General features: G+C 61.6%; 356 protein-coding genes and 2 pseudogenes. 175 read left to right on the top strand and 183 right to left on the bottom strand.

Annotated elements, in window-relative coordinates:
- Positions 1-278, top strand: a 278-nt coding sequence (locus tag AD659_RS29090) for an integrase core domain-containing protein (RefSeq protein ID WP_156330581.1), incomplete at its 5' end; no start/stop codon positions are given.
- 542 nt (positions 279-820) lie between these two features.
- On the opposite strand, the gene AD659_RS07865 is transcribed toward AD659_RS29090, so the two are convergent.
- The 3 genes from AD659_RS07865 to AD659_RS07855 form a co-directional block, all read right to left on the bottom strand.
- Positions 821-3,211 (bottom strand): TonB-dependent siderophore receptor, encoded by a 2,391-nt coding sequence (locus AD659_RS07865; protein WP_053119966.1) that lies wholly within the window; start codon positions 3,209-3,211, stop codon positions 821-823.
- A gap of 118 nt (positions 3,212-3,329) precedes the next feature.
- A complete protein-coding gene (locus AD659_RS07860; RefSeq protein WP_053119964.1) occupies positions 3,330-4,310 on the bottom strand; it encodes a DUF4880 domain-containing protein in 981 nt (326 codons plus the stop codon).
- Positions 4,297-4,812 (bottom strand): sigma-70 family RNA polymerase sigma factor, encoded by a 516-nt coding sequence (locus AD659_RS07855; protein WP_041476341.1) that lies wholly within the window; start codon positions 4,810-4,812, stop codon positions 4,297-4,299. Before AD659_RS07855 ends, AD659_RS07860 begins: the two co-directional genes overlap by 14 nt.
- Before the next feature lie 305 nt (positions 4,813-5,117).
- Here AD659_RS07855 and AD659_RS07850 point away from each other — a divergent pair, with 305 nt between their 5' ends.
- Positions 5,118-6,359, top strand: coding sequence for a DUF1835 domain-containing protein (locus tag AD659_RS07850; RefSeq protein ID WP_053119962.1), 1,242 nt, complete (start codon positions 5,118-5,120; stop codon positions 6,357-6,359).
- A 61-nt stretch (positions 6,360-6,420) separates the two neighbouring features.
- On the opposite strand, the gene AD659_RS07845 is transcribed toward AD659_RS07850, so the two are convergent.
- The 3 genes from AD659_RS07845 to AD659_RS07835 form a co-directional block, all read right to left on the bottom strand.
- Positions 6,421-8,187 (bottom strand): S8/S53 family peptidase, encoded by a 1,767-nt coding sequence (locus tag AD659_RS07845; protein WP_053119960.1) that lies wholly within the window; start codon positions 8,185-8,187, stop codon positions 6,421-6,423.
- Positions 8,188-8,284: 97 nt separating this feature from the next.
- Positions 8,285-8,851, bottom strand: coding sequence for a DUF6630 family protein (locus tag AD659_RS07840; protein WP_053119958.1), 567 nt, complete (start codon positions 8,849-8,851; stop codon positions 8,285-8,287).
- Between the two features lie 38 nt (positions 8,852-8,889).
- Positions 8,890-9,183 carry a hypothetical protein gene (locus tag AD659_RS07835; protein ID WP_053119956.1) on the bottom strand — a complete coding sequence of 98 codons (294 nt, stop codon included), beginning with the start codon at positions 9,181-9,183 and terminating at the stop codon, positions 8,890-8,892.
- Positions 9,184-9,259: 76 nt separating this feature from the next.
- Here AD659_RS07835 and AD659_RS07830 point away from each other — a divergent pair, with 76 nt between their 5' ends.
- Together AD659_RS07830 and AD659_RS07825 are read left to right on the top strand one after the other, a co-directional pair.
- A complete protein-coding gene (locus tag AD659_RS07830) occupies positions 9,260-9,565 on the top strand; it encodes an NIPSNAP family protein (RefSeq protein ID WP_053119955.1) in 306 nt (101 codons plus the stop codon).
- A 76-nt stretch (positions 9,566-9,641) separates the two neighbouring features.
- Positions 9,642-10,310: a DUF998 domain-containing protein gene (locus AD659_RS07825; protein ID WP_053119953.1), complete on the top strand. Its 669-nt coding sequence runs from the start codon at positions 9,642-9,644 to the stop codon at positions 10,308-10,310.
- A 9-nt stretch (positions 10,311-10,319) separates the two neighbouring features.
- Here AD659_RS07825 and AD659_RS29085 read toward each other — a convergent pair whose 3' ends face one another.
- Together AD659_RS29085 and AD659_RS07820 are read right to left on the bottom strand one after the other, a co-directional pair.
- Entirely contained in the window at positions 10,320-10,481 is a 162-nt protein-coding gene (locus tag AD659_RS29085) for a DUF2986 domain-containing protein (RefSeq protein ID WP_064505241.1), read from the bottom strand.
- 35 nt (positions 10,482-10,516) lie between these two features.
- Positions 10,517-11,452: a hypothetical protein gene (locus tag AD659_RS07820; protein ID WP_053119951.1), complete on the bottom strand. Its 936-nt coding sequence runs from the start codon at positions 11,450-11,452 to the stop codon at positions 10,517-10,519.
- Between the two features lie 68 nt (positions 11,453-11,520).
- On the opposite strand from AD659_RS07820, the gene AD659_RS07815 reads away from it, so the two are divergent.
- A complete protein-coding gene (locus AD659_RS07815) occupies positions 11,521-12,168 on the top strand; it encodes a hypothetical protein (RefSeq protein ID WP_231987671.1) in 648 nt (215 codons plus the stop codon).
- A 40-nt stretch (positions 12,169-12,208) separates the two neighbouring features.
- Here the strand turns inward: AD659_RS07815 and AD659_RS07810 are convergent, their stop codons facing one another.
- The gene (locus tag AD659_RS07810; RefSeq protein WP_053119949.1) at positions 12,209-13,237 is read right to left on the bottom strand and encodes an alpha/beta hydrolase; all 1,029 of its coding nucleotides are present in this window, start codon (positions 13,235-13,237) and stop codon (positions 12,209-12,211) included.
- A 25-nt stretch (positions 13,238-13,262) separates the two neighbouring features.
- On the bottom strand, positions 13,263-13,709 hold the full coding sequence (locus AD659_RS07805) for a cyclophilin-like fold protein (protein ID WP_053119947.1): 447 nt from the start codon (positions 13,707-13,709) through the stop codon (positions 13,263-13,265).
- A 125-nt stretch (positions 13,710-13,834) separates the two neighbouring features.
- Here AD659_RS07805 and AD659_RS07800 point away from each other — a divergent pair, with 125 nt between their 5' ends.
- The 6 genes from AD659_RS07800 (at position 13,835) to AD659_RS07775 (ending at position 21,855) form a co-directional block, all read left to right on the top strand.
- Positions 13,835-14,728: a LysR family transcriptional regulator gene (locus AD659_RS07800; RefSeq protein WP_053119989.1), complete on the top strand. Its 894-nt coding sequence runs from the start codon at positions 13,835-13,837 to the stop codon at positions 14,726-14,728.
- A 230-nt stretch (positions 14,729-14,958) separates the two neighbouring features.
- The gene (locus AD659_RS07795; protein WP_053119945.1) at positions 14,959-15,441 is read left to right on the top strand and encodes a formate dehydrogenase subunit gamma; all 483 of its coding nucleotides are present in this window, start codon (positions 14,959-14,961) and stop codon (positions 15,439-15,441) included.
- The gene (locus AD659_RS07790; RefSeq protein ID WP_053119942.1) at positions 15,435-16,994 is read left to right on the top strand and encodes a formate dehydrogenase beta subunit; all 1,560 of its coding nucleotides are present in this window, start codon (positions 15,435-15,437) and stop codon (positions 16,992-16,994) included. Before AD659_RS07795 ends, AD659_RS07790 begins: the two co-directional genes overlap by 7 nt.
- Complete coding sequence (fdhF, locus tag AD659_RS07785; protein ID WP_053119940.1) at positions 16,991-19,867, top strand: formate dehydrogenase subunit alpha; 2,877 nt, start codon at positions 16,991-16,993, stop codon at positions 19,865-19,867. The genes AD659_RS07790 and fdhF overlap by 4 nt, the downstream gene beginning before the upstream one ends.
- Positions 19,864-20,085 (top strand): formate dehydrogenase subunit delta, encoded by a 222-nt coding sequence (locus tag AD659_RS07780; RefSeq protein WP_053119939.1) that lies wholly within the window; start codon positions 19,864-19,866, stop codon positions 20,083-20,085. Before fdhF ends, AD659_RS07780 begins: the two co-directional genes overlap by 4 nt.
- 99 nt (positions 20,086-20,184) lie before the next feature.
- Entirely contained in the window at positions 20,185-21,855 is a 1,671-nt protein-coding gene (locus AD659_RS07775; protein WP_053119937.1) for a hypothetical protein, read from the top strand.
- A 99-nt stretch (positions 21,856-21,954) separates the two neighbouring features.
- Here the strand turns inward: AD659_RS07775 and AD659_RS07770 are convergent, their stop codons facing one another.
- The 5 genes from AD659_RS07770 to gcvA form a co-directional block, all read right to left on the bottom strand.
- Complete coding sequence (locus AD659_RS07770) at positions 21,955-22,473, bottom strand: AidA/PixA family protein (protein WP_053119935.1); 519 nt, start codon at positions 22,471-22,473, stop codon at positions 21,955-21,957.
- 348 nt (positions 22,474-22,821) lie between these two features.
- The gene (locus AD659_RS07765; protein WP_053119933.1) at positions 22,822-23,142 is read right to left on the bottom strand and encodes an isochorismate lyase; all 321 of its coding nucleotides are present in this window, start codon (positions 23,140-23,142) and stop codon (positions 22,822-22,824) included.
- 59 nt (positions 23,143-23,201) lie between these two features.
- Positions 23,202-23,720, bottom strand: coding sequence for a cysteine hydrolase family protein (locus AD659_RS07760; RefSeq protein ID WP_053119930.1), 519 nt, complete (start codon positions 23,718-23,720; stop codon positions 23,202-23,204).
- Between the two features lie 394 nt (positions 23,721-24,114).
- The gene (locus tag AD659_RS07755; RefSeq protein ID WP_053119926.1) at positions 24,115-24,393 is read right to left on the bottom strand and encodes a hypothetical protein; all 279 of its coding nucleotides are present in this window, start codon (positions 24,391-24,393) and stop codon (positions 24,115-24,117) included.
- Between the two features lie 549 nt (positions 24,394-24,942).
- Positions 24,943-25,869 (bottom strand): transcriptional regulator GcvA, encoded by a 927-nt coding sequence (gene gcvA, locus AD659_RS07750; RefSeq protein ID WP_053119923.1) that lies wholly within the window; start codon positions 25,867-25,869, stop codon positions 24,943-24,945.
- A 105-nt stretch (positions 25,870-25,974) separates the two neighbouring features.
- On the opposite strand from gcvA, the gene AD659_RS07745 reads away from it, so the two are divergent.
- Positions 25,975-26,583, top strand: a complete 609-nt coding sequence (locus AD659_RS07745; RefSeq protein WP_053119921.1) for a LysE family translocator — start codon at positions 25,975-25,977, stop codon at positions 26,581-26,583.
- A gap of 9 nt (positions 26,584-26,592) precedes the next feature.
- Here the strand turns inward: AD659_RS07745 and AD659_RS07740 are convergent, their stop codons facing one another.
- The 4 genes from AD659_RS07740 to xylA all read right to left on the bottom strand — a co-directional run bounded on the left by AD659_RS07740 (position 26,593) and on the right by xylA (position 31,952).
- Positions 26,593-27,729, bottom strand: coding sequence for a sugar ABC transporter permease (locus AD659_RS07740; RefSeq protein ID WP_053119919.1), 1,137 nt, complete (start codon positions 27,727-27,729; stop codon positions 26,593-26,595).
- Positions 27,730-29,286 carry a D-xylose ABC transporter ATP-binding protein gene (gene xylG / locus AD659_RS07735; RefSeq protein ID WP_053119917.1) on the bottom strand — a complete coding sequence of 519 codons (1,557 nt, stop codon included), beginning with the start codon at positions 29,284-29,286 and terminating at the stop codon, positions 27,730-27,732.
- Positions 29,287-29,487: 201 nt separating this feature from the next.
- A complete protein-coding gene (gene xylF / locus AD659_RS07730) occupies positions 29,488-30,489 on the bottom strand; it encodes a D-xylose ABC transporter substrate-binding protein (protein WP_053119915.1) in 1,002 nt (333 codons plus the stop codon).
- A gap of 146 nt (positions 30,490-30,635) precedes the next feature.
- A complete protein-coding gene (gene xylA / locus AD659_RS07725; protein ID WP_053119913.1) occupies positions 30,636-31,952 on the bottom strand; it encodes a xylose isomerase in 1,317 nt (438 codons plus the stop codon).
- 155 nt (positions 31,953-32,107) lie between these two features.
- Between xylA and AD659_RS07720 the strand changes: the two genes are divergently transcribed.
- The gene (locus tag AD659_RS07720) at positions 32,108-33,295 is read left to right on the top strand and encodes a XylR family transcriptional regulator (RefSeq protein WP_053119911.1); all 1,188 of its coding nucleotides are present in this window, start codon (positions 32,108-32,110) and stop codon (positions 33,293-33,295) included.
- 104 nt (positions 33,296-33,399) lie between these two features.
- On the opposite strand, the gene AD659_RS07715 is transcribed toward AD659_RS07720, so the two are convergent.
- Entirely contained in the window at positions 33,400-33,885 is a 486-nt protein-coding gene (locus tag AD659_RS07715; RefSeq protein WP_053119908.1) for a thiol-disulfide oxidoreductase DCC family protein, read from the bottom strand.
- A gap of 113 nt (positions 33,886-33,998) precedes the next feature.
- On the opposite strand from AD659_RS07715, the gene AD659_RS07710 reads away from it, so the two are divergent.
- Positions 33,999-34,871, top strand: coding sequence for a hypothetical protein (locus AD659_RS07710; RefSeq protein ID WP_053119906.1), 873 nt, complete (start codon positions 33,999-34,001; stop codon positions 34,869-34,871).
- A 189-nt stretch (positions 34,872-35,060) separates the two neighbouring features.
- On the opposite strand, the gene AD659_RS07705 is transcribed toward AD659_RS07710, so the two are convergent.
- Positions 35,061-35,297: a hypothetical protein gene (locus AD659_RS07705; protein ID WP_053119904.1), complete on the bottom strand. Its 237-nt coding sequence runs from the start codon at positions 35,295-35,297 to the stop codon at positions 35,061-35,063.
- Between the two features lie 152 nt (positions 35,298-35,449).
- Here AD659_RS07705 and AD659_RS07700 point away from each other — a divergent pair, with 152 nt between their 5' ends.
- Positions 35,450-35,791, top strand: a complete 342-nt coding sequence (locus tag AD659_RS07700) for a YajG family lipoprotein (RefSeq protein WP_053119902.1) — start codon at positions 35,450-35,452, stop codon at positions 35,789-35,791.
- A 114-nt stretch (positions 35,792-35,905) separates the two neighbouring features.
- Here AD659_RS07700 and AD659_RS07695 read toward each other — a convergent pair whose 3' ends face one another.
- Complete coding sequence (locus tag AD659_RS07695; RefSeq protein WP_053119901.1) at positions 35,906-36,799, bottom strand: LysR family transcriptional regulator; 894 nt, start codon at positions 36,797-36,799, stop codon at positions 35,906-35,908.
- A 91-nt stretch (positions 36,800-36,890) separates the two neighbouring features.
- Here AD659_RS07695 and AD659_RS07690 point away from each other — a divergent pair, with 91 nt between their 5' ends.
- The 4 genes from AD659_RS07690 to AD659_RS07675 all read left to right on the top strand — a co-directional run bounded on the left by AD659_RS07690 (position 36,891) and on the right by AD659_RS07675 (position 40,558).
- On the top strand, positions 36,891-37,898 hold the full coding sequence (locus AD659_RS07690) for an aldo/keto reductase (RefSeq protein WP_053119899.1): 1,008 nt from the start codon (positions 36,891-36,893) through the stop codon (positions 37,896-37,898).
- A gap of 100 nt (positions 37,899-37,998) precedes the next feature.
- The gene (locus AD659_RS07685; protein WP_053119897.1) at positions 37,999-38,793 is read left to right on the top strand and encodes a DeoR/GlpR family DNA-binding transcription regulator; all 795 of its coding nucleotides are present in this window, start codon (positions 37,999-38,001) and stop codon (positions 38,791-38,793) included.
- 118 nt (positions 38,794-38,911) lie between these two features.
- Positions 38,912-39,838 carry a Gfo/Idh/MocA family protein gene (locus AD659_RS07680; protein WP_053119895.1) on the top strand — a complete coding sequence of 309 codons (927 nt, stop codon included), beginning with the start codon at positions 38,912-38,914 and terminating at the stop codon, positions 39,836-39,838.
- 15 nt (positions 39,839-39,853) lie between these two features.
- Entirely contained in the window at positions 39,854-40,558 is a 705-nt protein-coding gene (locus tag AD659_RS07675; protein ID WP_053119893.1) for a tRNA (adenine(22)-N(1))-methyltransferase, read from the top strand.
- A gap of 150 nt (positions 40,559-40,708) precedes the next feature.
- On the opposite strand, the gene AD659_RS07670 is transcribed toward AD659_RS07675, so the two are convergent.
- On the bottom strand, positions 40,709-41,086 hold the full coding sequence (locus tag AD659_RS07670) for a hypothetical protein (RefSeq protein WP_082341955.1): 378 nt from the start codon (positions 41,084-41,086) through the stop codon (positions 40,709-40,711).
- A 113-nt stretch (positions 41,087-41,199) separates the two neighbouring features.
- On the opposite strand from AD659_RS07670, the gene AD659_RS07665 reads away from it, so the two are divergent.
- Positions 41,200-41,826, top strand: coding sequence for a hypothetical protein (locus AD659_RS07665; protein WP_053119891.1), 627 nt, complete (start codon positions 41,200-41,202; stop codon positions 41,824-41,826).
- 34 nt (positions 41,827-41,860) lie between these two features.
- Here the strand turns inward: AD659_RS07665 and AD659_RS07660 are convergent, their stop codons facing one another.
- From AD659_RS07660 to tssB, 11 genes are all read right to left on the bottom strand, one after another.
- A complete protein-coding gene (locus tag AD659_RS07660; protein ID WP_053119889.1) occupies positions 41,861-42,586 on the bottom strand; it encodes a CPBP family intramembrane glutamic endopeptidase in 726 nt (241 codons plus the stop codon).
- Positions 42,587-42,901: 315 nt separating this feature from the next.
- Positions 42,902-43,438 (bottom strand): toxin-antitoxin system YwqK family antitoxin, encoded by a 537-nt coding sequence (locus AD659_RS07655; protein ID WP_053119887.1) that lies wholly within the window; start codon positions 43,436-43,438, stop codon positions 42,902-42,904.
- 13 nt (positions 43,439-43,451) lie between these two features.
- Entirely contained in the window at positions 43,452-45,461 is a 2,010-nt protein-coding gene (locus AD659_RS07650; RefSeq protein ID WP_053119885.1) for a type VI secretion system Vgr family protein, read from the bottom strand.
- 11 nt (positions 45,462-45,472) lie between these two features.
- A complete protein-coding gene (locus AD659_RS07645) occupies positions 45,473-46,039 on the bottom strand; it encodes a hypothetical protein (protein WP_053119883.1) in 567 nt (188 codons plus the stop codon).
- A 75-nt stretch (positions 46,040-46,114) separates the two neighbouring features.
- Positions 46,115-48,658: a type VI secretion system ATPase TssH gene (gene tssH, locus AD659_RS07640; RefSeq protein ID WP_053119881.1), complete on the bottom strand. Its 2,544-nt coding sequence runs from the start codon at positions 48,656-48,658 to the stop codon at positions 46,115-46,117.
- Position 48,659: 1 nt separating this feature from the next.
- Entirely contained in the window at positions 48,660-49,685 is a 1,026-nt protein-coding gene (tssG, locus tag AD659_RS07635) for a type VI secretion system baseplate subunit TssG (RefSeq protein WP_053119879.1), read from the bottom strand.
- Positions 49,649-51,439, bottom strand: a complete 1,791-nt coding sequence (tssF, locus tag AD659_RS07630; RefSeq protein ID WP_053119876.1) for a type VI secretion system baseplate subunit TssF — start codon at positions 51,437-51,439, stop codon at positions 49,649-49,651. Before tssF ends, tssG begins: the two co-directional genes overlap by 37 nt.
- A complete protein-coding gene (gene tssE / locus AD659_RS07625; protein ID WP_053119874.1) occupies positions 51,423-51,866 on the bottom strand; it encodes a type VI secretion system baseplate subunit TssE in 444 nt (147 codons plus the stop codon). Before tssE ends, tssF begins: the two co-directional genes overlap by 17 nt.
- A 13-nt stretch (positions 51,867-51,879) precedes the next feature.
- Entirely contained in the window at positions 51,880-52,377 is a 498-nt protein-coding gene (locus AD659_RS07620; protein ID WP_053119872.1) for an Hcp family type VI secretion system effector, read from the bottom strand.
- Between the two features lie 283 nt (positions 52,378-52,660).
- Positions 52,661-54,142 carry a type VI secretion system contractile sheath large subunit gene (gene tssC, locus AD659_RS07615; RefSeq protein WP_053119869.1) on the bottom strand — a complete coding sequence of 494 codons (1,482 nt, stop codon included), beginning with the start codon at positions 54,140-54,142 and terminating at the stop codon, positions 52,661-52,663.
- A 30-nt stretch (positions 54,143-54,172) separates the two neighbouring features.
- Positions 54,173-54,733: a type VI secretion system contractile sheath small subunit gene (gene tssB, locus AD659_RS07610; RefSeq protein ID WP_053119867.1), complete on the bottom strand. Its 561-nt coding sequence runs from the start codon at positions 54,731-54,733 to the stop codon at positions 54,173-54,175.
- Positions 54,734-54,957: 224 nt separating this feature from the next.
- Here tssB and AD659_RS07605 point away from each other — a divergent pair, with 224 nt between their 5' ends.
- The 5 genes from AD659_RS07605 to tssA are packed head-to-tail and all read left to right on the top strand — an operon-like array spanning position 54,958 to position 62,479.
- Positions 54,958-55,416, top strand: a complete 459-nt coding sequence (locus AD659_RS07605; protein ID WP_053119865.1) for a hypothetical protein — start codon at positions 54,958-54,960, stop codon at positions 55,414-55,416.
- Between the two features lie 51 nt (positions 55,417-55,467).
- On the top strand, positions 55,468-56,799 hold the full coding sequence (gene tssK / locus AD659_RS07600; RefSeq protein ID WP_053119863.1) for a type VI secretion system baseplate subunit TssK: 1,332 nt from the start codon (positions 55,468-55,470) through the stop codon (positions 56,797-56,799).
- A gap of 18 nt (positions 56,800-56,817) precedes the next feature.
- Positions 56,818-57,579 (top strand): DotU family type IV/VI secretion system protein, encoded by a 762-nt coding sequence (locus AD659_RS07595; RefSeq protein WP_053119861.1) that lies wholly within the window; start codon positions 56,818-56,820, stop codon positions 57,577-57,579.
- Entirely contained in the window at positions 57,576-61,400 is a 3,825-nt protein-coding gene (locus tag AD659_RS07590; RefSeq protein WP_053119859.1) for a type VI secretion system protein, read from the top strand. The genes AD659_RS07595 and AD659_RS07590 overlap by 4 nt, the downstream gene beginning before the upstream one ends.
- A complete protein-coding gene (gene tssA, locus AD659_RS07585) occupies positions 61,397-62,479 on the top strand; it encodes a type VI secretion system protein TssA (protein ID WP_053119857.1) in 1,083 nt (360 codons plus the stop codon). Before AD659_RS07590 ends, tssA begins: the two co-directional genes overlap by 4 nt.
- A 2-nt stretch (positions 62,480-62,481) precedes the next feature.
- Here tssA and AD659_RS07580 read toward each other — a convergent pair whose 3' ends face one another.
- Positions 62,482-63,429, bottom strand: coding sequence for a 2-hydroxyacid dehydrogenase (locus AD659_RS07580; protein WP_053119855.1), 948 nt, complete (start codon positions 63,427-63,429; stop codon positions 62,482-62,484).
- Positions 63,430-63,827: 398 nt separating this feature from the next.
- On the opposite strand from AD659_RS07580, the gene AD659_RS07570 reads away from it, so the two are divergent.
- The gene (locus AD659_RS07570) at positions 63,828-65,108 is read left to right on the top strand and encodes a serine/threonine transporter (protein WP_053119851.1); all 1,281 of its coding nucleotides are present in this window, start codon (positions 63,828-63,830) and stop codon (positions 65,106-65,108) included.
- Between the two features lie 777 nt (positions 65,109-65,885).
- Here AD659_RS07570 and acnB read toward each other — a convergent pair.
- Positions 65,886-68,495 carry a bifunctional aconitate hydratase 2/2-methylisocitrate dehydratase gene (gene acnB / locus AD659_RS07565; protein WP_053119849.1) on the bottom strand — a complete coding sequence of 870 codons (2,610 nt, stop codon included), beginning with the start codon at positions 68,493-68,495 and terminating at the stop codon, positions 65,886-65,888.
- Positions 68,496-68,903: 408 nt separating this feature from the next.
- Here acnB and AD659_RS07560 point away from each other — a divergent pair, with 408 nt between their 5' ends.
- Positions 68,904-69,374, top strand: a complete 471-nt coding sequence (locus AD659_RS07560; RefSeq protein ID WP_053119847.1) for a DUF1289 domain-containing protein — start codon at positions 68,904-68,906, stop codon at positions 69,372-69,374.
- 193 nt (positions 69,375-69,567) lie between these two features.
- On the opposite strand, the gene AD659_RS07555 is transcribed toward AD659_RS07560, so the two are convergent.
- Positions 69,568-70,431 carry a universal stress protein gene (locus AD659_RS07555; protein ID WP_053119842.1) on the bottom strand — a complete coding sequence of 288 codons (864 nt, stop codon included), beginning with the start codon at positions 70,429-70,431 and terminating at the stop codon, positions 69,568-69,570.
- A gap of 178 nt (positions 70,432-70,609) precedes the next feature.
- Between AD659_RS07555 and AD659_RS07550 the strand changes: the two genes are divergently transcribed.
- Entirely contained in the window at positions 70,610-71,215 is a 606-nt protein-coding gene (locus tag AD659_RS07550; RefSeq protein ID WP_053119840.1) for a MiaE family protein, read from the top strand.
- Positions 71,216-71,354: 139 nt separating this feature from the next.
- Here the strand turns inward: AD659_RS07550 and AD659_RS07545 are convergent, their stop codons facing one another.
- The 3 genes from AD659_RS07545 to AD659_RS07535 form a co-directional block, all read right to left on the bottom strand.
- Positions 71,355-71,843: a GFA family protein gene (locus AD659_RS07545; protein WP_053119838.1), complete on the bottom strand. Its 489-nt coding sequence runs from the start codon at positions 71,841-71,843 to the stop codon at positions 71,355-71,357.
- Between the two features lie 201 nt (positions 71,844-72,044).
- Positions 72,045-72,659, bottom strand: a complete 615-nt coding sequence (locus AD659_RS07540; RefSeq protein ID WP_053119836.1) for a DNA-3-methyladenine glycosylase family protein — start codon at positions 72,657-72,659, stop codon at positions 72,045-72,047.
- 23 nt (positions 72,660-72,682) lie between these two features.
- Positions 72,683-73,765 (bottom strand): bifunctional transcriptional activator/DNA repair enzyme AdaA, encoded by a 1,083-nt coding sequence (locus AD659_RS07535; protein WP_053119834.1) that lies wholly within the window; start codon positions 73,763-73,765, stop codon positions 72,683-72,685.
- 145 nt (positions 73,766-73,910) lie between these two features.
- Here AD659_RS07535 and AD659_RS07530 point away from each other — a divergent pair, with 145 nt between their 5' ends.
- Complete coding sequence (locus AD659_RS07530; protein ID WP_053119832.1) at positions 73,911-74,411, top strand: hypothetical protein; 501 nt, start codon at positions 73,911-73,913, stop codon at positions 74,409-74,411.
- A gap of 79 nt (positions 74,412-74,490) precedes the next feature.
- On the opposite strand, the gene AD659_RS07525 is transcribed toward AD659_RS07530, so the two are convergent.
- Entirely contained in the window at positions 74,491-75,945 is a 1,455-nt protein-coding gene (locus AD659_RS07525) for a TrkH family potassium uptake protein (RefSeq protein WP_053119829.1), read from the bottom strand.
- Positions 75,946-76,120: 175 nt separating this feature from the next.
- On the opposite strand from AD659_RS07525, the gene AD659_RS07520 reads away from it, so the two are divergent.
- Positions 76,121-76,708 (top strand): LysE family translocator, encoded by a 588-nt coding sequence (locus AD659_RS07520; RefSeq protein WP_053119828.1) that lies wholly within the window; start codon positions 76,121-76,123, stop codon positions 76,706-76,708.
- A 199-nt stretch (positions 76,709-76,907) separates the two neighbouring features.
- Here AD659_RS07520 and AD659_RS07515 read toward each other — a convergent pair whose 3' ends face one another.
- On the bottom strand, positions 76,908-77,732 hold the full coding sequence (locus AD659_RS07515; protein ID WP_053119825.1) for a helix-turn-helix transcriptional regulator: 825 nt from the start codon (positions 77,730-77,732) through the stop codon (positions 76,908-76,910).
- A 138-nt stretch (positions 77,733-77,870) separates the two neighbouring features.
- Here AD659_RS07515 and AD659_RS07510 point away from each other — a divergent pair, with 138 nt between their 5' ends.
- A complete protein-coding gene (locus AD659_RS07510) occupies positions 77,871-78,833 on the top strand; it encodes a GGDEF domain-containing protein (RefSeq protein WP_053119823.1) in 963 nt (320 codons plus the stop codon).
- 413 nt (positions 78,834-79,246) lie between these two features.
- On the opposite strand, the gene fabI is transcribed toward AD659_RS07510, so the two are convergent.
- The 8 genes from fabI to gloB form a co-directional block, all read right to left on the bottom strand.
- Positions 79,247-80,041 (bottom strand): enoyl-ACP reductase FabI, encoded by a 795-nt coding sequence (gene fabI, locus AD659_RS07505; RefSeq protein ID WP_053119821.1) that lies wholly within the window; start codon positions 80,039-80,041, stop codon positions 79,247-79,249.
- Between the two features lie 20 nt (positions 80,042-80,061).
- Positions 80,062-81,672, bottom strand: a complete 1,611-nt coding sequence (locus AD659_RS07500; RefSeq protein WP_053119819.1) for an ABC transporter ATP-binding protein — start codon at positions 81,670-81,672, stop codon at positions 80,062-80,064.
- A 1-nt stretch (position 81,673) separates the two neighbouring features.
- The gene (locus AD659_RS07495) at positions 81,674-82,693 is read right to left on the bottom strand and encodes an ABC transporter permease (RefSeq protein ID WP_053119817.1); all 1,020 of its coding nucleotides are present in this window, start codon (positions 82,691-82,693) and stop codon (positions 81,674-81,676) included.
- 1 nt (position 82,694) lies between these two features.
- Positions 82,695-83,768, bottom strand: a complete 1,074-nt coding sequence (locus AD659_RS07490; protein WP_053119815.1) for a microcin C ABC transporter permease YejB — start codon at positions 83,766-83,768, stop codon at positions 82,695-82,697.
- Between the two features lie 4 nt (positions 83,769-83,772).
- The gene (locus tag AD659_RS07485) at positions 83,773-85,626 is read right to left on the bottom strand and encodes an extracellular solute-binding protein (protein WP_053119814.1); all 1,854 of its coding nucleotides are present in this window, start codon (positions 85,624-85,626) and stop codon (positions 83,773-83,775) included.
- Positions 85,623-87,455 (bottom strand): extracellular solute-binding protein, encoded by a 1,833-nt coding sequence (locus AD659_RS07480; RefSeq protein ID WP_053119812.1) that lies wholly within the window; start codon positions 87,453-87,455, stop codon positions 85,623-85,625. The genes AD659_RS07485 and AD659_RS07480 overlap by 4 nt, the downstream gene beginning before the upstream one ends.
- Before the next feature lie 296 nt (positions 87,456-87,751).
- Complete coding sequence (locus tag AD659_RS07475; protein WP_053119810.1) at positions 87,752-89,200, bottom strand: transglycosylase SLT domain-containing protein; 1,449 nt, start codon at positions 89,198-89,200, stop codon at positions 87,752-87,754.
- Between the two features lie 99 nt (positions 89,201-89,299).
- Positions 89,300-90,067, bottom strand: coding sequence for a hydroxyacylglutathione hydrolase (gloB, locus tag AD659_RS07470; RefSeq protein WP_053119808.1), 768 nt, complete (start codon positions 90,065-90,067; stop codon positions 89,300-89,302).
- 65 nt (positions 90,068-90,132) lie between these two features.
- Here gloB and AD659_RS07465 point away from each other — a divergent pair, with 65 nt between their 5' ends.
- The 4 genes from AD659_RS07465 (at position 90,133) to AD659_RS07450 (ending at position 93,352) form a co-directional block, all read left to right on the top strand.
- Positions 90,133-90,891 carry a class I SAM-dependent methyltransferase gene (locus AD659_RS07465; protein WP_053119806.1) on the top strand — a complete coding sequence of 253 codons (759 nt, stop codon included), beginning with the start codon at positions 90,133-90,135 and terminating at the stop codon, positions 90,889-90,891.
- 88 nt (positions 90,892-90,979) lie between these two features.
- A complete protein-coding gene (rnhA, locus tag AD659_RS07460; RefSeq protein ID WP_053119803.1) occupies positions 90,980-91,432 on the top strand; it encodes a ribonuclease HI in 453 nt (150 codons plus the stop codon).
- A gap of 215 nt (positions 91,433-91,647) precedes the next feature.
- Entirely contained in the window at positions 91,648-92,409 is a 762-nt protein-coding gene (gene dnaQ, locus AD659_RS07455; protein WP_053119801.1) for a DNA polymerase III subunit epsilon, read from the top strand.
- Between the two features lie 328 nt (positions 92,410-92,737).
- The gene (locus tag AD659_RS07450) at positions 92,738-93,352 is read left to right on the top strand and encodes a GNAT family N-acetyltransferase (RefSeq protein WP_053119799.1); all 615 of its coding nucleotides are present in this window, start codon (positions 92,738-92,740) and stop codon (positions 93,350-93,352) included.
- Here the strand turns inward: AD659_RS07450 and AD659_RS07445 are convergent.
- Positions 93,318-94,211 (bottom strand): LysR family transcriptional regulator, encoded by an 894-nt coding sequence (locus AD659_RS07445; protein ID WP_053119797.1) that lies wholly within the window; start codon positions 94,209-94,211, stop codon positions 93,318-93,320. The genes AD659_RS07450 and AD659_RS07445 overlap by 35 nt on opposite strands.
- A gap of 87 nt (positions 94,212-94,298) precedes the next feature.
- Positions 94,299-94,550: a hypothetical protein gene (locus tag AD659_RS07440; RefSeq protein WP_053119795.1), complete on the bottom strand. Its 252-nt coding sequence runs from the start codon at positions 94,548-94,550 to the stop codon at positions 94,299-94,301.
- A gap of 185 nt (positions 94,551-94,735) precedes the next feature.
- Here AD659_RS07440 and AD659_RS07435 point away from each other — a divergent pair, with 185 nt between their 5' ends.
- Both AD659_RS07435 and AD659_RS07430 read left to right on the top strand, forming a co-directional pair.
- Positions 94,736-95,293 (top strand): NADPH-dependent FMN reductase, encoded by a 558-nt coding sequence (locus tag AD659_RS07435; protein WP_053119793.1) that lies wholly within the window; start codon positions 94,736-94,738, stop codon positions 95,291-95,293.
- A gap of 326 nt (positions 95,294-95,619) precedes the next feature.
- A complete protein-coding gene (locus AD659_RS07430; protein ID WP_053119791.1) occupies positions 95,620-96,903 on the top strand; it encodes an arsenic transporter in 1,284 nt (427 codons plus the stop codon).
- 110 nt (positions 96,904-97,013) lie between these two features.
- Here AD659_RS07430 and AD659_RS07425 read toward each other — a convergent pair whose 3' ends face one another.
- The gene (locus AD659_RS07425; RefSeq protein WP_053119788.1) at positions 97,014-97,970 is read right to left on the bottom strand and encodes a DUF1853 family protein; all 957 of its coding nucleotides are present in this window, start codon (positions 97,968-97,970) and stop codon (positions 97,014-97,016) included.
- A gap of 105 nt (positions 97,971-98,075) precedes the next feature.
- Here AD659_RS07425 and AD659_RS07420 point away from each other — a divergent pair, with 105 nt between their 5' ends.
- From AD659_RS07420 to AD659_RS07385, 8 genes are all read left to right on the top strand, one after another.
- Positions 98,076-98,966 carry an NAD(+) kinase gene (locus AD659_RS07420; protein ID WP_030142621.1) on the top strand — a complete coding sequence of 297 codons (891 nt, stop codon included), beginning with the start codon at positions 98,076-98,078 and terminating at the stop codon, positions 98,964-98,966.
- Positions 98,963-99,937, top strand: coding sequence for a metallophosphoesterase (locus tag AD659_RS07415; protein ID WP_172681736.1), 975 nt, complete (start codon positions 98,963-98,965; stop codon positions 99,935-99,937). The genes AD659_RS07420 and AD659_RS07415 overlap by 4 nt, the downstream gene beginning before the upstream one ends.
- Complete coding sequence (locus tag AD659_RS07410) at positions 99,934-100,806, top strand: rhomboid family intramembrane serine protease (RefSeq protein WP_053119784.1); 873 nt, start codon at positions 99,934-99,936, stop codon at positions 100,804-100,806. Before AD659_RS07415 ends, AD659_RS07410 begins: the two co-directional genes overlap by 4 nt.
- Positions 100,807-100,851: 45 nt before the next feature.
- Positions 100,852-101,112 (top strand): YeaC family protein, encoded by a 261-nt coding sequence (locus AD659_RS07405; RefSeq protein ID WP_053119782.1) that lies wholly within the window; start codon positions 100,852-100,854, stop codon positions 101,110-101,112.
- Complete coding sequence (locus tag AD659_RS07400; RefSeq protein WP_053119780.1) at positions 101,109-101,939, top strand: DUF2797 domain-containing protein; 831 nt, start codon at positions 101,109-101,111, stop codon at positions 101,937-101,939. Before AD659_RS07405 ends, AD659_RS07400 begins: the two co-directional genes overlap by 4 nt.
- 13 nt (positions 101,940-101,952) lie before the next feature.
- On the top strand, positions 101,953-104,610 hold the full coding sequence (gene pepN / locus AD659_RS07395; RefSeq protein ID WP_053119778.1) for an aminopeptidase N: 2,658 nt from the start codon (positions 101,953-101,955) through the stop codon (positions 104,608-104,610).
- 358 nt (positions 104,611-104,968) lie between these two features.
- Positions 104,969-106,021: a WD40/YVTN/BNR-like repeat-containing protein gene (locus tag AD659_RS07390; RefSeq protein WP_053119776.1), complete on the top strand. Its 1,053-nt coding sequence runs from the start codon at positions 104,969-104,971 to the stop codon at positions 106,019-106,021.
- 43 nt (positions 106,022-106,064) lie between these two features.
- On the top strand, positions 106,065-108,440 hold the full coding sequence (locus tag AD659_RS07385; protein ID WP_053119774.1) for an efflux RND transporter permease subunit: 2,376 nt from the start codon (positions 106,065-106,067) through the stop codon (positions 108,438-108,440).
- Between the two features lie 202 nt (positions 108,441-108,642).
- On the opposite strand, the gene AD659_RS07380 is transcribed toward AD659_RS07385, so the two are convergent.
- The 3 genes from AD659_RS07380 to AD659_RS07370 form a co-directional block, all read right to left on the bottom strand.
- Entirely contained in the window at positions 108,643-113,343 is a 4,701-nt protein-coding gene (locus AD659_RS07380; RefSeq protein WP_053119772.1) for a dermonecrotic toxin domain-containing protein, read from the bottom strand.
- A gap of 126 nt (positions 113,344-113,469) precedes the next feature.
- Entirely contained in the window at positions 113,470-114,189 is a 720-nt protein-coding gene (locus tag AD659_RS07375) for a FadR/GntR family transcriptional regulator (RefSeq protein WP_053119770.1), read from the bottom strand.
- Between the two features lie 276 nt (positions 114,190-114,465).
- Positions 114,466-116,202, bottom strand: coding sequence for an IlvD/Edd family dehydratase (locus AD659_RS07370; protein ID WP_053119768.1), 1,737 nt, complete (start codon positions 116,200-116,202; stop codon positions 114,466-114,468).
- 193 nt (positions 116,203-116,395) lie between these two features.
- Between AD659_RS07370 and AD659_RS07365 the strand changes: the two genes are divergently transcribed.
- From AD659_RS07365 to AD659_RS07330, 9 genes are all read left to right on the top strand, one after another.
- Positions 116,396-117,718: an MFS transporter gene (locus tag AD659_RS07365; RefSeq protein WP_053119767.1), complete on the top strand. Its 1,323-nt coding sequence runs from the start codon at positions 116,396-116,398 to the stop codon at positions 117,716-117,718.
- 210 nt (positions 117,719-117,928) lie between these two features.
- Positions 117,929-118,921, top strand: a complete 993-nt coding sequence (araD1, locus tag AD659_RS07360) for an AraD1 family protein (protein ID WP_053119765.1) — start codon at positions 117,929-117,931, stop codon at positions 118,919-118,921.
- Between the two features lie 13 nt (positions 118,922-118,934).
- Complete coding sequence (locus AD659_RS07355; protein WP_053119763.1) at positions 118,935-120,515, top strand: aldehyde dehydrogenase (NADP(+)); 1,581 nt, start codon at positions 118,935-118,937, stop codon at positions 120,513-120,515.
- A gap of 224 nt (positions 120,516-120,739) precedes the next feature.
- Positions 120,740-121,036, top strand: a complete 297-nt coding sequence (locus AD659_RS07350) for a DUF5629 family protein (protein WP_053119986.1) — start codon at positions 120,740-120,742, stop codon at positions 121,034-121,036.
- Positions 121,023-122,198, top strand: a complete 1,176-nt coding sequence (locus AD659_RS07345) for a lactonase family protein (protein WP_053119760.1) — start codon at positions 121,023-121,025, stop codon at positions 122,196-122,198. Before AD659_RS07350 ends, AD659_RS07345 begins: the two co-directional genes overlap by 14 nt.
- A 156-nt stretch (positions 122,199-122,354) precedes the next feature.
- Complete coding sequence (locus AD659_RS07340; protein ID WP_053119758.1) at positions 122,355-122,534, top strand: hypothetical protein; 180 nt, start codon at positions 122,355-122,357, stop codon at positions 122,532-122,534.
- A 173-nt stretch (positions 122,535-122,707) separates the two neighbouring features.
- On the top strand, positions 122,708-122,833 hold the full coding sequence (locus AD659_RS30340) for a hypothetical protein (RefSeq protein WP_256207078.1): 126 nt from the start codon (positions 122,708-122,710) through the stop codon (positions 122,831-122,833).
- 113 nt (positions 122,834-122,946) lie between these two features.
- Positions 122,947-123,150 (top strand): hypothetical protein, encoded by a 204-nt coding sequence (locus AD659_RS07335; protein ID WP_053119756.1) that lies wholly within the window; start codon positions 122,947-122,949, stop codon positions 123,148-123,150.
- Entirely contained in the window at positions 123,147-123,404 is a 258-nt protein-coding gene (locus AD659_RS07330; RefSeq protein WP_053119754.1) for a hypothetical protein, read from the top strand. The genes AD659_RS07335 and AD659_RS07330 overlap by 4 nt, the downstream gene beginning before the upstream one ends.
- 144 nt (positions 123,405-123,548) lie before the next feature.
- Here AD659_RS07330 and AD659_RS07325 read toward each other — a convergent pair whose 3' ends face one another.
- From AD659_RS07325 to AD659_RS07285, 9 genes are all read right to left on the bottom strand, one after another.
- Positions 123,549-124,151, bottom strand: a complete 603-nt coding sequence (locus AD659_RS07325; RefSeq protein ID WP_053119752.1) for a glutathione S-transferase — start codon at positions 124,149-124,151, stop codon at positions 123,549-123,551.
- On the bottom strand, positions 124,148-127,789 hold the full coding sequence (locus tag AD659_RS07320) for an AAA family ATPase (protein ID WP_053119750.1): 3,642 nt from the start codon (positions 127,787-127,789) through the stop codon (positions 124,148-124,150). Before AD659_RS07320 ends, AD659_RS07325 begins: the two co-directional genes overlap by 4 nt.
- Entirely contained in the window at positions 127,786-129,030 is a 1,245-nt protein-coding gene (locus tag AD659_RS07315; protein WP_053119748.1) for an exonuclease SbcCD subunit D C-terminal domain-containing protein, read from the bottom strand. The genes AD659_RS07320 and AD659_RS07315 overlap by 4 nt, the downstream gene beginning before the upstream one ends.
- A gap of 270 nt (positions 129,031-129,300) precedes the next feature.
- A complete protein-coding gene (locus AD659_RS07310) occupies positions 129,301-130,938 on the bottom strand; it encodes a BatD family protein (protein WP_053119746.1) in 1,638 nt (545 codons plus the stop codon).
- A complete protein-coding gene (locus AD659_RS07305; protein WP_053119744.1) occupies positions 130,935-132,671 on the bottom strand; it encodes a VWA domain-containing protein in 1,737 nt (578 codons plus the stop codon). Before AD659_RS07305 ends, AD659_RS07310 begins: the two co-directional genes overlap by 4 nt.
- On the bottom strand, positions 132,668-133,747 hold the full coding sequence (locus AD659_RS07300) for a vWA domain-containing protein (protein ID WP_053119742.1): 1,080 nt from the start codon (positions 133,745-133,747) through the stop codon (positions 132,668-132,670). Before AD659_RS07300 ends, AD659_RS07305 begins: the two co-directional genes overlap by 4 nt.
- The gene (locus AD659_RS07295; RefSeq protein WP_053119740.1) at positions 133,740-134,234 is read right to left on the bottom strand and encodes a DUF4381 domain-containing protein; all 495 of its coding nucleotides are present in this window, start codon (positions 134,232-134,234) and stop codon (positions 133,740-133,742) included. The genes AD659_RS07300 and AD659_RS07295 overlap by 8 nt, the downstream gene beginning before the upstream one ends.
- Positions 134,231-135,175, bottom strand: coding sequence for a DUF58 domain-containing protein (locus AD659_RS07290; protein ID WP_053119738.1), 945 nt, complete (start codon positions 135,173-135,175; stop codon positions 134,231-134,233). The genes AD659_RS07295 and AD659_RS07290 overlap by 4 nt, the downstream gene beginning before the upstream one ends.
- Positions 135,176-135,184: 9 nt before the next feature.
- Entirely contained in the window at positions 135,185-136,144 is a 960-nt protein-coding gene (locus AD659_RS07285) for an AAA family ATPase (protein ID WP_039589986.1), read from the bottom strand.
- A 586-nt stretch (positions 136,145-136,730) separates the two neighbouring features.
- On the opposite strand from AD659_RS07285, the gene AD659_RS07280 reads away from it, so the two are divergent.
- Positions 136,731-137,099, top strand: coding sequence for a DUF6124 family protein (locus AD659_RS07280; RefSeq protein WP_053119736.1), 369 nt, complete (start codon positions 136,731-136,733; stop codon positions 137,097-137,099).
- Positions 137,100-137,263: 164 nt separating this feature from the next.
- Here the strand turns inward: AD659_RS07280 and AD659_RS07275 are convergent, their stop codons facing one another.
- The 5 genes from AD659_RS07275 to AD659_RS07255 form a co-directional block, all read right to left on the bottom strand.
- On the bottom strand, positions 137,264-138,241 hold the full coding sequence (locus AD659_RS07275) for a 2-hydroxyacid dehydrogenase (protein WP_053119734.1): 978 nt from the start codon (positions 138,239-138,241) through the stop codon (positions 137,264-137,266).
- Between the two features lie 15 nt (positions 138,242-138,256).
- Positions 138,257-139,552, bottom strand: coding sequence for an MFS transporter (locus tag AD659_RS07270; protein ID WP_053119732.1), 1,296 nt, complete (start codon positions 139,550-139,552; stop codon positions 138,257-138,259).
- Positions 139,553-139,638: 86 nt separating this feature from the next.
- Positions 139,639-140,619 carry a sugar kinase gene (locus tag AD659_RS07265; RefSeq protein WP_053119730.1) on the bottom strand — a complete coding sequence of 327 codons (981 nt, stop codon included), beginning with the start codon at positions 140,617-140,619 and terminating at the stop codon, positions 139,639-139,641.
- Positions 140,612-141,394 (bottom strand): AP endonuclease, encoded by a 783-nt coding sequence (locus AD659_RS07260; protein ID WP_053119728.1) that lies wholly within the window; start codon positions 141,392-141,394, stop codon positions 140,612-140,614. The genes AD659_RS07265 and AD659_RS07260 overlap by 8 nt, the downstream gene beginning before the upstream one ends.
- Positions 141,395-141,548: 154 nt before the next feature.
- The gene (locus tag AD659_RS07255) at positions 141,549-142,574 is read right to left on the bottom strand and encodes a LacI family DNA-binding transcriptional regulator (protein ID WP_053119726.1); all 1,026 of its coding nucleotides are present in this window, start codon (positions 142,572-142,574) and stop codon (positions 141,549-141,551) included.
- A gap of 230 nt (positions 142,575-142,804) precedes the next feature.
- On the opposite strand from AD659_RS07255, the gene AD659_RS07250 reads away from it, so the two are divergent.
- The gene (locus AD659_RS07250) at positions 142,805-144,958 is read left to right on the top strand and encodes a WG repeat-containing protein (RefSeq protein ID WP_053119984.1); all 2,154 of its coding nucleotides are present in this window, start codon (positions 142,805-142,807) and stop codon (positions 144,956-144,958) included.
- Positions 144,959-145,173: 215 nt separating this feature from the next.
- Here the strand turns inward: AD659_RS07250 and AD659_RS07245 are convergent, their stop codons facing one another.
- The gene (locus tag AD659_RS07245) at positions 145,174-145,527 is read right to left on the bottom strand and encodes a hypothetical protein (RefSeq protein ID WP_053119724.1); all 354 of its coding nucleotides are present in this window, start codon (positions 145,525-145,527) and stop codon (positions 145,174-145,176) included.
- A 430-nt stretch (positions 145,528-145,957) separates the two neighbouring features.
- Here AD659_RS07245 and AD659_RS07240 point away from each other — a divergent pair, with 430 nt between their 5' ends.
- Complete coding sequence (locus tag AD659_RS07240; RefSeq protein ID WP_053119722.1) at positions 145,958-150,826, top strand: NAD-glutamate dehydrogenase; 4,869 nt, start codon at positions 145,958-145,960, stop codon at positions 150,824-150,826.
- A 186-nt stretch (positions 150,827-151,012) separates the two neighbouring features.
- Here AD659_RS07240 and AD659_RS07235 read toward each other — a convergent pair whose 3' ends face one another.
- The 3 genes from AD659_RS07235 to pdxR form a co-directional block, all read right to left on the bottom strand.
- The gene (locus AD659_RS07235) at positions 151,013-151,417 is read right to left on the bottom strand and encodes a cupin domain-containing protein (RefSeq protein ID WP_053119720.1); all 405 of its coding nucleotides are present in this window, start codon (positions 151,415-151,417) and stop codon (positions 151,013-151,015) included.
- Positions 151,418-151,716: 299 nt separating this feature from the next.
- A complete protein-coding gene (locus tag AD659_RS07230) occupies positions 151,717-151,998 on the bottom strand; it encodes an antibiotic biosynthesis monooxygenase family protein (protein ID WP_053119718.1) in 282 nt (93 codons plus the stop codon).
- Positions 151,999-152,116: 118 nt separating this feature from the next.
- The gene (gene pdxR, locus AD659_RS07225; RefSeq protein ID WP_053119716.1) at positions 152,117-153,550 is read right to left on the bottom strand and encodes a MocR-like pyridoxine biosynthesis transcription factor PdxR; all 1,434 of its coding nucleotides are present in this window, start codon (positions 153,548-153,550) and stop codon (positions 152,117-152,119) included.
- A gap of 195 nt (positions 153,551-153,745) precedes the next feature.
- Here pdxR and AD659_RS07220 point away from each other — a divergent pair, with 195 nt between their 5' ends.
- Entirely contained in the window at positions 153,746-154,186 is a 441-nt protein-coding gene (locus AD659_RS07220) for a carboxymuconolactone decarboxylase family protein (protein ID WP_053119714.1), read from the top strand.
- A 136-nt stretch (positions 154,187-154,322) separates the two neighbouring features.
- Here the strand turns inward: AD659_RS07220 and AD659_RS07215 are convergent, their stop codons facing one another.
- Complete coding sequence (locus tag AD659_RS07215; protein ID WP_053119712.1) at positions 154,323-154,664, bottom strand: hypothetical protein; 342 nt, start codon at positions 154,662-154,664, stop codon at positions 154,323-154,325.
- 206 nt (positions 154,665-154,870) lie between these two features.
- On the opposite strand from AD659_RS07215, the gene AD659_RS07210 reads away from it, so the two are divergent.
- Genes AD659_RS07210 through AD659_RS07200 form a run of 3 tightly spaced genes read left to right on the top strand, consistent with a single transcriptional unit; the run spans position 154,871 to position 157,024 of the window.
- Positions 154,871-155,503, top strand: a complete 633-nt coding sequence (locus AD659_RS07210; RefSeq protein WP_053119710.1) for a secretin and TonB N-terminal domain-containing protein — start codon at positions 154,871-154,873, stop codon at positions 155,501-155,503.
- Complete coding sequence (locus tag AD659_RS07205; protein ID WP_053119708.1) at positions 155,500-156,045, top strand: sigma-70 family RNA polymerase sigma factor; 546 nt, start codon at positions 155,500-155,502, stop codon at positions 156,043-156,045. The genes AD659_RS07210 and AD659_RS07205 overlap by 4 nt, the downstream gene beginning before the upstream one ends.
- Before the next feature lie 37 nt (positions 156,046-156,082).
- Positions 156,083-157,024: a FecR family protein gene (locus AD659_RS07200; protein ID WP_053119707.1), complete on the top strand. Its 942-nt coding sequence runs from the start codon at positions 156,083-156,085 to the stop codon at positions 157,022-157,024.
- A 210-nt stretch (positions 157,025-157,234) separates the two neighbouring features.
- Here AD659_RS07200 and AD659_RS07195 read toward each other — a convergent pair whose 3' ends face one another.
- Together AD659_RS07195 and gspH are read right to left on the bottom strand one after the other, a co-directional pair.
- Positions 157,235-157,846 (bottom strand): PulJ/GspJ family protein, encoded by a 612-nt coding sequence (locus AD659_RS07195; RefSeq protein ID WP_053119704.1) that lies wholly within the window; start codon positions 157,844-157,846, stop codon positions 157,235-157,237.
- Entirely contained in the window at positions 157,843-158,295 is a 453-nt protein-coding gene (gene gspH, locus AD659_RS07190; protein ID WP_053119702.1) for a type II secretion system minor pseudopilin GspH, read from the bottom strand. The genes AD659_RS07195 and gspH overlap by 4 nt, the downstream gene beginning before the upstream one ends.
- Positions 158,296-158,412: 117 nt before the next feature.
- Here gspH and AD659_RS07185 point away from each other — a divergent pair, with 117 nt between their 5' ends.
- Entirely contained in the window at positions 158,413-158,844 is a 432-nt protein-coding gene (locus tag AD659_RS07185; protein ID WP_053119700.1) for a type II secretion system protein N, read from the top strand.
- Between the two features lie 120 nt (positions 158,845-158,964).
- Here AD659_RS07185 and gspI read toward each other — a convergent pair whose 3' ends face one another.
- Positions 158,965-159,339 carry a type II secretion system minor pseudopilin GspI gene (gene gspI / locus AD659_RS07180; protein ID WP_053119698.1) on the bottom strand — a complete coding sequence of 125 codons (375 nt, stop codon included), beginning with the start codon at positions 159,337-159,339 and terminating at the stop codon, positions 158,965-158,967.
- Positions 159,340-159,487: 148 nt separating this feature from the next.
- Here gspI and gspG point away from each other — a divergent pair, with 148 nt between their 5' ends.
- From gspG to gspF, 7 genes are all read left to right on the top strand, one after another.
- Positions 159,488-159,937 carry a type II secretion system major pseudopilin GspG gene (gene gspG / locus AD659_RS07175; protein WP_053119697.1) on the top strand — a complete coding sequence of 150 codons (450 nt, stop codon included), beginning with the start codon at positions 159,488-159,490 and terminating at the stop codon, positions 159,935-159,937.
- Between the two features lie 8 nt (positions 159,938-159,945).
- Positions 159,946-160,932 carry a type II secretion system minor pseudopilin GspK gene (gene gspK, locus AD659_RS07170; RefSeq protein WP_053119694.1) on the top strand — a complete coding sequence of 329 codons (987 nt, stop codon included), beginning with the start codon at positions 159,946-159,948 and terminating at the stop codon, positions 160,930-160,932.
- A complete protein-coding gene (gene gspL / locus AD659_RS07165) occupies positions 160,929-162,110 on the top strand; it encodes a type II secretion system protein GspL (protein WP_053119982.1) in 1,182 nt (393 codons plus the stop codon). The genes gspK and gspL overlap by 4 nt, the downstream gene beginning before the upstream one ends.
- Positions 162,103-162,672 carry a type II secretion system protein M gene (gene gspM / locus AD659_RS07160; RefSeq protein WP_053119692.1) on the top strand — a complete coding sequence of 190 codons (570 nt, stop codon included), beginning with the start codon at positions 162,103-162,105 and terminating at the stop codon, positions 162,670-162,672. The genes gspL and gspM overlap by 8 nt, the downstream gene beginning before the upstream one ends.
- The gene (gene gspD / locus AD659_RS07155) at positions 162,669-165,035 is read left to right on the top strand and encodes a type II secretion system secretin GspD (protein WP_053119690.1); all 2,367 of its coding nucleotides are present in this window, start codon (positions 162,669-162,671) and stop codon (positions 165,033-165,035) included. The genes gspM and gspD overlap by 4 nt, the downstream gene beginning before the upstream one ends.
- A 175-nt stretch (positions 165,036-165,210) precedes the next feature.
- On the top strand, positions 165,211-166,629 hold the full coding sequence (gspE, locus tag AD659_RS07150; RefSeq protein WP_053119688.1) for a type II secretion system ATPase GspE: 1,419 nt from the start codon (positions 165,211-165,213) through the stop codon (positions 166,627-166,629).
- A complete protein-coding gene (gspF, locus tag AD659_RS07145; protein ID WP_053119686.1) occupies positions 166,629-167,840 on the top strand; it encodes a type II secretion system inner membrane protein GspF in 1,212 nt (403 codons plus the stop codon). The genes gspE and gspF overlap by 1 nt, the downstream gene beginning before the upstream one ends.
- Before the next feature lie 496 nt (positions 167,841-168,336).
- Here the strand turns inward: gspF and AD659_RS07140 are convergent, their stop codons facing one another.
- Positions 168,337-168,843: a toxin-activating lysine-acyltransferase gene (locus AD659_RS07140; RefSeq protein ID WP_197676974.1), complete on the bottom strand. Its 507-nt coding sequence runs from the start codon at positions 168,841-168,843 to the stop codon at positions 168,337-168,339.
- A gap of 499 nt (positions 168,844-169,342) precedes the next feature.
- On the opposite strand from AD659_RS07140, the gene AD659_RS07135 reads away from it, so the two are divergent.
- Together AD659_RS07135 and AD659_RS07130 are read left to right on the top strand one after the other, a co-directional pair.
- Positions 169,343-170,524: a substrate-binding domain-containing protein gene (locus tag AD659_RS07135; RefSeq protein WP_053119681.1), complete on the top strand. Its 1,182-nt coding sequence runs from the start codon at positions 169,343-169,345 to the stop codon at positions 170,522-170,524.
- A gap of 279 nt (positions 170,525-170,803) precedes the next feature.
- A complete protein-coding gene (locus AD659_RS07130; RefSeq protein ID WP_053119679.1) occupies positions 170,804-183,265 on the top strand; it encodes a filamentous hemagglutinin family protein in 12,462 nt (4,153 codons plus the stop codon).
- Between the two features lie 263 nt (positions 183,266-183,528).
- Here AD659_RS07130 and AD659_RS07125 read toward each other — a convergent pair whose 3' ends face one another.
- The 3 genes from AD659_RS07125 to AD659_RS07115 all read right to left on the bottom strand — a co-directional run bounded on the left by AD659_RS07125 (position 183,529) and on the right by AD659_RS07115 (position 188,703).
- The gene (locus AD659_RS07125; protein ID WP_053119677.1) at positions 183,529-186,102 is read right to left on the bottom strand and encodes a bifunctional diguanylate cyclase/phosphodiesterase; all 2,574 of its coding nucleotides are present in this window, start codon (positions 186,100-186,102) and stop codon (positions 183,529-183,531) included.
- A 109-nt stretch (positions 186,103-186,211) separates the two neighbouring features.
- Entirely contained in the window at positions 186,212-186,892 is a 681-nt protein-coding gene (locus AD659_RS07120) for a DUF2238 domain-containing protein (protein ID WP_053119675.1), read from the bottom strand.
- Positions 186,893-186,903: 11 nt separating this feature from the next.
- A complete protein-coding gene (locus tag AD659_RS07115) occupies positions 186,904-188,703 on the bottom strand; it encodes a thiamine pyrophosphate-requiring protein (RefSeq protein WP_053119673.1) in 1,800 nt (599 codons plus the stop codon).
- Between the two features lie 299 nt (positions 188,704-189,002).
- Here AD659_RS07115 and AD659_RS07110 point away from each other — a divergent pair, with 299 nt between their 5' ends.
- The 3 genes from AD659_RS07110 to AD659_RS07100 all read left to right on the top strand — a co-directional run bounded on the left by AD659_RS07110 (position 189,003) and on the right by AD659_RS07100 (position 191,220).
- The gene (locus AD659_RS07110) at positions 189,003-189,389 is read left to right on the top strand and encodes an HvfA family oxazolone/thioamide-modified RiPP metallophore (RefSeq protein WP_053119671.1); all 387 of its coding nucleotides are present in this window, start codon (positions 189,003-189,005) and stop codon (positions 189,387-189,389) included.
- A 234-nt stretch (positions 189,390-189,623) separates the two neighbouring features.
- Complete coding sequence (locus tag AD659_RS07105; protein ID WP_053119669.1) at positions 189,624-190,469, top strand: HvfB family MNIO-type RiPP peptide maturase; 846 nt, start codon at positions 189,624-189,626, stop codon at positions 190,467-190,469.
- Positions 190,462-191,220 carry an HvfC family RiPP maturation protein gene (locus tag AD659_RS07100; RefSeq protein WP_053119667.1) on the top strand — a complete coding sequence of 253 codons (759 nt, stop codon included), beginning with the start codon at positions 190,462-190,464 and terminating at the stop codon, positions 191,218-191,220. Before AD659_RS07105 ends, AD659_RS07100 begins: the two co-directional genes overlap by 8 nt.
- 111 nt (positions 191,221-191,331) lie before the next feature.
- Here AD659_RS07100 and AD659_RS07095 read toward each other — a convergent pair whose 3' ends face one another.
- From AD659_RS07095 to AD659_RS07080, 4 genes are all read right to left on the bottom strand, one after another.
- Positions 191,332-191,841, bottom strand: coding sequence for an HvfX family Cu-binding RiPP maturation protein (locus tag AD659_RS07095; protein ID WP_053119665.1), 510 nt, complete (start codon positions 191,839-191,841; stop codon positions 191,332-191,334).
- Positions 191,842-191,858: 17 nt separating this feature from the next.
- Positions 191,859-192,494, bottom strand: a complete 636-nt coding sequence (locus tag AD659_RS07090; protein ID WP_053119663.1) for a ferric reductase-like transmembrane domain-containing protein — start codon at positions 192,492-192,494, stop codon at positions 191,859-191,861.
- A 444-nt stretch (positions 192,495-192,938) separates the two neighbouring features.
- Positions 192,939-194,249, bottom strand: coding sequence for an ATP-binding protein (locus tag AD659_RS07085; RefSeq protein WP_053119661.1), 1,311 nt, complete (start codon positions 194,247-194,249; stop codon positions 192,939-192,941).
- Positions 194,246-194,986, bottom strand: coding sequence for a response regulator (locus AD659_RS07080; protein ID WP_003202589.1), 741 nt, complete (start codon positions 194,984-194,986; stop codon positions 194,246-194,248). Before AD659_RS07080 ends, AD659_RS07085 begins: the two co-directional genes overlap by 4 nt.
- 223 nt (positions 194,987-195,209) lie before the next feature.
- On the opposite strand from AD659_RS07080, the gene AD659_RS07075 reads away from it, so the two are divergent.
- The 3 genes from AD659_RS07075 (at position 195,210) to AD659_RS07065 (ending at position 197,567) form a co-directional block, all read left to right on the top strand.
- Positions 195,210-195,473 (top strand): DUF2790 domain-containing protein, encoded by a 264-nt coding sequence (locus AD659_RS07075; RefSeq protein ID WP_053119659.1) that lies wholly within the window; start codon positions 195,210-195,212, stop codon positions 195,471-195,473.
- A gap of 214 nt (positions 195,474-195,687) precedes the next feature.
- Positions 195,688-196,899 carry a cytochrome c biogenesis protein DipZ gene (locus AD659_RS07070; protein WP_053119656.1) on the top strand — a complete coding sequence of 404 codons (1,212 nt, stop codon included), beginning with the start codon at positions 195,688-195,690 and terminating at the stop codon, positions 196,897-196,899.
- 338 nt (positions 196,900-197,237) lie between these two features.
- A complete protein-coding gene (locus AD659_RS07065; protein ID WP_053119980.1) occupies positions 197,238-197,567 on the top strand; it encodes a hypothetical protein in 330 nt (109 codons plus the stop codon).
- Between the two features lie 4 nt (positions 197,568-197,571).
- Here AD659_RS07065 and AD659_RS07060 read toward each other — a convergent pair whose 3' ends face one another.
- Entirely contained in the window at positions 197,572-199,437 is a 1,866-nt protein-coding gene (locus tag AD659_RS07060) for a sigma-54-dependent Fis family transcriptional regulator (RefSeq protein ID WP_053119654.1), read from the bottom strand.
- 357 nt (positions 199,438-199,794) lie between these two features.
- Between AD659_RS07060 and AD659_RS07055 the strand changes: the two genes are divergently transcribed.
- The 5 genes from AD659_RS07055 to AD659_RS07035 all read left to right on the top strand — a co-directional run bounded on the left by AD659_RS07055 (position 199,795) and on the right by AD659_RS07035 (position 205,160).
- The gene (locus AD659_RS07055) at positions 199,795-200,868 is read left to right on the top strand and encodes an ATP-NAD kinase family protein (protein WP_053119652.1); all 1,074 of its coding nucleotides are present in this window, start codon (positions 199,795-199,797) and stop codon (positions 200,866-200,868) included.
- A 2-nt stretch (positions 200,869-200,870) separates the two neighbouring features.
- Positions 200,871-201,848, top strand: a complete 978-nt coding sequence (locus AD659_RS07050; RefSeq protein ID WP_053119650.1) for a thiamine pyrophosphate-dependent dehydrogenase E1 component subunit alpha — start codon at positions 200,871-200,873, stop codon at positions 201,846-201,848.
- 34 nt (positions 201,849-201,882) lie between these two features.
- The gene (locus tag AD659_RS07045) at positions 201,883-202,899 is read left to right on the top strand and encodes an alpha-ketoacid dehydrogenase subunit beta (protein WP_053119648.1); all 1,017 of its coding nucleotides are present in this window, start codon (positions 201,883-201,885) and stop codon (positions 202,897-202,899) included.
- Positions 202,899-204,011 (top strand): acetoin dehydrogenase dihydrolipoyllysine-residue acetyltransferase subunit, encoded by a 1,113-nt coding sequence (locus AD659_RS07040; protein ID WP_053119646.1) that lies wholly within the window; start codon positions 202,899-202,901, stop codon positions 204,009-204,011. The genes AD659_RS07045 and AD659_RS07040 overlap by 1 nt, the downstream gene beginning before the upstream one ends.
- An 84-nt stretch (positions 204,012-204,095) precedes the next feature.
- Positions 204,096-205,160, top strand: coding sequence for a 2,3-butanediol dehydrogenase (locus AD659_RS07035; protein ID WP_231987739.1), 1,065 nt, complete (start codon positions 204,096-204,098; stop codon positions 205,158-205,160).
- A gap of 52 nt (positions 205,161-205,212) precedes the next feature.
- Here the strand turns inward: AD659_RS07035 and AD659_RS07030 are convergent, their stop codons facing one another.
- The 17 genes from AD659_RS07030 to AD659_RS06950 form a co-directional block, all read right to left on the bottom strand.
- Positions 205,213-205,716: a DUF6644 family protein gene (locus AD659_RS07030; protein ID WP_053119642.1), complete on the bottom strand. Its 504-nt coding sequence runs from the start codon at positions 205,714-205,716 to the stop codon at positions 205,213-205,215.
- Complete coding sequence (locus tag AD659_RS07025) at positions 205,716-206,066, bottom strand: DUF6152 family protein (protein ID WP_053119640.1); 351 nt, start codon at positions 206,064-206,066, stop codon at positions 205,716-205,718. Before AD659_RS07025 ends, AD659_RS07030 begins: the two co-directional genes overlap by 1 nt.
- 27 nt (positions 206,067-206,093) lie before the next feature.
- A complete protein-coding gene (locus tag AD659_RS07020) occupies positions 206,094-206,648 on the bottom strand; it encodes a DinB family protein (protein ID WP_053119639.1) in 555 nt (184 codons plus the stop codon).
- A 198-nt stretch (positions 206,649-206,846) separates the two neighbouring features.
- Complete coding sequence (locus tag AD659_RS07015) at positions 206,847-207,764, bottom strand: dihydrodipicolinate synthase family protein (RefSeq protein WP_003202565.1); 918 nt, start codon at positions 207,762-207,764, stop codon at positions 206,847-206,849.
- 210 nt (positions 207,765-207,974) lie between these two features.
- A complete protein-coding gene (locus tag AD659_RS07010; protein ID WP_053119637.1) occupies positions 207,975-209,003 on the bottom strand; it encodes a trans-3-hydroxy-L-proline dehydratase in 1,029 nt (342 codons plus the stop codon).
- Between the two features lie 136 nt (positions 209,004-209,139).
- Positions 209,140-209,862 carry an amino acid ABC transporter ATP-binding protein gene (locus tag AD659_RS07005; RefSeq protein ID WP_053119635.1) on the bottom strand — a complete coding sequence of 241 codons (723 nt, stop codon included), beginning with the start codon at positions 209,860-209,862 and terminating at the stop codon, positions 209,140-209,142.
- The gene (locus AD659_RS07000) at positions 209,855-210,505 is read right to left on the bottom strand and encodes an amino acid ABC transporter permease (protein ID WP_053119633.1); all 651 of its coding nucleotides are present in this window, start codon (positions 210,503-210,505) and stop codon (positions 209,855-209,857) included. Before AD659_RS07000 ends, AD659_RS07005 begins: the two co-directional genes overlap by 8 nt.
- A 12-nt stretch (positions 210,506-210,517) precedes the next feature.
- Positions 210,518-211,183, bottom strand: coding sequence for an amino acid ABC transporter permease (locus AD659_RS06995; RefSeq protein ID WP_053119631.1), 666 nt, complete (start codon positions 211,181-211,183; stop codon positions 210,518-210,520).
- A complete protein-coding gene (gene lhpI / locus AD659_RS06990; RefSeq protein WP_053119629.1) occupies positions 211,176-212,954 on the bottom strand; it encodes a cis-3-hydroxy-L-proline dehydratase in 1,779 nt (592 codons plus the stop codon). Before lhpI ends, AD659_RS06995 begins: the two co-directional genes overlap by 8 nt.
- Before the next feature lie 10 nt (positions 212,955-212,964).
- The gene (locus AD659_RS06985; RefSeq protein WP_053119627.1) at positions 212,965-213,783 is read right to left on the bottom strand and encodes an ABC transporter substrate-binding protein; all 819 of its coding nucleotides are present in this window, start codon (positions 213,781-213,783) and stop codon (positions 212,965-212,967) included.
- Positions 213,784-214,016: 233 nt separating this feature from the next.
- The gene (locus AD659_RS06980) at positions 214,017-214,766 is read right to left on the bottom strand and encodes an AraC family transcriptional regulator (RefSeq protein ID WP_053119624.1); all 750 of its coding nucleotides are present in this window, start codon (positions 214,764-214,766) and stop codon (positions 214,017-214,019) included.
- Positions 214,767-214,906: 140 nt separating this feature from the next.
- A complete protein-coding gene (locus AD659_RS06975) occupies positions 214,907-216,163 on the bottom strand; it encodes an NAD(P)/FAD-dependent oxidoreductase (RefSeq protein WP_053119622.1) in 1,257 nt (418 codons plus the stop codon).
- Positions 216,160-216,396: a 2Fe-2S iron-sulfur cluster-binding protein gene (locus tag AD659_RS06970; protein WP_053119621.1), complete on the bottom strand. Its 237-nt coding sequence runs from the start codon at positions 216,394-216,396 to the stop codon at positions 216,160-216,162. The genes AD659_RS06975 and AD659_RS06970 overlap by 4 nt, the downstream gene beginning before the upstream one ends.
- 227 nt (positions 216,397-216,623) lie before the next feature.
- Positions 216,624-217,739 (bottom strand): NAD(P)/FAD-dependent oxidoreductase, encoded by a 1,116-nt coding sequence (locus AD659_RS06965; protein WP_053119619.1) that lies wholly within the window; start codon positions 217,737-217,739, stop codon positions 216,624-216,626.
- Positions 217,736-218,668, bottom strand: coding sequence for a 4-hydroxyproline epimerase (locus AD659_RS06960; protein WP_053119617.1), 933 nt, complete (start codon positions 218,666-218,668; stop codon positions 217,736-217,738). The genes AD659_RS06965 and AD659_RS06960 overlap by 4 nt, the downstream gene beginning before the upstream one ends.
- Before the next feature lie 112 nt (positions 218,669-218,780).
- Positions 218,781-219,452 (bottom strand): GntR family transcriptional regulator, encoded by a 672-nt coding sequence (locus AD659_RS06955; RefSeq protein ID WP_053119615.1) that lies wholly within the window; start codon positions 219,450-219,452, stop codon positions 218,781-218,783.
- 208 nt (positions 219,453-219,660) lie between these two features.
- Positions 219,661-220,827 carry an MFS transporter gene (locus AD659_RS06950; protein ID WP_053119613.1) on the bottom strand — a complete coding sequence of 389 codons (1,167 nt, stop codon included), beginning with the start codon at positions 220,825-220,827 and terminating at the stop codon, positions 219,661-219,663.
- 136 nt (positions 220,828-220,963) lie between these two features.
- Here AD659_RS06950 and AD659_RS06945 point away from each other — a divergent pair, with 136 nt between their 5' ends.
- Positions 220,964-222,355 carry an aminotransferase-like domain-containing protein gene (locus AD659_RS06945; RefSeq protein ID WP_053119611.1) on the top strand — a complete coding sequence of 464 codons (1,392 nt, stop codon included), beginning with the start codon at positions 220,964-220,966 and terminating at the stop codon, positions 222,353-222,355.
- 258 nt (positions 222,356-222,613) lie between these two features.
- A complete protein-coding gene (locus AD659_RS06940) occupies positions 222,614-224,755 on the top strand; it encodes a TonB-dependent siderophore receptor (protein ID WP_053119609.1) in 2,142 nt (713 codons plus the stop codon).
- A gap of 51 nt (positions 224,756-224,806) precedes the next feature.
- Here AD659_RS06940 and AD659_RS06935 read toward each other — a convergent pair whose 3' ends face one another.
- Positions 224,807-225,541 (bottom strand): SDR family NAD(P)-dependent oxidoreductase, encoded by a 735-nt coding sequence (locus AD659_RS06935; protein WP_053119607.1) that lies wholly within the window; start codon positions 225,539-225,541, stop codon positions 224,807-224,809.
- Positions 225,542-225,783: 242 nt separating this feature from the next.
- The gene (locus tag AD659_RS06930) at positions 225,784-225,990 is read right to left on the bottom strand and encodes a tautomerase family protein (protein WP_003202537.1); all 207 of its coding nucleotides are present in this window, start codon (positions 225,988-225,990) and stop codon (positions 225,784-225,786) included.
- A 128-nt stretch (positions 225,991-226,118) separates the two neighbouring features.
- Between AD659_RS06930 and AD659_RS06925 the strand changes: the two genes are divergently transcribed.
- Positions 226,119-227,042 (top strand): LysR family transcriptional regulator, encoded by a 924-nt coding sequence (locus tag AD659_RS06925; RefSeq protein WP_053119605.1) that lies wholly within the window; start codon positions 226,119-226,121, stop codon positions 227,040-227,042.
- 182 nt (positions 227,043-227,224) lie between these two features.
- On the opposite strand, the gene AD659_RS06920 is transcribed toward AD659_RS06925, so the two are convergent.
- Positions 227,225-227,659: a nuclear transport factor 2 family protein gene (locus tag AD659_RS06920; protein WP_053119603.1), complete on the bottom strand. Its 435-nt coding sequence runs from the start codon at positions 227,657-227,659 to the stop codon at positions 227,225-227,227.
- 1,017 nt (positions 227,660-228,676) lie between these two features.
- Here AD659_RS06920 and AD659_RS06915 point away from each other — a divergent pair.
- Positions 228,677-229,039 (top strand): DUF6124 family protein, encoded by a 363-nt coding sequence (locus AD659_RS06915; RefSeq protein WP_053119601.1) that lies wholly within the window; start codon positions 228,677-228,679, stop codon positions 229,037-229,039.
- A gap of 119 nt (positions 229,040-229,158) precedes the next feature.
- On the opposite strand, the gene AD659_RS06910 is transcribed toward AD659_RS06915, so the two are convergent.
- Entirely contained in the window at positions 229,159-230,055 is an 897-nt protein-coding gene (locus AD659_RS06910) for a LysR family transcriptional regulator (RefSeq protein ID WP_053119599.1), read from the bottom strand.
- A gap of 90 nt (positions 230,056-230,145) precedes the next feature.
- Between AD659_RS06910 and AD659_RS06905 the strand changes: the two genes are divergently transcribed.
- The 3 genes from AD659_RS06905 to AD659_RS06895 all read left to right on the top strand — a co-directional run bounded on the left by AD659_RS06905 (position 230,146) and on the right by AD659_RS06895 (position 234,379).
- The gene (locus AD659_RS06905; protein WP_053119597.1) at positions 230,146-231,555 is read left to right on the top strand and encodes an MFS transporter; all 1,410 of its coding nucleotides are present in this window, start codon (positions 230,146-230,148) and stop codon (positions 231,553-231,555) included.
- The gene (locus tag AD659_RS06900) at positions 231,552-232,826 is read left to right on the top strand and encodes a glucarate dehydratase family protein (protein WP_053119595.1); all 1,275 of its coding nucleotides are present in this window, start codon (positions 231,552-231,554) and stop codon (positions 232,824-232,826) included. Before AD659_RS06905 ends, AD659_RS06900 begins: the two co-directional genes overlap by 4 nt.
- Before the next feature lie 368 nt (positions 232,827-233,194).
- Entirely contained in the window at positions 233,195-234,379 is a 1,185-nt protein-coding gene (locus AD659_RS06895; RefSeq protein ID WP_053119593.1) for a porin, read from the top strand.
- 204 nt (positions 234,380-234,583) lie between these two features.
- Here AD659_RS06895 and AD659_RS06890 read toward each other — a convergent pair whose 3' ends face one another.
- From AD659_RS06890 to nirS, 11 genes are all read right to left on the bottom strand, one after another.
- Positions 234,584-236,080: a nitrite reductase gene (locus AD659_RS06890; protein ID WP_053119591.1), complete on the bottom strand. Its 1,497-nt coding sequence runs from the start codon at positions 236,078-236,080 to the stop codon at positions 234,584-234,586.
- Positions 236,077-236,919 (bottom strand): uroporphyrinogen-III C-methyltransferase, encoded by an 843-nt coding sequence (cobA, locus tag AD659_RS06885; RefSeq protein WP_053119589.1) that lies wholly within the window; start codon positions 236,917-236,919, stop codon positions 236,077-236,079. Before cobA ends, AD659_RS06890 begins: the two co-directional genes overlap by 4 nt.
- A 39-nt stretch (positions 236,920-236,958) precedes the next feature.
- Entirely contained in the window at positions 236,959-238,137 is a 1,179-nt protein-coding gene (gene nirJ / locus AD659_RS06880) for a heme d1 biosynthesis radical SAM protein NirJ (protein WP_053119587.1), read from the bottom strand.
- Between the two features lie 73 nt (positions 238,138-238,210).
- Entirely contained in the window at positions 238,211-238,780 is a 570-nt protein-coding gene (gene ahbB / locus AD659_RS06875) for a siroheme decarboxylase subunit beta (RefSeq protein ID WP_053119585.1), read from the bottom strand.
- Positions 238,755-239,195 carry an Lrp/AsnC family transcriptional regulator gene (locus AD659_RS06870; protein ID WP_053119583.1) on the bottom strand — a complete coding sequence of 147 codons (441 nt, stop codon included), beginning with the start codon at positions 239,193-239,195 and terminating at the stop codon, positions 238,755-238,757. The genes ahbB (AD659_RS06875) and AD659_RS06870 overlap by 26 nt, the downstream gene beginning before the upstream one ends.
- Complete coding sequence (gene ahbB / locus AD659_RS06865; RefSeq protein WP_053119581.1) at positions 239,188-239,700, bottom strand: siroheme decarboxylase subunit beta; 513 nt, start codon at positions 239,698-239,700, stop codon at positions 239,188-239,190. The genes AD659_RS06870 and ahbB (AD659_RS06865) overlap by 8 nt, the downstream gene beginning before the upstream one ends.
- On the bottom strand, positions 239,697-240,155 hold the full coding sequence (locus AD659_RS06860) for an Lrp/AsnC family transcriptional regulator (protein WP_053119580.1): 459 nt from the start codon (positions 240,153-240,155) through the stop codon (positions 239,697-239,699). Before AD659_RS06860 ends, ahbB (AD659_RS06865) begins: the two co-directional genes overlap by 4 nt.
- A gap of 2 nt (positions 240,156-240,157) precedes the next feature.
- Positions 240,158-241,336, bottom strand: coding sequence for a cytochrome D1 domain-containing protein (locus AD659_RS06855; RefSeq protein WP_053119578.1), 1,179 nt, complete (start codon positions 241,334-241,336; stop codon positions 240,158-240,160).
- Positions 241,333-241,662, bottom strand: a complete 330-nt coding sequence (locus AD659_RS06850; protein WP_053119576.1) for a c-type cytochrome — start codon at positions 241,660-241,662, stop codon at positions 241,333-241,335. Before AD659_RS06850 ends, AD659_RS06855 begins: the two co-directional genes overlap by 4 nt.
- Positions 241,663-241,902: 240 nt before the next feature.
- Positions 241,903-242,211, bottom strand: coding sequence for a c-type cytochrome (locus AD659_RS06845; protein ID WP_053119574.1), 309 nt, complete (start codon positions 242,209-242,211; stop codon positions 241,903-241,905).
- Between the two features lie 24 nt (positions 242,212-242,235).
- A complete protein-coding gene (gene nirS, locus AD659_RS06840; protein WP_053119572.1) occupies positions 242,236-243,915 on the bottom strand; it encodes a nitrite reductase in 1,680 nt (559 codons plus the stop codon).
- Between the two features lie 268 nt (positions 243,916-244,183).
- On the opposite strand from nirS, the gene AD659_RS06835 reads away from it, so the two are divergent.
- The 6 genes from AD659_RS06835 (at position 244,184) to AD659_RS06810 (ending at position 249,976) form a co-directional block, all read left to right on the top strand.
- On the top strand, positions 244,184-244,918 hold the full coding sequence (locus AD659_RS06835) for a CbbQ/NirQ/NorQ/GpvN family protein (protein ID WP_371856181.1): 735 nt from the start codon (positions 244,184-244,186) through the stop codon (positions 244,916-244,918).
- Positions 244,902-245,486: a cytochrome c oxidase subunit 3 family protein gene (locus AD659_RS06830; RefSeq protein ID WP_053119571.1), complete on the top strand. Its 585-nt coding sequence runs from the start codon at positions 244,902-244,904 to the stop codon at positions 245,484-245,486. Before AD659_RS06835 ends, AD659_RS06830 begins: the two co-directional genes overlap by 17 nt.
- Positions 245,487-245,498: 12 nt before the next feature.
- Complete coding sequence (locus AD659_RS06825; protein ID WP_053119569.1) at positions 245,499-245,744, top strand: cytochrome C oxidase subunit IV family protein; 246 nt, start codon at positions 245,499-245,501, stop codon at positions 245,742-245,744.
- 327 nt (positions 245,745-246,071) lie between these two features.
- On the top strand, positions 246,072-246,512 hold the full coding sequence (locus AD659_RS06820) for a c-type cytochrome (RefSeq protein ID WP_003202495.1): 441 nt from the start codon (positions 246,072-246,074) through the stop codon (positions 246,510-246,512).
- A 3-nt stretch (positions 246,513-246,515) separates the two neighbouring features.
- A complete protein-coding gene (locus AD659_RS06815; RefSeq protein ID WP_053119567.1) occupies positions 246,516-247,943 on the top strand; it encodes a cbb3-type cytochrome c oxidase subunit I in 1,428 nt (475 codons plus the stop codon).
- A 194-nt stretch (positions 247,944-248,137) separates the two neighbouring features.
- Complete coding sequence (locus tag AD659_RS06810) at positions 248,138-249,976, top strand: nitric oxide reductase activation protein NorD (RefSeq protein ID WP_053119565.1); 1,839 nt, start codon at positions 248,138-248,140, stop codon at positions 249,974-249,976.
- A 4-nt stretch (positions 249,977-249,980) separates the two neighbouring features.
- Here the strand turns inward: AD659_RS06810 and AD659_RS06805 are convergent, their stop codons facing one another.
- Together AD659_RS06805 and AD659_RS06800 are read right to left on the bottom strand one after the other, a co-directional pair.
- Complete coding sequence (locus AD659_RS06805) at positions 249,981-250,181, bottom strand: hypothetical protein (protein WP_053119563.1); 201 nt, start codon at positions 250,179-250,181, stop codon at positions 249,981-249,983.
- Complete coding sequence (locus AD659_RS06800; RefSeq protein WP_053119561.1) at positions 250,178-250,861, bottom strand: Crp/Fnr family transcriptional regulator; 684 nt, start codon at positions 250,859-250,861, stop codon at positions 250,178-250,180. The genes AD659_RS06805 and AD659_RS06800 overlap by 4 nt, the downstream gene beginning before the upstream one ends.
- 677 nt (positions 250,862-251,538) lie before the next feature.
- Between AD659_RS06800 and AD659_RS06795 the strand changes: the two genes are divergently transcribed.
- Positions 251,539-252,729 (top strand): NnrS family protein, encoded by a 1,191-nt coding sequence (locus tag AD659_RS06795; protein ID WP_053119559.1) that lies wholly within the window; start codon positions 251,539-251,541, stop codon positions 252,727-252,729.
- A 25-nt stretch (positions 252,730-252,754) separates the two neighbouring features.
- The gene (locus tag AD659_RS06790; RefSeq protein WP_082341946.1) at positions 252,755-253,192 is read left to right on the top strand and encodes a hypothetical protein; all 438 of its coding nucleotides are present in this window, start codon (positions 252,755-252,757) and stop codon (positions 253,190-253,192) included.
- A 113-nt stretch (positions 253,193-253,305) separates the two neighbouring features.
- Here AD659_RS06790 and ytfE read toward each other — a convergent pair whose 3' ends face one another.
- Complete coding sequence (ytfE, locus tag AD659_RS06785; RefSeq protein ID WP_053119555.1) at positions 253,306-253,980, bottom strand: iron-sulfur cluster repair protein YtfE; 675 nt, start codon at positions 253,978-253,980, stop codon at positions 253,306-253,308.
- Between the two features lie 161 nt (positions 253,981-254,141).
- Here ytfE and norR point away from each other — a divergent pair, with 161 nt between their 5' ends.
- The 8 genes from norR (at position 254,142) to AD659_RS06745 (ending at position 261,314) form a co-directional block, all read left to right on the top strand.
- On the top strand, positions 254,142-255,674 hold the full coding sequence (norR, locus tag AD659_RS06780) for a nitric oxide reductase transcriptional regulator NorR (RefSeq protein WP_053119553.1): 1,533 nt from the start codon (positions 254,142-254,144) through the stop codon (positions 255,672-255,674).
- A 204-nt stretch (positions 255,675-255,878) separates the two neighbouring features.
- A complete protein-coding gene (pdxH, locus tag AD659_RS06775) occupies positions 255,879-256,526 on the top strand; it encodes a pyridoxamine 5'-phosphate oxidase (protein ID WP_053119551.1) in 648 nt (215 codons plus the stop codon).
- A 194-nt stretch (positions 256,527-256,720) separates the two neighbouring features.
- Positions 256,721-257,275: a molybdenum cofactor biosynthesis protein B gene (gene moaB, locus AD659_RS06770; RefSeq protein WP_053119549.1), complete on the top strand. Its 555-nt coding sequence runs from the start codon at positions 256,721-256,723 to the stop codon at positions 257,273-257,275.
- A complete protein-coding gene (locus tag AD659_RS06765) occupies positions 257,272-258,507 on the top strand; it encodes a molybdopterin molybdotransferase MoeA (RefSeq protein ID WP_053119547.1) in 1,236 nt (411 codons plus the stop codon). Before moaB ends, AD659_RS06765 begins: the two co-directional genes overlap by 4 nt.
- 81 nt (positions 258,508-258,588) lie before the next feature.
- Positions 258,589-259,584, top strand: a complete 996-nt coding sequence (gene ubiU / locus AD659_RS06760) for a ubiquinone anaerobic biosynthesis protein UbiU (protein WP_053119545.1) — start codon at positions 258,589-258,591, stop codon at positions 259,582-259,584.
- A gap of 10 nt (positions 259,585-259,594) precedes the next feature.
- On the top strand, positions 259,595-260,485 hold the full coding sequence (locus AD659_RS06755) for a U32 family peptidase (RefSeq protein ID WP_053119543.1): 891 nt from the start codon (positions 259,595-259,597) through the stop codon (positions 260,483-260,485).
- Positions 260,479-260,949, top strand: a complete 471-nt coding sequence (gene ubiT, locus AD659_RS06750) for a ubiquinone anaerobic biosynthesis accessory factor UbiT (RefSeq protein ID WP_053119541.1) — start codon at positions 260,479-260,481, stop codon at positions 260,947-260,949. Before AD659_RS06755 ends, ubiT begins: the two co-directional genes overlap by 7 nt.
- Positions 260,949-261,314 carry a putative zinc-binding protein gene (locus AD659_RS06745; RefSeq protein ID WP_053119539.1) on the top strand — a complete coding sequence of 122 codons (366 nt, stop codon included), beginning with the start codon at positions 260,949-260,951 and terminating at the stop codon, positions 261,312-261,314. Before ubiT ends, AD659_RS06745 begins: the two co-directional genes overlap by 1 nt.
- Positions 261,315-261,547: 233 nt before the next feature.
- On the opposite strand, the gene AD659_RS06740 is transcribed toward AD659_RS06745, so the two are convergent.
- Positions 261,548-262,741 (bottom strand): MFS transporter, encoded by a 1,194-nt coding sequence (locus tag AD659_RS06740; protein WP_053119537.1) that lies wholly within the window; start codon positions 262,739-262,741, stop codon positions 261,548-261,550.
- Between the two features lie 286 nt (positions 262,742-263,027).
- Between AD659_RS06740 and AD659_RS06735 the strand changes: the two genes are divergently transcribed.
- The gene (locus tag AD659_RS06735) at positions 263,028-265,628 is read left to right on the top strand and encodes a M66 family metalloprotease (protein WP_053119535.1); all 2,601 of its coding nucleotides are present in this window, start codon (positions 263,028-263,030) and stop codon (positions 265,626-265,628) included.
- A gap of 102 nt (positions 265,629-265,730) precedes the next feature.
- On the opposite strand, the gene AD659_RS06730 is transcribed toward AD659_RS06735, so the two are convergent.
- Positions 265,731-267,320 (bottom strand): ABC-F family ATPase, encoded by a 1,590-nt coding sequence (locus AD659_RS06730; RefSeq protein ID WP_003181279.1) that lies wholly within the window; start codon positions 267,318-267,320, stop codon positions 265,731-265,733.
- Between the two features lie 406 nt (positions 267,321-267,726).
- Between AD659_RS06730 and lpxO the strand changes: the two genes are divergently transcribed.
- Positions 267,727-268,626, top strand: coding sequence for a lipid A hydroxylase LpxO (lpxO, locus tag AD659_RS06725; RefSeq protein ID WP_053119533.1), 900 nt, complete (start codon positions 267,727-267,729; stop codon positions 268,624-268,626).
- Between the two features lie 127 nt (positions 268,627-268,753).
- Here the strand turns inward: lpxO and ligD (AD659_RS06720) are convergent, their stop codons facing one another.
- On the bottom strand, positions 268,754-270,742 hold the full coding sequence (ligD, locus tag AD659_RS06720) for a DNA ligase D (protein ID WP_082343523.1): 1,989 nt from the start codon (positions 270,740-270,742) through the stop codon (positions 268,754-268,756).
- A gap of 33 nt (positions 270,743-270,775) precedes the next feature.
- Positions 270,776-271,666: a non-homologous end joining protein Ku gene (gene ku, locus AD659_RS06715; RefSeq protein WP_053119529.1), complete on the bottom strand. Its 891-nt coding sequence runs from the start codon at positions 271,664-271,666 to the stop codon at positions 270,776-270,778.
- 192 nt (positions 271,667-271,858) lie between these two features.
- Here ku and AD659_RS06710 point away from each other — a divergent pair, with 192 nt between their 5' ends.
- From AD659_RS06710 to AD659_RS06695, 4 genes and pseudogenes are all read left to right on the top strand, one after another.
- Positions 271,859-272,200: a hypothetical protein gene (locus AD659_RS06710; RefSeq protein WP_053119527.1), complete on the top strand. Its 342-nt coding sequence runs from the start codon at positions 271,859-271,861 to the stop codon at positions 272,198-272,200.
- A gap of 47 nt (positions 272,201-272,247) precedes the next feature.
- Positions 272,248-273,396, top strand: a complete 1,149-nt coding sequence (locus tag AD659_RS06705; protein WP_053119526.1) for a PQQ-dependent sugar dehydrogenase — start codon at positions 272,248-272,250, stop codon at positions 273,394-273,396.
- A 358-nt stretch (positions 273,397-273,754) separates the two neighbouring features.
- Positions 273,755-274,753: pseudogene (gene ilvA / locus AD659_RS06700) on the top strand (threonine ammonia-lyase, biosynthetic); the annotation flags it as partial.
- A gap of 428 nt (positions 274,754-275,181) precedes the next feature.
- Positions 275,182-275,463: a DUF1652 domain-containing protein gene (locus AD659_RS06695; protein ID WP_053119524.1), complete on the top strand. Its 282-nt coding sequence runs from the start codon at positions 275,182-275,184 to the stop codon at positions 275,461-275,463.
- 84 nt (positions 275,464-275,547) lie between these two features.
- On the opposite strand, the gene AD659_RS06690 is transcribed toward AD659_RS06695, so the two are convergent.
- The 10 genes from AD659_RS06690 to AD659_RS06645 form a co-directional block, all read right to left on the bottom strand.
- A complete protein-coding gene (locus AD659_RS06690) occupies positions 275,548-276,486 on the bottom strand; it encodes a carbohydrate kinase family protein (protein ID WP_053119522.1) in 939 nt (312 codons plus the stop codon).
- A 12-nt stretch (positions 276,487-276,498) separates the two neighbouring features.
- Positions 276,499-277,986: a xylulokinase gene (xylB, locus tag AD659_RS06685; protein ID WP_053119520.1), complete on the bottom strand. Its 1,488-nt coding sequence runs from the start codon at positions 277,984-277,986 to the stop codon at positions 276,499-276,501.
- 206 nt (positions 277,987-278,192) lie between these two features.
- A complete protein-coding gene (locus AD659_RS06680) occupies positions 278,193-279,674 on the bottom strand; it encodes a mannitol dehydrogenase family protein (RefSeq protein ID WP_053119519.1) in 1,482 nt (493 codons plus the stop codon).
- Between the two features lie 15 nt (positions 279,675-279,689).
- Positions 279,690-280,793, bottom strand: a complete 1,104-nt coding sequence (locus AD659_RS06675) for an ABC transporter ATP-binding protein (RefSeq protein WP_053119518.1) — start codon at positions 280,791-280,793, stop codon at positions 279,690-279,692.
- A gap of 138 nt (positions 280,794-280,931) precedes the next feature.
- Positions 280,932-281,762, bottom strand: a complete 831-nt coding sequence (locus AD659_RS06670) for a carbohydrate ABC transporter permease (RefSeq protein ID WP_053119516.1) — start codon at positions 281,760-281,762, stop codon at positions 280,932-280,934.
- A gap of 10 nt (positions 281,763-281,772) precedes the next feature.
- The gene (locus tag AD659_RS06665) at positions 281,773-282,708 is read right to left on the bottom strand and encodes a carbohydrate ABC transporter permease (protein WP_053119513.1); all 936 of its coding nucleotides are present in this window, start codon (positions 282,706-282,708) and stop codon (positions 281,773-281,775) included.
- A 163-nt stretch (positions 282,709-282,871) separates the two neighbouring features.
- Entirely contained in the window at positions 282,872-284,182 is a 1,311-nt protein-coding gene (locus AD659_RS06660) for an ABC transporter substrate-binding protein (protein ID WP_053119511.1), read from the bottom strand.
- Between the two features lie 301 nt (positions 284,183-284,483).
- The gene (locus AD659_RS06655) at positions 284,484-285,389 is read right to left on the bottom strand and encodes an AraC family transcriptional regulator (RefSeq protein WP_053119509.1); all 906 of its coding nucleotides are present in this window, start codon (positions 285,387-285,389) and stop codon (positions 284,484-284,486) included.
- A 70-nt stretch (positions 285,390-285,459) separates the two neighbouring features.
- On the bottom strand, positions 285,460-286,752 hold the full coding sequence (locus tag AD659_RS06650; protein WP_053119507.1) for a glycosyltransferase: 1,293 nt from the start codon (positions 286,750-286,752) through the stop codon (positions 285,460-285,462).
- Positions 286,753-286,829: 77 nt separating this feature from the next.
- Positions 286,830-287,201, bottom strand: a complete 372-nt coding sequence (locus AD659_RS06645; RefSeq protein WP_053119505.1) for a response regulator — start codon at positions 287,199-287,201, stop codon at positions 286,830-286,832.
- Between the two features lie 271 nt (positions 287,202-287,472).
- Between AD659_RS06645 and AD659_RS06640 the strand changes: the two genes are divergently transcribed.
- From AD659_RS06640 to AD659_RS06620, 5 genes are read left to right on the top strand one after another with little or no spacing between them, the layout of a single operon-like run.
- The gene (locus AD659_RS06640) at positions 287,473-290,955 is read left to right on the top strand and encodes a response regulator (protein WP_053119978.1); all 3,483 of its coding nucleotides are present in this window, start codon (positions 287,473-287,475) and stop codon (positions 290,953-290,955) included.
- On the top strand, positions 290,955-291,770 hold the full coding sequence (locus AD659_RS06635) for a CheR family methyltransferase (protein ID WP_053119503.1): 816 nt from the start codon (positions 290,955-290,957) through the stop codon (positions 291,768-291,770). The genes AD659_RS06640 and AD659_RS06635 overlap by 1 nt, the downstream gene beginning before the upstream one ends.
- Positions 291,767-292,354 (top strand): chemotaxis protein CheB, encoded by a 588-nt coding sequence (locus tag AD659_RS06630; protein WP_053119499.1) that lies wholly within the window; start codon positions 291,767-291,769, stop codon positions 292,352-292,354. Before AD659_RS06635 ends, AD659_RS06630 begins: the two co-directional genes overlap by 4 nt.
- Before the next feature lie 5 nt (positions 292,355-292,359).
- Entirely contained in the window at positions 292,360-293,640 is a 1,281-nt protein-coding gene (locus tag AD659_RS06625; protein WP_053119496.1) for a hybrid sensor histidine kinase/response regulator, read from the top strand.
- On the top strand, positions 293,633-294,010 hold the full coding sequence (locus AD659_RS06620) for a response regulator (RefSeq protein ID WP_053119494.1): 378 nt from the start codon (positions 293,633-293,635) through the stop codon (positions 294,008-294,010). Before AD659_RS06625 ends, AD659_RS06620 begins: the two co-directional genes overlap by 8 nt.
- A gap of 247 nt (positions 294,011-294,257) precedes the next feature.
- Here AD659_RS06620 and AD659_RS06615 read toward each other — a convergent pair whose 3' ends face one another.
- From AD659_RS06615 to AD659_RS06580, 8 genes are all read right to left on the bottom strand, one after another.
- On the bottom strand, positions 294,258-295,928 hold the full coding sequence (locus AD659_RS06615) for a response regulator (protein WP_053119492.1): 1,671 nt from the start codon (positions 295,926-295,928) through the stop codon (positions 294,258-294,260).
- On the bottom strand, positions 295,925-297,427 hold the full coding sequence (locus AD659_RS06610; RefSeq protein ID WP_053119490.1) for an ATPase domain-containing protein: 1,503 nt from the start codon (positions 297,425-297,427) through the stop codon (positions 295,925-295,927). Before AD659_RS06610 ends, AD659_RS06615 begins: the two co-directional genes overlap by 4 nt.
- A 338-nt stretch (positions 297,428-297,765) precedes the next feature.
- Positions 297,766-298,824, bottom strand: coding sequence for a tetratricopeptide repeat protein (locus tag AD659_RS06605; protein ID WP_053119488.1), 1,059 nt, complete (start codon positions 298,822-298,824; stop codon positions 297,766-297,768).
- A gap of 298 nt (positions 298,825-299,122) precedes the next feature.
- Positions 299,123-300,547, bottom strand: a complete 1,425-nt coding sequence (locus AD659_RS06600) for an efflux transporter outer membrane subunit (RefSeq protein ID WP_053119486.1) — start codon at positions 300,545-300,547, stop codon at positions 299,123-299,125.
- Entirely contained in the window at positions 300,544-303,723 is a 3,180-nt protein-coding gene (locus tag AD659_RS06595) for an efflux RND transporter permease subunit (RefSeq protein WP_053119484.1), read from the bottom strand. The genes AD659_RS06600 and AD659_RS06595 overlap by 4 nt, the downstream gene beginning before the upstream one ends.
- Positions 303,724-303,738: 15 nt before the next feature.
- Positions 303,739-304,992 (bottom strand): multidrug efflux RND transporter periplasmic adaptor subunit MexE, encoded by a 1,254-nt coding sequence (gene mexE / locus AD659_RS06590; protein WP_053119482.1) that lies wholly within the window; start codon positions 304,990-304,992, stop codon positions 303,739-303,741.
- Between the two features lie 283 nt (positions 304,993-305,275).
- Complete coding sequence (locus tag AD659_RS06585; RefSeq protein ID WP_053119480.1) at positions 305,276-306,040, bottom strand: substrate-binding periplasmic protein; 765 nt, start codon at positions 306,038-306,040, stop codon at positions 305,276-305,278.
- Positions 306,041-306,216: 176 nt separating this feature from the next.
- Positions 306,217-307,101, bottom strand: a complete 885-nt coding sequence (locus tag AD659_RS06580; RefSeq protein ID WP_053119478.1) for a LysR family transcriptional regulator — start codon at positions 307,099-307,101, stop codon at positions 306,217-306,219.
- 101 nt (positions 307,102-307,202) lie between these two features.
- Between AD659_RS06580 and AD659_RS06575 the strand changes: the two genes are divergently transcribed.
- Together AD659_RS06575 and AD659_RS06570 are read left to right on the top strand one after the other, a co-directional pair.
- Positions 307,203-307,628 (top strand): VOC family protein, encoded by a 426-nt coding sequence (locus tag AD659_RS06575; protein ID WP_053119476.1) that lies wholly within the window; start codon positions 307,203-307,205, stop codon positions 307,626-307,628.
- A 353-nt stretch (positions 307,629-307,981) separates the two neighbouring features.
- Positions 307,982-308,602, top strand: coding sequence for a TetR/AcrR family transcriptional regulator (locus AD659_RS06570; RefSeq protein WP_053119474.1), 621 nt, complete (start codon positions 307,982-307,984; stop codon positions 308,600-308,602).
- 103 nt (positions 308,603-308,705) lie between these two features.
- Here the strand turns inward: AD659_RS06570 and AD659_RS06565 are convergent, their stop codons facing one another.
- Entirely contained in the window at positions 308,706-310,166 is a 1,461-nt protein-coding gene (locus AD659_RS06565) for an efflux transporter outer membrane subunit (protein ID WP_053119472.1), read from the bottom strand.
- Between the two features lie 209 nt (positions 310,167-310,375).
- Here AD659_RS06565 and AD659_RS06560 point away from each other — a divergent pair, with 209 nt between their 5' ends.
- From AD659_RS06560 to AD659_RS06515, 10 genes are all read left to right on the top strand, one after another.
- A complete protein-coding gene (locus tag AD659_RS06560; protein WP_053119470.1) occupies positions 310,376-311,485 on the top strand; it encodes an efflux RND transporter periplasmic adaptor subunit in 1,110 nt (369 codons plus the stop codon).
- Positions 311,482-314,562, top strand: a complete 3,081-nt coding sequence (locus AD659_RS06555; RefSeq protein ID WP_053119468.1) for an efflux RND transporter permease subunit — start codon at positions 311,482-311,484, stop codon at positions 314,560-314,562. Before AD659_RS06560 ends, AD659_RS06555 begins: the two co-directional genes overlap by 4 nt.
- Before the next feature lie 44 nt (positions 314,563-314,606).
- A complete protein-coding gene (fabF, locus tag AD659_RS06550; RefSeq protein ID WP_053119466.1) occupies positions 314,607-315,893 on the top strand; it encodes a beta-ketoacyl-ACP synthase II in 1,287 nt (428 codons plus the stop codon).
- Positions 315,894-316,115: 222 nt separating this feature from the next.
- Positions 316,116-317,831 carry a type I secretion system permease/ATPase gene (locus tag AD659_RS06545; RefSeq protein ID WP_053119464.1) on the top strand — a complete coding sequence of 572 codons (1,716 nt, stop codon included), beginning with the start codon at positions 316,116-316,118 and terminating at the stop codon, positions 317,829-317,831.
- A gap of 7 nt (positions 317,832-317,838) precedes the next feature.
- Positions 317,839-319,161 carry an HlyD family type I secretion periplasmic adaptor subunit gene (locus tag AD659_RS06540; RefSeq protein WP_053119462.1) on the top strand — a complete coding sequence of 441 codons (1,323 nt, stop codon included), beginning with the start codon at positions 317,839-317,841 and terminating at the stop codon, positions 319,159-319,161.
- Position 319,162: 1 nt separating this feature from the next.
- Entirely contained in the window at positions 319,163-320,470 is a 1,308-nt protein-coding gene (locus tag AD659_RS06535; protein ID WP_053119460.1) for a TolC family protein, read from the top strand.
- Between the two features lie 122 nt (positions 320,471-320,592).
- A complete protein-coding gene (locus AD659_RS06530) occupies positions 320,593-323,187 on the top strand; it encodes a M10 family metallopeptidase (RefSeq protein ID WP_053119458.1) in 2,595 nt (864 codons plus the stop codon).
- Between the two features lie 327 nt (positions 323,188-323,514).
- Complete coding sequence (locus tag AD659_RS06525; protein WP_053119456.1) at positions 323,515-324,348, top strand: oxidoreductase; 834 nt, start codon at positions 323,515-323,517, stop codon at positions 324,346-324,348.
- Between the two features lie 84 nt (positions 324,349-324,432).
- Positions 324,433-325,419, top strand: coding sequence for an acrylyl-CoA reductase (NADPH) (gene acuI, locus AD659_RS06520; protein ID WP_053119454.1), 987 nt, complete (start codon positions 324,433-324,435; stop codon positions 325,417-325,419).
- Entirely contained in the window at positions 325,416-325,823 is a 408-nt protein-coding gene (locus AD659_RS06515) for a hypothetical protein (RefSeq protein WP_053119453.1), read from the top strand. Before acuI ends, AD659_RS06515 begins: the two co-directional genes overlap by 4 nt.
- Before the next feature lie 39 nt (positions 325,824-325,862).
- On the opposite strand, the gene AD659_RS06510 is transcribed toward AD659_RS06515, so the two are convergent.
- The 12 genes from AD659_RS06510 to AD659_RS06455 all read right to left on the bottom strand — a co-directional run bounded on the left by AD659_RS06510 (position 325,863) and on the right by AD659_RS06455 (position 335,273).
- On the bottom strand, positions 325,863-326,687 hold the full coding sequence (locus tag AD659_RS06510; protein WP_053119451.1) for a DUF4198 domain-containing protein: 825 nt from the start codon (positions 326,685-326,687) through the stop codon (positions 325,863-325,865).
- 8 nt (positions 326,688-326,695) lie between these two features.
- Positions 326,696-327,019 carry a hypothetical protein gene (locus tag AD659_RS06505; RefSeq protein WP_053119449.1) on the bottom strand — a complete coding sequence of 108 codons (324 nt, stop codon included), beginning with the start codon at positions 327,017-327,019 and terminating at the stop codon, positions 326,696-326,698.
- 22 nt (positions 327,020-327,041) lie between these two features.
- A complete protein-coding gene (locus AD659_RS06500; RefSeq protein ID WP_231987677.1) occupies positions 327,042-328,022 on the bottom strand; it encodes a metal ABC transporter substrate-binding protein in 981 nt (326 codons plus the stop codon).
- Positions 328,019-328,924, bottom strand: a complete 906-nt coding sequence (locus tag AD659_RS06495) for a metal ABC transporter permease (protein WP_053119445.1) — start codon at positions 328,922-328,924, stop codon at positions 328,019-328,021. The genes AD659_RS06500 and AD659_RS06495 overlap by 4 nt, the downstream gene beginning before the upstream one ends.
- On the bottom strand, positions 328,921-329,601 hold the full coding sequence (locus AD659_RS06490; RefSeq protein ID WP_231987678.1) for a metal ABC transporter ATP-binding protein: 681 nt from the start codon (positions 329,599-329,601) through the stop codon (positions 328,921-328,923). The genes AD659_RS06495 and AD659_RS06490 overlap by 4 nt, the downstream gene beginning before the upstream one ends.
- A 14-nt stretch (positions 329,602-329,615) precedes the next feature.
- The gene (locus AD659_RS06485; RefSeq protein WP_053119441.1) at positions 329,616-330,548 is read right to left on the bottom strand and encodes a metal ABC transporter solute-binding protein, Zn/Mn family; all 933 of its coding nucleotides are present in this window, start codon (positions 330,546-330,548) and stop codon (positions 329,616-329,618) included.
- Entirely contained in the window at positions 330,545-331,285 is a 741-nt protein-coding gene (locus AD659_RS06480) for a DUF6162 family protein (protein WP_053119439.1), read from the bottom strand. Before AD659_RS06480 ends, AD659_RS06485 begins: the two co-directional genes overlap by 4 nt.
- On the bottom strand, positions 331,285-331,773 hold the full coding sequence (locus AD659_RS06475) for a DUF6644 family protein (RefSeq protein WP_053119438.1): 489 nt from the start codon (positions 331,771-331,773) through the stop codon (positions 331,285-331,287). Before AD659_RS06475 ends, AD659_RS06480 begins: the two co-directional genes overlap by 1 nt.
- A gap of 40 nt (positions 331,774-331,813) precedes the next feature.
- Positions 331,814-332,296, bottom strand: coding sequence for a DUF6644 family protein (locus AD659_RS06470; RefSeq protein WP_053119436.1), 483 nt, complete (start codon positions 332,294-332,296; stop codon positions 331,814-331,816).
- Between the two features lie 21 nt (positions 332,297-332,317).
- The gene (locus AD659_RS06465) at positions 332,318-333,826 is read right to left on the bottom strand and encodes an alpha/beta hydrolase domain-containing protein (protein WP_082341943.1); all 1,509 of its coding nucleotides are present in this window, start codon (positions 333,824-333,826) and stop codon (positions 332,318-332,320) included.
- A 221-nt stretch (positions 333,827-334,047) separates the two neighbouring features.
- Positions 334,048-334,812, bottom strand: coding sequence for a hypothetical protein (locus AD659_RS06460; protein ID WP_053119434.1), 765 nt, complete (start codon positions 334,810-334,812; stop codon positions 334,048-334,050).
- 77 nt (positions 334,813-334,889) lie between these two features.
- Positions 334,890-335,273 (bottom strand): DUF6152 family protein, encoded by a 384-nt coding sequence (locus AD659_RS06455; protein WP_053119432.1) that lies wholly within the window; start codon positions 335,271-335,273, stop codon positions 334,890-334,892.
- Positions 335,274-335,510: 237 nt separating this feature from the next.
- Here AD659_RS06455 and AD659_RS06450 point away from each other — a divergent pair, with 237 nt between their 5' ends.
- Positions 335,511-336,848, top strand: a complete 1,338-nt coding sequence (locus tag AD659_RS06450) for an alginate export family protein (RefSeq protein WP_053119430.1) — start codon at positions 335,511-335,513, stop codon at positions 336,846-336,848.
- 94 nt (positions 336,849-336,942) lie between these two features.
- Here AD659_RS06450 and AD659_RS06445 read toward each other — a convergent pair whose 3' ends face one another.
- The 3 genes from AD659_RS06445 to AD659_RS06435 form a co-directional block, all read right to left on the bottom strand.
- Complete coding sequence (locus AD659_RS06445; RefSeq protein ID WP_053119428.1) at positions 336,943-337,506, bottom strand: cytochrome b; 564 nt, start codon at positions 337,504-337,506, stop codon at positions 336,943-336,945.
- Between the two features lie 100 nt (positions 337,507-337,606).
- Entirely contained in the window at positions 337,607-339,061 is a 1,455-nt protein-coding gene (locus AD659_RS06440) for an aldehyde dehydrogenase family protein (RefSeq protein ID WP_053119974.1), read from the bottom strand.
- Positions 339,062-339,099: 38 nt separating this feature from the next.
- A complete protein-coding gene (locus AD659_RS06435; protein WP_053119426.1) occupies positions 339,100-340,473 on the bottom strand; it encodes an aspartate aminotransferase family protein in 1,374 nt (457 codons plus the stop codon).
- Positions 340,474-340,687: 214 nt separating this feature from the next.
- On the opposite strand from AD659_RS06435, the gene AD659_RS06430 reads away from it, so the two are divergent.
- The 13 genes and pseudogenes from AD659_RS06430 (at position 340,688) to AD659_RS06370 (ending at position 362,907) form a co-directional block, all read left to right on the top strand.
- Complete coding sequence (locus AD659_RS06430; protein WP_053119424.1) at positions 340,688-341,656, top strand: helix-turn-helix domain-containing protein; 969 nt, start codon at positions 340,688-340,690, stop codon at positions 341,654-341,656.
- 190 nt (positions 341,657-341,846) lie between these two features.
- Positions 341,847-343,295 carry an APC family permease gene (locus AD659_RS06425; protein WP_053119422.1) on the top strand — a complete coding sequence of 483 codons (1,449 nt, stop codon included), beginning with the start codon at positions 341,847-341,849 and terminating at the stop codon, positions 343,293-343,295.
- 121 nt (positions 343,296-343,416) lie between these two features.
- A complete protein-coding gene (locus tag AD659_RS06420) occupies positions 343,417-344,127 on the top strand; it encodes a haloacid dehalogenase type II (RefSeq protein ID WP_053119419.1) in 711 nt (236 codons plus the stop codon).
- Between the two features lie 137 nt (positions 344,128-344,264).
- Positions 344,265-344,375 (top strand): annotated as a pseudogene (locus AD659_RS29060) (XRE family transcriptional regulator); the annotation flags it as partial.
- Between the two features lie 617 nt (positions 344,376-344,992).
- On the top strand, positions 344,993-345,856 hold the full coding sequence (locus AD659_RS06415) for a phospholipase D-like domain-containing protein (RefSeq protein WP_231987679.1): 864 nt from the start codon (positions 344,993-344,995) through the stop codon (positions 345,854-345,856).
- Positions 345,857-345,926: 70 nt separating this feature from the next.
- Positions 345,927-349,946, top strand: coding sequence for an NACHT domain-containing protein (locus AD659_RS06410; RefSeq protein WP_053119415.1), 4,020 nt, complete (start codon positions 345,927-345,929; stop codon positions 349,944-349,946).
- A gap of 81 nt (positions 349,947-350,027) precedes the next feature.
- Positions 350,028-350,300: a hypothetical protein gene (locus tag AD659_RS06405; protein WP_053119413.1), complete on the top strand. Its 273-nt coding sequence runs from the start codon at positions 350,028-350,030 to the stop codon at positions 350,298-350,300.
- Positions 350,272-351,021, top strand: coding sequence for a hypothetical protein (locus AD659_RS06400; RefSeq protein WP_153043981.1), 750 nt, complete (start codon positions 350,272-350,274; stop codon positions 351,019-351,021). The genes AD659_RS06405 and AD659_RS06400 overlap by 29 nt, the downstream gene beginning before the upstream one ends.
- Before the next feature lie 324 nt (positions 351,022-351,345).
- A complete protein-coding gene (locus AD659_RS06395; protein ID WP_053119410.1) occupies positions 351,346-351,606 on the top strand; it encodes a hypothetical protein in 261 nt (86 codons plus the stop codon).
- 826 nt (positions 351,607-352,432) lie between these two features.
- Positions 352,433-357,493, top strand: a complete 5,061-nt coding sequence (locus AD659_RS06385) for an ATP-binding protein (protein WP_053119406.1) — start codon at positions 352,433-352,435, stop codon at positions 357,491-357,493.
- A gap of 743 nt (positions 357,494-358,236) precedes the next feature.
- The gene (locus tag AD659_RS06380) at positions 358,237-359,037 is read left to right on the top strand and encodes a Hachiman antiphage defense system protein HamA (RefSeq protein ID WP_053119404.1); all 801 of its coding nucleotides are present in this window, start codon (positions 358,237-358,239) and stop codon (positions 359,035-359,037) included.
- Between the two features lies 1 nt (position 359,038).
- Positions 359,039-361,504, top strand: coding sequence for a DEAD/DEAH box helicase (locus AD659_RS06375; RefSeq protein WP_053119402.1), 2,466 nt, complete (start codon positions 359,039-359,041; stop codon positions 361,502-361,504).
- 203 nt (positions 361,505-361,707) lie between these two features.
- On the top strand, positions 361,708-362,907 hold the full coding sequence (locus AD659_RS06370) for a hypothetical protein (RefSeq protein ID WP_053119400.1): 1,200 nt from the start codon (positions 361,708-361,710) through the stop codon (positions 362,905-362,907).
- Positions 362,908-363,086: 179 nt separating this feature from the next.
- Here the strand turns inward: AD659_RS06370 and AD659_RS06365 are convergent, their stop codons facing one another.
- The 8 genes from AD659_RS06365 to AD659_RS06330 form a co-directional block, all read right to left on the bottom strand.
- Positions 363,087-364,820, bottom strand: a complete 1,734-nt coding sequence (locus tag AD659_RS06365; protein ID WP_053119398.1) for an ATP-binding protein — start codon at positions 364,818-364,820, stop codon at positions 363,087-363,089.
- Positions 364,821-364,829: 9 nt separating this feature from the next.
- Positions 364,830-365,843, bottom strand: a complete 1,014-nt coding sequence (locus AD659_RS06360) for an SIR2 family protein (protein ID WP_053119396.1) — start codon at positions 365,841-365,843, stop codon at positions 364,830-364,832.
- A 53-nt stretch (positions 365,844-365,896) separates the two neighbouring features.
- Positions 365,897-366,229: a hypothetical protein gene (locus AD659_RS06355; protein ID WP_053119394.1), complete on the bottom strand. Its 333-nt coding sequence runs from the start codon at positions 366,227-366,229 to the stop codon at positions 365,897-365,899.
- Positions 366,230-366,279: 50 nt separating this feature from the next.
- Positions 366,280-366,888 (bottom strand): His-Xaa-Ser repeat protein HxsA, encoded by a 609-nt coding sequence (gene hxsA, locus AD659_RS06350; protein ID WP_053119392.1) that lies wholly within the window; start codon positions 366,886-366,888, stop codon positions 366,280-366,282.
- Positions 366,885-368,120 carry a His-Xaa-Ser system radical SAM maturase HxsC gene (hxsC, locus tag AD659_RS06345; protein WP_053119390.1) on the bottom strand — a complete coding sequence of 412 codons (1,236 nt, stop codon included), beginning with the start codon at positions 368,118-368,120 and terminating at the stop codon, positions 366,885-366,887. The genes hxsA and hxsC overlap by 4 nt, the downstream gene beginning before the upstream one ends.
- Entirely contained in the window at positions 368,120-369,607 is a 1,488-nt protein-coding gene (gene hxsB / locus AD659_RS06340; RefSeq protein WP_053119972.1) for a His-Xaa-Ser system radical SAM maturase HxsB, read from the bottom strand. Before hxsB ends, hxsC begins: the two co-directional genes overlap by 1 nt.
- Positions 369,604-369,903: a His-Xaa-Ser system protein HxsD gene (gene hxsD / locus AD659_RS06335; protein ID WP_053119388.1), complete on the bottom strand. Its 300-nt coding sequence runs from the start codon at positions 369,901-369,903 to the stop codon at positions 369,604-369,606. Before hxsD ends, hxsB begins: the two co-directional genes overlap by 4 nt.
- Before the next feature lie 369 nt (positions 369,904-370,272).
- Positions 370,273-371,187, bottom strand: coding sequence for a LysR family transcriptional regulator (locus tag AD659_RS06330; protein WP_014338228.1), 915 nt, complete (start codon positions 371,185-371,187; stop codon positions 370,273-370,275).
- A gap of 256 nt (positions 371,188-371,443) precedes the next feature.
- On the opposite strand from AD659_RS06330, the gene AD659_RS06325 reads away from it, so the two are divergent.
- The 4 genes from AD659_RS06325 (at position 371,444) to pgm (ending at position 377,873) form a co-directional block, all read left to right on the top strand.
- Positions 371,444-372,469 (top strand): zinc-dependent alcohol dehydrogenase family protein, encoded by a 1,026-nt coding sequence (locus AD659_RS06325; RefSeq protein ID WP_053119386.1) that lies wholly within the window; start codon positions 371,444-371,446, stop codon positions 372,467-372,469.
- Positions 372,470-373,150: 681 nt separating this feature from the next.
- Positions 373,151-374,641: a hypothetical protein gene (locus tag AD659_RS06320; RefSeq protein ID WP_053119384.1), complete on the top strand. Its 1,491-nt coding sequence runs from the start codon at positions 373,151-373,153 to the stop codon at positions 374,639-374,641.
- A gap of 96 nt (positions 374,642-374,737) precedes the next feature.
- Entirely contained in the window at positions 374,738-376,135 is a 1,398-nt protein-coding gene (locus AD659_RS06315) for an aminotransferase-like domain-containing protein (protein WP_053119382.1), read from the top strand.
- A gap of 91 nt (positions 376,136-376,226) precedes the next feature.
- Positions 376,227-377,873, top strand: a complete 1,647-nt coding sequence (gene pgm / locus AD659_RS06310; RefSeq protein ID WP_053119379.1) for a phosphoglucomutase (alpha-D-glucose-1,6-bisphosphate-dependent) — start codon at positions 376,227-376,229, stop codon at positions 377,871-377,873.
- A 195-nt stretch (positions 377,874-378,068) separates the two neighbouring features.
- Here the strand turns inward: pgm and AD659_RS06305 are convergent, their stop codons facing one another.
- Positions 378,069-378,764, bottom strand: a complete 696-nt coding sequence (locus AD659_RS06305; protein WP_053119377.1) for a pirin family protein — start codon at positions 378,762-378,764, stop codon at positions 378,069-378,071.
- Between the two features lie 237 nt (positions 378,765-379,001).
- Here AD659_RS06305 and AD659_RS06300 point away from each other — a divergent pair, with 237 nt between their 5' ends.
- A complete protein-coding gene (locus tag AD659_RS06300; RefSeq protein WP_053119374.1) occupies positions 379,002-381,470 on the top strand; it encodes a UvrD-helicase domain-containing protein in 2,469 nt (822 codons plus the stop codon).
- Positions 381,471-381,608: 138 nt separating this feature from the next.
- Here the strand turns inward: AD659_RS06300 and AD659_RS06295 are convergent, their stop codons facing one another.
- Both AD659_RS06295 and AD659_RS06290 read right to left on the bottom strand, forming a co-directional pair.
- The gene (locus tag AD659_RS06295) at positions 381,609-381,887 is read right to left on the bottom strand and encodes a DUF1652 domain-containing protein (protein ID WP_003201764.1); all 279 of its coding nucleotides are present in this window, start codon (positions 381,885-381,887) and stop codon (positions 381,609-381,611) included.
- A gap of 193 nt (positions 381,888-382,080) precedes the next feature.
- The gene (locus AD659_RS06290; protein ID WP_053119372.1) at positions 382,081-383,544 is read right to left on the bottom strand and encodes an MFS transporter; all 1,464 of its coding nucleotides are present in this window, start codon (positions 383,542-383,544) and stop codon (positions 382,081-382,083) included.
- Positions 383,545-383,676: 132 nt separating this feature from the next.
- Here AD659_RS06290 and AD659_RS06285 point away from each other — a divergent pair, with 132 nt between their 5' ends.
- The 8 genes from AD659_RS06285 to AD659_RS06250 all read left to right on the top strand — a co-directional run bounded on the left by AD659_RS06285 (position 383,677) and on the right by AD659_RS06250 (position 396,898).
- On the top strand, positions 383,677-384,573 hold the full coding sequence (locus tag AD659_RS06285; RefSeq protein WP_053119369.1) for a LysR family transcriptional regulator: 897 nt from the start codon (positions 383,677-383,679) through the stop codon (positions 384,571-384,573).
- Between the two features lie 340 nt (positions 384,574-384,913).
- Positions 384,914-386,368 (top strand): serralysin family metalloprotease, encoded by a 1,455-nt coding sequence (locus AD659_RS06280; protein WP_053119367.1) that lies wholly within the window; start codon positions 384,914-384,916, stop codon positions 386,366-386,368.
- 100 nt (positions 386,369-386,468) lie between these two features.
- Complete coding sequence (locus AD659_RS06275; RefSeq protein ID WP_082343528.1) at positions 386,469-386,891, top strand: AprI/Inh family metalloprotease inhibitor; 423 nt, start codon at positions 386,469-386,471, stop codon at positions 386,889-386,891.
- A gap of 140 nt (positions 386,892-387,031) precedes the next feature.
- Positions 387,032-388,819, top strand: a complete 1,788-nt coding sequence (locus tag AD659_RS06270; RefSeq protein WP_053119363.1) for a type I secretion system permease/ATPase — start codon at positions 387,032-387,034, stop codon at positions 388,817-388,819.
- The gene (locus AD659_RS06265) at positions 388,816-390,150 is read left to right on the top strand and encodes an HlyD family type I secretion periplasmic adaptor subunit (RefSeq protein ID WP_053119361.1); all 1,335 of its coding nucleotides are present in this window, start codon (positions 388,816-388,818) and stop codon (positions 390,148-390,150) included. The genes AD659_RS06270 and AD659_RS06265 overlap by 4 nt, the downstream gene beginning before the upstream one ends.
- 14 nt (positions 390,151-390,164) lie before the next feature.
- Entirely contained in the window at positions 390,165-391,514 is a 1,350-nt protein-coding gene (locus tag AD659_RS06260) for a TolC family outer membrane protein (protein WP_053119358.1), read from the top strand.
- Between the two features lie 333 nt (positions 391,515-391,847).
- Positions 391,848-394,868, top strand: a complete 3,021-nt coding sequence (locus tag AD659_RS06255) for an autotransporter serine protease (protein ID WP_231987741.1) — start codon at positions 391,848-391,850, stop codon at positions 394,866-394,868.
- A gap of 176 nt (positions 394,869-395,044) precedes the next feature.
- Positions 395,045-396,898: a polyurethane esterase gene (locus AD659_RS06250; RefSeq protein WP_053119355.1), complete on the top strand. Its 1,854-nt coding sequence runs from the start codon at positions 395,045-395,047 to the stop codon at positions 396,896-396,898.
- 244 nt (positions 396,899-397,142) lie between these two features.
- Here AD659_RS06250 and AD659_RS06245 read toward each other — a convergent pair whose 3' ends face one another.
- Positions 397,143-397,367 carry a YgdI/YgdR family lipoprotein gene (locus AD659_RS06245; RefSeq protein ID WP_053119970.1) on the bottom strand — a complete coding sequence of 75 codons (225 nt, stop codon included), beginning with the start codon at positions 397,365-397,367 and terminating at the stop codon, positions 397,143-397,145.
- A gap of 221 nt (positions 397,368-397,588) precedes the next feature.
- On the opposite strand from AD659_RS06245, the gene AD659_RS06240 reads away from it, so the two are divergent.
- The 3 genes from AD659_RS06240 to AD659_RS06230 all read left to right on the top strand — a co-directional run bounded on the left by AD659_RS06240 (position 397,589) and on the right by AD659_RS06230 (position 403,607).
- Complete coding sequence (locus AD659_RS06240) at positions 397,589-399,271, top strand: VRR-NUC domain-containing protein (RefSeq protein WP_053119352.1); 1,683 nt, start codon at positions 397,589-397,591, stop codon at positions 399,269-399,271.
- A complete protein-coding gene (locus AD659_RS06235) occupies positions 399,268-401,604 on the top strand; it encodes an ATP-dependent DNA helicase (protein WP_053119350.1) in 2,337 nt (778 codons plus the stop codon). The genes AD659_RS06240 and AD659_RS06235 overlap by 4 nt, the downstream gene beginning before the upstream one ends.
- Before the next feature lie 74 nt (positions 401,605-401,678).
- Positions 401,679-403,607 (top strand): hybrid sensor histidine kinase/response regulator, encoded by a 1,929-nt coding sequence (locus tag AD659_RS06230; protein WP_053119349.1) that lies wholly within the window; start codon positions 401,679-401,681, stop codon positions 403,605-403,607.
- A gap of 127 nt (positions 403,608-403,734) precedes the next feature.
- Here AD659_RS06230 and AD659_RS06225 read toward each other — a convergent pair whose 3' ends face one another.
- Entirely contained in the window at positions 403,735-403,965 is a 231-nt protein-coding gene (locus AD659_RS06225) for a hypothetical protein (RefSeq protein WP_053119347.1), read from the bottom strand.
- A 152-nt stretch (positions 403,966-404,117) separates the two neighbouring features.
- Here AD659_RS06225 and AD659_RS06220 point away from each other — a divergent pair, with 152 nt between their 5' ends.
- Positions 404,118-404,654: a hypothetical protein gene (locus AD659_RS06220; RefSeq protein WP_053119344.1), complete on the top strand. Its 537-nt coding sequence runs from the start codon at positions 404,118-404,120 to the stop codon at positions 404,652-404,654.
- A 147-nt stretch (positions 404,655-404,801) separates the two neighbouring features.
- On the opposite strand, the gene AD659_RS06215 is transcribed toward AD659_RS06220, so the two are convergent.
- On the bottom strand, positions 404,802-406,139 hold the full coding sequence (locus tag AD659_RS06215; protein ID WP_053119342.1) for a cation:proton antiporter: 1,338 nt from the start codon (positions 406,137-406,139) through the stop codon (positions 404,802-404,804).
- Between the two features lie 359 nt (positions 406,140-406,498).
- Between AD659_RS06215 and AD659_RS06210 the strand changes: the two genes are divergently transcribed.
- From AD659_RS06210 to AD659_RS06180, 7 genes are all read left to right on the top strand, one after another.
- Positions 406,499-407,884: an iron-containing redox enzyme family protein gene (locus tag AD659_RS06210; RefSeq protein ID WP_053119340.1), complete on the top strand. Its 1,386-nt coding sequence runs from the start codon at positions 406,499-406,501 to the stop codon at positions 407,882-407,884.
- A gap of 10 nt (positions 407,885-407,894) precedes the next feature.
- Positions 407,895-408,896, top strand: a complete 1,002-nt coding sequence (locus AD659_RS06205) for a methyltransferase (RefSeq protein WP_053119338.1) — start codon at positions 407,895-407,897, stop codon at positions 408,894-408,896.
- Positions 408,868-410,031 (top strand): carboxylate-amine ligase, encoded by a 1,164-nt coding sequence (locus tag AD659_RS06200; RefSeq protein ID WP_053119336.1) that lies wholly within the window; start codon positions 408,868-408,870, stop codon positions 410,029-410,031. Before AD659_RS06205 ends, AD659_RS06200 begins: the two co-directional genes overlap by 29 nt.
- Positions 410,028-412,643, top strand: a complete 2,616-nt coding sequence (ligD, locus tag AD659_RS06195; protein ID WP_053119334.1) for a DNA ligase D — start codon at positions 410,028-410,030, stop codon at positions 412,641-412,643. Before AD659_RS06200 ends, ligD (AD659_RS06195) begins: the two co-directional genes overlap by 4 nt.
- Positions 412,644-412,813: 170 nt before the next feature.
- A complete protein-coding gene (locus tag AD659_RS06190) occupies positions 412,814-413,650 on the top strand; it encodes an AraC family transcriptional regulator (RefSeq protein WP_053119332.1) in 837 nt (278 codons plus the stop codon).
- A 54-nt stretch (positions 413,651-413,704) separates the two neighbouring features.
- On the top strand, positions 413,705-414,307 hold the full coding sequence (locus AD659_RS06185; RefSeq protein WP_053119330.1) for a LysE family translocator: 603 nt from the start codon (positions 413,705-413,707) through the stop codon (positions 414,305-414,307).
- Positions 414,308-414,432: 125 nt separating this feature from the next.
- Complete coding sequence (locus AD659_RS06180) at positions 414,433-414,759, top strand: four-helix bundle copper-binding protein (RefSeq protein WP_053119328.1); 327 nt, start codon at positions 414,433-414,435, stop codon at positions 414,757-414,759.
- Between the two features lie 69 nt (positions 414,760-414,828).
- On the opposite strand, the gene aldA is transcribed toward AD659_RS06180, so the two are convergent.
- The 4 genes from aldA to AD659_RS06160 are packed head-to-tail and all read right to left on the bottom strand — an operon-like array spanning position 414,829 to position 419,585.
- Positions 414,829-416,262 (bottom strand): aldehyde dehydrogenase, encoded by a 1,434-nt coding sequence (gene aldA / locus AD659_RS06175; RefSeq protein ID WP_053119326.1) that lies wholly within the window; start codon positions 416,260-416,262, stop codon positions 414,829-414,831.
- A gap of 12 nt (positions 416,263-416,274) precedes the next feature.
- Positions 416,275-417,075 (bottom strand): aldolase/citrate lyase family protein, encoded by an 801-nt coding sequence (locus AD659_RS06170; protein ID WP_053119324.1) that lies wholly within the window; start codon positions 417,073-417,075, stop codon positions 416,275-416,277.
- Positions 417,076-417,087: 12 nt separating this feature from the next.
- Complete coding sequence (gene rhmD, locus AD659_RS06165; RefSeq protein WP_053119322.1) at positions 417,088-418,272, bottom strand: L-rhamnonate dehydratase; 1,185 nt, start codon at positions 418,270-418,272, stop codon at positions 417,088-417,090.
- A 17-nt stretch (positions 418,273-418,289) separates the two neighbouring features.
- A complete protein-coding gene (locus AD659_RS06160; protein ID WP_053119321.1) occupies positions 418,290-419,585 on the bottom strand; it encodes an MFS transporter in 1,296 nt (431 codons plus the stop codon).
- Between the two features lie 123 nt (positions 419,586-419,708).
- Here AD659_RS06160 and AD659_RS06155 point away from each other — a divergent pair, with 123 nt between their 5' ends.
- Together AD659_RS06155 and AD659_RS06150 are read left to right on the top strand one after the other, a co-directional pair.
- Entirely contained in the window at positions 419,709-420,647 is a 939-nt protein-coding gene (locus tag AD659_RS06155) for a LysR family transcriptional regulator (RefSeq protein ID WP_053119319.1), read from the top strand.
- Between the two features lie 210 nt (positions 420,648-420,857).
- Entirely contained in the window at positions 420,858-425,966 is a 5,109-nt protein-coding gene (locus AD659_RS06150; RefSeq protein ID WP_053119317.1) for a dermonecrotic toxin domain-containing protein, read from the top strand.
- A gap of 13 nt (positions 425,967-425,979) precedes the next feature.
- On the opposite strand, the gene AD659_RS06145 is transcribed toward AD659_RS06150, so the two are convergent.
- Together AD659_RS06145 and AD659_RS06140 are read right to left on the bottom strand one after the other, a co-directional pair.
- Positions 425,980-426,918: a class I SAM-dependent methyltransferase gene (locus tag AD659_RS06145; RefSeq protein ID WP_053119316.1), complete on the bottom strand. Its 939-nt coding sequence runs from the start codon at positions 426,916-426,918 to the stop codon at positions 425,980-425,982.
- A 129-nt stretch (positions 426,919-427,047) separates the two neighbouring features.
- Entirely contained in the window at positions 427,048-427,731 is a 684-nt protein-coding gene (locus AD659_RS06140; protein ID WP_053119968.1) for a murein L,D-transpeptidase catalytic domain family protein, read from the bottom strand.
- A gap of 162 nt (positions 427,732-427,893) precedes the next feature.
- On the opposite strand from AD659_RS06140, the gene AD659_RS06135 reads away from it, so the two are divergent.
- Positions 427,894-429,456: a L,D-transpeptidase family protein gene (locus AD659_RS06135; protein WP_053119314.1), complete on the top strand. Its 1,563-nt coding sequence runs from the start codon at positions 427,894-427,896 to the stop codon at positions 429,454-429,456.
- Between the two features lie 2 nt (positions 429,457-429,458).
- Here the strand turns inward: AD659_RS06135 and AD659_RS06130 are convergent, their stop codons facing one another.
- Positions 429,459-430,088 carry an NAD(P)H-dependent oxidoreductase gene (locus AD659_RS06130; RefSeq protein WP_053119312.1) on the bottom strand — a complete coding sequence of 210 codons (630 nt, stop codon included), beginning with the start codon at positions 430,086-430,088 and terminating at the stop codon, positions 429,459-429,461.
- Between the two features lie 82 nt (positions 430,089-430,170).
- On the opposite strand from AD659_RS06130, the gene AD659_RS06125 reads away from it, so the two are divergent.
- From AD659_RS06125 to AD659_RS06115, 3 genes are all read left to right on the top strand, one after another.
- Positions 430,171-430,794 (top strand): TetR/AcrR family transcriptional regulator, encoded by a 624-nt coding sequence (locus AD659_RS06125; RefSeq protein ID WP_053119310.1) that lies wholly within the window; start codon positions 430,171-430,173, stop codon positions 430,792-430,794.
- Between the two features lie 226 nt (positions 430,795-431,020).
- Positions 431,021-432,547, top strand: coding sequence for an alpha-amylase family glycosyl hydrolase (locus AD659_RS06120; RefSeq protein ID WP_053119309.1), 1,527 nt, complete (start codon positions 431,021-431,023; stop codon positions 432,545-432,547).
- Positions 432,548-432,557: 10 nt separating this feature from the next.
- Positions 432,558-434,165 (top strand): alpha-amylase family protein, encoded by a 1,608-nt coding sequence (locus AD659_RS06115; protein ID WP_053119306.1) that lies wholly within the window; start codon positions 432,558-432,560, stop codon positions 434,163-434,165.
- Here AD659_RS06115 and AD659_RS06110 read toward each other — a convergent pair.
- Positions 434,154-435,137, bottom strand: a complete 984-nt coding sequence (locus AD659_RS06110) for an SDR family oxidoreductase (RefSeq protein ID WP_053119303.1) — start codon at positions 435,135-435,137, stop codon at positions 434,154-434,156. The two genes, AD659_RS06115 and AD659_RS06110, sit on opposite strands and share 12 nt — an antisense overlap.
- A gap of 30 nt (positions 435,138-435,167) precedes the next feature.
- Positions 435,168-435,581 (bottom strand): CBS domain-containing protein, encoded by a 414-nt coding sequence (locus AD659_RS06105; protein ID WP_053119301.1) that lies wholly within the window; start codon positions 435,579-435,581, stop codon positions 435,168-435,170.
- Between the two features lie 548 nt (positions 435,582-436,129).
- Here AD659_RS06105 and nirB point away from each other — a divergent pair.
- The 3 genes from nirB to AD659_RS06090 all read left to right on the top strand — a co-directional run.
- Complete coding sequence (nirB, locus tag AD659_RS06100) at positions 436,130-438,691, top strand: nitrite reductase large subunit NirB (protein WP_053119299.1); 2,562 nt, start codon at positions 436,130-436,132, stop codon at positions 438,689-438,691.
- A complete protein-coding gene (gene nirD / locus AD659_RS06095; protein WP_053119297.1) occupies positions 438,691-439,077 on the top strand; it encodes a nitrite reductase small subunit NirD in 387 nt (128 codons plus the stop codon). The genes nirB and nirD overlap by 1 nt, the downstream gene beginning before the upstream one ends.
- Positions 439,078-439,250: 173 nt before the next feature.
- The coding region (locus AD659_RS06090; RefSeq protein WP_053119295.1) for a CBS domain-containing protein at positions 439,251-439,687 on the top strand (437 nt) is incomplete at its 3' end.

The following is a 439,687-nucleotide window of genomic DNA, read 5'->3' as shown; positions in this document are numbered from 1 at the left end:
ACCAGGGATGTCAGTACACCAGCCATAAATTCCGGGACGAACTGGTGGCGCACGAGCTTAAGCAGAGCATGAGTCGAAAAGGCCAATGCTGGGATAACGCCCCGATGGAGCGTTTTTTTGGCAGTTTGAAGTCCGAGTGGGTGCCTGAAGAGGGATACAACTCGGAACACGAAGCCCGAGTTGATATAAACCGCTATGTGACGCGCTACAACAATGTCAGGCGCCACAGTTACAACGGTTACCACTCACCTGTAGCAGCGGAAAAGCTGGCTGCGTGAGAACCGAAAAAAATGTCCAAAATTACTGGACCAGTTCAGCTTGCTCGCGATAGCGGTGGGGCAGCTTGCATCAATGTTGAATGTGCTGACGCCATCGCGAGCAGGCTCGCTCCCACAATGGGCGGCGTTGGGATCGGGATTCGGCTCGACACAGCCCCCTGTGGCGAGGGAGCTTGCTCCCGCTGGCCTGCGCAGCAGGCCTCTGCATTGCTCCAGGCAAACCGCATCGTCCGGTTTTACGGCTGCTGCGCAGCCGAGCGGGAGCAAGCTCCCTCGCCACAGGGGGGGCTGGCGTTATCGTCGAGTGGAAGAGGGCACCCATTAGCCGGTCTCAAGTCAAGGCTAAAAGCCAACTCGCCCTGCAGCTTTTAGCTGTAGGGTTCCCTGTTATCTCGCGCTACTGGCGCGTAGTTAACAGCTGGCGCGTAACGATGAAAATCGAACGCCCTTGCTTTTCATCTCGCAGAATGATGGCCAAGTTGACGGTGCCCGCGGTATAGCGGGCACCGCTTCCTATAGGGGAAAAAGGCTTACTCGCCTGCTTACCAGCTGTAACTCACTTTGGCGGTAATCTCGCGACCCGGGTTGTAGAAGTTCGCTGTGCCGGAACCGACCACGTGCTGCTCATCCAGCAGGTTGCTGACATTCACTGCAAGGTCGGTGCCCTTGGCGATCTCGTAGTTGAAGGCGGCGTCGAACAGCGTGGTGCCATCGCTTTTGCCGGAGTTGGCTGCATCGAAGTAATAAGCGCCGACGTAGCGCGCACCCAAGCCAACGCTGACATCAGTGCCGGGCACGTCGTAATAGCTCCAGAGCGAAGCGGAATGCTTGGGTGCCGTGGTGAACTCATTACCCTTCAGGGAACTGCCGTCGTACAACGAACCGCGCAGTACCTCGGACTCCATATAGGAATAGCCACCTATCAGGCTGAGGTTCTGCGTCACCTGCGCCTTGGCCTCCAGGTCGAGGCCGCGCGCCCGCGATTCGCCCACCGTCTGTTGCTCAATGATGCCGCTCGGCAGCACCACGGCGATGGTGACGTTTTCCTGGGTCAAGTCATAAACGGCTGCGGAGAACAATGCGTCCATCCCCATCGGCGCATACTTCACGCCCACTTCGTACTGCCTGCCCGTCTGCGGCGTTACGCCAACCTGAGGCGGCGAGACGGATTCCACCATGCTCACATAGGTGGACACCTCATCGTTGACGATATAGGTCAACGCACCTCGGTAGGACGTTTCGGAGAAGTTGTCTTTCTCAGTGGATAACAAGCCTTTGCTGGTAAGGTCCATCGAGTCGTTGCGCATACCCGCGGTGACGATGAAACGCTCGTAGAACGATAGGTTCTGCTGAAGGAACACGGCCTTGGTGGTCGCGTCTCGCTTGTTGACGGCATACGGCGTGATTGAGCGTGGAACGCCAGTAAACACGGGATTTGCAATGTCAATCGGGGTCGTCAGGGCGTAGACCGAGCTTTCCTTGGTGGTCGAATCGAGGTACTCCACGCCCACCAGGCTGCTGCTGTCGATGTTCTCGAAGCGGGCATCGTATTGCAGCATCAGATTGCCGTTGAACTGGTCGGCCTCACTGTCTGTTCCAAACAGATACCGGTCAACGGTCGTACCGACACGTGCGGCGCTGTCGCTGAGGTAAACGTAGCCAAAATCATCGGTCAATTTGCTGTAACGCAGATTGCTGCGCAGTACGAAGCCGTTGTCGAAGTCGTGGGTGACGTTACCGCTGAGGCTGGTGCGCTCGACATCGTGAAAGTTGTAGCCGGGCTCACCATAAAACTTGCTGCGGTCGTATTCCTTGTCCAGCGGATAGCCGCCACTGTTGGGCGAACTCTCCGTTTTCAGATAGTCCAGAATCACGGTGGCTGACGTGTAATCCGTGGGTGCCCAGGTGAGGCCGCCCATCACCAACCGGTTGTCGTCCTGTGAGTGATCGTACTCGCGGTCGCTGTTTTGGCCTTTGGCAGTAAAGCGGCCAGCCAAGGTGTTCTCGTCGTTCAGCGCATCCCCCACATCGATGCCTGTCTCGACATGGTCAAACGAACCGTAGGTCACATAGCCTTGGCCAAACTGCTCGAAGCGCGGCTGTTTGGTCACGAAATTCACCGAACCGCCGGGGTCCGCTGGGCCAAACAGCGTGGAGTTGGCGCCACGTAGAATCTCGATGCGTTCATAAGCGAATGGATCTTCGCGTACGCCGCGCATCGAACTCAGGGTCAAGCCGTCACGGTAGGTGGTGGCCTGGAAGCCCCGGATCTGGAAATAGTCGTTGCGGTCATCCGTACCATAGAAGTCGCTGACCACGCCCGGCGTGTATTGCAGCGCCTCTTCCGTGGTGCTGACGCTGCGTTGCTCCATTTCCTTGTTGGTAACAACCGACACCGATGCCGGTGTATTGAGAATGCTGGTTGCCACCTTGCCGCCAACCCAGAGCTCCTGGGCGACCACCGAGTTGGCGTCGTCGTCGGCACTGACCCTGACCTTGGCATTGATGATGAGGGGCGCAAGGCGGTAGTCCTCGACGTCCGTTGCGTCGAGCTCCAGCGGGCCGGCGGGCTTTGGTTGAGGGAACAGTAGATAGGCATTCGGGCCTTGCTGTTCGATTTGCAATTCGCTCCCCTGCAGCAACGATGACAGCGCTGCCGACGTATCGAGCGTGCCATTCACGCCAGCAGTGGTGCGGTTCACTACACTCGACGCGTCGAAGGAAAGACTGATGCCAGCCTCGCGCGCAAAGCGGTCAAGCGCCGGCGCCAGTGGGCCGGCAGCGATGTTCCACTGCTTGACTTGATTGCTGTGGTCAGCGCTCGACGTTTGCGCCAGCGATGGCAATGCGTAGCTGCTTACGATCAAACCCAAAATCGCACCCTGCAAGGCACGATTTAATGGATGGCGCTGTGAAACAGGGGACGAACTCATTTTCTCGCTCCAAGAAAGGACATCGGCAGACTGGCCTGTATTCCGGCCTTCCTTAGAGGTCGAACGAGAATGAGAAGCTACCTCATTATTTTTCAGGTAGCACAAGGTTTTGATGGGCTCAGGTGGCAGCGGTCACGGTCACCCAATAACGGGTCCGATAATCAATGTGCAAGTGCAGTGACTGCGCGATCAATGCCAGGACCTGGTCGTTGTCGGCGAGCTGGAAGGTGCCGGAAACGCGACGATCAGCGACCTCTTCGGCGCAGCGCAGTACCCCGGGGCGATAACGCGACAACTCCACGATGAAATCACTGAGGCGCATATTGCGCGCACTGATCACCCCGTCACCCCAGCTCCATAGATCAAGGCCGTTGTCCCTGAACATTCGGGCGCCACTTGATGAGAACAGCAGCCGATTTCCAGCCTGGACGCTGCGGCTCGCAGGCGTTTGACTGGAGCCGGGGAAAACCGTGAGTGATCCTTCCTGAGCCGCGACCAGCGTGCCATCGTCAAGCTCGCGTGCCAGAAAGCGGGAACTCTGAGCGCGCATGATCCCGTCACGTGATTGCACCCAGAACGGTCGCGCTCGAGGCGAGTGTTGATCCGCGCCGACATTCACGATGATTTCACCCCGTCGCAGGATTATCAGGCGTCGCTGGGCGTCGAAATCGCTGTCGACGGCGCTATCGCTATTGAGCTGGATAAGGCTGCCATCATCGAGTTGGAAGCGTCGTTGCTCGCCGGTACTGCTGCGCTGCTGCGCAAGCATGGCGGGTACGGGTGTATAGTCCCGGCCGAGCCAGGCTGCCGTGCCAACAGTCGCCAATATGCCCAGCAGCTTCAGGCTTTCCCGCCGCCGCATTCCATGATGGGTGCCATCAAGGGTTTGTCGGGCCAGTTGAGCTGGCACGCCTGCCAGTTCATCCCCAAGCGTCTCCACACGCTGCCAAGCCAACACATGCTCCGGGCTCTGCTGCAGCCAGTGCTCAAAAGTGCGCTGTGTTTGTTCATCGGCTTGATTGAAGCGAAGGCGCACCAGCCATTGGATCGCCTGCTCGACAATGGCCGGATTGAGCGCCTGCGGCTCACGCCTCGACATAACGCAAGCGATAGCAGTGTTGCAGGGCAGTGGCCAGGTCGCGTTCCACCGTCGCGCGGGAAACACCCAGCTTTTCGGCTATTTGCGCGCAGGTTAGACCGTCGAGTCGGGCAAACAAAAATGCCTGGCGAACTCTTGGTTTAAGCATACCGAGCATGCGGTCTATGCGCTCGAGCGCATCAAGAATCATCAGCCGGCTTTCTTCCGAGGGAACCTCGTGTTGAGGCAGCAACGTCACGCTTTCCAAGTAGGCACGTTCGAGTTCGCGACGACGATACTGATCAATCATCAGTCCGCGGGCGATACTGCTCAAATAGGCGCGTGGTTCGCGCAAGGGGCTGGACTGACGGGATTTGAGCAGACGGACGAAGGTGTCCTGCGCCAAATCTGCTGCGTTCTCGCGACATCCAATGCGTCGGATTAGCCAGCCGTGCAACCACGAGTGGTGGGTGCGATAGAGCAGCCCTAGATCTGCAGTACCTAGTGTTTCATCGCTGCGCATCGGAATCTCGGAAAGTACATGATTGATAATTAATCGCATTCTACTCACGCGATAGGCCTTAGGTAAATACGTGGCGCTCAGTGTCTCCGGATATTCACAGCAACCCAGATGGGATGCTCCTCCCCAACCCTCCGAAATCTGCTCACCGCCAAGCTTTGCTTTCATCAGTCCTTCCCGCTAAAGTCGGTCTCCGGGCGCTTGCTGCGCCTGCGGTCCGCGCGAAGGGGTCATCCCAAGGCAGGTTTCCCGAATTTTTCATTCCAACTCCCGGCTTGTCGGCGGACCGAGCCCTGTAAGGAGTTGGCATGCCCGCCACTAACGCTTCCCGTCATCACGGTCTCCTCGATTTACCCTCCCTGCGTAAACGCGCCAAGCGTCTTTTGAAGGCATTGAAAAACCATGAAGCGGACGATGTTCGTGAGCAGTTGCGCGCAATGGGCTTGTCTGGCCCGGACTATCGACTTGCCGACACACAATGGCTGGTCGCCCGTGAGGCGGGTTTCGCCAGTTGGCCCAAGCTGATTACCCACACCGATGGCGTGACGTTCGCGGCACGTCATCCGGGTTTCGCTGCGACTAACGAAGCGGCGGTCCAGCACTGGCGATGCGGTAACGACATCGAGCACAGCCTGCGGGTCGCTGGTTTTTCAGGTTCGTTTCATATGTTTGATGATCCGATGGTGATGGGGCCGGTTCCCGCATTGCCTGACGATGACTATTGGTCAGTGCGAGCCGATTTCTTGGAACAGGCATTTGGGCTCTCTTACCGTGATATTCAACAGCGCCAGGCCATGCAGCGTGACGCGTTGGCAAAACTGGACGCCGACAGTGAGCTGGTATTGTGGTGCGAGGGCGATGCCTACGATCAATTGTTTCTGATCCGGTTACTGGCGAGTTTGCCGGCCTTGCCGCGCAGGCTCGAACTGATCGAGATCAACCGGGTGTCTGGCGTGGAGCGATTCATCGGCATCGGTCAGCTTGCCCCGGACTTGCTCCCATGGCTCTGGTCGCAACGGCGCTCGCTCGGTGAGGACGCGTTGGCGCTGGCGCGCGAAGCATGGGCCGCCTACACCGCAGCGGACCCAAGCGAATGGGCAGGCCTTGCCGCACACTTGCATCCTGCGCTGCCGCTGCTCGGGCCTGCTTTGGCGAGACAACTGCAGGAGCTTCCCGGAACAGTCGACGGCTTGAGTCTGACTCAGCGGTTGGTGCTGCGCATCCTCGCCGATCATGGCGAGCTGCCTGCCGGTAAGGTGTTCGGCCATCTGATGATGAGCTATGAGCCTCTGCCATATTTGGGCGATCTGATGTTCCATGCGCTGCTGCGACCGTTGATCGATGCGCCACACCCCTTGGTGCACGAACAGCCGGGAGGTGAATGGCAGAGGCGCCTTGTTCGTCTCACTGCCCTGGGCGAGCAAATGCTGCTCGGGCATATCAACTGGCTCGATTACGCGCCAGCAGAGCGTTGGGTCGGCGGGGTGCGTATCGTTGCTGATCGGTTACCTTGGGTTGTGAGTAGTGACGGTCGGGTGTGGCGTCGCTGAGCAACGCCGAGTGGGTTCATATCTGCAATCCACTTACCGATTGCTCCCATGATCTGCCCGTTCAACGCACGCGATCACGGCTTTGCGCGGCCAGGTCCAGGGCCTTTTGCATGTCCAGTCGTGCCGAGCGGCCGACGTCCTTGTCGTTGAGCTGATAGCGGCGTTCTGACGGCAGGATGGGGGCGGTGAGGTCTTCGCCGTCCATCTGTTCGAAATCGTGGTTGTCGCCGATGGTCATGGCGCTGCGGCGTAGCAGCATGCGCAGTTGCTCGGGTTGCAGTTGCGGGTTGATGGACAGCATCGCCGCCAGCAGGCCCGCGACCATGGGCGTGGCGTAGGACGTGCCGCAATGCACCGCGCTGTCCTGGGCGGCGTTGGCTGTCGAGGCATGCGCGCACGCGGCGGCGGTGATGTCGACGCGCATGTCGATGTTCGAGGAACTGCGCTTGACCGCGTAGGCCGGGTCATCGACGGCGACCCCGGTGAGCTCGCTGCGCTGGTGTCCGCCGACCACCAGCAATTGCTCAGTGATGAAGGAGGAGGGCAGGCGGTATTCGTCGCTGCCCGAGAATGAAGAACCATTGCCGGCAGAATTCACCACGATCACGTCGGGATGCGCTTTGCGCAGCCAAAGGAAAAACTCCTCCAGCAGTTCTTCGTAGCCACCCATGGCGAGGCCCGAGCGCAGCAGCGAGTCGACGTCATCGCCTTTGATGTCTTTGGCGCCGACGCGGTGGATGCCCCAGCTCCAGTTGAGGACGCGCACCCCGTCTTCGACGAGGTTGACCGAGGCGGCGATGTTCGCGGTGATGCCGGCATCGGAATTACGTTCGACGATGACCTCGAAGCCACCGCTGGCCTTGTCCAGGCCACGGAGGAAACCGGTGTTGCCGCTGTCGTCCCAACGTGCGGCGAGAATGCCGGCGACGGTCGTGCCGTGGTTGTCCGGTTTGTCGGCATCGCGGGCATAGACGCAGGTGCGCGGTGGCGAGCAGGCGCCGAGGTCGTCCGCGAAATCCGTCGTGTCGAAGTCCACATCGCGCTCGATCAGGCCGATGCGCACCGGCTGCGGTTGAATGGGTGGCTGTCGTCCGGGGATGCGTCGTTGGTAATAGTTCACCGCGTCGAGAAAGCGATTCGCGGCCCATTCGTCGGAGTCCAGGGCCGGCTTCTTCGGTTCTTCAGGCTGGGCCGCGGCCTGCTCGGTTTCTTCGGCCGAGGACTCTTCGATCACCACGGCATCCACACCGGTCTCGCTGCCCAGGCGCAGCACCAAGGCGTCGCGCTGCACCAGATCCTTGGCGGGCAGGCGGAGCTGGTACAGGTTCAGGGGCGCGATGCTGCCGACCACCTTCGCCCCGTACTTGTGGGCCAGGCGCTCGGCTTCCTGGCGGCCATCACGGTCTTCCTCGATCAGCACGCTGACCAGGTCGACGTAAGTGGTCAGGCCGTCCATGTTCTTCGCCACTGCGTCCGGCCCAGCGGCCACCACATGGCTGTTGCGCAGGGTCAGCCAGGCAGCATTGCTGGTGCGTGGGCCGTCCTCCAACCAGAGCGGGCCGCTCTGGTAATCGGCGGCGTCCAGGCGCACGCGCAGGTTTTCCCCTTCGCGCTGGACCGTATCTGCGGGTATCACCTTTGCTCCCAACTTCAGTTGCGGCGTCCCATCACCCAACCCACGCGCTGTCAGGCACCAGTCCTGATGCTGGCTTTGCAGCAGATCGCCGCAGCGTTTCAGGCTTTCCAGGCGCAGCGGTTCAGGCGCAGCGGTCGCCGTGCCGGCAGCCATGGCGAACAGCGTAGCGAGGGCAGCGGATCGTAGGAGCATGGGCCAGGTTTCTTTGCCGAGGGTCTAGTTGCTCCGACTGTTACGTGGCTCGCTTCGTTCAGCGGGATAATGAGACTCGGTGAAAACCTGATTCGGTTCAAAGGTTCTCGAGGCGCACTTCAAGACCTGCTCGCCGCGCGAGTTCGATCATGGCTTCAATCTGGTCGGCATCGGCGATGAATCCGACATAGTCGTCGCCACCGGAATCCAGGTGCAGGTAGCGTTTGTCGAATGCCGCCAGCCATTGGTCGAAACTCGCCAGCGTCTCCGACATCGACAGCGTGCCCTCATAGCGGTAGGGGTAAATTTCTTTTACCCCGCTGGCGCTGACCAGATAGGGCGCCAGATACTCGAAACCGTCAAAGCCTCGCCAGTCGACGCCTAGCAACGCCAGGTGTTCGAGCTTCTGGCCCCGGTCTGCATCCAGCAGACCTTCCACCAGCGCGGTGGCCGGCTCCTGGCCCGAGCCGTAAATGCGCAGCACGCGCCTGACCAGCCTGGCACGTTCGTCTTCTGGCATGCGGGTCAGTATGGCTTGGGTAAACGCCTTGAGTTCGGCGCGATAAGGATGCAGCTCCCGCATGATCGCCGCGTCGCTGACAGTCGTTTCCTCCGGTGGCGGCAGGGTAAAACGGCCGCCGAACAAGCGATCAAGAATGCCCATTTCCTTTCCTTGGTTTGTCCATTTTTTCCAGCCTACCGTTATACACAGTCCACATGAACGCGATACCTGATGTCCCGATCAAAATGATCTTCCGGGTTTTCGTAAGTTTCCAGTGTTTCCAAGAATCCCGTCCGCTCAAGGCTCACCAGATCCTCAAGGGTCCAATCAAAGGGGAAGTCATTGGAAAAGCTTTCGCCCTGGTATTCGATCCAATGAAAAACCGGGAAGGGCAGGTAACCGAGCCACTCTGATCGATAGGTGATCTCGTCAGATTCGCTACTCGTCACCACGGCGCGGATCTTGTTCCTGATGGTTGCTTGGCGTTCATCCATGGTTTCGATCCCGATCGATGATTGATTGCGTATCCTGTGTAGAATCCATTTTTCCAGAATTCAAAGGAATGAGCCTGTGATCACTTGCCATGTCCGGTACGTTATTGACCCCTATCAGATCCCTGCTTTCGAAAGCTACTCGCGCCAATGGATTGAAGTAGTGACCCGGATGGGGGGCGAACATCACGGCTATTTTCTACCCGCCGAAGGCGCCAACAATATCGCTTACTGCCTGTTCAGCTTTTCCAGCCTGGCCGAATATGAAAACTATCGACGGAAAGCCGAACAGGATCCGGCGTGCCTTGAATTGGTAACCCAAGCGACGGAGCAACGATTCATTCTGAGCTATGAGCGCAGTTTCCTGCGTCCAGTCCTCGATTGAGCGATTGGACGCTTCAATCAATGCCAGATTTCGCATCACCCCACAAACGGATATCACAACGACAGGGAGTGTCACCATGAAAACCATTGATCGTGCTTTGCTAGGCTTCGGAATATTGATTCCATTCTGGCTGCTTTTGGGTGTCGCACTGACTGCCCGGGCCTACCCAGGCTACAGCCATCTGGATCAAGCCATGAGCCAACTAGGCGCCGTGGGAGCACCCACCCACGGCTTTTCTGCCTGGGTGAACAATTTTCCGTTGGGTATGATGTTTGTGCTTTTCGCTATAGGCGTGGCGAGACGGTTCAAGGCATCGCGGATGGCCTTGCTTAGCGCCGCACTGATTTTCGTCCATGGGTTGGCAAGCTTCGCGGCCGGCTATTTTTCCTGCGACCAAGGCTGTGCGCCGATTGAACCGTCGGTCTCGCAACAGAGCCACAACCTGGCGGGGCTGGTGATGTTCATCTCGCTCACCCTGGCGGGGGCGCTGTGGACGTTCCTTGGCAAGTCGCTGCTTTCATCGTCCAGGTTCGCCCTGTTCTCGGCGATCTGCGTAATCCTGGCCATCGTGACGGTGATGCTGATGGCGACGGCATTGGCCGATGGTCACCTGTTCGGTCTGTACCAACGGCTTAATTATGGGGTTTCGGTGGTCTGGATTGCGTCGTTGGCCGTCGTTGCCCTACAGGATGCCAGAGATAAGCCGCGAGGCGCGGCGGTTCTGGCGCAGCGCTTCAGGGGGTAACGACGTTGATCAGCTTTCCGGTGACGTGATGGGGGCGTCACTGGATTCGGCTTCCAATTTCAGGCGGTCGGCTTTGCTGATGTATTGATTCTTGCTCTTGGGTGCCAGCTTGGCACTGGCTTTCTTGGCGTTAGCCTTCAATAACTGGTTTATTTTCTTGCGGCGATTCATGGTGTTCTGCTCAGCGTGTCGATGTCCGGATGGTATCAGCTTTCCGTTTTCTCAGGATTTTTCCTGACGTTGACAACGGGCTTCACGCGACGCTCGACAATGATCGAGTCATTTGGAATCTCCAAGCGGATGGCCGTTTCCTTGGTGTGCATTTCAATGAGCGTCGAGATGCCAACACCTCGGAAAATCACCGTCGCATTCTCAAATCTTTTGTAGTCTTCCAGCGGTGAGTCCTTGGGGTCAGGCAATAGATTGGCGTAAGGCGGTTTCACCAGGATCGTGGCCCTTTCTATACGTATTTGCGCAAAGCTCATGGCCGCTTGCAGCAAGTCCGACGTCACGCCCCCCATGAGAAGGGGCGTCAGGAGAATAACGCCAGCGATCATTGCCCGGGTTCTCTTCAAGGGTTTCATTTCAGCGTGGGGATTCTGGTCAGGATGCTCGGAGTCGACGATTTCAGGTGCCGATGGCTGCGCTGCTTTTATTTTCGTGTTCTGTTCCAGATAGGCGGAGTAAACGATGTACTGAAAAATGGGCAGAAGGATGAGCTGAATGTGTGCCAAGGGACTTTTGTGGGTCAGGAAATAAATGGTCACCGCGCCGCATATTCCAAAAAACACCGAGAAGAAGGTTATTTTGGGTCGTTTGAAATCCAGTAGGGGTTTTTTATCGGAGACTTTTCCATGTAGCCAGACGAACCCCCTAAGCACGGGGATAAAGAGCGGAGAAAGCAACACCCCGGCCGCCGTAACTGACACCGAAAAATAGATACAAACCAAGCCAAAGCAAAACGCCGTGACCAGGAATAACAAACTGTCTCCAACGGATACGCCTTGCGGGTAATGACCGTTGCTCAATAGATAACTGACGATGCACGTGCCGCCAATCAGCAATCCGATTTTTGCCGACAGAGAGAGAAGTTTTGTAGCGATCTCAATCTGTTTTTCGAGCCCAGTGGCTGCTTCCCTCATTATCGAATCCTCCTTGATAGTACGTTTAGGATGGTCGTACCTGACTCATCTGTATGGGGAGCATAGCGATGATTTCGGTTCCTTGTGGTGAGAGAGCAGTGCAGGCCTGTAGCGACCGTCGGCGGCGCGACCTCACGTTCGAACGCCGGCGGGGGCTGGTCACGCTACGCCACGTGATACTTATCCCAGAGCTTGTTCCGGAATCGCGTCTGCGGATCGAACCGTGCCTTGAGTGCGAACAGCCGCTGCGCGTCGGGATAGGCACGTGTGAACTGTTGTCTGGTCACTGGTCACTGGAAGACATTGTGTCCGCCTACTGCGTGTCCAAAGCCGAGTGCATCAAGCATTTGTTGGTGTTGGAGCGGATGGGCCTGGCGGACCTGAAGCCGGGCAATCGCATCAGATTGCTGGTCGCGAGGGATTTCGATTGGCTGCCGGACGGCCCTATCCGAGGGTTCTTCCTGCGACAAGGTCTGCCGGATTTCATGGCCAGCCGATTCGATGTCCCCGACGAAACCCTGCACTTTGGCCATGGCATGTTGACCCAGCCTGCTTACGCCCAGTTGCAAGTCGACATCCACAAGTTGCGCAGCAAACTGGCGGCGCTTCACAACGAGTCGTTGAGCGCGCCGCTGTCCGAAAAACGTGGGACTGCGCTGTTGCTGGCGATGCGAGTTTGGGAGCCGCAGGCGTTCAGGAGGCTTAAGCGGGGGTAGGTCGATAGGTCACGTATGGATAAATCGACTGGGCCAGGTATTACTTCAGGTTGCTCTGGAAGAAGGTCGTCAGTTTGTCGAAAGGGATGAGGTTGACCCGGTCATAAAGATCGACATGTCCAGCGCCGGGGACAATGACGAGTTCCTTGGGCTGGCCGGCGAGCTTATACGCTTGCTCGCTGAATTCCCTGGAGTGCGCATCGGCCCCTGCAATGAACAACATCGGATGAGGCGAAATGGTCTCGATGTCATTGAGCGGATAGAAATTCATGAACTTGATGTTGCTGGTCAGCGTCGGGTGGGTGGTCAGATCTTTCGACGAGCCGGATGGCGTGAATTCGCCGCGCGGGGTGCGGTAGAAGTCATAGAACTCACGTTGAATAGGATGAGTGTTGTCGTCCAACTGGTGCACCGTACCGCTGGTGTAAAGCGTTTCACCGCCCGCGAACTCGACGTTACGCTGCTGGGTGGCTTGGGCGATGATCGCCCGGCGTTGTTCGAGCGTTTGGGAATGCTTCAAGCCGTTGCGATTGACGCCACCCATGTCATACATGCTCACGGTCGCGATGGCTTTCATGCGCGGGTCAATCTTGGCTGCACTGATCACGAAGCTGCCGCTGCCGCAAATACCGATTGCGCCAATCCGCTCTTTATCGACAAACGGCTGGGCACTGAGAAAGTCCACCGCGGCGCTGAAGTCCTCGGCATAGATATCCGGTGAGACGGCATTGCGCGGCCGCCCCTCGCTTTCGCCCCAGAACGACAGGTCCAGGGAAAGGGTCACGAAGCCTTTTTCCGCCATTTTCGTGGCATAGAGATTGGCGCTTTGCTCCTTGACCGCGCCCATTGGGTGACCGACGACAATCGCCGGACTTCTGCTCTTGCCATTGAGTTTTTTCGGGATGAACAGATTACCCGCCACGTTCATTTGATATTGGTTCTTGAAGTTGACCTTCTGTACGGTCACTTCGTCGCTGGAATAAAAATTGTCCGCACCATTAGACATGTCGGCCCCTATTGCTGACAGTGAACTGACAAGCAGCGTCAGTAAAACGATGATCTTTTTCATTGGAAATCCTATCGATGCGGGGTAATCAATTCTGGGAAAGCGTCACTTGCACACCCCGCCGGCCCAGCGCCTGAGCCAGTCTTGCGGTGTCTTCCACACATCCCAGGCGCGTATATGCGTAGGCTGAAACGAAGTTCGTATAGAAGACGACCAGGGTGTCCGGGCCATACAGCATCAGATCACCGCTGTGGATCGTTCCCGGCTTGCTCGCTTGGGTAGGTAGTGCTTGGGGGAGGATGGCGTACTTTTCATTGCGGTTGAGATCACTCATGTCCAACGTCAGTGGTAATGACGCGACAAGCGCGCGGGCAGCTGCGTTGTCGGCCAGGGTGATGGCGAAGCGTTGTTCCCCGACGGTCATCCACATGCCAGTGTTCTGCGTTAGCGAAGCTGCCGATGCGGCTTCATTCATTGTTGAGTAGCTGCCGAGCACGAGCATTGAAGCCAGCAAACCAAGCCAGGTCGTCCTCATCGCAGTTCTGCTTTCAATCTTGTTCATGGGGAACATGGTGAGCGACGGACAGTCACGCGACTAGCTAATGAATGCTTAACGAGGCTATAAGCAAGGCTAATCAATTGGCTTAGATGCGTTTCACCATGATCAAAAGAAATCTCAATGATCTGCTGTCTTTCGTAACGGTCGCGCGCGAAGGCAGCTTCACGCGTGCTGCCGGGGCATTGGGTGTCACACAATCTGCATTGAGCCAGGCAATCAATGGCCTTGAAGCACGCTTGCAGATCCGGTTATTGACGCGGACCACTCGCAGCGTTTCGCCGACCATCGCTGGCGAGCGGCTGCTGCAAGCAATAGGCAATCGCTTCGATGAAATAGAAGCGGAGCTGGATATGCTGACGGAAATGCGCGACAAGCCCGCAGGTACTGTACGCATCACCTGCGGTGATCATGTGTTGCGCACGACCTTGCTACCCAAACTTACCGGGTTGCTGCACGACTACCCGGATATAAACGTTGAATTTGACGTGTGTTACGGATTTCGAGACATCGTGGCGGATCGTTTTGATGCTGGCGTGCGCCTGGGTGACACCATCGACAAAGACATGGTTGCCGTTCCGATAGGCCCTCCATTGCGGATGGCTGCCGTCGCTTCGCAAGCGTATTTCGCTACCCACGCCATCCCCAGGGGCCCGCGCGACCTGATGACCCATCGCTGTATCAACCAGCGCATGCAGACATCAGGCGGGCTCTATGTCTGGGATTTCGAGCGGCGAGGCAAGCAGGTGAACGTGCGAGTTGACGGCCAGCTGGTTTTCAACACGTCGACTCATATCGTGCAGGCGGCAGTGGCCGGGCTGGGCGTTGCGTACCTGCCAGAAGAAGAGTTTGAACCGTACCTGCAAGAGGGCCGACTGGTGCGCGTGCTGGAAGATTGGTGTCCGCCGTTTTCAGGCTACTATCTGTACTACCCCAGCCGACGACAGCCTTCGCCTGCATTTACACTGGTTGCCAATGCGTTGCGCAAAACCATCTAAGAAAGGAGTCGCTTTCAGAACACGTTTCGTCGTCCATGTGCAATCGCCAACCCCCGGGAGTGGCAAGCTGTGAGGATGCCCCGGACCAGGTGCGCCAAAGACACCTGGCCGGAGAGCGAGAATGGCGATCGGATGTGCCACGCTACCGTGACGTGGGCCGAACGCCGCAGCCAAGACTCCGGACGGCTACCGCTATGCGGCGGTGTCGTCCGAGATGCCGAGGTACGTTTATGCCTGATGAGACGCTTCACCTGCCCATGATCCACAGCGTGCTTGCGCGCGAAAAGGACACCCCCGGTGCCTTGCTGCCCATTCTCCATGCCATCCAGGCAGGCTGCGGGTATGTCCCCGACAGCGCCGTCCCGGAGATCGCCCACGCCCTGAACCTCAGCCTGGCTGAAGTGCGCGGGGTCATCAGCTTCTACCACGACTTCCGTACCACGCCACCTGCGCGCCATACCCTGCGCCTGTGCCGGGCCGAGTCCTGCAAGAGCATGGGAGCTGAAACCCTGGCTGCGCAGTTGCGCGAGCAATTGGCGCTGGACGATCACGGTACCAGTGCCGACGGCAGTATCAGCCTGCGGCCGGTCTATTGCCTGGGCGCCTGCGTCTGTTCGCCGGCCCTGGAGCTGGACGGGGAGTTGCATGCGCGGATCACGCCCGAGCGCCTGCGTCAGCTGGTCAAGGGTTGCATGGAGGAGGACGCATGCTGACGCTCTGTATCCCCCGCGATTCGGTGGCCCGTGCCGTGGGCGCGGACAAGGTCGCTGCTGCGTTGGCCGTTGAGGCTGAACGTCGACAGTTGCCTTTGCAGGTGTTGCGCACCAGTTCCCGTGGCCTCTATTGGCTGGAGCCGCTGGTGGAGCTGGAGACGCCCGAAGGGCGCCTGGGTTTTGGCCCGGTCACGGCCCAGGATGTGCCGGCCTTGCTCGATGCGCTGGCCCGTGATCCGGGCAGCCATCCTGCTGCCCTGGGGCTGGTGGAAAACATTCCCTATCTGAAAAGCCAGCAGCGCCTGTTGTTTGCCCGTGCCGGCATCACCCAGCCCTTGTCCCTCGATGATTACCGTGCCCAAGGCGGATTCCTCGGCCTGGCTCGGGCGATCCAGATGGATGGCGCGGATGTCGTCGCCAGCGTGCTGGACTCCGGCCTGCGCGGCCGGGGGGGCGCGGCGTTTCCGGCGGGCATCAAGTGGCGCACCGTGCGTGACGCGCAAGGGCCGCAGAAGTACGTGGTCTGCAACGCCGACGAGGGCGACTCCGGTACGTTTGCCGACCGCATGTTGATGGAAGGCGATCCCTTCCTGCTGATCGAAGGCATGATCATCGCCGGCATCGCCGTAGGCGCGACCATGGGCTACATCTACGTGCGTTCGGAATACCCGGACGCCGTCAGTACGCTGAACGACGCGCTGCACATCGCCCGCGAGGCCGGTTACCTGGGCGCGAACGTGGGTGGCAGCGGTCGCAGCTTCGAGCTGGAAGTGCGGGTCGGTGCCGGCGCCTATATCTGTGGCGAGGAAACGGCGCTGCTGGAATCCCTCGAGGGCAAGCGCGGCACGGTGCGCGCCAAGCCGCCATTGCCGGCGCTGCAAGGCCTGTTCGGCTTGCCAACGCTGGTGCATAACGTGCTGACCCTGACCTCGGTGCCAATCATCCTGGAGAAGGGCGCGCAGTTCTATCGCGATTTCGGCATGGGCCGTTCCCTGGGCACGATGCCGTTCCAACTGGCCGGCAACGTCCGTCATGGCGGCCTGGTGGAACGCGCCTTCGGCCTGAGCCTGCGGGAGTTGGTGGAAGGCTACGGCGGTGGCACCGCCAGCGGTCGTCCGCTGAAGGCCGCGCAAGTGGGCGGGCCGTTGGGCGCCTGGGTGCCGCCTTCGCAATTCGATACGCCGCTGGACTACGAAGCGTTCGCCGCCATGGGCGCGATGCTCGGCCACGGTGGCGTGGTGGTCGCTGACGACAGCCTGGACATGGCCCAGATGGCCCGGTTCGCCTTGCAGTTCTGCGCCGAGGAGTCCTGCGGCAAGTGCACGCCGTGCCGGATCGGCTCCACCCGTGGGGTGGAAGTGGTGGACCGCTTGATCGCCAGCACCGAAGCCGGTGCCCGTCAGGAGCAGGCCTTGCTGTTGCAGGACCTGTGCGACACCCTGCAATACGGTTCGCTCTGTGCCCTCGGTGGGATGACGTCCTACCCTGTCGCCAGCGCCCTCAAGCATTTCCCCGCCGACTTCGGTCTGGCGACCCCGGAGGCTGACCAATGATCACCATCTTCGATCCCAGCACCGATATCGACCTGGGCACCCCGGCGCGTGACAGCGACGTGCAGGTCAGCCTGACCATCGATGGGCGCGCCATCAGCGTCGCCGCCGGCACCTCGGTCATGCGCGCCGCAGCCATGCTCGGCACCACCATTCCCAAACTCTGCGCCACCGACAGCCTGGAAGCCTTCGGCTCCTGCCGCATGTGCCTGGTGGAGATCGACGGCATGCGCGGCTATCCCGCGTCCTGCACCACGCCGGTGACCGAGGGCATGGTGGTGCGCACGCAGACGTCCAAGCTCGCCACGCTGCGACGCAACGTGATGGAGCTGTACATTTCCGACCACCCGCTGGATTGCCTGACGTGCCCGGCCAACGGCAACTGCGAATTGCAGACGGTGGCGGGGCAGGTGGGCCTGCGCGAAGTGCGCTATGGCTACGAAGGCGCCAACCACTTGGCCGAGGCCAAGGACGTTTCCAACCCGTATTTCGACTACGACCCGAGCAAGTGCATCGTCTGCAGCCGCTGCGTGCGTGCCTGCGAGGAAATCCAGGGCACCTTCGCCCTGACGATCAGCGGGCGCGGCTTCGATTCCCGGGTGGAAGCGGCCGGCGGTGACAACTTCCTCGATTCCGAATGCGTGTCCTGCGGCGCCTGCGTGCAGGCATGTCCGACGGCGACGCTGATCGACAAGAGCGTCGTGGAGATCGGCCAGCCGGAGCGCAGCGTCATTACTACCTGCGCCTACTGCGGCGTGGGTTGCTCGTTCCGCGCCGAGATGAAAGGCGAACAACTGGTGCGCATGGTCCCGGACAAGAACGGCCAGGCCAACCACGGCCATTCCTGCGTCAAGGGCCGCTTCGCCTGGGGCTACGCCACGCACCCGGACCGCATCACCAAGCCGATGATCCGCAAACACATCAACGACCCGTGGCAGGAGGTCAGTTGGGACGAGGCGGTCACCTACGCCGCCAGCGAACTGCGCCGGATCCAGCTCAAGTACGGGCGCGACTCCATCGGCGGCATCACCTCCAGCCGCTGCACCAACGAAGAAACCTACCTGGTGCAGAAACTGGTGCGCACCGCGTTCGGCAACAACAACGTCGACACCTGTGCCCGTGTCTGCCATTCGCCCACCGGCTATGGTCTCAAGCAGACCCTGGGCGAGTCCGCTGGCACGCAGAATTTCGACTCAGTGATGAAGGCCGATGTGATCCTGGTGATGGGCGCCAACCCCACCGACGCGCACCCGGTGTTCGGCTCCCAGCTCAAGCGTCGCCTGCGCCAGGGCGCGCGACTGATTGTCATCGACCCACGGCGTATCGATCTGGTGGATTCGCCCCACGCCCGCGCCGAACTGCATTTGCAATTGCGCCCGGGTACCAACGTGGCGATGCTCAACGCGCTGGCCCACGTGATTGCCACCGAAGGCTTGATTGATCAGCCTTTTGTCGAGGCCCGCTGCGAGGCGTCGGACTTCGCCCGCTGGCGCGATTTCGTCAGTCTGCCGGAAAACGCCCCCGAGGTGCTGGGCCCGGTTTGCGGCGTGCCTGCCGAGCAGATCCGTGCCGCCGCGCGGGTCTACGCCACCGGCGGTAACGCGGCGATCTATTATGGCCTCGGCGTCACCGAACATAGCCAGGGCAGCACTTCGGTGATGGGCATCGCCAACCTGGCCATGGCCACCGGCAACATCGGTCGCGAAGGTGTCGGGGTGAACCCGCTGCGTGGACAGAACAACGTCCAGGGCTCCTGCGACATGGGCTCGTTCCCTCACGAGCTACCGGGCTATCGGCACATTTCCAACGAAACGGTGCGCGCCCAATTCGAACAGGCCTGGAACGTGACCCTGCAACCCGATCCGGGCCTGCGCATCCCGAACATGTTCGAGGCGGCGCTGGACGGCACCTTCAAGGCGCTTTATTGCCAAGGTGAAGACATCGCCCAGAGCGACCCCAACACCCAGCATGTGACGGCCGCGCTGTCCGCGTTGGAATGCGTGATCGTCCAGGACATCTTCCTCAACGAGACGGCCAAGTTCGCCCACGTGTTCCTGCCGGGCAGTTCGTTCCTCGAGAAGGACGGCACCTTTACCAACGCCGAACGCCGTATCTCCCGCGTTCGCAAGGTGATGGACCCATTGGCCGGCAAGGCCGATTGGGAAGCCACCATCGCCCTGGCCGACGCCCTGGGCTACAAGATGCACTACAACCATCCCTCGGAAATCATGGATGAAATCGCCCGCCTGACGCCGACGTTCAGCCGCGTCAGCTACGCCGAACTGGAGCGCCATGGCAGCCTGCAATGGCCGTGCAACGATGCCGCGCCGGACGGCACGCCGACCATGCACATCGAGCAGTTCGTGCGCGGCAAGGGCCGCTTCATGCTCACCGGCTACGTGCCCACCGAGGAGAAGGTCAACAACCGTTATCCGCTGCTGCTCACGACCGGCCGCATCCTCAGCCAGTACAACGTCGGCGCCCAGACGCGGCGCACAGAAAACGTCGCCTGGCACGAGGAGGACCGTCTTGAGATCCATCCGACCGATGCCGAGAACCGCGGGATTGTCGACGAAGACTGGGTCGGTATCGGCAGTCGTGCCGGGCAGACGGTGCTGCGCGCGAGGGTGACCGAGCGGGTGGCACCGGGCGTGGTCTACACCACGTTCCACTTCCCTGAATCGGGCGCCAACGTGATCACCACCGACAACTCCGACTGGGCCACCAACTGCCCGGAATACAAGGTCACGGCGGTGGAGATCGTGCGGGTCAGCCAGCCTTCGGAATGGCAGAAACGGTATCAGGCGTTCAGTGATGAACAAGGCCGCCTGCTGAGGGAACGTCGTCATGCCGAGAAAGCGGAGGTGCGTCGATGAGTGCTGAAAGCCTGATCAAGATGGCCAACCAGATCGGCCAGTACTTCGCCAGCGAGCCGGACCATGCGGTGGCGGTGCGTGGCGTGTACCAGCACATCAAGAGCTTCTGGACGCCGGGCATGCGCCAGCAATTGCAGGGTTGGCAGCAGATGCATCCGGAGGCTGTCCTGCACCCCCTGGTGCGGGAGGCGCTGGCGCAGCCGGAGGGGACGACCTAGCGCGGTTTACTGGCGTCAAGTTATCTGCGTTGCGCTTATCAGGTGGCTGTCCTACTCTCCGAGACAAGGCATTGTGCCAGCAACGACTAGGGGAAAGGGATGTTCACCGAAAACGCACCGGTTCAGGTCGCGAAGGCGTTGCACGCAGCCTTTAGCGCTCGATTCGCATTGGCATGCGGGCTTTCACTTTTTATCGCGGGTTGCGCCGTTCCAACAGGGACGGCGCATCTTTTCAAGGTTCAACCTGCTCGTCCTTCGACGGTCGTCGATAAGCAGTTTGATGATGCGGCAGCACTCAAGCTCAAGTGGCAACAAGCCCAAGAGGCCCACGCAGCCCTCGTGAAAAAAGCGGCGACCTCCGCCGAGCTCGCTGCTACCGATGCGCAAACGCAGCACGCAAGAAAAGCATTCCAGGACGCCATCCGCGATTTGAAAGCCGAGCGCTTGCGCATCGATGGTGACATCTTCAGCGCCGATAAAGCGGGCGCTATTCGTAGACCTGACAGCAACGGCAACGGTGGCGATGTGTTCGCTGTCTATTTGACGGATGCTTATTTCAAGTACCTCAAGGATGTCGGCGGGGTGAGTGAGGTGGTGATTGTTGCCGAGTTCACCGAAGTGGGGGGCGAAGAAAAAAGCCCGACGGTGACCAAAGTACTCGGGCCTTACCTCGGGGTCGCCGATAACGCCAAGCCGAACCTGCTGAACAAATTGTTGTACGGCCCCAAAAAGCTTGAGTCCGATCACCTGTCGATGAAACTGACCGTACTGGAATACGACCAGGGCGAGAACGAAGACACCGCTGCATTTCTCGAATTCATCGGGTCGGCCAGCAAGACATTGTCCCTGGCCAACCCGATAACAGCCGCTGAACAAGTATTTGCCAAAGAAGTTGCCAAGAGTCTGCTGGCCCTCAACAAAGACGATGTTGTGTTGCAGATCGACGTGGATATGGTGGCTGGCCCCGACGATGAGGCAGTGGAAGATAACGGTTCGGTCCTGGCGCTCAAGCCCGGGAATTATGTGCTGATCAACCAGGAGCGCTGTGCTCCCACCAACTGCTATTTCTACTTGACGGATCGGGGCAATAAAGAGAACCCGCTGGCTTGGCTGGGGGATACGCTGATGCTGGTGCCTACCGCCATGCGGCGCGGTTGGACTGACACGCCAGACGGTGCATCGTTGGAGGACATCCAGGCTGGAGAGATCGAATACGCCAATCACGGTCTGCAACAGCGCGGCAAGAACGAGACATTCTTGGACAAGACCTGGGTGTCGTTTGCTGTCCGCAAGGGGGGCGATGACGTGCTCTGGGGACGGCGACGTGCGTTGATCGAGGCAGAGAAAGCCGTCCAATACATCAACAAGCAAGAAACGAGTGTGCTGTTGAAGAGTGCCGACTATGAACGTGCTCGGACGGCCCTGGATGCGGCCCAGCAAGCCGAGCAAGAGAGCCGGAGTGGGATAACTTTTGTTTCCCCCCTGGATGCCAAGGGGCGATTCGCGCCTTCAGCCAAGAACGACTCGTTTTGCCTTACGCACGCCAAGCCGGTCAGCAACCCTCAATATTCGTTCTATCAATTGAAAGAGGCCGCTGCGCCTACGCGGATCTCGAACGTGGCTATTGTTCCGGGGAAGTCCACTTCCAGCGTGTCGTGCTTCAGCTATCCCGCAAACACTTTGCTTGCTGGCAAGTATCAATTGGTCGTGACCACGCCCGGGGAAATGATTCCGGTGACCCAGACTGCGACCTTTGAGATGTTGGAATGAGTTGAAGCGGGGAACGCAAGTGCTTCGGTAGGCAACCCTGGCCGGCATCGTCATGGCGAATAGCAAGCCGGCCAGGGTTGTTTGCAACTCAGCGAACAGTCAATTGACGGTGATGTAGGGGTCCCACGCGTTGGTCGGGCCAATCTGGTTCAGGTTACGGTCCAGCAGCACGAAGTAGATTTGGTACCAGAGCTTTCCTGCGCTCAGCGCAGTGGACTGCCAGACGGTATAGGTCACGTCTGTTTTGGCAATGCCTCCGGGGGCGCCAATGTCCAGATAGGGCACTGGAATGCCGGGGATATTGAAAGATTGCGGGGTCGAGATGGTGCCCTTGTAATCACCGCCCTGATGAGGGTTGCCGATTACGACGTTTTTGATCAATGCGATGCGGTCGAAGTTGCGCGACAGCGTGGTGGCGCGCCAGCGAATGATGTCACCAGGGTTTACGTCGAACCACAACTCGTTGCCGCCTTCGCCGGTGTTGCCGCTGGCATGGCTGTCGATGGCACTGCGGGTCACGAGCATGGCAATCGCGCCGCCTACGTCGTTGGGGTGGGCGAGCAGGTAATCGGCGTCAACGTTGACCAGCACATCAATGGTTTGGGTCGCTCCAGACATTTTGTAGCTCCTTGAGGGTAATGACATTGACGACCGCCCTTGCAAAGGATGTCCGGGCCACCCGGTCCCTGGGTGCGGTCTCGGGAGGAACGATAGGTGATGGCTTTGTAGTGTCAAATTTCCAATTATTGACGCTGGCGAAACGGAGCGAAGCGCAACACAACCAAGGCGTTGATTTGCCTTTGTCATGGCCGATCACTTAGTGGGGCGTGGGGTTTTTACTGATGATGTCAGTCGGTAAAGGCGCACGGACGTTGTCGGCGATTGCTTCCAAATACTGATCTGGAGAATGGACACGAAGCGTTATGGCAAGGGGAGTCCATCCCCTCGCCACGGACGCATGGAAAGTCAGTCCCGAGGTTGACGAGCGGCCCAGTGCGTCATCTCCTCGGCGATGAAGTGGTTCACCAGGTCGCTGTACATTTTCTCGATGGCATCCGGGCTCAACCCCTCGGCCTCGGCCCATTCCCGTCGTGTCGCCAGCATCGCCTTGAAGCGCTCTGGAGCACGGACCGATGTGGCCGAGGTCTTGAACGCCGAGGCGGCGAGTACGTACTGAAAGCGCTTGCCCAACAGTTTGATGACCGCCTGATCGAGCGTATCGATTTCGCTGCGGATGTCGTCCATGTTGGTGCATTCTTTGGGGTGTAGCCGGTTGCAGACTTCCATTAGATCACTCCATTGGTCGAGTTGGATCGGCCCAGCCTGGGCCGGTTTTGCGATGTGGGTTAGAAATGCCAATCTTCAGCGCGAACGACTCGGCAGAAAGGGCCGGCCAGCGTTGCATTGTGATGCGCGATGATTTCTTGAGCGCTCAAGGCTGGCGTATCGGAGCAGGTATGCCCCTCGGCGATCAGCACGGCATCGAAGCCCAGGTCCCGGGCGGCGCGGCAGGTGCTGTCGACACAATACTGAGTTTTCATGCCTGCGATCACCACGCCCTCGGCGCCACGGGCCTTCAGCTGCTCGGCCAGATCCGTCATGGCGAAGGCATTGGGGCGGTTTTTTTCGAAGACCACCTCGTTACCTGTGAGCAGCAATTGCGGCACCAGTTGCGTCAATGGGCTTCCAGGTTCGATGGGCGAGCCAGGCGGGCCAACATGGCGAGCCAGGAAAACCGGGGCACCGGCGCTGCGAGCTTTGCTCAGCAGGGTATTTAGAGTGTCCAGCAGCGCTTCGCCTGCCCAGGGTTTATCCGGGCCGTGAAACAAGCCCATTTGCATATCGAGGATCAACAGCGCGTGCATGGTGCTTTCCTTGCGTTTGGGCCAGTGACGCAAGGGCAAAAGAAAAGGCCCTTACCATCGCTGGCGGGCCTTTGAGATACGTGCGTTATTGGCTCACGACACCTCACGACCCGCCTTGGCGGTCGTGGTTGTAGTGGTCGAGGCGATCTGAGAAAGATTCATAGCCTGACAATACCTGCAGGCAATTCAGCTTGGCAAGACTTGCTTGCGCAGATGTATGCGGCCTCTGTTTGGACCAAGGGACAGGGCGGCACCGTGGCGAGGGAGCTTGCTCCCGCTCGGCTGCGCAGCAGTCGCAAAACCGGTACCTGCAGAGTACCTGGCGAAAAGAGGTGTCTGGTTTGGGGCCGCTTCGCAACCCAGCGGGAGCAAGCTCCCTCGCCACAAAGGCTGGCTAGTCTTCGAGCCCGCGCTGTTCGATCACGCCAAACACCTCCGCCATATCCTGCACCAGGATCCGGGCGACGTTGGTGATGGTGTTGATGTCGCTCGATGCCGAATCACGCAGGCTGCTGCACGCCACCAAGGTCAGGTAATCAAGCGTGGCGTGCAGGCGTTCGCTGGCGCAAGCGTGGAGTTCGGGGAGTGGGGCTTGGGTGTCGATCAGCAGGACGGGGTGGGTGGTGGCGGTTTGGGTGAGAGGGGTGAAGCGGCTGGATGAGTGAGTTGTCATGAGGTTGAATTCCTTTTAAGAAAGAAGAAATGCCACCTTTTTGCTGCGAATCAAATGGGTGGCAGTTGCGCGAGGGTTCGCAGACCGAGGAAAGAATCCAAAAACTCGGCAGACCCGAAAGTCTCCCGCGCACAACCGCCATAAAATGAACGCGGGCAAGTTTGCCTGAATTTCATTTGACGGTATTAGATCTTTTTCATCGAGGGCTGCGAAACCCAGCCACCGGCCAAAGCCAGCGACGACCCAACTATAGAAGTCGATCCCGGCACCCACAACCGACCTGTAGGACGCACGTTCCACCTGTGGCGAGGGAGCTTGCTCCCGCTCGGCTGCGCAGCAGTCGCAAAACCGGTACCTGCGGAGTACCTGGCGAAAAGAGGTGCCTGGTTTGGGGCCGCTTCGCAGCCCAGCGGGGATAAATCCCCTCGCCACAGAGGTAAATTCCTACGAGATTTTCGGACCGCCGTTGGCCGCGAAACAAAGCGCATAAGGCAGCTCCCGGCTAACGCAATTCCCCTGTGGGAGCGAGCTTACTCGCGAAGCGGTGGTTCAGCCTGCAAAGATGTTGGTTGTGCCGCCGCCATCGCGAGCAAGCTCGCTCCCACAATGGGTTAGCAACCAATCAACAAAAACCTGCGTCTCAACTACCGCATCCCTGGATACCCCGTAGTAATAGCGGGCTAACGGCAGGCGCAACGTCGGCAGTGGGCAGGTCAGGCGGCCGTTGGACAAATCCCTGCCCAGCAGCGAAGCCGGACACAACGCCACGCCCAGATCATCGACCGCCGCCTGCAGCACGAGGTGCATGTGATCGAATTGCAGGGTCGGTGGGTTGTTCAATGGATGGATCCCGGCGTGTTCCGCCCAATCCTGCCAATCGCTGCTGCGTGTCCTGCCCGACAACAAGGTGTGCCGGGCCAGGTCGTGGATGTTTTCCAACGGTACGTTTTGCAGCAGCGACGGTGCGGCGACCAGCAGCAGGTGGTCTTCCAGCAACGCGGTGGGTTGCACCTCGGCCGACCAGCCAGCGTGTCCACGCCGAATGACCACGTCGAACCTTTCCCGTGATGGATCCGGGGGGTGGGTGCTGGTGACGACCTCGGGCTTGATGTCCGGATGGCGCGCCATGAAGTCCGGCAGCCGAGGGATGAGCCAGCGCACCGCGAAGGAAGGACGCACGTTGATGGTCACTTTGCGCTGGGCCGCATTGCGCGTCAGTGCGGTGGCGGCGTTGGCGATTTGCGTCAGTGCCTCGCTGACCTGCTCGTAGAAAACCCGTCCCGCCGGGGTGAGCAAGGACTGGCGGGTTCGACGTTCGAACAGCAGCACGCCCAGGCGCTCTTCGAGCAACTTGACGTGACGGCTGACGGCGCTGTGGCTGACGTGCAGCTCTTCGGCGGCGCGACTGAAGCTCTGGTGGCGAGCGGCAGCGGCGAAGGCGCGGACGGCGTTCAATGGGGGGAGGTTGGCGATCATGCGTCTAATTTAGTCACATATGCGGCGCAATTAAAGCGTTTGTCAGCGTCCCGCTGCCACGCCACCCTGAAAGTCGCAGCAATTGCCTTCAATGTGGAGTGATGCATGGCCGATTACGGACTTTTTCTGATCCTGGCGACCCTGACGGTGCTCAGCCCGGGTCCCGGCGTGGTGCTGACGCTGTCCAATGCCTTGCGCCATGGCTGGCGCGGTGCGCTGCCGGGCATCTTCGGTATCGCGTCGGGGGCGTTTATCGTGGCGGGTATTTGCGCCAGCAGCTTGGGGTTGGTCCTGGCCGCCTCGGCAACGGCCTTCACGCTCTTGAAATACGTCGGGGCGCTGTACCTGTTGTACCTGGGCATCAAGATGTGGCGTACCCAGCGCTTTATTCCCGAACTCACAGTCACGTCGCCGCGCCCGTGGCGGCGATTTATCGAGGCGCTGTCAATCCAGTTGCTCAACCCCAAGGCCGGTTTCTTCTTCCTGGCCGTGTTCCCTCAGTTCATCAAGCCGGAGGGCGATTACTACCGCCAGTTTTTCTTGCTGGTGTCGTCCTACAGCCTGCTTGTGGTGCTGGTCCATTGTGCCTATGCGCTGATGGCCAATGGCGCCAGGGGCTGGCTCTCGTCGAGCCAGGGCGCCAGGATTGTCGGCAAATTGTCGGGCATCACTTTCCTGGGCTTGGGTGTGTTGATGGCGTCTGCCAGCAAATGACGGAGCCCATCAACGCCGCCCTGTCCGCGTACTCACATCCACCCACACCGCGAGCACCAAAATGCTGCCTTTGACGATCATCTGCCAGTAGCTGTCGACGTCGAGCATGGACATGCCATTGTCCAGGCTGGTGATCACCAGCGCGCCGAGGAGGGCGCCGTAGACGGTGCCCGAACCACCGCGCATGGAGGTGCCGCCGATGAAGCACGCGGCGATGGCGTCGAGTTCGCCCATGTTGCCGGCCGAGGGTGAGCCAGCAGCCAGGCGTGCGGTGTTGACCACGCCGGCGAGGGCGCACATCACGCCCATGATGCCGAAGATCCACAGCTTCACCGCTTGCACATTGATGCCGGACAGGCGCGTGGCTTCCATGTTGCTGCCCACCGAGTAGACGCGGCGGCCAAAAACGGTCTGGCTGGTGACGTAGCTGAACACCCCCAGCAGGATCAGCAGGAGCAGCACCGGCACCGGAATGCCATCGTAACTGTTGAGGGTGTAGACGAAGCCGGCCAGCACGGCACCGATCAACACCACGCGCAACACATCACGCACCAGGGAGTGGGCCGCCAGGCCATGGAGGGCACGGTTGCGCCGTTGTTTCCAAGTGAGGAACAGGGTCAGGGCGAACAGCAGGATACCGAGCCCGGTCCCGACCGCATGCGGCAGGTAACCCTGGCCGACGTAGACCAGCTCCGGTGACACCGGGGCAATGGTGGTGCCGCCGGTGACCCCCAGCAGGACGCCGCGAAACGCGAGCATGCCACCCAGCCCGACGATGAACGACGGGATGCGCAGGTAGGCGGTCATGTAGCCGTTGCCCAAACCAATCACCAAGCCGCACAGCGCCACCAGGCTCAGGTTCGCCAGCAGCGGGATGTGATAGACCACATCGAGAATCGCCGCCAGGCCACCCAGCAGTCCAAGCAACGAACCCACCGACAGATCGATCTCGCCGCTGATGATCACCAGTACCATGCCGCAGGCCAGAATCCCGGTGATGGACATCTGCCGCAGCAGGTTGGAAAGGTTGCGCGGGGTCAGGAACCCACCGTCGGTCTGCCAGCTGAAGAACAGCCAGATCAGCGCCACGGCGATCACCAGCGCGAGCATTTTGTAGCGGGAAAACAGCTGTTTGACCTGATTCATCTACGCGGACTTCCGATCATTATTGTTATGGCCATCGGGATGGCTGAGCGCGGCGGCGAGCACCTGTTCCTGGGTGAGTTCGTGGTTGATGAAGTCGCCGCGCAACTGGCCTTCGCCGATCACCAGGACGCGGTCGGAAACCCCCAAGACTTCGGCCAGCTCCGAGGACACCATGATGATCGACACGCCTTCGGCCGCCAGCGCGCCCATCAGCTTGTAGATCTCGTATTTGGCGCCGACGTCCACGCCACGGGTGGGCTCATCGAGAATCAGCACCCGGGGTTTGGTCAGGAGCATTTTCGCCAGCACCGCTTTTTGCTGGTTGCCGCCAGAGAGGCTGGTGATCGGCAGGAACGGGCTCGCGGTCTTGAGGTGCATGCGCGCGATTTCCTTGTCGATGCTGCCCAGTTCGGCTTCGGCATCGATGCGGGTCAGTTTCGTGTAGTTGTCCAGCACCGCCAGGGTGATGTTCTGGCCCACCCCCAGGTCAGGAATGATGCCTTGGCGCTTGCGGTCTTCGGGGACCATGCACAGGCCGGCGCGGATCGACTTGAGCGGCGTGCGCGTGTCGATCTGTTGGCCGCCCAGCCAGACTTCGCCTTCGTAGCGACCGGGGTAGGCGCCGAACAGCGCCGAGACCAGTTCCGTACGACCGGCGCCGACCAGCCCGGCGATGCCGAGGATTTCCCCGCGCTTGAGGACGAATGAAATGTCGTCGACCCGTTTGCGCCTGGGGTTGTCGACGTCGTAGCAGGTGACGTGGCGGGCCTCGAAAATCACCTCGCCGACCTCATGGGGTTCGGTGGGGTAGAGGTTGCTCATTTCCCGCCCGACCATTTGGGTGATGATCTTGGGAATGCTCATGTCCGCCATGGCGGTGGTGGCGATGTGTTTGCCGTCGCGGATCACCGAGATGGTGTCGCACACGGCGGCCACTTCATCGAGTTTGTGAGAGATGTACACACAGGCCACGCCCTTGGCCTTGAGGTCGCGGATGATGTCCAGCAGCACCTCGATTTCCGAGCGGGTCAGGGCCGAGGAGGGCTCGTCGAGGATCAGCAACCGCGCCTGCTTGTTCAGTGCCTTGGCGATTTCCACCAGTTGCTGGTAGCCACCGCCGTACTGCGAAACCGGGAGCGAGACGTTCATGTCCGGCACTTTGAGTTCACGCATCAGGGCCTCGGCGCGGTGGATCATCGCCGGGTAGTTCATGCGTCCGCCGGGCAGCGTCAGCTCGTGGCCCATGAAGATGTTTTCGGCCACCGACAGGTCGGGGACCAAGGTCAGTTCCTGGTGGATGATGACGATCCCGGCGGCTTCTGTCTCGCTGATGGACTGCGCCTTGAGCGGCTGGCCGTCCCAAATGATCTCGCCTTCCCAGGTGCCGTAGGGATAGACCGCCGACAGCACTTTCATCAGCGTGGATTTGCCCGCGCCGTTTTCACCGCACAGGCCGACGCACTCACCCGGCCTGACCTTGATGTCGATGCCGTTCAGGGCTTTGACACCGTCAAAGGTTTTGACGATGCCGTTCATTTGCAGCAGGTAGTCGGACATGGCAAGGACTCATGGAAAAGGGCTTACGCATTGGCAGGTGGGGTTGCTGTGGCCGCTGATGCCGGTCGGTCAAGCAGAGCCCCTGTGGGAGCGAGCCTGCTCGCGATGGCGGCAGCACATCCAACATTGATGCACGCTGAACCACCGCTATCGCGAGCAGGCTCGTTCCCACAGGTCCCACCAGTTGATTGCCCGGTCAGGTCACTGCCCGGCGATCTGCGCCTTGGTATAGAACCCGTCCTTTTCCAGCAGGTCGATGTTGTCCTTGGTCAACGGCGTAGGGGTGAGCAGGATGGTGTCGACTTTCTTGCTGCCATTGTCGTACTGCGAGCTGAAGGTCGGTTTCTCGTTGCGCGCCAGTTGCACCGAAAGCTTGGCGGCTTCGGAGGCGATCAGTTTCAGCGGCTTGTAGACGGTCATGGTCTGGGTGCCATCGATCACGCGCTTGACCGCCGCGAGGTCGGCGTCCTGGCCCGAGATCGGCACCTTGCCGGCCATTTTCTGCGCGGCCAGGGCCTGGATGGCGCCGCCGGCGGTGGCGTCGTTGGAGGCGACAATGCCATCGATCTTGTTGTTGTTCCGGGTCAGGGCGTTTTCCACGATGCTCAAGGCTTCGGTGGGGTTCCATTCCTTCACCCACTGCTGGCCGACAATCTTGATGTCACCCTTGTCGATGGCCGGTTGCAGCACCTTCATCTGGCCTTCGCGCAGGACCTTGGCGTTGTTGTCCGTGGGCGCGCCACCGAGCAGGAAGTAGTTGCCCTTGGGCGCGGCCTTCAGCACGCCGCTGGCCTGCATCTCGCCGACCTTTTCGTTATCGAAGGAAATGTAGGCGTCGATATCGGCATTGAGGATCAGCCGATCGTAGGACACGACCTTGATCCCGGCCTTCTTCGCTTCGGCGACGGCGTTGGTCAGCACGGTGGCGTTGAACGGCACGATGACGATCACGTCGACGCCCCGGGAGATCAGGTTTTCGATCTGCGAGATCTGCTTCTGCTCGTTGGCGTCGGCGGACTGGACGAAGACCTTGGCGTCGAGTTTTTCCGCCGCCGCGACGAAGTAGTCACGGTCCCGCGACCAGCGTTCCAGGCGCAGGTCATCGATGGAGAAACCGATTTTCGGGTGGGTCGCATCGGCCATGACCGGAAGCGAGAGCAGGGCGAGGGCGCCGGCGAGCAGGGTACGTTTGAATCTTTTCATGTGGTGCGTCCTTTTATTGTTGTTTGAAAGACACTGCCTGACGATGAGCGTGATACCGGGTAGAACTGTAGAGCGTTGCAGGGCGCCGTGGGCACAGATTTGTCGCGAGAATGTAACAGCCGCTGTGCCCCGACTTTTGCCCGTTGTCAGGTGTATATAAACCGATTGACCACGTTCTCGAGCATCTCCTGGCGACCGCTGACGGCCTGGGGATTCAGCTCATTGGTAAAGGCATGCTCGGCCAGCGATTCAAGGCTGAAGTCGCCGGCCAGGACCGCTTTGCCAAACGGTTTCTGCCACCCGGCGTAGCGCTGGTCCTTGAACTGCTGCAACTGATCGTTCTGCATCATGGCTGCCGCGCGTTCCAGGGCGAGGGCGAGGACGTCCATGGCAGCGACATGACCGTGGAACAGATCGATTTCGTCCAGGCTCTGGCGCCGGACCTTGGAATCGAAGTTGAACCCGCCATTGCCGAAGCCCCCGGCCTTGAGGATTTCATAGGTGGCCAGGGTCATTTCCTCGACGCTGTTGGGGAACTGATCGGTGTCCCAGCCATTTTGCGGGTCGCCGCGGTTGGCGTCGATGCTGCCGAAAATCCCCAGGGAGACGGCCGTGGCGATCTCGTGGTGGAAACTGTGACCGGCCAGGGTGGCATGGTTGGCTTCGATGTTGACCTTGATCTCCTTTTCCAGGCCGAACTGCTGCAGGAAGCCGAACACCGTGGCGCTGTCGTAATCGTACTGGTGCTTGGTCGGCTCCTGGGGCTTGGGTTCGATCAGCAGGTCGCCCTTGAAGCCGATCTTGTGCTTGTGCTCGACCACCATGCGCATGAAGCGGCCCAACTGTTCGCGCTCGTGTTTCAAGTCGGTATTGAGCAGGGTTTCGTAGCCCTCACGACCGCCCCACAACACGTAGTTGGACCCTTTGAGACGTTGGGTGGCGTTCATGGCGCTGAACACTTGGGCGGCGGCGCAGGCGAACACTTCCGGATCGGGGTTGCTGGCGGCGCCGGCGGCAAAACGCGGGTTGCTGAAGCAGTTGGCGGTGCCCCATAGCAGCTTGATCCCGGTCTGTTCCTGATGGCGTTCCAGGTGGTCGATCATCTGGGCGAAGTGGTTGCGGTACTCCTTGAGCGAGTTGCCTTCCGGGGCGACATCGGTATCGTGGAAGCAGTAGTAGTCAATGCCCAGCTTGGAGAAGAACTCGAAAGCCGCTTCGGCCTTGCCGATGGCCACTTCCATCGGATCCCCGGCGTGCTGCCAGGGGCGCTTGAACGTACCGGCACCGAACACGTCCGACCCTGGCCAGACGAAGGTATGCCAGTAGCAGACCGCCATGCGCAGGTGCTCGCGCATGGGTTTGCCAAGCACCAGCTTGTTGGCGTCGTAGTGACGGAAGGCGAGCGGTGAATCGCTGGCAGGGCCCTCGTAGCGAATCGTGTCGACACCGGGGAAGTACGGCATGTGCAGGTTTCCTTTTTATTCTTGGCGGTGTCCCGATACTACCGCCGGCCTCGTGGCTGCTGATTATGAAAATCACCAACGGGCAGTTCGATTTTGAGTATTGAGATTCGCTGTTCGCGCGCCTAGTCTGTGTGCACCGGCACAGGGTTAAGCCAATGAAAACCGTCCCGCCCGTTCACCGCATTGCGTTGTTGTTCAATGGCAGCAAGATCTACGACCGCGGCATCATCAGCGGCATCGGCAACTACCTGAGCAGCACGCGTGCGTCCTGGGACTTGTTTCTCGAGGAGGATTTTCTCTGTCGCTTGAAAGGCATCGAGCGCTGGCAGGGCGACGGGATCATTGCCGATTTCGACGACCCGCTGATCGGCGAGGCGCTGGCCGGGATCAAGCTGCCGGTGGTGGCGGTGGGCGGTTCCTATCAGGATGAACGCGCCTACCCGAAGGGCATTCCCTACGTGGCCACCGACAATGACGCGTTGATGAAATTGGCCTACGAACACCTGATCGAGGCCGGGCTGACCCGCTTCGCCTGTTTCAGCCTGCCCGAAGCGCAAGCCAATCGCTGGGCCCAGGAACGGGAGAAAGCCTTCCGCCGACTGGTGCAGCGCGATGGCCTGCACGCCGAGGTCTATCGCGGCATGGGCACCAGCGCACCGCTCTGGGACAGCGCCGTCGAACAGCAGATCGCCTGGTTGCAAAGCCTGCCCAAACCCATCGGCATCATCGCCGTCAGCGACGCCCGCGCCCGGCAACTGCTGCAAGCCTGCCTGACCGCCGGCATCGCCGTGCCGGAGCAAGTGGCCCTGATCGGCATCGACAATGACCCGCTCACTCGCAGCCTGACGCGGGTGCCGCTGAGCTCGGTGATCCAGGGCACCGAAACCATGGGCCGCACCGCTGCGCGCCTGCTCCACCAGATGCTGCACGGCATGCCGTCCACGGGTACGCAGATCCTGGTCCCGCCGGATGCGATCAATGTGCAGGTGTCGAGCCTGCATCAACCGTTGGGCAACCCCTATGTCATGCAGGCACTGCTCTTCATCCGTCAATACGCCTGCCAGGGCATCAAGACCGCCCAGGTGGCGGCGTATGTCGGTATATCGCGCTCATCGCTGGAAGCGCATTTTCGCAAGGAACGGGGCTGCAGCGTCCACGACGAAATCCTGCGCTTCAAACTGGCGGCCGCCGCCAACGGACTGGAAAACACCAACGCGCCGATTGCCGACATCGCCCAGAACTGCGGCTTCAAATCGGCGCAATACCTGCACACCGTGTTTCGCCGCGAATTCGGCTGCACGCCTCGGGAATATCAGCAGGGGGCAAATGCGGCCGCTCACTGACTCACAGCCGAACCGCTCTTGATGAACTGACAGACCACCGAACCGCTCTTGTGGCGAGGGAGCTTGCTCCCGCTGGGGCGCGAAGCGGCCCCGCTTATTGCTGGCTAACTATCGACCCGTTCCACCGGGCGGGTCCCAGGCGTGGAGATCTTCAGGAAACGCCGCTCATGATCCGGGCTCGGCAAAAGGCATACGTCGTATTTGCCAAACAGCCGATACCGATTCAGCGCGATACGATCATAGGCCCAGTCCCGAAGCACGCGAGGGATGTAGCGCAGCAGTTTCAGCGGACGCCAAACCCAGGGCAGTAGGGCAACCACTTCAAGAATCGCCTCCGAGCGCACCCAGTAATGCCGGTCGCGAATCACGGCCATGGTGTCGAACTGCTGCAAGGGCAAGCCCGCCCAGGCCAGCAACGCTTGTCCTGCGGGCGACTGGACGGAGGCCAACCGCACGCGTTGGGCGCGGTCATGGCGGATCAGGAACTTCGCCCAGCCATTGCACAGTTTACAAACACCGTCGAACAGGACCACTGTCTCGCCTGGCTTGAGCAAGGGGGCGGGTGAAGGGCGGGTCTGGGAGATGGGCATGATGGTGTTTCTGCAGGGCGCCTGGTTACCTGAATAATACGCCTGTTCCAGTGTCAAAGGGCGTCCCGAAGGGGCGCTCGACCATGATGACTTCAAGGGCATGAATTCGATCCATGAGCGATGATATCTACAACCTGTTCACACGCTTCCAGACACCCGATCTTGGTATCGGCCCACGGGAGCGGGCGCCGATGCTTGCTCGGGAGGAGGCCTGGGCGCGTGAACGTGCGACGATGCATCGCTTCAGCTGGGTCGTGGTGCTGGTGCCACCGTTGTGCCTGGGCCCTGTACTGCCGGGCTTCGCGTTTCTGCTGGGGCTGCTGGTCTATCAGGGGTTATCCGCCCCAGGCGTCGACCTGGACCGGATCGTTGGGGATTCCCTTGGCTGGCTTGTGCTTGCCACCTCGCTGTTCATGATTGCGTGGATTGCGCACAACGTCTTGCGCGATACGCGTGACCCGACCAAGCGTTATTGGGCGTCGATGCCCGATCAAGGGTTGGTCGAGCTTGAACACCATACCCTGGTTTCCGGCATCTGCCTGTGGTCCAACGACTATGACCCGGATTGCAACACCCTCATGCAATGGTCCGACGGCAAAATGAAGTACGTGCAAGACAGCGGTGTGTCGCAATGGATCCTGGCCAGGACCGCGGCGGGGCATTGGCTGGTACTCAAGGAGCAGTTTTCGGGCGACTTCAGATACGGACGGGTAGGGAAAATGCCGGCGCCGGATAAGCTGCTGCAGCCCCAGCAGCAATTGGCGATTGCTTTCGCGCCCGGCACGAACCTGCAATTGGGCTGGCGTTTCGACGGTGCGTTGATGCCATTGGTGGATACGTCGTACTGGTTGTCTGCCGATGAACTCAAGCGCCTGGACGAGTCTGCCCATCACTGGAATTTTCTGCCGCCGAACCGCTATGGGGTGGTCAATGACGAGGACGCCGCGTGGGTGCAACGGTTGGTGGACAGGGCGCAATTGCGGTGAGGGGATTTATCTGTGGCGAGGGGATTTATCCCCGCTGGGCTGCGCAGCAGCCCTAATGCAGTGAGCTCGATCTTCCTGGCACACTGAGTTGCCTGGTTTGGGGCTGCTGCGCAGCCCAGCGGGAGCAAGCTCCCTCGCCACAATGAATCGAGCACATTCTTGGAAGTCCGGGCTGTCCTTGGCCGGGCGTTAAAGCCACGTATCCACCACCCGCCGATCCAGCTCCTCCCAATCCGCCATGCCCAATACCCGCGTCGTGTTCAGCCCGCGCAGATAACCACGCAGTTGATTAGCCGTAGCCCGCTTGAGCTCCGGGTCGGGTTCGGTGCTGCTCAACAGCACGCTTTCGTATTGGATCAGGTAGTCGGCCACCCGCTCGCGGAAGTCGGGCAATACCGCGTCGCGGATCAGATCAAACGTTCTCATGGATAGACCTCATCAATCTTTCTCGGCTTGCAACTATTGCTAGAAGTAATAGTGACCATTACCAAATGCAAGTTCTGCTTTGCCGGCAATCATTGGAAAATCAGCGCCATCGAACACGCAGCCCAGTATTTTTATTTTCAGGACCCCAACCCATGCGCCGTTTATTTTTGCTTGCCCTGGCGTTTTCCCCGTTGTTGCTGGCCGGTTGTGCCTCGGCACCGAACGATCCGACGCTGACCTTGCAGACCAGCAAGACACCAGCCCAATACGCCGAATGCGTCGTACCGAAGTTGCAGGGCAAAGCCTTGAACCCGATGGTCTCGCAGACCCAGCGCAGCTACCGCATCGTGGTGCCGAGCAAAGTGTCGGCGGACAACGTGCTGGAAGCCTACAAGGCCGGCAGCGGTGGCAAGGTGTTCATCTACGAGCGCCATCTGCTGGCTTCCAACCTCTTGCCTTCAAGTTTTGAACGCGCTGCACAGGAATGCATCTGACCGGCCCGTAAACGTTTTTCACCGTGCTCCTTTGGTTGGCCGCAACCAACCAATTCCCTTGCCCCGCACCGTCTTCGGTCGCGGGGCTTTTTTTGCCTGCCGGTTTCAGGTTAGTCAATCATCCGCCCGGATGAACTCGATGAGCGCTTTGAGGGCCGGCGGCACATGGCGTCGGCTGGGGTAATAGAGAAAAAACCGGCTTGGCGGCGCTTTCCAGTGCGCAAGCAGTTCCGTGAGATGCCCATTGCGCAGGTCGTCGCGCGCCAACTCCTCGTAGACATAAGCAATCCCGGCGCCATCTTTCGCCGCCTGGATCATCAACGCATCGTCTTCAAGAATAAGCGGACCGGTGACGGACAAACGGATCGGCTGCCCATCGGCCTGATACTCCCACGCATAGAGTTTGCCGCTGGGAAAACGCCGGGCGATGCAGGCATGGTCGAGCAAGTCCCGTGGCGCCTGGGCGACCCCCTTTGCGGCCAGGTAGGTCGGCGCGGCCACGGTCACGAACGATTGAGGTGAGCCGACAGGGACGGCGATCATGTCGCCGGCCAGGCTTTCGCCAAAGCGCACGCCGGCGTCAAAACCGCCGCTCACGATATCGGTCAAGCCGTCATCGGTGACCAGGTCCAGTTGAATACGCGGATACCTGGCCACGAACGGTCCGAGCACTTTTGCAAATATCGCACGTGCCGCCGGACGCGCCACGTTGAGGCGAAGCTTGCCGGTGGGCACGTCCTGCAGCGAGGTCAATTGCGCCAAGGCATCGGCAACCTGCTGCAGGGTAGGGGCCAGCGTTGCCAAAAGCTGATGGCCGGCCTCGGTCGGGGTAACGCTGCGCGTGGTGCGGTTGAGCAGCCTGACACCCAGGCGTGCTTCCAGTGCTCGCATCGCGTGACTCAATGCAGAAGCCGAAACGCCACGCTCGTCGGCGGCCTTGCGAAAGCTGCGATGGCGCGCGACGGCGGCAAAGGCGTCCAGTTCGGAAAGATCGGGGTGTTTACTCATGAATTATGTTCAGTAGTTCAAATGCGATTACCCATCTTATCGTCATGAGACCGCTCGCGGATACTGCCCACATCATCCGTGGAGAACCGCTATGCAAAAAAATCGTCTTGGATCGTCTGACTTCCTGATTTCCCCCATTGGACTAGGAACCTGGGCCATTGCCGGTGCCGGCTGGGAATACAGTTGGGGCGCGCAGGATGACGAAGACAGCCTCGGTGCCCTTGAATACGCCGTCGAGCGCGGTGTGAACTGGATCGATACGGCGGCGGTTTATGGCTTGGGTCATGCCGAGCAATTGGTCGGACAGTTGTTGCGTCGGGTACCGGCTTCGCGCCGTCCATTGGTGTTCACCAAGGGCAGCCTGGTCTGGGACCCGGTCACACAGGCGATCTCACACTCGCTGGCGCCTCAGTCATTGCTCGCCGAGGTCGAGGCAAGCCTGCGTCGCTTGCAAGTCGAAACCATCGACCTTTATCAGATCCATTGGCCGGCCTTTCCTGCCGACGGCAGCAGTGAAGGGATCGAGGAGGCGCTTTCGGCCTTGGCCACTGCCCGCGAACAGGGAAAAATTCGCGCTATCGGCGTCTCCAATTTCGATGTCGCGCAACTCAAGCGGGCCCGGGCGGTGACCGAGATCGTTTCACTCCAGCCGCCATATTCGGCCTTGATGCGAGACATCGAGGAAGACGTCCTGCCATTTTGCGAGCAGGCCGCAATGGGTCTCCTGGCCTATTCCACCCTCCAATCGGGGTTGCTTTCCGGCAGTATGACGCGCGAACGCATCGCCCAGTTGCCCGACGACGATTGGCGCAAGGCGCGAAGCGCGGACTTCCAGGAGCCTCGCTTGAGCGCGAACCTGGCGCTGGTCGAGGTCTTGGCCGGTATCGGCGAACGGCACGGGGTCAGTGCGGCGGCAGTTGCCATCGCCTGGGTGCTACGCAAACCGGTGGTGACCGGCGCCATCGTCGGTGCGCGCCGTCCCGGGCAGGTTGATGGGCTGATCGCCGGTTCACAACTGCGTCTCAGCGCCGAGGAAATCGACGAGATCCAACCCTTCCTGCCGTTGGGCATGGGGACCAATGTTCCTGGAGGCGCTTGAGGTTTATCGCGCGAGCGCTCGGGTTTGACGCCTCCCTGCATAACCGGCACTATTTGCTCGATTGTGATCATTAGTGCTCGTTTATGCAGGTTGTAATGTCATGACTTCTCCTCACGAAGCGTTCCCCGGCGAACGCCAGCAATTGATCAGCCAGCGTCTCGCCCGGTATGGCCGGGTGATCGCGGCGGATCTGGCCAGCGAATTCAATGTCTCCGAACACTCGATCCGGCGTGACCTGGGCGCATTGGCAGCGGCGGGGGTGTGCAAACGCGTTTATGGCGGCGCGATCCTCGTGCCCGCTGCCGAGGGGTCGATGGAAGTGCGTGTGCGCAAAGACCCGGCGCGCAAGGGCAGCCTCGGCCAAGCGGCGGCTGCGCTGTTGCGTGCGGGCCAACACGTCTTCATCGACGCCGGTTCGACCAACCTGGCGATTGCCTGCGCCATCGATCCGCACCTGCAATTGACCCTTACCACCAACTCGCCGTTGATTGCGGTTCAGTTGATGAAACTGCCCCGTGCCGAAGTGATCCTGCTGGGTGGCCGCTTGAATCCAGTCGCCGGTGGTGTGATCGGGCTGACGGCTGTCCAGCAATTGCGCCAGTTCAGTTTTGACGTGTGTTTCCTTGGTGCTTGCGCCATCGATCCGGACAATGGCGTCACGGCGTTTGGCCTGGATGATGCGGAGTTCAAGCGTGCGGTGGTCGCGGCAAGTGGACAGGTGATCACGGCGGTGACCAATGAAAAACTGTCCAGCGTTGCCCACTACCAGGTGGCCTCCTGCGAAGAGGTCGCCGCCCTGGTGGTGGAGCACGACGCGCCGCCTGAGCGACTCGAACCCTTTTTCGGTCGGGTGACCAACGTCGTGACCGCTGCCTGTGAACAGCGACGGGCGTGATGTCTTGGCCCTACTGGGCAGGACAATCGAATAGATACTGCACGGCCCCCATTGTCCGCCAGGCGATTTGCGTCTAGTTTGCTGGCCGATCACAAGTACAAAAAATCAGGAGTCATCGATGCAACCGATTCGTCTCGGTCTGGTGGGCTACGGCAAGATTGCCCAGGACCAACACGTTCCAGCCATCCACGCCAACCCCGCATTCCAATTGGTGGCGGTCGCCACGCAAGGGCAACCTTGCGCCGGGGTGGAGAACTTCCGGTCCCTGGGTGAATTGCTGGAAAACGGCCCGCAGGTCGATGCGATTGCGTTTTGTACACCGCCGCAAGGCCGATTCGCCCTGGTGCAACAGGCGCTGGCGGCCGGCAAGCACGTCCTGGTGGAAAAGCCGCCGTGCGCCACGCTGGGGGAAGCCATGGCCTTGGTGGAGCAGGTTCGCGAGCAAGGCGTCAGTGGCCTGTTCGCCTGGCATTCGCGTTACGCCCCGGGCATCGAGGCGGCCCGAGACTGGCTGGCAAGTCGCACCTTGCACAGCGTGCAGATCGATTGGAAGGAAGACGTGCGCAAATGGCACCCGGGCCAGGCGTGGATCTGGCAACCCGGTGGCCTGGGTGTCTTCGATCCGGGCATCAATGCCTTGTCGATCGCGACCCATCTGCTGGCACTGCCGTTGTTCGTTGAATCCGCCGAGTTGCGCGTGCCGGACAACTGCCAATCGCCGATTGCCGCCAGCATCAAGATGGCCGACGCGCGCCTCCTCGATGTCCGTGCGGAGTTCGATTTCGACCATGGTCATGACGAACTCTGGAGCATCGAGATTCGCTGCGCCGAAGGCGTGTTGCGCCTGGACAACGGCGGTGCACTGTTGAGCATCGACGGCGTGCGCCAGGCCGTCTCCGAGGAAGGCGAGTACGCCGCGGTTTATCGGCATTTCCAACAACTGGTCAACGACAAGGCCAGTGACATGGACCTGCAGCCACTGCGGTTGGTCGCGGACAGCTTTTTTGTCGGCAGTCGGATGGCGGTCGAGCCGTTCTACGATTAACCCAGGGAACTGCAGTTGAACGAACAGACCTTGTCCCTGCGCCTGGAGCGTGTGGCGGCGCATATGCCGGCGGGCGCGCACCTGGCCGATATCGGCTCGGATCACGCTTACTTACCGGTGGCCTTGCTGCATCGTGGCGTCATCGCGACGGCGGTGGCCGGCGAGGTGGCATTGACGCCGTTTCGCGCCGCTGAACGCACGGTGGGCGAAAATGGCCTGGAGCAGCGGATCAGCGTGCGCCTGGCCAATGGCCTGGCGGCCATCGAGCCGGAAGATGGGATCACGGCGGTCAGCCTTTGCGGCATGGGCGGTGAGACGATCCGCGACATCCTGGACAGCGGCAAAGCGCGACTGAGTGGGCGGGAGCGCCTGATCCTGCAGCCCAACGGCGGCGAGCAACCGCTGCGCCAATGGCTGATGGACAACGGCTACCGCATCCTCTGCGAGGAAGTGCTGCGGGAAAACCGCTTCTACTACGAGATCATCGTTGCCGAGCGCGGTAAGCCGGTGACATACAGCGCTGAGGAGTTGTACTTCGGCCCGCTGCAGATGCAAGCCCGCAGCCCGACGTTTCTCGCCAAGTGGCAGCGCCTGCTGCGCCAGAAGCAAAAGACCCTCGCCAGCTTCGCCAAGGCACGACAAGCCGTGCCCGAGCAGAAGCTGCAAGATACTGCCCGGCAGGTTCGATGGATCACTGAGCTATTGGCTGAGTTGCATTGAGGTTGGATGTCCCGACGTTATCGCGAGCAAGCTCGCTCCCACAAATGGTTTTGTGGCGAATCGGGATGCTGTGAACATCCACAATCCCTGTGGGGAGCTTGCTCGCGATGAGGCCATCAATGGCTTCACAGCCTTGAACAATGCCACGGCTTATCGACCCACCACCGGGTAGTGCTTGATACGGCACGCATACGAATTGCCGTCGCCTTTACACATGCCGTCCAGGTAGCGGTAGTCGACCTGTACCGATTGTCCTTTGCCGGGCCATTGGCGGCGCGGGAGCGTGGCTTGGTAGTCCGGGGTTTCCGGAGTGAAGGTGAGCAACGCACCTTGCTGGGGACACTCCACCGAGGCGGACTTCGGCCTGACTTTCATCACCTGCGCCTGGAGCTGCGGATAAGGGCGTTTCAGGACCTCGACGATACGCAACTCCATATGGCAGATCTGCCACGTCGAGGCCTGGACGGGCGGGCACAGGAAGGAGAGTGTCGAGGCAAACAATCCGAGGTACGCGGCGTGAATGTTCATTGTTGCCCCTGTTTGAGTGCTGGCGTTCGCGAATTCATGGCCCGGCATTGTAGCCAGTAGGAGGGTGATGGCACTATGCCGAAAATCCTCAGGCCGATACAAGGAAGTGCCCCATGCCCGGAATCCCTGACGTCGCGTCAGCGTTTCGCGACTTCATGCAATCGTGGAAGGAGGACCGCAAATACCTGCCATCCTCCATCAGTGCCTTGGCCAACGGTTTCGAAGGCTGGCTGAAATTCGAGTTTTATTTCTGGTTGATCCACGCCCGTGGGCTTCGTGGCCCCGACCGTGAGCTGGCCGATGTGGGTGTCGAGTACAAGGTGGCGCTCGACCAGCGTTGGTCGCAGATGGATATCGTCACCAAGCAATGCGACTTGTGGATTCGCGACCAGGATGAAAAGCGCTTTCACTTCATTGAACTCAAGACCCCTTTTGCCAATGCCAATCAGGGCAAGATGTTCGACAGTGCGGCCAGAGACTATTGGTACATGACCCGGTTGAAAGCCCAGGCGGAAAAGGTGGCCACGGGCAGCGTCATTATCTTTGGCGTGAACTTTGAGGAAAAGCGCTGGAAAGAGCATCTCTTACACGTTGAGAATTATGCCGGCTACGTTGAGCATTCATCCAAGGCCTCCGACACCGTACCGGGTGTGGAAGGACTGAGGTGGGCGGTTCTGACCATGCATTACTCGCCGTTGGGCGAGAGGCCTCTGCCGCAAGTCGAGGTTCAGGCGCCGTAAAGCCATGGAGCAACGTTGGCCTGGCACGGCTGGCTCAACCGTAAAGCCCCATCACGGAGAAAGACTTGTCCGTGGTCAGGGCGACAATCTCGGCCAGCGAATGCAGGAGCACCGGCACCAGCAGGCCACCGCTGACCACTCTGGCGATGGCGAACACCCCGCCACAGGCGAAGATCAGGACCACGGTTATCCAATTCCCGTATTGGATGTGCATGCCGGCAAAAACGGCCGACGTCACGATGATCGCGACCCATGTCCAGGCACGGCTGTTCTCGTAGGGGAACAGCCGGAACAGGTAATGGCGGAAGAACAACTCTTCGGCGATGGGCGGCAGCACGATCAGCGAGGCAATCTTGATCGCAGTTTGCCAACGGTTGAGCCCGTCCAGGAGTTCGGCCATGAACACCTCACGGGGCAACCCGAGCACGAAGACGGCGACCCCGAAAAGAAGGTAGGCCCCGACGATGCCAATTGCCCCCCACTGCAAGGGTTTGCCGATGGAATGACCGCGCCACGGGGTGCCCGAGTCTGAACGGTGTTGTAAGGCGAAGAGGCCGAGGAGTATGAGCGCGGTGATACCTGAGGTGGTCGTGAACGCCAGGTAGGCTTGCATGTCTGCGGGGACGAAAAGGATTTCGGGCATCGCGGCCAGGAAGACCACCAGGGTGGCAAGCACAAACATTCCGAGCCGGGGAAAGAAGCGGTAGGGGGCTGAAACAGAGGCGGGTGCAAACTCAAGGGCGGCAGATAGATTCGTCACAGTCACTCCATGAGTGCAAGGAAAAAAGCATGATGCCAGTGTTTTGATTGTCTGGTATGCGTTCCTGTCGGCTTTGTGCGTAGGTAGGCAATTGGCCCTGTGACTCGGTGCTTGCCGGGAGGGTAACAGTGGTGATTAACAGGGCTCAGGTCATCGACGAGAGCGATGGAATATCTCGACTCTTTGCATTCGGCGCTGGACCATTGTGGGACCGAGCCTGCTCGCGAAGACGGCGGCACCGTCAACATCGATGCAAACTGACCCACCGCCATCGCCAGCAGGCTCGCTCCCACAGAATAAGCAGGGGGGGCTTGCTTATGCGGGTTCGCTCCAGCGCCTGAACCACCAGCGCAGCCGGGAGATGGGTTTGCCCTCGGGGTCCAGTGGCCGGCCGTCTTCAGCGTAGGCCTGGGCCGGTTCCAGCAGTTGGCCATTGAGGTAACGGGCCTCGACCGCCGGGTTGCCGTTGGGGTGCAGGCGGCGGTAGCGGCCGTCACGCACGCCGTCGCGATAGACTTCGGCTTCGGCCAGTTGCCCGTCGGGAAAGTAGTTGTTCGCTTCACCGTGCAACAACCCGCGGCGGTACGTGGCCTGGCGCTGCAAGCCGCCTTCGGCCGCGTAGAAGCTCGCTACGCCCTGCAACTTTCCCTTTACGAACGGCAACACCGCCGAGACCTTGCCGTTGGGGTGGTACAGGGTGCTGGTGCCTTGCAGTTCACCTTGGCTGTAGTTGAGCTTCGCTTGTGGACGTTGGGCCTCTTCGATCTGCAACGGGCCGTCGAGCCGGCCATCGACCAGTTGCCCGTCCAGCCGACTGTCGCCGCGTTCCAGGTCCAGTCTTTTCGTGGTCATTGCCGCGCTCCCGTCAGTTGACCTTCACCAGGCCACCCTTGATCGTCAGCATGCCACCGCCATCCACGGTCTGTTCGGCGGCCGCCTTGTTCACCAGGCTGATACCGGCGTCATTGGTGAGGGTGGTGCCGGCCTTGTTTTCCAATGACGTCCCGGCCTGGTTGCTCAGGGCCGTGCCGGCTTTGTGGCTGATGGAGGTGCTGGCCTGGGCCGCCAGGTCCGCGCCGCTCTTGATGGCGAAGCTGCCGCTGCTTTCCAGGGTCAGGGTGCCGCTGACCTTGATGGTCAGGTTGCCGTCCACGGTCAGGCTGTAGTTGCCGGTGACCTTGTGGTCATAGTTGCCGCCGGTGCTGTGGGTCTGGTCCGAGCCCACGGTGACGGTGCGGGTGTCCTTCACGTCGAGGCTGTCGCTGCCGGTCTGGATGGTTACGCTGCGCTTGCCTTTCTCCAGGGTGACGGTCTCGTCGCCGTCCTTCACCGTGCGGGTGCGGGCGTTCTGCACCGTGAGGGTTTCGTCGTGGCCGACGGTGGCGGTGGTGTCGTTGAGCACGTTGATGTTGAAGTCCTTTTGCGCCTGGAGGAACACCTCCTCGGCGTCCTTCTTGTCTTCGAATCGCAACTCGTTGAAACCGCCACCGCCCTTGGACGAGTTGGTCTTGATCCCGGACTGGGTCTGGTTCGCCGGCAGCGCGTAGGGCAGGGCGTTGTCGCCGTTGTAGACGCAACCGGTGACCAAGGGCCGATCCGGGTCGCCGTCGATGAAGGTGACGATGACTTCCTGGCCGATGCGCGGCACGAACTGCATGCCAAAGCCCTTGCCGCTCCAGGGCAAGACCACGCGTACCCAGCAGGAGGAGGTCTCGTCGTTCTTGCCGGTGCGGTCCCAGGGGAACTGCAACTTGATCCGGCCGTATTCATCGGTCCAGATTTCTTCGCCGGCCTTGCCCACCACCACGGCCGTCTGGGTGTGCATGCGCGGTTTTGGCGTGACGCGGGCCGGGCGATAAGCCGTGGCCTTGGGAATCGCTTCGAAGCGATTGCGATAGCTTTCATGACTGGCTTCATGGCTGACCGCGGTCACCACCCAATCGATATTCAACGTCGGGTCTTCATGACCGGCGAGGGTGAACCAATACCCCGGCACCAGCCAGCGACAGTCGCTTTCGCCGACAAAACGTTTCTCCTGGCTGCGCAGACCGTCCACCCGCTGTTTGGTCAGCGCATCGCCCTGGGCCTTGGCGGTATAGCTGCCCGGATGTTCGTACATCGAACTCGGCCCGGCCACGGCTTCGGCCTGGCTGAAGAGTGAGGTGGTCGGTGTGGTGAATTCATAATCGGTGGCCTGGTAAACCCCGGCCACCGCTTGCAGGCACATCTGTCCTGAGCGGATGCCGTGCAGCTCTCGCTCCCCCAGTTTCTGCCCGAGATAACTCACCGTCGGTCCATTGGGGATGGGGGCGAAGGCGTCGTTGCTGTCTGCCAGAACCAGGGTGTGCTTGCCGTCTTCATGGCTGAAGAACCAGAAAATTCCGTCTTCTTCCAACAGGCGCGAGACGAAGGCCAGGTCGGTTTCGCCGTATTGCACGCAGTACTCGCGGGGTGTGTAGCTGCCGCTGAGCTTGAGCTGGAAATCGGTAAAACCGTGGGCGTTGAAAATCGTGGTGACGATGTCCGAGGTGGCGAGGTTCTGAAACACGCGGTTGTTGCTGGCCAGGCTCAACCACCAGAGCCAGGGCCGGAGCAACAGCTGATAACGCTCGGCGGTGGCGTCGGCAGGGAGTTGGCGGATTTCGGCCACCAGCCAATCCAGTGGGCGCAGCAAAGCGTCCTTGTGCAGCGTGGTGGTCACATGGCTGGCGACGGCCGTGGTGAGGTCCAGCGAGGCGCCGTCGTTGATGCCGTTGAGGATGTGCGAACCCAAGGCATTGAGGCGCTCTTCGCCAGACAGCGATTCAGGGTACAGCGCCGACAGCGTGGCGGCGGTGAGCGAGAGGGTGGTGTTGCTGTCGGTGGAGCGGGGCATTGAAAGGCCTGCTACTGGTAATTCAATTCATGGATAACTTTATTGGCGTTTCCATTCTGGTAGTAGAAGTGCCACTTCGAAGTGAATGGCCAGTAGGTGGCGACGTACTCGCCCCACAGGACGGCTTCGGCCCACGGCCCTCCATGGGTATACGGGGCCGCCCGTTGGATGGCGGGAACATTGTATTTGTCCGACGGCAGCAGCCAGGAAACGTTGGTGCCATAGCGGAAAAGATCATCCTGGGAGAAGATCGGATTCTGATTGCCCGTGGTGTACAGGTTGTAGTGTCGAACCCTGATGAACCCGCCGAAGTTCTGGATTCCCACGCAACAGCCTGTCAGGTTGGCAGTGAGGAACAGGAGTGGGTCGTTGCCCGTCGGGGTCGCAGGGAGGTCGACATAGAATCCCGCGTCAGGATTCCACGGCAGGTAGTAGGCACGATGCGAGTTGCCGTCTGCCAACGCCAGCAAGTCTCGATCAATATCAAGGCGCAGGTCGAAACTGACGATGCCTGCGTGAGTATTGGCGAAGGTGGGACAAAGATGGCGTTTTTCCAGTTCAAGTCTTGCCTTCAGCATGGCAACGTCCTTCCATTGGTCATGAATAAATACAAGGTGAAAAACGACACTTCACCGCCTGAAGCCCAGGGCAAGTCATTCCAACACCCACTCCGCCAGCTTTCCCGTCACCTGCGTCATCAATACATTCTCGACATCCCGTGCCCCGGCCGCGCTGCATTTGGCCAACACCGCCTTGACGATTCCCGCATCGAATTCGAACTGCTTGCCCGTTGCCGCCTTGTAGCGCCCGCGCAACTTCTCCAACTTCGCCAGCACGATTCCCTCCAGCGTCGCCTCATCCAGCGGCCGGTACGCCACCACCGTCATGCGCGCCAAAAAGGCCGGGCGGAACGCTTGCAGCAGCACTTTGTGCAAAGCTTCGTTGAAGGCGTCGCTGCCCAGTTGCGCGGTCGGCGTGTCCAGCAGCAACTCGGCGCCGACGTTGCTGGTGGCGAGCATCACGGTGTTCTTGAAGTCCACCACCAGGCCGGTGCCGTCTTCCATCAGGCCTTTGTCGAAGACGTTGTAGAAGGCTTCGAGCACGTCCGGGTGGGCCTTTTCGATTTCATCCAGCAGCACCACGGAATAGGGTTTGCGCCGCACCGCTTCGGTGAGCACGCCGCCGCTGCCATAGCCGACGTAGCCGGGTGGGGCGCCTTTGAGTTGGCTGACGGTGTGAGCTTCCTGGTACTCCGAGAGGTTGATGCTGATCAGGTTGCGCTCACCGCCGTACAAGGCATCGGCCAGGGCGTAGGCGGTTTCGGTCTTGCCCACGCCGGTGGGGCCCACCAGCAGGAACACGCCGACCGGCTTCTGCGGGTCGGTAAGGCCGGCGCGGTAGGCTTGCAGGCGTTGGGCGATGGTGTTCAGCGCCGTGCCCTGGCCCATGACCCGCTGGCCCATGCGCTGGCCGAGGGTGCGCACGGCATGGGCTTCGTCGGCGAGCATCTTGCCGACCGGGATGCCGGTCCAGCCGGCGATCACCGCGGCGACGGTCTTGCTGTCCACCTGTTCGGGCACCAGCGGATCGTCTTGGCGAATGGCATCGAGACCGGCCTCCAGGCGCAGCAGTTCGGCGGCCAGGTGGTCGATGCGGTTATCGATCTCGGTGTCGGCTTTTTCACCGTCGGCGCGTTCGCTCAGGGCGAGCAGTTCGCGCCGGGTATCGAGCAGTTCGCGCACGGCTTCGCGCTCTTCGCCCCAGCGGGTTTCCAGCTCGCGGATGGCCTGCACGTTGCTGGTCGATTCGCTTTCCAGCAGGGTGATGCGTTCGCGATGATCCAGACCGGTGGCCTGTTCCCGGCGCAGGCGTTCGACTTCATCCTTGAGGCTGTTCTGCCGGTGACGCAGGCTTTCCAGGGGCGGTGGCACGTCGTGCTGGCCGAGGGCGACCCGGGCGCAGGCGGTGTCGAGCACGCTGATGGCTTTGTCCGGCAACTGGCGCCCGGAGATGTAGCGGTGGGACAGCTTCACCGCCTCGTGGATGGCGGCGTCCAGCACTTGCACGCCGTGGTGCTGTTCCAGTTTGCTCGCCACGCCCCGGAGCATTTCCACGGCGGTGAGTTCGTCCGGCTCCTCGACCTGCACCAACTGGAAGCGGCGGGCCAGGGCCGGGTCTTTCTCGAAGTATTTCTTGTACTCCAGCCAGGTGGTGGCGGCCAGGGTGCGCAGTTCGCCCCGGGCCAGGGCCGGCTTGAGCAGGTTGGCCGCATCGCTGCCGCCTTCGGCACCGCCGGCGCCGATCAGTGTGTGGGCTTCGTCGATGAACAGGATGATCGGTTTTTCCGCGCTGCGTACCGCGTCGATCACGCCCTTGAGGCGCTGTTCGAACTCGCCCTTGACCCCGGCACCGGCCTGCAACAGGCCCAGGTCGAGTACACGCAAGGTGACTTCCTGTAGCGACGGCGGCACATCCCCGGCGGCGATGCGCAGGGCCAGGCCTTCCACCACGGCGGTCTTGCCGACCCCCGGCGCGCCCACCAGGATCGGGTTGTTCTGCCGGCGCCTGAGGAGAATGTCGATGCACTGGCGGATCTCGCCATCGCGACCGACGATGGGGTCGATGCGGCCGTTCCGGGCGTCGGCGGTCAGGTCTTGGGTGTACTGGTCGAGCACCGGGTCCTGTTTTTGTGGTGCTTCGCCGGGTTTGGCCGGGCGCACGCCGCCGACATGCTCACGGGAGCTTTCGGTCCATTCCAATAGATGGGTGCGCAGCGCATCGCGGGGGATACGCAGCAACGACGAGGCGCTGTTGAGCAGCAGGCTGCGGCGCTCGTCACGGTCCAGCAGTGCCAGGAGCAACAGCCCGGAGCGGATGCTGTCCAGGCCCAGCACACTGGCCTGGACCACGGCATCTTCCAGCAGGCCGATGGTTTGCGCCGACAGGGCGGGCGTGCGGGTGCTGCCGGATTTGAACAGGTCCAGGGCCTTGTTGGTTTCCGCGGCCACCGCGTCACGTTCCAGGCCGAAACGCGGCAGCAGGCAGGCGAAGTCACCGCTCTCGATATCGAGCAGTTCCAACAGCAGGTGTTCGATTTCCACATAGTGATGGCTGCGCTGCATGCAGCGTTGTGCGGCCCGTTCCAGGGCGCGGCGGTTTTCCGGGTTGAGGCGTCCGATCAGGCTGGCCAGTTCCATTTCAGGCGATCTCCGGCTGACGAAGGCGGGTTTCGATCCGTTGCACGGCCAGGCTCGGCTGGCGTTGCAGGCCACCGTTCCAATTCAGCCGTGGTGTGGCCTGGCGGCCCAGTTGCAGCGGGCCGGCGCCGCGGACCAGCAGCACCAGGGTGCAATCCAGGTCTGGGCCGAAATACAGGGCATAAAGGCTGGCGAGCAGCGGATGGGTCTCGCCGATGGGCAGCAATGCGCTGGCCTGGGCCATGCTCAGCGGGCCGAGGGTCAGGCGCACGCCGGCGTGTTCATCCCACACCCGGGTGCCGGCCACTGCGTTGCGTCCCAGGCGCAGGTTGCGTCCGCCCAGGTGCAAGCGACTGCGGCTGGCCGGCGGGATTTCACGCCAGCCCCCTTCGTAGGCGCTGAGCTCCACGGGCAGCCCGAACTGTTCACGGACAATCGCCGCGAACCCGTCCAGGGAGCGCCGGCCATCGGCATACAGCGCGGTGCAGGCCAGGACTGCCGAGTCGGGGGCGGCCTGGCGTTCCTGCAAGGCCTTGGGCAGCAGGCCCGTCAATGCGCGCAGTTGCGCGTGTACGGCGGACGCGCCCGGGGTGGTAAAACCGAGGGCGATGCGATGTTTGCGCATCACCTTGTACAGCAGGCTGAGCAGGCGATGCTGGAACAGGTCGAGGAATTCCGCTGGGGCATGGTCCTTCGCCCGCGCCCGTTGCTGCAGCCATTCCTGATAGGCGTAGGGCAGCGGACCGTCCGGACCACCGAGGCCGAAGATCGGTGTGGTCAGGGTGGGCGGCAAGCCGGGTTCCTGGCTCAGGCTCTCGACTTCACTGGCGGCAAACAGCGGCGTCAAGGGCCCACGCAAGCGCAAGGCCTCGGCGTGCGGCGCGGTGCCGCTGCCCAGGGGCTCGGCCTGGGGCTGTTCACGTTCGAGCACTAACAGGGCCTGGAGCCATTCGAAGCGTTGCGGGTCGCGCCGCAGTCGCTCGCTCAGGTTCAGAGCACCAGGGGTTTGCCGGCTTGGGGTTGCCATGTCTTGACCTCCTTGTCGGACTGGACCAGCACGGTGCGCACGAAGCGATTGGCGGTGGCGTACAGGGAAAAGAACTGCGCCAGCACCCCGGAGAACAGCACGGCGCTGCTGCCGACGAAGTGTTGCGAGTCCAGTTGCAGGCGCACCTCCAGGCCGTTTCGCCAACCGCGCCAGGCGTCTTCGCCGACATGGGCGATGACCCGGTCGCAGCCCAGTCCGGTTACCCCTTCGATCTGGCGGTGGGCGCTGGCTTCGTCCCGCAGGTTGTGCAATTCGAGAATCTCGCGCAGGGCATCCAGTGCCTGGGGACCTTCGACCAGTGACAGATGGTTGAGGGTCAATTGCGACACCAGCCGCCAGCGCGATTCACCGTCCAGCCGCGGCAGGCTTTGCGGGCTGGGTGGGTTGCGCAGGCGGGCCCAGGCCACCGGCCCCGGACGCTCGAAACCCAGGGGCGTGCCGGCCGGCAGGTTTTGGGCCAGGTGGCGGTTGGTGCACAGCAGTTCGGCGGTGAGGCTGTAGTCGCGGGTGTCGGCCAGCGGGTCGAACTGGGTGTCCACCAGGCTGATCATCAAGTCGGTGCCCAGCCGGTTCGGGCTCATGCCGCTGACCCGGCGTGCATGCCAATAGCAGGGTTGGTCGCTGCCATGCTGGCTGCCGTAATAGGCCGGCACTTTGCGCACGCCCTGGCTGGAGATGGCGCGCATGCCCCGGATGCTGTGGATCTCGACGCTGTTTTCCCGATGACTGTCGGCCACCAGCCGATACTCGCTGCGGGTGCCGTCCGGGCGCAGCGGTTCGGACGTCCGGGGAAACAGGTTGATCACCGGGGTGCAGCCCAAAGCGATGTCGCTGGCCTGGAGCGGCAGGCGACTGCTGGGGGCGCGGTCGAACACGATGTACAGGTACAACGATTGGCTGTCGCTGGTGGCGCCGGCCAGGGGCAGGTCGAAGAAGCTGAATTTATCCGGGAAGGCAAAGTACTCGGCCAGCAGGCGCATACCAGGGTGCACGCCGTCCTCGTCCGGCAGCAGGGCCTGGTCGCTGGCGAAGCCGACGATCTGTGGCAAGCCCTTCAGTGGCTCCGGCACGCTGCCCGGCGCGCCGGCCAAGACCTTGATGGCGTGAGCGCCCAGCAAATCGTACAGCCCGGCGTTGATCATCGGTGACGCCGCGAGGTGTACCCGCAGCGAGTCGATTCCCAGCGTCGACCATTGGCTTTTCCCCAGGCAGCCCAGTTCCAGGCGCAAGGCCGAGCGAGCCTGGACCACCCCGGTCAGCGCCTGGGCTTCATCGCTGCCCAGCAGCAACGCTTCGCTGACCTGTACCGGCCACAAATGCACAGCAGCCGTGGTGCGAAAATGAATGCTCTGGCCTTTGTCCGTGGTGACGAACAGCGGGGTGTCGCGGGGCAGCGGATAACCCTCGTTCAAGTTGCCTTTGCTCGGGTCGGGTTCGAACTGCACGATGGCACACGACGGCAAGGGCCGCATGGCCAGCGGGTAAAGCTGTTCGAGCAGGGCATCGCTGAATTCGGCGTAGTCGTCATCCAGCCGCCGTTGCAAGCGCGCGGCGAGCAGGGCGAACCCTTCCAGCAGGCGCTCGACGTGGGGGTCGGGGCATTCGCCGGGGGACAGCTCCAGGCGCCGGGCGACCTTGGGATAACGCTCGGCGAACAGACTCCCGGCATGACGCAACCAAGTCAGTTCGCGTTGGTAATAGTCCAGCAGTTGCGGGTCAATCGAGTCGCTCATGGCGCACCTCAAGGCCGTCGCCGGCGTGCTCGATGACAAAGGCCACGGGCCAGGCGTGCAGGTCGCCGCGTAGCTCGCCCGACAGTCGTATGCACAGTTGTTGCGGATGGCCCGGCACCGGACAGACCTCGACCTCGCCCAGGCGCAGACGCGGTTCGAAGTGGCTGATGGCCTGGCGGATTTCCCGGGTCAGTTGGCGACGGTCATCGCTGCGCTGCTGTTGCAGCGCGGTCCAGTCGGCGATGCCGTAGTCGAGGATGCTCGGTGGTTCGGTCAGCGCCCGTGGGCCGCGACGGGTGTTGAACAGGCGCGACAGTTCGGCATGCACCGAGTCCTGCAACGCCTGTCGGTCGAACACCCGCCCGGTATCGTCCGCCAGGCTGGCCAGGCGTTCGAACAGGGGCGGGCGCAGCCCGAAGCCAGCCATGGGCGCGGCTTCCTTACTTGGTCATTTTGTTGGCGGCCAGGTCCCAGGTCGTGCCCGCCGTGCCTTCCTTGGTGCCGTCGTCTTTCTGTGCGGTGAGCTCCCATTTGATCTTGGTGAAGTTCAGCGACAGGGTTTCCACTGGTTTGCCGCCGGTGCCGCCGCTGACACTGACGTTGGACAGCACGACGTTGGTCAGGGTGTAGATGATGAACGGCATGAGCTTGCCACTGCCCTCGGCAGCGTTACGACCGATGGTGATGATCGCCTGCGGAATGGGCTTGCCCGCGCAGCAATATTCGTTGAGCGAAGGGGTGGAACTGTCGACGAATTTGGTCAGGGTGAATTCGCCGACGTGAGGCCGGCCGGAGGTGCGTTCCGAGTTGCTGACATCATTGGTGACCTGCATGGCCACGTTATGGCTGTAGGACATGACCTCGATCTTGTCCGTGTAGCCCTCCAGCAGGCTGTCGCCCTTGATGTCGCCGCCGAGGTCGAGAATGATTGCATCCATTGTGTGGAACTCCTGAAGAAGACGAATGACGCAGTGCCCGATACCGATGAATTAACCCGTGGCCAATGCGCTTGCTGTGGCTAGAAGCTTTTTGTGGCTAGAGAGCTTTTGTGGCAATGGAGCTTTTGTGGCGAGGGAGCTTGCTCCCGCTGGGTCGCGCAGCGGCCCCTCTTTTTTGGGACTGCTGCGCCCGAAGCGTCGGACCGGTCCAGCGGGAGCAAGCTCCCTCGCCACAAAAAGCTCTCCAGCCACACAGTCACACGGTCACACAGCCACGCCGTGGTCAGGCAGCTACCGGCGGCGGCAACGTCGCCACCAGGCGGATCGAGGCGGTCAGTTCCTCCAGTTGGAAATGCGGCCGCAGGAATACCGTGGCCTTGTAGGCGCCGGGCTTGCCGGCCACCTCCGTCACGTCCACCCGGGCTTCGCGCAACGGGTACTGCGCCTTGATCTCTTGCGGCGCGTTGTCATTGATCAGCACGTAGTCGGCGATCCAGTTGTTGAGATAGGTCTGCACGTTGTCGCGGGTCATGAAACTGCCGACCTTGTCGCGCATGATCACCTTCAGGTAATGGGCGAAACGCGAAGCCGCGAGTACGTATGGCAACATCGCCGAGATCCGCGCGTTGGCGTTGGCCTCGTTGGTGTTGTAGACCTTGGCCTTGTTGGTGGTCTGGCCGCCGAAGAACACTGCCACGTCGCTGTTTTTCTTGTGGCACAGGGAGATGAAGCCCAGGTCGTTGAGTTCTTTTTCACGGCGGTCGGTGATTGCCACTTCGGTCGGGCATTTGAGCGACAGGTCTCCGGAGCTGGTGCGGAACGTATGGGCCGGCAGGCCTTCGACCGCGCCACCGCCCTCGGCCCCGCGAATCGCCGCGCACCAGCCGTATTTGGCAAAGGCTTCGGTGATGCGTTGCGCCAGCGTCCAGGCGGCGTTGCCCCACAGGTATTTGCTGTGGTCGGTGCCGTTGACGTCTTCGACGTAGTTGATGCCTTCCACCGGCAGCGTTTCCGGGCCGTAGGGCAGGCGCAGCAGGAAGTGCGGCAGCACCAGGGACACGTAGCGCGAGTCTTCGCTTTCACGGAAGGCGCGCCACTTGATCAGCTCCTGGCTCTCGAAAATCTTCGACAGGTCCCGGGGGATCGCCAGTTCGGTGAAGCTGGTCATGTCGAACAGTCGCGGGCTGGCGGCGGCAATGAACGGCGCGTGCGCGGCGGCGGCGACGTTCGAGAGTTTTTCCAGCAGGCCGATGTCCTGCGGATGCCGGCCAAAGGTGTAGTCGCCCACCAGCAGGCTGAACGGATGCCCGCCGAAGGTGCCATATTCTTCCTCGTAGATTTTCTTGAACAAGGCGCTCTGGTCGAATTCGACGGCTTTTTCCAGGTCGTTCTGCAGTTCTTTCTGGGTGACGTTGAGCAGGCGCAATTTCAGCCGGGTGCTGGTTTCGGTGTTCTGTACCAGCAGGTGCAGGCCGCGCCAGGACGCTTCGAGCTTCTGCAGCTCGGGATGGTGCAGCACTTCGTTGAGCTGGGCGCTGATCAACTGGTCGATCTGGCTGATGCGGTCGTTGATCATCGCCACGGTGTCCTTGTCGATGGCCATGCCTTCGTCGAGGACCTGGGTGGCGAATTCGGCCAGCATGTCGCGGGCGTAGTCTTGCTGGCTGTCGTCGTGGGCCATGCGGCCTTCGGCGATGATCTTGTCCAGCAGGGACAGGGTCTGGGTCGTGCTCTCGCTGGTTTGAGCGCTGGATGAAGCAGGCATGGCTTTATCTCCCTTGAATGAGGCGCGCGATCAGGCCTGTGGCTCGGCCGGGGCAGGGTCATCGTTGGCGGCGACGGTCGGCAGCTCTGGCGTCGCGTCCTGGGGCCGGGCCGATTTGATCTCCTGCAGGCCTTCGGTGTTGGCGATCACGTCCCGCAGCAATTTGTCCAGGTCGTCGTTGCCGTCGAGCTTGGTCAGCAAATCCCGCAGGCGTTGGCGCGCCTCGAACAAGCGGCGCAGCGGCGTGACCTGCTCCACGACCTTGACCGGGTCGAAGTCATCGATGTGGCGGAAGTTGAGCTCGATGTTGAGCTTGCTGTCGTCGCCGCTGAGGGTGTTGTTCACCTGGATCGTGGCGCGGGGGGAGATGGAGGCGAGCACCTCGTTGAAATTGTCCCGATCGATTTCCGTGAAGCGCCGCTCATTGAGCTTGGGCAGCGGGTCCAACGGTTTGCCCGAGAGGTCGGCCAGAATGCCGACGACCAGTGGCAATTCTTTTTTCTCGATAGCGTTGCCGATTTCCACGTCATAGGTGATCTGGACGCGGGGAGGACGGACTCTGTCGAGCTTGTGCTGGGTACTTTCTGCCATGGCGGCCGACTCCGATGCATGTGTGGGAGCAATGCATCGGGAGTCCCGCTCATCGCATTCCCTTGCTGATCCGCAGGTTGCAAACGGGCGGCAGAAAACCTGTCATTCCCTTGACGAACCTGGTCCATTCAACCGTGTGGGTCGAACTACCCAAGACGCTAGAACAGGTCTATAAAAAAGCAAGCAAAAACAATTTTGGACCGCTGAGAAAAGGAAGATTCATTTTGCGTGCGTTTTTTTATGGATTTTTTTTGAGCCTGGCACTCACCGGTTGCTCGCTCTTTGCCCCCAGTGTCGACCTCGACAGCCTGACCCTGGACGTCGCTTCCGGCGCCAATGACGACACGCCGATCGCGGTGGACTTCATCGCGGTGAATGACCCGGACCTGCTCAAGCAACTGTCGGGCATTACCGCCAGCCAATGGTTCGCCGAGCGCGAACAGTTCCAGCGCGACTATCGTCAACTCATGTCGGTGTGGGGGCTGGAGCTGGTCCCGGGGCAATTCATCGACCGCCAACCCTTCCCGTTGGAGGGCCGGCGCGCCGCTGGACTTTTGGTCTTCGCCAGCTATAACACTCCCGGAGCCCACCGGCTTCGGCTGGACGATCAACGCAAGGCCTGGCTGAAGTTCGACAGTCGCGAGATGACCCTCGTCAATGATGGTCAGCACAACCAGCCTTGAATGACCGCGGGCCGCCTTGAGCGGTGACATTGGAATGTCGAAGGGAGTCGTATGAGTCTGTTACCTGACGCGGTGTGCTGGCATGAGGGCATGCAACTGCTGCCCCAGCATTTTCAGTTGCAAGGGCTGCGTGCCGAGGCCTTGGCCGCGCATTTCGCCGGGGCCTGCAACCCCTGGTTCTGGGGCGTCAGCCAGTTGGAAGTCGACCCGTCGGCCCTCAGCGCCGGCCAGGTTCGGCTGTTGCAACTGCAGGGGACGTTACCGGACGGCTTGCCGGTCAACCTGCAGGCGGGCGTCGGGCCGAGCCTGGAGCTGGACATCAGCGAAACCATCGACAAGACCGACGACGCCACCGTGACCGTTTACCTGGCCGTCAGCCCACTGTGGCGCGCCGGGCAACTGCTGCCGCTCAAGGGCCGCTTGCAATCGGTGGTCGGCGAAGCATTGCCGGACCTCACTAGCGGTGAGTTTCCCGAGTCGATCACCGTCTGGCGACCCAACCCGAGACTGTGCACGCAACTGAGCAAGGCCGATTCGATCTGCCTGCCGCTGCTGCGCATCCGCAAGGAGGGCGGCGGCTTCTGGCGCGTGCCCTACACACCACCGACGCCGGTGCTGTTGCCGGAGTCGGTCCTCGGTCGACGGGTCGCCGGGGTGTGCGCCCGGGCCCGGGAAAAATGCATGTTCCTCGCCGGTCGCTTGCGCCAGGCCCAGGCGGCTGGCAATCAGGACGATGCCGTGGAGATCCGCCGGCAGTTGACCGCCTTGTGGGCGCGCTTGCCGGAAGTCGAAGGCGCGCTGAATACCCGGGTGGCGACGCCGCAAGCGCTCTATGGTTTGCTGCTGGGGCTGGCCGGGAGCTGGTCGGCCCTCGATCCACTGGCGGGCGTCCCGGCCTTCGCGCCGTTGGATTTTCTCGAGTTGCAGCGTGGCTACGAGCCCCTGCTCGACTGGCTGGAAACCACCCTGGAACTGGTCCGCGCCGGCTATCGCAGCCTGGCCTTCGAACGCAACGAACAGGTCTTTTCGATCCAGTTGCCGGATGACCAGCCGGATCAACGCCTGGTGATCGGCCTGCGCATGCCCAACGGCGCCAGCGAGCAAGCGGCGGGCGACTGGTTGCGCGGGGCGATCATCGCGTCGTCGCGGCACATCCCGCTGCTGAGCCGGCAACGCATGAGCGGCTTGCCGCACCAGGCCATGAGCCGCAACGAACAGGTGGCCTACAGCGTCGGCGACGACACGCGTTTGTTTGTGGTGGCCGCCAGCGGGCAATGGTTCGACGGGCAATTGCCGTTGCACATCGTGGCGCCGGCATCGGCCCAGGCCAGCAGTCCGTGGCAGGTGGTGTTGTTCGTGGCGCAAGCCAGTGAAAGTGCCTGATCGCAAAAGGGGAGTCGTATGCCGGACGGAAGTGGCGGGGCGGTTCGGAGTCTGCATGAGGCGCCGCTGAGCAGCGCTTTTCGCCAGGCCTGGCTGAAGTGGTCCCAGGAATGGCAGGACTTGCCCGAGGACAGCGACCCCGCGGTGTTGGTCAATCGGGTGGTGGAGTTTTCCGGGCGCAGTGCCCAGCGCCTGTGGCGGGTGGCCTTCGCCACCGTCGGCGATGCCGCCACCGAGCAGGTCAAGGCGCTGGTCTATGCCTTCGTCGCGCTGGTGGATGAAACCCTGTTGTTCAGCCCCTGGCCCGGACAACTGGCCTGGCAGCAGCACCCCCTCGAATCACGCATGTACGCCAGTCGCCAGGCCGGCGAGCGCCTGCCGGCGGCGATCAAGAAATTGCTGGACGAGCAGATGCCCGGTACCCGGGACCTGGCGAATGTCTACCTGCAATGCCTCATCCTGGGGTTCGAGGGGCGATTGCGTGGCGAGCCCGGCCAGATCCAGCAGGCCAAGTGGCGCGCGGCGCTGTTCACCTTCGCCTGGCAACACGATCCCGATTACGTCGACGTCAGCCAGCGCCTGGCACTGTCTGCGTCGGCGCCGCCGGTGCGCATGCCGGTGCAGCAGTCGTTGCCGGACGGCTTACGCCTGGGGCTGGCGATCCTGGCGATGGTGTTGTTGCTGACCGGCCTGGGGCAGGTGTTCTGGCGTGACATTCGCCTGGAGCTCGAACCGGTGCTGCAACTGGGCGAGTCGGTGGTCCAGGAGCAGGATTCATGAGCACGCTGAGTATCGTTGCCCTGGTGTTGCTCGCCATCGTCGTGGTGCTGTTGATTGCAGCCCTGGTCTGGTGGCTGCGCACCCAGGGCGGGGCGGCGATCCGCAGTTTCTATGGGGCGGTGCGCCACATGGAACAGGAGCAGGGCACCCGCGACCGTTATCAGGCGCCTTGGCTGATGATGCTTGGCAACGAAACCGACGGTGCCCAATTGTGTGCCCAGTGGCGCTTGCAACCCACCGACAAGGCGGCCTGGTTCGGGCGTTGGTTTTCCGATGTCGAAGGCGCGGTCCTGGTGGTGCCCCAGGCGTTGTTCCTGCCCGATGAGGGCATGAACCGGCAACGGGGCAACTGGTGGCGCCTGCTCGGTCTGATGTTGCGGTTGCGCAGCAAACGGCCATTGGATGCGGTGATCTGGACCGTCCCGTTCAGCACCCTCGACGACATCGAGCACACCACCGAACTGAGCCTCAAGGTCCGGCGCTGTTTCATCGACCTTCTGCAACGCTTCGGGCTCAGCCTGCCAGTGTATGTGGTGATCACCGGGATGGAAGAGCTGCCCGGGTTCCAGGAGCTGGTCAGCGCGCTGCCCGCCGAGGCGCGCGAGTCGATGCTGGGTTGGTCATCGCCGTATTTGCCGGAGGCGGCCTGGCAGTCGCAGTGGAGTGACCAGGCCCTGGACCAGGTCAACGCTGCGTTGTCACAGTCGATCATCGAGATTGGTGCGCTGTCGGGGCAATTGGGCAGCGATCTTTATGGCTTGCCGGAGCGTTTCGAAGGCATGCGGCGGGCCTTGCAAATCCTGCTGGAGCCGGTGTTCCAGGGTAATACCCAAGGCGAAGCGCCGCGTTTTCGCGGAGTGTACTTCACCGCCAGTCAGGCGCCGGCCGTCAGCGGCGACGGTGTGACCGCCAGCGACAGCGCTCAGCGGCAAACCGTGTTCGCCCGGCAACTGTGGTCGCGGCGGCTGGTGGCCGAACGTGGCCTGGCCCAGCCGGTGCCACGGCTGTTGCGCTTGCGCCAGCGCGGGCATCGCTTGGCCGCGGCGGTGGCATTGGTGGTTGGGCTGGTCTGGCTGGGGGGCATGGTCTGGGTCTGGCACGATTCGGTGGAGGAAGCCGAAGGGTTATCGCGGCTAATCCTCAGTACCCATAAGAATCATCTCGTGGTCGACGCTGACGAACCTCAGTTGGAACCGACCCGGCACAACGTGCAGAACTACTGGAACATGTTGGAAAAGGCCCCACGCTGGCGCTTCGTCTCGGTGGTCTTTCCCACCTCGTGGTTCTCTTCCGTGGACACGCAACTGGAGAATGGATTGCGTCTGACCGCCCGGCACCATTGGATATTGCCGCTGCGGGACCTGCTCAATTCAGACCTGGAACAACTCAAGTCCATCCGCAACACCGAGCGGCGGGGCAACGTCGAGAGCGAAGACCCGGCGCAATGGCAGAGCTACGTAAAGGCCAAGGCGCTGGTGGACCTGTCGGTACGCCTGGAACAGCACAACCAGATGTTCAGCCAGGTGATAAACGATCCCAGGGCACCGCTGGACGAACTGGTGCAACTGAGCAACACCGCGTTGTCCCTGAGCCTCAACACCGGCACCTTGAGCCGCGCCCATTTCTACAACCGGGTACTGTTCGATGCGCAGAGCAGCGATTTGAAAGGGCTCGACCTGAACGCCGCGCGCCCGGTGATCGCCGATAACTTCACCGGCCTGATGCAGCGCTGGCTGGACCATTACTTCCTGGCGGACAATTTCGTGCGCCAGGCCGGTTACCTCAAGCTGCACCTGCAACGGCTGGAGGCGGGTGGCGGCAATTCCCTGAGCGAACTCGAAGACCTGATGGCGTTGATCGATGACTTGCAGACGCTGGTCAGCCTGACCAACTCAGCCTGGGGCCGGGGCAAGGGCCAGGACTTGGTGCCCGGCTACACCCAAATGCTGGACAAGGTCAGCCACAGCACCTTGCTTGGGCCGGATATCGAGCAGGACCTGGAGAGCCAGGCAGCGAAATTGCAGCAGCGTTTTCGCGATCAGTGGATTGTCCAGACTGGTTCCCGGGACAACCTGCTGGTGCAACAGGGCAGCGGCCTGCTGGTCCTGCAGGATCATGTCACGGCGTTGGACGGTGCGGTGCAGGCGCTGTTCAAGCGCGATTTCGTGGCGTTGGCCATGCAGAAGGGCCCGTCGGACAGCAACCCCGATGCGATGGGGCAGGGCGATGGCAGCGATGATTTCAGCGTCGCCCTGAACTACTTCGCCAGCTACAAGAGCTATGCCAGTGAAGAACTGCCGCGCATTCCGCCGGATTACCGTGACGCGCTGATACAGGCCGCCGAAGGGGCCGCGGCGCGGGCCATGTGGTTGAGCCTGGACGAAAGCGAGGAGTCATTGCCCGGCGTGGGCTTCAATGTGCAAACGGCCCAGGCCGTGGCGCTGCAAAAAGCCTTCATGGACGTGCGCCGTAGCGACCTGGCAATCCGTTTCCAGCGCTTGCTCAATCGCCGGGCATTGGCGCAGATCAAGAGTGGCCTGGACCAGATCGATGCTCAGCCGCTGTTCAGCCAGCGGGCCGATATCCAGCGTTGGGATGGTTCGAAAAACTTCGGCTTGCAGCTCTACGGCGCCAACGATCCACAAGAACTGAAACTGAGCCTGAGCCAACAGTTCGCTGTGATGCTGCAGATCGCCGAGCAACGCATGCCTGCCTTGGAGTGGCTGATCATCCAGCAGGACAACCTGTCGGCCCTGGAGCACGACCAGGTGGCGCGCTTCATGGCCCTCAACGATGAGTTGCTCAAGTACAAGAACCAGAACCCGGCCAGCTCGGCGGCCCAACTGGAGCAACTGGTGAGCCGGGATTTCATCGCCATGGACACCGCGTCCTGCGCGCAGATCTTGCAGACCTCCAGCCTGCCCGGCGGGCGTGGCGACCTGGCCCTGCGCACGATCGCCTTGCAGCAGGGGGCCCTGCAGCGGTGCCTGTACCTGCAACAGAATCAGGCCGCGACCGCCTGGAATGACCTGGCCAATTATTTCAATCAATACCTGGCCGGGCGCTTTCCGTTTGCCCTGGATGTGCGGGCCAGCGATGCCGACCCGGCACGGGTCCAGCATCTGCTGGAGCTGATCGACACACGCCTGCCCCTGGCCCAGGCCGGATTGGCGTTGAGCCAGACGCCGGAGCGGCTGGCGGCGGAAGATTTCCTCAACCGTTTGAAACAGGCCGGCACCTGGCTCGGGCCGCTGTTCGTGCGCGACAAGAGTGGCATTCTCGGCGTGGAGATGGACGTGCGCTGGCGTACCGATCGCGATGAGGAACGCGGCGCCGATCAAGTGATCGCCTGGAGCCTGAACGCCGGTAACCAGCAGATCAGCTACCCCGGCGGGGGCCAGCAGAACCTGCGGTGGATGGTGGGTCAGCCTGTGAGCCTGACCTTGCGCTGGGCCCGCAACGGCTACCAGCGTCCGGCCAACGACCCGTTGCAACCGAACCTGGTGGTGCGTGACCTGGAGGCGGGTTGGGAGTATCAGGGACCGTGGTCATTGCTGCGCCTGATGCGCTCGCTGGGGTCGGCCCAGCGCCAGCCGAATGTCGACTACACCGATTTCCCCCTGGCCCTGCAATTGCCAGTCACCGCCCAGACCCAGGCCCGCACGGCGGAGCAGACACTGATGTTCGTGCGCCTGTCCTTGATGAGCCAGGGCTCCAAGTTGCCCTTGTCGATTGCACCGCTGCCGACGCAGGCACCCCGTTCACCGTTCATGGCGACCTCATCGAGCCGCGCCATCGCCACCCGTGAGGAAGGCCTGTGAGTTTGCCGATATCGCCTTTGCCGGAGCTGATCACTCAACTGCTTGAGCCGATCAGCGTCGAATCGCCCTGTGGCCAGGACCTGCGCTACGAGCCGGAATACGACCAACTGCGTGAATTACGCCGGGAGGACGACACCAGTCTGCCCACCGGCGTGTGGCAGTCTTCGATCAAGCGCGCCCTGTGGCCAGAGGTGGAACGGCTGGCGACCACGCTGCTGCTGGAGCGCAGCAAGGACCTGATGATCAGCGCCTGGCTGGGCGAGGCCTGGCTGCATATGACTGGGTTGGAGGGATTGCCGGGTAGCCTGGCGCTGGTGACGGGGCTGTGTGAGCGTTATCCGGAACGGTTGCACCCCCAGGCCGATGAAGGCGACCAGTCGTGGCGGGTGATTCCGTTGGAGTGGCTGGCCCGTCGTTACAGCGAAGTGTTGCTGACGCGGGTGCCATTGCTCGATGGTCGGGACCAGGCCTTTACCGGTTTCTGTCTGGATGACTGGCAACGCTTGCAGCGCCAGCAGGTATTGGTGAACGACAGCAAGAACGCCAAGGCCTCGGCGGAAGCGGCGCGCAACGATCACAAAAAGCTCAGCGAACTGATTCGCAGCACACCCTTGTCGTTCTGGTTGCATCGCCAGGGCAGCCTGATGTTGAGCCTGCAGCACCTGCAACGGCTCGAAGCCTGGAGCGACGCTTACCTGGGCAACTTGGCCCCCGGTTACAAATCCTTGCAGGACGTGATGCAGGCATTGCTGGCACTGGTAGAGGAGTTCATCGCGATGCACCCACAGCAACCCACCGTCGTGCCCGTGCACACGACCCCGGCGGCTACGACGTCGACGTCCGAGTCGCCGGCAGTACCTGCCCAGGTCTTTCAGGAACCGGCCAATCGTGAAGAGGCCTATCGGCAGCTATTGGTCATCGCCGGTTATCTGGCCCGCACCGAACCCCACAGCCCGGTGCCTTACCTGATCCGGCGCGGGGTGGAGTGGGGCAACAAGCCGTTGAGCGAGTTGCTGGGTGAACTGATCAGTGCCGATGCCGAGTCCCGGCGGTTGTGGACGTTGCTGGGGGTTCTTTAAGGCTACGCGTCGGGTAGCGGTACTGGCGTCAATACCGGTTTTCCGGCAAAGAACGCGTTCAGGTTCTGGCCCACCAACTCCACCGTGCCCCGTGTCGCTTCCGGCGACAGGCCGGCCACATGGGGCGTCAGTACGACGTTGGGCAGGTGTTTCAGCGCCTCCGGCACTTCGGGCTCGTGATCGAACACGTCCAGGGCCGCTCCGGCGATTCGCCGCTGCTCCAGGGCGTTGATCAGATCGGTGGTGGCGACCACGCTGGCGCGGGCGATGTTCACCAGGAAGCCATGGGGGCCCAGGGCATCAAGGGCCTGTTTGTTGATCAACTGCCGGGTGTCCAGGCCGCCGGGCGTGGCGACGATCAGGAAGTCCGAGACCCGGGCCAGTTCCGTGGGCGTGGCGCAGAAGGTGTAGGGCACGTCGTTGCGCATCCGCCGATTGTGGTAGCTGACGCTCATGTCGAAGCCGAGGGCGGCCCGCTTGGCAATCGCCATGCCCACCGCGCCCAGGCCCAGCACACCCAAGCGCTTGCCAGCCAGGGAAGGGCGCATGACCTTGGCCCACTCGCCCCGGCGCACACTCGCGTCAGCCCGGGGAATGTCGCGCACCAGTGCCAGCAGCAGCGCCATGGCATGGTCAGCGACTGACGAGGCGTTGACCCCGGCGCCATTGGTCACCACGATGCCTCGATTGCGTGCGGCCTGCAGGTCCACCTGTTCGTAACCGGCGCCAATCACGCAAATGATCTGCAGGTTGGGCAGGGCGGCCATTTCCTTGGCGGTCAAACCCAAGGGGCCGCGGGTCAGCACTGCGCCGAAGCGCTCACCGTGTTCGAAAATCGCTGTCTTGCGTTCGGCCGGCGTGGGCGCCAATTCCAGGTGGTAACCCTGCCGCTCGAGAATCGGCAGGTATTCATTGACGGTTTCAACCAGTACCAGAACGGTTGCGGTCATGCTGGGCTCCTGTGGGCGCTTTGTCGAACATCAGGTATTCAACCTGATTGTAGGAGCCGAGGGCAGGGGGAGCTTGGGCTTTTTGGATTCATTTTTGGATCCTCTTGTGGGAGCGAGCTTGCTCGCGATAGCGGTGGCTCAGTCAATGAAGATGTTGGATGTGCCGGCCTCATCGCGAGCAAGCTCGCTCCCACCGGGAATGCGGAGAATGCAGGGAAATACGGTGACCATTTCTATGACAGCGATCTGATCCGCATAACCGCTCCTCAGCTAAGTCTTTGCTTCTGCTCGCTAATCCCGGACAATCGCGCCCCTGTTTCGGCCAGGGCGCTGCCTGTCGGGGTTTTCCGACTCGTCCTGGTCGGGTGCATGTGACCGGAAAACGGAGATCCGACCGGATGAATGATCAGGCCAATAGCGTCGAAGAGCGCTTTGAAACGACAGTCCCAGCCACCCTCAGCCAATGGAGTCGCCAAGACACCACCTGGATGCTGGGTCTGTTTGGCACCGCCATCGGTGCAGGCACTCTGTTCTTACCCATCAACGCGGGCCTGGGCGGTTTTTGGCCGCTGCTGATCCTGGCGTTGCTGGCGTTCCCCATGACGTTCTATGCCCACCGGGGCCTGACCCGTTTCGTGTTGTCCGGTCGCGATGGCGCGGACATCACCGACGTGGTGGAAGAGCATTTCGGCCTCAAGGCCGGTGCGCTGATCACGCTTTTGTATTTTTTTGCCATTTTCCCGATCCTGCTGATCTACAGCGTGGCGCTGACCAACACGGTGGGCAGTTTCCTGGAGCATCAGTTGCACATCCAGCCACCGCCTCGGGCGGTGTTGTCGCTGGTGCTGATCCTCGGCCTGCTGGCGGTGGTCCGCTGTGGTGAGCAGGCGATCGTCAAGGCCATGAGCCTGATGGTCTATCCGTTCATCGTGGCGCTGCTGTTCCTGGCGGTGTTCCTGGTTCCCCACTGGAGCGGCGGCATCCTGACCACGGCATCGACGCCGCCAGCACCTTCGGCGCTGCTGCATACCTTGTGGCTGGCGATTCCGGTGATGGTGTTCTCGTTCAATCACTCGCCGATCATCTCGGCGTTTGCGGTGGACCAGAAACGTCGCTATGGCGATAACGCCGAGGAACGCAGTTCGCAGATCCTGTCGCGCGCCCATGTACTGATGGTGGTGATGGTGCTGTTCTTCGTGTTCAGTTGCGTGCTGACCCTGACCCCGGCACAACTGGCCGAGGCCAAGGCGCAGAACCTGTCGATCCTGTCGTACCTGGCCAACCACTTCAGCAACCCGACCATTGCCTTTGCCGCGCCGTTGATTGCTTTCGTGGCGATCTCCAAGTCGTTCCTCGGGCACTACATCGGCGCCAGCGAAGGCCTCAAGGGCCTGATCGTCAAGAGCGGCCGCCGCCCGGCCCCCAAGACCCTGGACCGCCTCACTGCCGCGTTCATGCTGGTGGTGTGCTGGATCGTCGCCACCCTCAACCCAAGCATTCTGGGCATGATCGAAACCCTGGGCGGGCCGGTCATCGCGGCCATCCTGTTCCTGATGCCGATGTATGCCATTCGCAAAGTTCCGGCCATGGCGCGTTATCGTGGCCAGGCTTCCAATGTCTTTGTGGTGCTGGTGGGGTTGGTGGCGATTACTGCGTTGGTTTACTCCCTCTTGGCGTAGGTTTTTCCTGGGGGGCGAGCTTGCTCGGTAGCCGGCCAGGATGTTGTTGAATGAGTACATATCCATTGCTGCGGTAACGGCTGCCTACGGTTCCGCCCTTACGGCGGCTCACTTTTGGAAGAGCGCCAAAAGTAAGCAAAAGCGCTTTGCCCCACCACTCGGTGCCTCGCCTAGGCTCGGCATCCATGCCGGGTTGCCCACTGCGCAACACCTTCGTTCAGCCAGCGTGGTTAACGGGGCGCCGAGATCAACGTCCACCGCGAGGCGGCCTTAGAGCCGACCTGGCTCTTTTGGTCGTACACCCGTCAGATCTGTGGGAGCAAAGCTTGCTCGCGATAGCGGTGGTTCAGCCACATAGATGCTGGCATGTATCCCGCTCTTGCTCTTGCTCTTGCTCTTGCTCTTGCTTTAGATCTTGATCTGGACGCCCCGTTAAACCACGCTGGCCGAACGCAGGCATTGTGGAGTGGGCATCCCGGCATGGATGCCGGGATAGCCGCGCTGGGCCATGGATGGCCCTTCGCGGCGGCCCACGGAGCAATGCCTTCGTTCAGGCATGCCGAGCCTAGGCGAGGTGCCGAGTGGTGGGGCAGAGCGTTTTTGGTTACTTTTGGCGCTCTTTCCAAAAGTGACCCGCTGTAAGAGCGGAACCCTAAGCGGCCGTTACCGAAGAAACGGATATGTACCCAAAAAAGGCACTTCCCCTCAAATAGACAGGCATAAAAAAACGCCGCCCCTCACAAGAAGGGCGGCGTTTTCAGTCGGGCGTTTTAAGCGTTAGGCTTGAACGACCGGGATGTTGGCGTTCGCAGCCGCTTCACGGAACTCGGCGATCTGGTCGAAGCTCAGGTAGCGGTACACGTCCGCTGCCATGCTGTCGATCTTGCCGGCGTATTCCATGTACTCCTCGACGGTCGGCAGGCGACCCAGGATCGAAGCCACGGACGCCAGTTCGGCCGAAGCCAGGTAAACGTTCGCGCCGTCACCCAGACGGTTCGGGAAGTTACGGGTCGACGTCGACACCACGGTGGAGTTCGGCTCGACGCGTGCCTGGTTACCCATGCACAGCGAGCAGCCTGGCATTTCCATCCGTGCACCGGCCTTGCCGTAGATGCCGTAGTAGCCTTCTTCGGTGAGCTGGTGAGCGTCCATCTTGGTCGGCGGCGACAGCCACAGACGAGTTGGCAACTGGCCCTTGACCTGCTCCAGCAGCTTACCGGCAGCGCGGAAGTGACCGATGTTGGTCATGCACGAACCGATGAACACTTCGTCGATCTTCTCGCCAGCGACGCTGGACAGCAAACGGGCGTCGTCCGGATCGTTCGGCGCGCAGAGCACAGGCTCGCTGATGTCGGCCAGGTCGATTTCGATGACTTCGGCGTATTCGGCGTCGGCATCGGCTTCCATCAGTTGCGGGTCGGCGACCCAGGCTTCCATCGCTTGGGCGCGACGTTCCAGGGTACGTGCATCACCGTAGCCTTCGCCGATCATCCAGCGCAGCAGGGTGATGTTGGACTGCAAGTACTCGGTGATCGACTCTTTCGACAGCTTGATGGTGCAACCGGCAGCCGAACGTTCGGCCGAGGCGTCGGACAGTTCGAAAGCCTGCTCCAGGGTCAAGCCTTCCAAGCCTTCGATTTCCAGGATGCGGCCGGAGAAGGCGTTTTTCTTGCCTTTCTTCTCGACGGTCAGCAGGCCGTTCTGGATGGCGAAGTAAGGAATGGCATGAACCAGGTCACGCAGGGTGATGCCAGGTTTCATTTTGCCTTTGAAGCGCACCAGGATCGATTCCGGCATGTCCAGCGGCATGACGCCGGTGGCAGCGGCGAACGCGACCAGGCCGGAACCGGCCGGGAACGAGATGCCCATCGGGAAACGGGTGTGCGAGTCACCGCCGGTACCCACGGTGTCTGGCAGCAGCATGCGGTTCAGCCACGAGTGGATGATGCCGTCGCCCGGACGCAGGGAAACGCCGCCGCGGGTCATGATGAAGTCAGGCAGGGTGTGGTGGGTGGTCACGTCGATCGGCTTCGGATAAGCCGCGGTGTGGCAGAAGGACTGCATCACCAGGTCAGCCGAGAAGCCCAGGCACGCCAGGTCTTTCAGTTCGTCACGGGTCATCGGACCGGTGGTGTCCTGGGAACCCACGGTGGTCATTTTCGGTTCGCAGTAGGTGCCAGGGCGTACGCCTTGGCCTTCTGCCAGACCGCAAGCCTTGCCGACCATCTTCTGCGCCAGGGTGAAACCCTTGGTGCTTTCGGCTGGCGCTTCAGGCTTCTTGAACAGGTCGAACGGTGGCAGGCCCAGCTCGGCGCGAGCCTTCTCGGTCAGGCCACGGCCAATGATCAACGGAATACGGCCGCCGGCACGGACTTCGTCCAACAGCACCGGGGTCTTCATTTCGAAGGTGGTGATGACTTCGTCGGTACCGTGCTTGCAGACTTTGCCGGCATGCGGGTACAGGTCGATCACGTCGCCCATGTTCATGTTCGACACGTCGAACTCGATCGGCAGTGCGCCGGCATCTTCCATGGTGTTGTAGAAGATCGGGGCGATCTTGCTGCCGAAGCAGAAACCGCCAGCGCGCTTGTTCGGCACGTAGGGGATGTCGTCGCCGAAGAACCACAGCACCGAGTTGGTTGCCGATTTGCGCGAGGAGCCGGTACCGACCACGTCGCCGACGTAGGCGATCGGGAAGCCCTGGCCGCGCATTTCTTCGATCTGCTTCATCGGGCCGGTCTTGCCTTGCTCGTCCGGAACGATGCCGTCACGGGCCATTTTCAGCATGGCCAGGGCGTGCAGCGGGATGTCCGGGCGGGACCAGGCGTCCGGGGCAGGGGACAGGTCATCGGTGTTGGTTTCGCCGGTGACCTTGAACACGCGCAGGCTGATCTTGTCGGCCAGTACCGGGCGCTTCTTGAACCACTCGCCGTCAGCCCAGGATTGCAGCACGGCCTTGGCATGAGCGTTGCCGTTCTTGGCTTTTTCAGCCACGTCGTGGAAGGCATCGAACATCAGCAGGGTGTGCTTGAGTTCTTCGGCGGCGACGGGCGCCAGCTCGGCGTCGTCCAGCAGCTCCACCAGGGTCACGATGTTGTAGCCACCCTGCATGGTGCCGAGCAGTTCAACGGCGCGCTTCTTGTCCAGCAGAGGGGATTGGGCCTGGCCCTTGGCCAGGGCGGACAGGAAACCGGCCTTGACGTAGGCGGCTTCGTCGACTCCTGGTGGAACGCGATTGGTGATCAGGTCAACGAGGAAAGCTTCTTCGCCAGCCGGAGGATTTTTCAGCAGCTCGATCAGGCCTGCGGTTTGTTCGGCGTTAAGCGGCTGGGGAACGATACCCAGGGCTGCACGCTCTTCGATATGTTTGCGGTAGGCTTCAAGCACAGTTATTACCCTCATCAGTGGTCCCAAATGGGTGTCCGGGACGCTCATCCAGAAACTCACGGCACTCATGCGCGTCAGGGGGCTTTTTGGGCCTCCACGCCAGAGTTGCCGGAGTTCCTCACAGAAGCTGCTTTCAAAGTTTTACGCCTGCAGAACGGGAGCTGATGAGGGTTGGCGTTGGGCTTTCCCCGCTGGAAAGACCCTTCGCCAACACCGCTCTGAAGGAACGACTGTGCTCGTGACGCTTTGAAAACAGCTTCTAACGGACATTGGCGCCTTAAAAGGCTGGCTGATTCTACGGGAAAAAAAAATTAAAGGTAAGTTGGCCTACGAAGTTTGAAGGGGTGATCAATCTTAGACAAAGGGCTAACATGCCGGCCTGTCCTGCTTTTGCGTGTGCGTTTCCTTATGCCCAACCAGCTCATCAAGACCCCCTGCGTCGGCCTTTGCTCCACTGTCTACGGTGACCTGGTGTGCCGTGGCTGCAAGCGGTTCCACCATGAAGTGATTCACTGGAACGGCTACAACGAGGACGAAAAACGCGCGGTGTGGATGCGGCTCGAACAGCTGTTGGTGCAGGTGATGGTGGCCAAGTTGGAGGTTTTCGACCCCGGATTGCTGCGCCAGCAACTGGAGTCGCGCAAGATCCGTTTTGTGCCGCACCAGTCGGAATACTGCTGGGCCTATCAGTTGATTGCCCGGGGCGCGCGGGTGATCAACAACCTGGAAGCCTATGGCATGGTGCTGATGCCGGAGTTTCGCGATTGGGACCTGCCGGACTTGCGCGATGCCATTGATCGGGAGTTTTTCCTTCTGTCAGAAGCCCATTACCAGCGCTACATCGCGCCGGGGTTCCTGAAGGATGCGATGGGCGGATGACCCCCGGTCATATGTCCAAACGAGCTTTTGTGCCAGAGCGCTTTTGTGGCGAGGGAGCTTGCTCCCGCTCGGCTGCGCAGCAGACGCCTGGATTTTTCAGGACCAGAAATCTTTAAGATCAAGAGCGCGGGTCGCTTCGCAACCCAGCGGGAGCAAGCTCCCTCGCCACAAGAGCTTTATCGCCAGCGTCTATTCAATCCTTGACCGCCAACTCCACCAGATGATCCTCGACCTCCTGGGGCTTGAGCACCAGCACATCGCTTTCCAGCGTATCGAGCACGGCCTCGGCAGTGTTGCCGATCAACACCCCGGACAGCCCCGAGCGGGCCACGGTGCCGATTACCGTCACGGCCGCCTGCAGCTTGCGCGCCATGTACGGAATCAAGACGTCCGCTGGGCCTTCTTCGATGTGCAGGTGCTGGTCATCGACATCGAATTCGGCCTGGAACGCCCGGCACTGCTCGCGATACCGGGCCTCGATGGTTTCCTTGAGCTGGAAGGTCGGGTCGGCGGACGAGAGCATCGGCGAGGGATGGGCGCTGATCACGTGCAGGTGCGCCTTGGCGAGGAGGGCGATGTCATAGCCATGGTCGATGATGGTGGAATGCAGGTGGCGGTGCTCACCGTCGGCATTGCCAACATCGACGGCGGCGAGGATCACCTTGTCTTTCCAGGAACCGGCGGTTTTCACCAGCAGCACCGGGGTCGGGCAATGGCGTAGCAGTTTCCAGTCCGCCGGGGTCAGCAGGGCCTTTTTCAACGGGCTGTCGGGGAAGTGCTGTTTGATCACCAGCCCGCAACCTTCTGCCTGCTGCACGTCAATGATGGTTTCGTAGAGGCTTTCGTTCCAGGCCTGCTCGGTGGTGACGCTGTAGCCGTCGGCCAGCAGTGCGCTCTTGAGCACGCTGAGCAGGCCGGCATGGTCATGCTTCTTGTCGCACACCAGCAGGTGCAGGTGGGCCTGGGTCACACCGGCGATCAGTTTGGCGCGCTTGAGCGCCAGGCTTTCCGAATGTTCGGGCTCAATGACCACCAGGATGCTGCGAATGGCTTGCATGATCGGCGTTCTCCTGCAATGAAAAGGCTGGTGTTGCTCAACTATAGTTGTTGTCGGGCAGTCTAGTTGTTGTGGGTGAGTCGTCGACTTGATGCATATCAACGGCGATGGCTGGTGGTCTGGAGGCAGGCCGGTATAATCGGCGCCCTTCGCTCGACTACCTTTGCCCGTGAGCCCCATGAATCTTCCCGAAATCCACGAATTCCTTGGTTGCCGCACCCCCGATGCCTGGGTCCAGGCCGCGCTGGCCGACCAGGAAACGTTGCTGATCGACCACAAGAACTGCGAATTCAAGGCGGCCAGCACCGCCCTGAGCCTGATCGCCAAATACCATTCCCACGTCGACCTGATCAATCTGATGTCGCGCCTGGCCCGGGAAGAGCTGGTGCATCACGAGCAGGTCATGCGCCTGATGAAAAAACGCAAGATCGGCCTGCGCCAGCTCTCCGCCGGACGCTATGCCTCGGGGCTGCGCAAGGTGGTACGCAGCCACGAGCCGGTCAAACTGGTGGACACCCTGGTGGTCGGCGCCTTCATCGAAGCCCGCAGTTGCGAACGTTTCGAGGCCTTGGTGCCGCACCTGGACGAGGAGCTGGGCAAGTTCTACTTCGGTTTGCTGAAAAGCGAAGCCCGGCATTTCCAGGGCTACCTGAAACTGGCCTACCAGTACGGCGATGCCAAGGACATTGCCCAGGTAATCGACAAGGTCCGTGAGGCCGAGCGGGCACTGATCGAGTCGCCGGATGTGGAGTTTCGGTTCCACAGTGGTGTGCCTGCGCTTTAATGCGCGGGTGTTTCTACTAGCCCCATCGCGAGCAAGCTCGCTCCCACATTTAATCTTCAGTGAACATGACTAACGTGTACATGGGGAATTCCCTGTGGGAGCGAGCCTGCTCGCGATAGGGCTTATGCGGCGCTACACCTCAACCGGTCAAGCCCAGGCGTTCATGCCACTGGGCAATCGACTCTTCGGGGTAGACCTCGAATTGCTGGTCCCCCGGATGCGCCTCGACTTCCACCCAGGGCGCCTTGGACCCGAGCATCAAGTGGGTGTGCTCCGGCGGTACCGGCAGGGGTGTGTCGATGGCTGAGGCGAAGGGGTGCACCAGTTCCGGCCATTCGGGGCTGAACAGCCATAGCCCCGAACCGCACAGGGAGCAGAAATGCCGTTCGGCACTGCTGCGGCGGGCGCGTTTATCGCCTTCGTCCTTGAGCCGTGCATGGTAGATCGAGATGTGCTTGCGACCGCTCACCTTCAAGCTTCGGGCATCGCCGCCCAGGTTGATCGCGAAACCGCCGCCGCCCTGGGTCTTGCGACAGATCGAGCAGTAGCAGCGTTGATAAGGGTAGGGGTGGGCACAGGTCAGGCTGAACGACACGGCGCCGCAGTGGCAGGATCCTTCGAGCTGCATGGGAACCTCCAGTGGGGTTGGAAATGACTTTGTATAGCCTAGACGGTTGGTGTCTTGGCAGTTGAATTGAAAGTGACCATGCGACCGCCTTCGCGAGCAAGCTCGCTCCCACATCGGGTCTTCAGTGACCACAAATAAGATGTGCGCCAGAATTCCCCTGTGGGAGCGAGCTTGCTCACGAAGGCGTCGACACAGCCAACCTCACTTCGGCACCCGCCACAAATACCACGCCGCCACCGTCCGATAAGGGCGCCAGGCCAGGCCGATCTCAACCATCTGCTTGCGGCTGGACTGTTGCGCCAGCCCCTTGAGCCGTCGATACCCCTCGCGCACGCCAAAGTCATCGGCCGGCAGGATGTCGGGCCGCTCCAGGCTGTAGATCAGCAGCATTTCCACGGTCCAGCGGCCGACGCCGCGCAGGCTGACCAGGCGCTCGATCAGCGCTTCGTCCTCCATCGTCCGCGCCGTGGCGTAGTCTGGCACCACCCCGTCCAGGGTCGCCTGGGCGATGCCTTGGAGGGTCGCGATCTTGCTGGCGGAAAAGCCACAACCGCGCAGTTGCGCAACGTCGGTCGCCAGGACCTGTGCGGGTGTGGGGAAGGTCTGCGTCGGGAGCAACGCCAGCAGCCGACCCAGAATCGCATCGCCTGCCTTGGCGTGCAGTTGCTGGTAGGCAATCGCCCGTACCAGGGCTTCGTAGGGGGCACGGGCCGGCTTGGGTTGCAGCAGGCAAGGACCAATCGTCTCGACGTGCCGTCGCCAGTCTTCGTCGAGATTGGCCAGGAAGGCACTGGCGTCGTGGTAGGGCGCAGGCATCAGGTGGTCGTTCTCCGGGGCGCTCAAAACGCCAGGGGCAGCGAAACCTGCACCGCGGCTTTTTCCAGCCGCAACAGAAATGCCTTGCGCGGCTGGCCGCCACCATAGCCGGTCAAAGAGCCATCCGCACCGATCACGCGGTGGCAGGGAATGACGATGGCCAGGCGATTCTGCCCGTTGGCCAGGCCCACGGCACGACTGGCGCCAGGGCTGCCGAGGGCCGTGGCGATGCCGCCGTAGCTGCGGGTCTCGCCGTAGGGGATTTTCTGCAGCTCGGCCCAGACCCTGGCCGCAAAGGCGCTACCGGGCATGTGCAGCGGGACGTTGAACGTCGTGAGATTGCCAGCGAAATACTCGGCCAGTTCGGTTTCGATCTGTTGCAGGTGAGCGTTGTGCCCCGGCGCAACCGTGTAGCCGTAGCGTTGCTGCAGTTCTTCCAGCTCCTTGGTCAGGGCCGGACGGTCGAGGAACTCCAACAGCACCAGACCTCGTCGCTCGGCCATGGCCAGCATCGGTCCCAATGGCGTGGTCAGGCGGGTGAACAACAAGGGTTCGCTGAGGGCCGCGCGGCCCGGCGTGATGTGGAAGGATTTCACGAAGGCGTCGCGAAAACCGCTCAATGACTCATAACCGGAATCGAACGCGGCGTTGTCGATGGAAATGCCATCCTTGATACCACCCAGCGCAATGCCCAGGCGACGGGTACGCAGGTAGGCGTGAAAGGTCATGCCGAAATGTTGCTTGAACCAGCGGCGTAGCTTCAGCGGTTCGATGCCTTGCTCCAGCAGCAGGGCGTCGGTCCAGCGCAGGTCGGGTTCGGCGTCCACGGTTTTGAGCAGGGCCTGGATCCAGTCCGGCGCGATGGCGGCGGCGTCCAGTGGCTTGCAGCGCAGGCAGGCGCGATAGCCGGCCGACATGGCTTCGTCGGCGTGGGCGAAGAACTCCACGTTCTCCGGCTTCGGCTTGCGTGCGGTGCAACTGGGGCGACAGAAAATGCCGGTGGTCTTGACCGCGGTGAAGAACACCCCCTCGTAGGCGGTGTCTCGTTCGAGCATGGCGCGGACCATCTCGGCATGGGGCGGGAGCAGCGTGTCTTGTAAGTTCATGAGGCAGAGCATAGAACCGCGCCCGAGAGGACTCCACCGAAAAATCGACAGTGAATTTTCCGGTTGTTTGTCGGGTGGTCGCGAACAAAAATTGAACCTTCGAGTCTTAAAGGTTCACCCGCTGTTTTTGTCTTTCGGAGACATCATGTCCAAACATAAGAAATCCCTGATTGCCGTTGCTGTCTGTGCCTTGGCGTTCGGTGCCTCGGCCTTGTTGCCTGCCGACCTGTCGCCGATCGGTTCGAGCTATGCCGCGGGCAATGGCGGTGGCGGTGGTGGCGGCAATGGCGGTGGTGGCGGTCACGGCGGAGGAAACGGTGGTGGTAATGGCGGCGGCCACGGTGCTGGCGTTGGCGGTGGCCAGGGCCATGACAAGTCGGGCGACGCCCGCGGCCTTGGCAAAGGATTGGCCAGCGACCACACCGGCACTCGTACCCGCACCAGGGACCACGGCGTGAGCGGCAAGCACACCGGTGCCACCCGCACCGACCGTACCAGCAAGGCTTCGTTGACTTCGACCATTGCCAAGGACCGTGACACACGTGGCCTGACCAAGGCGTCGGCGATTTCCACTGCAACGCCAGGCACTCACAACACCAAGGGCCTGACCAACGCGACCAGCTCGTCGATCAAGAACGATCGCTGATCCTCCGAGAAGTAGCCGCGATGCCTGGCCCAGGTGTCGCGGCTTTTTTTCGTCCGTCAGTTACGCATGGCCAAAGCGTTCAATACTTCCAGAACACCGGCGTGAACAACACCAGCACCGTCAGGATCTCCAACCGTCCCAGCAGCATGCCAATCGTCAGCAGCCATTTTGCTGCATCGGGCAAGGTCGAGAAGTTGCCAGCCGGGCCGATGATCGTGCCGAGGCCCGGCCCCACGTTGCATACGGCGGTGGCGGCGCCGGTCAGGGCGGTTGTCCAATCCAGGCCGATCAGCGCCAGGCCCAGGGCAATGGCACCAATCGTGATGGTGAAGAAAAACGAAAAGGTCAGCAGCGAGCGGACGATTTCTTCATCGATGGGGTGGTTGTTGTATTTTTTCCGGATCACCGCCCGGGGGTGGATCAACTGTTTCAAGCTGCCCATCAGCAGGGCCCCGGCGACTTGAAAACGGAAGATCTTCAGCCCGCCGGCGGTGGACCCCGAGCAGCCGCCCACGAAGGTCAAGTAAAAGAACAGCAACAGGGCGAAACTGCCCCACAGCGTGTAGTCACCCAACGCCACGCCGGTGGTGGTGACGACAGAGGTGACATTGACGGCCACGATACGAACCGCGTCCCACCACGCATGCTCGCTGTTCAGGCTCAGCCAGGTGCCGACCACGAGCCAGGTAATGACCAGGAATCCGACGAAGCCGCGAACTTGCTGGTCCTTGAGCAACGCGCGCCTGTTCCCCCGCAGTGTCGCTACATACAGCGTAAAGGGCAGCGATCCGGCCATCATGACAATGACGGATACCCAGTGAATGGCCGGTTGCGTCCAATGCGCCAGGGACGCGTCTGACGTAGAAAAGCCGCCGGTGGAAATCAAGGACATTGCATGATTGATCGCCTCGAAGGGGGTCATGCCGGCCAGCCACAGCGCCAAGGTCGAAAAGGCGGTCAGCGCGACGTAGATCCAGAGGATGTAGTTGGCCGCCACGTGAGAGCGCGGCGTGACTTTCTCCGACCAGTCCGAGGATTCGGTCTGGAACAGCCGCATGCCGCCGACCCGCAGCAGCGGCAGGATCGCCACGGCCATGCCGATGAAGCCGATCCCGCCGAGCCAATGCAGCATCGAGCGCCAGATCAACAGACCGGGGGATGCCGTATCCAGTCCGGTGAGGATGGTCGAGCCGGTGGTCGTGATGCCCGACATGGTTTCGAAAAATGCATCGGTGTAGCTGATGTGCTGGATGAACACCATCGGCAGGGCGGCGAAGGCGCATACCACGACCCAACTGGCGGTGGTCAGCAGGTACATTTCCCTGGGGCGCATGTGGACATGTTCCGGTCGCCCACGGGCGACCAGTGCGATACCGCAGACAAAGGTAATCAGGCTCGACCACAGAAACGCCGACAAGTCATCGTTGCGCTCGTAAAACATCAAGGTGAACAGCGGAATCGCCATGCTGATCGCCAGGGTGATCAGGAAAATTCCGAGGATGAAACCGATGAGACGCAGAACCGCAATGGACATGGATAACGCCTGATTCAATGAGCTGCACAGTATCGATAGAGGGAAGGCGGGCGCCGCGTAAAGTTTGCGTAAAAATTCAGCGTAGACGCTCAACAGACAAGGCAGTTTTCTTCAATACCCGCAGCGCTGGCCCCTTTACCTTGAGGCCTCTTTCCTTGACTGAAGAAACTATCTGATGAGCTTGATATTTTCCATGGCGGCCTTTGCCCTGGTTGCCTCGATTACACCGGGCCCGGTCAACATCGTCGCCCTCAGCTCCGGGGCGCGGTACGGGTTTCGTGCCACGTTGCGCCATGTGGCCGGCGCCACCCTCGGGTTTGTCCTGTTGCTGGTATTGATGGGGCTGGGCTTGCACGAGGTGTTGCAGCGTTGGCCTGGCCTGACACGGGTGGTGCAACTGGGCGGCGTGGCGTTTCTGTTGTTCATGGCCTGGAAACTGGCGATGGACAACGGGCGCCTGGGCGGCGAAGACGCGGGGCGGGCGCCCTCGATGTTCCATGGCGCGCTGATGCAATGGCTCAACCCCAAGGCCTGGCTGGCCTGTGTGGCAGGGATGGGGGCATTCGTGGCCGATGGCGAGGCGGTACTGGTGTGGCAGTTTGCGGCGATCTACCTGGTGATCTGCTACGTCTCGGTGGGCTGCTGGGCCTACGCCGGCAGTTTTCTGCGCACCTGGCTGGGGAATCCGGCGACCCTGCGTCTGTTCAACCGGGCGATGGCCGTGCTGTTGGTGGTCAGTGCGGTGTATCTGTTGTTGCCGTGAGTCAAACCGTGCTTGTAGTGAAGGTGCGTAGGAGCTGTCGAGTGAAACGAGGCTGCGATCTTGTCCCTGGCAATTGAATCGAGATCAAAAGATCAAAAGATCGCAGGCTTCGCCAGCTCCTACAGAGCCCAGCGGGAGCAAACTCCCTCGCCACAGAGGTTCCCCCTGTTTTCGGTTCCAATAAGCTGGTGATGCGGTATCAGCCGCGATATTGCCCGGGGGTGGCTGCCAGGTGTTGCTTGAAGGCGCGCTGGAAATGCGCCTGGTCGGCAAACCCGCTGTCCAGCGCCACATCGGCGATCAGCTTGCCCTCGCGCAACTGGTGCCGGGCAAACTGGATCCGACGATTGACCAGGAAGGCGTGGGGCGTCATCCCGTAATGGCGCTTGAAGGCTCGGCTCAGGTAGGACGGCGACAGTTGCGCAGCGGCGCAGATGTCTTCGAGCTTCAAGGCTTCGCTGCAATGGTCATGGATAAACTGCGCCGCGCGCATCAGCCCCGGGTGGCTGCCCCGGTCCGGACGACCGGCAGGGTTGAGCCGCTGTTGCAAATCAATGAAGAACGCCTCGGCAGCGGTGTGCTTACCGGCCGTGTCGAGTTGCTCGTCCACCAATTGCCCATACAACCTGCCCAGCGCGGCAAACAGCTCCACGTCACGGCTGTGTGTGGTGGCGAAGCCCTGGAAATCCAGGTTTTCGTCAAACCCGATACGGCGCTGCAAGTCCCTGAGCCACAACGTGTCGACGTACAACATCACGTAGGACCACGGCTGATCATCGATCGGGTTGCACGCGTGGACGTCGCCGGGGTTCATCAGCACCACCGTGCCGCTTTCCACCTGGAAACTCGAGCGTTCATGGATATAGGTACTGCGCCCGGCGGTGATCGCGCCAATGGAGAAGTGATCATGGGAGTGACGCGAATAGCAGACCTTACGCCCATCGTCGATGGCCCGGGCTTCGATGAAGGGCAGGGCCGCGTCGCGCCAGAAACGTGGGGCGGCGTCAGGGTTGGCGTGCTTCATCGGTCAGCGTCCTCGTCTTGAACCTGGGTGGCAGTGTATTAGCCCTGGCCGGCAAATGCCCGTTGGATTTGGCTATTCGGTTTCAACGGCAGTGGTTCCTGGACTAGACTCCAGAAAGTCTCGCCAATGGAGTTTCCGATGCTTGCGCCAGGTAAACCGGACAACGAAGCCGTTCGCCTCAAGAATCTGCACTCGCTCAAGCTGCTCGATACCGCACCCGAAGAGCGGTTTGATCGCCTGACCCGCCTTGCCCGGCGCCTGTTTGACGTGCCCATCGCCCTGGTGTCTTTGGTGGACGCCAACCGGCAATGGTTCAAGTCCAGTGCCGGCCTGGACGCCAGCGAAACCCCGCGGGAAGTTTCGTTTTGCGGGCATGCGATTTTGCAGGATCAGATCCTGGAGATCTGCGACGCGGAACAGGACGAGCGTTTCCACGACAACCCATTGGTCACGGACAAGCCTGGCATTCGCTTCTATGCGGGGCATCCACTGGGGCTGGAGGACGGCAGCAAGCTGGGCACGTTGTGCCTGCTCGACACGAAGCCGCGCCAGCTCAATGACGAAGAACGCGAACTGCTGCGCGACTTGGCGCGCATGGCCGAGCAGGAAATGGTCGCGGTGCAGATGGCGAGCATGGACGAGCTGACGCTGTTGTCCAATCGGCGCGGCTTCAGGACGCTGGCCCAGCATGCGTTGAATGTGTGTGATCGCTTGTCGCGACCGGCAACCTTGCTGTTCTTCGACCTCAACGACTTCAAGCCGATCAATGATCGCTATGGTCACGCCGAGGGCGACAGTGCCCTGAAAACCTTCGCCGATGTGCTGCGCATCGCCTTTCGTGAAAGCGATGTGATCGGTCGCCTGGGCGGTGACGAGTTCGTGGCGTTGCTCACCGGTTCATCCCATGTCGAGACAGCGACGATCATGGCGCGGCTCCAGGAAATCCTCGAGGAGCGCAATGCGACGTTGCGGCGTGGCTATGACATTCGTTTCAGCGTCGGCCAGATCGAGTACGAGGCCCAGCGCCATCAATCGATCGACAGGCTACTGGCTGACGCCGATGCGGCGATGTACACACAGAAGCAGGCGCTGCGCAGCTAGTACAAGCCAACCGCCGACCCAATGTGGGAGCGAGCTTGCTCGCGATGACGGTGGCACATTCAACATCAATACAGCAGATCCATCGCCATCGCGAGCAAGCTCGCTTCCACAGGTCATACTGTTCACTTAAGATCGTCGACAGTTTCGTGGCGAGGGAGCTTGCTCCCGCTGGGGCGCGAAGCGGCCCCAAAACCTGTTGAATGCGGAGCGTCAGACACACCGCACCCGCCGGTTCGCGACTGCTTCGCAGCCGAGCGGGAGCAAGCTCCCTCGCCACAGGGCCCTATCACCGACCCACCGCTTTCGCGAGCAGGCTCGCTCCCACAGGGAATTGCGGTGTATTCAGGTAGTCGGCAATAAAAAAGCCGCTTGGCCTTTCCAGGGCAAGCGGCTTTTTTGCTGCAGCGTGAAGATTACTCTTCGATGTTACCCATGGCGGTGGTGTTGAAGCCGCCGTCCACGTACATGATTTCACCGCTGATGCCCGACGCCAGGTCCGAGCACAGGAAGGCGCCGGCGTTGCCGACTTCTTCGATGGTGACGTTGCGACGCAGCGGGGTTTGCGCTTCGTTGGCGGCCAGCATCTTGCGGAAGTTCTTGATGCCGGAAGCGGCGAGGGTGCGGATCGGGCCTGCCGATACGCAGTTGACGCGGGTGCCGTCCGGGCCCAGGGAACCGGCCAGGTAGCGAACGCCAGCTTCCAGGGAGGCCTTGGCCATGCCCATGACGTTGTAGTTCGGCATGGTGCGCTCGGCGCCCAGGTACGACAGGGTCAGCAAGCTGCCGTTGCGGCCTTTCATCATTTCGCGACCGGCCTTGGCCAGGGCCACGAAGCTGTAGGCGCTGATGTCGTGGGCAATGCGGAAACCTTCACGGGTGGTGGCTTCGGTGAAGTCACCGTCCAGTTGGTCGCCCGGGGCGAAGCCCACGGAGTGCACGATGCAGTCCAGGCCGTCCCACTTCTTGCTCAGCGCTTCGAAGACCTTGGCGATTTCTTCATCGCTGGCCACGTCGCACGGGAAGCACAGCTCAGGGCTCGAGCCCCAGCCTTGCGCGAACTCTTCGACACGACCCTTGAGTTTGTCGTTCTGATAAGTGAAGGCAAGCTCAGCGCCCTCGCGATGCATGGCGGCGGCGATGCCGGATGCGATGGACAGCTTGCTGGCGACACCGACGATCAGTACGCGCTTACCGGCGAGAAAACCCATGTGTTGCTCCTCTTTTCAGGTTATTCGGCAGTTGTTGGGGCCAGGAAGGCGGCCTCCAGCAACTGCTGTGTATAGGGGTGCTGCGGCGCGGCGAATATGCTGCGGGCATCACCTTGTTCGACCACTTGGCCATGCTTGACCACCATCAACTGGTGGCTCAGCGCTTTGACGACAGCCAGGTCATGGCTGATAAACAGGTACGTCAGGTTGTACTTGGTTTGCAGCGACCGCAACAGCTCCACCACTTGGCGTTGCACGGTACGGTCCAGGGCCGACGTTGGTTCATCCAGCAGAATCAACGCCGGCTTGAGCACCAGGGCCCGGGCAATGGCGATACGCTGCCGTTGCCCTCCGGAAAATTCATGGGGGTAGCGGTTCCGGGTTTCCGGGTCCAGGCCTACCTCCTTCAATGCCGCGATTATCGCTTGTTCCTGTTCGGCCGCGGTGCCGATCTTGTGGATCCGCAGGCCTTCGCCAACGATCTGGCTGACACACATCCGTGGGCTCAGGCTGCCAAACGGGTCCTGAAACACCACTTGCATCTCCCGGCGCAGCGGCCGGACTTGTTGCTGCGTCAGGCTGTCCAGCGACTTGCCTTCGAAGCGGATCCCGCCCTGGCTGCCGATCAACCGCAGGATTGCCAGCCCCAGGGTGGACTTGCCGGAACCGCTTTCGCCGACGATGCCCAGGGTCTGGCCCTGGGGCAGGCTGAAGCGGATACCGTCCACGGCCTTGATGTAGTCTACCGTGCGTTTGAACAGGCCTTTCTTGATCGGGAACCAGACTTTCAGGTCCTCGACCTGCAACAGCGGCGGGCCGACGATGTTGTTCGCCGGGGTGCCGCTGGGTTCGGCGCCGAGCAGTTCTCGAGTGTACGGATGCTGCGGCGCGCGGAACAACTCTTCGCACGATGCCTGTTCGACGATGCAACCGCGCTGCATGACACATACGCGGTGCGCAATTCTTCGCACCAGGTTCAAATCGTGGCTGATCAGCAGCAGCGACATGCCCAATCGCGCCTGCAGTTCCTTGAGCAGTTGCAGGATTTTCAGCTGCACGGTGACGTCCAGGGCGGTGGTCGGCTCGTCGGCGATCAACAGTTCCGGCTCGTTGGCCAGGGCCATCGCGATCATCACCCGCTGGCGCTGGCCGCCGGACAACTCGTGGGGCAGGGCCTTGAGGCGCTTGTGGGGCTCGGGAATGCCGACCAGTTCCAGCAACTCCAGGGTCCGGCGGGTCGCGACCTTGCCGCTCAGGCCCTTGTGGATGCCGAGCACTTCATTGATCTGCTTTTCAATGGAATGCAGCGGGTTGAGGGAAGTCATGGGCTCCTGGAAGATCATCGCGATCCGGTTGCCGCGGATATGGCGGATGGTTTTTTCCTTCAATCCCAGCAAATCCTGGCCGGAATACTGGATGGTCCCGGTGGGATGATGGGCCAGCGGGTAGGGCAGCAGGCGCAGGATCGAGTGGGCGGTGACCGACTTGCCCGAGCCACTTTCACCCACCAGGGCCAGGGTTTCGCCGCGCTTGATGTCGAAGCTCACGCCCTCGACCACGCGCTGGCGGCGTTCGCCGACCACGAATTCCACCGCCAGGTCGCGCACTTCGATCAGATTGTCCTGGTTCATATCACTTCCTCGGATCGAAGGCATCGCGAGCGGACTCGCCGATGAATACCAGCAGGCTCAGCATGATCGCCAGCACGGCGAACGCGCTGATGCCCAGCCATGGCGCCTGGAGGTTGGATTTGCCCTGGGCCACCAGTTCGCCCAGGGACGGCGCGCCCGGCGGCAGGCCAAAGCCGAGGAAATCCAGGGCGGTGAGGGTGCCGATGGCGCCGGTGAGGATGAACGGCATGAAGGTCATGGTCGAAACCATGGCGTTGGGCAGGATGTGGCGGAACATGATAGCGCCGTTCTGCATGCCCAGCGCCCGCGCGGCGCGCACGTATTCCAGGTTGCGCCCGCGCAGGAACTCGGCGCGGACCACGTCCACCAGGCTCATCCAGGAGAACAGCAGCATGATGCCCAGCAGCCACCAGAAGTTGGGCTGCACGAAGCTGGCCAGGATGATCAGCAGGTACAGCACCGGCAGCCCGGACCAGATCTCCAGGAAGCGTTGGCCGGCCAGGTCCACCCAGCCGCCATAGAATCCCTGCAGGGCCCCGGCGATCACGCCGATGATCGAGCTGAGCAGCGTCAGCGTCAGGGCGAACAGCACCGAGATGCGGAAGCCGTAGATGACCCGGGCCAGGACATCGCGGCCCTGGTCGTCGGTGCCCAGCCAGTTCACCGAAGAGGGCGGTGCCGGGGCAGGGACCTTCAGGTCGTAGTTGATGCTCTGGTAGCTGAACGGAATCGGTGCCCACAGCACCCAGGCGTCCTTGGCCGCCAGCAGCTCACGGATGTACGGGCTCTTGTAGTTGGCTTCCAGGGGGAATTCGCCGCCGAACGTGGTTTCCGGGTAGCGCTTTAGGGCCGGGAAGTACCAGCCGTCGTCGTAATGCACCACCAGCGGCTTGTCGTTGGCGATCAACTCGGCGCCCAGGCTCAGCCCGAACAGGATCAGGAACAGCCACAGTGACCACCAGCCACGCTTGTTGGCCTTGAACAGTTCGAAACGACGGCGATTGAGCGGGGACAGGTTCATCTCAATGCTCCCGGCTTTCGAAGTCGATACGCGGATCGACAAAGGTGTAGGTCAAGTCGCCGATCAGCTTCACCACCAGCCCCAGCAAGGTGAAGATGAACAGCGTGCCGAACACCACCGGATAGTCGCGGTTGATGGCCGCTTCGAAACTCATCAGGCCGAGGCCGTCGAGGGAGAAGATCACTTCCACCAACAGCGAACCGGTGAAGAAGATCCCGATGAACGCCGAGGGGAAACCGGCGATCACCAGCAGCATGGCGTTGCGGAACACATGGCCGTAGAGCACCCGATGGCGGGTCAGGCCCTTGGCCTTGGCGGTGACTACGTATTGCTTGTTGATTTCGTCGAGAAAGCTGTTCTTGGTCAGCAGGGTCATGGTGGCGAAGTTACCAATCACCAGGGCGGTCACGGGCAAGGCCAGGTGCCAGAAGTAATCGAGGATCTTGCCGCCCATGCTCAATTCGTCAAAGTTGTTGGAGGTCAGGCCGCGCAACGGGAACCAGTCGAAATAGCTGCCGCCGGCAAACACCACGATCAGCAGGATGGCGAACAGGAACGACGGGATCGCATAGCCGATAATGATCGCCGAGCTGGTCCATACGTCGAAATGGCTGCCGTGTCGGGTGGCCTTGGCGATCCCCAGCGGGATCGACACCAGGTACATGATCAGTGTGCTCCAGAGCCCGAGGGAGATGGACACCGGCATCTTTTCCTTGATCAGGTCGATGACCTTGGCATCGCGGAAAAAACTGTCGCCGAAGTCCAGATGGGCGTAGTTCTTGATCATGATCCACAGGCGCTCGGGTGCCGACTTGTCGAAGCCGTACATGCGCTCGATTTCCTTGACCAGCGCCGGGTCCAGGCCTTGGGCACCGCGGTAGGAAGAGCCGGCCACCGACACTTCGGCACCGCCGCCGGCGATGCGGCTGGTGGCGCCTTCGAAGCCCTCCAGCTTGGCGATCATCTGCTCCACCGGCCCGCCGGGCGCGGCCTGGATGATGACGAAGTTGATCAGCAGGATGCCGAACAGGGTCGGGATGATCAGCAGCAGTCGCCGAAAAATGTAAGCCAGCATCTCGTTACTCCACGCTCGCAGGGGCGGCGATTTGCTGCTCGATGACCTGCTTCTCTACTTCATCGGCCGGCTTGACCCCCGGCTTGACCCACCAGGTGGTGGTGCCGATGTCATAGGCCGGCGTGATTTTCGGATGACCGATGTGGTTCCAATAGGCGACGCGCCAGCTTTTGATATGCCAGTTGGGAATCACGTAGTAGCCCCACTGCAACACCCGGTCCAATGCCCGGGCATGGGCCACCAGGCTCTTGCGCGAATCGGCGTTGATCAGTTGTTCCACCAACTGGTCGACCGCCGGGTCCTTCAGGCCCATGGTGTTACGGCTGCCGGGCTTGTCGGCGGCGGCGGACATCCAGAACTCGCGCTGTTCATTACCTGGCGAACTGGATTGCGGGAAACTGCCCACTACCAGGTCGAAGTCCCGGGAACGCACGCGGTTGACGAACTGGGACACGTCCACCCGGCGAATAATCAGGTCAATGCCCAGATCGCTCAGGTTGCGCTTGAACGGCAGCAGGATCCGCTCGAACTCGGTCTGGGCCAGCAGGAACTCCAGCACTACCGGTTTGCCCTGGGCGTCGACCATCTTGTCGTCAACGATGCGCCAGCCGGCTTCTTGCAGCAATTGATAGGCCTTGCGCTGCTGGTCGCGAATCATCCCGCTGCCGTCGCAGATCGGAGCCTGGAAAGCTTCAGTGAAGACCTGCTCGGGAATCTTGCCGCGCAAGGGGGCGAGAATCTTCAACTCGTCTTCGCCGGGCAGACCGGTGGCGGCCATTTCCGAATTCTCGAAATAGCTGCGGGTACGCGCGTAGGCCCCGTTGAACAGTTGCTTGTTGGTCCATTCGAAGTCAAATAGCAGGCTCAGGGCCTTGCGCACCCGTACATCCTGGAAGACCGGGCGGCGCAGATTGTAGATAAAACCCTGCATGCCGGTAGGATTGCCGTTGGGGATCTGTTCCTTGATGAGCCGGCCTTCGGTCACGGCTGGGATGTTGTAGGCGTTGGCCCAGTTCTTGGCGGTCATTTCCAGCCAGTAATCGAACTGCCCGGCTTTCAAAGCCTCGACCGCGACGGTGTTGTCGCGGTAGTAGTCGGTGACCAGCACGTCGAAATTATAGAAACCGCGGTTGACCGGCAGGTCCTTGCCCCAATAATCCTTCACCCGCTCATAGCGGATCGAACGCCCGGCCTTCACTTCGGCGACTTTGTAGGGACCGCTGCCCAGGGGGATTTCCAGGTTGCCCTTGTTGAAGTCGCGCTCGGCCCACCAGTGCTTCGGCAGTATCGGCAGTTGGCCGAGGATCAGCGGCAGTTCGCGATTATTCGTATGCTTGAACTTGAACAGGACTTTGAGCGGGTCTTCGGCGATAACCTCGGCGACATCGTTGTAATAGCCGCGAAACATCGGCGCGCCGTCCTTGGTCAGGGTCTGGAAGCTGAAGACCACGTCTTCGGCGCGTACCGGATGGCCGTCGTTGAAACGGGCGTCGGGGCGCAGGTAGAAGCGCACCCAGGCGTTGTCCGGGGCTTTCTCGATTTTTTCGGCGATCAGGCCATATTCGGTGAAGGGTTCGTCCAGGCCCTGCTTGGCCAGTGTGTCGTAGATCAGGCCGATGTCATCGGCCGGCACGCCTTTGCTGATGAACGGGTTGAGGCTGTCGAAGCCGCCAAAGCCGCCCTGGCGGAAGATGCCGCCTTTGGGTGCGTCCGGGTTGACGTAGTCGAAGTGCTTGAAGTTGGCCGGGTATTTCGGCGGCTCGTTGTACAAGGTCACGGCATGCTGCGGTGCGGCACAGGCCAGCCCGGCGAATAACAGGCTGCTGGCCTGCAGGAGCAGGGCGCGTAGAGGCGTCATTGATCTTTCTCCGAAGATTTCAGCCACCATGCGCTCAGGCCCAGGGTGTAGGGCGGCGTGGTGACAAAGGCGAACCGGTTGCGGTACGCCAGGCGATGATAATTGAGATACCAGTTGGGAATGCAGTAATGCTGCCACAACAGCACGCGATCCAGGGCCTTGCCGGCGGCGACCTGTTCGTCGCGGGTCTGGGCGGCGAGGAGTTTTTCCAGCAGATGGTCGACCACCGGGTTGGCGATCCCGGCGTAGTTCTTGCTACCCTTGATCCCGACCTGGCTGGAATGGAAGTACTGCCATTGCTCCAAGCCAGGGCTGAGGGTCTGGCCCAAGGTGAGCAGGATCATGTCGAAGTCGAACTGGTCCAGGCGTTGTTTGTACTGGGCGCGGTCCACCGTGCGCAGCCGAGCCTGGATACCGATGCTGGCGAGGTTTTCGACGTAGGGTTGGAGGATACGCTCCAGGTTCGGGTTCACCAGCAGGATTTCGAAACTCAGGGGCTGGCTGTCGGCGTTCAGCAGGCGCTGGCCGTTGAGGCTCCAACCGGCTTCCTTCAACAGCCCGAGGGCTTTGCGCAGGGTTTCCCGGGGGATGCCGCGACCGTCGGTCTTGGGCAAGCTGAAAGGTTCTGTGAGCAGTGTGGGCGGCAATTGTTCGCGGTACGGCTTGAGCAGCAACCATTCATGGCCCACCGGCAGGCCGGTGGCAGAGAATTCGCTGTTGGGGTAGTAGCTGAGGGTACGCTTGTAGGCGCCGCTGAAGAGTGTGCGGTTGGTCCACTCGAAATCGAACATCAGCCCCAGGGCTTCACGCACCTTGACCTCGGCGAACGTGCCGCGCCGGGTGTTCATGAACAGGCCCTGGGTCTGGGTCGGGATCTGGTGGGGGATTTGCGCCTTGATCACGTCGCCGCGGTTGACCGCCGGGAATTGATAGCCGTTGGCCCAGTTCTTGGCCTGGTGTTCGATGTAGATGTCGAACTCGCCGGCCTTGAAGGCTTCGAAAGCGACTTCGCTGTCACGGTAGAACTCCACGTCCATGCGGTCGTAGTTGTACTTGCCGCGATTGACCGGCAGATCCTTGCCCCAGTAGTCCTTGACCCGTTCGAACACCAGTTGGCGACCTGGCTGCACTTTGGTGATGCGATACGGCCCGCTGCCCAGGGGCGGCTCGAAGGTCGTCGCCTTGAAGTCGCGGCCTTTCCAATAATGCTGGGGCAACACCGGCAGTTCACCCAGGCGCAGGATCAGCAACGGATTGCCCGCGCGCTTGAAGACAAAGCGGATTTTGAGTGGATTGAGAATGTCGACCCGCAGCACTTCCTGCAGATTGGTACGGTATTGCGGGTGGCCGTCCTTGAGCAGCGTCCGGTAGGAGAACGCCACGTCATAGGCGGTGATGGGCACGCCATCGTGAAATCGTGCTTCGGGACGCAGGTTGAACACCACCCAGCTGCGGTCCTCGCTGTATTCCACCGATTGGGCGATCAGGCCGTAACTCGACGTCGGTTCATCACCGGACGGTGCGTATTGGCCCGTGCCGACCATCAGCGGTTCGTTCAGCTCATTGATGCCGTATTGCAGGAAATTGGGGGTGGAAACCGGGCTGCTGCCCTTGAATGTGTAGGGATTGAGCGTATCGAAGGTGCCGAATGCCATGACCCGCAAGACTCCGCCCTTGGGCGCTTGCGGGTTGACCCAGTCGAAGTGGGTGAACCTGGCGGGGTACTTGAGCGTGCCGAACTGCGCATAGCCATGGCTTTCGCTGATGGTTGCGCTGGCGGGAGAGCTCAAGGCCAGGCTGATCAGGAGCAGGAGGAGGGGACGTATCAAGTCTGAGATTCGATCCAGGCGGCTTGGGCTTTTATGGCCTGTACAGTAACAGCTTGTATCGGCAGGAAAAAGGCGGTGGGCCAAAGCGTCTCAGATTACTCGAAGCCGAAGCGAGAAAGCTTTTGTGGCGAGGGAGCTTGCTCCCGCCGGGTTGCGAAGCAACCCCAAAAGCCATGACTTAATCCATCTGTCACACCGAGGTGCCTGATTCGGGTCTGCTGCGCAGCCCAGCGGGAGCAAGCTCCCTCGCCACAAAAGCTTCTCAGGCACAAACCGCCCTTCGGCCATTGATGGGCTTAGTGCGGGGAATAGACCGTCAGCATCTGTCCAGGCTTGAGCGCCTTGCCCATCCGCGGGTTCCAACGCTTGAGGTGCTGCATTTCCACGTTGAAGCGCTTGGCGACGACATACAACGAATCGCCTTGCTTGACCTTGTACTGGGTCTGCTTCTTCTGGTCCTTGCTGTTTGCGGCCACCACGGTGCTGATGCGCTTGCCGGTGGCTTTGCTGGCCTTGACGTCCTGCATCACCAGGGTCTGGCCAACCTTGAGCTTGTTGCCGCTGAGTTTGTTCCAGCGCTGCAGGTCCTTGGTCTGGACCTTGTTGGCCTTGGCGATCTGGGCCAGATTGTCGCCACGCTTGACGCGGTAGGTGCGCCTGGCGCCTTCCACTTCGCTGTCGTCGGCTGATTCAAAGACCGGCTTGAGCGAGCGCTGGCTGATCAGCTCGTCCGGGCGCATGGTCGACAGGCTGGCGGACAGCAACTGGGCCTTGGACGTCGGCACCAACAGGTGCTGGGGGCCGTCGATGGTGGTGCGCTGCTTGAAGGCCGGGTTGAGCTGGAACAGCTCGTCCTCGTCGATGTTGGCCACTGCCGCGACCTTGGACAGGTCCATGCGCTGGTTGATCTCGACGACCTGGAAATAGGGCTCGTTGGCGATCGGGTTGAGGTTCACGCCATAGGCATCGGGCGCGAGCACCACCTGGGACAGCGCCAGCAGCTTCGGCACATAGGCCTGGGTCTCGCTGGGCAGCGGCAGGTTCCAGTAATCGGTGGGCAGGCCAAGCTTCTCATTGCGCTCGATGGCGCGGCTGACCGTGCCTTCACCGGCGTTGTACGCCGCCAGCGCCAGCAACCAGTCGCCGTTGAACATGTCGTGCAGGCGCGTCAGGTAGTCCATGGCGGCCGTGGTGGAAGCGGTGATGTCGCGACGCCCGTCATAGAAGCGGGTCTGGCGCAGGTTGAAGTAACGCCCCGTGGACGGGATGAATTGCCACAGGCCCACCGCGTTGGCCCGGGAATAGGCCATGGGGTTGTAGGCACTCTCGATCACCGGCAGCAGCGCCAGCTCCAGCGGCATATTGCGCTCTTCGAGGCGTTCGACGATGTAATGGATGTACAGGCTGCCACGCTCACCGGCGTTTTCCAGGAAGGACGGGTTGCTGGCGAACCACAGGCGCTGTTGCTCGATGCGCGGGTTGACGCCAGCCGTTTCCTGCAGTTGGAAGCCCTGGCGCATGCGCTCCCAGACGTCCTGGGGCACTTGGGGGCTGGGTTTCTCAGTGAGCCATACCGGCTTCTGTTTGGCGCGAGCGGCGATATTCGGGGTGTGCGCCGCGTCGGTCTGCGGCAACTGGCTCGTGCTCTGGCAGCCCGCCAGGGTGGCGGACACAGCCACCGCGATGGCTTGAGCCAAGCGGGTCAATGTGTCTGACTGGACGGACCTGCGTATAGATGACGACATTGGCTGGAAGTAAGTTCCGGGCAAAAATGTCGGCCGATTCTAGGAAGCGCACCCCAACAGGTCAACCTTTCAGAATTTTTGTATCAATCGATAGCTGCCTTAGAACTTATCTTTCCAAGCCCTCAAGGCCGCAAAAACCTCACTCGGCGTCTGGTTTCGCTGGCCGTTCCGTTCGTCTGCTTTTTGTTTAACGGATGTTTCAGCGGTGCGCAGGAATGGATTGGTGAGCTTTTCCAGGGCCAGGGTCGAGGGTAGCGTCATGATCCCTTCGTCGCGTTGCCGGCTGACTTTTTCCAGGCGGGCAGCGATGTCCGGGTTGCCTGGCTCCACGGCGGCCGCGAACTTCAGGTTGCTGAGCGTATATTCATGGGTGCAGTAGACCAGCGTATCTTCAGGCAAGGCGGCGAGGCGACCCAGGGAATGGTGCATTTGCTCAGGCGTGCCTTCGAAGAGTCGGCCGCAACCGGCGGCGAACAGGGTGTCGCCGCAGAAGAGCAGGCCATGGTGGTAGTAGGCGATGTGCCCCAGCGTATGGCCAGGCACGGCATGGATATCGAAGTCCCAGCCAAGTACGTTGACCTTGTCGTTATCATTCAGGGCATGGTCCCGAGCCGGGATGTTTTCGCTGGCCGGGCCGTAAACGGTGGCGTTCGTCGCATTCTTCAGCGCCTGGACGCCGCCGACATGATCATGGTGATGATGGGTGATCAGGATATCGCTCAGGACCCAGTCCGGATGGGCCTCGAGCCAGGCCTGCACCGGCGCGGCGTCACCCGGGTCGACCACGGCGCAGCGCTGGGTGGAGTGATCCTGTAACAACCAGATGTAGTTATCGGTGAACGCAGGAAGAGCACTGATCTGTATCATCGTGGAATTCGCCAAGCGGAAAACAAAGGCGCATCTTAGAACTTCCTGACGCGTTGGAGAATGCAATGACCGATGAAGCGTTCGCTCAGGCTGATCCTGACTGGCTGGCGTTGATCAGCGCCGCCCGTGAATGGCTGTCCGGCCCTGTCGGGCAATTTTTGCTGGAAGAAGAACGGCGCATGCTCGAAGACGAGTTGGGCCGGTTCTTCGGCGGTTATCTGGTGCACTACGGGCCTTCGGCGCAAACGCCGCCGTCGGCACCGCAGGTCCAGCGCAACGTACGCCTGGGGGCGCCGTTGCCCGGGGTGGAAATCGTCTGCGAAGAGCAGGCCTGGCCGCTGAGCGAGCATGCCGCCGACGTGGTGGTCATGCAGCATGGCCTGGATTTCTGCCTGTCGCCCCACGGTTTGCTGCGCGAGGCCGCCAGCAGCGTGCGCCCCGGCGGGCATCTGTTGATCATCGGCATCAACCCCTGGAGCACCTGGGGGTTGCGCCATGTATTTGCCCACGATGCCTTGCGCCAGGCCCGCTGCATCTCGGCCTCGAGGGTCGGCGACTGGCTCAACCTGCTGGGCTTTGCGCTGGAGAAACGCCGCTTCGGGTGCTATCGTCCGCCGCTTGCGTCACCCAAGTGGCAGGCTCGCCTGGCCGGCTGGGAGCGCAAGGCCGGCGACTGGCAGCTGTCCGGCGGCGGTTTCTACCTGCTGGTGGCGCGCAAGATCGCGGTCGGGCTGCGCCCGGTGCGCCAGGCGCGACGCGAGCCGATGGGCAAGCTGATTCCCTTGCCAATGGCCAAGGTCAATCGTCGCCACATCGAACCGTAACCTTTTCTGATGGTGCTTGCCGGCATTGGGCTGCGGGTGTTGCCGGGCCCGATGGGCGGGCCTTTGCATTTTTTCTGGATAGATTGGCATGAGCGATAGCGTAGAACTCTTCACTGATGGCGCCTGCAAGGGCAACCCCGGCCCCGGCGGCTGGGGCGCGTTGCTGGTGTGCAAGGGCGTGGAGAAGGAGCTCTGGGGCGGCGAAGCCAATACCACCAACAATCGCATGGAACTGATGGGCGCCATCCGTGGCCTGGAAGAGCTCAAGCGGCCTTGCGAGGTGCTGCTGGTGACTGACTCGCAGTACGTGATGAAAGGCATCAACGAGTGGATGGCCAACTGGAAGAAACGCGGCTGGAAGACGGCGGCGAAGGAACCGGTGAAAAACGCCGATCTCTGGAAGTTGCTGGACGAGCAGGTCAGTCGCCACAACGTCACCTGGAAATGGGTGCGCGGCCACATCGGCCACCACGGCAACGAACGGGCCGACCAGTTGGCCAATCGCGGGGTGGATGAGGTGCGGGGCTATAAGCAGGCTTGATCTGGCTGGGTGTCCCCTGTCGGAAGGCATGAATTCACACCTGTGGCGAGGGAGCTTGCTCCCGCTGGACTGCGAAGCAGGCCTCTTTCGGCGGTCGCTGCGCAACCGAGCGGGAGCAAGCTCCCTCGCCACAAAAGCGGTCCCAGGCTAATCCGACTTAATAGCGTGCTAAGATCCGCGCTTTTGCAAGACTGCCCGTTGAGAGCTGAACACTGATGGCCAACAGATCTGTAGTACTGGATACCGAAACCACCGGCATGCCGGTGACCGATGGTCACCGGATTATTGAAATCGGTTGTGTCGAGCTGATTGGCCGGCGCCTGACCGGTCGCCATTTCCACGTTTACCTGCAACCGGACCGCGAAAGTGACGAGGGCGCTATCGGCGTCCACGGCATTACCAACGAGTTCCTGGTGGGCAAGCCGCGTTTCGCCGAAGTGGCCGACGAGTTCTTCGAATTCATCCAGGGCGCGCAGTTGATCATCCACAACGCGGCGTTCGACGTGGGGTTCATCAACAACGAATTCGCCCTGATGGGCCAGCACGACCGGGCCGACATCACCCAGCATTGCACCATCCTCGATACCCTGATGATGGCTCGGGAACGCCACCCTGGTCAGCGCAACAGCCTCGATGCCTTGTGCAAGCGCTACGGCGTCGATAACTCCGGCCGTGAACTGCACGGCGCCTTGCTCGACTCCGAGATCCTGGCCGACGTCTACCTGACCATGACCGGCGGCCAGACCAGCCTGTCCCTGGCCGGCAACGCCTCGGACGGCAACGGTACGGGCGAAGGTTCCGGCAACCAGGCCACGGAAATCCGCCGTTTGCCCGCTGACCGCCAGCCCTCGCGGATCATCCGCGCCAGCGAAAGCGACCTGGCCGAACATGCCGCGCGTCTGGAAGCCATCGCCAAGTCTGCGGGTGCTCCGGCATTGTGGACGCAACTGATCGAATCGCAGGCCGCCACGCACTGATGAAGCCCTGCAAAGGGCCATGCTGTTCATTCAAAGGTAGGTAAAGAACCTGTGGCGAGGGAGCTTGCTCCCGCTGGGCTGCGTAGCAGCCCCTTTTGGTGAGCGCCTCGCACTCAAGCGGGAGCAAGCTCCCTCGCCACATTGATTCAGCCAGCCTTGATTGAGCCACTGAATCCATCGTCCATTTCTCGCCACAATCGCCACGACCTTCTACCCTGAGGGAACGGGCAGGCTACGGATCCCGCTTGATGTTTGAAGATTTGAAAGACAAGGGCAATGGATGGCACCGCGCCGTTGGTTGTCTCAAGGAATGAGGACCTTTCCCAGTATGCAACCGGTCATGAATCCCAAGCACCCCGGGTTGTCGGTGCGAGTCGTTGATGACGGCTTTGCCGCCTATATCTGGGGCAGTGACTTCAGCTTCGAAGTCAGCGAGTACGCGACGGCGCAGATCGGCCGGCCTGTCAGTCAATGGCCGGTGACGCCGATTGTCCCCTATCGCAAGTGCTATGGCATCGATCCCGAAGAGTTCAGCAGTTTCCGCAACGCTCCGGACAGCGAGATATTCATGGCCTATCTCGATGATCAGCCCGTAGGGCATCTGGTGGTCAGTACCAACTGGAACGGCTATGCCCATATCGACGAGTTGGCGGTGCACGCTCCGGCCCGTCGCCACGGGGTGGCCAAGGCGTTGCTCGATGTCGCCCAGTTCTGGAGTCGCAAGAAAAAATTGCCGGGCATCATGCTCGAGACCCAGAACAACAATCTGGGCGCCTGCCGGCTCTATGAGCGTCGCGGTTACGTGCTTGGCGGTATCGATCACCTGCGCTATCGCGGCATTGACCGGCATACCGCCGAAGTCGCGTTGTTCTGGTACCGGCTGTTCGACGACCCACTGGGCATGTCGATCAGTGGCTCAACAACGCCTCGGCTTGTTCCGTAACCCGTTCCAGCAACGATTGAAGGGCGGGTGAAGAGGGCGCGCCGTTGAGGCTCAAGGCATAGAGGCCAATCGCGATGGCGGGCGATACCGGGCAGACGTCCAGGCCGCCGCCCTTGGCGCCTGACGCGGTGAAAGGGTCGACGATGGCAAGGCCTTCGCCGGCCTCGACCATGGCACGCATCATCTGGTGGGTCTGGACGCGGATCTGGATCATCGGCGCCGGACGCAGCGCCGCCAGTTTATGTTCGAACGCAGGGCTCAGCGGGTCATGGCCGTCCAGGCCGACTAACGGCTGACCCGCCAGGTCCTGGAGCGAAATGTATTTTTGCCGCGGTTGCAGCCAGCCGTGGGGTGCGAGCAATTGCAGTTTGCCTTGGGCGATCATCTGGCAATGGATGTCGGGATGTTCAGGGTCGTGCAAGCTCAATCCCAGATCGCTTTCGCGCAACAGCAGGCTGTGGACGATGTCGCGGGTCGGTTGGCTGAGCAGGGTGCACGGCGCATCTGGATGGCGACGCCGCAAGGCGGCGATGCTCTGGGGCAGCAATTGCTGGGCCAGCGGCGGGGTGCAGATAATGCGCAAGGGCGGTGCCTGATGGTGTTTCAGGCTGCTGGCCAGGCGCTGCACCGGTTCGAGGGTGTCGTACACCCGCGTGATGCCGTCGCGCAATTCAAGGGTTTCCCGGGTGGCCTGCAAGCGCCCGCGCACGCTGGCAAACAGCATGAAGCCCAGTTGGGCCTCTGCATCGCGCAGGATCGCCTCGACCTCCGCCACCGGCAGTTGCAGCCATTCGGCCGCCGTGCCGAGGTGGCCGGTCTGCAGCAGCGCCTGGATCACTTCGATGTGGCGTAAACGCATGCAAGAAGTCCATGTTCGGCGGGTGAGCCATTGAGTGGCTGAATCCTAACCCAAGTCCGGGCATGACTTCTGCTCATAACCTACTGGTTACAGCGCTATTTGCGTTTCGGGTTCACTGATTGACGGTGCGGCTTCGCGTTTGAGCTCAATGCCAGACTGAACCAGGATAAATCTGTCCTCGTCGAGTTTGCTGACGCGATCCCCGATGGCCAATTTATAAGTGACGACATCCTTGCCGCTACCGTCCGGCGACGGCTCCGATTCCTGGAACTCATGCACCGAATAGACGCGACCTTCGGCGTCCCGCGCATGAAATTGTCCGACAAGTACTGCTGCCATTGCTTAGAACCTCTGGAAATAGATCACTCGATTTGCGGTTCTGTAGACCCTGGTCAAGCGCGGTAAGTTTTCCTACATGAAAAAAATAGTCCAGCCGGCCGGTTTTTGTCACTCCGCTGGTCCAATTGTCCCGCCGATCATCTATAACTACAGGCTCCTTTGAGCCGACAGTCGAGAAGCCTCTCATGAGTAATGTCTACACAGTGGCCGTTTTGGTGGGCAGCCTGCGCAAGGCATCGATCAACCGCAAGGTCGCGCTGGCACTGGCTGATCTGGCGCCCGCCAACCTCAAGCTGAATATCATCGAGATCGGCGAGTTGCCACTTTATAACGAAGACATCGACGTCACGCCGCCGGCAGCCTACACCACATTCCGTCAGCAGGTGGGCGCGGCCGATGCCTTGTTGTTCGTCACGCCGGAGTACAACCGTTCGGTGCCGGCACCGCTGAAGAATGCCATTGACGTCGGTTCGCGTCCCTACGGCCAAAGCTGCTTGAGCGGCAAACCGGGCGCGGTGATCAGCGCTTCGCCGGGCGCCATCGGTGGCTTTGGTGCCAATCATCATCTGCGCCAGTCGCTGGTGTTCCTTGACGTGCCCTGCATGCAGCAACCGGAAGCCTACCTGAGCGGCGCCGGGACGGCGTTTGACGAGGCGGGCAACCTGTCGGATTCGGTACGACCCTTCCTGCAGAAATTCATCGATGCCTATGGCAAGTGGGTCGAGCAGCACAAGAAAATCTGAACCCGCGCAGGCTCTGTGGCGAGGGAGCTTGCTCCCGCTGGGTCGCGAAGCGGCCCCGAAATCTGGCCGCAGCACAAAACCTGGGCCTGCTGCGCAGTCCAGCGGGAGCAAGCTCCCTCGCCACGCTATATTTGCGCCTGCAATCGCTGCTTTACTGCATTGCCTGAATTCCATACCTTCGCCGTTCGCTCATCCGGGATGTCCTTCGCTGTGCCTGACTACCCAAGCCCTGTCGATGTCTTCAAGGCGCTCGCCGACAACACTCGCCTGTGCATTGCACTGCTGGTGATTCCTGTCTTTAACGTTCTCTTTCCAGGTTGTTACGCATGCTCGTCGCGTCGTTGATTTTCCTGCTGACCATTACGCTGGTGATCTGGCAGCCCAAGGGGCTGGGCGTGGGTTGGAGCGCGACGTTGGGTGCGCTGCTGGCCTTGGCGAGCGGGGTGGTGCAGGTCGGTGACGTTGCGCTGGTCTGGCAGATCATCTGGAACGCCACCGGGACGTTTGTCGCGCTGATCATCATCAGCCTGCTGTTGGACGAGGCCGGGTTCTTCGCCTGGGCGGCCCTGCATGTGGCCCGTTGGGGAAAGGGCAGCGGGCGCAAGCTGTTTGCCTTCATGGTGCTGCTGGGAGCACTGGTGTCGGCCTTGTTTGCCAATGACGGGGCGGCGCTGATCCTGACACCCATCGTGATTTCGATGCTGCTGGCGTTGCGTTTCTCCCCGGCGGCGACGCTTGCGTTCGTGATGGGGGCCGGCTTCATTGCCGACACCGCGAGCTTGCCTCTGGTGGTGTCGAACCTGGTGAACATCGTCTCGGCGGACTTCTTCGGCATTGGTTTCAATCGCTATGCGGCGGTCATGGTGCCGGTGAACCTGATCAGCGTGGCGGCCAGTCTGGCGATCCTGATGTGGGTTTTTCGTCGTGACATCCCGCGCGACTACGACCCCGGACAACTGGACGATCCGGCGACGGCGATCCACGACAAGGCAACGTTTTACGCCGGTTGGGTGGTGCTGGTGATCCTGCTGCTGGGCTGCTTTGCCCTGGAGCCGCTGGGGATCCCCATCAGTGCGATTTCGGCGGTTTGTGCTGCGTTGCTGCTGGCTGTCGCGGCCTACGGCCACAAGATTTCCACCCGCAAGGCGATGAAGGAAGCGCCCTGGCAGATCGTGATTTTCTCCCTCGGCATGTACCTGGTGGTCTATGGCTTGCGTAACGCCGGGCTGACCGGTTACCTGGCCCAGTGGCTCGACGGTTTCGCCGCCTATGGTGTGTGGGGCGCGGCCATGGGCACCGGCGTGCTGACGGCGTTGCTGTCGTCGGTCATGAACAATTTGCCGACGGTGCTGATCGGTGCCTTGTCCATCGACGCCAGCCAGGCCACTGGCGTGGTGAAGGAGGCGATGATCTACGCCAACGTCATCGGCAGCGACCTGGGCCCGAAAATCACCCCGATCGGCAGCCTGGCGACCTTGCTGTGGCTGCACGTGCTGGCGCGCAAGGATATCCGGATCGGTTGGGGGTATTACTTCAAGGTCGGGATCGTGCTGACGGTGCCGGTGTTGCTGGTGACGTTGGCGGCTTTGGCTGTGCGGTTGTCCCTGTAGGAGCTGCCGAGCGAAGCGAGGCTGCGATCTTTCCTCCGACACTTGAATCGCAAGCGAAAGATCAAGAGATCGCAGGCTTCGCCAGCTCCTACAGGGCGTACGCCAATCTATTAAGCATTACCATTACCCGGCACATTCGGCCAAAGATCCGCCACTAGGAACACCCGCTCGGCTTCTTCCCACTCGCCCTCGGCGTTTTCGTTCAGGCGTACCATCAACTGCGCCGGCGCCATGGGATCCAGGGCCATTCGCCAGGCGTCCAGTTGCGCGGTGCTCCAGGTTTGTTCGGCCGGATAATGCGCCGGGGCCAGCCAGGCAGCGCGGGGCAGGGGTTGCCAGCGACCCGGCGGACGTTGGGCGATGAAACCGTGCCAATCCCGCTGGTGCAACCAACGGCCACGCAAGTGCCTGGGGTGCGCGCCGCTCGGCGGTTCGGCCTCGCCCGGCCAGGGATAGAGCAGGTAGCCGCCGAGCCACAGGTGTGAGCGAAACGATTCGATCCCCAGCGCCGCCAGGGCCTCGCGACTTTCCGGGCGGGCCGAGATCGGCAGTTGGTGTTCGCGCAGATGCGCCAGCTTGCGGTCGAGCCGGTCATGGCAACCCGGACCCAGCCATTGCGCGGCATCCAGTCCGTTTCCATGCTGGGGCCCGAGGTACAACTTGATGGCCAGTTCCAGGTGATGAATACCGTCGCGATCACGCAGCAGCAGGTCCAGTTCGCCCAGGGTATGCCCTTCGCGCCGGATCGGCAGGTTCGCGGCGATCAATTCGATGCCCGGGGCATGCTGCACGGCAAACTGCCACAGCCTTTCGTAATACAGGCCCAAACGTCGGGTTCGCCCTTGGGACAGGCAGTGCAGCAATGGGTAGCTGTCGCGGTCCAGTTGCCGCAGCCAGTGCTCCAGCCGAGCGGGCTCCTGCACCCAGTCACTGCCGGCCAGGGGATGGCGCTGGGGCCAGGGCGTGTCGATGAGCATTGGCGGGGCGATGATCGCCCACGCGAGATCGCGCACTTCGGGATGGCGCAGGCGACGGGGCAGGTCCAGCAATTCAGGGAACAGGATCATCTTGCGAGCATAGCCGTTGCGCTGAAGGCTTAAAGGATTTTGTCTACGGCGCGCTTTCGCCCATAATCGTGTTTTTCGCCCGCCGCAGACCTTCGCAGGAGCCTCATGGAGCAATTTCGCAATATCGGCATCATCGGTCGCCTGGGCAGTTCGCAGGTGTTGGACACCGTTCGCCGTCTCAAACGTTTCCTCCTGGAGCGGCACCTGCATGTGATCCTCGAAGATACCATCGCCGAAGTGCTGCCGGGCCACGGCCTGCAGACGTCGTCGCGCAAGATGCTCGGCGAGGTCTGTGACATGGTCATCGTGGTCGGCGGCGACGGCAGCCTGCTGGGCGCCGCCCGGGCGCTGGCGCGGCACAATATCCCGGTGCTGGGGATCAACCGCGGCAGCCTGGGGTTCCTCACCGATATCCGCCCTGACGAGCTGGAGGTCAAGGTCGCCGAAGTGCTGGACGGCCACTACCTGGTGGAAAACCGCTTCCTGCTGCAAGCCGAGGTCCGCCGTCATGCCGAGGCCATTGGCCAGGGCGATGCCCTCAACGACGTGGTGCTGCACCCTGGCAAGTCCACTCGGATGATCGAATTCGAGCTGTACATCGACGGCCAATTCGTCTGCAGCCAGAAGGCCGACGGCCTGATCGTCGCCACGCCCACCGGTTCCACGGCCTACGCGCTGTCAGCCGGCGGCCCGATCATGCATCCCAAGCTCGACGCTATTGTGATTGTGCCCATGTACCCCCATACCTTGTCTGGGCGACCGATTGTGGTCGATGGCAACAGTGAGCTGAAAATCGTCGTGTCCAAGGATATGCAGATCTACCCGCAAGTGTCCTGTGATGGCCAGAACCATTTCACCTGCGCGCCGGGTGACACCATCACCGTCAGCAAAAAAGCGCAGAAGCTGCGCCTGATCCACCCGCTGGATCACAATTACTACGAAGTCTGCCGGACCAAGCTCGGCTGGGGCAGTCGGTTGGGGGGTGGAGGCGACTGATGCTCGATCCTGCGCGCAGTTACGATTTGATCGGTGACGTGCACGGATGCGCCCTGACCCTGGAACACCTGCTGGACCGACTCGGTTACCACAAGCAGGGCGGGGTCTGGCGGCATCCGTCGCGCATGGCCGTGTTCCTGGGGGACATCATCGACCGTGGCCCGCGGATTCGCGAGGCGCTGCACATCGTCCATGACATGGTCGTGGCCGGCCAGGCGCTGTGCATCATGGGCAACCACGAGTTCAACGCCCTGGGCTGGAGCACACCGGCATTGCCGGGCAGCGGCCAGCGCTACGTACGCGAACACACGCCGCGCCATGCTCGCCTGCTCAACGAGACCCTGACCCAGTTCGAGCAGCATCCCGGCGACTGGCATGACTTCCTCAAGTGGTTCTATGAACTGCCTCTGTTCGTCGATGCTGGCCGTTTCCGGGTCGTGCATGCCTGTTGGGATGCCGGCCTGATCGAGCCGCTGCGTGGTTTGTTCCCGGACGGTTGCGTCGACGAGCATTTCCTCCAGGCCTCGGCGCAAACGGGCAGTTTTGCCTGCACGGTGTTCGATCGCTTGCTGCGTGGCACGGACATGCGCCTGCCCCACGGCCTGACGCTGACCGGTGGCGATGGCCTGACCCGTTCGTTTTTCCGCACCAAGTTCTGGGAAGACAACCCGCAGACCTACGGCGACATCGTGTTCCAGCCTGACGCCTTGCCGGAGCCGGTGGCCCGCACGCCGCTGTCGCCGGATGAAAAAAACAACCTGCTGCGTTATGGCGTCGATGAGCCGCTGTTGTTCGTCGGCCACTATTGGCGCAGCGGCAAACCCGCGCCGATCCGCCCGAACCTGGCCTGCCTGGACTACAGCGCGGTGCTCTACGGCAAGCTGGTCGCCTATCGCCTCGACCAGGAAACCCGCCTGGACCCGCACAAGTTCGTCTGGGTCGATGTCGAGCGGCCGGAGGTGGTGCAATGAGTGCTGTCGCGGTTCTGCGCCTGCCCCTGGCGGTGGACCTGAGTGGTTTCGTCAAGCTGCTGCAACGCATGCAAGTGCCCCATCGCGTCAGCGAAGAGGCGGGCGAGCAGGTGCTCTGGGTGCCGGATGAAATCAGTGAAGACGTGCGTTCGTTGTATGCGCGCTTTCCCGCCGGCGATCCCGATCAGCAACTGGAACTGCCGGACACCGGCAGCACGTCCCGGCGAGCGGGGTTCGTCCAGCAACTGACCCGCAGTCCGGTAACCGCCCTGGTGCTGTTGCTGAGCCTGATCGTCAGCGCCGTCACCCTCCTGGGGGACAATCTTGAAACCCTGCGCTGGCTGACCTTCCTCGAGTTTCGCGTCGTTGGCGAGTACATCCAGTTCACGCCCTTGGCCGACAGCCTGGCGGCGGGGCAGTGGTGGCGCCTGGTGACACCGATGCTGATTCACTTCGGTTTCCTGCACATCGCCATGAACGGCATGTGGTATTGGGAGCTGGGGCGGCGGATCGAAGCGCGCCAGGGTGGCATCAACCTGTTGGGGTTGACGCTGCTGTTCAGCCTTGTCTCCAATTTCGCCCAGTACTTTTTCAGCGGCCCGACGCTGTTCGGCGGGTTGTCTGGGGTGTTGTATGGCCTGCTGGGCCATTGCTGGATCTACCAACTGCTCGCACCGAACCCGGCTTATCACTTGCCCCGTGGGGTGCTGGTGATGATGCTGGTGTGGTTGCTGCTGTGCCTGTCCGGGCTGGTTTCGCTGATCGGTTTCGGCGAAATCGCCAATGCGGCCCACGTTGGCGGGCTGCTCGTCGGCTGCTTCACCGGGTTGTTGGGCGGGCTGTTCGCTCGCCGTAAAATGGCCCTTTGACTGGCGCCTGTGCCTTTTGAGAATGCGCGATTGCGCGGAGAACCCATGTCTTCCTTCAACGAAATGATCAACAACATCACCCCCGACATCTACCGGAGCCTGAAACTGGCGGTGGAAATCGGCAAATGGGCCGATGGCAACAAGCTCACCGCCGAGCAGCGCGAGCTGTCGCTGCAGGCGATGATCGCCTGGGAAATCCAGAACCTGCCCGAAGACGAACGCACCGGCTACATGGGCCCGCAGGAATGCCAGTCGAAAGCCACCGAAGTGCCGAATATCCTGTTCAAGTCGGACGCCATCCATTGATCGAGATTGGCCGCGGTGCAATCAGCAAGATGTCGGCGCGCCTTGACGGGCCGACCGTTCAATATGCCTTTCGCCTGGGTGAGGTCGAGGTGCCGGTCAACCCGTTGATCGGCAGCACGATTCGCCTGGAATACCTCGGTGCGATCCACTGCACCCATTGCGGACGCCGGACCAAGACCAGCTTCAGCCAGGGTTATTGCTACCCGTGCATGACCAAGCTGGCCCAGTGCGACCTGTGCATCATGAGCCCCGAGCGTTGCCATTTCGACGCGGGCACCTGCCGTGATCCGGCCTGGGGCGAGCAGTTCTGCATGACCGATCATGTGGTCTACCTGGCCAACTCCTCGGGCGTGAAAGTCGGCATCACCCGTGCCACGCAACTGCCGACCCGCTGGCTGGACCAGGGCGCCAGCCAGGCGCTGCCGATCCTGCGGGTCGCCACCCGCCAGCAGTCGGGGTTTGTCGAAGACCTGTTCCGCAGCCAGGTGGCGGACAAGACCAACTGGCGCGCCTTGCTCAAGGGCGATGCGGTGGCAGTGGACCTGCCGGCGATCCGCGACGCGCTGTTCGACAGCTGCGCCGAGGGATTGCAGGGCTTGCAGGAACGATTCGGCCTGCAGGCGATCCAGACCATAGCGGACGTCGAACCCCTCGAGATCCGTTATCCGGTGGAGCAATACCCGGCCAAGATCGTCAGCTTCAACCTGGACAAGAACCCGATCGCCGAAGGCACGCTGCTGGGGATCAAGGGCCAATACCTGATTTTCGACACCGGCGTGATCAACATTCGTAAATACACGGCCTACCAGCTCGCCGTGCATCAGTAGAAGGATTCGACCCATGCGCACCGAACAACCGAAGATGATTTACCTCAAGGACTATCAGGCCCCCGAGTACCTGATCGACGAAACACACCTGACCTTCGAGTTGTTCGAGGACCACAGCCTGGTCCATGCGCAACTGGTGATGCGCCGCAACCCCGAGCGCGGCGCCGGGCTGCCGCCGCTGGTGCTCGATGGCCAGCACCTGGAACTGGTCTCGCTCAAGCTCGACGATGCCGACCTGAGCCCGAGCGACTATCAACTGGACGACAGCCACCTGACCGTGCACCCCAAGGCCCAGGCCTTTACGGTCGACACCACCGTCCGGATCCACCCGGAGACCAACACCGCCCTGGAAGGCCTGTACAAATCCGGCAGCATGTTCTGCACCCAGTGCGAGGCCGAAGGGTTCCGCAAGATCACTTATTACCTCGACCGCCCGGATGTGATGAGCAAGTTCACCACCACCGTGGTGGCCGAGCAGCACAGCTATCCGGTGCTGCTGTCCAACGGCAACCCGATTGCCAGCGGCCCCGGCGAAGACGGCCGGCACTGGGCGACCTGGGAAGACCCGTTCAAGAAGCCGGCCTACCTGTTTGCCCTGGTGGCCGGTGACCTGTGGTGCGTCGAAGACACCTTTACCACCCTGAGCGAGCGCAGCGTGGCGCTGCGCATCTATGTCGAGCCGGAAAACATCGACAAATGCCAGCACGCCATGACCAGCCTGAAGAAGTCGATGCGCTGGGACGAAGAGGTGTACGGGCGCGAGTACGACCTGGACATTTTCATGATTGTCGCGGTCAACGACTTCAACATGGGCGCCATGGAGAACAAGGGCCTCAATATTTTCAACTCCAGTGCCGTGCTGGCCCGCGCCGAAACCGCCACCGATGCTGCGCACCAGCGGGTCGAGGCGATCGTTGCCCACGAATACTTCCATAACTGGTCGGGCAACCGCGTGACCTGCCGCGACTGGTTCCAACTGTCGCTCAAGGAAGGTTTCACGGTGTTCCGCGACGCCGGGTTCTCGGCCGATATGAACTCGGCCACCGTCAAGCGCATCCAGGACGTGGCGTACCTGCGCACCCACCAGTTCGCCGAAGACGCCGGCCCCATGGCCCACCCGGTGCGTCCGGACAGCTTTATCGAGATCTCCAACTTCTACACCCTGACCGTGTACGAAAAGGGCTCGGAAGTGGTCGGCATGATCCACACCTTGCTGGGGCCTGAGGGTTTCCGCAAGGGCAGCGACCTGTACTTCGAGCGCCACGACGGCCAGGCCGTGACCTGCGACGATTTCATCAAGGCCATGGAAGATGCCAACGGTGTCGACCTGGCCCAGTTCAAGCGCTGGTACAGCCAGGCCGGCACGCCACGGCTGGCGGTGAGCGAGTCCTACGACGCTGCGGCCAAGACCTACAGCCTGACGTTCCGCCAGAGCTGCCCGCCGACCCCGGACAAGATGGAAAAACTGCCGTTCGTGATCCCCGTGGAACTGGGCCTGCTGGACAGCCAGGGCGCCGAGATCCCGTTGCGCCTGGTCGGTGAAGCGGCGGCAAACGGTACGTCCCGAGTGATCTCGGTGACCGAGGCCGAGCAGACCTTCACCTTCGTCGACGTCGCCGAACAGCCCCTGCCTTCGTTGCTGCGTGGTTTCTCGGCGCCGGTGAAACTGAGCTTCCCTTACGACCGCGATCAACTGATGTTCCTGATGCAGCACGACAGCGATGGTTTCAACCGCTGGGATGCCGGCCAGCAGTTGTCGGTGCAGGTGTTGCAGGAACTGATCGCCCAGCATCAGCAGGGCGCGACGCTGACGCTGGATCCGCGCCTGGTCAGTGCGCTGCGCAGCGTGCTGTCGGACGAATCCCTGGACCAGGCCATGGTCGCGGAAATGCTCTCGCTGCCAAGCGAAGCCTACCTGACGGAAATCAGCGAAGTGGCCGACGTCGAGGCGATCCATGCCGCCCGTGAGTTCGCCCGCCAGCAGTTGGCCGAAAACCTGTTCGAAGCTCTGTGGCTGCGTTATGAAGCCAATCGCGACCTGTCGAAACGCACGCCATACGTGGCCGAGGCCGAGCATTTCGCCCGCCGCGCGCTGCAGAACATCGCGCTGTCGTACCTGATGCTGACCGGCAAGCCTGAGGTGCTGAGCGCGACCCTGGATCAATTCGACACTGCCGACAACATGACCGAGCGCCTGACCGCGCTGGCGGTGCTGGTCAACTCGTCGTTCGAAGCCGAGAAGACCAAGGCCCTGGAAGTGTTCGCGGAAAACTTCAAGGGCAACCCGCTGGTCATGGACCAATGGTTCAGCGTCCAGGCCGGCAGCCCGTTGCCGGGCGGCCTGGCACGGGTCAAGGCATTGATGGAGCACCCGGCGTTCAACATCAAGAACCCGAACAAGGTGCGGGCGTTGGTGGGTGCGTTTGCCGGGCAGAACCTGATCAACTTCCACGCCGCCGACGGCTCGGGTTATCGCTTCCTGGCGGACCTGGTCATCCAGCTCAATGGCTTCAACCCGCAGATCGCCTCCCGGCAACTGGCCCCGCTGACCCGCTGGCGCAAATACGACAGCGCCCGCCAGGCGCTGATGAAGGCCGAGCTGGAGCGCATCCTGGCCTCCGGCGGGCTTTCCGCCGATGTGTTCGAGGTAGTGAGCAAGAGCCTGGCGTGACTGGGCTGCGCATTGCCTTTCGTGGCGAGGGAGCTTGCTCCCGCTGGAGGCCGAAGGACTCCCTTTTCTTGGTTTACGTGCCTTCACTGGCGAAACGAATCAAGATCAGGCCTGCTTCGCAGGCCAGCGGGAGCAAGCTCCCTCGCCACATCCATCACCCTCACGAATGTCTTCTGATTCACCCTTGATCGATATCCCCCCCGGTTAACAAAAGATAACGCGGCGTCGATTGTCAGACCTTTCGAAAGCCCGATAGGATAGGTCAGCTTCCGAAGTGGCTCTAGATTGCAGGTTTCAGGACTATGCTCCAGGACCGGCAACGTACCAAGCCATAACAATAATAATGGGGGAAAGGTCTATGAATGAGCCTGTCATGGCTGTGGGCCGCTGCCGGCCGCCGATGCTGCGCAGAATCGCGTTGCTGGCTTCGGCGCTCTCGCTGCTGGGCTCTGCGGTGTTGTCGGCACCAGTGATGGCCGTTGCGGCGTCAACGTCCGATGTCATCTATTCCGTTGAATCGGCCAAGGCCAGCAAAACCCTGATGCTCGATGTGGTCCATGCCGGCCAGCGCCTGGTGGCGGTCGGCGATCGTGGGCACATTGTCTATTCCGACGACCAGGGCTCGTCCTGGACCCAGGCCAAGGTGCCGACCCGCCAACTGCTCACCGCAGTCTTTTTCGTCGACGACAAACACGGCTGGGCGGTGGGGCACGACGCGCAGGTCCTCGCCAGCGATGACGGCGGCAGCACCTGGACCAAGCAATTCGAAGACCTCACCCGTGAAGCGCCGCTGTTGGATGTGTGGTTCAAGGACGCCAACAATGGTTTTACCGTGGGTGCGTATGGCGCGCTTTACGAGACCACGGACGGCGGCAAGCATTGGGAAGACGCCAGCGACCGCCTCGAAAACGAAGACCAGTTCCACCTCAACGCGATCGCGGCGGTGAAAGACGCCGGGCTGTTCATTGTCGGCGAGGCCGGCAGCATGTTTCGCTCTGCCGACTGGGGCCAGACCTGGGAAAAGGTCGAAGGCCCGTACGAAGGCTCGCTGTTCGGGGTCATCGGCACCGCTCAACCTTCGACACTGCTGGCCTATGGCTTGCGCGGCAACCTGTACCGCTCCACCGATTTTGGCGGCACCTGGGAGCAGGTCGAGCTCAAGGCCGCCCGTGGGACGCTGGAATTCGGCCTGTCCGGCGCCACGCTGTTGCCGGACGGCTCCATCGTGATTGTCGGCAACGGCGGCAGCGTGGTGCGCAGTACCGATGACGGCGAGACCTTCAGCGTCTTCAACCGCCCGGACCGAATCTCCGTGGCGGCCGTCACGGCGACAGGCAACGGCAACCTGATCCTGGCAGGGCAAGGCGGCGTGCGCGCCACCACGTCCACCGGCGCCGAACTGAGCAAATGAGTCAGGCCTGCGAGACGGGCATAAAAACAAGAAGGCGGACCCCATGAGCAGTCATCACCAAGACAAGGCGACGTTCCTCGAGCGCCTGATTTTCAACAACCGCCCGGCAGTGATCGTCATTTGCCTGCTGGTCAGCATTTTCCTGTTCTGGCAGGCCACGCTGATCCGCCCCTCCACCAGTTTCGAAAAAATGATCCCCCTCGAGCATCCCTTCATCCAGAAGATGCTCGAACACCGTAACGACCTGGCGAACCTGGGCAACACGGTGCGCATCTCCGTGGAAGCCACCAATGGCGACATCTTCTCCAAGGAATACATGGAGACCCTGCGCCAGATCCACGACGAAGTCTTCTACATCTCCGGTGTCGACCGTTCCGGGCTCAAGTCGTTGTGGAGCCCCAGCGTGCGCTGGACCGAAGTGACGGAGGAGGGTTTCGCCGGCGGCGAGGTGATCCCCCAGAGCTATAACGGCTCGGCCGACAGCCTCGACCTGCTGCGCAACAACGTGCTCAAGTCCGGCCAGGTCGGGCGCCTGGTGGCCAACGACTTCAAATCGAGCATCATCGACATCCCGTTGCTGGAGTCCTATCCCGACCCGCAGGACCAGGGCAAATTGCTCGCCCTCGACTACCGGAAGTTCTCCCACGAGCTTGAAGACAAGATACGCAACAAGTTCGAAGCCCAGAACCCGAATGTGCAAATCCACATCGTCGGCTTCGCCAAGAAAGTCGGTGACCTGATCGACGGCCTGGTCATGGTGGTGCTGTTCTTCGGCGTGGCCTTCGTCATTACCCTGATCCTGCTGTACTGGTTCACTAACTGCATGCGCAGCACCGTGGCGGTGTTGACCACCACCCTGGTGGCGGTGGTCTGGCAACTGGGGTTGATGCATGCGGCCGGTTTCGGCCTGGATCCGTACTCGATGCTGGTGCCGTTCCTGATCTTCGCCATCGGCATTTCCCACGGCGTGCAGAAAATCAACGGTATTGCCCTGCAGTCCAGCGAGGCGGACAACGCCCTGACGGCGGCGCGGCGTACCTTCCGCCAGTTGTTCCTGCCGGGGATGATCGCGATCCTGGCGGACGCCGTGGGCTTCATCACCTTGCTGATCATCGACATCGGCGTGATTCGCGAACTGGCCATCGGCGCCTCCATCGGCGTGGCGGTGATCGTGTTCACCAACCTGATCCTGCTGCCGGTGGCGATCTCCTACGCCGGCATCAGCAAGCGTGCGGTCGAGCGGAGCAAGAAAGACGCGACCCGCGAACATCCGTTCTGGCGCCTGCTGTCGAACTTCGCCAGCGCCAAGGTCGCGCCGGTGTCCATTGCCCTGGCGGTGATCGCCTTTGGCGGTGGCCTCTGGTACAGCCAGAACCTGAAAATCGGCGACCTGGACCAGGGCGCGCCCGAATTGCGTCCGGACTCGCGCTACAACCAGGACAACAATTTCATCATCAGCAATTACTCCACCAGTTCCGATGTGCTGGTGGTGATGGTCAAGACAAAGGCCGAAGGCTGCTCGCGCTATGAAGCCATGGCCCCCATCGACGAATTGATGTGGAAGATGCAGAACACCGAGGGCGTGCAGTCGGCGATTTCCCTGGTGACCGTGTCCAAGCAAATGATCAAGGGCATGAACGAGGGCAACCTGAAATGGGAAACCCTGTCGCGCAACCCCGACGTGTTGAACAACTCCATCGCCCGGGCCGATGGCCTGTACAACAACAGCTGTTCCCTGGCGCCGGTGCTGGTGTTCCTCAACGACCACAAGGCCGAGACCCTGGACCGCGCGGTGAAGGCGGTGCAGGACTTCGCGAAGGACAACAACCGCGATGGCCTGGAGTTCATTCTCGCCGCCGGTAACGCCGGCATCGAGGCGGCCACCAATGAAGTGATCAAGGAATCGGAGCTGACCATCCTGATCCTGGTGTACATCTGCGTGGCGACCATGTGCATGATCACCTTCCGTTCCTGGGCGGCGACGCTGTGCATCGTGCTGCCGCTGGTGCTGACGTCGGTGCTGGGCAACGCCCTGATGGCGTTCATGGGCATTGGCGTGAAGGTCGCGACCTTGCCGGTGGTGGCCCTGGGTGTGGGGATCGGCGTGGACTATGGCATCTACATCTACAGCCGCCTGGAAAGTTTCCTGCGGGCCGGGCTGCCGTTGCAGGAGGCCTACTACCAGACGCTGAAATCCACTGGCAAGGCGGTGCTGTTCACCGGGTTGTGCCTGGCCATCGGCGTGTGCACCTGGATCTTCTCGGCCATCAAGTTCCAGGCGGACATGGGCTTGATGCTGACGTTCATGCTGCTGTGGAACATGTTCGGTGCGCTGTGGCTGCTGCCGGCATTGGCGCGGTTCCTGATCAAGCCCGAGAAGCTGGCGGGGCAGAAGGGCAATTCGTTGTTTGCGCATTGATGGGCGCAGCACAGCCCTAGTGGCAAACCCATGTGGGAGCGAGCAAGCTCGCTCCCACAGGTTTTCAGCCCAAACACGGCCCCTGTGGCGAGGGAGCTTGCTCCCGCTTGAGTGCGCAGCGCTCACAAAAGAAAGGGCTGCTTCGCAACCCAGCGGGAGCAAGCTCCCTCGCCACGATGAGTCCCCCGCTTGAATTGAACAATCAGGGCGCCAACGGCAGGAACTTGTCGTGGGCCAAGGATTTGCCGATCTGTCCTCGATGCACATTCACCACCGCGTAGGGGCTATCCGCCTTGGCGATCAGCGAATGGTAGTGTTCCCGCCGTTGTTCCTTGGTTTTCAGGTGCGCGACGCTGTAGTCGGCTTTCGGTGTGTCGGCCGCTTCGTAGTGGAAGTGCGCATACCAGAGGGGAAACCCATCCCGGTCGTTGACGGCGTACTCCTGGAGGAAATCCTTGCGCTCGCCTTTCAAGGCCTTGCGTTTGCCGAGCAGCGCGACCTGGATCAGGTTTTTCTCGAACAGGAACCGCAGGTTGCCATCGGTGGGCGGCAATTGCAGGCTCAACTCGGTGCGCAAGGCGCTGCCCTTGGTGGTCAGCCTGGAAATGGCGTCCGACAGCTGCTTGCCCAGCGCCTGATCGGCCGGCGTGCGCGTGGTTGGCGATGCGCTGAAGGCCCGGTCGAGTTCGGCGGCGAGAGCGCGGAAGCGGTCCGCCTCATTGTTCATGATTTCCTCGATTTCCTGAGGATGGCGGCAGTGCTTCTTGTAGCTTTCAGCGTGGCGTAGGCGGCCTTCCAACTCATCGAGGATCTTTCGCGCATCGGCCTTGATCGCCTTGAGCGATCGCGTCTTGGGGGCCGGCGTCGGTCGGCGTACCTCGACCACGTCCCAGACGTCGTCATGGCGCGAATAGGTGGCGATCACCTCGTCATTGGCTTCGGAGCGCACCTCGACGACTTCAATCGGCAAGGTCGTGCCGGCCGGTTTCAGGTCGCCAATCAAGACACCGCGGTGGCGGGTCTTGATCACCTTTTTCTGCGGACGCCCGGCGGATACCTTGGGGTGCTTGGGTGCACGCTTGCGTGGTTTGGGCTCGGGTTTGAGTTCCGCGGCCAGTCTCCCGGACGCGTCCTGGTAAAGGCTGTCGACCAGTTTGACCAGCCGGTCGAAATAGCCTTCGTTGAGGTCGTCGGCATAGAGGACCTTCAGCCCCTGCAAGCCATCCAAGGCCTTGCCATAGTGCTCGGTCAGGCTTTCCAGTACCGCCAGCTGTTCCGAGGGCGACAGCTCGTAAAGGCGTAGCTCAGCCTGGGAACGCATGTGTTCCCCCAGTGGCTTGACGATGCGCAGCAGGCTGTCGGTAAAGTCGGAGACGGGGTGTTTGACCGACAGGAGCGGCAGTGTGCCCAGCAGCAGGACTCTGCTGCCGGTGACATTTCTTTCATCCAGCGGGCGGTCTTTGGTCAGCCGTTCGAACGCTGCCGCGCCAGCGTCATCGAAGTTCAACAGCCGATCCAGGTAGTCGTCCTTGAGTTTCAGCCAATGGACCGCACGTTCGTGGATGTCACTCAACGTATCGAGGAACTGCAAGTAGCTCTCGAGGTGATCGGTGAGCGCCGCTTCCACGTTATCTTCTCCCAGGAAATGGGGATGGGCGTCATTGGCGGCGATGTAATCCTTTTGCGTTACCAGGAAGGCTTTACGGCCATTGTTCACCACGTTTTCCAGCAGCCCGCGCATGAATTTAGGCGCCAGCGCGATACCCAGGCTGGCCCGTTCGGGTGCGCTGTTGACCAGGCTCACATAGAGGTCGGTCTGCTCTTGAAGCAGGTCATGGAAGACTTTGCGTTTCGGCGCGCGCTGGGCCTCGGTGTAGGGGCCTTCCTCAAGGCGCGTCATGACCTGCTGGGCGACGTCCACGGCTTTTTGCAGATCGGCGTCCTGGGCAATGCGCCGGTTCAGTTCCGTGGTCAATTCGAAGCTGCGCTGGGTATTCAGACGACTCAGCGCCGCTAGGCGCTTGGGGGGCGCACCGCCGAGCAGGCGTAGACGCAGGTCGAGGGACCAGTGGCCCTGGGTATCCGATTTGAGCGCCGGACCGTTTTTGCTCGGGTCGAGCGGATCGACAATGGTTGCGCTGCCATCCTCTTCCGGGCTGACTCGATACAGGGCGCCGTCGACTTCGGCGTGCCAGGTGTTGTCGATCACGTACAGGCCCTTGTAAGGCCCGTAGCTCACCGGGTCGGGTAGTGCAGTCGGGCGCGTGGCCTGCAAGCGCAGCAGGCGGGTGTGTTGTTCCGGCGTCAGGCGGTGACGAGGGTTGGCGAAACTGAAGTCCAGGACCCGGCTGGCGGCTTCGGCGTGGGCGCCAGGCAAGGCAACGGGGCCTTCGACAATGCTTGGCAAGGCCGGCGCTGGCCATTGTCCGGGGATCGCACGTGGTAGCGGGGGACGCATCGCCTGGGCCTTGATCGATTCCGGCAGGGCGGCGCGAACCGGCACCTCGACGGCGGGAAACTGGCTCACCAGCAGGGCCAGGTTGACCAGCAGATCGACGGTGGCGAGTTCCCGCGTCACCGGGTCGTCGCTGCCCAGGGCCGGGATGTCATTCCGAGCGCTGGCCATCAGGTTCCATAGCCAGACGGTGGTCATGGCCGGGCCCCGCAGCAAGGGAAACAGCAGCGTGTTGAACAACAGGCTGCCACCCTCGAGCAACACCGCCCAGCGGCTCTCGCTGTTGGAGACCGAGGCCCGGTCGGCCTGGGTGACCAGCGCCAGGGCATTGCAGCCATAGAGGTACTGCATGAGTTGGCCGCTTTGCAGCGATTGCAGCAGTTCGTCGTGGCTGTCGTCGGTGGCGAGCGTCGCCGGGACGGGTTTGTCGGGCCGCTCAAACTCGTCACCGGGAAAAAACCGCACGATGCGCGGCTCAAGGAAGCCACCATTGGCATACACCGGGCGTGCAGCGTCGGACAGCCAGGTCAGGACGCTGTCCTGCAGCTCCCCGGCGCTGGCGATGGCCTGCAACAAGGCCTGGCGCGTGGGGAACTCCCGCAACGTCGGCGCATGCAGCGGCCGGTACAGCACATGCGGGCCGGTGGTGATGTCTTGCGGCTCGACAATGAACATGTTCGTCACGACATCGGGGTGGGCCTGGGGCTTGCGCAGCAAGGCCAGGTGGCGCATGACCACCGGATGTCCGTCGACCTGTTGGTCGTGCGCGTCGGTTTGCAGGACGGCTTCCATCAGCCGCAGGCCTTTGCGAGTCATGCCGTTTTCATGGGCGAGCACCTGCTTCAACGCCTCCAGCGCCAATTGCGCCGGGATCTGCTCGGCGAACATCTGTCGACGCCGCTGCGCCAGGGGGGAATCGCCGAGCAGCTTGTCTTGCAGGTAACGAGGGTAGGTGGTGCCAATGTCGACCTGCTCGATCAACCCGTCCCGGCGGGTGACATAGTCCGGCGTCAGCCATGCAGGCAGCGCCAGGCCCAGGCGATGGCTGAGGGTCACGCTGCCGCTTGGCCGGGCGACGAGGTTGCGGATGGCCAGGTCGGTCAGGCTCATTTTCCGTTTTTCGCTGATACCGACGGTACCGGGATACCCTGCGGACACGGTGAAGGTCAGCACCACATCGTCGGGTGGGTATCGGTTGGACGGCACCTTGTCCGCGCTGCTGTCGTTGGCTTGTTGCAGGCGCTTGAACAGGGCATCGGCGGTGAAAGCCTTGATGTCCTTGATGTCGCTGAGAAAGGTTTGGCCCTGGTGCCGTTTCTTGGCGCTGGCCAGTACCAGGCTGTGGTGCTGGAAGGTGGTCTGGTCGACGATGGAGGCCTGTTGCAGCCATTTGGGTAGCAGCGGTTCGAGTTGGGCTGAGGTTTTGGGCGTGAGGCGTGGGGCATCAAGCAGCGCGCGGGCCGGGTCGCTCAATTCGTTGTAGAGCTTTTTCAGGTCGTGCAGACCGATCCGAGCGGGCAGTTGTACGGTCTTGAGGTCGGCCAGTTGCTGTTCCAGCAGCATGGCCGCCTGGATCTCGAAGGCGTTGCCGCTGATCTCGTAGCGTTGGCAGGTAACGGTGTCGACGAGGTATCGACTGGCGATCCGTTCGCCCCAATGTTGGTTGAACGCTTCCAGGGAGGTGAAGGCGCGTACGGCGCTGCCGGGGCTGCATAACAGGAAGACGGTTGCGTCCGCGGTGGTGCGGACCAGGAGGATGTCGCTGCCGATCAGCAGGGTGCTGGAGGTGCCTTGGGTAACCTGGGTCTCCAGACTGTAGGCGTACACCGGCGCCTGGCGGTTGTCACGCAGGCGTCGGCCACGGTCTGGCCAACGGATCATCTGATCCAGGGCTTCACGTGCCGGATCGGTGAGACCGGGTTGTCGCAGTGCGCGGATATGCAGCAGGTTCTTGAGGGTGTCGCTGAGCCATTGCCAGCGGCTGATGTTGTTGTTCGCCTCGGTTGGCGGGCCTGCATCGATGTCGTCGCTCCAGTAGCGGGTCAGTGCCTCACTCAGCCCGATCGGCACGCTCCAGGCCAGTTCGAGCAGCACTTTTTCGATGACGTTCATGTCCAGCTTTTCGTTGCCTGACCAGAGGCGGTGGGGAACGTTTTCGGACAGGTAGTAATCCAGGTTGCCTTGCGGGCTCAGATCCAGAGGTGTGCCCAAGGCCAGGTAACCGAGGACCCACGCCATGAACGGTCGGAAGTGCCAACCGCGCCCGACCACGTCTGGCGTTGCCAATTGGGTCTTGGCGAGGTCGAGGGCCAGCCAGGGGTATTTTTCCTTGAGGGCTTGTTCGAGCATGCGTTGGGCGACCTGTTCGAAGGTCGGGCGGCTGGCGAATTGCAGGCTGACCCGTTGTGCCAATGCGGCGGCAGTGTCAGCTGTGGGGAGGGCGGTCATGAGAAGTCCTTTTCATAATTTCATGGCCGTCTGAATGACGACGAGAAAAGTATCGACTCCTCTATTCCGTGTGGGTGGTACATACCTACCACCTGGACGAGCGCGGGGCGTGGTATCTGGGATGGATCAGGCGGGATCGCTGCCCAGCACCACATTCAGTGCGCTGCGGGCATCGTCCAGTTGCACCAGCGTGGCATGGCGGGCGCCGAGGGCGTCGCGGTTCTCGATGGCGGTGAGGATCGCCTTGTGTCGCGGCATCGCCAGCTCATGCAGGTTGGGCCGCTGGTTGGAGTGCTTGAGGGCTTCGGCGATGGCCACCGACAACATGTTGCAGAGGTTGGCGAGCAGGTCGTTGTGGGTGGCATCGGCGATGCGGCTGTGGAAGTCCAGGTCCGGTTGCAGCACGGCCTCGGGGGTCGGGGCCGCTTCCATGCGCTGGTAGGCTTCACGGATGGCGGCGATGTCGGCCTCGTCGGCGAACTGTGCGGCAAGGGCGGCGGCGGCCGGTTCGATGATGCTGCGCACGCTGGTCAGCAGGTTGAAAAATTCATTCTGCGGGCTGCTCTGCATCAGCCAATGCAGCACATCCGGGTCGAGCATGTGCCATTCCCGACGGGCCTTGACCACCGTGCCCACCCGCGGGCGCGAATACACCAGGCCCTTGGCGACCAGCACCCGCGTGGCTTCGCGCAGCACCGGGCGGCTGACCGCATACTCTTCGCACAACAAGGCTTCGGCGGGCAGTTTGTCGTCCGGCTTGAAACGCCCGGAGACGATCTGCATGCCCAGTTCCTGGACGATGCGCGCGTGCATGCTTTTGCGGTCGGAGGGTTTGCGGTAATCCATGGGGCGCGGCGCGATCCTGTGCGAGGGGAGTGCTGCGCATGATAGCAGGCGCGGCGGATATTCATCAGGTCAAACCCTTGGGGCTGGTGACCTTGTGGCCAGAGATTGGTCCCGCTGGATTTGTGTAGGAGCTGCCGAAGGCTGCGATCTTTTGATCTTTTGATCTTTTGATCTTTCGCTTGAGATTCAAGTGTATTGGGAAAGATCGCAGCCTCGTTGCACTCGACAGCTCCTACACAGCTCCTACACCGCTCCTACACAGCTCCTCATAGCGGGTCAGTGAGAGTGGCGAGGCACCTCGGCGCCGCGGCAGCCGACCAGGAAGTCGAAGTCACAACCCTGGTCCGCTTGCAGGACGTGGTCGATGTACAGTTGGCGATAGCCACCCACCAGCAGTTGTTGCGGTGGCGCGAGGTCGGCCAGGCGCGCGGCGAGTTCGGCGTCCGGGATGTCCAGGTGCAGGCGGCCGCTGGCGCAATCGAGCTCGATCCAGTCGCCTTCCTTCACTGCCGCCAAAGGTCCGCCGGCGGCGGCTTCCGGTGCCACGTGCAGCACCACTGTGCCGTAGGCGGTGCCGCTCATGCGTGCGTCGGAAATCCGCACCATGTCCGTCACGCCCTGGGCCAGCAGCTTGGCCGGCAAGCCCATGTTGCCCACTTCAGCCATGCCCGGGTAACCCTTCGGCCCGCAGTTTTTCATCACCAGGATCGAGTCGGCGTCGACATCCAGTTCCGGGTCGTTGATCCGTGCCTTGTACTCGTCGAAGTCCTCGAACACCACGGCCCGGCCGCGATGCTGCATCAGCTCAGGCGTGGCGGCGGAAGGCTTGAGCACCGCGCCCAGCGGCGCCAGGTTACCGCGCAGCACGCAGATACCGCCGTCGGCGCGGATCGGGTTGTCCAGGGTGCGGATGACTTCGTCCTGGCCGTAGATCGGTGCGTCCTTGGTGTTGTCGCCGAGGCTCTTGCCGTTGACGGTCAAGGCGTTCGGATGGGGAATCAGGTTGGCTTCGCCGAGGCGTCGCAGCACGGCGGGCAGGCCGCCGGCATAGTAGAACTCTTCCATCAGGAAACGCCCGGACGGTTGCAAGTCGACGATGGTCGGCATGCCGCGACCAATGCGGGTCCAGTCGTCCAGGTCCAGTTGCACGCCGATGCGTCCGGCAATGGCCTTGAGGTGGATCACCGCGTTGGTCGAGCCGCCGATGGCCGCGTTGACTCGAATCGCGTTTTCGAAGGCTTCCTTGGTCAGGATCTTCGACAGCTTCAGGTCTTCACGGACCATTTCCACGGCACGCATGCCGGACATGTGGGCCAGCACATAACGGCGTGCGTCCACGGCCGGAATCGCCGCGTTGTGGGGCAGGGAAGTGCCGAGGGCTTCAGCCATGCAGGCCATGGTCGAGGCCGTGCCCATGGTGTTGCAGGTGCCGGCCGAGCGGGACATGCCGCCCTCGGCCGCGAGGAAATCGTCGATGGTGATGGTGCCGGCCTTGACCTGCTCGCTCAATTGCCAGACCACGGTGCCCGAACCGATGTCCTGGCCCTTGTGCTTGCCGTTGAGCATCGGCCCACCGGTGACAACGATGGCCGGCACGTCGCAACTGGCAGCGCCCATCAGTAGCGCCGGGGTGGTCTTGTCGCAACCGGTGAGCAGCACCACGCCGTCGATCGGGTTGCCGCGAATCGCCTCTTCCACGTCCATGCTCGCCAGGTTGCGGGTCAGCATGGCGGTGGGGCGCAGGTTCGATTCGCCGTTGGAGAACACCGGGAATTCCACCGGGAACCCCCCGGCCTCGATCACGCCGCGCTTGACGTGCTCGGCAATTTGCCGGAAGTGCGCGTTGCACGGCGTCAGCTCCGACCAGGTGTTGCAGATGCCGATGATCGGCTTGCCGTGGAACTGATGGTCGGCGATGCCCTGATTTTTCATCCAGCTGCGGTACATGAAGCCGTTTTTGTCGGCGGTGCCAAACCATTGGGCCGAGCGCAGGGAGGGTTTCTTATCAGACATGATCGATTCTCTTATTGTATGACTATATTGTTCTAGCTGAAGCGTAACATAAGCGCAATTTGTGCGGTTTGGAAGTGTTGTTGGGTAAATAGTATTACTATATAGTCCGATTCAACGGAGGGGTTGTCCTGGCGGTCATGCGCGAGAGAAATCCCCCGAGGTTCCATAACAACAACAATCGGAGACCGGTCCCATGAGCCAGGAATTGCGGCTTATTCGCCGCATTACGCTGAAACTGATTCCCTTCCTGATCCTGCTGTACCTGATCGCCTACGTGGACCGTTCCGCGGTGGGCTTTGCCAAGCTGCACATGGGGGCCGACATCGGCATCGGCGACGCTGCCTACGGCCTGGGTGCCGGGCTGTTTTTCATCGGTTATTTCCTGCTGGAGATCCCCAGCAACCTGATGCTGGAGCGCTTCGGTGCCCGGCGCTGGTTCGCTCGGATCATGGTCACCTGGGGCGCCATCACCATCGGCATGGCCTTCGTCCAGGGGCCTCACAGCTTCTATGTGATGCGCTTTTTGCTGGGTGCGGCCGAAGCCGGGTTCTTCCCGGGCGTGCTGTACTACATCACCCAGTGGTTCCCGGTGCGCCATCGCGGCAAGATCCTGGGCCTGTTCATTCTCTCCCAACCCATCGCGATGATGATCACCGGCCCGGTGTCCGGCGGCTTGCTGGGCATGGACGGCATCCTCGGCCTGCACGGCTGGCAGTGGCTGTTCATCGTCATCGGCCTGCCGGCGGTGCTGTTGACCTGGCCGGTGCTGCGCTACCTGCCGGATGGCCCGCAACAGGTGAAATGGATGGACCAGGCCGAGAAGGACTGGCTGTCCGGTGAGTTGAAAAAGGACCAGCAGGAATACGGCCAGACCCGCCACGGCAATCCGCTGCATGCCCTCAAGGACAAGCGTGTTCTGCTGCTGGCGCTGTTCTATCTGCCGGTGACCTTGAGCATCTACGGCCTGGGCCTGTGGTTGCCGACGCTGATCAAGCAGTTCGGCGGCAGCGATCTGGTGACCGGTTTCGTGTCGTCGGTGCCGTACATTTTCGGCATCGTCGGCCTGCTGATCATTCCCCGCAGTTCCGACCGCTTGAACGACCGCTACGGTCACTTGGCCGTGTTGTACGTACTGGGTGCCATCGGTCTGTTCCTCAGTGCCTGGTTGTCGGTGCCGGTGTTGCAACTGGCCGCGCTGTGCCTGGTGGCGTTCGCGCTGTTTTCCTGCACGGCGGTGTTCTGGACCTTGCCGGGACGGTTCTTTGCCGGCGCCAGTGCGGCGGCGGGCATTGCGCTGATCAACTCGGTGGGCAACCTGGGCGGCTACATCGGCCCGTTCGTGATCGGTGCGCTGAAGGAGTACACCGGTAACCTGGCTTCGGGGCTGTATTTCCTGTCTTGCGTGATGGTGTTCGGCCTGGTGTTGACCGGCGTGGTCTATCGCCTTTTGGAGCGCAAGCATGTGTTGCCGGCGGACCAGTTCGCCGCCAGTGCCCGCGGGGCGACGCGTACCTGAACTTATTGCAATTGTGGAAGAGCGCTTTTGTGGCGAGGGAGCTTGCTCCCGCTCGACTGCGTGTAGGAGCTGTCGAGTGCAACGAGGCTGCGATCTTGTTCCAGACAATTGAGTCCTGAGCGAAAGATCAAAAGATCGCAGCCTTCGGCAGCTCCTACACAACAAAAGCCTGCTACGCCTATTCAAGTTTTGTTTACAGGGAGAAAACCCATGCGTTTAGTTCAGTTCGAATTGAGTAACGGCGAACGCCGCGTCGGTGTGGTCGACGGCGATCAGGTGCGTGAAGTGCAGGGCGCCGGTACCGTGCGCGAGCTGGCGCTGGCGGCCATCGAAGCGGGCGTGAAGCTTGAGCAGCAGGTCAACGGTCTGGGCCTGGGGGCGAGCCATGACTATGCCCGGTTGCTCGGTGAGCTGCGCATCCTGCCGCCACTGGATCACCCGGACCCGGCGCACCTGTTGGTCAGCGGCACCGGCCTGACCCACCTGGGCAGTGCCTCGGCCCGGGACAAGATGCACCAGCAGGCCGGCGACGAAGCGGCCATGACCGACACCATGCGCATCTTCAAGTGGGGCGTGGAGGGCGGTAAACCCCAGGCCGGGCAGGCCGGCGTGCAACCGGAATGGTTCTACAAGGGCGACGGCAGCATCGTGGTCCGCCCGGGCCATCCGTTCCCGCTGCCGCCCTTTGCCGAAGACGCCGGCGAAGAGCCGGAAATCAGCGGCCTGTATGTCATCGGCCACGACGGCAAGCCCTATCGCCTGGGCTTTGCCGTGGGCAACGAGTTTTCCGACCACGTGATGGAGCGCAAGAATTACCTGTACCTGGCCCATTCGAAACTGCGCAGTTGCAGTTTCGGCCCGGAACTTCGCGTGGGTGAATTGCCTCAACATCTGTCCGGGACCAGTCGTATCCTGCGCAACGGCGAAGTGCTGTGGCAGAACGAATTCCTCAGTGGCGAGGCGAACATGTGCCACAGCCTCGAAAACCTGGAGTTCCACCACTTCAAGTACAGTCAGTTCCTGCGCCCGGGGGACGTCCACGTTCACTTCTTCGGCACCGCGACCCTGTCGTTCGCCGATGGCATCCGCACGCAGCCGGGGGATGTGTTCGAAATCAGCCAGGCTGAATTCGGCGCGCCGCTGGTCAACGGCATTGCCCCGGTGGACGCGGTGTTCAATCCGGGTACTATCGGCACACTTTGAAAGGAGACTTGCGATGAACCAGATCCTTGGCCACAACTACATCGGTGGGGCGCGCAGCGCGGCCGGCCAGACTCGCCTGCAGAGCGTCGACGCCAGCACTGGCGAGGCCTTGCCCCATGAATTTGTCCAGGCCACGACCGAAGAAGTCGACGCCGCCGCCAAGGCTGCCGCCGCGGCGTATCCAGCCTACCGCAGCCTGAGCGCGGTGCGCCGGGCCGAGTTCCTCGAAGCCATTGCCGATGAGCTGGATGCCTTGGGCGATGACTTCGTGGCCGTGGTCTGCCGTGAAACCGCCTTGCCGGCGGCACGGATCCAGGGTGAGCGCGGTCGTACCAGCGGGCAGATGCGCCTGTTCGCCAAAGTCTTGCGCCGGGGTGATTTCTACGGCGCGCGCATCGACCGCGCCTTGCCTGAGCGCACGCCGTTGCCGCGTCCGGACCTGCGCCAGTACCGCATCGGCCTGGGCCCGGTTGCCGTGTTCGGCGCCAGTAACTTCCCCCTGGCATTTTCCACTGCCGGTGGCGACACGGCGTCGGCCCTGGCGGCCGGTTGCCCGGTAGTGTTCAAGGCCCACAGCGGCCACATGGCGACCGCCGAGCACGTGGCCGATGCGATCATTCGCGCGGCGGAGAAAACCTCGATGCCGGCCGGCGTGTTCAACATGATCTACGGCGGTGGCGTCGGCGAATGGCTGGTCAAGCATCCGGCGATCCAGGCCGTGGGCTTCACCGGCTCCCTCAGGGGCGGCCGTGCGCTGTGCGACATGGCGGCCGCACGACCGCAGCCGATCCCGGTGTTCGCCGAGATGTCGAGCATCAACCCGGTGATCGTATTGCCGCAGGCGCTGGAAACCCGCGCCGAGAGCATCGCGCGCGACTTGACCGCCTCGGTGGTGCAGGGCTGCGGTCAATTCTGTACCAACCCTGGGTTGGTGATCGGCATTCGCTCGCCGCAGTTCAGCGCCTTCACCCAGCAGGTGGCTGCGCTGATCGGCGACCAGGCGCCCCAGACCATGCTCAACGCCGGCACGCTGCAAAGCTACGGCAAGGGCTTGCAGAAACTGTTGGCTCACCCGGGCATCGAACACCTGGCCGGGCGCGAGCAACAGGGCAACCAGGCCCAGCCGCAGTTGTTCAAGGCCGACGCCAGCCTGCTGATCAACGGTGACGAGGCGCTGCAAGAAGAAGTGTTCGGCCCGACCACGGTGTTTGTCGAAGTCGCCGACCAGGCGCAACTGACCGCCGCGCTGAACGGCCTGCACGGCCAACTGACAGCCACGATGATCGGCGAACCGGCGGATTTCGAACGGTTCAGCGAGTTGACACCGTTGCTGGAACAGAAGGTTGGTCGCATCCTGCTCAACGGTTATCCGACCGGGGTGGAGGTGTGTGACTCGATGGTGCACGGCGGGCCATACCCGGCGACGTCCGATGCTCGTGGTACGTCGGTGGGTACACTGGCGATCGATCGCTTCCTGCGTCCGGTGTGCTTCCAGAACTACCCGGACAGCCTGCTGCCCGAGCCGCTGAAGAACGCCAACCCGCTGGGGATCCAGCGGTTGGTGGATGGGGTGCCGGGGCGCGAGGCGCTCTGACAGTTCCATTGACGTTCAATTGACTGCCGCCATCGCGAGCAGGCTCGCTCCCACAGGGGATCGTTGGTGAATACGAAAGGTGTGTTCGCCGCAGATCCAATTGTGGGAGCGAGCCTGCTCGCGATAGCGGTCTGTCAGGCAACATGGCTTTCGAACCTTATGGCCCAAGGCTCACTCTGACATTGGGTTATCATGCAGGCTTTCCCAATGACCGACTGATCACCATGACTGCCGTAACCGACACCCTGCTCGATGCCCTTCACAAATGCGACATGCTGATCATCGACAAGCTGCATGCGTTCGATTTTTCCCTCGACGAGCAAGACCAGTTGCACGTCGAGTGCATGAACGGTCGCACCCGCGAGCATTGGCGTTTCACTCCGGCGCAGATGCAGGCCGCGACCTTCGATAAAACCTGCAATCACTGGGTCATCACCAGCGATTCGGGTGATCACCACCTGGAGTGCGTGGAGGCCACCAGCGGCCACGACGATGAGGACGACGAAGATGAAAATGCGTAGTCTCTGGCCGCTGTTGATGGCCGGCAGCGTGGGCGCCATGGGCGTCCAGGCGGACACCGAAGACCGTCAGCAGTTGCTGGTGGGGTCCTACACCGCCGGGCAGAGCCAAGGCATCTACCGGTTGCAGTTCGACAGCCGTACCGGCCAGATCGACGCGAACCCGTTGCAAGTGATCAAGGCTGACAACCCCTCCTGGCTGACCCTGTCCAAGGACATGACCCGGCTGTTCGTGGTCAACGAAAACGGGCCGGGCCAGAAAGACCCGGTGGGCAAGGTCAGCAGCTACGCCATCGACCCGAAGACCCATGCCGTCAGCCTGATCAACCAGGTGCAGTCCCTGGGCAACGAGCCGACCCATTCCAGCTTGAGCCACGACGGCCAGCATTTGTTGGTCAGTAACTATTCCGTCCTGGAAAACCCGGGCGGCACCTTGGTGGTGCTGCCGGTGGGGGCGGATGGCAAGCTGGCGCCAGTGGTGCAGTCGGGCAGCCATCAGCCGAGTCGGGTCAATCCCGAGCGGCAGAAGTCCGGCCATGTGCATTCCGCGGTGCCGTCCCCGGACGGCAAATATGTGTTCGCCAATGACCTGGGGGCGGACAAGGTGTTTGTCTACCGCTACGACCCCAAGGCCAACCCCGAGCTGCCGCTGACGCCTGCCGATCCGCCATTCGTGCAGTTGCCGCCGGGCAGCGGGCCGCGTCATCTGTTGTTCAGTGGCGACGGCAAGCACGCCTGGCTGACGATGGAGATGACCGCGCAGGTCGCGGTATTCGATTACCAGGAGGGTCGCCTGACCCAGCGCCAATTGGTCGCTCTGGCCGACGCAAAGCCCCAGCCGGGTAAAGCAGCGGCAGCGTTGCATGCTTCCAGAGACGGCAAGTTCCTGTACGTCAGCAATCGTGGCACCACCAACGAAATATTGGTGTTCGCTGTCGACCCGGCCTCCGGCACCTTGAAGGAGGTGCAGCGACGCTCCGTCGAGGGCGATCACCCCCGGGAGTTCAGCCTCGATCCAAGCGAAAAATTCGTCCTGGTCGCCAATCAGAAGAGCAACCAGATCGTGGTCATGGAGCGCGATCCAACGACCGGCCTGCTGGGCAAGACCGTTCAGAAATTGCCCATGGATGCGCCGAGCGATGTGAAATTCCTGGTTCGTCAATAACGCGAAGGCCCCGATTTTCGGGGCCTTCACCGTTGTATCAACGAGACTGATAGTCGCTAGTATTACAAAGCATTTCAAGACGAGACGCCTCGGCGCGTAAGTTTGCTTCACGGCCCCACCGGGCAAATCAGCCAACTGAATCCGAGGACTACCGCCATGAACCTGAATCTTTTTTCCGTAATCGCCGCTTCCGCCATCTCCGCCACCGTGGCGTTGCCAGCCAGTGCCAGCATCGAGATCAGCGACAAGAAAAACCGTACCCAGAGCTACACCGAGAAATACCTGCAACGGAGCGCTAACTTCTATGCCGCGCTGGACCACAAGACCCAACACTGAACCACGCCAATCACTGAAGCCTGCGATCTTTTCGTTTCCTGCCTGGATGCCAGGGGAGAGAAAAGATCGCAGGCTTCGTGCGTAGGGTTGAAAATCCTCATTGTGATATCACATAGCCATGTGTTTAAATTTGACGCTAGTTAATTGACTCCTTACCAATAAGGATCGACACCATGGCGATGCGTCTGGCAGTGATGCTGCTGTTCCTCTATTCCACACCAATTGTCTCGGCTGCCCAGCCCGTTCCCGGTGAGCTGGAAGTTGCTCGTGAGCGATTGTTGAGCTTGCTGAGCGACTGAGAGGGGCTTTCTATCAATCAATAAAACTGATGGTGACTATGCATATTGGTCGCTACTCATAGCGGTTTATTTGATTGATCCTGTGGGCATTCAAACATGCCCACGGAGAACCCATGGCCAGCGCAATTCTTTCTTCTGCCAAACACGGCGCCTACATAGCCATTGGTTTCTATGTGGCATTGGTGTTGCTGGTCAGTGTTGGAGCCCAGTATCAGGGCGCCGTTGAAACCTCCCTGCAAGCTTCCACTCTTGGCCATCATCAAGTCTCCGTTGTCGCTGCTGAACAGGGCGCAGTGAAAGGAGCCGCCGGGGCATGAGCAGGTGCAAATTCTGGGTGATCGCCTTCCTGGCATTTATCACCAATGGTTTTTCATTACTCGGAATGGGGCAGGCGTCGGCGGGGTCATTGGCGCGGACGATCGAATGCAATCACAACATCGCCCATAACATCCTCACCGCCCGGGCATTGGGAGTGTTGGTGGGGAATCCGCCGGCCAAGCCAAGGGTGGCGGTGTTTGGGCCGTTTCAAATTGATTGCGCCAGCGTGCGCATGTGCAGCGCCGCGGCTTGAGCAGGTTGTCGAGCTTTCGTGGCGAGGGAGCTTGCTCCCGCTCGGCTGCGCAGCAGACGCTTTGGATGTAGACCGAATGGGCCTGCTGCGCAGGCCAGCGGGAGCAAGCTCCCTCGCCACAAAGCGCGCTCGCCGGGCAAATATCTATTTGGCCATGATCGCCTCGAACAGCTCTGACTCGAGCAAAACCTGCAACCATGCTTGTAGCCGAGGGTAGGGCGCCTGGGCAAACCAGTCGCGGTCGACGTGGGCGAATTGCCGCACGAATGGCATCAGCGCTACATCGGCCAGGCTCTGGTGCGCTGCCGCCAGAAATGGCCGGGTTTCAAGCAATGCTTCCAGCCTGCGCAAAAAGACCTCGCCCTCGGCCCGATAATGCTCCTTGGGGTACTCGGGATGGCGCTCAGGGTATTTGTAGCGATTCAAGTGCAGCTTGAAAACTTGGTCGTTTTCCTCGATCAACGCCGCCGTCAGCGCCTGGCCTTCGGCATCGTCCCGTAGCCTCCAGTCTTGCGGATCATGCTGGGCCAAGGCCCAGCTCATGATCTCCAGGCTCTCATCGATCACCCGGTCATCGACCTGCAGCACCGGCACGGTGCCTTTGATGGAGAGGGCGAGCATCTCGGCTGGCTTGGCCTTCAGGCTGACTTCGACAATAGTCATATCGACCGCGCTATAGCGCAGAGCCATGCGCGCCCGCATCGCATAAGGACAGCGGCGAAAGGAGTAGAGCGTGGCACGGCTCATTTCACTTCCACCGTGCTCAACCCGTTGCCCTGGCGTCGCACCTGGATCTGCACCGGGATCCGCTCGTGCATTTCCTGCACATGGGAAATCACCGCGACCTTGCGGCCTTGGGCCTGCAAGCCGTCGAGGGCGTCCATCGCCAGTTGCAGCGATTCGGGGTCGAGGCTGCCGAAGCCTTCGTCGATGAACAGCGATTCGATCTTCAGTGTGCTGGACGCCATCGAGGCCAGGCCCAAGGCCAGGGCGAGGGAGACCAGGAAGGTTTCGCCGCCGGACAACGAATGCACCGAGCGCAGTTCATCGCCCATTTCCGTGTCCATCACCAACAGCCCGAGCATGCTGCCGCCGCGCTTGAGCCGGTAGCGGCGCACCAGTTGCCGCAGTTGGGCATTGGCGTGATGCACCAGCAAGTCGAGGTTGTAGGCCTGGGCCAGCTTGCGGAAGCGGTCGCCGGTGGCCGAACCGATCAGGGCATCGAGGCGAGCCCAGCGCTGGTATTCGGCGTAGGCCTGGTCGATCTGCTGGGCCAGGGCCTGGTTGGCGTTCTGCCGGCGCTGGTCCTCGGCCTGTTCGGCGCGCAGTTCGGCACAGCGCTGTTCGCTGACGGCGAATTGCGCTTGCACCTCGGTAAGGGCTTCGGCGAGTTGCTCGGGCGCCAGGTTGCCGTTGTGCTGGGCCTGGTGGTTTTGCAGGCGTTGCTCGCGTTCGGTGAGCAGCACGCGGGCCTGCTCGATGGCTTTTTCGCTGTTGAGCAAGCGCAGGCGCAACTGGCCGACGTAGGGTTCGTCCAGGCTGAGCAGGGCTTCAAGGGTGGCATCGTCCAGTTCAGGATGGCCGGCTCGCCACTGCGCGATACCGGTAGCCAGCGCCTGTGTTTCTTGGGCCAGGGATTGGGCCTGCTCCTGGCGGGCCTTGAGTTCGGCGGCCAGTTGCACAAGGCTGTTGCGCATTTGCTGCAACTGCTGATTGGCCGTCGCCTCGGCTTCCCGGGTCTGTTCGAGGCTCTGGTCGAGTTGTTTCTGCCAGTGTTCGGCGCTGGTGTGTTCGCCGAGCAGTTGCGCGAGTTTCTCCTGGCAGGTTTGCTGTTGCTCGCTCAGGGTGCTGAATTGCAGGCGGTCCGATTCCAGTTGCCGGAGGCGGGTCTGCTGGCGGTCCTGTTCTTTCTCCAGGGTCTGCTGGCGCTGGCGTTGTTCGTCCAGTTCGTCGCGTTGCTGCTCCAGTTGTTCCAGGCGCCGGGCTATCTGCTGGTCGAGCTGCAGGAAGGTCGTGGCGGGCTCGTTGCGCAAGGCCTGCAAGATGTCAGCCGGCAGCAGGGTGCTGAAGTGGTTCAGTTCCTCGTCCAGGCGCTGGCGGTCACGGGCCAGTTCCTGCTGCTGCGTGCCCAGGTGTTGTGAGGCCTGTTGGCTGGCGGTTTCGGCCTCGCGCAGGCGCTGGCCCATGCGCGCGGCGTCCTGTTGCAGGGTCAGCAGGGCGGTTTGTCGTTGCTCATCCTGGCTGATGTGCTGGTGCAGTTGGCTGTTCTGTTGGGCCAGCCAGGCGTCGCGCTTGCTCGAATCCTGCGCTAGCAGTTGCGCCGACAATGGGTGGGCCTCCAGGCTGGGCGCCAGGCCCTGTTGCTGGCTGGCGAGCTGTTCCTGCTGCTGTTTGAGTTCCTTGAGCTGGGCGATGACGCCGCTGTACTGCGCCCGCAGGTCGATAACTTTTTCATTGAGCAGGTCGACGGCTTTGCGGGCGTTGGCCTCTTCGGTTTCATCGAAGCGCCCGAGGTTCTCCAGCAGGGCTTCGGGTTGATGATAAGGATGCTCGACGCTGCCGCACACCGGGCAGGGTTGTTCGTCCTGCAACTGTGCGCGCAGCTGCTCGACGCTTTCGCTACGGGCCAGGCGCTGGCGCTCCAGCAGTTCGCGGGTGACGGTCAGGGTCTGTTCGGCGATGGTCAGTTCGGCCTTGGCTTCGCCGCCCTCACGCACCAGGCGGTCACGCTCCTGCAACGCCTGTTGCTGACGTTGTTCCAGTTCGGCGCCACGTTTATCCAACTCTTGCTGACTGGCCCACAGCCGGGTCAGGTCTTCGAAGGCGCGCAGTTGCTTGCGGTTGTCTTGCAGCAGGTTGCCGAGCAGTTGGATTTGTTCGGCCACTGCCTCGGGCTCGGCGCCGGCTTCCTTGTACAGCACTTCGAGGTCTTGTCGGTGGGTGGCCAATGCCTCGGCGGCGCGGATGGCGCTTTGTTCCAGCGCGGCGAGTTCGGCCTGGCCCTGGTTCAGGCGATTGCCGATCAGCATCAGTTGTTGTAGGCGATCGCGATAGGCGCTCCACGCGTCGCTCAGCGGCGCCAGGTGCGTGCTTTGTTCAAGCTCGCCGGCGATGCGTTGCAAGCGCTCGGCCACCTGCTTTTGCTGATCGAGCAAGGTATCGATGGTGCGCTGGCCTTCGCGGCACGCCTGTTGCGCCTGATCCTGGCGCTCGGCGGCTTGGCTCGTGTCCTTGGCGAGGCGGGCCAGGGTGCTCTGCTCTTCAAAGGCCTGGCGCAGCAACGGCGCGCGGTCGCTGCTTTGTTGGCGGGCCGCGGCCAATGCCAATTGTGCAGTGCCCAGGCCTTTTTCCAGTTCGGCCTGCTGCTGATACAGGTCGATTTGCTGCTGGGTGAGCTGTTGGATCTGTGCGGCCAAAGGGTCGAGCTGTCGGCTCAGTTCCGCCTGGCGGATGAACTGATGACGCTGGGGCGCCAGTTGTTCCAGGCGCGTCAGTTTCAGGCGTTCGTCGGCCAGAGCGTTCCAGTCGGCCTGGGCTTGTTGCAGCTGTTCGGCGGCGCTGGCGTGTTCGTCCTGCAACTGGCGCAAATCGCGCAGCCAGGTGTGTTGCTGCTCCAGTTGCTTGAGTTGCGCCTGTTGGGCCTTGAGTTGTTGCTGGGCGTCGTTGAAGCGCTGGTCAAGCTCGGCCCGGGCCTCGGGGGCCAGGGGCGTGACACCGCTGGCCTGGTCCTGCAATTGCCGGTGACTGTCCTTGGCGTGCTTGGCCTTGTCGAAGGCACGACGGCCGAGGCGGGTATACAGGGCAGTGTCGGTGAGTTTTTCCAGCAGTTCGCTGCGGTCGTTGTCATCGGCCTTGAGGAACGCACTGAACTCGCTCTGGGCCAACAATACGGCACGGGTGAACTGCTCGAAGTTCAGGCCCAGGGCGGTTTCGAGCTGGGTCTTGTATTCGCCTTTCTGGCTCGCCAGCAGTTGATCGTTGTCCAGGTCACGCAGGCTCTGGCGGCTGGCTTGCAACTTGCCACCGGCCTTTTCCCGGGCGCGATTGGCTTCCCAGCGGGCCCGATAGCGGCGCCCGTCGATGCCGCGAAAATCCACTTCGGCAAAGCCGTCGCCAGTGCCGCGGCGCAACAGCGTGCGCGGGTCGCCGGTGGCAATCTCGCCATCGACGTCCGGCACCTTGGCGTCGCGCCCGGTGTTGTTGAGGCGCGGCACGGCCCCGAACAGCGCCAGGCACAAGGCGTCGAGCAGGGTGCTCTTGCCGGCGCCGGTAGGGCCGGTGATGGCGAACAGGCCGGCGCTGGCCAAGGGTTCGGCGGTGAAATCGATTTCAAAAGGCCCGGCCAGGGACGCCAGGTTCTTCAGGCGGATCGCGAGAATCTTCATGGTTGCTCGCTCTCCATCTGCACGTCTTGCAACAGCACGGCAAAATCCTTGAGGGTTTGTTCATCCACTTCGTTGCCGTAGGTGTCCTGCCAGGCGCGGCTGAACAGTTCCTGCGGGCTGAGCTGATCCAACTCCACCAGCGCGCTGCCGTCATCGGCGCTGCTGTTACCGCCGGTGCCGGCGTACTCGGCGGCGATCCGCACCAGGCGCACGGCCTTGCCTTGCAACGCGGTTTCAACCTGGTGGCGCAGGTCGGGTTGCGGTTCGTCGAGGCGCACCCGCACTTCCAGCCAGGGTTGGCGCTGGACATCGGCCAACAGGTCGATATCAGGCAGCTCCTTGAGTTGCCCGAGGATATCGGCCAAAGGGGCCGGGCCCAGGCGTTGCAGGTTGACGGCCCGGGGAATCAGGCGCGGCTCGACCTTGACCAGCGTTTCGCCGTCCAGGGTGATATCGAGAATCTGGTGCTGATAGCCGATTTCCGAGAACGACAATGGGATCGGCGAGCCGCTGTAGCGGATACGTTCTTCACCGTTGACCTTTTGCGGCTTGTGCAAGTGGCCGAGGGCGACGTAGCTGATGCTTGGGCCGAACAGGCTGGCGGGCAGGGCCTCGGCGTTGCCGATGATCAGGCTGCGTTCGGAATCCTCGGACACCGAACCGCCGGCCATGTGCGCATGGCTGACGGCGATCAGCGCCTGGCCTTTCTTGCGCTTGCTGTTGGCCGCGGCGATCAACCACTCATGCACCTGGCCGATGCCTCGCAGGTAGTCGTCGCCCAGTTGCGCACCGGTGACTTCGGCGGGGCGCAGGAACGGCAGAGCCAGGCACCACGCCTTGACCTTGCCCTTGGCGTCGGGCAGCGGCAACAACAGGCGCTCGACGTCCAGTTGGCCGTCGTCCAGCCACAACACCCGGCCCAGGGCGTGGGTGCGCAAGCGTCGCATCAGCGGCGCCGGCAATTCGATGCGCGAGCCGGAGTCGTGGTTGCCGGCGATCATGACGATGGTCAGGTTGGCGTTTTGTTCGTGGGCGCTGACGATGAAATCGTACAGCCGCTCCTGGGCTTTGACCGGCGGGTTGACGGTGTCGAAGATGTCGCCAGCGACCAGCAGCACGTCGGGTTTTTCCTGGGCCAGCTGACGCAGCAACCAGTCGAGGAAGCAGGCGTGTTCGAAATCGCGCTCCTGGCCGTGCAGGTTTTGCCCCAGGTGCCAGTCGGAGGTGTGAAACAGACGCAAGGCGAACTCCAGAAAACAGATGATGGCCGCGGTGAAGAGGAGGGCGGCTAAAAGAAGCAGAGTTTACTGGGAAACCGGGCAGAGGACCCGTGCAACTTCGAGGGATCTGCTGCAGCGCGATCTTGTGGCGAGGGAGCTTGCTCCCGCTCGATTGCGTAGCAATCCAAAAGGGGACTGCTGCGCAGCCCAGCGGGAGCAAGCTCCCTCGCCACAAAAGCTAAAAAGCTAAAAAGCTGTGAAGCTGTGGAGGCAGCAAAACAAAAGTTTTGACTATTTGGGGTAAAGCGGCGGCAACCCGCTGTCGCCCAGCGGGTCCTGGGAGCGATCTGCGGTGGGGATGGTGCGGATGGCGCGCCACAGGTCTTCGCCTTGCCAGTGTTGGCCGGTTTCGCTGTAGAGCGCGCCGTTGAGGCCGTCCAGGGCGTCGGACAGCGGCACGAAACGCGCCGCCATGTCGGCCAGGGTTTCCGGCTGTTGGCGGGCCCAGGCGTCCAGGGCTTGGCGGGTGGCGTGGGAGTCGTTGGCCAGGCAGGCACGCTTGAGGTCGTCCAGCAGGGTGCGCGGGCTCGGTCCGGCCTGGGTCGAGCGCAGGATCGCCGGCTGCCAACGGGCGCGCCACCACAAGCCGAAACCGAGCAGTGTGGTACAGGCCAGGATCAGGCTGCTCAGTTGCCAATACCACAGGGTCTCACTGTCGACCGTCGTCACGATCTGCGTCGTACTGGCCGGCGTATCCACCATCAGGCTCGGATTGTTCGCCACTTGCAGGGTCCGCGCCGGGAGGCTGGTGCGGTCCAGGTGATCTTCCAAGGTGTTCCACCAGACCACTTCCACCGGTGGCAGCTCGATGGTGCCGCTACGATTGGGCACCAGCGCCTCGCGGTCTTCGCGGCTGCCCACCAGCCCGCGTTCGCTGCTGCGGCTGCTCAGGACCGGTTGATCAGGATAACGCCGCAGGCCATTGATCTCGGTGGCCGGCAACGGTGGCAACTGAGCGCTGGCCAGGCCTTCGGCTTCCAGGGTCAGGCTGCGGGTCAGGGAGTCGCCGACCTGGCTGTGGGTCGGCTCCGGGCTCCAGCTCTCGCTCAAGGACAGGCTGCGTGCCGGCAGCCAGGGCACGTCGGCCGGGTAGCTGGCGGGCTTGGGTTTGACGCTCAGCAGCAGTTGCTCGGAGCTGACCCGCATCAGTTGGCCGGGTTTGGGGCCTGAAGGGGCTGCATCCTGGGCCACCGGTTCGACCAGGGTGGCGCTGAACGTCTGGGCTGGAATCGTCAATTCGCCGCTGCGCTGCGGGTAGATGCCATAACGCAGTTCGATGACGCCGTGGCGCACATCGTTGATGACCTTTTCATAGGTGCGCGATTCGCCCAACTGTTCGGTGCGGGCATCGGGGATGTGCAGCGGCGTCAGGCTGCTGTCGTCGTACAGCGACACCGAATGGTAGATACGCAGGGTCAGGATCGCCTGGGCCTGTACATATACGTCGCGCTGGTCGAGGCTGGCCTCGATGAAAACGGGCGCCAGCGTCCCCGAAGCGTTGCGGGTTTCGCTTTCGATGACTTGCAGGGTGATCGGCTGGCTGCTCACGTCGCCCAGTTGCAGCGGCGGAATGACCACGGTGCCGCTTCGGCGCGGCAGCAGGGTGACGATCCAGCGGGTGGTGGCGCGGTTCTCGCCGTCGAGGGTCGTCAGCTGGTTGACCTGGCGGGTGCCACGCACATCGAACAAGGCCTGGAGCGGGCCCAGGTCGGGTTTGCCGAACAACGTGGCGTCATTGGATTCCAGGGTCAGCTCCACGGTTTCCCCGGAGTTCAGGCGGCTACGGTCCACGCTGGCCGTCAGCTGTGCAGCCTGGGTTCCAGAGGCCCAGAGCAGCAAGACGAGGAGGTAGGCAGTGAAGCGGGTCATTGGGTTTTTCCCTGGGCCTGATGGCTTTGCTGTTCATACCAGAATTTACGCCTGAGCAACTCGCCCGGATTATCCGGGATCTGGCGCAGCCATTGTTCCAGGGCCTGGCGTTGTTCTTCTTCATTGCGCTGGCCAGCGGCGGGGCGCAGCGGTGGGGTGGTGGTCTGCTCGTCAGGCAGCTCGCTGCCCGGGACATCCTGGGCGGTGGGCGGTTGTGCCGTCCGCGGGGGCTGGGATTCGTCTGGCGTCGCGGTTGCCTCGGCGGATGGCTGTCCCGGTTCGGAAGACTGGCTGGTTGAAGCGCTATCCGGCGCTTGCTCGGTGCGGCCTGGCTGCTCGTTTTCGGCGGGCTTGGGTTCTTGCGCAGGCGGTGTCTGCTCGTTCAATAGACTCTGCACCAGGGTCTTGTTGGTCTGGGCCGGGCGCAGGTCGGGTTGCAATTCCAGGGCTTGTTCATAGGCATCCAGTGCGGCTTCCAGCTCACCGCTCCTGGCCAGGGCATTGCCACGATTGTAGTGGGCTCGGGCGTCGTTGCCTTCGGCGAAGCGCTGGGCGGCTTCGCTGTATTGGCCAGCTTCGTACAGGGCGACACCTTGCCATTGGCTGTCTTCGAAATGGGCGGCGGCTTCGGCGGGACGCTTTTGCTTGAGCAAGTGCTGGCCCTGTTGGTCGGCGCGCAACCACAGGTCCTGGAACTCGAAGGCGTGGCCGGTTTGCGGCAACACGAACAGCAGTGGCAGGCAGAACAGCCAGCCGCGACGCCCGGCGCAGGCGGCCAGCAGCAACAGTGGCAGGAGCAGCCAATAGCCCTGGTCGGCCCAGGTGTCCAGGCGCAACGTCTGGCCGTCGCTGCGCAGATGACGAGGACCGCCCAGCAGGCCCAGTCCACGCAGGTCGCTGTCGTCCAGACGCGCCGGACGATAGCGGCCGTCCAGCTCGTTGGCGAAGGCCTTGAGGCCCGGGCTGTCCAGGCGCGGCACCAGGATCGAGCCTTGGGCATCCTTGAGGTAACTGCCGTCTTCCTGGGCCACTGGTGCGCCTTCGCGGGTACCGATGCCCAGCATCAGCCATTGCGTGGCGGAACCGTCCAGGACCTGGCGGATGCCTTCACGTTCTTGTTCGTTCAACGACGAACCGATCAGCAGGATCCGACCGTGGCCGAGTTCACCCTGGTCCAGCAGGGCCATGGCCTTATGGACCGCAAGGTCGGCGCGATGACCGCCTTGGGGCATGATCGACGGCGCGAGGGCTTCGAGCAGGTTGGCACTGGTGGCCAGGTCGTCGGACAGCGGCACCAGTGTGTGGGCGCTGCCGGCATAGACGATGATCGCGGTCTGGGCATCGCTGCGGTTCTGCAGCAGGTCCAGCAGCTTGCGCCGGGCTTGTTCCAGGCGCGTGGGCGGGGCGTCGGTCGCGAGCATTTCCGGGGTCAGTTCCAGTAACACCACCAGCGGATCGGCGGGTTTCTGGCTGGTCTGTTCGACCCGCGCCCAGCTCGGCCCCAGCAATGCCAGCACGATCAGCAGCCAGCCCAGGCCCAGGGCAATCCACGGCAGCCGGCTTTCCCGGCCACTGCCACCACTGAGCAGCACGGCGTGGAAGGCCGGCGGCAAGATCATCTGCCAGCGACCGACCCGTTTCTGCCGATGCCACAGTTGCCAGAGCAACCAGCCCAGCAACGGCAGCAGCAACACGAACCAAGGGCGCAGCCAGTGTGGCCAGAGGGCAATCATCGACGCCTCCGCAAGCGCAGGCGCTTGAGCCGCTGGCGCCACTCGGTGTGTTGGGCCGGCTTGAACAGCGCTTGGTTGAGCAGGCGTTGCAGCGGGTTGTCCGGCCAGCGCACCCGGGCCACCAGCAGGACGCTCAACAACAGCGCAACGGCCAGGGGCCAGTGATACAGCGCCAGGGCAGGGCGCGCCTGGGTCGGTTGCTGGGTCACCGGTTCGAGCTGGTCGAGGGTGGTCTTGATCGCCAGCAATTGCTCACCGTCCTGGGCCCGGAAATAGCGACCGCCCGTGACCTGGGCAATCTCTTTGAGGGTCGCTTCGTCGAGGTCCAGGCTCGGGTTGACGCCGAGGAAGCCCGCCGTACCGCTTTGTTCCGGATCGGCACCGATGCCGATCGGGTAGATTTTCACGCCTTCGTCGGCGGCCAGTCGCGCGGCGGTCAGCGGGTCGATTTCGCCGCCGTTGTTGGCACCGTCGGTGACCAGGATCAACACGCGGCTGTGGGCCGGACGTTGGCGCAGGCGCTTGAGGGCCAGGCCGATAGCGTCGCCAATGGCGGTATTTTTGCCGGCGATGCCGATGCGCGCCTCGTCGAGCCAGCGTCGCACGGTGCGACGGTCGAAGGTCAGCGGTGCCTGCAAATAGGCCTGGCTACCGAACAGGATCAGGCCGACCCGGTCACCTTCGCGACCTTCGAGAAAATCCCCGAGCATGTGCTGGACCAGCACAAGGCGACTGACTTCTTCGTCCTTCCACTGCATATCGGGAAAGTCCATGGAACCCGAGACGTCCACGGCTACCAACAGGTCGCGACCGCTGGCGGCAATGGGCAACGGCTCCCCCAACCACTGCGGTCGGGCGGCGGCGATCAGCAATAGCAGCCAGAGGAGGATAAAGGGCGCCTGTTGTCGCCAGGTCGGCAGGTTGGCCCGGGCCCGACGACCCACCAGGCCTTCCAGGTCGCCGAGGAAACTGACCTTGAGCGCCGGCTCGCCGCTGTCGGCCGCCGGCAGCACCAGGCGCATCAGCCAGGGCAGCGGCAACAGGGCGAACACCCACGGCCAGGCGAATTCAAACATGTTTGCGAATCCAGATTTCAACCGCCTGGGTCAGGCCGGCGATGGCTTTGTCATCGAGCTTGCATTCGGGCTTGTAGGCGCCTTCCACCAGTACCATCCAGCGCGTCAGGCCGGCGGCCGGGCAACGGTTGTCCAGGAAGGCCAGCCATTTGCGCCCGTTGAGGGTGTGGCTCTGGCTGTAGGGATAGTGGTTGCGGCACAGGCGCTTGAGCAGACCGTTGAGCTGTTGCAGCCAGGCACCGGCCGGCGCGCCGTCATAGGGTTTGGGCAGCCGGGCGAGTTCGGCCAGGGCAGCCAGGCGCACCGGGTCCAGGGGCTGTTCGCTGCGGGCAGTGCTGCGTTTGCTGGGAATGAACCGGCGCAAATGCCACAGTCCCAGGCCCAATAGAGGCAATAACACCAACAGCAACCACCAGCCCGGCGCGGGTGGCCAGAAGCCGATGGGCGGCGGCGCCATCAGTGGCTGCAGTTGATCGAGATTGCTCATCGGCTTTTCCCGGCCCGCTTGGGGTTCAGGTATTCACGCAATTGCTCGACCATGTCGCCCTGGGTACTCAAGGGCATCATCAGGATCCGCAGTTTCTGCGCGAGCAGCTCCCAGCGCTCCTGGCGAGCGTCGGCCTGGGCGCGATAGGCCTGGCGCAGTTCGACATTCAGGGTGTCGAGCTCCAGTTGGGCGTCGCGCTGGGCGAAGCGCAGCAAGCCGGCGGCGGGCAAGGCGTGATCCAGCGGGTCGGACAGCGGCAGTAGCAGAAGGTCGCAATGGCGCGACAGCAGGCTCAGTTGCTGCTCGGCGCTGTCGGACAAGGCACGCTCGTCGCAAATCACGATCACCAGGCTGCCGGGCCGCAGCACTTCCCGGGCCCGGCGCAGGGCGATGCCGAACGAGTCGCGGTCGGGCTCGCCCTCGGTGTGCAGCGATTGATTGACCCGCACCAGGCGGTTGAGCAATTGCAGCAGGCTCTGTTTGCTGCGCCGCGGCTTGACCTCGTAATGGGTGTTGTTGCCGAACACCAGGCCGCCGACCCGGTCGTTATGCCCCAGCGCGGCCCAGCCGATCAGGCTGGCAGCCTGGGCGGCGAGCACCGACTTGAACATCAGCCCCGAGCCGAAGAACAGCCGGTGGCTTTGCTCGATCATGATGAAAATCGGCCGCTCGCGTTCTTCATGGAACAGCTTGGTGTGAGGCTCCTGGGTCCGGGCGGTGACGCGCCAGTCAATGGTGCGTACGTCGTCTCCGGCCTGGTAGACCCGCACCTGGTCGAAATCCACCCCGCGCCCGCGCAGCTTGGAGTGATGCAGGCCGATCAGTGGACTGCGCTGGCCCGGTGTCGAGAACAACTGCACCTCGCGCACGCGATGACGCATCTCGATCAGCTCCGAAAGGCTGACGCGGATGCCCGGTGCGGGCGCCAGGGGGTTATTCATGATGCATGCTCAAGCGACAGCGACGACGTCGAGAATCCGCTGCACGACCCGGTCCTGGTCGATGCCGGCGGCCTCGGCTTCGAACGACAGGATGATGCGATGGCGCAGCACGTCGAACAGCACGGCCTGGATATCTTCCGGGCTGACAAAGTCGCGTCCGGCCAGCCAGGCATGGGCACGGGCGCAGCGGTCCAGGGCGATGGAGCCCCGCGGGCTGGCGCCGTAGGCGATCCATTCGGCCATTTCCGGATCGAACTTGGCCGGGTTGCGGGTGGCCATGATCAGTTGCACCAGGTATTCCTCCACGGCGTCGGCCATGTACAACCCGAGGATTTCCTTGCGTGCCGAGAAGATCGCCTGCTGGCTCACGCGGCGCTCGGGCTTGGTCTCGCCGTTCAGCGCTTCACCCCGGGCCTGTTGGAGGATGCGGCGCTCCACGGCAGCATCGGGAAAGCCAATCTTGACGTGCATCAGGAACCGGTCGAGCTGGGCTTCAGGCAGCGGGTAGGTGCCTTCCTGCTCGATCGGGTTCTGCGTGGCCATCACCAGGAACAGCGGCGACAGTTCATAGGTGCTGCGCCCGACACTGACCTGGCGCTCGGCCATGGCTTCGAGCAGGGCCGACTGGACCTTGGCCGGGGCACGGTTGATTTCATCCGCCAGCACCAGGTTATGGAAAATCGGCCCTTGCTGGAACACGAAACTGCCGGTTTCCGGCCGGTAGATTTCCGTGCCGGTGATGTCGGCGGGCAGCAGGTCAGGGGTGAACTGGATACGATGGAACTGTGCTTCGATGCCCTCGGCCAGCTCTTTGATGGCCTTGGTCTTGGCCAGCCCAGGCGCGCCTTCCACTAGCATGTGACCGTCGGCGAGCAGGGCGATGAGCAGGCGCTCGATGAGTTTTTCCTGGCCGAGAATCTGCGTTGAAAGAAAGGTTCGCAGCGCAAGCAGCGCTTCACGATGTTCCATCGGTGACTGTTCCTGGAAAGGGTGGCCCCAGGCGTTCGGATAACGCCGGGGCTGGGGGCGTTACTTTAATGCATGGCGGGGGTTGGCGACTAACGGGATTTTGATCGGCCGTGTGAATTGTGATCGGCTTGGAAAGATTGTGGGGGTGGGTTTGCTTGCCATGAATCCCACCCGGACAGGCGCACTTACCCCGTGGCGAGGGAGCTTGCTCCCGCTTGAGTGCGAAGCACTCATAAAATGAAGGGGTGTTTATCCGGACGTAGGAGTGCTCTGGAACAGGCTACGTTTTCTTGCGCCGTTGCCTACAACTGCGCCAGAATCCGCCGGCTTGTGCGCTTGGGAGGCAGGTTCTATCGTTTCCGGGTCGTTGAGGAATCAGCGATCGGGTTTGGTAGCCCGGCTTTTGACTTGTCGCACAGCCCCTGTAACAGAGGCCTTTTTGGTATCTGTTTTATGGCGGTCATGCGCAGGGCGTCTTCGGACGCGCCGGTTCTCCAAGTCACCGGTCTACCAACCCGCGTATGGCCGCCACCTTCGTTTGGTAGCGAGGTTGATGGTCTCCTTTTTCTGATTTGGAGATTCATTCATGTTCAAAGTAACCCCGAACCCACCGAACACCGATCCAACGTCACCGCGCCCAAAAACCAAGTCCCAAAAACACGACGAAGTCACCGACCGGGTCCTCGACCATTACCTGAACCCCAAACCGGACAAACCCGAAGCAGAACCTGCCCCCGGCCAACTCTTCACCGTCAACAAAGACATCGACACCGAAAGCTTGCTTGCCTACCTCAGCGAAACCCTGGCTTCGGCCAATGCCATGGCCAATGACCTGGCTTTTGACCTGAACGGTTCACGCCGGCATTTCCTCCTGGGCATTCAGCAACTGATCGAACTGGGCAGCCTGCTGGCGAACCGTGCACTGGACACCATCGAAACCCGCCAGCCGACATAACCCCCGTGGCGAGGGAGCTTGCTCCCGCTGGGTTGCGCAGCAGCCCCAAACCGAGCCGGCGCGGTTCCCCAGACACACCGGGCCCGCCGGGCCTGCGACTGCTGCGCAGCCGAACGGGAGCAAGCTCCCTCGCCACAGAAGCGCTGCTGTGCTCGGATGATTGCTCAGCCCACCCACGCTCCCGCATTCACCAGATTCACCGGCCGCCCCCCCGCCAATGCCGCCAACAGGTTGTCCACCGCGCATCGCGCCATCGCCTCCCGTGTCTCGTGGGTGGCCGAGCCCATGTGCGGCGTCGCTACCACGTTGTCCATCTGCAATAGCGGCGAATCCGCATTCAAGGGTTCGCGCTCGAACACATCCAGCCCCGCGCCACGGATCTGTTGGTTGCGCAGGGCCTCGATCAGCGCCGCTTCATCCACCACCTTGCCTCGGGAGATGTTGATGAAGATGCTCTCGGGGCGCATCTGCGCGAACGCTTGGGTGCCGATCAGCCCTTGAGTCTCAGCGGTCAAGGGCAGGGTCAGGCAGATGAAATCCGCCTGCTGTAACAGCGTTTCGAGGCTGCAATAACGGGCGTTGAAACGCTGGTCGACCGCGGGCTTGGGCGAATGACTGTGGTAGAGCACCGGCATGCCGAAGCCGAAGTGCCCGCGCTGGGCCAGGGCTTCGCCGATGCGGCCCATGCCGATGATGCCCAGGGTCTTGCCATGGACGTCGGTGCCGAAATGCCGTGGGCCGATGCTCTGTTGCCAGCCACCTTCGCGGACCAGGTTGGCCAGTTCCACCACGCGCCGGGCGGTCGCCAGGATCAGCGCGAAACCGGTGTCCGCGGTGGTTTCGGTCAGCACGTCCGGGGTATTGCTGAGCAGGATCCGGCGTTCGGTCAGGTAATCGATGTCGTAGTTATCGACCCCCACCGAGACGCTGGCGATGGCGTGCAGGTTCGGCGCCAGGTCCAGCAGCGCCGCGTCCAGCTTGAGGCTGGCGCCCAGCAGGCCGTGGGCCGTGGGGAGGGCAGCGCGCAGTTGCGCCAGGCCTTGGGCATCCAGGCGTTCGATGAGCGTGACTTGGGCCTGGGCTTGCAGGCGTTCCATTAGTTGCGCTGACAGTTTTTTGTACAACACCACGTGCTTTTTCATGGGATTTCCGATTCGTTAGCGGACAGACGCCGGGTGACGCGTCACGGTTTTGGACACGACCCGGTCGCTGGCGCCGGGCTTGAGGGCGAGGGTCAGCACGACCGACAGCAGCAACGCGCCGCTCATCAGCAGGAAGGACATGCCGGGGGAACCGGTGGTGCCGTTGAGGTAACCCACCAGGTACGAGCCGCCGAACGAACCCAGCGCGCCCATGCTGTTGATCAAGGCCATGGCGCCGCCCGCGACATTGGCCGGGAGGATTTCCGGGACGATGGCGAAGAACGGCCCGTACGGCGCATACATGCAAGCGCCGGCGACCACCAGCAAGCCATAGGACCACCAGAAGTGCTCGGCCCCCAGCAGGTAGGAGGCGTAGAACGCGATGGAGGCGATCAGCAGCGGCGGCCAGACAAAGCGCTTGCGCTTCTGCGCCTTGTCCGACGCCCAGGACACCACCAGCATACCGATCACCGCCGCCAGGTACGGCAAGGACGACAGCCATCCGGCCTCGACCATGTTCATCTGCAGGCCGGCCTTGAGGATCGATGGCAACCACAGCACGAACCCGTAGACGCCGATGCTCCAGCAGAAAAACTGCAACGCCAGGATGATCACCTTGGGCGAGCGGAAGGCTTCGGCGTAGTTCTTCACCGCCTTGATGCCGACCTGTTCGGCTGCCAAGGCACTTTCAAGATCGTGTTTTTCCTGGTCGCTGAGCCACTTGGCCTGGGCCGGGCGATCATCGGCCAGGCGCCACCAGACAAAAGCCCAGAGCACCGCCGGCAGGCCCTCGATGATGAACATCCAGCGCCAGTCGAATTGCTGCACCAGGTAACCCGAGACCACGGACATCCACAACATGGTCACCGGGTTGCCGAGGATCAGGAAGGTATTGGCGCGCGAGCGTTCGGCCCGGGTGAACCAGTGACACAGGTACACCAACATCGCCGGCATCACCGCGGCCTCGACCACCCCGAGCATGAAGCGGATTACGATCAACCAGTAGGCATTGGAGACCACGCCCGTCAGGGTGGCCAGCGAACCCCAGAGGATCAGGCTGACGAAGATCAGTTTCTTCACGCTGTGCTTTTGCGCGTAGATCGCTCCCGGGACCTGGAAGAAAAAGTAGCCGAGGAAAAACAGTGCGCCCAGCAGCGACGACAGTCCTGGGGTGATCATCAGGTCTTCGGCCATGCCCGAGGCGGCGGCAAAACCATAGTTGGCCCGGTCGAGGTAGGCCAGGCTGTAGGTGATGAACACGATGGGCATGATGTACCACCAGCGGCGGGTGGCGAGGTTGAGCGTTTGCATGTCGTTGACTCCTGAGCTTGTTGTTTTTGTTGCAGCAGGTGCGTTTATGGTGACCTCGACCGCGAGCAAGCTCGCTCCCACAGGTGTTAACTCGATCCTCTGTGGGAGCGAGCTTGCTCGCGATAGGCGGTTTCAAATTCAGCCAGTAACTCAAGGCGCGTCGGCAACCCTTCCATGTCCCCACGGCTCTGTACCGCACGGCTGCCAATCCAGTTGGCACGCTGCACGGCCTCGGGGATGGCCCGGCCTTCGAGCAATGCGCTGATCAGGCCGACGGCGAAGCCATCCCCGGCGCCCACGGTGTCGACCACCTGGGCCACCGGTATGCCGGCGATGACGCCTTCGTCCAGCGGCGTGCGGTAATAAGCACCGTCTGCGCCGAGCTTGATCACGACGAGTTCGACGCCTTGGTCCAGGTAGAACGCGGCGATGTCCGCCGGATCGTCGAAACCCGTCAACAGCCGGCCCTCACCGAGCCCCGGCAAGACCCAGTGGGCGAGGGCGGCGAGGCGATTTATTTCGGTGATCATCATCGACTCGCTGCGCCACAGGCTCGGTCTCAGGTTGGGGTCGAACGACAGGCTGCGGCCGGCTTCGCGCATACGGCTCATCAATTCAAAAGACATCTCACGGGCCGTGACCGACAGCGCCGGGACGATGCCGGTAGCGTGCAAGTGACGGGCGTCAAGCAGCGCTGGGGCGATGGAGTCGATCGACAGATGACTGGCCGCCGAGCTGCGTCGGAAATACTCGACTTGCGGGTCGCTGCCATCGACCGCATGGGATTTGAACTGAAAGCCGGTGGGGTGCTCGGGATCGACCGCCACGTGGCGACAATCCAGGCCTTCGTTCTCCAGCGTCTGCGTCACGAAGCGTCCCAGGGAATCGGCGCCGACCCGACTCAGCCAGGCCACCTTGAAGCCCAGCCGCGACAGCCCGATGGCCACATTGCTGTCGGCCCCGGCGATACGTTTGTGAAACTGCTCGACGCTGGCCAGGTCACCGTGCTGATCCGCGACCAGCATCGCCATGGTTTCGCCGAACGACAACACATCGAATTCAGACATGGACAGGCTCCCGGCGCGATTGCCCGAGACGGGACAGGGAGGCCACATGGCTCGCGGTCAATTGCAGCAGGTCACCGCCTTGCAACGGGTATTCGGCGGCGCGCATCACGCCAGGCGGCATGTGCTTGAGCAGTTGTTCCCACAGGTGCAGGTCGGTCATGGCCGGCGGTACGGCGACGAGTCTGTCGTCGGCGCGCCGGGCCACGGCTTTGCAGTGCACATACGCCACATACCGTCCGAGCTGTCGGGCGGCCACGACGGCCGATTGGTCCTGCCACTGCCAATTGCCGATGTCGAAGGTCATGGCAACGGGCAGCGCTTGGTACTCGACCGCGGTGAAAAACCGTTGCAACGGCTCGATCCGTCCGCCCTGCAAAGTCTGGTCGTTTTCCACCAGTAACTGCAGCGGGCTTGCGGCGAGCACCTGGGCCAGTGCCGACAGGTCATTGGAGTCGGTGAAATGGCCGAGGGAGACTTTTAGCCAGGTCGAACCGAACGCCTCGCCGCGTTGCAGGGCCAGTGCCAGGGCGGGGTTGGGCCGGGACTGGCCAGCGAGCCACAGTTCCAGTGGCGACGAAAAAATACTCTGCAGCCCCCGGGCCCGGGCAGCGGCGGCCAGTTCAGTGGGCTGTTCGGTGGTGAGCAGCTCTTCGCGCCACTCGATGCGCGAAGCACCGGCGGCGGCCAGCAGCTCGATGAAACTGCCTTGGCCATGCTGCCGCACCAGGTCGGCGCCGTAGCTGGAAAGACTGATGGAAACGGGTGGGGTGTGCATGGTTGTTGTCCCTCTGAAACCGGTTTCAGTTTTGTGCAAAAAAAGGGTGGTGTGCTTCAGGGCCTCATCGCGAGCAAGCTCGCTCCCACATTGGTTCGTCGTCGCACCGAAAGTCCCTGTGGGAGCGAGCCTGCTCGCGATAGGGCCCGCACGATCATCGAGAAACCCCAAGCGTCGACCCACGCTCAACCAACCGCGCCGCAAAATCCAGGGTCCGCACCGGCCCGTTGTCCCCACGCAAGCGCTTGAGCAGGCATTCGAACGCGCTGGCGCCGATCTGCGCTGTCGGTTGGGCCAGGGCCGTGATGCCGCTGCCCACCAGCGGGTACCAATCCAGGTCATCGAGGGCGATCAGGCCGACGTCGTCGAACAAGTGGCAACCCTGCTCGCGCAACACCGTCGTGGCGGCCAGGGCGGCAATGCCGTTGGCGCAGAACAACGCCTTGGGGCCAGGGCCGGGCTGGGCAAGAAAGGTCTTGATGCGCGCGGTCAATCGGTCGCAGGTTTCCACCACGGTGCCGGCCAGGGCAGGTCGTCGTTGGATGCCGGCCTTGAAACTCTCGACCCGCTCGATTCGCGAACTGGTGCCGTCGAACGGTTCGGTCACCAGCAACAGATCGCGGTAGCCCCGTTGCTCAAGGTGATCGAGGGCCATTTCGATGGCTGCCGGGTTGTCCAGCCCGACCAGGTCGCTGTCGAGCCGATCGACCTTGCGATCGACCAGCACCAGGGGCATTTCGCTGCGCAGTTCGAACAGTTCGTCACGGTGGTGACCCAAGGTGTTCACGATCAGCCCTTCGATGTTGTAGGCGCGCAACAGCGCCAGGTGCTGGCGTTCCTGCTCGTCATCGCGGTCGGTGTTGCACACCACCAGGCTATAACCATGGCGACGACAGGCGGTTTCCACGCCATGCATCACGGCAATCGAATAAGGGTTGCGGATATCGGCCACCAGCATGCCGATCAGGCGTGTGCGCCCGCGCTTGAGGCCGCGGGCCATCTGGTTCGGTCGGTAGCCCAGTTCGCTGATGGCCTGCTCGATGCGCCGGGCGATCGCCTCGGAGAGCAGGGCACGGTCTTCGCCAATGAAACGCGAGACACTGGCCTTGGAGACCCCGGCGCGTTCGGCGACGTCGAGCATGGTCACGCGGTTGCGCTGGGCGGCGGAGAAAGAATTCACGGACTGAAACCTGTTTATTGGATTTATTAGTGGCTCTGAAACCGGTTTCAGGAAACACCAGAAGCCAATCGGTCGTCAAGGGCGAAATGTCAGGGGCACGACCGGCGGTGGTTCACATCCGTCGCACGGTGGCGCCGATTCATCAACGCCAGGTCACCCGGGCGATTTGCAGCACGCCAGGCCGTGTGGTTAGCTGCCTGCCTCTCCAGCCCCTGACTGCCGAAGCCACCATGAACTTTACCCAGCCTCGTTTGAGATTGCTGTCGATACTGAGTGTGACCTTGTTGGTGGTGGGCTTTACGTCCTACACCCTGTTTCGCCACAGCGGCGCGCCAGCCGATGAAGGTTTCGCCGCCGAGCAATTGAACGAAGGGGGCCTGGAAGACATCGGCACGCTGGCATTGCCTGAGGTGGAGAAACGCCTCAATTATTTGATTCAAGACACCGGTGAAACCCTCAGGTCCCTGGAACTGCTCAGTGATGTGCAATTGAGCCTGACCGTGGAGACGACCGGGCCCGCCGACGAGCAGCCGTTGCAATATGAGTCGCTGTTTGTCCCGTTCACCAGCGCGCAGTTGAAAGCTGAGCTGGCGTCGATCCAGGGCCTGCGTTTTGCCCAGAGACTATTCGCCGACGGTTCTGAAGTGCGGTTCGATACCAGCCGTCTTGATCCGCTCTGGAAGCGCGCCGCCACGCCGGATGCGCCGACGGCCGAGCAGTACCTGCCGCAGCGCCTGCGTTTTCGCGATGGCAGCGAAAACACCTTCGCCGAGCTCAAGGCGCCGCCCAAGGTCGAGTCCGACGACATGATCGCGTCCCATGACGCCTTCGCACTGGCAGTGAACAAACCCCTGGCGAGTCTCGGCCTGACGGTCGCTTACCGCAGCTATCCGGCGTTCAGGAAAGTGGTGCTGGACAAGGATCAGCCGAAAGTGACCCTGGACGACGGCCAGTCCTTCCAGCTCACGGCCCTGGGTGATGGCAGCGCGTCCGTGCGCTTGAGTACGCCGAAATTGTCGACCTTCGTGGTGCAGGGCCTGGACGGCGCGGGCAAGGCGCTCTACAGCAACGGTAACAACGCCCGGACGTTCCCCTCCGATGCCGATATCGCAGCGTTGCAGGGCTATTACAAAGCGCTGCTGCAGGCCAAGGACGATCTCAAGCAGCTCAAGACCGGCCAGGCGGTGCAACAGCAGCTGGAGCGCGTGACCGAGGCGCTGGTCGCTCAGGCGGGGCCGTTGCAAAACACCGAGGTCGACTACCAATTCGAGGCCACCCCGCGACGTATCGTCATCCATGTGCTCGATCCGATGGAAGACAACACCGTTGAGTTCACCCAGGTCGACAACGTCCTTGCGCAACAAGCGCGTTACATCGCCCTGGACCGCAAGGCCGAGCGCTACGGTTTCGTCGACCAGGCCGGCCAGTGGTTGATCAAGCCCCGTTGGGTGCAGGTGCAGGATAGCCAGGTGGCCGATACCTACACATTGTTTTTCCCGGAGAAGTCCAGCGACCCGGCGTCGGAGTGGCAGGCGTTGCGCAGCCAGCTCGCCTATTTTCCCGACGGTAGCAACAAGCTCGTCGACCTGCCGTTCGAGCACATCACCGAGGTGCTGAGCAATGGCCTGCTGTTGGTGGAGCGTGAAACCAACGGTCCTTACGGGCTCTACGATGCCAGGAATCATCGTTTCGTGCTGCCGATGAAATTCGTCAACCCCACCGTGACCGACAACCTGTTCATTGCCCGTCTCGGCAAGCGAACCGATGTCACGGAAGGCCTGTACGGCGCCTATACCCTGGACGGCAAGGAGATCCTGCCGACGCAATTCTCGGGCATCGAGCACAGCGCGGGCCTGCTCTACGCCAGCTCCGCCGACCGGAGTCGCCAGGACGTTTTCGACCTGCAAGGTAAACGCATCAACCTTCAAGGTGACAGTGTGATCGGTCGGTTTGTGGGGCCGCAACCGGCGCTGGTCCAGGACGCTAAAAGTCGGAAATTCGCTTTTATCAATCGCCAGGGCGCGCGACTGCCCATCAAATTGCCGTATGACGAGGTGGAGCCGTTTTCCAACGGCATGGCGGTGGTCGGACGTGATGGCAGCTATGGCGCCATCGACCTGGCGGGGCGGTTGCAAGTGCCGCTGGATTACCAGCAGATCAACGCGTTCCAGACCCGTTACGCAGCGGCCATCCGGGCCGGTGGGGGTTCCTCGCTGGTCTTGATCAGTCAGGACAACAAGGTGATCAAGGCGTTGGGGTCCTACACCAGCATGAAGGTGCCGGATAACGGCAATGAGGCCCGTTACTACGTGAGGGATCCGAATAACGATGACGAGTACCTGGCCTATGACGCTGATGGCAATCTCGTGAAGAACGACGAATAGAAGCTGGCGCACTGATCCTGTGGCGAGGGAGCTTGCACCCGCTGGTCTGTAGGAGCTGTCGAGCGAAGCGAGGCTGCGATCTTTTGATCTTTCGCTTGGGACTCAAGTGGCTGGGGAAAGATCGCAGCCTCGCTTCGCTCGACAGCTCCTACACAGCTCCTACAGTCGAGCGGGAGCAAGCTCCCTCGCCACGGGAGAGCGGGTCGCCTTGGGAATCAGAGTTGGCTTACATAGGTGCCCGTCCCCTTGAGGATGTTCTGCAACGTCAGTTCCACTTCCGCCAGGTCCGCCGCATCGGTGTCGTGGATGATCTCCAGCACATCGTCGCCATTGAGCGCATCGGCATCCGCCGGGGCGATTTCGATCAGCAGGCGGGTCGGGCTGAGGGTGACCTTGACGCCGTCCAGGGTCGAAGGCTCTCCATCCAGGGCGATTTCCAGCTCGTCTTCGTCGGGGTAGCGCGTCATCAGGAACATTTCGCCCTGGGCGCTGTGGCAGCAGAGCATGGCCATGTTGTCTTCTTCATCGTCGCACGGGTTGGCGATCAGAAGGGCGGTGGTCATTTGCATGGTGAGGGCTCCAGGATCGAGTGCACCTGCGGGGTGCAAAAAGTGGATTCTGCCAGCCCGAAGGATTTTCTGCTGGTTTACCGCCTTGGGGTGCCGTTTGGTCCCCAGCCTGCTAGGGTTGTTCGGTGCGTACGAGCTGTTTAGCTAGCCGATGACCGAATATGTCGCAGCGCTGCAAGCAGGCAGGTTGTCGCACTCGTTAAGCTGCGCAACGGATGTGCACCTGCAAAGGCCACCCCCAGGGTGATTTTTGCAGGTGTCCATGACGTGAAATTACATGGAAAAGGATGTGACCTGCGGGTCCTGTCCAGCTTCACCCACCTGTCATCCTGTTTCCTCTGCCCGAGAATCAGGAACGGGATGGCCGACAGCCCCGCAGGGGCTGCACGCGACGCTTCAATCAATAACAAGCCCAAGCGGAGTACCACAGATGGCGTTCTTCACCGCAGCCAGCAAAGCCGACTTCCAGCACCAACTGCAAGCGGCACTGGCGCAGCACATCAGTGAACAGGCACTGCCACAAGTGGCGCTGTTCGCTGAACAATTCTTCGGCATCATTTCCCTCGATGAACTTACCCAGCGCCGGTTGTCCGACCTCGCCGGCTGCACCCTGTCTGCCTGGCGCCTGCTTGAGCGCTTCGACCACACGCAACCGCAGGTGCGCGTCTACAACCCCGATTACGAACGCCACGGCTGGCAGTCGACCCACACGGCCGTGGAAGTGTTGCACCACGACCTGCCGTTCCTGGTGGACTCGGTCCGCACCGAACTGAACCGTCGCGGCTACAGCATCCATACCCTGCAAACCACCGTCCTGAGCGTGCGTCGCGGCAGCAAGGGCGAGTTGCTGGAAATCCTGCCAAAAGGCACCCAGGGCGACGGCATCCTGCAAGAGTCGTTGATGTACCTGGAGATCGACCGCTGCGCCAACGCCGCCGAACTCAACGTCCTGAGCAAGGAACTCGAGCAAGTGCTGGGCGAAGTGCGCGTGGCCGTGGCCGATTTCGAACCGATGAAAGCCAAGGTCCAGGAAATCCTCGACAGCCTGGACAGCAGCGCCTACGCCATCGACGCTGATGAAAAGAGCGAGATCAAGAGCTTCCTGGAATGGCTGGTGGGTAACCACTTCACCTTCCTGGGCTACGAAGAGTTCGTGGTGCGCGACGAGGCCGACGGCGGCCACATCGAGTACAACCCCGATTCGTTCCTCGGCTTGACCAAATTGCTGCGCGCCGGCCTGACCGCCGAAGACCTGCGTATCGAAGACTACGCCGTCAATTACCTGCGCGAACCGACGCTGCTGTCGTTCGCCAAGGCCGCGCACCCGAGCCGCGTACACCGTCCGGCCTACCCGGACTACGTGTCGATCCGCGAAATCGACGCCGACGGCAAGGTCATCAAGGAATGCCGCTTCATGGGCCTGTACACCTCTTCGGTGTATGGCGAGAGCGTGCGGGTCATTCCGTACATCCGCCGCAAGGTCGCGGAAATCGAGCGTCGCTCGGGCTTCCAGGCCAAGGCACACCTGGGCAAGGAATTGGCCCAAGTGGTCGAAGTGCTGCCCCGTGACGACCTGTTCCAGACGCCGGTGGACGAGCTGTTCAGCACCGTCATGTCGATCGTGCAGATCCAGGAACGCAACAAGATCCGCGTGTTCCTGCGCAAAGACCCGTATGGCCGTTTCTGCTACTGCCTGGCCTACGTGCCGCGTGACATCTATTCCACCGAAGTGCGCCAGAAGATCCAGCAAGTGCTGATGGATCGCCTGAAAGCCTCGGACTGCGAATTCTGGACCTTCTTCTCCGAATCCGTACTGGCCCGTGTGCAGTTGATCCTGCGGGTGGATCCGAAGAACCGCCTCGACATCGACCCGTTGCTGCTGGAAAAAGAAGTCGTGCAGGCCTGCCGCAGTTGGAAGGACGACTACGCCAGCCTGGTCATCGAGAGCTTCGGCGAAGCCCAGGGCACCAACGTGCTGTCGGACTTCCCGAAAGGCTTCCCGGCCGGCTACCGCGAGCGATTCGCCGCGCACTCGGCCGTGGTCGACATGCAGCACCTGCTGAGCCTGAACGAAAAAAATCCGCTGGTGATGAGCTTCTACCAGCCGCTGGGCCAGGTTTCCGGCCAGCGCGAGCTGCACTGCAAGCTGTATCACGCCGACACGCCGCTGGCGCTGTCCGACGTGCTGCCGATCCTGGAAAACCTCGGCCTGCGCGTGCTGGGTGAATTCCCGTACCGCCTGCGCCACACCAACGGCCGCGAATTCTGGATTCATGATTTCGCCTTCACCGCCGCCGAAGGCCTGGACCTCGACATCCAGCAACTCAACGACACCTTGCAGGACGCCTTCGTCCACATCGTGCGTGGCGATGCCGAGAACGATGCGTTCAACCGCCTGGTGCTGACCGCCGGCCTGCCATGGCGCGACGTGGCGCTGCTGCGTGCCTACGCCCGTTACCTGAAGCAGATCCGCCTGGGCTTCGACCTGGGATACATCGCCAGCACCCTGAACAACCACACCGACATCGCTCGCGAGTTGACCCGTTTGTTCAAGACCCGCTTCTACCTGGCGCGCAAACTCAGCGGCGATGACCTGGAAGACAAGCAGCTGCGCCTGGAGCAAGCGATCCTCTCGGCCCTGGACGACGTCCAGGTGCTAAACGAAGACCGCATCCTGCGTCGCTACCTGGACCTGATCAAGGCCACCCTGCGGACCAACTTCTACCAGACCGACGCCAATGGCCAGAACAAGTCCTACTTCAGCTTCAAGTTCAACCCGCACCTGATCCCGGAACTGCCGAAGCCGGTGCCCAAGTTCGAGATCTTCGTCTACTCGCCACGGGTCGAAGGCGTGCACCTGCGCTTCGGCAACGTTGCTCGTGGTGGCCTGCGCTGGTCCGACCGTGAAGAAGACTACCGCACCGAAGTGCTGGGCCTGGTAAAAGCCCAGCAAGTGAAGAACTCGGTGATCGTGCCGGTGGGCGCCAAGGGCGGTTTCCTGCCACGTCGCCTGCCGCTGGGCGGCAGCCGGGACGAGATCGCGGCCGAGGGCATTGCCTGCTACCGCATCTTCATCTCGGGCCTGTTGGACATCACCGACAACCTGAAGGACGGCGCGCTGGTACCGCCGGCGAACGTCGTGCGTCATGACGACGATGACCCGTACCTGGTGGTGGCGGCGGACAAGGGCACTGCGACCTTCTCCGACATCGCCAACGGCATCGCCATCGACTACGGCTTCTGGCTGGGTGATGCGTTCGCCTCCGGCGGCTCGGCCGGCTACGACCACAAGAAAATGGGCATCACCGCCAAGGGCGCGTGGGTCGGCGTGCAGCGCCACTTCCGCGAGCGCGGCATCAACGTCCAGGAAGACAGCATCACCGTGGTGGGCGTTGGCGACATGGCCGGCGACGTGTTCGGCAACGGCTTGTTGATGTCCGACAAGCTGCAACTGGTCGCGGCCTTCAACCACCTGCACATCTTCATCGACCCGAACCCGGAACCTGCCAGCAGCTTTGCCGAGCGCAAGCGCCTGTTCGACCTGCCGCGTTCGGCCTGGACCGACTACGACGCCAGCATCATGTCCGAAGGCGGAGGTATCTTCTCGCGCAGCGCGAAGAGCATCGCCATCTCGCCACAGATGAAAGAGCGCTTCGACATCAAGGCCGACAAACTGACCCCGACCGAGCTGCTGAACGCCTTGCTCAAGGCGCCGGTGGACCTGTTGTGGAACGGCGGTATCGGCACCTACGTCAAGGCCAGCACCGAAAGCCACGCCGATGTCGGCGACAAGGCCAACGATGCGCTGCGCGTGAACGGCAACGAACTGCGCTGCAAGGTGGTGGGCGAGGGCGGCAACCTGGGCATGACCCAACTGGGTCGCGTCGAGTTCGGCCTCAATGGCGGCGGTTCCAACACCGACTTCATCGACAACGCCGGCGGCGTGGACTGCTCCGACCACGAAGTGAACATCAAGATCCTGCTCAACGAAGTGGTGCAGGCCGGTGACATGACCGACAAGCAACGCAACCAGTTGCTGGCGAGCATGACCGACGAAGTCGGTGGCCTGGTGTTGGGCAACAACTACAAGCAGACCCAGGCCCTGTCCCTGGCGGCACGCCGTGCTTTCGTGCGGATCGCCGAATACAAGCGCCTGATGAACGATCTGGAAGCCCGGGGCAAGCTGGACCGCGCCATCGAGTTCCTGCCGACGGAAGAGCAACTGGCTGAACGTGTCGCGGCGGGCCATGGCCTGACCCGTGCCGAACTGTCGGTGCTGATCTCCTACAGCAAGATCGACCTCAAGGAAGCGCTGCTCAACTCCCTGGTACCGGACGACGACTACCTGACCCGGGACATGGAAACCGCGTTCCCGCCGACGCTGGTGAGCAAGTTCTCCGAGGCCATGCGTCGTCATCGCCTGAAACGCGAGATCGTCAGCACCCAGATCGCCAACGACCTGGTCAACCACATGGGCATTACGTTCGTCCAGCGGTTGAAAGAGTCGACGGGCATGAGCCCGGCGAACGTGGCCGGTGCTTATGTGATCGTTCGGGACATCTTCCATCTTCCGCACTGGTTCCGTCAGATCGAAGCCCTGGACCACCAGGTCTCCGCCGACGTGCAACTGGAGCTGATGGACGAGCTGATGCGCCTGGGCCGTCGCGCCACGCGTTGGTTCCTGCGCAGCCGCCGCAACGAGCAGAACGCTGCCCGTGACGTCGCTCACTTCGGTCCGCACCTGGCCGCGTTGGGCCTCAAGCTCGACGAACTGCTGGAAGGCCCGACCCGCGAAGGCTGGCAGACCCGCTACCAGGCCTACGTGGCCGCTGGCGTGCCGGAGTTGCTGGCGCGCATGGTTGCGGGCACCACGCACCTGTACACCTTGCTGCCGATCATCGAGGCGGCCGACGTCACCGGGCAGAACGCCGCCGATGTGGCCAAGGCTTACTTCGCCGTGGGCAGCGCCCTGGACATCACCTGGTACCTGCAACAGATCAGCGCACTGCCGGTGGAAAACAACTGGCAGGCACTGGCCCGTGAAGCGTTCCGCGATGATGTCGACTGGCAACAGCGGGCGATCACCATCTCGGTCCTGCAAGAGGGCGATGGCGCCCAGGACGTGGAAACACGCCTGGCGCTGTGGCTGGAGCAGCACCACGAAATGGTCGAGCGCTGGCGCGCCATGCTGGTGGACATCCGTGCTGCCAGCGGTACCGACTACGCCATGTACGCAGTCGCCAACCGCGAGCTGCTGGACGTGGCAATGAGTGGTCAGGCGATCGTGACGGCCAACTGATCCGGCGTTGAATGAAAAAGCCCCGCATTGAGAGATGCGGGGCTTTTTTTGTTTTTAAGATTCACTGCGGACCCCTGTGGGAGCGGGCTTGCTCGCGAAAGCGGTGTGTCAGTCAACAAAGTTAAGACAGGGGAACCGCTTTCGCGAGCAAGCCCGCTCCCACAAGGGGGACTGCGTTTTAGCGAGTTAGTTTTTCAGCGGTATCAACACCGCTTCATCCTCTCCCATCACCATGAACACCAGCAATTTTGCCGGTTGGCTCGCGCTGGCGTTTTTCGACACCAGGTGCTCGGAACCCGCCGCTTCATACCAGAACTCCCCGGCCTTGTAGGTCTTCGCCGGCTCGCCCTTGACCTGGGAGGTGATGGCGCCTTCCAGCACGTAGGCCATGGCCGTGCCTTCGTGTTTGTGGGCAATGGACGCTTGGCCGGGTGCATAGTTGACGGTCAGCATCATGGCTTTTTTACTTGGAACGTTTTTCAGCATTTGCTCCTGCAACACCGTGACCTTCTCCGATGGCGCGGCTTCGTGGGCGTAGGTCTGGGCAATGGGCAGCAGGCTGAGGGCGGCGATCAGACAGAGGGTTTTCATGAAGGTATGGCCTGTATGGTTTCGAGTGATTTCGCGCTGTCGCGGCGATGGATTCACCCTAAGCCCCAGGGCGGGGCAAGCAAACGTCCAATCTTTCGGAAGGTGGGTAGACCAATTGCAGGGCCAATGAGGCCATTGGCTCGCGGGTGCTTTTGTGGCGAGGGAGCTTGCTCCCGCTGGTCTGTAGGAGCTGTCGAGCGAAGCGAGGCTGCGATCTTTTGATCTTTCGCTCCAGACTCCGTTGGCAGGGCAAAGATCGCAGCCTCGTTGCACTCGGCAGCTCCTACGGGCGCGGGGTGTCAGCAGTTGAAGTCGATGCTGCGAGCCAGGCGGTTGTCGATCAGGCTGATGAAGCCTTGGACTTCCGGGCAGTTGAAGTGGGCTTGCATGGCCGCTTCCGATTGCCAGCGGGCGCTGACGTTCCAGCGGTCGCCATCGTCGGGGCAACGGTCGACCAGGTAGGCATCGCAGCCGGGCAGGGCACGCAGGGTCTCGACGATTTGCTGCAATTGCCGGCCCAGTTCTTCCGAGCGACCGGCAGCGGCTTGCACCTGTACGGTATTGATCACTTGGCGAGACATTGTTCAGGCTCCTGATCAAGTCGGAGGGGGGGCTGATTCTCAATGACACCCGTGCAGGATAGGCCTGGCGGCGCGAGGCTCAAACAGCCAATGGGCGGATAAATGCCCAGTCCAATCCTCAGGCCACCTGCTGCAGGATGTCGCGCAAACGGTCGAGGGCGACGTCGATGTCGAGGGTTTCGATCGCACCGAAACCGAAGAACAGGCCCGGCCGCACAGGCACATCATTGAAAAAACCGTCGAGGCTGTAGAGCCCGACCTCGGCCTTTCTCGCCAACGCGATCACCAGCGCCAGGTCCATCGGAGCCTTGCACAACACCGCCATATGAAAGCCCGCGGTAGTGGGCACGGCTTCGAACCAAGGTGACAAGTCCCCGGCCATGCGCGCCAGGATCCGCTCGCGGCGTCCGGCATACAGGGTGTGGCAGCGGCGGATGTGCTTGAGCAGGCAACCTTCGGCGATGAACTTGGCCAGCGCCCACTGGGGCAGGGTGGAGGTGTGTTGGTCGGTAAGACGCTTGGCCAGGATTACCGCTTCCAGGATTGCCGGCGGCAGGATCGCGTAGCCGAGCCGCAGTTCCGGCAACAGGGTCTTGGAGAAGGTGCCGACGTACGCGACGATCCCGCGTTCATCCAGGCTTTGCAACGAATCGGCGGGCCGGCCTTCGTAGCGGAATTCGCTGTCGTAGTCGTCTTCGATGATGATCGCCCCCAGTTCATAGGCCCGCGCCAGCAAGGCCTCGCGACGGGCCTGGCTCATGGGCATGCCCAGGGGAAACTGGTGGGAGGGCGTCACGTAGATCAGCCGCGTGCCGTCGGGGATCAGGTCCACCCGCATGCCTTGCTCGTCCACCGGGACCCCGGCCACCGTGGCGCCCTGGGAGCCGAACAGCAACCGCGCCGGCGGATAGCCGGGATCTTCCATGGCCACCAGGCTGCCGGGACGGGTCAACACCCGTGAGATCAAGTCCAAGGCCTGCTGCGCACCGTTGCATACCACCACGTCCTCGTCCTGGCAATTGACCCCACGGGAAAACGCGATGTGCCGGGCGATGGCATTACGCAGCGATGGCAGGCCTTCGGGCTGGCTGTAGAAGCCCTTGGCGCTGGCGATCTGGCGCAGCGCGTGGGCGGTGCAGCGCCGCCAGTCGTCCAGGGGAAACTGGCCTTTGCCGGTGGCACCGCCGATGAAGTCGTAGCGCAACGCACCTTCGAGGGTGGGATGGCGCATCAGGTCGGGCATGGTGCGCCAGGCCTCGACGACGTCGGCACCGGCCAGCTCGCGATGGCTTTGCTTGCGCACGACTTTGGCCGGCTGCGCATTGACGTAGGTACCTTTGCCGATGATGCCAGTGAGGAAATTTTCGTAGGTCAGTTGGGCGTAGGTGTCGGAGACGGTCTTGCGCGAGACACCCAGTTGCTCGGCCAGCAGGCGGCTGGGCGGCAGTTGGGTGCCGGCGGCCAGGCGACCACTCTCGATGGCGCTACGCAGTTGTTGATACAACTGGCCCGACAGGTCCTTGCGGCCGTTGATGACAACATGAAGTTCCATACCCGCAAGCTCCTGGGCGATTGTTCGGTGGCCGGCGTCAAAGGCGCAAGATTACCCGCATTGTGCGACTGCATAGAAGTTGCGTGGAGAAAATCCCGTCCATTGGACTTGTCCCCGGGTTTTTCGCCGAATTGGACCTGTCATTGCCCCGCCCCGAGGCCTACCGTGAAGGTCTCGAATGCCACGGAGCCCGCCATGAGCCCGCGTCTGGATTACTACACCGCATCCCCCGGGGCGATGCGCGCCATGATCGGCCTGGAAGCACTGACCAGTCGCTTGAGTATCGAACCGGCGCTGCTGCACCTGATCAAGATTCGCGCCTCGCAACTCAATGGCTGTGCTTTCTGCACCGACATGCATTCAGTGGAGGCGCGACGCCAGGGCGAGACCGAGCGGCGGCTCTACGCGGTGGCGGTATGGCGCGACAGTGGCTTCTTCACCGCCCGCGAACGCGCCGCCCTGGCCTGGACCGAGGCGGTGACGCTGTTGGCGCAAAGCCACGTCCCCGATGACATCTACGCCCACGCCCGGGCCTGCTTCAGCGAGGAGGAACTGGTGGACCTGACGCTGGCGATCAGCACCATCAATAGCTGGAACCGGCTGGCGGTGAGTTTTCGCCAGAGTCCGGGGGGGTGATTATCTGGATCAAGCTTTGACGTGATCCCTGTGGCGAGGGAGCTTGCTCCCGCTCAGTTGCGCAGCGACCGCAAAATTCTGGGGCCGCTGCGCAGCCCAGCGGGAGCAAGCTCCCTCGCCACAAAAAGCGGTCTCGTTATTTGGGCAGCGGTGAGGTGTTGGCCGGTACCGGCGGCCGCTGGGGCTTGACCGACGTGCCGAATGTATTGCCCATGCGCACCCCCGTGGCCGCCGGGGTTGCCAGGCCAATGCTGTTCGGCGCGCGTTCGTTGACCGGCACGTGCATGGCCTCCTGGGCCCGTTGCGCCGCTGTCGCGGCCTCGGGGTCATTGCCCATCTGCCGGCTCAGGCAGTTGTAGTCGGGGGTCTTGTAGCCACCGACGGTTACCTCGATACAGGCTGGGGCTTCCTCGCCATGGGCCCAGGGCAGGGCCATGAGCAGTCCGAGGCCTGCCATCATTTTCGTCCACTGTTTCATCACCGACCTCCTGGTCCATCACATTGAACGGTGCGTTGTCAGAGCATCAGTCTAGTGCGGCCCGGGGGGATTTATATCAGTTGTCATACGACATTCATAAACACCCCTCAGGATGACGATTTTCAACGGATACGTCAGTCGTGCAGCAGGGCAGAGCCGGGGGCGGACGCGGGCGTGGATTGACCAGGGCGCCCTTGGGGTGGCTTATGGCGTTGCTGTGTCTGCTGACCGGGCCGACCCAGGCAGTCGACTGGGTAGACCTGGACATCGCGCCCCAGGAACTGACCTCGGCGCTGGAACAGTTCAGTCGTTTTACGGGCATGGCCGTGCTGGTCGACCAGCAGTTATCGAGCCAGCGTCATTCGCTGGGCGTCCAAGGGCGGTTCACACCCTCCGAAGGGTTGCGGGTGTTGCTCAGCGGCACCGGGCTGGCGGCGCACTATGCCCGGGCGGATGCGTTCACGTTGCAGCCGGTGCGGGTCCGCGAGGTGCCGCTGCCTGCCGGCGTCACCCCGGGCTTGAGTGACAGCAACTACGCGGCAGCCATCCAGACGGTCATCCAGCGCAATTTATGTCGTTCAGCGTTGACCCGCCCGGGCAGTTTTCGGGCGGTGCTGCAAGTGTGGATCGGCCGGGACGGCGTGGTTCAGCACAGCCGCCTGGTCAGTTCCACGGGCGACCTGATGCGCGACAAGGCCTTGGTCAACAGTTTGCAGAATCTCAGGATCGACCGCCCGGCGCCCAGTTCGCTGCGCCAGCCGGTGACCCTGCTTTTGTTACCCGACTCATCAGGAAAAAGCATGGAATGCACAACAGGGGAAGGGGTGTCCGGGCGATGAAAGACATCGGTCGCAGCCCGTTGGTGAAGTTGTTCCTCACCTCTTACGAGGATTTCAGGGTGCGCCTGCGCCGGCGCCTGGGTTCCGAGGAACTGGCCAACGATGTGCTGCATGAAACCTACCTTCGGGTCGATCGCATGGTCGACACGTCGGACATCGCCCAGCCCAATGCCTATTTGTATCGCATGGCCCTGAACATTGCCGCTGACCGTCGGCAGGCCGATGCGCGCCTGCTCACGGGTGACGAAATAGAGGAACTGCTGCAGGTCTCGGATGAAGCGCTGGACCCGGCGCGGGTGGTGGGGGGGCAGAAGGAGTTGCAGACCTTGCTCAAGGCCCTGTACGAACTGCCAGCACGCCGCCGCCGGATTTTCATCGCCGCCCGCCTGGAAGAAGCGCCGCACCTGGAAATCTCCCAGCGCTTCGGTATTTCCACCCGCATGGTGGAAAAGGAAATCAAGGCAGCGCTGGGGCATTGTGCCCTGCGCCTGGAAAGAAAAGTCATTCAGCGGTTCGGTCCCGGCGCGGGAAAACCGTCTTGAGAGTAGAGACCCGACCCTTTCATGAGTGTGTGTACGCTTGAACATCTTCAGCATTGCTTCCCCTGACGCCACGCCCCAGGCCCGGTTGGCCAGCGAGGCCCGTGACTGGCTGATCCTGCTGACCTCGGGACGCGCCACCGTGGCCGATGCCCGGGCCTTGCGCCAGTGGTGTGGGCAAAGCCCCGAACATGCGCAGGCTTTTGAGCAGGCCAAGGCCTTGTGGCATGGGCTGCAACCTGCCACCGCAGCGTTGCAGGCGCCCCGGCATTTCGGCCGTCGGGCGTTGTTGGGTGGGGCAATCGCGGCATCGGCGGCCTTTTTGTTGATTCGCGCCACGGTGCCCGGCGGTGTGTCCGGGCTGGGAGCCGACTACATCACCGAGGTTGGCGAACAGCGCCGAGTGGAATTGGCCGAGGGCGTCAGCCTGGAGCTCAACACCCAGACCCGCCTCAGCCGCCGCCCGCTGGCCGATGGCGGACAAGGGTTGGAATTGCTCAGTGGCGAAATTGAAGTGCAGGGGCGCAGTGCCCAGGTGGTCAGCGTCCAGGCCGGTGCCGGCTGGATCAGCGCCGCCCGGGCACGCTTCAACATTCGCTACACCGACCACAGCGTCTGCGCGACTTGCCTGGAGGGCGTGGTGCAGGTCGAGGTGCAAGGGCAAAGGTTTCGCCTGGAGCCCGGCATGCAGCTGACTTACGACCCGGGCCAGGTGGGCATCCCCGAGCGTGTCGATGTGTCGGCGGCCGTTGCCTGGCGTGAGCAGGTTCTGGTGTTCAACGACGCGACCCTGGCCAGCGTCATCGATGAAATCAACCGTTATCGTCCGGGCATGTTGCTGCTGCTCAACCGCGAGCTGGCCCAGCGCAAGGTCCAGGCACGGTTTCGCCTCGACCAACTGGCCGGTGTGGCGCTGTTGATCCGCGATGCCTACGGCGCCAAATGCACCGAATTGCCGGGTGGGGTGGTGGTGTTGAGCTGAGTCCGGTGGCGCCTGGTCGGGCCTCATCGCGAGCAGGCTCGCTCCCACAGTGGATTTGTGTTGTGGCCAGGGCTTGAGATCATCCATTAACCCTGTGGGAGCGGGCTTGCTCGCGAAGGCGGCATCACGTTCGACATTGATGTCGAGCCTAAGGGCCTCTTCGCGAGCAAGCCCGCTCCCACAAGGACCAGTGTTGGGTCCAATAACTACCTACTCCAGTGGCCCCAGCACTTGTCGATACTGCTCGGTGCCTTGGGGTGTCTGGCGGGTCAGGCTGATTTCGATGCCCGCCGGGTTTTCCTGGCGGTTGCCGCTGAGTTTGCGCCAGCCTTTTTCCGGGTCCCAGTACCGCAGTGCGGCGTCGCTGACGTCACTGAGCACGGCCACGCCCGAGCCGGGTGCGGGCAGAGGGTAGCGATTGCGGGCCGGGCCTTGGGCGCGGTACAGCGTGTCGCCCTTGAGCCACCAGCGCACCCGTTGCAACTGACCTTCCTGGGCCGCCGCCACGCGGATCACATCCAGGCGAAAACCCCGGCCTTCGGTACTGCGCACGGTAAGGGCGGGCGGCGCGGTCGAGGGCTCGTCGTTGACGCCGGGTTTGACCGGTTCACTCAGCTCGATGCCGGCGCGCAGGTCAACGTCGCGCTCCAGCTGGTTCAAGACCCGCAACAACGCTTCGGTCTGCTCGGTGCTGGCCTGCAAGTGGCTGTCGGCCCGGGTCACGCTGTCCAGGCCGCGCCAGGCGATCAGGCTGATCACCGCCATCAGCAGGATCGCCACCATCACTTCCAGCAAAGTGAACCCCGTCTCCCGCACGCTCATTGGAGTTGCACCCGCCCGGCGGCACTGCGTTGCACCGTGAGACTGTTCTGGCCGTCCGACAAGCGGATCTGCAAGGGCTCGCCGATCCATTCGGCATTCAGCACGACCCGCTGCCTGGGTTCCACCCGGACTTCCATTGACGGACTCTGCCAGTGACGCGGACGCAGTTGCGGGTCATCCTTGAAGCGATCGAGCTCGGCGCCTCGATCGGCACGGCGACTGAAGCCAAAGCCCTTGGCGTCCCAGCGCCAGGTAATCGGCCGCCCATCGCTGCGAGCTTCGGTCTGGGCCAGTTGCAGAAGTTGCACCAGCCGTTCGCCATCCTGGCGCAGCAACTTCAACGGGTCTGGCTTGATGCTCAGGCCCACGGCGGCACTGGCGATGCCGATGATCACCAGCACCACCATCAATTCGATCAGGGTAAAACCGCGTTGCTGGCCGAGGTTCATGGGCGCTCCTTTGCATAAAGGTCACTCTGCACGGCGAAGATGATAAGGATGTGAAATAAAACGGAGAGAATTGACGCGTACGCTGCAAGCAGGAATCAAAAAAAGGAGATTCAGGCCATGGCGTTCATCGAGCGTGTGTCCCCGGCGCAAATCGTCCAGGTGGTGGGCTTGTTGGCGGCGTTGGCCGGGGGGGCGACCTGGTCGTCTCTGCTGCTCACGTCGGCCGAGTCCCGTACGCCGGATGTCGCCCCGCAGCGCATGGCCGAGCGTTCGGATAATCCAGCGTTGCAATGGTTCTCCAACCAGCCGGCAGCGGTGGACATCAAGGTCAGCGGCGTGATGGCCGGCAGCCACGCTTCCGTGGCGATCCTCAGCCTCAACGACGGGCCGCCGCGCAGTTTCCTGGTGGGTGAGCCCGTGGCCCAAGGGGTACGGTTGGTGGCGATCGAGGCGCAGGCGGTGGTCATCGAACGCGGCAATGAACAGACCCGGCTGGCCCTGGCGCGGTTGCCGGATTCAGTGAGTTTGCCCTCCCTGACCCAACCCTGAGTGCTTTTGTGGCGAGGGAGCTTGCTCCCGCCGGGCTGCGAAGCGGCCCCAAAATCCTGCGGTCGCTGCGCAACCGAGCGGGAGCAAGCTCCCTCGCCACAGGGAATCGCATGCATCCCCTTATTTCTCCCGGCTGACCAACGTCTCCAACCGAGCCAACGGCGGCGCTTCGCGACTGCGATCCGACACGCTCAGTTCAACCCGCAGCAGCCGGCCGTTTTCCGCCGGGCGCAGAGTCTGTTCGCAGCGCAGCAGCAAGCGCCCCTGGTCGCATTCGAACACTTTCGAGCCTTGGGCAAAACTGCCTTCCAGACGCAACTGCGCCAGTTGGCTGCGGGCGGCCAGCAGGGCGATGGATTTGTCGCGCAGCAGGCCGTTGCTCTGGGTCATCACCGCGGCCACGCGCACGGCGGCGGACATGGCCACGGCGATGATCGCCAGGGCCACCAGCACTTCGATCAGGGTGAAGCCGGCTTGCGGAGCAGGGCGTGGCATGGCGCGGGCTCGAGGGCGAGGGCAGCCTTCAAGGCTAGCCGGCGCTCGTGACCGATTGACGACGCAAGCTCCTGAGCAATTTCAATATCACTGACATATTTTCTTGCAACACTGCGCCTCGAATCGAATCCAGCGAAGGACCGTCGAGATGCAGATCGCCCGTTACAACGCCCGTCCCCAAGGCCCTCGCAGGCAGCGGGGTTTCACCCTGATCGAAATCATGGTCGTGGTGGTGATCCTCGGCATCCTGGCGGCGATGGTGGTGCCCAAGGTCCTCGACCGCCCCGACCAGGCGCGGGCAACGGCGGCAAAACAGGACATTGGCGGCTTGATGCAAGCCTTGAAGCTGTATCGCCTGGACCACGGCAGTTACCCGAGCATGAACCAGGGCCTCAAGGTGCTGGTGGAGAAACCGGCCGATGCGAAAAACAGTACCTGGCGTTCCTACCTCGAGCGCCTGCCTAACGACCCATGGGGCCGTCCTTATAACTACCTCAACCCCGGCGCCAACGGCGAAGTCGATATCTTTTCCCTGGGGGCCGACGGCCAGCCTGACGGCGACGGCGTGAATGCCGACATTGGCTCCTGGCAGTTGTAAGGGCCGTGATGCGAACGGATTCGCCCCTCGCGGCGAAGCAGCGCGGCATGGCGGTGATCAGTGCCTTGCTGATCGCTGCCGTGGTAGCGGTGATCGCCGGCGGCATGCTGACCCGCCAGACCCTGTTCACCCGCAGCCTGGAGGCCGAGCAATTGCGCGTCCAGGGCACGGCGCGGTTGCAGGGCGGTTTGCAACTGAGTCGCCAGTTGCTCTGGGATGCCCGTCAGCGTGATCCGCTGACGCGTTTCGGCCAGCCCTGGGCGAAGCCCATCGTGATGCCGGGCTCAATCCAGGCTGATACGCCGTTCGAAGGTCAGCTGGAAGATGAGCAAGGCAAGTTCAACTTGCGCAACCTCGTCGCCAATGAGCGTGTGGACGAGGAGCAAGTGCAGGCCTTCGAACGCCTGTGCCAGCAGTTGGGCGTGTCCGCGACCGTCCGTACGCGCATCGTCGAAAGGGTGGTCGAGGCGTATCCGCGCCTGTTGAATCCGCCGCGGGCGGCCCCGACGCCAAAGGCCACTACCTTCAACAGCGGCCGCGAAACGTCGCCGCAGGCCGACAACACGCCGCTGGCCCCGACGCGCCCGATGCTGCGCACCGTGCAAGACTTGCGCAGCGTCAAGGGCGTCACCACGCGGTTACTGGACACCCTGACGCCGTACGTGACGATCCTGCCGGCCAATACCTGGCTCAACGGCAACACCGCCAGTGCCCCGGTGCTGGCGGCCTATGTGCCAGGGCTGTCGTTGCAGCGGGCCGAGGCGCTGGTCAGGGAGCGCGACGGCGGCCACTGGTTTATCAATCGCGGGGATTTCGTCAATCGCCTGCGCATGCCGGAGCTGGAGAACGCCAACGTCAAGGTCGGCATCACCAGCGACTGGTTCCGCCTGCGAGGCCAGGCGCGCAGCGGTAAACGGCGGGTTGAACTGGAGGCTTTGCTGCAACGCAGCGAAGACCGCTTGCCCCAGGTGATCTGGTCATGGGTGGGCGTATGACGCGCTTGCGTATCGCCCTGGCGCCGCTGGGCAGCCTGGATATCGACAGCGTGGTGGCGTTCGCCTGGCTGGATCGCCAGGGTCAGGTCCGCGAGCAAGGTCGCAGCAGCCTGCGGGCGTTGGGCCAGGGCGGTAAGCACCTTTCGGTGGAATGCTTCCTTCATCCCCGCGACAGCCTGCTGACCCGCTTGGAGTTGCCGTTGTTGCCGGCGGCCAAGGTCACCGCAGCGGTGACGTGCGCGGCCCAGGCCCTGATGCTCGGTGCCAGCGAACACATGCACGTGGCCCACAGCCCGCGTGACGTCGACGGACAGGTGCAGATCGCCTGGCTGGACCGTGAATCCCTCGCCCATTTGGGGCGGCTGGTGCAGCAGGCCGGCTTGAAGCTGCGCGGCCTCTACCCGGCGGCCTACGCCTTGCCGGTGCTGTCGGGGCCGGTGGCCTGCATTGAGGACGACCATCTGCTGGTGCGCCATGGCCTGCAACACGCGGTGGTGCAGCCGTTGCAGGACGAGGCGCTGGAGGAGTGGTTGCTGGAAATCGGGGCCGGGCTGCATTGGGTCGGTGAAGCGCCGGCGCAATCTTCGATCAGCACCTTGGCTGAAACCCAACGCTGGACGGGTCCGGCGCCGGGTTGGGGCTTGCATGCCGGCCTTTCACGCAGCGCGGCCGAGCGTGGCGGTTGGGGCCGGGCGGCGGCGATCTGCGCGACAGCGCTGGCAGTGTGGGTGATCGGGCTGAATCTCTATGCTGCCCGCGAAGCGGCCCAGGGCCAACGGCTCAAGGCGCAGATGAGCCAGCGGGTGAAGCAGGCGTTTCCCGAGTTACCGGTGATTCTCAACCCGCTGCAGCAGGCGCGCCAGCAAGTCGCGGCGCGCCAGAGCGGTGCAGCGACCGACCCGACCCAGCGCTTTGCCAGCCTGGTGCAGCAGGCGGGCAGCGCCATGCCGTTCATGAGCGGCAATGTCCAGGCGCTGGTGTTCGAGAACGGTGAGTTGCACCTGAATGTCGTGGCCGAGGCGCAGAAAAGCGCTGCCGAAGACGATTGGAAAATCCCCCTGGCCCAGGCCGGCATCGACGTCGCCGCCATCGACCAGGGCTGGGTCCTGCGCGTGGCCCCGGCCGGCCAGGGTATGCAGGACGCCCCCGACGAAACCCCGGACGTCGACGATGAATAAGCACTTCCTGGCCCTGGCGCGGGTCCGTTGGCAGACCTTTCGCACGCACTTGCGCACGTTCTGGCAGGGGCTTGCCGTGCGCGAACGAACCGCCGTGGCCCTGGCGGCGCTGGTGGTGGGTGGCTGTCTGGTCTGGCTCGCACTGATCCAGCCGCCGCTGAAGACCATCGCCTACTGGCAGGTCGAAACCCCAAAGCTGCGCTCCCAGACCGAAGCCCTTGAGGTGCTGTTGCGTGACGTCGCGGGGCCTGCCCAAGACCAGCCCCTCGAAGCCGCCTTGCGCCAGAGCCTGGACGCCAGCGGCTTGAGCCAGCACTACCAATTGCAAATGTCCGAGGGCCCCGGTGCCTGGCAGCTCACGTTCGACCAGGCTCCGGCGGAGACGGTCATCAGTTGGCTGCTGGGCAACCCACGGCAATTTTCCCTGGAAGTGATCGAGGCCCGTTTGCAGCGCACCGCCCTTGCCAACCCCGATAACCACGACAACCTCGACAACAGCGCCGGCACACTGTCCGGAACCGTTCGCATGGATCAGGCGCAAAGCGCTAAGGAAGCTTCATGAAAGGGGCCCGATACCCACGTCATTGGCGCAAGGCCGCACCGCTGTTGTTGCTGGCGTTGAGTGCGTGCAACAGCACGCCGCCCGCGTCGCAGCCACCGTTGCTGGTGGACAGCGAGCTGGGTATTCCGCTGGGGAGTACCCAGCGCAGCGGTGATGCAATACTCGATCGCCAGCGCGCCCAGGACCTGGGTGAACGCAAGCCGGCGGTACGGCATCAGGTCGACCTCACCGCCCGTGGCCGAGAGCCGCGCAGCAATACGCCGGCACGCACGCCCCTGGGCGATCAACCGGTGACGCTGAATTTTGTCGACGCGGATATCCAGGCGGTGGTGCGGGCCTTGTCCCGTTCCACCGGCCAACAGTTCCTGGTGGACCCACGGGTCAAGGGCAACCTGACGCTGGTTTCCGAAGGCCAGGTCCCGGCCCACCAGGCCTACGACATGCTGCTGGCCGCGCTGCGCATGCAAGGCTTCAGCGTGGTGGACGTGGGTGGCGTGGCCCAGGTGGTGCCGGAGGCCGATGCCAAGCTGCTCGGTGGACCGATCTACAGCGCCGACAAACCGGCCGGCAACGGTATGCTGACGCGCACCTTCCGCCTGCAATACGAAAACGCGGTGAACCTGATCCCGGTGCTGCGCCCGATCGTGTCGCCGAACAATCCGATCAATGCGTACCCGGGCAACAACACCATTGTCGTCACCGATTACGCCGAGAATCTGTCGCGGGTGGCGCAGCTTATCGAAGGCATCGACACCCCCAGCGCCATCGACACCGACGTGGTGCCGATCCACAACGGCATCGCCGTCGACATCGCCCAGATGGTCGCTGACCTGCTGGAAAACCAGGGCGGCGATCAGACCCAGAAGATCAATGTGATCGGCGACCCGCGTTCCAATTCCATCATCATCCGCGCCGGCAGCCCCGAACGCACGGAGCTGGCGCGCAACCTGATCTACAAGCTCGACAACGCCCAGAACAACCCGAGCAACTTGCACGTGGTGTACCTGCGCAACGCCCAGGCCGGCAAACTGGCCCAGGCCCTGCGCGGCTTGCTCACCGGGGAAAGCGAAGGCGAGGGCAGCGACAACTCGCGCTCGGTGCTCAGCGGCATGGGCGCCAGCACCAACGGCCAGAGCGGGCAGGGCAGCAGTGGCGACGGCACCAGCAGCACCACCAGCGGCAGTGCGTCGAGTAGCGGCAACGGCTACGCCCAGGGCAGCAACGGCTCCACCGGCACGACGTCGACGAACAGTGAGCAGGGCACCGCCTTCAGCGCCGGCGGCGTGACCATCCAGGCCGACGCCACCACCAACACCTTGCTGATTTCGGCGCCGGACCCGCTGTACCGCAACCTGCGGGAAGTCATCGACCTGCTGGACCAGCGTCGTGCCCAAGTGGTGATCGAAAGCCTGATCGTCGAGGTCGGTGAGGACGACGCCAGTGAGTTCGGCGTGCAATGGCAGACCGGCAATCTGGGGGGGAGTGGGGTGATCGGCGGGGTCAATCTCGGCGGTACGGGGCTCAACCTCAACGGCAAGACCAGCATCGACGTGTTGCCCCAGGGCCTGAACCTGGGCCTGGTCAACGGTACCGTGGACATTCCCGGCATCGGCAAGATCCTCGACCTCAAGGTGTTGGCCCGGGCGTTGAAAAGCAAGGGCGGCACCAACGTGCTGTCGACGCCGAACCTGCTGACCCTCGACAACGAAGCGGCAAGTATTTTCGTCGGCCAGACCATCCCCTTCGTCAGCGGCAGCTACGTTACGGGCGGGGGCGGCACCAGCAACAACCCGTTCCAGACCGTGACTCGCGAGGAGGTGGGCTTGAAGCTTAATGTCCGACCGCAGATTTCCGAAGGCGGGACGGTCAAGCTCGATATCTATCAGGAGGTCAGCAGCGTCGACAATCGCGCCTCCAGCACAACGGGCATCGTCACCAACAAGCGCGCCATCGACACCAGTATCCTGCTGGATGACGGGCAGATCATGGTCTTGGGCGGGCTGTTGCAGGATGGCTACAGCCAGAGCAACGACGCGGTGCCGTGGCTGTCGACCATCCCCGGCATCGGTGCGCTGTTTCGCAACGAGCGACGGCAGGTCACCAAGACCAACCTGATGGTGTTCCTGCGGCCCTATATCATCCGCGACACAGCAGCGGGCCGCGGCATCACCCTCAACCGCTACGACTTCATGCGCCGCGCCCAGGGCTTGCTGCAACCGGAGCGCAGCTGGGCCCTGCCGGACGTGCAGGCGCCGCAACTGCCGGCCTCGGCCCGGGCGATCCCCGGCACCGCGCCGGTGAGCCTGCAAACGCCCAGGGCGGTGATCAAGGCAGTGCCGGCAACGGAGCCGGTTGGACAATGAGCATTCAACCTGTGGCGAGGGAGCTTGCTCCCGCTGGGTTGCGCAGCAGACCCGAAACCTGGCGCCTCGGTGCGTCAGGCAGATCGCATTCAACCTGTTTGGGGTCGCTTCGCAACCCAGCGGGAGCAAGCTCCCTCGCCACAGGGGCCATGTCAGTCATAGAGGAGGTGTCGGCATGAACACCCTCCCATACGCCTGGGCCAAGGCCCAGCGGCTGGTGTTGCGCCAGTCCGAAGAGGGCGCGGTGTTGATGGTGTGTCCATCCACGCCGGGCTGGTCCATCAGTGAAGTGCGCCGTCAGTTCGGCGAAGTACGCCTGGAGCGGGTACGCGACGAGGAACTCGACGGGTTGCTGAACACGGCCTATGCCGACACCGGCAGCGCCGCCGCGGTGGTGGGCGCGGCGGAAAACGAAGTGGACCTTGACCGGCTGATGCAGGACATCCCCGAGATCACCGACCTGCTGGACACTCAGGACGGCGCGCCCGTGATCCGCATGATCAACGCCTTGCTGACCCAGGCCGCGCGCGACGAGGCCAGCGACATCCACATCGAACCCTACGAGAGCCATTCGGTGGTGCGCTACCGCGTCGACGGCACCCTGCGCGATGTGGTGTCGCCGCGCAAGGCCCTGCACGGTGCGCTGGTGTCGCGAATCAAGATCATGGCCCAGCTCGACATCGCCGAAAAACGCCTGCCCCAGGATGGCCGGATTGCCTTGCGGGTGGCCGGTCGACCGATCGATATCCGCGTCTCCACGGTGCCCACCGGTCATGGCGAACGGGTGGTGATGCGGTTGCTGGACAAGCAGGCCGGACGCCTGCAACTGGAAACCCTGGGGATGGACCCGGACGTGCTGGGCAAGCTCGATCACCTGATCCGCCAGCCCCACGGCATCGTCCTGGTGACCGGCCCAACGGGCAGCGGCAAGACCACCAGCCTCTACGCCGCCCTGGCCCGGCTGGATGCCAGCGTCCATAACATTCTCACGGTGGAAGACCCGGTGGAGTACGACTTGCCAGGCATCAGCCAGATCCAGGTCAACGCCAAGATCGACATGACCTTCGCCCTGGCGTTGCGGGCGATCCTGCGCCAGGACCCGGACATCATCATGATCGGTGAAATTCGTGACCTGGAGACCGCGCAAATTGCCGTGCAGGCCTCCCTGACCGGTCACTTGGTGCTGGCGACGCTGCACACCAACGACGCGGTGTCGGCCATCAACCGCCTGATCGACATGGGCGTCGAGCCGTTCCTGCTGGCCTCGTCGATGCTCGGCGTGCTGGCCCAGCGACTGGTGCGCAGGCTCTGCCCGCAGTGCAAGCAGCCGGATCCGGCCGCGCCCGGTACCTGGCGTCCGGTGGGGTGCCCGACCTGTAACCAGACCGGCTACAGCGGCCGCACCGGTATCCATGAACTGTTCTGCATCGACGATGATATCCGCACGCTGATCCACCAGGGGGCAGGGGAGCAGGCACTGCGCGCCGCCGCCCGCCAGGCCGGGATGTTCAGCATGCGCGAGGATGGCGAGCGCTGGGTCCGTAGTGGCGCCACGGCCCCGGAAGAAATCCTGCGCGTGACCCGGGACGCCTGATGAATCGCTACCGTTTCGAGGCCGCCGACGCCCAGGGCAAGATCGAATCCGGACACTTGGAAGCCGACAGCCAGGGGGCAGCGTTCAACCTGTTGCGCAGCCGCGGCTTGACCGCGTTGCAGGTGCAACTCGAGCGCAACACGGCGCAGGCCAACGGTGGTGGTTTGTTCAGCGCCAAACTCTCGGACAACGACCTGGCCTGGGCCACCCGCCAACTGGCGAGCCTGTTGGGCGCGAGCCTGCCACTGGAAGCGGCGTTGAGCGCCACGGTGGAGCAGGCCGAGCGCAAGCACATCGCCCAGACCCTGAGCGCGGTGCGCGCCGATGTGCGCAGCGGCATGCGCCTGGCCGAAGCCCTGGCGGCACGGCCCCGCGACTTTCCGGAAATCTATCGGGCGTTGATCGCCGCGGGTGAAGAGTCCGGCGACCTGGCCCAGGTGATGGAGCGATTGGCGGACTACATCGAGGAGCGCAACAACCTGCGGGGCAAGATCCTCACCGCGTTCATCTACCCCGGGGTGGTGGGGCTGGTGTCGGTCGCCATCGTGATTTTCCTGCTCAGCTATGTGGTGCCCCAGGTGGTCAGCGCGTTCTCCCAGGCCCGCCAGGACCTGCCCGCACTGACCGTGGCGATGCTCACCGCCAGTGATTTCATTCGTGCCTGGGGCTGGTTGTGTTTTGGGGTATTGGCCGGGGGCTTCTGGAGTTGGCGGCTGTATCTGCGTAAACCGGCGGCACGGTTGAACTGGCACGCACGGGTGTTGCGCCTGCCGCTGCTCGGGCGTTTTGTACTGGGCCTCAATACCGCGCGCTTTGCTTCCACCCTGGCGATTCTTGGCGGCGCCGGGGTGCCGTTGTTGCGAGCGCTTGAGGCCGCGCGCCAGACGCTGTCCAATGAGCGCCTGAGCCAGAGCGTCAGCGAGGCCACGGCCAAGGTCCGCGAAGGGGTCAACCTGGCGGCGGCGCTGCGGGTGGAAAAAGTCTTCCCCCCGGTGCTGATCCACCTGATCGCCAGCGGCGAGAAAACCGGCTGCCTGCCACCGATGCTCGAACGCGCCGCGCAAACCCTGTCCCGCGACATCGAACGCCGCGCCATGGGCATGACCGCACTATTGGAGCCGCTGATGATCGTGGTCATGGGCGGCGTGGTGCTGGTCATTGTCATGGCGGTGTTGTTGCCGATCATTGAGATCAACCAGTTGGTGCAATGAATCGTCGACGCTGAAACTACGCTCCGGTCGCTCCAAGACCACCAAAACCACCAAAACTTCCTGCTGGAGGTATTCCAGCGACAGGAATCTGACTCCTAGGCATCGGCTTGACGTTGGAGAGACCACCCACAAAGTTACCCACCGCCCCGCCGACAATGCCACCCAGTGCGGTGCCTCCGCCTCCGAATCTACTTCCAACACTTGCTCCGATTGACGCTCCTACCGTTTCTGCTGAGACGATGGTGTCGCCTGCGCCGAAAATCATAAGTTGTTCTTCTTCGGTGAGATCTCTCATGTCGATGTCCTGCCTTTAAATGAATAAATTTCAGTTATGTTTGTTTTGATCTTTTTTGATTAATTCCAAAAAAACAAAATGATGCATGTACTGCAAGTCCAATGATCAAGCCTTTAATGTATAAATTTAACTCCCAGTGATCAGCTATCACGCCTATAGAAATGCCGAACAATAATGACGCCAGGATGGCAATTATTTTTTTCATGAGGTTGATACGCTCAGCCCGTCCGTCGATGATTTCGACAGGCTATAGCATCCGGTTTTCTTGATTGTGAAATCAAAATTCCTGCGTGCCCAAAACACTTGAGGAATATTGTTCCTTCGAAATATTGTCTTTAAGGTACTGATGGCATCTTTAGCGCCGCCACTGGGAAAACAAAAATCGATTATCCACGTCCGCCCCCCTTCATTCCATTCCGACGGGTGCAGCAGAAAGTTGGGATCCGTCAGCATTCGCTGCTCAGCATCCGGTGCTAGATATGCCCATGTAACATAGCCCATAGGCCTTGCTGTGGAGTCAAAGAAAAACACAATCTGCTGATGATCAATCGCGGGCACCAACCAAAAATGCAGTGTACGCATCTGAAACGTATGAGAACGGCTACACATGAACATAATCAAGTTGGCATAGCCGAGTGCTGCGGCCTTCTTTTCAATAGTGTTGTTTAGGCACTGAGTAACCAGACGAAAACGGTTTGTCATTGACATGAAAAGGCTCCTAGCCTTAGTGACTCCATCCGACGCTCCCGGATGCCACGAGAATTCCAGCTGCACAAGCATGGTGGAAACGATTGATGGACACATTAGCTTCGAAAACCGATTGCTGACGACCCTACAGGTGTAGGGGTTCATCGTTTGATTTTTTCCTGTATAGCCTCACCTCCCGAGCCTCCCCGTTACCAAACTCGGGTTCCTCGTTCTGTCATCTTCCGCCGCCCGGCAACCCTGCGCCGCCATCTCCACGGCCAGCTCTTGCCGTCCCCCTGAAAAGTCCGCCTGAACCCACGGTTCAGAGCCCTCGAACACCCGAGAAAAACACCCTGAAAACAGCCCTCAACTCCCGAGGTTTTTTCCTCTATCTGTCACCGGAAACTGCGAATTTCTAACCCATGGCCTCACCCCACCGCCATCGGCACAGGACCGAGCGCCATGACGGCAAGCATGCGTCACCCAACCTACGTATGAACACGATGAAAGGAGATTCTTCATGTTTAAGCGCACTATGATCGCAGCGTCCCTGGCAGTAGCCGCCCTGGCTTCGGCCCAATCGATGGCCGCGGTGGTCGGTGGCGGTGCCACCCTGCCCGAGAAACTCTACAACGGCGCTTCGCCTCTGCCACGTCTGCTGCCGACAGACTTCAGCTATACCGGTGTCGGCAGCGGCGCCGGCAAGACGGCTTTCCTGACCAACGCACCCGCTTCGATCAACCAGCCTGCCGGTACCCCGGTTGACTTCGCCGGTAGCGACTCGGTCATCAGCCAGACCGAGCTGACCAACTACAACAACGCCTTCGGTGCCACCTTCGGCAAACTGATCCAGATTCCATCGGTCGGCACTTCGGTCACCATCCCCTACAAGAAGTCCGGCACCACGACCCTGCAACTGAGCGGCGCCCAACTGTGCAGCATCTTCTCCGGCGCCGTGACCACCTGGGGCCCGATCCTGGGTAATAGCGACGCCACCCCGATCAAGGTCATCTACCGTTCCGGCAGCAGCGGCACCACCGAATTGTTCGCCCGCTTCCTGAATGATTCCTGCCCTACCCAGTTCGGTGTCAGCAGCACCTTCACCACTGCCAAAGTAGGCGCCGAGCCTGCCAACTGGCAAGCCGTTGCCGGCAGCGCTGACATAGTGACCGCAGTCAACGCCACCGACGGTGCCATCGGTTATGTCAGCCCTGACTTTGTTTCTCCCAACAACAACGCCGTGGTGGCTCGTGTCAGCAAAAACGCCGTAGCCGCCGGCACCGCGCCACTGCCAAGCCTGGCCAACACCACCGCCGCCCTGGGCACTGCTCCAGTCCCAGCTACCGCTGCCGATCGTGCCAACCCGTTGAAATGGGTACCGACCTTCGGTTCCGCCGCCGGTGACACCGCTGTACCCACCGGCGCCAGCCAGTACCCGATCGTGGGTTACACCAACCTGCTCGTCGGTCAGTGCTACCAGACCGCAGCTGATGCCACCGCCGTCCGCAACTTCCTGACCAGCCTGTACACCGGCACGAAAAACACCATCATCAACGCCCACGCCTTTGCCATCGTCCCAGGCACCAGCGCAACACCGACCAACCTGGCTGGCGAAATCAAGAAAACCTTCCTCGACAACGCCTATGGCGACGGCCTGGACATCGCCAACGTCAGCGTCTGCAACGGCAAGGGTCGTTTGTAAGCCCCCCCGCAGGAAGCAGTTCTGGCCACAGGATGTGGCACCTCTGAAAACAGCATCGGTAGCGGCCAGGTTGGCGCTGCCGATGTTGTTTTTCTGCGCCTGACGACCTTGCGCACGCCGATGCGCCGGATGATTCCGCTGCCCGGCGAGCACGCATATGAACTTTGTATGACAAGCGTTCGGTCGCGCACCGTTGTAACCGCCTATCAGGTATCGATACGGCCGCCTTGGGCGGCTGTGTGACCTAACTCTGTGCTTTGGGAAAAGGATCGGATAGTGATGCGTCTGTCTAAAAAAACTTCGAAACCGACGCCTCGCGGCTTCGCCCCTGGATCCTCTCGCTCGGTATTGGAGCAGGGCGCGTTGTACCTCACCCCCCTGGCCCAGGCGATTGGCCTGCTGGTGCTCACGGGCACGGCCCAGGCTGCGCAGCCGGCGGCTTTCAGTTCGAGCTGGTTTGCCGCCAAGGGCGTGGCCCAGGCCACCAATGCCGCCCGCCCGGGCGGGCTGGTTCCGGGAGCGCCGCCACCGCTGGCGCAACAGCAAACGGTCAACCAGCAATTGCAGCGCTCGCTGAGCAACCTCAACAACACGGTGGCCGCAATCGCCGCGCAGCAGGCCTTGCAGGCGGCGGGCCGTGCGGCAGCCCTTGCCAGCCCGCAAACCATTCATAACGGCCTGGGTGGCAATGGCCTGAACCTGGTGATCGGCGTCGATGGCAAACCGGTCTTCAGTAATGTCGAGGCGCCGGTGCAGACCGAGGCGGGCGGCAAGACCCAGGTCTCGATCAAGCAGACCGCGGACAAGGCGATCATCAACTGGGACACCTTTAACGTCGGTCGCGATACCACCGTCAACTTCCAGCAGAACGCCGACTGGGCGGTGCTCAACCGGGTCGATAACGCGACCGCGCCGAGCCAGGTCCAAGGTGCGATCAAGGCCAATGGCACGGTGCTGATCCTCAACCAGAACGGCATCGTTTTCAGCGGCAGCAGCCAGATCAATGTGCGCAACCTGGTGGCCGCGGCTACCGCGTTCGACGACAGCCAGTTCAAGAGCAACGGCTTGTACAGCCCCGGCGCGGCGCCGACTTTCACCAACGCCGGCGGCAAGGTGCGGGTCGAACAGGGCGCGCGGATCGAAACCCACGCGCCTGCCAGTTCCACCGCCGGTGGCGGTTATGTGTTGCTGCTGGGCAGCGAAGTGGACAACGCCGGGACCATCAGTACCCAGAAGGGCCAGGCCGCGCTGGTCGCTGGCAGTGATTTCGTGATCAAGAAAGGCCAAGGCACCGACGGTAATGCGCAATCGTCGGTGCGCGGCAATCAGGTGGTCGCCAGCGGCACCGGCCAAGTCAGCAACAGCGGCCTGCTGCAGGCGGCGTTGGGCGACGTGAGCCTGACCGGCCAGGACGTGCGGCAAAACGGCGTGGCGCTGGCCAGTACCTCGGTGGATTCACGCGGCACCCTGCACCTGACCGCCAGTCGCAGCGTGACCCTGGGCGAGGGCGCCACCAGTGCGATCCTGCTCGATAGCAGCAGTGCCCTGGACAGCCAGCGCAGCGGCCTGCTGCAACCGCTCAGTGCTGACAACTCGCCTATCGTCGCGGCCGATGGTTATCGCCGTGACCAGTCGTTGATCGCCATCGACAGCGCCGGCACCGTCGACTTCCAGAAAGGCTCGATCACCCTGGCCAGCGGCGGCCAGGTCGGTGTCCGCGCGACCCAGCGCAGTCGGGTCGGCGATGGCGCGATCATCGACGTGTCCGGTGCGTTGGGCGTCAAGGTGGCGATGGAATCCAACAGCATCAAGATCAACGTCCAGGGCAACGAGCAGCGCGACGCCCCCGGCAACCGCGACAAGGGCGGCCTGAACAGCAAGGACGTGTGGGTCGATACCCGCGAGCTGGTGTTCGTGCCCGCCGGCACCAACGGTTACGCGACGGATCGCTGGTACACCGCCGGTGGCCTGCTTGAGGTCAGCGGCTACCTGGGCACCCGCGTGCACAGCGTGGGTGAGTGGATGGCCCAGGGCGGTACGGTGTCGTTCAGCGGTAACGATGTGGTGACGCAGAAAGGCTCGCAGATCAACCTGTCCGGCGGCACCCTCGATGTGCAATCCGGCAGGGTCAAGCAAAGCTGGCTCAAGGGGGCGGACGGGCGACTCTATGAAGTCTCCAGCGCCCCCGGCGACATACTCTATGACGGGGTGTACCAGGGTTACGAAGAGCGCAGTGCGCGCTGGGGCCAGAGCCAGTTCTACTACAGTCCGCTGATCGCACCCCGGGAGCGTTTCGAGCAGGGCTACAGCGTCGGCCGCGACGCCGGCTCCCTGGTGATCGGCACGCGCAACGCCGTGCTGGAAGGCCAGGTGGTCGGCGACACCTTCCAGAGCGACCGCCAGGTACAGGCCGCGCAGCTCGGGTTGGATGGTTACAACCAGTCGGCGAGCGCGGTGGCCCGTGGCGCGCAACTGATCGTCGGCAGCTACGTGCCTTACTACGTGAAGAGCAGCGGTACCTTGCAATACGCCTTGCGCGCCAATGCCGGCACCCTGCGGGACATCGTCCTGGGCACCGAGGATCAATCCCTCGCGGCCGGAATGGGGCTGCAAGACCCGGTGGTCGAAGGGCGCGAAGGCCGTCTGTACCTGAACAGTGAACAGCTCAGCGGCTTCGGCCTTGGCGCCGTGAAGATCGCCGCCACCGGCAGTATCAAGGTCGAGGGAGACTTGCAGGTGGCGCCGGCCGGCAGCATTACCCTGTTTGGGCCGCAGGTCGAGGTTGACGCCAACCTGACGGCCCGGGGCGGTGACATTGCCTTGGGCAACGTGTTGCAGCAGATCAGTGGGAGCGCCCGGGTCGAGGACACCCGCATCGATGCCGTTGACGGCAGTCGCGCCGCCGTTCGCGTGGGCAAGGGCGTGACCCTCGATACCCGTGGCCTCTGGAGCAATCAACTGCACAATCCGAATGACAGCAGCGCGCTGCCGTTCCTCAATGGCGGCAACGTGTCCCTGCGCAGCAGCGGCGACCTGACGCTGGCGAGCGGCAGCCTGATCGATGTTTCATCGGGCGCCGCGCTGCTGGCCGATGGTAAGCAACGGGGTGGCAAGGGCGGTAACCTGACCCTGGCGGCCAACGCCAATACATCCGCCGGCGACGGGGTGTTGAGCCTCGACGGTGAGTTGCGCGGCCATGGGGTCAACGGCGGCGGCCGCCTGAGCGTGCAGGCTGGCAAGGTGACCCTCAGCGACCAACCGGTAGCGGATGCTAGCGCTGGCCTGGTGTTAAACAGCGGCTTCTTCAACAAGGGCTTCTCGGCCTACGACATTACCGGTAACCAGGGACTGACCGTCAGCGATGGCACCCAGCTGGACGTCAGCATGCCGGTGTACCACTTCGGCGATAACCTTCAGGACGCAGCGACCGGCAGTGACCCGCAGACGCTGTTGTCGCTCTGGACCCCTGAGCTGTACCAGCAGGATGCGATCAAAGGTGTGTTGAGCCAGCGCAAGGGCGCGAACCTGAGCCTGCAAGCCGGCAGCATCCTGTCCACCGCCAGCGAGCGGGAAACGGCGGCGCTGGTGATCGGCACGGGTGCGCGGATCAGTGTCGATCCGGGCAGCACCCTGAGCCTGGCCAGCGTTGGCCAGTTGAGCGTCGACGGGCGACTCGACGCCTGGGGCGGGAAAATCCTGCTGACCCAGATCAAGCCGGCGGGGTTGGCGGATGTTCCGGTTGTCGAACGTCCCCATCAGCGTTCGATCCTGTTGGGCGAGCATGCGTTGCTGGACGTCTCGGCCCGCGCAGTCACGGCAGTGGATGCCCAACAGCGGCGTTACGGCCGGGTGGACGACGGCGGCAGCATTGTCATCGGCGGCAGCGTCGACACCGACAAAGGCACGGCCAGTGCGCCGGACCTGTTCGTGGTGGTGAAGCAGGGCGCGCGGCTGTTGGCCAACGGCGCCCAGGCCGAGCTGGATATTCGCGGCCAAGGCGCCACGACGTTGAGCAGCGCTGGCGGTAGCATCGCCTTGAGTTCGAACAATGGCTTGCGCCTGGACGGCGAGTTCCAGGCGGCGTCTGGCGGTGTGGGCGCTGCCGGTGGCAGCCTGTCGGTGGCCCTGGAAACCCCGCTGTACGATCGTTCGACGGTGGACGATCAGGTACGGGTGCCCCGTGAGCTGATCCTGTCCCGGGGCACCGGCAGCGCGTCCACCGATAGCCTGATGAGCTACGGCCAGGGTCGCCTGGACGTCGATAAAGTCAGCCGCGGCGGTTTCGCCAACCTGACTTTGCTCAGCAACGGCATCCTGTCGTTCGCCGGTGACATGCACCTGAACCTGGCGCAGAGCCTGCAAATCTATACCGGCTCCCTGGCGCTGGCCGAAGGCGCGCCGGGTGACAGCCGGATAGCCTTGAACGCCCCTTATGTGCGTCTGGCGGGGGCCGCGGCGCGAGGCGCCGATGTGCATGTGCGCCCGACCATCCAGGGAGGCTTGTCGGTGCAGGACAGTGCCGCCCAATTGCAGGTCAACGCTGACCTGCTGGACCTGCGCGACGTCCTGACCCTGGGCGCCCATGGCGTGCTGGCGCGCCAGCAGGGCCCGGCCCTGGAGGTCGATCGTCGCGGTTTCGCCCAGGCGCAGCTGAGCAGCCGCGGCGACATGCGGTTTCTGGGCGGCTCGCCGCTGAATATCGAGAGTACGGCCACACAACTGCTCAGCAACGCCGACCTGACCCTGCTGGCGGCGCAGATCTACCCGACCACGGGGGCCACGGCGCGGGTCAAGACCACCACCGACTCGACCCTGCGGATCGGGCGTACCACCGACACGCTGCCGGCCCAACCGTATTCGGTGTTCGGTTCGCTGAGCCTGGACGCCGGCATCTTGTTGCAGGGCGGCGTGCTGCGGGCGCCGTTGGGGCTGCTCAGCCTGGGCGAAGAAGTGGGCAATATCCAGACCCTGAAGTTGTTGCCGGGCAGTGTCACGTCGGTCAGCGGGGCCGGTTTGAACATGCCTTATGGCGGCACGGTCGACGGCTTGTCCTATCGCTACAACGGCAAGGACGTCCAATTGATAGGCGCGGGGGGCAGTACCTCGAACAACGTGTTGTCGGTGGGCGTCTCCATGACCGGCCACAGCATCGATGTGCAACCTGGTGCCGTGCTGGATCTGTCCGGTGGCGGTGAACTGGCCGGCGCCGGTTTCATTTCCGGGCGTGGCGGCTCTACCGACGCGCGCTACAACCCGCTGGTGCAGATCGGTGCGGACGGCAGCCTGGTATTGCCAGGGTTGGACACCAACCCGGTGTACGCCATCGTTCCCGGCGACCAGCGCGGCTACGCGCCACCATCGGGGGAGGCCGGGGCGCGCGATCCGCTGATCGGCCAGCGCATTACCCTGGACGCGGGTGTTCCAGGCCTGCCGGCGGGCACCTACACTTTGCTGCCGTCGACCTATGCTTTGTTGCCGGGGGCGTTCCGGGTCGAACTCAATGGCCTGGCCGGCAGCGGAAAAATGGCCAGCAGCCTGGCCATGCGCAACGGCTCCTGGGCCACCTCGGGAGGCCTGTCGATTGCCCACAGCGACATTCGCGATACGCTCTCCAGCCAAGTGATCCTGACCTCGGCGGACGTGCTGCGGCGTTATTCGCAATACAACGAAACCGGCTACGCAGCGTTCGCCAAGGCCGACGCCGCGCTCAAAGGCGTGCCGCGGCCGATGATCGAGGCCGATGGCAAGACCCTCAAGCTCAAGTTCAAAGGGGTGGGCGACCCTGCCGAGACGTTCCGATTCAACGGAACAGCCCGTTTCAAACCGGCCGAGGGCGGCCTGGGCGGCAGCGTCGGCATTTTCGCCGACGCCTTCCGTCTCGAAGTGCTGCCGGTTGGCCAACAGGCCACGGCGGGGTTCGCCGGCGCCTCGCTCCATGATCAGGCGCTCAATGCTTTGCAGGCTCCGCGCCTGTCGATCGGCACGCTGCCCGGCGTCAGCTACGGCCAGGGCGGCAATCTGGTGACCTTCAACTCGACGCTGTCCGACATCATTGTGCGCCAGGGCAGCAGCCTCAAGGCCGGTGAGGTGTTCCTTGCCACTAACGTCAAGGCCGGTGCCATCGTGGTCGAGCAGGGGGCGAGCATCAATACCCTGGGCCAAGGCAGCGCACCGTTCGATTCGCGCAGCGGTTTTGTCTACAACCCGGGCAAGAACAGCCTGCTGGCGGTGTCCAATGGCTGGCTCGATGTGCTGCCGCCCACCGCAAGCGCGGATACCGATGGTCCGGGCTCGATCCTGATCGGCCAATGCGACACCGGCCATTGCAGCGGCACCACCGAACTCTACTCCCAGGGCACCATCACTGCGGCTACCGATAACGCCTTCAACCTTGACGAGTCGGTGCGCTTCGGCACGCGCAACCTGACGCTGGCGGTGGGCGCGATCAACATCGGTTCGGCCCAGGCGCTGGCGGCGGCCCAACAACGCCAGGCGCTGCCCAAGGGGCTGACCCTCAACCAGCAGGTGCTTGACCGCTTGCTGCGCGGCGACAGCCTCAAGGGCGCGCCGGCCCTGGAAAACCTGGTGCTCAATGCCCGGGATTCGGTGAATTTCTACGAAAGCGTCGAGCTCAGTACCCTGAACCCCTTGACGGGCAAGTCCAGCCTGCAGCGCCTGGTCCTCGGCACGCCAGCGATCTACGGCTACGGCGCGGCCGATGACCACGCCAGCATTCGCACCGGCACCCTGGTGTGGAACGGGGCGCTGACGCCGGCCGGCGCGCCGCTGCTGGCCGGGCCTGGCAACGGCAGCGGGGTGCTGGATATCCAGGCCCAGGTGCTGGAATTCGGTTACGGCCCCAATGCCCAGCCCAACAACCTCGACAACCCGCAACGCCTGGCGCTGGGCTTCGGCCAGGTCAACCTGACCGCCAGCCAGCGCATCACCGCCAACCACAAGGGCGCGCTGCAGGTGTATCAGTCGCGCGGCGACTATGTCACTGGTAAAGGCTACAGCTACAGCGGCGGTGACCTGAGGGTGAACACACCGCTGTGGACCGGCGAGGCCGGCTCGGTCAACCGTATCACCGCCGGTGGCGCGCTGACCGTGGCGGGCATCGCCGGGTTGTCGGCCGCGGCTGCCGACAATGCGGCACTGGGGGCTGAGTTGCAGCTACAGGCCGGCAGCCTGCTGCTCGACGGCACGGTCCGCCTGCCCAGCGGCAAGCTCACCCTCGGCGCCAGCGGCGACGTCGTGCTGGGGGACAACGCCCAGATCGACCTGGCCGGGCGCGAAGTGGTGCTCAACGATGTGCGCAAATACAGTTGGGGCGGTGATCTGTTCCTCGACAGCCGCACCGGCAATATCCGCCAAGCCGCCGGTTCGACCGTCGACCTCAGCGCCCGCAACAACCGCGCCGGCCTGCTGAGCGCAATCGCCCTCGGCCCCGATGCCGGCCTGATCGACCTGCAAGGACGGATCCTCGGCTCCGCCTCCGGCACCTATAACGCCGGTGGCACCCTGGTGCCCTACGCCGGCGGCGCGGTGGACCTGCGCGGGCAAAGCCTGGGGGATTTCGCCGCGCTGAACGGGCGGCTGAACCGTGACCAGGTGTTCGGCTCGCGCAGCTTCCAACTCAAGCAGGGCGACCTGGTGATTGGCAATGAACTCAAGGCCAATGCCATCAATGTCTCGGTGGACAACGGCAGCCTGACCGTGCTCGGCACTGTCGATGCCAGCGGGCAAGCGGTCGGGAGTATCCGTCTGGCGGCGAAACACGGACTGACCGTTGCCAGCAGCGCGCTGCTCGATGCCCACGGCAGTATCTTGCGGGTCGACAGCTACGGCAAAATCATCGACAGCCCCAACCGGGCACTGATCGAGCTCAACTCGGGGGACGGCCAGTTGACCCTGGCCAGCGGTGCGCGCCTGGACCTGCGCCACGGCACCGGCGCGCCGCTGGGCAATGGCCCGGGACAATATGACGGCCGGGCCCGTGGCACCCTGGAACTCAATGCCCCGCGGCTGCGGGTCGATGATCCACGGTACGGCGATATCGCCATCGATGCCTCTGGAAACTTGTCGGTGCTCGGCGCGCGTTCCATCAACGTCAATGCGATTGCCCGTTATACCGATGCCCGTGACGGCACCGCGCCGGCGGTGGATGGGCGGCCTTATCAAGTGATCGATCAGGCGTACCTGAACGACAAACACAACGACAGCGAGGCGTTCATCAAGGCCGCGCTGGTCAATGGCAATCTGCTCAACGGCAAACTGGCCGGGCTGAACAATGCGGCTTACGCCGATGCGCTGCACCTGCGGCCCGGTGTGGAGATCCTCAGCAAGACGCCGGACGGCGACCTGGTGGTGCAGGGCGACCTGGACCTGTCCGGTTATCGCTACGCCAGCCTCAACCGCCATACGCAAAAGACCGATGTCTATGGCTCCGGCGAGGCGGGCAACCTGGTCGTGCGCGCCGGCGGCAACCTGAACATCTATGGCAGCATCAACGATGGTTTCGCGCCGCCGGAAGCCGGCGACCCGACGGTGCGCACCGATGGCAATGGCTGGTTGCTGATCTCTGGGAAACAGCCGTTCGGTGCCGACCTGGTGGTGCCGGGGGCCGGCGTCGAATTGGCCGAGGGTACCCTGTATCCGGCCGGTAGCCTGCTCAACTATGACGTGCCTTTCAAGGGTGGCAGCCTGCCGGCGGGACTCGAGCTGCCGACCACGCTGAGCCTGGGCGAGGCGCTGAACCTGCCCGCGGGTACGCTGTTGCAGGCCGCCATCCGCGATGCCAGCGGCAACCTCTTGTATGCCGCTGGCACCTTGCTCAAAGAGGCGGTCAGCTTGCCGGTCGACACTCGCCTGGAGGCCGGTACCCGCCTGTCGATGGGGATTACCGTCAAGGACGGCACCTGGCCCAAGGGGGTCGCAGTGCCGGGCAGCGGGCTGACGCTGCGTGGCGCCCTGGCGTTGGGCAGCGGCGCGTTGATTCCTTCCGGCACCGACGTCAAGCTGGCCGAGGGGGTCGACCTGATCGAATTGCGCCCGGTCGATAATGGTATCCAGGGCCGCAATTGGGCGGTTGCGAGCCTGCTGCCGGACGGCTCGCAATCCTGGTCGATGCGTTGGGTGGCGGGGGCCGATACCGAGGCGGCTGACACCCGCATCACCCGCCCTCATGCAGAGGCGGGCAGTTTGCAATTGGCCGATGGGCATTACCTGGCCAGGCGCGAGCAGACTGGTGGCGGTGGCGGAGGGGGTGGCGGAACGGGGCTGGTTTGGGCGCCAGGCAGCAATATCGGCGTGCCAGGAGAGCCCGTACCACCCGAGATGTTGGATTTCTGCACCTGGATTCCAGGTGAATGTATCCCAGCACCGCCCAAAACGGTTTTGGTCTGGTCTCCGACCAACAATTATGGTGTACCAGGGGAGCCTGTGCCGCCTGAGGCGCTGGATTTCTGCACCTGGTTTCCTGACTGGTGCGTGTTGGCTGTGGTTCCCGACAACCCTCCGGAGCCGATCCGCACCAAGGTCACTCCCGGCAGCCAGCTGTTCAGCGTCTTGCGCACCGGGACCGGGGATCTGGAACTGCTCAGTGCCGGTGATTTCAATATGCGGTCGCTGTTCGGCGTCTACACCGCCGGCACCCAGTCGGCCTCGTTGGCGCCGGGCGCCAACGACCCCTATCAGCAGGCCCGTGGCCGACAGCTCGATGGCAGTGTGCTGGGCGCTGCGGGTGCCGCCTATGAATCGCTCACCACCGGTGGCGCTTACCAGGCCTGGTACCCGGAGCAAGGCGGTAACCTCAAGCTGACGGTGGGTGGAGACCTGCACGGCGATTCGTTCTCCAAGAGAAACGTCGGCAGCGGGGCACAGAACACGTCCGCGGCTATGGGCAACTGGTTATGGCGCCAAGGAACGGGTAGCACGGCCGACCCGGCCGCGCAGATTCCCACCGCGTGGTGGATCAACTTCGGCACCTTCGCCCAGCAGCCCTCCACTGAGGCGGGTGATCCCTACCTGACCGGCTTTACCGGGATCGGCACGCTGGGCGGCGGCAACCTGAGCGTCGATGTCGGCGGCGACGCCGGCCTGATCTCCCAGCAGCTCGGTGTCCTGGGCTCCGATGTGGAGCGCAGCCAGGGACTGGTTCTGGCTGTGGGCAGCAGTGGCCGGGTTGCCGCCGATGGCAGCCTGGTGTTGACCGGTGGCGGTGACCTGCGGTTGCGCATTGGTGGTGCGTTAAACTCTTCCCAGGCGGCACGAGAGAGTGTCAACGCGGCGGCTGATCTGAACGGGATGCTGGCCAACCTGCGAGGTTCGTTGCAGTTGCAGGCTGGAGCGATCGGGGCGTTGGGCCTGACCTACGGCAGCTACGGCGCTTTCCAGGATCCGCAAGAGTCTCGGGCCTATGACGCTTACGTTTCCACCATGGCCACCGCTCGCGGCGGCGTAACCCTGATGCCGGGAGATGCCGGCGTCAGCCTGGACAGCCGTGGCGACCTGGTGTTGCAGGGGGTGGGCGATCCGGGACGAGTGGTGATGCAGAACTCCACCGGCTACACCGGCCGCGACGGCGCCTACCGCAGTGGTGGCGGCCTGAGCCAATTCTCCTTGTGGACCGGCAATACCGCCATCGACCTGTTCAGTGTCGGCGGTAACCTGACGCCCATCGTCGCCAATGAGAGCTTTGCCGGTCTCAATGCCTCGACCTCCGGCGGACGTTTTGTCTACCCCTCGATCCTGCGGGCCGTCGCCGCCAATGGCAGCCTCTACTACGGACCATCGGCCCGTGGCGTCAGTGGCGTGGCATCGGGGTTCTCATTGATGACCGCGCCCTCGGCCAATGCCGAGTTGCAACTGATCGCCGCCGATTCGATCTATGCCGGCGGTTATGCGGTCACGCAGTCGGGGGCTGACCCGGCCTTGTTGTCCAGTCCGCTGCGCCCGGCCTTCGCCGGCTACAGCGGGATCAACATCCACTCGAACTATGACAATTACGGCGCCGGGGTCTATGTCTCGCCGAGCGAATTCCCGTTGTTCAGTTTTGGTATCAATACCTTCAGCGTCCAGCCGTATGCCCAGCGCGAGCCGGTGCGTTTCTATGCGGTGAAGGGCGATATCGTCGGCCTGCGGACCGGCGAAGTGATTCGTTATCCCGCGTCGGGTGAAGAGGTGCGCTACGAGGGCAGTGGCCCGCTGCGGGTCATGGCCGGGCGCGACATTGTCAACTCTGGCGTGCCGTTGAACACCGCCACTGATGTGCCTGCTACCGTCAGTGGTTCGGCTGGCGGCCAATCCACCGGTAACTTGATCGTGCACAGTCGGGGGGATGAGATTTCCCAGGTTTCCGCGGGTCGCGACATCCGCCTGAGCACCTTTAACATCGCCGGTCCCGGCCTGCTGGAGGTCAGTGCCGGGCGCAACCTGTACGGTTCGGGGCCTGGCGTGGGGCAGTTGTACCAGGAGAGCGGGTTCAACAGTATTGGCAATGTCGACCCGGCGGCGCCGGTCCGTGACGGTGGTGCCTCGATCGCGCTGATCGCCGGGGCTGGCGCCCAAGGGCCGAATTACCGGGGCTTGCTGGCGCGTTACCTGCAGCCGGGCGCGGCGCTGAAGGATTATCGCGGCGAACTGAACCAGTGGCTGAGTCAACGCTTCGGCTACAACGCTGGCGAAGACCAGGCGCTGGCGTTTTTCGCCAAGCTGCCGGTGGAACAGCAGAACGTCTTCGCCCGGCAGATCTACTTCGCCGAGCTCAAGGCCGGGGGGCGCGAATACAACACCGTCGGTGGCGAGCGCAGCGGCAGTTACCGCCGGGGGCGCGAGGCGATTGAAGCGTTGTTCCCCAGCAAGGATGTGGCGGGCAACACCCTGCGTTATGACGGCGACGTCACGCTCTACGGCGGTTCGGGGATCCACACTGACTTCGGCGGCGATATCCAGGTGCTGACCCCGGGCGGGCAGCAGGTGTTCGGGGTCGAAGGTAACGCGCCACCGGCCTCGGCCGGGGTCATCACCCAGGGCCAGGGCGACATTCAGTTGTACGCCCAAGGCAGTATTTTGCTGGGCCAGAGCCGGATCATGACCACCTTTGGCGGTTCGATCCTCGGCTGGTCGGCTGGAGGTGATATCAACGCCGGACGTGGTTCGAAGACAACCGTGGTCTACACCCCGCCAAGGCGCGTATATGACACTTGGGGCAACGTGACCCTGTCGCCATCGGTGCCGAGTACCGGCGCGGGTATCGCCACCCTCAACCCAATTGCCGAAGTGGCGCCGGGGGATATCGACCTGATCGCGCCGCTGGGCACCATCGATGCGGGTGAGGCGGGGATCCGGGTGTCGGGCAACGTCAACATCGCGGCGTTGACGGTGGTGAACGCGGCCAACATCCAGACCCAGGGCAAATCCACCGGCGTGCCGCTGGCGGCTTCGGTGAACACCGGGGCCATCACCTCGGCCAGTTCGGCGGCGTCCTCGGCGACGCAGGCGGCTGAAGACGTGGCCCGTCAGCAACAGAACGCGGCGCGGCAGAACCAGGCGTCGGTGTTTACCGTGCAGGTGGTGAGTTTTGGCTCCGAGCAACTGGCCCCGTCCCGCGATGGCGCCAGCCGCGAAGCCCCACGGGCCTACGACCCGGCCAGCCCAGTCCAGGTCTTGGGCGCGGGGCCTTTGGATGAACAGAGCCGCCAGCGGCTGACCGAGGAGGAGCGAGGGCGGTTGAGTTTGTAGGGGTAATTCAGCTTGCGGTGAAGTTGGCAGTGCCGACGTTATCGCGAGCAAGCTCGCTCCCACAGTGTTTACCGGTGATCAATCCATGGAGGATGGTTTTGGAGGCTTTTTGTGGCGAGGGAGCGTGCTCCCGCTTGAGTGCGCAGCGCTCATCGTTTTTTTGGGGGCCGCTGCGCGCCCCAGCGGGAGCAAGCTCCCTCGCCACAGGAACCCCGGAACCCCTTGTGGGAGCGAGCTTGCTCGCGATAGCGGTGGGAGGTGGGTTACAGCCACCGCGGCGTGGTAAAGAACGAGGCCATTTCCGAGCGGGCCAGGGCCGCGCCGAAGTAGGGGCCTTGGACATGGTCGCAGGCCACGTTGCGCAGTTGGCTGAACTGCCGGGCGTTTTCGATGCCTTCGGCGGTGACCATGAGCCCTACGCTGCGGCTCAACCGAATCATTGCCAGGACGCCTTCCTTGTCATCTTCCAGCCCCAGCTGCGAGAGGATGTTGCGATCGAAGCGGATGCCATCGAACGGCTGGTCCAGCACCTCGCGCAGGGAGGCGATGTTGGTGCCGAACTTATCGATGTTGATCCGCACCCCAAGATCCTTGAGCGCATGGAGGGTGGCGGCGACGGTCTTGTGGTCGACCAGCAGGACCCCTTCGGCCACTTCCAGGGTCAGCCGGTGGGGCGCCAGGCCACTCATTTCGAGGGCTTCTTGCACCTGGTTGAGCAGGAAGCTGCTGTTGAACCACCGGGGTGAAACCGCGATGGAGACATTGACGGCGCTCGGCCAGCTCGCGGCCTCTTCACAGACGTTGATCAACATCCACGTGCCGAGCTCTTCCAGTTGGCCCGAGGTTTCGGCCACCGGTATGAAGTCGGCCCCACCCAGTTCGCCTTTCTCGGGGTGGTGCCAGAAGGTCTGGGCTTCGAAACCGTACAGTTGCTCGGCGCTCACATCGAAGCGAGGCAAGTAGCGCAGCTCCAGTTGATCCCGTTGCATGGCGTCACGCAGTTGCTGCTCGTATTGCCGCCGGTCGCGGGCCAGGTTGCCCATGGCTTCCACATACACGCGCCAAGTGTTGCGGCCCGCTGCCTTGGCCGCATACAGGGCGATATCAGCGTGGCGCAACAGTTCATCGGCCCGTTCGTCACCGGGCTGCGACCAGGCGACGCCGATGCTCATCCCCAGGTACAGCGTGTTGCCGTCCAGGTGCATGGGCCGTTGCATGCAATCGATCAGCCGTGCACAGAGTTGATCGAGATCGCCGGCATCGCCGGGCTCGGGCATGACAATGACGAACTCGTCACCGCCCAGGCGCGCCACCAGATCGGTGCCACGAACGTTTTGCTGGAGGATATGCGCCACTTCCTTGAGGACTTTGTCGCCCACGGCATGGCCCAGTGAGTCGTTGACCGGCTTGAATCGGTCCATGTCCAGGTTCAACAGCGCCAGGGGCCGGCGGTCCGGTCGGTCGAGGTGTTCGCGCAGGCAATCGAACAAACGGTTGCGGTTGGCCAGCCCGGTCAGCGGATCATGCAGGGAAAGGTGCTTGATCTGCGCCAGCGCCCGCAGCTCTTCGGTGATATCGGTGGCGGTGCCGCGAAAACCCAAGGTGCCAGCTTCGATGGCCCGTACCGACAGCTTGCAGGTGCGGATGCGCTGGTTGCGTGCGGTGTACTCGCACAGCAGCGGTGCCGAAGAGAGGCTGTCGGCACCCCCAAGCAGCCATTGGGCAATCGAGATCGAGCCACCATGGGGGTGAAGCAACCGGTGCAGAGGCTTGCCCAGCCACTCCGTGGGGCTGAACCCGGTCACTTGTTCGAAGCGTTCCGACAGGTAGGTCAGCGTCCCGGTCGAGTCGACCTCCCACAACCAGTCGGATGAGACTTCGGCAATGTCTCGGAAACGTTCCTCACTGCGCTCCAGCGCCTTGCGGTGGGCCAGCAGGCTGGCGTACTGCTGTTCTTGGGCGCGAAGCATCATCAGCGCATGGCGCAGAACGGCCAGGGCCAGAATCGCCAAGACCAGTAAAGCTACGGCCAGCAACGGCAGCAAGACCTTGCGCAGATCCTGGCCCGGGGTCTGAGGTCGCCAGGCCAAGGCCTCCTGGGTCAGATCGTCGAGCAGCAACTGGGCGGTACTGGCTGGCCCCGGGGTCCTGGCGATATGGGCATCGGGCAGGGCGAAGTCCCGCGCCAGGTTTTCCAGCGCGCCGAGGTCCAGGACCTTGACGAAGAGCATCAGGCTGGGCGGGCCGGGAATTTGCGCCACGCTGTTGTCCGTGCCGGTGGTGATGGCGGATACGGCGACGAACGCCGGGGCGTCTTCGTGATGCAGCAGCTCGACGATCACTTCGTCGTGATTTTCCGCGGTGCTGGCTTTGTTCCACAGGGCTCGCAGATCGCCGGTCAGCCAGGTGTCGGCATCGACCTCGCTCATCTGGCCATCGATCACCGAATAAACGGTCTTGCCGGTCGGAGAAATGACAAACACCGCCTGGTAACCGTAGAGCGAAAACACGCTACTGCCGACGTTTTCCTGGTCATAGGCCCATGCCTTGTCAACGTCGACATGCAGGTGGCGGTAGGCGTCGCTCCACTTGGAATAGTCACTCAGGTCACGACCGATCCCGGTGCGGATCCCCTCGATGGCCCGCTGGGCGAAAAACAGGCTCTGCTCACGGGCGCGCTGGTCCTGGGCCGCGGTGATGTTGAGCAGCACGGCGATCGCCAGTGCGGACATGACAAACAGCAGGAGCATGATGGCCGGGAAGGTGCGGCGGGTGAAACTTCGGGTTGGCGAGCCCGGGGAAAGGACAGTCGAGTCGTTGCCAGCATTTTCAGTCATAAAAAAGTCATCAGCCAAAAGCGATTTCACCCGCACCTGTCTTGTATCGGCGGGCGGGCTGATTTACTTAGTCATGTTGACAACGGGCCGACAGACTGCGTTGTCCTCATCATGTGCGGGCCTTGAAGCGTGATGCCCATTCGAGGGCGACGTCCCGTTGGCGCAGGTAACTGACCCCGGCGGCGGCCAGCAGGGCGATGAACGCGGCAAGCGCGGCCAAGGCCATGTCCTTTTGCGAGTCCCACGGATCTTGTTGGGCGCCGACAAAGGCCTTGGCGGTGTCGCCGCCGATATAGGCACCGCCCAGCCATTCAATGATCTCGTAAATGGCCGACGACGCGAGGATCAGGCTCCAGGCCAGCAGATAGCCCGTGAATCCCGTTGCGGGCGCCACCCGCAGCAAAACCTCGCGCAGCGGATAGGCCAGCAGCAGGCCATAGCTGAAATGCACCAGCCGATCGAATTGGTTGCGCTGGAAACCCATGAGCTGGTCCAGCGTCTGGCCCCCGGTCAGGGCCTGCCACCACTGGTTATAGGGCACCTTGGCGTAGCTGTAGTGGGCGCCGATTTCATGGATGCAGAGAAACACGAACAGCAGCGTGGCGGACAGCCGGGAAAAACTGAACCGCCGATGAACGGTCACCAGCACGACCATCAACACAACGACCAGCAGGTTCTCCGCCAGCCAGTCGCTGCGTTTTACCGGCGCGATGGCCAGCCAGCCCCATACCACGCAGAACGCCAGCAGCAGGGACCGTTCATAGCGACGATGCAGCTCAACAGTGGGCATTGCGTCACGCCTCACTCTTTATCCGTGCGATGGCCGGGCAGCAGGGTGCTCAGGACCTGCTTGGCGGTTTCCACCACGATGCCTCGCTCGTTCGGGTCGCCCTGGAGCAGGGTCGAGGCAAACTTTTTCGCCTGTTCCAGCTTGATGTGCGGTGGCAGCGGCGGCACGTCGGGGTCGGTGCGAAATTCGATCAGCACCGGACGCTCGGCCGCCAGCGCGGTTTCCCAGGCCGTGGCCACATCGTCCTCGTGCAGCACCAGGATGCCTTTCAAGCCAATGGATTCGGCGAACAGGTGGTAGGGCACGTCGGGGATGTCCTGGGAGGCTTCGAATTTTGGATCGCCCTCCATCACCCGCTGTTCCCAGGTCACCTGGTTCAGATCCCGATTGTTGTACACCGCGCAGATCCAGGTGCCGTTGGCCCAGGTGCGCCAGTATTTGGCGACGGTGATCAGCTCGGCCATGTTGTTCATCTGCATGGCGCCATCGCCCACCAGGGCCACTACCGGCCGCTCTGGATGACAGAACTTCGCGGCGATGGCGTAGGGTACGGCGGCGCCCATCGACGCTAGGCCACCGGACAGCGAACACATCATGCCGCGCCGGATCTGGATATCCCGGGCGAACCAGTTGGCGCAAGACCCGGAATCGCAAGTGATGATCGCGCGCTCCGGCAGTCGTGGCGACAGCTCGAACGTGACCCGCTGCGGGTTGATCGGTTTGGCGGCGACCAGGGCGCGTTTTTCCAGGGTGCGGTCCCAGCGTTCTCGCCAGTGTTCGATTTTCTTGCGCCAGGCGCGGTCGGTTTTTTCTTCGATCAGCGGCAGCAGGGCGCGCAAGGTGTCGACGCTGTCGCCATGCAGGCTGACTTCCATGGGATACCGCAGGCTGAGCATGTCCGCTTGAATGTCGATCTGCACGCCCCGGGCCTGGCCTTCAGGGGGCAGGAACTCGGCGTAGGGGAAGCCGGAGCCGATCACCAGCAGCGTGTCGCAGCCGGCCATCAGGTTGTCGCTGGGCTCGGTGCCGAGCAGGCCGATGGTGCCAGTGACCCAGGGCAGGTCATCCGGCACGGCGGCTTTGCCCAGCAGCGCCTTGGCCACCCCGGCGCCGAGCTTCTCGGCGATGGCGATCACTTCGTCGGTGGCGTGCAGCGCGCCGGCACCGACCAGGATGGCGACTTTCTTGCCGGCATTGAGGACTTCGGCGGCTTTGCGCAGGTCCTCTTCGTAGGGGACGACGCTGGGCTTGCGGTAGCCGACGCCGGAATGAACCGTCCCGTGCTTGTGGCGGGGCGCGGTGTATTCCATGTCCTGGAGGTCATTCGGCAGGATCAGCGCCGTGACCCGGCGCTCGCCCACCGCCGTGCGTACGGCGCGGTCGAGCAGGTGGCGCACCTGGGCGGGCACGCTGGCTTGCTGCACGAACGCTCCGGCCACGTCCTTGAACAGGCTGACCAGGTCCAGTTCCTGCTGGTAGTGCCCGCCTAGCGCGGCGCGTGCCTGTTGGCCGCTGATGGCGAGCACCGGCATGTGGTCCATCCGGGCGTCGTAGAGGCCGGTCACCAAGTGGGACGCGCCGGGCCCGGAGGTGGCGATGCACACGCCCAACTCGCCGGTGAACTTGGCGTGGGCGCAGGCCATGAACGCGGCCATTTCCTCGTGGCGGGCCTGGATGAAGCGGATTTTTCCCTGGGCGCGGTTCAGGGCGCCAAACACGCCGTTGATGCCATCGCCCGGATAGCCATAGATACGGCGAACCCCCCATTCATAAAGACGTTCCACCAGGAAATCACCGACGGTCATGCTCATGTCTGTCCCTCGTTTCTGGCCACGGTCGCTTGGCGCGACGTGCAGCGGTTGACGTTCATACAGGACTTGACCGGCGCACGCGGCCCAAGGTTTCGATTTTTTCCACGGCAGGGACCTGCGGCGGGGCGGGCGTGTATCGCAGTGTGTACCGCGCAGCCTTGGATACACCGGCTTGACGAAGGCCCGGGCTGGCGACACAGGCCGGATACACACCGGCGATTAACTACGCCAGCCAGCCGGCACCGAGCCTCGGTACCGGTGACTGGTGGATCAATCGTCAATCGTCAGAGGAATACCCCATGCTCAACTTCTCTCGCAATTCATCCCTTGCACTCGGCCTGGCTTTGGTCGGTGGCTTGGGGCTCTCCACGGCGGCTTCGGCCTTGACCATGAACGACCTGGCCCAGGGCTACACCCTGGCGGCCGCCGATACCGTGAAGAAACCCGCCGAAGGCAAGTGCGGCGAGGACAAGTTCGCCAAGACCGATAAAAACCACGATGGCCAGGTCTCGCGGGACGAGTTCATCGCCGCGGCACCGGAGCGCGCGGCTGAGTTCGACAAGATCGACGCCAACCATGATGGCGGCATCTCGTTGCCGGAAGCCAAGCAATACCTGTCGGCCCAGGCGAAGACTGCGGAAGGCAAATGTGGCGAGGGTAAGTGCGGGGCGGCTATCGAGTCCTGATTCGCCCCCGGTGGTGAGCCTGATGAGGTGATGCCAGCCCAATGATGCGGCATCGAACAAAGAACCCGTGGCGAGGGAGCTTGCTCCCGCTGGGTCGCGCAGCGGCCCCATTTTTTTGGGCCTGCTGCGCAGTCCAGCGGGAGCAAGCTCCCTCGCCACGGGTGTTCGTCTTTCTGGCGTGCGATTGATCGTCTCATGAGGCTCACCACATCTCGTTTCCCCAGGAGATGTGTCATGTTGAATCTACCTCAACCTTCGGCAGGCCTCGGCCTGCGCCGGGCCTTGCTCGCTGAACTGCGGCAGGCGCCGCCCGGGGATTTTGACTTTCTCGAAGTCGCTCCGGAAAACTGGATCGGCATTGGCGGCCCCCATGGCGCCGCCTTGCTTTCGTTGGCCGAACGTTATCCGTTGTCGTGCCACGGCCTGTCGTTGTCCCTCGGTGGGCCGGCGCCGCTGGACCTGGCGTTTCTCGGCCAGGTGCGCGCTTTCCTCGAGCGTTTCAAAGTGCCGTTGTACAGCGAGCACTTGAGCTACTGCGGCGATGAAGGGCATCTGTATGACCTGCTGCCGCTGCCGTTTACCGAGGAAGCGGTGCATCACGTGGCGGCGCGGATCCGCCAGGCCCAGGATGTACTAGGACGACGGCTGGCGGTGGAAAACGTCTCCTATTACGCCGCCCCCCAACAGGACATGAGCGAGCTGGAATTCACCCGAGCGGTATTGCGCGAAGCCGATTGCGACCTGTTGCTGGACGTCAACAATGTCTACGTCAACTCGGTCAATCATGGCTTCGATCCCCTGGCATTCCTGGCGGGCCTTGAGCCGGGGCGGGTGGTCGCGATGCATGTGGCCGGGCACTATGACGAGTCCGACACGTTGAAAATCGACAGCCATGGCGCGCCGGTCAAGCCGGTGGTCTGGGCACTGCTGGCCCAGGCTTACGCACGGTTTGGCGTACAGCCGACCTTGCTCGAACGGGACTTCAACTTTCCGCCTTATGCCACGCTGCTGGCCGAATTGCAGACCATTCGCCAGTTGCAGGACCAGGCCATCACCCGGCAGGCGGTGCCCCATGGCTGAGGCCCGGCAGACGCTGCATCAACAGCAACAGGCTCTGACCCGTTACCTGCGCGACCCGGAACACTGGCCGATCCCGCTTGGCATGGACGCGGCGCGGGCGCAGGTGTACCGCGACCTGATCTTCGAGAACATGCGTTCGTTGCTCAGTGGCACTTTCCCGGTGCTGGTGAGCGTGCTGGGCCAGGACCCCTGGCGTGCCTACGTACGCCGTTTCCTGCGTGAACATCGCTGTGCCACCCCCAAGTTTGGTGATATCGCCGAGGAATTCGTGGGCTACCTCGCAGACCATCCCTCTCCGGACTGGCCGCCATTCGTGGCGGAGCTGGCGCACTACGAGTGGGTCGAGATGGCGCTGCTGCAATCCGAGGCCGAGCCGTTGCTGGCCTATGACGAGACGTCCTTGCTCGACTCACCGCTACGTGTCTCGCCCTTGGCCTGGCCGCTGGCGTACCAGTGGCCGGTGCATCGCCTGGCGCCGAACTACCAGCCTTCGACACCACCGGCGCAGCCGACGCTGTTGCTGGTGCGGCGAACGCGTGGGTTCGAGGTGCGTTTTTCCGAACTCAGCCCGTTGGCCTGGCGGCTATTGCAGCGCATCGAGGCATACCCGGGGTTGACGGGGCGAGGGCAGTTGCTGGCGTTGGCGCGGGAGGCGGGGGTCGCTTCATTCGAGTTCATGGACAGCGCTGTGGCACTGCTACAGCGGATGCAGGATGAAGGGGTTGTTGGCGTACAGCCACAACTCGCCTGACCCTCAAAACCTGTGGGAGCGAGCTTGCTCGCGATGGCGGTATGTCAGTCACTGTTGACGCCGACTGACCCATGCCATCGCGAGCAAGCTCGCTCCCACAAGGGATTTTTGTCAGGCCTTGCCTGGGTGGTGATGCAGGCCAGCCCTCAGCACCGCATCCACACTCAACTTCCCAGCCCCCCGCAATAGCAACGGCAGCAACGCCACCAGATAGATCAACGGCAGCTTGAAGTTGCCGTGTCCCTTGTTGGTAATCGCATAACCCTGGGCCAGTTCGCTCAAGCTCGACCAATCCGCCGGCCAGTGCACGGCCGCGGTCGCCACCACGGTGACGACGATCAGCACCAGCGCCGACAGGCGGGTGCCCAAGCCGATCAACAGGGCAATGGCGCCAATCAGCTCGGCCCACATCGCCAGTTCCCAGTTCCACTGGGCCGGCACAAGGTTGAACGGGAAGGGGAACGCTGACTGGATTTCGGCGAACCAGTTCTCGCCGTTCCATTTCTCCAGGCCGGACTCAAAGAACTCCCAAGCCAGGAACAGGCGCAGACTCAGCGGCGCCAGCCATGCCCCGACGTTGTCGAGCTGGGTATGCAGTGTTTTCAAGGCATTTGCGTACATGATCGATCTCCCTGGGCTCAAGCCGCGTGTTGCGGCCGTTGGCGACGCTGGGTGGCCTGGGCCAGCTTGCCCACCAGGCGGACGGCGGTGGCGGCGCAGATCAGGCCGAAGGGCAACACGTACCAGGCGCTCATGGGGATGCGTTTGAAGTTGGAATAGGCAAAGATCGCCGCCAGCACCCACATGCCGGTGACATGCAGGCGCTTCCACGCCTTGAAACCGATCAGGCGCGTGGTGCTTTTGAACGAGGTCAGCGCCAGCAGCAGGACGAACACGTAGCCCACGGTGCCGGGAACGTTGCCGAGGGTGGTACGGCCGGGCCAGAACTCGGTATTGAGCTGGCCGTAGCTGTAGATCAGCACGGCATGGACCAGATGGGAGAAGGCAAATGCCAGCCCGATGAAGCGCCGTTCACGCACCAGCGAGCGGCTCAGGGGTGAGGGCACCAGCACCGCGAATGCCGAGGCAGTGAAGGCCAGCAGGAACAGAATGAAGGATGAACGAGCCGTGGCGCGAATGGCGCTGCGCACGCCTTCGGTCAGGTCCGGGTTGAATATCAGGATCAACCCGGTCATCAACAACACCAGGGCGGCGAGCAGGCTGAACAGCGACCAGCCCTGGTAACGAAAGGGGGATGCGGTTGGGGTAGGCATGTAAAGGCTCCTTGGATGTCGGGGGCCCGGTCGTGAGAGTCGCCGGGGTTGGAGGGAGTCTTTCAAGCCGGTGTAAGCGGGGTGTGTCCGCGGCGCAGCATTGTGCAAGTTTGTGTGTGCCGATTGCCTGCAGACACACTGACATACAAACCCGATGCCAACTCCCCTGTGGGAGCGAGCTTGCTCGCGATGGCGTTGGGTCAGTTCACCAGATGTTGCCTGACACACCGCTATCGCGAGCAAGCTCGCTCCCACAGGGGGAATTGGTAAGGCACCCATATTCGCAACGCCACAGAACGGTGTGGGAGCGAGCCTGCTCGCGAATGCGTCAGGTCAGTTGAATGATGCTGGCTGACACACCGCTATCGCGAGCAGGCTCGCTCCCACAGGGGAACTGGATGAGGCACCCATATTTGCAGCGCCCCAAAACAGTGTGGGGCATTGTCAGCTGGCAAATGCCAGGCGCAATTCGGCGCACAGGCCGCCGCCGTCGCGGTTGCGCAGGGTCAGTGAGCCGCCCATGGCGATCGCCAGTTGCTGGGCAATGGCCAGGCCCAGGCCGGTGCCGCCGGTTTCCCGGTTGCGCGAGCTTTCCACCCGGTAGAAGGGCTTGAGCACTTCGGCCAGTTCCTGCTCGTTGATCCCGGGGCCACGGTCCAGTACCTGAATCGCCAGTTGCCCGTTATCGGCCCGTTGCACCTGGATCTGCGCCGCGCCGGCGAATTTCAAGGCGTTGTCCACCAGGTTGATCAGCACCCGCCGCAGGGCGTGGGGGCGGGTGTCGATGACGGCGGCGTTTTTCCCGGACAGTTGCACGTCCTTGCCGGTGTCCTGGTAGTCGAACACCAGGCTGTCGAGGAACGCATCCAGGCTGATCCGGCAACTGGCCTCGGTGGCGCCGTGGATGCTGCGGGCATAGGCCACGCCTTCACGTACCAGGTGCTCCATTTCGCTCAAGTCGCTCCACAATTTGTCCCTTTCGATGCCTTCGTCCATGAACTCGGCGCGCAGCTTCATGCGCGTGATGGGGGTCTGCAAGTCATGGGAAATCGCCGCCAGCAACTGCATGCGTTCCTTGAGGTAGGCGGCGATACGATCCTGCATGGCGTTGAAGGCCTTGGCCGCATGCACCACTTCGGTCGGGCCTTTTTCGTCCAGGCGGACGCTGTGGGCGTTCGGGTCGAGGGTTTCCACCGCCTGGGCCAGTCGGGTCAGGGGACCGACGGCGATGCGTACGGCCAGCCAGGTGCAGCCGATCAACAGCGCCAACTGCCCCAGCAACACCATCGGCAGCCAGGGAGAGAGAGGCGCCATCGCCGGGCGTACGTCGATGGTCAGTGGGCTGCCGTCCCCCAGGCGCAGGTGCGCCTGATAGTGCATTTTCGGCCCGGGAATCTGCTTGAAGGTCAGGCCATAGGCCTGGCCGATGGCTTCCTGGATCGAACTGACCGAGATCGGCGCGTCGGCCAGGTCCATCGGTCGGCCGGGCAGGCCTTCGTCGAGCAGGTAGCCATAGTTGCGCCGGGCGAGTTTCGGCAACCAGGCCTGACGTTCGGCGGCAGGCAGGCGGTCGAGAATGGCGACTGAGGTCGAGACATCGGTTTCCAGATTGCCAAGCATGGTCGACCGGGCGCTCTGGTAGCGCTCGTAGTACTGGACGCCAAAGGACAAGCCCTGGGCCAGGATCAGGCCGATCAGGAAGATCAGCGACAGCCGCGAGGCCAGGGTCCGCGGCCAACGCAGCGGCAGGCTCATACCGACGCCTCGAGGATCTCCACCGGCAGCGAGAACACGTAGCCTTCGCTGCGCACGGTCTTGATGTAGGCCGGTTCCCGGGCGTCGTCCAACAGACGCTGGCGCAGGCGGCTGACCAGCAAATCGATGGAACGATCGAACAGGTCGGCGTCCCGGCCCTGGGTGAGGTTAAGCAACTGGTCGCGGTTGAGCACCCGTTGCGGATGATCGAGGAATACCCGCAACAAACGATACTCGGCGCCGCTCAAGGCAACCATGGTGCCGTCAGTATCCAGCAGATGGCGGGCGGTGGTGTCCAGGCGCCAACGTCCGAACGCCAGCAGGCGACCGCTTTCGGTGACTACCAGGTTGGGCGGCAGCATGCGGGTGCGGCGCAGCACGGCGTTGATCCGTGCCAACAGTTCACGGGCGGCGAACGGCTTGACCAGATAATCGTCGGCGCCCATTTCCAGGCCGATGATGCGGTCGGTTTCGTCGTTGCGTGCGGTGAGCATCAGCACCGGTGTGGCCTTGTGCTTGCCGGCACGCAGCTCCCGGCACAGCACCAGGCCGTCGTCACCGGGCATCATGATGTCCAGCACGATCAGGTCCACCGGAGTGGTTTCCAGGAAAGCGCGCATCTGCCGGCCATCGGCGACAACGGTGGTGCGCAGGCCATTCTTTTTCAGGTAGTTGCCAACCAGCTCTCTGATCTCGCGATCGTCATCCACTATCAGCACGTGATCGACATGATCCATGGTGTCCAGCTCCTCGGCGTTTCGTTGCGAGCAGTCTACAGGCGCCGGCCGGCCCGGCTCGCGGCGGTTTGTATTGCAGTGTATCTGGCGCGCGACGGATACACAGCGATGCAAAAAGCCACCCGGCTCGATACAGACGCGATACCTGCGCGGCATTCAATGGCATCCATCGAGGCAACACACAGGCCTCGGCAGATAACCCCCATTGAATCGAGGAATTGCCATGAACACCAAAGCCCTCTACGCCGCCTGCCTCTTCGCCGCGCTGAACATCTGCACCCTGTCGGCCCGGGCCGAAAGCAACGTGCAACCGCACACTTACACCTATGGCAGCCACCTGGATATCCAGAAGGTGCTTTCCCTTACCGAAGATGCCGAACCGACCTGCGGCGTGGTCAACGCCCACATGACCTACCTGGATTCGGCAGGCCACACGCAAGCGCTGGACTATCGCAAGTTTTCCGATAACTGCAGCAACCAGAACTGACCTGCTTTTGTGGCGAGGGAGCTTGCTCCCGCTGGGCCTGTAGAAGCTGTGTAGGAGCTGTCGAGTGCAACGAGGCTGCGATCTTTCCCCAGACACTTGAATCACAAGCGAAAGATCAAAAGATCGCAGCCTTCGGCAGCTCCTACAAAAGCCCAGCGGGAGCAAGCTCCCTCGCCACAGGGTTTGCGTCGGCCTTTTATGTTGAGGTGTTGCCATGCTTCTGATCGCTTTTCTCGGCGGGATCCTGACGATCCTCAGCCCCTGTATTCTCCCGGTGGTGCCGTTTCTGTTCGCCCGGGCCGATCGTTCCCGTGGCTCGGTGCTGCTGACTCTCGGCGGCATGGTGCTGACGTTCGCCCTGGTCTCCAGCCTGGCGGTGGTCAGCAGCGAATGGGTGGTGCGCGCCAGCAGCGTCGGCCGGCAAGTCGCCTTGGTGGTGATGGTGGTGTTCGCTTTGTCGCTGATCTTCAGTCGGGTCGGCATCTGGCTGGCGCGGCCGCTGGTCAGCCTGGGCAATCGCCTGGACGCCGGGGCCGGGCGGATGGCCGGGCCGGTGGGCTCGGTGCTGATCGGCGTTGCAACCGGGTTGCTCTGGGCGCCGTGCGCCGGGCCGATACTCGGGGTGATCCTGACCGGCGCCATGCTGCAAGGCGCCAGCGCGCAAACCAGCCTGCTGTTACTCGCCTACGGCCTGGGCAGTGCCTTGTCCCTGGGTACACTGATCCTGGCCGGGCGTGGTCTGGTCGGGCGCCTGAAACTCTCGCTGCCGATCACCACATGGCTGCGCCGGGGAACAGGGCTGGCGGTGTTACTGGCGGCCGTGGCGATTGGCACTGGGGCGGATAACCGCCTGCTGGCGGCGACTTCGTCTCAACAATCGACCACCTTGGAAAAAAGCCTGCTGGAGAACGTGCCCAAGGCCATCGACTATGTGGTGAGCAAGGCCGGCGCCAGTGCCATGCCCGCCCTCGAATCCCAGGGCGCCATGCCTGCGCTGGACGGCGCGGTGCAGTGGTTGAACTCGCCACCGCTGAGCCGCGAGTCACTGCGGGGCAAGGTGGTGCTGGTGGACTTCTGGACCTACGACTGCATCAACTGCCAGCACACCTTGCCCTATGTGAACGACTGGGCGAAGAAGTATGAAAAGGATGGGCTGGTGGTGATTGGCGTCCATACCCCGGAATACGGCTACGAGAAGATCATCGACAACGTCCGCGAGCAGGTGCGCAAGCTGGACATCCGTTACCCAGTGGCGATCGACAATCAGTATGCGATCTGGCGCGCCTTCAACAACCAGTATTGGCCGGCCCATTACTTCATCGATGCCAAGGGGCAGGTGCGCTACAGCCATTTTGGCGAAGGGCGCTATGGCGAGCAGGAGCAGGTGATCCAGCGGTTGTTGCAGGAGGTGAAGATAAGTAAATAATCAAAATAAAGCGTTATATATCAATAAGTTACAATTAAATTCTCTAGCGGTTTCTAGTGTTTGGTGCCGCTTGGGGACGGATATCGCAGATGGCGAAGGCAAGCCGTTCCCGTGGCGAGGGAGCTTGCTCCCGCTGGGCTGCGCAGCGGCCCCAAGAAAGCCGTGGCAAACTCGGTGTGTCAGGCAAATACAGGGGGCCGCTGCGCGACCCAGCGGGAGCAAGCTCCCCCGCTACAAGGGATTGAAGGCGGATTCGAGAATGGCGTGCAAATGCTGGCCCCTTGCTCATTTGCATAGAGGCAAACTTCTTTCCTTTCAGAAAGTTGGGCGACAAACCTATGCGTATTTCTATGTGGGTCGTGGCGACGTTTCTCCTGGCTGCCGTTTCGCTTGAGGCCCAGGCCAGGGCGTTGACGCAGAACCAGCAATCGGTGTGCCGGTGGGGTTCGGACATCGCGGCGGGGGCGCAGGCATCGAAGCTGTCTGGCGTCAGCCTGTACGGCGCGCGCAAGAAGCTGCAAGTGCGCAAGTTTCCCCGGCCCTGGATGCGCATGACCGCCCTGGGCATTACCGAGCAGACCTACAACAGCGCTTCGCGGCTCAAGCCGGCCGCAGTCAAGCAGACCTACTACGAACAATGTGTCCGTCATGAGCTGGCGCGCCGATAGGCGCTCAGGCCGGGCTGCGGCCTGGCATTTCGATGCCATGCTGGTGCACCCGTCGATACAGGGTCGCCCGGGAAATGCCGAGGGCCCGGGCGGCGGCGGTGGGTTTCCAGCGGTGGCGCACCAAGGCATCGAGCAATGCCTGGCGTTCCGGGCTGGCGCTTGGCTCCGGCCCGTGTTCGGCGACGTCCGTGCAGTGCAATGACTCAGGCAGGTGGCTGAGCTGGATCACACTGGCTTCGCACACCGCGCAGGCATAGCGCAGCACATGGCGCAACTGGCGGACGTTGCCCGGCCAGTGATAACCGAGCAGGCATTCCAGGGCTGCGCCGCTCAATTGTACGGTTCCCCCGCACAACGCCGATTCCTCGGCAAGAATCCGATTGATCAACGCCAGCCGATCGCTGCGGTCACGTAACGGCGGTAGCTGGAAACGCGCACCGCCCAGGCGGAAATACAAATCCTCGCGAAACTCGCCAGCCGCCACCAGGGTTTCCAGGTCGCGGTGGGTGGCACAGATCACCTGGATGTCGACGGCCTTGCGGCGGGATGCCCCCAGCGGCGCCACTTCACCCTCGGCCAGTACCCGCAGCAGGCGGGTCTGCAAGGCCAGCGGCATGTCACCGATTTCATCCAGGAACAGGGTGCCGCCATCGGCCTGTTGCAGCAGGCCCTGCATGCCTTTGGCCGAGGCACCGGTAAACGCCCCGGCGACGTAGCCGAACAATTCGCTCTCGATCAGGCTTTCGGGAATGGCGGCGCAGTTCAGCGCCACGAAAGGGCGGTCACGGCGCTGACTGGCCTGGTGCAACTGGCGGGCGAAGACTTCCTTGCCGGAACCGGTTTCGCCCTGGATGAGCACCGGCAGGTTGCGATCCTTGACCCGTACTGCCAGGCGCAGGCTGTCGGCCAGGCGCGGATCGATTTCCAACGGGGTCATCGCCACCCGCGAACGTGAACTGGCCCGTTGGCGGGGCGCGCTCAAGCGCCCGTGGAGGGCGTGATCGAGCAAGCAGAGGCTTTCGTCCCGGGCACGGTGCAGCCGTTGCTGATCGAACACCTGGCCGATGTGTTGCGGCAACTGCCCGTACTGGTGCAGCAGGTATTGGCGGGCGGCCGGGTTCAAGGCTTGCAGGCAACCGTCGTCGTCCCAGGCGAACAGGAAGTCCGGCTGGCTGTCGACGTAGCCGGCATTGCCATGGGCCCGCAGCACCCAGTAACCCTGGGCGCTGCTCATGAAAAATGCCTGTTCGATCTCCCGGGCGCTCTGCACCACCATTTGCCGGATCAAGTGCTGCGAGCGGCGATCATCCGGCGAGCGCACCGCCGAGACGTCCAGCACCCCGAGCAATTCCCCCTGGGGGTCGAAGACCGGCGCGGCGGAGCAAGTCAGGCCAATGAACGCTGCGCGGAAATGGTCACGCTTGTGCACCGTCACCGGGGCCTTGCCCGTGAGCACCGCCGCCACGCCACAGGTGCCTTCTTCGCCTTCCGACCAACAGGTGCCCAGGTACAGCCCGGCCTTGCGACAGTCGTTGCGGATCGTGGTTTCCACTCGGTAGTCGATGGTCTGGCCCTGGGCATCGGTCAGTAGCACGCAATAGTCGGCATCGCGCACCCGGCCGTGGAGGCGGGCCACTTCTTCGCTGGCGATGTTGAGGAACAGCTCGGAGCGCTCGCGGCATTGCTTGAGCACGTCCTGGGACAGGATGCGCGGGCCCTGCAGCGAACCCGGGTCCAGGTGATGTTGCTCCAGGGAACGGCGCCAGGAGTCGAGGATCAGGTCCGGGACGGGCAGTTGTGGCAATTGGTTCGCGTTTTTCACCACGCGGCTGACGCAATCCACGTGCGCCCGGGAGTGAGCGGAAAGCATAGGGGCCTCCGATTCAGCTTCTTGTCGTTGTGCGCACATTAAGCGCCGTTCGCTGGGTGCAGACAAGCTCGACGGGTTGTTCGGGCGGTGTGAGACGCCACGTCTCAGGGTCTCGCCGGAACCTCGTGCAGGCTGACATGGAGCGTCTCACCGGGGCTCGCTTGCGCTTATCGAAAATCACGCCTTGACCGCTCTGGTCCGGTCATTCCGAGCCGTTTTCCCGTAACTGGCACTGCCCTTGCTCTATCCCTGGAACCCGCCCGACGGGTCATCCAATAATAACAACGAGGTGCCTATGATCTTCTGTCCAGGGTCTTGCTGCCCAGGCCGTTCGCCTGTCTTTCCCGCGGTGGCACCATGAGCCGCCGGCCACTGACCGTGGGCATCATCGCCAACCCCGCATCGGGCCGCGACGTGCGGCGCCTGACCGCCAATGCCGGGCTGTTTTCCAGCACTGACAAGGTTTCGGTGATCCAGCGCCTGCTGGCCGCATTCGGCGCCACTGGCATCGAACAGGTGTTGATGCCCACTGACATGATCGGCATGGCCGCCGCCGTGCTGAAGAACAGCCACAGTCGCCAGGCCCGCAGCAGTCACTGGCCGGCCCTGGAGTTTCTTGACCTGACTCTGCGCCAGACTGTCGAAGACACCCGCCGGGCCGCGCGCCTGATGGCCGAGCGCGAAGTGGCGCTGATCGCCGTGCTCGGCGGCGACGGCACCCACAAGGCGGTGGCCGCCGAAGTGGGTGATATCCCGTTGCTGACCCTGTCCACCGGCACCAACAACGCTTTTCCCGAACTGCGCGAGGCCACCAGCGCCGGGCTGGCCGGTGGGTTGTACGCCAGCGGCCGGATCCCGGACGCGATCGGTTTGCGCCGCAACAAGCGCTTGCTGGTCTGCGACGCCGCACGTGGCTTGCGTGAGGTCGCCCTGGTGGACGTCGCCGTATCGCCGCTGCGCTTTGTCGGCGCCCGAGCCATCAGCCGGGCACAGGACCTGGCCGAAGTCTTCGTGACCTTCGCCGAACCGCAATCCATCGGCCTGTCTGCGTTGTGCGGCTTGTGGTTTCCGGTGTCACGCCAGGCACCGGGCGGGGCCTGGATGCGCCTGGACCCGCATTCCCCCGAAGCGCTGCTGGTACCGCTCGCGCCGGGCCTGCTACAGGGCTGTGGGGTGCTCGCCGCCGGCCCTTTGGAACCGGGCGTCGCCCATGGCTTGTCACTGTCCAGCGGCACCTTGGCCTTGGATGGCGAGCGGGAAATCGAATTCAACGTCCATGACCGGCCCACGGTCACCCTCGATGCCGGCGGCCCGCTGAGCATCGACGTCAACGCGGTGCTGGCCTACGCGGCGCAACAGCGGTTGCTGGCCATCGGCCGCGAACACCCGCAACACCCTCTGAATCTTCAAGAAGACACCCCAGGAGAATAAAAATGTCGACACCGCTCACCCACGATCAACTGCTGCACGCCTACCAGGTGATGCGCACCATCCGCGCCTTTGAAGAGCGCCTGCACGTGGAGTTCGCCACCGGCGAGATTCCCGGATTCGTCCACCTGTATGCCGGCGAAGAAGCCTCGGCTGCCGGGGTCATGGCCCACCTGGGGGACGACGATTGCATCGCCTCCAACCACCGTGGCCACGGCCATTGCATCGCCAAGGGCGTGGACGTCTACGGGATGATGGCCGAGATCTACGGCAAGAAAACCGGCGTCTGCCAAGGCAAGGGCGGCTCGATGCACATCGCCGATTTCGAGAAGGGCATGCTCGGCGCCAACGGCATCGTCGGCGCCGGTGCTCCGTTGGTGGTTGGCGCGGCTTTGGCGGCCCGGCTCAAGGGCACCGACAGCGTCGCCGTGGTGTTTTTCGGCGATGGCGGCTCCAACGAGGGCGCGGTGTTCGAAGCCATGAACATGGCCTCGGTGTGGAACCTGCCGTGCCTGTTCATCGCCGAAAACAACGGCTACGCCGAGGCCACTGCTTCCAATTGGTCGGTGGCCTGCGATCACATCGCCGACCGCGCGGCCGGCTTCGGCATGCCTGGGGTGACGGTGGACGGCTTTGACTTCTTCGCCGTGCATGAGGCCGCTGGGGCCGCCGTCGAACGCGCCCGTGCCGGGGAAGGGCCGTCGCTGATCGAGGTCAAGCTGACCCGCTACTACGGCCACTTCGAGGGCGACGCCCAGACCTATCGGGCGCCCGATGAGGTCAAGCATTTCCGGGAGAACCAGGACTGCCTGATGCAGTTCCGCGAGCGCACCACCCGGGCCGGTTTGCTCACCGTCGAGCAGTTGGACCAGATCGACAAGGAAGTGGACCTGCTGATTGAAAACGCCGTGTACAAGGCCAAGTCCGATCCCAAGCCCTCTGCAGCGGACCTGCTGACCGACGTCTACGTCAGCTATCCCTGAACGCCCCCCTAAAACAAGAACAGAGAATTTCATCATGGCGAGAAAAATCAGCTATCAGCAGGCAATCAACGAAGCCCTGGCCCAGGAGATGCGCCGCGATTCCAGCGTGTTCATCATGGGTGAGGACGTGGCCGGTGGTGCCGGCGCCCCCGGTGAAAACGATGCCTGGGGCGGCGTGCTCGGGGTGACCAAGGGCCTTTACGACCAATTCCCCGGGCGCGTGCTGGACACGCCACTGTCGGAAATCGGTTATGTCGGCGCGGCGGTCGGCGCCGCCACCTGCGGCGTGCGTCCGGTGTGCGAACTGATGTTCGTCGACTTCGCCGGGTGCTGCCTCGACCAGATCCTCAACCAGGCGGCGAAGTTTCGTTACATGTTCGGTGGCAAGGCCTCCACGCCCCTGGTGATCCGCACCATGGTCGGCGCCGGCCTGCGCGCCGCCGCCCAGCATTCGCAGATGCTCACGTCCTTGTGGACACACATCCCGGGGCTGAAAGTGGTCTGCCCATCATCGCCTTACGACGCCAAGGGCCTGCTGATCCAGGCGATCCGCGACAACGACCCGGTGATCTTCTGCGAGCACAAGTTGCTCTACAGCATGCAGGGCGAAGTGCCGGAAGAGCTCTACACCGTGCCGTTCGGCGAGGCCAACTTCCTGCGCGACGGCAAGGACGTGACCCTGGTGTCCTACGGACGGCTGGTCAACACCGCGATGGACGCGGCGCGCAACCTGGCCGGACGTGGCGTTGACTGCGAAGTGATCGACCTGCGCACCACCAGCCCGCTGGACGAGGACAGCATCCTGGAAAGTGTCGAGAAGACCGGGCGCCTGGTGGTGATCGACGAGGCCAACCCGCGCTGCTCCATGGCCACCGATATTTCGGCGCTGGTGGCGCAAAAAGCCTTTGGCGCACTCAAGGCCCCGATCGAAATGGTCACCGCGCCGCACACGCCGGTGCCGTTCTCCGATGCCCTGGAAGACCTGTACATCCCTGACGCGGCGAAGATCGAACAAGCCGTGCTCAACGTGATCGAGTGGAGCAAGCGCTGATGAGCCAGATTCATACCTTGACCATGCCCAAGTGGGGCCTGTCGATGACCGAGGGCCGGGTCGATGCCTGGCTCAAGGAAGAGGGGCAGGCCATCACCAAGGGCGAGGAAGTGATGGACGTCGAGACGGACAAGATCTCCAGCAGCGTCGAGGCGCCGTTTTCCGGAATCCTGCGTCGGCAGATCGCCCGCCAGGATGAAACCCTGGCGGTCGGCGCCTTGCTCGGCATCGTCGTTGAGGGCGAGGCCAGCGAGGCCGAGATCGACGCGGTCATCGAGCAGTTCCAATCCAACTTCGTGCCCGGCGACGCGGCCGATGAAGACAGTGGCCCGAAACCGCAGAAAGTCGAGCTGGACGGCCGGGTGATCCGCTATTTCGAGCGCGGCGAGGGCGGCACGCCGCTGGTGCTGGTGCACGGTTTCGGCGGCGACCTGAACAACTGGCTGTTCAATCATGAAGCACTGGCCGCCGGGCGGCGGGTGATTGCCCTGGACCTGCCGGGGCATGGCGAATCGTCGAAAACCCTGCAACGTGGCGACCTGGACGAGCTGAGCGGCGTGGTGCTGGCGTTGCTCGATCACCTGGACATCAACGCGGCCCACCTGGTGGGGCATTCCATGGGCGGGGCGGTGTCGCTGAACGTCGCGCGGCTGATGCCCCAGCGGATACGGTCGCTGACCTTGATCGGCAGCGCCGGCCTGGGGGCGGAGATCAACGGCAGCTACCTGAAGGGTTTCGTCGAAGCGGCCAACCGTAATGCCCTCAAGCCACAACTGGTGCAGCTGTTCTCCAATGCCGAACTGGTCAACCGGCAGATGCTCGACGACATGCTCAAGTACAAGCGCCTGGAGGGCGTGGACGCGGCGCTGCAGCAATTGTCAGCGACGTTGTTCGCCGACGGCCGCCAGCAGGCGGACCTGCGCGAAGTGGTGCAGGCCGGCCACGTACCGACCCTGGTGATCTGGGGCAGCGACGACGCAATCATCCCCGCGACCCACAGCGACGGACTGAGTGCCCAGGTCGAAGTGCTCCCCGGCCAGGGCCACATGGTGCAGATGGAAGCGGCCGAGCAGATCAATCGATTGATTAACGAGTTCATCGGACAGCACTGACCAAGCGGGCGGCGACATGCGTCGGCGCCCTATAAAAATTCTGGAGGCAACGCTATGAACGTTTCAATCAAGCCGACCCGCAGCATGCGCGCCGCCGTCTGGCATGGCCGCAACGACATCCGCGTCGAAGACGTGCCACTGCCGGTTTCACCGCCCGCCGGGTGGGTGCAGATCCGCGTGCAATGGTGCGGCATCTGCGGCTCGGACCTGCACGAATATGTGGCCGGGCCGGTGTTCATCCCGGTGGACGCGCCGCACCCGCTGACCGGGATCAAGGGCCAATGCATCCTCGGCCATGAGTTCTGTGGCGAAATCGTCGAACTGGGTGCCGGCGTCGAAGGTTTCAGCGTCGGCGAGCCGGTGGCAGCGGACGCCTGCCAGCACTGCGGCACCTGCTATTACTGCACCCACGGGCTCTACAACATCTGCGAGAACCTGGCCTTCACCGGGCTGATGAACAACGGTGCGTTTGCGGAGTTGGTCAACGTCCCGGCCAACCTGCTGTACAAGCTACCGGCGGACTTTCCCGCCGAGGCCGGTGCCTTGATCGAGCCGTTGGCGGTGGGCATGCATGCGGTGAAGAAGGCCGGCAGCTTGCTGGGCCAGAACGTCGTGGTGGTCGGCGCCGGGACCATCGGTTTATGCACGATCATGTGCGCCAAGGCGGCCGGCGCGGCCCAGGTGATCGCCCTGGAAATGTCCGGCGCGCGCAAGGCCAAGGCCCTGGAAGTCGGGGCCAGCCATGTGATCGATCCGAATGAATGCGACGCCTTGGCCGAAGTACGGCGCCTGACGGGTGGCCTGGGTGCCGATGTCAGCTTCGAGTGCATCGGCAACAAGCACACCGCCAAGTTTGCCATCGACCTGATCCGCAAGGCGGGTAAATGCGTATTGGTGGGGATCTTCGAAGAGCCGAGCGAGTTCAACTTCTTTGAGCTGGTCTCCACCGAGAAGCAAGTGCTGGGCGCGCTGGCCTACAACGGTGAATTCGCCGACGTGATTGCCTTCATCGCCGACGGACGCCTGGACATCTCGCCGCTGGTGACCGGGCGCATCCAGCTGGAGGAGATCGTCGGGCAGGGCTTCGAGGAACTGGTGAACAACAAGGAGCACAACGTGAAGATCATCGTGTCTCCCGCACGCATCTGAGAGCGCCCGGGTGGGCGATTTGGCGATGGCCGGCAGCGGTCATCGCTTTTTTTCAGGTGTAGGCCAGCAGGCGGCCGCAGGATATGACCGCGATCCACAGGGCGATGGAGACCAACGCCTGGGCCTTGGCCAGGCTGGGTGCCTTATGGCCGGTGTTCCATTGCAGGACGGAACGGTAGGTGCCAACGTGGAACAGCAGGGCGTTAAGGCCCGCTGCCGCGATCAGGTACAGCTTGAGGATGAAGACGTTGTTGCCGGCAAAGTCATGGGGGTGAGCACTGAACATCATCAACCCGGCTGGCACGATCAACAGCAGGGCCGCAACGGCCCAGGTCAGCAGGTGGCGGGCCAGGGCAGTCACAGCGATGCCCTTGGACAGCCCTAGAACGCGCAGGTCGAACATCACCACCGCGCCCGCCAGCACCGAAAAGCCGATGATGTGCACGACCTCCACCAGCGGGTAGAGCCACAGTTCGCTGCGCATGGCCGCCGCCAGGGACGAGTTGCCCAACTGGTCCATCCAGCCCTGGGTTGAGCCTGCCGGGGAAGCTTGCATCAGCGCAACTCGGTGGTCTTGTCGTCGATGGTGATGCGTTCGGCGCGTAACTCGTCGGGTTTGTTGCGGTTCGCATAGCCGACCACGGTGGCGCGGTTACCCGCTTTGAGCATGTCTTTGCTCAGTCCCCGATTCTCCATGCGTGACGGCGGGGCCAGCACGACGGTCCAGGTTTTATCCGTGGTTTGCAGGCGCACGTAGCCATGGGGATGGGAATAGCCGGCTTCCTTTATCGTGCCGTCGAGCGTCAGGGGATTGCTGGCGTCGTATTCGCTCCAGCCGTGGTGGGCGAGTGCCGCCGTGGTGATCAGCATTGATGAGAAGCCGATGCAGCGAAGCATCATGTTCATGGCAAGATCTCCTTGGGGGTGATCGATTCAATCGGGCAGGTACGCGCGCCAGACCCGCTGCCCGCCGAGTTGAAGCCGCTGTTCCTCGTCCTCGCGGAACTGTCGATCGCAGTCGAGAAAAAACTCATCGAGTTGGGGCGGCGCGACGTCGGTGGCGCTGAGCATGCCGTGGACCTGCCCACGATGATGGATCTGATGCTCGAACAGGTGCAACAGCAGCCGGTCGATTCGTTCGCGCACCATACCGTCGGCACGCACCAGATCGACGAAGCGGGCGAGGTCTTTCTCCCGCAGGGTTTCGCAGAACGCCACCAGCCGCTGGTCGGTCTGGGTCTGGTTGTGCATCAGTTGGGCAAAGGTCAGGGTCTCGGAGAAGTCCTTTATCTGGCCGTCCCGGTCGCCTTCCAGGGCGGTGAGGTAATAGCGGTCCACTTCCAGGATGTGGCAAAGCGTGGCTTGGATGGACGGGAAGAACCCCGTGCGCGGTGCCTCATAGTCGGCCTCGCTCAACTGCGCGCAGGCGCCGAGCAGCCTGTGGTTGGCCCATCGATTGTTCAGGGCCTGGGCCAGGAAATAATTCATGGTAAGCCTCTCTTGTCCGTCACAAATCCTGTGGGAGCGGGCTTGCTCGCGAAGACGGCGTTACATCCAGCATAGTCATCTCAGACAAACCGCTTTCGCGAGCAAGCCCGCTCCCACAGTGGGAATTGCATGGGCTCACTATCGCGCATTCACCCCAAACCCCTGTGGGATTTCATCCGCTTCGGGAGGAGTCGGTTCTTAAAGCCCCACATCCGGCAACACCGGCCGATTGGCCAAGGCCTTGGCCATGATCTGCTCCACATACACCCGGTCCGCTTCCGGCAGGGCCAGGCGCGGTGGGCGGGTGAGGGCGCTGCCGCGGCCGGCGATGGCTTCGCACAGCTTGATGCATTGCACCAGGTCGGCGCGGGCGTCCAGGTGCAGGATCGGCATCAGCCATTCATAGATCGGCATCGCTTCGGCGAACCGTCCAGCGCGGGCCAGGCGGAAGATGGTCTCGCCTTCCTGCGGGAACACGTTGGACATGCCCGAGACCCAACCTTCGGCGCCCACGGCAAGGCTTTCCAACACCACGTCGTCGAGGCCTGCGAACAGCACAAAGCGATCGCCGACTTCATTGCGCACGTCGATGAAACGCCGGGTATCACCGGAAGAGTCCTTGAAACACACCACGTTGTCGCAATCGGCCAGGGAAATCAGGATGTCCGGCGTCACGTCATTCTTGTAGATCGGCGGGTTGTTGTAGACCATCAGCGGCACATCGGCGTGGCGGGCCACGTAGCGGAAATGCTCGGCGGTCTCGAAGGGCTTGGAGCCGTAGACCAGCGCCGGCATCAGCATCACCCCGTCGACACCGACCTTGCGCACCGCGTTGGCGACCTTGGCGGCCTGCACACTGGTGAACTCGGCCACGCCGCAAATCACCGGCACCCGGCCGCGGGAGGCATCCACCGCGACTTCGGTCACGGCGATTTTTTCCTCGGCGCTCAGGGAGGTGTTTTCCCCCACCGACCCGCAGACCACCAGGCCGGAGACGCCATCGCGAATGACGTTGGAGATCACTTGATGGGTTTTTTCCAGGTTGATGGAAAAATCATCGTTGAATTGGGTGGTGACGGCAGGGAAGACGCCGCTCCAGTTGATGCGTTTGCTCATGGGTTGTCTCCGGTTATGGTATTTCGTATACGTAGATAAAGTTGAGTCGAATACAGAGCTTTTGTGGCGAGGGAGCTTGCTCCCGCTGGGCTGCGAAGCGGCCCCAATAACTACCTGGCAACTCAGTGTGTCAGGCAAATGCAGAGGGCCGCTTCGCGCCCCAGCGGGAGCAAGCTCCCTCGCCACAAGGGCTATGTGCAAAGGTCAATGTCATACACCCGGCCAGGTATCTGAAAGCCGATAGCCCTGGGGCCACGGATCGGCCGGGTCGAGCAGCAACTGATGGGTCCCGGTGATCCACGCCCGTCCGGCGATGCACGGGTAAATCGCCGGGCGTCCGGCCACCTCCGTGAGTGAGTCGATGCGGCAGTGGAATTCGGAGCCGATGATCGAGCGGCCTATAAAGCGTTCGCCGACTTGCATCAAACCCTTGGCCTGCAGCACCGCCATGCGCGCCGAGCAGCCGGTGCCGGTGGGCGAACGGTCGATCTTGCCGGGCTGGATCACCACGGCATTGGCGCCGGTGGCAACGCCGTTCTCACGGACGATGGGCGCGGCGATCTGGCAGAACGAAATGTGCGACCAGTCGGGATTCAGCGGGTGCACGAAGCCCAGTTGCTCATTGGCGGCGCGGGTGATCTTCAAGCCCACGGCCACCAGTTCGGCGGCCTCGTCGGGACGAATGGCAAAACCCAGGCGCTGGGCATCGACAATGACAAAGCTGTCGCCGCCATAGGCGGTGTCCACCTGCAACGAACCCAGGCCCTCGACTTCGATCCAGGCATCGAGGCGGTCGGCGAAGGAGGGCACGTTCTTGATCTCGACCCGTTGTACCTTGCCGTCGCGGCAGTCGGCCACGGCTTCGATCAGGCCGCCCGGGGCTTCCAGTACCAGGCGGGTCTGGGGTTCGGTCATCGGCAGGATGCCGCTGTCCAGTAATACGGTGGCGACGCACAGCGAGTTGGAGCCGGACATCGGCGGAGTATCGGCCGGCTCCATGATGATCCAGGCCATCTGTGCTCGCGGGTCCTTGGCCGGCACCAGCAGGTTGACGTGGCGGAACACGCCGCCACGGGGCTCGTTGAGGACAAAGTTGCGCAGGGTCTGGTCCTGGGCGATCCAGCGTGACTGTTCCCACACCGTGGCGCCGGGGGGCGGCGCGACACCGCCGACGATCACATCGCCGACTTCGCCTTCGGCGTGGCAACTGACGACATGGATGATTTTTGATGAGCGCATGGATCAAATCCTTGGGTTGTCTGGTCGGGCCTCATCGCGAGCAAGCTCGCTCCCACAGGGTTCTGTGGTGGACACTGATTGGGCGTTGTACACAAAACCAGTGTGGGAGCGAGCTTGCTCGCGATAGGGCCATCGGCTATTTCACCGACTTGAGAAACGCCGCCGTCTCCGGCTGCACCGGATTGCCAATCACCTGGTCCGGCGGTCCGATCTCATGGACCCGGCCATTGCAAAAGAACGCCACGCGGTCGGACACGTCCCGGGCGAAGCGGATTTCGTGGGTCACCAGCACCATGGTCATGCCGTCTTCGGCGAGCATGCGCATGGTGTCCAGCACTTCGCCCACCAGTTGCGGGTCCAGCGCCGAGGTGGCTTCGTCGAAGAGCATGTAGTCCGGCGACATCGCCAGCGCCCGGGCGATCGCCATGCGCTGTTGCTGGCCGCCGGACAGCTTGCTGGGGAAGGCCTTTAGCTTGTCCCCCAGGCCCACATGCTCAAGCTGCTTCACCGCCAGTGCCTCGGCGTCCTGGCGACTCTTGCCCAGCACCTTGCGCGGCGCGAGCATGACGTTTTCCAGCACGGTGAGGTGGGGAAAGGCGTTCCATTGCTGGAAGACGATGCCGATCTTTTGCCGCAGGCGATTGAGGTCGGTGGCGCGGTCATGGACCTCGATGCCGTCCACGCGGATGCAGCCTTTCTGGATCGGCTCCAGGCCGTTGATGCACATCAGCAGGGTCGATTTGCCAGAGCCGGAGCCGCCGATGATCGACACCACTTCGCCCTTGTCCACCGTCAGGCTCACCCCCTTGACCACTTCCAGGTCACCGAAGGATTTGTGCACGTTTTCGATCTCAATCATTTTCCTGCCACCTTCTTTCCAGGCGTGCGCCGAGGCGGGCAACCACCAGGCTCATGACGTAGTAAATGAGGCCCGCGATGCACAGCACCAGCAGGGGTTCCTGAATCCGCGTGACGATGGTCTGCGAGGCCCGCAGCAATTCGACGATGCCGATCCACATCACCAGCGCGGTGTCCTTCATCACGCCCAGCACCAGGTTCAGCCAGCCGGGAAAGGCCACCCGCGTGGCAATCGGCAGGACGATGAAACGCAGGTCCTGCCCATAGCTCAGGCCCAGCGACCGGCTGGCCCGGCGGGTGCTCAAAGGCACCGCCAGCACGCCACCGCGGACGATCTCGGTGAAATAGGCGGCGGCGTAGACCCCAAGCACGATGCAGCCGACGGCAAAGGCGCTGAGGTTCAGGCCGACGATGCTCTTGAGGGAGTTGAACAGCACGAACTGGATCAGCAGCGGCACACTGCGAAAAACGTCCAGCAGCCAGGCCAGTGGCAGGCTGGCCCGCGGCAGCAACGCCCGCAACAGGCCGAACAGCAACCCGGCCAGGGTGCCGAGCAGGATCGACCACACGGTCAGTTGCAGCGTGACCCAGGCCCCCTCGAGCAAATACAGCAGGTCGTTAACGCTGAGGCTTGTAGAAAACATGAGCAACCCTCCTCAATAACGAAACAAGCGCCAGGACAACAGCCGGGCCAACCCGACGATCAGCTTGGCGATCAGGTAATACAGCAGCGCCGCGAGGGCGAAGTATTCGAAGGTGCGGAAGGTCTTGACGTTGTATTCCTGGGTGACGCCGGTGAGGTCGTTGTTCAGGCCAACCACCACCCCCAGGGATGTCATCAGCACCGCCCAGACCATCTGGTTGGTCAACGGGTAGAAGACGATGCGCAACAGTTGCGGGACGATGATCATCCGGTAGGCCTGGAAGGCGCTCATCCCCAACGAACGGGCGGCGCGCATTTGCGTGCTGGGCACGGCCTTGAGGCCACCGCGAAAGTTTTCCGCCAGGTAGCCGGCGTTGTTGAAGGTGATCCCGGCCAGCAAGGCCAGCCAGGAACTGACGTGCAGCCCGAGGGAGCCGAGGCCGAAGTAGAGGATGTAGATCTGGAACAGCGAGGGCGTGTTGCGGGCGATGGACACCCAGCCATTGCCCACGCCCCGCAGCAGGCGATTCGGGGCCTGGCGCATCACCGTCAACACCAGGGCGATCAGCACGCCGAAAATCATCGACAGCGCGGCGGTTTCGAAGGTCACCCAGGCCCCGGCGAGCATGTCGGGCAGGGCGCGCAAGGCCGGGCGCCATTGGAAGCTGTAGTCAAACATGGGTCGGGCTCCCCGTGCGGGCGGTGGGTTGCAGCCACATCGGCGGTTGACCGTGGGTTGCGGCGGTGCACGCGGCCTCGACGCAATCGGCGAGGGCGCCAAAGTGCACCCCGCGACCGACCAGGCCCGGTGCGTAGTGGGCGTATTTGCCAGAGTTGGTCATCAGTGTGGTGGCCCGGGGCGGGATCACCGGCTCGCCCAGCATGCACCAGCAGGTGTCGGTCACCAGCACCGCGCCGAAGGCCTCGATGACGGTGAGATGTCCAGCCTTGCGGGCTTGTTCCAACACCGCCCGGCCGCAGGTGATCGCCAGCACCACATACGGATGCTTGATCCGGCCCGCGCACAAGGTCGCGAGTGCGGCGAATTCGCTGAGGGAGAAGTGCGGATTGCCCAGGGACACCACGTCCACCCAGTTGTCCCGGGCACTGTTGAGCTCGCGCCAACTGGCAAGCAGGCCCGCGGCATCGACGCTTTCCTGCGGCACGGTGACGTCGCTCGCCAGGACAGCGGCCGGGTCGAGGGCTTCCGGCGTCACCCCGGCGATGTGGAACAACGGCGCGGCGCTGGTGGTGGCGAACGCGGCGCCGAAGGCCTTGAGGTCGTCCAGGTTCGGCGCGGCGTGCTCCAGGCCGCGTATCAAGGGGATGCGCCGGCCGGCCAGGCTGCCGATGTGGTAGCCCAGCAGCGGATAGAAACTGTCATCCACCTTACCCAGCGCCGGTACGTCGACGATCAGCCGAGCCTTGCGTGGGTCGTCGAGATGACAGCCGGTCAACGGTGCTCGTCCGCACAGGGCGATGCAGATGTCGAGGAAGTCCGGGTATTTTTGCGTGCGCGCGCCCAGCACACTGTTGGCGTAGACCACCGCGTTGGATTCGGCCCAGACGATCTGCTCGCCGGCCTTTGGCGCGGTGTCCAGCAGGTAGGGCGCGCAGGTGAAACTCAGTTGGGCGCCCATCGCCATATAGGCATCGCCCAGGGCACTGGCCGGCTCGCCCAAGGCTGGATCGACGCCCAGCGCGCGCCAGCGGCGCTGGTCCACGGAAATGGCATTGAGGGTGGTGGGCACGCGCACCTGCGCGCCCCACTGCACCAGTTGTTCGGCAAAGCGCAGGCTGGCCGGGCCGGTGTAGATGCAGCCGTCGATGTGGGCCTGGGTCACGTCCAGCAGTTGCGTGGCGCCCTGGATCTCGGCCATGCGCAACACGATGTGCATCGCCACCTGGGCGGCCTTGCCGTGGGCGCCGTCGAGCAGCGCCCGGTCCTGCTCGGTCAGCTCCAAAGTCGAAGCCGTGGGCAGTTGAGACGCTGCGTCCGAACCTTGCCAGCCGTCGTTGGGGCGGCGCCCGGTGAGGGTCAGGACATCGTCTTCAAGGCGGACAAAACCCTGGCCGCGCAAGCCATTGAAGGCCTCGTGCCCGACGCACAACACCGGCAACGAGCGCTGGAAAATCACCTGCGCCACCAGCACGCCCAAGGTCAGGATTTCATCGGCTTCGGCCAGCACCAGGGCGGCAGGGGCGTGGCCGTTGCTTATCAGTTCCATCAACACGCTGCTGCCGGTGCAGGAGCCGCGCCCGCTGGGGATCGCCAGCACGCGCCCGGCCAGGCGCTCGCCGCTCAGGGGATGGTGGCGGTCGATGACCTCGCCGCTGGCCGGGTCGACCCCGCCCCAGAAACTCAGGCCCACCTCGGCGAACAGCAGGGCGCCCTGGGCGGCGCCCTCTACCAGGCTGCGGCCTTTCACACGGACAGGCGTGCTTGGCATGCGCCGGTCCTCAGTAGTAGACCTGGGGAACGGTCAGGTTGGCCGGTGGGATGTCGGTGCCGACCCATTTGACGAACAGCTCGTTGTAGCGGCCTGTGCGCACCTGCTGGTTGACGAACAGGTTGAGGTAGTTGAGCAGGCCGTACTCGCTGCGCTTGGCGCCGAGGGATACGTAGTCGATGACGTAGGGTGCGTCACCGGCGATCTTCAGGCCCTTGTACTTGCCCGACTTGAGGGTCGCGGCGGCCACGGTGTTGGTCACCACGGTGGCATCGATATGCCCCTGGGCGACGGCCAGTAGGGTGTCGTTTTGCGACTGGTAGGCGCGGAAGCTGCCGCTGCCCCAGCTTTTCTGGTCCTTCTCCAAGGCGATGGCTTCGTAGGTGCTGCTGGTGTTGCCCAGTTTCTTGCCCTTGAGGTCGGCATAGTTGTTGATGCCGGTGTCGTCGCGGGTCAGCACCACCATCTGGAAGGCGAAGTAGGGCACGGTCAGGCCGACGGTCTTGGCCCGCTCCAAGGTGTCGGAGGTGGAGGCGACGATAACGTCGGCGCGGCCTGACAACAGCGCGGGGATTCGGTCGGAGAACGGGGTTTCCACCACTTCGGCCTCGACACCGAGGACCTTCGCCAGGTCATGACAATAGTCCACGTCAAAGCCCGCCGGTTTATTGCTTGCGTCGCGAAAACCCATGGGTGGAAAGTCCAGGGTCACGGCGCAACGCAGGGTGCCGGAGCCGATGATGTCGTCGAGCTTGTCGGCGTGGGCGGGGGCAATGAAAAGCGGGATGAGGACAACGCTGAGGGCTACGGCCAATGCAGGGTTTTTCATAAATGCCTCGCTGTCGAATAAATGCGGTGAGATATCGTATTGAGGATTTCGTATACGATATTAGATAAGCAATCGGCATGCCTGTTTCCGGTTATATCGCGGTAATGGCATTGGAAGGCTGATCTAGAGGGGTTCCCGGCGGGCGGTGAACCGTAAGGGCAGGGTGCTACGTTGGTCTGGGGTGTTACAGATGGGAGCAGCCACGGGATCCGACGCCCCATCAGGGAACAAGATCAGCGCTGGTTCTCGCGATATTGGCTCGGCGACAGGCTGGTCAGGGCCCGGAACTGGCGGCTGAAGGCGCTGTGGTCGGTGTAACCGCAGCGCAGGGCAATCTCGGTGATCGGCAGGTCTTTGTCGAGTAACAGCCGCGAGGCTTCCTCCAGCCGTGCCTTATGAATCATCTGCCGTGGTGTGAGTTGGAAGATGCGTTTGCAGTGCCGCTCCAGTTGCGCCACCGACAGTTCAGTGATAGCGGTCAGCTCGGCGAGGCTGATGGGACGGGCGAAGTGCTGCTTGATATGGGCATCCACCGCCGCCAGTTTGTGGAACGCCGGGTGGCTCGATTGCGGCAGTTGCAAGTCGCGGGAAATGCCGGCCAGACCGACGATCTGACCGCTTGGGTCGTGCAGGGCGAGCTTGTGGGTCAAGCACCACACCGGTTGGTTGCCGTAGTACAAATGCAGTTCGAGCTGGTCGGCCAACTCCCGCCCGCTGGCTAGCACCCGACGATCCTGTTCGGTGTACAGCGGGCCGAAGCGTTCGGGGAACACCTGCTCGGCGGTGAGGCCGAGCAGGTCGCCCCTGTGTTTGAAACCGCAGCGCCGGGCCAGGGTCTGGTTGACGAAGGCGTAGCGGGCCTGCCGGTCCTTGATGAAAAACACCACGTCGGCGAGGGTGTCCAGCAACGGGGCGATGGGCTGCAGGCTGTGCAGCAGGGTGTCGAGGTCGCAGGGGGCAAGGGAAGTGAGCGAGGGGTACATGGCCGGCTTCGTCTTTTTTGTGGGAGCTGTAGCGCAGTGTCAGCCGGAAATGTGTTGCCTGTCACGCCGCCATCGCGAGCAGGCTCGCTCCCACAGGGGATTTGTGGTGAGTGCAGGCCAGAGTGGGATGTGTGCCGGGCTCAGGTGGGCGGGGTTTCTTCCAGCTCCAGCAGGGTCTCGATCCGCGCCGGGCTGAAGGGCGGACGAGGTAGGGGCGGTGTCCAGCCGAACAGGTGTTCCAGGGCGGCGGCGCACACGCGGCCCTGGCAGGCGCCCATGCCGCAGCGGCTGGCCAGTTTCGCTTCGCGCCAGTTTTCGTGGTCGACCAGTTCGCCATACGGTACGTCTTCGCAGCGGCAGACCAGGGTGTCGCTGCGGGCCAGGGCCTTGAGCCGTGGATCGAGGACGAAGGCCGTGTTCAAGGCCCGGGCGAAACCCTGCCAGCGTGCGCGGCGTGGCCACAGCTGTTGGGCGGCGGCACTATTGCCGACGGCGGCGTGGCCGGCGATGGCGCCTTCCACCAACGCCAGTTCGCTGCCGCCGAAACCGGTGCACTCACCGGCGGCGTAATGTTCGCGGCGCGTGGTCGCTTGCCAGGCATCAACCGCCAGCGCCTGGTCTTCAATCGCGCAGCCCAGGGCCTGGCCCAACTGGGTATTGGGAATGAGCCCGAAGCCACAGGCGAGCCGGTCGCAGGCCAGTTCAATCGTCTTGCCTTGCTGATGCAGGCGCACGCCCTCGAGTCGTTCCCGACCGAGCGCCTCTACCACATGGGTGTCGGTGCGGTAGTGCGAGTCGAACAAACTGAACGATTGGAAAAACTTCCCCGGCCAGCGCGGCAGTTGCCCGGCGAAACCGGCGACGGCGCCGCGACTGGCCTGCTCGGCGATGCGCACCACCTGTGCACCTTGATGCTTCGCCGTGGCGGCGCTGGCCAACAGCAAGGGGCCGCTGCCGGCGATGACCAGCCGTTCGCCGCGCACCGGCAAGCCGCCCTTGATCAGCGCCTGCAACCCGCCAGCGCCGGTCACGCCGGGGAGCGTCCAGCCAGGAAACGGCAGCAGCAACTCACGGGCACCGGTGCAAAGGATCAAGCGCTCGTAGCGGATCTGCCAGCCGCGCTCGGCATCTTCCACCAGCAAGGTTTTATCCGCCGCGCAGGCGATTACGCGAGTGCCGGCATGGCAGCGTACGTTGGTGCAGTTTCGCAGTTGATCGCGCAGGTGCCGGGCTGCACTGGGCAGGTTGGCCTGGGGACCGTCGCGCCAGATCTGCCCGCCGGGCAGTGGGTTGTCGTCCAGCAACACGATGTGTGCGCCGCTGCTGGTCGCGGCGAGGGCGGCGGCCATGCCGGCGGGGCCGGCGCCGATGATCAGCAGGTCGGTGGCTTCGTTCATGGTCGGGTCTGCACGTGCATGCCATCGAGGCACAGGGTCTGGCAGGCCAGGCGGAGTCGGCCATCGATCAGCACCCGGCATTCCTGGCAGATGCCCATGCCGCACAACGGTGCTCGCCGCTGGCCGCTGACCGAGGTGCGGCTGCAACCGTCCGCGCCCAACGCCAATGCTGCCGCGACGCTGGTGCCGTTGGCGACGTACAGTGGGCGGCCGTCCAAAAACAAGTCAGGCATGGCTCCAATACTCCTTGGCTAAGTGGATGTCAGGAGCACACCCAAAACCTGTGGCGAGGGAGCAAGCTCGCGCTGGGCCTGTAGGAGCTGTCGAGCGGAGCGAGGCTGCGATCTTTTTCCTGATAGCTGGAATCTCAAGCGAAAGATCAAAAGATCGCAGGCTTCGCCAGCTCCTACAGAGCCCTGCGCGAGCTTGCGCCCTCGCCACAGGGGATGTGTGTCGGGCTTCAGGCATGGGCGGGTTCCCCCAGGAAACGCTGCGGCAGGTAAGGTTGCGCGGCCAGGGGCGAAGTTTCGTCGAACAGCTGCGCGACCAGCAGGTCGGCCGTCGCGGGGGCCGTGGTGACGCCCAACCCCTCGTGACCCACCGCCAGCCACAGCCCCTTGCGCTGCGGATGTTGGCCCACCAGGGGCAAGCCATCGGGACTCGCCGCGCGGAAACCGGTCCAGGCCCTGATGCCGTTCAGGTGCGCCAACCCTGGCAGGTACTCGACGGCGCGCTTGAGCATCTTCGCCAGCATCCAGCCTTCCACCTGCGGGTCGACGGTGCCGAACTGCCGCGAGGCGCCGATGAACAATTGCCCGGTCGGGCGTGGTTGGATATTGCACGCCACCGACGGCCCGCTGGCGTTATGGGCGCTGGTGACGTAGCCCAGCTCCACCAGGGTATGGGTGATGGTGGCGGGGTAGCGATCGGTGATCAGCAGGTGGCCCTTTTTCGGTTCGATGGGCAGTTCCGGGCATAGTTCTGTGGCCTGGATGCCATTGGCGAGGACCACCGCCTCGGCGCTCAACCAGCGTCCGTCGTCGAGGCGCACACGAGCACCGTCGACTTCGCTGACCTGCGCCCGTTGCTGGCGGATATTGGGCGCGTCGAGCATCCAGCGCGCGGCCGCCGGGGCGTAGAGGATGCCGTCGCCCTTGATCAGCAGTCCGCCTTCCAGCCCCGGGCGCAGCTCAGGCTCACGCTGATGCAGGGCGGTGCGGCCGATCAATTCACAGGATTCGCCATGGGCCAGCAGGTTCAGGTATTTGCTGTGGGCCACGGCCATCTCCTCGGCATTGGCCGCCAGCCACAAGGTGCCGTTGTTGCGCCAGGCGCAACTGGCGGGCAGGGCTGGTGCCAGTTCGCGCCAGCGTTGCAGGGAGTATTGGCTGAGGGCCAGTTCCGCCGGGTTGTCATCCAGCACCAACAGATGCCCCATGCCGGCCGCCGTGGCGCCGTGCCAACCGGCATCCAGCACCAACACCTTGACGTTGCGCCGGGCCAATGCCTGGGCGCAGGCCGCACCGATGATGCCGGCGCCGATGATGATCACGTCGGCGACCTGGCCTTCGTTCACGGGCGAATACCCCAGGCGAACGGGTCATCCGCTTCGATGATCAGGGTGGTTTCAGCGCTGATGTAGGCGCGGCCGCGAATGGTCGGCACGATGCGCTCGCCCGAACGTTCGTAGGAACCTTCGAACTCGCTGCCAATGACACTGGCCTGGCGCCAGATCTGCCCGGGTTGCAGCTTTCCATCGGCCGCCAGGCATGCCAGTTTGGCGCTGGTGCCGGTGCCACAAGGGGAGCGGTCATAGGCCTTGCCCGGGCAGAGCACGAAGTTGCGACTGTCGGCTTGCGGGTCGTCGGCAAACAGTTCGATGTGGTCGATCAGTCCGCCGTCCTCGCCGCGAAAACCCTGCTGCTCCAAGGCTTGCTGCACGGCGTAGGTGTAGGCGGTCAACGCGTCGAGGTTATCGCCGGCCACGCGCTGGCCATGTTCGGCGATCAGGAAAAACCAATTGCCGCCCCAGGCCACGTCGCCCACTACCTGGCCGATGCCGGGCACCTCCAGGGCCAGTGCCTTGCGGTACCGGTAGGCCGGCACGTTGCGCACGCTGACCGAGCGATCCTCGTGCAAGGTTGCCTGGACCGTGCCCACCGGGGTTTCGATGCTGTGCACGCCGGGGCCGATCCTGCCCAGGTGGGCCAGGGACGCCACCAGGCCGATGGTGCCGTGGCCGCACATGCCCAGGTAGCCGCTGTTGTTGAAAAAGATCACGCCGGCACAGGCGTTCGGGTCCACCGGTTCACAGAGCAGTGCGCCCACCAGCACATCGCTGCCCCGCGGTTCGAGCACGCAGGCGCTGCGCCACGCATCATGCTCCGTGGCCAGCCGTTGCTTGCGCTCGGCCATGCTGCCCTGGCCCAGGTCAGGAAAACCGTCGGTGACCAGTCGGGTCGGTTCGCCGCCGGTATGGGAATCGATCACGGTGATGCGTTTCATGGGAGGGCCACGTCCGTTCAGATGAGTGACGGCAAGCGTGGCCCGCGCCAGGGGGCGACGGCTTGAGGGTTTTATCTGTCGCCGATGACGAAATCGGCACAGCGTTGGCCCATCAATGGCTGGAAGGCAGGAACTTGAACAAGGTCTCGCAGACCCCGGCGATGTGTTCGTCCAACAACTCCACGGCCCGCTCGACGTCACCGGCGCGGCAGGCCTTGATGATTTCCCGGTGCTCGTGATCGGCACGGTCCTTACCGGCCGAAAGGCTCATTTGCATGCGCAGGTAACGCTCCAGCTTGTCGTGGACCGAGCGGATCAACCCCACCATGAACGGTCGTTGCGCGGGTTCGTAGAGGCAGGCATGCAGTTGCCAGTTCAGTTCGGCCCAGCGTCCCACATCGTCTTCACCGATGAATTCCTGGCAGATGCTTTCGGCGCGGGCGAAGGTGTCTTCGGTCATGTTGGGAATCGCCAGGCGCAGCACTTTGTCTTCCAGCAGCATGCGCACCTCGAACATCTGCGCCAGCTCCGCCTCGGAAATGCGCGTCACCATCGCCCCGCGATTGCGCTGGAACATCACCAGGCCCTCGGCCTCCAGGCGCTTGAGGGCTTCGCGCACGGGAATCTTGCTGACGTTGAACTGGCGGGCGATGTCATCCTGGCGAATCGGCTCGTCCTCGGCAAAGTGCCCGGCCACGATGGCATCGCGCAGGTGGCGGGTGATGATTTCCGAGGTGGACGGGGTGTTGCCCAGGTCAGGCAGGTTGAACTTGGATAAAGTCACGGCGGCGGGTCGTTCGGCTTAGGTGGGGATATGGTATACGACTTTGCCGGGCGCGGTGTTCAAGGGAGGTTTTGTAGGAGCTGGCGAAGCCTGCGATCTTTTGACCCTGATCTTTCGCTCTCGACTCAATGGGCAGTGGCAAGATCGCAGCCTCGCTTCGCTCGACAGCTCCTACACAGCTCTTGCACAGTTCCAACAGCCTGGCAGTTCAGCCGTGGGACAGGTGGCTCACATAAGCCTCTGTCCGGAGGATTCGCCATCCGGTCACGGACGCCCCCGCCAACAACGCCAGGCCAAACACGATCAACGCCACATCAGCGCCAAAAGCGTCAGCCAACAACCCGGTCACCACCACCGGAATGCTGAACCCGACATAGGCGAACAGGAAGAACCCGGCGCTGACCCGGGCCTTTTCCGCCCCAGCCATGGCCGTTATAGCCGACAGTCCACCCAGGTACAGGAAACCGTAGCAGGCGCTGCTCGCGCCCAGCGCGCCCAGCAGCACGGCGGGCAGGGAACCGGCGCTCGCGCCCCAGGCCAGCAACGCGTAGCTCGCGGGCAGGATCAACAGGCCCAGGCATGTGGCCCTGGCCGGCTGCAGGCGTCGCACCCAAGGTTGGAAGAGCAAGCCGCAACTGATGACCGTGAAGGTCGACAAGCCAGACCAACGCTGCAAATCGTGGGTCGCCAGCACCGACGGCAACAGGGCGATGACCAGGCCCGAGGTCGCCCAGGCCAGCAGCATGGAAAAGCTGTAGGGCAGGCTGCCGGCGGGAAACAGCGGCAGGCGCAGCAGCGGTGCATCGTTGATCCTCGGTGCCGGGTCCGGGAGTCGCCAGACCACGACAATCGCGATGGCGGCCAACATCAGCTGCAACCAGAAACTGCCGGGCGTGGCGCTGTGGTGGACGAACAAGAACAGACTGGTCAGCGCCGCCCCCAGGCCAAAGCCCAGGGAGGTGCTGGCGGTGACCCGGTTGGCCGGTGAGCGGGTATCGCCGGTGGCCATGAGCTCGGTCATATAGGCGGTCGACGTGGCCGAAGCCAGCCCCGTGCCGACCCCCATCATCAGGCGCGCCACGCCCAGCGCCACCAGGTTCGGCCAGAGCATGGTCACCAGCGTCGCCAGCATCGACAACCCGAGGGCGACCAGGATCAACGGCTTGCGTCCGACCCGGTCGGCCAACCCACCGAACGCCAGCAGCACCGGCAGTACGCCCAGCACATAACCGGAAAACGCCACCGCCGTGGCGCCGGCCCCATAGCCGGACAACTGCGCGTAGGTGGTGTACAGCGGCGCTTGCAGGTTGACCGCGAGGGTGATCAGGCAAAGCCCGAAGGCCAGCCCCCAGGAATGTCGATGCGATGGGTTCAAAGGGTGTTCCTTAAGGGTATGCAGAAGTCCCGAGGACTATCACTGCCGGGCACAACGCAAACAAGGAACAGACCCAGGCCATTTGTGTTTAACTGTTTGCCGAAAAATAGAGAACACTTGACCAAGAGTGCCCGCCGTGGACCTGAAGATTGATCGCAACGTTGCCGAGCCGGTGATCCGGCAGCTCGTGACGCACCTCGTGGGCTGGATCGATACCCATGGCATTCGTCCCGGCGCACGCATGCCGTCCATACGCCAGTTGGCGCGGGAAAATGGCCTGAGCCTGTCGAGCGTGATCAAGGCCTATGATCAACTGGTGGCCAGCGGGGTACTGGAGTCTCGGCATGGCGCGGGCTTTTTTGTCGCGCAGCAGTTGGCTCGGGCGATGGAACCGACACCTGATACGGATAATCCGTCGTGGGGGTTATTCGACAATGAATCGACGCAGCTCAAGCTCGGTTGCGGCTGGCTGCCCGATGCCTGGCGCGACGACACCGACCTGGGCCAGGCGATCCGCCAGGTGGTGCGCAGCGATAACCACGCGTTGTTCAACTACAGTACCCCGTTGGGCTCGCCTCATCTGCGCCTGCACCTGCAAAAACGCCTGGGCCTGATCGACATTCACGTCGACCCGACGCAGATCATCACCACCCAAGGCGCCAGTCAAGGCCTCGATCTGCTGGTGCGAACCCTGCTCAAGCCCGGTGACCTGGTGCTGGTGGAAAGCCCTGGCTACTACAACCTGTTCAATCTGCTGAAGCTGCACGGGGTCAAGACCGTGGCGGTGCCGAGAACTGCGCAAGGCCCGGACATCGCCCGCCTGGAACAGCTCCTCGGCCAGCACCAACCCTCGTATTTCTTCATCAACAGCATGTACCAGAACCCCACCGGCACCAGCCTGGCGCCGAGCGTGGCCTATCGTCTGTTGCAACTGGCGACGGCCCATGACTTTCGTCTCATCGAGGACGATATCTACGCCGATTTCCAGAATGGCCCGACGTCGCGCCTGGCCTCCCTGGATGCCTTGGACCGGGTGATTTACCTGGCGAGCTTTTCCAAGACGCTGTCCAGTTCGCTGCGCATCGGCTACGTGGTCGCCCAGCCCGACATCATCCAGCGCCTGGCCGAGGTCAAGATGGTGACCGGCATCGGTTGTTCGCTGCTGGCGGAAAACGTGGTGGCGACGTTGTTGGCCAACGGTGCTTATCGCAAGTTGATCCAGCGCTTGCGCCAGCGCCTGAACAAACAGATGGCAACTACGTTGCGTCAGCTGGACCCGGCTCATTGGGAGGTCTTTGCCGAGCCGATGGGAGGGCTGTTCGTCTGGGCCAGGCCTCGGTGCCTGGCGGCGCAGCGGGTGCAGCAGATCGCTCGGGAACTGCAGGTCCAACTGTCCCAGGGCTCGTCGTTCCTGCCACAGGGCGAGGCGTGCGATTGGTTGCGGTTGAACGTGGCCTATACCCAGGATGTTCGTGCGCAGAGGTTTTTCCAGCGGGTGGAGCAGGAATCGATGGCGGTGGGTCAGTAGGGTTTTTGGGAGATTGTTCTGGCGCCATCGCGAGCAAGCTCGCTCCCACAGGGAAAGCCGAGGCCCATCACAAAACTTATATCTGCTGAAGATCCACTGTAGGAGCGAGCTTGCTCGCGATAGCGGACTGACCAGTCACAAAAAGCACCAGCGTTAATGGGAATAGATATCAAATAACAATGAGTTACTGTATCTTCCGCGACACATTCTTGTCAGCCTCCCGGTGTGGAGGCTTTTTTCCATTAGGATTGTGCGTCGATGCGTCGGATTCTCGTTTCATTGTGTGTTCTGCAAGCTTATTCCGTTCCCACCTGGGCCGAAGAGCCAATCCCTGCCAAGCCGGCCTCCCTTGAGTTGCAAGCCACCGATATCGTGGGTAATGCCGACTATGAATCAGCGCAGGGCCCGGTGAAGGGCTATCACGCCACCCGTTCGGCCAGTGCCACCCGTACCGACACCGCGATCCATGAAACCCCGCAATCGATTTCCGTGGTGTCCCGCGATGTCGTTGAAGACCTCAGTGCCACGCGCCTGCAAGACGCCCTCGATTACGCCGGCGGGGTCGGCCGGGCCAACAACTTTGGCGGCCAGGGCCTGACCACCTTCACCGTCCGCGGTTTCACCACCGGCGAGTTCTACCGCAACGGTTTCCCGATCAACCGTGGCTACCCGAACATGCCGGACGCCAACACCATCGAGCGCCTGGAAGTGCTGCGCGGTCCGGCCACCATGCTTTATGGCCGTGGCGACCCGGGCGGTACCTTCAACGTGGTGTCCAAGCAGCCGTTGGCCGAGCGCACGGTGACCTTGGGCAGCCAGGTCAGCGACCAAGGGATGCGTCGCGGTACTCTGGACGCATCCGGTCCATTGGACGAAGAAGGGCGCCTGGCTTATCGCCTGAACGTGATCGGCGAGGGCGGTGACACGTTCCGCGACCACGTCGAGACCGAGCGTTACGGCGTCGCGCCGGTGGTGAGCTGGCAGGTCAACGACACCACGCGCCTGACCTTCGAAGGCGATTTCATGCGCAACAATGCGCCGCTGGACCGTGGCCTGACCCATTACGCAGGGCAGCGCGGCACCGCGTCACGGGATACGTTCTTCGGCGAAAAAGACGCCGGCAAGTTGCACAACGACAACAACATGCTGCAGGTGCGTTTCGAGCACATGCTCAATGACGACTGGACCCTGGCCGGTGGGACTCAGTGGCTCGACGGTACGTTGCAAGGCAATGCGGTGGAAGGCAACGGCATCGCCGCCGATGGACGCACCCTGGGGCGTAACTTCAACTACCGCAAGCTGGAGTGGACCGACTGGGACACCCAGCTCAACCTCACCGGGCATTTTTCCACCGGCGGGTTCGAGCACACGTTGTTGACGGGCATCGAGTATGAAGATTACGACTACCAGTCCATCATCCAGCGCTCCGCCGGCGGCACCGGTGCCTATCCGATCGATATCTTCGATCCGGTGTATGGCCAGCCGCGCCCGCCTCTGACGCGCACGCCCACAAATGACCAGGAAAATCTCAAGACGTTTGGTGTGTTCGTCCAGGATCAGGTGGCGCTGACCGAGCGCTTGAAGCTGTTGGCCGGTGCGCGTTTCGAGCGCTTTGAGCATGAGTACGAGACGTTTGTCCCACAGGCTCGCCCCGGCAGCAGGAACTGGAATGTCACCGACAGCGCCGTCACCCCGCGCCTGGGGGTGATCTACGACCTGACCGATACCGTGGCGGTCTATGCCAATACCGCACGCTCGTTCAAGCCCAACAACGGTGCCAGTCGCGTCGGTGGCGGGTTCAAGCCGGAAGAGGGTAAGTCCTATGAGATGGGGATCAAGTGGGAAGCCTTGGATCGTCAGTTGAGTGTCGATGCGGCGGTGTACCAGATCGAAAAACGTAACGTGCTCACCACTGACCCCGTGGATTCCACCTTCAGCGTGGCCGCTGGCGAAGTGCGCAGCCGGGGCTTTGACCTGAACGTGGCGGGCAATTTAACGCCAGAATGGCGCGTGATCGGTGGCTACGCCTATGTGGATGCCGAAGTGACCAAGGACATCAATATCCCGTCCGGCACCCGCTTGCTCAACGTGCCCAGGAACTCCTTCAGCCTGTTGAACGTCTACGAGTTCCAGGACGGTGGCCTCAAGGGTCTTGGCCTGGGCCTGGGCGCCAAGTACGTGGATGAACGGGCCGGCCAGACTGCGGCGAATGCGTTTTCCATGGACAGCTATACGGTGGTGGACCTGCTCGGCTACTACAAGGTCAACGAGCGGATCCGCCTCAACCTGGACCTGAAGAACCTGTTTGACGCCGACTACGAAGAAGGCGCTTTCGGTAACGTCTACGCTTACCCAGGCGCACCGCGAACCGTGCAGGCCGGCATCTCCTACACGCTCTGAATTCGATGTGTCATGAAAGCCCCGGAGGTACTGCCTCCGGGGTTTTTCTTTTTACCACTTGCCTGTGCTCATCCCACCGTCCACCGGCAGTATCGCACCGGTCGTGAAATCAGCGCCCGCCAGGTACAACACCGCTTCGGCAATTTCCTCGATGGTGCCCACGCGACCGGCCGGGGCCAGGTTGTCGAGGAAGTCGCGGTGTGCCGGGTCGTGCATCGGCGTATCGATGATACCGGGAGCGACGGCGTTGACCTTGATGTTGTGGGGTGACAGTTCCAGGGCCAGGGCGCGGGTCATCTGGTTGACACCGCCCTTGATCAACACTGGTAGCGCCGCCGGCACCTGGATGTTCGGTTGCAGCGCCACGGCGGCCGAGATGTTGATGATGAAGCCTTGCTGCCGACCGATCATGTGCGCGGCAGCGGCCTGGCTGGCGAAGACCAGACCCTTGAGGTTGGTGTCCAGCAGCGCGTCCAGGTCCTGGGGGCTGTATTCGACGAAGGGTTTTGGCAGGAAGAAACCGGCGTTGTTCACCAGCCCGTCAACAGCCCCGAACGCCTCGACGGCTTGGGCGATGAGGGCGGTTGAAGTGGCTGGGTCAGCGATGTCGCCGGCCACGCCGATAAAACCGGCCGGATGGCCGAGCTCGGCGGCGGCAGCCTCCAGGCCGGACGGTGAGCGGGCATTGCCCACCACGTTATAGCCCCGAGCCAGGAACGCCTTGACCAAGCCCAGGCCGATCCCGCTGGAAGCGCCGGTGATGATGACGGTTTTGTTGAGGTTCATGATTGACTCCTGATCACGTTGAGTTGAACCGGTGCGCCTGTGTGGCGTTGGTTGAGCTCAGGGTATTGATGCGCCAGGGTTTGATAAATAAGGCGTCTGGCACTTGAGTTGATACGTCATGTAATTAATGATCGGATCAACACAAACCACTGTGGGAGCGAGCCTGCTCGCTCCCACAGAGTTATTGGGGTGGTAGATATAGAAAGCCCGGTCAATCGAACCGGGCTTGGAAGGGGGGAGGATTACTCCTTGGGAAGACTTCGATACTGCGTCGTCGTCATCCCGGCATATCCCCAATTATCCGTGTCGACTTCCTCGATCACGATATGGGTCAAATGCGGATCCTTGCCCAGCACGCGCTGGAGGGTTTCGGTGATTTCAGAAATCACCTGGGCTTTCTGTTCACGGGTGACGCCGTCTCGGGTGATTCGCACATTGACGAAAGGCATGGTGCACTCCAGCTGATGGGAAATGGACGCAGGACAACGCCCGCGTGTTGCAAGGCCACTGTATTTATACGCCACGGACTGATAAACAGGCATTTGGAAACTTCAGTTGATACGCGGTGTAACGAATCATGAAGCGTCATTTCGAAGACCTGCAGTTGGGCAGCATAGAACTGTTCTGCCTGGCGGCGGAGGCTGGTAGTTTCACCGCTGCGGCGCAGTTGGCGGGCGTCACCCCGGCGGCGGTGAGCCGCTCGATCTTTCGCCTGGAAGAACGCCTGGGTTCGCGGCTTTTTGTGCGCACCACCCGCAGCATCCGCCTGACCGAAGCCGGCAAGACCTATTTCGAGCAATGCCGTCAGGCGCTGACGCAACTGGTCGAGGCGCAACAGGAAATGATGGGCGCGCAATCGGTGCCGTCCGGGCAACTGCGCATCAGCCTGCCCACCACCTATGGCCATCACCGCATCTTGCCGTTGTTACCGGCCTTTCGGGCGCTGTACCCGCAAGTGACGGTGGACCTGCACCTGAGCAATCGAAACATCGATTTCGTTGCCGAAGGGTATGACCTCGCCATCCGGGTGCGGGCTCAGCCCGATTCGTCAATGATCGCCCGGCTGCTGGAAGACGCGAAACTGGTGGTGGTCGCCTCCCCGGAATATCTGCGCAAGGCCGGCACGCCGCAGGTGCTTGAAGACCTGGACGACCACGAGTGCATCCAGTTCGAACTGCCCAGCAGCGGGCGACGGATTTCCTGGTTGTTCACTGTCGAAGGCAAGGAGAAGGAGGTGTTCGGCAAGGGAGGGTATTGCTGTTCGGACGATGTGCTGGGTGGCGTGACGCTGGCCAAGCATGGCGCCGGTTTGTTCCAGACCTACAAGTTCATCGTGGAACAGGAACTGGCCAACGGGCAACTGGTGGAGGTGCTTGCGCCGTTCGCGGGGCGCTCGCGGCCGTTCACCTTGCTCTATCCTCACGGCCGGTACGTACCGCAGCGGGTGCGTGCTTTTGTGGATTTTCTGTTGCAGTACCGGAAGCAGTGGGCCGGAGCCTGACGCAAGGTGCGAGGTCTGAATAGACATCCCTGTGGCGAGGGAGCTTGCTCCCGCTGGGCTGCGGAGCGGCCCCTTTTCTGCGGCTGCTTCGCAACCGAGCGGGAGCAAGCTCCCTCGCCACAATGGATCACCAAAAGCTCAAATAATGCGCTTGCCGCAGAGGTACCCGGCCCAGCCCCTTATTAGAACCGAAACGCCTGACGCCCGATCAGCAGCCACTTGCCATTCTTCTGCTTCTGCCAGATCTGGAAGTTCTCGATTTCCGTCGGCACCACCTCAGTACCCTTGAGCGCCTGCGCCGAGAAGTGATTGCGCACCAGCGCCACATCACCCGACAAGGTGATTTTTTGGTTCTGCATTTCCAGGGTCTTGAACGCGCTCTTGCCCGTTTCGATGTCGGCGATGAAGGCCTTCTTGTCCTGGATGTTGCCGCTGGAGTGACCATAGGTCAGGTTCTCGGCAGCCAGTGCCTGGAGCTGGGGGATGTCTTTGTGCAGCATGGCTTGGGTCAAATGATCGACCGCCTGGGCCACCTCCTGCTCGGGCGATGTAGCGGCGGCCGCTGCGTAGCCGCTGAACAGGCACAAGAAGCTGATGACCAATGTCGCTTTTTTCATGGGGATTTCCTTGTTGTTGTAGGTATCAGGAACGCGAGCGATGGGTGCTCGTCGGTCATCGTACAACTTGTCGAGGAGGACTGGAATAGGGCGCTGACAATGTGGCGAGGAAGCAAGCTCGCGCTGGGCTGCGGTAGGAGCTGCCGAAGGCTGCGATCTTTTGATCTTGATCTTTCGCTTTGGACTCAATGGACAGAGGAAAGATCGCAGCCTCGTTGCACTCGTCAGCTCCTGCAGCCCAGCGGGAGCAAGCTCTCATGGAACAAATTGCAACCATGTGATTTTTAAGGCTGAAAATACATATCGATCGTTCCCACGCTCCTGCGTGGGAATGTCGCCAGGGACGCTCCGCGTTCCGCTTCTGGAAGGTGACGCAGAGCGTCACGGGATGCATTCCCACGCAGAGCGTGGGAACGATCAAAGTCCAATCGGTCTATGAGGAACCGCAGGTCAATATCGGGCAAGGTGCCATTTGATAACGCAACAAGTTATAGCCGGTCAGCTGTAGGAAAACTCCCCAAAGTATCCGCCAACGTATTATCTACGGAATGGCCTCGTTTAATATCGATGAGGCCAAAGCGTCCCATAAGACACTGTATTTACACCAATACAGCCCCGGGAAATAACGAAAAAAGTCGCCATGTTTAATTTCCGTAAACATATCCAGCGCGACACGTTTAAATACATTCCACATTACGCCCCAAAGGCTACGAGACCTTGCGTCCTTCCTTACGCATGCGTCAGAATCCGCCGGCTTGTGTGCTTTGCCCCTGGCCTCTATCGTTTACCTGCCACTGCCCATCAGTGGTCGGGTTTAGTCGCCCATCAGGTTTGGTAAGGTGCTTGAGCACCGTTCAGTCAGGTTATTTATATGCCTGCACTAAATGGTGGTTGTGCGCAGGGCGTCCTCGGGCGCGCCGGGTTTTACCAATTCCTACCGGTCGACTAACCTGCGTACAGCCGCCACCCTTCTTTTAGTCGAGAACGGTTGCAGCTCCAATGTAGGAATTGTCATTTATGTTCAAAGTAACTCCCAACCCCCCGGATATCTATTCGGTACTCTACGGCGACTCTCTCGACCCTGAAAAGTTGAAAGAGGCGGCAGACCGCGCGCTCAAGCACTACTTGAACCCCGGGGCAACGAAAACGCAGATACAGCCCCGCAAGCCCAGCACGATCTTCACCATCGACGCAGCGGTGGATGACGAAACGTTACTCGTTGAGGCGTGCGAATCCTTGGCATCCGCCAGCGTGATGGTCAGCGACCTCACCGATTTGACGGACGGCCCAAGACGCCAAACGATGCTGGTGCTGCAACGGATCATCATGTTGGGTGAGCTAGCGGTCAATCGAGTACTGGATAACTACAAGCCTGGGTAGTCGCCAGGTAGTGTTGTGGGGGGCGCCGCAAGCGCCCTCACAACCTAAGTCCACGAAGCTCGGTGGAATGTTGGGTTCCGTCAGGCACTGCCAGCCGCATGGGCCTTGTTGTTCCGCCTTCACAACCCTTCCCGAACCGCCCCCCGAATCCCTTCCAGCAACATGGTGAACGCCGGGTTGTCGTTGTCCTCGCGCCACACCAGGTGCAATTCGCTTTGCACCCCTTCGCCCAGGTCGATCTCGCGAAACACCACCTGCTTGAACACCACGCTGCTGGCGCAACGCGGTACCAGCGCCAGGCCCATGCCGGCGTTGACCAGTGCCAGGATCGTCAGCGATGACCCCAGCCACTGCACGAATTGCGGCGCGACCCGGGCCGAGCGCAGCATGCCGGTGAGCAGTTCATTGAAGGGTGGGTAGGCAGCGTGGGAGTACATCAGGAATGGCTGGCCGTCCAGGTCCTGGACGCTGACGGTTTCGGCGCTGGCCAACGGATGACCGGCAGGTACCGCCAGCACGAAGGGTTCGCGCACCAGGCATTCGGTGGCGTAGCCGGTTTCCAGCAGCGGCGAGCGGACGATGCCCAGGTCGATGCGCCGGGCGCGCAGGGCTTCGTGCTGTTGGTAGGTGTTCATCTCCGCCAGGACGATTTTGACCTGGGGCTGTTTCAACCGGGCCTCGGCAATCACCTTGGGCAAGAACTCGTACACCGCGCTGCCGACGAAGCTGATGGTCACCGAGCCGATGTCGCCCTGGGCAAAACGCCGGGCCGCCACGGCGGCTTGTTGCGCCTGTTCCAACAGGTTCTGCGCTTCGATGAAAAACGCCCGGCCAGCGGCAGTGAGCGCCACGCTACGGGTGCTGCGGGTGAACAGTTCGACGCCCAGGTGGTGCTCCAGCAATTGGATCTGCCGGCTCAGCGGTGGCTGGGTCATGTTCAGGCGTTCGGCGGCACGCCGGAAGTTGAGTTCGGTCGCCACGGTGGTGAAGCAGCGCAACTGGGCCAGTTCAAACATTGATTCAATCCAGGTATCAATCAAGTGCCAAGTTAGATTAGACGGGAACAATCCGCCGCGTCCATCATCGCCCCGTTCCTCACAAAAACAATGATCGGGAGGCACCCCTTGAATAACGTAACGGACTCCACCCATGACGGCACCCTGGCGCTCGCGGCGGCCAAGGTCAAACGTCATGTACTGCCGTTGGTGGTGGTGATGTTCATCGTCAACTACATCGACCGGGTCAACATCGGCTTCGTGCGCAGCCACCTGGAAACCGACCTGGGCATCGGCGCCGCGGCCTACGGGCTCGGTGCCGGGCTGTTCTTCGTCGGCTACGCGCTGTTCGAAGTCCCGTCCAACATGCTGTTGCAACGCTACGGCGCCCGGGCGTGGCTGACGCGCATCATGTTCACCTGGGGCGCGGCGGCCATGGCCATGGCGTTTGTGCGCGGCGAGACCAGTTTTTATGTGCTGCGCTTCATCCTCGGTGCGGCGGAGGCGGGGTTCTTTCCCGGGATCATCTACTACTTCACCCAATGGCTGCCCGCCAACGAACGCGGCAAGGCGATGGCGATCTTCCTCAGCGGCTCGGCCATCGCCTCGGTGATTTCCGGCCCGGTGTCCGGCGCCTTGCTGCACATCAGCGGGATGGGCCTGCATGGCTGGCAGTGGATGTTCCTGATTGAAGGTTTCGCCTCCATCGTGCTGTGCGGGTTTGTCTGGTTCTGGCTGCAATCGCACCCAAGCCAGGCCAAATGGCTGACGGCTGAAGAGAAAACCGTCTTGATCGCCGCCATCGCCGAAGAGCAGCGGGCGCGGGAAGCCGCACAGGTGATCAAGCCGTCGATGTTCAAGTTGCTGGCCGACCGACAGATCGCGCTGTTTTGCTTCATCTACTTTTCCATCGCCCTGACCATCTACGGCGCCACGTTCTGGCTGCCAAGCATGATCAAGAAAATGGGCAATCTGGGGGACTTCCAGGTCGGTCTGCTCAACTCCATTCCGTGGATCATTTCCATCGTCGCGATGTACGGTTTTGCCGCCCTGGCCGGCAAATGGAAATTCCAGCAGGCCTGGGTCGCGGTGACGCTGGTGATCGCCGCATTCGGCATGTTCATGTCCACCACCGGCGGGCCGATCTTTGCCTTCGTGGCGATCTGTTTTGCAGCCATCGGCTTCAAGGCAGCGTCGGCGCTGTTCTGGCCGATTCCCCAGGGCTACCTGGATGCGCGCATCGCGGCGGCGGTCATCGCCCTGATCAACTCCATCGGCAACCTCGGCGGTTTCGTGGCGCCCACGGCCTTCGGTTTCCTCGAGCAGACCACCGGGTCCATCGAGGGCGGGCTGTATGGGCTGGCGATCACCTCCCTGGTGGCCGCCGTGGTGATTTTCTTTGCTCGCACCAAGCCGGGCCGTGATGCGCCGAATTCGCTTTCCGGGCGACCTGAAACCGTTGCCGACCAACGGGAAAAACCCCAAGCCTTGAACCCTGGCCCATCGGGAGCCGCTGTATGAAGATCAAACGCGTCACCGTCACACCCATCGCTTTTCGCGATCCACCCTTGCTCAACGCCAGCGGCATCCATGAGCCGTTCGCGCTGCGCTCGATCATCGAGATCGAGAGCGACAACGGTTACATCGGCCTGGGGGAGAGCTACGGCGATGCCCCGGCCCTGGCGATCCAGCAGCAGTTACAGAGCCAGTTGATCGGCCTGGACCCGTTCAACCTCAACCAGTTGCGGGCCATCGTCCAGGCGACCGTCGCCGCGCAGAAACCGGCCAGCGTCGCCGGTGCCGAACTGGCGCCGGGCTCCCATGCGAGCAAGGCGGTGAGCAATGCCTATTCAGCCTTCGAAGTGGCCTGCCTGGACTTGCAGGCCCATTACCTGAACGTGCCGCTGGTGGACCTGCTGGGCGGTGCGATCCGCGATGAGATTCCGTTCAGTGCCTACCTGTTTTTCAAGTACGCCGAGCACATCGATTCGCCGTACCCGGCCGACAGTTGGGGCGAAGCGCTCAACGAACAACAGATCGTCGCCCAGGCCCGGCGGATGATCCAGGACTATGGCTTCAAGAGCATCAAGCTCAAGGCCGGCACCCTCGACCCGGAGCATGAAGTCGCTTGCATCAAGGCGCTGAAACAGGCGTTTCCCGGCTACCCGTTGCGCATCGACCCCAATGGCAACTGGTCCCTGGAAACCTCGATTCGCATGGCCGAGTTGTTGGGCGATGACTTGCAGTATTACGAAGATCCGACACCTGGGCTCGAGGGCATGGCGGAACTGCACAAGCGCACGGGGTTGCCGCTGGCGACCAATATGGTGGTCACCGATTTCGATGAATTCCGCCGCAGCGTGGCCCTGGACAGCGTGCAGATCGTGTTGGCCGACCACCATTACTGGGGCGGCCTGCGGGACACCCAGACACTGGCGAAAATGTGCAGCACCTTTGGCCTGGGCGTATCGATGCATTCGAACTCGCACCTGGGCATCAGCCTCATGGCCATGGCCCACGTGGCGGCCGCGGTGCCCAACCTGGACTACGCCTGCGACACCCATTATCCGTGGCAGGAGCCGGATGAAGAAGTGATCAAGGGCGGCAAGCTGCCGATTATCGACGGCTGCGTGAAGATCACCCGGGCGCCAGGCCTTGGCTTGGAGTTGGACCGGGATCAACTGGGCAAGCTGCATGAGCAGTTCCTCAGTTGCGGCATCCGCCAGCGCGACGATGTGCGGCAGATGCAGCGTTACCGGCCGGACTGGAAGACCGTCAAGCCGAGGTTCTGAGCCGAAAGCGGGGGGCCTGCTGCGCAGGCCAGCGGGAGCAAGCTCCCTCGCCACAAAAGCTGGATTTGACTTCAATTTTGAGTGTGGGTGCGACCCCTGTGGCGAGGGAGCTTGCTCCCGCTGGGCTGCGCAGCAGCCCCAAACCAGACAACTCGCAATGACTGACCAATGAGTTGATCCTCCCAGGCCCCCCTGCGGCCCACACCCAAAGTACCGCACCCGCCAGCCTCGCCGTCTTACACCCAAACTGCCGCGCCGGGCCGGCGCTTCCAAAGCATTCGCCAATCGCTTCCAAGGCAGCGTATGACGCGCCCTGGCGCCTTTCGATAATCGCCTCCGACATCCCGTCCCCTGTTGCGGAGCGCGCCATGCACAACAATAAAAATACCTGCCTGCGTTTTTTGCCTGCGGTCATCGCCGGTCTTTCCAGCCTGGGCCTGACGCCTTGGGCCAACGCTGAAATCATGCTGTACGACAAGGACCAGACCACCTTTTCCACCGATGGCTATATCAACGCCTTCTACGTCAACAGCGACGTGGACCGCGCCGGTGAGCAGTACGACCGTCGGCAGGCGCGGGTCAAGATGGGCTTTTTGCCCAACTACCTGGGTTTCAATATGGGCAAGCAGGTCGATGACCTCAAGCTCGGCGCCCGGGCCTCGTTCTGGGTGACCATCAACGACAGTGAAACCAACGGCACCGACACCGCGATCGATGTGCGCCAGTTCTACGGCACCGTGGCCAACCCGGAGTGGGGCGAAGTGCTGATCGGCAAGGACTTCGGCCTGTTTGCCCGCTCCAACATCCTGTTGGACGAACTGCTCGCCGGTTATGGCCAGGTCAGCGACACCCTGGGGCTGGTGGACGGCGGTGGCGTCTCGTTCGGCAACATTGGCAGCGGCTATCCGTACCCGTTCCCGACCTCGCAGATCACCTACCGCACGCCAGTGATGGACGGGCTGCGGGTGGCGGTAGGGATCATGGACCCGGTGGACACCAACGACAACAGCGCCACCGGCAAGGCCTATCAGGAAAACCCCCGCACCGAGAGCGAGATCACCTATCAGTTCGACCTGGGCGGGGCGAAGATCTACAGCTGGCTCAACGGCAGCTACCAGACCTCGGACAACACTGACTCCACTGTCGAGTCGGTGACTTCCAAGGGCCTGGGGTATGGCGTGCAGGCCAAGATGGGCGGGCTGTCGCTCACCGGCTCGGGGTTCCAGGCCAAGGGCATCAACCCGTTCTTCACCAACAATGCCGGTGAAGCCACCTTGCGCAATGTCGACAGCAAGGGCTACCTGCTGCAGGGCTCCTACAAACTGGGCAAGAACCGCCTGGCGTTGTCCTACGGCAAGACCGATGACGATGGCAACGGCGTGGTGGGCAGTGGCGCCGATTACGAAACCCGTGGCATCGCGCTGTTCCACGACATCAACGACAACCTCAAACTTGTGGCCGAGTACAACCAGTTCGAAATCGACGGCCACGACACCAGCGCGCAGAACGAAGACACCGATACCTTCGCGGTGGGTGCGGTGCTTACCTGGTAACGTCGCCTGCCCCTGTTGGGCTCTGTAGGAGCTGGCGAAGCCTGCGATCTTTTGATCTTGATCTTTCGCTTGAGATTCAAGTGACTGGGGAAAGATCGCAGCCTCGTTGCACTCGACAGCTCCTACGGTACGGTACGGCACACCATCGCAGTTTTGGTGGCGGGGAAGTTTGCTATTGGGGGCTGCGCATCAGCCCCCTTTTTTTCAGTGCGATGTCCCCTCGGCAAACTCGATCTTGTTGCCGACGTTGTACTTGCCCGAAGGCTTGTTCATGGGCAGACGCTTGATTTCCTTGAGGGTGTGGCTGTCGTAGACGATCAGCGCGCCATCGGTATCCCAGATGCTCAACAGCAGGTAGCGGCCATCGCGGGTGAATTCGACATGGGCGGCGGTCTTGCCGGGCATGGGTCGCAGGGTATGGGCAATTTCCAGGGTCTGTTTGTCGATCAGGTGAATGGCGTCGTTGTCGGGCCCGAAGAACACATCGGTCCAGGCGTAGCGGGAGTTGACGTGGCTGCGCAGGAAGAAACCCGGCCCCAGCGTGGGGATCTGCTGGATGACTTTCCAGGTGTCGAAGTCGATCACCGAGATCAATCCCTTGCTGATGTTGGGCGTGGCGAACACCCAGTGCCCATCGCGTTTCCAATAGGTCCCCGAGCCCAGGTGCGGCATGCCCGGCAGCGCGATATCGGTGACGATCCGCCCCGTGTCGAGGTCGATCACCTGGCCACCCTGGGCCTTGCGCGAGGTGGCGAGCAATTGCCGGTAATCGGGCGAGAAGGAAAAATCATCGAGGTAATCCTCGGCCTCGATCCGTCGGGGGACGAAGTCCGGGTGCGGTCCGGTGGACAGCTCCCAGACCTCTTTCACGTCTTTCAAGGCCACGATGAAGCTGTTGCGTGGTGGCGCGGTATACACCGCACTGACCCGCGACGGCTGGCCGTCCAGCCCCACCGTTGCAACGGTCTTGACCAGTGACAGGTCGCGGGCATCCAACACCACCACGTTGCCTGGCAGGGTGTTGCCCACCAGCACCCAGCGTCCGTCCTTGCTCACCGCCAGGTTGCGGGTATTGAGCCCGGCCCGCACCTCGGCGATGAGCGTGAGGTTGTGCAGGTCATACAGGCTGATCCAGCCGTCCCGGGAGGCGAAATAGACGAAACGTCCGTCCGGCGAAAACTTCGGTCCGCCGTGCAGCGCAAAGTGTGAAGCGAAGCGCGCCAGGACTTCGAAGCGATCACCGTCGACGATATCGACGTGATGATCGCCAGCCTCCACCACCACGAACAGGTTCAGCGGATCGGCATGGTGCTGGGGTTTATCGGGCAGGCTGGCGACATCCGCCAGCAGGCGATGGCTGCGACGAGTGTCGTCCTCGCTCCAGGTCGGTTCAACCGCGGGTGGACGCTGGAGATGGTGGGTCAGGCCATCGATCTGCGCAGGCGCCAGCACCGTGCCGAACGCCGCCATCTGGCTGGCCGGGCGTCCGTTCGTGATCACCTCGCGGATCTCGTTGGGCTTGATCCGGCTCAGGCTCTGGGGCAACAGCGCCGGCCCGGCGCCACCAATACGGTTCACCCCGTGGCACTGCTGGCAGTGTTGTTGGTAGTTGTGTTCGGCCAATGCCAGGTCCGGTTCAGGCACCGTAGCGCCGTGGACGGCACCGATCCACAGCAGCGGGGCAAGCCAGCCGACCCTCATGATGCGACCCTCGCCATCCCCGGCTGAATCGGTAGCGCCGGGTGCAGGCGCGCCGGATGCTCCAGTAACTGATGGGCAAACAAACCGACCACCTTGCCGATCACCGTCAAGGTCGGCAGGCCTTCGGCGCAGGCCCGCGCCATGTCCGGCAATTGCTTGAGGGTGCCGCGTAGGACCTGCTGGTCGGGGCGCGTGCCGTTGCTGATCAGCGCCGCCGGTGTATCGGCCGCCAGACCCGCTGCCATGAGGCGCGTGGCGATGGTGCCGAGGTTCGACAAGCCCATGTAGAACACCAGCGTCTGGCTGTCATCCGCCAGGCTTTGCCAGGGCAGGTTCAAGTCGCCTTCGTGTTGCAGATGACCGGTGATGAACCGGCAGGAATTGACCAGGTCGCGATGGGTCAGGGGGATGCCGGCGTAAGTGCTGCAACCGGCCGCGGCGGTGATGCCGGGCACGACTTGGCAATCGATACCTCGCGCCAGGAGATACTCCAGTTCCTCGGCACCGCGACCGAAGATGAACGGATCGCCGCCCTTGAGCCGCACCACCCGTTGTCCCTGGTCGGCCAGGTCGGCCAGCAGTTCGTTGATCTGTGGCTGGGGCAGACTGTGGCAGCCGGCGGCCTTGCCGACGTAATGCCGGGCGCCGGTGAGTGGAATCAGGCTGAGCAATTGCGGGCTGATCAAGCGGTCGTAGACCACCGCGTCGGCCTGCATCAACAGGCTCCAGGCGCGCAGTGTCAGCAGGCCCGGGTCACCGGGGCCGGCGCCGACCAGGGCGACCTCACCCGGTCTGAAGGGCGATTGCAGGGCAGCGGGCAAAACGATGGAGGCAGGCATGGGACTTCCTTGGTTCGTCATCAGGTTCGCCGTCGGTTATCAGGCGCAGGGCATCGCAACGCTGGGGATCGCGTGCAGGCCAATTTCGTCATCGCTGAGGTGGCAGCCGGGGTCCTGGCCCCACAGGTCGCCGTCGGCCCAGGCGCGGGTGCGGGTATTGCCGTTGCAGATGGCCAGCCAGCGGCATTGCCCGCAGCGGCCGCCCACGGCCCGAGGGTGTTCGCGCAGCTTCAGCAGCAGCGCATCGGGGCGATCGAGCCAGAGTGTCTTGAACGGTATCTGGCGCACGTTGCCCACCGAGTGCTGCCACCAGTACGTATCGGGGTGGACCTCGCCGGTATTGTCGATGTTAGCGATGCCGCTGCCCGAGGCATTGCCGCCCCAGGCCCGCAGCATCTGCTCCAGGGCAACGTAGTGGTGAGGCAGGCGCCGGGCGACCCAGTGCAGCAGGAGGATCGCGTCGGCGTCGTTGTTGCCGCTGACGAAGTCACTGTCGCGGCCCTGTTCGATGTCGTGCCAGGCCCGCTCGAAGATCAAGCTCATGGCCTCGCGACTCATCTGTTGCTGGGCGTCGAGCTTGCGACTGCGCTTGCCGCGGCCACTGTAGTTGAGGTGCGACAGGTAGAATTTCTGTACGTCGTACTCATGCATCAAGTCCAGCAAGCGCGGCAACTGGGCATGGTTTTGCTGGGTGAGGGTGGTGCGCAACCCGACCCGGATCCCTTGTTCGCGGCAGAGCCGGATGGCCGCCATGGAGCTGGCGAAACTGCCCTTGAGCTGGCGGAATTCATCGTGGGTCGCTTCCAGGCCATCGATGCTGATACCGACGTAATCGAAGTTCGCCGCCGCAATCTGTTGGATATTGGACGTGTCGATCAGCGTGCCGTTGGTGGACAGGGCGAGGAAAAAACCTTTGTCGCGGGCATAGGCGCTGAGTTGGAACAGGTCGTCGCGCAGCAAGGGTTCGCCGCCGGACAGGATCAACACGCGCACCCCGGCATCGTGCAGGTCGTCAATGACTTGGAGCGCCGCCGGGGTGTCCAGTTCATCGCGAAACACGCTGTCGGCTGACGTTGCATAGCAGTGCTTGCAGGTCAGGTTGCAGCGCCTGAGCAGGTTCCAGATCACCACTGGCGGGCGCTGGCTGCCCGGTGGCGCGACGCGTGGGGCGTGACATTGTCCGGCCAGGGCTCGCAGGTAGTGGCTGATCCTCAACATAAGGTGCTCCTTCGTTGTGGGAGCAAGGCCTGGTGGGAGCAAGGCTTGCCCGCGATGAAGCCGATGCGGTCCTTCATAAAACCGACGCCCCTGTTTCGCGAGCAAGCTTTGCTCCCACGGGCGACAGGCGCAGGCCGGTCTTTTTCAGGATGCGGCTGCTCACCAGCATGTCCTCGGCGGTGCAGGCGTCCCCCAGCAGGTAGCGCAGGTGTTCGCGGTAGCGATCGATTTCTTCGCGGCTGCGGCCATGGACCATGGCAAACAGGTTGTAGCGCCAGCCGGGCCGGCGCGGGCGCCGGTAGCAGTGGCTGACGAAGGGTTGCGCCCCCAGCAGGGCGCCGAGACGGGAGATGTCGGCATCGGCCACGTCCCACACCGTCATGCCGTTGTGGCGATAGCCCAGGCGATAGTGATTGGGCACGGCGGCAATGCGGCGGATCGCACCTTCGGCCTGCAGGCGCTTGAGCAGGTCGAGGGTGGACTCCACGCTCAAGCCCAGTTGCTCGGCCAGCCAGGCCCAGGGGTCTTCGAGCAAGGGCAGGCCGGCCTGGGTCAGTTCCACCAGGCGCAGGGCCAGGGGCGTCTCATCCAGCCGGGGCGGCGCTTGCCACAACGACTCAGACGGGGAAGTACAGGCCGACATGGTAGGTCTCCTCTTTGGGCAGGTTCAGCGGCACCAGGCCGGTCAGGTGCTCGATGCGCAGCAGGGTCTCGTTGATCGCCTGTTCGCTGGGGCAGGCGAGCACGAACCACATGTTCCAGGTGTGCTCGCGGCGGTAGTTGTGGGCCACTTCGGGCATGTCTGCGAGCAGCTCGGCGATGGTTTCGAAGCGCGGCTCGGGCACCGCCAGTGCCGCCAGGGTGAACGCGCCGCCCAGGCGATCAATGTCGAACATCGGGCCGAAGCGGGTGAGTACGCCGTCGTTGAGCAGCTCGTGCAACCGATCAAGCAATTCGGTGCTGCTGTCCAGTTCCTGGGCCAGCGCTTGCCAAGGATGACGGACCAGCGGCAAGCCCAGTTGCAGGCGATTGATCAGGCGGCGGTCGAGGTCATCCATCGCTGCGGGCTCCGACCGGTGCGGCGAAACGTCCGCCGCATTGCTTGAACAGGTGCGTGCTGAACAGCAACTGGTGCGGCAGGTCGTCCAGCAAGTGTTGTTCCAGCAGCGCCTGGACCTGGGCCTCGACCCGATCACGCTGGCGACCGTGAATCATGCAGAACAGGTTGTATTGCCACTGGGGCAAACGCCGCGGACGTTGGTAGCAAAGGCTGATGCCCGGAGCCTGGCCGAGGCGCCGGCCGACCTCATCGACCAGGGCATCCGGCACATCCAGCACCAGCATCGCGTTGGCGGCAAACCCCAGGGCGCGATGGTTGACCACCAGGCCGACGCGACGGAACAGGCCCTGTTCATGCCAGCGCTGCACTTGCTCGAGTACCTGTGGCTCGCTGGCCTCGATCTGCTCGGCCAGGGCCTGGAAGGGACGCGATGTCAGGGGCAGGCCGGTTTCCAGCAGACGGCGCAGTGCCAGTGACTGTTGCTCGCTCAGGGCGATGTTCATGGGGTAGTCTCCAGGGCAAAGCCCAGGTCGATGCGGTAGGCGGTGAGCATGGGCAAGTCCAGGGGCATGAGACCGGTGTCGTGTTCCAGTTCCTGGAGGATGTTGTCCAGGTGGGCCCGGTTGGGGCCGGTCAACACGAACCACAGGTTGTAGCGGTGCTCCCGGGCATAGTTGTGGTTGACTTCCGGATATTGGCTGACGCGTGCCGCCACCTGGTGCAAGCGGTCTTCGGGCACGGCCAGGGCGGCGAGGGTGCTGGCCCCGGCGCGGGTGTGTTCGAACACCGGGCCGACCCGGGACAAGGTCCCGGCCACCTGCAGGTGTTGCAGGCAGTCGAGGACCTGCGCCTCGCAGCAGCCCAGCGCTTGGGCCATGGCTTGATAGGGCTCGGCGCACAACGGCAGGCCATGCTGGAATCGATCGATCAGGCGTCGGGCCAGTGAGTTGGGTGTCATGCTCAGTACCCCGGCTTGTGTGCGCGACTGCTGAAGAAAATGCCGCTCGGGCTCAGGGCGCGCAGGCTGCCCAGGCGTTCGAGCCGATACGGATTCCAGACCTGGACCTCACCTCCGTCCCGGGCGGACAGCCACAGCTGGTCACCTCGGGCGGTGAACTCCATGTGCAGCACGGCCTGGCCCGGTCGCAGGTCGGCGACAATGGCGTGGGTCTGGGTGTCGATGACCTGGACGCGGTCGTTGTCCGGGTAGGCGAAGTTGACCCACAGCTGCCGGCCGTCCGGTCGCGCCGTGACGAACACCGGTTGGCCGGCCACGGCGATGGCGTCGGTCTGCTGCCAGCCCTGGGCATTCATCACCAACACCTGGTGATGCCCGACGGCGGGGACGAACGCTTGTTGGTCGGCGATGGCCCAGCCTTCCAGATGCGGCATCTTGTACACCGGCAGCTTGTCCTGACCGCGTCCGTAATGCCCGAGCACCCGTTTCACCCCGCGCTCCGGGTGCCAGAGATCGAGCTGGGCCATGCCGTCTTCACCGAACAGCCCGGCCATGTAATAGCGCCCATCGGGGGTGATCAGGGCGTCGTAGGGTTGCTGGCCGATGGCGGTGAAACGCTCGATGCGTGGGGTGAGGCCCTGGCTGAAGTCGGCGGTCCAGATCTCGCCGGTGTCGAACAGGCTGAACACGAAGCGTTGTCCTGGCGCATCCACCAAGCCGACCACCCGTGATCGCTTTTGTCCGTCGGGCAACGGCGTGGCTGGGATGTCGGCGACTTGTTCCAGGGTCCGGGCATCGAACACCTTGACGCCGCCGGGCTCGTAGTTGGAGACGGCGATCAGCTTGCCGTCCTGGCTGATTGCGCCGCCGATGCTGTTGCCGCCCTGGATGATCCGGCGCTCAATGCGCGCACCCAGCAGGTCGACTTTGCTAAGGCCACCGTCGCGGCCGAACACGTAGGCGTAGCGCTGGTCGCGAGAGAACACCACCGAGGCGTGGGACAGGTCGCCCAGGCCTTCGACGCGGCCCAGGGCGGTGCGAGTGTCGCTTTCGATGATTTGCAGGCTGCCGCTGGCGCGCTCCACCACCACGCCCAGATCGCCGGTGCCGCGCAACGGTGTCTGGGCGCAACCATAGAGCAGCAGGGCGATGGCCGTGGAAGACAGGAGAGAACGGATCATGAGGCGGGTTTTCCTTGAAGGAGCCGGTCCACCAGCCAGCGAATGTCGTCGGGTGCAAGCAACGGTGCCCAACCGGGCATGGCGCTGCCGGGCCGTCCGAGGGTGACGGTGGCGATGAGGCTGTCGCGGGATTTTCCGGCCAGGGCTTCGTGGGTCAGGGGCGGGCCGAGGCCGCCGGTCAGGTACAGGCCGTGGCAGGCACCGCAATCCTGCTCCAGCAGGTGTTGCAATTGGACCTGGCGCTGGCTGTCGGGGGCGGCCAGCGCGCAGGAGGAGAAAACGAAGAGGAGGGCGGTTATCAAGGTTGCAGAGCTGTGTCGTTCCATGACGTCCTCCGAGGTTGAGTTGCATCGCTTTTGTGGCGAGGGAGCTTGCTCCCGCCGGGCTGTAGGCGCTGTGTGGGAGCTATGTAGGAGCTGTCGAGTGCAACGAGGCTGCGATCTTTCCCCTGCCAATGGGGGCTGGAGCGAAAATCAAAAGATCGCAGCCTCGCTTCGCTCGACAGCTCCTACAGGCCCAGCGGGAGCAAGCTCCCTCGCCACAGGTACCAGGCAGACCCTGCCCAGTTATTTAAGGGTCAAGACCCACGCCGCGAGGATCTTGGCTTCCTCTTCCGTCACCGGGTTGGCCGGCATTGGCATGGGGCCCCAGTTGCCTTGTGTCCCTTCCTTGATGTGCTTGGCGAGCACGTCCTGGGCCCCGGCGACGCCGGCGTTTTTCGCCGCGACCTCCTTGAGCGCCGGGCCCACCACCTTGGTGTCGATGGAATGACAGGCCGCGCAGGGCTTGCTCTTGAACAGCGTCGGACCGTCTTGCGCCAACGCCGGCAGGCTATAGGCGGCCGTCAGGGCCAGTGCGATCAGAATAGGCTTCATGGTTTTTCCTCTTATTGATGGGGCTCAATAGATGTCGTGTTGGGTGTTGTAGACGTTGAATTTCCCGGTCGGGGTGATCAGCCGCTTGTCCTTGATCACGTTCTTGACCTTGAGGGTCTTGTCGTCGATCACCACCAGCGCCGACTCGTCTTCCTGGCCGCTCCAGACCGAGAACCAGACCTCGTCGCCGGCCTTGTTGTATTCCGGTTGCACCACGCGCAACGCGCCTTTCTTGATGCCGGCGTATTCGGCAATCGGCAGCACGGTGTAGCCGGCGTCGAGCTTGTCGATGTTGAACACCGCCACCGACTGGCTGAGCTTGGCGTCGGGGCTGAGGGTGGTGTCGACATACAGGTGGCGTGACGCGGGATGGGTCTTGATGAACAGCGAACCGCCGCCTTGGCCCTGGAGCGAAGCGACCTGTTTCCAGGCGTATTGCGGGTGCTTGACCGGGTCGGTGCCGATCAGCGAAACCCCGGCATCGCCCAAGTGGCTGGTGGCCCAGACCGGTCCGTAGAGCGGATGGTTGAAGTTGGCGCCGCGGCCTGGGTGCGGGGTCTTGCCGACATCCACCAGGGCGGTGAGCTTGCGCTCCTTGGAGTCGATCACCGCGACCTTGTTGGAATTGTTGGCGGCCGTCATGAAGTAGCGATGGCTGCTGTCCCAACCGCCGTCGTGGAGGAACGGCGCGGCATCGATGCTGGTGATGGTGAGGTTCTTGATGTCCTGGTAGTTGACCAGCATCACCTTGCCGGTTTCCTTGACGTTGACGATGAACTCCGGCCACTCGTGGGAGGCAATGATGGCCGCGACGCGAGGCTCGGGGTGGTATTGCTGGGTGTCGACGGTCATCCCTCGGGTCGAGACGATCTGCTTGGGCTCCAGGGTTTCGCCGTCCATGATGGTGAACTGCGGCGGCCAGTACGAACCGGCAACGGTGTACTTGTCCTCGTAGCCCTTGAACTTGGAGGTTTCCACCGAACGGGCTTCGATGCCGACTTTGATTTCCGCGACCTTGGTCGGCTCTTTCGGCCACAGGTCGATCATGTCGATCTTGGCGTCCCGGCCGATCACCAGCAGGTAGCGGCCCGACGCCGAGATGCGCGAGATGTGCACCGCGTAACCGGTGTCGATCAGCTTGACGATTTTCTTGCTGTCGCCGTCGATCAAGGCAATCTTGCCGTCGTCGCGCAGGGTCACCGAGAACAGGTTCTGCAGGTTGAGACTGTTGAGCTGCCTGGTCGGCCGGTCCTCGGGCTTGACCAAAACCTTCCAGGTCTTGAGGGTTTCGGCCATGCCCCATTCCGGCGGTGTCGGCGGGGTGTGCTGGATGAACTTGGCCATCACCGTGATCTGGTCTTTGGTCAGGGCGTTGGAGGTGCCCCAGTTCGGCATGCCGGCGGGCGAGCCGTAGGTGATCAGCGCCTCCAGGTAGGCCTGGCCGCGGGACTGGGTGATATCGGGTGTCAGTGGCTTGCCGGTGGCGCCTTTGCGCAGGACCCCGTGGCAGCCGGCGCAGCGCTGGAAATAGATTTCCTTGGCCGAGTCGAAGTCGGCCTGGCTCAGGTCCGGCGCGCCTTCGGTCTTGACCACGCGGGGTGACTCCGGCGTGGTGGGTTGGTCGGCGAAGGCGTAGGGAGCAACCAGCGCTGTACACAGCGCCGTCACCCTCAGGGCCCACGTTTTTTTGTGGCTGATCAGCATTCCATTTCTCCTCAGGCATGACCCGCGCTGCGCTGTAAATGACGTTCGGCGCGCAGGTTCTTGGTGCGATGCAAGGCTATGCCCAGGGCGGTGGTGAGCCGCTTGACGGCGATCAAGTTTGCTGGCCGCCGCCCTTGCCAGGTTGTCGCAGGGCACCGTAGCGTGACCGGCAATCGTGTTGTCTGATCAGGCCCTCGCCATGAACGCTATCCACACTTTGCAGCACCCCGACGAACCCTTTTATCAACCCCAGGACAACGAGCAGGCGATGTTCGAACAGGCCTGGCATCACGGCATGCCGGTGCTGATCAAAGGCCCCACTGGCTGCGGCAAGACCCGTTTCGTCCAACACATGGCCCACCGCCTGAAACTGCCGCTGTACACCGTCGCTTGCCACGATGACTTGAGCGCGGCCGACCTGGTGGGCCGTCACCTGATCGGCGCCCAAGGCACCTGGTGGCAGGACGGGCCCTTGACCCGGGCCGTGCGCGAGGGCGGCATCTGCTATCTGGATGAGGTGGTCGAGGCGCGCCAGGACACGGCGGTGGTGCTGCACCCGCTGGCCGACGATCGCCGGCAGTTGTACCTGGAGCGCACCGGCGAAGTGCTGCAGGCGCCGCCGTCCTTCATGCTGGTGGTGTCGTACAACCCCGGTTACCAGAACCTGCTCAAGGGCATGAAACCCAGCACGCGCCAGCGTTTCGTAGCGATGCGCTTTGGTTATCCGGCGGTGGCCGATGAAGAACGCATCGTCGCCCGCGAGGCGGGTGTGGACCTGGCCCTGGCGGCTCAGGTGGTGCGGCTTGGGCAGGCGCTGCGCCGGCTCGACCAGCATGATCTGGAGGAAGTGGCGTCCACCCGCTTGCTGATTTTTGCCGCGCGCATGATCGGCTCCGGTATGGACCCGCGCCAAGCCTGCCTGGCCTGCCTGGCCGAGCCGTTGAGTGACGATCCGCAGACCGTTGCCGCACTGATGGATGTGGTCGATGTCCACTTCGGCTGAAACCGTTGCCGTGCCCCGACGCTTGCCCGGGGACCTGGCGATGTGGTTTTTCATCCTCGCCGAGTTATCGGTGTTCGCGCTGTTGATCCTGGCGTTCACCGTTGCCCAGATGTTGTACCCGCAGATGTTCAGTGAAGGCCGGCAGTTGCTGGACCGGTCCACGGGCCTGGCGATGACCCTCAGCCTGCTGACCGCCGGCCTGTTCGCCGCCCTGGCCCAAGAGCAGGTCAGGCAGGACCGGCCGCGTCGAGCCGCGCTGTGGTTGTGCGGGGCGTTGTTGCTTGCCTGCGGCTATGTGGCGATCAAGCTCACTGAGTATGCTCATCTGCTGGCGAACGGCTTGGGGATGGAGCACAACACGTTCTTCACCCTGTACTGGATCCTCACCGCGTTTCATTTCCTCCATGTGCTACTGGGCATGGTGATCCTTGCCTGGCTGGCCGAGGGTTGCCGGCGAGGTCGCTATGGGTCGCAGCGCAACAGTGGGTTGGAATCCGGCGTGCTGTATTGGCACATGGTGGATCTGGTCTGGGTGCTGTTGTTCCCGGTTGTCTACATCCTTGATTGAGCGGGGGTGCTCATGTCGGCTTCCCGTGTCCTGATCGCCTGCTGGATATTGCTGGCCGTGCTGAGCACCGGCACCGTCGCCCTGGGCCAGGTCGCCGCCAGCGGGCTGGTGTCCCTCGCCATCCTCGCGGTGGCGGTGACCAAGGCCTGGCTGATCGCCGACGGCTTCATGGAACTGCGCCATGCGCCGCGGTTGTGGCGGCGGTTGGTGTTGAGCTGGGCGGCGGTGCTGGCGATTATAATCTCGTTCGCCCTCTGAATCCCGACACAACCCTCTGTGGCGGGTGAGCTTTTGTGGCGAGGGAGCTTGCTCCCGCTGGGCTCTGTAGGAGCTGGCGAAGCCTGCGATCTTTTGATCTTTCGCTTGAGATTCAAGTGGCTGGGGAAAGATCGCAGCCTCGTTGCACTCGACAGCTCCTACACGCAACCCAGCGGGAGCAAGCTCCCTCGCCACAAAAGCTGCTCTCCATCATCGCGGTGTCCTTGCAACAACCCACCAAAACCATCGGAGATTCTTGATCGCCATCAAGCGGTTTCAGACCCCCGGCTTCCTAAAATGGTCACGCCAAGCAATGAGGAAGTGACCATGTCAGATACCTTCACCAAAGGCATGGCCAGGAATATCTACTTCGGGGGAAGCATCTTCTTCTTCCTGATATTCCTGGCCCTGACCTACCACACGGAACAGACCTTTCCCGAACGCAGCAACCAGGCGCAATTGACGGAATCGGTGATACGCGGCAAGGGCGTCTGGGAGCGCAACAACTGCATCGGCTGTCACACCCTGCTGGGCGAGGGTGCGTACTTTGCGCCTGAGTTGGGCAACGTCGTCAACCGGCGCGGTGGCGACGAGGCCTTCAAGCCGTTCCTGCAGGCGTGGATGAAAATGCAGCCGCTGAACGTGCCGGGCCGTCGTGCCATGCCGCAGTTCAACCTGAGCGAGCAGGAGGTCGACGACATCGCCGAGTTCCTCAAGTGGAGCTCGAAAATCAACACCAATGGCTGGCCGCCAAACAAGGAGGGCTGAGAGATGAGCATGGCTAATCCGCATCTGAAATTCGCCTCGCAGGCCGTCGCCAAACCCTACTTCGTGTTTGCCCTGATGCTGTTCCTCGGGCAGGTGCTGTTCGGTTTGATCATGGGCTTGCAATACGTGGTCGGCGACTTCCTGTTCCCGCTGATTCCTTTCAACGTGGCCCGCATGGTCCACACCAACCTGCTGATCGTCTGGCTGCTGTTCGGCTTCATGGGCGCGGCGTATTACCTGATCCCGGAGGAGGCCGACCGCGAACTGCACAGCCCGAAACTGGCACTGTTGCTGTTCTGGGTATTCGCCGCCGCAGGCGTGGCGACGATCCTGGGCTACCTCTCGGTGCCCTATGCGACGCTGGCGAAGTTCACCGGCAACGACTTGCTGCCGACCATGGGCCGCGAGTTCCTGGAGCAGCCGACCCTCACCAAGATGGGCATCGTGGTGGTGTGCCTGGGGTTTCTCTACAACATCGGCATGACCTTGCTCAAAGGTCGCAAGACCACGGTCAGCATGGTGATGATGACCGGGCTGATCGGCCTGGCGGTGTTCTTCCTGTTCTCCTTCTACAACCCGGAAAACCTCGCACGTGACAAGTTCTACTGGTGGTGGGTGGTGCATCTTTGGGTGGAAGGCGTCTGGGAACTGATCATGGGGGCAATGCTCGCCTTCGTCCTGATCAAGATCACCGGCGTGGACCGGGAAGTGGTGGAAAAATGGCTCTACGTGATTATCGCCATGGCGCTGATCACCGGCATCATCGGCACCGGTCACCACTTCTTCTGGATCGGAGCGCCCGAGGTCTGGCTGTGGGTCGGTTCGATCTTCTCGGCGATGGAGCCGCTGCCGTTCCTGGCGATGGTGGTCTTCGCCTTCAGCATGGTGAAAAACCGTCGTCGGCATCACCCGAACCGCGCCGCGACCTTGTGGGCCAAGGGCACCACGGTCACCGCGTTCTTCGGCGCGGGGGTCTGGGGTTTCCTGCACACCCTGGCACCGGTCAATTACTACACCCACGGTTCGCAACTGACCGCGGCCCACGGTCACCTGGCCTTCTACGGTGCCTACGCGATGATCGTGATGACGCTGATCAGCTACGCCATGCCACGCTTGCGCGGCTTGGGTGAAGCGGCGGACGAACGCTCCCAGCGCCTGGAGATCTGGGGCTTCTGGTTGATGACCTTGTCGATGGTGATGATCACCTTGTTCCTCACCGCGGCCGGTGTCGTCCAGGTCTGGCTGCAGCGCTGGATGGAGGATGGCAGTGCCTTGCCGTTCATGGCGACGATGGATCATTTGAAGCCGCTGTTCTGGGCGCGACTGGTCAGCGGCGTCGGGTTCCTGGCCGGGCTGGTCTGCTACCTGTTCAGCTTCCGTCAACGTGGCCGCGCGGCCCTGCGGGCACCGGCGGCGGTGGTGCCTTCTTGAAAGGGCACCACTGAATCCGTGGCGAGTGCGCTTTTGTGGCGAGGGAGCTTGCTCCCGCTGGGCTGCGCAGCAGACCCTTTTTATGGGCGCTTCGCACTGGAGCGCCAGCCCGGCCAAGCGGGAGCAAGCTCCCTCGCCACAAAGAGCAGTGCGAGCCAGTCCTTTCACCGCAACGGGTCGACAGGAGAATAACCATGGCCTTCACCCTGGAACTGGAAGAATGGGTCGGCAGTGTCTGGCACCGTTTCATCACCCGCCGGGCCAGTGCCGATTTTCCTGAAGCACGGGTCGAGCTAGTCCCGCGGCAACGCGCGCTGCAGGTGCTGTTTCGCGCCACCGGCGGTGCGCCGCACCTGGGGGTGGAAGCGGTCAGTGACCGTGACCTGCTGCTGCGGCGCAACCTGTTGCAGCAGATCGCCGGCACCTGCAAGCAAGTGCCCCTGGCCTGGTGTGATGGCGACAACCTGCGTCTGCCGGCGAGCCTGGCGGCGTTCCCCGATGTCGAGCTCAACCAAGAGTTGTATCGCTGGCTGGCGTTGCTGGCCGCGCAGTCGGGCCCGATGAAACACTGGGGGCGAGACAATCAGCGCTGGACCTCGGCGGTGTTGAAGCGCTACCCGGCGCTGCGGCCGCGCTACCGGCGACTGGTGGAGGCGCACCTGTCCCTGCGCCCCGACCCGGCCACGCTCAACCCGGCCGAAGCCGCCCTGGAGCGGGCGTTGTGCCAAGCCTTGCGCGAACCGGGCAGTGTCGAACATTTTCCCCGCAGCGAGCGGGCCGCCTGGCCGTTGCCGCTGTGGCTCTACCCACCGCAACACCTGGCCAATCCCCAGGCTGCCAACCTCGAGGAGTCCGAGCAATACCTGGCGACGCCACCCGGTGAACAGCAGGGCGGCCGCAAGCGCGCCGAGCGAATCGATGACACCAGCCGTGACGGTGGGCTGCTGATCGTGCGCCTGGAAAACCTGTTCAGCTGGACCGAACACGTGGACCTGGATCGCTGGGCGGATGACCGCGAAGACCCGGACGCCGCTCGCGTCGCGGAGGACCTGGATCAGTTGACGCTTTCCCGCACCCGCGTGCGCAAGGGCGGTGGCTTGAAACTGCACCTGGACCTGCCTCCGGCCGATGTGGATGACATCCCGTTGGGCGCAGGCATCCTGTTGCCGGAATGGGATTATCGCAAGCAGCGCCTACAGGACGACTTCGTCAGCCTGCAAACCTTCACCCCGCGCGATTGCCAGCCGCAGCCATTGCCGGTACGCCTGCGAAGCTCGGCCCAGCGCCTGCGTCGCCAGTTCGAACACTTGCGCAACGATCGCCAGTGGTTGCGCCAGCAAACCCAAGGTCTGGAACTGGACCTGCAAGCCTGGCTGGACTTCCATGTCGAGCGCCAGCATGGCCAATGCAGCGAACGCGGGATGTTCATGGACCAACGCCAGACTCGCCGCGACCTGGCCTGCCTGCTGCTGGCCGACCTGTCGATGTCCACCGATGCCCACCTCAATGACGAGCACCGGGTGATCGATGTGATCCGTGACAGTCTGTTGCTGTTCGGTGAAACCCTGTCGGTGCTGGGGGATGATTTCGCTTTGTACGGGTTCTCGTCCCTGCGTCGCCAGCAGGTGCGCATGCATGAACTCAAGGCTTTCAACCAGCGTTACGACGATCACACCCGCGGACGCATCCAGGGCCTCAAGCCCGGTTACTACACGCGCATGGGCGCAGCGATTCGCCAGGCCACGCAACGGCTGGCGGGCTGCAAGCGCCGACGCAAATTGTTGTTGCTGCTCAGTGACGGCAAGCCCAATGACCTGGACCTCTATGAAGGGCGCTACGGCGTGGAAGACACCCGTCAGGCGGTGCTCGAAGCCCGGCGCCAAGGGCTGACGCCGTTCTGCATCACCATCGATCGCGAAGCGGGGGATTACCTGCCGTACATGTTCGGGGCCAACGGTTACACCTTGATTCGTCAGCCCGAGCAACTGCCGCTGCGTTTACCGCAGTTGTACCGGCAATTGACTCAGGACTGAGGGTTCAGGCGATGTTGCGAGGCAGCCAGAAGAACATGACGATGCAGAAGAGCGTCAAGCCGACGCAGAACCAGGTGAAGCGCCGCAGCCGACGCTCGCTGGCCATCGCTGCTTCGGCTGGCAGGGGCATGCCGCACTGGCGACATTCGGTTGCATCGACGGGGTGGGCCTGTTGGCAATACAGGCAAGTGGGCTGCGCGCTCATTCGAATTGCTCCAGGCGCAGGCGATCGAGAATGGCGATCTGGCGACCGTCCTGGGTGATGATCCTTTCATCGATCAGGCGCCGGATGATCCGCGAAAAGGTTTCCGGCTGAATGGACAAATGCCCGGCGATCAATTGCTTGGCCATTGGCAGTTCGAACTGACTGTCCACGGTTTGCAGGCGCACCAGTTGCGTCAGCAGGTAGCGCACCACGCGGTGAGTGGCGTTTTTCAGCGACAGGGTTTCAATCTCGTTGACCCGCTGGTGCAGGCGTACGCAGAGCTTGCCGAGCAGGGCGAAGGTCAGTCGGCTGTTGCTTTGCAGCAGACGCATGTAGGTGGCGTTGGACAGTCGATACAACTGGGTCGGGCCGACGGCTTCGGCGGACGCGACGTAATTGGGGGTGTCCATCAGCATCATGGCTTCGGCGAAGGTCTGGCGTTCGCCAATCACCTCGAAGACTTTTTCCTGGCCGTCCGGGGTCAGCCGGTAGATTTTCACCGCGCCGGAAATCACGAAGTAAAACGCCTGCGCCGGCTCTCCCTGGCGGAACAACGGGTCGCCCTTGTCGATGTTCAGCAGGTGGCTGGTACTCATCAGTTCGTCGAGCTGTTCTTCGTTCAAGGGCTCGAACAGGTGATGGCTGCGCAGAATCTGGTGATGGACACGGTGGAGCACCATGGCGTGGATCCTTGTGGTAACAAAAGAGATGATCGGGGTCAGACCAGGCTCAGGGACAGGCCGCTGGCAAGCGCAACGACGCAGGTGAGCACGACGAACCAGGTAAGCGGCAGAACGACGGATTTCATGGAGGGCCCCGGTAAGAAAGGTAATGCCGTGGCTGAGCAAGAGCCGGGCCATGCCTGGGGGCTTTGATTCGTGGGGCGTTGGGGCTGGTGATGGTAGAAATGACCCTGGTGCAGCAGGGTTGAAACAACCACGATAGGGTTATAAATACCTCATTCGACTGTAGTCCCTGGGGTAGCACAATGCGGTACACAAGAAAAATGATGGACCTGTGGCGAGGGAGCTTGCTCCCGCTCGGCTGCGAAGCAGTCGTAAACCGGCGGATGCGGAGTGTCTGATGCTCTGCATTTGGCAGGTTTAGGGCCGCTTCGCGGCCCAGCGGGAGCAAGCTCCCTCGCCACGGGCTTATCGAATGCCTTGAGTGAACAGTATTACTGTGAACTCCCACGATGACCTACTTCGGCAAGCCCCTTGCAAGTGCCTGTTCGAGACGGGAGGTTGCCGATGCGCTGGCTTGATCTGAGACAAGGCCGGCCGGCGTCGATAGCCGATCATTCGAACCCTGGTTTGTCGTACCTCGCTGGTCGTCCGGCGAGGCAAAGGAGTGGTGTATGCAAGTGCTTGACCGTCGCAAGGCCATGGCCATTGCGCCGCTGTGGCGCCTGGCTTTTCGGCCGTTTTTTCTGGCCGGTTGTGTGTTGGCGCTATTGGCCGTTCCTTTTTGGCTCGCAGCGTTTACGGGGCGGTTATCGGCCTGGCAGCCGGCCGGCGGTTGGTTGGCCTGGCACCGGCATGAACTGTTGTTCGGTTTCGGCCTGGCGATCATCGCCGGGTTCCTGCTGACCGCGGTGCAGACCTGGACCGGTACCCCGGGGCTCAGCGGCAAGCGCTTGGCAACGCTGGCTTTGCTGTGGTTGGGCGCGCGGCTGGCCTGGCTGGTCGATGCGCCCTGGCCGTTGCTGATGCTGCTGGAGTTGGGCTTTGCCCTGGCGGTCGCCGTGTTGATGGGCGTGACGTTGTGGCGCGTGCGGCAGAAGCGCAATTACCCGATTGTGCTGGTATTGCTGCTGTTGGCCGCCGCCGATGGGTTATCCATGTACGGCCTGGTGCAGCACGACGAGGGCTTGCAACGGCAGAGCGTGCTCACTGGCTTGTGGCTGGTGGCGGCCATGATGGGCTTGATCGGCGGTCGCGTGATTCCATTCTTTACCCAGCGTGGCCTCGGTCGGGTCGAGGGCGTGGCCCCTTGGCCGTGGCTCGATCGCTTGTTGCTGGCGGGTTCGGCGCTGGTGGCATTGTTGTATGCCTTCGGTCCGGCGCTGACGGCCAGCGTCTGGATCGGCCTGATGTTCGCCGCGCTGGCGACGGGGCACGGGATTCGACTGGTGCGTTGGCATGATCGGGACTTGTGGCAGGTGCCGCTGCTGTGGTCGTTGCACCTGGCCTACGCTTGGCTGGCGGTGGCCTGCCTGGGCATGGCGCTGTGGCATTTCGGTGTGCCGGTGAACCCGAGCCTGGCGGTACACAGCCTGACCATCGGTGCCATGGCTGGGTTGATCCTGGCGATGATTGCCCGCGTCAGCCTGGGCCATACCGGGCGCCCCCTGGAGCCACCGGCGGGCATGACCCTGGCCTTTATCCTGTTGAACCTGGCGTGCCTGAGCCGTGTGCTGTTGGTGCTGTTGTTACCGTTGGCCGGGCTGTGGCTGGCGGCGCTGTGCTGGACATTGGCGTTCGGTCTTTACGCGTGGCGCTATGGACCGATGCTGTTGCAGACCCGGGTGGATGGGCATCCGGGGTGAGTCGATTGGGTAGAGGAGATCGATGATGTACGGGGTCTTGCTGGTCACGCACCTGTTGGCGGCGATTGCCTTCATTGGCACGCTGTTTTTCGAGGTGTTCATCTGGCATGCCGCGCGCCGGCCTTTGACGCAGATCGTCAGGGAAGGCGCTGATCAGGCGATCGCCCAGCGCTCGCGGCATGTGCTGCATGGCGTGGTGCTGGTCTTGTACGGCGCCGGCATGGCCTTGGCCTGGCAGCATCGCGGCGCATTGAGCCAGCCGCTGAGTAACAGCTTCGGCCTGCTGCTGAGCCTGAAGATCCTGCTGGCATTGAGCATCATCGGTCACTATGTGTGGCTGGCGTACTGGCTCAAGCGCGGTCGCCTGACACCCGGCCGCGCCTGCTGGCTGCGGCGCAGTATCCTGGGGCACATGGTGCTGATCGTGGTGTTGGCGAAGGCGATGTTCTATTGGCAGTTTTGAGCAGGAGAGTGAAAGGCCAACTCAGAGATGTATGCCATTAGGAGGAGCAACATCGGCTTTTGTGGGAGCGAGCAGGCTCGCTCCCACAGTGGATTTATGCAGTTTGAGGGAGATTAGCGTACTGGCTTCATCGCATTGACGAACAGCACATTGTTTTCCAGGTGGATGTGCTGCATCAGGTCATCGCGAAACTCCACCAGCCCGCGGTACAGGGCGCGCCAGGTGTTGCAGGCGTCGGAGGGCGGGGTGATCTGGTCGGTCAGGGCGAGCATGGTTTCCAGGGCCTCACCGTGCTGGTCGTGTTCATAGCGCAGCACCTGGATCGGCGCCGATGCCCGTTCGCCAAGGCCTTGTTGCAGCATCGGGAACAGCACCTGTTCTTCCTTGAGCATGTGGCCTTCGAGTTCCTGATACATGTCCTGCAAGTGATCGGCCAGGCCGTTGGGGCAACTGGCCCGGGCGCCATGGACCGTCTCGACGCGACGGGCCAGGCGGATCAGTTCCGGCAACTGTTCGCGGTGGCGCGCGTGGTAGCGTTCCAGGATATGGGCGATCAACAATGCCTGGGGCTCGTCGCGCCAGTCATGGCCCAGCTCCCCGGCCGCTTGCAGGGTGCTGAGGGCATCGGCGATCAGCAGTGGGTTCAGGCCTTTGCCCAGTGCGGCTTCGCGCAAGGATTTTTGCCCGCCGCAGCAGAAGTCGAGGTTGTAATGATGGAAGGTGCGGGTCGCACCGGGAATATCGCAGGCCAGTTGGCCGAGGCTTTGTTCCAGCAGATCGAGGCTCATCATGTTTCCTTGGGTTGAATCCCGGGAGGGACAGATGAACGCTCTCTTTGCAGTCGGCGTGCCATATTCAACTCGTTGAAAACAAAGCATTAAATTATTGGAAGGGTGATTGTCACCCTGACTGTGAAGGGTCAAACGAACCCTGGAGGGTCATCACTACCATGCTGCGTGAAAGCCTGGCCGCCGACCTGATCGTCGAGCTGCCCAATGCGGTGCGATTGCAGCGCCTGGTGCAGACCCTGCGCGAATACTTCAACAGTGGCGCCGTCGGGCTGCTGCGCCTGGACGACGACAGCCTCAGGCCCGTGGCCACCGTGGGCCTGGTCCACGAAGCGCTGGGCCGGCGCTTCGTGATTGCCCAGCATCCGCGCTTGGCGGCGATCATGGCCTCGCGTGAACCCACTTGGTTCGAGCCGGACAGTCGCTTGCCCGATCCGTATGACGGCTTGCTCGATCATCACGTCGGCGAGCCGTTGCCGGTGCATGACTGCATGGGCGTGAGCCTGTACGTGGAAGGCCGGCTCTGGGGCGCGATCACCCTGGATGCGCTGCACGCCGGCACCTTCGACAGCCGCGCCCGGGAGGAACTCAAGCGTTGTACGTTGCAGATCGAGGCGGCGGTGCGGGTCACCCGTCTTGAGCAGGAAAACCGTAGCTTGCGGGCATCGCGCAGCGATCAGACCGACCTGCGCTTGCCAGCCGAGGAGGGTGAGATCCTTGGGCGCAGCGAAGGCTTGCAGCAATTGCTCAACGAGCTGGATGTGCTCGCCGACTCGGAACTACCGGTGCTGTTGCTGGGGGAAACGGGCGTGGGCAAGGAGCTGTTCGCCCGGCGGCTGCATCGCTTGTCCCGGCGCGGTCACAAGCCGTTGGTGCAGGTCAACTGCGCGGCGTTGCCCGAGTCCCTGGCTGAAAGCGAGTTGTTCGGCCACGTCAAGGGCGCGTTTTCCGGGGCGACCACCGACCGCGCCGGGCGGTTCGATGCGGCCAATGGCGGCACGCTGTTTCTCGATGAGGTCGGTGAATTGCCGTTGAGCGTGCAGGCCAAGTTGCTGCGCACCTTGCAGAACGGCGAGATTCAGCGCCTGGGGGCGGATAAGCCGCTGCACGTCGATGTGCGGATCATCGCTGCCACCAACCGGCATTTGCCCGACAGCATTCGCGATGGGCTGTTTCGCGCCGACCTGTACCACCGGCTTTCGGTCTACCCGGTGCCGATCCCGCCGCTGCGCGAGCGTGGCCACGATGTGTTGATGCTGGCCGGGCACTTTCTCGAACTGAACCGCACGCGCCTGGGCTTGCGCGGCTTGCGTCTGTCACCGGCGGCCGAACAGGCGTTGCTGGCGTACAGCTGGCCCGGCAATGTGCGCGAGCTGGAGCACGTCATCAGTCGCGCGGCGTTGAAGCAACTGAGCCGTGGCGCCAGTCGCAGCCTGATCATGACCCTGGAGCCGCAGGTGCTGGACCTGGATGTCAACGCCAGCAGCGCCTCTGCACAGGCGCTGCCGGAACAAGCCCAGCAAGCGTTGGAGGCGCCCGTGCAACCCTTGGGCGAGGCGGTCGATGGTTGCCAGCGCCAGGCGATCCTCAAGGCCCTGGAGCGCTGCGGGCAGAATTGGGCGGGGGCGGCGCGGCTGTTGGAGGTGGATCCGAGCAACTTGCATAAGCTGGCGCGGCGGTTGGGGCTTAAGTAGGGGTATCTGTCATACCGAGTCGTCTTCATCGCGAGCAAGCTCGCTCCCACAGGGGGCTTGTGAACACAGTAGATCAATTGTGGGAGCGAGCCTGCTCGCGATGGCGCCCTTCAATTCACCACAAGAACCGGCATTGACAACGATCAAGGCCAGCCACCGCAGTCGACTCCACACTGGCCAAAACCCACAGTGGAGATCACTCTCATGCCTCTTTCCCTGGCCAAGATGCGCCGCCAGTACACCCGCGATGGCCTGTACGAAGCTCAGGCCCCAGACGAGCCCCTGGCCTTGTTCTCCCTCTGGATGCAACAGGCCCGCGACACCGAAAGCCCGCCGGTGGAGGCCAACGCCATGGCCCTGGCGACGGTGGACGGGCAGGGCCGACCTCACTGCCGGGTGTTGTTGCTCAAGGGCTTCGACGCCCAGGGCTTTTCGTTTTTCGGCAACTACGACAGCGGCAAGGGCCAGGACCTGGCGGCCAATCCCTGGGCGGCCATGACGTTTTTCTGGCCGGGGCTGGAGCGGCAAGTGCGCATCGAAGGGCCGGTCCACACACTCGATCCGGCGCTGTCGGACGCCTATTTCGAATCCCGTTCCGTAGGCAGTCGCTTGGGCGCCTGGGCGTCGCCACAAAGCCGCCCACTGGCGGATCGGGCCGCGCTGGAGACCTTGCTCGCGCAGACCGAAAAACGCTTTGCCGAGCAACCCGTGCGGCGACCTGACCATTGGGGCGGTTATTGCCTGCGACCGGAGCGGCTGGAGTTCTGGCAGGGCCGCGCCGACCGCTTGCATGATCGTCTCGACTACCGCTTGCAAGATGGCGCCTGGCAGCGCAGCCGCCTGGCACCCTGAACGGATGCCTTTGTAGGAGCTGCCGAAGGCTGCGATCTTTTGATCTTTCGCTTGAAACTCAAGTGGCCCGGGAAAGATCGCAGCCTCGCTTCGCTCGACAGCTCCTACAGCAAGGGAGGTACCTCCAAGGAGGAATAGGCCCGGCAACGATTGCGGTTCAGGCTGGGCCATCTTTTCTGACAGGACGGCTGATCATGGCCCATCTGACGCAACGCTGCTTTCAACCGCTGAACATCGCGGTCCTCACCATCAGCGACACCCGCACCTTCGACACCGACACCTCGGGCCAGACCCTGGCGGACCTGCTGCAAACCGCTGGGCATGTGCTCATCGACCGTGGGCTGGTGAAGGACGATATCTACCAGATCCGCGCCCAGGTCTCCCAATGGATCGCCGACCCCCAGGTCCAGGTGGTGTTGATGACCGGCGGCACCGGTTTTACCCCGCGCGACAACACGCCCCAAGCGGTGGCGCCGTTGCTGGACAAGCAGGTGGACGGTTTTGGCGAGCTGTTCCGCCAGGTGTCGTTGGCGGAGATCGGCATGTCCACCCTGCAATCGCGGGCATTGGCGGGCATGAGCAACGGTGTGCTGGTGTGTTGCTTGCCGGGTTCGCCGGGGGCTTGTCGGACCGGTTGGGAGCAGATCCTGGCCGGGCAATTGGACAGCCGCACCGGTCCGTGCAATTTCACCCCGCACCTCAAGCCCCAGGACGGCATCGCCCCAACGGCGTGCGAGACGCGCTCGTGAGCGGCCGGGTGTGCGACAGCGGCGTGCTGATGCCGGTGGATGAAGCGATCCGGCATCTGCTCGACCAGGCACCGCCGCCTCCGCCCGTGCAGCGGGTCGGTCTGGGCCAGGGCCTGGCGCGGGTGCTGGCCGCCGATATCCTGTGCCCGATGAACCTGCCGGCCTGGGACAACAGCGCGATGGACGGCTATGCCCTGCGGGCCGCCGATCTGCCGGTTGACGGCGGCTGCCTGGCGTTGGCCGGGCGGATCGCCGCCGGTGACGAGCCGGGCGAGCTGTTGCAGGCCGGGCAGGTCGTGCGGATTTTTACCGGCGCGCCGCTGCCACCGGGGGCCGACACCGTGGTGCCGCAGGAAAGCTGTCGCGTCGATGGCGAGCGGGTTTGGTTGCCGTCGGTCAACAGTGGTGACCATGTGCGCAAGGAAGGCGAGGAGCTGCGTCGAGGTGATCGGCTGCTTGAAGCCGGGACGCGTCTACGCGCTCAGGAGTTGGGGCTGCTCGCCGCTGCCGGCGTCGGTCAGGTGGACGTTTATCGCCCCTTGCAAGTGGGCTTGCTCAGCAGCGGCGATGAGCTGCGCGAACCGGGCGAGCCGCTGGCACCGGGGCAGATCTACAACAGCAATCGCCATAGCCTCGCCGCGTTGTTGCGTGGCTGGGGTGTCGAGGTGCACGACTTCGGGGTCATGCCCGACCAGTTATTGGCCAGTCGACAGGCATTGCGCCTGGCCGCGGCCGAATGCGATGTGCTGATCACCTCGGGCGGTGTCTCGGTGGGCGAAGAGGATCATCTCAAGCACGCCATCGAAGCGTTGGGCAGCATTGACCTCTGGCGCCTGGCGATCCAGCCGGGCAAGCCCTTGGCTTTTGGCGATGTGGAAGGCAAGCCTTGGATCGGGCTGCCGGGCAACCCGTCGGCGGCGTTGATTACCGCGCTGATCGTCGTGCGGCCGTTCCTGTTCCGGGCCCAGGGCATGGGCGATGTCTTGCCGGTGCCGTTGCAGGTGCCGGCCGGGTTCGACTGGCTCAAGCGCAACCGTCGTCGGCAATACCTGCGAGCCCGATTGGTTGCAGGTATCGACGGCCAGCTGTGTGTCGAACTGCATCCCCAGCAAAGTTCAGCGATGCTGACCGCCGCCTGTTGGGCCGATGGCTTGGCTGTGGTCGAGCGTGAGGCGCTGGTGCACAAGCACGACCGGGTGCTGTATCTGCCGTTCGCGAGCCTGATGCATTGACGGCAATTGATTGCCGTCAAGGTCGCCGCCGGCTGGCTGGCTAGACTGGCGGCGCCCATAGTTTCCTCACGAGGATGCCCCATGCAACTGGTTTGCCCGGCAGGGAATCTGCCTGCCCTCAAAGCGGCGGTGCGCCAAGGCGCCGATGCCGTCTATGTCGGCTTTCGCGATGACACCAATGCCCGGCATTTCGCCGGGCTGAACATGGACGACAAACAGTTCGACGCGGCTGTCGCGCATATCCGCCAGCACCAGCGCAAGCTGTACGTAGCGGTCAATACCTACCCGCAACCCAAGGGTTGGGAGCGCTGGCAACGGGCTGTGGACCGTGCCGCCGATTTCGGCGTGGACGCCCTGATCGCCGCCGACCCCGGTGTGCTCAGCTACGCCAGCCAGCGCCATCCTCGGTTAGCGCTGCACCTGTCGGTACAAGGCTCGGCCACACACGCAGCCGCCCTGGCGTTTTACGCCCAGCGCTATGACATCCGCCGTGCGGTGCTGCCGCGGGTGCTGTCCCTGGCCCAGGTGCGACAAGTGGCGGCGGGCAGTCCGGTGCCGATCGAAGTCTTCGGTTTCGGCAGCCTGTGCATCATGGCCGAGGGGCGTTGTCATTTGTCTTCCTACATCACCGGCGAATCGCCGAACCTGTGTGGCGTCTGTTCGCCCGCCAAGGCCGTACGCTGGAGCGAGGATGCCCAAGGCCTCAGCGCACGCCTGAGCGAGGTGCTGATCGACCGCTACACCCCCGAAGAACCGGCCGGTTATCCGACCCTGTGCAAAGGCCGTTTCCTGGTCGGCGGCAAGCGCTTCCACGCGCTGGAAGAACCCACCAGCCTCGACACCCTCGACCTGCTGCCGGAATTGACGGCCATCGGCGTCGAAGCAGTGAAGATCGAAGGTCGCCAACGCAGCCCGGCCTACGTCGAGCAAGTGACCCGGGTCTGGCGCGCCGCACTGGATGCCCACCAGGCCGCGCCGCAACGGTTTCGCGTGCGGGAAGAATGGCGCCAGGTGCTGGCCGGTTTGTCCGAAGGCAGCCAGACCACCCTGGGTGCCTACCATCGATCATGGCAATGAAGGAGGCCAGATGAAACTCAGCCTGGGACCGGTCCTGTTTTACTGGGACAAAGCGCAACTGGGGAATTTCTACGCCGAGATGTCGGCCTTGCCGCTGGACGTGATTTACCTGGGGGAAACCGTGTGTTCGAAGCGCCGGGCGTTTTCCCTGGACCAATGGCTGGGCCTGGGGCGCGAACTGCAAACGTGCAGCCAGGCGCAGATTGTGCTGTCGAGCCTGACGCTGATCGAAGCGGCCTCGGAGCTTTCTTCGCTGCGACGCCTGTGTGACAACGGCCAATTGTTGGTGGAAGCCAACGACATGGGCGCGGTGCAGTTCCTCGTCGAACGCAAGCTGCCCTTTGTCGGCGGCCCGGCGTTGAACCTGTACAACGGCCACGCCCTGGCGCAGCTACTGGACTGCGGCATGATCCGCTGGGTGCCGCCCGTGGAGTGCTCGGCGGCGCTGATCGGCGACGTGCTGGAGCAAGTGCGGGACATGGACCGCGAGGTGCCCGAAGTGGAGATTTTTTCCTATGGTCATCTGCCCTTGGCGTACTCGGCGCGCTGCTTTACCGCCCGGGCCGAAAACCGGCCCAAGGACGACTGCCAGTTCTGCTGCATCAACTACCCCGACGGCCTGGCGTTGAGCAGTCAGGAAGGCCAACAGTTGTTCACCCTCAACGGCATCCAGACGATGTCCGGCGAGGTGACGAACCTGCTGGCCGATTACTCCGCGCTGAAGGCTTGTGGCGCCGACGTCCTGCGCCTGAGCCCGCGTGCCCAGGGCATGGCCGAGGTGGTCATGGCCTTCGACAGGGTTCGCCAGGGCGAGGCACCGCCTTTGTTCGTGGAGGGTTGCAACGGTTACTGGCACGGTCATGCCGGCATGTTGAAGGTAGAGGAGGCGGGCCTGTGTTGAGTCCGAAGAAGTGGGTGCTCAAAGGTGCCGATCGCTTGCTGCCGCTGGTGGGCAAGGTGCCGTTCGTGGTGCAGCGACTGGCGTTGCAGCAGGCGCTCAATCGCTGCCTGGCCGAGCCGTTGCGCGACGGTGGGTTCGATGTGCTGCGTGGGCGCTGGTTGTGCCTGCGTGTGCCTGACTTGAAGTTGTGCTGGTACCTGACCCTGGCGCGGGATGGATTGCGCATCGCCGAACGGGCCGAGGCCGAGGTCACCATCAGCGGCAACTGGCGTGAGTTCCTGTTGCTGGCCAGTCGTCAGGAGGATCCGGACACGCTGTTTTTTCGTCGTCGGTTGGTGATCGAGGGGGATACCGAGTTGGGGCTGGCGTTGAAGAACTTGATCGACAGTCTTGATCCGGAGGTGTTGCCGCCGTGGCTCTGGCGCAATCTGGAGCGGGCGGGCAAGGGGTTGGCGACGGTCTGATGAAAGCCCCGAGTTTATTGCCTCTGGTGTATTCGTGTTCCGGTTGTTCCAATGTGGCGCAACTGGCCAATACCGTTGCGCTGCGGCTGGATCGTGCGGGGCTGGCTGAGATGTCCTGCATTGTCGGGGTAGGTGGGTGTGTGGCGCCGCTGGTTGACAAGGCGTGTTCGGGGCGGCGGATCATTGCGTTGGATGGTTGTTCGTTGCAGTGCGTCCGGGCTTGTTTGCGGCAGCATGATTTGGCGGCGGATGTGCATGTGATTCTTAGCCAGCTGGGGTTGCGGAAGCGGTTTGGGATGGATTGCGGTGAGCCCGAAATGGAGCTGGTGTTTTCGCGGGTGGTTGCGTTGATTGATGTGGGTTAGGGGGGTGAATATCCGTTATTTAGGTAACGTCGGCTTAGGGGGCCGCCCTGACGGCGGCTCACTTTTGACTGGGCCGGCTTCCGGGCTCTTCAGAAGTGAGCCGCCGTCAGGGCGGAATGCTAAGCCGCCGTTCCGCAGAAACGGATATACACACCAGAGCAAGTAAATACCGAGCCTTCAAAAAAGCCAAAAACGACGCTTCCCATTCCAGAAACAAGCCCTAGCGAACGGTATTATGAAGGCACGTTCATGGCCCGACGCCGCAGCAGCAAGGTCAGCCCCAGCCCGCTGACCGACAGCAATGCCGCACAAAAGAAAATCGACGAATAACCCAGGTTCAATGCCACCGCGCCCATTAGCGGACCGGCAATCGCCAGGGCCAGATCAAAGAATACCGCATAGGCGCTCAAACCCGCGCCACGGCTGGTGTTTGGCACTTGCTTGATGGCCTCCACCCCCAGCGCCGGGTACACCAGCGACAACCCGAAACCGGCCAGCCCGGCACCGACCAGGGCGAACGGGGTGGACGGCGCCAGCCACAGCAAAGCCAGCCCGAGGGTTTCGATGCTCATGCAGGCAATGGCCGAGTTGAAGCCACCGAAGCGGGCGATGCTGGAAATGAACAACAGCCGCGCGAGGATGAAGCAGATGCCGAAGACCGTCAGGCACCAGGCCGCGCCAGTCCAGCCGCGACTGACATAAAACAGCGTGATGAAAGTGGTGAGCGTGCCATAGCCGATCGATGCCAGGCTCAGGCCCGTTCCGTACGGCGCAATGCGCGCAAACACCGCCCAGAAAGGCAAGCGCTCGCCGCGAATGACCGGCACCGACGGCTTGTTGCGAATAATCAACAGCGCCGCCGCCGCCAACAACGACAACGCGATGCCCAGGCTGGCGAACCCCAGTTCCCCGACCATCACCACCCCCAACGGTGCTCCGATGGCAATGGCCCCGTACGAAGCGATGCCGTTCCAGGAAATCGAACGGGCGGTGTGCTCCACGCCCACCTGGCCCATGCACCAACTGATGGTACCCACGCCAATCAGCCCTTGGGCTACGCCAAGCAGCAAGCGACCGACGATCAGAATCAGCAGGCTGGCTAGCGGAAAGCTTTGCAGCAAGGTCGAGAGCAGTGTCAGCAGGCCGCTGAGCACAATCCCCGACAACCCGTAGACGATCGCCCGCTTGGTGCCGACGCTGTCCGACAACCGCCCGGCCATGGGTCGGCTGAGCAGGGTCGCCAGGTATTGTGAACCGATGGTCAACCCGGCCACCACCGCGCTGAAGCCCAGCTGTTCGTGGACGTACCCGGGCAGGACGGCAATCGGCAGGCCGATGCAGAGAAAGGCGATGAAGGTGTAGAAAACGATGGAGACGATCTGCAGGGTGATCGACAGGGAGCTGGGGGCAGAGGAGGGCGTGGACATGGGGCTCGTTCGCGGGCGGCGGCAGGAGTGCTTCATCATGGCGCGGACCGGGGAGAAAAGGAAGCAGGCTAACGAATGGGTTAGCAGGTTGAATTTCAAGTTCAACGGAAGGTGCGGTGTGCTGGCCGGCGGCGCTTTTCCAGCGGCCTGTCAACTCTGACAGGTGCGCCCCACGGGTTTTGGGTATCGAATAGAACTTGGTCGTTCCAGTGACAGGGCGGCGCTGACCGCTTGGCGTATTGGAGAGGTTGGGGCGTGATCTCTTTTCTAAATGAGGGCTAAGGCTATGGATAGGAAAAATCCCCGGTTGATTTTTGATACCAGTAATCGGTCAAACGATTTACAAGGCCCGTTGTCGGCCAGCATTCAATTCGCACAAAGCCAAGTTTTTCCGGTAAAGCCAAAACCCGGAGATCGCCAGCCCTACTTGACTGCACGACGCAAGACCTTGCTCCTGGCGAAACCCCTGAGCAGCGTTTCGACTATGAGGGTCAGTGTTGCCGACCGCAACGGGGAGCTCCTGGGTTCGCTATCGATGAATAGTCCTGATCAACTGCCTAAGACCATTTACTACGATGATGATGTGCCGGACGATTGGGATTTCAATCCCCCGCCCGGACTGACCTATGTGCTAAGCGACAGCGAAATACCTCAGTTAATCGACCCTGAGGGCGTATTGCTACTACAGAAAATACAGCAGTACGCACTGGTCGAGATACCCATTACGAATGATCAATGGATCCTTATGATTTTTCTGCCGAGCAGTGCTTCGGCCGAGGGTAAGGTTGCAAGAGTTCAATCCAGCGCGGATAAAGACTTATTTGTTTTGCACAGCGGTCGTCCCGTGCTGATCCGCCGCGGGGAGTCCCATCAGTTCAAGTGTATTGCGGGACGGTGGATTCATGAAAATGAACTGATAAACCAGGCGCTTATTTACTCCGACAATACTTGGAGCGTTGAGCTTCCGGCCGACTGGATCAAAGTCGGAATCACGATGCAATTCGATGGCGACGACCTGAGCGGTCAACTGAATGAGATTCACGTAGGCGCAGAAACTGAGCTGCTTATCCATACCATTGATATCGGTATGCTGACGACGCCGCGCGATGAGTACGTATTCGCAAAAGATCCCTTGGCACAAGGAGAGTATTTTCAGACCGTTCCGATTACTCGCATGATAGTGAGCAATTATCAGTCGCTCTATTTGCGAGAAGTAATGTTCTCTAATGGCACGTTGCTGACAGACTTCGACCCGAGCGAGGGCGGATGGCACACAGGAGATATGCGGCAGCGCACGGGTAAGGAATTGATATCCCTGGGAATCAATCACGCGAATTACGGCATTAATAGTTCAGCGGGCCAAGGCGAAGCGACGCCTTATATTGTCGCCCAACTAACGGCCCATAATAACCGTGGGAAATATGTCAACGGCGTTCAAGTACATGGCGGGTCGGGTGGCGCAAGCATGGTTACCCTTGAAGCCTTTCTCGGCAATGAACTCAGTCATGAAGTAGGACACAACTATGGATTGACGCACTATCCTAGTGGCTTCAGCGGATCCGTGCACCGACCTGCTGATGCTATCAATTCGACGTGGGGATGGGACTCGAATCTTGCCAGGTTTATACCCTGTTTCGAGCCGAATGTTACCCATCGCGACGCTTGTCATGAAGATACTTGCCAGGCACCCTTTCACGGTCGGGCCTTTGGTTACGATCCCATGGCAGGCGGGCGGCCCATGTCTGAACGTAACCGCTTCACTTTGCATACGCCATATACCGCTACGCTCACTCAAGCGTTCATGGAAAGCAAAGCCGTTTTTGCATCTGATTCGCACACGGGATTTCGCAAATGGAATCCTCATCTTCAATGTATGGAGCCCTACCGCTATTGCGTTGAGGTGCTTCAGGTTTTCAATATCTCTCCTTTCGATGATATCAGCGAAGGCGTTATTTCAGCCCGGCTCGAGGAAAACGACGTGGTGAGAGCTTTTATTTCCCCACAAAATTGGGCTTCAGAATTCCATGCACCTCCCGCGTCCGCAGCCAACAATGGACGCGTTATTCAATACTATAACGGCGCAGAAAGCACTTGGCTTTATATTAATGACCAAAGTATTTTAATGGAAGCGAGTCGCACAAGGGGGTACTTGTCTAATGGTTTAATTTGGGTTGAGTGTGTATTTATAGATGCTCAAATTAACCGCGGTGTTGCTCCTGCCGATGAGTTGAGCGAATCCGCTATAGCCAATCTTTTGGCAATATACCATTTTCTGAGTGTGATTGTTACAGATGGTCATGCAGTGCGGTCCATCTATGTTCCGAATGCCTCGCCAATAAATTATGGGCGGGTCATTACGATTGAGAGTAACTCGGTCTTTAATGCGGAACTCATCATCAATGGGCTCATTATTGCAATTTTGCCCAAGGATAGAAAATATTACATATCTGGTCCGAATGGTTGGCATTCTGTCGGGCGTATCGTGGATGCGTGTGTCCAGCGGATTCCCCGCGCATTCGGAGTGCCTGTTACCACATTGGTTGGCTACGTCGATCCACAGAATGAACTGCAGAGCTATATCTACCCAGCTCTGCACGGTGCGTACGGTTTTTTATACCCGGACGATAACGATTCGTTGATTGAGGCTGATTGTCAGTTGGCGATTGAATCCGGTGATGCCGTGATGCGATTCAAGCTATTTAATTATCGTGTCGATGGCAGGGTAATGAATAAATTTCATATTAATATCGCGGAGTCTGCGCTTCAGCGCACGGCTATTTTGTATTGCTCTGGTAACGAAGTTGCAAGAAGGTCCATAGAACCGGCCACAGAGGTGCTTCATTACACTCTTCATGGCGAGGCTAAAGTTCTGTCATCGGAGCTGTAGATTACGACGACTATTTTGAACTGCAAGCCGCGAGGTGTGGCAGGGGAACGGCCTGTGAAAGGCCGTGCCCTATGCCAATTAGCGTGAAGCTTGTGGCTACCCTTAGAACACCACACCCTGGCTGCGCAGGTAATCGTCATAGGTGCCGCTGAAGTCGACCACGCCGTCGGCACTCAACTCGATGATGCGGGTGGCCAGGGACGAGACGAACTCACGGTCGTGGCTGACGAAGATCAGCGTGCCCGGGTAGTTTTCCAGCGCCAGGTTCAGCGCCTCGATGGATTCCATGTCCAAGTGGTTGGTCGGTTCGTCCATGACCAGCACGTTCGGCTTCTGCAGGATCAGCTTGCCGAACAGCATGCGGCCCTGTTCGCCACCGGAAATGACCTTGACCGACTTGAGGATCTCGTCGTTGGAGAACAGCATGCGGCCCAAGGTGCCACGCACCAGTTGTTCGCCACCCTGGGTCCACTGGCCCATCCAGTCGAACAGGTTGACGTCGTCTTCGAAGTCATGGGCGTGGTCCTGGGCGTAGTAGCCCAGTTCCGCGGCGTCGGTCCATTTCACGGTACCGGCATCCGGCTCCAGCTCATTGACCAGGGTGCGCAGCAAGGTGGTCTTGCCGATCCCGTTCGGGCCAATGATCGCCACGCGCTCACCGGCTTCGACGGTGAAGCTGAAGTCCTTGAACAGCGGCTTGCCGTCAAAACCCTTGGCCATGCGTTCGACAATGACCGCCTGGCGGTGCAGTTTCTTGGTCTGCTCGAAGCGGATGAACGGGCTGACACGGCTCGATGGCTTGACCTCGGCCAGTTGGATCTTGTCGATCTGCTTGGCGCGGGAGGTGGCCTGCTTGGCTTTCGAGGCGTTGGCCGAGAAACGGCTGACGAACGATTGCAGTTCGGAAATCTGCGCTTTCTTCTTGGCGTTGTCCGACAGCAGCTGTTCGCGGGACTGGGTCGCCACGGTCATGTACTCATCGTAGTTGCCCGGGAACAGGCGCAGCTCGCCGTAGTCCAGGTCCGCCATGTGGGTGCAGACACTGTTCAGGAAGTGACGGTCGTGGGAGATGATGATCATCAGGCTCGAACGCTGGGTCAGCACGTTTTCCAGCCAGCGGATGGTGTTGATATCCAGGTGGTTGGTCGGTTCGTCGAGCAGCAGCACTTCCGGGTCGGAGAACAGCGCCTGGGCCAGCAGCACACGCAGCTTCCAGCCTGGCGACACTTCGCTCATCGGGCCGAAATGCTGTTCGATGCCAATCCCCAGGCCCAACAGCAGTTCACCGGCGCGGGATTCGGCGGTGTAGCCGTCCATCTCGGCGAACTCGGTTTCCAGCTCGGCCACGGCCATGCCATCTTCTTCGGTCATTTCCGGCAGCGAATAGATGCGATCGCGCTCGGCCTTGACCTTCCACAGCTCTTCGTGACCCATGATCACAGTGTCGATCACGGTGAATTCTTCGTAGGCGAACTGGTCCTGGCGAAGTTTACCCAGGCGCACGTTCGGCTCGAGCATGACCTGGCCGCCGGACGGCTCGAGGTCGCCGCCGAGGATTTTCATGAAGGTCGACTTACCGCAACCGTTGGCGCCGATCAGACCGTAGCGGTTACCCGCGCCGAACTTGACAGAGACGTTTTCGAACAGTGGCTTGGCGCCGAACTGCATCGTGATGTTAGCTGTAGAGATCAAAGGTTTATCCTGCGGAACATTCAGAGTAGCTAAGGGTGCGGCAGTACCTGTTCAGTACCTGTTTGCGCACGTCCCGACCGCGCAAAGGCGTCGCGGTCGCAAGCGCAAGGGTCCATCCGGCATAAGAGGACAGCAGCATACGGAACGCCTGGCCCGGGTTTGACGTGCGCCGAAACCGGGTTTGCGATTTCGGCCAAAGGGGGGCGCGTGATAATTGGCGGCGATTGTACTGATCTGGCCGCCTAAACGATAGGGTATTGCCCGGACAAGACAGTTTTTCACACCTTCAGGATAACTTTTGGTTACAAACTGTGGCTAAAATGCCATCTCACCCGATGCCATCTCCCTTGCCGCTTGGCTGGCCCGGAGACGCAGCCTGTTCACTCCTGCATTGTGACGGACTTTCGTGAAACTCATCATTGTCGCGATCTACCTTCTCTCCATTGGCTACGTTCACCTGCGCGGGCGCGTGCGGCATAAGATCGGGCGCCAGTTGAGCGACCACTCGTCTTTTCTCGCACCGATCAATTGCCTGCTGTACCTGTGCTCGAAACTGCCCAACCGGCCTTTCCTGAGCCCGGCGCAGTTCCCTGACTTGAGCCCGTTGCAGACCCATTGGGAAGAGATCCGGGCCGAAGGCCAGAGCCTGCTGCAGGCGGGGGAGATCAAGCGTTCCAATCAGTACGATGACGTGGGTTTCAATTCCTTCTTCAAGACCGGCTGGAAGCGTTTCTACCTGAAGTGGTACGGCGACAGCCATCCCTCGGCCATGAAGCTGTGCCCACGCACCACTGAACTGGTGCAGAGCATCGGATCGATCAAGGCGGCGATGTTCGCCGAGTTGCCGCCGGGGTCGAAGCTGGTCCGGCACCGCGACCCGTATGCCGGGTCCTATCGGTATCACCTGGGCCTGGAAACGCCCAACGATGCTGGCTGCTACATCAATGTCGACGGCGAGACCTATCATTGGCGTGATGGCGAAGCGGTGATTTTCGACGAAACGTTCATTCATTACGCCGAGAACACCACCAACCATAACCGCATCATCCTGTTCTGCGACGTGGAACGGCCGATGAAGTTTCGCTGGGCCTCGGCGTTCAACCGCTGGTTCAGCCGTACCGTGATGGCGGCGGCCGGTGCGCCCAACGACGCGAGCGACAAGACGGGCGGCCTGAACCGGGCGTTCTCCAAGCTCTACAAGATCCGCTTGCAGGGCAAGGCCCTGAAGAAGCGCAACCGCCCTTTGTATTACCTGCAGAAGTGGGCTTTTTTCGGCGGTTTGCTGGCGATCTTTGTCTGGATTTGAACCGAGGCTTCATCCCCTGTAGGAGCTGGCGAAGCCTGCGATCTTTTGATCTTGATCCTTCGCCTGAGATTCAAGTGTCTGGGGAAAGATCGCAGCCTCGTTGCACTCGACAGCTCCTACGAGGGGGTCAGTCGTTGGGTTTTTGCGCATCCAACTGCTCCCACATCCTGGCGGTAATCCGCTGGCGGTGGTTGTAGCCTTCCCAAGGGTCGGCGCCCAAGCCCCTGGCCCGCTCCAGCGCGGTATAGATGTCCCATTGCTGGGCGTTGCGCAGGCTTTGCAGCTCGTCCCGGGCAATCGGTACCGAGACCGGCAGGCCTGGCCTGGCGCGTACTGAATAGGCCGCCACGGTGCTGGCCCCGCGGGCGTTGCGCAGGTAGTCGACGAATATTTTCCCGACGCGGTTCTTCGGTCCCATGGTGGCGGTGATGCGCTCCGGCATTTGCCGGGTCAGGAACTGGGAGATGGCCTTGGCGAACGCCTTGGTGGTGTCCCAGCCTTCGCTTCGCGCCACTGGCACGATCACGTGCATGCCTTTGCCACCGCTGGTCTTGAGGAAGGCCTGCAAGCCCAGTTCGTCGAGGATCGCCAAAGTCATGCCGGTCGCCTCGATCATCGCGCTCCAGGGCAGTGACGGGTCCGGGTCCAGATCGAGGACAAACAGGTCGGGCGTCTCGATCCGGTCGTGGGTCGCGGTCCAGGTGTGCAGTTCCACCGTGCCCATCTGCGCCGCGCCAACCAGCGCGTGGATGTCGTCGATTTCCATCAGGGCTGCATGGCCCGGGTCCAGTTGCGGATCCAACTGCTTGATGTGGGGAATCTCCAGGCGATCGGCGTGCTTTTGAAAGAACAGATCTTCGCCGATACCGTCCGGTGCTCGCAGCAGCGCGACCGGCCGCAGCTTGAGGTGCGGCAGGATCCAAGGGGCGATGTCCAGGTAATACTGCGCCAGCTCGGCCTTTTGCACGCCGCTGACACTGTCGACGACGCGATCGGGGTGGGTGATCGTCACGCCGTCGACCTTGGCTGCGCTGGCTTTGTGACGCCGCTGGCGTTTTGGCGTGGCGGGTTTTATCGGCAGAGGCTGCTCACGGACAACCTTGCTGGCGGGCGTATCGGGCGGCAAACCGAGGAAAATAGCCTGCAGCACCTGGTTGTCGCGGGTCCACTCGGTGAATTCGACCTCACAGGTCAGGGTCGGCTCGACCCATTGCACGCCGCGTCCCTGTGCAGCGTTGAGCGGCTCGGCCAATGGCGGAGTGTCGCGCTGCTGGGTACACAGTTGCTCGTGCAATTGCTTGATTTGCACCTGGCTGAACCCGGTGCCGACCCGGCCGGCATACACCAGTCCTGTTGGCCCATTGACGGCCAACAGCAGCGCGCCGAAACCGCTGCGCTTGCCTTGGGGGCGCGTGAACCCGACGATGACGAAGGCTTGGCGCAGCCGGCACTTGAGCTTTACCCAATCGTCGCTTCGCCTGGAGACGTAAGGGCTGCCCTGGCGCTTGCCGACCACGCTGTCCAAGGAGAGCGCGATGGCGCTTTCGAACATATCGTGCTGGCTGGCGGAAAACGATTCGGAGAAGCGCAGGCGCTTGCTGGCGTTGTTGTTGAGGGCTTTTTTCAGTGCCGCACGGCGTTCTTCCACCGGTGCCTGACGCAGGTCGACGCCATTGAGAAAGGGCGCATCGAACAGGAAATACACCATGTCGACGGTTCGGCTGATGTCGAAGGCCTGGCGCAGGGCGGCGAAATCGGAGTGGCCGGTCTCATCGAGCAGGACCAGCTCGCCGTCGAGCCAACTGTTCCCCAGGTTCAAGCCGGCCAGGGCGTCGGCATGCAGCTTCAGCCGGTCGGTCCAGTCCTGGTGATTGCGGTTGTATAACCGGACTTCGCCGTGTTCGATGCGGGTCAGCAGTCGATATCCGTGGAATTGGACTTCGTAGCGCCATTCACCGGTGGGGGGCTCCTCCACAGGCGTGGCCAATTGCGGCGACAGGCGTTCGGGCAGGCGGTTTCCAGGGAGTGTCTTTCCCCCTGTTTCGGGATTGCGAGGTGTCGTTGCGTCCGACTCGGCATTGGACAAACGAGCAGATTCACTCTCGGCGTTGGCCATGACAGATTCCCTTGTATTGCACACGCCAGGGGTTTAGCCCCGGGAGGCCTTGGTGGCTTTTTTGGCAGGAGCGGACTTGCGGGTTTTCGCAGGTTTTGCCGGGGCCTTCCCGGTGGCTTTGTCGGTGGCCTTGCCCTTGCTGCCCAGGCTGCGCTTGAGCAGCTCGGTAAGGTCGATGACATCGGCAGTCTTGCGCTGTTCTTCGCCTGGGTCGGTCTCCACAGCCTCCAGGCGGCCTTCGTTGGCCTTTTTCTCCACCAGTTCCATGATCTTGTCTTCGAAGCTGTCCCGATATTCTCGCGGCTCCCAATCACCGCTCATGTCTTCCACGAGGCGCTTGGCCATGTCCAGTTCGCCCTTGGCCAGGCTCGGGTTCGTGACCTCGTCGCCCAGTTCCAGGACATCGAGCTCACGCACCTCGGCGGGCCAGCGCAGCATCACCAGCACCAGTGCCGATTCCAGGGGCATGAGGGCGGCCAGGTGCTGGCGGGTATGCAGCACAACGTGGGCCAGGGCCACTTTGTTGGTCTTGACCAGGGTTTCACGCAGCAGGGCGTAGACCTTGCCGCCACGCTTGTCGGGGGCGAGAAAGTAGGGCGTGTCGATGTTTTGCAGGGGAATCTTCTCGCTGTCGACGAAGGAAAAGATATCGATGGTCTGGGTGGACTTGGGGTGGGCGGAGCGGATTTCCTCTTCGCTGAGCAGTACGTACTGGCCTTTCTGGTATTCAACGCCCTTGACGATGTCGTCCTTGGTCACTTCCTTGCCCGTGACCTTGTTGACCCGTTTGTAGCCCACCGGGTCCATGCTGCGTTTGTCCAGCCAGTCAAAATCCACACCTTGGGAAGACGTCGCCGATACCAGCGCTACAGGAATGTGGACCAGCCCGAAACTGATTGCGCCTTTCCAGATTGCCCGAGCCATGGTGGTGTTTTCCTTGCCGGTGGATGTCTTTCTGGTGACCTTCGCGCCTTGGGAAAAGTTTCCATTGTGGGAGCTTGCTCCCACAATGGTTCGGAGACGCTTCGTTACATCTTCACGAGGACATTTCGCTTAACAAGGGCGAACCTGCGGCGTAGCGTGCTTTCGATATGCCTGAACCCAAGAGGTGCTCGAATGAACAGGCTGATGCTCGCCATCATGGCGCTACTGCTGACCGCTGCTGCCCAGGCCGCCACGCCCGGCGCCGGCCCAATGGTCCTGGCCCAGAACCTGCCGGGCAACAACAATCCCTATAACAGCCCGACGCGTCGGGCCAATCCCAACAGCATGCAGGGCACCCGGCCCAACGTGCCGACGATTCAAAACAATCCGACCGTGCCGGTACCACGGCCTCCGACCCTGGAAAATGGCGGCATCGGCAATGGCTACCCCCGGTCGGGGCAGCCGTCGGGTTCGCCGCGACCGACCATCGAGTCTCCCACGCCACCCCGGAACAGCCAGAATGGCAACCGCTAGGCGCTGGAGCCCATTGTTCTCTTTCAACACCGCAGAAGGAAATGTGCATGTTGCGTAAAACACTCCTGGCCGCATGCTGCGCCAGCGCTGTCCTGACCGTTGCCACGCCGGCTGCTGCCGCGCCTACCCAGTCATTCAAAAGCGAAGAGGGCACCCTGGAAGTGACCACCGTGGTCAAGGGGCTGGAGCACCCTTGGTCCGTTGCATTCCTGCCTGGCCAACAGGGCATGCTGGTGACGGAGCGAGAGGGCAACCTGCGCCTGGTCAGCCCCGACGGCCAATTGTCCGCGCCCTTGAGCGGCGTACCCGAAGTATGGGCCAAGGGCCAGGGCGGCCTGCTGGACGTGGTGCTGTCGCCAGACTTCAAGCAGGACCGCACCGTCTACTTGTCCTATGCCGAGGCGGGCGCAGACGGCAAGGCCGGCACCGCCGTGGGACGCGGCCAACTGTCCGAGGACCTCAAGAGTCTGAAGAACTTCGACGTGGTCTTCCGCCAGCAGCCCAAACTGTCCACGGGCAACCACTTTGGCTCGCGATTGGTCTTCGACCGCGACGGCTATCTGTTCATTACCCTGGGGGAGAACAACGACCGACCCACCGCCCAGGACCTGGACAAGCTGCAAGGCAAGGTCGTGCGCATCTACCCCGACGGCAAGGTGCCCGACGACAACCCCTTTGTTGGCCAGAAAGACGTCCGCCCCGAAATCTGGTCCTACGGCATGCGTAATCCCCAGGGCGCCGCCCTCAATCCTTGGAATGGCACCCTCTGGGAAAACGAGCACGGGCCCCGGGGCGGCGATGAATTGAACATCATCGAGCGCGGCAAGAACTATGGCTGGCCACTGGCGACCCACGGCATCAATTATTCCGGCGCCCCGATTCCCGAAGCCCAGGGCAAGACCGTCGAAGGCGGCATTGACCCTCACCATGTCTGGCAGGTCTCACCGGGGCTCAGCGGCATGGCGTTCTATGACCATGAGCGTTTCAAGGCCTGGCAACACAGCGTGTTCATCGGGGCCTTGGTATCCGGGGAACTGATCCGCCTGCAATTGCAGGACGACAAGGTCGTCCATGAAGAGCGTTTGCTGGGTGAACTCAAGGCACGGATCCGCGATGTGCGCCAGGGGCCGGATGGTTACCTGTATGTGTTGACGGATGAAGACGACGGGGCGTTGTACAAAGTCGGACTCAAATGACGCAACGCCGGAAGCTTTTATGGCGAGGGAGCTTGCTCCCGCTGGGCTGCGTAGCGGCCCCGAGACCTGTCGCCGCAGTGCATCAGGTTGATTGCCGTCAGCTTTCGGGGGTTGCTTTGCAACCCAGCGGGAGCAAGCTCCCTCGCCACAAAAGCGGACAGCATTTGATATTTGCCATTGACTTGCCGCCAACGCACCGCTAATTTCCAGGCATGAATTCAACCGTATTGCGTAGCCAGCCAAGCATTATTACCGCCATTCCTTATTTGGCGGGCTAGCTGACGGCTGCACCGAACCCGCCCTTGAGGCGGGTTTTTTCTTTCTGTCTCCTGGGCTCCGACCGAACCAGGAGATCGCCATGACCGCTGCCCACACCGAACAAGCGCTGCTCGAGCATTACGTCAAGAAAATCCTCGCCGCGCCGGTCTACGAACTGGCCGTGCGCACACCGCTGCAATCGGCGCCTGCGTTGTCCGAAGCCCTGGGCAACCAGATCCTGCTCAAGCGCGAGGACCTGCAACCCACCTTTTCCTTCAAGATCCGCGGTGCCTATAACAAACTCGTGCACCTGACCCCGGAGCAGAGGGCCCGTGGCGTCATCACCGCGTCGGCCGGCAATCATGCCCAGGGCGTCGCGCTGGCGGCCCGGGAACTGGGTATCTCGGCCAGCATCGTCATGCCCGTGACCACGCCACAACTCAAAGTACTGGGCGTGCGCAACCGCGGCGCCGAGGCGCTGCTGCACGGGGACAGTTTTCCGTTTGCCCTGGCCCATGCTCTGGACCTGGCCGAGCGGACCGGGCGAGAGTTCGTTTCGCCTTTCGATGACCCGGACGTGATTGCCGGGCAGGGCACCGTCGCCATGGAAATCCTGCGTCAGCATCCTGGCCGGCTGGACGCGATTTTCGTGCCAGTCGGCGGCGGTGGGCTGATCGCCGGGATCGCCGCCTACGTCAAGTACCTGCGCCCGGAGATACGCATCATCGGTGTCGAGTCGCAGCATTCTGCCTGTCTCCAGGCCGCGCTGGCCGCTGGGGAGCGGGTGATCTTGCCCGAAGTGGGAACCTTTGCCGACGGTGTGGCCGTGGCGCAGATCGGTGCCCATGGCCTCGATATCTGCCGTTTCTGTGTCGATGAGGTGATGACTGTGACTAACGACCAACTGTGCGCCGCGATCAAGGACATCTATGACGATACCCGTTCCATCACCGAGCCGTCAGGCGCACTGGCGGTGGCAGGCATCAAGCAATACGTGGCGCGCACGGGCGTGCGAGGCGAGACCCTGGTGGCGATCGATTCCGGCGCCAACATCAATTTCGACAGTTTGCGCCATGTGGCGGAGCGGGCCGCGGCCGGCGTAACGGACAGTGCCGCATGACCCACCGCGATCGCGAGCAAACCCGCTCGCGTCGAACATTTTCTGTACAAGTCGACGGGCGCCCGCTCACGTGTCTGCAATTGAGGCTAATCTAGCTTTCGGCACGATCAATTCGATTGCACTTTGCATGGAAAAGTTGCCGTTTCCTTGCATTTTGCACGAGAGGCTCGCTAGGTATCGATGCTAAGTGGTTGATTTATATCAGTGCCTCGTTTCGTCAATCCAGGCATATTTTTTGCGGGATTATCAGGGAGTTCGATCAGGGAGTTCGCTTCACGGGCTCAATCATAGAAATGCCAAAAAGAACGAACGGCACGGTATTCGTAGTCCCAGTCCGCAGGGAAGAAAACGGACGAAAATACCGCCGTCGTGACATAAATTGGCCGCCTCAACAGGAGAGAGTCGCCATGTTTTTATCTGCCCTAGAAATGCGAAACATCATTGAAAGCAGCTTGCTGCCCAAGCGTTCGCAATGCACGTTGTCACCTGAGCTGACGATGACGATCAAGATCTTCGATGACCACAAGACCGATCACGTGGCCTTGGTCAAAACCGACATCGATGCCAGGAAGCTCACCGGTTGCCGGGCCATCAACGACCTGATCGCCGAGTTGCGTACGGAACTTGACCACAACCCTGCCGCTGGCAATCACTTTCATCAGCAACATCAGCGGATGACCGGGCGCTGAGTACGGCCTTGTCCTTGTCATTCTGACGCTCGGGTCCGGCATTGTCCGAACCCGGCGTCCAGCTTTTCAGTTGTAGCGCGAAACTCAGGCCAGTTGCTGCCGATAGGGCAGGTCCGGTCCGGTTTTGCCGCACGTCAGGGCGGCGGCGCGAATGGCGAACGCCAACATGGCGCTGATCTGCTCGCGGGTCAGGGTCTGCAAGCCCTCGGCCGAATCCAACTGTTGTTCAGTCAGCCACGCAATCAGCGCGGCCTGGAAGGTGTCGCCTGCACCGACGGTGTCGGCGATCTTCACCGGGCAAGCCGGCAGCGACCACGTGCCGTGCTGGCGACTGAAGACCGTAGCCCCCTGGCCGCCACGGGTCAGGAAGACCAATTGGCAACGGTGCCCCAGCCAACCCTCGATGACCGCCTGGGGCTCGATCCCTGGGTAGAGCAGGCTCAGGTCTTCATCGCTGACCTTGATCAGGTCGGCATATTCCACCAGGGTTGCGATCCGTGAGCGCCACAGCTCGATGTCCGGCTGCGGGTTGAGCCGCACGTTCGGGTCGAGGCTGATCAGGCGCCGGCCGCTTTCCCGTAGCACCAGGGCCAGCAGCGTGTCGGCAATCGGTTGGACCACCAGAGAGAACGAGCCGACATGCAAGCCACGCACTTCAGGGGCGAGGTCCGGTAGATGAGCCAGGCTCAGTTGCCGGTCCGCACAGCCTTCGCCGCGAAAGCTGTAGTGGGGCGAACCATTGGCGCCCACGGCGACCATCGCCAGGGTGGTCGGCGCGTCGAAGTCCAGCAGGTATCGAGCACTGACACCTTCATTGAGCAACACTTGCTGCAAGCGGCGGCCCAGGTAGTCGGTGGACAGTCCGGCAAACAGCGCCGATTCGACACCCAGGCGGCGCAACCCCACCGCCACGTTGAAAGGTGAGCCACCGGCAATCGCCTTGTAGTTCACCTGCGAGGCAGGGCCATCCGCCTCGGTTTCACTGAAAAAATCAAACAGCGCTTCACCACACACCAGATACATAGTTGCCCGCTCTCAAAGGGTTGCGACGTGTTGTCGATAACGTTCATAAGCCTGCTGGGACGCCGCGACGTGTGCGGCGACTGGCCGGGTTTCACTGGCCGGGTCGAGCTTGACGCAGCGCTCGCACAGTTCGGCCAGGCCGTCTTGCTGGCCTGAGTGGCACCACGCTGCCTGGATCGCCGCGCCCAACGCCGCCGCTTCGCTTTGTTCAGTGCAAATGACCGTGGTGTCCATGATGTCGGCGACGATCTGCCGCCACACCGGGCTCTTCGAGCCGCCGCCGATCAGGCGAATGCTCTGGGCCTGGAGCCCGTTGGCCCGCAGCAAGTCCAAGCCATAGCGCAAACCGAACGTCGTACCTTCGACCACGGCGCGGCACAGGTTGGCCCGGGTCAGGTTGGTGGTGGTCAGGCCCAGCAGGCTGCCGGTGGCATGGGGCAGGGCAGGCACCCGTTCGCCGTTGAGGAACGGCAGCATGGACACACCTTCTGCGCCAATCGGGGCCTGGACCACTAGGGCGTTGAAGGCGTCGATGTCCAGGTCCAGCAACTCGCGAACCGCCCCGGTGGCGTTGGTCAGGTTCATGGTGCAGATCAGCGGCAGCCAGCCACCGCTGGAAGAGCAGAACGTCGCCACTGACGGTTGCGGGCTGACCACCGGTTCAGCGGCATAGGCGTAGACCGTACCGGAAGAGCCGAGGCTCATGGTGATCACGCCGGGCTGGATATTGCCGGTGCCGATGGCACCCATCATGTTGTCGCCACCGCCACTGGCCACCACCGCCTTGGGGTTGATGCCGAGGTGCTCGGCAATGGCCGGCAGGATGCGTCCGACCGGCCGATGGGCCTCGATCAGCTCAGGCAGCGCCGCTTGCAAGCGTCCGCTGGGGTCGATGTGTTGCAGCAGCTGCACGTCCCATTGGCGGGTGCGCACGTTGAAATAGCCGGTCCCCGAGGCATCGCCGTATTCGCTGCAATGGCGACCGGTGAGCCAGTAGTTGAGGAAGTCGTGGGGCAGCAGGATGCTGGCGATGCGTTCGAACACCTGTGGATGCTGCTCCCGGGTCCAGAGCAGTTTGGAAACCGTGTAGCCCGGCGCGATCACCACGCCGAGGCGTTCGAGGCTGCCGTCTTCACCGCCCAGGTGCGCCAGGAGCCGATCGTTTTCCGGCGTCGTCTCGGTGTCGCACCACAGCTTGGCCGGGCGCAAGACCTGGCCTTGTTCGTCAAGCAGCACCAAGCCGTGTTGCTGGCCGGACACGCCGATGCCGAGGATCGCCTGGCCATCGACCCCGGCGGCGGCCAAGGCCTGGTGCGTCGCCTGGGTGAATGCATCGAGCCATTGCTGGGTATCTTGTTCACGGCGACCGTTGGCCCCGCTGATCATGCTGTGGGCAGCGGCGCCTTGGCCGAGGACCTGACCGCTGATCGTATCCAGGATCAGCGCCTTGGTGCCTTGGGTGCCGCAGTCGATGCCCAGGAACAGTTGTTGGTTTGCCATGGAAATCCTCGGTCGTCAGATCAATAACCAACAGGTAATAGCAGTTTGGTCAGCAAACACCTCTGTGGCGAGGGAGCTTGCTCCCGCTGGGCTGCGCAGCAGCCCCCCAAGGCCAGGCAACGCGGTGAGCCTGACAAATCCATGGGGTCGCTTCGCAACCCAGCGGGAGCAAGCTCCCTCGCCACAGAGAGCGGGGCGCGTCGAGCTTAGTTCGCGTCCGCCAGTACCCGCTCAAGTGTCCGTGTGACTCCGTGCTCGCGCAAGCTGTTGCAGCACCATTCGAAGGCTGCCACGAATTCGGGGGAGCGGGGGATCGCGGTACCGAAGATTTCTTCTACCTCCAGCACCCGCTGGGTCACCAGCGCATCGTCGGCCACCAATGCCTGGCAGAACGCCGCCCGTGGGTCCGGGATCGAATAGGTCACGCCGTTTTCGTCTACGCCCTTCAGGTACACCGCCCAGGCCGCGACGACCAGCGCGGCACGGCGGGTTTCACTGCCGTCGGCAATCAGGCGATTGATGGTCGGGACGGTGAATTTTGGAAACTTCGACGAGCCGTCTGAACAGACCCGTTCCAATTGGTCGGCAATCGCCTGGTTGGAAAAACGCTCCACCAGGGTGTTCTTGTAGTAGGTCAGGTCGATGCCCGGTACTGGCGCCAGTTGCGGCGTCACGTCCAGGTCCATGTAGGTGCGCATGTAACGCACGAACAGCGGATCGTTCATGGTCTCGTGGACGAAGCGATAACCCTTGAGAAAGCCCAGGTAGGTCAACGCCAGGTGGCTGCCGTTGAGCAGCTTGATTTTCATTTCCTCATAGGGGGAAACGTCATCGGTGAACTGCACGCCGACCTTTTCCCAGGCCGGACGACCGTTGACGAATTTGTCTTCCAGCACCCATTGCACGAACGGTTCGCAGACCACCGGCCAGGCGTCGTCGACACCATGTTCGTCATGCAACTGCAAGCGATGGGCCACGCTGGTCATGGGCGTGATGCGATCGACCATGGCGTTGGGAAAACTCACGTTTGCGTCGATCCATCGGCCCAGTTCCGGGTCGCGCAGCGCGGCAAACGCCAGCAACGCCTTGCGAGTCACGGCGCCGTTGTGGGGCAGGTTATCGCAGGACATCAGCGTGAACGCTGGCGTCCCCTCAGCACGGCGCTTGGCCAGGGCGGCACAGAGGAAGCCGAAGACGGTCTTCGGTGCTTCGGGATGGGCCAGGTCGTGCTGGATCTGCGACAGGTGGGCCATGAACTCGCCATTGCTGTCGTCGATGCAATAGCCACCTTCGGTGATGGTCAGCGAGACGATGCGGATCTGCGGGTCGGCCAGTTTGTCGATCAGCGCCTGGGCGCCGTCTTCGGCCAGCAACATGTCATTGATCGCGCCGATCACCCGGACTTCGGTGTCATCGGTGTCGCCCAGTTCGTACAGGGTGAAGAGGTAGTCCTGGCTGGCCAGGTCATCCCGGGCTCGGCGGTCCTCGGCCCGCAGGCCCACGCCGCAGATGGCCCAGTCCAGGTCGGCGCCGGTGTTCATCAGTGCATCGGTGTAGTACGCCTGGTGAGCCCGGTGGAAACCACCGACGCCGATGTGGGCGATGCCCTGGCGGATGTCGCCCAGAGGGTAGGCCGGCAGGGCGACTTCGGGGTTGAGGTTGTGCAGGTTTTGTCGGTTGAGTTTCATCACAAGTCTCGGCAATCAGGCGGCGGCGCGCAGCGCGCGGTTCACCGCTACGCCTTCGGCATCGAATAAATGGCAGTGTTCAGCGTCCAGGTGCAGGCTCAGTTGCTCGCCGAAACGGCTCGCCAGGTCGCCGCGAACGCGCATGGTCAAGGCTTCGCCGGACGCTGTGACGACGTGACAGAAGGTATCGCTGCCCAGCCGCTCGCTGACGTCGGCGGTGACTTGCAGGGAGCAATCGCCCGGTTGCGCCAGGTTCAGGTGTTCCGGACGAATTCCCAGGGTCACCGCACCGCCGACGCTCAGGTTGGCGCCACTGCGCGGCAGGTGGATACGCGTGCCGGCGTCCAGCAGCACTTCACAACCCTGGTTGTCCAGGGCGGTGACCTTGCCTTTGAGAAAGCCCATTTTTGGTGTGCCGAGGAACCCGGCGACAAACAGGTTGGCTGGCTGGTGATACAGCTCCAGTGGCGAGCCGACCTGCTCGATGCGCCCGCCGTTGAGCACCACCACCTTGTCGGCCAGGGTCATGGCTTCGACCTGGTCGTGAGTCACGTAGATCATGGTCGCCTGCAACTCCTTGTGCAGGCGCGCCAGCTCCAGGCGCATCTGCACCCGCAGGGCGGCGTCGAGGTTGGACAGCGGCTCGTCGAACAGGAAAATTTTCGGGTTGCGCACGATGGCCCGGCCGATCGCCACACGCTGGCGCTGGCCGCCGGACAGTTGCTTGGGCTTGCGCTCGAGCATCGGCCCCAGTTCGAGGATGCGCGCCGCTTCGTTGACCTTCTTCTCGACTTCGGCCTTGGGCACACCGGCGAGGTCGAGGGCGAAGGACATGTTCTTGCGCACGCTCATGTGCGGGTACAAGGCGTAGGTCTGGAACACCATCGCCAGGTCGCGCTTGGCCGGGCTGACTTCGGTAATGTCCCGGCCATCCAGTTCGATGGTGCCGTCACTGACTTCTTCCAGGCCGGCGATCAGCCGCAGCAGCGTGGACTTGCCGCAGCCCGACGGGCCGACGAAAACGACGAACTCGCGGTCGTTCACCTCAAGGTCGATGCCCTTGATGATGGAGAAACCTTCGAAACCCTTTTGCAGATTCTTGATTTTCAGGTTGGCCATGATGATGGGCCTCCACTTGTCATTTATTCAGTTGGCTGGGAAAGATCGCAGCCTCGTTGCACTCGGCAGCTCCTACAGGGATTGCGGAGGCTGTGAGCTGTGTGTAGGAGCTGGCGAAGCCTGCGATCTTTTGACGGTTCATTTCACCGCGCCGAAGGACAAACCGCGCACCAGCTGTTTCTGGCTGATCCAGCCAAAGATCAGGATCGGCGCACAGGCCAGGGTCGAGACGGCCGATAACTTGGCCCAGAACAAACCTTCCGGGCTGGAATAGGAGGCGATCAGCGCCGTCAGGGGGGCGGCCTTGGAGGAGGTGAGGTTCAGCGACCAGAACGCCTCGTTCCAGCACAGGATCAGCGACAGCAGTACGGTGGACGCCAGGCCGCCCTTGGCGATCGGCAGCAGCACGCGGACCATTTCCTGCCAGAGCGTGGCGCCATCCAGGCGTGCGGCCTCGAGGATGTCGCGAGGGATGTCCTTGAAGTAGGTGTAAATCATCCAGACCACGATGGGCAGGTTGATCAAGGTGTAGATGATGATCAGCGCGATCCGCGTGTCCAGCAGGCCAAATTGCTTGGCCAGCAGGTAGATCGGCATCAGCACGCCCACCGGCGGCAGCATTTTGGTGGAGAGCATCCACAGCAACGTGCCTTTGGTGCGCTGGGTTTCATAGAACGCCATGGAGTAGGCCGCCGGCACCGCGATCAGCAGGCACAGGGCGGTGGCGCTGAAGGAAATCACCACCGAGTTCCAGGCGAAGCTGAAGTAATTGCTGCGCTCGTTGATGTGCAGGTAGTTCTCCAGGGTCGGTGCGAAGATGAACTGCGGCGGCGTGGCGAACGCGTCGATTTCGGTCTTGAAGCTGGTCAGCACCATCCAGAAGATCGGAAAGAAGATCAGGACCGCGATGGCCCAGGCCAGCGTGCCCAGCAGCAGGCTTTGCAGGCGACGGGATTGTTGAAGAGTCATGGCGACGGCCTCAATGCTTGTCGGTGAGGTTTTTGCCGATCATCCGGACCAGGATGATGGCGGCGATGTTGGCAATGACCACGGCAATCAGGCCACCGGCCGAAGCCATGCCGACGTCGAACTGCACCAGCGCCTGGTTGTAGATCAGGTACGCCAGGTTGGTGGAGGCATAGCCGGGGCCACCGTTGGTGGTGGTGAAGATCTCGGCGAACACCGACAGCAGGAAGATCGTTTCGATCATCAGTACCACGGCAATTGGCCGGGCCAGGTGCGGCAGGGTCAGGTGCCAGAAGATCGCGATCGGGCCGGCACCGTCCAGGCGGGCGGCCTCTTTCTGTTCCTGGTCCAGCGACTGCATGGCGGTCATCAGGATCAGGATCGCGAACGGCAGCCATTGCCAGCTCACGATGATAATGATCGACAACAGCGGGTAATGGGCCAGCCAGTCCACCGGCTGGGCGCCGAACAGCTTCCACACCGAGGCGAGGATGCCCGAGACCGGGTGGAAGATCAGGTTCTTCCAGATCAGCGCACCGACGGTGGGCATGATGAAGAACGGCGAGATCAGCAGCACCCGGACGATGCCGCGGCCAAAAAACTCACTGGCCTCCAGCAGCGCACTGATCAATACCCCGAGGACGATACTGATCAGTAACACGCTGCCCACCAGCAACAGGGTATTGGTGGCGCCGGGCATGAAACCCGAGTCGGTCAGGAAATAGGTGAAGTTCTCCAGCCCCACGAACTCGTTTTCGCCGGGATAGAGCAGGTTGTAGCGGATCATCGAGAAGTAGACGGTCATGCCCAGCGGCACGATCATCCACAGCAGCAACAAGCCCACCGAAGGGCTGACCAGGAACCAGCCGGGGTTGGCCAGGCGGATCTTGCGTGCCGGCGGCGGAGCGATCTCGATGGGGGCTTTGGCGGTTGTAGTTGAGCTATTCATGAGTGCTTACTCTTATGCGACGCATTCCCTGTGGCGAGGGAGCTTGCTCCCGCTGGACCGCGCAGCGGGCCCATGCCGATAGGCAATCCTTTCGATCGCCAGGACGGGCTTCGCCCGCCAGCGGGAGCAAGCTCCCTCGCCACAAATGGATGTTTACAAACCTTTACTTGGGATACCCGGCGCGCTTCATCTCGCGTTCAGTGGTGGACTGCGCGGCGGTCAACGCCTGGTCCACGGTTTGCTGGCCGGTCAGGGCGCCCGAGAAGAACTTGCCCACCTGGGTGCCGATGGCCTGGAACTCGGGAATGGTCACCAACTGAATGCCGATGTAGGGCACGGGCTTGAGGGTAGGGGCTTTGGGGTCGGCGACTTTCAACGATTCCAGCGTCACCTTGGCAAACGGCGCGGCCTTCATGTATTCGTCGCTGTAGGTCGAAGTGCGGGTGCCCGGCGGTACGTTGGCGATGCCGTCGGTCTTGGCGACCAGTTGGTTGTACTCCTTGGACGTTGCCCAAGTGGTAAAGACCTTGGCCGCGTCCTTGGCTTTGGAACTGGTCGGGATGGCCAGGGACCAGGAGTACATCCACGAGGTGCCTTTATCGGTTTTTTCGTGGGGGGCGAAGGTGAAGCCGACGTGATCGGCCACCTTGCTCTGAGTCTTGTCGGTCACGAACGAACCCGCGACGCTGGCATCGATCCAGATTGCGCACTTGCCGCTGTTGAACAGCGCCAGGTTCTCGTTGAAACCGTTGCTGGAAGCACCCGGCGGGCCGGATTTCTTCATGTTGTCGACGTAGAAGTTCAGGGCATCCTTCCACTCGGGCCCATTGAACTGCGGCTGCCACTTCTCATCGAACCAGCGTGCGCCAAAGCCGTTGGCCAGGGTCGTGATCAGCGCCATGTTCTCACCCCAACCAGCCTTGCCCCGCAGGCACAGGCCATATTGTTCCTTGGATTTGTCGGTGAGTTTTTCTGCGAACTCACCAATCTGGGTCCAGGTCGGGTGCTCAGGCATGGTCAGCCCGGCGTTCTTGAACAGGTCCGTGCGGTAATAGGTGATCGAGCTTTCGGCGTAGAACGGCAGGGCGTACAGCGAGCCCTTGACCGACAAGCCATCGCGCACGGAGGGGAACACGTCGTCGAGGTCGTAGGAGGCCGGCAGGTCTTTCATTGGTTCCAGCCAGCCTTTGGCGCCCCAGAGTGCAGCTTCGTACATGCCAATGGTCAGCACGTCGAACTGTCCGCCTTGGGTGGCGATGTCGGTGGTCAGGCGTTGACGCAGGACGTTTTCTTCGAGTACCACCCAATTGAGCTTGATGTCCGGATGCTCGGCTTCGAAGGTTTTCGAGAGCTTTTGCATGCGGATCATGTCGCTGTTGTTGACCGTGGCAATGGTGAGGGTCTCTGCGCCGAAGCTGACGCTGCTGAGGGTCATGCAGGTGGAGACAAGCAGAGCTTTTACCGAAGGTTTCATCGCGCACTCCTTTTCCGCGCCCGAAGGCTACAGAAGGACAGTTATTGTTTTTGTGTCTTCCGGATGAAGGGAAGAATGTGCGCTGATTACAGCCTTCAATGAACGGCGTGACAAATCATCCGTCGCACTTTGACTGATACTTTTTTGCACTTGCACAGAGGCGTGGTCAACGAAGGGCCCTTGTGGCGAGGGAGCTTGCTCCCGCTGGGGCGCGCAGCGGCCCTGTTTTTTTGGGTCTGCTGCGCAGCCCAGCGGGAGCAAGCTCCCTCGCCACAGAGGACCTGTCGGGTCGAAAAAAGTGTCAGCCCTGGTTCTGCTCGGTCAATCGCTGCACCGCCAGCCGCCGGTAGTGGGAGGGGGTCATGCCCTTGAGCTGCTGGAAGCGCCGGTTGAAATTGGAGATGTTGTTGAAGCCCGATTCAAAGCACACATCGGTCACCGGCTTGTCGCCGTCGGCCAGCAGTTCGCAGGATTTGCTGATGCGCAGGCGATTGACGAACTCGATGAAGCAACGGCCAGTAGCCTGTTTGAACACCCGGCTGAAATAGGTCGGTTTCATGCCCAGGTGCTCGGCGACTTCTTCCAGGGGCAGTTCCCGGGCGTAATGGGCGAAGATGTAGTCCACGGCGCGGTTGGTGCGGTCGATGCTGTGTTCGTCCGCCGTTTGCGGGGCGGTCGCGCCGGACAGCAATTGGTAGTCATCCGTGGCGGCCAGCAGCTCCATCAGGATGAAAAAATGCCCCAGGCGGCTCATGCCCTGGGAGTCGGCGATGCGCTGCATCAGGGTCATGGCCTGGCGGATGGTGCGCTTGCAGCGGAACTCGATGCCGTATTGGGCGCGTTCGAGCAGCGGTGCGACCGTTTTGAGTTCGGCGAATACCTGGTGGCCGCTTTCGAACAACTCGTCGGTGAAGTTCACCAGCATGTCGCGCTTGGGCACCACTTCGTCCTCGGCCACCTGGCTGATCCAGTTGTGGGGCAGATTGGGACCGGTGAGAAACAGTGACTGGGGATAGAAGTTGCCGATGTAGTCGCCAATGAACACCTTGCCGGAACTGGCGACGATCAAGTGCAGCTCGTATTCCTTGTGGAAATGCCAGCGCACCAGCGGGCAGGGGAAACCGTGCTGGCGATAGATGATGGACAGCCCGTTATGGTCGTCCATCAACTCGTAGGAGGGGTCGGTGACTCTGGCTGTTCGGGTCATGGGCCTGGCGCTTTTATTATTATCGCCGTTGGATAATGCCCCCTTCGCCCAGTGGCTGCCACCCTGACTTTTAACCGTTGCGGTTTTTTTCTTCGATCCACTGGGACATGTATTGGGTGCTTTTGTGCTGGTGGTGACGCAGCATGCTGCCGGTGAAATTGTCCCGGCGTCGCTGCGCAAGGTCCGCCCGGCCGGCGTTGATGCTGTCGATCAGCGCCGGCCCATGCACCTGTTGCCGGTAGCGGCTCCCCAGCAGTGCCAGGCCTGCGTCCTGGGCCTGGGTCCAACGTGTCTGGTCGCTATACAGCTGCACAGCTGCGCGGGCGATGCCTTCGGCACTCTGGGCAATCGACCCGGGCCAGGGCATGCCACCGTGCATGGCTTCGACCCCCACGGGCGTGGTGACGTTGGGGGTGCCACAGAGCATCGCGTCGATCAGCTTGCCCTTGATGCCGGCGCCGAAACGCAGCGGCGCCAGGCAGATACGTGCGGCCGACATGACCTGCAACGCGTCCTCGGCCCAGTTCATGATGTGAAAGCCTTGGGCCGGGTTGTGCAGCGCCGCGGCCTTGGGCGGCGTGTAGGCGCCATACAGATGCAGTTGTGCGCCCGGCAGTTGTTGGCGGATCAGCGGCCAGATGGCGTTTTTCATCCAGAGCACGGCGTCCCAGTTCGGCGCATGGCGGAAGTTGCCGATGCTGAGGAAATGCGCCCGCTCCTCGAACGGTACGAACGGCTCGCTGCGCAGGTCCAGCATCAACGGGCACCAGTGCAGCAGGTTGCGGGGCAGCTTGAAGTGTTCCACCAACAGTTCGATTTCAACCTCGGACACCATCAGGTTGAGGTCGCAGCGGTACAGGGCGGCGATTTCCCGCTTGGCCAGGTCGGTGTCGGCCATCCGTTGGAATTCCTCGTCCAGGGCCGGGGCGAAGAGGTCGCTGAAGTCCTCGTTCGTCTCATCGCGCTTCAGGCGCTCCTTCAGGCGCTGATGGCGGGCGTGGCGCAGGCTTTGCAGATCGGAGGTCTCCAGCACCCGCAGGGCGCCGGGGCAGTGCTTTTCGACCCGCCAGCCGAACTGTTCTTCCATCATGAACTGGTCGAACAGCACAATGTCCGGCGCCAGTTCCTGGATGAACGCGTCGAAGCTGCTGTTATTGAGTTCGATGGGCACTTCGCGGATGCCCAGCGCGACCAGGTCGGCACGCTGCTCGCCCGGGCCGGCCGGGCTGCTGAAGGTGATGTCCCAGCCTTGTCCGAGAAAAGTGTCGAGGATCTGCATGACGTGCCCACTGGCCGCCGATGAACGCGGTTCGGGCCAGACATAGCCGATGACCAGGACTTTGGTGGCGGTGGGGTGACGCATGAGCGGGACGTTCCTCGGAGCGAATCAGGCGCCATCGGCGCGCGGGGCGCCGATAGTGACCAAGAATGCGATCCGGCTCAAGAAAGAATGCGTTTGATCTTGTCCCGCAACTGATCGACGGAGAAGGGTTTGCCGATCACTGCCATGTCTCCGGGCACATCGATGCTTTCGGCATAACCGCTGGCAAACAGGATCGGCAACCCGGGCCGTTTCCTGCGAGCCTCGATCGCCAGTGCGCGACCGTCCATTATCGGCAGGCCGACGTCCGTCATCATCAGGGCAATGGATTGGCTGGCATCCTCCAGAAAGTCCAGCGCCTGCTCACAACCGTCCGCCTCCAGCACCTGGTATTCCAACTCCTCCAGCACGTCGACGATCAACATCCGCACGATGTCGTCATCTTCGACTACCAGGATGGTGGGCTGGGTGGTGGCAGTGGCAGTGGGCATAGATACATTCTCGAAAGATGGAAACGGGAGGGAGCACGAAAAAAAGCCTCTTTCATGAGCCTCTTTTATGAGTAAGCGCCAAGGCGGCACAAGTTCCGTAGGTTGTACAAGAAAGGATCTATAGTACAAGAGCTGACAAGGATAGTCGCTTCCTTGCTACAAGGCAGATCGTCGCGGGATTTGCGCCTTTGACTCGTCAGAAAATGTGGATCCAAGCGCGGTTTTTCGGGCAAACTCCATGGTTTTCCAACTGTCCACCAAGGCCTTCTCCATGACTCCTTCGTCTTCGGTCGACGAGCAAAGTTTTCGCAAACTCCTGAGCCGCAACATCAGCCTGCCGCTGGGCATGGGCGCCCTCAGCGCGGTGTTTTTCATCATCCTCATCACGTACCTGTTGTCGGTGATCCAGTGGGTCGGCCATACCGACAGGGTGATCAATAACGCCAACGAAGCGCTCAAGCTGAGCGTGGACCTGGAAACCGGCATGCGCGGCTACCTGTTGAGTGGCGATGAGCACTTCCTCGACCCCTACGAAGTGGCCAAGCCACGGATCGCCGTGGCGCTGGACACTTTGCTGGAATTGACAGCCGACAACCCCGTCCAGGTCGACCGGCTGCACAAGATCCAGGCACTCCAGACGGAGTGGTCCAATTACGCCCAGGGCATGATCGACTTGCAACGCAGCAGCGGCGATTACCGGGGCGCGGTGAAGGCCGGGCGCGGCAAGCGCCTGACCGACGAGATTCGCCAGTCCTTCGAAGAGGTTGTCGAGACCGAGCAGCAACTGCGTGCGGCGCGTAACCTGGATGTGCGCACCACGACCGTCTGGAGCATTGCCCTGTACCTGTTGTTCGTCGCTGCGGTCAGCGGGCTGCTGGCCTACGTCGGTCGCCGGGACCTGTTGAACCTGTCCGAAAGCTACAGCGCCAACCTGAAGGTCCAGCAACGCAGCGCTTTGCACCTGGAGAAGCAGGCCTGGCTGCGCAATGGCCAGACGCAACTGGCCGAGCAGGTCCTGGGGCAACTGTCGCTGAACCTGTTGGGCCGCAATATCCTGCAGTTCTGTGCGAAATACCTGGACGTCGCTGTCGCGGCACTTTATGTGCGGGAAGAAAACGGTGTCCTCCGGCGCGTCGCCGCCTATGGCCTGTCCCGGGAGGACGAAGAACAACAGCAGGTGATCGTCGCCGGCGAAGGCATCGCGGGCCAGGCCGTGCAACAGGGGCGCCTCATCCGCCTGGACGACGTGCCGGACGATTATCTGAAGGTCAGCTCCGGATTGGGGCAGGGCCTGCCCAACAGCGTGTTGGTGGTGCCTACCAGTGACGATGACCGGATCAACGGTGTCGTCGAGCTGGGGCTCCTGCGGCCATTGACCGAACGAGATGTCGAGCTGCTGGAGCTGATCGCCGGCAACATCGGCACCTCCATCGAGGCCGCCCGCTATCGCCAACGCCTGCAGGAAGTGCTGGCCGAAACCCAACAGTTGAACGAAGAGCTGCAAGTCCAGCAGGAAGAACTCAAGACTGCCAACGAAGAGCTGGAAGAACAGTCGCGCATCCTCAAGGAATCCCAGGCCCACCTGGAAGCCCAGCAACAGGAGCTGGAGCAGACCAACGAGCAATTGGCCGAGCAGCGCGACGCCATGGACCAGAAGAACAGCGAACTGAACCTGGCCCAGATCCAGTTGCAGGAGCGCGCCGAAGAACTGCAGCGATCGAGCAAATACAAATCCGAGTTTCTGGCCAACATGTCCCATGAGCTGCGCACGCCGCTCAACAGCTCGCTGATCCTGTCCAAGCTGCTGGCGGAGAACCCGCAGCAGAACCTCAGCGAGGAGCAGGTCAAGTTTGCCGAATCGATCTACTCCGCCGGCAATGACCTGCTGAACCTGATCAACGACATTCTCGACATCTCCAAGGTCGAGGCCGGGAAACTGGAAGTGCGCCCGGAAAACACCAGCGTGCAGCGTCTGGTGGAAGGGTTGCGGGATATGTTCGAGCCGTTGGCGGCCGACAAGGGCCTGGGTTTCGAGGTGCAAGTGCTGACCGATGCGCCGGCGATGCTCTACACCGATCGCCAGCGCCTGGAGCAGGTGATCAAGAACCTGCTGTCCAACGCCGTGAAGTTCACCGAGCAAGGTTCCGTCAGCTTGTCCGTGGCCGGTCAGCCGGGCTCGGGCATCGCATTCATGGTGCGGGACTCCGGGATCGGCATCGCCGCGGACCAGCAGCAAAGCATCTTCGAAGCGTTCCGCCAGGCCGATGGCACCACCAACCGTCGCTACGGCGGTACCGGCCTGGGGTTGTCGATTTCCCGGGACCTGGCCACGTTGCTGGGCGGCTCGATCTCGGTTTCCAGCGAGCCGGGGCAGGGCAGCGTCTTTACACTGGTATTGCCGGAACGTTATGTCGAGCCCGGGGACACCCCGATAGCGCCGATGACCTTCACCCCGACGGCCACCGCGCCAGCGGCCGTTGCACCCAAAGCCGCACCCGCGCCGCTGATCGCCGAGGTGGACACGCCGATTGCCCGATTCGCCGACGACCGCGACAAGGCGCCATTCGAAACCCGATGCATCCTGGTGATCGAGGACGAGCCCAAGTTCGCGCGGATTCTGTTCGACCTGGCCCATGAGCTTGGTTACCAGTGCCTGGTGGCCCACGGTGCCGACGAAGGCTTCGACCTGGCGTTGCAACTGGCCCCCGACGCGATCCTGCTGGACATGCGCCTGCCGGACCATTCCGGGCTGACAGTGTTGCAGCGGCTCAAGGAGCAGGCCGAAACCCGGCACATCCCGGTGCACGTGATTTCCGTCGAAGACCGCGTCGAAGCCGCCATGCACATGGGCGCCATCGGCTATGCCGTCAAGCCAACCACCCGCGAAGAACTCAAGGATGTATTCGCCCGCCTGGAGGCCAAGCTGACCCAGAAGGTCAAGCGGGTGCTGCTGGTGGAAGACGATGACCTGCAACGCGACAGCATTACTCGCCTGATCGGCGACGATGACATCGAGATCACCGCTGTTGGCCTGGCCCAGCAAGCCTTGGACCTGCTGCGGACCAATGTCTACGACTGCATGATCATCGACCTCAAGTTGCCAGACATGCTCGGCAATGACTTGCTCAAGCGCATGTCCAGCGAAGACATCTGTTCCTTCCCGCCGGTGATCGTCTACACCGGGCGCAACCTGACACGGGACGAGGAAGCCGAACTGCGCAAGTATTCACGCTCGATCATCATCAAGGGCGCCCGTTCGCCAGAGCGCCTGCTGGACGAAGTGACACTCTTTCTGCACAAAGTCGAATCCCGGTTGTCCCATGAACGGCAGCGGATGCTCAAGACCGCCCGCAGCCGCGACAAGGTGTTCGAAGGCCGCAAGGTGCTGCTGGTGGATGACGATGTGCGCAACATTTTTGCCCTGACCAGCGCCCTGGAGGCGAAAGGGGCGATCGTGGTCATCGGCCGCAATGGGTTGGAGGCGATCGATCGCCTGAATGAGTTCGACGACATCGACCTGGTGCTGATGGATGTGATGATGCCGGAGATGGACGGTTTCGAGGCCACTGCGCTGATCCGCAAGGACCCGCGCTGGCGCAAGCTGCCCATCATCGCCGTGACGGCCAAGGCCATGAAGGATGATCAGGAACGCTGCCTGGCGGCGGGTTCCAACGACTACCTGGCCAAGCCGATCGATCTGGATCGTCTGTTTTCGCTGATTCGCGTGTGGTTGCCGAATATGGAAAGAATTTAGTGGAACGTGACACTGACATTGAACTTCGTTTGTTGATTGAAGCGATCTACCTCAAGTACAGCTACGACTTTCGCGATTATTCCGGCGCTTCCATCAAGCGCCGGGTCCACCATGCGCTGAGCCAGTTCGAATGCAAGACCATTTCAGCCTTGCAGGAGCGCGTATTGCATGACCCGGGCATGTTCATGCAGTTGCTGCAACTGCTGACGATCCCGGTCAGCGAGATGTTTCGAGACCCCTCGCATTTCCTGGCGATCCGCGAGGAAATCGTGCCGTTGCTCAGGACGTACCCTTCGATCAAGATCTGGATCGCCGGTTGCAGCACGGGGGAGGAGGTCTACTCCATGGCGATCCTGCTGCGCGAAGAAGGCCTGCTGGACCGCACGTTCATCTACGCCACCGATATCAATCCGCGTTCGCTGGAAAAAGCCAAGCAGGGGATCTTCTCCCTGGAAAACGTGCGCACCTATACCCAGAACTACCAGAACGCCGGAGGACGGCGATCATTTGCCGATTACTACACCGCCGCCTACGATTATGCGATGTTCGACAAAACCCTGTGCCAGAACGTGACCTTTGCCGATCACAGCCTGGCGACCGACAGTGTTTTCTCGGAAACTCAGTTAATTTCATGCCGCAATGTATTGATATATTTCAATAAAAAACTGCAAGATCGTGCGTTTGGACTGTTCCATGAGTCCCTCTGTCACCGTGGTTTCCTGGTATTGGGCAGTAAGGAGACATTGGATTTTTCGGCTTACGGCCATCGATTCGAGCCGTTGGTCAAACAGGAACGGATCTATCGCAAGTTATGAACCAGACGAAGGACAGGTCCAGGCCGCCCATCGAGGCCATTGTCGTCGGCGCATCGGCCGGCGGTGTCGAAGCGTTGCTCAGGGTGTTCGGACACCTGCGCCGAGGCTTTGGCGTGCCCATCCTGGTGGTGTTGCATCTGCCGGATGAGCGCGACAGCCAACTGGCCTCGGTGTTCGGCCATCGTCTGGCGGTGCCGGTGGAGGAAGCCCGGGACAAGCTGGATATCGTCCCGGGCACCTTGTACGTCGCCACGCCTGGCTATCACTTGTCGGTGGAGGCCGACCGTAGTCTGTCGTTGAGCCTGGAGGAACCCGTCCACCATTCACGGCCGTCCATCGACGTGCTGTTCGAGTCGGCCGCCGATGTCTACGGCCCGGCGTTGCTTGCCGTGGTGCTGACCGGCGCCAACGACGATGGCGCCCGGGGCCTGGCGAAGGTCAGGGCGCTGGGCGGGATCACGGTGGTCCAGGATCCCGAGGAAGCCCAGGTCTCCACGATGCCCGAAGCCGCGCTGGCCCTGCACGAGCCCGACCATATCCTTACTTTGCAAGGCATCGGCCAATTGCTGGCCGGGCTGGAATGAACCACATGCCAAGAGATATTCAAGCCAAACTGCTGATCGTCGACGATCTGCCTGAGAATCTGTTGGCCCTGGAAGCGTTGATCCGGGGAGACGACCGCGAGGTCTTCAAGGCCCTGTCGGCGGACGAAGCGCTGTCCCTGCTACTGCAACATGACTTTGCCCTGGCCATTATCGACGTGCAGATGCCGGAGATGAACGGTTTCGGGCTGGCCGAGCTGATGCGCGGCACGGAAAAGACCCGCAGCATCCCGATCATTTTCGTCAGCGCCGCCGGGCGTGAGCGCAACTATGCCTTTACCGGTTATGAAAACGGCGCGGTGGACTTCCTGCACAAGCCGCTGGACACCCAGGCCGTCAAGAGCAAGGTCAACGTATTCGTCGAGCTGTATCGCCAACGAAAGGCCATGAAGGAACAGGTCGTTGCCCTTGAGCAGAGTCGCCGGGAGCAGGAAGTCCTGTTGCAGCAACTGGAGGCCACCCGTGGCGAGTTGGAGCAGGCGGTGCGCATGCGGGACGACTTCATGTCCATCGTTGCCCACGAGGTGCGCACACCCCTCAACGGCCTCATCCTCGAGACCCAGCTGCGCAAGATGCACCTGGCCCGGGACAATGCCGCGGCGTTCAGCCTGGACAAGGTGCGCGCGATGGTCGAACGCGACGAGCGCCAGATCAAGAGCCTGATCCGGCTGATCGAGGACATGCTGGATGTGTCGCGGATTCGTACCGGCAAGCTGTCGATCCGTCCGACCCGCTTCAACCTGACGGCCTTGGTGGAAAACCTGCTGCGCAACTTCCAGCCGCAAATCGCCGTGGCCGAGTGTTCGTTGACCTGCATGGCCGAACCGGCGGTGGAGGGGCTTTGGGATGAGTTTCGTATCGAGCAGGTGGTGTCGAATCTGCTGACCAATGCGCTGCGCTACGGCGGCAAGGGGCCAATCGAAGTGCGCGTCTACAAAACTCCCGAACACGCCTGCATCGAGGTCCAGGACCACGGCATCGGCATCAGCGAGGAGAACCAGAAACGTATCTTCCAGCAGTTCGAGCGCGTATCGTCCAAGGCAGTCGCCTCGGGCCTGGGACTGGGGCTGTTCATTTCCGAGCAGATTGTCACGGCCCATGGCGGGACAATCACGGTCGACAGTCGGCTCAATGAAGGGGCACTGTTTCGTGTTTGCCTGCCCTTGCAGAAAACTGTCTTGGACAAAACCGCCGAACAGACGCAACCTCTGAGAGACCCCAAGGTCGTATCAGCAGCTATTGATCGAACGAAGGCTTCTCATGAGTGAAGATGCGCAAGATGTTGTATTGGTCGTCGAGGATGACCCGTCGATCCTGATGGTGTTGTCGGCCCACCTGTCGAACGAGGGGTACCGGGTGCTGCAGGCCGAAAACGGTGAACAGGCGTTCGAGATCCTGGCGAGCAAGCCTCATCTGGACATGATGATTACCGACTTCCGCCTGCCGGGCGGTATTTCCGGGGTGCAGATCGCCGAACCCGCAGTCAAGTTGCGCCCCGAGCTGAAGGTGATTTTCATCAGTGGCTACGCGCAGGAAGTGCGCGACACCGATAGCCCCATTACCCGCAAGGCGCCGATCCTGGACAAACCGTTCGACCTGGATGAGTTGCAGCGCATCATGCAGTCGATGTTGTCGTAGGCAGGAGATATCCCAGCAGATCAGGCGAACCCCCTGTGGCGAGGGAGCTTGCTCCCGCTGGGCTCTGTAGGAGCTGGCGAAGCCTGCGATCTTTTGATCTTGATCTTTCGCTCTCGATTCAATTGTCAGTGGAAAGATCGCAGCCTCGCTCCGCTCGGCAGCTCCTACATGGCGTTTGCAGCCCAGCGGGAGCAAGCTCCCTCGCCACAATGTGTGCAATGCCCCTGCTCAAACAGAACCCATCGCCTCAAACCTTGATCATCTCCCGCACCTTGGCCGTCAACAAATCAAACGTGAACGGCTTGGTGATCATCTGCATCCCCGGGTCGAGGAAGCCGCCGCGCACCGCTGCATGCTCGGCGTAGCCGGTGATGAACAATACCCGCAAGCTCGGGCGGACCTGCCGGCCGATTTCCGCCAGTTGCCGGCCATTCATGCCGGGCAGGCCAACGTCGCTGATCAGCAGGTCGATGCGCTGGCTTGACTGGAGGATCGGCAACGCGCCGTTGGCGTCGGCCGCTTCCACAAACGCATAGCCCAGTTCGCTCAACACCGCGCTCACCAGCACCCGCACCGCCGGATCGTCCTCGACGATCAGCACGGTCTCGCCATCCTGCGCATGCGGCGCCTGCTGGGCGGTGATCTGGGGCTCGTGTATTTCTTCACCGATGAAGCGTGGCAGGTAAAGGTTCACGGTGGTGCCTTTGTCGACTTCGCTGTCGATGGTCACATGGCCACGGGATTGCTTACTGAAGCCATAGATCATCGACAGGCCCAGCCCGGTGCCCTGGCCGATCGGCTTGGTGGTGAAGAACGGGTCGAAAGCACGGTTGATCACCGCTTCGGGCATGCCGCAACCGCTGTCCTGCACACTCAGCACCACATAGTCGCCGGGTGCCAGGTTGGGGTAGGCCTCGGTGAAGTCGGCATCCAGATGCTGATTGCGGGTCTGCACCACCAGGTTTCCACCGTTGGGCATCGCATCCCGGGCGTTGAGTACCAGGTTGAGCAGGGCGCTTTCCAGTTGATTGGGGTCGGCTTCGGCGACCCAGAGTTGTTCGTCCAGTTGCATGTCCAGGCGAATGCTTTCGTTGAGACTGCGCTGCAGCAGTTCGCCCATGGACAGCACCAGGGTATTCATCTGGACCGCCTTGGAGTCCAGCGATTGCCGCCGGGAAAACGCCAGCAGGCGATGGGTCAGGCCGGCGGCGCGGTTGGCCGAGGTCACGCCCAGGTCGATCAGGCTGTCCAGGTCCTCGGTACGCCCTCGGGCCAGGCGTCGACGCAACAGTTCGAGGCTGCCGATGATCCCGGTGAGCATGTTGTTGAAGTCGTGGGCGATGCCGCCGGTGAGCTGGCCGACCGCCTCCATTTTCTGCGACTGGCGCAGGGCTTCTTCGTTGTGGCGCAACTGGGCGGTACGCTCTTCTACCTGCTGTTCGAGGGTTTCGAGGGTGGTTTGCAGGCGCAGTTCGCTGTTGCTGAGGTCGATCAGGCGGTCCCGGGCTTCGTACTGCCTTCGACGCCCGCGCAGGGCGGTGGTGACCAGGCTGATCAAGGTGACCGGATGGAAAGGGCGCTCAAGGAAGGTCACGTTGCCCAATTGCATGCCGATCCGCGCCGCCGGGTTCTGTTCCGGGCCGCCGTGATGGGTCAGCAAGACAATGGGCAGGTCGGACCAGGCCGGTTGCTGCTCGATTTGCAGGAACAGCGTTTCCAGGTCGGGACCGACCAAGGCCTCCGAAGAAACCACCAGCAGGCCGGCACCGCTTTCCAGCTCTTCGCACAAATGGCCCAGGTGGCGGCAGATGAGACCGGCAAAACCGGCCTCATTGAGGATCATCAAGGCGATCTGGCTGTCCCGTCCCAGCGGCGCGAGAATCAGCGCCCGCTCGGACAGGGGCTCGGCCAGCGTCACCGGTGTTCATCCTTGAGCAGCGGGTTGCTCTCGCCCATGTAAGTGGGGACCCCTCGCAAGACGCCTTGGAACGCTTCCAGCGGTTCGCCAATGGTCATGCCCGAGCCGCTGATGCGGTATTCGCGGATGGTCGACTCGTGGCTGCCGGTGCGCTTCTTGATGATGGAAATCGCCCGGCGAACCTTGCCTAGCGCTTCGAAATAACGCAACAGAATCACCGTGTCGGCCAGGTAAGTAATGTCCACGGGCGCCTGCATGTCCCCGACCAGGCCGTGCTGAGCGACGGTCATGAAGGTCGCCGCGCCCTTGCGGTTGAGGTAGAGCAACAACTCATGCATGTGCAGCACCAGGGCGTTCTCTTCCGGCATGGCCGCCTGGTAGCCGTTGATGCTGTCGATGACCACGGTCTTGATGTCACCTTCATCGACGCAGCGACGAACGCGGTGGGAGAACTCGCCGGGGGACAGCTCGGCGGCGTCCACCTGTTCGATCAGCAGGTTGCCGGTCTCTTGCAGGGCTTGCAGATCGATGCCGATGTTTTTCAGGCGCTCGAACAGCAAGCCCAGCTCTTCATCGAAGATGAACAACGCGGCTTTCTCGCCGCGATGCACGGCGGCAGCAGCAAAAATCAGCGAGATCAGCGACTTGCCGGTCCCCGCCGGGCCCAGGATCAACGTGCTGGAGCCGGTCTCGATACCGCCGCCCAGCAACGCATCCATTTCGCCGATGCCGCTGGAGAGTTGCTGGCGCAGGTAGTGCCCGCGGTGTTCGGCGGCCACCAGGCGCGGGAACACGTGCAGGCCATCACCCATGATGGTGAAGTCATGGAAACCGCCGCGGTATTTCTGCCCGCGATACTTGACCACCCGCACCCGTCGCCGTTCGGCGCCGTAGTTGGGGGTCAGTTCTTCCAGTCGCACCACGCCGTGAGCAACGCTGTGCACCGTCTTGTCCAGGGACTCGGTGGTCAGGTCGTCAAGCAACAGGACTGTAGCGTCGTAGCGCACGAAGTAATGCTTGATCGCCAGGATCTGGCGACGGTAGCGCAGGGAGCTTTGCGCCAGCAGGCGGATCTCCGACAGGCTGTCGAGCACGACCCGGGTCGGCTTGACCCGTTCGACCACTTCGAATATCTGCCGGGTCGCTTCGCCCAGCTCCAGGTCCGAGGAGTACAGCAAGCTCTGCTGGTGCTCGGCATTGAGCAGACTTTCGGGCGGGGTCAGCTCGAAAATATGAATGTTCTCGTCCAGGGTCCAGCCGTGGGAGGCCGCGCCCTGACGCAGTTCACGCTCGGTTTCCGAGAGCGTGATGTACAACGAGCGCTCGCCAGCCTTGGCGCCGGCCAACAGGAAATGCAGCGCGACCGTGGTCTTACCGGTCCCCGGTTCCCCCTCGAGCAGGAACACATGGCCGCGGGACAAACCACCGGAAAGGATATCGTCCAGTCCTTCGATGCCGGTGGCGGCTTTTGCACTGATCAACTCGTTAGATGTAGACAAAAATAGCCCTCTCATGACTAGGGAAGTGGGCAGCAGGCGGGGTAACGCCTGAAATCGACTGCCTGAACACTTGACCTTTGGCGGTGATGGCGGTTCCGCTTATATCGACAAAACGCGGTGCACTGCACAACTTTCGGCGTGTGACGACGGCCTACAGACCAATGCCAGTCAGCTAAGCGAAATGAAGCCGAGCAGTAATCCTGTGGCGAGGGAGCTTGCTCCCGCTGGGTCGCGAAGCGGTCCTGTTTTGGGGCTGCTGCGCAGCCCAGCGGGAGCAAGCTCCCTCGCCACGGTATGTGTGTTTGCCCAAGGTTTCACTTAACCGCCAGGCATCAGGCCTACAGGCCCTGTTGCAGCGCCGGGTCATCGGGATTCAACTGCTCCAGTTGCGCCAACAGGATTTGAACGTTCTGCAACTGACCGGTTTCCTTCCAATAGTTGATCAGCAACACCCGGGCCTTGCGGTCGGCCGGGTAGCGCTGGACGATTTCCTGCAGCTGTTTCTGCGCGGCTTCCACTTCGTGCTCGGCATGCAGGGTGGTCGCCAAGTCATAGCGGTAATGCCGGTTTTCGGGGTCCAGTTCCACGGCTTTTGCCAGGCCGAGCACCGCATACTCGCTCTGGCCGTGTTGCAGCAGCCACATGCCCAGCGCATGTTGCAGATAAGCCGACGCTGGCTGGGTTTGCAACTGCCGGGCGAGTAATTGCCGCGCGGCTTCGCCCTGGCCCTGTTTGTCCAGCACTTCGATCTGCATGACCAACGCCGGCAGGTTGTCCGGTTGCAGGCGCAACGTCTGCTCCAAGGCCAACTGGGCTTTCTTCAGTTCGGCATTGTGCAGGTGCAGCCGGGCGAGTTGGTAGTGGGATTCAGCGGTTTTCGGGCCGTCCTCGAGCACCTGCTCCCAAGTGTCGATGGCGATCTGCATCGCGCCGAAATACAAGCCGAGGTCATCCGGCGACAGGCCCAGCAGCGCGTTCACGGCGGCGAACCGGACGTTCGGGTCGTCATCATCCAGGAGCGGGCCGAGCAACAGGCTGCGCTGGCCCGTCGGTACCAGCCCGACGACGCTGCCGATGGCGGCCCGGCGCACGTCCGGTGATTCGCTGTGCAGGTCCGCGTCCGCCAGTTTCAGGGCTTGTGGGCTGGGGTAGTTGGGCAATTCGGCGTGCAGCCACACGCGGCGCTTGGGCGAGAGGTCCGGCCGCCCCAATTGCTGGTAAAGCATCCGCGCCGCACCCGGTTGCCCGTTGCGGGCGTTTTCCAAGGCTTCACTGTAGCCACGCTTGATCGCCTCGGGGATTTGCGGCGTAGTGCTGCGTAGCCACACCGCGACAAGACCGATCAACAACAGGACACAGAGGCTGAGGAGCAGATAGCGGCGGCGAGGCGAGGGCATGCAGGTAATCCATAACCAGGAGCGTGAAATGACGCAAGCTTCGGTCAGGTGGCAGCCTGAGTCAAACCTTGTAACAGCGGTGATGAACTCTGTGGGAGCGAGCTTGCTCGCGATGAGGCCGGCACCTTCAGCATTAATGCAACCTGACCCACCGCTATCGCGAGCAGGCTCGCTCCCACAATGGGCTCGCACAGGGGCTTTGGGTTAAGCCGAAAAAAAGCCCCGCGTCCAAATGGGAGGCGGGGCAAAAATTTGGCTGGTTGCGGCCAACCAAAGGAGCTCGGTTGAGCAGGGCGGATCAGTTGCTGGCGACGGTTTCCGGTTTCCAGCCGCCACCGAGGGCCTTGTAGATCGCGACGATGCCGCGGTACAGGTCCACTTCGGCCTGGGCCTGGGTGTCTTCGGCGGCCAGGCGTTCACGTTGGGCGTCGAGCAGCACGAGGAAGTCCACGGTGCCTTCGCGGTAGCGAATCTCGGCCAGGTCGGCGGCGGCGCGGCTCGATTCACTCTGACGGATCAGCGAGATCAAGCGTTGCTGGCGCTTGCCGTAGTCACTGAAGGCGTTTTCCGATTCTTCCAAGGCCAGCAGCACTTGCTGTTCGTAGGTCGCCAGGGCGCCGTCCGCCTCGGCGTCGGCACCGCGCAAGCGCGCCCGCACGCTGCCCAGGTCGAAGGCCGCCCAGGTAATGCTCGGGCCCAGCGCCCAGGCGTTGGCGGCCGAGGAGCCGATCTGCGAACCGCGTCCAGCCGTGAAACCGAGGAAACCGCTCAGGCTGACCCGTGGGAACAGATCGGCCTTGGCCACGCCGATGCGCGCCGTGGCGGCGGCCAGTTGGCGTTCGGCACTGAGGATGTCCGGGCGCCGTTGCAGCAGCTCACCCGGGTCGCCGATGGGCAGGGCCTTGGCGATGGCCGGCAACTGTTTCGGGCTCAGGTCCACGCTGAGTTTGTCCGGGCGTTCACCCAGCAGCGTGGCGATGCGATTGCGTTGGCGCACCTGTTCGGCCTGCAGTTGCGGCACGCTGGCTTCCACCGAGGCCAGGCGCGCATCGGCGCGGACCACGTCAAGCTGATCGCCGACACCGGCATCGCGCAGGCTTTCGGTGATCTTGCGCGAATCCTGCTGGTTCTTCAGGTTGGCCAGGGCGATCTTTTCCCGCAGTTGCGCGCCGCGCAGTTGACCGTAGGCGTCCACCAGTTCGGCGATCATCGTCACCTGCAACTGATAGAGGTCGGCTTCGATCGCCTGTTGATCGGCATCGGTGGCTTCCAGGTTGCGCTGGATGCGCCCGAACAGGTCCAGCTCCCAGGCCATGTCCAGGCCCAGATCATAACGCTCGGAGTTGACCCGGTCGTCCGTTTGCCCCATCGGATTCTGGCCTTTGCCCAGTTCGCTGCTGGCACGGCTGGTAATGGTCGGCATGGCGTCATTGCTGGCGTCGTCGCGAATCGCCCGGGCGGCCCGCAAGCGGGCAAAGGCCACGCGCAACTCGCGGTTGCCTTCCAGGGAGCGGGTCACCAGCGCATTGAGGGTCGGGTCGTCGAACTGCTGCCACCAGACACCTTCGAAACGGGCGCGGTCAAAATTCTTCTGGCCGGCGGCACCGTCGGTGGCGGTGGTGATATTCGCCGCCTCCGTTTGCGGTGCCTGGTAGTCCGGGCCTACGGCACAGGCACTCAAGGCCAACACCAGCAAGCTCGGCACGAACGCTTTCAAACTCATTGTTGCGCCTCCAGTTTCAAAGCCCGGGCCGCCTTGCGGGCCTCGCTGCGCTCGACGAAGTTGCGGATCAGTACATAGAACACAGGGGTGAGCAGCAGGCCGAAGAAGGTCACGCCGAGCATCCCGGAGAACACCGCCACACCCATGGCATGACGCATTTCCGCACCTGCGCCGCTGGAGAACACCAGGGGCACCACGCCCATGATGAAGGCGAAGGAGGTCATCAGGATTGGCCGCAGACGCAGGCGGCACGCTTCGAGGACCGCCGCCAGCGGGTTCATGCCTTCGAGCTGTTTATCCTTGGCGAACTCGACGATCAGAATCGCGTTCTTGCAGGCAAGTCCCACCAGTACGATCAAACCGATCTGGGTAAAGATGTTGTTGTCGCCACCGGAGAGAATCACCCCGGTAATCGCCGACAGCAGGGTCATCGGCACGATCAGGATCACCGCCAATGGCAGGCTCCAGCTTTCGTACTGTGCCGCGAGCACCAGGAACGCCAGCAGTACGCAGAGCGGGAACACGAACAGCGCGGTGTTGCCCGAGAGGATCTGCTGGTACGTCAGGTCGGTCCATTCGTACGTCATGCCGTTGGGCAGTTCGTCCTTGAGCAGTTTCTCGATGGCCTTTTCAGCCTGGCCGGAGCTGTAGCCCGGGGCGGCGGCGCCGTTGATTTCAGCGGTGATGAAGCCGTTGTAGTGCATCACGCGGTCTGGCCCCGAGGTGTCGCTGACCTTGATGAAGGTCGCCAGCGGGATCATCTCGCCACGGTTGTTGCGCACCTTGAGCTGGCCGATCTGGTCCGACTCGAGACGGAACTGCTGCTCGGCCTGGACGTTGACCTGGTAGGTGCGACCGAAGCGGTTGAAGTCGTTGGCATACAGCGAACCCAGGTAGATCTGCAGGGTGTCGAAGATGTCGCTGACGGCCACGCCGTGGGTCTTGGCTTTTTCACGGTCGATAGCAGCATCGACCTGGGGCACGTTCACGGTGTAGCTGGTGAACAACCCGGCCAGTTCCGGCACGCTGCGGCTCTTGGTGATGATGTTCATGGTTTCTTTGTACAGCTCGTCGTAGCCCAGGTTGCCCCGATCCTCGATTTGCAGGCGGAAACCACCGATCGTGCCCAGGCCCTGTACCGGCGGCGGTGGGAAGATCGCCATGTAGGCTTCCTGAATCTCCGAGTACTTGCCGTTCAAGGCACCGGCGATGGCACCGGCCGACATGCTCGGATCCTTGCGCTCGTCGAAGGGCTTGAGGGTCACGAACACGATGCCGGCGTTCGGGCTGTTGGTGAAACCGTTGATCGACAGGCCGGGGAAGGCCACGGCGCTTTCAACGCCCGGTTGCTTGAGGGCCAGGTCGGACATGCGCTTGATCACGTCTTCGGTGCGATCCAGGCTCGAGGCGTCCGGCAGTTGGGCGAAGGCCACCAGGTATTGCTTGTCCTGGCCGGGCACGAAGCCGGTCGGGGTGTTGGAGAAGCCGAAGAACGTCAGCACCATCAGGCCCGCGTAGAGCACCAGGGCGATGCCGCTGCTGCGGATCACCCGAGCGACGGTGCCCACGTAGCCATGGCTGGCACGCTCGAAGAAGCGGTTGAACGGACGGAACAGCCAGCCACCGAATACCTTGTCCAGGAACTTGGAGAAACGGTCCTTGGGCGCGTCATGGCCCTTGAGCAGCACCGCGGCCAAGGCTGGCGACAGGGTCAGGGAGTTGATCGCCGAGATCACCGTGGAGATGGCAATGGTCAGGGCGAACTGTTTATAGAACTGACCGGTCAAGCCGCTGATGAACGCCGCCGGAACGAAGACCGCGCACAGCACCAGGGCGGTGGCGATGATCGGGCCGGTCACTTCGCCCATGGCGCGTTTGGTCGCCTCCACGGGGGTGAGGCCCAGCTCGATGTTTCGCTCGACGTTCTCCACCACCACGATGGCGTCGTCCACCACGATACCGATCGCCAGGACCAGGCCGAACAGCGACAGGGCGTTCAACGAGAAGCCGAACAGGTGCATCACTGCGAACGTACCGATCAGCGAAACCGGCACCGCCACCAGGGGAATGATCGAGGCGCGCCAGGTCTGCAGGAACAGGATTACCACCAGCACCACGAGAATCAGGGCTTCGAACAGGGTGTGGACCACCGCTTCGATGGAGCCCCGGACGAAGATCGTCGGGTCATAGACGATGCTGTAGTCCATCCCGGCCGGGAAGCCTTTCTTCAACTCGTCCATCTTCTCGCGAACGTCGTTGGAGATCTGGATGGCGTTGGAGCCCGGACGCTGGAAGATCGGGATCGCCACCGCCGGCTGGTTGTCCAGCAGCGAGCGCAGGGCGTATTGGCTGGAGCCCAGTTCGACTCGGGCGATGTCCTTCAGGCGCGTGATCTCGCCGTTGGCGCCGGAACGAATGATGATGTTCTCGAACTCTTCCTCATTGACCAGGCGACCCTGGGTGTTGATCGACAGCTGGAAGGCCTGGGCATTCGGCGCCGGCGGCGCACCCAGGGCACCGGCTGCCACTTGACGGTTCTGCTCACGGATCGCGGTGACCACGTCGGTGGCGGTCAAGTTGCGTGACGCGGTCTTGTTCGGATCCAGCCAGACCCGCAGGGAGTAGTCGCCCATGCCGAACAGTTGCACATCACCCACGCCGCCCAGGCGCGCCAGCTCATCCTTGATGTTGAGCAGGGCGTAGTTGGACAGGTAGAGCATGTCGTAGCGTTTGTCCGGCGAGGTCAAGTGCACGACCATGGTCAGGTCGGGCGATGCCTTGTCCACCGTGATGCCGATCCGCGTCACTTCTTCCGGCAGCTTGGGCTCGGTCCGGGTGACGCGGTTCTGTACCTGCACCTGGGCGTTGTCCAGGTCGGTGCCCAGGGCGAAGGTGATGGTCAGGGTGATCTTGCCGTCAGCGGTGGACTGCGAGGACATGTACAGCATGTTCTCGACGCCGGTGATGGCTTGTTCCAGGGGCGCGGCCACGGTTTCGCCGATGACCTTGGGGTTGGCGCCCGGGAAGTTGGCGCGTACGACCACGGTCGGCGGCACGACTTCCGGGTATTCACTGATCGGTAGCTGGAACAGCGAAATGGCGCCGGCGATCAGGATCAGCAGCGAAAGCACTGCTGCGAAGATCGGCCGCGAAATGAAGAACTGGGAAAATTTCATCTTGGATTCAGTCCCTTAACCGCGTGGGGTCGCAGCGGCCAGTTTGCCTGCCGATCCAGACGCGTCCTTGGAGGGCGCGACTTGGGGCAGGTTGCTGGCTTCGAGCGCTTTACGTTGTTGTGCCAGGGCGGCAATGGTTTGTTCGCTGGCCATCGGCACGGTTTCAGGCGTGACCGGTGCACCCGGACGAGCCCGTTGCAGACCCTTGACGATGATGGTGTCGTCCTTGTTCAGGCCGCTGCGCACGATGCGCAGGCCTTCGATCTTCGGCCCCAGCTCGACGGCGCGGTAGGCCGGCTTGTTCTCGGCGTCCATCACCAGCACGAATTTCTTGCCCAGGTCGGTGCCCACGGCTTCGTCGTTGATCAGCACGGCGGCGTAAGTGCCGCTGCCCACCAGCTTCAGGCGGGCGTACAGGCCCGGGGTGTAGGCGCCGTCCTTGTTGTCGAACACGGCGCGACCACGGATGGTGCCGGTCTGCGGGTTGACCTGGTTGTCGACGAAGTTCATCTGGCCCAGGTGCGGGTTGCCGTCTTCGTTGGACAGGCCCATGTAGACCGGCGTGGCCTGGCCGCGCTGGCCCTGGCGGGCGAGTTGGGTGTACTTGAGGAAGACACGCTCGTCGGCGTCGAAGTAGGCGTAGACCTTGTCGGTGGACACGACGCTGGTCAACGGCGTGACGTCGGCGGTCACCAGGTTGCCGGCGGTGATTTCCGCCCGGCTGACGCGACCGCTGATGGGCGAGGTGACCCGGGTAAAGCTCAGGTTCAGTTTCGCCAGGTCCAACTGCGCCTGGATGGCTGCTGCGGCGGCCCGGGCTTCCTGGGCGGCGCTGGTGCGCGAATCCGCCAGCTCGGCGGAAATGGCATTGCTCAAGCGAAGACGTTCGCCACGCTGGGCTTCGTTCTCGCTGCGGGTCGCGGTGGCGCGGGCTTGGGCCAGTTGGGCTTCGAGACGACGGACTTCAGCCTGGAAGGGGCGAGGGTCGATCTGGAACAGCAGGTCGCCTTTCTTGACCAGCGCACCTTCGGTGAAGGCCACTTCGTCGATCTGCCCGGAAACCCGCGGGCGGATCTCGACGGTTTCTGGCGCTTCGAGGCGGCCGGTGAACTCATCCCATTCGTTGACGGGTTGCTCCAACACCTTGGCCACACTGACTTTGGCCGGCGGCATGGACGCTGCCGTGTCGGGAGTCTTGCCGCAGGCGCTCATCACCAGCACCGCGAGCAGCGCGAGGGGAAAACGCAGTTTTGAAAGTGAATGTTCCATGGATAGCATCCGCCAATGTATTGAGAATGGGCGGATGATGCGTGGCGCAAGGCAGAGGAACGAATCGAATGAAGCAAAGGTAACTATCATTCAGAATGATATAAGCCATCGATAAGCCCGCTGGTGCTCACGTTAAAGATCGGTGACCGTGTGGCGAGGGGGCTTGCTCCCGCTTGAGCGCGAAGCGCTCACAAAGAAGGGCGGCTACGCAGCCAGCGGGAGCAAGCTCCCTCGCCACAGTTATCAAATTTATTGATGGTCGCCGGGTGAGCTTGGCTCAAGCCTAATGCGGTAAATAAAGGTCATGGACACGCTTGACGGTCCCATCCGCGCGAAGCGCTTCAACCGCCTCGCGCAGATGCTCGACCATTTCTGGCGTGCATTGCTTCGAACAGGCCAGGTAAAGGTCTGCACTGCTGCCGACGGTACTCATGAGCAGTTTGCGCTTGGACACCTTCGGCCAGATGTATCGACTCTCCGGTACGCCGTTGAACCAGGCATCGATACGCCCCATCAAGAGCAATTGGGCGGGGTTGTCGCCGATGGCCAACGGGTAGATCTGTTCATCGCTGAACCCTTCGGTGCGCAGGATATCTTCCTGTGCGCTGCCCAGGCCGACGCCGATTTTGCGGTAGGTTTCTTTCGCTTGGGCGAAGCTGTTCACGCGCCGCTCGAGGCTGAAAAAGGCTCGCTCCATGGGCATGATCGAGGCGATCCAGGTGAAACGATCCTCACGGGTGGGGATGCGTGAAAGAGGCGTGATCAGGTGGTCATGTTCTTCACTGACATGTTTCTGCGCCCGGGCCCAGGGAAGCACATGGATCTTTACCGTGTAGCCAGCCTTGGTCATGGCTGCCACGGCGACATCGCCAACGATTCCGTAGCCCCTGGGGTCGTTGACGAACGTCAGCGGCGGCGCATCGAGAATGTGCAGTTCAATTTCCAAGGCTTCAGCGCCGGCGTTGTGCACGACCAGCAGCGGTATCAATAGACAAAGCCTGGATAGCGCCTTGGTGGGAACATTCAAAACGCATTTGCTTAGGTTCATGATTGATACTTCAGGCATTGGAAAGTGGGCGCCATTCTACGGAGCGGCGCCGGAAACAGCGTGCTACAGGCCGGTTTATGTGATGCAGCGCACCCAAAGCGGGTTTGCCACAGTCGTTTTATCTGGACACGCCAATCTGTTGCATTGGCCTGACTGCGTGTATCTGAAGGTATAGATCATTGCGCCGACAAAAACCTTGGGGCTTGCTCCGCAATCAGTTGCACCAACGTCCCCACCGGCTCGGCAAGGCTCTGCAGAGGCCGATGGACGAGCCCGACCTCACGATGGAAAGTATGTTCTGTGAGGTCGAGTGCGCGTACACCCTCCGGCCATTGGCGATGGGTCGAAGTTTGCGGCACCAGGGCCACACCGACACCATTTTCAACCAGTTTGATGATCGCCTCCAGCTCATCCAGCTCGCTGACTTCATGCAAGGTGAAGTGCATCTTGCGCAGGAAGCGATCCACTTGACGGCCGCCGAACGAGGCTCGGTCATAACGAATGAAAGGTTGGCTGCCAAGCAGTTCGGCCCAGTCTTCGCCCGGTAGCTCGCTCGGAACGATCAGTCGATACGGCTCGAGCGCCAGGGGCATCCAGCGCAGGTCGCTTTGCAGCGAGAAAGGCGGGCGGATGATGGCGGCCATGTCGATTTCGCCGGCATCCACCAGGTTGATCAACTCCATCGACACCCCAGGAAGCACACGCGTGCGGCACTGCGGACACTGTTGGTGAAACTGCGCGAGCGCGTCTGGCAAGTAAGAACGTTGCACCGAAGCGATCGCGCCAATGTTCACCAGCACGCTGGGTGCATGCCCGGCCGGGCTTGCGCCAAGGTTGTCGTAGAGGCGCAGCAGTTCTTGCGCCTGCAGGAGTATTTGCTGGCCCCTTCGGTTGAGGTGGGCCGAGCGGCCTTTGCGGTCGAAAATCTCGAAACCGAGTTCGGCCTCCAGGCGCTGGACCTGCGCGCTGACCGCCGCCTGGGTGAGGCCGATTTTGCTCCCGGCCGCGGCGAAAGTACCTTCCCTGGCCACGGCGATAAGGGTCTTGAGTTCTTTGATCATTCACAAATATTAATTGTGTTGCTGAGAAATTTATATTGATTTTATTGTTTTGAGCCCAGCCTTACGATGGCCCGGTCCTAACAAAAGCAACAGGAGCCGTGATGAGCCTTTCTCCCTTTCACCTCGCAATCCCTGTCTACGACCTTCCAGGCGCCCGGGCCTTTTATGGCGAAGTGTTTGGGTTGCAAGAGGGCCGCTCCAGTGCCCAGTGGGTTGACTTCAACTTCTATGGTCATCAGTTGGTCATCCATGAACAGCCAAAGACCGCAGCTCAAGAGCGTGTTCACAGCAACCCGGTCGATGGGCACGATGTGCCTGTTCCTCACTTCGGCATCATTTTGGGCTGGCAGGAGTGGGAAACGCTGGCCGAGCGGTTGAAATCCTTTGGCACCGAGTTTGTGATCGAACCCTATATACGTTTCAAGGGACAGGTGGGGGAGCAGGCCACGATGTTTCTGTTCGATCCCTGTGGCAATGCCCTGGAATTCAAGGCGTTCAAGGATATGAGCCAACTCTTCGCCAAATGACCAATATGATCAAAACAAAGGCACGACGTTGTCATGCCTCTTGATGTCAGGAGAGCCCCGGATTCTGCGCTGTGTTGGCCATTCGGGCAGCGTAGCGCCGGGGTGAACAACCCATGATTGTTGTTGGACCGAGGTTGGAGCGGTTACGACGACGTGCCGTACTGGGTCCCGAGGACGTGTCCTGCGGTACTGCGTTGATTGTTTCTGCCTCGGACTATCGGTCTGGCCAAAGACTGGATGGGGGAAATAGGCAAATACATGCGAATGCCATTCATGAGCCTTGAACGGTTTATGACCAAATTGCAATTTGGTCATGGATTGTCAACCCTCTTCAGGATGCGTAAGCTGCTTCCATGAACCAGCCATCTCTACCTTCGCCCAGTATCCGCGGCCCAGCCGATCATGACATTCGCAACCAGATTGTCGCGGCGGCCAATGAGCATTTCAGCCAATACGGTTACGGCAAGACCACGGTGTCCGACCTGGCCAAGGCCATTGGCTTTTCCAAGGCCTACATCTACAAGTTCTTCGACTCCAAGCAGGCGATCGGCGAGGCCATCTGCAGCCAGTGCCTGGCCGAAATCGTCGCGGCGGTGGAGCAGGCCATCAGCGAAGAGGGCCTTTCAGCGACGGAGCGTTTTCGCCGCCTGGTCAAGACCCTGATCACTACGGGTGTGAACCTGTTTTTCAATGACCGCAAGCTCTATGACATTGCGGCGTTTTCCGCGTCGGAGCGCTGGCCCAGTTCGCAGGTCTATAACGCTCGAATCAAGCGCTTCGTATTGCAGATTGTGCGTGAAGGGCGGGAACTGGGTGAGTTCGAACGCAAGACGCCATTGGACGAGACGGTCGACGCGATCCATCTGGCGCTGCGGCCGTTCGTCAATCCTTTGCTGTTGCAGCACAACCTGGATTACGTCGAAGACGCCCCCACGCTTACCTGCAATCTCATCTTGCGTAGCCTCATGCCGTGAGCTTTGGCTGACGGTATTCGCGCGTCAGTACTGGGTGTGAAGGCTGTGTCTTCCTCTTGAATTTTGTGACCATATAAGTAAATGGTCACAAAGGCAAATCCATTCAGCGAGTCGCCACCGGCTGGCCTTCAGGAGGCTGCCAGCCACCACCCAGCGCCCTGAATGCCGCAACCGCGGCCCGTGCCGATTCTGTAAGGGCTTGCGCCCGTGCATCGGAGACTTGCAGCAGCGTCGCGTCGGCATTCAGGACGTCGATCAGGCTGGCAGTGCCTTTTTGATAGGCAATGAACGAAGATTGGCGGGCTTGCGTCAGCGACGTTTCGCCCTGGGTCAGCGTGCTCGCCTGGGATTCTCGATTTACCAGCGCCGAAAACGCGTTCTCGACGTCCTCGGTGGCGCGCAGCGCGGATTGGCGATAAGCCGCCAGGGCTTCGGCTTCCTGTCCCTTGGCCTGGTCGATTTGCGCATTGATGCGGCCGAAGTCGAAGAGTCTCCAGCGCAGCCCCAACGCACCCGCCGCCTGGCTGGCATCACCGGTGAAAAGGTTGCCGGCGGAAACGGCCGTGGCACTGCCCAGCAACGCACTGAGGGATAATTTCGGGTAGTACTCGGCGACGGCTTCGCCGATACGCGCATTGGAGGCCACGAGGCGACGCTCGGCCACGATCAGGTCTGGTCGGCGGCGCAGTAGATCGGCCGGGGCCCCCATGTTCGTTACCTGTGGCGCCAGGGGAATGCTCCGTCTATTTGCCAGTTGCCCGCGATGGGTGCCGGGCGGTGTGCCTAGCATGACATCCAGGGCATTCATGGCCGCGTCCAGGCCCGTTTGCAGCACAGGCGTTGTCGCCTGGACCTGCGAGAGGGTGCCCTCGACCTGATGAACCTGATAGCTGGCCGCAAGGCCCTTGCTATGGAGCAGTTGGACTTTTCCCAACAGTTCCTGCTGTGTCTTGACTTGCCGGTTGGCAATGTCCAGCCGCGCCTGCAATCCACGGGCAGTGATGTAGAGGTCGGCAGTCTGCGCGGCGACGGCCAGGCGTGTGGCCGAGACGCCTGCTTCGCTGGCCTGGTACTCGGCCAGCGCCGCTTCGCGTCCACGGCGCAGGCCACCAAACAGGTCCACTTCCCAACTGGCGCCCAGATTGAGTTCGTAGGCGCTGCCGTAGCGGTCGTATCCAGGCGTCGAGTCCAGCACTTGGCCCAGGGGCGTTTCCACGGATTGGTACGCGCGCGCAGCCTGGCCGTTGATGTTGCCCGAAGGCAATAACGCGGCATTGGCAGCGCCCAGGCCGGCCCGTGCCTGGGTGACGCGGGCCGATGCCTGCGCCAGGTCCAGGTTCTGCTCGAGCGCCTTGGCAATCAGATCGCTGAGCACTGGATCGGCAAAACCTTCCCACCATGTGGCCAGGCTGGTCGGCGTCGCCGCAGACCTTTGCTCGACAGATGCCTGACCCAGGTAGCGATGGGCGAGCGCAGTGTCTGGACGCTGGTAATCCGGACCGACGGTGCAGCCTGCCATCAAGCTGAAGCTCACCAACCAAGCAGCGGGGCGTAGGGACGACATTGGGATTCCTGGAGTCGTGGATGATTCGTGACCATATTATATTGTGGTCACATGCTGTCAATGAGTAGTCATGAGGCATGGTTGTAAACCTGGCTGAATATAGGCTGGGTTTGAGCTTGGTTAAGGTGTAGCTGGATTGTGACCATTGACAGTAATGGTCACGGGACAGAGAATGCGATCTCTGTCCTCATTTTCCAAAAAGGGAACCTATGCGCCGGCGCCGCCCTGTCACCTTTGCCGCTTGCTTGTTGCCGCTCGTCCTGACGGCGTGTGGCGATTCCTCCACCGCTAAAGATCCGCGCACGCTTGCCCCCCTGGTGCGGGTCGCTGAAGTCCAGGGGGCGTCCGACGCCTCGCGTTCTTTTACCGGCGTCGTGGCCGCTCGTGTCCAGAGCGACCTGGGCTTCCGGGTATCGGGCAAGGTGCTCGAACGTCTGGTCGATACCGGGCAGACGGTGAAGCGCGGTCAGCCGCTGATGCACCTCGACCCCATCGACCTGGGGTTGCAGGCGCGAGCCCAGCAAGAGGCAGTCGCTGCTGCTCGGGCCCGGGCCAAGCAGACCGCCGATGACGAGGCGCGCTATCGCGATCTGGTCGCCGCAGGCGCTATTTCCGCATCGGGCTACGACCAGATCAAAGCCGCCGCCGATACCGCCAAGGCCCAACTCAGTGCCGCGCAAGCGCAGGCTGACGTGGCCCGGAACGCATCGGGTTATGCCGTGCTGCTTGCCGATGCCGACGGTGTTGTGATGGACACGCTGGCCGAGCCTGGGCAGGTCGTCAGCCCTGGGCAAACCGTGGTTCGACTGGCGCGGGCAGGGCAGCGCGAAGCCGTTGTGCAGTTGCCCGAGACCTTGCGGCCTGCCGCAGGCGCCACCGCCCAGGCGACGCTTTATGGCGGTAGCACCGGTGCCGTCACCGCAAAGTTGCGGCTGCTTTCGGATTCGGCCGACCGCGTGACGCGTACCTTCGAGGCGCGGTATGTGCTGGAGGGCGCGTTGGCCAATGCGCCGTTGGGGGCGACTGTCACGCTGCGCATCGCCGAAGGCTCCGCGCAACGGCAGGCGCTGGAAGTGCCGATCGCCGCCATTTATGACTCGGGAAAAGGTACTGGCGTATGGGGCATCAACGGCGAGCCGGCGAAAGTCACCTGGCGACCTGTGCAAGTCCTGAGTCTGAGCGACGACGCCGCGCGCATCACCGGCGATCTCAACGTGGGCGAGCGTATTGTCGGGCTCGGCGCACATCTATTGCGTGATGGCGAAGAAGTGCGGCTCGCGCAACCGGGTGACGTCAAGGTTGCCGGGGGCCGTCCATGAGCCTCAACCTGTCGGCACTCGCCGTGCGCGAGCGCTCCATTACGGTGTTTCTGATCTTGCTGATTGCGGTCGCAGGGACCTTGGCGTTTTTCCAGTTGGGGCGTGCCGAGGACCCGCCGTTCACGGTCAAGCAGTTGACCGTCATCACCGCATGGCCGGGCGCGACGGCCCAGGAAATGCAGGATCAGGTCGCCGAGCCGCTTGAAAAGCGCTTGCAGGAACTGAAGTGGTACGACCGCACGGAAACCTACACCCGTCCTGGCCTGGCCTTCACCATGGTGTCGTTGGTCGATCGCACGCCACCTTCGCAGGTGCAGGAAGAGTTCTATCAGGCGCGCAAAAAACTCCAGGACGAAGCACTCAAATTGCCCGCGGGCGTCATCGGGCCGATGGTCAATGACGAGTTTTCCGATGTGACGTTTGCGCTGTTCGCCCTGAAAGCCAAGGGCGAGCCGCAGCGGTTGCTGGTGCGTGATGCCGAAGCGTTGCGCCAGCGCCTGCTGCACGTGGCGGGTGTGAAGAAAGTCAACATCATCGGCGAGCGGGCCGAACGCATCTTTATTTCGTTCTCCCATGATCGACTGGCCACCTTGGGCGTCTCGCCCCAGGACATCTTCGCCGCATTGAACAGCCAGAACATGCTCACGCCCGCCGGCTCGATCGAAACCAGCGGGCCGCAGGTCTTCCTGCGGGTCGATGGCGCCTTCGATAAACTGGCGAAAATTCGCGACACACCCCTGGCGATTCAGGGCCGCACACTCAAGCTCTCGGATGTGGCGACCGTCGAGCGAGGTTATGAGGATCCAGCCACGTTCCTGGTGCGCAACAACGGCGAAGACGCGCTGTTGCTGGGGGTCGTGATGCGTGAAGGCTGGAACGGCCTGGACCTGGGCAAGGCCCTGGACGCGGAGACGAACAAGATCAATGAAGGCATGCCCCTGGGCATGACGCTCAGCAAAGTCACCGATCAGTCCGTGAACATCGACTCGGCCGTCGGCGAGTTCATGGTCAAGTTCTTCGTCGCGTTGCTGGTGGTGATGATCGTCTGCTTTCTCAGCATGGGTTGGCGGGTCGGTGTCGTGGTCGCAGCGGCGGTGCCGTTGACGTTGGCCGTGGTGTTCGTGGTCATGGCGGCCACCGGCAAGAACTTTGACCGCATCACCCTCGGGTCGCTGATCCTGGCGCTCGGGTTGCTGGTGGACGACGCGATCATCGCCATTGAAATGATGGTGGTGAAGATGGAGGAGGGCTACGACCGCATCAAGGCCTCCGCCTATGCCTGGAGCCATACGGCCGCGCCAATGCTGTCCGGTACACTGGTGACGGCGATTGGGTTCATGCCCAACGGTTTCGCCCAGTCGACTGCCGGTGAGTACACCAGCAACATGTTCTGGATCGTCGGCATTGCCCTGATCGCGTCCTGGGTGGTGGCGGTGGCGTTTACGCCCTACTTGGGGGTGAAAATGCTGCCGGACATCAAGCAGGTCGAGGGCGGCCACGCCGCCATCTACAACACTCGCCACTACAATCGTTTTCGCCGGGTCCTGACCCGCGTCATCGCGCGCAAATGGTGGGTGGCCGGCACGGTGGTGGTGACGTTTGTCGTGGCGATTCTCGGCATGGGCCTGGTCAAGAAACAGTTCTTCCCGACCTCCGACCGCCCGGAGGTGCTGATCGAAGTACAAATGCCCTATGGGACCTCCATCGAGCAGACCAGCGCCACCGCCGCCAAGGTCGAGGCCTGGTTGCAAAAACAGGACGAGGCGAAAATCGTCACGGCCTATATCGGCCAGGGCGCGCCACGCTTCTACCTGGCGATGGCACCGGAACTGCCCGATCCATCGTTCGCCAAGATCGTCGTGCTGACCGACAGCCAGGAAGCGCGTGAGGCCCTCAAGTTCCGTCTTCGCGAGGCGGCTGCCGAGGGCCTCGCTCCGGAGGCGCGTATCCGGGTGACGCAACTGGTGTTCGGCCCGTACTCGCCATTTCCGGTTGCCTACCGGGTGATGGGGCCTGATCCGTCGAAATTGCGCGAGATCGCGGAGCAGGTCCAAGGCGTCATGCAAGCGAGCCCGTTGATGCGGACCGTCAATACCGATTGGGGGCCGCTGACGCCAGCGCTGCATTTCACCCTGGATCAAGACCGTTTACAGGCGGTTGGCCTGACGTCCAATACGGTCGCGCAGCAATTGCAGTTCCTGCTGGCGGGGGTACCGATCACGACGGTTCGCGAGGACATCCGTTCGGTGCAGGTGGTTGGCCGTGCGGCTGGTGACATTCGCCTCGATCCGGCGAGGATCGAGGGCTTTACCCTGGTGGGTGCGGCGGGTCAGCGCATTCCACTGTCCCAGGTGGGCGAGGTCGATGTGCGCATGGAGGACCCGGTTCTTCGTCGTCGTGACCGGACCCCGACCATGACCGTGCGCGGCGACATTGCCGAAGGCTTGCAGCCACCGGACGTTTCGAGCGCGATCAGCAAGGCCCTGCAGCCGATCATCGAGACCCTGCCAAGCGGCTACCGGATCGAACAGGCAGGCGCCATCGAGGAGTCGGGCAAGGCCGGCAAGGCAATCGTGCCGCTGGTGCCGATCATGGTGGCCCTGACATTGCTGATCATCATCGTGCAGGTGCGTTCGATCTCCGCCATGATCATGGTATTTCTCACCGCACCCCTTGGCCTGATTGGCGTGGTGCCGACGTTGCTGATCTTCCAACAGCCGTTCGGGATCAACGCCCTGGTTGGCTTGATCGCACTGTCGGGCATCCTGATGCGCAACACGCTGATCCTGATCGGGCAGATCCATCACAACAAACAAGAGGGCCTGGAGCCCTTCCATGCGGTCATCGAAGCCACGGTGCAACGGGCGCGTCCGGTCCTGCTGACGGCGCTGGCAGCCATCCTGGCTTTCATCCCACTGACGCACTCGGTGTTCTGGGGCACGCTGGCCTACACCCTGATCGGCGGCACGTTCGTCGGCACCATCATGACGCTGGTGTTCCTGCCGGCGATGTATGCCATCTGGTTCAAGATCCGTCCGGATCATTCAGCGCACACTCCGGCAGCACCGTGGGTGTAAGCCAGACTTTAATGAACGTCGACTGAGCTATGAAGAGGTTTCAAATGATGACTTCCCAAGGTCAAAAACGCATCGTCGTCACCGGCGTGGGCATTGTCGGCCCGCTGGGTTGTGGCGTGGAAGAAGTCTGGCCGCGCCTGCTGGCCGGACGCTCCGGTATCCGTATCCTGTCTGGCGATATCACCGAAGGAACCGGCGTCGCCGTGGGTGGCCAGGTGCCGTCGCTGGAAGAGGACGCCATTGCCGGTTACGACCCGGAACGCATCATCCCGGCCAAGGATCGCAAGAAGATGGACCGCTTCATCGAGTTCGCCCTGGTGGCGGCCGAAGAAGCGTTGCAACAGGCCGGTTGGCGACCGGCCGATGCCCACGACCAGGAACGGACGGCGACGATCATTGCCTCGGGCGTCGGTGGCTTTGGCGCGATTGCCGGTGCCGTACGCACTACTGATGAGCGTGGTCCGCGCCGATTGTCGCCGTTCACGGCGCCGGCTTTTCTCGCCAACATGGCGGCCGGGCACGTTTCCATCCGCCACGGTTTCAAAGGCCCGCTCGGTGCACCGGTCACCGCCTGTGCGGCCGGGGTGCAGGCCATTGGCGATGCAGCCAGGCTCATCCGGAGCGGTGAAGCGGATATCGCTATCTGCGGCGGTACGGAAGCCGCGATAGACCGCGTGACCCTGGGCTGTTTTGCCGCCGCTCGCGCGCTGTCCACCGGTTTTGCCGAGCGCCCCCAAGAGGCCTCGCGGCCCTTCGATCGCGATCGCGACGGCTTTGTCATGGCCGAGGGAGCAGGACTGCTGGTGATCGAGTCGCTGGAACACGCCCTCGCCCGGGGCGCCAAGCCCCTGGCGGAACTGGTGGGTTATGGCACCAGCGCCGATGCCTATCACCTGACAGCCGGCCCGGAGGACGGCAACGGCGCCCGCCGCGCGATGGAGCAGGCGCTGCGCCAGGCCGCTGTGAGCCCGGCCGATGTGCAGCATATCAATGCCCATGCGACGTCCACCCAGGTTGGCGACAACGGCGAGCTGGCGGCGATTCGCTCAGTATTCGGGCGTGATTCCGATGTGGCGATCACCTCCACCAAGTCTGCCACCGGGCATCTGCTGGGGGCGGCTGGTGGTATCGAGGCTATTTTTACGGTGTTGGCGCTTCGGGATCAGATCGTTCCGCCTACGCTGAACCTGGTTCACCCTGACGAGGGCGCTGCTGGGCTTGATCTGGTCGGTCTGGAGGCCAGGAAGATGCCGATTACCCATGCGCTTTCCAATGGGTTTGGGTTTGGTGGGGTTAATGCCAGTGTGCTGTTTCGACGTTGGGAGGCATGAGTGTGGGTCCAGAAAAAACCGAGTGGATCCATGCTCGGCTCAATCCGCACGGCCTATCGCCAATTTTCCCTTAAGAACCGCACAAGCATGCCGATACAACGCGGTAGATCCGATTGTGCGGGCGCTCCAGCAGTGTCCCGTCAAAGATATCCCAGGCGTTCACGCGCCTGTGCCCTTGTGATTTTTCAGGTTTGACCAGAATCGGACCTCAGGTAATGAACCATGTCAGCCCACGCCAGGACCGAGCTGGAAAGTGCCCTTGCCGTCTGCAAAGGTAGTTTTCTGTCCGTTGGTTTTTTCAGTTTTTTCGTCAACTTGCTGATGCTGGTTCCTTCGTTCTACATGCTGCAGGTGTATGACCGCGCGGTAGGAAGCGCCAGCCTGTCGACGCTGTTGATGCTGACGCTGATCATGTTGCTGTTGATGATCACAATGGGTGGTTTGGAGTGGGTCCGTTCGCGAATCATGGTACGGATAAGCACTCGCCTGGACGTGCTGCTGAGCCAGCGTCTGTTCGACGCCAGTTTCAAGCAGGCGCTCAATACCAGCGGCATGAATGCCACCGCCCAGCCGTTGAGCGATCTGAACGGTTTGCGTCAGTTCCTGACCGGCAACGGTCTGTTTGCGTTTTTTGACGCGCCGTGGATCCCGATCTACCTGGCTGTCATGTTCATGTTTCATTCCTGGTACGGCTGGATGGGGATCGTGAGTGCCGTGTTGCTGGGCACGCTGGCCTTTGCCAACGAAAAGCTTACCCACTCACCGCTGCAAGTTGCCAACCGCGAACAGATGGCCGCCACTGCCTTCACCAACAAGAGCTTGCGCAATGCCGAGGTGGTGCAGTCCATGGGCATGCTTGCCAGCCTGCGCCAGCACTGGAGTGGGCGAACCCACAAGGTCCTTGCGCTGCAAAGCCTGGCCAGTGACCGCGCCGCAACCATGACGTCGGTTTCCAGAACATTCCGGCAGATCGTTCAGTCGCTGGTGCTGGGCCTGGGCGCCTATTTGACGATCAACCATGAAATTTCGCCCGGACTGATGATTGCCGGCTCGATTTTGCTGGGGCGTGCGTTGGCGCCCATCGATCAGTTGATCGGCGTATGGAAAGGTTTCCTGGGCGCTCGCTCGCAATATGCCCGGCTGCACGAATTGCTGCTCAAGATTGCCGCCGAGCCTGAACGCATGTCGCTACCGGCACCCGAGGGGGCGATTCGCGTCGAGGGCCTTTCGGCCGGATCCCCCGACGCTCGTAAGCCAATTATTCGCGGCGTGGGCTTTCAGGTGGCCGCGGGCGAAGTAGTGGGCATCATTGGTCCCAGCGGCGCTGGAAAGTCGACCCTGGCCAGGGCGCTGCTGGGCGTCTGGCCTAGCCTGGCCGGCACCGTACGCCTGGACGGCGCGGACATCAGCCAATGGCGTCGGGAGGAGTTGGGCCCTTACATCGGCTATCTGCCACAGGACATCGAGTTGTTCGAGGGCACCATCAGCCAGAACATTTCCCGCTTCGGCCCGGTGAACGCACCTGCCGTGGTCGCTGCCGCGCGCATGGCGGGTGTGCATGAGCTGGTGCTGCAAATGCCCGATGGCTACGACACTTTGATCGGCGCCAATGGCGGTGGATTGTCCGGCGGCCAGCGGCAACGTATCGGCCTGGCGCGCGCCTTGTACGGCGAACCGCGCCTGGTGGTGCTCGATGAACCAAACTCCAACCTGGATGAGGCCGGCGAAAAAATGCTCGCCGAGGCGCTGCAAAAGCTCAAGCAGAGCAGGGCCACGGTGTTTGTCATTACCCATCGACCCGGGGTGTTGGCGCAGGTGGATAAATTGCTGGTGCTCAATCGTGGCGAACTCAGTCTGTTCGGGCCGCGGGACCAGGTCCTGGCCCGTCTGCGCGACGCAACACCCGCAACCCGCCAGACTGCCGCGATTCAACTGTAGGAAGCGGATGAGCGATTTCATGCAAAACAGTCAACTTTCATCCACCGCGTTGCTTGTCGATGACTCGCCGGTAAGACGCGTCGGCTACCTCATGCTGCTGGTCACCTTTGGCCTGTTCGGTGGCTGGGCTGCGTTGGCCCCGCTCGACAGCTCGGCACTCGCGCCGGGCGTGGTCACGGTCAAAAGCTACCGCAAGACGGTGCAGCACCTTGAGGGCGGCATCGTGCGCGAACTGCGGGTGCACGACGGAGACCTGGTGAAAAGCGGTGATGTGTTGCTGGTGCTCGACAACACCCAGGCCCGTTCGGAAATGGAAGCCATGCGCAGCCAGTTGATTGCCGCTCTTCAATTGCAGGCCAGGTTGGAGGCTGAGCGTGACGCATTGCCCGAGCCTCTGGCGGTGCCTGCCCTGGATCCCGCGGACCTACGAGTGCAAGAGGCCCGCGACAGTGAAGCCCGGATCTTCCAGGCCCGACGGACCTCGTTGCTGGGCGAAATCGGCTTGCAAGAGAAGACCATCGGACAAATCGAAGAACAGATTCGCGGATTCAAGGCAATTATCGCCAGCAAGCAGGCGCTGGCGGCTTCCTATCAAGAAGAAATAGTCGATTTGCGGGCGCTGCTTGCCGAAGGCTACGTGGACAAACAGCGACTGCGCGAGCAGGAGCGCAGCCTCGCTCGCCTGCAAACCGAAACAGCTGAAAGCCAGTCCGAGATTGCGCAAGCGCATGTCCATATCGACGAGGCGAGATTGAAGATACTGCAGTTGAAAAAGACCTTCGCCAGCGAAGTCGCCGGCCTGTTGGGCGATGCACGGACCAAGGTGTACGAATTGCGCGAGCGATTGGCAACCCTGCAGGACCGCGATCAACGCACCGATATCCTCGCGCCAGAGTCCGGAATGGTCATGGGCATGACGGTCCATACCCTTGGCGCCGTGGTCAGCCCGGGAACCGCGCTGTTGGACATTGTTCCGGCCAACGAAGAGTTGATTGTCGAGGCGCAAGTGTCGCCGATGGACATCGACCGCATCGCATTGGGCAAGTTGGCGGACATTCGCTTCAGCGCATTCAAGAGCAGCACCACGCCCGTCATGGAGGGGCGATTGGTGCAGATTTCCGCCGACCGCCTGATCAACAAGGACACCGGCACGGCCTATTACCTGGCACGCGTGGCCCTGACGGACAAAGGGCGCCAGACGCTGGGCAACCTGACCCTGGTGCCGGGCATGCCGGTCGAAGTGCTGGTCAATACGGGCGCGCGGACGCTGTTGCAATATTTGATGCAGCCGGCGAGCAACGTGTTCGCTCGTTCGTTGATCGAGGACTGAGATGAAGTTCCTGATCACGATGTGCCTGGCCCTCATGCCGCTGGGAGCGCTCGCTGACGATACTTATGTCGACCTGTGGCAATTGCACCAGGAAGCGCAGGGCGCTGATCCGCGTGTCCTGCGGGCACAAGCCCTGGTTCGAAGCGGCGAGGGCAAGGAGCGCGCGGCCTTTGGTCAATTATTGCCACAGCTCAACGCCAGCGGCAGTGTCAACCGCAGTCGGCGCGACGATGACCTGAACCGTATCCAGTACAATGGCAAGCGCATGGCCGTGGTGCTCAATCAGGTGATCTACGATCCGCAGGTCTGGCGCAGTTATCAGAAGTACATCGAGTTGACCCGTCAGAGTGGCTATGAGTCCGACGATACCCGGGTGCAGGCCAGCATTGATCTGTCCGAGCGCTACTTCGCCGTGCTTGCGGCGGAAGACGAGTTATCGCTGGTGCGCAGCGAACTGGAGGCGACCGAACGTAACCTCAAGCGCGTCAACGCCTTGTACGCCCGGCAAATGGCGATGGTTACCGACGCACTGGATCTTGAGGCGCGAGTGGATGCGCTCAAGGCTGACGAGATCGAAGCCAGCAATAAGGTCCTGGTCAGTCGTGAAGCCATTTCTGAATTGGTCGGGCGCGATGTCAGCGAGCGGTTCAAGCGCATTGGCGAAAACTCAGCCTTCAGCCTGCCGGCGCAAGCCCAAGACTACTGGGTGCAGACGGCACTCGACAGCAACCCGGCGCTGCACGCCCGCGAACACAGTGTCCGCGCCGCCGAGGCGGCTATCGATGAAAACAAGGCGGGGCATCTTCCTCGGCTGGGCCTGAATTTGACGGCGCAACGCAGTGATATTGGCTATGAAGGCGCCGTGACACCTCGCTCGGACAACCTTGTCGCCTCCCTGGACTTGCAGATGCCGCTCTACAGCGGGGGCTCAACCCGCGCACGGGTATCGAGCTCCGAAAGTGACAAGGACGTCGCCCAGCAAGAGCTGGAAGCCTTGCGTCGCCAGGTCATCAAGGAAACCCGTACGGCTTATCTCGGCATGAGCGCCGAACTCAGCCGGATCAAGGCAACACGGCGTGCGCTGGAGTCCGCCGAGAAGTCACGCATGGCCACGGAAAAAGCCTTTGGCTACGGCGTCAAGAATGCCGTCGATGTGCTGGACAGCATCAAGGAAGAGTTTCGTGCACGGCGTGATTTCTATCAATCCCAATACAAGTTCGTGACCAGCTTGCTGGTGCTGCATCGCTGGAGCGGAAGATTGGGAGATGGGGATATTCGCCAGGCCAATGAATGGCTGGTTGAACCATAATGAGTGGATTCAGGCATAGAGTAGTGGCCAGACGATATCACTTTCGCTGTTTCTGATGCAAAATAACCCCTTTGTAGCGGCCGCATTTCGGAAGGTCGCAGATTGTTCACAGGAAGCTTCGCATGCCTACTCCCGTTGGTTATTCATTTTCTTCGTCGGCAACGCTGACCGGCAATGCGCAAGTCGACAGCTTGCTGGCCGGTACCTATTGGATGGGCAACACCTGGAGCACCGGTACGTTCACCACGCCGCTGACGTACAGTTTCATGACTGAGACTTCACGTTTTGCCAGCATCTACAGCAGTGAAAATGAGTATGAGGCCGGCTACGTCCTGACGTCAGCCCAGCAAAGTGGCATTACCCGTGCGCTCAACATGTGGAGCTCGGTTGCCAATATCAAATTCACCCAGGTCAGCGAGTCCACCGCCACCGTAGGCGATCTGCGATTCGGCGGTTATCTGAATATGGATAGCGACACCGCGGCCTGGGGCTATTTTCCCGCAGATACCCCCAGCGGCGGTGATGTCTGGCTCGGGCCAGTGACGAACAACCCGACCCCCGACAAGGGCACATATGACTATCTGGTTTTTATGCATGAGATCGGCCATGCACTTGGCCTCAAGCACCCGTTCTCCCAGAGCCAGTCAAACACCACAGTGCTTGCAAGTCAGTTCGATGATGTCAGCAATACCATCATGAGTTACAACACCTCGTATTCTTATGAACCGACCACCCCCATGCTGCTGGACATTGCCGCCATCCAGAGTCTCTATGGGGCCAATACTCAATGGCAGACCGGTAATAACACGTATAGCTGGGGGGCCAGCCAATCGGTTTTCGAGACGATTTGGGACGCCGGCGGCACTGACACGATCGACGCAAGCAATCAGCTGGCAGCGGTCAGCATCAACCTGAATGAAGGCCAGTTCAGCAAGATCGGCCAAACGTTTCTGAAACTCGACACCCAGACGGCCTTCAATGAAGGATTGGCGATCGCCTACGGTGCCAAAATTGAGAACGCAGTCGGCTCGGCCAATGATGACAGCCTCATTGGCAATGCGTTGGCCAACGTTCTGGACGGTCGTGCCGGCAATGACACGATGATCGGCGGTATCGGCAGTGACACGATGATCGGCGGTACCGGCAATGATATCTACGTGGTCGATAACCTCGGGGACGTTGTCAGCGAAACCAGCACCTTGGCCAGCGAAATCGATGCCGTGCGTTCTTCGATGAGCTGGAGCCTGGGCGCTAACCTGGAAAACCTGATCCTGACGGACACTGCCCACGTCAATGCCACCGGCAACACCTTGGGCAACGTACTCGTCGGAAATGTCGGCAACAACGTGCTCAATGGCCTGGGCGGCGCGGATATCCTGGTCGGTGGTGCCGGCAATGATATCTACATGATCGATAACCTCGGGGACGTTGTCAGCGAAACCAGCACCTTGGCCAGCGAAGTCGATGCCGTGAGTTCTTCGGTGAGCTGGAGCCTGGGCGCTAACCTGGAAAACCTGATCCTGACGGGCACTGCCCACGTCAATGCTGCCGGCAATGCCTTGGGTAACGTACTCGTCGGAAATGTCGGCAACAACGTGCTCAATGGCCTGGGCGGCGCGGATATCCTGAACGGTGGTGCCGGCAATGATATCTACATGGTCGATAACCTCGGCGACGTTGTCAGCGAAACCAGCACCTTGGCCAGCGAAATCGATGCCGTGAGCTCTTCGGTGAGCTGGAGCCTGGGCGCTAACCTGGAAAACCTGATCCTGACGGGCATTGCCCACATAAATGCCGCCGGCAACACTTTGGGCAACGTACTCGTCGGAAATGTCGGCAACAACGTGCTCAATGGCCTGGGCGGCGCGGATATCCTGAACGGTGGTGCCGGCAATGATATCTACGTGGTCGATAACCTCGGGGACGTTGTCAGCGAAACCAGCACCTTGGCCAGCGAAATCGATGCCGTGAGTTCTTCGGTGAGCTGGAACCTGGGCGCTAACCTGGAAAACCTGATCCTGACGGGCGCTGCCCACATCAATGCCGTCGGCAACACCTTGGGCAACGTACTCGTCGGAAATGCCGGCAACAACGTGCTCAATGGCCTGGGCGGCGCGGATATCCTGAACGGTGGTGCCGGCAATGATGTCTACGTGGTCGATAACCTCGGGGACGTTGTCAGCGAAACCAGCACCTTGGCCAGCGAAATCGATGCCGTGAGTTCTTCGGTGAGCTGGAGCCTGGGTGCTAACCTGGAAAACCTGATCCTGACTGGCACTGCCCATGTCGATGCCACCGGTAACACCTTGGGCAACGTACTCGCCGGTAATACTGGCAACAACGTGCTCAATGGCGGGGCTGGGCAGGATACGCTGATTGGCGGCATTGGCACTGATACCCTCATCGGCGGTGTCGGAGCCGACCGATTTGTTTTCAGTGCGTTGAATGAGCTGGGTACAGGCAGTGGTCGAGACGTCATTTTCGACTTCAGCAGCCTTGAGGGCGACAAAATTGACCTGTCGAAATTCGATGCCAATGTCCTGACCGCTACGCTCAACAAATTCAGCTTCATCGACTCGAATGAGTTCACGACCGCCGGACAACTGCGCTTCGTCGACCACATGCTTTACGGCAACGTCAACGGCGATCTGGGGGCGGATTTTGAAATCCAGCTCGTGGGTGTCAATTCCCTCAATGCCACCGATCTGATCGTCTGATAGAGCGGCTCAGGGGCCTGGGTCCCTCCCGCAGGGCTGCTTAGCAGCCCTTTTGTGGGCGCTTCTCGCTGGAGCGCCAGCCCGCTCAAGCGGAACAAACTCCTCGCCACAAGTTCGTCGACTGCCTTGTTAATTCATTGATTTCATGAGCACGGATGTATTCAAGTGCCAGGAACAATATGGCTATTGATCTTATTGATGTCAATCAGCATCAAAGTAATTGACCGCTACGATTATGACCATCATCATAACGCTGCCAGTCGATGATCCAAGACCACAGTTGCGATCTCTGACCGGATAACGTCGATAACCGGAAGGACATTCATGATGATCAACAAACGCGTAGCGTTAGTGACCGGCGCTTCATCCGGTATCGGGGAAGCCATTGCACACAAGCTCGTGGCCGCAGGCTACAGCGTCTACGGCACCAGCCGACGAGGCGGGCAGGCGGGGCAGCAGGGGTTTCCACTGCTGGTGCTCGATGTCACTGACGATGCCAGCGTCGAAGCGGCCATCCAGGAGTTACTGACGTTGGAGGGGCGGATTGATCTGCTGGTCAACAATGCCGGCTTCGGCATCGCGCCCGCAGCGGCGGAGGAGAGTTCCGTCGAGCAGGCCAAGGCCCTTTTCGATACCAACTTCCTCGGCATCGTACGGACCACTCGCGCGGTGGTGCCACACATGCGACGCCAAGGTGTTGGTCGCATCATCAACATCGGTTCCATCCTCGGCGTCGTGCCCGTTCCTTATGCCGCCCTTTATTCGGCGAGCAAGCATGCGGTGGAAGGTTATTCGCAGGCGCTGGATCACGAATTGCGCACACACGGCATCAGGGTCACCGTCGTCGAGCCCGGCTATACCAAGACCCAATTCGAGAGCAACAACCTCCAACCCGACGCCAAGCTCGACGTGTACCAGGACGTTCGGATAAAAGTGACCAAAGTGGTGAACCAGGCCATGGCGACCGCCGACGGTCCCGACGTGGTCGCCGAGGTGGTGCTCCAGGCCGCGCGCGCCGCGCGTCCGAAGTTGCGCTATACCGCTGGCAAAGCGGCCGGTCAGCTACAGTTCCTGCGCAGCTTCGCGCCGGCGCGCTTGCTGGACTCGGGTATCCGCAAGGCGCTGCAACTCGAAACCAAATGGCCGTCTCAGGCACACTGACCCTGCTTGGCCATAACCGTCGCGGTGTCTGGTGCATCCGCAGCGCAGCGATGACGATCCGTTTGAACGAACAGGACAAAAACGATGACATTCAAGGCGCTGCTCACGACCAAGACCGGCGAAGCGATCTCGACCCAGTTGGTCGACTTCAAGGATGAGGACCTGATGCCCGGTGACGTCACCGTCGCGATCGAGTTTTCCACCGTCAATTACAAGGACGCCATGGCCCTGAGCGGGCGCTCGCCGGTCATTCGCCAGTTTCCGCTGATTCCGGGCATCGACTTCGCCGGTATCGTCGAAACGTCCAGTCACCTGGGCTTCAAGACCGGCGACCGTGTGCTGGTCAACGGTTGGGGGCTGAGCCAGACCCACCACGGCGGTTTTGCGCAAAAGGCGCGGGTGAACGGCGACTGGCTGGTCAAAATCCCAGACGTTTTCTCCACCCGGGAAGCCATGGCCATCGGGACGGCAGGTTACACGGCGATGCTCAGCGTTCTGGCGTTGGAGCATGGCGGACTGACTCCGGATCGTGGCGATATCCTGGTCACCGGTGCCAGCGGCGGCGCCGGCTCGGTGGCCATCGCACTGCTGTCGGGCCTGGGCTATCAAGTGGTGGCCTCGACCGGGCGCCAAGAGGAAGCCGACTATCTGCGTGGCCTCGGTGCGGCGCAGATCATCGATCGCCACACCTTGTCCCAGGCGGGCGCTCCCATCGCCAAAGAGCGCTGGGCTGGCGTCATTGATTCGGTCGGCAGCCATACCCTGGCCAATGCCTTGGCACAAACCCAATACCGTGGCGTTGTCGCCGCCTTCGGCCTGGCCCAGGGCGCGGACCTGCCCGGTTCGGTGCTGCCGTTCATCCTGCGCAACGTGACGTTGGCTGGCATCGACTCGGTCAATGCCCCGCAAGCGGTGCGCCTGCAAGCCTGGGCGCGACTCGCGCAAGACCTGGATTTGAGCAAGCTGGCCCGTACCACCCAAGTGGTTGGCTTGGCAGAGGTTCCGGCCATTGCCGGTCGGGTACTGGAAGGCAAGGTGCGCGGGCGAACGGTCGTGGACGTGAACGCATGAACAACGCTTCTCGCGCTTTCCGCTATCTGGCGACGTTTTCGGCGCTGTTGTTTTTTGCGTTGGCGGCCATCTGGTTGTTCGCCCCGGCCACGTTATTGGCCAATTGGGGTGTGGTCTTCGACGGCGGTGTCACGGGGTTGGTAGGCCGGCGCGCGGCACCGCTCTATGCAGGCATCGGGGTTGCGCTGCTGTTGGCACGCAATGCGCCGCCTTCGCCAGGACGAACCTCCGTGGTGGCGGGGTTTGTCACCACGTGCCTGCTGCTTGCGCTGTTGGGGCTGGGCGAGTGGGCCGTGGGAAATGTCGAGGCGGGCATTGTGCCGGCGGTGCTGGTGGAAGTTGCCCTGGCGCTGGCGTTCTTGTTCGCTGTACGTGCCGAGGGCAGGGCAAAGGCTCACGGGTGAACAACCGCGGATGACAACGCGATGAGCCATGGCGTCGGGTCACTTCATGTCCCTGGCCTGCACCCACAGCACTGCATCCTGTGACAGGGGCTTGCCCTTGTGGGTTTTCGTCGCACCGATGTCAAGCGCCGCGATGCCCCACCAGCCGGCCCGGGGCAGGCCGATGGTCACGATGCCTTGGGCGTCCGAGTACGTGCTCTGGGCTTTGAATGACGCTTGGGGCGCCGTGACATAGTCTTGCTGGCCGAAGGCGTTTTTCTCGAGATCAACGGAGTGGTTGACGTATTCGATTTCGACCTCGGCGAACGGCACAGGCTTGCCATCGGCCAGCACCACGGCGCGGAACACACCGCCGGTCCAGTTGGCATAAGGCTTGTTCAATGGCTGGATCTCAACCGGTAACCCTTGTGGTTCTGCCCAGTTGCTGGGGACTCCGCCCACGTTCACGATCAGCTTGGTGAACTGTTGGATATACACGTCCTCCTCGGTTTCCAGGTAAGGCTCGGGTTCGAGTACGAAGATATGGTCACCCAGTGAGCGCACCAGCTCCCGTGGAATCGAGGCACGATAGGCCGTCGTCCGGTTGTCGCGACTCTGCCACTCGATGGGGCGCAAGTATTGGCGCAGATCGATTTTTTCCCCGCCGTGGGCGCTGGTGTGGCTGAAGGCCCGAGGTGTACCCATGTCCATGGTCGGACCGCCCGAGAACGGATGAGTGAACACCAGCGCGAACTCGAGTTTTTCCGCGCGCTGCAGCGCCGTTTCTTCGAGGTAGAGCATCTGGAAATGGGCCTGTGCGGCGCCGGTCAAGCCAGTGAATGTCGTAGCGGCCAGGGCTTGGAGCAGTTTTCGTTTGAACGTCATGGTCGTTTTTACCTTGAAATGTCGGAAGACTGAATCGTGATCTCATGGCCGGCTCCACCGAGGAAAACTACGGAGTAGTTCCCGGCGGGGGGCTGGAAGGAGTAGGTGTTGTCCTTGTCGACCTCGCCTTGGAGCAACACCTTGTTGCTCGGGTCCTGGACGTGGATTTGTCTGCCGGCGGCCGAACTGCCATCGGTGAAGCCCGCCTCGCACTTCACTTGGTTATCGCCCTCGATGTAGCAATCGAAGACAGGGCCGTGGGCGAAGGTTGCCTGGCAGACCAGCAGAGCGCCTGCCATCGGTATCCGCAGTGCTGAATCTATGAATTTCATAACGTCTCTTCGTCAAGATCGATCAGTGGGGAGGCGACTGACTACTGTCGTTGTCAGTCGCGGCGAAGGCTGCCAGCAAGTCTTCCAGGTTCGAGCCCAGGAGTGCTTCGTATCCGCTGGCCGTGTCGGCGAGCCTGCCCGGGTTGCCCGTATCGAGGATCAGCAGTCGGGCGCCCCCGTCCTCGATGGCCTGGGCAATCCTGGCGTCCGGTGCCCACTTGTGGACCACCACGCGGATGTCACGCTCGCGCAGATAGCGGGTCAGCGCAGCGCGGTCGGCGTCGCTCCAGTCGAGGTCCTGGCGAATAAACCAACCGTCGACAAAGACGCCGAACTCGCCGAACAGGTAGATGAATTCATTGGCCAGCGACAGCACGCGCAGATCCGGCACTGCCGTCAGCCGGGCACCGTAGTCGGCCTTGAGCCGGCGCAAGCGGCTTTCGAGCGCGGCGAGGTTGTGCTCTATGCGCGGCGTATCGGCGGGGGACAGGCGTGCCAGGTCGGTGGCGATCAGCGCCGACATGCGCATGGCATTGACGGGGCCGAGCCAGGCGTACGGCGATGGGCCTTCATCAACATCGCTCGCCGCGGCCCAGGGCACGTCGTTCGCCGGCGCGCGGGTCGCAGCCACGCCGGGCTTGACGGCGTCCCACGAGCGAGAGGCATCGATCTCGACGATCCGCAAGTTGTGGCGGCGTGCCGTCGCATACAGCGGATCCGCACGCCAGAGATTGCTGAGGGTGACCACGGCTTCGGCTTGCTGGAACACCGCGGCGTCCAGGTGCGACAGCGCGTTGGCCTGGCTTTCCATGGGCACGGCCGCGTCCGTCGGAACACGAACGATCTCAAGGGCCGTGCCGGCGCTGAGTGCCGAGGTGAGCGCATACACGGCAGGCAACGCGACCAGCACTTGCTGCTTGCCGGTATCGGCAAAGACCGAAAACGCGAGGCCCAGCAGCGTCAACATCGTCAACCAAGACCTATATAGCCTTTTCCTATTCATACGCTGGCCCCCCTGAACCGGGACGCAGTGGCGCGCATGACGGTGGTGGCGACGAACACCAGGGCGGCGACGATCACGATTGCGCCGCCCGTCGGTACGGGGATGTGGAATTGCATCGGCGCCAGGATGCCCACCACGCAGGAAAAGGTCGCAATCAGAATGGCGCGTGCGACCAGCCCCGGCAGCGAACGGCTGATGTTGCGTGCTGCCGCGGCTGGTATGAGCAGCAGGGCTTCGACGAGCACGGCACCAATGATTTTCAGGCAGGCGACCGTCACCAGGGTGACCAGCACGACAAACAGGTACTCGACGCTTCGCACCCGCACGCCGCGGGCGTGGGCCAGGCTTGGATTGAGGCTGGCCAACAGCATGCCGTTGTACAGCGGCAGCCCGAGCAGCGCACACAGCGCCGTGACGCCAAGCAGCACATTCATGTCGGTGTGGTCCACCGCCAGGATGGAACCGAACAGCACGCTTTCCATCACGTGGGTGTTGATCTTCGCCGAGACGAACAACAGCAGCGAGGCCCCGACCGCCAGGGAGATGGACAGGAACACGCCAATCAGCGTGTCATTGGCCAGCGTGGTTCGGTGCTGTGTGTATTTCAGCGTCAAGGCGAACAGCAAGCAGAAGCCAAACATCGAGAAGTAGGGGGAGGTATAGGATTCGCCGATCAGCACGCCAATGGCGACGCCGGTCATCGCCGCATTACCCACGGACTGACTGAAGAACGCCATGCGCTTGATCATCACCATCGAGCCCAGCACGCCCAGCAGCGGGCCGATGAGCACCGCGCAGAGCAGTGCATTGATCACGAACTCGTACTCGAACGGCTGCGGCAGCAAACCACTGGCGGCGAGCGCCTGCAGGTGGTTGCGAATGAAGTCGTACAGGGCGCTCATTGGGCCCCCTCCAGTGAATAAGCGACTTGGTCGGGGGCGCCGTGGAACAACACCCGTCGGTTGATAACGGTCACGGATTGGGCGATGCGCCGGACCTGTTCCAGGTCATGGTTGATCCACAGGATGGTGACGCCACGACCGTGCAACTCGGCCACCAGTGCCTCCACCAGTCGCACGCCCGGTTCGTCGATGCCTGCGGTCGGTTCGTCGAGGATCAGCAGCCAGGGCGCCGGGCTGATCGCCTGGGCCAGTAGCACGCGCTGGCGCTGACCACCGGACAGGCTGCCAAAGGGTTTGGCGCCTAGACCGGCCACGCCGGTACGCGCCAGGGCCTCGGCATTGGCGGCCTTGGCGGCTCGGTTCGAGCCCAGGAAGGCCGGCCGGCGTTGGCCAAGAAGCGCCATGAGATCGTTGACTGTCATCGGTACGTTGCGGTCGAAGTCCGGCAATTGCGGGACATAGCCCCTGGGTGTCGTCACCTCGCCCTCGACGCGGACCGTCCCCGAGTGCGGCATCTGGCCGAGCAGCGCGCGCACCAGTGACGTCTTGCCTCCGCCGTTGGGGCCGACGAGGCAGTGCAGGGCACCGGCTTCCACCCGGAAACTGACGTCGTCGAGCACTTTCGTACCGCCCAGTTGCAGGGAGACCTCATCGAATACGATGGCGGGACCGCGCATGACCTGTTCCTTTTTCATCGCTGGGTAAACTCAACGGCTTCGGCCAAGGTCTCGAGGTTCTCGCGCATGGCCACCTCGAATTCGTCCGCGCTGTAGGCAGTGCCGGTGATGTGAGACAGCGCGAAGACCTTCACGCCGGTGGCAGCCTCGATGGGCTTGGCGAGATCGAGGGAGAAGTTTTTCTCGGCGAACAACACCCGCACATTGGCCTTCTTGATGGCGTCGAGGGTATTGGCCAACTGGCGCGCCGTGGGTGCGACGCCATGACGGGGCTCGATCACGGCGCTCACGAACAGGCCGAACTCCTGCATCATGTAGTCGTAGCCGGCATGGGTGGTCGCGCAGCGGAACGATGAAAGATCCAGGGCGGCGAAGCGGGTCATGAAGCCGGCCCGCAAGGCTCGGATGCGTGCGGCATAGGCGAGGGCGTTTTGTCGATACGCCGCAGCGTTCTGCGGGTCCAGTTCCCCCAAACGGCGAGTGATCTCGAAGACCTGCTGTATCGCTGCAGTGGTGGATACGAAAGTGTGCGGATTGACCACCTTGGCGCCGTCCTGGTCACCGCCGATGGGAATCAGGGCCACCGAGGCATTGGCCTGGATGATCGGCAGTGTCGCCCCACGACCGGCAGCCTTGACGATCTGGAAGGCCCATTCGTCGTGGCCGATGCCGTTGACGACCAGGGCATCGAGGGTCATCGCGCGCGTGATGTCATCGGGCTGCGGCTGATAGTTATGCGGATTCGCCTGTGCCGGAATGAGCGCAACGACCTCGGCCCGATCGCCGACGATATTCGCCACGAAGCTGTAGTACGGGTGCAGGGTGACGCCGATCTTGAGCTTCTTGTCCAAGGGCGCAGTCGGGCCAGCGAGTGCGATGGCGGGTATCAGCACCAGCAGCGCAAGGCAACGGCGCCACAGGGCACGGTGTCTGGTAGAAACGGTCATGGCTGGTTTCCTTTTACACGTTCGACTTCGCTGGCACCGTCGTAAGGGATGACCTGGCGCCAACCGCTACCGACCAGCGATTCAGGCTTGACGATGCCGGGGTAGGGCGCGTTCGGGTCGCGATGGACCCAGATCGTGGCCTGGTTGGCCCACATGACGCCGGCATGGGCGTGCCCAATGACGAGCAGGTAGGCGCTCTGGCCGGGCGCGTGACCGCCTGAGCCGTAGTAGACCGTGGCGCCCTGGCCCTGGGTGGCTTGCGAGACATCGCTGGGACTCGGGTCCGGCGGGACGTCGGCGTCGTCGTGATCATCGACGGAACCGGCATGGGGCAGGTGCGTGCCAGGCAGGATCAGTTGCCAGTGCACCTCGCCATTGGTCTTCCAAAAGGCGTCCCGGTAGAAGGGCGGCAGCAAGATATCCTGGGCACGCGTCAGCGTGATCCAACCGCCGGTGTCGTTGTTGTTCCAGATGATTTCTTCACCGGCGGGCAGCAGGGCACTGTGGATGGCCTGGTCGACCGCTCCCAGGCCATCGAAGGAACGCACCTGCCAACTCAAGGGCGTCGGTGGGCCGGCGTGCTGCGCGCGCAGCAGCACGTAGCCGGTCACGCTGGCGATGATTGCCAGGGCCGCCAGCAGCAGAGCCAGGGACTCCCAACGGCCGGAAGCCGGACGCACGACCCGGATCGCGCCGTGGGCGTCATCACCGGACCAGGCACGCGACAGGCGAGCCATCAGACAAACCCGATCCAGCGGCCAAGGCCTATCACGCACGCCCACAGCGCCAACGAGCAGAATCCGGCGACACGGGCCTGGCCGGGAGGCGGCAGGGTCGTGTCCCATTCTTCGATCCGACGATAGGCGCCCAGGTGGAAGAACCCCATGTTGAGGCCCGCCAGCAGCAACAGGCCCATCTTCCACCAGAACACGCTGTTCTGCGCATAGGTGGTGGCATTGGAGGTGAACATGAGCAGGCCGGTGACCACGCACGCGGCGAAGGCAACCCAGGTGTAGGGCAGCAGCTCCTGGATCAGCCGGAGCGCGCTTCGACGATGAGAGGCGATGCCGAGCAGGCGCAAGTCGACGACCGCGATGGTGCCGAACACGAGGGCGATGCCAATCACATGCACCGACTCCAGGTTTGGAAAAAACGAGCCCGACTCCCTGATGTAGGCGGCGAGCGAAGTGTCCTCGAGGGCTTGCAGTATCGATTGGATGTCCATGGTGAACTCCTGGGAAAAACGTTCATTGAAAACGCTGGGGTCAGTAGGCGATCCAGCGACCGCAGAAGATCACGACGCACCACAGGGCGATCGACAGCCAGGCCAGCGCCTTGATGGGCAGCTTCTGGTCAGCGCCTTGTGCCTGAGCGGCGGGGCGCAGCAATGGGCGCCGGATCGACCAGGCCAGTGTGAACACGGCGACGACCAGGAACATCTTCAGCCAGAATGTTGTGTTGACGAGTACGCGGTCTGGCTCGCCGATGACCATGACCAATCCGGTGAGGAGCAGGACGATGAGCGCCGCGCGCATCCACGGGAAGTAACGGCGCACGACGCCGGCCATGGGCTCATCGGCGGCGAGCACGCCGGCCAGTCGGAGGTCGGAGATGACGGCGGCGCCGAAGATCACCGCGATGGCGACGATATGAACGCTCTGGATGGTGGGCACGACCCAGGACAGGTCCCTGATGGCTGTGCTCAACGGTGACGCGTAGATCCAGGCGATGATGAGTTCTGATGACATCTGCTTTGCTTCCACGTTGGGTTAGAAGTCTTGGGGTTTGGCGATCGGACGCAGGTCCGTTGCATCTTCCGGGAGGAGAAAGCCTTGCTTGATCGAGAGGCCCTTGGCGTCTTCGAACGCTCGTGCGTAACGGCTGAAACTTCCATAGCGCTGGCCCAGCACGTCCTTGGAATAGGGCACCTTGGTGTCGTAGATCAGGCCGCAGCCGGTCTCCTGGTCGGTGAGGTAGGTCGCGCTGGGCACCTGGATCCACGGCGGGCGTACGCCCCCTTGCAGGTTGCCGGTGGCGGGGTCGCGCACGGCGGCCTTGCCCTCGCGCACCACCCGCGGCGCCTTCGGCATGGTTTTGCCCTCGCGCACCCATTGGTCCATGCCATCGAGGAGGGCCGAGACGACCAGTTCCGCCGGCTCGTCGTACAGCGTCCGGCATCGAGGGTCGTCGCCCTTGCCGACATCGGCGGCGAACAGTTCGGTATGTTCCGTACCAAGGTCGGCCAGCCGCAGATGGGGCATGCCGGTCACTTCGTAATAGCGAAGCTGCGGGCTGTCGGTGTCCGGCGGCAGGTCGATGCCTTCGATCACGTCGTGCATCAATTCGGACTGGCTGTAGACGGTCACGAACGGCACGCCGTCGGGCATCTGCCGCGGCAGCCGGATCACGTCACCGCCCACCTCGCCATAGGCCATGCGCCCCGTCATGTAAGCATCGATCAACGGCCGTGCGTCGGGCATGCGCCATTGCTGGTGGCGGCCCTGGTCGAGGTAGTCCATCCAGACTTGCGCCGTCACCGCCCAGCTGTTGACGTAGACGCGTTGCACATCCAGGCCGGCCAACGGCCCTTGCGCGGCATTGGTTTTGAGCAGCAACGCCAGCTGCGCCGCGATCCCCTGTGACTGTGGAACGAACGGGTCGGGACCTTCACCACGGGTGAAACGCTGTGGATCGTAATAAGTGCCCAACGGCGCATAGCGGGCATAGTCGAAGCGGCGCATGAACTCGAAGTTCACGATCCGTCCGTACTGGGCAATTTGCTCCGCCTCGGCGGCAGGGGTGTCCGAGATGAACTTGGGATCGATGGCCGGCTTGTTCATGTTCAGCGTGTAGCCGACATACGCGTAGCCACGCCGTATCAAGTAGTTGCGGGTCAGGATCCATCCGGCGCCACGCTCACCAAACCAACTGAACGGCTCCATCACCACGGTGCCATTGAAGCGCGCCGGGTCCGCTGGTTTACGTACCAGGATGCGCGTGGTGTAAGGCGCCTCGAAGAGGGTTTTGCCTGCGGCGGTAATCGCCGGTGCGACGCCTTGCAGGTAAAACTCCTCCTCTACGTAGCCGTACTTGTCGAGATCGCTGTGCTCCGTGCCCGGCCGTTTTGCCGATGACAGCGGTGGCTCGCTGGAGGGCGGTATGGCGATGGCCGTGGGCATGCGCGGCACCTCGGCGAAGGCGTTCGAGGCGAGGATCAGCGTGAGCAGGACCCCTGGCAGCGCCGGCCGCAGGAGACTGATAGTTATTGGTCGTTCCATCCGGTCATCTCCAAGGGAGCAACGTCAGCCTGGTTTGGGGGCGCTTCGCACCCCAGCGGGAGCAAGCTCCCTCGCCACGGTTTGTGTTTGGCTGGGCGATGTGGGTATTCAGATTCCATGATGTTGCCCACCCACTCGCGGTAAACACCGCCTCTTGTGGCGACGGAGCTTGCTCCCGCTGGGCTGCGCAGCAGTCCCAACACTGGCCTCGCGGCAGGGCTTCACTCACGGCTGAGGGACGCCTTGCCCTCGCTGTCGATCACGATCTGGTTGTTCTCGCAGACGTATTCCTGAATGGCGTAGTTGGAGCGCTTGTAGTCGAACGTGAAGCGATACGGGGTGTTGAGCACTTGCGGGTCCTCGATCACCACCTGGTTCTCCAAGAGGTCCGGCCCCTTTAGCCTGATGCGCTCGGTGATCTTCATCGCTTCACTGTGGGGAACGTCATAGAACGTCACGTCGGTTCGCACGCGTTGCGTCTCCACCACGAGCGTGTCGCCTTCCCAGTGGCCACGGGAATGGCCCTGGTACTTGGGGTCGAGTTTCTCTTTGGGCGGCATGGCTTGGTTCAGGAGAATCCGGCGCACCTGCTGGAGGTACTCGCCGAGGACAATCACCTGCTTGTCGTCGTGAATGATCTGGATCGGAAACAGCGCCGCCATCATCGTGGGCATGCCTTCGGGTAGGCACTTGGAACTTGTCGTGGCCAGGGGCGTACCGGCTTCGTTCGCGGCGGCTTGTTTCTTTTTCAGCTCGGCGTACTCGCGGGCATAGGGTTGCTTCAGATCCATCGGGCCGCCCGGGTGCACCGGATCGTCCGGGTTCTCACCGAACCAGTCGTCCGGGGTTCTTTCCCAGGTACCACTGATGTCCGGGCGCGGGTTGTTCTGGGATTTGGACGTTGCCGCGCTGCCCATCCCGGCGACCGTCACGAGGACGACGCCGAGGAAGATCGTTGCTGCGCTCAAGGTTCGTGTCGGTTTCATTGAAACGTCTCCACGCTGCTGGCTGGCTTGTTCGGGTTAGCTCGGTTCGGTGGTCATGAAGCTGGGAAGGGCTTCTTCTATCCGCCACCCGTGAGCACGACGTCACCGATCTTGATTTCCACAAGCAGTCCGCCCGGATCGCCGTTTTTCAGCGGCCTGAAGGACACCTCGGCGCTCTCGCCGGCCTTGATCGAATCGGCGCTCCAGCCAGCACGCTGCAACGCGTTGACGCTGCCGGTCTCGATCTTGAATCGCTGGGGCGGCGGGCCGGGGGTATCGAGGTAGATCGTGATGTGCGGATTGGTCCAGGCAAAGCGCTCGACGACGCCCTTGACCGTGACTGTCTTGGTCTGGTCGAACAGCGCGAATGAATGGTGGGCAGTGGCCAGGGACGGCAGGGCACTGCAGGCGACGATGGTCAGCAGGCAAAGCCCCTGACGTAACAGCGGTGTTGGGGTCATGACGGGTGCCTCGTTCTTATGCGTTCTTATGGCCCCAGCATAGGGGCGACGCCTGGGCAGGCCGTAGCCCAAAACGGCAACCGTTCAAGGATCTGGAAATGTTTACCGGCGGGGCCGGGGAGACACCAAGGGAATGGGCTGCCGGCCCCAGCACATGCTGATTTGGGCTACCCCATGGGCGAGCCGAATCGGAACACTCATGACTCGCCTCATAAATATAAAAACAGGAGAGACGTCATGCGCACCCCCCATTACGCCCCGTTACTTTCGTTGGCTGCACTTTGCTCATTGGCGCCGCAGGCACAGGCCTATGAGCTCTACAACGAAGACGATGGCGCAACCGTCCTGAACGCCGACCTCTGGGCGGGGTTTGGCTGGTTCGGCAGTGAAAAGAACTACCTCGCCAACCCGCAGGAGGAGCCCGGGAGAATGCGGTGGCAGGAAGGCTTCGCCAAGTACGGTGTAAACGGTACGACGGACAAGATCGGTGCCGGCTCGGTCTACGGCGGGTTCAGCCTTATCAGTACGGGCTCATGGGGCGACGGCGACGCAGGCGCGGTCACCGCTGGCAATGAAAGAAGAACCGCAGTGGAAGACGCCTATCTGGGTTGGAAGTCAGGTGACCTGATTCCTGGCTTGGGCGTGGACGGTGTGGATTTCTCCTTCGGCCGACAGCTTGTGACGGTGGACGGCTTCCTGATCACTGACGACGGGTTCGCCCCCGGCAAGGCCTTCAGCCCAATCCCAGGCGTTGCGGACGGCCGGTTCAATCGCGGCGGCGCCTTTTACCTGGGCCCGCGGTTAGCGTTTGGCAATACCGCAGTCTTGAAACTGGGCGGTACGCAGGGGCTTCACGGCAGCCTGATGTGGCTGAAGTCGGATAACCCCGGACAGTCGGAGACTGAAGTGGCAGCCGCCACCGTCGACTACACGACGCCCATCGGTTCAATCGGTTCGACGTACGTACACGGTCTGGATGTCAACGAGCGATATGTCTTCGCTGATCGGGGGGAGCGCAAGGGCATGGATATCTACAGCATCCGTGGCCAGGGCAATGCCGGTATCGAGAACGCCGACTTCGCGTTCGAAGTAGCACGCCAGGAAAAGCGTTCGGGGTCGCAGCGGGCGATGTTCTTCGACGCGGGCTACACCTTTACCGACGTCAAATGGCAACCGGCGGTGAGTTACCGGTATTCGCGTTATTCCGAAGGTTGGGATTTCCTGTTCCAGGGCGGTTTTCGCAAGCGCTACCAAGGTGAAGTCGCCGCGAACTATGCTGGCTCCGTCACCTCGAACATGCAGATCAACGACGTGCTGCTCTCGGTCCAACCGACCGATAAGCTGACGCTTAACGCGATGTATTTCCACTACGACCAACTCTCCGACCGAGATGCACAGGACTTCAGCGCGCGGGAGGTCGATCTGTATCTGGATTGGATGCTGACGGACAACGTCACATTGTCGCCATTGGTCGGCTTCTACAAGCCAAGGAAGTGGCTCGGGGATGGTGGCTTGCAGAGCGGGAGCGCATCAACCAACACTTATTTGCAGTTCATCGTGTGGGTGACGTTCTGAGTCGCCGCTCGCGGCATCTGTAGCAGAGGACTTGATGCGTAGGCGCCACCCGTGGTGGCGCCTTCCGGCGGGAGAGGTGATTAAGTAGAGGGCGTTACAGCATGCGGCGCAGGACGTCGTTTCGAGGGTCGCGGTCATAGAACCGGTGCTTGAGGGCACCGGCGACATGCACCAGGATCAGGCCGAGCAAGGTATAGGCGAGCACTTTATGCAGCCATTGGAAGACGACGAACCAGTCGTCATTCTTGCCCAGCAATTCCGGAAGGTTCACCCCAAAGAAGAACACGCCGTCGCTCATCGTGTAGGTGCTCGACATCGAGTAGCCCATCAACGGCACGATCAGCAGCAACGCGTACAGGGTGCGGTGCGCAAGCCGTGACGAAACCCGCTCATACCGTGCCAGAGTCTCCGGCGGTTGCGGCAGCCTGGCCGTTTTCACCCGGAGGGCGATCTGGACCAGGACAACGAGGAATGCCAACACCCCGAAGGATTTGTGCCACGGGTAATAGAGCTCGTATTTACTCGCCACTTCGTCGTCAAGCCCGGTCATGTGCCAGCCGGCCAAGAGGAGGCCGGCAATAAGTACGGCGCGCACCCAGTGCAACATCCGCAGGGACGTCGGATACCGATCAATTATTGTTTGATTTACCGGATTCATCGCGGTCTCTCCATCGATCTTCAGAGGCATCGGAATGCACCTTTGACCGGCCACCCGCTATGACGATTTGGAGGGCGGCCGGGTCAGTGCGGGGTTACTCTCAGTTGGGCAACAGCACGGTAATAACCTTCTCTTCGGTGTAGGCCAGCGCGCCGCTGAATCCGCCTTCTCGGCCAATGCCACTGGCCTTGACGCCGCCCCAGGGCAGGTTGGCGTCCAGCGGGCTCCAACAGTTGATGCCCACGGCCCCAGCCTTCACCGCCGCCGCTACGCGATGCGCCCGCACCAGGTCGCTGGTCCAGACCGTAGCGGCAAGGCCGTAGTTGGAATCGTTGGCCAGTGCGATGGCCTCATCCTCGCTGTCGAACGTGATCACCGTGCCGACGGGGCCGAAGATCTCGTCCCGGGCGATCGCCATGTCATTGCGGGCGTTGGCGAAGATCGTCGGGCGGACAAACCAGCCTTGTTCGGGGTTCGATACACCGCCGGCCAGCAGGGTCGCACCTTGGTCGATGCCCAATTGGATGTAACGGTTGACGCGATCCAATTGCGTTTTCTTGGCCACCGGCCCCATCTGCACGCCGGGTTGGCGAGGGTCGCCCACCTTGACGGCGCGTGCGGCATCGGCCAGCGCGGCGGCGAAACGATCGGCGAGATTGCGCTGGACCAGGATGCGCGAGCCGGCGGCGCAGACCTGGCCCTGGTTGGCGAACAGGCCGAGGGAGCAGCCGAACAGCGCATCGTCGAAGGAGGCATCGTCGAAGACAATTTGCGGGCTCTTGCCGCCCAGCTCCAGGGCCACGCGCTTGAACAGCACGCCGGCGGTGCGCTGGATTTCGCGTCCGGCTTCAGGGCTGCCAGTAAAGCTGATCTTGTCGACATGGGGGTGTTCGCACAGGGCGCGACCTACCTCGTTGCCGTAGCCAGTGACGACGTTGATCACGCCGTCAGGGAAGCCCGCTTCCTGGGCCAGTGTCGCCAGGTGCAAGGCCGACTGTGGCGTCTCTTCCGACGGTTTGATGACCACGGTGCAGCCTGCCGCCAGCAAAGCGGCGAGCTTCCACACCGTGATCATCAGCGGTGAGTTCCAGGGAACGATGGCACCAACCACGCCCACCGGCTCCCGTACCGTGTACGAGAGGGACTGGGTGCCGAAGTAGCCGCCGGAGGGTATGGTCCGCCCCTCGAGCTGGTTGGCCCAGCCGGCGGAGGCGCGCAGGTTGGCGACGGCGTTGGGCACGTCCAGCCGGCGCGGTTCGATCGGCGAGCGGCCAATGGCGTCGGCGTCCATATCGGCCAGCACGTCGGTGTCGCGTTCCACCAGGTCGGCCAGCTTCGACAGCAGTCGAGCGCGCTGGGCGCCGTCGAGCTGACGCCAGGCGCCACGTTCCAGCTGGTTGCGTGCCGCTCCCACAGCACGGTCGACGTCTTCAGCGGTGCCGCGCGCGCATCTGCCGTAGACCTGTTCCGTCACGGGGTTGACGAGGTTGATGCGGCGGCCGTCGGAGGCTTCGAAGGACGCGCCGGCGATGAAGTGTTTCAAATGCTCAGTCATTTTGAAGTCCATGGGTGATGGGCAGGAGTCGGGACAGGTCACGCCTCGAGGGCGTCCAGGGCGTCGCCGAAGATGTCCAATGCCTTGAAGAACAGCGCCCGTGAAATCGTCAGCGAAGGCATGACGCGCATCACGTTGCTGTAGCGACCGCAGGGAATCATCAGCACGCCGTGGCTCAGCAGGTAACCCATGAGTTGGCCGATCTTTTCCGGTGCCAGTGGCGCCTTGGTGGTCGGGTCCGAGACCAGTTCGATCCCGATCATCAAGCCGCGACCGCGGACCTCACCGACCAGCGGGCTGCCGAAGCCACGGATACGTTCTTGAGCTTCGAGCCCCAGTGTGTGGGCCCGGTTGAGCAGATCGAGCTCCGGGTCCTGGAGAATGCTGATGTTGGTCAGCGCCACAGCCGCGGACAACGAGTTGGCGGCGAAGGTGTTGGGCATCGATCCGTCAGGAATCGCCGCCGCCAGGTCCGAGCGCATGATCAGGCCGGCCATTGGCAAGTCGCTGCCGATGCCCTTGCCGAAAGTGAGCATGTCGGGCTTCACGCCGGAGTGCTCGACCGCCCACATCTTGCCGGTACGCCCCGCGCCGGACTGCACTTCATCGACGATCAGCAGTGCGCCGCTGCGGTCGCAGGCCTTGCGCAACAGTTGCAGGAACTCTGGCGAGGGCGGCACGTAGCCGCCTTCGCCCTGCACCGGTTCCACGATCACGGCCGCCACGTCGTCGGCGGCGGTGTAGGGGGTGTTCAGCAGGTAATCCACGTACTCACCAGCGATCTGCTCGGCGCTTTTGTGGGTCGTGTCGAAGGGAAAGCGGTAGGCATAAGGGTAGGGGGCGTGAATGACACCACCCATCTGGGCACCGTAGCCTTTACGATAGGCCGTGCCTGTGGTCAGCGCGCCGGACGCGTTCCACACGCCGTGGTAGCCACCGTGGAAAGCGATGATCTGATGCCGCCCGGTGACGCGTTTGGCGAACTTGATGGCCGCCTCCAGCGCATCGCTACCGCTTTGCGTGAAGAACGTGATGCAGTCGCCACGCAAGCCGTCGGGCGCGATCTCGGAGAGCTTGGCGGCCAGTTCGGTGCGCCGGGTGCTGTTGACTTCCAGGGCGTGCATCAGCACTTCGGACTGTTCGCGAATGGCCTGTACCACTTTCGGGTGGCAGCGACCCACGCTGCTGACGCCCACGCCCGCGGACAGGTCGATGTAGGTATTGCCATCGGCGTCCTTGAAGGTCGCGCCGAACGCCCGGTCCATGGCCACGGGCATGCGTCCGCCGCCGCGCGCCATCGACTCGGTACGCGCCGACAATGCCAGGGCCTCGGTGGTCTTGGGGCCGGGAATGGTGGAGGTAATCAGCGGGGCGTCCGCGAAATGGAGGGATTCAAGCTTGGCTTCACTCATGACGGTCTCTCAGGATGTCGGTTTCAGTGTCCCGATCATCCTCGTGGCCCCTTCCTGGCCGGTAGCCCGAATCGGCACATTGGGAGGCCGTCGCGCACCTTCTTTTTGAAGAACTGACGATCATGCAAAGAAATTTGCAGAATTCTCTTAATGTGAGAATATCTGTCGTGAAGACGATCTAAAAACAAAAATAACGGCCGAGGCTTTCGTCATCATGAAAAACCTGAATATCAGCCACTTCCACGACATTCATGTCCACGCCGCCACCGTCCAGGAGTGGAACCAGGACTACAACCAGTTAACCGCGGGTTCGGCTGAGAGCTCACTGATCCAGTTGACGACGCCGCGCTGCCACGTCTTCCGCGAGCAGATCAACCAGCGGGTCGTGCAGCACGGCGTGGCCCCTCGGGGCAAGATGTGCTTCGCCGTGCCGATCAATGTCCCGGGTACGATCCGTATGCAAGGGCGGGAAGTGGACGACAGCAGCCTGTTCTTTCTTCATGGCGGCGAGGAGTTCATGTTCCACATGCCGATGGGCATGGAGCTGCTGGCGATCACCTTCGAGCGTGAGTTGTTCGAGCAAGCGTTGGCGCAAACCGCGTCGGCCAGGGAAATCAGTCAGTTGCTACGTCAGCCGGTGATCAGGCTTTCCACTCAGCGTTATGCCGAGGCTCGCCGTCGAATGCTGGCGGCGTTTTCCCAGGCGCTCTTGAGTGAGGAACTCGACAATGCGCAAGACCGGGAAACGGCACTGGAGCAGACCATGCTCGACGAATTGCTGCAGTTGATGACCGACCCCGCCTGCGACAAGCAACAGCGCGCTCCCAGCTCCACGCGCAGTTACATTGTCGAAAAGTGTCACCGCCTGGCGACCGCGCAATCGAACAATGTGCCCAGCGTGGACGAGTTGTGCCAGCGACTCCAGGTCAGTCGCCGTACCGTGCAAAACAGTTTCCGTTCGGTGACCGAGACCACGCCGGTCAATTACCTGCGCTCCGTAAGGCTCAACGGCGTGCGCCGAACCTTGATGTCCACCCCAGCGTCGCATCTCTCGATTGGCGATGCCGCAGCCCAGTGGGGCTTCTTTCACCTCAGCCATTTTGCCGCCGAGTACCAGGCGCTGTTCGCTGAGTTGCCGTCCCATACCGCCCGCGCTGCCATCAGCCGTTGCGCTCACGCTTGAACATGGGCTCGTTGCATTCAGCAACGGGCTGGCGTGACTTCACTTACCGATTTGGGCTAATGAGACGTTCAGGGAGAGGCATAGGATCAAGTCCAGCGTGCAACAAGAACAATAACGCTATTTGATGATGGTCAGCGATTGACCGCATCGATCCTACGGCGACTGCCTCATCCTATAAGGTCAAGAAAACATGAGTGTACCTCTCCCGGTCAATAGCTCCACGGAGCTCAAGCGTGGGGCCCTGGGTGTCGGCTTCATCATCTTTTTCGTGGTTTCGGCGGCGAGCCCCTTGAGCGTCATCGCCGGCGGCTTTCCCATCGGCATCATGCTGGGCAACGGCGCCGGCACACCGGCGTTGCTGATCCTGGCCTTGCTGGTGCTACTGGCGTTTTCGGTGGGCTACACCACCATGTCCCGGCACGTGACCAACGCCGGCGGATTCTATGCCTTCACCTCCCGTGGCCTGGGTGGCCTGGCCGGTGGTGCGGCGGGCGTGCTGGCAATGTTTGCCTACAACATCCTGCAAGTCGGGTTGTATGGGATGTTCGGTGGCGTGGTCAGCGGCACGATGGAAAGCGTCTTCGGCCTGGTATTGCCCTGGTGGTCGTACTCGCTGATGGCGATGGCCAGTGTCGCGATTCTCGGCTATCGCAAGATCGATCTGTCCGCCCGGGTGCTGTCGGTCATTGTAATCGCCGAGTACCTGGCGATCCTGCTCCTGGATTTCGCGATTCTAAGGACCGGTGGCGACAGCGGCATCAACCTCGACGCGTTCGATCGCCGTCACGTGTTCAGCGGCACGCCGTCCATCGGCTTACTGTTCTGCTTTGCGGCGTTCATCGGCTTCGAGGCCACCACCATCTACGGCGAAGAAGCCAAGAACCCACAACGTACCATCCCGATTGCCACCTACTGTTCGGTCTTGCTGATCGGTGGTTTCTACGCGCTGTCGGTCTGGTCGATGGTCATCGGCGTTGGGGCGGACAAAATCGTCTCCACGCTCCAGGCCTTGCAGGACCCGACGACGTTTATCTATGGCATGTCCGACCACTTTGTCGGCCCGCACCTGACCCAGGTCATCCGCGTGCTGTTCATGGTCAGTATCTATGCCGGGCTGTTGGCCTTTCATAATGCCGCGGCGCGTTATTTCTATGCCATTGGACGTGACGGTTTGCTGCCCAGCCGGTTGGGCACCACCCACCGCGTCCACCAGAGCCCGCACATGGGATCGGCGTTGCAGAGCCTGATCTCCGCCGTGGTAGTGCTGATTTTCGCCGCCATGGATGCCGATCCGATCCTGCAACTGTTCGCCTGGCTGTCCAACCTGGCGACGCTCTGCGTGATTTTGCTGATGGCGCTGACTTCCGCCGCGGTCTGGGTCTTTGCCCAACGCCACCCCGAACTCAAGCTGGGGATCTGGCGTGGGCGGATTTTTCCTGGTTTTTCGTGCGTGGCGTTGTTGGCGGTCCTGTTTATCGCGGTGGTGCATTTCGATGTGCTGACGGGTGCGAGCAAGGCTTTGTCGTATGGCCTCTGCGCGATCATTCCGGCGGCGTTGCTGGTGGGTGTGTTCCTGGCGGCGCGACTGCGCAAGGTGGAGCCGCAGCGGTATCGGGTGTTGGGGAGTCATAAGCTCTAGGCGCCTGCGCCGTATCGATGGCGCTTGAAAAGGATAAGGCTAAGCTCATTGAGTTCCCGCGCTCCAGTGCCTCAGCGACCGCTGTACCAGGCTGGACCGTTAATAACAGAGGAGTCTTGTAATGACGCTTCCACGAGCGTTGGCATTTGATGTGTTCGGTACCGTGGTTGACTGGCATTCAGGCATCGCACGTGAGGCGAGTACATTCGTGTCGACCTACCTGCCCGCGGTCAGCCCAGCAGAGTTTGCAATGCAATGGCGCCGGTTGTATGCGCCAGCGCTGCGCGAGTGCATCAAGGGGCATGGAGGCTTCGTTGTCCTGGATACATTGCACCACGAGACGCTGGTCCAGTTGTTGAGGACTTACGGCCTGGACGTCGACCAGGTTGCTCCCGAGGTCTTGCACACGCTTGCCCATGCCTGGCGTCGCCTGGACCCGTGGCCTGACGTGGCCGAGGGGCTGGCCCTGTTGCGCCGACGCTTTGCGGTGGTGACCTTGTCCAATGCCAATGTGGCCTTGATGATCGCCATGAACCGGTACAACGGTTTGCAGTGGGACGCGCTGCTGGGGGCGGAATTCGCACAAACCTATAAACCGGATCCTGCCGCGTACCTGTCCACGGCAAAGGCGCTGGATTTGAAACCCAATGAACTTTGCCTGGTGGCCTGTCACCACAGCGATCTTGCAGCCGCCAGGGATTGTGGCCTGATGACGGCCTATGTCGACCGCCCCATGGAATATGGTGGGGCACCGGCCCCCGATGCCGCCGACGGCCAGGATTGGGATTGGCAGGCGGATAGTTTCATCGACCTTGATCGCAAGCTCGGGTGATTTGCCTGATCGAGTGCTGACTCAAATCAGAAAGCGATAAGGCCCTGATTCAGGGAATTAAGTCGCTTGATAGGGCGCTATTTAATTCTATAATTTTGTGAATTAACTGGCACAAAATGGGCTAGATACACACTACGTTGGATTTAAGCTTCAGCAAGCCGAGCGAGGTCGTCAAGCGCCTCTGCGATCGCTTGCGCACAGAGCGCTTGGCGCCGGACATGACACAAGCCGACTTGGCCGGGCGTGCCCTTAAGGCATAGAGGTACTCGAACACGATCAGCGGGCGACCGGTCAAGGCAGTCGTGGAAACCAGCGTGCCCCATTGCCATCGCTCACCCCAGCCCTCGTAGAAGAACTGAGGCCAATCAGGGGATTCAAACCATCCAAAGCATGCCCTCAGATATGCTCCCAACGTAGCAATCCACTGGAAGTGGATGGATTTCCATGGTCTATCACAAGTCAGAAATGATCAGGTTGCCCCCCCGCCCGAAGACGCCTACAGACTCTCAGGATCGCCGAAGAACATTTTGACTAGGCTCTAGCGCAGTATTTTCAGGTCGGGAAAACAAAAATATGCCCCCATTTTTGCCCCCAGTAGCGCGGAATATGCGGACGATCGAAATTTACCAAGCGATGTGCTCACCGTCACACCGGCATTTACCATCACAATTCACAGGAGTGCCTTCAATTGTTCGTTCGCCCTGATCAGTACCAGTCGGTAGTAGCCACAATAGTCGCCGAAGAGCCGCGCTTGGACGTCGCGGTAGCATTCTGGGGGGAGGGCGCCGATGTACACATCCACCCTGAGATCTCCAAGCCCATCCGGATGATCGTTAACTTGCGCAGCGGGGGTACGAACCCTTGGATGATCAAAGGCCTGATAAAAAAGGCGAAGAAGAATCCTCAGATCGAGATTCAACAGTGCGACCGCCTGCACGCCAAGGTGATCGTAGGTGAAGCGAACCTGGTTTTAGGCAGTGCCAATCTCAGCCGAAATGGCCTTGGTTTGGAAGGGCAGGAGCTCGCTCACTGGCTTGAGGCGGGGATCCACACAACCATGACTGATGAAGTGCGTGCTGCTCAACAATGGTTCGAGCAGCTCTGGACATCAGCTGAGACTCGGGTCATCACCGACGATGACCTCAAAGCTGCCATCGTTGCCTATAACCGCAATCGGAACGCAAGACCTGACTACTCGCCTAAGGGGCCATTCACGTTTGCCAAATATCTGCCGCACGAACTCGAGGTGCGCGATGCCTATGCACTGATTTACAACTCTCGCCCCTGCAAAGAGGCCGATGAGGCCGGTGATCGTTACCACCAGCAGGTTGTCGCAGAGCAGGGGGGCGAGAAAGGCCGTAGACCCAGCAAGCACTGGAATTTCGAATCCTGGCCCAATGCTCTCGACACTACGGGGAAGTACGAGTACCTATGCCTTTTCCTTGAGAGTGACGGGGAGCTGGTGGTTGATGGAGTGTGTAGGATGACCGCCCTGCGAATTCCATTTGAGTACGGTGAGGAGGGTGGTGAAGGGTGGGTCGACCTGGCCAGGCCAACATCAACCTTAATGGGACATAGCCTGAAGCGGGCTCAGCGTGAGGCGCTCGCGCTCGAACTGGGGCCCAGCATCAGCGATATTTGGGAAGAGGCTGAAATACTCGAGGAGGGTGCGCGCAGAATTCACCTGAGCGAGATTGCACGGATCCTGGCACGGCACACCGCCCAATGACTCCATTTACCCGAACCAGACCCAGCATCTTGTATCATGCCGGGTTCGATTGAGCCTGGCCCGTCCCCACATGACCATTGCCCCACTTGACCGCCTCATAACGACCGGCACTGCTGTTGATCAAGCTAGAGATGCTCGGCCGCTGAGCAGCCTGCTTAGCGAGCCATTCATTGTGCTCCTCGGTGCCCCTGGTATGGGCAAGTCCGTGGCGCTCAGCCAGCTGGCCCAGCTGGAAGGGGAAACCTACCACCAAGCATTCGCCGTGGTTGAGCAGCAATTTACACCCGGTTCGACAATCTATATCGATGCGCTTGATGAGATTCCGGTGGACGAGGCCAAGAGCATCGCAAGGGCATTACAGCGCACTCCGGACGTCAGGTGGCGGGTAAGTTGCAGGGCTGAAAGCTGGAATGAAGGCGGGCGCCTCAGTCAGGCTTTCGGTGATAAGGGGGCTTCAACTGGTGTAGCCCCTGCAGTTGCCCAATTGCTTCCTTTAACGGAGCTAGAGGCAGTCAGAGTGCTTCAAGCGTTCGGCTGCGCTGATCCGGCAGCACTCCTCGCCAAGCTGGAGGTGATACGTTCGACGGCCTTCGCGATGACGCCTCTGGGTTTGAAATTCCTTACAAAGGCCAATATAGAGTCACCCAGCGAGTTGACGCGATTCGAGCTCTATCAGTCCGGCGTTGAGCACTTGGCGTTTGAGCACAACAATACCAAACAGGAAGATGGCCAGCGTGCCACCCTCACGATGGAGGCCAGGCTCGACATTGCCGGCCGCGTCGGCCTGGCACTGCTGTTGTCAGGCAAGCATCGGATCAAACTTTCCGTTTTTACAGATGACACCGCGGTCACTTGTGACGACTTGAGGCTTGACCGCACTGCATTGACAGCAGTGTTGGATAGCGCGTTGTTTATCAAAGCCGGGGACGTGTTCCAGCCGCTTCACCGCAGCATTCAGGAATTCCTCGCCGGACGCTTTCTCGCAAGGCTTGTCGCTAACGGGACTGGCAATTCTAAGCTCCCGGCTGAACGCGCGCTGGCGCTCATCGTGTCTGCAGATGGCTTACCTGCTGACGGAATGCGTCCCCTCTACGCGTGGTACGCAGGACACCTGGTCAGCTTCGGATACCCAGATGAAGCAATGAGACTGGCACAACTAGACCCGGATTCATTGCTTCTACACGGCGACACGGCAAAGTTGCCCGTCGACGTGAGGTTAACGGTTCTCAGGGACGTGGGTTCTAGAGACCCATTCTTCCGGTGGGCGCCTCACCAGTGGGCACCAGCAGAGATCACAACGGTGGGCCTCATCACTGCCGACATGCTTACCCAGGTGATAGGGATGCTGACCGGGGAAACGTCGGGCTACCGCATCAATATGCTTTTGGAGGCGCTGTCTGTAGGTAAGCCTCATGCTGCAGCATCTGATGCCTGCTGGGGCATGGTAGTGGGTCAAGCCGCGGTTGAGTGGTGCCGGCGTGCAGCCGTCTCAGCCTGGCTCCACTGCGCTCGGCCCTCCGTTGAGGAGATTTGGGCGCGAATTGATTGCCTCTGCCAAATGGCGGAACACGATTACGGCAACCTTCGCTCAATGGCCCAACTATTTTGCGCTATCCCTTCAGAGCAACTGAACGTGACTGACGTGGATCGCCTGCTGAAAGTGTTGATGGCGGTGCACAGCACGCTCTACCACGCCTCAAAAATGGTCAGTGCCCCCACCGTTACTATCACCTACGCCCTACGAGATGCTGCATGGCATGTAGCGTCGAGTGCATGGCATGCCTTGATCACTGACGACCCGAAAAGCTGGCGCTTTGCGGCAGGCAAGGGGTCGGTACAGCAAGCTTTTGCCTCGCACCTCGGTTATGCCGTTGTTACGCAGTTTGAGCCAACTGTTGAAGAGTTCGCCTACTTGTTGATCGCAACAGGTTTGATTGTTGGTGATGACTCCTCCTTCAGCCGTGCCGCGCGGGAGTACATTGAATCGCATGGTATGTCAGATGATTTAGTTGCTGAAATCGCCGCTGTTACCGACTTGGAGATTGCTGGTTGTGGCTCGATTGGCATGGGATTACGGGCCCTCGGCATTTCACCCTCTGCAGCGTCGGTAAGCTTGCTCCTGAACTCAAGTCAACTGCTGGCCAAGACAGAGGGCGCTTATGTTGGGCGGCAGGTGGTGGCCTGGGTTCTGCGGCAGGGTGAGGCAACGCCTGACTGGTTACCAGCCTTGCTTACGGCCCATCTAGACCGAGAAGTGGTATCTACGGTCAGGGCCGCTATCACTGCACATGAGGAGGAGCTTTCGATCCTGCAAGCACGTGCAGCTGATAGTGTGGAGGCCCAGCTACGACGAACAATCAAGGCTTGCCAGGCAGCTGAAACAATTACCGATGACCAATTAAGCGAGCTCATGTATTGGGGGGCAGAGATTTATGCTGGAAATACACCCCTGCCTCTCGTGGCTTGCAACGGAACAGAAGCGTTGAACGAAGCCTTCGGCGAGACTCTTGCTGATGTCGTAGCCGACGGGATCGTCGATGATCAATGTTCTCCTGCAGGCGTTCATCTCGCAGCTCAGGCATCATTGCTAATTGACAAGGGCCGTGACCTCATTGGGTTGTCGACCGCAGAAATCACCAGGGTGTACTTGTCCGCCGAGTACCTGAGAAGCTCATACCTCAGAGATAAGCTAGAGCACCAATGCATCTCTTTGCTTGAAAGCGCCTTCCGCACAGAGCCAGAAATGCTCGCTCAGATCTCTCAGGCGAATGACGGATCATGGCGCACCCTACTTGAAAAGCTCGGAGAGAGGCCGAGAGCTGGTGATTTGCAGGCGTGGGCCGTGAAAACCCTTTTACTGCAACCAGACATGGTCGAAAGAGGATTGCTGGATGCGGCACAAAATCTAGCCTGGCTGAACCTTGACCATGATGAGCTAGTCTCCGTTGCTCGTACCTTCATTGACCGCTTGGTCGAGCAGTGCCAACAGCAGCCTCAGGTTAGGCACTATTCCACCCTCATCTCGGATCGACTTCAGTGGGCATACTTCGGCGTTTGCATTGAGCCGGACTTGTTCAGTGATGACTTCACCCGAGCATTGGAGGTGGCCGATGATCATACGATCCACCGTTTGATCGTCGATGACTACCCGCTTAAAGGCTTCAGTACTGAGCCTTCTACTACGATCAGCATAAGCACCCTCTTGATGCAGTTTTTCATCGCCCGATCGCCATCAATGGAAGGGCACTACGATCGTATTAGGGTCGATACCGCAAAGGTGATGAAGTCGATTAGGCTGTCCGGTGAGAGGCAGGCGGAAAGTGAGATTCAGTCGCTGGTTCTCGCTGCGGAGGGAACTGCTTGGGAGCTGCTGCTCAGACATGACCTCGAGGTCTACCGCCGCGATGCCCGGGCACTGGATTATTCATTGATTACCCCGGCCGACTTAGCCAAGGTGATTGACAGCAAAGGCCCCATCAGTGTCCGTGATCTGCGAGCACTGACCCTTATGGTGCTGCGCAAGGTGGCTGCAGAAATCCAGTCTTCGCCACTGAACATCTGGAACCTTTATTGGAATGACGGTGTGCCTAAGCCAGAGAACGATTGCCGCGATATTTTAGCCGATAAACTTCGTGATCGCCTGAGGGTTTATGGTGACTTCGAGGTATCTCCAGAGGTGGCCTCAGCAGGTGGGACTCGGGCTGACATGGTGGTCACGCACGGGACCTTGTCTCTACCGTTCGAGGCAAAGCGTTCAGCCCACAGTCACCTTTGGTACGGGCATAGTGGTCAGCTTCAAACCTATACACAGGCGCCCAGTACTGAAGGGCAGGGGATCTATATTGTCTTTTGGTTCGGGCCCGCGCTGAAGATCCAGGCACCGCCGGAGGGCACCACGCCCGACACACCAGATGCTCTCAAAGCCGAACTTGAGGGACAGTTGCCGGCAGAGCTCCGGGCCATAACGTCTGTTGTTGTCCTGGACCTTACTGACGCAGGCGCTGCGGCGAAAGTACGGAAAGAGTCCGGTTATGAGCAGGGAAAAGCGGACAAACGAGAGAGACGCGCGAGCAGAAGGGTAAAAAAATAGGGATTATGGAGCTTATACGCTCCATCTGCCTATCAAAGTGGAGCGCCCATACTCCAGAATGATTTGATATGGCAGAAAGCCATGCATATTCTTCCGACATTAAAAACGGAAGAGGCCAGCATGGAAAAAGTCGAAATCGGAGAAGAACCATCGCACACTCTGGGCCACTACCTCAGAGACAACTTGAACGCAGCGCTGCTTGTCGGTGGCAAGCAGCGCGAAAGCGGTCGACCTGGACCGATCACCGCGACCTACATTCAGCGCGAAAGTGGAATCGTCCGGAGCACTGTTCGTGCGCTGAAGGCGGAGGGTGGGGTTGAGCCAAATGAGCAACAAATCAGTATTGCCAGATGATCTTGAGCAGCTAGCCAAGCGCTTGCTTGATTCCGCCGGCAGCGTGGGCGTGACCATGATTGAGGCTGAGCTAGTCAGCTTTTCGGAAGGATGCTTTGTGCTGCTCGATCCGGCAGCGATGGCTGCAGCGATATCACTCGATCGCCCCGCCTTGATTTTTTACTCCCAACATCACTTCGATGCACGAACGACGATCAGCATCGAGATAATCAACGCCGGCGGGCGGGAGACCTCGCTCAATCGCAAGAATGCGCTCATGCCGACCATCGATGAATGCCTTGAGGTTCTGCCTGAGGCCTTCAAGTCCAGGGAAGGGCTCGTCCACCGGCTGAGGTACGCATACTCGGCCCATGGCCTGGCCAGGCTCTGCGTGTTGGATGGAGACTGGTACGACGAGTTGACCGACTACCTGGCCGAATTCATCGAAGGGCACCAAGACAGGTTTGAGTCTCAGGTCGCAACCGATGCTGCGAAGCTGGAGTCAGTGTTCGAGGCTTTGGCCATCGAAATTGCCGATGATGAGCGATTCGTGAAGACGCGTGGCCTTAGGAAAAAAGGATTGCTCGTAGAGTCCGTTTGGGGGGATCGAATTCCAAAGGACGAGCAATCCAGGGTCACCCGCCTTGCCCAAGGGGAAGATCCGCAGGATTGGAATTTTGTGCATGTAGTCAGGCAAGCAAGCGATATTGTTGAAAAACGCCAGTTCACTCAGTCGGATTAGTCACGAAGCCTGGTCGGAGTCTGTCTCCATTCAAGCCATTTTATTCCTTTCGTCGCGATCTATTGGGGCTAATGATTCTGAGGGCGTGTGCGTGGTTTGGGCCTACCGCAAGGCGAACGACAAATAGCGGCGGCGCTGACCTCGCCCCAACCAACTGTGAAATGCTCCGCAACATCCTCGAACCCTGTGAGAGTTCAGTAGACTTACCCGACTCTTTGATCATCGTCTGGAGATCGGAGCCTTCTCGATAGGTGATGGAGTACCGCTTCGTCTTCTCGTTTTCTTGCTGGATAAGGGCCTTCGATTCCGGGCTGATGGTGTCGTTTGTCCAAAGCTGCAGGTCTGCTTGAGCTTGGCATAGCCTTCCTCGTGCTTTGCGAAGTCCCGCAGTACCGGGATTCGTTTCATCAACCATTTCTCGACTTCGGCGTCATAACCCTCGCCGGTTGGCAAGTGCCCCTTGCACTCGACGAAAACGATCTCCGTACTCCCGACCTCTACGAACACATCTGCGATGTCATGGATCAGCACATCATTCCGCTAAACCTGGATTTCAATACGGTCTCTGGGCTGGATGCTTGCTAGTGACGACTGCATGTGAATCTCGCGTGGCCAGCCATCCTGATGAGTGATCGTCAGCGTGGGGTGGAAGTCGATGACCATCGCTTCACCGCGTGCATGCTCGTAAGGGGCCAAGCATGCTCTGATGGCTTCTAACCACCTACCAGGAATGGTGCCATCTGCCTGGTAGATAGTTGCGTCCAAGTCAGCTTGGGCTCACTGGTAGCTCGGGGAAGGCCTGAGGCCGCTCCTCAAAGGTCGTGGCTTGAATCGACCGCTGCGCGTGATTGCGCAGTCTTCAGGCCAGGTCAAGCGTCGATTCCCATTAGCTATCCCAAGCCCGGAATGTCAGGCATTATCGATCCAGATCGCTATGGCGATTTGCCAGTGGATTAGGTGAGGCGGAGGTGAAGGATGAAGGACTCATTTTCAAGGCGTCACGATTTCTCGCAGGTCGATGAAGCCGAAATCACTGTCTGGTAAGGCGCACCGCAAGCGCTGCAGGGGTATCTGATTCAATTGAGCTACGAATGTGGTCTCAAACCATCAGACCTGCGCCAAATCATCTGCCAGACCTTGAAGGTCTTGCCTGACAAGCAGAACTGGAGTGAGAGGCTCAATATCCATGAGGAAAACGTTCAGCAGCTTGAGCAGTGCAAGTGGTTCAAGGTGTATGACGTCATTGGCCGGAACGGCCTGCGGAGTAGTATGGTGAGGACGAAGTAGGGCAGTATTAATCCGCCCGATGAGTGTACCGAAGCCTCAGCATTTGGCACTTTAAGTGCGCGTGCCCAGGTGGAAAGTGGTGATTTTTTCGAAATTTCCAATGATTTGGCAAAGGATTGAAATCATGGTGAGCAGTACAAAAAAGCAAAGTAATCCTTTTTCTACTGCTGGAAGTGGCGTGGTTTTTGAGAACAAAATCCAAGCAATTTTCACGCTGGCACTTCTTGCTGATGCTCCGATCCCGGGCCTACCCAATGCAGCACGAGCTACATCCCTGAAGCTCCAGGCAAAATATGATGGTGTCAATACAGACGACTTGGTTGTGGAGGCTGTTGACAATGCAGGCACTCCATGCAGGTTGTACGGACAGGTAAAGCACGAAGTTAAAATTGGAAGTTCGGAAGACTCTATATTTTCTGAGGTTATGACCAGTGCTTGGAAAGACTTTTCAGGAGAGAAATTTAATCCAGAAACAGATTGTATCGCTTTGATCGTTGGCATCCTGCCTAAGAATGATGTCAACAACACTTTGCCAGTGCTGGAGTGGGCCAGGTACTCCAGCAGTGCGGCGGAATTCTTTCTAAAAATTCAAACGAAAGGATTTACTAGTGACACCAAAATAAAACGATTAAAAATATTCAGAGATCAATTGGAGTCCGCAAATGATGGGGTTGCACTAACAGATCATGAATTGTGGAGCTTTTTGAAGGTGTTTTATGTGCTGTCTTATGATTTAGATAGCACAGCCTCGGTTGTTCTAACTTTTGTTAACGCATTGATTTCTTGCTACACAGATCAGCCACCACATGTCGTGATGGCTAGGATTGTCGAGCTTGCGCAGACCTTTAATCAAAATGGTGGAACTATTACCCGAGAGAATCTTCGAGAGCTCGGAGAAATATTCAAGTCAACTGTATCTGCAAAGCTAGCGCAGGATACCCTCAAGCTGAGCGAGCAGGGGAAGTATATTTACGAAGGTATCCGGCACAGTATTCGGGATGTGCATATCTCCCGCAACCATGAAATGGCTAGGCTCGAGCAACTTTTTTCGGAAGGTGGGGTCATTTTCGTCTCTGGCGATCGCGGTGCAGGAAAATCTGCACTAGTAAAACATTTCTTGAGCGAGCGGCTGAAAGATTGCGTGCCATTTTACCTTCGCGCTGAAGATCTAGACAAACCAGGGCTTGCCCAAGTTTTTAGATCGATAGGTCTGGAAAGCACAATCGAGAATATTGCAGGCCATCTCGCACTGATCACAAATAAAGTATTAGTAATTGAATCAATTGAGCGGGTCTTAGAGCTGAAAGATGTAGGAGCGTTTCAGCAGCTGCTATTGTTTATTCAGAGTTCTGGGGGGTGGACTGTAATCTTCACTGGACGAAGTTATAGTGTGCAGCAGTTGACCTTTATTTATCTACAGCCATTCGGTATAAGTTTTAAAACTATTGCGGTAGGTGGATTTACAACTGAGCAGACATCGGAATTGTGTGAGAAAATCCCCAGCCTTGCACCGCTTTTCGCCAACTCCTCAATTTCCACCATTATGCACGTGCCATTTTTTGTTGATTTGGCAGTACGTGCGCAGGCAAATAGTCAAAATTTCTCTGATACCGACTCGGAGTCGGAGTTCCGTAGCAGGGTTTGGAACTCGGTGATTGCAAGAAGCGATAGGCGTGGAGACGGTATGCCTGATCGTAGAGAGAAAACATTTATAGAAATTTCAAAAAAACGTGCCAAGCGTATGGTTTTTGGTGTTCCAGCGAAAGACTTCGATGCTGGTGCTCTAGAACAGCTTGAAGCTGACGATCTAATTCTCCGTGTCCAAAACTCATACGTCAGTCCGAGCCACGACGTGTTCGAGGACTGGGCGCTGGATAAGTTCATTGACCAAGAATATGAGGAACACGCAGATTCTGCTTCGGACTTTCTGAGCGCTATTGGTAACGAACCTGCGATTAAACGTGGTTTTAGATTGTGGATGCTGCGTCGACTTGGGGAAGGTGCGGTAATAGTTGAGTTCGTGGCAGAGATACTTTCCAGCGACTCAATTCCAGACTACTGGAAAGATGAAGCGCTTTCCGCAATACTTCATAGCGATACTCCTAAAGAGTTACTTTATTTAATTAGGTCGATAATAGTTAAAAATGATTTTAATTTGTTTGAAAGGCTGCTGTTTATACTGAGAACAACTTGCCAGCGTCCATGGGAAGGTCCTAGCGCAATTAATTTAATTGAAGGGCTAATGCAGCTGCCCAAAACATTGGTTTTGATCCCGTATGGGCTAGGTTGGGTTGCCTGCTTCGAGTTTGCCTACAACAATCGGCAATCATTGCCTGTCCAGATTGTTAATAGCATTTCTGAAGCTCTGAGCATTTGGGGTGACGGGTATCATTTAGGCTCATGGTCAGACGAGGCTCTCAGGGGATCTGCATTGTTAGCTTTGCATATTATTGAGAGCCAAAAATATGCGTGCTCGCGCGACCAGGTGAGAATCAAACTGATATCAATTGTCCTGAGGCTAGTTCGAGTTGTAAAGGATGACCTTGAAGCGTTATTTGAGCGAGATGTATTTAGCACTGAAGATGGAAACAGACCATCATACGTGAGGTCGTTAACCAAGTTAGCTCTCAATGCTGAAAACTCTGGTTTTCTCTGTCAGTACATACCCGACACAGTCATGCGCCTGGCCTGCTTTGAGTGGTTAAAGGTGGAGCATGATCATTATTATGGTTCTCGAAGAAGTCAAGATTTTGGGCTTGAAAATGACTTTTTGTCTCCTGGGGCAAGTGGTTTAAAAGGTCCATTCCATGCGCTATTAGGATTCCACCCAGACAAGGCGATCAGCTTCATTTTAGAACTCTGCAACTGGTGTACAAATGCCTTGGTTAAATCACAAACACTTGAAGCGGATGAGCCGACAGATTGGTGGGTTTTAGGCGATGAGCTGAAGCTTTCACAAGTTGTTATTAAGTTGAATGATGGCGCGGAAGTTTTACAATGGGTGTCCCCGCAGCTTTGGAACGCATATCGAGGGCTCTCTGTAGTGCCAAGATTGCTGCAGTGTGCGTTGATGGCACTGGAAAACTGGCTGATTCGACAAGCTCAATTAAAGAATAATGATGTAGAGTTCAAGAGGGTTTTCACATATCTTCTCGAAAATAGTTCTTCTGGGTTGATTACAGGTGTGCTGGCCTCGATTGCGGTCGCGTTTCCAAAGAAGGTAGGTAGTGAAGCGCTCCCTATCCTTAGATGTGAGCATTTTTACGGTTTCGAGATTGTAAGGGTTGTCAAAGAATCTACAGTAATGGACTATCCCCGAGTTTCCTTTAGTCGAGAATTGCTTGCAGAACTTTATGTCGATGAGCGCAAGACATCCAATGCGCTCCCTTGGAGAAGCCGTTCATTAGAGAATATTTTATTAGAGATTCAGCTTGATCCCGAACTGCACTCTCATGCCTTGGCCATTCTCGATGAGTTGAAAAAAAATCATTCCGAAAACTCTGAAGCTATCCAGTATATGTTGCATCGTACTGATACTAGAGATATGGCGTTAGTGCAAACTGATGATAAGTATAAATTTGAGCTTAGAGTGGAAAGGCCTCTTCCCGCTGACTTGGAGGAAAAAAGAATTGCACAAAACGCCCAGCGAGCTTTCGACCAACGAATTTATCGTTTGAAGAATTGGGCTGATGCGATTTACGAAAATAGTGCGGCTAACTCCTCGTCATTTGAAACGTACCCGCATGCACTAAGGGAGGCGATGGAGCTACTTGATGATATTTCAAAGGGGGTAGCACGCACCCAAGTGGGAATAATAGCTTGGGGGGCAATTGTAACGACGTCGGTGATTGGGTTACGAGATCATCTTGACTCGTTGTCTGATGAGGAACTTAACTGGATTGTCTCTAACATTGTTGAGGGTCTTCGTGTCGGTGCAAATGATTTCAATGGCATTGCTTCCGCCGGGATGGGCGATATGGGAGGGGAGTCGGCTTGTGCGTTCATAATTCCCAAACTTCTTGAGGTCGTCCATGAAGATGACTTGAGCGCAGTCAAGACTCTTATCGCAACTTGCTTAAGTCATTCGAATGAGTACGTCCGTCTATCCGCTGCCAAGGGCGTGCGTCAATATGTATGGGGCATCGATAGAGAATTCGCATTGGCTTGTTGTGCTTGGTTGATGCGCCTTTCGGAAATCGACCAAGCGTGTCATTCAATGATTAGATCTGGTAGGGGAGGAGTAAAAGGCGAAGAAGCTGTGTCACTAATGGAGTCTTACAGGGAAGAACTTGTATCCGCTGAGTTCTCATCCGATGCAGCACCGCCTGTTTTCGGTGTTAAACATGCTGGGGTGTTACAATTGATACTGCTTATGCAGCCCCTTGAAAGCAATGATGAATATGTAGAAGCTACCGTAAGAGGCGTTGTTAACTGTATCTGTGAGGGCTCTGAAGATGATATTGATCCTTTCGCTGGTCTAGATGCGCAGGAGGCAATGCAGAGATGCTTAGCGGAGCATATACTAGCTTCTGTTTCCGTTAACTTTTCCTCTGTTCGTGATTGGGTTCTTCAAGGCTGCCGGAAAGATCCACATTTTATGTATATGGTTAAGCTGTTCGTTGAATGCGAATTAGAAAAAACCATGTCTTTAGATGCCATTTGGGACTTGTGGAGGCTGTTTATTCCAGAAATGGAACATGCTGCGACGGTAGATCTCAGTAAGTTATCGCGCTCTAAGCAGGAAAGTACTTTAAGGTTTTTTAGAGGAATGATATTTCTCGACTACCCTATGAGGGATAGCCCAACTAAGGGAGAGCTTGAGCGCATAAAAGTTGGAGCGCCTTCTTTTATCGAATTCATACAGCGATTTATTATGAATCCTAGCGTTTTTGAGTCGCTCGCAAAGCACATGCGCTATTACCCAGATCAGTTTTTGCGTTCGGGTGTTCATATAGTGGCAGAAGTTCTTCGTAGTGATCCAGAAATGGCCTTTAAAGAAGGGAATACATGCTATCACTTGGAAATGGCTATGGCGCGTTTCTTAAACGTTGATGAGCGCGGCCCACTGAGTAGAATGCAGCACAAAGACTGTCTCGCCATATTGGACTGCATCGTGAAAAACGGCTCTGCTCGAGCCTATTTTTTACGAGAACATTTGGTAAGTTCGCGAAGAATTTCAAAGTAAGCAGAGGAGTAACTAGCTTGACTTTGTCGGCACGGGCACTGGGAGAATAATGTTAGCAATCCCGCCCCGTGCCACCTACCTGCTGAGGTAGCAGCAGCCCAAATAACCACTAGATAGCGAGGGCGCTGGTGAAGGATGTGGAGCATTCGATTTCTGTTTGTAAGCGTTCGGCAAAGTTACCTTCCGAACTCCAGCATTAAGGGTGATGTTGCCCGCGTATTAAGTGAACACCATGGCCTTCGGCGGCGGAGTTGGGAAGGTGTGGTCGCCGGCCCCTTACAGATGGACCTTAGACTGGGGGTATCATTTTCAAACCATCCAAAGCATCCCCTCAGATTTGCCCCCTTCAGATGGCTTGCGGTAGTTCATAAGTGGGGGGAGGGGGGCTCACATTGCTTACCTCTCAGTCGGGAATGACCAGCAGCGTCGGATAGAGCTGTCTACGGTGCTGCGAATTTTTCAGTCCGACGATGATTGATCTGCGAGCATCTGGATATTTATACAGCTATTGCGCAACCTCCGACGATTTGCACCAAAAATTGTCTCCGTTGTTGTTTACCGCTCCCGTCAATCACGCTAACTTGCGGTAACGCTGGCACAGTGCCGCTATCGGTCATCCCTGACTAGATCTCACTCGCGCGCACAGCTGCTCAGCTGGTGCCTACCCTTAATCAGGGCGGGATCATTGATCGCGCGCGGCAACCGCAAGAGGATTCTGCGGTTTAGTGTTTGTAGGAAGTGTTATGGATGGCGTGAGCTTCAAGCAGGTAGACCAGTATGCCCTGTGTTGTGTCGAGAATTTTTCTGATGAGCTTAAGCTCGCGCTGAGGGAAAACCTCACCCGTATCTGCCATGGTGCTGATCAGGCCAGCAAGGACAGGGCGATCTACAAATACCCTGCGACGATTAAGCACTTCTGGAACGAGCGCTATTCCAAGAAAACTTGGGAAACCCGGATTGGTATGCTGGGTGAGCTCCTGTCTCACGTCATCATTCTGAAGCTCTTCCCCAACTTCGATGTGGTCTCCCCGTTCTTCAATATGGAAGAGAAGAGTATCCGGAAGGGCTTCGATCTCCTCCTATACGAGACCTCAACCAACAACGTCTGGATCACCGAGGTCAAGTCGGGCGGCAGAGGGGCGGACAAGACTTCTTGCTCGGCCACAAGTGCGCAATTGCGTTTGGCTCGGGATGACCTCAAGAGGCGTTTGGCTGAGCCGGAGCTCAATCACTGGCTCAACGCGATCAATGCCGCGAAAAATGCGATCCACGACAAAGCTAATTACCGGGACTCGGTTATTGAGATCTTGGAGATGGAAGGTGATTTGGCTGAAGAAGACGGGGCGAGTGCTTCGGACAACAATGTGTTTCTGGTCTCTGCCCTGTTCAGCGAAGTGTCCCAGGCTATCGCCGAAAATACCGTGTCAAAATTCACCACCAAGCTGGTAGCTGAAGCTGTGTTCAAAACGGTGTGGGTGCTGTCCCTCCACAAAGGCACCATGGAAAAGCTGGAAGAGTTTTTGAGGCAGGAGGCGGAGCAGTAGCATGGAAGAGATGACTATCAGGAAACTGGGCAACACCAAGTTCAAGGATCTGTATTTCCAACTCCTCAAGGGAGACGAACTGGGTAACACAGAGATTGTGAAACTTTTGGCGATCGCCGTGCTGCTCCTTAACCACAAGACCCTCGAAATTCGGCGTCTCGGCTACCGCATTATTCTGTTTTACGGTAACGCTTCGGGTCAGTACCAGGCGCTGTACGATGTAGCACTCAACAGTGGTCTGCACCCTGTCTCAGCAGTAATCAGCAGCTACTTTTCCGAGGATGATCACCGTAGCGAGTCGTTCATCCGAAACATCGTGGGCAGCTACATCGATACCTTCCGTGATCAAGGCATCGTGCTGACTGAGCAACAGGATGCCCTGCGGACATTCGTTCAGTCGGAGTACCGTAAGTCGTCAGTCGTGGTTGCTCCTACCAGCTACGGAAAATCTGAGCTCATCATCCAATCGGTGAGGGAAAATCCAGGGCAGCGGATCCTGATCCTCGTGCCCTCGAAGGCTCTGCTGGCTCAGACGAAAAAGCGGTTGATCTACGCGGACATTGAGGGGCTGGGCAAGGTGGTGACCCACCCCGATATGTATTCAGTTGAACGGAAGAACAGGGCATTTGTCCTGACCCAGGAGCGGCTCAACAGGCTTTTGAACGAGAACGCCGGGCTGAGCTTCGATATGGTCTTCGTTGACGAGGCCCACAACCTGCTGCAGAGCGACCGCAGAAATGAGTTACTGGCTGCCATGCTGTGCATCCTGGGGGCTCGTAACCCGGAAACATCGTTCAAGTTCCTGACACCCTTCCTGTGCGATGAACTCAATGTCCGTGTGCGCTTCCTGGACATGATCCCGAGCGGATTCAAGATCGATGAGTACATCAAGTCTGAGCGCTTCTACATCAGGGATTTTAGGGCAGGGAGGGGCCAGACGAAGCTCAAGCTCTATGACCATTTCCTGAATGACTGGGTGGAGTTCGATCGGAGGTATGCCAACTGCTTCGAGCTCATCAAAGGCGAAGCACTGTCCAAAAACATCGTTTACGGCAACAGGAAGAAAAGCATTGAGTCATTTGCGGTTGAACTGGCAGCCGTGCTGCCGCCCGTAGATTGTCCGCTGATCCAGACGGCCTGTGCCGAGCTAGGAGAGCTTTTTGACCGACGCTACAAACTGATCGGCTGCCTGCGCAAAGGGGTTATGTACCACCATGGTTCGATCCCTGACACCATCCGTCTTTACTTGGAGAACCTATTCAGTAGCTCCAAGCAGATGAGGTTTCTGGTCTGCAACTCCACGCTTCTGGAAGGGGTGAACCTGCCGATCGAACGACTCTTCGTTTTTGATTTTTTCAAAGGGAAGCAAAAGCTGACGCCATCTCAATTCAAGAACCTGGTCGGACGCGTCAACCGGTTCAGTGAGGTCTTTGCGCCTGGAGCTAAGGCTGCGTTGAGAAAGCTGGAGTCCAGCATCTACCTGTTGGGCGTAAATGGCTACACACTCGACAATGCAGCGCTTGATACTTTCTACGATAAATCCGTCAACGTCTCAAAGGTGGTCAAGGACACAGTCAGCAACGTTCTGCTTGAAGCCACCAAGATCATCGATGGGAAGGTGTCGGTTCTCTACGACGACGCCGTGGCTCGTCTTGAGAATCTGCATCCTGGCGTGGTTAAAGATCGAGAGTGTCGGTACGTTACCACTCAGGTGGGCAAGCTCCTCATCGCGAACAGTGTCAGTGAAATTGACGTGTTCTCAGAGGAGGAGGCTATTGAACGGAAGATCAGGCGAGGCATCGAGGCGAACGGCGTCATCAATACCGTTGACAGGCTGATGCTTGCGATCTCCAAATCGTTCGTCGATCACTTCGACGACAGCCGAGAGTACAGCGACCTGTTGCGTCTGAAGCAAGAGCCTGCCCGGAATTTCTACGCCATGATCCTGGATTGGAAGCTGAAGAAACTCAGCGTCAAGCAGACGATCCGACAGACGCTCGCGTACTGGAAAAAGCTGGTCGAGACTAGCCATAGCGATCACGTATTCGTGGGTAAATGGGGTGATACCAAATATCGCGACAGCAAGTACGAGAACTGGGTAAAAATCTCCCAAAAGGATGACGGCGAGCGTATTAACCTGGCAATCGTCCGTCTCAAGGACGAGGACGATTTCTTTGACAACAAGATTTTCAAGTTCGTCGAGGTGCTGAATGGGGTAGGTGCGCTGGATCTAGGCTTCTACAAACTCATCAAATACGGTACTGCGGATGATACGAAGATCAAGCTCATCCGCGATGGCTACAGCCATGGCCTGGCGGATCTGATGCTCGAACGGTACCCCGAAACCGTGCGTGCGACGCTCGGCGGCGAGATCGAAGTGAGCCCTCGCCTAGTCAACATGATGATCAACAACGAGGAAAGCGATCTGCTGATTTTTGAAGCCAAGATGAACCTCAAACCCATCTGATCGGGAAGACTAAGATGTGATGAGCGGACGCAGAAATTGAGTAATTTGCATCGACCCATTGGCTTAGCGAATCGCCGCTGATCTTTATATGAATCGATACAAGGATGTTTGTTGCTTTTGGCTTGATGAGGCTGCGTGCGCATTGCTCATGATTGGAATTATACTGTTGGCTAAAATTCTTTGGTTTTCACTGGTGGGATATAGTGCAGCTGATATTCATATTTTTTAAGCCGTATTTTTTCTTCGCATACATAGCGGCATACGGCATATCTCAAAATCTTGAGGGTATTGGTCTATTTGGCTTATTGAATAATATCCATGACCCAGATTTCCCGCTACCCATACTTAATTTAAGTCCGGTCGCGGGAGTGAAAATAATCGCAGGGCTGTTGTTTGTATTGCTTGCTCCTCTCGCGCTCATGCTTGTTAGAGGTGGATTTATTCTCGGGAAAAAGGCGGGAATAGCCATGCTCGCAATCGTACTCCTACCAGGCGTTTTGTCGTTGCTGGGTATATCTATGTCGCTGGTTCTTTTCATTCCGAATGAGTTTCATTTGGGGGCGGGTTATATTGGAGGGTTTTGGAGTAATGGTACAAGCTTTCTAATTGCATTTATGTGGGGATGGGCCGCTATTATGATGGTGGCGAATGTTTTTAAAAGCCAAAAATTCAAACACGCTTACGATCATTTATGGTGTCTCTTAACACTTGTAGGGTGTATGTATCTGGTTGTGGATTCACAGGCGAAATCTCATGAGGAAAGCAAAGTTCGAACCAATGCAATCATTGGTAAGTATCTAGATTTCTATAATGACAGATATACGGTTTTGAATTCGCTTTGTGAGGCTAACTTGGCGCTTGCTATGCAAGAAAAAAATATTTGCGAAAGGGCGCGGAGTATTTTTAATACATTACCTCCTGAGATAACGCAATCGGAACCTGAATTTAGACGATACGGTGACTCTTGGTTGGCGAATATTCCTAGCAAGGATGATATTGAACGTTTGAATTCAAGCGTCTGTTCGCATCGCGATGGCTCGAAGATTTGTCAGGAAACGCCTGTGGAGCTTCTGATAAATAGCCAGGAGCTTGGCGATAAGGTACTCATTCCGACGTCTGGACAAACTGAAAGGCTGAGGAGGTTATACGGCAAACTTAACTCTGAAGTGGAGAATGTTACGCGCTCAAAAGAACATACGCATTTAAAATATTTTCTATTCTGTGTGATCTGTTTTATTGCTGGAGGTAAGGCTGCAACCTCCTCGATTTCGTTTGTTGGTGAGAATAATATGAAGTCGCGGTCTTGGAGTCGAAAGATTGCATTCTCAATATTTTTTAATATTTGGTTTTTTGTCTGGCTCATAAGGGGGGACTTTGGCCAACCTTCAGCTAGTAAGTTATAGTCTATTTCTGAAACGACATAGCCAAGAGCGGTTAGGCAGAGATTCTGGCGTTGGCAGTATTTCAAAGCCTTGGATGAATACTGGGGGGCTAAAATCTATATCCTTCCTGTGCAGGAAGAAGCATACTCAGTTCGAACAATAAAACCTCAAGGGGCAGATGCTCCTTGAGGTTTTATTTATTACTGGATGTTCTGCTTGCGCCAGTTTTCGACAGCAGTCGAGAGGCGGTTATCTTTGGCATTTTTTTGCCATTCGTCCCAGAAATTTACCGTACCGCTATTAGGTTTGTTTGCGGGCTCGTCGATCCTGATCCTGCTCGGTAACAAGCTAGCATCACCTACGACCAGGGCTTCACCCGTATCAAGAGTCGGAAGAATGTCGCTGAAGCCGCCAAGGCTGTCAGGAAGCAGACGCTTGATAACACTTTGGTCTTCTGCGTTCGTCAGCCTCATTGAGACGAAGTTACTGCACTGACTGAGCATCGTCTTGTTAACTTCAGACGGGCGCTGGCTGATCACCACCAGGCTAACACCGTATTTTCGACCTTCCTTGGCGATACGTTCAAAGATATCCAGGGAGATATCATCGGCAGAATCGGCCATGTTGCGTTGCGGCATGTAGAGATGCGCTTCGTCACAAAGGAGCGCAATAGGATGACGCATCTCAGAAGGAGTCCACTGCTGAACGGAGAACGTGACCCGCGCAACAAGGGATACGATCAGCGGCAGAACGTCCGACGGCACCTCCGAGAAGTCGATAATCTTAATGCCAGCCTTACCGTTCTCACCAGTGCTGCCGAGCACGGCGCTGGCGAATTTTTCAAGCCAGGTGAAATCCAGAACGTCTCCACCGCCGTTGAACATAAAGCCCAAGCGTCTATCGGAGATCTTGTTTTCAAGCCGAGAGATCATTCGAGCAAGCTTGCCAAAGAAATCGCCCTGCTTTTCACTGCCAGCCTTAGCGCCAGGGACCATCTCGATGTTGATCTCATTCAGTCTGCCCATCAGGAAATCGAGATCGAATGGAACCGGGCTGTCCACTGTGAAGTGTTTCAGCACATCTGTTTGGTCGTTGTCCTCAAGGTACTTTCTTTTCGCCTGGTTAATTTCACGCGCCATGATCATGGCCTGGTTAGGCGCGTTTTGGTCGCTCCGGTCGACAAACATGGAAACGAGCGCTTCGTACGACAGTAGCCAATACGGTAGGTAAAGCACACCTTTATCAAGGGTACGTCCAGCCTCAACGTCTGCGGGGCCCGCCACTTTGAAGTGCTGAATACCGGCACCCACCAAAGGCAAATATTCGCCATGCAGATCGAAGACAATCGCGTTCGCAGAAGCCAGCCCCGACATCTGCTCAATGATTTTGGCGGTCGTCCAAGACTTTCCGGAGCCGGTGCTTCCGCCAATGAATGCATGGCGCTGGAAGAATTTGTTGCCGTTAAGATAGGCAACAGCATGCTCATCCAAAGTGTATTTGCCGAGTGTCAGGGCGTTACCACCTGCGGCTACGTTAGAGAGTGTGCGCATGAACCCGGTAAGATTGTCACCCTCCAGCGAAAAGCAATTGGCATCAATTTCTGGAACGCTTTCCAGCGTACGGCGAAAAACATTCTCACGTTCTCCATCGCGGTCAAGCATGGTGCCAATCAGAGAGATACGGCACAGGTTCAACTCAGAAGGTTGATCCTTGATCCCATCAATTACGAGATCGCCGATGGCCCGCTTCCGTGTCACCTGTGTAATGAGACCGATAAGGTGTTGGCCGATCCTGCTGCTTTGCAGAACGGCCAGATGGTTCACCTGCAGGCGCTTGAGCTGGTGGACATTCTCCACTTCCACCATGACAGTTGCGGTATCGACGGAGGCCACTTTTCCAAGCGCTTCTTCATCCTTAAAATTAAAAATCGGCATATTGTTTTCCTACATTATGAGTGACAGATAACCTTCAAGACTCCAGATATTCCTTTCTACCGTCACTGGGGTATCACTCAGAGAGGAGTAGACAATTGATTGGTCGTTTGTTGCGCCGCGCTCGATTGCCAGATAGTTTTGGGCCTTGCCTTCAAGAATTAGTCTTTTGGCAGACTCGGAAAGCGCAAAGGTTATAATTGTGACTGGTGCTTTCTGGCGAAGGCATTTCGCCATGAGCTTCGGCTGGATGTGTTCGTCATTGAAACCGTAGCCAATGCACAGATATGAGCCTGCCTCATTAATGGCCGTATCGGCGTTGTTGATGATGGAACGGAATGGCTCAAGGTGGGTTTTCTGATATTTCTGGCTGCCAGGGGTTACGATCTGAGGCTCATATTTATCAGGTACATCCTGAGTGACTGAGAAGGCAACGGTATCGTTAAGAGGGGACTGGAACCAATCAAGGGATCCATGCACCTTCCAGATATTTACGCGGCGCGCAGCGGTTATTTCCGTCGCAGCTGCAAGCTGGCGGAAATAACCATGCGTGAACCCGGTGTAGTGGTGAATCCGACCCTGATCGCAGGCGTACTCTGCCAACCGATCATAATTCGTAGTCACGATGTTAATAATTTTCAGACTGCTCATGAACATATGTTCAAGCAGCCGACTCAGGGGGAACATCGAATTGTTCTGGAGGCTATCCTGAAAGATTTTGCTGTCTTCAGAGTTTATCAGCGCCCAAGTGGACTTGATGATTCTTGCCGTGAGCGTGTTAGAAGCATCGACCTGGTGCAGGGCTGCCTCCAAGTCGACATTATCCTTCAGCAACTGACAGAATTTAGCCCACGCGTCGATCTCGGCAGTGTTCAATCCTGAAATGTCCGTATTTTCGACCAAGTGGTTCGCCAATGCCCACATTCCAGACACGCCATGTGCAGCGGACGCGCCGCTGCCCAGAATGATGACGGGGGCCTTACCATAGTAGTCCTGCGCCTGTTTTTGATAATTTAGGTCTGACAAGGCTCTGTCCCTTGCTGTCTGCAACAGCCCAAATGAAAATTTCTACTTTTGCTTCAATAATGAAGACTGCCCGGTTTATTTTCGGCTCTGTAACGAGCCGCTTGGCAAAGTGGGCCGGCTTTTTCGTACGTATGGTTGGAGCTGATTTCCACAGCTTGTGCTTGTCCTAAATGATTGTTACCAGCGAGGTAGTCCAGCGTTTGCTGGAAAGCTGCTCGAGTCAGCGCCGACTGCGAGTCTTCCGATCCGGTCTCAATCACAACGCGATTTGCATCAACGGTCGTGATACGGAAACGGGCGCTACGCGACGGTATTTGCAGTTCCTTGCCTTGCAGGCGGCTGGTCAATGCCCAGAGAGTGTTGTCGACCTGAATGATATGCTGCATGGGATAATTCCTCCGTTGCTGAACGGACGCTAGCTTTAACCTGAAGCGACTTATGGAATCTTGATCCCCAACGCATTCAGCGATGGTGTATCCATCCGGCCATTCACGGTCAGCCCACTGTCCATCTGAAAGGCCATCAACGCACCACGTGTTGCTTTGCCCATCACCCCATCAATGGTGCCTTGGTAATACTGGCGCACCATCAGCGCGGTCTGCACACGGGTGACCAGGCTGCTTTTCTGCTCATTGGTCGCGCGGCTCTTAGAAGTGCTCGAACTTGTCCCGCTGGTAGTGCCAGACGACTGATAAAGGCTGTTGCTGCTTGGGGTGCTGCTCGAAGCACTCGGCGCGCTGTAGCTTCGGGTACTGGTAGCGGGTGGGCTGTAGTAGCGAGGTGCGCTATAGCCACCCGAGCCGCTGTAGTGAGAACTGTGCGAACTGTGGGACCGGTGTGAACTGTGCGAGCGATGTGCCGCATAGATGTTGACGGTGTCTGGCGCATTGAGCGTATCGGCAAATACCGGGGGCTGTGGCTTGTCGTTGGGTTGCCAGTTCGCATCGGCGAGTTGCAGATGGCCCGCCTGTGCAAGGGTGGTACCTGCTATTGGCAGCAGACTGATCCCACTGATCAGGACTTTCCAGCGGTCGAGCAATTTCACTGTGCACTCCTTGCATAGGCGCTAAAGGCCTCGGTCGATAGTAGTTGTACGCCGCGGCTCTGCCAGCGGTCGGTGTGGGATTTGAAGAAGCCAGAGCAATGTTTGACGGCAGCGCATTGTTGGCAGGTATCGATGAACAGATTCTTCCAGTCCGAGATGCTCTGGCGGGCGAAACGCGAGAGGTGGGCCGGGATCAGGCACAGGGGCAAGTTGTAGATCGAAACCGGCACTCCGCGGTTGAACAGGAAATACACGGCCTGGCTCAACGACTCTTGGTAGTCCAGCGGGTCAATCCACAGTTCTTCGTAGTTTTTCCTGGCCAGGCCGGTGCTTTCGATACCCATCAGCGCAACATGCCGCACGAAGGGCAGGTTCCTGAACACGTAGTGGGCGAGCTCGGGCAAGCGTGGCGTGGTCAGGCGATTGAGTACCACGCGTATCTCGATGATCTGGTTGGCGCGGGCCAGGTTGTAAAGACCTTGCAGGGTTTCGCTGAACGCGCCTGGAGCCTGCACCACATGGTCATGGTCTTCGGCATTGTCGGCATACAGGGGGATGCCCCAGCTCAACTGAGGGTGGCTGATGGCAGAGAGCGCTGCGATCCAGCTCGGGTCTTGGAACAGACGCCCGTTGCTGAGTACATGAATGGATTTCTGTGGCAAAACGGCTTTGCACTTGGCCAGGATTTCGAGCAGGCCGTCGCGATAAAGCGTGGGTTCTCCGCCGCTGATTCCCAGATTTTCCTCGTCCGAGTCCATCAGGTCGATCAGCCGTAGGTTCTCCTCGATGTGCCAACGGTCATCGATATCTTTGGGCGGCTGCGAGCACATCAAACAGAGGCTGTTGCAACGATCGGTCATGAACAGCAGGTTGCTGTCTGAGCCTCGTCGATAGAGTACTCGCACCATCGCGTTGCCAGGTGTGATGGCAATGACATCGCCGGGCTGCACGACATCCGCATCTTTGGGGGAGTGCAAGTGTGGCCGCATGCTGTCGAAGTCGCCGATCAATGGCTCCGGGATCAGGAATCCACCCACTGGTAATGAGAGCAGATGCGGGCTCCGTAGCCGTTCTTCGTTTGGCAGCCAAAGCAGCAGGTCACCGAACTCAGCGCTTCCGGCACAAACAGCCAGGCCTTGTTCGATGAACTCATCCAGAGTGATGACCTTGAGCAGTTTCGGCTCATTCAGGTGATGGATTTCGAAGTGGGTATCTTTGCGTAGCATCGCCATCAGCCCCTGTAACCCGGGAACCGGACATCGTTGTAAGAGCGCCTGTTCAACCAAGACAGCAGCACCCTCTGCACGTTGTCGTCGCCATCGCAAAGCAGGCCGAAAATATGCTTCAGCAGCCCCATGTTCTTCTTGCAGAAGCTGCTGAACACTCGGTGTCCGATCGGGTCAGCTTGGCGGGCATAGTGTTCGACGGGGTCAGCACCACAGTACGGGACAAGTGCGCAGTCGGAGCAGCCCGGCAGCGCCTCTGCTACACCACTGGCGAGCAACGCATTCATAACGGTCGATCCGAGTAATTCGGACAAAGGTTGTTGCACGGTGCCGAGCCTCAACCCGTCTTCACCCATCTCCAGCAACATTCGGGCTTCGTCCGAGGGATAGACGTAACCGTCATAGTTGTAAACCAGCGCCGCAGTGCCTGCGCCAGCAGGGGAGCGCAGGTCTACATAGCCGGAGGAGAAGGGTGTCAGGATATTCTTCAGCAACAGGCTCGTATAACTCTCTGAGAGGTATACGCCCTGTTGGTTGATATGCAGCAAATAGGCCAGTGCCTTCTTGTAGAAGGCCAGGTATCGCTCAATAGGGTAATCAAGTCGATGGGCACTCTTGGTGGCAAACCCATAAGGGCTCAGAGGCCGAAGCGAGATGCTGGAGAAGCTCTGGTTTACATACTCATCGATGATCGCTTCAGGTTGTTCGAGGCTTCTTGAAGTCAGCGTGGTCAGCGCGGAAACTGCATCATGGCCAAGGCGCTCACGGACCCACTGGATGCCTTTTACAGTGCGTTCGTAGGAGTCTCGTGACGGGGTAGGGCGGTTGGCATTGTGCAAGGGCGCCGGCCCATCGAGCGAGGTCGAAAACTGGATGCGATTTTGTTCTGCGAAGTCGAGTATTTCCTCCGTCAGGTGGTGCAGCGTGGTGGTGATGACGAACTGGATATCCCGTTGTTCGACCACGTTCCGGTCAACGACCCATTCGACAATCTGGCGGACGCGCTCGAAGGCTAGAAGCGGCTCGCCACCCTGAAACTCCACAGTCAGGGCGGGAGCGTTCGATTCGAACAGGCGATCGACCGCCGCCTGTGCATCCGCTTCCGACAGGTCGTGGCCGGATCCTCCCAGAGGGGCCCGCGACACCTGGCAGTACTGGCAGGTGTGGTTGCAGCGCAATGTAACCACGAACAAGTGCAGTGCAGGGCCCTGGAAGAGGAAGTCCTTGCGGCTGCGATACTGCGCGGCCATTTCCGGGAACGGGTCGTGGCGGCCTGGTTCGTAGATGAAGTGGCGGGCCAGCAGGTCCTTGTAAAAATGCGTACTTGCTTGAACGTCGAAGTAACTGAGGGCTCGTAATTGCGCGTCGTTCACGTGCATGTACTCACCGGTATCGGAGGTGAGCAGGATGTCACGGTCATGTCCCGTGTTCATGCGCATGAATCGAAAAGGCAGCAAGCGGTAGTGCTTGGCGTCTGTCGCGATCAGTGTCACTGCGAAATCCCACATCCAGCGAGCGCGGCTCGAGCCAAGACTTCGCGCAACCCTGCTGTTTCGCGGTTGATATGGTCGCGTAGGGCGAAGTCGTTCAGATGCTGGAGGATCAGCGAGTGAGCCTGCTCCGGGGAAAGCGTTAGCCTTGCTTCAGCGGGGTGGGCCGTGAGGCTTATCTGATTGGCTTCAATACCGACCTGGATCGCGACAATGTCGGCCAGGGAGTAAGCGGCGCGTTGCACCACGCTGAGCGGGTAGGCTGCGCTGTCGAGTTTCAGCGTGACTGGCCATGTCATCGGAACCGCTCCTTCAAATCCGCTGGGAACGTGTGGATATTGCTGGTTTCCGAGGCATTGTGCCATCATAATTTTTTATATTTGCACGCATCTATCCACTTGATGGCGGATAATCAGTCAAATGTTCACCGGCTGGATGTTCACCATTCCGCTGAAAGTCTCAGGCCGGTATAGCCACTCGTAGGAGAGTCCGGTCGGAGTTACCCTCATCAATAGCTTGCTTGGCCTTAGGCTGGGGGCATCCTTTTCAAACCATCCAAAGCATGCCCTCAGATGTGCCCCCAATGCAGCAATCCACTGGAAATGAATGGAGCTCCATGGTTTGTGGAAAGGCAAAAATGATCAACTGAATCGCCTGCCCGACAACGCCTAAAGACTCTCAGGGTCGCCGAAAAACATCTGAATCCGCGACCGCAACCACCGCTCCCCCGGATCATTGTCCTGGGATCCGCGCCAGGCCATGTGCAGTTCGAAGCTGCGTACCGGTATGGGCGGGTCTTCGGCGCGTACGCCACCGGCGGCGGTCAGTGCGTCGGCGGTGTAGTCGGGCACGGTGGCGATGATGTCGGTGCCCGACAGCAGCGTGCTCAAGCCGTTGAACTGCGGCACGGCCAATACGACATGGCGCTTGCGGTCGAGTTTCGCCAGCTCTTCATCGATGAAACCGCTCAAGTCCCCCGCGAAGGAGACCAGGGCGTGGGGGCGGGCGCAGAATTCGTCCAGGGTCAATCGGCCCGGCGCGGTGTCGGCTCGCAGCACCTTGGGCATGCTGCGCCGCAAGACCTTGCGCTTGGCGTTGGCCGGCAGGTCGTCGGTGTAGCTGACGCCGATGGAGATTTCACCGGAGGCCAGCAGGCCCGGCATCAGAATGTAGTTGACCCGACGCACCACCAGCACAATGCCCGGCGCTTCGGCTCGCAGGCGCTTGAGCAGCATCGGCAGCAGGGCGAATTCGGCGTCGTCCGACAGGCCGATGCGAAACACCGAGGTGCTGGTGGCCGGGTCGAATTCCGCAGCGCGGCTGACCGCCGTGGAAATCGAATCCAGGGCTGGGGAGAGCAGGGCGAAGATCTCGACCGCCCGGGCTGACGGCTCCATGCTGCGGCCGGTGCGCACGAACAGTGGGTCATCGAACAGGCTGCGCAGGCGCGACAGCGCGGCACTGATGGCCGGCTGGCCGAGAAACAGCTTCTCGGCCGCGCGGGTCACGCTGCGTTCATGCATCAATGTTTCGAACACGATCAACAGGTTCAGATCGACACGCCGCAGGTCATTACGATTCATCTGGGGTCCTGGCAGATTCGGCAAGCTTGACGTGAGCGGCCATATGGGAACAATGGCCGGCATGAATCTTACGGGGAAAGGCTGGTACTCTGCACCGGCTAATTGAGTTTTCTTAGGTTAAGTCCTACAGGATTGGTTGGTTTTCTTGCTGCGGAATCAATGACAGGCATGTCGACTATTAATAGCCACTGATGGTCTTGGCTACAAAGCCCGGATAGAGTTCATGGCATTAGAGGTTACTTTGACGAGGTTTGCGATGTCCCGCACGATCCGTTTTCACAAGTTTGGTGGTGCCGAGGTGCTCAAATGCGAAGAGCATGCGGCGGCTCTTCCTGCGCCAGGAGAAGTGCAGGTCCGCGTCGAAGCGATCGGCATCAGTTGGTACGACACCTTGTGGCGCCAGAACCTGGCGTCGTCCCAGGCACGCCTGCCTTCGGGCCTGGGCCATGAAATGGCCGGCGTGGTCACGGCCGTCGGCGACGGCATCGATGACTTGGCCGTGGGCGACAAGGTCGCCAGCTTTCCGGCCGAAAGCCCGAACGATTATCCGGTGTACGGTGAAGTCATCGTGCTACCACGCACCGCTCTGACCCGTTATCCCGACGTGCTCAGCCCGATCGAAGCTGCCGTGCATTACACGCCGCTGCTGATCGCGTATTTCGCCTACATGGACCTGGCACGGGTCAAGCCGGGACAATTCGCCCTGGTCACCGATGCCAGTCATTGCGCCGGCCCGTCCTTTGTCCAACTGGGCAAGGCCCTGGGCGTGCGGGTGATCGCGGCCACCAAGACGGCTGACGAGCGTGAGTACCTGTTGTCGCTGGGCGCCGAGAAAGTCATCGTTACCGAAGAGCAGGACTTGCTGATGCAAATCAACAAGCTCACCGACAACCGTGGCGTCGACGTGGTATTCGACGGCCTTGGCGGGCCGCAAATGTCGCTGTTGGGCGATGTGCTGGCACCCCGTGGCAGCCTGGTGTTGTATGGCTTGCAGGGCGGCAACCAGACACCGTTCCCGGCCTGCGCGGCGTTCCAGAAGAACATTCAGTTCTTCGTGCACTGCATCGGCAATTTTACCGGCAAACCGGAACTGGGCATCCTCCAGGACCAGGTGGCGCTGCAGCGAGCACTGCGTGATATCAATCAACTGACCGCCGATCGCGTGCTGTTGCCCCTCAAGACTCGGGTCTTCCCATTCTCCGAGTTTGTCGAAGCTCACCGGTACATGGGCGAATGCCCTTGCCGCGAGCGCGTTGCCCTTCAGGTTGTCGACCCCGCCTGATCCCGTCTTGCGCAAGAGTCATCACCGGGCTCTTGCGCTGCCTTCGGCTTGATCCCCATCCCTCCCTTTCCCCATGACACCCGCTGGCTGGCGGCGGTGTGTACGTGCCTTGCAAAACCCATCGAGTGACCTGTCCGGGCCCGCTCAGGGCCGGAACGGCCGGCCGGTAAACATCTGAACTGGTTTTTGCCCTCAATCTGTATCTTCTAATCATTATTTAAGTCCTGATAATTGAACGCTTGATTTCCATATCAAGGAAGAAGTCGTGGTGCGGTATAACTTTTTCGAAGGCGTTCATCCTTCAAAGCACGTTCAAGGTGCAATGCGCGTTAATTGGAGCGGGGCTATCTATCGGACCTGGGTAAAACAAGGTGGGGTAGAGGGCCAATCCAAGTTCGGCAAGTTCCTTATTTCTCGTACTCATTATCTGTGGGACGTTGTCGGAATTCTCCTAGGACGTACCCCTGGCTCGGTGCGGCCCCGTATTTACGCGGCTCGCGGCGGCGGAGCCAAGGAGCGGGGGATGACTTCCTGCGTATGTATCAAATAATTACGACAAGCAACGCTTGAGCGTATTGCTAATACTCTTTGAGTACTAGAACGATCCATTCAGACCAACACGTCGCGCGGTCACGTTGGTGCGGGTGCGGCGCCGATAGTTGAATTTCCAGGTAAATGGCTATGAGTGCAATTCATGAGCAGGCTATGACTCACGTGTATCAACAAATACTGCAGCGATTGTTGGGTTTTTATTCCCGGGCCGAACGTACCGCGTTGCAGCTTTTGATCCAGCGTCTGATTGTCGCCGCCGGAGGCATCGACCGGATTGGTGACTATCGGGTGTTGACGGTCCAGAACGGGAGCAGGGAAAGCTTTTATGTACTGACCGCCTTGCGGGCCGCGCAACTCAGCATCGCGGGTCGGCACCCCGTGACCTTCGCCTTGCGCGTCGCCACGCCGCGCCTGAGCGAGACGACCCAGGCGACGCTGGAGAACATTCATCGCTGCTACAGCGCGCTATTTGTCTATGACGATCCCCGGGTCGAATTGCTGATGGCGGATAACCGCGAGGTGCTGCCGTTCAATCACCGCCAGCCCTTGTCAGCGGCGGGGCACGAGGCCAACCGTATGGACCTGCTGGCCATGGGACACCTTCGCTCGGTGGACAGTCCCCTTGAAGTCGGGAATGACGGTTACCTGGCGATGGCTGAATTCTATCGGCACATGGCCCGCTGGGAATCGGGCGTCGACTCGATGGTCAGCAGCGATACGCCGCGTCAGCAGAAACAATTCATTTCAGGCCTTCGTCGCGCGGCCCGCAAGATCGGCCTGCCGACCGACAATATCGGTTGCTTCGACAGTCTCTTCGCGCACCTCGATACCTTGAGCAGCGACCTGTACGAGCATTTCTACGGTCCCGAGCGCTTGGGCGCGTGGAAACCCGAGGGGCATTTCGAGGCCTGTCGGCGGATGAGTCACATCGGCATCGACGATCTGATCGTCGACCGGCTGGAGGGCACCAATTGGCCGCTTTTCAACGAATTCCTACGGGTACAGACCGATGGCCTGATGCCCTCGGCGATTGAAAACGAATACCTCAGCCCGTTGCTGTCGGCCCACCTGCATGGCCTGCAGGCCTGCTACGTGCAAGGGCGCAGCTACGAAACGGGGTACGGCGACTACGTGCAGCGGGCGATCATGCTCATGCATCGCAAGCAATTGCCGGAACACGCCTGCGAGCAGGCTCGGACGCTGTTCGGCTCACCTTCGTCGATTTCCGAACGCCGCGCCTACGCCGCTCTTGAAGCGCAAAAGACCCTTGGGCTCAACGAAACGCAACTGGTGTGCATGTTGTTCGCCCCTTTCGTGGGGCAGGGCGTGGGCCTGGAGCATTTCCTGCGCTGTTGCCACCCCGGCATGCTGGTGGCAATGCCGGATTTGCACAAGGCCATGCAGGGTGTCACCGTCGCCGACCAGATAGCGCAATGGATGGTTGATGTCAGTGGCCTGCCCATCGATATTCTCGGCAAGCTGTACCGGGCGAGCATCGCCGTGCCGGAGCAAGTGGAAACGGTTCCAGGTAGCGATCTGCAACAGGCCCTTGATGACGTCGACACTGCAGAAGCCGGGCAGGCTGCCGATGGGTCGCACGAACGCTCGGCAAGGCATTGAGGAACGAGGGTTGATGGACTCGTCTACCTCGTCCCCGGTCGTTATGCCCGACGTTGCGACCTGGCCGTCGGCAATTCGCTCTCCCGGCATGACGCCATGAAAGGTTGCCGGGAGACAGATTTCGCCTACCAGGCGGTTTATCGCTACCTGACCACGCTGATCAACGAACTGGAGGTGGACGCGCGGGTACGCCTGCCTTCTCTACGGCAATTGGCCGAGCGTCTCAATGTGTCGATCTCCACCATCCAGTACGCTTATTCGTTGCTGGAGAAGGAAGGGCGGGTCTACTCGATCGCCAAGTCGGGCTATTACGCGTTGCCGGCGCCCAGCATGGCCACCCTGGACGGCGGCAACGATTTACTCGAGACCTTGTACGTCAATGCCCGACGGCCAGGCATGCTGGTGCTCAGTGCGGATGAACCGGCATCGATGCAACCCTTGGACAGCCCGATGTTGTTGCTCGAGCGCGAGCTGTTGCGCCAGTATCCGCGCTCCTCGCAAACACCCTCGCAACCCTGGGGTGAGCTGGAGTTGCGCACCGCGCTGGCGGCTCGCTATACATCTTCGCCGGCCCGTTGCTGGAATGCCGATGACGTTTACATAGGCGCCGATCTGCGAGGTGTCCTGGAGATCCTGATTGCCGTGCTGGCACTCAGGGGTGTCACGGTGCTGGTCGAGTCGCCCTGCGATTGGGCCGTGTTGCGCCTGCTGCAGGCCGCCGACATCAATGTCATCGAGTTGCCGCTGCTGGCCGGTGGGGAAATCGATATCGAGCAAGTGGAACAACTGCTGGAAAGCGAAACGGTGCGCCTGGTGGTGCTGTCGTCCGTCCTGAACATGCCCAGGGGATCGCTCGTTCCCGAAGAGAATCGCCGGGCTATCGCCCATTTGCTGGAACGGCACGGCACCTGGGTGCTGGAGAACGACAGCCATACAGACCTGGCGTTCGAGGTGGGGGCGACACCTTTTCGGGACTTGCTGGACCCGGATCGGCTGATTGTCTATTCCACATTCGAGAAGACCATCGGCCCAGAGGCGCCGTACGGCTACGTGCTGTCGCGCCAGTTGACCTTGCACCTGCAACGACATTTCCTGTTGCGCGCGTTTCGTCTGTCGCCGATTCGCCAGAAAGCCATCGCCCGGCTGTACAGCAACGGTCGGATTGACCAGCATTTGCTGGTGTTGCGGCGCCTGCTGCGCGAAAGCGCGGTTTCGACCACACATTTGCTGCGCGAGCGGCTGGGGGACAGCCTGCAATGGGCAGAACCCCAAGGAGGGGCGACGATCTGGATGCGCTCGACGCGTCGGGTTGACTTGCGGCGGGTTTTCCATCGGCTGCTTGCCCAGCGAATCGTCATCGCGCCGGGTGAGCTGTTCAGTCTTCATGGCCTGTATGGGCAGCATCTGCGCCTGACCCATGCCTCAAGCGGGCCGCAGGAACTGGATGCTGCACTCTGTGCGCTGGCCGATGCGTTGAGGCTTGAACAATCGTAATCGGCGGCGATGGATCGAACCCGTCGCGCCATGGTCGAACTGTCAGTAAACTGCACCCCATTTCCCGAGCCACTCCACTCAGAGGTTTTGCATGACAGTCAGTCCATTTGCGGGCAAGCCGGCACCGGCAGAGTTGTTGATCGATATCCCGCGACTGGTGACGGCCTACTACACCGGCCGACCCGATGCCTCGGTTGCGACCCAGCGCGTGGCTTTCGGCACCTCCGGCCACCGTGGCAGTTCCTTCGATTCAGGCTTTAACGAGTGGCACGTGTTGGCAATCAGCCAGGCGATTTGCCTGTACCGCGAAGCCCAGGGTATCAACGGGCCGCTGTTCGTTGGTATCGACACCCACGCGTTGTCGACCCCGGCGGGTGCTAGTGCATTGGAAGTGTTCGCGGCCAACGGCGTGACCGTCATGATTGCCGAAGGGGATGAATACACCCCGACGCCGGCAGTTTCCCACGCTATTCTCTGCTACAACCGTGGCCGCACCTCGGGCCTGGCGGACGGTATCGTCATCACACCGTCCCACAACCCGCCGCAAAGCGGCGGCTACAAGTACAACCCCACCAATGGTGGTCCGGCCGATACCCATATCACCAAGTGGATCGAAGCCAAGGCCAACGAACTGCTGGCCAACCAGCTCGCTGGCGTCAAACGCGTCAGCTACGAGCAGGCCCTGAAGGCCGATACCACCCACCGTCACGACTACGTCAACACTTACGTGGCGGACCTGATCAATGTCATCGATTTCGATGCCATCCGCGCCGCCGGGCTGCACCTGGGTGTCGATCCGTTGGGCGGAGCGGGCGTGCGCTACTGGCCGGCCATCGCCGAGCATTACCGCCTCGATCTGGAAGTAGTGAATACCCACGTGGACTCCACCTTTCGTTTCATGACCGTCGACTGGGACGGGCAGATCCGTATGGACCCATCCTCCAGCCATGCCATGCAAGGGTTGATTGGCCTGAAGGAGCGTTTCGACGTGGCCTTCGCCTGCGACCCGGACCATGACCGCCATGGCATCGTGACGCCGTCCGGCGGCCTGTTGGCGCCAAACAACTACCTGGCGGTCTCCATCGATTACCTGTTCCAGAACCGCCCCCAATGGCGCGCCGATGCCGGCGTGGGCAAGACGGTGGTCAGCAGCGGCCTGATCGATCGCGTGGCCAAGCGCCTGGGCCGGCGGCTTTATGAAGTGCCGGTCGGCTTCAAGTGGTTTGCCGACGGCCTGTTCGATGGTTCCCTGGGCTTTGGCGGTGAAGAAAGTGCCGGTGCTTCGTTCTTGCGCAAGGATGGCGGCGTCTGGAGTACCGATAAGGACGGCCTGATTCCGGCGTTGCTGGCAGCAGAAATGACGGCGCGCACCGGTCGTGACCCGAGCCAGGCCTACCGTGCCTTGACCGATGAGCTGGGCGAACCGTTCTCGGTACGCGTCGATGCCAAGGCCAATCCACAGCAGAAGGCGCTGTTGAGCAAGCTGTCACCGGATCAGGTGACGTCTACCGAATTGGCCGGGGAGAAAATCCAGAGCATCCTCAGCCATGCGCCGGGCAATGACCAGGCCATCGGCGGCCTGAAGGTCATGACCGAAAACGGTTGGTTCGCGGCGCGTCCATCCGGTACCGAGGATATCTACAAGATCTACGCTGAAAGCTTCATTGGCGATGCGCACCTCAAGCAGTTGGTGGCTGAGGCGCAAACGTTGGTGGACGGGGCTATTGCCAGCAAGTGATGCCAGTGCTGTGACGTGGACTTGTGGCGAGGGAGCTTGCTCCCGCTGGGCTGCGTAGCGGCCCCGCTTTTTTTTTGGCGGTCGCTACGCAACCGAGCGGGAGCAAGCTCCCTCGCCACAAGATCTGTTCCCTACGCGACAGCGCAGCGGCGGGGACTCCCTCGCCACACGAGCAGCAGAACAGCGGCGCAGGGATCAAGCCAGGTCTACGAGCACGATTTCGCTGTCTTCGATGGCAGTCACTCGCAATACCTGTTCATCTTCAATCGCAACACCGTCTCGAGCTTGTGCGCGTAACTCATTGATTTCTATCAATCCTGTGGCCGGAACAAGATAAGCTCGCCGCCCGGCGTCCAGCCGATATTCCGCACTTTCACCCGCTTTGAGATTGGCCGCCACCAGCCGCGCGTTGGCGCGAATGCGTAGGCTTTGGTCATCGCCGGCCTTGCCACTGGCCAAGGTCACGAAGCCTTCGCGCGAGTCCTTGGGAAACGGTTTGGCCCCCCACGACGGTGCCAGGCCTTCTTCATTGGGAATAATCCATATCTGAAAAATGCGCGTGGCCGTCGATTCCAGATTGTACTCGCTGTGGGCGATCCCGGTGCCCGCGCTCATGACCTGCACATCGCCAGCCTCGGTACGGCCCTTGTTGCCCAGGTTGTCCTGGTGGCTGATCGCGCCTTCGCGCACATAAGTGATGATTTCCATGTCCCGGTGCGGGTGTTGAGGGAAACCGCTGCCAGGGGCGATGACATCATCGTTCCAAACGCGCAGGTTGCCCCAGTTCATGCGCCGTGGGTCGTAATACTCGGCGAACGAAAAATGGTGGTGAGCATCCAGCCAGCCGTGGTTGGCGGCGCCCAAGGTGGCGAAGGGCCTGAGTTCGAGCATGTTCGTGTCCTTTTCGCTGATAAGCGAAAGCGAGGGTTGATTGGGCTATTTTCGCCAAGCAAACCATCGATAAAAAGCGTAAAAAACGCGTCAAAACCATCGTGTATTTAGATATAAAACCGCGAGCCAACTTTCACTTCATCGCCTAAACCCATGACTTAAAAGCTTTTGGGTGGAACCTGGCGGCAAATACAGACACCATAGTCGTCATGGTTCATGAACGCCCGGAGTTCCAGCGTGTCGCAACACACTCCCGATCTGCCCCCTGAGCTTTTACCCTTGGCCCAGATGCCTTTGCTCAAGCGTCTGGCCGCCCGATTCTTCGGCCATGGCCTGACGCGCCTGCGCGCTCAGCACCGAGCGTCCTGGTTGCACGGCCAGGCCGACGGCTTTCGCAGCGGCCATACCGCCGGTTTTGATTATGGCTACAAGGAAGGCCTGGCCGAAGGGCTTGAAGAGGGCCGCCAGGTTCTGTTGATCCGTGACTCCCGCAGTACGGAGCACCCGGCACCGCAGGTCGATGATTTGCTCTTCGATGACTGGCGTCTGCCGCTGACCGCCGAGTTGAAGAAGCGCATCAAGGCGGACGTGGGCCGATTACTGCCGGCGCATGCACAGCCGAGTGCCGCGCAATGGAAAATGATCTTCAGCGATACGCCGTCCACCTCGGTAGTTGCCGGAGCGGGTGCGGGCAAGTCCACGACGCTGGTGCTGCGCATTGTGCTGCTATCCCACTATCTGGGCTTCGAACTGGACTCGATGACCGTGGTGACGTTTACCCGGGAATCGCGCAAGGACTTCATTCAGAAACTGATCGAAGTTTTTGCCTTGTGGGGGCGAACCGTCAGCCTCAAGGAAGCTCGTGACCTGGTGCGCACGTTTCATTCGCGGATCTTGCCCATGGTCCGCAGCTTGCCAGGATTCGAACGGCTCCAGGCCTTCGAGAACCTGAGCCATCGCGCTGAAGCGGATGACGACGCCCAAGGCAATCCCTTTGATTTGCGTATCAACGACGCCCAACGTCAACAGCTCAACGCCTGTTATCACAACCTTTACCAGCGGGACGTGCGTTTTCGTGAACTGATCCAGCCGTTGTCCCGCCATGCCCTGCAGCTCAAGGAGCTGGAGCGCGATCACCCGGATGTGCAAAAGCGGGTGGCTGTGACCGAACTGGCGGCCCAGCGCGACGAAGAATTGTGCGACGCCGTCGAAGACCTGTGGTTTCGCGCCGGCGCCTGGCCAATCAAAGGGATCGAGCCAAAGCGACAGCGCTTTGAAATCAACGGTTCTACATTCCACTGTCACGGCTACGCGCCGTCCCTGGATGCCTGGGTGATGCTGGGCTTCGATCCGCGAGAAGACGCCCGGCTCAGTCGCCCGGGTGCCAAGTTGAGTATCCGTGCGGAGTGGGCGGTAAAGCGCACCTTGTTTCAAGCTTTCTGTCGTAAGCCGCTGATATGGCTAGAAAGTTATGATGCGTCAAAGCGTGTAGTAGCCTCGATGGCCGGCGACGCCAGCGCTGGGCCCGGGTTCGACTATAAGGTCAAGGGCGAGCTGGGTTCGGCGCCATTGTTGGACTGTTTTGTCGCGGCGGCAGGTTTTATCGAGAACCTTGGCCTGGACGTCTCGGATGCCGTGGGCCGGATGTCCTTTGCCCAGGAGGACCCTGATCGGTATTTTTTCGAGGCATTGAGTCGTTACTGGCGGGCATTCGAAGATCATCTGCTCGATCAGTCGCCGCCGATCATGACCTACAACCGCATGTTCGCGCTGTTCAGCGAGCACTCGCCGGAGAATTTCAAGTTGCTGGGGGATGCGTTGCTCAGACCGCTTTCGCACCTGATGATCGACGAATTCCAGGACGTATCACCGCAGATCGTTTCCTGGCTTCGGGCCAGTCTTCGGGAGGTCCGCAGCCGTGGTCCTGCGTTGCATGTGGGGCGCGGTGCCCAGCGTTCTTCCTTGTTATGTGTCGGCGATGATTGGCAATCGATCTATGGCTGGCGCGGCAGTTCGCCGAGCTATTTCATGGCGTTCAACAAGCAATTCCCGTCGCCAACGACGACACGGGTCATGCTCACCGACAACTACCGCAGCCACCAGCACATCATCGACGCGGCCGAGCACATCGTGCGGGCTGCTGCGGCTATTCCAGGTAAAAAAGCCAAGGCCAGTGGCATGCCTCGCTCGCTCAGCCCGGTCAATGTGCTGGATCGAGACGATGAAGGGCTGGCCCTGCGAGTGGAAGAGCACTATCGCAAGGGTGATTCCATCTTGATGTTGTATCGAAAAAGCAGCGATAAGCTATTGATAGAAAAGCATATTCAATTAATAGTTAATGTCGATTCTAGCTTGCCGTACGATGCCCGGCGGCTTAGGCAAATGACTTACCACAGTGCCAAGGGGCTCCAGGCTGATGCGGTGTTCTTATTGGGTGACTGTCAGCATCTGAGCAGTTCGCCCTACAAGAATCAGGTTTATCGAATGGCTGGGCTGGGGCAGGACGGGGATGCCGAGCCTTACGACACGGCGCAAAAAGATGAAGTTTTGCGTTTGGCGTATGTGGGGATTACTCGTGCAGTGCAGCATTGTTATTGGTATGTCGATGGGCAGGATGGCCAGGCGGCCAATGGGCCTAAGGCTTCGGATCGTGTTGCTTCGGATAAGCCCTTTTTTGCGGATCATCGGCGTGTTCGCAAGGGATAGTTTCTGTTCCCGGGTATGTGTGTATATCCGTTATCGCAGCAACGGATAAGCCCCCAATCCATCCAAAGAAAAAGCGGCGCCTACCAAAAAAATGGAAGGCGCCGCTTTTGCATAGCGTTCGAATGACAACCCACTCTGTCAGGAAGCAAACCGCCGCAACCCAACCGGTGGCACAAAGGCTTCCAGCTCGGCTTCCACCGCCTCGATTATTCGTTCCACATCCGGCGCATTCATCACCGTCGCGCAGGGGATCCCTGCAATAGCGATCATGGTCTCGCCGCTGGCACGATCAAACAACCGGGCAACCATGCTGCCAGGCGCATCCATGCTCGCTTCGAATCCCATGGGATGGAAGTGCCAGCGCATCAACTGGCAAGCGTTGGGGAACGTAACCTTGCTGAAAGATCCTTTATTCATGTGTTGCCCGCCTTCTTCAATCGAGCGCTTCCTTTTGCTCATGTCAGGAAGGAAGAGCCATCGTGGCTCTACCAGTGAGAACTAAAAATAGCACCTGAAAATGAAGCTGATGTGGATTTTTTCAGTCCGTTTTGCGATTGGTTCACTTTTTTTGATCTGGATCACGACCTAAGCGGCAATGCTCAGAATGCCATCACGCTTGGTCGGGCGTGTCCTCAGGTTCGCCCAACCGCTCTGGCACGCGGCATTTCAAGGCAATGACCAGGGCCAGGATCGCCATCGACAGGGCGACGGTGAAGGTCGTGTGCAGACCGCTCGTCACCGCCTCAGGGCTGGCGCGGGTGATGTCATTCGTCGCCGCTGCGGTCGCAAATACCGCGCCGAGTACGGAGGCTCCGGTGAAGAAACCCAGGTTGCGCGAGAGGTTGAGCAGCCCGGCGATGACGCCCCGCCTTTGGGCGGCCACATCGGCCATGACGGCTGTGTTGTTGGCGGTCTGGAACAACGCATAGCCCAGAGTCGTTGTCACGATGGCAGCGAGGTAGCCGGCGATGCCAAGGGCAGGAGGAACGAGTGACAGCATCAGGCAGCCAAGGGCCATGGTTGCCAGGCCGGCGAGTCGCATGGGTTGCACGCCGAACCGATCCGCCAGGCGACCGGCAGGCACTCCGGCCAGCGCCGCGACGCAGGGCCCTGCCGCCAGTACCAGCCCGACGAGGGCCGCGGGCAGTTCGAGGGCGATGGACAGGTAAAAAGGCCCGACCAGCAGGGTCGCCATCATGACCGTCGCGACCAAGGCGCTCGTCGCCAGGCCCGAGATCAATGACCTGTCGCGAAACGCTGTCAAGGGAATCAGCGGCGATACGGTCCGGGACTGGGCCCGAATGAACAGCCCGCCACCCACCAGCGCGGCCAGCAGCAACGCGATATTCGACCCGCCAAAACTCCCGCCCCCGGAGGTCATGGCCAAGGCATAGGCGGCGAGCGTCAGCGCCAACAACACCGTGCCGGCGATGTCGAAGTGGGCCGCCTCGGCCTTCTGCGGCACTTGCCGCACCGGTAGCGCGTACCACGCCAGCCCTAACGTCAGCAGGCCGAGGGGGAGGTTGATCAAAAACAAGGCCTGCCAGCCGAAACCGCTGATCAGCAGGCCGCCGAAGGAGGGGCCAAGGGCCGTGCCCACCGCCGACAGCGTGGCTAGCAGCCCCATGGCGCTGCCGGTTTTTTCCTGAGCGACCGTTTCGCCGACCAGCGCCAAGGTCAGCGTCATCATGATGGCGGCCCCCAGGCCTTGCAGCGCACGACCTGCGATCAGCAGCCAAAGCGAAGGCGCCAGGCCGCAAAGCACCGAAGCCAAGGTGAACAAGGCGATGCCGGCCAAGAGCAGCTTGCGCCGGCCCATCAGGTCGCCCAGGCGGCCGACGCTGACAATCAGCGTGGTCATGGCGAGCAGATAGGCCAGCACCACCCATTGGACTTCTTGGAAAGAGGCATCGAGGGCCTGGACCAGCGTCGGCAGCGCCACTGCCGCCACACTGGCACCCAGGGAGGCCAGCAGCGTCGAGAGCGCAAGGCTGGCCAGGGCCCAGCGCGGTGAAAGGCGCCGGTTCGCGGATGCGGTTGCCGGCTGGGTTGTTTGTGTGTTGATGGGGTTCATCGTATCACCTGTATCCGTGGCGCTCGAAACGGCGCTGTCAGCACGTTACAACTGGACATAACATGGCGGAAGGCGCAGCGTTTGCAGGTTATAGCTGCATCAGACGCCATCTATTCAATTCAGGATTCCGCCATGTCCTCGCCTGACCTCAATTTGCTCGTCACCCTTGATGTGCTGCTCTCGGAAGGCAGCGTGGCCCGGGCCGCCCGGCGGCTGCGGCTCAGCCCGTCGGCCATGAGTCGGGCACTGGCGCGGTTGCGGGAAACCACTGGCGATCCGCTGCTGGTGCGGGCCGGGCGAGGGTTGGTGCCGACACCCCGTGCGCTGGAGTTACGCGAACAGGTCAGCCAGTTGGTGCAGCAAGCCCAGGCGGTGCTGCGCCCGATGGCGACCCCGGACCTTGGGCGCTTGAGCCGCACGTTCACGCTGCGCACCCGTGAGGGCTTCGTGGAAAACTTCGCCATCGACTTGATCAACCGCATTCACGAGCAAGCACCCGGCGTGCGGCTGCGTTTCGTGGAAAAGACCGACCGGGACAGCACCGCGCTTCGCCAAGGCACCGTGGACCTGGAAACGGCCGTGGTGGACAAGGACACCAGCCCGGAATTGCGAACCCAGGCGTTGTTCAGCGACCGCCTGATTGGCGTGGTGCGCATGGGACACCCGCTGAGCCAGACGGCGGTGAGCGCCGCCGGTTATGCGGCGGGCGGGCACATCGGCGTCTCGATGCGCGGCCTGGATCATGGCCTCATCGACCAGGCCCTGGCGGCGCTGGACCTGTCCCGGGAAATAGTCACCAGCGTGCCAGGCTTTTCCTCGGCGCTTGGGCTGGTCCGGTCCAGCGACCTGATCGCCAGCGTGCCTGAGCGCTACACCACCAGGCTGCGGATCGGCCTGCACAGTTTTACGCTGCCATTCCCGGTGCCTGGGTTCACGATCGCCATGCTCTGGCACCCACGGATGGATGCCGACCCGGTGCATCGCTGGCTTCGAGGCTGTTTGCGGGAAGTGTGTGCAAGTAAACCCTAGTGGTTTAGTAGATATTCATTAATAGCATTTCGCTGGCACTTAGTTGCTGGAAGTGCGATGGGCTTCGCAAATGACTAGTTACCGATATTTAATATTTAAATAGAGTTTTGTCCGACAATCTGCAACTCGGTCAGTTCGAGGCGTGCACTAACGAGGCAGAACCCTATTGTTTACAGGTGTTAAGTGCCCGGTTGTGAAATTCAACGAAAAAATTGCTAGACGTTTGATTTCCAATTGTGTCAGGTTTCTTACGTCCTCATTGGGCGAGTGATAGGACGACCTCGCCAGAGATCGTCTGTCTGACTAAAACTGTTCCATTTGCAAACAAGGAAGTGTGTTTATGTCGAAAGTCAAAAGCAGCGCTATCGATTCTGCCGAACAACTCCTCTGGGCTCCGCAACTGGCCGCTCCCAGTAATGCGTTCAACCAGATCAATAGTTTCAGTCACCAATACGACCGCGGCGGTAACCTGACCGTCAACGGCAAACCGTCGTACTCCGTCGACGAGGCAGCCACCCAGTTGCTGCGTGATGGCGCGGCTTATCAGGACCGGGACGGCAGCGGCAAGATCGAGCTGACCTATACCTTCCTGACGTCGGCTTCTTCCAGCACCATGAACAAGCACGGGATCAGCGGCTTCAGCCAGTTCAGCGCCCAGCAGAAAGGCCAGGCCGCCCTGGCCATGCAATCCTGGGCGGACGTGGCCAATGTCACCTTCACCGAAAAAGCCACTGGTGGCGACGGTCACATGACCTTCGGCAACTACAGCGGCGGCCAGGATGGCGCAGCGGCGTTCGCCTACCTTCCGGGGACTGGCGCCGGCTATGACGGGACGTCCTGGTACCTGATCAACAGCAGCTACACCCAGAACAAGAACCCGGACCTGAACAACTACGGCCGCCAGACCCTGACCCACGAAATCGGCCACACCCTTGGCCTGGCCCACCCGGGTGACTACAACGCTGGCGAAGGCAGCCCGACCTACGATGACGCGACCTATGGCCAGGACACCCGTGGCTACAGCGTCATGAGCTACTGGAGCGAAAGCAATACCGACCAGAACTTCAGCAAGGGCGGCATCGAAGCCTACGCCTCGGGTCCGCTGATGGATGACATCGCGGCCATCCAGAAACTCTACGGTGCCAACACCACGACCCGTACCGGCGATTCGACCTACGGCTTCAACTCCAACACCGGTCGTGACTTTCTCAGTGCTTCTTCGTCGTCGGACAAAGTGGTGTTTTCGGTATGGGACGCGGGCGGCCGCGACACCCTGGATTTCTCCGGTTTCACCCAGAACCAGAAGATCAACCTCAATGACGCCTCGTTCTCCGACGTGGGTGGCATGGTGGGCAACGTGTCCATCGCCCAAGGTGCAATCATCGAAAATGCCATCGGCGGCTCGGGCAGCGACCTGCTGATCGGCAACGCGGTGGCCAACGAGCTCAAGGGCGGAGCCGGCAACGATATCCTCTGGGGCGCCGGTGGGGCGGACAAGCTCTGGGGCGGCTCGGGTTCGGACACCTTCGTGTTCGCCGCCAGTTCCGATTCGAGGCCTGGGGCCACCGACCAGATCCTCGATTTCATCGGTGGCCTGGACAAGATCGACCTGACCGGTATCACCAAGGGCGCGGGCCTGCATTTTGTCAGCGCCTTCACCGGTGCGGCGGGGGATGCGGTGTTGTCGACATCGGGTGGCAACAGCCTGCTGTCGGTGGACTTCTCCGGGCACGGCGTGGCTGACTTCCTGGTCAGCACCGTCGGCCAGGCGGCGGCCTCGGATATCGTGGCGTAACGCTGAAACCCCTGTAGGAGCTGTCGAGCGGAGCGAGGCTGCTCCGCTCGACAGCTCCTACAGAACCCCGGCCAGGATGAAAGAAATGTGTAGAAAGTTCATGCCCTGTAGCGTTCAGGCAACCGCCGGGTTGCTCGCTACGCTGATGATGTTTTGTGGAGAAGTCGCCATGGCGCGCAGCCTGTTGTTAGCAGAACCCTCGCAGTTGGCAGGTCAGTGGCAGGCAATTCTGTCGAGCCCGCAAGACACCACGCAAAGCCAGGCACTGCAGGACAAGCCGTCCAACACCTGCCTGGTCGAACTCAAGGCGGACCAGACCCTCGGGGGGCAAACCGATTGCCTGGGGCACTGGTTGGGAGATGAACCGGTTCGTTGGTTCACCGAACCCGACGGTCTTTCCCTGATCGGCAAGCAAGACTCCAGGACACACTTGGGGCTGCGTCAGGGACATCACTACCAAATGACCCTGAAGTCCGGTTTGATACTTAGGCTTGAACGGAATAAGTCCCAGAGCGCCCATTAACGAGTTTATACAGTTGGGTAATCATCGAGTCACGCTTGTTCAAACAGGCGTGCATGTCGGTGTGCACCGCATCAACCATCAAAGATTGGTAAGTTGAACTAACGGCCGGTTCGCTGGCAAAGCCAACAGCAAGGAAGATCATGAATAGGGCAAGGAGCGCAGCCGCAGTGCCGCTGTTTAAAGCGCTGGGCGATTATAAAACCATTCTGATCAGTGTCGGTTGTTTTACCGCGCTGATTAACGTCCTGATGCTCGCACCTTCGATTTATATGCTCCAAGTGTATGACCGCGGGCTGTCGTCACAGAACGAAACCACCCTGGTGATGTTGTCGTTGATGGTGGTGGGCTTCTTCGTGTTCATCGGGCTGCTGGAAATGGTCCGCAGCTTCGTGGTCATCCGCATCGGCAGCCAGTTGGAAAGACGCTTCAACCTCCAGGTCTACAGGGCCGCGTTCGAGCGCAATCTGCGTCAGGGCGAAGGCAACGCCGGGCAATCCCTGGGCGACCTCACGCATATTCGCCAATTTCTCACCGGGCCGGCGCTGTTCGCTTTTTTCGATGCGCCGTGGTTTCCCGTCTATCTGCTGGTGATCTACCTGTTCAACGTGTGGCTCGGCGTGTTTGCCTCCGTCGGCACGCTGCTGTTGATCGGCCTGGCGTGCCTGAACGAGGCCATGACCAAAAAAGCGCTGGGGCAGGCCAGCGTCTACTCGCAACAGTCCAGCCAACTGGCCACCAGCCACTTGCACAACGCCGAGACGATCCAGGCCATGGGCATGCTCGGGGCGCTGCGCAGCCGTTGGTTTGCCGTGCATACACGTTTTCTCGGCCTGCAAAACCAGGCCAGTGACACCGGCGCGGTGATCAGTTCGCTGAGCAAGACCCTGCGCCTGTGCCTGCAATCTTTGGTGCTGGGCCTGGGCGCGCTGTTGGTGATCAAGGGCGACATGACCGCCGGGATGATGATTGCCGGCTCGATCCTGATGGGACGGGTGTTGAGCCCCATCGACCAGGTGATCGCCGTGTGGAAGCAGTGGAGCGGCGCCAAGCTGGCTTATCGCCGTCTCGATGCGTTGTTGCAGGCGTTTGCGCCCCAGGATGACGCTATGACGCTGCCGGCGCCCAAGGGCCAGGTGAGTTTCGAACACGTGAGTGCCGGGCCACCGGGGCAACGCAACGCGACGTTGCAGCAGGTCAGCTTCAGCCTGGCCGCCGGGGAAGTACTGGGTGTGCTGGGGGCGTCCGGTTCGGGAAAGTCGACGCTGGCCCGGGTGTTGGTGGGTGTCTGGCCGACTCTCGCGGGGACGGTGCGCCTCGACGGGGCCGATATTCATCGCTGGAATCGCGAGCAACTCGGCCCGCACATCGGCTACCTGCCCCAGGACATCGAGCTGTTCAGCGGCAGCATCGCCGAAAACATCGCCCGATTTCGCCACGCCGATCCGCAGAAAGTCGTCGCTGCCGCGCAACAGGCCGGGGTTCATGAATTGATCCTGCGCCTGCCCCAGGGCTACGACACGGTGCTGGGGGAGGACGGCGGTGGTTTGTCCGGCGGGCAGAAGCAACGGGTCGCGCTGGCTCGGGCGATGTACGACCGGCCGAGCCTGGTGGTGCTCGACGAGCCCAACTCCAACCTCGACACGGTGGGTGAAGCGGCACTCGCCAGTGCCATAGCGCAGATGAAGGCCCAGGGCACCAGCGTCGTGCTGGTCACCCATCGCTCTTCGGCATTGGCCCAGGCCGACAAGTTGTTGGTGCTCGATGACGGTCGACTACAAGCCTTCGGCCCGAGCCAGCAAGTGCTGCGGGCGTTGTCCGGCCATTCGGACTCACCGCGCAACTCATCACCGAGCAGCCCACAGGCGACACCCAACGGACTGAGCATGAGTCGCCAGTACCAGTCCGCCAGCAAACCGGGTGGCGTATGAGCAAGGATTGCGACATGAACCTCGAGCATTCCCAGGACCTTGAGCACCCGGAACGCGACGCCCGTTTCTTTACCCGCATGGGCTGGGCACTGGCGCTGGTGGGGGCCGGGAGTTTTTTCACCTGGGCCAGCCTGGCGCCGCTGGACCAGGGCATCCCCGTGCAAGGCACTGTGGTGGTCTCAGGCAAGCGTAAGGCGGTGCAGTCGATGAGCAGCGGGGTGGTCAGCCGGATCCTGGTGCGCGAAGGCGAGGCGGTGAAGCAAGGGCAGCCGTTGTTCCGCCTGGACCAGACTCAGGCCGCCGCCGACGTGCAATCGCTGCAAGCCCAGTATCGGATGTCCTGGGCCAGTTTGGCGCGTTGGCAAAGCGAGCGGGACAACCTGTTGCAGGTGAGTTTCCCGGCAGAGCTGAGTCGCGATCCCGATCCACGCCTGGCCCTGGTACTTGAAGGCCAGCGGCAACTGTTCAGCAGCCGCCGTGAAGCGTTCGCCCGGGAACAGGCGGCGTTGCGCGCCAGCATCGAGGGCGCCACGGCGCAACTGGCGGGCATGCGCCGGGCACGAAGTGACTTGACCGCCCAGGCCGAATCCCTGCGTTTGCAACTGGGCAATCTGCAACCCTTGGCGGACAACGGCTACATTCCGCGCAACCGCCTGCTGGACTATCAACGCCAGTTGTCGCAAGTGCAGCAGGAACTGGCGCAGAACAGCGGCGAAAGCGGGCGGGTGGAGCAGGGGATCGTCGAGTCGCGCCTGAAGCTTCAGCAGCACAACGAGGAATACCAGAAAGAAGTGCGCAGCCAATTGGCCGACGCCCAGCTCAAGAGCGAAACCCTGCAACAGCAACTGAAATCCGCCGGGTTCGAACTGCAACACAGTGAAATCCTCGCCACCGCCGACGGCATCGCCGTGAACCTGGGGGTGCACACCGAAGGCGCGGTGGTGCGCCAGGGCGATACCTTGCTGGAAATCGTCCCCCAGGGCACGCGGCTGGAGGTGGAAGGGCATCTGCCTGTGCACCTGATCGACAAGGTCGGCCCGCATTTGCCGGCGGACATCCTTTTCACGGCTTTCAACCAGAACCGCACGCCCAGGGTGCCGGGAGAGGTCAGCCTGATTTCCGCCGACCAGATGCTCGATGAGAAAACCGGCGCGCCGTACTACGTGCTGCGCAGCAGCGTCAGCGACGTGGCGATGGACAAGCTCAACGGCTTGGTGATCAAGCCTGGCATGCCGGCGGAGATGTTCGTGCGCACCGGCGAACGCTCGTTGCTCAACTACCTGTTCAAACCGCTGCTCGACCGAGCTGGCTCTGCATTGACCGAAGAATAAGGATGTCCGGCGGTATGAAGCGTTTCTATGGGATGGCCGTGCTGGCCGTTTTCGTGTGCAACAGCGCCTGGGCCATGGGGCCCTTCGAGTTCTATGAGCAGGCCTTGCGCAATGATCCGGTCTACCTGGGCGCGATCAAGGCGCGCGATGCGGGCCTGGAGAACCGCGCCATTGGCCGCGCCGGGCTGTTGCCACACTTGGGCTACAGCTACAACAAGGGCCGCAACCAGTCCAAGGTCACCTACCTCAATGACCGTGGCGCCAGCCAGCATGACGATCGCAACTACAGCAGCTACGGCTCCAGCCTGACGCTGCAACAACCCTTGCTGGACTATGAGGCGTACGCAGCCTACCGAAAGGGCGTGGCCCAGGCGTTGTTCGCCGACGAAAGCTTTCGTGACAAGAGCCAGGCGCTGCTGGTGCGGGTGCTGAGCCAGTACACACAGGCGCTGTTCGCCCAGGACCAGATCGACATTGCCCGGGCCAAGAAAAAGGCTTTCGAGCAGCAATTCCAGCAGAACGAACAGCTGTTTCGCCAGGGCGAAGGGACCCGCACCGACATCCTTGAGGCGCAGGCGCGCTATGAACTGGCAATCGCCGAAGAAATCGAGGCGCGGGATGAGCAGGATGCCGCCTTGCGTGAGCTGGGTTCGTTGATTGGTGTCCCGGCCCTGGACATCGACGACCTGGCTCCCTTGCACGACACCTTCCAGACCTTCGCCTTGCAGCCGGCCAGTTTCGACACCTGGCATGAGCTGGCGGTGAGCAATAACCCCAGCCTGGCGTCCCAGCGCCAGGCGGTGGACGTGGCGCGCTTCGAGGTAGAACGCAACCGTGCCGGGCACCTGCCCAAGGTCAATGCCTACGCGACGATGCGCCAAAACGAATCGGAAAGTGGCAACACCTACAACCAGCGCTACGACACCAACACCATCGGCCTGGAAGTCAGCGTGCCGCTGTACGCCGGCGGTGGGGTCTCGGCGTCGACGCGCCAGGCCAGTCGCAATATGGAGCAGGCCGAATACGAGCTGGAGGCCAAGACCCGCGAGACGTTGATCGAGTTGCGCCGGCAGTTCAGCGCCTGCGTGTCGGGGGTGAACAAACTGCGGGCCTACCAGAAAGCCCTGAGCTCCGCCGAAGCGCTGGTGGTCTCGACCCGGCAAAGCATTCTCGGCGGCGAGCGGGTCAACCTCGATGCGCTCAATGCCGAGCAACAGCTCTACACCACCCGCCGCGACCTGGCCCAGGCCCGCTACGACTACCTCATGGCCTGGACCAAGCTGCATTACTACGCCGGCACCCTCGGCGCACAGGATTTGGCGAAGGTGGATGAGGCGTTTGTGTCCCGCGTGGACGTTCAATGATAGCGAGGATGCCGTTGTGGCGAGGGAGCTTGCTCCCGCTCGAGTGCGAAGCGCTCGCAGGCTTTTTGGGGGCCGCTGCGCAGCCCAGCGGGAGCAAGCTCCCTCGCCACAAAGGCCAAGGCAAGGCAAGGCAAGGCAAGGCAAGGCAAGCTACAAAACCAGGGCCTATTAAATAAGCCAAGGCCTGCCACAGAGGTTGGGGCAAGCCTCATCAGGCCGCGCAGAGCACAGGATTTTTGCAGTAACTAAGGATGGTTCGTGATGAAAATCGATAACAAAAAACAACCCGGGCCGAGAGGTCGCGTGTTCCTGCTCAAGACCCTCAACCACGCCATGCTCTGCGCCCTGGCGACTTTGGGCACGGCCCAGGCGGCGCCTTATGTCGAGGGCGGCAGGACGGGTGACCCGGCTAGTTGGCGCAGCAGCGAATTCGACGCCGAATGGGGCCTGGGTGCGATCAATGCGCAGCAGGCCTACGCCGCCGGGTACACCGGCAAGGGCGTCAAACTGGGGATCTTCGACCAGCCGGTCTACGCGGCGCACCCGGAGTTCTCCGGCACCGGCAAAGTCGTGACCTTGGTCACCAGCGGCATCCGCGAGTACACCGACCCCTACATCCCGGTGAAGGCCGGTGATCCGTTCCGCTACGATGGTTCACCCTCCGTCGGCTCGGACGGCAAGCTGGGTTCCCATGGCACCCACGTCGGTGGGATCGCCGCCGGCAGTCGCGATGGCGGGCCGATGCATGGCGTGGCGTTCGATGCGCAGATCATCAGCGCCGACAACGGCGACCCGGGCCCCGAGGACGGCATCATCCGGGGCAACGACGGCGCGGTGTACAAGGCGGGCTGGGACGCGTTGATCGCCAGCGGCGCACGGATCATCAACAACAGTTGGGGCATCGGCATCACCGACCGCTTCGACCAGGGCGGTCGTGATCCGGCGTTTCCGCACTTCACTGTGCAGGATGCGCAACTGCAATTCGATCAGATCCAGCCGTTGCTGGGCACCAAGCCCGGCGGTGCCTACGAGGGCGCCATTGCCGCGGCTCGCAGCGGGATCGTGACGATTTTCGCCGCCGGCAACGACTACAACCTCAACAACCCCGATGCCATCGCGGGCCTGGCGTATTTCGTTCCGGACATCGCGCCGAACTGGCTCACCGTGGCGGCGTTGCAAGTCAACCCGGATACCGCCAGCCCCGATCCGTACACACTCAGTACCTTCTCGTCGCGCTGCGGCTACAGCGCCAGCTTCTGCGTGTCGGCACCGGGCACCCGGGTCTACAGTGCCGTGATCGGTGGCACCAATGCCGACGACCTGACCGTGGGCTACGCCAACAAGAGCGGCACGTCCATGGCTGCGCCCCATGTCGCCGGCAGCGTGGCGGTGTTGATGGAGCGTTTCCCTTACATGACCGGTGATCAGGTCGCCAGCGTGCTGCGCACCACCGCCACCGACATGGGCGCGCCGGGCGTCGATTCGTTGTATGGCTGGGGCATGATCAACCTGGGCAAGGCCATCGACGGTCCGTCGATGTTGGTGACCGAGCAGGACATTCCCGAGGAATTTCGCATCGATGGCGCCTATGGCTCCGGTCAACTCGTGGCGGACCTGCCGGGCATCGGCGCGATCATCGATGCCGGCAAACCCACGGAGCGGGTGTGCAGCGGCATCCAATGTGGCCTGGACCTTTGGCGCAATGACATCGCCGGCCATGGCGGGCTGACCAAGGAAGGCATCGGCACCCTGGTGCTCACCGGCGAAAACACCTACAGCGGGCCGACCCTGGTCAATCAAGGGCGGCTGGCGATCAATGGCTCCTTGGTGTCGGCGGTTACCGTCAATGACGGCGGCATCCTCGGCGGCAACGGGCGCATCGCCAGCCTGACCGCCAACCGTGGCGGCAGCGTGGCGCCGGGTAACTCCATCGGCACCTTGCAAGTGGCCGGCGACGTGACGTTCCAACCCGGTTCGAACTACGCGGTGGAAGTCTCGCCTACCTCCAGTGACCTGATCGTGGCCGGCGGCGAGGCTTCCATTGATGGGGCGACGGTGTCGCTGTCCCTGGAAAACAGCTCGACGCTGCTGACGGCTGGCGAAGTGAAAAGCCTGCTGGGCCGGCAATTCAACATCCTGCAGGCCGCCGGTGGCATTAATGGGCGTTTCGCCGAAGTGTTGCCCAACTACGCGTTTCTAGGGGGCGACCTGGCCTACGGCGCCAGCGGCATTCAACTGGCGGTCGAGCGCAACGACGCGTCATTTGCCAGCCTCGCCCGGACGCCCAACCAGCGTTCCGTGGCCGCTGCCGCCGAGCAACTGGGCGCCGGCAACGGGCTGTACGAGGCGCTGCTGCTGGCACCCAGCGCCGCCGTGGCACAACAGGCGTTCCAGCAGTTGTCCGGCGAGATTCACCCGGCCATCGGCACGCTGTTGATCAGCGACAGCCGCCATTTGCGCGACGCCGTGGGCGATCGCCTGCGCCAGGACGCACTCTACGACGCCGGTACGCCGACCGATGCCAGCAGCAATGCCTGGTTCAAGGTGCTGGGCGCTTGGGGCAAGAACGAGGGTGGACATGATAGCGCCGCCACGACCAGCTCCATCGGTGGCTTGCTGGCCGGTGTGGATGGGCTGATCGCTGAGCAGACGCGACTGGGCTTCGTCACCGGCTACAGCGACAGCTCGTTGAGCATGGGCGACGGCACCCATTCTTCGGCCAAGGCCGACAGCTACCACCTGGGTGTCTATTTGGGGCATGAGATCGACGCACTGCGCCTGACCGTCGGCGCCGCCCACAGTTGGCATCGCATCGACGTCAAGCGTGACCTGCAATGGGGCGACGTCAGTGGCCGGGAGAAAACCAAGCGCGATGCCCGAACCACCCAGCTCTTTACCGAAGCGGCGTATCGCCTCGATCTGCAACCGGTGGCCCTGGAACCGTTCGCCAACCTGGCCTACGTGCATCTGGACAGCGACAGCTTCCATGAGAAAGGCGACAACGCCGCCCTGCACGGTGGTGACGACCGGCGCGATGCCGTGCTCTCGACCCTGGGCGTGCGGGCCAGCCACACCCTGGCGCTGTCGGATCAACAGCAACTGCAACTGTCCGGCTCCCTCGGCTGGCAGCACAACTTGAGCAACACCACCTCCGAACAGGACTTGGCATTCGCCGGCAGCAGCAACACCTTCGCGGTGCAGAGCGTGTCCATGGACCGCAACGCTGCGGCGGTCGGTGCCCGTGCCGGGCTCGCGGTCGCCAAGGATGTGCGGGTCAACCTGGATTACAACGGCCTGATCGGCGCCCGGGATAAAACCCATGGCGTAGGCCTGACGCTGGATTGGCAGTTCTGACGGCGAAGGTGCCGCGTAGGAGCTGTGTAGGAGCTGTCGAGTGCAACGAGGCTGCGATCTTTCCAAGGACACTTGAATCTCAAGCGAAAGATCAAAAGATCGCAACCTTCGGCAGCTCCTACAGGGCGCAGCCCGCCCGGTTATAGCATTCCAACAACAAAAAGTGAGCAACCACCATGGGTATCTACGACTACAAGAACTTCGGCACCACCGAATCCAAGGCACTGGCCAGCGACGCAATGGCGATCATGCTGTATTCCTACCACAACCTCGATCACGGCTTTGCCGCCGGGTACCAGCACAACGGCTTCGGTGCGGGCCTGCCGGCGACCCTGGTGACCGCGCTGCTGGGGGGCACCGATTCCCAAGGGGTGATTCCCGGCGTGCCGTGGAATCCCGATTCGGAAAAACTCGCCCTGGAGGCTGTGCAGAAAGCCGGCTGGACGCCCATCAGCGCCACGCAACTGGGCTACACCGGCAAGGTGGACGGTCGCGGGACGTTCTTTGGCGAAAAGGCCGGCTACACCACCGCGCAGGTGGAGATCCTTGGCAAGTACGACGCAACGGGGCAATTGCAGGAAATCGGCGTGTCGTTTCGCGGCACCAGCGGCCCCCGGGAAAACCTGATTGGCGATTCCATCGGCGACGTGATCAACGACCTGATGGCCGCGCTGGGCCCCAAGGACTATGCAAAAAACTATGCCGGCGAAGCCTTTGGCAGCCTGCTGGGGGACGTCGCGAAGTTTGCCCAGGCCCATGGCCTGACGGGCGCGGACGTGCTGGTCAGCGGACACAGCCTGGGTGGGCTGGCGGTCAACAGCCTGGCGGACTTGAGCGCCAATAAATGGTCAGGTTTCTACGCCGATGCCAACTACATCGCTTACGCCTCGCCAACCCAGAGCAGTACCGACAAGGTGTTGAACATCGGCTACGAGAACGATCCGGTGTTCCGCGCCCTGGACGGCTCGACGTTCAACCTCGCGTCGGTGGGCGTGCACGATGTGCAGCAGGACTCGGCCACCAATAACATCGTCAGTTTCAATGACCACTACGCTTCGGCGGCTTGGAACGTGTTGCCGTTTTCCATCCTCAACATTCCCACCTGGATTTCCCACCTGCCCAGCGGCTACAGCGATGGCATGGGCCGGATCATGGGCTCGGCGTTCTACGACCTCACCGAAAAGGACTCCACCGTCATCGTCGCCAACCTGTCGGACCCTGCGCGGGCCACTACCTGGGTCCAGGACCTCAACCGCAATGCCGAAACCCACACCGGCAGCACGTTCATCATTGGCAGTGACAGCAATGACTTGATCCAGGGCGGCCAGGGCAACGACTACCTGGAAGGCCGCGCCGGCAACGATACCTTTCGCGATGGCGGTGGCTACAACGTGATACTGGGCGGGCAGGGCAGCAACAGCCTGCAACTGCAGCAGTCGGTGAAGGATTTCAGTTTCGCCCATAACGGTGCCGGGACGCTGTACCTGCGCGATGCCCATGGCGCGATCAGCATCACCCGCGACATTGGCACCTTGGTCAGTAAAGAGTCCGGATTGTTCTGGGGGTTGCTCAAGGATGAGGTGAGCCACAGCGTCACCGCCAATGGCCTGGTGGCGGGCGCCAACCTGACGGCGTATGCGTCTTCGGTCAAGGGCAGCGCGGCCAACGACACCCTGATGGCGGGGGCGAAGGGTGACTGGCTGTTCGGCCAGGACGGCAACGATGTACTGGTGGGTGGCGCGGGTAACGACACCTTCGTCGGCGGTGTGGGAAACGACCTGATGCAATCGGGCGGTGGCAGCGACACCTTCCTTTTCAACGGCGCGTTCGGCCAGGACCGGATCAGTGGTTATGAGGCGGGGGACAAGCTGGTGTTCCTCGGCGTACCGGGTGCCGTGGCCGGCCATGACTACAGCGATTACCTGTCACAAGTGGGCAATGACACGCTGCTCAAGGTTGGCGACAGTTCTGTGACCTTGGTGGGGGTTGGTATCGGGCAGGTTGGCGGCGAAGGGATCGTGTTCACCTGATACCGCTATCGCGAGCAAGCTCGCTCCCACAGTGGATCACAGGTTTATACAGTCTTTGTATTCACCTCCGAGCCTTTGTGGGAGCGAGCCTGCTCGCGATTGGGCCGGCACATCCAGACTTGCTGTGGCTGACCCACCGCTCCCACAGGGGGATCTTGGGTGAATGCAGTATTTGTGTTCACCGCCGGAACCTGTGGGAGCGAGCTTGCTCGCGATCGCGGTGCATCAGGCGAACCACTGGAAATCAGTCTTCCTTGCGAATGGTGGCCACATCATCGGCGCGGACCCGGACTTTCCTGCCGGAAATGTCCTCGAACTCGTAGAAACCGTCGGCGGTGCGGGTGTTAGGGGTGTCCTTGGTCAAATACTGGGTACCGTTCTGCAAGGTCACTACGGTGGGCGACGCGCAGCCAGCCAACGCCATAAATGCCACGGCAACCAGGGGCAGGCCCAGAAACCTAATGTTCATAACCATAACCTCTCAAATCAAAAGGACACGGAGCAGCTGATTCGACCGCGCCATCATCTTAGCTAACCGCCATTGGTCTCGCTTGTTGTAGGAAAGTTCATCGCCAACTGAAGGATTTCACCTTAAATATAGGAGACCGTTCATCTTTTGCGGTTGCCTGGCGGGTTTACAGCTGTTATCTGTATGCATAACCAGTACCTGACTCCTTGGCGTTTCTTTCCGTGGCAGCCCGTTCTCTCGACGATCCGTTCTATTACCTGAACAACTTCCAGCAAGTGCTCGCGTGGTTGACCCAGCGTTATGCCGATGTGCTCAGTCGTGAAGAGCAGCGCTTCATCGATGATTTCGCGGCGTTACCCCGTGCCTCCCAGGGCTTGCTGGTGCGGATGGTGATGCGCAAAGGGCTGCGGTTTCGCCATGGCAAGCTGAGCTATCCGGAAATCGGCGACATTGGCGCCGCCATAGAGCCTTTGCTGGCGCTGGGTTGGGTCGATGAACAGGCCCCGATCGGGCTCGTCGAGCTGTTCGAGGTGTTGCTCAAGGCGGAAATCCTCCAGTGCCTGGGCCACCTCATCGAACACCCGAAGGCGAAAAAGACCGAATGGCTCCAGGCCTTGGACGATCATTCCAATCCGCCTCAGCCGTTCCGTGCCTGGTGCCCGCAACTCGACGACCGCCTGTACAGCCTGACGATCATGCAACTGTGCGACAGGCTGCGATTGATGTTCTTTGGCAATCTTTACCAGGACTGGTCGGAATTCGTCCTGGCCGAGCTGGGCATCTTCACCTACGAAACTGTCGAGTTCAGCGCCGAGTCACGGGGCTTGCGCAGCCGTGAAGATGTCGATGCCTGTCTGTTCCTGCACGATTGCCAGCAGCGCTTCGAAGCCGGCGAGCCCGTGGACGAAATCGTCGCCCAGATCAAAGAACTGTCCTTGGACAATCCGTGGCTGGAACGGCGGCGGGGCAAGTTATTGTTCCAGATTGGCCAGCACGGCGAGCGGATCGGTGATTTCGCCTTGGCCTTGTGTATCTATCGCGATTGCACCTACCCGGGCGCGCGGCTGCGAATGGTCCGGGTGCTGGAGCGCATTGGCGAATACGCCCTGGCCCTTGAACTGGGCGAGGCGGCGGCGCAGGCCCCGCAAAGTGCCGCCGAAACCCAGGCCTTGCTGCGGATCGTGCCTCGTCTGCGGCGCAAGCTGGGCGGCCCGCCAGTGCCACGGACCATGGCCCGGGAAGTGGAGCGCCTGGAGCTGCATCTGCCTCGCGTCGATCCGGCCTTGTCGGTGGAGTACCACGTCCAGGCGCATTTGCACGACGAAGCCGCGCCGGTGCATTACGTCGAGAACAGCCTGATCAATTCGCTGTTCGGCCTGCTGTGCTGGCCGGCGATCTTCGCGCCGTTGCCGGGGGCGTTTTTCCACCCGTTCCAGCGCGGGCCGGTCGACCTGCTCAACGAGGACTTCCAGGCCCGTCGCGCCGAGTTGTTCGCGGCCTGCCTGGCGGAGTTGGACGATGGCCGCTATCGGCAGACCATTGGCCGCCGTTACGCCGAAAAGTGGGGCGTGCAATCGCCATTCGTGTTCTGGGGCGCATTGTCCGAGCCCTTGCTGGAGCAAGCCCTCGATTGCCTGCCGGCCGAGCACCTCAAGCACTGGTTCCAGCGCCTGCTGCTGGACATCAAGGCCAACCGCGCCGGCATGCCGGACCTGATCCAGTTCTGGCCGCAGCAAAAGACCTACCGCATGATCGAAGTCAAAGGCCCCGGCGATCGCCTGCAAGACAACCAACTGCGCTGGCTGGAGTTCTGTCATGAGCACCAGATGCCGGTCGCCGTCTGTTATGTGCAATGGGCGGAGTCCGCTATCGCGAGCGAGCTCGCTCGCGATGGGGCCACATGAACCCAGCACCGAGCTACAGCATCGCGGTGCGGGCGCTGTGTGAGTTCACCGCCAAGGTGGGCGACCTTGACCTGCGCTTCACACCCTCGCCGACAGCCCTGGAAGGCATCGCCGGCCACCGTACCGTCGCCTCGCGGCGCAGCGAGGGCTATCAGGCTGAAGTGGCCCTCGAAGGTCATTACCAGACACTGAGCGTCAAAGGCCGGGCCGACGGCTACGACCCGGCTCGCCAGTGCCTGGAAGAAGTGAAGACCTACCGGGGCGATTTGAGCAAACAACCGGCCAACCATCGCCAGTTGCATTGGGCCCAGGCGAAGATCTATGGCTGGCTGATGTGCCAGAAGCTGCAATTGCCGCACATCGACGTGGCCCTGGTGTATTTCGACATCGTCAGCGAAAAGGAAACCTGCATCAACCAACGCTTCGAGGCGGCGCAACTGCAAGCCTTTTTCGAGGAACAATGCGCGTCGTTCCTGGCTTGGGCCGAGCAGGAAATGGCCCATCGACAGGCGCGCAACCTCGGCGCCCAGGCGCTGGCATTTCCCCATGCGGGTTTCAGGCCGGGACAACGGCACTTGGCCGAATCGGTGTTCAAGGCGGTCAGTACCGGCCGCTGCCTGATGGCCCAGGCGCCCACCGGCATTGGCAAGACCGTCGGTACCTTGTTTCCGCTGCTCAAGGCCCTGGCGCCGCAGCAACTGGACAAGGTCTACTTCCTCACGGCGAAAACCCCGGGGCGCAAATTGGCCCTGGACGCGGCGCGCGTGATCACCGACAGCGCGCCGTCGATGCCGTTGCGGGTGCTGGAAATGATCGCCCGGGACAAGGCCTGCGAACACCCGGACAAAGCCTGCCATGGCGAATCCTGCCCGCTGGCCCGGGGGTTCTACGACCGCTTGCCGGGCGCCCGTGCGGCGGCGAGCCGGGTCACGATGCTCGACCAGGCGGCTTTGCGCGAGATTGCCCTGGTCCATGAGGTCTGCCCGTATTACCTCAGCCAGGAAATGGCCCGTTGGGTTGACGTGGTGGTGGCCGACTACAACTATTACTTCGACTTCAGCGCCTTGCTCTTCGGCCTGGCCCAGGCCAATCACTGGACCGTCGCGACCCTGGTGGACGAGGCCCATAACCTGGTGGACCGGGGGCGGCAGATGTACAGCGCGACCCTCGGCCAGGCCACGCTGAGCAGCGTGCGCAAGACCGCCCCCGAAGCGCTGAAGAAGTCCCTGGAACGGGTCAATCGCCAATGGAACGCCTTGCATACGCCCCAGGTGGCGGCCTATCAGGCTTATGAAAAGCTCCCGGAAAAACTGCTCCAGGCCTTGGCCACCTGTACCACCGCCATCGGCGATTACCTCAACGATCATCCCCAGGGCCTGGACAGCGCACTGCAGGCGTTCTACTTCGACGCCTTGCAGTTTGGCCGGGTGGCGGAAACGTTCGACGAGCACTTTCTGTTCGACATCCACAAGCGCGAGCTCGGCCGCCAGCGTAGTCTGTCGACGCTGTGCCTGCGCAACGTGGTGCCGGCCGCGTTCCTGCGGCCCAGGCTGACGGCGGCCCGCAGCACCGTGCTGTTCTCGGCGACCCTGAGCCCTCGGCATTATTACGCAGACTTACTGGGGACGCCGGACGACACGGTGTGGATCGATGTCGAATCGCCGTTCAAGGCCGAGCAACTGGACGTCCAGGTTGTCAGCCGCATTTCCACCCGTTTTGCCCATCGCCAGGCGTCCCTGGAGCCGATCGTCACGTTGATGGCCCGCCAGTTCAGCGAGCGCCCGGGCAACTACCTGGCTTTTTTCAGCAGCTTCGATTACTTGCAGCAGGTGGCCGGGCTGTTTGCTGAGCGATACCCGCAGATCGCCCTCTGGACGCAATCGCGGGGCATGGGCGAAGCCCCTCGGCAGGCATTTCTCGAACGCTTCATGGAGCACAGCCAGGGCATTGGTTTTGCCGTGCTGGGCGGTGCGTTTGGAGAGGGCATCGACTTGCCGGGCTCACGCCTGATCGGCGCCTTCATCGCCACCTTGGGGCTGGCGCAGTTCAACCCGGTCAATGAGCAGATGAAACAGCGCATGGCGGCGATTTTCGGCGACGGCTATGACTACACTTATTTGTATCCCGGGCTGCAAAAGGTCGTACAGGCCGCCGGCCGCGTCATCCGCACCCAACAGGACCGTGGGGTGGTGATGCTGATCGACGATCGGTTTGGCGAGGCCAGGGTGCAGCAATTGTTGCCGCGTTGGTGGTCGGTCACCCCGGAAACACACCGCGCACCCACAGGGAGTCGAGCAGGACTTGAGCTTGTGAGTCTTCTAGAGACCCGCTGATTTATTCAATGGTTTTTCCTGACGCCAGACTTGTTCCATAATTCGCAAAAAATCCACACGGATGCCCCGGCCAGATGCTCGAGAACGACTCCAAGACCCCACTCATCAATGAGGAACAGCGCTTTCGCCTGCTCATCGATGCGGTGGTCGACTACGCCATCTACATGACCGACCCTTCGGGCATCATCACCAGTTGGAACTCTGGCGCCAGGCGTTTCAAAGGCTACGAGGAAGCCGAGATCCTCGGCCAGCATTTCTCCCGGTTCTACACCGATCAGGACCGCGCCGCCGGCCTGCCGCAACGGGCGCTGGACACGGCCGTGCAGGAAGGGCGTTTCGAAGGCGAGGGCTGGCGGGTGCGCAAGGACGGCACACTGTTCTGGTCCCATGTGGTAATCGATCCGATCATCGACAGCCAGAGCGGCACCTTGCTCGGCTTCGCCAAGATCACCCGCGACCTGACCGACCGCAAGATGGCCGAGGAAACCCTCAAGCAAAGCGAGCAGCAGTTTCGCTTGCTGGTGCAAAGCGTCACCGATTACGCCATCTACATGCTCGACCCGGAAGGACAGGTCACCAACTGGAACCTGGGGGCACAGCGGATCAAGGGGTATCTGCCGGTGGAAGCCATCGGCCGGCATTTCTCGATGTTCTACACCCCTGAGGACCGCGATGCTGGCGAGCCCCAGCGCGCATTGAGCATCGCCGCCAGCGAAGGGCGTTTCGAGAAAAAGGGCTGGCGCATGCGCAAGGATGGCACGCGCTTCATGGCCCACGTGGTCATCGATGCGATTCGCAGCGATACCGGCACGCTGTTGGGGTTTGCCAAGATCACCCGTGACATCACCGACGCTACCCAGGCCCAGCAGGCCCTTGAGCAGGCCCGTGAGGCACTGTTCCAATCCCAGAAACTGCAAGCCATCGGTCAGCTCACCGGGGGTATAGCCCATGACTTCAATAACCTGTTGACGGTGATCCTTGGCAACCTGGAAATCGTGCGCAAGCGCATGCCTGGCGAGCCGAAACTTACTCAATTGCTGGATAACGCGACCCAAGGCGCGCTGCGCGGGGTTTCGTTGACCCAACGCATGCTGGCGTTCGCCCGTCGGCAGAAACTCACCTACGAATCGGTCGAGCTGTCGGCCCTGGTGCAGGGCATCAGCGGCCTGCTGCAAAGCTCCCTGGGCCCGTCGATACACATCCAGACCCGTTTTGACGAGGCGCTGTCGCCGGTGCTGGCCGATGTCAACCAACTGGAGCTGGCGATTCTCAACCTGGCGACCAATGCCCGGGACGCCATGCCCCATGGCGGCCAGATCATGATCACCGCCGATGAGCGGCAGGGGGCCGATGCCGCGCCGGACAAGCCAATGGCACCCGGGCGCTACATTTGCCTGACGATAACCGATGAAGGCGAGGGCATGGACGAAGCCACGCTGGCTTCGGCCGTGGACCCGTTCTTCACCACCAAGGGCGTCGGCAAGGGCACGGGCCTGGGGCTGTCCATGGTGCATGGCCTGGCGGAACAGCTGGGCGGCCGCTTGACGCTCAAAAGCCGGAAAGGCGTCGGGACCACCGCCGAACTGTGGTTGCCGGTGGCTGGCGATTCCGCCCCAGGCAAAGCGGCGGTCGAGGAGGCCGCGCCGCCGGTCCACGAGTTGAAAGTGCTGGTGGTCGACGATGACAGCCTGGTGCTGACCAGCACGCGCCTGTTGATCGAAGACCTGGGGCACCGAGTCCTTTGCGCGCCATCGGGGGCTCAGGCGTTGGAACTGTATGAGCGCAACCTGGACATCGACCTGGTGATCACTGACATGGCCATGCCGCAGATGGACGGCGCGCAACTGGCGAAATTGTTGCGTGATCGCCAACCGACCCTGCCTATCATCCTGGCCACCGGTTATGCCGAGCGCCTGGAGGGGTTCGCCGCGCAATTGCCTCGGTTGATCAAGCCGTTCAAGCAGATTGACCTGATGCAGATCATTGGGCAGACGATGAAATAGTCAGGAAGGCAATGGTGTCTCCTGTGGCGAGGGAGCTTGCTCCCGCTCGAGTGCGTAGCGCTCGCCTGCCTTTAGGGCTGCTTCGCAGCCCAGCGGGAGCAAGCTTCCTCGCCACAAGAGCGAACGCCTATTCGGTGTTCTTCTTGAACCCACGCAAATTCATCGCACACAGGCAAAACTGCAACACGATCAATGCATACGCATCCGTATGCAGCCCCCAGACCACCCACAGAATGTTGCTCGCCATAAAACAACTGAAGCCCGCCACCCGACGTCGGGGTTGGCGTGAGCCGATCAACCAGGCGGCCAGCACCGTGACGAGCATCGCCGGCCATTGCACCCATCCAAGATAATCCACGCAACGGTCCTCTAGCCTTTACACAGTAGAGACCTTGGCGCTTGGGCAGCGTTTCCTCGGATTTTGCTGCACCTGTGGTCCTTTGGCTTGAACTTGCCGCGGACCGGGTTCTTCTAATGAGTCCGAATCATCACCGAGGCACAACCTGCGCAATGCCCAGAATACTCACCGGGCCCACCCCGGAAGAAGAACTGACGGAACACAACGCCCAACTGTTCGGCTCGCCCAAGGAGCGACTGGATTTCTATCGCCGGGAAATCCAATACGAAACCAGTATCCTGGCCAACCGAACCGATGCTTACCTGGCCGCCCAATCCTTCCTGGTGATCGCCTTTGCCTCGTGCATGGCCAACCTGAACCCGGAGTGGGGCAAGTTGTTCACGCTGATCGTGCCGCCATTCCTGGCCTTGCTCGGATTTTTGAGTTCGCTCAATGCGTGGCCGGGCATCAAGGCGGCCTACGAGATCATCGATCATTGGCATTTCAAACAGAGTGAGCTATTGCGCGCCGAACCCTTGATGGGCCTGGCTTATGACGAATCGCCGCTGTTCAGCGAGCGGGAATCGACCCACAAGGGCTACCGCAAGTCGTTACTGTTCTCGGTGCGTACCCCTTGGATCTTTGCCACGTTCTGGGTATTGCTGGGGGCGTATTCGGTCTATATCCAGGTGAGCGATCCTGGTGGTTGAAACACACCCTTTGAAGTCGGGCATCATTGTGGCGAGGGAGCTTGCTCCCGCTGGGCTGCGCAGCGGCCCCAAGCTTTGCGGCTGCTGCGCAACCGAGCGGGAGCAAGCTCCCTCGCCACAACAGCGTTCACTTCCTGCCACAGTGCCTCAGCTTGGCTGCTTGCGGCGTTCGTACCAGGCCAACGTGGGCTGGGTCGTGACGCCATGAACCAGAATGCTCAAGGCCACCACCGACAGAGTGAGGTTGATGCACAATTGCGCCACCTCTGGCTGCAGGTCATGGTTCAAGGCGAAGAACAGATAAAACAGGCTGCCGATCCCACGTATGCCGAACCAGCCGATCAGCAACCGTTGCGGTCCGTCGAGCAATCGCCGCCAGGGCACCACCAGCACACTCAACGGACGGATGACGACAAACAGCAGGGCACCGATCGCCAGGGCTCGCCAGTCCCAATGGTTGGCCAGCACAACCCCCAGCAGAGTGACCAGGAACACTTCCATCGACCGCTCCACCAGGCTGCCGAACGCCAGCATGTCACTCATCATCACCCCTGCGGCTAACTGACTGTCGTCCAGCGAGTCGGTATCGCCCATGATGGCCTGTTGAGGATCGACGGTTTCATGGCCCACCACCGGTTGCACCAGGTGTTCCGCCGGTGGTGCCGTTTCATCGGTGGATTTGACCTCGGCCTGACGCAGCCCCAGGCCAGCGGCGAACACGGAGAGAAAGCCATAGCCCTGGACCCAGTCGGCCACGACGTACGCCAGGGCAATCAGCGCCAGGGCCAGGTAATCATTGGGCGACAGGGTGCTGTCGGCATTCCGGATGCGCATCGACAAGGTCAGCCGGCCAATGCCACGGCCCATCCAATAGCCGACCAGCAATCCGGCCGGCACGGCCCACAGCACGTTACGCAGCAGCCATTCACCGAGAAAACCGCTGCCGTCGTCACGCAGCATCAACAGCCCGAGGATGACAAAGGGAAATGCCGTACCGTCGTTCAACCCTGCTTCGCCCGACAGGCCGAACCGCACCCGGTCGTCATCCCGGGCATCGTTGACCTGCACCAGTGCCGCCAACACCGGATCGGTGGGCGCCAGCATCGCGCCGATCAGCATCGACGCGCCCCAACTCAGCCCCAACAGATAGTGCAGCGCCAGGCACAGGCCGGCGATGCACAGGATCATCACCGGCCCGGCCAGCCCATAGGCCACGCGCCAGGTTCGGTCCTTGAGGGGCAGGCGCAACTTGAGGCCGCTGACGAATAGCGAAAACACCACCGCGACTTCCGTGAGGTGCTCCATCCAGACCGACGAGTCGCTGATGTCCAGTTTCAGCGCGCCCAACCCCATCGGCCCGATGGCGATGCCCAGCACCAGGCACATCGCCGAGGTGGTGACCGGCATCCAGCGCAGATAGGAGGAGGTCAGGGCCAGGGTCAGCAACACCGCACCGAGCACCGCTACCCATACTGTGAACGTCATCGTTGCTCCTTGGATAAGCGGGTGCCGACTGACCCCGTGGCGAGGGAGCTTGCTCCCGCTCGGCTGCGAAGCAGTCGTAAAAATGCTTGGATCGCATCGCCTGCATGGGCCGCTTCGCGTCCAGCGGGAGCAAGCTCCCTCGCCACAACAGCGCGCTTGCCACATTCAACAGCGGGGTGGCTCAGCGCGGGTGGTTCTCAGCATTCGAGGGCTGGAGCGAAACGAGGGTTCCCATCATTAACGGAGCGCCCCGTTTATCCGCCGGCCTTTCAATCCAAGGGAATTTTTCGCCGTTTCCGGCGCTCTGCAACAGAAGAGACGTTCTGATTCAGCGTCCGCCGAGAACCCAAGAGGCCCATATGACTGCGCTGACACCCCTCCAATCCCAGCCGGCCACCGTGCACCCTGTCATCCATAACGGCCAGGTGCGCCAATGCTATGAACGACTGCTTCAAGGCCCGGACGACGCTGACAAGCAAGCCGTCGCCCAAACGTTCCTCCAGCAATGCCTCACGAAGGCTGCGGCGCTGTCCCAGGAGATGCCCACCGACCCCACGGCGCTGCCGGCCTGGGTCGAGCAGCACAGCGCCGGCGTTGCCCGGCAATACGCGGATTATCTGGAACGGCGCAAAAGCGGCGGCCCGCGGGAGTTCTTCAGCAGCAAGGCCCACGCGCTGTACTTCCTGCAAGCCGTGGCACCGACCAAACGGGTGGACGGCGCCTGGTTGTATGGCGTGGTCAAGCACTGGCACGACCACCGTTTCGAAGGGTTGCTGTGCACCTACCTGGAAGAACTGGGGGACGGTCATCCTTCACAGAACCACGTGGTGCTCTATCGCAAGCTGCTTGCCGAACACGACCTGTCGGACGCCCCGGACATCGACGATGAGCTTTATCTGCAAGGCGCCGTGCAGCTGGCGCTGGGGTATGCCGGCGATGAATACCTGCCTGAAGTCATTGGCTACAACCTGGGCTACGAACAGTTGCCCTTGCATCTGTTGATCAGCGCCTACGAATTGAGCGAGCTGGACATTGATCCGTACTACTTCACCTTGCACGTCACCATCGACAACGCCAGCACCGGCCACGCCCACAAAGCCGTGCAAGCCTTGCTGCAATTGATGCCGATGGAAGCCGACCGTGACGCCTTCTGGCAGCGGGTCACGTTGGGCTATCGCCTCAATGACCTGGGGCAGGGCAGCCGGGCCATCATTGGCGCCTTCGACCTGGATCGCGAAGTGCTGGAGATGCTTGAACGCAAGCGCCCGTTTGGCCAGCACATGCACTCCGATTACTGCAAGTTCGAAGGCAAGACCGTCAACCAATGGCTCTCGGCGCCGGGCCAGTTGGAAGGGTTCCTGGCGGCGATGCAGCACAAAGGCTGGATCAAGCGCCATGAAGATCCGCAAAACAGCCGTTTCTGGACGCTGATCGACGGGCCGGGCGCGGCCATGTTCGGGGTGTTCAGCCCCTACGAAAAACAACTGCTGCACGACTGGATTGCTGGTGATTGGCTGGACGAACGCACGACGCCCGGCGCCCGGCGCGGCCCGAACGCTGCCTGCGAGCCGGTGACGCCGATGGATGATCCCGATGTGCAAAGCCTGCAACAAGCACTGCGCGGACGCTCGCCCGAGGAGCAGATGCAAGTCTTGATGCCTTGGCTCGGCGCTCGTTGCCATAGCCATCCGGCCGGGTTGCTGGCGACTCGCCGGTTCATCGAACTCAAATCTGCACTTCGCTAGGGCGCCCTGCATGACTGACGAAGAACGCCTGTCGGAACCGGACCTCGCGCTGTTGCAACTGGGCCGACGCCTGCAAGCCGACGGCTACCGTTTCATCACCCCGACGCCGTTGACCCACGAACGGGTCAATCAGCGTCCTGGTAATGAGCGTTCCAAGACCTTGCGGGACGTGTTTGGCTGGTCACGGCCGTTTGCGCCGGGGCTGATCAGCGCCGATGAGCAGCGGCAACTGCAGGAGGCCCAGGTGCTGGAGGAGTGCGACGGCGTGTTGTGTAGCCGGGTGCGCTGGTCGAGCCTGGATGGCTTGCTGTTCGCTCATTCGCAGTTCCCCACGCAGGCCACCGATGCGGTGTTCTTCGGCCCCGACAGCTACCGTTTCGCCCAACTGATCCATACGCACCTGCAACAGAACTTCACGGCGGTGCATCGCGCCGTGGATATCGGTTGTGGCGCCGGGGTCGGTGCCATCGTGATTGCCCGTGCCCGCCGTGAAGCGCAGGTGCTGGCGGTGGACATTAACCCTCAAGCCCTGCGCCTGAGCGCCGTGAATGCGGCGCTGGCCGAGGTGGCCAATGTCGAAGTCGCCCGCAGCGACGTGCTGCAGGACGTGCCTGGCAACTTCGACCTGATCGTCGCCAACCCGCCGTACATGGCCGATCCCTCCGAACGCGCCTATCGCCACGGTGGCGGAGCATTGGGCGCTGGGCTGTCGCTGCGCATCGTCGAGCAGGCTTTGCCCCGACTCACCCCTGGCGGCTCGTTGGTGCTCTACACCGGCGTGGCGATGGTGGATGGACGCGATCCGTTCCTCGAAGCATTGGGGCAATGGCGTGACTCGGCGGATTACGGCTGGACCTACAAGGAATTGGACCCGGATGTGTTCGGTGAGGAACTGCTCACGCCGGGTTATCAGGACGTGGAAAGGATCGCCGTGGTGGCGTTGGTTGTAACCCGCATCGGAGCGGGTATCGGAGGGATTATTAATGAACAGGCGCATGAAATTCGGCATTGAAGAGGAGTATTTCATCACCGATCTGCAAACCCGTTGCATGCCTGGTGAACCACCCGCGCGGGCGATCGCCGCGTGCCAGGCCGAGCTGGGCAAGCATTTCGCCCATGAAATGTTCCAATGCCAGGTCGAGATGGCTTCGCCCATCTTTCACAGCCTGCCCGAGGCCACCGACTACCTGAGCCAGGTGCGCAGCGGCTTGACGAAGCGCTTGGCCGAGCATGGCCTGGGCTTGCTCAGCGCAGGCTCCCATCCGATGGCGACCCAGGTGCTGCAGCCCACGGATGAGCTGCATTTCCAGCAACTGTTCGACGATTATCAGCGGGTGGCACGGCGCAGCGTGCTGTCGGGCCTGCACGTACACGTGGAGGTTCCTGCGACCCAGGATCGGGTGCGGGTGATGAATGAGATCTTGCCCTGGTTGCCGATGTTCCTCGCCCTGAGTGCTTCATCGCCGTTCTGGAACGGCGGCAACAGTGGTTTCAGCAGCTACCGGCAAGTCGCCTGTGATGAATGGCCGCGCATGGGCGTGCCGGAGTATTTTGAAGACGAGTCGGCCTTCGCCGGTTACGTCGACATGCTCATGCGCACCGGTTCGATTCGCCAGGCCAGCGACTGTTGGTGGGTGATACGGCCTTCATCGCGTTATCCCACGCTGGAGCTGCGCATTTGCGATGCTTGCCCGCGGGCAGAGGACGTCCTTTGCCTGGTCTCGCTGTTTCGCCTGATGGTGGCCCATGCCGTTGCGCAGCGCCGGCCCGGCGCCCGCTACAGCCAGATGTCCCAGTGGATCCTCAAGGAAAACCGCTGGCGGGCCAAGCGCCACGGGACGCTCGCCGAGTTTATCGTCGAGGGGCAGGAACAGCCGATGCTGATCGGTGAATGGCTGACCCTGGCGGAGCAAACCTTCGGCGAAACCGCGGCGAAGCTCGGCGTCCAGGACGTGTTCAAACAGGCTCGCCGGATCGTCCAGGAAGGCTCCAGCGCCGACCGGCAAATCGTGCTCTACGAGCAAGGTCTGCTGCTGGGTGATTCGGTCGAACAGGCCCTGAGCCGCGTGGTTGACCAATTGCTCGCGGAAACTGCCGGGATGCCGGTTGCCGATCCGGCGTTGCAGCAAGTGGCAGGTGGTCCATGAGCAGCAAGACCCTGGAGGACTACAACCGCATGCGTGATTTCACCGCCACCCCCGAGCCGGCGGCGAAACGGACGCGAAAATCGGCTAAAACTGCCCATGCCCTGCAGTTCTGCATTCAAAAGCACGATGCCACACGCCTGCATTACGACTTCCGGCTGGAACTGGACGGCGCGCTCAAGAGCTGGGCGGTGCCCAAGGGCCCCTCCCTGGACCCGAAAGCCAAGCGCCTGGCCGTGCACGTTGAAGATCACCCGTTGGATTACGCGACGTTCGAGGGCAGCATTCCAGAGGGGCACTACGGCGCCGGTGACGTGATCGTCTGGGACCGGGGCGTCTGGATACCCCAAGGGGACCCCCACGAGGCCTATGCAAAAGGCCGGCTCAAGTTCGAGCTGCAAGGCGAAAAGCTCAGCGGCCTGTGGAACCTGGTACGCACCCACATGCCTGGCAAGCAGGAGCAATGGTTCCTGATCAAGCATCAGGACCCGGCGGCCCGCCCCGAGAGCGAATACGACGTGGTCCAGGCCGAGCCGGACAGCGTGCTCAGCGATCGCACCCTCGTGCCCAAGCGCCGGGGCAAGGCCGCCGCCGCCAAAGCGGCGAAACAGCCGGAAAAAGCGGCCCAACGAACTTCACCGAAACGCACCACGAAAACCACCCTCAGCGGCGCAGTCGCCGGGCCGCTGCCGGAAACCCTCAAGCCGGAACTGGCAACGCTGGTGGAAAGCGCGCCCGACGGCGAGTGGTTGTATGAAATCAAGTTCGATGGTTACCGGGTCATGGCGCGCATCGAAAACGGCGATGTCAGGCTGCTTACCCGCAACGGCCATGATTGGACCCACAAGTTGCCAAGACAGGCCGAGGCCCTGGCCGCGCTGGGGTTGGAATCGGCCTGGCTCGACGGCGAGATGGTGGTGGCCAACGACGACGGTGTGCCGGACTTCCAGGCCCTGCAAAACGCCTTCGAGGCCGGCAGCAGCGGCAAGATCGCCTATTATCTGTTCGACCTGCCTTATCTCAGTGGCATGGATCTGCGCAAAGTGCCGGTGCAAGAGCGCCGCGCCGCATTGGCCGCGGTACTGGAGCCCAACGAAAGCCCCTTGTTGCGGTTCTCCGATGCCTTTGAGGAAACCCCCGATGCGCTGCTCAACAGCGCCTGCCAGATGAAGATGGAAGGGTTGATCGGCAAGCGCGTCGGCAGTGCCTATGTGTCCAGGCGCAGTAACGATTGGATCAAGCTCAAATGCAAGAATCGCCAGGAATTCGTGGTGGTGGGCTTCAGCGATCCGAAGGGCGCGCGAAGTGCCTTTGGCGCGTTGCTGCTGGGGCTGCACGATGCCGACAGCGGGCAGTTGCGCTACGCCGGCAAGGTAGGCACCGGGTTCAACGAAACCACCCTTAAAAGCATCTACCAGCAACTGCTGCCCCTGGAGACGAAAAAACCCGCCGTAGTGAATCCGCCCACCGGCTACGAGGCCAAGGGCGTGCACTGGCTCGAACCGACACTGTTGGCCGAGGTGGCGTTTGCCGAAATGACCAAGGAAGGCTCGGTGCGCCATGCGGTCTTCCATGGCTTGCGCGACGACAAGCCGGCCAAGGACATTACCCAGGAGCTTGCCAAACCCGTGAAAAAGACCACCGCGACGAAGAGCAGCAAGGCCAAGGATGCGCCTGAGGCGGTGCCAGCCAAGGGCAAGGGCAAGGCAAAAACCAAGGCGCCGGCCATGGATGGCAAGGTTCGCATCACCCACCCGGACCGGGTCATCGATGCCAGCAGCGGCACCACCAAGCTGCAACTGGCCGAGTACTACGCCAGCGTGGCCGAATTCATCCTGCCGGAGTTGGCGGAACGTCCGGTAGCCTTGGTCCGGGCGCCGGAGGGTATCGCCGGAGAGCTGTTTTTCCAGAAGAACCCCGAGCGCCTGGCGATCCCCGGCATCACCAGCCTGGACAAGGACCTGACCGGGCAACCGGTGATGATCATCAACAACGCCGAAGCGCTGATCGGCGCGGTGCAGATGAGTACGGTGGAACTGCACACCTGGAATGCCACGTCCGTCGACCTGGATCAGCCCGACCGCTTCGTCCTCGACCTTGACCCGGACCCGGCGCTGCCCTGGAAAAGCATGGTCGAAGCGACACAACTCACGTTATCGGTGCTCGATGAGCTGGGGCTCAAGGCATTTCTGAAGACCAGCGGCGGCAAGGGCATTCATGTGGTGGTGCCGTTGACACGCAAGTTGGGCTGGGACGAGGTCAAGGGGTTCAGCCATGCAATTGTCAGCCACATGGCCAAGCTGCTGCCGGATCGTTTTTCGGCGGTGTCCGGGCCGAAGAACCGGGTAGGACGGATTTTCATCGATTACCTGCGCAACGGCTTGGGCGCCACCACCATCTGTGCCTACGCCGCCCGCACCCGTGAGGGGTTGCCGGTGTCGGTGCCGATTTTCCGCGAGGAAGTGGCTGAGCTCAAGGGGGCGAACCTGTGGAATGTGCACAATGTTCATGAGCGTCTGGCGGAAGTGGGTCATGAGCCTTGGGCTGGGTTGAAGAAAACGCGTCAGAGCATTACCGCTGAGATGCGTAGGCGTATTGGTATGAAAAAGATTTAAGGTGTTTGGGGGGGTATCCATGGTTGCGGCAACGACGGCTTAGCCGCTCCCACCGGTGGATTTTGCAGGTGAACATCCGCGAGCCCGCACAAGGTTTGCACAAATCTTCCAGACACTTCTTCCATCAGCAGTTAATCTGCCAAGCGCACATTCGCTAAACGGGATAAGGCATGACCGCGCGCAACTGGATCGATTTCAAGCAGGACGCGACGTCCGGTATCGAGACCGTGCGTGCGCATTTCGAGGGGCATGCCTATGATCCCCATTGGCATGACACTTATCTGGTGGGCGTGACCGAGCAGGGCGTGCAGCAGTTTCATTGTCGCCGCCAGCAGCACAACAGCACGCCGGGCAAGGTGTTCCTGCTTGAGCCGGGTGAGTTGCACGACGGCAACGCGCCCCACGACCATGGGTTCACCTACCGCACGTTGTACCTTGAACCCCAATGGCTGGAGCGCGAGCTGCGTTCGTTGTTCGACGAAGCGCCGGACAACGCCCAGTTGGGGTTCGCCGCCACCCTGACGGACGATGCACAGTTGGCGAGTGCCACGGCCTTGGCCTTCCAGAGCCTGCATGAGCAGGAAATCCGCATCGTGCGCCAGACGGCCCTCGATACCCTGTTGGCCAACCTGACCCAACACCTGCACTGGCGGGCGCGGATCAACCCGGATCCACGGTTACCATTGGTGGCGCAGCAGGCCCGGGATTATCTGCACAGTCACCTGAGCGAAGACGTCGGCCTGGATGACCTGGCACGGGTCACCGGCGTGGATCGTTTTCGCCTGACTCGTGCGTTCAAGGCTGCTTTCGGCCTGGCGCCCCATGCCTATCTGATCCAGTTGCGCCTGGCCCGCGCCCGGCGACTACTGGCCCGTGGCGAGAGCGCCGTGGCGGTGGCGGCAATGCTTGGGTTTGCCGATCAAAGCCATTTGGGCCGCTGGTTCCAGCGCGCCTATCGCCTGAGCCCGGCGGACTACCGCAAGCGCTGCTCAATTGTTCCAGACTGACCATGGCTTGGCGGGGATGATCAAGCGATCGATCCTTTACCGAGAAGTCGCTCCATGGACCAGTTGCTGCCGTTTGCCTTGTTCGCGTTTGTTGCCTCTATCACCCCGGGCCCGACCAATATCCTGGTGTTGAGCCATAGCTCGCGCTTCGGCCTCGCAACCACCTTGCCAATCATCCTTGGCGCCTGTGCGGCGGCGGCCTTGCTGGTGCTTTTGGTCGGCACCGGGCTGGGGGACGTGCTGGCGCGCCATGCGACGATTCAGACGCTGCTCTCATGGGCGGGCATCGCCTGGCTGAGCTGGATGGCCTGGCAGATTTTCCGTGCACCGGCCGAGGCCATCGACCCGGACCGTCCGGTTGAGGGGCCGCGCCTGGGCCTGACGGGGGCGGCTGCATTGCAGTTGGTGAATCCAAAAACCTGGATGATGGCATTGGCGGTGGTCAGCGTCTTCGCTGGTGCCGAGGCCGACCGTACCGTGAGGGTCCTGTGGCTGTCCCTGGCGTTCTTCGCCATTTCGATCCCGTGCATGACGGCCTGGGCCTACCTGGGCCGCGGTGCCGCACGGTTCTGCCGTTCCGCCGTGGCGATGGGGCGATTCAATCGGGTCATGGCGGTGATGCTGCTGGTGTCGGCGTGGTTGACGCTGGTGGTCTGAGCGGCTGACAAAATTGTAATTTTTCTTTCGAAACCTCCGGATTGCCGGCCGAGTCGGACCTTATACCGCCCCTGTCCGGGCGCGGTACAACCCGCCCAATCGACCTTCGCAACAGGAGATTCCCCATGAACAGTCGTTACGAGGCCTGCATCGCCGAATGCGTTGCGTGTGCCATGGCCTGTGAAGCCTGCGCCGCAGCTTGCCTGCGTGAACAGAGCGTACAAATGATGGCCAGGTGCATCGAGCTGGACCGTGACTGCGCCGACCTTTGTCGGCTCGCGGCCACACTCATGAAGCGCGACAGCCCTGTCGCCGCACAACTGTGCGGCGTGTGTGCGGCGATTTGCCGTGCGTGTGGCGAGGAGTGCGGCAAGCACCAAGCGGAACACTGCCAGGCGTGCGCAAGCGCTTGCCGGTCTTGCGCCGAGGCGTGTGAGCGTATGGCAGCCTGACGGGTACGGCCAGGCCAGGCGCGGGTCCTGAACGGGTCAACATCTGGCCTGGCCACGCTTCATTGCCGGTCAGCTTTGCAAGTACACCGCGTGGGTATGGGTGTATTCATACAAGCCATGCTTGCCATCGGCCCCACCGACCCCGGACTTGCGGACCCCGGCATGAAACCCCTGCATGGCTTCGAAGTTTTCCCGGTTGACGTAGGTTTCACCAAAGTCCAGGCCCCGAATGGCGTGCATGGCGCGGCCCAGGTCCCGGGTGTAGACCGACGAGGTCAGGCCATAGTCGCAGTCATTGGCCAGGGCGATCGCTTCGTCCAGGTCATCGATGATCTGAATGGGCAGTACCGGACCGAAGATTTCTTCACGCATGATTTCCATCGATGCGTTGCAACCGGCCAATACGGTGGGTTGGAAATGAAAACCATCGGGGCGGTCCGCCACGCTGCCGCCACTGATCAGGCTGGCACCCTGGTTGAGGGCGGTGCGCACCTTGCGTTCGACGTTGTCCAGGCCCTGGCGATTGATCAACGGGCCCATTTCCACGTCTGGCTCGGCCAGCGGATCACCGTAGCGGGTGGCTGACATGGCGGCGCTGATGCGCTCGATGAATTGATCGGCGACCTTGCGCTCCACGTAGACCCGCTCGGCACAGTTGCAGACCTGCCCGGTGTTGATGATCCGGGAGTCGCGAATGGCCTTGACCGCCAGCGCCAGGTCGGCGTCCGCCAGCACAATGGCGGGGGCCTTGCCGCCCAACTCCAGGTTGAGTTTGGTGATGTTCGCCGCCGCCGCGGTCATGATCCGCGAGCCGGTGTCCACGCTGCCGGTGAAACTGATCATGTCCACGCCTTTGTGACCGCTCAAGGCCGCACCGACCTGGCCGTCGCCACACACCACGTTGAATACGCCGGGCGGCAGGTCGGTTTCGGCCACCAGCCGGGCAAATTCGAAGCAGTTGTTCGGGGTTTCTTCACTGGGCTTGATGACAATGGTGTTGCCGGTCAACAGCGCCGGCGCCATCTTGCGGGCAATCAAAAAGAACGGAAAGTTCCACGGCAGGATCCCGGCGACCACGCCCAAGGGTTTGCGAAACAGGAAGATATTCTCCCCGGGGCGGTCGCTGGTGATGATTTCGCCTTCGATGCGGCGGGCCCACTCGGCCATGTAGTCGAGATAATCGGCGGTGAAGTTCACCTCGACTTCGGCCAGGGCGCTGATCTTGCCTTGTTCCAGGGTGATGGTGCGGGCCAGGTGCGCAACGTTTTCCCGCAGTTTGGCGGCGATGCGGCGCAGGTGACCGGCGCGCTCGATGGCCGGTTTGGCCGACCAGTCTTGCTGGGCCGCACGGGCGGCGGCCAGAGCCTGGTCGACGTCAGCGGTGGCGGAAGCCGGGACACGGGACAGCAGGGCGCCGGTAGCGGGGTTGAATACGTCCAGGTGCGCTTCGCTGTGGGTGAATCGGCCGTTGATGAAGTTCTGGTACACGGGAACGGATGACATGGACTGCTCCTTTCAATACGTGCGCGAGGGCGTCTGAGAGGTACCCGGTTCGCGATAGCGGGCGAGGGTGGCCTGGGCGCTCTGGCGCAGCAGGCTGATGTCGATGGCCACGGCGATGAACTGGCAGCCCCAATCCTGATAACGACGCGCATCGGCTTCGTTGGGCGCCAGGATGCCGCAGGCCTTGCCTGCCGCGAGGGTGGCATCGACCGCGTGGTGGATGCGTTCCTGCACCTCGGGATGGCCGGGGTTGCCTGCATGGCCGAGTCCGATGGACAGGTCTGCGGGACCGATGAACACCGCGTCCACGCCCTCGACAGACGCGATGGCTTCGACGTTTTCCACGCCGATGCGCGATTCCACCTGGACGATCAGGCACAGTTCCTCATGGGCGCTGGTGAGGTAGTCCGGCACACCGTCCCAACGCGTGGCACGGGTCAGGCCACCGCCCACGCCGCGAATGCCATGGGGCGGATAACGCATGGCACGCACCAGGGACTGGGCCTGCTCAGCGGTTTCGACCATGGGGATCATCAAGGTCTGGGCGCCGACGTCCAGCAGTTGCTTGATCAGGTTGGCGTCGTCGGTCACCGCCCGGACCACGGGTGCGGTGGTATAAGGCGCGACGGCCTGGAGCTGGCCTAGCACACTGGGTACGGTGTTCGGCGCGTGTTCGCCATCGATCAACATCCAGTCGTAACCGGTGCCGGCGATGATCTCGGCGGCGTAACCGTTGGCGAAACCGGCCCAGATCCCGTACTGGGTCTGCGTTGAGGTAAGCGCCGCCTTGAAGGCGTTGCGAGGCAGGTTCATTGGCGTACTCCTTTAGCGGTGATAAGGCCGGTGCAACGGGCAGTCCGGATTGAGCGTCACGCCGAAGCCCGGCTGGTCAAGGACCGACAGGCGCATGCGGCCTTCCACCGGCACGGGTTCGCCCAACAGTTGCGGATGGAACATCGGCACCACTTCGTCCGCCTTGGGCGCCATCATCAGGAATTCGGCGAACGGGCTGTTATGCCGAGTGGCAACGAAGTGATAGCTGTAGACCGAGGAACCGTGGGGGATCACCAACGCGTTGTGGGCGTCGGCCAGGGCCGAGATCTTCACCAGTTCGGTGAGGCCGCCGCACCAGCCAACGTCCGGCTGGATGATGTCGCAGCAACCCATCTCCAGCAGCATGCGAAAGCCCCAGCGAGTGGCCTCATGCTCACCGGTGGTCACCAGCATGCCCTTGGGCACATTGTTGCGCAGGGCCGCGTAGCCCCAGTAATCATCGGGCGGCAACGCTTCTTCGATCCATTTGAGTCCGTATTCATGGGCTGCGGTTGCGAGCCGGGTGGCGTAGTTGACGTCCAGGCTCATCCAGCAATCGAGCATCAGCCAGAAATCCGGACCGACCCGTTCGCGCATGGTCGCCAGGGCTTCGAGATTCTTGCGCAGGCCTTCCTCGCCTTCGGCCGGACCGTGATGCAAAGGCATCTTGCCGCCGATGAAACCCATTTTTTGCGCCAGGTCCGGCCGTGCGCCGGTGGCGTAGAACTGCAATTCGTCGCGCACTGCGCCGCCAAGCAACTGATGCACCGGCTCCTGGCGGATCTTGCCCAGCAAATCCCAGAGCGCCAGGTCCACGCCGGATATCGTGTTGATCACCAGGCCCTTGCGCCCGTAGTAGAGCGTCGACTGGTACATCTGGTCCCAGATTTTTTCGATGTCGGTCACCCGGGCGCCTTCGATGAATCGTGCCAGGTGCTTTTCAACGATGTAGGCCGCGGGCTCGCCACCGGTGGTCACGGCGAACCCGATGGTGCCATCGCTGGCCTCGATCTCCACGACCAGGGTGCCCAGTACATTGATGCCAAAACTGCGGCGGCTCTGACGGTAGTCCGGGTACTTGCTCATGGGCGTGGCGATGTGATCGTCGATCCAGTGGCCGTCGGCCTGGTCGTGATAGTCCGCGCCGCCGCCTCGAAGCACGAAGGCGCGAACGTGTTTGATGGTGGGAATACCCATGTGTGCAGCTCCTTGAGTTAAACAGTGGCTGGCGTCTTCGAAGCGCGTTGACCGGGCGAGTGGATGCCCAGCACCAGCAACGCGGCGATAACGGTGGTCATGGCGAGCAGATAGAGACCCGCGGCGGGGGAGTGGAAGGCGTCTTCGGCCCAGTTCTTCAGCACCGGGGCGATAAAGCCGCCAAGGGCGCCAAAGGAGTTGATCAGCGCGATGCCCGCCGCCGCCGCGCTGCCGGCCAGGTAGCTGGACGGAAAGGTCCAGAACACCGGTTGTACGGCGATGAAACCGGAGGCGGCGAAGCACAGGGCGATGATGCCCAGCAGTGGACTGGACACGCTCACCGAACAGGCGATACCCGCGGCGGCCATGAGCAGGGTCAGCGCAGCAGTGCGCCGCCGCTGACCGGTGCGGTCGCTGTAGCCGGGAATCAGATAGGCCGCGCACAGGGCGCAGATCCATGGGATTGCCGTGACCAGCCCCACCATGAGCCCGACCTTACTGCCCAGCAGGCCACCGACCTGGGTCGGCAAGTAAAACACCACGCCATAAACACTGGCCTGGATCAGCAGGTAGATCAGGCACAGGTACAACACCGAGGGTTGGCACAACACGCTGAGCAGGCTCCGGCCGTGGGATTGTTTGTGCTGATCCTCGGCGTCGAGCAGCGCCTGGACCTGTTGGCGTTCTTCGACCGTCAGCCATTTTGCGTCGGCAGGGCGGTTGTCCAGGTACCAATAGGCCCAGATGCCGACGGCCGAGGCCATCAGGCCTTCAACGGCGAACAACCACTGCCAGCCATGGACGCCAGCAAAGCCGTCGAGCTCCAACAAGAGCCCCGACAGCGGGCTGCCGAAGATGAACGCCAGTGGCGCGCCGAAATAGAAGAAGCCCATGGCCTTGCCCCGGGCCGCGGAGGGGAACCAGTAGGTGAGATAGAGGATGACACCGGGAAAAAATCCGGCTTCCGCCACGCCGAGCAAGAAGCGCAGCACGTAGAAACTCGTTTCGTTGTGAGCAAAGACCATGGCCGCCGATACCAGGCCCCAGGTGACCATGATCCGGCACATCCATAACCGGGCGCCGACGCGGTGCAGGATCAAGTTGCTCGGCACCTCCAACAAGGCGTACCCGGCAAAGAACACCCCGGCGCCAAACGCGAAGGCCGCGTCACCAATACCGGTATCGGCCTGGAAGGCCTGTTTGGCGAACCCGACGTTGGCGCGGTCGAGGAACGCCATGATGTACATCAGCAACAGGAAGGGCAGCAGGCGCCAGGAAATCTTGGCCAGCACAGACGCAGGAAGAGTCTTCATCGCGGGGTTCCTTTAGCAGGTATTTGTTCTTATGGGCTGGACTGTACGGCGGGCGATCGATGCGTTACAAATCGAATTTCGCTAACAAGCGATACCCTCACGGTATCGATCAAGAGGCCCTCGATGACCCATCCCGTGCTGTCCCGCAGCCTGTTCAATCGCCTGCGCTACAAACACCTGCACATGCTGGTCGCCCTCAGTGCCAGCCAGAATCTGCATCGCGCCTCCCAGAGCCTGAACATGTCGCAACCGGCGGCGACCCGGATGTTGCACGAGATCGAGGACATGTTCGGTTGCGACCTGTTCGAGCGGTTGCCCCGGGGGATGCGCCCGACCGCCTTGGGCCAGGAGTTGATCCGTTTCGCCGAGTCAGCCTTGAGCGGCCTGGATCGCTGCGCCGAAGACCTGCTGGCACGTCAGCAGGGCGGTTACGGTTACTTGTCGATCGGCACGATCATGGGCGCGGCGCCGGACCTGGTCATGGACTCCATCGCCCGCATCAAGGCCCTCAACCCGCAGTTGCGCATTCGCATCATGGGCGATACCAGCGACCAGGTGATCCAGTTGCTGGAGCAAGGCCGTATCGACCTGGCCATCGCCCGGCGCAATGCCGCCACGGACAGCGAGCACTATGATTTCGAACAACTGGGCAATGAACGATTACTGGTGGTGGTCCACGCCGGACACCCTTTGGCCCGACGCAAAAAACTGACGCTGGCCGAACTGGTCAGCGACTGGCCGTGGATCCTGCAACCGGAAACCAGCCCGGCGCGCATTGGTCTCGACCAGGCTTTGCAACGTCTGGCGTTGCCGATTCCAGCGGACATCATCGAGTGCAGCTCGGTGTATTCCATGCAGCAACTGATTCAACTGACCGATGCGATCATGGTGCTTTCGGAAACCGCCTTGCGCGACTACTTGAAGATGGGCCTGGTGGTGGCGTTACCGGTGGCGCTGGACGTGCAACTGGCACCGTTCGGGTTGCTGCGACGCAAGGGCGAACCGGTGAGCCGGGAATTGGGCCTGTTCATCGATCTACTGCGCAGCCGGGCGGCGGTGTAAGCACGAAGATCCAAAGGCCGGAAACCCGCGCAAAGGCTGTCGCCTCAGCCCATCCCCTCGCCACGGAACGACATGCCTGCGCGCCTCGCAACCCCTTGCAACGGTTCGACGGTTTCAAAAGGCGCTGGTTTTCGCGAGCATCGCAGGCGCTTCAGTTCCGTGCACTTCAGCATTCGAATGCTCCATCGACCCCAAGGAAGGAGGTCCATCATGTCTACCCAAGATACTCATGTCGCTTTTATCCAGGCCAGGCTGCCCGCGTGGTTGAAGCGGGCCACACGGGCCCGGCAGGCGCGTTTCAAAGCACTCACCCGACAATTGCAGCGCGACAGTGATGTGCTCAATGCGCTGCTCGTCGATTTGCCGGGCCCTTATGCGTTCACCCTCGATCGGCTCAAGGCCCAGCCGCAGATCCAGGACTGGAGCCGTATGAACGGTGCCGGCACGGTGGCGGACGCGGTGCGTCGGGCCAGGGTCAGGCGAAGCTCCTTCGTCAACGACCCTTCGCTGTCGGTGCTCGAAGCAGCCATGCGCAACTACCCTCCGGCCGACGCGGTCGCCGGTAGCGATTTCGATAACAAGGGCGAGCTTTTCATCCAGGGCCGGCGGGGGGAGTTCCAGCAAGGGGACGCCCAGTCGGACACCGTGACGTTGAACATGACCCCGGCCAGCTTCGCCAGCCTCTGCCGCCGCATGGATGTGGGTGGAGCCTACCGCCACGTGCTCGAACGGAAAATGCCTCGTATTGCCGATGAGGTGCCCGCCATTGCCAAGGCCTACATGGCGTATGCACGCAGCCAGCTTGCCTATGACGCCTACGAAGCCAAGCTGGAAGGGCGTCTGGATGAAACCGGTGAGCGGCTGCTGGCCCATGTAGGCGTTCATCTCGAGGACCGGCCCGTTGCTTCCCTGGCCTGTGAGGTCAAGGCGCTGGAGTTGCTGTCGGCGCCCTTGTTCGGCGTCCGGGTATATTGGGGACTGAAGGGCAACGCCCAAGGCGTTCGCCCGATTGTCTTGCACATGCCCCATGACACCGTGGCGCCCCTCAAGCAGTTCCCCAGCTTACAGGCGCTGTCGGCGGAGCTCACCGAACGGCTGCGCAAACGCCGCTATCGCCAGGGTTTGATGCATTATCTCCCGTTGCGTCTGCAGGCCAGCCTGGGCACGGCGCTGCATGATCAAGTGGAGTGGAGGGTGACGGACAACCTCAATCTCTTCCAGGAAATTCATGCGCGCGTCACCGGTTGGCGCGAGGGCGAGCCGGGCGAGGACGGCAATCATCGACGGATTCGGATACCCACCCCCAAGGTAGCCTGGGACGTGAAAGACCTGCGCGAGGATCATTGGCACGCTTGCTACCACGAATGGCGTGGCCATGCCTTAACCAACGCCTCTGCGCTGATGGTTCCGACCAAGGACCAGGACTGGCGCGCGCTACTGGCTCGACTCGACTACTGGGAGAGCCTTGTCGAGCGTTCGCTGATGGTTGCCGCGACCTTCTTCCCGTTCTGCGCGCCCATCGGCATGACTGCCGCAGTGGTCGGCGGGGTGCGCCTGGTGTACGAAGTTTTCGAAGGCATCCAGGCGTTCAACCAAGGTCACGCGCAGGAAGGCATCGAGCATATCTTCAACGTGCTGTTCGGGATCGCTCAGGGCGCCTACCTGGGGTTCGTCGGTGGATCCGTTGAACCGATGCCAGTGGGCGACGGCACCACCCGCTTGTGGAATGGCGACGTCAGGGCCTTCGAAGCGCAACGCCAGCCCCCCATTGAGGCCGAGCAGGACGCCTGGGGTGTCTGGCGCACCACAGACGAGGCGTGGGTGCGCATCGAGGACCGTTATTTTGAAGTGGAAGGTACACAGGACGCCCTGAACCTGCGCCTGCCGGCCGGGCATCGAGGCGTGAGGCCGCCACTGGAATGGAGTCGCGCCCGCGGCTGGCAGTGGGCCCATCGCAACCCGATGCAGCGCGATAACCTGGCCTTGCTGCGGACCTTTGCCGAGACGCCCGCCGATCTCGACGATAATGCGCTCCTGACCCTGCAGCGGCAGGTCGGCATCAGCGAGGCGCATTTGCGCTACCTGCAAGTCGAGGGGAGGCCGATGCCGGCCATACTGGCCGATGCCTTGGACGAGGCGCGGAACTGGCAATGGCTGAGGCACGCCATTGGGCGCCTGCGCCGCGGTGAAGCACCGGGGGGCAGGCATTTTCGTATCGTCCAGACGCTCGTCCATCTACCAGGATGGCCAGAGGGTTTGACGCTGCGCTACCACGATGGCGTGCGGCTCTACCCGGTGGGTGAGATTGCCGACACACGCTTTGTGCTGCTGAACAAGGCTGACCTGGAACACGACGCCTGGGCGGCACGCATCCTCGGAAGCTTGAGCCTGGACGAGCAGAGCGTGCTGCTGGGGCAACGCAGTTTCGGCCTGCGCCCACTGGAGCGCAGCCGCTTGTTGGCCGGGCGCTGGGCCGGGTACCTGGAGCGTAATGCCACGCGAGTGACGGCGGCCATGGCCCGTCGTGCCGGGCGTGATCCATTGGCCACTGTGCTGACCCGAACGTTCCCCAACTTGCCCGACTCCATCGCCAATGAATTGGTCCATGAAGTGTCAGGTCATGACCGGTTGCGCTTGCTCGAAGGCAAGGTGGCTGAAAACCTCGGCAAGCAGTGCGCCGAAGCTTTGCGCGAGCTGCGCCTGACCCGTGCCCTGCGTGCCCTGGAGCGGGGCGAAAGCACCGTGGACCGCGACCGTATCGTCATGGGGCTGCTAGGCAATGCGCCCAGCTTGCAAGCTCAGGTGCACTTGCGCCTGTGGTTGCGCGAGCTGCACGACCCGATAACGGTGGGGGAGCAAGGCCCCTTGAAAACCATTCGCCAGGAAGGCGAAATGTACCGCCCCTTTGACGAAACCGGCGAAGAACTGGCAGGGGCCATGAGCCTGGAGGAGGCGCTGCTGCGGGCGTTGTCGGACGACGCCCGCCAGGCGCTGGGCTTGAACATCTGGGAGGCCGATGAGCTCCGCTCCCAGTTGCTTGCCCAGGCCCTGGATGACCGGCAAGGTCTGCGTCCGTACCTGTCGATGAAGCGACTGGGCAGCGTCGGGTCTCGGCCGCAATGGTTGAACGGGCATTTGGTGTATCCCCTCAGCGGCCGTGGCAGGCTGCCGCTGCAGGATTGGCGCGGCAGCCTGGAACAACGCCTCGAGCGGCTCTATCCCAGCCATGGCGGAAATAGTCTCGTACAGCTACGGGCGAGCCTGACGGAACAGGCCGAGCGCGAAGGCATCAGCCTGGGCGATCTGGTAGGCCGGTTGGAAAACGAATGGACCGCGTTGGACGATGGGCTGCGCCAGTGGGCGGACCATGAGGGTTTCCACCACCCTAACGAACAGCAGTACGACCGTGAGACCCTGCTTGCGCAACGCAATGGCGTTGCCAGGGAGCTCCGGCGGGCTTGGCGGCGTGCACCTGATCCGGGACGCGAGGGCAGCGAGCAGGCATTGCGCCTGGGTTCTTTCGACATCGGTCGGTTACCACCCATCAATGCACGTTTCGAACATATCCGCTCGTTGATGCTCAGCCATATGGGCCTGAGCGAGGACCCTTCGGACTTTCTCAGGCTGTTCCCCAACATCGATACGTTGAACCTGCCGGGTAATCATCTCACCACGGTCCCGGTGGCCGCAGGCGAGTTACGTTCGCTGGTGGAACTGTCGATGGACAGCAATCCGCTCCATCTTCACGCGAATGCCTTCGCGCCATTGACCGGTGCTGAACCCCCTAGCCAGATATGGACCCTGGGCTTGTCAGGAATCAGTAGCGGCCCGGAAACGGGAGCCAGTGCAGAGCTGATTGCCGCCATCGACAGCCTGGCCGCGTTGCCGGCGCTGCGTGAAGTGGTATGGGCCGAAAACCTGCATTTCACGCCCGAGCAATTGCAGGCACTGACCCGGTTGCCGGACTTGCGGGCGCTGGATCTGTCGCGCTGTGGCCTGCGCCTGGATGAGGAGGGCAGTGCGTTCCTGCGTACCGCGACGGGCCTGGAGGACCTGCGGCTGAGCGAAAACAATTGCAGGGACTTGCCGGACCTGCCGGAGCTGACGAGCCTGTATGAGCTGGAATTGGCCAGGACCGGGCTGGATCGGGTGCCCGCGTTGGCGTTGGCGGTGCTGTCCAGGCACTCATCCGATATGTTCATCCTTGATCTTCGAAGCAACCGCATCAGCAATATCCAGGATGACTTGCTTCCCTCGCTCAACCGCTTGCCAGATCGGGACTCGCTGGGCTTATGGCTCGACGATAATCCATTGCCCAGTGTTCAGATCCAGGCCCTTCGCGCCATCTACCCCGAGTCGTTCCAGTACACCGTCGATGACTGGCTGTACATTTCTCCCAGCCTCCAGAGGGCGTTGGAAGTTGCCCGCGACGATCCCGGGATGCGAAGTTTCATCGACTGGTTCTCGGCCGGCATTCGCAACACCGATGCCCAGACGCCTGTCGGGCTGTCTTTCGGTGATCGCCAGAGAGCGGCCGCGGTCTTGCAGCACTATATCGGCTACCAGAACGCTCACGACCCGCTGCCGATGCTGGTGGGCGATTTCAACCAGCAACTGGGGCAACTGCGCACCCGTCTGCAAGCCCGCATCCTGGACCGGCAGGCGCCGGACCTGGCTGAGTTGGAAATGCACTTCACCTTGTTCGAATCGGTGATGCGTGCGCGCCTCGCGCGAGGCGGCGTGCCCTATGCAAGTTTCCTGGCCGAGCATTACGCCTATTGGAACCATGCATTGACGGAGCGCTACCCTGACCTCGCGCAGCGCCAGGTGCACATGACCCGTGACGCGTTCATTGACTGGCTCAGCGATGCCCAGGACACCTTCAACAGCAACGACCAAACCCCGCGGGTGGGAGAAATGACCTGGCGGCCCTACCTGGGGTTGATGTCCCGCGACTGGTCCGAAGGGCTGGCCTTCTGGGAAACACTGGATGACGATCTGGTGGATGCCTTCAGCGAGCCGGTGAATCCGTCCCGCTGGCCCCAAGTCATGCTGGACAACCTGGCGCAGCCGGACGCCAACCTGCCCAGCCCGTTGGAGTCCGTCACCCAAGGCGACCGGATCGTCTGGCACCGCGTGGGGCTAGAGGCCGTGGCGGATGTGGATTGGGCGACAGGGCAGCCGGTGATGCTTACCGAAGATCAACTGCGGCGGACCATGGCGATCTACCGCTCGGTCAAGAGCCGTGAGGTCGAGGCGCTGGTGCGGCGCATCACCTCGGGGCTGGTCAGCCCGTGGTGGGCACCGGGATCGCTATAACCCGATTTCCGGGCTACGTCGCCTTGAAGACCAGCGCCTTCAGGCCGCATTCCAGGTCGATGTCAGGAAACTCCGGTGGATTGTCCAGGCGCGCCTCGAACACCAGCCCGGGCGCTTCGCGGGTAACACCGTCGATGAGGAAGTCCGGGCCGGTGGCCGGGTCGTTGCTGCACGCCAGGACCGTACCATGGGCGGCCAGCAGTTCCGGCAGGCGACGCAATACCCGCTGGTAATCCTTGGTCAACAGGAAGCTGCCTTTCTGGAAGGTGGGCGGATCGATGATCACCAGGTCGTACGGGCCGCTGTTGATCACCTTGCCCCACGACTTGAACAGGTCGTGGCCGAGGAAGCTCACCTGGCTCAGGTCGTGGCCGTTCAGCCGATGGTTGTCACGGCCGCGACTCAGGGCCGCACGGGACATGTCCAGGTTGACCACATGCTGCGCGCCGCCGGCAATGGCCGCCACCGAGAAGCCGCAGGTATAGGCGAACAGGTTCAGCACCCGTTTGCCATGGGCACTGGCTCGCACCCAGTCGCGACCGTAGCGCATGTCGAGGAACAGGCCGTTGTTCTGCTTCTTGCCCAGGTCGATCCGGTAATGCAGGCCGCCTTCGGTCAGGGTCCATTCGTCAATGGGCTCGCCCACCAGCCATTGGGTGAGACTTTGTGGCAGGTAGCGATGCTGCACGGCGAGTGTATGGGCCTTGCTGTGTTGCCAGGCCGGTGACGACGTCAGCGCCAGCAGTGTCGCGATCAACCCGTCCAGTTGCTCGGGCTCCGGTTCCTTGAACAGCGAGACCAGCACCACCCCTTGCAACCAATCGACCGTGACCTGCTCCAGCCCCGGCCAGCAGCGCCCGCGGCCATGGAACAGGCGGCGGGTTTCTTCCGGCACCGATGCCAGGCCGGTCAGCAAATGGTCGTGAAGGGTTTGAAGGGCTACGCAATTCATTCAGACAACGCCAGGGATTCGAAAGGCCGGCATTTTAACCGCATCCCTGTGGCGAGGGCGACGAGCTCACCCTATTTGGGCTGCTACGCAGCCCAGCGGGAGCAAGCTCCCTCGCCACAGAGGAACTACTTAACTGCCGCTGGTTGCAAGAATACTGGCAACCTGTTGCGGCTTGCAGTTGAGATAGGCCGAACGCTTGAGCCAGCTCGGGTCCGGGTACCAGGAAAACATGAATTGACCGCCCTTGAGCTTGTCGATCACCTGGCGCGCCACTTGCGGGCGTACGGCAGGGCAGCCCTGGCTGCGCCCGATGCGTCCCTGGCGCACGCTCCACAATGGGTTCACGTAGTCGGCGGCATGGATCACGATCGCCCGATCTCGGGCCAGGTCATTGAAGCCCGGCTCCAGGCCGTCCATGCGCAGCGAATAACCGTGGGTGCCCTGATAGCTTTCCTGGGTACGAAACAGGCCCAGGCTGGACTGGTAGCTGCCCAGGCGATTGGAAAATTGCGTCGCGAAGTTTTCCCCGGATTTCTGCCCGTGGGCCACCAGGTCGCGCAAGACCAGCTTTTTCTGACGCAGGTCGAAGATCCACAGGCGCCGGGCCGTGGAGGGTTGCGAGTAATCGATGACCGCCAGGTGACGGGCCTGGCTGGCGCCATTGGCGACCGCGCATTGCATGGCGCTCAAGGCACTTTTCAGCGCCAGGGGATTGAGTTCCGGCGCTGCGTGGGCGAGGCTGTTGTAGAGCGTTTGCGATTTCGCCTTTTTTTCGGCCAGTGCCGGGTTGCAAATGATGCCCAGGCCCAGCATGACCAGGCACAATCGGCGCAAAAAGCCTTGTACAGGCGAAGCGTTTCCAGCGTGGTGTTCGTTAGCGGCATCCCGTCCGATTGTGTTTGTCTGCATGATGGCGGGTCGTACCTGTCGCAAAATTCACCGTCAACGAGACGGCCATGGATTGGAGTAAAGCAGTTGTTCAAAAAGTCCGCATGTTACCTGAGCCTTTTATTGCTCACTGCGCCATTGGTCGCCACAGCCGAGGACAGCGACCCGGCTCTCGTGCAGGCCGCTTTGGCCCAATTGGCGGTCGCGTGCCCGGACGTTGCGGTGGGTGTCGATTTTCCAACGCTGCTCGACTTGCAGGCGTTCTACCAGCAAAACGCAGGCCAGGACGTCTGGTCGGACGACGAACGACGACTGGCGTTGCACGACCAATTGCAACAACTGGCCGATGATGGCCTGGATCCGGCCCGCTACAACCTGCCGGCCGAGGGTTCGTCCCCAGGGGCTCATTGCGCCGACATTGCCATCAGCCAACGTTACTTGCGAGCCTTGCATGACCTGCGTTTCGGTTACCTGCCTCAAGACCGGCTGGAACCGGTATGGAAAGCCAACCCGCCACCGCAGGATCACCAGGCCGTGGTGCTGGCCATCGCCGGACTGGGCTTGCAGAACGTGGCCGATGCCTTCGAGCAGGCCAGGCCGAACCTGGACCTCTATCGCAACCTGCGCAGCCTCTATGCCCGGCTACGGCAACAGCCGTTAGCCGAATGGCAAGCCGTGCCAGGCGGGCCGTTGCTGCAACCGGACAAACAGGACGCTCGCGTACCGGCCCTGGCCCAGCGGCTGTTCAACGAGGGTTACCTGAGTACGCCGCCGCAAGTGAGTGACGAGCACTACAGCCCCATGCTGGTGGACGCCATGAAGAGCTTCCAGGCCCGGCATTCGCTGCAGGCCGATGGTGTGGTCGGGCCGTGGACCGTCACCGAGCTGAACATCAGCCCGGCCATGCGCCGCGAGCAATTGCGCATCAACCTGGAACGCATGCGCTGGCTGGCCCAGGACGTGGAAACCGACAGCGTCCTGGTCAACGTGGCGGCGGCGCAGTTGACGGTTTACCGGGGCGGCGCGCCAGTCTGGCAGACCCGTACCCAGGTGGGCCGGGCGCAACGGCAGACGCCATTGCTCAAATCCCATGTCACTCGGCTGACGCTCAACCCGACCTGGACCATTCCGCCGACCATCATGCGTGAAGATAAACTGCCCGAGATCCGCCGAGATCCAGAGTTCCTCGCCCGCCATAACCTGCGGATCCTCGACAGCGATGGCCTGCCGTTGCTGGCGGAGGACATCGATTGGGAGCACCCGGGCAACCTCATGCTGCGCCAGGATCCGGGCCCGAAGAACCCGTTGGGCAAAATGGCGATCCGCTTTCCCAATCCATTCTCTGTGTACCTGCACGACACACCGAGCCAGGCGTTGTTCAGCAAAGGCCCGCGGGCTTTCAGCTCAGGCTGCGTGCGAATCGAGCAGGTGATGCACCTGCGCGACCTGCTGGTCAGCCCGGCCGAACGGGCGCGCACCGACACCTTGCTGGCCAGCGAGTCGACCCATGAATTCAGGCTGGCCCGGCCTGTGCCGATCCTGCTCGGCTACTGGACAGCACAGGCAGACAGCCAGGGCCAGGCGGTGTACATCCCGGACATCTACGGGCGTGACGCGACGTTGTCGGCCGCCCGTGGTCGCGCACTCTGAGATCAGGCGCATGCAGTAGTAGGCGCATGCGTGGATTCATCGACCGTTGCGAACAACCGTTGGCCGATAGCGCCGGCGGCCTGCAAGTGCACGTGCGGATCGGCGGTTTCCGAGTCGAGCAAGCGCTGGGAACTCACCACTTGGGCGCCGCAATAACCGAAAATGCCATGGTCGATCTGCGTGGTCATTGCCTCGTCGTAGCCATGGCGCTGGAAACTGCCGGCATCGGCACCACCGACTCCCACCAAGTGGACGCGCAAGCGCTGCAGCTTCTGGACAAACGGCTTGTCGAGGCTGAAATCGAACGCCCAGCCATTGGAAAATACCCGGTCGATCCAGCCTTTGAGCAACGCTGGCATGGACCACCAGTAAATCGGATAGACCAATACCAGCGTGTCGGCCCGGTCGATCCTGGCTTGTTCGGCCAGCACATCGGCAGGCGGCAGGGCTTCGCGGTGGTGCACCGCATGGTCGGCAAAGCCGAAGCGCGGATCGAACCCTTCAGCGGCGAGGTCGGCGATTTCGAACGTATCGGCGGGGTTGGCGCGGGTGATGCCCTCGGCGATTTTCCCGGCCAGGCTATGGGTGAGGGAGCGCGGATCGTGGTGAGCCACAACGATGAGTGCATGCATGGCGAAACTCCTTCTGGTCATGAGGTCTTGAAGACAGGTATGCTTAAGTTACGCTTAGTAAGTTACGGTTGGTAAAGTTAGCATGTCAAGCATCGATGAACATTCGCCGCCTTCACCTCGTCGTCGTTTGTCCCGGCAGGACCGGCAGCGCCAATTGCTGGAGGTCGCCTGGCGCCTGGTGCGCGAGGAGGGCAGCGACGCCCTGACGTTGGCCCGGCTGGCGGACCAGGCGGGGGTGACCAAGCCCATCGTCTACGATCATTTCATCACCCGATCCGGGCTGTTGGCGGCGCTTTACCAGGATTTCGACGCCCGTCAGACGGCGCTGATGGACGCAGCCCTGGAGACCAGCGACGCCACTCTGCAAAGCCGGGCAGCGGTGATCGCTTCTTCCTACGTCGAGTGTGTGCTGCTGCAAGGCCGGGAGATTCCCGGGGTGATCGCGGCCTTGACCAGCTCGCCGGAGCTTGCGCGCATCAAGGGCGAATACGAGGGGATTTTCCTCGACAAGTGCCGCGCGGTGCTGGAGCCGTTCGCTGGCACCAAGGGCATCACCCAGGCCGGTTTGCGGGCGATGCTGGGGGCGGCCGAGGCACTGTCCAACGCCGCTGCTAGCGGGGAAATCAGCGCTGACGAGGCGAAGGACGAGCTGCTGGTCAGCATTGTTGCGATGGTGGCCAGGTCCGTCGACACCTCTTCAAGCTGAGCCACCGCTATCGCGAGCAAGCTCGCTCCCACAGGGAATCCAGGTGGACACAGGCATTTGTGTTTACTGAAATCCAAATGTGGGAGCTTGCTCGCGATGGCGGCCCCCTCAAGAAAAAACGAACCCCGAACGCTTTATCCGGTTCTTAATCTATGTCCCGTGATAAAGGGGACATCCGGCGGGGCTGCGGTCTTGCCCACCAAACACTGCGATCAAAGGAGGCGACATGCCCAACTCCTTCCCTTCGCCCTGGTGGAAGAACGCTGTGATCTACCAGGTCTATCCGCGTTCCTTTGCCGATGCCAACGGCGACGGCATCGGCGATCTTTCCGGCTTGACCGCACGCCTGGATCATCTGCAACACCTGGGCGTCGATGCATTGTGGTTGTCCCCGGTCTTTCGTTCGCCCATGTGTGACGCGGGCTATGACATCTGCGACTACACCGATGTCGACCCGCTGTTCGGCACGCTGGCTCACCTGGATGAGTTGATCGCCCAGGCCCACGGGCGAGGCCTGAAGGTGTTGCTGGATTTCGTGCCCAACCACACCTCCGACCAGCATCCCTGGTTCATCGAATCGCGTTCGAGCCGCGACAACCCCAAGCGCGACTGGTACATCTGGCGCGACCAGCCGAACAACTGGCGTGCCTCGATCGATGGCGGCAGCGCCTGGACCTGGGACGAAACCAGCCAGCAGTACTACCTGCATTTTTTCCTGCCGCAGCAGCCGGACCTCAATTGGCACAACCCCGAAGTCGTGACGGCCATGCACCAGGTGCTGCATTTCTGGCTACAGCGAGGCGTGGACGGGTTTCGTGTCGATGTGGTGCATTGCGTCGGCAAGGACCCGAGCTTCGCCGATGATCCGCGCTGCATGGCCGGCGAAACCATGGTCAAGATCAACGACCAGCCGTACAGCCACGAAGTGATGCGCGGCTTGCGCCGGCTGGTGGACAGCTATCCCGGCGAGCGGGTGTTGATCGGTGAGGTGAACATTCGCTCCACGGCCCAAGTGGCGGCCTATTACGGAGCCAGTGACGAGTTGCACATGTCATTCAACTTTCCACCGCTGGACGCTCCGTGGGACCCGGTGGTGTTCCGCATGTGCATACGCGAGGTGGAGAACGACCTCGGCCCCTTGCTGGCCTGGCCAACCTGGGTGCTGTCCAATCACGACAATAGTCGTCACCGCAGCCGCTACGGCGGTTCGCTGCGTCGAGCCCAGGCCGCCGCGGTCCTGCTGCTGACGTTGCGCGGCACGCCGTTTATCTATCAAGGCGAAGAACTGGGCCTGGAGGACACCGTGGTCACGGCCCAGACCCGCGTAGACCCGGGTGGACGGGATGGTAGCCGGGCGCCGTTGCCCTGGGCCGTCCAGGCGCCCCATGGCTGGGCCGGCGCGGCACCGTGGTTGCCTTTTGCGCCGGATGCCGACGCGTTGGCCGTCGAGGTACAGGAGGGGGCTGCCGATTCCACCCTGGGGCTGTATCGACGATTGCTGGCCTGTCGTCGTCGCAGCCTTGCATTGCGCCTGGGCGCCTGGGAGGAATTGCCATCGCATCCGCAAGTGCTGGCCTACCGTCGTCATTGCGACGGCGATGAGCGGCTGGTCTGCATCAACTTCGCCGACAGCGAACATACGTTCCCCCTGGCCGAGGCCTGGCAGGTGGAAATCGCCAGCAACGGGGGGGACGAAGGTCAAGTGTTCAGTGGCCGACTGGCCGCCGAGCAGGCAGTGATCCTGTGTCGATGAGGAGTGACCGATGAAAGCCAACTGGCACCGAAACACCCTGATTTACCAAATCGATCCGTCCTTGTTTTCCGACAGCAATGGCGATGGTCGCGGCGACCTCAAGGGCATCATTCAGCGCTTGGATTATTTGCAGGCACTGGGTGTCGGCGCTCTCTGGCTGATGCCGCTGTATCGCTCGCCATTCAAGGACGCCGGTTATGACGTCAGTGACTTCATGGCCCTGGACCCGCGCTTCGGCAGTGAAGAGGACCTGCGCCAGTTGGTTGTTCAGGCCGGGGAGCGTGGCATGCGCGTCATCCTCGAGCTGGTGGCGCAGCACACCAGCGACCAGCACCCCTGGTTCCAGCGGGCACGGCGGGACAAGGACAGCGTCTATCGGGATTATTACGTGTGGTCCGACACCCCGGTGGACGATGGCAACCAACCGATCTTTCCGTCAGTGGAAGACAGCATCTGGCACTGGGACGAACAGGCCGGGCAGTACTACCGGCATCTGTTTTATCGTCATGAACCGGACCTCAACCTGGCGAACCCGCGAGTCGTCGAGGAGATCGAGCGCATCATGGTCCACTGGCTCGAACTCGGCATCGCCGGTTTTCGCCTGGATGCCGCTTCGCACCTGGTGGAACAGGCCGGTGGTGAAGATGAGGAGAAGGGCGTCTGGGTCTTGGAAAGGTTTTTCAAGTGCATGACGCAGATCAATCCCGAAGGCGTGTTGCTGGGGGAGGTGGACGTCGAACCGGAGCGCTACAGCCATTACTTCGGGAATGGTGAGCGCCTGGGGTTGGTGCTGGATTTCTGGGTGAACAACCATGTCTTCCTGGCGCTGGCACGAGGTGAAGCCGAACCCTTGCGGCGTGCCATCACCCAGCGTCCCGCACCGCCGGATGGCGCCAACTATGCGGTGTGGCTGCGCAACCATGACGAACTCGACCTGGAGCGCTTGAGTGAGGAGGAGCGCGAGGAAGTGATGCAAGTCTTCGCCCCGGAGCCGGACATGCGCCTGTATGGCCGGGGCATTCGCCGACGCCTGGCGCCGATGCTCGCGGGTGACGTGCGCCACCAGGCGCTGGCCCAGGCGCTGTTGCTGTCGCTGCCGGGTGCGCCCATCGTGCGTTACGGTGAGGAAATCGGCATGGGCGACGACTTGTCCCGTCCCGAGCGGCTCTCGGTGCGCACGCCGATGCAGTGGAATACCCAGGCCAATGCCGGCTTTTCCTCGGCCAGCCACCTGACCGCACCGCTGATCGATGAAGGCCCCTTCGCCTACACGCAGGTGAACGTCGAGGACCAACTGAATGCCCCTGAATCGTTGTTGGGCCGGGTGCGGCCACTGCTGTTGGCCCGTGCTGGCCTGCCCGAAGTAGGCGACGGCGAAGCCCGGCTGCTGACGGTCAATCATCCGGCGGTCTTCGCCGTGGCCCATGTCGGCGAGGCTACCTCGGTGATGGCGGCCAACTTGAGCAACGACACGCTGACCGTGAAGCTGGACGGCATGGACCTGCAAGGCTTCAAGGAAATTATCTCGGATAGCCAATACCCGGCCGCGAACGATCGGCAGCTGACTTTGAATGGCTATGGCTATCGTTGGTGGCGCCGCACCGGATCAGAACAATAGCAACACCACAGCCAGCACCCCACCGGTAGCCAGCAACAGCGCCGACACCTGGGTGGAACTGAGGGCCAGCGCCGAATCCCGCGAGCGACCGGTGAAGCGTCCGCGGGTGCGGTGCGAGGGCTCCTGCGATTCAAACAGATTGTCTGGCCGTTGGCTGCTATCGTCCTCGTGGGTCATTTGCCCTGTATAGGCGTTGCGGGCCAGCAGGCGATCGAGCAGGCCCGGCATCAGGCAGGTGCCGACGATGGCCTTCACTGAGGCGGTGCCCAGCCACAATTCCCGGGGCGTGCGCTTGACCACGCTGAAAATCGCCCGGGCGGCGACGTCCGGGTCATGAATCGGCGGCACTGGCTGTACGCGCTTGCTCAACTTGTTGCGCGCCCAATCGAACTGCGGTGTGTTGATCGCCGGCAGTTGCACCATGCACACCCGGATGTCGCTGTGGTCGTGGAGCAGTTCGCAGCGCAGTGAATCGGTGAAGCCGCGCACCGCGAATTTGGCCGCGCAATACGCCGCTTGCAGCGGAATGGCACGGTAGGCCAGCGCGGAACCGACCTGGATGATCACCCCGCGATTACGCCGGGCCATAAGGTCCAGCGCCGCGAGGGTGCCATGCACAGTGCCCAGGTAGGTCACGTCCGTGACCCGGTGGATTTCTTCGGCACTCAGTTGGCGAATGGGAGAAAACACCGTGACCATCGCGCAATTGACCCAGACGTCGATTGGCCCGAGTTCTCGCTCCATTCGCTGTGCCGCGTCGGCTACCGCCTCGGCATCGGCCACGTCGACGCTGTTCGTCAGGCAGATCGCCCCCAATTGCGTCAGTTCTTCTGCCGTGGCCGCCAACGCTTGTTCGCCCCGGGCCAGCAGGCCGACCCGGTAGCCGGCGACAGCAAACCGATGCGCCGTCGCACGACCAACGCCGGCGGTGGAGCCACAGATCACCACGACAGGTGGGGGTTGCTCATCCATTGCGCTCGCTCCGCCGCTCCTTGGGATGGATCAGTGTGGCCGTGCGACGCCGCGCAGCAGGTTGGCGCTGAGTTTGTCGGCATTGCAGCTGGCGACATTGGCCAGCGAGACCATGCCCACCAGGCGTTTGTCGCGATTGACCACGGGCAGGCGGCGTTTTTCGATCTGGGCCATGTTCTTGGCCACATGGTCGATCTCTTCATCGTCGAAGCAGTAGCGCACCTCATCGCTCATGATCCGACTGACCGGCGTGTCCAGGTCCATGCCGTCGGCCATGGCCCGGACCACCAGGTCGCGGTCGGTGATCATCCCGGCCATGCGGTCATCCTGATTGATGATCAAGGCGCCGATGTCGGCCTGGCGCATGATTTGCGCAACTTCGCTCAGGGGGGTATCGGGGGAGATCGTGCGTACTTCCCGACTCATGATTTCATTGATTTTCATCGTTGAATCTCCTTTCTCTCGGGTTTGACAGCAAGCCACGGCCCGGTGCCGAAATTCATCTCTACGGTGCCGGACGGGCTCCTCACTTATTGTGAAAATCCGGGCTGGCGATGGTTCAGGATTTTTGCTGGCGGGTTTGAAAGGCTGCACTTTTATGAAGCCGCAGGTGGGGTGATCGCACCATCGCAAGGCAGTTGGCGGCGCTGGCGTTCGCGGGTTGGCTGGCGGTGACTGAGCTGGCGTCTTCGCGGGCAAGCCCGCTCCCACAGGGGGTTGTGGGTGAATGGAAGAGTGTGGACAGGGTTGTGCAGGAGGTTTGGCACGCTCGCTGCAAGAGGCTATCCAGGCCCGCCGCGAACATAGTCGAGTGGGCAGCCCCGTCGGTCAACGAAGATCGAGTGCCAGCAGGCCGGGGGGATAACGGTAGGTCAGGGCGCAGTCGCCGGACCGATACCGCACAGAACAGGCAAAGACGCCTGGAACCGCAAGGTTTCAGGCGTCTTTTTTTTGCTTTCAAAATCGTGATGGGCTTTTGTCGGGTGCTTTTTATGAATTCCAACGTTGCTTCTCTGAACAAGCTGCAAACGCTGATCGTGATCGGCAATGGCATGGTCGGCCATCACTGCGTCGAGCAACTGATCGAGCGCGGTGCCCTCAATCATTACCGCGTGCACGTGTTCAGCGAAGAGCCGATGCGTGCCTACGACCGCGTGCACCTGTCCGAGTATTTCTCCGGGCGTGATGCCGAGTCCCTGGCCTTGGGTGAAGCGTCGTTGTACCAGACCCCCGGCGTCACGTTGCACTTGGGCGTACCGGTGCTGGAAATCGACCGCCAGGCGCGTGAAGTCGTGACTGCCCGTGAGCGCGTCAGCTATGACAAGTTGGTGCTTGCCACCGGCTCCTACCCGTTCGTGCCACCGATCCAGGGCGCTGAAGGCGATTCGTGCCTGGTCTACCGCACCCTCGAAGACCTCGATGCCATCCGCGCCGCTGCCAGCAATGCCCGTCGTGGCGTGGTGGTCGGTGGTGGCCTGCTGGGCCTGGAGGCGGCCAACGCCCTCAAGACCCTGGGCCTGGAAGCCCATGTGGTGGAATTCGCCCCACGGCTGATGCCGGTGCAGTTGGATCCGCAGGGCGGCTTGGCCCTCAAGGCGCGCATCGAAAGCCTGGGCGTCGGCGTGCACCTGTCCAAGGGCACCCAGTCCATCAGCGCCGGTGAGCAGTACCGTTATCGAATGAATTTCGGCGACGACGATTTCCTGGAAACCGACCTCATCGTGTTCTCCGCCGGTATCCGCGCCCAGGATGCCCTGGCTCGCCAGAGCGACCTGCAGATCGGCCCACGCGGTGGCGTGGTAATCGACGACCATTGCCAGAGCAGCGATCCGGACATCTACGCCATCGGCGAATGCGCGGCCTGGAATGGCAGCATTTTCGGCCTGGTTGCCCCGGGCTACCAGATGGCCCGCAACGTCGCCGCCCGGTTGTGCGGCGAAAGCTCGGAGGCCTTCACCGGCGCCGACATGTCCACCAAGCTCAAGTTGCTGGGTGTGGATGTTGGCTCCATCGGCGATGCCCATGGCAACACCCCGGGTTCGCGCAGTTTCCAATTCATCGACGAAACCAGTGCCAGCTACCGGCGGCTGGTGGTGGACGCCGACGGCAAGCACGTGATCGGCGCAGTGCTGGTGGGTGACAACAGCTACTACGACACCTTGCTGCAATACATGCAGAACGGCATCGCCTTGCCCAAGGATGCCGCCAGCCTGATCCTGCCATCGTCCGAGGGCGCTCCGACGCTGGGCCCGGCGGCGCTGCCCGAAACCGCCACCATCTGCTCGTGCCACAACGTCACCAAGGGCTCGATCTGCTCGGCCATCGACGGTGGCTGCACCGATCTCGGCCAGCTCAAGTGCGACACCAAGGCCGGTACCGGTTGCGGTGGTTGCGCGGCCCTGGTCAAGCAGGTGTTCGAGCATGAACTGACTGCCCGCGGCGTCAGCGTCGACAAGAGCCTGTGCGAACACTTCGCCTACACCCGCCAGGAGTTGTACGCGCTGGTGCGGGTGGAAGGCATCATCAGTTTCGAAGAACTGTTGGCCAAGCACGGCCGTGGTCACACCGGCTGCGACCTGTGCAAGCCGGCGGTGGGCTCGATCCTGGCGTCGTGCTGGAACCAGCCGATCATGGATTCGTCACTGGTGCCGTTGCAGGACACCAACGACACCTTCATGGCGAACATGCAGAAAAACGGCACCTACTCGGTGGTGCCGCGGATTGCCGGTGGGGAAATCACCGCCGACAAACTGATCGCCATCGGCGTGGTCGCCAAGAAATACGACCTCTACACCAAGATCACCGGCGGCCAGCGTATCGACCTGTTCGGCGCCCAATTGCACCAGTTGCCGGACATCTGGGCCGAACTGATCGAAGCCGGTTTCGAAACCGGCCATGCCTACGGCAAATCCACGCGCACGGTGAAATCCTGCGTGGGCAGCACCTGGTGCCGCTATGGCGTGCAAGACAGCGTGCAGATGGCCTTGACCATTGAGGATCGCTACAAAGGGCTGCGCTCGCCGCACAAGCTCAAGTTCGCGGTGTCCGGTTGCACCCGCGAGTGCGCCGAGGCCCAGAGCAAGGACGTCGGCGTGATCGCCACCGAGAAGGGCTGGAACCTCTACGTGGCCGGCAACGGCGGCATGCGTCCGCGTCACGCCGAGCTGTTCGCCACCGACCTGGATGACGCCACGCTGATCCGTTACATCGACCGTTTCCTGATGTTCTACATCCGCACCGCCGACAAACTGCAACGGACCTCGGTCTGGCGCGAAAGCCTGGAAGGCGGCCTGGACTACCTCAAGGATGTGATCATTCACGACAGCCTGGGGCTGGGCGCCGAGCTCGAAGCGCAGATGCAACTGGTGGTCGACCGCTACGAATGCGAATGGGCCAATGCCTTGAAGGACCCGGAAAAGCTCAAGCGTTTCCGCACCTTCGTCAACGACAAGCGTGGCGATCCGGACGTTCACTTCGTCCGCGAGCGTGGCCAGCGCCGGCCGGTGCACGCCCATGAACTTCACCTGATTCCCGTCACCGAGGAGGTGCTCTGATGAGCCAGTCAAACGTCGTTCGTATTCCCGTCCGCGATGTCGCCCAGCAACCCTTGCAATGGCGTGCCCTGTGCAGCCGCGACGACCTGGTGCCCAACTCCGGCGTGGTCGCCTGGCACGACGGCAGCCAAGTGGCGTTGCTGTACCTGCCGGAACATGCGGACAAGCCGCTGTACGCCATCGACAACCGCGACCCCAAGTCCGGTGCGAACGTCATCGGCCGCGGCTTGCTGGGCAGCATCAAGGGTGACTTGGTGATTGCCTCGCCGATGTACAAACAGCATTTTCGCCTGGAAGACGGCCATTGCCTGGAGTACCCGGAGCAAAGCCTGCGGGTGTGGCCGGTGCGGCTCAATGGCGATGTGGTGGAGATTGGCGAAGACTGATCCGCACAAGCGCTGCGTTTGTGGTGCTTTTGTGGTGCTTTTGTGGCGAGGGAGCTTGCTCCCGCTGGCCCGCGCAGCGGTCCTGAAATCCTGCGGTCGCTGCGCAACCGAGCGGGAGCAAGCTCCCTCGCCACAGCAGCGGGTCAGATTTTATCGAAAATTGGGGATGAACAATGAAAACCGCCGCCCAACTGGTGAGACTCAAGAGTGTGCAGAACCAGCAGGTGCACAGCATCGCCCCCGAGCAGACGGTGCTCGAAGCCCTGCAAATCATGGCCGAAAAAAATGTCGGTGCATTGCCGGTGATCGAGGACGGCCAGGTGGTGGGCGTATTCAGCGAGCGGGACTACGCGCGCAAGATGGTGCTCAAGGGCCGCTCATCGGTGGGCACGACCGTGCGTACCATCATGAGCGCCCCGGTGGTCACCGCCGACAGCCAGCAGAGCATCGACCGCTGCATGGAAGTCATGACCGACAGCCACTTGCGGCACTTGCCGGTGCTGGATAACGGGCAGTTGATCGGCCTGTTGTCCATTGGTGACCTGGTGAAAGAGGCGATTGTCGAGCAGACGGACTTGATCCGGCAGCTAGAGCACTACATCCGCGGGCA

It is taken from the genome of Pseudomonas thivervalensis (genome assembly GCF_001269655.1).
In the GTDB taxonomy this organism is placed as follows: Bacteria; Pseudomonadota; Gammaproteobacteria; order Pseudomonadales; family Pseudomonadaceae; genus Aquipseudomonas; species Aquipseudomonas thivervalensis.
Note: the sequence above shows the minus strand (reverse complement) of the source record. Positions and strands in the feature narration are given on the sequence as shown.

Excerpts from the sequence above, each read along its gene's own strand:
- AD659_RS06290 (WP_053119372.1), bottom strand. The coding sequence starts at position 383,544 with ATGAACCCCATCAACACACAAACAACCCAGCCGGCAACCGCATCCGCG.
- AD659_RS07765 (WP_053119933.1), bottom strand. The coding sequence starts at position 23,142 with ATGGAAGTCTGCAACCGGCTACACCCCAAAGAATGCACCAACATGGAC.
- gspI (WP_053119698.1), bottom strand. The coding sequence starts at position 159,339 with ATGCCACGCCCTGCTCCGCAAGCCGGCTTCACCCTGATCGAAGTGCTG.
- AD659_RS07195 (WP_053119704.1), bottom strand. The coding sequence starts at position 157,846 with ATGAGCGTGCGGGAGACGGGGTTCACTTTGCTGGAAGTGATGGTGGCG.
- AD659_RS07220 (WP_053119714.1), top strand. The coding sequence starts at position 153,746 with ATGAGCCCGCGTCTGGATTACTACACCGCATCCCCCGGGGCGATGCGC.
- AD659_RS07050 (WP_053119650.1), top strand. The coding sequence starts at position 200,871 with ATGTCGACACCGCTCACCCACGATCAACTGCTGCACGCCTACCAGGTG.
- AD659_RS07370 (WP_053119768.1), bottom strand. The coding sequence starts at position 116,202 with ATGTCTGATAAGAAACCCTCCCTGCGCTCGGCCCAATGGTTTGGCACC.
- AD659_RS06600 (WP_053119486.1), bottom strand. The coding sequence starts at position 300,547 with ATGAGTTTGAAAGCGTTCGTGCCGAGCTTGCTGGTGTTGGCCTTGAGT.
- AD659_RS07840 (WP_053119958.1), bottom strand. The coding sequence starts at position 8,851 with ATGGGCATTCTTGATCGCTTGTTCGGCGGCCGTTTTACCCTGCCGCCA.
- AD659_RS07820 (WP_053119951.1), bottom strand. The coding sequence starts at position 11,452 with ATGAGGGAAGCAGCCACTGGGCTCGAAAAACAGATTGAGATCGCTACA.
- AD659_RS06150 (WP_053119317.1), top strand. The coding sequence starts at position 420,858 with ATGTCTACCCAAGATACTCATGTCGCTTTTATCCAGGCCAGGCTGCCC.
- AD659_RS07800 (WP_053119989.1), top strand. The coding sequence starts at position 13,835 with ATGATCAAAAGAAATCTCAATGATCTGCTGTCTTTCGTAACGGTCGCG.
- AD659_RS06580 (WP_053119478.1), bottom strand. The coding sequence starts at position 307,101 with ATGATCAAAGAACTCAAGACCCTTATCGCCGTGGCCAGGGAAGGTACT.
- AD659_RS07475 (WP_053119810.1), bottom strand. The coding sequence starts at position 89,200 with ATGTCGTCATCTATACGCAGGTCCGTCCAGTCAGACACATTGACCCGC.
- AD659_RS06355 (WP_053119394.1), bottom strand. The coding sequence starts at position 366,229 with ATGCAGCATATCATTCAGGTCGACAACACTCTCTGGGCATTGACCAGC.
- AD659_RS07425 (WP_053119788.1), bottom strand. The coding sequence starts at position 97,970 with ATGATCCTGTTCCCTGAATTGCTGGACCTGCCCCGTCGCCTGCGCCAT.
- AD659_RS07100 (WP_053119667.1), top strand. The coding sequence starts at position 190,462 with ATGGCTGAGGCCCGGCAGACGCTGCATCAACAGCAACAGGCTCTGACC.
- AD659_RS07700 (WP_053119902.1), top strand. The coding sequence starts at position 35,450 with ATGCGCCGTTTATTTTTGCTTGCCCTGGCGTTTTCCCCGTTGTTGCTG.
- AD659_RS06245 (WP_053119970.1), bottom strand. The coding sequence starts at position 397,367 with ATGAACATTAGGTTTCTGGGCCTGCCCCTGGTTGCCGTGGCATTTATG.
- AD659_RS06925 (WP_053119605.1), top strand. The coding sequence starts at position 226,119 with ATGAAGCGTCATTTCGAAGACCTGCAGTTGGGCAGCATAGAACTGTTC.
- AD659_RS07510 (WP_053119823.1), top strand. The coding sequence starts at position 77,871 with ATGCTTGCGCCAGGTAAACCGGACAACGAAGCCGTTCGCCTCAAGAAT.
- nirS (WP_053119572.1), bottom strand. The coding sequence starts at position 243,915 with ATGCTGATCAGCCACAAAAAAACGTGGGCCCTGAGGGTGACGGCGCTG.
- AD659_RS06740 (WP_053119537.1), bottom strand. The coding sequence starts at position 262,741 with ATGTCCACGCCCTCCTCTGCCCCCAGCTCCCTGTCGATCACCCTGCAG.
- AD659_RS07005 (WP_053119635.1), bottom strand. The coding sequence starts at position 209,862 with ATGATTGAGATCGAAAACGTGCACAAATCCTTCGGTGACCTGGAAGTG.
- AD659_RS06805 (WP_053119563.1), bottom strand. The coding sequence starts at position 250,181 with ATGAGCGCGCAGCCCACTTGCCTGTATTGCCAACAGGCCCACCCCGTC.
- AD659_RS06655 (WP_053119509.1), bottom strand. The coding sequence starts at position 285,389 with ATGACCCGAACAGCCAGAGTCACCGACCCCTCCTACGAGTTGATGGAC.
- AD659_RS06490 (WP_231987678.1), bottom strand. The coding sequence starts at position 329,601 with ATGCGCGGTCCCGCCATCGTATTCGATGAGGTCTCCCTGCAACTGGGC.
- AD659_RS06870 (WP_053119583.1), bottom strand. The coding sequence starts at position 239,195 with ATGGATGACCTCGACCGCCGCCTGATCAATCGCCTGCAACTGGGCTTG.
- AD659_RS06285 (WP_053119369.1), top strand. The coding sequence starts at position 383,677 with ATGTCCTCGCCTGACCTCAATTTGCTCGTCACCCTTGATGTGCTGCTC.
- pgm (WP_053119379.1), top strand. The coding sequence starts at position 376,227 with ATGACAGTCAGTCCATTTGCGGGCAAGCCGGCACCGGCAGAGTTGTTG.
- AD659_RS07000 (WP_053119633.1), bottom strand. The coding sequence starts at position 210,505 with ATGTTTTCTACAAGCCTCAGCGTTAACGACCTGCTGTATTTGCTCGAG.
- AD659_RS06645 (WP_053119505.1), bottom strand. The coding sequence starts at position 287,201 with ATGCCCACTGCCACTGCCACCACCCAGCCCACCATCCTGGTAGTCGAA.
- AD659_RS06980 (WP_053119624.1), bottom strand. The coding sequence starts at position 214,766 with ATGTACCCCTCGCTCACTTCCCTTGCCCCCTGCGACCTCGACACCCTG.
- AD659_RS06505 (WP_053119449.1), bottom strand. The coding sequence starts at position 327,019 with ATGAAATTCATAGATTCAGCACTGCGGATACCGATGGCAGGCGCTCTG.
- AD659_RS07715 (WP_053119908.1), bottom strand. The coding sequence starts at position 33,885 with ATGCCCATCTCCCAGACCCGCCCTTCACCCGCCCCCTTGCTCAAGCCA.
- AD659_RS06530 (WP_053119458.1), top strand. The coding sequence starts at position 320,593 with ATGCCTACTCCCGTTGGTTATTCATTTTCTTCGTCGGCAACGCTGACC.
- AD659_RS07290 (WP_053119738.1), bottom strand. The coding sequence starts at position 135,175 with ATGAATAACCCCCTGGCGCCCGCACCGGGCATCCGCGTCAGCCTTTCG.
- xylA (WP_053119913.1), bottom strand. The coding sequence starts at position 31,952 with ATGCCGTACTTCCCCGGTGTCGACACGATTCGCTACGAGGGCCCTGCC.
- AD659_RS06130 (WP_053119312.1), bottom strand. The coding sequence starts at position 430,088 with ATGCATGCACTCATCGTTGTGGCTCACCACGATCCGCGCTCCCTCACC.
- AD659_RS07330 (WP_053119754.1), top strand. The coding sequence starts at position 123,147 with ATGAGCAGGTGCAAATTCTGGGTGATCGCCTTCCTGGCATTTATCACC.
- AD659_RS07275 (WP_053119734.1), bottom strand. The coding sequence starts at position 138,241 with ATGAAAAAGCACGTGGTGTTGTACAAAAAACTGTCAGCGCAACTAATG.
- AD659_RS06960 (WP_053119617.1), bottom strand. The coding sequence starts at position 218,668 with ATGAAACGCATCACCGTGATCGATTCCCATACCGGCGGCGAACCGACC.
- AD659_RS06835 (WP_371856181.1), top strand. The coding sequence starts at position 244,184 with ATGTTCGAACAGGCCTGGCATCACGGCATGCCGGTGCTGATCAAAGGC.
- gspM (WP_053119692.1), top strand. The coding sequence starts at position 162,103 with ATGAATAAGCACTTCCTGGCCCTGGCGCGGGTCCGTTGGCAGACCTTT.
- pdxH (WP_053119551.1), top strand. The coding sequence starts at position 255,879 with ATGCCTCTTTCCCTGGCCAAGATGCGCCGCCAGTACACCCGCGATGGC.
- AD659_RS07125 (WP_053119677.1), bottom strand. The coding sequence starts at position 186,102 with ATGACTGAAAATGCTGGCAACGACTCGACTGTCCTTTCCCCGGGCTCG.
- AD659_RS06145 (WP_053119316.1), bottom strand. The coding sequence starts at position 426,918 with ATGAATTGCGTAGCCCTTCAAACCCTTCACGACCATTTGCTGACCGGC.
- AD659_RS07130 (WP_053119679.1), top strand. The coding sequence starts at position 170,804 with ATGCGTCTGTCTAAAAAAACTTCGAAACCGACGCCTCGCGGCTTCGCC.
- AD659_RS06105 (WP_053119301.1), bottom strand. The coding sequence starts at position 435,581 with ATGAAAATCAATGAAATCATGAGTCGGGAAGTACGCACGATCTCCCCC.
- AD659_RS29085 (WP_064505241.1), bottom strand. The coding sequence starts at position 10,481 with ATGAATCGCCGCAAGAAAATAAACCAGTTATTGAAGGCTAACGCCAAG.
- AD659_RS06235 (WP_053119350.1), top strand. The coding sequence starts at position 399,268 with ATGAACCCAGCACCGAGCTACAGCATCGCGGTGCGGGCGCTGTGTGAG.
- AD659_RS06830 (WP_053119571.1), top strand. The coding sequence starts at position 244,902 with ATGTCCACTTCGGCTGAAACCGTTGCCGTGCCCCGACGCTTGCCCGGG.
- AD659_RS06270 (WP_053119363.1), top strand. The coding sequence starts at position 387,032 with ATGAATAGGGCAAGGAGCGCAGCCGCAGTGCCGCTGTTTAAAGCGCTG.
- AD659_RS07070 (WP_053119656.1), top strand. The coding sequence starts at position 195,688 with ATGCTTCTGATCGCTTTTCTCGGCGGGATCCTGACGATCCTCAGCCCC.
- AD659_RS07115 (WP_053119673.1), bottom strand. The coding sequence starts at position 188,703 with ATGAGCATGACCGTCGGTGATTTCCTGGTGGAACGTCTTTATGAATGG.
- AD659_RS06690 (WP_053119522.1), bottom strand. The coding sequence starts at position 276,486 with ATGTATCTGGTGTGTGGTGAAGCGCTGTTTGATTTTTTCAGTGAAACC.
- AD659_RS07385 (WP_053119774.1), top strand. The coding sequence starts at position 106,065 with ATGAGCAGTCATCACCAAGACAAGGCGACGTTCCTCGAGCGCCTGATT.
- AD659_RS07305 (WP_053119744.1), bottom strand. The coding sequence starts at position 132,671 with ATGATTGCCCTCTGGCCACACTGGCTGCGCCCTTGGTTCGTGTTGCTG.
- nirJ (WP_053119587.1), bottom strand. The coding sequence starts at position 238,137 with ATGTTGAGGATCAGCCACTACCTGCGAGCCCTGGCCGGACAATGTCAC.
- AD659_RS06675 (WP_053119518.1), bottom strand. The coding sequence starts at position 280,793 with ATGGCCAACCTGAAAATCAAGAATCTGCAAAAGGGTTTCGAAGGTTTC.
- gspL (WP_053119982.1), top strand. The coding sequence starts at position 160,929 with ATGACGCGCTTGCGTATCGCCCTGGCGCCGCTGGGCAGCCTGGATATC.
- AD659_RS06260 (WP_053119358.1), top strand. The coding sequence starts at position 390,165 with ATGAAGCGTTTCTATGGGATGGCCGTGCTGGCCGTTTTCGTGTGCAAC.
- AD659_RS06405 (WP_053119413.1), top strand. The coding sequence starts at position 350,028 with ATGCATATTCTTCCGACATTAAAAACGGAAGAGGCCAGCATGGAAAAA.
- ahbB (WP_053119585.1), bottom strand. The coding sequence starts at position 238,780 with ATGTCGGCCTGTACTTCCCCGTCTGAGTCGTTGTGGCAAGCGCCGCCC.
- AD659_RS06440 (WP_053119974.1), bottom strand. The coding sequence starts at position 339,061 with ATGACTGAGCATTTGAAACACTTCATCGCCGGCGCGTCCTTCGAAGCC.
- AD659_RS06495 (WP_053119445.1), bottom strand. The coding sequence starts at position 328,924 with ATGAGCGCCCTGTACGACTTCATTCGCAACCACCTGCAGGCGCTCGCC.
- AD659_RS07685 (WP_053119897.1), top strand. The coding sequence starts at position 37,999 with ATGACTTCTCCTCACGAAGCGTTCCCCGGCGAACGCCAGCAATTGATC.
- AD659_RS06630 (WP_053119499.1), top strand. The coding sequence starts at position 291,767 with ATGAACCAGACGAAGGACAGGTCCAGGCCGCCCATCGAGGCCATTGTC.
- AD659_RS06605 (WP_053119488.1), bottom strand. The coding sequence starts at position 298,824 with ATGCCCTCGCCTCGCCGCCGCTATCTGCTCCTCAGCCTCTGTGTCCTG.
- moaB (WP_053119549.1), top strand. The coding sequence starts at position 256,721 with ATGGCCCATCTGACGCAACGCTGCTTTCAACCGCTGAACATCGCGGTC.
- AD659_RS07860 (WP_053119964.1), bottom strand. The coding sequence starts at position 4,310 with ATGTCGAGGCGTGAGCCGCAGGCGCTCAATCCGGCCATTGTCGAGCAG.
- AD659_RS07515 (WP_053119825.1), bottom strand. The coding sequence starts at position 77,732 with ATGAAGCACGCCAACCCTGACGCCGCCCCACGTTTCTGGCGCGACGCG.
- pepN (WP_053119778.1), top strand. The coding sequence starts at position 101,953 with ATGCGCACCGAACAACCGAAGATGATTTACCTCAAGGACTATCAGGCC.
- AD659_RS07205 (WP_053119708.1), top strand. The coding sequence starts at position 155,500 with ATGAAAGACATCGGTCGCAGCCCGTTGGTGAAGTTGTTCCTCACCTCT.
- AD659_RS06695 (WP_053119524.1), top strand. The coding sequence starts at position 275,182 with ATGTTTTTATCTGCCCTAGAAATGCGAAACATCATTGAAAGCAGCTTG.
- rnhA (WP_053119803.1), top strand. The coding sequence starts at position 90,980 with ATGAGCGATAGCGTAGAACTCTTCACTGATGGCGCCTGCAAGGGCAAC.
- AD659_RS06480 (WP_053119439.1), bottom strand. The coding sequence starts at position 331,285 with ATGGCTCGCCTGTCGCGTGCCTGGTCCGGTGATGACGCCCACGGCGCG.
- AD659_RS07260 (WP_053119728.1), bottom strand. The coding sequence starts at position 141,394 with ATGCACACCCCACCCGTTTCCATCAGTCTTTCCAGCTACGGCGCCGAC.
- AD659_RS06375 (WP_053119402.1), top strand. The coding sequence starts at position 359,039 with ATGGAAGAGATGACTATCAGGAAACTGGGCAACACCAAGTTCAAGGAT.
- AD659_RS06755 (WP_053119543.1), top strand. The coding sequence starts at position 259,595 with ATGAAACTCAGCCTGGGACCGGTCCTGTTTTACTGGGACAAAGCGCAA.
- AD659_RS07450 (WP_053119799.1), top strand. The coding sequence starts at position 92,738 with ATGCAACCGGTCATGAATCCCAAGCACCCCGGGTTGTCGGTGCGAGTC.
- AD659_RS06810 (WP_053119565.1), top strand. The coding sequence starts at position 248,138 with ATGGCCTTCACCCTGGAACTGGAAGAATGGGTCGGCAGTGTCTGGCAC.
- fabF (WP_053119466.1), top strand. The coding sequence starts at position 314,607 with ATGATGACTTCCCAAGGTCAAAAACGCATCGTCGTCACCGGCGTGGGC.
- AD659_RS06515 (WP_053119453.1), top strand. The coding sequence starts at position 325,416 with ATGAACAACGCTTCTCGCGCTTTCCGCTATCTGGCGACGTTTTCGGCG.
- AD659_RS06575 (WP_053119476.1), top strand. The coding sequence starts at position 307,203 with ATGAGCCTTTCTCCCTTTCACCTCGCAATCCCTGTCTACGACCTTCCA.
- AD659_RS06430 (WP_053119424.1), top strand. The coding sequence starts at position 340,688 with ATGAAAAACCTGAATATCAGCCACTTCCACGACATTCATGTCCACGCC.
- AD659_RS06710 (WP_053119527.1), top strand. The coding sequence starts at position 271,859 with ATGAACAGGCTGATGCTCGCCATCATGGCGCTACTGCTGACCGCTGCT.
- AD659_RS07065 (WP_053119980.1), top strand. The coding sequence starts at position 197,238 with ATGCGTATTTCTATGTGGGTCGTGGCGACGTTTCTCCTGGCTGCCGTT.
- AD659_RS07780 (WP_053119939.1), top strand. The coding sequence starts at position 19,864 with ATGAGTGCTGAAAGCCTGATCAAGATGGCCAACCAGATCGGCCAGTAC.
- AD659_RS06125 (WP_053119310.1), top strand. The coding sequence starts at position 430,171 with ATGTCAAGCATCGATGAACATTCGCCGCCTTCACCTCGTCGTCGTTTG.
- AD659_RS06465 (WP_082341943.1), bottom strand. The coding sequence starts at position 333,826 with ATGGAACGACCAATAACTATCAGTCTCCTGCGGCCGGCGCTGCCAGGG.
- AD659_RS07105 (WP_053119669.1), top strand. The coding sequence starts at position 189,624 with ATGTTGAATCTACCTCAACCTTCGGCAGGCCTCGGCCTGCGCCGGGCC.
- AD659_RS07815 (WP_231987671.1), top strand. The coding sequence starts at position 11,521 with ATGATTTCGGTTCCTTGTGGTGAGAGAGCAGTGCAGGCCTGTAGCGAC.
- AD659_RS07580 (WP_053119855.1), bottom strand. The coding sequence starts at position 63,429 with ATGACCGCAACCGTTCTGGTACTGGTTGAAACCGTCAATGAATACCTG.
- mexE (WP_053119482.1), bottom strand. The coding sequence starts at position 304,992 with ATGGAACATTCACTTTCAAAACTGCGTTTTCCCCTCGCGCTGCTCGCG.
- fabI (WP_053119821.1), bottom strand. The coding sequence starts at position 80,041 with ATGGGTTTTCTCGCCGGTAAGCGCGTACTGATCGTCGGTGTCGCCAGC.
- AD659_RS06205 (WP_053119338.1), top strand. The coding sequence starts at position 407,895 with ATGACTGACGAAGAACGCCTGTCGGAACCGGACCTCGCGCTGTTGCAA.
- AD659_RS06670 (WP_053119516.1), bottom strand. The coding sequence starts at position 281,762 with ATGACTCTTCAACAATCCCGTCGCCTGCAAAGCCTGCTGCTGGGCACG.
- AD659_RS06415 (WP_231987679.1), top strand. The coding sequence starts at position 344,993 with ATGATCAAAGGCCTGATAAAAAAGGCGAAGAAGAATCCTCAGATCGAG.
- AD659_RS06595 (WP_053119484.1), bottom strand. The coding sequence starts at position 303,723 with ATGAAATTTTCCCAGTTCTTCATTTCGCGGCCGATCTTCGCAGCAGTG.
- AD659_RS07770 (WP_053119935.1), bottom strand. The coding sequence starts at position 22,473 with ATGTCTGGAGCGACCCAAACCATTGATGTGCTGGTCAACGTTGACGCC.
- AD659_RS07620 (WP_053119872.1), bottom strand. The coding sequence starts at position 52,377 with ATGGATGCAATCATTCTCGACCTCGGCGGCGACATCAAGGGCGACAGC.
- tssB (WP_053119867.1), bottom strand. The coding sequence starts at position 54,733 with ATGGCAGAAAGTACCCAGCACAAGCTCGACAGAGTCCGTCCTCCCCGC.
- AD659_RS06420 (WP_053119419.1), top strand. The coding sequence starts at position 343,417 with ATGACGCTTCCACGAGCGTTGGCATTTGATGTGTTCGGTACCGTGGTT.
- AD659_RS07490 (WP_053119815.1), bottom strand. The coding sequence starts at position 83,768 with ATGCTGGCTTACATTTTTCGGCGACTGCTGCTGATCATCCCGACCCTG.
- AD659_RS06585 (WP_053119480.1), bottom strand. The coding sequence starts at position 306,040 with ATGAACCTAAGCAAATGCGTTTTGAATGTTCCCACCAAGGCGCTATCC.
- AD659_RS07120 (WP_053119675.1), bottom strand. The coding sequence starts at position 186,892 with ATGCCCACTGTTGAGCTGCATCGTCGCTATGAACGGTCCCTGCTGCTG.
- AD659_RS06845 (WP_053119574.1), bottom strand. The coding sequence starts at position 242,211 with ATGAAGCCTATTCTGATCGCACTGGCCCTGACGGCCGCCTATAGCCTG.
- AD659_RS06560 (WP_053119470.1), top strand. The coding sequence starts at position 310,376 with ATGCGCCGGCGCCGCCCTGTCACCTTTGCCGCTTGCTTGTTGCCGCTC.
- AD659_RS06985 (WP_053119627.1), bottom strand. The coding sequence starts at position 213,783 with ATGAAAAACCCTGCATTGGCCGTAGCCCTCAGCGTTGTCCTCATCCCG.
- AD659_RS07760 (WP_053119930.1), bottom strand. The coding sequence starts at position 23,720 with ATGCACGCGCTGTTGATCCTCGATATGCAAATGGGCTTGTTTCACGGC.
- nirB (WP_053119299.1), top strand. The coding sequence starts at position 436,130 with ATGAATTCCAACGTTGCTTCTCTGAACAAGCTGCAAACGCTGATCGTG.
- gspK (WP_053119694.1), top strand. The coding sequence starts at position 159,946 with ATGCGAACGGATTCGCCCCTCGCGGCGAAGCAGCGCGGCATGGCGGTG.
- AD659_RS06660 (WP_053119511.1), bottom strand. The coding sequence starts at position 284,182 with ATGAAACCTTCGGTAAAAGCTCTGCTTGTCTCCACCTGCATGACCCTC.
- AD659_RS06400 (WP_153043981.1), top strand. The coding sequence starts at position 350,272 with ATGAGCAACAAATCAGTATTGCCAGATGATCTTGAGCAGCTAGCCAAG.
- AD659_RS07795 (WP_053119945.1), top strand. The coding sequence starts at position 14,959 with ATGCCTGATGAGACGCTTCACCTGCCCATGATCCACAGCGTGCTTGCG.
- AD659_RS06215 (WP_053119342.1), bottom strand. The coding sequence starts at position 406,139 with ATGACGTTCACAGTATGGGTAGCGGTGCTCGGTGCGGTGTTGCTGACC.
- AD659_RS06230 (WP_053119349.1), top strand. The coding sequence starts at position 401,679 with ATGCTCGAGAACGACTCCAAGACCCCACTCATCAATGAGGAACAGCGC.
- AD659_RS07245 (WP_053119724.1), bottom strand. The coding sequence starts at position 145,527 with ATGCAAATGACCACCGCCCTTCTGATCGCCAACCCGTGCGACGATGAA.
- AD659_RS07540 (WP_053119836.1), bottom strand. The coding sequence starts at position 72,659 with ATGCCTGCGCCCTACCACGACGCCAGTGCCTTCCTGGCCAATCTCGAC.
- AD659_RS06210 (WP_053119340.1), top strand. The coding sequence starts at position 406,499 with ATGACTGCGCTGACACCCCTCCAATCCCAGCCGGCCACCGTGCACCCT.
- AD659_RS07240 (WP_053119722.1), top strand. The coding sequence starts at position 145,958 with ATGGCGTTCTTCACCGCAGCCAGCAAAGCCGACTTCCAGCACCAACTG.
- AD659_RS07355 (WP_053119763.1), top strand. The coding sequence starts at position 118,935 with ATGAACCAGATCCTTGGCCACAACTACATCGGTGGGGCGCGCAGCGCG.
- tssC (WP_053119869.1), bottom strand. The coding sequence starts at position 54,142 with ATGCCTGCTTCATCCAGCGCTCAAACCAGCGAGAGCACGACCCAGACC.
- AD659_RS06915 (WP_053119601.1), top strand. The coding sequence starts at position 228,677 with ATGTTCAAAGTAACTCCCAACCCCCCGGATATCTATTCGGTACTCTAC.
- AD659_RS07435 (WP_053119793.1), top strand. The coding sequence starts at position 94,736 with ATGAGTAATGTCTACACAGTGGCCGTTTTGGTGGGCAGCCTGCGCAAG.
- AD659_RS07340 (WP_053119758.1), top strand. The coding sequence starts at position 122,355 with ATGAACCTGAATCTTTTTTCCGTAATCGCCGCTTCCGCCATCTCCGCC.
- AD659_RS06330 (WP_014338228.1), bottom strand. The coding sequence starts at position 371,187 with ATGAATCGTAATGACCTGCGGCGTGTCGATCTGAACCTGTTGATCGTG.
- AD659_RS06525 (WP_053119456.1), top strand. The coding sequence starts at position 323,515 with ATGATCAACAAACGCGTAGCGTTAGTGACCGGCGCTTCATCCGGTATC.
- AD659_RS07865 (WP_053119966.1), bottom strand. The coding sequence starts at position 3,211 with ATGAGTTCGTCCCCTGTTTCACAGCGCCATCCATTAAATCGTGCCTTG.
- AD659_RS06545 (WP_053119464.1), top strand. The coding sequence starts at position 316,116 with ATGTCAGCCCACGCCAGGACCGAGCTGGAAAGTGCCCTTGCCGTCTGC.
- AD659_RS06995 (WP_053119631.1), bottom strand. The coding sequence starts at position 211,183 with ATGTTTGACTACAGCTTCCAATGGCGCCCGGCCTTGCGCGCCCTGCCC.
- ubiU (WP_053119545.1), top strand. The coding sequence starts at position 258,589 with ATGCAACTGGTTTGCCCGGCAGGGAATCTGCCTGCCCTCAAAGCGGCG.
- AD659_RS06890 (WP_053119591.1), bottom strand. The coding sequence starts at position 236,080 with ATGAGGGTCGGCTGGCTTGCCCCGCTGCTGTGGATCGGTGCCGTCCAC.
- AD659_RS07550 (WP_053119840.1), top strand. The coding sequence starts at position 70,610 with ATGAATCTTCCCGAAATCCACGAATTCCTTGGTTGCCGCACCCCCGAT.
- gloB (WP_053119808.1), bottom strand. The coding sequence starts at position 90,067 with ATGATACAGATCAGTGCTCTTCCTGCGTTCACCGATAACTACATCTGG.
- AD659_RS06450 (WP_053119430.1), top strand. The coding sequence starts at position 335,511 with ATGCGCACCCCCCATTACGCCCCGTTACTTTCGTTGGCTGCACTTTGC.
- AD659_RS07365 (WP_053119767.1), top strand. The coding sequence starts at position 116,396 with ATGAGCCAGGAATTGCGGCTTATTCGCCGCATTACGCTGAAACTGATT.
- AD659_RS07530 (WP_053119832.1), top strand. The coding sequence starts at position 73,911 with ATGTCCAAACATAAGAAATCCCTGATTGCCGTTGCTGTCTGTGCCTTG.
- AD659_RS06190 (WP_053119332.1), top strand. The coding sequence starts at position 412,814 with ATGACCGCGCGCAACTGGATCGATTTCAAGCAGGACGCGACGTCCGGT.
- AD659_RS07680 (WP_053119895.1), top strand. The coding sequence starts at position 38,912 with ATGCAACCGATTCGTCTCGGTCTGGTGGGCTACGGCAAGATTGCCCAG.
- AD659_RS06570 (WP_053119474.1), top strand. The coding sequence starts at position 307,982 with ATGAACCAGCCATCTCTACCTTCGCCCAGTATCCGCGGCCCAGCCGAT.
- AD659_RS07110 (WP_053119671.1), top strand. The coding sequence starts at position 189,003 with ATGCTCAACTTCTCTCGCAATTCATCCCTTGCACTCGGCCTGGCTTTG.
- xylB (WP_053119520.1), bottom strand. The coding sequence starts at position 277,986 with ATGGCAAACCAACAACTGTTCCTGGGCATCGACTGCGGCACCCAAGGC.
- gspH (WP_053119702.1), bottom strand. The coding sequence starts at position 158,295 with ATGAACCTCGGCCAGCAACGCGGTTTTACCCTGATCGAATTGATGGTG.
- AD659_RS07010 (WP_053119637.1), bottom strand. The coding sequence starts at position 209,003 with ATGCGCTCATCAAAAATCATCCATGTCGTCAGTTGCCACGCCGAAGGC.
- aldA (WP_053119326.1), bottom strand. The coding sequence starts at position 416,262 with ATGTCATCCGTTCCCGTGTACCAGAACTTCATCAACGGCCGATTCACC.
- AD659_RS06860 (WP_053119580.1), bottom strand. The coding sequence starts at position 240,155 with ATGACACCCAACTCACTGGCCCGACGCCTGATCGATCGATTCCAGCAT.
- AD659_RS06315 (WP_053119382.1), top strand. The coding sequence starts at position 374,738 with ATGAAAGGTTGCCGGGAGACAGATTTCGCCTACCAGGCGGTTTATCGC.
- AD659_RS07075 (WP_053119659.1), top strand. The coding sequence starts at position 195,210 with ATGAACACCAAAGCCCTCTACGCCGCCTGCCTCTTCGCCGCGCTGAAC.
- AD659_RS06385 (WP_053119406.1), top strand. The coding sequence starts at position 352,433 with ATGGTGAGCAGTACAAAAAAGCAAAGTAATCCTTTTTCTACTGCTGGA.
- AD659_RS07570 (WP_053119851.1), top strand. The coding sequence starts at position 63,828 with ATGAATGATCAGGCCAATAGCGTCGAAGAGCGCTTTGAAACGACAGTC.
- AD659_RS07300 (WP_053119742.1), bottom strand. The coding sequence starts at position 133,747 with ATGTTTGAATTCGCCTGGCCGTGGGTGTTCGCCCTGTTGCCGCTGCCC.
- AD659_RS07755 (WP_053119926.1), bottom strand. The coding sequence starts at position 24,393 with ATGACAACTCACTCATCCAGCCGCTTCACCCCTCTCACCCAAACCGCC.
- ytfE (WP_053119555.1), bottom strand. The coding sequence starts at position 253,980 with ATGAGCCTCGATCTGCTGGAACAAAGCCTCGGCCAACTGGCCTGCGAT.
- norR (WP_053119553.1), top strand. The coding sequence starts at position 254,142 with ATGCTGCGTGAAAGCCTGGCCGCCGACCTGATCGTCGAGCTGCCCAAT.
- AD659_RS06795 (WP_053119559.1), top strand. The coding sequence starts at position 251,539 with ATGCAAGTGCTTGACCGTCGCAAGGCCATGGCCATTGCGCCGCTGTGG.
- AD659_RS07420 (WP_030142621.1), top strand. The coding sequence starts at position 98,076 with ATGGAGCAATTTCGCAATATCGGCATCATCGGTCGCCTGGGCAGTTCG.
- AD659_RS07270 (WP_053119732.1), bottom strand. The coding sequence starts at position 139,552 with ATGCAAACGCTCAACCTCGCCACCCGCCGCTGGTGGTACATCATGCCC.
- AD659_RS07405 (WP_053119782.1), top strand. The coding sequence starts at position 100,852 with ATGTCTTCCTTCAACGAAATGATCAACAACATCACCCCCGACATCTAC.
- AD659_RS07595 (WP_053119861.1), top strand. The coding sequence starts at position 56,818 with ATGCCGGACGGAAGTGGCGGGGCGGTTCGGAGTCTGCATGAGGCGCCG.
- AD659_RS06625 (WP_053119496.1), top strand. The coding sequence starts at position 292,360 with ATGCCAAGAGATATTCAAGCCAAACTGCTGATCGTCGACGATCTGCCT.
- AD659_RS07210 (WP_053119710.1), top strand. The coding sequence starts at position 154,871 with ATGGCGTTGCTGTGTCTGCTGACCGGGCCGACCCAGGCAGTCGACTGG.
- AD659_RS06800 (WP_053119561.1), bottom strand. The coding sequence starts at position 250,861 with ATGGTGCTCCACCGTGTCCATCACCAGATTCTGCGCAGCCATCACCTG.
- AD659_RS07410 (WP_053119784.1), top strand. The coding sequence starts at position 99,934 with ATGAGTGCTGTCGCGGTTCTGCGCCTGCCCCTGGCGGTGGACCTGAGT.
- ahbB (WP_053119581.1), bottom strand. The coding sequence starts at position 239,700 with ATGAACATCGCCCTGAGCGAGCAACAGTCACTGGCACTGCGCCGTCTG.
- AD659_RS07805 (WP_053119947.1), bottom strand. The coding sequence starts at position 13,709 with ATGAGGACGACCTGGCTTGGTTTGCTGGCTTCAATGCTCGTGCTCGGC.
- AD659_RS06510 (WP_053119451.1), bottom strand. The coding sequence starts at position 326,687 with ATGACGTTCAAACGAAAACTGCTCCAAGCCCTGGCCGCTACGACATTC.
- AD659_RS07265 (WP_053119730.1), bottom strand. The coding sequence starts at position 140,619 with ATGTCTGAATTCGATGTGTTGTCGTTCGGCGAAACCATGGCGATGCTG.
- AD659_RS06265 (WP_053119361.1), top strand. The coding sequence starts at position 388,816 with ATGAGCAAGGATTGCGACATGAACCTCGAGCATTCCCAGGACCTTGAG.
- AD659_RS07590 (WP_053119859.1), top strand. The coding sequence starts at position 57,576 with ATGAGCACGCTGAGTATCGTTGCCCTGGTGTTGCTCGCCATCGTCGTG.
- AD659_RS07485 (WP_053119814.1), bottom strand. The coding sequence starts at position 85,626 with ATGACGCCTCTACGCGCCCTGCTCCTGCAGGCCAGCAGCCTGTTATTC.
- AD659_RS07790 (WP_053119942.1), top strand. The coding sequence starts at position 15,435 with ATGCTGACGCTCTGTATCCCCCGCGATTCGGTGGCCCGTGCCGTGGGC.
- AD659_RS06905 (WP_053119597.1), top strand. The coding sequence starts at position 230,146 with ATGATCGGGAGGCACCCCTTGAATAACGTAACGGACTCCACCCATGAC.
- AD659_RS06895 (WP_053119593.1), top strand. The coding sequence starts at position 233,195 with ATGCACAACAATAAAAATACCTGCCTGCGTTTTTTGCCTGCGGTCATC.
- AD659_RS07560 (WP_053119847.1), top strand. The coding sequence starts at position 68,904 with ATGCCCAACCAGCTCATCAAGACCCCCTGCGTCGGCCTTTGCTCCACT.
- AD659_RS07445 (WP_053119797.1), bottom strand. The coding sequence starts at position 94,211 with ATGCGTTTACGCCACATCGAAGTGATCCAGGCGCTGCTGCAGACCGGC.
- AD659_RS06155 (WP_053119319.1), top strand. The coding sequence starts at position 419,709 with ATGACCCATCCCGTGCTGTCCCGCAGCCTGTTCAATCGCCTGCGCTAC.
- AD659_RS07335 (WP_053119756.1), top strand. The coding sequence starts at position 122,947 with ATGGCCAGCGCAATTCTTTCTTCTGCCAAACACGGCGCCTACATAGCC.
- gspE (WP_053119688.1), top strand. The coding sequence starts at position 165,211 with ATGAACACCCTCCCATACGCCTGGGCCAAGGCCCAGCGGCTGGTGTTG.
- AD659_RS07030 (WP_053119642.1), bottom strand. The coding sequence starts at position 205,716 with ATGCAAGCTTCCCCGGCAGGCTCAACCCAGGGCTGGATGGACCAGTTG.
- AD659_RS07015 (WP_003202565.1), bottom strand. The coding sequence starts at position 207,764 with ATGAGCAAACGCATCAACTGGAGCGGCGTCTTCCCTGCCGTCACCACC.
- AD659_RS07855 (WP_041476341.1), bottom strand. The coding sequence starts at position 4,812 with ATGCGCAGCGATGAAACACTAGGTACTGCAGATCTAGGGCTGCTCTAT.
- hxsD (WP_053119388.1), bottom strand. The coding sequence starts at position 369,903 with ATGACATGGCCAGTCACGCTGAAACTCGACAGCGCAGCCTACCCGCTC.
- AD659_RS06470 (WP_053119436.1), bottom strand. The coding sequence starts at position 332,296 with ATGTCATCAGAACTCATCATCGCCTGGATCTACGCGTCACCGTTGAGC.
- AD659_RS06425 (WP_053119422.1), top strand. The coding sequence starts at position 341,847 with ATGAGTGTACCTCTCCCGGTCAATAGCTCCACGGAGCTCAAGCGTGGG.
- nirD (WP_053119297.1), top strand. The coding sequence starts at position 438,691 with ATGAGCCAGTCAAACGTCGTTCGTATTCCCGTCCGCGATGTCGCCCAG.
- AD659_RS07525 (WP_053119829.1), bottom strand. The coding sequence starts at position 75,945 with ATGTCCATTGCGGTTCTGCGTCTCATCGGTTTCATCCTCGGAATTTTC.
- AD659_RS06380 (WP_053119404.1), top strand. The coding sequence starts at position 358,237 with ATGGATGGCGTGAGCTTCAAGCAGGTAGACCAGTATGCCCTGTGTTGT.
- AD659_RS07250 (WP_053119984.1), top strand. The coding sequence starts at position 142,805 with ATGAACTTTACCCAGCCTCGTTTGAGATTGCTGTCGATACTGAGTGTG.
- AD659_RS07055 (WP_053119652.1), top strand. The coding sequence starts at position 199,795 with ATGAGCCGCCGGCCACTGACCGTGGGCATCATCGCCAACCCCGCATCG.
- AD659_RS06365 (WP_053119398.1), bottom strand. The coding sequence starts at position 364,820 with ATGCCGATTTTTAATTTTAAGGATGAAGAAGCGCTTGGAAAAGTGGCC.
- AD659_RS07380 (WP_053119772.1), bottom strand. The coding sequence starts at position 113,343 with ATGACCGCCCTCCCCACAGCTGACACTGCCGCCGCATTGGCACAACGG.
- AD659_RS06320 (WP_053119384.1), top strand. The coding sequence starts at position 373,151 with ATGAGTGCAATTCATGAGCAGGCTATGACTCACGTGTATCAACAAATA.
- AD659_RS06140 (WP_053119968.1), bottom strand. The coding sequence starts at position 427,731 with ATGCTGGGCCTGGGCATCATTTGCAACCCGGCACTGGCCGAAAAAAAG.
- AD659_RS07500 (WP_053119819.1), bottom strand. The coding sequence starts at position 81,672 with ATGAACCAGGACAATCTGATCGAAGTGCGCGACCTGGCGGTGGAATTC.
- AD659_RS06935 (WP_053119607.1), bottom strand. The coding sequence starts at position 225,541 with ATGAACCTCAACAAAACCGTCATCATCACCGGCGCTTCCAGCGGGATC.
- ligD (WP_053119334.1), top strand. The coding sequence starts at position 410,028 with ATGAGCAGCAAGACCCTGGAGGACTACAACCGCATGCGTGATTTCACC.
- AD659_RS07705 (WP_053119904.1), bottom strand. The coding sequence starts at position 35,297 with ATGAGAACGTTTGATCTGATCCGCGACGCGGTATTGCCCGACTTCCGC.
- gspD (WP_053119690.1), top strand. The coding sequence starts at position 162,669 with ATGAAAGGGGCCCGATACCCACGTCATTGGCGCAAGGCCGCACCGCTG.
- AD659_RS06160 (WP_053119321.1), bottom strand. The coding sequence starts at position 419,585 with ATGAAGACTCTTCCTGCGTCTGTGCTGGCCAAGATTTCCTGGCGCCTG.
- AD659_RS06620 (WP_053119494.1), top strand. The coding sequence starts at position 293,633 with ATGAGTGAAGATGCGCAAGATGTTGTATTGGTCGTCGAGGATGACCCG.
- AD659_RS06910 (WP_053119599.1), bottom strand. The coding sequence starts at position 230,055 with ATGTTTGAACTGGCCCAGTTGCGCTGCTTCACCACCGTGGCGACCGAA.
- AD659_RS07020 (WP_053119639.1), bottom strand. The coding sequence starts at position 206,648 with ATGAATTATTTCCTGGCCCAGGCCCTGAACAATCGATGGGCCAACCAC.
- cobA (WP_053119589.1), bottom strand. The coding sequence starts at position 236,919 with ATGCCTGCCTCCATCGTTTTGCCCGCTGCCCTGCAATCGCCCTTCAGA.
- tssF (WP_053119876.1), bottom strand. The coding sequence starts at position 51,439 with ATGAGCGACTCGATTGACCCGCAACTGCTGGACTATTACCAACGCGAA.
- AD659_RS06940 (WP_053119609.1), top strand. The coding sequence starts at position 222,614 with ATGCGTCGGATTCTCGTTTCATTGTGTGTTCTGCAAGCTTATTCCGTT.
- AD659_RS07695 (WP_053119901.1), bottom strand. The coding sequence starts at position 36,799 with ATGAGTAAACACCCCGATCTTTCCGAACTGGACGCCTTTGCCGCCGTC.
- AD659_RS07060 (WP_053119654.1), bottom strand. The coding sequence starts at position 199,437 with ATGCTTTCCGCTCACTCCCGGGCGCACGTGGATTGCGTCAGCCGCGTG.
- AD659_RS07375 (WP_053119770.1), bottom strand. The coding sequence starts at position 114,189 with ATGGATTACCGCAAACCCTCCGACCGCAAAAGCATGCACGCGCGCATC.
- AD659_RS07650 (WP_053119885.1), bottom strand. The coding sequence starts at position 45,461 with ATGCCCCGCTCCACCGACAGCAACACCACCCTCTCGCTCACCGCCGCC.
- AD659_RS06705 (WP_053119526.1), top strand. The coding sequence starts at position 272,248 with ATGTTGCGTAAAACACTCCTGGCCGCATGCTGCGCCAGCGCTGTCCTG.
- AD659_RS07350 (WP_053119986.1), top strand. The coding sequence starts at position 120,740 with ATGACTGCCGTAACCGACACCCTGCTCGATGCCCTTCACAAATGCGAC.
- AD659_RS07710 (WP_053119906.1), top strand. The coding sequence starts at position 33,999 with ATGAGCGATGATATCTACAACCTGTTCACACGCTTCCAGACACCCGAT.
- AD659_RS07850 (WP_053119962.1), top strand. The coding sequence starts at position 5,118 with ATGCCCGCCACTAACGCTTCCCGTCATCACGGTCTCCTCGATTTACCC.
- rhmD (WP_053119322.1), bottom strand. The coding sequence starts at position 418,272 with ATGGGTATTCCCACCATCAAACACGTTCGCGCCTTCGTGCTTCGAGGC.
- AD659_RS06435 (WP_053119426.1), bottom strand. The coding sequence starts at position 340,473 with ATGAGTGAAGCCAAGCTTGAATCCCTCCATTTCGCGGACGCCCCGCTG.
- AD659_RS07390 (WP_053119776.1), top strand. The coding sequence starts at position 104,969 with ATGAATGAGCCTGTCATGGCTGTGGGCCGCTGCCGGCCGCCGATGCTG.
- AD659_RS07235 (WP_053119720.1), bottom strand. The coding sequence starts at position 151,417 with ATGAAAACCCTCTGTCTGATCGCCGCCCTCAGCCTGCTGCCCATTGCC.
- AD659_RS30340 (WP_256207078.1), top strand. The coding sequence starts at position 122,708 with ATGGCGATGCGTCTGGCAGTGATGCTGCTGTTCCTCTATTCCACACCA.
- AD659_RS06665 (WP_053119513.1), bottom strand. The coding sequence starts at position 282,708 with ATGAATAGCTCAACTACAACCGCCAAAGCCCCCATCGAGATCGCTCCG.
- tssH (WP_053119881.1), bottom strand. The coding sequence starts at position 48,658 with ATGGAACTGGCCAGCCTGATCGGACGCCTCAACCCGGAAAACCGCCGC.
- AD659_RS06295 (WP_003201764.1), bottom strand. The coding sequence starts at position 381,887 with ATGAATAAAGGATCTTTCAGCAAGGTTACGTTCCCCAACGCTTGCCAG.
- AD659_RS07555 (WP_053119842.1), bottom strand. The coding sequence starts at position 70,431 with ATGCAAGCCATTCGCAGCATCCTGGTGGTCATTGAGCCCGAACATTCG.
- AD659_RS07035 (WP_231987739.1), top strand. The coding sequence starts at position 204,096 with ATGCGCGCCGCCGTCTGGCATGGCCGCAACGACATCCGCGTCGAAGAC.
- AD659_RS06275 (WP_082343528.1), top strand. The coding sequence starts at position 386,469 with ATGCCCTGTAGCGTTCAGGCAACCGCCGGGTTGCTCGCTACGCTGATG.
- araD1 (WP_053119765.1), top strand. The coding sequence starts at position 117,929 with ATGCGTTTAGTTCAGTTCGAATTGAGTAACGGCGAACGCCGCGTCGGT.
- hxsC (WP_053119390.1), bottom strand. The coding sequence starts at position 368,120 with ATGGCGATGCTACGCAAAGATACCCACTTCGAAATCCATCACCTGAAT.
- AD659_RS07295 (WP_053119740.1), bottom strand. The coding sequence starts at position 134,234 with ATGAGCAATCTCGATCAACTGCAGCCACTGATGGCGCCGCCGCCCATC.
- AD659_RS07440 (WP_053119795.1), bottom strand. The coding sequence starts at position 94,550 with ATGGCAGCAGTACTTGTCGGACAATTTCATGCGCGGGACGCCGAAGGT.
- AD659_RS06640 (WP_053119978.1), top strand. The coding sequence starts at position 287,473 with ATGACTCCTTCGTCTTCGGTCGACGAGCAAAGTTTTCGCAAACTCCTG.
- AD659_RS07645 (WP_053119883.1), bottom strand. The coding sequence starts at position 46,039 with ATGCTGAAGGCAAGACTTGAACTGGAAAAACGCCATCTTTGTCCCACC.
- ku (WP_053119529.1), bottom strand. The coding sequence starts at position 271,666 with ATGGCTCGGGCAATCTGGAAAGGCGCAATCAGTTTCGGGCTGGTCCAC.
- xylF (WP_053119915.1), bottom strand. The coding sequence starts at position 30,489 with ATGAAAAGATTCAAACGTACCCTGCTCGCCGGCGCCCTCGCCCTGCTC.
- AD659_RS06735 (WP_053119535.1), top strand. The coding sequence starts at position 263,028 with ATGGATAGGAAAAATCCCCGGTTGATTTTTGATACCAGTAATCGGTCA.
- AD659_RS07520 (WP_053119828.1), top strand. The coding sequence starts at position 76,121 with ATGAGCTTGATATTTTCCATGGCGGCCTTTGCCCTGGTTGCCTCGATT.
- AD659_RS06815 (WP_053119567.1), top strand. The coding sequence starts at position 246,516 with ATGAGCATGGCTAATCCGCATCTGAAATTCGCCTCGCAGGCCGTCGCC.
- AD659_RS07720 (WP_053119911.1), top strand. The coding sequence starts at position 32,108 with ATGAAAACCGTCCCGCCCGTTCACCGCATTGCGTTGTTGTTCAATGGC.
- AD659_RS06970 (WP_053119621.1), bottom strand. The coding sequence starts at position 216,396 with ATGCCTGACTTGTTTTTGGACGGCCGCCCACTGTACGTCGCCAACGGC.
- AD659_RS06500 (WP_231987677.1), bottom strand. The coding sequence starts at position 328,022 with ATGAATAGGAAAAGGCTATATAGGTCTTGGTTGACGATGTTGACGCTG.
- AD659_RS07320 (WP_053119750.1), bottom strand. The coding sequence starts at position 127,789 with ATGAAGATTCTCGCGATCCGCCTGAAGAACCTGGCGTCCCTGGCCGGG.
- AD659_RS06855 (WP_053119578.1), bottom strand. The coding sequence starts at position 241,336 with ATGATCCGTTCTCTCCTGTCTTCCACGGCCATCGCCCTGCTGCTCTAT.
- AD659_RS06325 (WP_053119386.1), top strand. The coding sequence starts at position 371,444 with ATGTCCCGCACGATCCGTTTTCACAAGTTTGGTGGTGCCGAGGTGCTC.
- AD659_RS07025 (WP_053119640.1), bottom strand. The coding sequence starts at position 206,066 with ATGAACATGATGCTTCGCTGCATCGGCTTCTCATCAATGCTGATCACC.
- AD659_RS07085 (WP_053119661.1), bottom strand. The coding sequence starts at position 194,249 with ATGAGCCTGCCGCTGCGTTGGCCGCGGACCCTGGCCTCGCGGCTGTCG.
- AD659_RS07745 (WP_053119921.1), top strand. The coding sequence starts at position 25,975 with ATGGCCGATTACGGACTTTTTCTGATCCTGGCGACCCTGACGGTGCTC.
- acuI (WP_053119454.1), top strand. The coding sequence starts at position 324,433 with ATGACATTCAAGGCGCTGCTCACGACCAAGACCGGCGAAGCGATCTCG.
- xylG (WP_053119917.1), bottom strand. The coding sequence starts at position 29,286 with ATGTCCGACTACCTGCTGCAAATGAACGGCATCGTCAAAACCTTTGAC.
- AD659_RS07545 (WP_053119838.1), bottom strand. The coding sequence starts at position 71,843 with ATGCAGCTCGAAGGATCCTGCCACTGCGGCGCCGTGTCGTTCAGCCTG.
- AD659_RS07835 (WP_053119956.1), bottom strand. The coding sequence starts at position 9,183 with ATGGATGAACGCCAAGCAACCATCAGGAACAAGATCCGCGCCGTGGTG.
- AD659_RS06110 (WP_053119303.1), bottom strand. The coding sequence starts at position 435,137 with ATGGATGAGCAACCCCCACCTGTCGTGGTGATCTGTGGCTCCACCGCC.
- AD659_RS07810 (WP_053119949.1), bottom strand. The coding sequence starts at position 13,237 with ATGAAAAAGATCATCGTTTTACTGACGCTGCTTGTCAGTTCACTGTCA.
- AD659_RS06930 (WP_003202537.1), bottom strand. The coding sequence starts at position 225,990 with ATGCCTTTCGTCAATGTGCGAATCACCCGAGACGGCGTCACCCGTGAA.
- AD659_RS07135 (WP_053119681.1), top strand. The coding sequence starts at position 169,343 with ATGTTTAAGCGCACTATGATCGCAGCGTCCCTGGCAGTAGCCGCCCTG.
- AD659_RS07285 (WP_039589986.1), bottom strand. The coding sequence starts at position 136,144 with ATGGAACATCGTGAAGCGCTGCTTGCGCTGCGAACCTTTCTTTCAACG.
- AD659_RS06850 (WP_053119576.1), bottom strand. The coding sequence starts at position 241,662 with ATGGAACGACACAGCTCTGCAACCTTGATAACCGCCCTCCTCTTCGTT.
- AD659_RS07670 (WP_082341955.1), bottom strand. The coding sequence starts at position 41,086 with ATGAACATTCACGCCGCGTACCTCGGATTGTTTGCCTCGACACTCTCC.
- AD659_RS06255 (WP_231987741.1), top strand. The coding sequence starts at position 391,848 with ATGCTCTGCGCCCTGGCGACTTTGGGCACGGCCCAGGCGGCGCCTTAT.
- AD659_RS06410 (WP_053119415.1), top strand. The coding sequence starts at position 345,927 with ATGACCATTGCCCCACTTGACCGCCTCATAACGACCGGCACTGCTGTT.
- AD659_RS07040 (WP_053119646.1), top strand. The coding sequence starts at position 202,899 with ATGAGCCAGATTCATACCTTGACCATGCCCAAGTGGGGCCTGTCGATG.
- AD659_RS06305 (WP_053119377.1), bottom strand. The coding sequence starts at position 378,764 with ATGCTCGAACTCAGGCCCTTCGCCACCTTGGGCGCCGCCAACCACGGC.
- AD659_RS06180 (WP_053119328.1), top strand. The coding sequence starts at position 414,433 with ATGAACAGTCGTTACGAGGCCTGCATCGCCGAATGCGTTGCGTGTGCC.
- AD659_RS07775 (WP_053119937.1), top strand. The coding sequence starts at position 20,185 with ATGTTCACCGAAAACGCACCGGTTCAGGTCGCGAAGGCGTTGCACGCA.
- dnaQ (WP_053119801.1), top strand. The coding sequence starts at position 91,648 with ATGGCCAACAGATCTGTAGTACTGGATACCGAAACCACCGGCATGCCG.
- AD659_RS06820 (WP_003202495.1), top strand. The coding sequence starts at position 246,072 with ATGTCAGATACCTTCACCAAAGGCATGGCCAGGAATATCTACTTCGGG.
- AD659_RS07325 (WP_053119752.1), bottom strand. The coding sequence starts at position 124,151 with ATGAGCCGTGCCACGCTCTACTCCTTTCGCCGCTGTCCTTATGCGATG.
- AD659_RS07185 (WP_053119700.1), top strand. The coding sequence starts at position 158,413 with ATGGCGTTCATCGAGCGTGTGTCCCCGGCGCAAATCGTCCAGGTGGTG.
- AD659_RS06460 (WP_053119434.1), bottom strand. The coding sequence starts at position 334,812 with ATGAAACCGACACGAACCTTGAGCGCAGCAACGATCTTCCTCGGCGTC.
- AD659_RS06120 (WP_053119309.1), top strand. The coding sequence starts at position 431,021 with ATGCCCAACTCCTTCCCTTCGCCCTGGTGGAAGAACGCTGTGATCTAC.
- AD659_RS06280 (WP_053119367.1), top strand. The coding sequence starts at position 384,914 with ATGTCGAAAGTCAAAAGCAGCGCTATCGATTCTGCCGAACAACTCCTC.
- AD659_RS06975 (WP_053119622.1), bottom strand. The coding sequence starts at position 216,163 with ATGAACGAAGCCACCGACCTGCTGATCATCGGCGCCGGCCCCGCCGGC.
- AD659_RS06475 (WP_053119438.1), bottom strand. The coding sequence starts at position 331,773 with ATGGACATCCAATCGATACTGCAAGCCCTCGAGGACACTTCGCTCGCC.
- AD659_RS07665 (WP_053119891.1), top strand. The coding sequence starts at position 41,200 with ATGCCCGGAATCCCTGACGTCGCGTCAGCGTTTCGCGACTTCATGCAA.
- AD659_RS07465 (WP_053119806.1), top strand. The coding sequence starts at position 90,133 with ATGACCGATGAAGCGTTCGCTCAGGCTGATCCTGACTGGCTGGCGTTG.
- AD659_RS07740 (WP_053119919.1), bottom strand. The coding sequence starts at position 27,729 with ATGAATCAGGTCAAACAGCTGTTTTCCCGCTACAAAATGCTCGCGCTG.
- AD659_RS06485 (WP_053119441.1), bottom strand. The coding sequence starts at position 330,548 with ATGACCGTTTCTACCAGACACCGTGCCCTGTGGCGCCGTTGCCTTGCG.
- tssK (WP_053119863.1), top strand. The coding sequence starts at position 55,468 with ATGAGTCTGTTACCTGACGCGGTGTGCTGGCATGAGGGCATGCAACTG.
- AD659_RS07495 (WP_053119817.1), bottom strand. The coding sequence starts at position 82,693 with ATGAACCTGTCCCCGCTCAATCGCCGTCGTTTCGAACTGTTCAAGGCC.
- AD659_RS06555 (WP_053119468.1), top strand. The coding sequence starts at position 311,482 with ATGAGCCTCAACCTGTCGGCACTCGCCGTGCGCGAGCGCTCCATTACG.
- AD659_RS07825 (WP_053119953.1), top strand. The coding sequence starts at position 9,642 with ATGAAAACCATTGATCGTGCTTTGCTAGGCTTCGGAATATTGATTCCA.
- AD659_RS06920 (WP_053119603.1), bottom strand. The coding sequence starts at position 227,659 with ATGAAAAAAGCGACATTGGTCATCAGCTTCTTGTGCCTGTTCAGCGGC.
- AD659_RS06250 (WP_053119355.1), top strand. The coding sequence starts at position 395,045 with ATGGGTATCTACGACTACAAGAACTTCGGCACCACCGAATCCAAGGCA.
- AD659_RS06680 (WP_053119519.1), bottom strand. The coding sequence starts at position 279,674 with ATGAAACTCAACCGACAAAACCTGCACAACCTCAACCCCGAAGTCGCC.
- AD659_RS07080 (WP_003202589.1), bottom strand. The coding sequence starts at position 194,986 with ATGGATCATGTCGATCACGTGCTGATAGTGGATGACGATCGCGAGATC.
- AD659_RS07845 (WP_053119960.1), bottom strand. The coding sequence starts at position 8,187 with ATGCTCCTACGATCCGCTGCCCTCGCTACGCTGTTCGCCATGGCTGCC.
- tssE (WP_053119874.1), bottom strand. The coding sequence starts at position 51,866 with ATGGCTGGCTTCGGGCTGCGCCCGCCCCTGTTCGAACGCCTGGCCAGC.
- AD659_RS07095 (WP_053119665.1), bottom strand. The coding sequence starts at position 191,841 with ATGTACGCAAATGCCTTGAAAACACTGCATACCCAGCTCGACAACGTC.
- AD659_RS06115 (WP_053119306.1), top strand. The coding sequence starts at position 432,558 with ATGAAAGCCAACTGGCACCGAAACACCCTGATTTACCAAATCGATCCG.
- AD659_RS07215 (WP_053119712.1), bottom strand. The coding sequence starts at position 154,664 with ATGAAACAGTGGACGAAAATGATGGCAGGCCTCGGACTGCTCATGGCC.
- AD659_RS06535 (WP_053119460.1), top strand. The coding sequence starts at position 319,163 with ATGAAGTTCCTGATCACGATGTGCCTGGCCCTCATGCCGCTGGGAGCG.
- tssG (WP_053119879.1), bottom strand. The coding sequence starts at position 49,685 with ATGGCAACCCCAAGCCGGCAAACCCCTGGTGCTCTGAACCTGAGCGAG.
- gspF (WP_053119686.1), top strand. The coding sequence starts at position 166,629 with ATGAATCGCTACCGTTTCGAGGCCGCCGACGCCCAGGGCAAGATCGAA.
- AD659_RS07045 (WP_053119648.1), top strand. The coding sequence starts at position 201,883 with ATGGCGAGAAAAATCAGCTATCAGCAGGCAATCAACGAAGCCCTGGCC.
- AD659_RS06220 (WP_053119344.1), top strand. The coding sequence starts at position 404,118 with ATGCCCAGAATACTCACCGGGCCCACCCCGGAAGAAGAACTGACGGAA.
- AD659_RS07140 (WP_197676974.1), bottom strand. The coding sequence starts at position 168,843 with ATGTCAATGACAAACCGTTTTCGTCTGGTTACTCAGTGCCTAAACAAC.
- gspG (WP_053119697.1), top strand. The coding sequence starts at position 159,488 with ATGCAGATCGCCCGTTACAACGCCCGTCCCCAAGGCCCTCGCAGGCAG.
- AD659_RS06445 (WP_053119428.1), bottom strand. The coding sequence starts at position 337,506 with ATGAATCCGGTAAATCAAACAATAATTGATCGGTATCCGACGTCCCTG.
- lhpI (WP_053119629.1), bottom strand. The coding sequence starts at position 212,954 with ATGCCAAGCACGCCTGTCCGTGTGAAAGGCCGCAGCCTGGTAGAGGGC.
- AD659_RS07310 (WP_053119746.1), bottom strand. The coding sequence starts at position 130,938 with ATGACCCGCTTCACTGCCTACCTCCTCGTCTTGCTGCTCTGGGCCTCT.
- AD659_RS06900 (WP_053119595.1), top strand. The coding sequence starts at position 231,552 with ATGAAGATCAAACGCGTCACCGTCACACCCATCGCTTTTCGCGATCCA.
- gcvA (WP_053119923.1), bottom strand. The coding sequence starts at position 25,869 with ATGATCGCCAACCTCCCCCCATTGAACGCCGTCCGCGCCTTCGCCGCT.
- AD659_RS07090 (WP_053119663.1), bottom strand. The coding sequence starts at position 192,494 with ATGCCTACCCCAACCGCATCCCCCTTTCGTTACCAGGGCTGGTCGCTG.
- AD659_RS07345 (WP_053119760.1), top strand. The coding sequence starts at position 121,023 with ATGAAAATGCGTAGTCTCTGGCCGCTGTTGATGGCCGGCAGCGTGGGC.
- AD659_RS07430 (WP_053119791.1), top strand. The coding sequence starts at position 95,620 with ATGCTCGTCGCGTCGTTGATTTTCCTGCTGACCATTACGCTGGTGATC.
- AD659_RS07230 (WP_053119718.1), bottom strand. The coding sequence starts at position 151,998 with ATGTCTCGCCAAGTGATCAATACCGTACAGGTGCAAGCCGCTGCCGGT.
- AD659_RS06650 (WP_053119507.1), bottom strand. The coding sequence starts at position 286,752 with ATGCGTCACCCCACCGCCACCAAAGTCCTGGTCATCGGCTATGTCTGG.
- AD659_RS07280 (WP_053119736.1), top strand. The coding sequence starts at position 136,731 with ATGTTCAAAGTAACCCCGAACCCACCGAACACCGATCCAACGTCACCG.
- AD659_RS07535 (WP_053119834.1), bottom strand. The coding sequence starts at position 73,765 with ATGAACTTACAAGACACGCTGCTCCCGCCCCATGCCGAGATGGTCCGC.
- fdhF (WP_053119940.1), top strand. The coding sequence starts at position 16,991 with ATGATCACCATCTTCGATCCCAGCACCGATATCGACCTGGGCACCCCG.
- AD659_RS06540 (WP_053119462.1), top strand. The coding sequence starts at position 317,839 with ATGAGCGATTTCATGCAAAACAGTCAACTTTCATCCACCGCGTTGCTT.
- AD659_RS06170 (WP_053119324.1), bottom strand. The coding sequence starts at position 417,075 with ATGAACCTGCCTCGCAACGCCTTCAAGGCGGCGCTTACCTCAACGCAG.
- AD659_RS06565 (WP_053119472.1), bottom strand. The coding sequence starts at position 310,166 with ATGTCGTCCCTACGCCCCGCTGCTTGGTTGGTGAGCTTCAGCTTGATG.
- AD659_RS06185 (WP_053119330.1), top strand. The coding sequence starts at position 413,705 with ATGGACCAGTTGCTGCCGTTTGCCTTGTTCGCGTTTGTTGCCTCTATC.
- pdxR (WP_053119716.1), bottom strand. The coding sequence starts at position 153,550 with ATGGAACTTCATGTTGTCATCAACGGCCGCAAGGACCTGTCGGGCCAG.
- AD659_RS06825 (WP_053119569.1), top strand. The coding sequence starts at position 245,499 with ATGTCGGCTTCCCGTGTCCTGATCGCCTGCTGGATATTGCTGGCCGTG.
- AD659_RS06200 (WP_053119336.1), top strand. The coding sequence starts at position 408,868 with ATGAACAGGCGCATGAAATTCGGCATTGAAGAGGAGTATTTCATCACC.
- AD659_RS07655 (WP_053119887.1), bottom strand. The coding sequence starts at position 43,438 with ATGACCACGAAAAGACTGGACCTGGAACGCGGCGACAGTCGGCTGGAC.
- AD659_RS06455 (WP_053119432.1), bottom strand. The coding sequence starts at position 335,273 with ATGACCCCAACACCGCTGTTACGTCAGGGGCTTTGCCTGCTGACCATC.
- AD659_RS06790 (WP_082341946.1), top strand. The coding sequence starts at position 252,755 with ATGTACGGGGTCTTGCTGGTCACGCACCTGTTGGCGGCGATTGCCTTC.
- AD659_RS06745 (WP_053119539.1), top strand. The coding sequence starts at position 260,949 with ATGAAAGCCCCGAGTTTATTGCCTCTGGTGTATTCGTGTTCCGGTTGT.
- ligD (WP_082343523.1), bottom strand. The coding sequence starts at position 270,742 with ATGGCCAACGCCGAGAGTGAATCTGCTCGTTTGTCCAATGCCGAGTCG.
- AD659_RS07690 (WP_053119899.1), top strand. The coding sequence starts at position 36,891 with ATGCAAAAAAATCGTCTTGGATCGTCTGACTTCCTGATTTCCCCCATT.